We start from the raw sequence: 461,373 nt of genomic DNA, 5'->3' as shown, positions 1-461,373 counted from the left end.
TGGCGGCGATGGGTTTGTCGTTGCGCGCCTTTTGCACGGGTTAGGTTGGACCGTGCAGGTATATCTGCTTGGGGATCCCGACAGTTTGCCTGCGCACGCGCGGGCCAATTACGAGGCGTGGATCGCGATTGGGTCGGTGTGTCATGCGTCAGAGGATGTACCTGGACTGATTGAGGCTGCGTGCTCAGGCGCTCTGTTGGTGGACGGAGGCTTTGGCGGTGGTCTTTCCCGTCCGGTGACCGGTGCATTTGAAGCGCTGGCAGAGCCTTCTGTGCAAGGAAAGTTGCAGGCGAATGGCGTGCGGCGGGTGGCTGTGGATGTGCCAACGGGGCTCTGCGCTGATAGTGGTCGTGTGGTGGGGAGCGCGGTCTTGCCAGCCGATCTGACGGTCACGTTTCAGACGCTCCGATTGGGGCATCTGCTGGGCGACGGCCCGGATCACTGCGGGGCGGTCCATGTCGTTGATATCGGTGCGCCGGTCCCTGTGGGCGTTGGGGTGTCGCAGGCGGCTCCTGATAAGGAACTTCTCGCAAAGCGTTCAGGCCACAAGTTTGACCATGGTCATGCGTTGGTTGTGACGGGTGGCATGGCCAAAACCGGGGCGGCGCGTCTTTCTGCGCAGGCCGCATTGCGCAGCGGTGCGGGGCTTGTGACGGTCGCTCCGCCGGGCGCGGCAGTGATGGAATGCGCCGCGCATCTGACTGCTGTCATGGTCCAGCGATGTGATGATGCGACAGCTATGGCCGATATTCTCGGCGACAAGCGCATCAACGCCGTGTGCATGGGACCGGGCATGGGTGTGGCGCGTGCTTCGGAAATCATTCCGGTCGCGGCAGGCGCAGTGCATGGTCCTGCACTGGTGCTGGACGCTGACGTCCTGACGGCCATTGCCCAGACGTCAGAGCTCTTGCCACTATTGCCGGAGCGCTGTGTTCTTACTCCGCATGGCGGCGAATTCGCTCGGTTGTTCCCGGACTTGGCCGGTCGTCTCGCAGGCGAAGCCGATAGCGGCCCGGCCTATTCCAAGGTGGATGCGACCCGCGCCGCCGCGGCGCGCGCCGGTTGCGTGGTGCTTTTCAAAGGCGCGGACACGGTCATAGCGACACCTGACGGGCGTTGTGTTGTGCATGCGACTGTGCGTGAGGCCTCGGTACCATGGCTGGCGACAGCGGGGGCCGGAGATGTGCTGTCAGGGATGATCACAGGACTGCTCGCCCGTGGTCTCGATCCGTTTGAAGCGGCGGCGCAGGGCGCTTGGCTTCACACCGCTTGCGCGCGCAAATTTGGTCCCGGCCTGATCGCCGAAGATCTGGCCGAAACGCTGCCAAGCGTGCTGCGTGATTTAGGCCTTTAAGCTAAAATGTGCTGGAATGCGCGGCATGTCGGATGGCACATGGCTGAGCATTTCAAACCCGCCCGCATAGACCGTGCAGCTACGCTCGAAGCCCAAGTAGAAAAGCCGGAGGTTGCGCGCACCGACGTCGCGGACATACGTGCCATCGACCAGGCGTTGCGCCCGGACGCCAGCCGTGCGGGTGTTATAGAGGGTCTTGGCGCGCCAATCACGCACCAGCACCCTTTGGCCTGATGGAAGAAACATCCGTTGAGCCGGACGTCCGTTTCCAAGAGCATTTTCTGAAAGCCGGACGGCGTCACAGGTCACGTAGCGGTGTCCAACCCATGTCAGCGACTGCATTCCGTATTCACGGGTGATGACGCGATCACCCAATGTGAGATGTTCGATCGGCAATATGCCGTCTGCTGTTGCGATTTCTGTTCCCAGGGGAATGCCTGAAACGGGTTGTTCCATGACAAGGATAGACCCTTGCCGCGCGGCGGCTGTCCGATGTTCCATACTGCACCCAATGTTTGGTTTTTTGCTCTTTTGGAAACAATAACGTGGCGATTCGCGCCTGTCGCCTGTTTTTTCGGTACAAATCTAGTGTTCCGGATCGGGCGCATTTTCTGCTCGCATCCCGTTTGCGGCTTTGCTACACCCGCCGCGCTGCTGCACGGGACACCCTGCACAGCAGATGCGGATGTGGCGAAATTGGTAGACGCACCAGATTTAGGTTCTGGCGCCGCGAGGCGTGGGGGTTCAAGTCCCTCCATCCGCACCACAAATCTAGGAAACCTCTGAGACAGCGTGGCTTCAGGTCGCCAGCATTTCCTCAACCGTAAGGTTGAAACGATTGAGCGCGCCCTCGAAACGTCCAAACAGGTGGCTTGGGTTTCCGCGAGACGCAAAGCCAGATTGGATGTCCTCGCCCAAGACGAAATCCTCCATCAGAGCCGTGACCGTGATCTTTTGATTTTTGGCCCAATGCTGTCGCATCTCGGCAGTGTCGGGCGAGGAGCGAGGCACCATTGTGGCCATGCGAATGCGCGTCAGGTCGACCGCAAGCGGTTCGAAATGAAACAGCATGACGTGATCCTGTTGGGCGAGCATCTGCACATTGGGTGTCACAAGATAGAGGAGGTTTGCGTCCCGTCGGATATCCCAATTTTCTGGTTTGGATTGGCGTAGATCGGGCATGGATCTGCGGGGCAGTACGGCGCGGATATGTGGGCCGAATTGGCGGTATGTCAAAAGGTTGTCGGGAAAGTAGGGCGCGATGGTATCTTTGTGCGCGATGCGGAAGTGATACGCCTCTAGCCCACCTTCGATCAGCACTTTCCAATTTGCCTTGATCTCTACCGTTTCGATTTCGGCAATGCGGTGGCCGCTTAAGTCCATCCACCGAAAGTCCTGTTCAAGCCCACAGAGCCATGTGTCGATGTCAGGCATGTCGGCTGCATCGGGGTTCGCGATGATCCAGATAAACCCTTGGGCCTCTGCGCATGGCAGGCGGCGCAGACCGCGTTCGGGGCGCGGCAGGTCTGGGAACCCCGTTGCCTCATGAGGGACGCTGCGAAGGTCGCCCGAATTGGAAAAACTCCACGCATGGTAGGGGCAGGTAAACACCCGTTTGCAGCCGCTTTCGCTATGTTCCAGCTTGGCGCCCCTGTGTCGGCACACATTGAGGAATGCGTGGACTGCGCCCTCAGCGTCGCGTGTCAAAAGCAGCGGTAACCCCAGAAAAGACCGCGCAAGGAATGAGTTGGGGCCTTCCAATTCAGAGCTTTGGGCTGCAACGACAGGCTTGCGCCGAAAGATGAGCGCTTGTTCGCGTTCGAAGCGCTCCGGGCTTGCGTAACGGCTGATTGGGGAATGCGCGATCTGGTCATCCAGATAAGGTGAATTTTGCTCTGAAAGGCCGATGATCTCGCGGATCAGAGAAAGCTCTGTTGTGCGGTCCATATGCGGCTCCTTGAGTTCGTCGCTTACCGTTCGGTAAGTAGCTTACCGGTTGGTAAGCGGTCAAGCCGATGATAGGACTGCGGCATAGAAAACAGGACAAACCATGGGACAACCAAAAGATCCGCGTGCCGGCTATATCGCCATCGCGACCGACATGTTCGCGGCGCATGGCTATCATGGGACCAGCCTTGCAGCCGTGGCGCGCGCTGGCGGCGTGACGAAACAGGCTTTGCTGCATTTCTTCGGGACCAAGGAAGCGCTTTACGCAGCGGTTTTGACCAGCCTTTCGCACCGGCTGATGTCCCAGATAGAAACGTCCTATGACGACGACCCGGTCTTGCATCTTACGCAATACTTTGACGCATTCCTGACGTCGACGCGCGCGGATCCGGGAGACGTGCGCCTGGTTGTGCGCGCATTGCTCGATAGCAACCCAGACGCAAGGAAATGGCCGCTAAAGCCTTATCTGGACCGTTTGTCTGCAATCGTAAAACAGGCCCAAGGCGGGGGCGAAGCTGAAGATGCGGATGTGATGGCATGGCTGTCGCAGATGATCGGTATGGTGCAATACATCGCGATCTCAGGGCCGGCTGTTTCCGGGATGTATGGCGCACAAACGGCCGAACACATGGCGGATCGGCTGCATGGGACACTTGCCAAAGCCATTCGGGAGTTCGCAGGCGCCTAATGCCGCCTCGCCCTTTAACCAGGGATGCGTGCGACGGTTTTGTAACTTGCCTCAGAGATAGGTTCGGTATACGGCGGTATACAAATAGCGGAAAGCCATGCGACAGCGGATGCTGAGTAGGGGCCAAAGCTTGATTCCGGACACATCTATCGAGGCTGCCATGAGCTTGTACACCGACTATCTCGCTGAAATCGAAACGCGCAAAGGCGAAGGTCTGAACCCAAAGCCGATTGATGATGGCGCGCTCACGGCGGAAGTGATCGAAAACATCAAGGACACGGGCAGCGAACACCGCACCGACTCTTTGAAGTTCTTCATCTATAACACGCTGCCCGGCACCACGAGCGCAGCGGGCGTCAAGGCGGCGTTCCTGAAGGATATCATCCTGGGCAAGGCTGAGGTCGAGGAAATCCCATACACTTATGCGTTCGAACTGCTGTCGCACATGAAAGGTGGGCCGTCGGTCGAAGTCCTGCTGGACCTTGCGCTGGGCGATGATGCCGCGATTGCCAAGGACGCAGCCGAAGTCCTGAAGACTCAAGTGTTCCTCTATGATGCGGATACGGACCGTCTGAAGGCCGCGCATGAGGCGGGCAATGCCGTCGCGACGGAAATCCTGCAAAGCTACGCCGATGCTGAGTTCTTTACCAAGCTGCCAGAGATCGACGAAGAGATCGAAGTCGTGACCTACATCGCCGCAGAGGGCGATATCTCGACTGACCTTCTGTCACCGGGCAATCAGGCGCACAGTCGTGCGGACCGTGAGCTGCACGGCAAATGCATGATCTCGGAAACGGCGCAGCAGGAAATCGAAGCGTTGAAGATCAAGCATCCGAACGCGCGCGTCATGCTCATTGCGGAAAAAGGCACCATGGGTGTGGGGTCGTCGCGGATGTCGGGCGTGAACAACGTCGCGCTTTGGACAGGCAAGCAAGCCTCGCCTTACGTTCCGTTCGTGAACATCGCGCCTGTTGTGGCCGGTACCAACGGCATTTCGCCGATCTTCCTGACAACCGTTGGCGTGACCGGCGGGATCGGGGTCGACCTGAAGAACTGGGTCAAGAAAGTTGACGAAGACGGCAACGCGATCCTGAACAACGACGGCAACCCGATCCTCGAACAGAAATACTCGGTCGAGACTGGCACCGTTCTGAAGATCAACACCAAAGAGAAAAAGCTCTATTCTGCGGATGGATCCGAAGAACTGGTCGATATGTCCGGTTCGTTCACTCCGCAAAAGGTCGAGTTCATGAAGGCGGGCGGGTCTTACGCCATCGTCTTTGGCAAGAAGCTGCAGACATTCGCCTGTGAAACGCTGGGTGTGCCGCTGAAATCCGCCTTTGCTCCATCGAAAGAAATCAGCCACGAGGGCCAGGGCCTGACCGCGGTTGAGAAGATCTTTAACGCCAATGCCCGCGGCACGACGCCGGGCAAGGTGCTGCATGCCGGATCAGACGTCCGTGTGGGTGTGAACATCGTGGGGTCGCAAGACACCACCGGCCTGATGACCATGCAAGAGCTTGAAGCCATGGCGGCGACGGTTGTGTCCCCACTGGTCGATGGTGCGTATCAGTCGGGATGCCACACCGCGTCGGTCTGGGACCTGAAGGCACAGGCCAACACGCCGCGCCTGATGAAGTTCATGAACGACTTTGGGCTGGTGACAGGCCGTGACCCCAAAGGCGTCTATCACTCGATGACCGACGTGATCCACAAGGTGCTGAACGACATCACCGTCAGCGACTGGGACGTGATCATCGGCGGCGACAGCCACACCCGGATGTCCAAAGGCGTGGCCTTTGGTGCGGACTCGGGCACCGTGGCGCTGGCGCTGGCCACGGGTGAGGCGTCGATGCCGATCCCTGAAAGCGTGAAGGTCACGTTCAAAGGCCAGATGGCCGATCACATGGACTTCCGCGACGTGGTGCACGCCACGCAGGCGCAGATGCTGGAACAGCACGGCGACAACGTGTTCCAAGGCCGCGTGATCGAGGTCCATATCGGTACGCTGCTGGCGGACCAAGCGTTTACCTTCACCGATTGGACAGCCGAGATGAAGGCGAAAGCCTCGGTCTGTATTTCGGATGACGAGACGCTGATCGGGTCGCTGGAACTGGCCAAGGCCCGCATCCAGATCATGATCGACAAGGGCATGGAGCATGAAAATGGCATGCTGCAAAGCCTGATCGACAAGGCGGATAAACGCATCGCCGAGGTCAAGTCGGGTGAAAAGCCTGCGCTGCGCCCAGATGATAACGCGAAATACGCTGCCGAGGTTGTGGTCGACCTGGACGCCATCATCGAGCCGATGATCGCAGACCCGGACGTCAACAACATCGACGTGTCCAAGCGCTATACCCACGACACGATCCGCCCCATCTCGTTCTACAACGCTGAAAAGCATGTCGATCTGGGCTTTGTCGGCTCCTGCATGGTGCACAAAGGCGATATCAAGATCGTGGCCCAAATGCTGCGCAACCTTGAAAAGGCCAATGGCAGCATCGAGTTCAAGGCCCCACTGGTCGTGACTGCGCCAACCTACAACATCATCGAAGAGTTGAAGGAAGAAGGCGACTGGGCCGTCCTGCAGAAATACTCTGGGTTCGAATTCGACGACAACGCGCCGAAAACAACCGCACGGACCGAGTATGAGAACATCCTCTACCTCGAACGTCCGGGCTGTAACCTGTGCATGGGCAACCAGGAAAAGGCCGCCAAAGGCGACACCGTTCTGGCCACCTCCACGCGCCTCTTCCAAGGCCGCGTTGTGGCCGATAGCGAAACCAAAAAGGGCGAGAGCCTGCTGGGGTCGACGCCGGTTGTGGTTCTGTCGGCTATCTTGGGGCGGACGCCCACGCTGGAGGAATACAAAACGGCGGTTGAGGGCATCGACCTGACCAAGTTTGCACCGCCGAAGAAAGCACCAATCGACGCGCTGTCAGTGCATTACTGATAGGTGGTTGGTTGAGTGGAAATGGCCCCTCGCGGAAACGCGGGGGGGCTTTTGCATTGTGAGCTGAACTCACTGCAAGAGTCCACTCTTCGGGCAAATATCTGCTTTCCGCAGAAGAAATGGATTTCAGAAGTCAGCGCGGCATTTGGCCACTTAATCGTTCTGGAAGTCGTCTCGGTTTCGTAGTGTTGTTTGTAGCAGTGTGAAATTACTCTACCTGCTTCGTAGCTCATCAGCATTTCGGCATGCTGCTGGTTCTCCGAGTTCACACGCTTCGCCATAGGCTTTGAGCGCACTTTGATAACTTGCCACGTCAAAGGCTCGGGACGCGTGCAGAACGCCTAGTGAATAGCACATCTCTGCATGTCCAAGATCACAAATTGGCTCAAGAAATGCAATAGTTTGGTCTAAATCCGGGTTAGCACCAAAACCCATAGACTCTAGAAATTCGCAGCCGCTGACATCTCCCCCCTCGCACGAAGCTAGAAGCAACTGATAGGTTTTCTGCTCTCCAGCTAGATCAAAAGGCGCAAGACCTGTCTCAAATGAGGTGCCAACCATTTCCCAAGCGTCGCTGACACATTTCTCGGTTACACCTCCTCTACAAGCCGTCAGAACTAGTCTAAGCTGTGCTTGTTCGTCTACCGTCAATTCCGCTATTCTGTTGCAGACTTGACCGGGGAAGACTGAACAAAGAGCCTTGTCCATGTGAGAAAGGCCGCCCTCGCTTTCTTGAAATGGCGTCGCTACAGCAAATGCGACCACGCCCACACAAAAGCTACCGGTTACGGCAAACCAATTCATTGCATTCTTTAACTCAATTTGTGAACTTAACTTCGTTTTGACAAATACTCGCATTAACCAGGATGAAGTAATGTAACCCCACGTCCAGACACTAGTTAGGAATGTGGAGTAAAAGAACACAGAGAATATGGAAAATAGGCCCAAAATCTCGGAAAACTCTTGAGTCTCGCCTTCGTAAAGTGGTGAGTGAAAGTATATCCAAATTGTGGCAAAAATAATTGAAGACGTAAATGCAAGGTCAATTAATAGAATGCTACATTGGAACAAAAACGAACAGTTCTTCTTTAACTTTTCTAGCAGGAGGCGCGTTTCTAAAAGCGATAGATAATCAGCCAAGAGATTTATTGTTATCCCTAAAATTAGTAGCTCACCAAGCGAAAGTTCCGCCTTGACGCGGGTTTCCAGTAACTTCGCTTCGCTCAGGAGCATCCAGATACCAACCATGGCAACCAGTGAGGCGACACAGGAAGTTAATACGCATCTCATGCTCAAATGGTTGGGACCAAACACGCTATCGAATAAGGCGCAGAATGACCGCGCCCAATTTTCTTCGCTATCAGCACCCATTAACCAAAGTGCTATTGTCTCTTTTTGGTCAGCTTTTAATAACTTGTCGGCTAGTTTGGTCAAGACGCCAAAGGTGCCGGCGGCGGTGGCGGCCCAAATCCAATTTGTAGCAAGGAATGTTTGAAGATCATCATATGTCAATGTGCCAAGCTCCAATCGAGCAACCTCTAATTCTATTAACCATAGAATCTGTTAGTTAGGCCAGTCTTCTGCCTATTAGTACAGGAGTAGGTAGAGGTCGCCTATGGCCTCTGGAGCTTAGTTTCAGAATCGAATTGGACGTCACTTTCCAATCGTTGCACAACAGCTCTGTCAGCGTGGAAATATTTTGAGGCTGCTTTCTTCACCCCAATACCTGCAACCAAATCCAAACCGTCCCAATCGCTAGCGCAGTTGCGATCAGCACACCCGTAGCCGCTACCCGCTTTGCCGCCCCATACATGCTCGCAAAGATGAACGTGTTGATGCCAGGCGGCATGGCACCGGTGAGCACAGCGGCGCGGAGGGCGTTGGGGTTCAGGTTCAGCAGGCTTCCCACGGCGTAGGTCACTGTGGGGTGGGCGGCGAGTGACACTGCGCAGACGAACAGCACCGTTTTCAGGTCGCCTTCGGGGCGGTAGCGGACAAGGACGCCGCCGAGGCCAAAGAGCGCCGCGGGCAGGGCGGCGCGGGTCATCATTTCCAGCGCGTCGTTCAGCGTTGCGGGTAGGGGCAGGCCAGAGAGGTTGACGGCGAAGCCGAGCGCGATGCCGAGGATCAGCGCGTTGCGGAACATCGCGCGGGTTACGGTGCGGATCAGGGGCAGGGGGCGACGGGTTTCTGACCTCACGACCTCCATCACCGTGATGCCCAACCCGTAGCAATAGACGGAATGCACGGCGACGATGGCAAAGGCGGCCTCAAGCGCGGCGGCGCCATAGGCGCGGTCGATGATGGAGAGACCGAGAAGGACAGAATTTGAGAAGAGGCAGCAGAAACCAATGGAGACGCTATCCTGCCAACTGCGGCCAAACAGGTAGCGACCGCCGAGAAGTCCCGCGACAAATCCCACGGTTGCCCCGGAATAGAAACTGACCAGCAGCTCCCATTCGAACACCCCGCTCAGGTCCAGCCGCGCGATGGCGGAAAACAGCAGGCAGGGGATCGCGAAGGTCTGGGTGAACTTCATCAGCGCGTCGGTGCCCGCGTCGCTGAACCATTTCGCGGCGACGGCGAGGTAGCCGAAGCCGATGACCAGAAAGACGGGCAGGATGACGGTGAGCAGGGCCTGCATGGGCCTAGCCGTGCGCCGTTAAGGTCATGCCGTCAAAAGCAGGCATCACGGTGTCCGGCGTCTCTGCCGCGACGGTGCGATAGTCCAGATCATTGTGCATGTTGGTCAGAACCGCCCGCTTGGGGGCCAGTTGCGCGATCCAGTCCAGCGTCTGGGCGAGGTGCGAATGGCTGGGATGCGGGGTCCGGCGCAGTGCGTCGATGATCCAGAGGTCGAGGTCTTGGAGAACCTGCCAGGCGGCGTCGGGGATGGCGGACACGTCCGGCAGGTAGGCCACGTCGCCCATCCTAAAGCCCAGCGACAGGATCGAGCCGTGCTCGACGTCAAAAGGCGTGAAATCAATTGGCCCGCCGGGGCCATCCACCTGAAACGCGCCGTCGATGGTGTGCATGTTCAGGATTGGCGGGTAGGGTGAACCCTCAGGCTGCACGAAGGCATAGCCGAAACGGGCCATCAGGTCCTCTTGTGTCCGTTTGTTGGCCCAGACGTCCAGCCGGTTGCGCATGTTGAAGACGATCATGCGCAGGTCATCGAGGCCATGGACGTGATCAGCATGCTGGTGGGTGTAGACCACGCCGTGCAGTTCACCCACGTCCGCATCAAGAAGCTGCTGCCGCATGTCAGGCGAGGTGTCAATCAAAACGCGGGTGGTGCCATGCGGTCCGTCCTGTTCGACCAGCAGGGAACAGCGCTTGCGCCGGTTTTTGGGCTCTGTCGGGTCACAGTCGCCCCATTGGCCACCGAGGCGTGGCACGCCGCCAGACGACCCGCAGCCAAGGATCGTAAAACGTCTCATGCAGCCTGCGCTTTGGCGGCTGCGGCCTTGGTGAACAGGCGGTCGAAATTCGCGGACGTTTGCGCGGCGAAGTCGGCGTAGTCCATGCCATACACCTCTGCGCCGACCTTGGCGGTGTGAGCGGTATAGGCGGGTTCGTTGCGCTTGCCCCGGAAGGGCGGCGGCGCAAGGTAAGGTGCATCGGTTTCGACCAACACCCGGTCCACAGGGGCTGTCGCGAAGATATCGCGGAGCTCTTGGCTTTTGGGGAATGCCGCGATGCCGGACATCGACAAGTAAAAGCCAAGGTCCAGCGCGGACTTGGCCAGTTCCGGCGACGACGAAAAACAGTGCATCACGCAGCTAAATGCGCCGGATTTGTGCTCTTCGCTCAGGATCTGTGCCATGTCCTCGTCAGCGGCGCGCGAATGGATGATTAGAGGCAGGCCGCTTTCGCGCGCGGCCTCAATATGGATGCGCAGGCTTTCCTGCTGCACGCGGGCGCTTTCGGCGGTGTAGTGGTAATCTAGCCCCGTTTCACCGATCCCGACCATTTTGGGGTGGCGGGTCAGATCCAGCAATTGATCAACCGTGACCATCGGCTCTGACGCAGCACTCATTGGATGGGTGCCAGCGGCGTAGAACACGCCGTCATAGGCGTCCGCAATGGCACGGACCTCGGGTTCGCAGCGCAGCTTGGTGCAAATGGTGACCATCCGCGTAACGCCTGCCGCACGGGCACGCTCGATGATCGCATCGTGTTCGCCCCCAAAATCGGGGAAGTCCAGATGGCAGTGGCTATCAACGATGGAGGGGGGCGTGGTCATGGTGGTCCTGAGGGCCTCACTTGCGGATGCATCCTGCCTTTCGGTCAAGACGCGGGTGTCTTTCGGACAGGGAACGAACGACCGGTTTCTGAACGTCAGATAGCCCGTCGCGCCTCGGCTTCGATCTGGAAAAGCATATCAAGGATGAGCGACGGAGGGTCAAGGTTCACCGAGGCTCCGCGCCGCGCGCGATCAACAAGGCTTTGTGAGACTGACGCCCAATGCCGCGCGGTCGCTGCATTCGGACACAGACGCGCAAAGACTTCGGCCTCTTGTTCGGTTGCCGATGGCGTCGGGACGCCCATGACGCCCGTGCGAGCCAAACGCGCCAGAACGAGATCAAAGAGATCAAGGATCAGGGTCATGCGTTCGGGGGTGCGCGCCGTGACGGTATCAGCCAGTTTCAGCGCCAACTGCCGGTCGATGTTCGGCACCTGACCGAGGATGGAGACCAAAGCCGAATACAGTGCGACCCCGTCCTGAGTTTCAAGCCGGATGGCCGTCCCGACGGACCCGCCCGACAGCGCGGAGAGCGCCTGAGGCTGTTCAGTCGCAATTCCCGCCTGTCTGAGGGCCGCGGTCATATCGTCCGGTCCCAGCGGGTCGCAGCGCAGCACGCGGCATCGTGACCTGATCGTCGGCAAAAGCGCCGATGGCTGATGCGCGATCAACAGCAAGGTCGTGTTAGCAGGGGGTTCTTCGAGCACTTTCAACAGCGCATTGGCCGCGTTAGTGTTCATCTCGTCGGCGGCGTCTACGATCACCACACGCCGCCCGCCATCTGCGACCGAAAGCGAGAAAAAGGCCTTGAGCTTGCGGACATCCGAGACACGGATCTCGCCACTGAGGCGGTCCCCCTTTTCGTTTGGGCTGCGCCGCAAGACATAAAGACCCGCCTCTGAGCCTGCCGCCATTCGGCGCGCCGTTGGGTGGTCTGGATCGACAACTAAGTTCGTCGGGGCAGGGGGCGCGCCGAACAGCCCATCATTTTCGGCCTCTGGATTGGCACGCAGAAAACGCGCGATCCGCCAAGCCAGAGTGGCTTTGCCGATCCCTTTGGGGCCTGTGATCATCCACGCGTGGTGGAGGCGCCCCGTGATGAACGCATCCAAAAAGTTGGCTTGCGCGGCGTCGTGACCAAAGAGATCAAGCGTGTCGCGGGGATGGGGGGCATCAGGCAGTTTGTCTGGTTCGGGCAGATCGCTCATAGGCGCGGGCTTACCGCGCGCCAGACAGCTTCTTCAACCGTCTCGACCGGATGATTGCCATCAATGATAACACAACGCTCAGGAAATTCTTGCGCCAGCTTGAGAAACCCGTCGCGCAGTGCCTTTTGAAAAGGCAGACCAAAATCCTCGAACCTGTCTTCGCCTGATCCACGTGCCAAGCCGCGTGTCAAAGCTGCCTGAGGGTCCATGTCGATGATTATGGTCAGATCCGGCTCGCGCCCGATCATGAGGCGATGCAGCTCATCAACCATAGGGCGGAGATCACCCCGCGTTGCGCCCTGATAGATGCGGGTCGAGTCCGCAAACCTATCCGAGATCACGACCTCGCCTTTCGTCAAAGCCGGTTCAATCGTCTTTTCGAGGTGATCGCGGCGCGCAGCAGTGAACAGGAGCAACTCTGTTTCCGGGCTCCATTTTTCGGGGTCTCCTTCCACCAGAAGCCTGCGGATGTCTTCGGCACCCGGTGAGCCGCCCGGCTCGCGGGTGCGCAGTACGGTGCGTCCACTTGCACTCAGGCGAGCCTCCAGGCTGCGGACCTGAGTTGATTTTCCAGACCCGTCTATCCCTTCAAAGGTGATGAATTGCCCGCGTTGCGTATTTGAAGGACTGCTCAAGATGGGTTCGCGCCCGCGTCGACGCTTCCGACAAAGCGGTTGCGCAAAACCTCGACAGCGGTGCGGATGCGCGGGCCGAACCCACCACGTTCCACGTCAGACATCGCCACCAACGGCACGCGCGTTTCTGGCAGGCCTTTGCGTTCGATGACCAACTCCGCCAGTTGCTGACCTGCTGTCACAGGGGCTTCGACAGGGCCCTGATAGACGACGTCGGCGCTCAGGACGTCTTCACCCAGAACAGGCATCAAAACCGTCAGGTCTTCAGAGACCGTCAAGCCGACACTCGGGGCCGCGCCCATCCAGATATCTGCGCTGGCCAATCGGGTTCCTGCGCGCGTTACTTCTTGCTCCGCAAATTGGCGAAAGGCCCATGTGACGATCCGCTCAGCCTCTTCGGCGCGGCCCTGCGTGGATTGCAGCCCAGAAATGACGAAGATCACGCGCCGATCCCCTTGGCGCGCCGATCCGACAAGACCATATCCCGCCTCTTGCGTGTGGCCGGTTTTCAGACCGTCCGCCCCGATCCCCAATCCCAACAGGGGATTGCGGTTGCGGGTATTCGACGGCGCGCGCCCGTCAAATGCGAACTCTCGCTCTTGGAAGAGCGGGTAGTAGGTCGGGAAATCCTTAATCAAGCGATCGGCAAGGATGGCGAGATCCTTCATCGACATGCGATGCCCTGCAGCGGGCCACCCGCTGGAATTCGCGAAGGTCGAATTCGTCATGCCCAATTGCCGTGCGCGTTCCGTCATCATCCGCGCGAAGCCTGCCTCGGTGCCGTCAGGGCTTAGCGCTTCTGCAAGCACAACACAGGCGTCGTTGCCGGACAGCACGATGACGCCGCGGATCAGGTCTTCGACGCGCACGCGGTCGGTTGTGTCGAGGAACATGGTCGAGCCACCAAAAGACATGGCGTGTTCGGACACCGGCAAGCGGTCATCAATCGACAAGCGTCCGTCCCGAATTGCCTCGAAGGTCATGAACAGCGTCATGAGCTTGGACATGGAGGCTGGCGGCAGCGGCTCATCTGCGCGCTTGGCCAGCAGCACGGTGCCAGTACCTTGATCGACGACGTAGGCCGAGGTCGCGCGGGTATCGAAGGTTTGTGCCTGCGCGACAGATGCCGCGCAGATCAAAAGCGTCGCAAGGATGCGAAGGACCATTCTGCTCTCCCCTTTGGTGCCGTTTCGGCGGGGTGAGGGGCCCGCCTTAGTTGGTCACGAAATATGCGTCACTAAAGCCCTTAGACTTGACGGTTTTCAAGACCTCTGCGCGTTCGGCAGATGTGTTGGATGGACCCACAATGACCCGCCAGAAGGCTTTTCCGTTGCTTTCACCGGGTACAACCGACGGAACCACGCCGGAACTGCGCAAATTGTCGGCGGTTCGCCGCGCATTGGCCTCGACCGAAAAGAAGCCGATCTGAACGTAAGGCTTCGACAGGGGTGACTTGGCGGTCGTGGCAGGAGCGGCGGTCTGGGCCGGAGTCTGCGCCGCGGCCTTGGTGATTACAGCTGTGTCTGCCGTATCCGTGCCGGGGATCGGTTGTGGATTTGGCGCCGCTGCTTCAATGGCTGCAGCAGCCTGATTGGCTATAGGATCATCGAGATTTGAAGAGGACACCTCAGCCGCAACAGGCAAGGCTCCGATGCTATCGTTTTGCTCGGGAACGGATTCCTTGCGCAACGCCGTGACGTTCAGGCCTGTTGGACTGCCTGCCAAAATGCCCAAGGCGGCAGCCGCATCCGACGACACTTGAAGCGCAGGACCCGGCGTGTCGCGTTCCTTGCGGAAGAGCGCGCCGATGACGAATTTTCCATTCTCTTCGTTCCGGATGATGACGCGTTCGGGGTCTTTGGCATCTGGATGCGCGACCCACACCCCGCCAAGCGATGGCCGTCCATCCCAAAGACCGGAGCTTGTCACCTGAAATACATCTGGTGCCTCGACATCCCGCTCGATCAGCCGTGTCGAGTTTGAACGTGTCACCTCGGCCCCACCTTCGTCTTCTGCTGCGGGTGTGTTCATCGAAAAACCGCTCATGTCCTGACAGGCGGCTGTCAGGGCAAATGCGCTGATCGCGCACAGACGGATGAAACCTGTTGTGGTCATCTCAAAGCCTCAATTTTGCGAACGCTTTTTCGCGTCCATGGCCCCCTCTTTTCGGGGGGTCACTGCTGATATCGGGTGATCCCGTTGCGCACAGACTAGCGACAAGCAGGTGATTTGCAAAGTCTCCAAGACGTCCGCGGTCAAAAACCTGTTGTTTGTGGCCTTTTCAGAATCAAACCAGATCGCTACACCCCGCCCACCACATCAGGCCGGAGGTTTGGCAGAGTGGTCGAATGCACCGGTCTTGAAAACCGGCGAGGGTGAAAGTCCTCCCAGGGTTCGAATCCCTGAGCCTCCGCCATGAAATTCGTGCAAATATCTGAAATGTAAGAATTTAGTTCCATATTTTGTGGCCGTTCCCAGACTTGTTCCCACGCTTGGTTGTGCTTTGACATCGCGTTCTTCAGTCTTCCAGCACGCCTGCCTCTGACTCGCCCGTGATCAGTTGGCGCATTCGGTCGCGGTCGAGTTGACCGTAGTTGCGCAATGTCGTCAGGACGTCTGTGTGTCCAAGGTTTTGTGAGGTAGCGACGATCTCAGCAATAGACTTGCAATTCTTCGCCGCGTCGCGGGCCAGCATGTGGCGGACGGCGTGGGGGCCAAAGGTTGGCAGGCTAACGGCAGTGAACGCCGCATTGACGATCTTTCGGGCGGGTTCAGTACTTTTCCAAGCTCGACGTTCGAAGCCGTCGGCTTCGAATTCATGCGCAGCGCTGGCTGTCAACGCGGTTGTCGGGAACAAAGGATCGGCCGGTCCAAAAAACAACGTCTTCGAGGTGGGTGCTCCATGCACGTAGCGCCGCTTCGGCCTTTGGGAACTTTTTTGCAAAGAAGGTGTGCATGGATTTCCCGAACTTCGTCGCCACCTCGCGGGGGGGGGCTGCGTCACGGACTTATCCGCCAGATCGACATGCTTAATTCGCAAGCTGATCAGCGCCGAGACGCGGATGCCCGTCAGGCACAACAATGCAAATAGCGCCTTGTCGCGCATCTCGCGCGGTGTGTTGGCGGGCATCGATTCCAAGGCGCGCTTGGCCTGTTTCACGCTGGGCGCTGGGCGGGCTGGTGCGGCGCGGGCTTCGGCTTCATCACGGCGAGACAGGTTGAAATACTCTGCATCCGCCGCCTTAACTTTGCTTCGGAAGCCATCTTGCTGCGAAAGCCATAACGTGAACTCGCGCAGCGTTGCCATGATGGCGCGCGCCGAGGACTTGCCCAATGGTTGGCCCTTGGTAGTTTTCGCGCGCTCAAGGTGGTCGCGGAAGCCCATAGCCCAATCGCGCTGGAACTTGATAAAATCCTTGCGCCCATTCCAAACGTCGAACCATTCGAGTGCCGCGAGTTCTCTGTCGAGCGTCTTGTCGGAAAGCTGTCGTGCATACTTGCGATATTCCATGAACTGGCGTTTCAGACGTTCGTTCTTCTCGTTTGCTCGCTTGGTCATTTCGGCGTCCTTTCAGGATATGCTCTTGGCGAGGTTTGTTCTAAGATCGGCACCCCTCCTTTCAGGCGGGGATATTTCACACGCATGGATGCGACCGGTTTCCGATCCAAAAGCCCCCAAGATTGGACCACCCCCTTACGGTCGCTTGAGGCCGCGCATCGGCGGGCATTTCGTGGCGCAGTCCGATAAGGCAGTAAGTGGAAAAACACGGGGGCCTGTGTCCACGACCTTAGGCCCCTCTGGTGTCGGCAAGGACAGCGTAATGGGAAGCCTTTGCAAGGCTTTGCCATCAATGAACCTTGTCCAGCGCGTGATGACCCGTGCACCGAACTTGGCTGGGGAGGACTGTGAGGCCGTCCCTGTCGAAGGCTTTCGACGCTTGGTCAGCTTCAACCGGTCAGGGGGTAGCGATGGATAACTTCAAATCTCCCGTCACAGCGTTCTCCACACAGAGCAACCTGATCAATGACGAATGGCCGAGGCAGGTCAGGCAGTGCATCGCGCGCCGTCTTGGTCCAAGCAGGCATATCCGCTTTCGCAATCTTGCCCGACAAGGTCAGGTGAAATCGGAATTGGTCCATCACGTAGGGATAGCCCCAATCGCGCAACAACGCCTCTTGTCGGTCACTAAGGTTCGCTTTGCGGCGGCGCGCAAGTTCGGCGTCGGTCAACGGCGCCCGAAACCTGTCCAAAGCGATGACGCAGGTCTCGGCAACCTGCTGAAGAGGGCGTAGGTCTCCGCGCGGCGTCAGCGCGAGGAAGCCGCCCAGAACGCGCAACTCCAGCCCATCGCAGCGCGCAGGAGGCAGCATCCGCGCCATGTCGCTCAGAGCGGTGTGCAAGCCGTCTTCGGACGCACCGTCGGCCAGTCGAAACGGCGGCTTCAAAGTGCCATGGAACCCGTATTTCCGTGGTGCTTCAGTAATCGCAGCTAGTCCGGGATGATCCATCAGTGGGACGACGCAGCCACGCGCGATGTCCCACCCCAGCCAAGACGCTCCAAACTCGGCCAGCGTCCCCTCCGGGGCCACATAATAGATCGCAAATCGAGAGTATGACATGGATCCCCTTTTCCCGGCCGCCGCTCTGATCCAGCCAGATGACAGGACTGTGTCAGCAGATCTTTGCCTCGCAAATGCACAACTTGTTTTGCCTGACCGAGTGGTAATCGGAGCGATCACAATTGAACAAGGTATGATTTCGGAGATCTGCGAGGGGGATCAGATTCCTGCGAGCGCCGTGGATTGCCAAAATAATCCGGTCCTGCCTGCACTGGTCTAGCTTTATACAGACAATGTCGAATGGCACATCGAACCGTAGCCCAAGGTCGATTGGCCCCACCTTCCAGCCTTGATGGCGCATGATGCTGAATTGGCCTCAACCGGGATTACAACGGTTTTCGACGCCATGCCCGTTTCCGCTTCTCGCCATTTGTCCAGGCTACCAATGTCCGCTTTGGGTGGAGATCGGAAGTTCGCCGCGACTGAGAATTCCAATGCTTGAATTGCTCTAAGCAGACATCGAAGCTGTAGTGATTTCAGCGATCATTCGCGCCCAAGCGGGCACAAATTGACCAACGATCGGAATTTGCAAAGCCTAAAGCATAAACTGGATGTCCATCGGGCGGGTCGCTGCGCCGATGGCGCGGGCCTTGCGGCCAATAGACCCTGCTTCGATCTGCGGAGCGATCAGACCTCGGGTGTCTTGGGTCGTGACATAGCGTCGAACACGGTCCACTAGATCGTGCCTGATGGGCTCTGGAAAGGCTCCATCGATCAGGATTGCCTCAAAGTCGATCACGGAACATACGGACAACGCAGCCTTTGAAAGCTCTTGCGCGGTTTGGCGGAGCCATGGATCAACATACCGAGAATAGCGCGTCCAGCTTTCTGGGTCCGACCACAGGTGTCGCGGGTCTAAGTCAACTTCGTGAAAGCGTTGTTCCAATTGGCGGATCGAGGCCATCTCGACCAGTTGCATGCTTTCACCGTTGGGTCCGATGCTTCGCAGTGACCCCAAAGCGCCTGCATTGCCTTGGCGGCCTTCGTAGACCGTGTTGTCCAAGACTATTCCACCGCCGATATACGCGCCAATGAAGAAGTAGGCGTAGTCGCGGAACTCTTTGCCGCGGCCAAAAGTGTGTTCTGCCTGGCAGGCCGCCGTAGCGTCGTTGACAAGCGAGACAGGTAGCCCTGTCAGTTCCTGCAATTGGACCCTGAGATCGACGCTTTGCCATTCCGCGAATTCGGCGCGGCGGGTTGCCGCCTCGTCTGGCCAGTTCCACAATTCAAATGCGGCGCCCACACCGATCCCACATATACGTCTGAGGTGATCTTTGCTCAGCTTGGCGCGGATGTCGGTGATACTGTCTTGGACGAAGCTGAAGATATCGTCGGGCAGTGGGCGGTTATAGCTAAACAGCCTTTCGTCACGGGTTTCGCCAACAAAATCCATAAGGACAAGTTCGGCAGACCGACGGCCAATCTTGAGGCCGAATGAGAAGGCACCGTCCTTTGCGAGGCGCATGGGTGTTGACGGTTTTCCAACTTTGCCCCGAACAGGTTCGCCCTTCAGAACAAGGCCTTCGCCTTCCAGCCTGCGGAGAATGCTGGACACGGTCGGAGGCGACAAACCGGCGCGTTTGGATAGGTCACTCGCCGGCAGCCCGCCGTGACGCTGGATCAGCGACAGCAGTAGCCGTTCGTTGTGATCGCGCACGCCGCGTTGGCTCAGCCCAGTGCTGATCTCTCTCACAAATCCGTCGTCCATGGGCACGGGATACAGGTCTCCTCCAACCTTGTTAATAGCCGATTCCGTTTAATAAGGAAAGTTAACTAACTAATTGACACGCTCATTCGAATCTGAACTCTTATGGCGCATGGCGGACCCAAATCCGTTGAATGCAGAGTGGAGGCTCTGCGCAAACACGTCTGGGAGGACACTATGAACAAGCTTTTGATTGGCACCGCTCTTGCCGCAATTACGTCGGCTGGCACAGCGATGGCTGCTGGCCACGGGACGTCTGCCTGTCTGATCACCAAGACGGATACCAACCCGTTCTTCGTGAAGATGCGCGAAGGCGCGACAGCCAAAGCTGAAGAGCTGGGCATCACGCTGAATTCCTATGCCGGTACGATTGACGGCGACCATGAAAGCCAGGTCGCGGCCATCGAAGCCTGCATCGCCAACGGCGCGTCGGGCATTCTGATCACTGCTTCTGACACCGCCGCAATCGTCGAGCCGGTTCAGGACGCACGCGACGCTGGTATCCTTGTCATCGCGCTCGACACCCCGCTCGACCCGATCAACGCGGCCGACGCAACCTTTGCCACTGACAACTTTCTTGCTGGCGAGCTGATCGGTCAGTGGGCCGCAGGGGCAATGGGCGACGATGCTGCCAACGCCAAGATCGCAATGCTAGATCTCGCCATCAGCCAGCCCACCGTTGGCGTTCTGCGCGACCAAGGCTTCCTGACCGGCTTTGGTGTGGACGTCGTTGACCCGAACATGTGGGGCGATGAAACCGATGAGCGCATCATCTGTAACGAGGTGACTGCGGGCAACGAAGAGGGCGGCCGCACCGCCATGGAAACCTGCCTGGCCGCTGATCCGGACATCAACGTGGTCTACACGATCAACGAACCAGCTGCCGCTGGCGCATATGAAGCGCTTGTCGCGGTGGGTCGTCAGGATGATGTTCTGATCGTTTCGGTTGACGGTGGCTGTCCTGGTGTCGCCGATGTGGCCGATGGTGTGATCGGGGCGACCTCGCAGCAGTACCCGCTGCTTATGGCGTCGCTCGGCATCGAAGCAATTGCGGCATACGCCAAAGATGGCACCCTGCCTGAAAACACCCCGGGCAAAGACTTCTTTGATACCGGCGTTGCTCTGGTGACAGGAAGCCCAGTCGAAGGTGTGGAAAGCATCTCGGTCGAAGAAGGCACCAACCTCTGTTGGGGTTGATCTGAGCGGGCCGAAGCGCCCAATCTGAACATACGTCAGGGCGGGCCACGGTCCGCCCTTTCAAAAAGAAGCACGCGAAGCGTGTATTGGGGGGAAGAACATGTCGGACAAGGCAGACAATTACGAAGCCGCATTGCAAGGCGCGTCTCAGGACGTGGCACATTTCGAAGTGCAGGACAAATCCCTGCTGATGCGATTTCAGAGCGCGTTGCACAAGACGCCGTCTTTGGTCCCCCTGATCGTTCTGGTCTGTGCGATCATGATTTTCGCCGGTTGGCTCGGGCCGCGTTTCCTGCCGCAGATGACCTTGGTGTTCCAGCAAATTCAGGTGGTTGGCATCCTTGCGCTCGCGCAGACGCTTGTCATTCTGACGGCTGGCATTGACCTGTCTGTCGGCGCGATTGCGGTGTTTTGTTCAGTCATCATGGGCAAATTCACCTTTGACTACGGCCTTCCGCCTGCCGTTGCCGTGTGTTGTGGCATCGTGGCTGGAGCGGCGATTGGCGGTGTCTCTGGCTGGTTGGTCACGCGGATCAAGATACCGCCCTTCATTGCCACGCTTGGCGTCTGGCAAATCGTGCTGGCGGCCAACTATATCTATTCCCGCAACGAAACGATCCGCGCCCGCACGATCCGCGAAGAAGCGCCTTTGTTGCAGTGGCTCGGCCTGAAGCCAAACGAACAGTTCGTCACGTGGATCGAAAACCTGCGCGGCATCACCTACGAACGCATTCGCCCGAACGATACGGGTCAATTCATGCTGGACATCATCTGGCAGACGAAGATCACCTATGGCGTTCTGACACTCATCGCACTGACGGTGCTGCTGGCCTATATGCTGCGCTCCACGGCTTGGGGACGCCATGTCTATGCGGTGGGCGATGACCCAGACGCGGCGGAACTCGCCGGTGTGAACGTGAAGCGGACGCTGATGTCTGTCTATATGCTCGCCGGTGCGATTGCCGCAGTTGCAGGCTGGTCGCTGATCGGGCGCTTTGCCTCGGTTTCGCCCAGTGCATCCACGGGGCTGGAAGGCAACATTGAATCCATCACGGCCGTGGTGATTGGGGGTATTTCTCTCTTCGGTGGCAGGGGCTCGATTTGGGGCGCGTTCTTCGGGGCGCTTATCGTCGGGGTCTTCATGCTGGGCCTCGGGATGGCAGGCGTGAACCCTCAATGGACCTTCATGTTGATCGGGACACTCATCATCCTCGCCGTCGGCATCGACCAGTGGATCAGAAAGGTAGCAGCGTAATGGAACCCATTCTCAAAGGCCGGAACCTCACCAAACGGTATGGCAAAGTGGTGGCTCTCGATAACTGCGACTTTGATCTTTACCCCGGTGAAATCCTGGCGGTCATTGGCGACAACGGCGCAGGCAAATCGACACTGATCAAGGCGCTATCCGGGGCGGTTGTGCCAGATAGCGGCACGGTCGAGCTCGAAGGGCGTGCCGTGCGCTTTTCCTCCCCTAACGATGCACGGCACGCCGGGATTGAAACGGTGTATCAGACCCTTGCCGTCAGCCCCGCGTTGTCGATCGCCGACAACATGTTCATGGGTCGCGAAATCCGCAAACCAGGCTTGCGCGGGTCGCTGCTACGTCAGTTGGACAAACCCGCGATGGAAAAGGCAGCGCGCGAGAAGCTGACGGATCTGGGTCTTATGACCATCCAGAACATCAACCAAGCGGTTGAAACCCTTTCGGGCGGTCAGCGGCAGGGTGTCGCCGTGGCCCGTGCCGCGGCCTTTGGCTCCAAAGTCATCATTCTGGACGAACCGACAGCTGCACTTGGCGTAAAGGAAAGCCGAAAAGTGCTGGAACTCATTCTGGATGTGCGCTCCCGCGGTATCCCGATCATACTGATCAGCCACAACATGCCGCACGTTTTTGAAGTTGCGGACCGTATCCATATTCACCGCTTGGGCCAGCGGCTCTGCGTGGTCGATCCAAAGGACTATACAATGTCCGATGCCGTTGCGTTTATGACCGGCGCAAAGGAACCCCCGAACGAAGCAATGGTCGCTTAAGGAGATTTCGTAAGTCTGACGTGTCGGTACTCAAAGGTCCGGTTCCGCCAAATGAATTGCCGTGCCGTTAAACAGGTCAAACATCCGCAATAGGCCGACAAATAAATCAACGCCCATGGCGCGCTTGTCACGTATTGTCGTCGAAGCGGTCCCCCAAACTTTCACCGGTCAGCTCGCAGAAGGTATTGAGAGCCCCTTGTAACGTGAAATACTGATGTTCGCTGCGATGAACGACTAGCCCGCCTCGGATCGTGACTTTGGCGACAGACCAGTATTTCATCGCGCTGGCTTCCGCAGCACGGGTAAGAACGACAAGCTCGTGTTCGACGAGTGCGCACTGAACGAATAAGCTCTGGTAAATGTCGTTCCGGGCAAAAACCTGTCCGAACCGCAGGTTCTGAGCGTATCGCTCTAAGCCATCTTCTGACACCGTCTTCCTTGGTCACGGTACGCATCCATGAGACGTCGGGAAGGATGTATCGTTTATGGGCTTGGACGGATTTTCAAAAGACGCCTTAATCGACCAACGAGCCAGCTCAATTCGGCGGGCGGTGGACCGTTGAAGGCGCTGCAAACGATGCGATGGACCGGCATACCAGCCAGAAGATAGTAGCCGGGCGCTTGAGCAATGTCAGGGGTCCGCGCCCGGCATGTTGGCCCCAACCAACGACGACGAATATCGAAACAAGATCCCTATACTCGTTATAAATGACTGAGCCTCGGGGGGCAGATCAGAGATTGGCGCCTTCACGGGAAGAGATAGCACGCATTTTCGATCCGATGCCCCATGGTCGCATGCATCGACGCCACTTTGAACCTCGTCAATGACGGGGCAATTTTGGCTTGGCTCAGGTGTTTTGCTGATGTGGCGCCGACTACGGCATCAATGCGATGATTAGTTTTCGGGCAGCCTGCTGAAAAAACACTCATCAACACGGCAACCGTTCTGAAGGGCAGGGAATTCGAAACATCTGTGGCTTGTGTGAAGCGGCAGACAGGGTGTGTGTTCACCCCAGCTTCGAAATGGAGCGCTACGGACGGGACAGTCTTGCAGGATCCGACCCGCCCGCAGCTACAGCAAACGCTGTGTGGATCAGACTTGGTGATTTGGCGCGAGATCGTCAAGGTATCGGGCTTTCCGCACGCCAAACGGGGATGCCCAAATGAAACTTGTTACCAAATACACCCTTGGTGCGGCCGCTGCCGCCCTGATCGCGGGATCAGTCTCAGCACAGGACTGCGCCGACCCGATCAAAGTCGGGGTGCTCCACTCGCTCTCTGGCACGATGGCGATCTCTGAGACCACGCTCAAAGACACGATGGAGCTGCTGATCGCGCAGCAAAATGCCGCCGGTGGTTTGCTTGGGTGCGAGATTGAGGCAGTTGTTGTTGACCCGGCCTCCGATTGGCCGCTGTTTGCCGAAAAGGCGCGTGAGTTGCTGACGGTGTCCGAAGTCGACGTCATCTTCGGGTCCTGGACATCCGTGTCGCGCAAATCTGCTTTGCCGGTTCTCGAAGAGCTTAATGGGCTGATGTTCTACCCGGTTCAGTATGAGGGCGAGGAAAGCTCCAAGAACGTGTTCTACACGGGTGCCGCGCCCAACCAGCAAGCCATTCCAGCAACTGATTATTTCCTGGAAGAGCTGGGGGTCGAGAAATTTGCTCTGCTTGGCACGGACTATGTCTACCCCAGAACGACCAACAACATCCTCGAACAGTACCTGATTGACGCCGGCATTCCTGAGGAAAACATCTTCGTCAATTACACTCCATTTGGTCATTCTGACTGGTCAACGATCGTGGCGGATGTGGTTGAACTCGGGGCCGACGGCTCTCAGGTGGGCGTGATCTCTACCATCAACGGTGACGCCAATATCGGCTTCTACAAGGAACTGGCCGCCGCGGGCATTTCGGCAGACGATATCCCGGTTGTCGCGTTCTCGGTGGGTGAAGAAGAGCTGTCTGGTCTTGATACGTCCAATCTCGTCGGTCATCTGGCGGCGTGGAACTACTTTCAATCCGCTGACACCGAAGCCAACGCTGAATGGGTCGCCGCTTGGAAAGAGGCCATGGGCGAAGAGCGCGTGACCAACGACCCAATGGAAGCGCACTACATCGGCTTCAACATGTGGGTTAACGCTGTGACCGACGCGGGTACCACCGATGTCGATGCGGTCCGCGAGGCGATGTACGGGCAGGAATTCCCGAACCTGACCGGCGGCACGGCGGTAATGTTGCCGAACCACCATCTCGCCAAACCGGTTTTGATTGGTGAGATTACAGCGGATGGCCAGTTCGATATCATCTCCCAAACCGAAGAGGTTCCTGGTGACGCGTGGACCGACTTCCTGCCGGAATCCGCCGTGCTGGTCTCTGATTGGAAGGACCTCGGCTGCGGGATGTACAACACCGAGACCAAGACCTGCGTTCAGTTGACGTCGAACTACTAAGACTATTGGCCCGGGCGGGTTATCCGCTCGGGCCTTTCGTCCCCGGGCTCACCTGACTGAAAGCACTCATTCATGATCCGAGTTTTGATCAGCCTGACGTGGTTGTTGGCTTCAGTCAGTGTCGCCGCGTCGCAGGATGTACAATCCATCCTGCAAACCCACGCCGAGGAGGTGGCCAAGCCATCCCGCAAGTCTGTCAGCGTGGTACTTGATGACTTGGTGGCATCTGGCCTTCCTCAGGCGCCTGAATTTCTAGAACAATGGGCCGAACGAAACGTTTGGCGCAACAATGCAACCGGGCTCTTTGTCATCGTCACCGAGGAAGGCGATGATCTGACGTTTCGCGATATTGATAGCGGTGAGACTGGCACAGCATCCGAAGACGGTTTCACCCAATTGCGCCCCAATGGCGGCGTCCGTCGTGTCATCGGGACTGCACTCGTGCAATTTCAGCTGTCCGATCCAGACCCGGCACGCCGTCAATCCGCCCTCGACAGTATCGCCCGGCGCGGTGAAGCCAGCCAGCTCGAGCCGTTGGTTGCCTCGCTTGCCGGCGAAGACGATCCCGCCCTGCGCGCCCGCAAAGAGCAGCTAATCACGTTTCTGACGGCCCGATTTGGCGAAGACACGGATGCCCGTGTCGCCGCGATCGAGAGCCTGTCCGCCGATACCTCAGTCGAAGCGCGGGCGGTGTTAAGTCAGATCCTGTCTGCAAATGCGGGTGTCGCAACTGACACGCCAGAGGGCAACATCGCCCGTATCCTTGACCCGATGGAGGACCCCACTGCCAGTTATGGCCAGTTGGTCGACGCCGGACTTGCCCCACCGATTGTGCCTGTAGGCGCGGTGCGCTCGGCTTTGGAGGCCAATATCGTCGATGGTCGCGTAGGAGGGGTTCCACTTGCCCAACTCGGCGACCAAGACATGAGAAACATGGCCTATGGCGCGCTTGCGGCGGATGGCACCGTGCCACCTCTGGTGACGCAAGACGACATCACGGTGGCCCTTGAGAACGCGGTCTTCTTTGAGCGTTACAGCGAAGAAGATACCACGGTCACCGATGCCGCGCGGGCCACATTGGACGCAATCGAGACTAGGGTGGGGCTGGAACAGACCTTTGATCTGGCGCTGGATGGGCTGTCGCTCGCATCAATCTACTTTCTGGCGGCCATTGGACTGGCCATCACCTTTGGCCAGATGGGGGTCATCAACATGGCCCATGGCGAATTCATCATGATGGGCGCCTATACAGGGTATGTGGTGCAGCTTTTTGTGCCGGACTACACGGTGTCGCTGCTTGTCGCCTTGCCGCTCGCCTTTGCAGTCACGTTTGGCGCAGGTGTTGCCATGGAGCGGTTGGTGATCCGGCATCTCTATCACCGCCCGCTGGAGACGCTGTTGGCGACCTTTGGTATTTCCATCGCGCTTCAGCAAATCGCCAAAAACATCTTTGGGACGCAGGCCCGTCCGCTGACCTCGCCTGATTGGTTGGGCGGCGCATTGGTGATTTCGGACAACATCCAGATCAGCTATATCCGAATTGCGATTTTCGTGTTTGCGCTGCTCTTCCTGTGTTTGCTGTTGTTCATTCTCAACCGCACGCGGCTCGGTCTGGAAGTGCGCGCTGTGAACCAAAATCCCGGCATGGCGGCCTCGATGGGGATCAACCCGGACAGGATCAATATGATGACCTTTGGCCTCGGTTCGGGGATTGCGGGTGTCGCAGGCGTGGGCATCGGGCTCTATGCGCAGGTCACATCGGAAATGGGCGCAAACTATATTGTGCAAAGCTTCATGACCGTTGTGGTGGGTGGGGTCGGCTCGGTCTTTGGCACACTGGCCGGGGCCGGTCTGATCGGCTTTCTGCAAAAGGGCATCGAATGGTTGAATCCGTCGAATACCTTGGCGGCGCAAACCTACATGATCTTGTTCATCATCCTGTTCATTCAGTTCCGGCCCAAGGGTATCGTTGCCCCGAAGGGTCGCGCCGCGGCGGATTGATCCATGACCAAGGAACACACACCCCGCACATCCTTTGTCGCCCGCAATCCATCGGTGCTGTATCTCCTTATGGCGCTCGGCCTGTTCACAGCCGTGGTCGCTGTGCTGTCCGAGGCAACGGGCGTAGGACTGATCTCGACCTCCTTTGTTAAGACGCTGGGCAAGACGCTGTGCCTGTGCCTTATCGCCATCGCCATGGATGTGGTCTGGGGCTATTGCGGCATCCTGAGCCTTGGCCACTTCGCGTTTTTCGGCATCGGCGGATACGCCATTGGCATGTGGCTGATGTATGCCCGCACCGAGATCATCGTCGCCGAAAGCCTTGCCGGACAGGTCATTCCGCCAACGCCGCAGGAAATATCTGACGCAATCGGCAATCAGATTTTCGGCGTGGTCGGATCGTCGGAATTCCCGTTGATCTGGGCCTTCGCGGATAGCTTGTTCATCCAACTGGCCTTCGTCGTGCTGGTGCCGGGGCTTCTGGCGCTGATCTTTGGCTGGCTTGCGTTTCGCAGCCGGGTCACCGGCGTCTATTTGTCGATCCTGACCCAAGCGATGACGCTCGCGCTGTCGCTCTACCTCTTCCAGAACGATAGCGGGCTGCGGGGCAACAATGGCCTCTCGGGCCTGCAGAACGTCCCCGGGCTCGCGGACAGCGGGCAGGATGTTGTCTCACTGGCCTTCTTTCTTGCCTCGGCTCTGGCGCTCGCTCTGGGATATCTTCTCTTTGCGTGGATCACCGACAGCAAACTGGGCAACATCATCCAAGCGATCCGCGATGATGAGAGCCGCGTGCGGTTCCTCGGCTATCATGTCGAGAGCTATAAGCTTTTCGTCTTTACCATTACGGCCATCGTGGCGGGCATTGCGGGCGCGCTGTATTACCCGCAGGCCGGCATTATCAACCCTGCGGAGATCGCCCCCATCGCGTCGATCTATCTGGCGGTCTGGGTCGCCATCGGCGGGCGCGGGCGGCTCTATGGTGCCGTGATTGGCGCAGCGCTTGTCTCGCTTCTGTCCAGTTGGTTCACGGGCGGTGGCGCGCCCAGCATCAACCTTGGCTTTTACACGATCCAATGGGTCGATTGGTGGTTGGTGCTGCTGGGCGGGACCTTTGTTCTGGTCACACTCTTTGCACCCAAGGGCATCGGTGGCCTCTTTGACAAGTTGGTGCGCAAATCATGACTTCGCTTCTTGAAATGTCAGGCATCTCCAAGAACTTTGATGGGTTTCAGGCGATCAGCAACCTGTCCCTTCAAATCGGAGAGCCCGAATTGCGTGCCGTCATCGGCCCAAACGGTGCGGGCAAAACCACCTTTATGGACATCATCACGGGCAAGACCAAACCCGATGAAGGAAGCATTCGATTTGGTGAAGACAGCCGGTCGCTGATTGGGATGTCCGAGAGCGAAATTGCGAGGCTTGGGATCGGTCGCAAGTTTCAGAAACCCACAGTGTTCGAGGCCCAGACCGTGCGCGAAAATCTGGCCATGGCGTTGAAGAACCCCCGTGGGCCGTTTTCGGTCCTGTTCTACAAGAAAACCCGCGAAGGCGCTGCGCGGCTGGAAGAAATCGCCGAAGAGATCAATCTGACCGACCATTTGGCACGCCCCGCAGGAGAGTTGAGCCATGGCCAAAAGCAATGGCTTGAGATCGGGATGCTGTTGGCACAATCACCGCGCCTGTTATTGGTCGATGAACCGGCGGCGGGCATGACGGCCCATGAACGCGAACACACGACTGACATTCTAAAAAAGGCAGCCGAGACTCGGGCGGTGATCGTTGTCGAACATGACATGGAATTCGTGCGGCGGCTGAATTGCAAAGTTACCGTTTTGCACGAAGGATCGGTCCTGGCCGAAGGCTCGCTGGATCATGTGACCAAAAACAAAACGGTCGTGGATGTTTATTTGGGGCGTAGCGATGCTGGCGATTGAAAACCTGTCCCTGAAATACGGGCAATCCCAGATACTGAATGGCATCACGCTACAAGCACCGTTGGGGCAGGTGACCTGTGTCACGGGCACCAACGGGGTGGGAAAGACCAGCCTGATGAAGGCCATTGCAGGGCGTCACCCGTTCTCAGCCGGATCTGTCACATTGGACGGCAAGGCTCTGCCGTCGGGGCGTGCGGCGGTGGCCGCAAAGGCCGGTGTTGGGTATGTCCCACAAGGCCGTGAGATATTCCCGCTGATGACCGTTGAGGAAAACCTCGAAACAGGTTTTGCCTGTCTTCCGAAAGCGGATCGAACCATCCCGGACGACATCTTTGATCTCTTCCCAGTTCTCGCTGAAATGAGAACGCGGCGCGGGGGCGATCTATCGGGGGGGCAACAACAGCAGCTTTCCATAGCCCGCGCATTGATCGCGCGACCCAAGGTTTTGCTGCTGGATGAGCCGACCGAAGGAATTCAGCCGAATATCATTCAGATGATCGGTCGCACGATCCAAGTTCTGCGGGATCGCGGGAATTTGGCGATTATCCTCGTCGAACAGAATTTTGAATTTGCTTACCTCAACTCTGACCATTTCCACATCATGCAGCGTGGAGAGGTGGTGCAATCGCTGCCAAAGGCCGAGGCAAAACGTGAAGCTCTGCTGGACGCACTCGCCCTTTAGACGGACCTTGTGGTGGCAGATAGATTCGGATTGATCGCATGCCGACCTTTTGCGATTTCAGCTTGAGCCGCTCATGACACAAGCTGACCTGATTGTATGAGGTGCCGTGAAATTAGGCGCGCGGCTGAAAAATCGGGCAGGGGTTCTGGATGGGTCTTGATCGCGGCGCGTTGCGACTTGTCTGTCGGACCTGATCGCTTCACGCCCATGGCATGGAAAACAGCCTGAAAGTTGTTGTCGTCGAGCAGGACCGGGATCGTGCGATTGCGATTGTTGATGCGCTGAACGATGCCTGTGCCTGCGACGTGTTGGTCATCGGGGATGCCAGCGCATTGGCGCGTCAGATCGCGGCGCATCAACCGGATATCGTTCTGATTGATATTGATAATCCGACCAGAGACATGATGGAGGAGATGACGCTGGCATCAGGGCCTTTGGAGCGTCCTGTGGCCATGTTCGTGTCCGGGAATGCCGATGGTCTGGCCGAAGCGGCCGTCGAGGCAGGGGTGTCCGCCTATGTTGTCGATGGGCTAGAGCCCGGTCGATTAAAGCCAGTCATGGATACCGCGATCGCGCGTTTTTCGATGGTGCGTCAGATGCGAGAAGAGCTCGCAGAAACCCGGCGTGCCTTGGAAGAACGCAAGGTGATTGATCGTGCCAAAGGGCTTTTGATGAAGGCCAAGGGCATAGACGAAGAAGCGGCCTATGCCCTGTTGCGCAAGACGGCGATGAACCAGGGGCGTCGCGTTGCGGATGTGGCAGAGGCACTGGTGACTGCAGCGGGGCTCTTGGGATGAAAGAAGTCAAGGTTTCCGTCGCCTACATGCCCCTCGTCGATGCAGCGCCGCTGATCATCGCAGAAGAAATGGGATTTGCGCAGACCGAAGGCATTGCGCTTGATTTGGTCGCTGCGCCGTCGTGGTCATCTGTGCGCGATATGCTTGCATTTGGCCGTGTAGATGCGGCGCATATGCTGTCTCCGGTACCGATTGCCTTGGCCATGGGCTTGGGCGGCGCGGCGACCTCGTTGTCCACCGTGTCGGTCCTATCGGTGAATGGGAACGTGATTGGCGTCGGCAAGCCGCTAGAGGAAAAACTGCGCGCGAATGGCTTTGCCTTTGACTTCGCGAACGCAAAGGCGGCAGCATCCGCGTTGGCCGAGGTCTGTGACCGACCTTTGACCTTTGGCGTGCCGTTCCCGTTTTCCATGCATGTCGAATTGCTGCGCTACTGGGCCGCTGGGACCGCGCTGAACAACACGGGCATTGCAATCCGCACCGTGCCGCCGCCCTTGATGGCTTCGGCGCTTGCCGCTGGCGAGGTCGATGCATTTTGTGTCGGCGAACCTTGGGGGTCGGTTTCGGTCGATGCCGGGGTTGCGGCCTTATTGCTGCCCGCCAAGGCGATCTGGAACTTTTCACCTGAAAAGGTGCTCGCGGTCCGGACTGACTGGGCCGAGACAGAACCGGATCTTTTGGGCCGCTTGATGCGCGCCGTCTGGAAGGCGGGGCGGTGGCTGGCCAAACCCGAGGTCAGAGCGTCTGCGAGCGATCTGCTGTCGCGCAAGGCCTATCTGGACGTTTCTGCCGAATTGATTGATCGGGCCCTGTCCGGACAATTGATGATTTCGAGCCGAGGCGATCACCGCCGTGTGGATGGGTTTTTAGAGTTTCACCGCGGTGCCGCGACATTTCCGTGGATCAGCCAAGCCCGTTGGATTTCTGAGCGGTTGCAAAAGACCCATGGCGGAACAGTTCTTGATGAATCCACGTTGCGGCGCGTTGTGCGCCCCGATCTGCATCGTCAGCATCTGAGCATTCCGGGCCACGATATGCCAGGCGCATCAGCCAAGGTTGAAGGATCGATTCTCGCTCCGACAGCCGTTGCGTCAGCGGCAGGTAAGCTGGTGTTACAGCCGGACGGGTTTTTCGACGGTCAAGTTTTCGACCCTTACCCATGAATCTTGCACAAAAAACAGACGATCCGAGAAATGAGGGTGTCTGTTGCGCGGCAATGACTGGCACCGCTTTCTGCAGCGCGGCATAGTCAACCTGCGTTTGGCGATGATGGCAGGCGCACTGAATTCCAACCCACTGACAGGGTTATTCTGAGCAAGGTCGCTCACTTCCTTCCGGTTTCGTCGGAGGCAAGTGAACGGCCTTTTTTTCGTTGTCACTCAGGGCTTTCAGGGCGCTGGGCAAATTACGGGGACACCCATGAAGAAACTCCTCCTTTCCTTGGCTGCGACCACCGCGATGGCGTCGCCCGCCTTCGCTGAATTGCTTGAACTGGAAAAAGACGAACTGACTTTCGGGTTCATCAAACTGACCGACATGGCACCGCTCGCTGTTGCTTATGAGCAGGGTTACTTCTTGGACGAAGGTCTGTTCGTCACCCTGGAGGCGCAGGCGAACTGGAAAGTACTTCTTGATGGCGTCATCGACGGGCAGTTGGACGGCGCGCACATGCTGGCAGGGCAACCTCTGGCCGCGACCATCGGCTATGGCACCGAAGCCCATATCGTGACGCCTTTCTCGATGGACCTGAACGGGAACGGGATCACCGTGTCGAACGAAGTGTGGGACATGATGCGCCCCAACATTCCGTCGATGGATGATGGCCGCCCGCAGCACCCCATCTCGGCAGAAGCCCTCGTCCCTGTCATCGAAGAGTTCAACGCCAAGGGCGAGCCCTTTAACATGGGCATGGTGTTCCCGGTTTCGACCCACAATTACGAGCTGCGTTATTGGCTGGCCGCTGGTGGGATCAATCCGGGTTACTACAGCCCAGAGAACATCACGGGACAAATCGGGGCGGATGTCTTTTTGTCCGTGACCCCGCCGCCGCAAATGCCAGCGACACTCGAAGCCGGCACCATCCACGGGTATTGCGTGGGTGAGCCATGGAACCAGCAGGCGGTGTTCAAAGGCATCGGCGTTCCGGTCATCACCGATTATCAGCTTTGGAAAAACAATCCTGAAAAGGTGTTTGGTCTGACGGCTGAGTTCGTCGAGGAGAACCCGAACACGACCAAGGCGCTGACACGGGCATTGATCCGGGCTGCGATCTGGTTGGATGAAAACGACAACGCCAACCGCGAGGCGGCGGTCGAGATCCTGAGCCGTCCAGAATATGTGGGCGCGGATTACGAAGTCATCGCTAATTCGATGACCGGCACCTTCGAGTTCGAGAAAGGCGACGTCCGCGAAATCCCCGATTTCAACGTCTTCTTCCGCTACAACGCAACCTATCCATACTACTCTGACGCCATCTGGTATTTGACGCAGATGCGCCGCTGGGGTCAGATTGCCGAGCCTCAGACCGATGCATGGTACAAGGAAGTCGCAGAGAGCGTTTACCGCCCGGACATCTATCTGGAAGCCGCGCAATCGCTGGTCGATGACGGTCTGGCGAATGCTCAGGACTTCCCATGGGACAGCGACGGCTACAAAGAGCCAACGCCAGCCGCCGATATCATCGACGGCATCGCATATGATGGCCGCTTCCCAAATGCCTATCTCGAGAGCCTGCCGATCGGTCTGAAAGGCGACCAGGTCGTCGTGGGCGAGAACATCCAGGGATAACCCTCGGGCCAACCCATGCAGCGGGCGGTCACAGGATCGCCCGCGCCACCTCATCCCGGAGACAGGTCAATGAGCACAGCAGAGCCAGATTTCCAAGCCGACGCCGCACGAGAAGCACGTCGCGAACGCCGTTTCACCCGCATCAACGCCGCCGACAAATGGTTTCAGGTCATCGGGGTGTCTTGGCTGACGCCGATCCTGAAAGCGATTGCGGGCGACAACCCCAAGGCACAAGTGTCCGAAATCTGGAGGCTTTTGGGCGTTCCCCTATTGGCCATTGCCGGGTTTCTGACACTCTGGGCGGCCTTGGCGCCTACGGTTCAAACCTCTCTCGGGGCCATTCCCGGTCCGGCACAGGTTTGGGAAGAGGCCGTTAATCTGCACGAGGATGCGCAAAACAAAGCGGCCAGCCGCGAGCGTTTTGAAGAGCAGGTCGCCAAGCTGAATGAACGTCGTGCCCAGCAGGGGCAGGAACCCATTGTGCGCGCCTATACCGGAGCGCCGAGTTATTATCAGCAAATCTGGACGTCGATCAAAACGGTGTTCTTCGGCTTTTTGATCGCATCTGTTGTCGCGATCCCGCTTGGCATCATGGCCGGTCTGTCACCCACTGCTAACGCCGCGCTCAATCCGATTATCCAAATCTTTAAACCCGTCTCACCGCTGGCGTGGTTGCCGATTGTCACCATGGTCGTCTCTGCCGTGTACGTGACCCAAGACGGCTGGTTCGCCAAATCCTTCCTGACCTCTGCGATCACTGTCACCCTCTGTTCGCTTTGGCCCACTCTGATCAACACCGCGCTGGGCGTGTCGAGCATCGACAAGGATCTCGTGAACGTCTCGAAGGTGTTGAAAATGAACACCTATACCAAAATCACCAAGCTGGTCTTGCCATCGGCGCTGCCGCTTATCTTTACCGGGCTTCGTCTGTCGCTCGGTGTGGGCTGGATGGTGCTGATCGCCGCTGAAATGCTGGCGCAGAACCCTGGCCTTGGCAAATTCGTTTGGGATGAATTCCAGAATGGATCGTCGTCCTCGCTGGCCAAGATCATGGTGGCTGTTCTGACCATCGGGATCATCGGCTTCATGCTGGATCGGGTCATGTACGCGCTTCAGTCGCTCTTCACCTTCACAAATAACCGGTGAGCCAGATGAGCATTCTCAAACTCGAAAACGTCTCAAAGTCTTTCGGTGAAGGCGCGGCGCGGACCGATGTGTTGAAGAACATCGACCTCGATGTGGCAGAGGGGGAGTTTCTGGTCCTCCTCGGCTTCTCCGGCACCGGAAAGACGACGCTGATCAACATGATGGCCGGGCTGGAACGTCCAACCAAGGGCACTGCAACCTTCAAAGGTGCCGAGATCACGGAACCAAGCCCAGATCGCGGCGTCATTTTCCAAAGCTATTCGCTGATGCCGTGGCTTACGGTGACGGGAAATGTGCGGTTGGCGGTCGACACGGTGTTTCCAAAGCTGTCCTCATCAGAAAAGGACGAGAAGGTCGCCCATTACATTCAGATGGTGGGGCTGAGCCACGCCGCATCCCGGCGTCCTGCTGAATTATCGGGCGGTATGCGCCAGCGGGTGAATGTTGCCAGAGCGCTGGCAATGAACCCTGAGATGCTGCTGTTGGACGAGCCTTTGTCCGCGCTTGACGCGCTGACCCGCGCCAACCTTGCTGATGAAATTGAACACATCTGGGAAGCCGATAAGAAGACCTGCGTCCTGATCACCAATGACGTTGACGAAGCAATCATTCTGGCAGACCGGATCATTGCCCTAAACCCCGACGGGACCCTCGGCGAAGAGTTCAAAGTGACCATCCCGCGCCCGCGCGACCGGATGGCGATGAACACGAATGAAACGTTCAAGAAACTGCGCGCCGACGTCACAAAATACCTGATGGATGTGGGGATCGAGGCCAAGGTTGAAGGCTCTCGTTTGCTGCCCGATGTGACGCCAATCCACGGCGTGCCGAGTGCGGTAGCCGAGGCGCAGAAGGGGCTGATTGATAATCGCTTCCTCGACTTCTCGATGCTGCACAAAATCTATCCGACGCCCAAGGGACCGTTGACCGTGGTCGAGGATTTCGACCTCAAGATCGACCGGGGTGAGTTTATTTCGCTGATTGGCCATTCAGGCTGTGGCAAGTCGACGGTGCTGACCATGGCGGCGGGACTGAACCCAATCTCAAAAGGGGCGATCAAGCTGGACGGCACGCATGTCGAAGGGGCAGATCCGGAACGTGCCGTGGTCTTCCAATCGCCCAACCTGTTCCCCTGGCTGACCGCGCGAGAGAACTGCGCGATTGGTGTGGACAAGGTCTATCCGCGCGCGTCCCGCGAAGAAAAGCAGGATGTCGTCGATTATTACCTCGAACGGGTGGGGCTGGCGGATGCGATGGACAAGCCCGCAAGCGAGATGTCGAACGGCATGCAGCAGCGTGTCGGTATTGCACGCGCCTTTGCGCTTTCGCCCAAGCTGCTGCTTCTCGATGAACCTTTTGGGATGCTTGACAGCCTGACGCGCTGGGAACTTCAGGAAGTGTTGATGGAGGTGTGGTCGCGCACGAAGGTGACGGCAATCTGTGTGACCCACGACGTGGACGAGGCGATCTTGCTGGCGGACCGCGTCGTGATGATGACCAACGGACCGCAGGCGACCATCGGCAAGATCGTCAATGTTGACCTGCCACGCCCGCGAACACGCAAGGCGCTTCTCGAGCACCCGGATTACTACAAATACCGGCAAGACGTGCTTGATTTTCTTGAAGAATACGAACACGGGGCCAAGCCAAAGCCAAAGGCTGCGGCCACCCCCAAAGCCATCGCTGCGGAGTGACTGCCATGAAACAGAGACTGGTTGTAGTGGGTGCCGGAATGGCTTCGGGTCGGGTGCTGGAGCACTTGACCGAGGCGGCACCGGACGCCTTTGACATCACGCTTTTCAACGCCGAGCCACGCGGCAACTATAACCGTATCATGCTGTCGCCGGTGCTTGCCGGGGATCAGACATACGAAGAGATCGTGACCCATGATGACGCATGGTACGCAGAGCGCGGTATCACCTGCCGCTTTGGCGAAAAGGTTGTCAGCATCGACCGCGAGGCCAAGGTCGTTTTGGGTGAACACGGCGCTGTGCCATATGACAAACTGATCCTTGGCACAGGGTCCAATCCGTTCATCATTCCCTTGCCCGGGCACGACCTTGATGGCGTCATTGCCTATCGTGACCTCGAAGATACCGAAGCCATGATGAAGATGGGTGCGGGCAATAAGGTCGTGGTCATCGGTGGTGGCCTTTTGGGCCTCGAGGCCGCAGCAGGCATGGCCGCGCGCGGTGTCGATGTGACCGTCGTTCATATCATGGGCCACCTCATGGAGCGGCAGCTTGACGAAGCGGCGGGGTACCTTTTGAAAAAGTCCCTTGAATCCAAGGGGATTACGATCAAGCTTCAAGCGAATTCAAAGGAAATTCGCGGCGAAGACGGGCAGGTCAAAGCGCTCGTTCTGGATGATGGCACAGAGCTGCCTTGTGACCTGTTGGTGATGGCGGTCGGCATTCGTCCGAATACGGCGCTGGCGTCAGAGATGGGTCTTGCTGTTGGCAAGGGCATTCACGTCGATGATCAGTTGGGTACGTCTGACAAGGACGTATTTGCCGTTGGTGAATGCGTTGAGCATGACGGCGCGCTTTTTGGCCTTGTCGCGCCGCTTTATGATCAGGCCAAGGTTCTGGCGCAGACGCTCTTGGGTCAAGAGGCGGCGTTTGTTCAGAAATCACTTTCGACCAAGCTCAAGGTCACCGGCTGCGATCTATTTTCTGCAGGTGATTTTGCTGATGGCGCAGGCCGCGAGGATATCGTGTTCCGCGACCCATCGCGCGGTGTTTACAAGCGTTTGGTCATCGAAGGTGAAACGCTCGTTGGTGCGGTGCTTTATGGCGATACGGCCGATGGCAACTGGTTCTTCCAATTGATCAAGGACGGCACCTCGATCGAAGAGATGCGCGATACGCTGATCTTTGGACCTGCCTATCAGGGGGGCGATACCTCGGACCCGCTCTCAGCCGTTGCAGCATTGCCGCCTGATGCGGAGATTTGCGGCTGCAACGGCATTTGCAAAAGCACAATCACCGACGCCATCGCAAATGGCGCAACCGATCTTGGAGCCATTCGGGCCACGACCAAGGCCAGCGCGTCCTGTGGGACATGCACGGGTTTGGTCGAGCAGGTGCTTCAGGTCACGTTGGGCGACGATTTTCAATTGCCAACGGCGCAGCCCATTTGTGGGTGCTGTGACCTAACGCATGAGGACGTGCGACGTCTGATCAAGTCCCAAGAGCTGAAATCCCAAGATGCGGTGTGGCAAGAACTCGGATGGAAGACGCGCAATGGATGCCATGTCTGCCGCCCGGCGATTAATTTCTATCTGCTGGCAGACTGGCCGATTGAGTATCAAGACGATCCGCAATCACGTTTCGTGAATGAACGTCGCCACGCAAACATCCAGAAAGACGGCACATTCAGTGTTGTGCCGCGGATGTGGGGTGGCGTCACGACGCCCTCCGAACTGCGCGCCATCGCCGATGCAGCGGAAAAATACGATGTGCCTACTGTCAAGGTGACAGGCGGTCAACGCATCGACTTGCTCGGTGTCAAAGGAGAGGATTTGCCTGCGATCTGGTCCGACCTGAACAAGGCCGGAATGGTTTCAGGCTACGCCTATTCCAAGGGTTTGCGCACAGTGAAAACCTGTGTCGGCACGGATCATTGTCGGTTTGGGACCCAGGACAGCACTGGGCTTGGCATCAAGCTTGAGAAGGTTCTGCACGGCGCTTGGACACCGCATAAACTCAAGCTGGCGGTCTCGGGCTGTCCACGCAATTGCGCCGAAGCGACATGCAAGGACATTGGCATCGTCTGTGTCGACAGTGGCTATCAGATCAGCATCGGCGGTGCCGCAGGCATGGACGTCAAGGAAACCGAGTTGTTGGTTTCGGTCCCGACCGAAGAAGAGGCCATCGAAACGGTCATCGCTGTCACTCAGCTGTATCGCGAGAACGGCAAATACCTCGATCGGATCTACAAATGGCTGGCGAAGGTCGGCATGGACTGGGTCAAAGAGCGGATTGTCGATGATGCAGACAACCGCCGCGCATTGGTCGAGCGGTTTGAACTGTCCCAATCCATCTATCGCCATGACCCGTGGGCCGAGCACGCGGAAACCAAGGCAGCGGACTATGCCCCGTTGGCCGACCTGACATTGGAGGCAGCGGAATGAGCTGGATCGACATCGGGCACATCGACGACATTCCCCTGCGCGGCGCGCGCAAGATCAAGACAGAGCTTGGATGCGTGGCTCTGTTTCGGACCGCGCAGGATGAAGTGTTTGCCGCCTCGGATACCTGTCCGCACAAAGGCGGGCCGCTCTCAGAAGGGATCGTGCATGGGCAGTCTGTCACCTGTCCTCTTCACAACTGGGTGTTTGATCTGAACACCGGGCAGGCAAATGGCGAGGATGCGTCGATTCCAACCTATGCGGTGCGGATCGACGGGGACCGAGTCTGGATTGACGGGTCCAAACTGATTGCGCGGAGTGCAGCCTGATGGACGGCGCGGGCATGCCTGAAACACGGTCAACATGCCCTTACTGCGGCGTGGGCTGCGGAGTGTTGCTGCGTCCCGACGGGCAGGGCGGTTTGGCGGTTCGGGGCGATCCGGACCACCCGGCTAACCGGGGGCGCTTATGCTCAAAAGGATCGGCTTTGGGTCAGACAGTGGGACTGGAACAGCGGCTCTTGTCACCGCAAATCGGCGGCCAAGACGCCGATTGGGACACGGCTCTGGCGCTGCTTGCCGATACGTTCCGCGACGCCATTAATCAGCACGGTCCCGATAGCGTGGCGTTCTACGTCTCTGGTCAGCTTTTGACAGAGGATTATTACGTCGCAAACAAGCTGATGAAGGGATTTATCGGCTCGGCCAATATCGACACCAATTCGCGTCTTTGCATGGCGTCCTCGGTTGCGGGGCACAAACGTGCCTTTGGGACCGATACCGTTCCTGGCACCTATGAGGATCTGGAAGAGGCCGATCTTGTCGTGTTGACCGGATCGAACCTTGCATGGTGCCATCCGGTTCTGCACCAGCGCCTGCTGGCGGCTCGCAAAGAACGCGGCACCAAGATCGTGGTCATCGACCCACGTCGGACCGCGACCTGTGAGGATGCAGACCTGCACCTTGCTTTGGCCCCGGGCAGCGACGCAGCGCTATTCAATGGCCTTCTGGCCAAGATTGCCGAGCGCGGACAGATATCATCAGACTTTGCCCACCACCTTAATGGTCTGGATGACGCTATCGCCTCGGCCCGTTCCGACGATTTGGCAATGACCGGGCTATCCGAAGACGACCTGAACCGCTTTTACGACCTTTGGATCGACACTCAGCGCGTTGTGACTGTCTATTCGCAGGGCATCAATCAATCGACTTCCGGCAGCGACAAGGTGAACGCGATCCTGAACTGTCACCTCGCGACCGGACGGATTGGTCGTCCCGGCATGGGGCCGTTTTCAGTCACAGGACAACCCAACGCCATGGGCGGGCGTGAGGTCGGTGGCTTGGCGAACATGTTGGCCTGCCATCTTGATCTTGAGAATGCCGATCACCGCACCGCCGTGCGGGATTTCTGGCAGGCACCGTCTGTTCCGAGCGCACCGGGCCTGAAAGCCGTCGATATGTTCAAGGCGGTCGAAGAGGGGCAGATCAAGGCGCTCTGGGTCATTCACACCAATCCCGCGGTCTCGATGCCGGATGCGGCCCGTGTTCGCGCTGCCATCGCCGCCTGTCCCTTTACCGTTGTAAGCGAGATCACAGCTCAGTCCGACACTGCCCGTTTGGCTGACGTCTTGCTGCCTGCAGCGGCTTGGGCAGAAAAGAACGGCACCGTCACCAATTCAGACCGCACCATAAGCCGTCAAAGGGCTGTTCTGCCGGCACCGGGGGCGGCACGTGCCGACTGGGATATCCTTGCCGAAGTGGGCAGGCGCATGGGCTTTGACACTGCCTTTGACTACGCCACTCCTGCAGAGATCTTTCGGGAATACGCCATTTTGTCCGGCATCGCTGCGGGCTTTGGGCGCGACTTCGACATCTCTGGACTTGGGGACCTGTCAGACGCCGAATACGAAGACCTTGTTCCAACGCGTTGGCCAGTGACCGCCGAGCGAACAGGTGGTCGGTTCTTTGCCGATGGTCAGTTCTTTCATACAGATGGCAAAGCGCGGATGGTTCCAGTCAGCGCCCGTGCACCCGCCTCGCTTCCATCCGAGGACTTCCCGCTCCGCCTGAATACGGGACGCTTGCGGGACCAGTGGCACACCATGACACGCACGGCGTTATCGCCGCGTCTTTCATCGCATCTTCCAGAGCCGTTCCTTGATCTGAACCCAGAGGATGCGGCGCGGCTTGGTCTGCGGTCCGCCGACCTCGTGCGCGTGAAAAATGCCAACGGTCAGGCTATTCTTCGTGCTCGGATCACGAATGACGTCCAAGAGGGTCAGGTTTTTGCACCGATCCATTGGACGGGTGAGACAGCGCCGTCGGCGCGCATTGATGATCTTGTTGCGCCGAACACAGACCCCGTTTCCGGCCAGCCAGAGAGCAAGGCAAGCACAGTCGCTGTCGAGCGGTTTCAAGCGGATTGGTACGGATTTGCCATCTCGTCCAGCGCTATGACCCCGATTGGCGACTACTGGGCGCTGGCGCGCACCGATGCTGGTTTCCGTGCCGAAATCGCTGGGACAGGACCGGTCGAGAATTGGGAAGCAACCGCGCGTGCGGTCCTCGGCACGTCGCACGCCGAAGCCATCCTATTCGAGGATGCAAAGCGCGGCACAGCCCGCATCGTTCTGCATGAGGGCGGACGCTTGGTCGGGGCCCTGTACATTGCGTCCGAGCCTGTCGCCGTGATGCGCGACTATCTTGCTACTTTGCCCGGTGAACCGGCCGAGGCGGCCGTGATTGGGCGGGTGCCAGCCAATGTACCCAATCCCGGGCCTGTGGTCTGCGCTTGCTTTAGCACCGGGATGAACATCATTCTTGAGGCGATCGAAACCCAGGGCTTGCTGAGCGTCGACGCCATCGGAGAGGCATTGGGCGCGGGCACGAATTGTGGTTCTTGCCGTCCAGAACTGTCTCAACTTTTGTCCCGCGTCACCTTTCGGGAAGCGGCAGAATGATGTTGGCCGATTATGTCCGGATACTGGGGCGCGGGCCGGGTCGCTCTCGGTCTTTGACGCAAGACGAAGCGCGGCATGCGATGACGTTGATGCTTGAAGAGGAGGCAGCACCCGAAGCGGTCGGTGCCATCCTGATGCTTTTGCGGATGAAGGGAGAAACCGCCGAAGAGATTGCCGGGTTCGCCAGTGCCGCTCAAATCGCCATGCCGCAATTGCCATCCGTTGATCTGGACTGGCCTACATACGCCGCCGGTCGCACGCGCGGCGCGCCTTGGTTCCTGCGTTCGGCAAAGCAGGTCGCCGAGGCAGGACATACCGTGTTGCTGCATGGATGGAACGGGTCTGACCCCAAAGTGCGGGCAGGGCTTGCCACGCTGGGCATCCGCCAAACTACGACGCCGGACGCCACGGCGCGGTGCCTTGAGACCGACGGCATCGCTTACCTGCCTCTGGAAGAAGCACATCCTGCTTTGTTTCGGCTGCTGAATCTGCGCAGCGTTCTTGGCTTGCGGTCCTGCGTGAATACCGTGTGCCGGCTGCTGAATCCGGCGCAGGCGCGTGCAAGTGTGCAAGGCGTTTTTCACCCGTCTTATCGGTTGTTGCAGGCAGATGCGGCGGCCTTGTTGGGGTGGGACGCGCTGACTGTCGTTAAAGGCGGCGGTGGGGAGTTTGAACTAAATCCGGCGAAATCCATTGCAGCATTCGGCCTTCGCGCTGGAGCGTCTTGGGAGGCCTCTTATCCAGCAGCGATGCAGGTTGTCCGCCGTCTGTCAGAGCCGACAGGACACGCGCTTTCGCCCCGATGGCACGCACAAAAACCGGACACGTTCGAGCGCATGATAATCGAGGCCACGACGCATGCCGCGCTGGACACAATTGCCAACCACACCGCATCAAAGCAGACTGCGGCCTAGGAAGAGGGCAGAGCCATGAAAGCCTTTCCGATGTTCATCCGTACCACAGGCCGCAAGGTCGTCATTGTGGGGGGCGGCGAACAAGCTGCGCAGAAGGCGCGCCTTTTGCTCAAGACCGACGCCAAGCTGATCCTCGTGGCCAAAACGCTCGAAGACGAATTGCAGGGCCTCGTGGACTCAGGGCGCGCGGAGCAGACGACCGAGCTTTCGGCCGAGCTGTTTCAGGATTCGGCGATGATCTTTGTCGGAACTGGGTGTCCCGGATTTGATGCGGCTGCTCACGGCATTGCGAAACTGACCGGGTGTCCGGTCAATGTGGTCGATCAGCCAGACCTCTGTGACATGACCACACCTGCGATTGTGGATCGTGACCCCATTGTCGTCGCCATCGGAAGCGAAGGCACCGCGCCGGTGCTGACGCGCGACATCAAGACCAAGCTTGAACGGATGCTGCCAACCAATCTTGGGGGGCTCGCTTCTCTGGCAGGACGGCTGAGAGGAAGCGTTGCGCGGCAGGTGCCACGCGATCAGCGTCGTGCATTCTGGGCCTGGGTATTCAAAGGCAAAGCCGGTGAACAGTGGGCGCGGGGCGCCGAGCGGGAAGCCGCGCGAGACATCAAAGCGGCCATCGCCGCAGGTGGCGCGCCAAAGGAAACAGGGCAGGGTCATATCTCTCTCGTTGGGGCGGGACCTGGCGCGCGCGATCTGATGACGTTGCGGGCCGTGGAACGCCTGCAAGAAGCGGATGTGATCTTTTACGATCGGCTCGTCGATCCTGATGTGCTTGAACTTGCGCGCCGGGATGCGGAGCGCGTCTTTGTCGGCAAACAGGTTGGCGCGAATGCGTGGCCCCAGGACAAGATCTGCGCGCTGATCGTCGCCGAAGCGCGCAAAGGGCGCAACGTGGTCCGCTTGAAATCCGGTGATCCGGGCATCTTTGGCCGCGCGACCGAAGAGCTTGATGCCGCGAAGCGGGCGGGCATCGCGATTGACCTCGTCCCAGGTGTCACAGCTGCTGCGGCGGCGGGTGCGGCCTTGGGGCAAAGCCTTACTGAGCGTGGCGCAACCGATACATTTGTGCTGTCGACCGGTACAGGCTGCGCCGACAATGCGCTGCCGGACTGCACGCGTTTGGCGGCGCCCGGTACGACCACGGCGTTTTACATGGCGACCCGTCAGGCAGATCGGATCGCGGCCCGGCTGGCTGATCAAGGGTTTCCGGCAATGGGCCAAATCGACGTCTGCGTGGATGTGTCCAAACCGACGGAGCGGCTGATCAAATCCACGCTGGATACGCTGGTTTCGGACCTAAGCGAGCATGGAGTCGACAGCGGCGCGGTGATCCTCGTGAAATGGTCGAAATCCAAGGTCACGTCAGCGGGCGTTGTGCCGATGTCCAGCTACCACAATTCGGGGTCGGCCCAAGCGGCGACGGCCTGAGCAGGACCTGCGAGCGGGGTTAGATCGTCCCCGCGCAAGCTTTGCGCCTGCCACCCGTGCGGCAAGGCCAACGCATACGGTGCAGGGACCTGATCAATGGTGACCTGCTGAAACCCGATCCGAGCATAGAAGGCCGGGTCTCCATAGGTCACGGCGATGTCGATGCCCTCTGACTGCAAGGTTTGCAAACCAGCGGTGATCAGGGTCTGCCCGACACCTTTGCGCTGATAATCCGGTAGAACCGCCACGGGCGACAAAAGAAAGACGCAACGCGGGTCGGGGTATCGCAGCCGGGTAAAGAGGATGGCTGCGACGACCTTCGATGGCCCCAGATCATCCCAAGCGGTGACAACGCGTAAGTCTTCCACCGGTGTCTCTGCCATTAGGCGGGCGGCAAGGCTCGCGATCCTATCGCCTTCTTCCGGTCCTTCGGACGCAGCAAAGCTTTCTCGAAACACCTGCGCAATGGCGTCGGTGTTGTCACCGACCTGCATTTCATGACGCATCACACGTTAGTTTCCCGGCTGTGCCTGCAGTGCATCTGATAACGCCGTAACGTAGGCATCAAAGGATGCAATGAAATCGGCGTCACCGTTTGCGGTCGCGAGCGGTGAGAATACCACGTTACGCAGACCCAAATCGGTGACCGCGTCAAATCCGGCATCTGGCGGCGTGTCTTCCCAGATCAGGACTGTTGCACCGGTTTGCGCCGCTTCGTCGGCCAGTTCTGCAAGCTCTGCATCGCTCGGCATCGCCCCAGCCTCCCATTCCAGAGAGGTGATGTTCAGATCATAGCGCCGCGCGAGGTATTGATAGCGAGGGTGCGTCGCGATGATGGCCACATCGCCTACATCAGCAAGTGCTTCTGCCGTGCGCGCGTCGAGCGCGGCCAGATCAGCTTGCAATGCAATCAACCGTTCGGCGACATCCTCGACCGGGACCAGCCCTTTGCCAGCAATCGCCGTTGCGACCGCTTCGGCCTGAGCCGAGGCCAGCGTAGGATCGAGCCAGGTATAGGCCGCCAGCCCTTCGTGCGAATGCTCGCCGCCGTCGCCATGGCTGTGGGTGATGCTTTTGGTGACAATGAATTGATCTTCGATTGCCACTGACGTGTTCACGACACGCGACCGGGGCAGGGACACACGATCTATCCAGGTGGCAAACCCTGCGCCATTCAAAAGGATCAAGTCAGCGCCTTGGATCGTACTGATATCGCTGATCGTCGGCCGCCAGAACGACGGGTCCACGTCCTCTGGGACCGGGAACAGAACATCGGCGGCATCCCCGGCAAGCTGCTCTGCAAAGTATTGCAAAGGATAGTTCACCGTCGCGATTTGCGGACGGTCCTGTGCCAATCCTGTTGTCGCCGCCAGAACTGCGACAGCCATTCCCAGTGCAAAGCGTTTCAAATTTAACTCCCGCAATTGCGTGTGATGTCGTCAGGCGTCACGATCCAATAGTTGTCGTGTCCGCCGGTATCGACTTCGATCACCAGACCGCCGCTATGGTCGACGCTGTCGAGTGGCACGACAGCGGTGCCATCCTCACCCAGTTCAAGCGTCATTAGGAGCGTGTTTTCGCCGTCAAGCACACGAACGTCACCCGCCTGCGCGACGCGTCCATTCGAAAACTTGGCTTCGACGGTCACGACCTGACAATCAACAGATGCAAAAACGACCAGTTGATGCGCCATCGTCCCGGTTGGGGCGATGGCCAGTGTTGCGGCAACGGCTGCTGCGCGGATCAATTGCCCGTCCATTCTTCGAAATGGACCCAGATCACAGCACCAAGCTCGACAGCTTTCTCTTCACCAGAGCCTTCTTCCAAAATGGTGTAATCCGCTGTGTTCAGAGCAGCAAAGCCCCACCAGCCCGACGATGGCGGCGCATAGGTGAAGACACCGTCGGCGTCCGCCTTGACCGTTTGGGTGATCATCAATTCATCAGGCACGGTCGCGGACAGGTCTTCGTTGTAATACTCAACTTCGACCTCGGCATAAGGCACTGGTTCGCCGTCCATTTTGATGATGCCTTGGAACACGTTGTGTTCCCACAGACCGAAGGGTTTGGTCAAAGGCACAACCTCTGTCTTCAGACCCAGTTCGGTATCCCAGCCTTCGTCATCGCCATAGGCGGTCACGTAGGTCTTGGTGTAGTGAATGATAAAGGCATCCTCGGCAGGTTCCCAATAGGGCTTTGGCTCCATGGCAAAAACATAGGTGCCGGGGCGGTCCAGCCGGTATTCGAGCGTGTAGCCCTGATCCTCCATTACGGTGGCGTCCTGCAACCCGCCCAAGAGATCGGTGGTGTTGCCTTCGTGCGTGACAGAGAAGGCCGCAGGTTTGTCGAGCATCATCCCATCAAGTTCGAACGGATGCGAGAAAGACATTGTCAGGTCGACACTGCGACCGTCTTCTTGGCTGATCATCGGATCATTTGGGATGATCATGCCATAATGCGCCAGAGCAGGTGTCGCAGCCATGAGAGCAGCAAACGATGCTGTCACAAGATATTGTTTCATAAAACCTCCTGTTGATTACGATCCGAGCGAGAGAAGCCATCCCACCCAAGCCTCGGCATTCTGGGACACGATGATCGCGCCGAGGGCAGCGATACCTGCTGAAATTGACAATAGCGTCACGGTTTCCGCTGCCAAGAGGCGCAGAACCATGCCCTTCCGAGCGCCCAATTTTACAGCAGTTGCCACCTCGCGGGCGCGCAGGCGGTAGCTGAGAAAGACCGCCAACCCAATCGCTGCGAAGGCGGCGATTGCGATGATGGCGGTCACGGCGTCCAAGAGCGATTTGATCCGAAAAATCCGATCCACCAGCCCCTGAATGACCCCAGCCGGTTCTATCAGCTGTGTCGGGCCTTCGCTATCAAGATAGCGACCTTTCAGGATCGTGGCAGAGCGGGTGTCATTCGGGACGACAATCACGGCCGTCGCTGGAAAACCATCCTGCGAACCGTGGAAGTGGAAACTGTCGATATTGTCGGGGGTGATGCGTTGGTACTGAACGACAGCCGCGTTGGCGATGGCCGCCGTTCCCGATGCGACCTCGGCAGCGGTCACGACGTCTTCGTGCCCGTGGCCGATCCCCTGGATCACCCAAGCGGTCTTGATGTCGACAAAAATGGCGCTGTCGTCTGGCGTATTTGTCTGCGGCAGAACACCGACAATCGGCATCTCCAGCGGATATACACCGTCCAGATCAAAGAGGTTCTCTGGTGCGGAAACCAAGGTGTCGCCGACGCCTTTGCCGAGGCTTTCGGCCACTTCAGAGCCGATCACCGCGTCGCCAAGGATGGACAAACCGCGACCATCGACCGGCGAAAGGCCCCGGAAATCGAAATAATCCAATGTCGTTCCCACGATGCGGAACCCGCTGGACGAAAACGCAGTGTGGACCGGTATTGGAACACCAAGATTGCTGTCCCAAACGGTTTCGACCTCGGCCATGGGCACCGGGTCCGGACGCTCGTCCGAGAAATACAGTGCTGACATGGTGAGATCGAGCTGCGATCCACGGCTACCCAGCAAGAGCGGCGTCGCATCGCCGCGTGCAACCAAGGCGCGTTCGCTTGTGGACAACAGGATTTGGGTCGCCGCAGGCACAAACAGGATCAGAGCCGCAACCGCGACAAGAACGGAACTGCGTGCCCAGTGGTAGCGAAGGTAAGCAAAGGCGAGAAACAGCGCGTTCATGCGGCGGCCCCCTCGCGAAACTGGGCGAAATCCAGCACACGTTCAAACCGTGGAAGCAATTCGTGGTCGTGCGTCACGGCAAGCACGGCTGCCCCAGCCTCAGCCGCCTGTTCAAACAAAAGATCGAGAATGCGCGCCTTGCTGTCGGGATCAAGGTTCCCGGTGGCCTCGTCCGACAGGATGAGTTTAGGCTGCGTGACCAGCGCGCGACAGATAGCAACGCGTTGTTGTTCGCCTTGGCTGAGTGCTGATGGGTGGCGGTCCATTTTGTCCCCGATCCCGCAGGCATCGGCCAGTGCTTGCGCCCGGTCGCGTGCCGCGCTGTCGAGTTTCAGGGCAGGGGTGATCCGATAGGGATAAAGAATGTTCTGCCGCGCAGGCAGATAATCCAGCAGAGCGAAGTCCTGAAAGACAAACCCCATATGCGTTGCGCGAAACCGGCGACGCTCGGCGTCAGAAAGATCGGACACCTTGGTCCCATCGACGTCAATATCTCCGCTTTTCGGCGTGAGGATGCCCGCAACCAAATTGAGGAGTGTGGTTTTCCCGCTGCCGCTTGGTCCGACAATCGCCAAGCGCTCGCGGCTGTCCAGTTTGAACTCTGGCACACTCAGGCGAAACCCGCCGCCCGCATAGCCAAACTTGAGGTCCTTAACCGTGATCATCAGTTTGTCGCTGGTGCCTCAAAGGTTTCGCCCGCACTGTCGCGATCAACGTCGAGCAGGTTGAAATCCGTGATGCGCCAAGCGCCGTCAATTGGTGAGACGGTCAACGCCGCACTATATGTGTTGCCGCGCACGTGCAGGTGTTCGGCATGACCGACCGTACCAATGACCTGCCAAGAAGCGTCGATGTTCAGCGCGGTGTCTTCGCGCATGACGCTTGTATAAAGCAAGTTGATCTCGTGGATTTCTTGATCGGCTTCTTCCTCAAGCCCGCCACCAGCCATGGCACCGACACGTTCCAGATAAAGGTATTCCAGCGCATCACCATGGGTGACGCTGGCCAGCGTGTCATAGATGGAATCTTCCTGAACCTCGCTGAAAGCCTGATAAACAACCAAGAGCAGCGCGGGAGTCAGCCGGAAAAAGTCGTTTTGCGCCTGATCAAGCGTCATCGGTTCCAACCCCGGCGCGCTGAAGGCGTCGGTTTCTGATATCTGATCCCCGGTCGGGGTCATTAGAACCCAAGCGACGATGCCGATTCCGACAAGTAAGACAGCCGCAAAAAGGCCAGCACGCGCCATAGTCAAACCAATCCCAACCCAGACCTTCCTGTTGAACCTGCAGCCTGTTTCACTTGGCCCGGAACTTCAAGGCCGTTTGGGGCGTGATCGGCATTGTTCTGTCACGTTTTCTTGACAGCCGCTTTCCTTGCCCTCTGACGCTGCACAGAAGGTTGGGCGTCTATACCTCAGGATAGAAAAATCATCCGTCGGCGTCGCCCGCAGACAGCGGTCATTCACCTAAACCTCTCCGAAATCGCAGGAGTTGGTGATGATGCAACGTTTCTTGATCGTAGTCTGGTGTGCAGTGGCAAGCTGCCTTCCGCAGGCGGCTTTGGCCGAGCGGGAAGATGGTCTGTATGGCGCTGTCGTGCCCAAGGGGGCGGCCTTTGTTCGTGTCCTTGGGGCAAGCTCTGAGAGCCTCACGATCCTCGGGCGCAAAGTACCCACAACTGAGTTGCCAGAGGATGTCTACGTTGCCTTTGCGCCGGGCGTGCTGCCAGAGGCCAAAGATGGCGCACATTACACGGTCTTTGAGGCCGCAGGACAGGTCCTGAGCGTCGTCGAAGAGCCAGCCCGTGACAAGCCGGGCAAAGTCTACCTGTCGATGGTAAACTTGGGTTCCGAACTGCCTGCTGCTCTGTCGGTCGCGGACGGCGGTCCAGAAGTCCTGGGTGATGTCGCTGTGGGTGCCGCAGCAACGCGCGCGGTGAATCCGTTGTCGGTCACGCTTGGGGTCTCGTATGGCTCGGATGCAACGACCTTTTATGTCGTGCTGCGCCGTGGGCAAAACCTGTCCTTTGTGGTGCTGCCGGACGGCAGTGTCGAAATGATCAAAGACACATACGGCCCCGTCTTTGCGGAGGCAGGTCAATGATTTTCGCCTCGCAAATCTTCCTTTTCGGCTTTCTGCCGCTGTTTCTGGCGACCTACTACCTTGCCCCGGTTCGGGCACGTTCGGTCCTGATCCTGCTCGCGAGCTATGCTTTCTATGGGTGGTGGCGCGTGGATTACCTCGCGCTGGTCTTTGCGATCTCGGTCGTGAGCTATGGCGCTGGGCACGTTGCCGCAACTACGGCGAACGAAGCCACCCGCAAATGGGCTGTGCGCATCGGTGTTGCTCTGATCCTCGCGGCGCTGGGTTACTTCAAATATGCGGTTTTCGTCATGGGCATCGCCAGTGACCTGCGCGAGACGCTTGGCGGGGCAGGCTACGCCTTTGATGCGATCATTCTGCCGATTGGCATCTCGTTCCTCAGCTTTCAGGCGATCAGCTATATCGTTGACGTGTCCCGCCGCGATGCGCCGCCTGCACGCACCCTGATCGACTATCTTGCCTTCGTATCGCTCTTTCCGCAGCTGATTGCCGGTCCGGTGCTTCGTTACAAGGACCTCGCGGATCAATTCGTTGAACGCACACACAGCCTGCAAAAATTCGCGATGGGCGTGCGCCGCTTTGTCGAAGGTCTCGCGATGAAGCTTTTGATCGCGGACACCGTGGCGCCCTTGGCTGATCGCGCCTTTGCCCTCTCGGATCCTTCCATGGCCGAGGCGTGGTTGGGTGTCGCAGCCTATTCGATCCAGCTGCTGTTTGATTTCGCAGGCTACTCGTCCATGGCAATCGGGCTTGGGTTGATGATCGGCTTTACCTTCATGGAAAACTTCGACGCGCCCTATACCAGCACTTCGATCACCGAGTTTTGGCGGCGCTGGCATATTAGCCTGTCGGCATGGCTGCGCGATTACCTCTATGTTCCGCTGGGCGGGAACCGTCACGGCGCGCTGGCGACCTATCGTAACCTGATGCTGACGATGGTTCTGGGCGGGCTTTGGCACGGGGCGAACGTGACCTTTGTTCTCTGGGGCGCATGGCATGGTTTGCTCTTGGCTGCCGAGCGTTTGGCCGGCGTGCGTGTGGGTCAGACCCTGCTGCCACGCCCGTTTGCCTGGTTGACGACGATGATCGCTGTGATGATCGGCTGGGTTTTGTTCCGGGCCGAGACGTTGCAAGTGGCGCTGACGATGTATCGCGGCATGTTCGGCTTGGGCGAACTTGGGCTGTCGTCCCAATACCTCTACGCCACGCAGTCGATTGAGCTTTGGGCGCTCTTCATTGGCGGTGTGATCGCCACGATGGGCCGCGCCATGCGCACCGACATCTCATGGCCCGCTTTGCGCTTTGGCACCACCGTTGTGCTCATGACGGCATCGACGATGGTGCTCAGCGCCCGCCTGCATTCACCGTTTCTCTACTTTCAATTCTGAGGTCTGATCCATGCAACGTGATATCTATTCCACCGCACTGCCTTGGGTTTTTGCATCGGCTTTGGCGATACCGGCTCTTTACGGGCTTTCGACAACCGAAGGTCCCGCCCCAGACCTCAGTGTTCTCAGCGGCGCTTATCAGCGGGCGTATGAGGACCGGTTTGCCGACACTTTGCCACTGAATGATGTGGCCCGCGGCGCGATGAACGCTCTGACGCTTGCGGCTTTCGGTCAGACCGGGCCGGACGTTGTGATTGGCGATGATCAATGGCTATTCACGGCCGAAGAATTTCGTCCTGCGACCAATGCCGTTCCTCTGACCGAAACGCTGCAAACGGTGCAAGAGACGCTGGCAAATCAAGGTATCACCCTGATCCCTGTGATCGTGCCCGACAAGGCGCGCGTCTACGCAGACAAGCTGCCGCGCGAACGTGGGGCGCAGTTAGAGACCCGCTTCGATACGGCGCGCGATACGCTTAGCGAACTTGGTTTCCCGGCGATTGATCTGAATTCCGCGTTGACCGAGGCGCGCGGCGCTGAAGACACGTTCCTCCGGACAGACACGCATTGGAGCCCCTTTGGTGCGGATCAAGCCGCGCAAGTCATTGCACAGGATGCTGGACTGGCCGGACTTGGCAATCTTGAGTTCGAAGTAGCGATCACACCTGACCAACCGTTCCGCGCAGATTTGATGCCTTTCGTCGAAACCGGGCCTTTTGCGCGCTGGGCCGGGATTGCCGAGGAAACCATCAACCTTTCGACCACCACGACCGTCGCACAGCCAAGCGCAGGTCTGTTTGGTGATGTCGAGGTCGGCATCGTCTTGGTCGGCACCAGTTTTTCGGCGCGCACCGAGTTCGATTTCGCAGGCGCGCTCAGCCGCGCGACCGGGCTTGATGTCGTCAACCTGTCTGTCGAGGGGCAGGGACCCTTCGCTCCTATGACGGATGCCCTGACAACCGGCGCGATCCAAGATCTCGCCCCTCAATTCGTCGTTTGGGAAATCCCTGAACGTTACCTCTGACACAAACTATTCCACCAAGGAGTCCCTCCCATGAAAACTTCCCTTTCACCGATCCGCGCCTTTGCCGTAGCCACCGGCATCTCCCTTCTTGCGACTTCAGCGGGTTCCGCACCAATCTGCGCGCAAATGCTGCAAGAAGCGGAACTCGACAAGAAATACAAACGGCTCGCGCCGATCCACAACGACGCCGATACAGGCTGGATTTTCGGATCGGATCAATTCAAAGGCGGCTATGAACTGTCCTCTGTCGAGCAATCGCTGATGGCTCGGATCGTGCAGGAATTCGACGCACGCGGCACCACGTTTGCTATGCTTATCGCACCGCCACGACCTGTTGTTGCAGGTCAGGATATTGTTGATCAAACGCGCGCAGATGCCTTTGACGTTTCCGCACAGTCTGCTTCATTTGCGGAAATGGTTAAACAATTGCGCGCGGCCGGCGTCGTGATGCCAGACCTTCAGGCGCGCGCGATTTCAGATGCCGATATCCGGTCTTCGTACTATTTTTCGCGTGACACGCACTGGACGAACACAGGTGCTGCTCATTCCGCCTTGGCCTTGGCCGAAGCGTTGGACGCCAACGCTTCACCTGCATTTGATGTCAATGAACTGCCCGTGGTCGAGACGTTTCAAGAGCGTGGATCGCTTGCCGACATTGTCCGCGCAACCTGTGATGTAGACCCACAAAAAGAACAGGCTCCGGTTTATGACTACACGGCATTCCTACCGTCGGTCGGTGGATTGTTGGACGACGTGGACACCGAGAATGCGGTCGTCCTGGCCGGCACCAGTTTCTCGGATCGCTACAAGCGCGACCAATATCAGTCTGCCGATGCGATTTCGGCGGCACTGGGGCGTCCGGTCAAAAACGTATCGGTCTCTGGTGGTGGGATGCTTGGCCCGTTGGAGCAGTATATGCTGAGCGGTGACTATGCAGCCGAGCAGCCCAGCATGATCGTTTGGGAATTTCCGTACACCTATCAACTGAACGAGGCCACGCTGCGCCAACTGCTTGGCGCGTTGATCTCTGACTCGAGCACGAGCGACATCGCGACCATCGCGCTTGATGGCGGCAAGGCCAAACAAAAGATGGACAACTTGCCATCGCTTCTTGGTCTCCGCGCGATCGATGGCATGCCAGAGAAAGTAAGCCTCAAGCTCCGCTTTCCTGATGGTGAGACAACGAAGCTCTCTCTGAAACGCAATCGTCGCGTCCTTGAGAAAACGGCCCTTGATACGTGGTGGGTGGATCTTGGCGAATTGCCGAAAGGCCCGTTCACGCTTGAGGTGTCGGTCAAAGGCGGCTCCAAAGTCACACGCATGCAGGTTTTGGGGTCTCAGTCGGGGGCCTAACTCCACCCTCGCAGAGACATGCCTGCCCGGTTCTTGGGCAAGGTTCCCATACGCCGCGCGGAAATCTCCGCGCGGCATTCTCTTTTATTGCGAATAATTCGCAAGTTCCTTGACTTCTTGCAAGTGATTTGCATTTACAGATCAGACTAGGACACCTGTTGCCGGAGATTGACATGACCCGAGGCTCGACACTTGCCCTGACGACCCTTCTGACGCTGACCACTGCCATCCCGGCGATGGCCGATGACAAGATGAAGGTTGTAACGACCTTTACCGTTCTGGCTGACATGGCCCAGAACGTGGCCGGGGACGCGGCCGAGGTGGTTTCGATCACAAAACCCGGCGCAGAAATTCACGGCTATGAACCGACACCGCGCGATATCGTAAATGCGGTCGATGCGGACCTCATTCTGTGGAATGGCCTGAACCTTGAACTGTGGTTCGAACAGTTCCTGAACAATTTGGGCGACATTCCCTCAGTGACGGTCTCGGAAGGCATTGAGCCGATTGCCATTGGTTCAGGTTCTTACGAAGGGAAGACCAATCCCCACGCTTGGATGGGTCTGGATAACGCGCTGATCTACATTGACAACATGGCCGCCGCCATGGCCGAGCAGGACCCTGAAAACGCCGAGGTCTACGCCGCCAATGCCGCTGCCTATGGTGACGAATTGCGAGCCACGATCGAACCCCTGCGAGAGGCCGTGGCCGCTATCCCGGCGGACCAACGCTGGTTGGTGACATGCGAAGGTGCGTTCAGCTACCTCGCTCGGGATTTTGGCATGCAGGAACTCTATCTCTGGCCGATGAACGCCGATCAGGTCGGCACGCCTCAGCAAGTGCGTTCCGTGATCGACGGTGTCACTGACAACAACATACCCGTCGTATTCTGCGAAAGCACCGTCAACACCGCCCCGGCCGAGCAGGTCGCCCGCGAAACAGGCGCAGCCTATGGCGGGGTACTTTATGTGGACTCGCTCAGCGAAGCTGACGGTCCGGTGCCAACCTACCTTGACCTACTGCGTGTGACCGCGACGACTGTGGCCGACGGATTAACCAGCGCTATGAATTAGGGCCTATGACACCACCAGCCGCAACCTTGGAGGCACTCCCACATGAACAGGTCGACCAGCCGGGTTTGGCGGTCGACGGGGTCAGTGTCACCTATCGCAACGGCCACACCGCTTTGCGCGACGCCAGTTTTGCGATCCCGCGAGGCACTGTGACGGCTCTGGTCGGGGTGAATGGTGCGGGGAAATCAACGCTTTTCAAGGCGTTGATGGGGTTTGTTCCAGTCGCATCAGGTCAGATCAGCATCATGGACTTGACGGTTCGCGAAGCGCTGAAACGCAATATTGTCGCCTACGTCCCCCAGAACGAAGAGGTCGACTGGGACTTCCCGGTTTTGGTCGAAGATGTTGTGATGATGGGGCGCTACGGGCATATGGGGCTGCTTCGGCGGCCATCGCAGGCCGATCGTGACGCCGTAGATCACGCGCTTGAACGTGTGAACATGCAGGACTTTCGGCACCGTCAAATTGGTGAGTTGTCCGGTGGTCAGCGCAAGCGCGTCTTTCTCGCCCGCGCGCTGGCGCAAAACGGTCAGGTCATCCTGCTGGATGAGCCATTCACGGGCGTTGATGTGAAAACCGAAGAACAGATCGTCCGCCTGCTGCGTGAGTTACGCGATGAAGGCCGGGTCATGTTGGTGTCGACCCACAACCTTGGGTCGGTGCCAGAGTTTTGCGACAGGACGATCCTGGTCAAAGGCACGATCCTTGCCCACGGCCCGACCGAGACGGTGTTCACCCATGAAAACCTTAAGGTCGCATTTGGTGGCGTGCTCCGGCGTTTCACCCTCGGTGGCGCGGACCTGCATGACGACGAAGACGGGCGCGAAATCACCATCCTGTCAGATGATGAACGTCCCTTTGTGCAATACGGCGAAAAAACCCAGACGCGGGAGAAGACCCCGTGATGGAATTGCTGATCGAGCCATTCACATACAATTACATGTTCAACGCGATGTGGGTGTCTGCGTTGGTGGGCGCGGTCTGCGCGTTTCTGTCTGCGTACCTGATGCTCAAGGGCTGGTCCCTGATCGGTGACGCGCTGGCGCATTCCGTCGTTCCTGGCGTTGCAGGGGCCTATATGCTCGGGCTTCCTTTTGCGCTGGGCGCCTTTATTTCGGGTGGTTTGGCGGCAGGAGCGATGCTTTTTCTGTCGGAACGCTCCGGCCTCAAGGTTGATGTGATCATCGGTCTGATCTTTACATCTTTCTTCGGGCTTGGCCTGTTCATCGTCTCGCTCAGCCCGGTGTCGGTTAGCGTTCAGACGATCACGATGGGCAATATTCTGGCGATCACGCCGTCTGATACTGTCCAGCTGGCTCTGATCGGTGCGGTGACGCTGTTGGTGCTAGGGCTCAAGTGGAAGGACCTGATGGTCACCTTCTTTGACGAAAACCACGCCCGGGCCATTGGCTTGCATCCTCAAGCACTGAAGGTTGTGTTTTTCGTACTGCTGTCTGCATCCGTTGTGGCCGCCATGCAGACCGTGGGGGCGTTTCTTGTCATCGCGCTGGTCGTTACACCGGGCGCAACAGCCTATTTGCTGTGTGACCGGTTTCCGCGCCTTGTTTTGACATCTATCGCCATTGGTGCGGTGACCAGCTTCCTTGGGGCTTACTTTAGCTACTTCCTTGATGGCGCGACCGGCGGGATCATCGTGCTGCTGCAAACGCTGGTTTTTCTGGCGGCCTTTGTCTGGGCACCAAAGCACGGAATGCTGGCCGCCAAACGCCGCGCGCGCGAGGCACTGAATAGCTCTGCGAAACCACGTGTCGGGGAGGCGGCATGGACCTCTCATCCCTGATGCTGCCGTTTCTTTTTCCGTTCATGCAGAACGCCTTTCTGGTGTCCATCATCGTATCGGTGCCGACGGCGATCCTGTCATGTTTTCTGGTGACGAAAGGCTGGGCGCTAATGGGTGATGCCGTCAGCCATGCGGTGCTGCCGGGGATCGTGCTGGCCTATATCATCGGCGCACCACTGTTGCTTGGGGCCTTTGTGGCCGGAATGACCTGCGCAGTTGCGACCGGATATCTGTCGACCAACAGCCGGATCAAATCAGATACCGTTATGGGGGTCGTTTTCTCAGGCATGTTTGCCTTGGGGATCGTCCTTTATGTTGGCATAGACACCAGTGCCCATCTTGATCACATCCTCTTTGGCAACATGCTGGGTGTGGGCGCGCAGGACCTCTGGACCGCAGGCGCGATTTCGGTTGTCGTCGCGCTCGGCCTGATCGTTTTCTGGAAGGATATTTTGCTGCACAGTTTTGATCCGGCACATGCAAGGGCGGTCGGGCTGCGCGTGAATTGGCTGCATTACGGGCTTTTGGCTGCGCTGTCGTTGACGATTGTCGCGACACTGTCGGCTGTGGGGCTGATCCTTGCTATCGGCCTGATGATCGCGCCGGGAGCGATTGCGTTTTTGCTGGTTCGTCGATTTGTCGCGATGCTCTGGGTGGCGGTTGCCGTTTGCGTGGTTTCGATGTGCGGAGGTGTTTACCTGAGTTTTTGGATCGACAGCGCGCCTGCACCGACGATCATCTTGATCCTGACAGCGATGTTCATCGCGGCGTTTGTGCGCCGTCAGGTGCTGACGCGTCGTGCCTCTGCCTCAGTGGGGAGCCGGGAAGCCGCCCCGACCGAGGGCCTGTCGTAACACTGTGATCGCCGCGCGTGTCCGTGCGGGCAAATGCCGTCTGGATGGATAGAGCAGCCACGCAGCCGTATCGAATGTGGTTGCTGTAACCTGCCAGTCCGGGAACAGGTTCATCAGCCGTCCACGACGCAAATCATTCGCCACCAGCCAATCAGGTAACAGCGCAGGCCCCAAGCCCTGTCGCGCCGCGTGCCGCAAGGCCAATGGGCTAGACAGCAAGACTGGGCCAGTCACAGGAACGGTCAGCTCGTCACCGGCTTGGCGAAACCGCCATGCGTCTCGAAACTCCGGCAGGTTCTGGCGCAAACACGGCATCGATCGAAGATCTTCTGGCGTTGTTACACTCTCTTGGCCGGGCGCTGAACAGACCATGTACCGCGTCCCGTGAAGGCGCGCGCAGATCAGATCTCCGCTGACAGACGGGGCAAGACGGATCGCGACATCAATGCCTTCTGCAATCAGGTCGACGGGATCATCCGTGAGGATCAGATCAAGCACCAGTTTCGGATGGGTGTCCTGAAACACTTTAATCAGCGGGACAAGGCGTTCGTAGCCGTAGGCATTCGACGCGGTGATGCGCAGAACGCCCTCTGGTTCCACCGACTGTGCCTTGGCTTGTTCGGCGGCTTCATCCAGCCCTTCCACAAGGGGGGCGAGGCGCAGGACATAGATGCGCCCTTCTTCGGTCAAAGACAGCCGACGTGTTGAGCGGTGAAAAAGCCGTATGCCCAAATCATCCTCAACCCCGGCAACGGCACGCGAGACCGATGATGGGTCCATGTCCAATTGGCGGGCGGCCGCAGCAAAGCTGCCGCGTTGCGAAACCGTTAGGACGGTTTTGAGTGCATCTAGGTCCATTCGTGCGGTTCTTGCATGAGTCTGAGGAAAGGTGGCATCTTTTCTTGCATATACCGTCGTAATAGATCTGCGTCATCGGGCAATAGCTGAAAACTGCACTCCGCCGATTGCCTTGACCCGCTGCGCCCCGGCGCGCACCTAAGTAAAAATGCCTAAGGAACTCCTCATGAAAGATCTGACCGGAAAGACGATTATCATCACGGGCGCGAGCCGGGGTATCGGTGCAGCCACCGTGCGCCATCTTGCGGCGCTGGGTGCCAATGTCGTGGCGGCCGCGCGTAGCAAAGCCGCATTGAATTACGTCGTGAGCGAGGTCACCGAGACCGGCGGTAAAGCCATTGCGCAGGCCTGCGACGTTGCCGATGAGGCTGCGGTTCGCGCGCTCATCGAACGCGCCACTGATGAGTTTGGCGGTTTGGATGTTCTCGTGAACAACGCGGGCCTGATCGATCCCATCGCGCGGATCGAAGACAGCGATCCAGAGGCCTGGTCACAGATTGTCGATGTGAACCTGAAAGGCGTCTATTACGGGATGCGCCACGCCATCCCGGCCATGGCGGGTGACGGGACGATCATCAACATTTCATCTGGTGCCGCGACCGGCGCGCTTGAGGGCTGGAGCCATTACTGCGCAACAAAAGCCGCCGTTTTGTCTTTGACCAAATGCGGCCACAAGGAACACGGAGATCGCGGGATCACGGTCGTGGGCCTGTCGCCCGGTACGGTGGCGACGGATATGCAGGTCCAGATCAAAGACAGCGGCATCAACCCAGTTAGCCAACTCGATCCAGGCGTCCATATCCCCGCCGAATATGTGGCCAAGGCCATTGCTTACCTGTGTACGCCGGCAGCCGCGCAATATGCAGGCACGGATTTCTCGATCAAAACCGATGAAGGCCGGGCTGCCGTCGGTCTGCCGCCTGTGGTGTGATCCCTGCGCCGGGCGGCGTGTGCCTTAGACCTCTAGGTCATAGACAAGAATACCGTCTGCGCCGCCTACGCATTGTGCAACAAGTCGCGCGCCCAACGCCTTATGCGCGGTGTTGTCGGAATAGGCCTGAAGCGCGGCCCGGTCGCGAAAGGTACAGATGAACCCGTCGCGGTGGTCCTTGGTCTTGCGCTCGAAATCAAGGTTCGGTCCAAAGTGGTAAGCTTCGAACCCGTCAATATTCGGTTGAAGGTCCCCAAGGCCCCGCAGGACCGCCTGCTGTTCATCGGGGTCGCCATCTGGGCGAAAATTCACAAAGACACAGTGCAGGATCATGCAGAACTCCTTTGAGACGAGGCGCGCACCTCAAGATGCACAGGCTGCCGGGGCAGGTCGCGGGGTTTCTCACCGCCTTGGTGCCACGCCAGTAGGATATCCGCCGCGCGCCTGCCAAAGCGTTTGACGTCACAATGAACCGAGGTCAGTTGAGGATACACCTGCACGCATTCCTCGATGTCATCGAACCCTGTTACGGCCATCCGATGCCCACGCTGCGCAAGAGCCGCAGATAGGCCAAGCGCGACGAGATCGTTAAAGCACATCGCCGCATCAACGCCCGCATCGATCAGTTCATCGGCCAGCTGCCACCCGAGATCGCGCGTTGCGCGACCGAACAGCACGGTGGGCTCGCGTCCGGCCGTGTCCATCGTGCTGAGGTATCCTGACAGACGTTCCTCGGTGATTTGGCGCCGCGCGATCCCGCCGACGAAGGCGATCTTTTGGTAACCCTCGTCAACAAGATGCTGCGCCACCAATGTGCTGCCATGTGCGTAGTCCATAGAGAAAAACGGGAAATGCTTGGCCCGTGGATCGACTTGCCTCAGGACCTGCAACACTGGCAAACCTGCCCGTGCCATCGCGTCGAAGGTGTCTTTGGTTATCCCATAGGCGGGCGATACCAACAGCGCTGAAACCTCGTGTTCCAGCATTGAGGCGATGACCCGGTGCTGGGTCTGCGCGTTCTCATCCGTGTTCGCGATGACGGTGGCAAAGCCCGCCTCGGCCAAGGCTTCTTGAGCCGAAGTTGCAAATTCGGTGAAGAACGGGTTGCGCAGATCATTAATGACAAGGCCCACCAAACCCGTCGATCCCCCGCGCAGGGACGCGGCCGCACGATTGCGCACATAGTTCAAGGCCAGCATGGAAGCTTGCACTGCTTCTCGCGTCTGCGTTTTTACCAGTGGCGAGTTCTGCAACACCAGCGAAACGGTCGATTTCGACACGCCTGCATGTGCCGCAACATCCTTGATGGTGGGTTTCTTGCTCAACCGTCTATCCCATGCATCGCCAAGAGCGCGCCCATCCGCCACTCCGCAAGGTCTGGGTCCGTCAACAGCCGCGCCTGATCGGCGAGCCGGAAGACCTCTGCATAATGCGTGATATCGCGGGACGAATGCAGGCCTGCTGGCATGATGAAATGCGATTGCGCGCCATTCAGCCAAGCCAGAAACGCGATGCCCGCCTTGTAAAACCGGGTCGGTGCGCGAAAGATTTCCCGCGACAGCGGTACGGTCGGATGAAGGTGCGCGTGATAGGTCGCGTGATCGCCCTGCGCCAAGGCCTCCAACGCCTGCGATGCCGCAGGCGCGATGGCAGCAAAAATCCCAAGCAAGGCGTCTGAGTGGTGCGTGCCATCGCCTTCGATCAAAGCTGCATAGTTGAAATCATCGCCGGTATAGAGCCGAACACCCTCTGGCAGGCGCGCGCGAAATGCTTCTTCGCGGTCTTGCTCCAGCAACGACACCTTGATCCCGTCGATCTTGTCGGCATGTGTGGTGATGATCGAAAGGACGGCATCGGCTGCGGCATCCAGATCATCAGCCCCCCAATAGCCGGTGAGGGCAGGGTCAAACATATCGCCGAGCCAATGCAGGATCACCGGCTCTGCCGCCTGAGTGATCAGCGCGTCATAGACCCTGGCATAACTGTCCGGTCCACCCTTCAACGCGGCCATGGCGCGGCTGGCCATGATGATGATCCGCCCACCAGCTGCTTCAATAGCCTCCATCTGTTCCGAATAGGCGGCGATTATAGCGGCTTCGGTTGTCAGGTCTTCGGTCGCCACCTGATCCGTACCCGCGCCGCACGCGACGCGAGGGGCAAGCGGATGCGCCTTGGCCTCTGTCATGGTGCGTTGGATCAACTCTTTGGCTGTTTCCCAATCGACGCCCATTCCGCGCTGTGCGGTGTCCATCGCTTCTGCAAGACCCAGTCCCTGATCCCAGAGCGTATGACGAAACCTGAGCGTATTGTCCCAATCCACGGCAGGACGCCCGATCCAAGGATCGCGTTCGGCCATGGGGTCCGAAACCACATGCGCCGCTGCAAAGGCGATACGGTTGAACGCCGCCTTTGGTGCGCGCGGCGTGAGCGGATCAGCGACCGGTTCGTAATTGGCCAATCCGGCATCATAGGTGGGCAGTCTCATGTCGCCATCCCGTGATCTGCCTTGATCATATCCGCCGCTTTTTCGGCAATCATGATCGTCGGTGCGTTGGTGTTCGAAGAAATCAGACGCGGCATGACCGAGGCGTCGACCACGCGTAGACCCTCAATGCCATTGAACCGTAACCGCGTGTCCAGAACAGCGGCCTCGTCGCTGCCCATTCGGCAGGTGCCGGCGGGGTGATGGTCGGTTTTGGCGTTGGCGCATGCATAATCGAAGTAATCCTGATCCGTCTGCACGTCTGGTCCGGGGATGACCTCTTGTTTGACATATGGTTTCAGTGCGTCTTGGCGCAGTATGTCCTGTGTCAGTTTGAGCCCTTTGATCGCCATGTCCCTATCATGGCTGTCCTCCCAATAGTTCGGATCAATCAGCGGCGCGGCTTTTGGATCATGGCTCGCCAACCGCACCGTCCCTCGGGAACGTGGACGCAAATAGGCAGAATTCAGGGTAACGCCGGGGTTCGACATCTTGGCAACGCCTGCCTCGATGCCCGATCCCAAACCAAGGTGGAACTGTATATCAGGACTGCGGGCGTCAGGTTCGGCGTACCAAAAGCCGCCCGTTTCAAAGAGGCTTGAGGCGACCGGCCCGCCGCGGGTCAGCAGGTAGCGGGCACCGGCAATCGCGGACCATGGCATTTTGGCGTATTTGTCATAGGTGTGATCGCCCGTGCATTCGCAGATGGTGAACAGGTCCAGATGCTCTTGCAGGTTCGACCCAACGCCGGGTTGGTCGATCACAACATCTACGCCGACATCGCGCAGATGATCGGCTGGGCCGATACCAGACAGCATCAGCATCCTTGGCGACCCGATAGCTCCGGATGACAACAGAACCTCTTGATCAGCTTGCAGGATTTCTGTGCCCGTGCCGGTGGCAACCTCAACACCGGTCGCGCGACCAGCCTGAGTGACAATCCGAAGCACTTGCGCGCCATAGCGAACGTCCAGATTGGGCCGCGCTTCGGCGGGGTTCAGGAACGCTGTGGCGGCTGACGACCGGCGCGCGTTTTTCTGCGTCAATTGGTAATACCCGACACCGTCTTGCGCAGCGCCTGTCAGGTCGCCGTTAAACGGGATGCCCAGCTGTTCGGCGGCTTTGAAATACGCTTCGCAAATCGGCAAAGGCGCAGAGGGTTGAGAGACCCCGAGCGGTCCGCCCTTGCCGTGATATTCGTTGTCGAATGTGTCGTTATCCTCGGATTTCCGGAAGTAGGGCAGGACGTCTGAATAGCTCCAGCCATCGCATCCCAATTGTCGCCACTCGTCATAATCCAACGCGTTCCCACGGGTGTAAATCTGGGCGTTGACCGTCGATCCGCCACCTATGACACGCGCTTGGGTGAAACGCAGCACCCGGTTTTTCATGTGTTTCTGCGGAACGGTTTCCCAGCCCCAAGACCCCATGCCAAACGTCATCTTCGCAAAGCCTGCTGGCAGCGCGTAAAGCGGATGTCGGGCACGCCCACCTGCCTCAAGCAAGAGCACACGCGCGTTTGGGTCTTCGGACAGGCGCGCTGCCAAAACGCAGCCCGCCGATCCGCCACCAACGATGATAAAGTCGTATCCCATGCCAGTCCTCACAAACGTGGAATGCTCAATCCGCCATCCACAGGGATGACCGCGCCCGTGGCAAAGGCCATCTGGCCTGTCACCAGCGGAAGGATGGTTTCCGCAATGTCTTTGGGTTGCCCCCAACGGTGCGCAGGCACCAATCCGTCGGCAATGCGCATGTCGTATTTCTCTTTCACGCCTGCGGTCATGTCGGTCGCGATGATGCCGGGTTGAAGTTCAAAGACCCCGATCCGTTCCGGGGCAAGCCGCGCCGCAAAGGCGCTGGCCGCCATGGAGGCTCCGGCTTTCGACATGCAGTATTCAGCGCGCTCCACGCTGACCATGTGCGCCGAAACCGAAGTGATGAAGCAAATGGAGCGATAGGGGTTCGCGGGCAGGCTCAACATCTGCCGTGCAACCGCCTGTGCGAGAAAAAACGCCCCGCGCAGGTTGATCCTATGGGTGTGGTCAAAGCTCTCTACCGTCATGTCCAGCAAATCGCCGCGATGCAGGGCAGGGACCCCGGCGTTCGAAATCAGCGTCGTAACCGGTCCAACGTGTTCAAGCGCCGCTGGCAGGCCTGCGACATCAGCCATATCGTGCTGCACATAGTGGGCTGAGGCGACATTCCGCAGTGCGTCTTTCACCTCTGGGTGATCTTCGGGCCGCTCGGCCATCAGGATAATCTCGAAACCGGCCGCCTCAAGCGCCTTGGCAATGCCAAGCCCGATCCCGCGCTGGCCACCTGTGATCAGTGCGCGTTTCATGCGGCCTCCTTCACATGCTCGGCCACGCGCAATGCCATGGCGGCAATCGTCAAAGCTGGATTGACGGCTGCCGAGGTAGGCAAGAACCCTGCATCGACCACGAATAGGTTGGGATGATCATGCGCCCGACAGTGCAAGTTCAGCACCGATGAAGCTCGATCGGCGCCAAAAACCGTTGTCCCACACTGGTGAGACGGCGTGCGCCGGTCAAACGCCTTCGACAAAAGGATCGGAAACCCAGCCTTGCGCAAGACTTCCTTGGTTTTAACCACCAGCGCTTCATGCGCCTGCCAGTTTGATCGCTTCCAATCTAGAACGATCCGCCCGTTGCGGAGCGTTACGCGGCTGTCGCGCGAAGGCAGGTCTTCGGACATCACATACCAATCCACCGATCGCGCTGCGAGCCAAGCAGCGACTGGTCGGGGCAGCTTTGCTTGTGATGTCAGGATCGGCGTCGTGATCTTGCCGAGAAGTTGTACGTTGCCCAGCGGCGCGCCATCCGGCCCGCCACCGAGGTAGAAGTCATTGAATTGCAGCGTTTTTTGATAAACAGAGTGGTTGCGGCGGAACGGATGTAGTGCAAGCAGAGCGCTGCAGTTGTGGTTCATGAAGCGTCGCCCGACCATGTCGGATCGGTTCGCCAACCCGTTCGGGAAATTATCATTGGCAGATGCGAGGAGAAGCGCTGCCGAATTCACCGCCCCAGCACTCAGGATCGTCACCTTGGGTTTGATCGCATGGCTGTCGCCGTCCTGAGTAAAGTGGACCCGCGCAATGCGCGCATCACTGGCAGTCTCCAGGCGGTTCACTCGAGTATTGCGCAAGAGCGTGACGTTCGGATGGCGCAGAGCCTCGGCAAGCCCGACGCTTTCAGCATCCATCTTGCCGCCGTTTGTGTCTGGGTGCCCGTCCCACGGCGTATGGCCGCCCTCGAGCCATCGGTCGATATCCACACCGAGCGGCAGGCTTGAGGGCGTGACTCCGGCCTTGCGTAACCTGCGCCGGGTCTCGGCGATGGCGGGTTCATCTAGCAGTGACGGATAGGGGTACGTGCCGCTGTGGTGCGGCTCGCTGGGGTCCTGTGTGGCGTCGCCACGGACACGGTACATCTCTTCGGCCATTTGGTACCAAGGTTCCAAAGCGGCATAAGAAATTGGCCAAGCCGGTGAAGATCCGCCCAGATGCTGACGCTCTTCGAAATCCTCCGCACGGTAGCGGATCAATACCGCGCCATACATCTTTGAATTTCCGCCGACAAAATAGAAATTGCCGGGATTGAAGGGGGTGCCGTCGGGCGTTTCCCAAACCTCGTCCGGGCGAAAGCGGCCATCGGCAAAGATCGCCTTGGCATCGCGTGTCTCCGGTACGTCCGGCATATGATCGCCGCGTTCAAGGATCACGATCTGCCGACCCGTCGGAGCCAAGGCAGCGGCCATCGTGGCCCCGCCCATGCCGGAGCCGATGATCACGATATCGGCCTCGGTCTCAGCCATTATTGAACCGGGCAGGGCGCTTTTCCCGAAAGCTAGCCACGCCTTCGGCCTTGTCCGGCGATGCCGCCATCACGGCGCTGCCCAAGGCCTCGATCACCGATGCACTGTCTTCGCCCATGGCTGCAGACAGCATGTATTTGGCAATCTCGGTCGCCTCCGGAGATTTCGATACAATCTCGGCAGCCATGGTGTCCGCTTCGCCGCGCGCATCCTCTGCAACGGCATTCACAAATCCAAGCGACGCTGCCCGCTCTGCCGTCAGGCGGCGACCCGTCAACGCCATTTCTTTGACGATCGCGGGGGGCAAGAGCTTGATCATTCTTTGCGACCCGGACCAACCGGGGACGATCCCCACACCTGTTTCCGGCAGGGCAAGCGTCGCCTTTGGGGATGCAACGCGCAGGTCACAGGCCGCCGCCAATTCCAACCCACCGCCAAAGGCGTGGCCTTGCAAGACCGCAATCGTTGGGATGGGCAGGGCTGCGAGCCGATCAAAGATGCGGTGCCCGCGTCTGACCCAGATCCGTGCGAACTCCATCGGCGGCAGGTCGGCCCATTCATTGATGTCGGCCCCCACACAGAAGGCGCGTTCACCTTCAGATGTGAGCAGGATCACCCGAATGCCTGATGTCGCCTCAAGCGCTGTCAGATGTGCTTCAAGGGCGTCGAGCATTCCAACGGTCAGCGCGTTCAACTTGGCCGGATTGTTCAACCGCAACTCGGCAACCGGACCATGACGGATCAGGTCAACGCTACTCATAGCGCGAGCCCCATGGGGCCATCAGCCAACAAACTCAGCGGCATGGTCGTAGCATCTTCTGAAACGCGCACACGTCCATTAGATGCGGCAATGATGTCGGTTTTCGGGTCCATGCCCGGCATGATCTCGACCGCGATGAGCCCATCGGCATCAAGGCGCATCACGCAGCGCTCGGTGATATAAATCACATCCTGACCGGTCGCGCGCGCGCGGTTCCCCGAGAAGGTCACGTGTTCGACCGTCTCGACCATCTTTGTGAACTTGCCGGGTTGCGTGACGCGAACGCCATCGTTGCTGACATCCAGCTTTGCGCCCGCTTCGAAATAGCCTGAAAAGACGATCTTTTTCGCATGGGCCGTGATGTCGACGAAGCCGCCGCATCCTGCCGTCAGATAAGGTTTCTTTCCGAGTTTCGAGACATTGACGTTGCCGTCGCGGTCAACCTCAAGGAAGGACAGGAAAGACACGTCAAATCCGCCTCCTTGGAAATAGGTGAACTGGTTCGGTGATGGCACAATCGCATCCGCATTCGACGCGCAGCCAAAGGCAAATCCTGTCAACGGTACACCCCCGACCGCACCCTGTTCGATGGCCCAGGTGACGGCCTGCGGATGCCCTTCTTCCAACAGGATGCGCGGCACGTTAGCCGAAATTCCAAAGCCCAGATTGGCAGACATGCCCGCGCGCAACTCCATCGCTGCGCGGCGCGCGATTACCTTTTCAATGCCCGCCTCGGCAAGGCTAAAGCTGTCCCAGGGGCGCATGATCTCGCCTGAAATCGCGGGATCATAGAGCGTTTCGGTCGTCTGTTTCTGGTCGGGGTCCATCACGACCAGATCAACCAGATGACCGGGCACGTGCACGTCATGTGGGCGCAGGCTGCCGGCGGCCGTTACACGTTTGACCTGTGCAATGACCAGTCCGCCGTGATTGCGCACGGCAATGGCCTGATCCAGAGCGCCCAAAAGCGCGCCTTCGTGTTCATAGGTCAGGTTTCCACGTTCATCTGCCGTGGTCGCGCGGATGATGGCAACGTTTGGCACAATGTTGGGGAAGTGAAGCCATGTTTGACCTAACATTTCGTGGCGATGCACGATCGGGGCCGCCTCGGCTTTGGCGTTCATCGCGCAGCCTTCGCGGATCGGATCGACAAAGGTGTCTAGTCCGACCTGCGTGAGCACCCCCGCTTTGCGCGCGGCCACGTCGCGGTGCATGTCGAACATGATACCGGATGGGACGTTATACGCGGCAACACGGTCTTCGGTGATCATCTTCCAGATTTCGGGCATTTCGAGCGACGAGGGGCCGGATGGGTAGGAGCCCGCCAAAACACGGGACAAAAGCCCATCCTGAGCGATGTGATCCATCCCCTTGATGCCGTACATGTCGCCTGCCGCGATGGGGTGCAGAGTGGTCAGGTTACGCGGATGCCCTTCGGCCCGGAATCTGTCTCCAAGCGCCGCAAGCACCTTGTCCGGACATCCAAGGCCCGACGAAGATGACACGGTGACGACATCCTCGTCTTTGATGCGAGAAACCGCCTCAGCTGCACTGACAATCTTGGACATCGCTTACACGCCTCCGTAGTCGACTGCGGTGCGGTGGCCCGATTGCGCCGCAGTGACGACGGCCATGGCGACGGCAAGCGATTTGATACCGTCCACACCGTCTGCCGCTGGCGCGCCCTCGCCACGGCAGGCCGCCGTAAATCGGTCAGCAGCGTAGTCATAGGGGCTGCCGCCTTCTGCGCCGACCATGCGCGTTCCGTCCTTGTCGGTCAGCTCGAACGTTCCGCCGCCTTGCAACCACATCACGCTCATTGCGCTTTGCGCCCGGATCGATCCTTTGGTGCCGTGAATCTCTATGCCGTTGCCCGCGAAAGGGTGGGTGAAGCTGACATGGTCCTGAACCATGGCGCCTGACGGCATTGTCCAAACGGACATGCAGCCATCCTCAACCCCGTTACCGAGGCCCTGTGCGGCGGTCATTGCCACCACTTCGGCGGGGTCTTCGCCGAGGTGAAAGCGTAGGGTGTCTGCGTCATGGACCGTAATGTCGGCAACTACGCCACCGCCCGCTGATGCATCATTGATCCGCCAGCCCCGCAGGGCCTCTGGCAGCATCACGGCATGGAAAATCCGCGCGCTGAGCACGTCGCCGATGTCACCGCCTTGCACCATGTCGCGAATACGACGGTGAATGCCCATACAGCGCAGGTGATGATTGGTGCCGAAAACAACGCCCGCACTCTTGGCTGCATTGACCATCTCGACCGCGTCGGCGACCGTCATGGCGAGCGGCTTCTCACATAACACATGCTTGCCTGCCGCAATCGCGGCCAGCGCTTGGTCTTTGTGCTTTTCATTGGTGGTCGAGATGTAGACAGCGTCGCATCGGCCAAGCAGGTCATCAAGGTCAGCTGTTCCATGGTCGATGTCATGCGCCTTGGCATAGTCCGCACCGCGCGCGGCGCTGCTGCTTAAGACGCTGGTGATGGTGTTGCCCGTGACCGAGCGGATGGCACCGATCATTTGTTCCGACGCAATCGTGCTGGCGCCGATCAATCCCCATTTCATGCCGATGACCTTCCCGTCGCAATGAATCGATTTGGAATGTTCCAAAATAGATCGATCCCGTCAATATGGATCGTTCCAAAAATGTGCGGGCGGTGCTTAGCTTTGGGGCAATCCCTCCCAATGTGCGGCAGCGCATAAGCTTTCTGCCTAAGGCCGCTTAATCTGGTACCGTCCCCAAAGAACTAAGGACGAACACATGAGCGCACGAAAATGGATCGTGATCGGTGCCGGCTTGGCGATTGTCGCCTATGGAATCGTCACACAGACGGGTAAAATCCCACAAGACGCGGCCGACACCGCCGCGCAGGACACGGCCCAGAACGCCCCGTCATCGCAGCCACCGCTGCAGATCACGAGCCCCGCAGACGCCGAAGTGCGGGGCGTAGACCTGTCGCATTACCAAGGGGATGTTGATTTCTCGAAGTTCGCGGGTGACGGCCTCGCGTTTGTCTATGCCAAGGCAAGCGAAGGCGAACGCACCAAGGACGCGGAATACGCGAAGAACAAAACAGGTGCCATGGCGGCGGGCCTGTCATTCGGATCCTACCATTTCTACGAGACGTCAGAAGGCCCTGACGCACAGGCCGCGCATTTCCTCGGTCAGATTGGCGATGTCTCCGGTCAGCTTCCGCCCGTCGTCGATGTTGAAACGCCGCCCAAGGGCTCGGTGACGAACCTTGCCGCTGATGTTCAATCCTTTGTCGCGCAGGTCCAGAAGGCGACTGGATGTCAGCCGATTGTGTATTCAAACAAAAGCATCTGGGATACTTACCTGAAATTCGATACCTCAACCTATCCGCTTTGGCTGGCTGAGTATTCGAACACGATCAACCTTCCAAAGACCGCAACCTCTTGGGTATTTTGGCAGCATAGCCAATCAGGCTCGGACGCGGGTGTCTCAGGGGCTGTGGACACGGATGTCTTCAACGGCAGGGCTGCAGATCTTGCAGCGTTGAAGTGCCCCTGAGGGGCAGGGGCCGCTAACAAGGGTTTATCCCGCTGCCGCCTCGATCAATTCGTTCGGTTGAACAAGCGTGATGCGTTGGCGGCCCGCCTTGATCACGCCAGAGCGTTTCATGTCCGAGATTGCGCGTGAGACGGCTTCGCGATTGGCCCCAATCAATCCGGCAATTTCGGATTGAGTGGGGAGCCCACGCAATTCGCCGCCCGGTTTGAAAACGCCCGCATCCATGGCGCGGCGCGCGATGAAGGCCTTGACCCTTTGGTCCACACTTTGCGTCGACAGCTGCGACGTGCGCTGAGTCAACTCGCGCACGCGGCCCACAAGGCGCGTCATCACGCGACGACAAACCATGCTTTCAGTATCAAGCACCTGTAGGAATGCGTCACGGCGCAAAATCAGAACTTCAGCGCAACCACTGGCATAAACCGAAAGCGACCGTTCCTGCCCGTCGATGGCTGCGATCTCTCCAAAATAATCGACGGCCGCCATGCGATTAAAGATCAACTCTTTGCCGTCAGGCGCCCAAAACACAGCCAGAACGGCACCGCGCATGAGAAAGTAAACGTCCCGCGAACGTTCCATCTGATCAAACAGCATTTGACCATCATCCAGACGCATGCGCGTGACGCTATTCGTTGGCAAATCAAGCGTTTTGACGCCCGCGAATAGTGGATGGTCCAGCAACGCCTGCAAGTCTGACACGATATTTGCCCTTTCACCGCCGCGTGCAGGACGAGGCCCCCGGCAGCACTCATGTGCAAAACTTACCTCTACGTCAATGGCTGGGGGACGTACTCTGCGCTCAAAGGATCAAGTCTGCGCAACCGTGACGTGTCAAGATAGAGCGTCGCAAGAGCCCAGAGAGGATTACTCTGCATGAGAGAACGACGTGCCAAAACTCATGGGTTGCCCTGTAGTCGCGATCCTCAAAAACGTGACGGCGATCAGCCGCGCGCCCGCTCAAGTGAACGGGATTGCCCCTTCGATTGGCGCTTGCGCAGGAGCGCGCGGAAGGGTCTAGATTTGTTTGGTTAAATACTGGCAGGCAATGCGAGCACGATGTCAAAACCCCAAGGTAATAACCCCGAGCGATGCGTGTTCGGACGTGCGCGCCGCTGTTGGCCATCATGACACCAGTTTGGTTGCACGGAACGGGGATGGACGCGGGCACTTGGGGTGACGTTCCCGGGATGGCTCTAGACTTGCCCGGTCATGCCGGGGTGCCAAGGACCTCACCAAATGTTCCCGCATATGCCACTGCGCTCTTGCCGAAACTCCCGGAGGGGCGTGTGACTCTGATCGGGCATTCCTTAGGCGGCATGATCGCCCTAGAAATGGCGCGCCAATTGGCGCCGCGCTGCGCAGGGGTGGTGATGATCGACGCACCGCTCTGGCTGCCGTGTGGCCCATTTCTGCGGTTTGCGCCGCTGCTCGCAGAAATCACGTCGCGGGTTCCCGGGCCGAAAGGCATCGCGCGTGTCATCGCCCGCCGCACCGCGCCGGGCCCGGGACGTGCTGTTGCCCGCGCTGCAATGGCACGGATGACGCGGGGCGGTCTGCGCGACGCAATGAAAGCGGCCATCGCCTATGACGCGCGGCCTGCATTGGCGGCGCTGCATTGTCCAATCCTTGCGCTTTGGGCCGAGCGCACGACAATTACCAACGCCACAATGCGCCAGATATTCGAGGACATGCAGACCCACGCGACCTCCGTCAGGATTCAGACCGGACACATGGCACATCTGGACGACCGTGACTTAATCCTGTCGCACATCAACACGTTTCTTGAGAAAACGGCAGCATGAACCAAGAGCGCGTCAGGCCCCGAATACAGGATGCCCGAGACTGCAAGCGGCAAGGAAGGCCCGCAAATGACTGAAACGATCTTTGCCAATGCAAAACTGATCCTGCCGACCGAGGTTGTTCACGGTGCTTTGGTCATCCGGGACGATCGCATCACCTCGATCGACACTGGGGGACATGTGCCAACAGCGGCCATTGATTGCGAAGGTGACTACATTGCGCCGGGTTTGATCGAGCTGCATACCGACAATCTGGAACGGCACATCCGTCCGCGACCCAAGGTAGACTGGCCACATGCTGCCGCAATCATTGCACATGACCGCGAATTGGCCAGCGTCGGGATCACGACGGTCTTTGATGCCATTCGCGTCGGCTCCATCCTGAGCACGGGCCATGGCCGTTATCCGAAATACGCGCGCGGACTTGCCGATGAAATACTGGCGGCGCGGGATGCAGGCCTTCTCAAGGTCAGCCACCACATCCACCTGCGCGCCGAGATTTGTTCAGAGACCCTTCTTGAGGAATTAGACACCTTCGATGCCGAAGACCGGATTGGTTTGGTGTCTTTGATGGATCACACGCCAGGGCAGCGTCAGTTCAGTGATCTGGACAAGTTCGAGTTTTACGTTCGCGGAAAATACGGGTTCGAGAAGGAGGAGTTTCAGGACTACATCGCCTTCTTGATGGACCTGCAGGCCCGTATCCAGAAGCCGCATGAGGCAGGTGCTGTCGCAGCGGCGCGTCGTTACGGGGCCGTGTTGGCGAGCCACGATGACACAACGCCAGAGCAGGTTTCCGTGAGTGCGGGCTATGGCATCGGAATAGCCGAATTCCCAACCACCGTGGAAGCCGCGCATGCCTGCCACGATGCAGGCATCGGAGTGATCATGGGAGCGCCCAATGTCGTGCGGGGCGGGTCGCATTCCGGGAATGTGGCTGCCACGGATCTGGCCGCGCTTGACCGGCTCGACATCCTGTCGTCGGATTACGTGCCTGCAGCCCTGCTGATGGGTGCGGTGCAACTGGGCGATGGCTGGAACGATCTGGCGCGCGGCATCGGAACGGTGACAGAAGCCCCTGCGCGGTATCTGGGGCTGAACGACCGGGGCAGGTTGGAGGTTGGGCTGCGGGCCGATCTGATCAGGTTCAGGCGGGTAGGCGGCGCGCCTGCCGTGATCGAAACGTGGTCGAACGGCACACGCGTTGCCTAAGCCTAACCCAACACTGAAAAGCTGCTTTCGTCATTGATGGCGCGTTTCCGTGAATAAAAACCCGCGGTGATGGTACGCCCGATGTAGGGCAGCTCAAACGACATCGGATCGGTGTCGTGATCAACGCCGCCTTCACAGTAGTCCACCAGCGCGGCCATGAGTTTTCCGGCAATGGGCGCATTCTTGTATTGGTTCCCGGAGGTGCCGCAGGCCATGTAGAAACCTGGCAGGCTGGATTTGTCATAAATCGGAATCCAATCGGTTGAGGCATCATAGAGGTCCACAACCCCACGCATGTTGGACGGAATGCCAAGGCTTGGCACGCGCTGCGCATAGCGTTGCGCCTGTGTCGTCCACTGATCGGTAAAGTTGCGGTCGTAATTCTGGTCGTCATCGGTCCAGTGATGTGGATCGCATTCGGGATCCTCGGACCCGATCAGGATATGGTTGCCGTGTTCCGGACGGCAGTAGAGCGCGATGTCACTGTCACTGACGATTGTCCCTTGATCCTCAAAGTTAAAGCCGGGTGGGGAGGGAACATGCACCACCTCCTGCCGCAGCGGACGGGTGCTGATGGTCATCTCATCTGTGACACCTGCCATGGCATTGATGATCGACGATCCGGGACCGGCCACGTTGACCACCACCGGAGCATGAACCTCTGTGCCATCAGCCAGCGCCACTCCTTTGGTTTTGCCACCTTCGGTCAGGATCTCGGTCACTGTGGCGTTCATTTTAGTCCGCGCACCATGTTTTGCAGCTGCTGCAGCAAGGTTTTGCGACGAAAGCGCTGGGTCATTCACATAGCCCGCATGCGGCCAGAACACGGCACCGTTCATCTTGCGCCCGTTTGTCGTGCCGAATGCTGGATCATCCAAGCGTTTCGCGGGGGCGTAGCCATCGAGGTTATAGATAGGCAGGCGGTCCATGATCCGTGCATTGTCCCACTCTTCGAATGGGCAGTTCAGGGCGGCTGAGTTCTCCATATGCTTGACCAACTGCCCGTTGGCATCGGTTTTCATGACAAGGCATCCAACCTCGCGAAATTCGGCAAGCGGTTCGCCAGACACACCGAGATAATCGGCCCAATCGCGCCAGTAGTGATAGCCTTCCCAAGCGAACGCGGTCCCGTCAAAGGTCGAATAATGCATCCGGATGATCGCGCAGGACCCGGCGGTGGACCCATGTCCCACTTGTGCGTTGCGGTCGATCATCAGGACGGATTTGCCGGTCTTGGCAATCTCAAATGCCGTTGCGGTGCCAATCACGCCTGTTCCGATGATGATCACGTCTGCGGTTTCGGTCATGGAAGCTCTCCTTTTTCAGCGGCAAGGGCGTAGGCGGTGAAATCAGCAACAACCTGAGCGTCCGGGTCGGTGCCTGAAAAGGCCTGAAGGTAGGGGCCCAGTTGCGCGATACGGTCAACCATCGGCTCTGAAACTTCGGCAGAGTGATAGCCCAATTGCATGTAAAACAGCACGCGCGCGCGGGTTATGGCCTCGGGGTCGGCATAGCCGTGGCGGGCAAACATATCGCGGAGCGCCGAGATCACGGAATGGTCTGCCTGATCTAGCCGTGCGCGCACATGCGGCGCGCGGCGGGCCCAGTCGCGGACGGCAAAATCCAAAGCGGTGTCGAACAAGGCCGGGTTCACCACGCAATGAAAGAAATTGCAGATCGCTGCATGGATGGATCGAGCGGGCAGGGACGCCTGTCGGACCATTGCGCCCGGGTTGGTATCGGCCCAGTCTGACAGCAAGGCATCCAACAGGTCCTCGCGGCTTTTGAAGTACCAGTAGAATGATGACCGCGACACGCCGAGCCGGTTGGCAAGCGTTAGAATCTTCACCTGTTTTTCGCCATCGGTGATCAGGATATTCCGCGCGTGGTTCAGCCAGTCGGCACGCGTGGCTTTGACATTGCCGACAAGCGGTTCAGCATTGGGATCGTCCCGATGCAGGGTTGGGGTGGGGCGGTTCATGACTCCGGCGGCGCGCCGCCTTCGGCACTGCGCTTTGCGATATAGGCATCAAGGTCAGCGACGCGGTTGTGATCGATGTTCGGGCCAGCCTGTTTCAGCAATTCCTGCCATTTGCCGGTGGCTCGGGTCGAGGCATCCTGTGCGCCGTTGGCCTCCCACTGGCCGATATTGGACCAGTCCGCGATTACGGGCTCATAAAACTCGGTCGAATAGCGCGCCATGGTTTGCGTGGTGGCAAAGAAATGACCTTGGGGCGCGACCTCACGCAAGGCGTCGAGACCGATCTCATCCGGGCCAGCCTTCATGCCCGCACAGAGGTCGGCGACCATGTTGACGACCTCCATGTCGGTGATCAGCTTTTCATAGCTGATCGTCAGCCCGCCTTCGAGCCATCCTGCTGAGTGGATGACGACGGACGCGCCCGCAAGTAGACATCCCCAAAGGCCAAACTGCGTTTCATTGGCCGCCTGCGCGTCATTGATATTGGCGGCAGAGCCTGCCGCGCTGCGCCATGGCAACCCGATCATGCGCGCCATCTGACCGGCGAGTAGGGAGGCGTGGAAGTGTTCTGGTGTGCCAAAAGCCGGTGCACCGGATTTCATATCGACGTTGCTGGTAAAGGTCCCATAGGACACAGGCGCGCCGGGATTGGTCAGCTGAACGAGGGTGATGGCAGCCAGTGCCTCTGCGTGGGACAATGTGATGGCCCCGGCCACAGTGATGGGAGCCATGGCCCCCATAAGCGTGAAAGGCGTGACGATGGACATCTGCCCCGCACGCGCAAAGTCCATCAGGCCCTGCGCCATTGGAATGTCCAGCGTGCGGGGACTGTTCGTATTGACGATGGTGTAGCAGTGAGCGTTCGCCTTGAACTCTGCATCGCTCAGCCCGCGGAACTCGCGGATCATCTCAAAACAGTCCATCACCTGCGGCGTGCCGCGCGCAAAGACGAACGGGAACTTGTCTGAACCCGTCAGCATGGCGCGTGTCATGTCGTAGTGGCGCAGGTGAGTGGGCACATCCTGCGGCTCGACCAGCGGCGGCAGCATATGCAGCGCGTCGAATGCTTGTGTAAGTTGGATCAGCTCGCGAAAGTCTTGCGACGTGCCGGGCCTGCGTCCACGTAGCAGGTCGGTCGCATGGGGGCAGCCTGCACCGGGCTGGAAGACCAGCGCGCCGAGTTCAAGCGTCAGATCGCGGTGCCGCGCGCCAGCGATCAAAGGGATGGATTTCGGTGCACTCGCCAGCGCTGCATCGATGATGTCCTGATCCAGGAAGACCATGTCGCCATCAATGCGCGCGCCCGCCGTGCGGAAGACCTCGACCGCATCCGCATTCAAGACGCGCATCCCAAGGTCTTTCAGAACCGTCATCGCGCTGGCGTGAATATTCGCGGCCTCATCCTCGGACACAGCATTCATGGTGGGCAGCGGGCTACGAAGCTGCCGGTAATTGGTTGTCCGGGCAGACGGGCGCGGACCGGGATCAGCGCTGCGACGTCGGCGGGATTTGCTGCGCGGCTGATCGGTCATGAGGCGTTCCTTTGGCCTTGGGTGCGCAAATTTCTCTCAAGAAATTTGTTCCGCATATGGACAGTTTGGTGTTCTGCATCCGCCGGAGCGCGGGTCGCTCAGGACCAATGCCTCCGGCGGAAGTTTTTTGAGCAAGAAGATTGGATCAGCCGCGCATCGCTTTGCCTTCCGGATCGTAGGGCGATGGGGCAAGGACTTTGGCCTGCCGTTCGATACCGACGACATGGACCGACAGTTCCGTACCCGGCTCTGCATAGGCAGGGTCAACCATGGCCATGGCAACCGAATGCCCGACCGTGTGTCCGTAGGCCCCTGACGTGGTGAACCCGATCCTCTTGCCGTTCGACCACACTGGTTCGTACCCTGCACAATCTGCCGCTGGGCTATCTAGGCCAATCGTGACAAGGACCTGCGATGGTCCTGCATCGCGCTCTTTCATCGCGGCTTCGCGCCCGAGGAAGTCTGGTTTTTGCCAATCGATCCAGCGATCCATACCGGTCATGCCCGGTGTGCGGTCCTGCGTGAATTCTGCCGACCAGATGCCAAAGCTTTTCTCGATCCTGGTCGACAAGAGCGCGTTGAAGCCAACCTCGCGAATGCCTTGGTCGGCGCCTGCTTCCAGAAGCATACGGCGCAGCGCGATGTGCTCGTTGGCGGCGCAATGGATTTCGTAGCCCATTTCACCAGTGACCGAGAGGCGTCCGACCTTGCAGCGCAGCAGGCCCAGATCAAGCGTCTGACATTGCATGAACTTCATGTCGATGTCAGGCTGAAGGGCCTGCATGACTTTGGTCGAATTCGGTCCAGAGATCGAAAACCCGCAAATGGCGTCGCTCATGTCCGTGACCGTGACACCGTCGGCCATATGATCGTTGAACCACCGCATATGCCAGCTGCGCAGGTAGTAGGACCCCATGATCCACCACGTCCCGTCACCCCAGTTAAAGAGCGTGAGGTCGCCTTTCAGCTTGCCCTCAGGTGACAGAGCCACGGCCAGTCGCGCACGGCCCGGCTTTGGCAGTTTCGTCGCGAACATCTTGTCCAGCCACGCTTCGGCATTCGGACCCGAGACCTCATATCGCGAGAACCCGGTGATATCGAGCAGGCCCACGGCCTCGCGGATGGCTTTGTGCTCTGCTGCCACATGCGGTGTCGCGTCGGAGCGGTTGAGAGATGGTGTTTCCTCAAAATCATCCGGCGCAAAATACAACGGTGTTTCAAGCCCCCAAGAGCACCCCCAGCGCGCACCTGCGGCGGTCATGTCGCTGTGAGCAGGAGCCATCCGTAGTGGCCGACCAGCGGGCAATTGCTCGTTCGGATAGCTCATGACAAAGCGACGCGAGTAGAACTGACCCGTGGTTTGTTTGATGTATTCCTTGTTCGAATGCTGTGGCCCGTAACGTGCGATATCCATCGACCATGCGTCGGCCTCGGTATCGCCGTAGATCATCCATTCGGCGAGTGTCTTGCCAACGCCGCCACCTTGCAGGAAGCCCGCCATGACCCCGCAGGCCAGCCAGTAGTTCGGCACGCTTTCAACCGGGCCCACCAGCGGGTTGCCATCGGGGCTAAAGGTGAAGGCACCGTTGACCCAGTTTTCGATTCCCACATCGTTCAGGCAGGGATAACGGTCAAAGGCCATCATCAGTTCGCGCTCAATGCGGTCGGGTTCTTCTTGGAGTAGTTCGATCCCGTAATTCCAGGGCGCTCCGTCCATCATCCAGTGCTTGTGGTCGGTCTCGTAGATGCCGACGAGGATGCCCTTTTTGTCCTGCCGGACGTAGGTGAAGCCCTCGAGGTCCACCATCATTGGGATCTCGAAGTCCAGCTTTTCAATCTCTGGGATGGTTTCAGTCAGGAAATAGTGGTGCGCCAAAGGTGACACAGGCAGGTCGAGCCCCACCATGCGCCCGCATTGCTTGGCCCAGAGGCCGCCTGCATTGACAACATGCTCGGCCTTGATCGTGCCCTTCGCTGTCACGACCTCCCAATGATCGCCTTTCCAATGCAGTTCTTCGACCTTGTTGTGTTCGATGATGTCTGCACCGCGCTTCTTGGCGGCGCGGGCGTAGGCATGCACGGTGCCTGTTGTGTCGATATAGCCTTCGCGGTCGGCCCACAGCCCGCCGATTATGCCGTCGGTGGACATGATCGGGCATTTCGCCTTGATCTCTTCGGGCGTCATCAGGTGGCAGTCTTCGATGCCGATGGTCTGGAACGTGCGATAGGCTGATTGCAGCCATTCCCAGCGCTCTGGTGCAGAGGCCACGCTGATGCCGCCCGTCATATGAAGACCGATGTCGATTCCGCTTTCTTCTTCGACTTCGGACAAAAGATCGATCGTGTAGGCCTGCAGCGAGGCCATGTTCGGGTCCGCGTTCAGGGCATGGATGCCACCCGCCGCGTGCCAACTTGATCCAGCTGTCAGAACATTGCGTTCAAGGATCGCCACATCGGTCCACCCGAACTTGGTCAGGTGGTAGGCTACCGAAGCCCCGACGACGCCCCCTCCGATCACCACAACGCGATATTGGTCTTTCATGTGTCCGTTCCCTGATCTGTCGACTTGCGTTTTAGGCTAAGTGGAGCTGCGCGCCGATTTCTGTACAAAACTGTCCAGTACTTGTCTGTTTGCGACATGCTTCTCACGAGGGCGCTTTCGATCCGGGCCTTCTGGCCGTTCGCATTAGCGCGAATTTGAGCCAAATGCCGCGCTTTCGCGCGGGCTGGATCCACTATGGTTTACGGCCTGTTCACCGCTTTCTTCCTAGGTTTGCCAGCACATGATGATGGGTCGGCAATGGCCAGTTGGGGGTAAGCGATGAAGGTGGAAAGTCTGGGTTTGACGGGGGTGTATCTGATCACACCTGATCGGTTTGACGACGCGCGCGGCCATTTCAGCGAAAGCTGGAATGCTGCCACGCTGGACCAACACGGGATCACGCTGAACTTTGTTCAGGACAATCAATCCTATAGCCGCAAGGTCGGAACGGTGCGCGGTTTGCACTATCAAGCACCGCCTTACGCGCAGGACAAATTGGTCCGCGTGGTTCAAGGGGCGATCTTTGATGTGGCCGTCGATGTCCGACAAGGGTCTGTCGCCTATGGCCAATGGGCTGGGGCAGAGCTTTCGGCTGAAAACGGGCGTCAAATCCTTGTTCCCAAGGGATTTTTGCACGGCTTTGTGACGCGCGCCCCGGATACCATCGTCCTTTACAAGACATCTGCGCCCTACATGGCCGAGGCTGACGGTGCCGTGGCGTTTGATTGTCCAGATTTGGCCATACCTTGGGGCATTGCCGCAGGCGACGCTGTGTTATCGGCGCGCGATGCCGCTGCACCGCGAACGGCCGATTGGCACAGCCCGTTTTCCTGTACCGACATAGAAAGAGATGCAGCATGAGGATCTTGGTGACCGGCGGAGCCGGATTCATTGGTGCGCGACTTGTCCGTGCAGCGGTTGCACAAGGCCATCACGTGATCAATGTCGACGCCTTGACCTATGCGGCATCCTTGTCGGCCGTGTGGGACCTGGATGAAATGCCCAACTACACGCTTGTTCCTGCGGACGTGACTGATGGTGCCGCAATGCGGCGTGTGCTGTCAGATCACCACCCTGATGCAATCATGCATCTGGCCGCTGAAAGCCATGTGGACCGGTCGATCAAGGACGCGGGTCCCTTTGTGCAGACAAATGTGGTCGGGACCTTCACCCTATTGGAAGCGGTCTGCGCTTACTGGATGGATCAAGGCCAGCCAGCGGATTTCAGATTTCACCAGATTTCCACGGACGAGGTCTTTGGCGCGCTGGGCGAGGATGGCGTGTTTACCGACCAGAGCAAATATGCGCCCAACAGCCCCTATGCCGCGACCAAGGCAAGTGCCGATCATCTGGTGCGGGCGTGGCATGCAACCTATGGCCTGCCGACACTGATCTCATACGGCTCCAACACCTATGGCCCTGGCCAATATCCAGAGAAGCTGATCCCGCTGGCGCTTACCCGTGCCGTCGCGGGCGAACAGATCCCGGTCTACGGAAACGGTCAGCAGGTGCGCGACTGGCTTTTTGTCGATGACCATGCGCGCGGCTTGTTGAGTGTTTTGGAACGGGGGCGGGTCGGAGAGGCTTACGCCATCGGCGGGGGGACTGAATTGCGCAACATTGATCTTGTGCGCGCCTTGTGCCGACAGCTGCAGGTCAAGCGTCCTATCGCGGGCAGGTATACAGACCTGATCACACATGTTCCGGACCGTCCGGGACATGATTTCCGCTACGCCATGGATACCACGCGCGCGGCGCGAGAATTGGAATGGTGCGCGGAAACGCGGTTTGAGGATGGCTTGGCTGAGACCATTGATTGGCATCTGCGGGGTGTCCCGCGCCCAGAGATGACCGAACACAACCACGCTGTACCCCTGGGAGACGTGGCATGAGAGTTCTCGTTTTCGGAGCCACGGGACAGGTCGGAAATGCGCTGTCGAAACACGACAACGTTGTCGCGCTTAACCGCGCAGAGGCTGATTTGACCAACCCCCAAGGCTGTGCGCGACTTATTGAACGCGCCGAGGTGGATGCAGTGATCAATGCCGCGGCCATGACAGCCGTCGATCGGGCAGAGACTCACACTGGCGAGGCGTTTGTTGTAAATGCCCGCGCGCCTGCGGCCATGGCGATGGCTTGCACCAAGAAACGGATCCCACTTGTTCATCTGTCGACCGACTATGTCTTTGACGGATCCGGGCGGGGGCATTGGCGACCTGAGGACACGCCTTCGCCCATTCAGGTTTATGGCCGTTCAAAACTCGCTGGCGAAGATACGGTGCGGGCGTCAGGCGGGGTCCATGCGATTCTTCGCACATCTTGGGTGTTTTCTGGCAGGATAGGGAATTTTGTTTCGACCATCCTGCGCGCCGCTCGGGCGCGCCCGCAGCTTTCGGTGGTCGATGATCAGATCGGTGCACCGACTCCAGCCGATGCGCTTGCCCGGGCGGCCATGACCGTTGCGACTTCGCTTTGCGCGCGTCCCGAGCTGTCGGGGACCTACCACTTTTGCGGCGACAAAGCGCTGAGTTGGGCGGATTTTGCGCATGAAATCCTGACCGAAGCCAAGCTCGGCGTTGATGTGGTCCCGATCAGCACATCGGCCTATGCCGCCATCGCGAGACGACCCCAAAACAGCCGGTTGTGCTGTCATTCCTTGGCAGTGGCCTTTGGGATCAAGCCAGCCGATTGGCGCACTGCATTGCCTTCTGTTGTGCGCGACCTGCAAGCCGCCGCAAAGGTGGCCTGAGATGCGCGGATACAAAGGGATCATTCTGGCCGGTGGAACCGGCTCGCGGCTTTGGCCAACCACGCGCGTCACGTCGAAACAGCTGATGCCGGTCTATGACAAACCCATGATTTATTATCCGCTGACCACGTTAATGGAGGCGGGGCTGCGCGACATTGCCATTATAACCACGCCTCAAGATCACAGCGACTATCGCGACCTGCTGGGAGATGGTGCCCAGTGGGGTATCGACCTGACCTATATCGCACAGCCACGCCCCGATGGCCTGGCGCAAGCCTATCTTCTGGCAGATGCTTACCTGGATGGCGCGCCTTCAGTGCTGATCCTGGGCGATAACCTGTTTGATGTACCGCAATTGCCGAGCGTCCTGCGCAACGCGATGGCGCGTGGGGCCGGGGCGACCATTTTGGGGGCTTCGGTGCCTGATCCCGAACGGTTTGGCCTGGCACATGTCGACACCTCGGGTCACGTCGTTTTGTTGGAAGAAAAACCTCAGAACCCAACAACAAACACGGCTGTGACCGGCGTCTACGTTTGTGATGCGCGCGCGACGATTTGGGCCAAGACCCTGACGCCATCGGCAAGAGGTGAGCTTGAAATCATTGACCTTTTGAACCTGTATCTGTCGGCAGGCGCACTGCGGCTGCTGAAATTGCCGACCGATAACGCGGCCTGCTGGATGGATACGGGCACACATGATGGCCTGTTTTCAGCCGCGCAGCATGTCCGTTCGCGACAGCAGGCGACGGGGGACCTGATCGGATCCCCAGATCTGACGGCCTATCGGCAGGGCTGGATCGAGGCACAGATGCTCTTTGACCTTGCGGATCAGATGAAGACGTCTGGCTATGGTCAGGCGTTGCATCAGAACCTCAAGCGTGGCCAGGGCGGCAAGGCAGTTGAGCGTCCGCTGCAAGATAGCCCCGCGCGGGCAGCATGACGCCGCGGGCACATGGTTTTGGCAGATCGTGGGGGAGGCAGGCTCGCGTTCCCTTTGGACAAGTTTCTCGATTGATAGACCTCGTGGCCGTTGTCGTCGCGGCACCTCTATGTCTGTTGCTCGCCTGCGTGCTGTGTGCCCTAAATCCGGTATGGAACCCGGGGCCGCTTTTCTTTTCGCAGGTCCGCGTCGGTTTGCATGGTCGCACATTTACGCTTTGGAAATTTCGCACGATGACCGGTCAGCGGCGGCAGGCCGCATTCGAAGGCGGTGAAACGGCCCGCCTGACGCCGTTTGGACGGTGGCTCAGAAAAACGCATCTCGATGAATTGCCTCAAATCGTAAACCTCGCCCTTGGCAACATGGCTTTGGTAGGACCGCGCCCTGAACAGATCGAGTTCGCATCTGACTATGCCCGCGCCCTGCCGTTTTATTGGCAAAGACACCGTGTGAAACCGGGGATCACGGGGCTCGCGCAATGGCGGTTGGGATATACCGAGACACTCGGCGGCGCGCGTCACAAACTGCGCTGGGACATGAACTATATTTCTAGGCGTTCGTTGGCCTTCGACCTTTACTTGATTTGGAAAACTGTGGTCTTGCTGACCGTGGAACGCGCAAATCCACGTTAGGCTTTCATGACTAGAACAGTTCTTTTGACCGGTGGTGCAGGGTACATTGGGTCACATACGTTCGTTGCCTTGGTTGAGGCAGGCTACTCTGTTGTCATCGTTGATGATTTTTCAAATTCCAAACCATCGGTTCTGACCCGGCTGGGGCGTTTGACAGGTCTGAACAAGGTCGAGGCCTACGAAGGCTCGGTTCTGGACGATGCGTTTATGGAACGCGTTTTTAACGCTCATGAATTCGATGCGGTCGTGCATTTTGCTGCAAAGAAGGCGGTGGGCGAAAGCGTATCTTACCCCGTCGACTATGTCGAAACCAATGTCGGTGGTCTCACGACCCTACTCAGGCTGATGGATGCCCATGACGTGCGCAGGCTCGTGTTTTCGTCGTCGGCGACCGTGTATGGCGATCCGGACATTATCCCGATCCCTGAATCCGCGCCCCGCAGTTACACCAGCCCCTATGCCTTTACCAAGCTGATGAGTGAGCAGATCCTCGAACAGGCCGCCGCCGCCGATCCGGCTTGGGCATTTGGCATTCTTAGATATTTCAATCCTGTAGGTGCGCATCCAAGCGGCACAATCGGCGAAGATCCGTCCGACATTCCGAACAATTTGATGCCCTATATCGCCAAAGTGGCCGCCGGAGAATTGTCGCATCTCAACGTGTTTGGTGACGACTACGACACGCCTGACGGCACGGGGGTGCGGGACTATGTGCATGTGTGCGATCTGGCCATGGGGCATGTGAAATCTCTTGATGCGCTGATGGCAAGCAATCTGGGCCATACCGTCAACCTCGGCACAGGGATCGGAAGTTCGGTCTTTGACATGCTGCAGGCCTATTCCCGCGCCTGCGGAAAAACGCTGCCCCATGTCGTCACAGATCGGCGTGACGGCGACGTCCCGGTACTGTGCGCTGAGGTCGACCGCGCACGTGAATTGCTGGGCTTCGAGGCAAAGCGGACGCTTGACGAGATGTGTGCATCCAGCTGGCATTGGATTCAAACCGGCGCGAAAGAGTAAGGGGTCACAAGGGCTCTTAACCGGACGGCATCGGCGCGCGTCGGGAATTGATCTGTTGCAGACAGCTGTGACCGGTGCATTATCCGCAGCAAATCCGATTTCTGCGGCGCGCGTGCATTGCCCGCAAAAATCCCAATGAACCGAGGGACATCACATGACAAAACCTATCGCGGTCATCACGGGCGGTGCCCAGGGAATTGGCCTCGCCTGCGCCGAAGCTTTGGCGGAAGACGGTCATCGCTGCATTTTGGTCGACATCAACGCCGAAGGTGTGCAAGCCGCCGCCAAGGGCCTTGGGGACGATGCCGTGGCGATGACCTGCGACATGGGCGACCCTGACGCGGTTCTGGCGTTGTTTGACACCATAGCGCGCGATCATGGAGTGCCGCATGTTCTGGTCAACAATGCCGGCGTGGCGATGCCAGCAGATTTTTTGGATTACACGCTTCAGGATTTTCAGACTGTCATCGGTATCAATCTGACCGGCGTTTTCCTTGGAACCCAGACTGTGGCCAAGCAGATGATTGATGCGGGCATCGAAGGCGCGATCGTCAATATGTCGTCCATCAATGCGCAGGTCGCGATCCCTGCGATCCCGGCCTATTGCGCGTCCAAGGGCGGTGTCATGCAGTTGACCAAAGTGGCGGCCTTGGCGCTTGCGCCGCACAACATTCGCGTCAATGCGGTTGGGCCGGGCTCGATCGACACAGCCATGATGGCGGGCGTCAATGCCAACCCGGATGCATTCGCAAAAGCAATGTCGCGCACGCCTTTGGGGCGGGCGGGAACTGCGCGCGAAATCGGGGATGTAGTGGCATTTCTGGCCAGCAAGAAAGCCAGCTACATCACCGGTGAGACCATCTATGTCGATGGCGGACGTCTTGGGTTGAACTACACGATGTAGGGATCAGGCAACCGGAGCGGGCTCGGGTTGCCAATCATACCGGTCCACGAATTGCAGCGGAGCCGCCGTCGGGTTTTCGATCAATCTGATGGCCGCTTTCGCAAGAAAACCACCGGCTTTCTCCACGTCCTCGAAATAGGTCATGACCTTGCTGTCGATATCCGACAGCAAAGGGGCGCTTTCCTTCGAAAAAACATCAATATCGACGCCGGTCTTTAGGCCAAGACGACGCATCGCGCGCAAGGCAACGATCGCCTCACGGCTTGCACAACAGATGATGCCATCGGGCAGTGGGCCTAGCTGTAACCGGTCATGGACCGTCGCGTATGCGTCTTCTCGACCTTTGAGATTGTGCACCCCGCGCAAAAACTCCGGTTCAACACCCAGCGGGGCTGTGACGCTCAGGATGCCTTCGATGATGTGACGCGAATAGGTTTGATCTGGTGGCGGCGGGATCACCAAAAGACGCTTGCGTCCGCGATCCAGCATTGACTGGGCGGCCGCACGCCCGAAGGCGTGATTGTCAAAGTCATAATAGTGGAATGTCCCGGGCACATCGGTGCGGCCATACATCACAAACGGAAACTCTGTTTCAGCCATATACCGGATACGTGGATCGTCGATCATGATCCGCTCAACAATAATGGCGTCGGCTTGTTTGGCTTCGACAACCTGCCGTACGGCGGCCAACGGATCGTCTTCGGGCGAATACGGTGTGATCGACAATGTATATCCTGTTCCGCGCAACGCGCGGGCGACTGACCCGATCAACAGACCGTATTTATCTGTCACCTGATCAAGCGTGGCCAGGATCAGGGCAATGTTCATCGTCTTGCCCGTGCGAAGTCTGAGACCTTCATGATTCGGGACGTACCCGATCTCTTCAGCGACCTGCAAAACCTTGGCTTTTGTGGCGGCGCCAATGTCAGGGGCATCGCTGAGCGCACGCGACACGGTTGGCACGGCGAAACCGGTCATTTGTGCGATCGTCTTAAGTGTCGGTCTCTTTTTCGCCATTTCTTTCAGTCACTTACGGTTTCATCAATCCGGGTTGGTAGGGATGATGCGGACTGCAAGCCGTGTTGCGCAGCCACCCGTAACAACTTCCTAAATCGTTTTAGATTTTTGTTGATTTGTAAAATGAAATGCCTTTACGTCAAAGCATAAATTCTAGGGAGGAATAAATGAAACACCTAACTAAGGTGCTGGCCACCACTGCGCTTGTTAGCGCTAGCGCGGCGACGGCAGCAGAGCTTGAGGTTGTCCACTGGTGGACATCCGGCGGTGAAGCTGCGGCTGTAGCCGAGTTCGCCAAAGCTCTTGACGCAACGGGCCACACGTGGGTCGACGGCGCGATTGCTGGCGGCGGCGGTACGAACGCCATTCCGGCTGTTGTGTCGCGCCTGCTGGGCGGTGACCCAATGGGCGCCACTCAGTTTAACCACGGCCGTCAGACCGAAGACCTGATCCAGGAAGGTTTGTTCCTGGACCTGACCGATCTGGCGGAACAAGAAGGTTGGCGCGACTTTGTGTTCCCGTCATCTCTGCTGGATTCCTGCACATATGATGGCCGCCTGTACTGTGTGCCTGTGAACATTCACTCATGGCAGTGGATCTGGCTGAACAACGATGCGTTTGCGAAAGCGGGCACAGACGTTCCATCGAACTGGGATGAATTCGTTGCAGCCGCTCCGGCTCTGCGTGAAGCGGGTGTTGCGCCTCTCGCGGTTGGTTCACAAGCGTGGCAGCAAGCCGGTGCAATCACTGAGGTGCTGGCTGTTGCAATCGCTGGCCCAGAAGCTTGGGAGCAAGTGAACGTTGCCAAAGACGCCGATGTCGCCGCAGGCCCAGCCTACGCCGCTGTCTTCGAAGCTGCTGCTGCAGCGCGTGACTTGGCCGCTGACATCACCGTCACCGACTGGAACCTGGCAACTGCAGCTGTGATCGAAGGCCAAGCGGCCGCACAGATCATGGGTGACTGGGCGCAAGGCGAATTCGCTGTGGCTGAGGCCGTTGCTGGCGAAGACTACACCTGTCTGCCAGGTCTGGGTGTGAACCCGGTTCTGTCGCTGGGTGGTGACGCGTTCTACTTCCCCAAGAACTCGGACGCAGACGTCGAAGCGGCACAGCTTGAGCTGGCATCGCTGATGATTTCGAAAGAGGTGCAGGTTGACTTCAACCTGAAGAAAGGCTCGCTGCCAGTGCGCGGTGACGTCGATCTTTCGGCAGCCAACGACTGCATGAATAAAGGCTTGGGCCTTCTGGCAGACGGTAAAATCCTGGCGGGCGCAAACATCGCGCTGAGCCAAGACACCATCGGCCAAGTCAACGACCTGATCGTTCAGTTCTGGAACAGCGACATGTCCGCTGCTGAAGTCCAAGAGAAGTATGCAGGCATCATCGCACGCGCAGACTAATCGCGCGGGCCTAGCCTGAAAACTGGGGACCGGCGCGCACACCGCGCCGGTCCCTGTCTGAGACTTCTGGGGAGGGTCCACGATGGCGTCCGCAACGCGCCCAAATCAACTACTTCGAAACATGTCGTCAAAAATTGCCTCGATCCCGATGGCGCTGACGGCGATTGTGATTTTCGTGGGCTGTACCCTTTGGACAGTCGCTTATTCCTTTACCGGGTCGCGCCTGCTGCCACGGTGGCGTTGGGTGGGGCTGGATCAGTATGATCGGCTCTGGGACACCGACCGCTGGATTATCTCCATGCAAAACCTTGCCATCTACGGGTTTTGCATGATGGCGTTTTCGCTGTTTTTGGGCTTCCTGATGGCCGCCCTGCTGGACCAAAAGATCCGCGGCGAAAACGTGTTTCGCACCATCTTCCTGTATCCCTACGCGCTGTCATTTGTCGTAACTGGCTTGACTTGGCAGTGGATGTTGAACCCGAGCTTTGGTCTGCAAAAAGTGGTCCGAGATTGGGGTTGGGAAAGCTTTACGTTTGCGCCTCTTACGAACCCGGATTGGGCAATCTATGGGGTTCTGATGGCCGGGCTTTGGCAGGGCACCGGCCTTGTCATGGTGATCATGCTCGCTGGATTGCGTGGCATTGATGAGGACGTGTGGAAAGCCGCTCGCGTGGACGGCATTCCGGCCTGGAAAACCTATGTCTACATCGTGATCCCGATGATGCGTCCAATCTTTGTGACGGCGATCGTTCTGGTCGCAACTGCTATTATCAAAGTATTCGACCTGATCGTTGCTCAGACCCAAGGCGGACCAGGTCTCGCAACTGAGGTCCCGGCCAAATACGTCTATGAAATGATGTTCCGGAACCAGAATCTGGGGCAGGGCTTTGCCGCCTCTACGATGATGTTGTGCTTTGTCCTGATCATCATCGTGCCGTGGTCGATTTACGAATTCGGAGGACGTCGCAATGGCCGCTAGTTCCACTAACACGCCCTCGGGCGCGAAGCCAAAGAACACGTGGACGCTCGGCTCTGTCTTTGTTTACGGCACGCTGATCATTCTCGCACTCTACTATCTCGCACCGCTTTATGTGATGATTGTCACGTCGTTGAAAACGCTGCCGGAAATCCGGCAAGGCAATGTGTTCGCGCTTCCAGATGCCGTTAACTTGGACGCTTGGTTCAAGGCATGGGCGACCGCGTGTACCGGGTTGAACTGTGACGGCCTGAGCCGCGGGTTCTGGAATTCGGTCATCATCACTGTGCCGTCGGTCATCGTGTCGATCGCGGTGGCATCGGTGAATGGCTACGCGTTGGCCAACTGGCCCTACCGCGGGGCAAACGTGTTCTTTACCATCCTGATCTTCGGTGCGTTCATCCCGTATCAGCTAATGCTGTATCCCATCGTTATCATCCTGCGAAATCTGGGTGTTTATGGCGATTTGGTCGGATTGATCATTGTGCATACGATCTTCGGGATGCCGATCCTGACGCTTCTTTTCCGCAACTACTTTAGTTCGCTGCCGGAAGAGTTGTTCAAGGCCGCACGCGTCGATGGCGCAGGGTTCTGGGGTATCTTTTTCAAGGTGATGTTACCGATGTCGGTGCCGATCCTTGTGGTGGCTGTCATTCTTCAGATCACGGGCATCTGGAACGACTTCCTCTTTGGCATCGTCTACGCACGTCCCGAGACGTACCCGATGACGGTTCAGCTCAATAACATCGTGAATTCGACCTTTGGCGAGAAAGAGTACAACGTGAACATGGCCGCAACGATCCTGACGGGTCTCGTGCCGCTCACCGTGTACTTCGTCTCAGGCAAACTCTTCGTGCGCGGCATCGCTGCCGGCGCCGTGAAAGGATAAAAGAAGATGCACTCAGTCAGCATCCAGAACCTTGATCTGTCATTCGGGGCCGTTGATGTCCTGAAGGGCCTGAACCTTGATATCTACGATGGTGAATTCCTTGTTTTGCTCGGCTCGTCCGGTTGCGGGAAGTCGACACTGCTGAATTGCATCGCCGGTCTTCTCGACATCACCGGTGGGCAAATCCACATCAAGGGCAATAACGTCACCTGGGCGGAACCCAGCGAACGCGGCATCGGAATGGTTTTCCAGTCCTACGCGCTTTACCCGCAGATGAGCGTTGAGGGGAACCTCAGCTTTGGCCTGAAAAACGCCAAGGTGCCCAAAGATGAGATCCGCAGGCGCGTGGATCGGGCAGCCGAGATTTTGCAGATTGGGCCGCTTCTGAACCGGAAACCTGCCGCGCTGTCTGGTGGTCAACGCCAGCGTGTTGCGATCGGCCGCGCGCTCGTGCGGGACGTGGACGTGTTCCTGTTCGATGAACCGCTGTCCAACCTTGATGCGAAACTGCGCGCGGACTTGCGGGTGGAGTTGAAGGAACTGCACCGCGATCTGAAAAACACCATGATCTACGTGACGCACGATCAGGTGGAAGCCATGACTTTGGCCGACCGGATCGCCATCATGAAGGGTGGGGTGATCCAGCAGCTGGCCAGCCCGGATGAGATTTATAACCGCCCCGTCAATAAATACGTGGCCGATTTTATTGGGTCGCCTTCCATGACCTTCTTTGATGGCGAATTGAAAGGTGGGCGGTTTGTGATGGGTGACGTCAACCTTCCGACCGAAGGTTATGACTTCACAGGAGGCCAGATCGACGGCAAGGCGATCATGGGCATCCGTCCCGAACACGTGGCCTCGGGCCGCGACGTCGAAGACGCGGCCTACCGGACAACTGTCACCGCAGAACTGGTCGAGCCGATGGGGTCCGACACGCTGATCTGGGCCGATTTTGCGGGCAAGCGCCTGCGCGTGCGGCTGGACGGTCAGATGAAGATTGCCGACGGTGACCAGATCGAAATCGGGATCAATCCGGCCAAGGCGAACTTCTTTGATGCGGCGAGCGAGCTGAGGCTCTGACCTTTAGCCCACGCCTTTTCAAATAGCGCCAGCCTGAGGGCTGGCGCAGTCGCGCCAGTTCGTGGGGGCGGACTGGCGCGACGCCTCGTTTCCAGTGCCCGGCACTTAAACTCAGGCCTCCGCGCGAAAGGTGATGCGATCATGATTAATCTCGCTGGTGAATGGTCGCTTCAGGACGAAACGAAGTCTTATGCCTGTCAAATGTCGCTACCCGGTGACATCGTCAGCACACTCGCGAAGGCAAACCTGATCCCCGACCCGTACTGGGGTCAAAACGAATACGATGTTCGCTGGATTGCTGACCGTGACTGGACGGTGACCCGCGAGTTCCAAGTAACTGAAAAGGCGCAGGTCCTGTGCCTGTCGCAATTGGATACCGTCGCAACCGTCCGTGTGAATGATCAGGCGGTGCTAGAGGCGGAAAACGCCTTTCGCCGGTATCGCGTGGATGTCTCCGACGTGCTGAGTGTTGGAGTGAACCAGATCAGCATCACCTTTCACTCGCCGACGCGGATTGCCAATGCGCGCCAAGAGGCACAGCCGTATTTTGTGCCTTACACCAAGAACTACCCTGTCCCGAACGGGAATATGCTGCGCAAGCCCGCCTGCGATTTTGGGTGGGACTGGAACGCGGCGCTCATGCCATCCGGTATCTATGGCGACTTGCACCTAGAGCCGGTGGTTCCGGTCCGCATTGCGGACGTGTTGGTGCATCAGGATCATGAACCCGGATTGGCAAAAGTCCGTGTCACGGCTTTGCTCGAAGGTATGCCAGAGGTCGCCAAAGCCACCCTGTGCGGTCAGACCGCAAGCGGCGCGATTTCTGGGGATCGGACAACCTTTGATTTCGAAATCCATGATCCCGAGCTTTGGTGGCCCGCGGGTCAACGGGGCGACGCACCTGCATCGGTCGTGCATCAGTTGAGCATCGAATGTGACGCGGCACAAACCACCAGAAACGTAGGCTTGCGCACCATCGAGTTGGTGTCTGAACCCGACGAGATTGGACGGTCATTCCTATTCCGGGTCAACGGTCGCGAGGTCTTTGCCAAAGGCGCAAACTGGATTCCGCAGGATGCCCTTCCGGGCAATTCCGACCCAGACGCCTTGCGCGATTTGCTGCAGTCTGCGGTCGACGCAAATATGAACATGATCCGCGTCTGGGGCGGCGGCTGGTATGAAAACGATGCCTTCTACGACCTGTGTGACGAGTTGGGGATCATGGTCTGGCAGGATGCTATGTTCGCCTGTTCGCTGTACCCTGCCGACGATGCTTTCCTCGACGAGGTCACACGCGAAGTCGTCGATAACGCACGCCGTTTGCAACACCGCGCATCGCTGGCGCTTTGGTGTGGCGACAATGAACTGATCGGCGCGCTGACGTGGTACAAAGAAAGCGTCGAGGACCGTGACCGCTACCTCGTGGCCTATGATCGGCTGAACCGATCCATTGAGATGGCTTTGAAATCTGTTGATCCAGAGGTGAATTGGTGGCCGTCATCACCATCCCCTGGACCATTGTCATTCGGCGATGCGTGGCATGATGACAGTGCGGGCGACATGCACTTTTGGTCGGTTTGGCACGAAGGCCGTGACTTCGAACACTACCGCGATGTGAAGCCCCGGTTTTGTTCAGAGTTCGGATTTCAGTCTTACCCCTCGATGGATGTCGTGCGCGGCTTTGCCGACCCATCCGACTTCAACATCGCGGCCCCGGTCATGGAAAGCCATCAGAAGAACGCGGGCGGCAACGCGCGGATTGCCGAGACGATGTTCCGCTACTTCCGGTTCCCGACCAGCTTTGAGAATTTTGTCTATGTTTCGCAGGTCCAACAGGCGCTGGCGATCCAAATCGCTGTCACCTACTGGCGGAGTCTGCGACCGCACTGCATGGGTACATTGATCTGGCAACTCAATGATACGTGGCCAGTCTGTTCTTGGGCTTCTTTGGACTATGGCGGGGGATGGAAGCTGTTGCATCACATGGCGCGACGCTTCTATGCGCCCGTTCTTGCGACGATTGTCCCAAGTGATCAGGGTCCAGTTTTGCACATGGTCAACGATCATCCCGATGACGTGGAGACCCAAGTCACCGTGACCGCCATGACAACCCACGGGGCAACGCGTGTTCTGTTCGATGGCTCTATGCAGCTGGCTGAAAACGCGGCCAGTGATCCGATCCTCTTGGACCCGATTTCGGATGAAGAACTGTTGCACCTTCGGTGGACAGACGCCGACGGAACGGAGTGGACAGAATGCTATGCGCCGCGTCCGTTCAAGGCCTACAACCTGTCCGCTCCGAAGATTGAAATGCGCGTCTCGCACAATGAAGAGACCACCCTGACACTGCGGGCCGAGGGCCTTGCCCTGTTTGTGGCCGTCGAGGCCGACATTGCAGGGCGGTTCTCAGACAACGCCTTTCCGCTTCTGCCAGGAGAAGAACGGGTCATCACATTCACGCCGCAAGACGTTGATCGGCAGGCGCGTTTCTTGGTGCGGGATTTGCACTCCGCAACCTTTTGACCTGTTCAGCGCCTCTTAACCGTAAAACCAATTTTTCGCGAACCACCTGCTTGGCATAACGGCGCGTTAAGGCATCGCCTCTAGGCCTTGGCCCTGATTTCGTTCTCAGGACCAAGGGATGTGTGATGTCTGATACCGACCGTAACGCGGACGCGAACTTTGTTGGCTCAACAGGCGATGACCAGATCGTCGATGGCTATCAGGGCGATGATGGCAGCACGCTGAGCGAGCAGTTGGACAATGCGGATCGCGTGAATGGCAACGCGGGCAGCGATGACATCAGCACTGGCGCAGGAAACGATCTCGCTGCCGGTGATATGGTTGGTGCCGAATGGACCTATGTGAATGGTGAATGGGTCTACGACGCAGCGGCGGTTGTCGTCACCGATCTCAGTAGCACTCCAGCCTACGATGACGTCATATGCACGGGCGCAGGCAATGATGTTTTGCTTGGGAACCGGGGCAACGACACGTTGTTTGGTGGCGCGGGCAATGACCGTTTGAACGCAGGGTCGGATGACGACCGCGCTTTTGGCGAAGACGGCAACGACACCTTGAACCTTGGCAGCGGTGATGACTATGGCGAAGGCGGCATGGGCGCCGATCTGATCAATGGCGGCGCGGGTGACGACGTCATCTATGGCGATCTGAATGACAGCAATCTGCTATCCAACACCGACCGTTCAGCGACGTCATTTGCCGACTATGGGGACGCATCTGGCTGGCAATTCACCGACATCGATGGTCAGTCACAGATTTCACAATCAGCGGGGACCGTGGCCGGGGAAAGCTACACGATCGCCTTCGAATTGGCTGCAAACCTGTCGGCGGGGTATTCGACTGGTGCGGTAGAGGTGCTCTGGAACGGCGAGGTTGTGGACACCATTGAGACGACATCAGGCGCGTACCAAAGATACGAGGTCGATGTCGTCAGCGCGGGCAGCCAAGGCGAGCTATCCTTCCGCGCCGTCGAGCCGGAGGTGAACGACCTCTATGATTTCAGCGGCCCGATTGCATCCTACGAAAAAACTGTTGAGGTCGGTGGGCAAGAGGTGCCTGTCGACGCCTTTGCGCCAGGTCAGTCGACGCTCTATCAAGTAATAGGTGGGCAACTGAAAGCCTTTGATGTCGACAGCCAGCAATATGTCGATGTGGGCTCGGGGGCTGGATTCAAGGTCAATGCTGTTGGCTTTAACGTCGAAGATGACCTGATCTATGGCGTCGCAAAATCGGCTGGCTTTGACAGTCTTGGCAACCCTGTGTCGAATTCGGACATCGTGATGATCGACGCAAGCGGCGCATCCTTCCGCGTGGGCGACGGGGTTTACGCCGACTACGTTGGCGACTTTGACGCCAGCGGCAACCTTTGGACATTTCATTCGTCACTGGATCGCATCAGCGTGGTTGATATCGATAATTTGGACGCTGACGGCAATCCGGTCATTGATCACTACAACCTGCCCAACGGTCTGTTCACGGATCGGACCTACGACCTCGCCTTTAATGCGCAGGATGGGCATTTCTATGCTGTGGTGTCGCCGGGTCGTAACGGTGAGGCGGGCAAGGTTGTGCAGATTGATGTTGCAACCGTGCAAAACGGCGGGCAGCCAACATTCAAGGAAGTCCCAATCACCGGAACGCTCTATGGCGACACAATGGAATCCGGGATGGCCAAGGGGGCTTATGGAGCCGTCTTTATGGATGGGGATGGCACGCTTTATTACGGTCTCAACCGTGGCGATCATGATCTGGATGCCAGCACCGGCGCGCAGGGTGGAATTTTTCGCGTCAACGTGAACTGGGACACAGACCAAGCCTATTCCGAATTCATGGCCGAGGCAGAAAGCACGTCGTCCAACGACGGCACGATGGACCCCCGCGCCGTGGACACCTTCGCCGACATCGATGCGGATGCAGCGGTGCTTTTACGCAGTCCAGAGCTGACCCCCTCGGAGGGCGGAGATGACAGATTGCGTGGCGGCTCGGGCGATGACGAGATGCATGGCGGTTTTGGCGATGACCGAATGCATGGCGGGCAGGGCGAAGACACGCTCTTTGGTGACGAAGGGTCCGACCGCATGTTTGGAAACCACGGCAATGACGTCATGTCCGGCGGCGATGGTGATGACAAAATGCTGGGGCAGGCGGGCGACGACACGATGTCTGGCGACGCGGGCAGGGATTACATGCACGGCGGCGGCGGCAATGATGTCATTTCCGGCGGCGATGGCGTCGACAAACTGGTCGGTGGGGCAGGCCGCGACGTGATCGAAGGCGGAGCAGGCAATGACCACATGTGGGGCGGCCATTGGCGCGGCGACAACAGCGCGGACACGTTTGTCGTGTCCGGCGGCAGCGGTCAGGATATTATCCACGACTTTGAAACCGATCATGACCAGATTGATCTGTCTGCCTATGGCATCGATTATGACGACCTCAAAACCGTGATGTCCGACAAAGGCTGGGCCACCGAAATCAACCTTGCTGCGCTGGGTGGTGGCGATGCAGGCGACCGCCTATTCCTTAAGTCGGTAGAGGCAGAGGACCTGGACGAGAGCAACTTCATCCTGTGACGGGTGGCGGGGGCACGTCCGGATCATGAATGCTTATTCTCAGCTTTACCGGTTGGCTTTGCCACTGCTGGTGTTCAGCCTTGTGACGAACTTGGGTGTACTGGTCAGCCCGCTCTTTATGATGCAGGTGCTCGACCGGGTCATTCCGAGCGGAAACACAGCCACGCTTCTGTTGCTTGGATTGCTCGCGCTTGGCGCACTCGCGCTGCAAGCTATGGTCGAAAGCGCACGCGATCTGTGTCTTGGCAGACTGTCGAGATGGACAGAACGTGTGGGCGCGACAGCGGCTCTATTGCCGCAGCAAAGCCAGCCCCAGAGCGTGATCGAAGACGTCGCTCAGTTTTCGCGTTTTCTGAGCGGAAGCGCTGCCATCGCTGCTTTGAGCCTGCCGTGGATGCCAGTGTTTCTGATTGCGCTTTGGTTTGTGCATCCAAGCTTTGTGGCTTTGCTCTTGTTGATGGTTTTGATGGCGGGCGCGGGACGGCTGCTGGCAAAGTTGTTGGTTGAGCCCAAGGAGCGCGCTGCAGGGCAATTGGCCGCGCAAGAACAAGAGGTTCTGACGGATGCGTCCCAGTTTGGCGTGCGCGCTGGCGTGGCGATGATCGCCCACAACTTGCGTCAGCGGTTCGTTAACCTTCAAAGTCAGCGGCATCAACATCTTGATGCGCGGCAAGCGGCGCTGAGTATGAATACCGGTTTGGCTTCATTCGTGCGCAGCGCAGGACAGGTTCTGGCCTTGGGTCTCGGTGCCTATCTTGTGACCGCTGATCTGTTGTCAGCGGGCGGCATGATTGCTGCATCCATTATTCTGGCTAAGGGATACGGCACAATCGAGGGCATTCTGACCCAAATGCCGCAGATCAAAGCATCCTTGAACAGCTTCCGTGCCTTGGTGGCGATGCCAGCGACGAAAGAAGGCACGGTCACCGAAGTTTCGGAGTTCAGCGGCGAGTTGACTGCAGATACGCTTGTCGTGCCACGCGGCGGTGGTGCGCCTCCGCGGCTTGATCGCATCTCGCTCAGGCTCAAGGCAGGGGAATGCCTTGCCATTGTGGGGGCTTCGGGATCGGGAAAATCCACCTTGCTGGCTGCAATGGCAGGCACAGAGCCTGCACCGATCGGGGCGGTCTTTCTTGATCAAAGCGAGGTCAAGGCACTGTCTGCAGCAACACTTTATCAGGCCACCGGTTATGTGCCGCAACACGCGGCGCTCTTGCCCGGCACAATTGCGGAAAACATCGCGTGTTTCTCCATGCCGCGCGATGACAGCAAGGTTTTGACTGCTGCCAAGCTTGCGGGTGTGCATGGTCTGATCTCGGCTTTGCCCGCCTCCTATGACACGGATTTGCGGACCGATGCGCATATGTTGTCGGCAGGGCAGGCACATCGCATTGCCTTGGCCCGCGCGGTCTATAACACGCCAAAGTATCTTTTTCTTGATGAGCCGAACGCGCTTTTGGATGCGGACGGGGAACGTGCTCTCGCGCAGACACTGGCGCGGCTCAAAGACGCCGGAACAACGATTGTGATGGTGCTACATCGCTCGGGCATCATGGGGCTTGCCGACAAGGTCATGCGGATTGAGCATGGGCGTTGCGTCGACTTGGGACCGCGGGCCGAGGTTCTCGGTCGTTTGGGCGCCAACAACCGAAACATCGAACTGCCGCTGCTTGAAGCCGCGTTGCAGGATTTGTCGGACTGGGTCGATGCGCAATTCACACGGGCCAGCGACGCCGAGTTTTCGCAAAAGGCGCAACTGATTGCGACCGAGCTTTTCAATCTGGCGCGCGCCGCAGCCCCAAAGGATGAACTCCGCCATGCGCGGTTTTCCTTTACCTTTGTCGATGACACGCATTGCGAGCTGCAGATGACCGGACCGGACGGGTCCGAAACGGCAACAACGCTGGAAACCGTGCGCGCACGGATGCAGACGTCAGATACTTTCTTGGGCGATCTTACTCCCGAAGAGGCGGCGTTGGCGACGGTCAGCAAGCTCAGCCAACGATTTGAGGTGTCGTCAGCCGAGGACGCAACTGTGTTTCGGGTGGCCATGCAAGGCGGCGTACCGCGCGAGGCCAATTCCACGCGCCAGAGCGGGAGTGCAATCAATTGAGCGATTTGTCGGATACTTTGCCACGCTCGGTGACGCGGCCGCTATTCGGTGCGAGCGCAGTTGTTGCGGCCTTTATTATCATGGTTGTCGTCTGGTCCGTGATGGCCCCCTTGGCAACAACGATCCATGTAAGCGGCACCATTGTGTCCGCGCAGCCGACATTGGAACTGCAACATCCTTATGGCGGAGAGGTCACTGCGGTTTACATCCAAAAACATGCGCGGGTGCGCGCGGGTGACATACTGCTCAGATTGGATGACAGGCTGGATCGCGCGGCTTTGCAGGGCCTGCGCACGCGGCGTCAACGTATCCAAGCCGAAAACGCCGCGATTGATGCGTTCTTTGCAGATGAAGACGCATTTCTATCAATGCCGCAATCTGGTGCCGGCGCTGCTCTGCAGCTGAAGCATCAGCTGACTGCTGGGCAGCACAAAACCAAATCAGAAAGCGCACGTAGCCTGCGCGAACAGGCAACAGTTTTGGATCAAAAGGTGACAGTGGCGCGCCAGCAGGCAGACCTGATGCGCGCGCGCCTTGGACGGCAGGACCGGTTGGCGCAGCAAGGCCTTGTTCCCAAGACTGAACAAGAGGCCGAGGCAGAACGGCTCTTAATCATCCAAGGTGAAGTGCAGTCTGACCTTGCCTCTTTGCTGGCTCTTCGGGATCAGGCGCGACAGACCAAGGCGCAAGCGGATGCTGCTGCGCTGGCCCTCAAGGTCGAGCTTGCAGCAAAGCGTGAGGCGAACCTGTCTGTTTTGGACGAGCTTGAACCAAGGATCGTCGAATTGGAGGATCGCATTTCCAAGGCTGTCATACTCGCACCCAGCGACGGAACCGTGACGCAGATGCATTTCCTGGGCGAGAACATGTATGTCCAACGCGGGGCTTCGCTCGTTAGCCTTGCCCAACCTCTGGAACGCCCACATGTCGCGTTTCACATTCCCCCGCATCAAATTGATCAGGTCACGCCCGGCATGACAGGCAAGCTGGTGATCCCAAGCCTGCCTCAGAGGGCGATGCCCAATATCACCGTGCGTGTGACCGCCATATCGCCACGTGCAAACTTGGATGAGGCGGGGCAGCCGATCAGCTATGAAGGGCGCGCGACTTTCGAAGGGGATGCTTTGGCTTTGGTGCAAGACGCTCTGGCGGATGTCAGTTTGAGTGAGGACATGCCGGTGTCGATCTCATTGGCGGCGCGTGAAACGACACTTGCCAGCTACCTAGTTTCGCCATTCCTTGCGGCGTTTCAGAACGCATTGCAGGATTGAGCGTGCGCCAGCCGACTCGGATCGCCAAGTGATTTGCTTTTGATTCCTTGCGCATTGGACGCTGAGGTCCGGAATAACCGCTGGTTGTGCGTGGTCGCTCACCTTCGCGGTAAGATCAACGCATTTCCCCCGCCGATTGTAGGCGCTGCCCTAATTGGGAAAAGCGGCCCAAGTTCTCGCCCGATTTTGCCACAATTGACGGGTAATTTCATCGTCAGGGCTGGCGTGCAACATCGGCTACGATGATTGGTGGCAAGGTTTTGATTTTCTGATTTTTCGCACGTCAGCCACTTTTTTGCCTTTGCGCCCCTAGCATGATTTGTCTTGTTCAGCCGGACGTTTCACGATCACACTGAAACCACCCAAAGCTGTACAGCGTGGAAAGGCAAATATGGCGCGCGTCCCCTATCTTGTTCCGGCTTCAATCCTGTTTCTTGCCATCATCCTGCCTTTCATGGCCTTCGGCGATGCAATCGAATTGCGTTTGACGACGTTCTTTGCGCAGCCACAGGCCCACGCCCTCGTTGCAATGGTGGTCGTTTTGCTCTTGGCGCTGGATATTCTTCTCCCGTTGCCATCCAGTTTGATCGCCGCTGCGGCGGGCGCGTATCTTGGCTTTTGGGCTGGGGCGGGTGCCGTCTTTGCGGGCCTCTTGATGGGAAGCGCACTGGGCTATTGGATCGGTCGTGTCGCCGGGCTGCCGATCCTGAGACGCACGCAGGGCGCCCATGATTTGCCGCGCGCCGGACGTGGGCAGGTGGTGGCCCTGGTGGCGACGCGCGCTGTTCCTGTGCTGTCAGAGGCCATGACCATCACTGCAGGAGCAACCGAGATGCGTCCTCAGGTGTTCTGGGCTGCTTCGACCCTCGCCAACTTTGGGGTGGCGGTCACCTATGCGGCGCTCGGAGCGTTTGCGGCCACGACAAATACCTTTCTTTGGGTGTTTGCCGCATCTGTTGGTGTGCCCGGTGTTGCATGGGCTCTTTACCGTCTTATCCGCCGCTGAAGAGTTTGCATTTCGGCAGAGGTTCGGCAGTACACATGTCTCCGACTTGGTTCCATGTGTCCTCGGGCGTTGGCGGGGTTGACATAAACCCGGTGTAGATCTGCGTCACGATGGGCGCGTTTGGCGGGATCGTTGGCGAACCTGAGAAATAAAACTGGTTTGGGTGCCGGTACGGCGTTTTGAGCGTGGCGTCTGCAGCATCATCTACCGTATAGGCCGAATTGAAGGCATAGCCGAACAGGATGGGCGCACCGCCGGGGCCCGGCGTGGTCAGTGAATAGGCCTGAACGCCCGGCAGGTAGGTCCGCGTGCTGTCGGCAACGCTGTAGGGCAAATGCTTTACAAAATCGCGGCGTGGGGGATGGTTCAATGAAGAAAAGAGGCAGCAGTCCGGCATCCCCTCTGGTCGGTCATCGTAAGTCAGGAAGTAGGCGGTATCGCCCAGTGAAATGAAGGCGCAGCTAAAGCTGTTGTCGATGGGAAAAATGGGTAGGCACTTTTCGTCGTAATACTCCATCATCGCGCCTTCACCGGGAAAGTCCGGATGCTCGAAAGTGCTGTCATAAAAGGTCGCACCGTAAGAGGTTGTGTATTCCAATCCATCGACCGAGCCGATGTCCAACGGATAAGGCGGTGGATTGTCCTGATAGCCAGCGGTGACGGTGTACATGGTCCATTCAGATTGCCACTGCGGCGGGAACAATGGATTTGACGGCTCACCTTCAGCACGGTGATAGACGCAACCCGGCACCTGACACGGGCTGTAGGCCGGAGGGTTGTGGACACCAAAGGTGGCATAGACCGCGTCAGCCTGTTTCGTTGGGCCGTAGGTTTCAGCTTCCGTTTCTGTCGCGACCTGAAGCCCACCGGCAATGACGGCTGCGGGCGCTGTAAGCGCAGTGAAAAAGGCAAAGAATTTCATGTGTTTGTCGTCCTGTATTCAAATGAAAGCCCGGTCTGCGCCTGCTGCTTGTTGGAAGCGTCAGCCCATTCTGCCGGGGTGGAAAGCACCTGCTGCGCGAGAAGCCGCAATTCGTACATGATGCCCATCGCATCATCGAGCGCTTCGGGCCGTCCGTTGAACGTGTCGTGCAGCGCATTCAGGGCGCGCGTGTAAGAGTAGCTGAACTGGATTGCCATCCGCTCGGACATCGAGCCGGGCTTGTATTTCGAAATGGATGCGTTGGTGTCCATGTTCCAGACATCCAAATCATCCAGCACGACGGGCTCGCCCGCATAGGCATAGGGCGGGTCTGCATCCGGCACGCGAATGAGTTTGCGCCCTTTGATGATTTCCTGAAACCGGTAGTAGTGCGACGGCTCGCCAAATTCGTCGAACGGGTCGTCTTTGGACCCTTCACCCTGATCAACAATGACGCGGATGGCCTCGCATGCGGTTTCGACATCGGTGATTTCAAACATCTCCTTGGGATTCGGAAACCATTTGCGGGCGATGATTTGCGGATGACCATCTTTGAAAATCGACGGTCCCAACCGCTCGATCGCGGCGATCAGGAACAGGTAGAAATCCCCGATCGTGTCGAAATGCCTTTGTTCTTCGCCCAACATGTCGACATCGGGTATGTCGAGTATCTGGTCCGGCTCTTCGATCTTCATGAACACGTCTTCGACCTGCATCCGCGAACACTTGCGCAGGTGAACCTTGAAGGTCTTTTCATCTCCGTCAGGCTCTTCCTCATCGCCAATACCGAAGGGCAGACCGTCCGGATAGCTGGGCACAAAGTCAGGCGTATTGATGCGAGGGCGTCCGCCAATCGCCAAAAGAAGATTGCACGCGATGGTCATGTGCAACATCTCTTCGATGGCAACAGATCGTATGATGTCGCCCACGGCCTCGTTGGTACCAAGCTTGAGCGTGAAGTAGCCGCACAGATACGGCGGGATCGTTGCATGTTCGAGTTCGATGGCCTTTTGCACCAAGGCACGCAGCTCTTCGACGGTTTCGACGTCGCGCGCCTGCTGCACGTAGGTTGGGTCAATTTTCATGTGTCACGACCTTTCAGCGCTGCGATTTGCGTAAGCGCATAGTTTCGCGCGGCCATGGATTTGCCGTCGTCATGCGCAGGCAAAGCATCATGCAAAGCCTGCCAATCAGCCGCGGTGACCTTGGCCAATGGCACCGGGGCTGGTCCCCTGTTTTCGATTGTTGGCGGCGGATCAGATTTGGGCATGACCTGCGGAGGGGCGGTCTGCATTCGTTTGGCGAGCCAATTCAGAATGATTTGTCGTTTGCCCGCTGACATATCGCGCGTGACCGGCATGTGGTTGGGGTCTTCAAAGGGTCGTTCAAAGGCGAACGCGAGGATCTTGGCATGATCTTTGACGACGTCCGGATCGGCGAGACTGAACAGCCATTTCGACATCACCGGATAAAGATTGTCGTATTGCTGCATGAAAGGGGCCACGTCCGTTTCCCAATCGGGATCATCCGGCACGTGCACAGCATCGCGCACATGGGCCACGATCATCTCGAACATCGGGGCAGGAAACGGGCCATTAATCGCGGGGCCGTAGTTGATCTGAAAGATCTGACCGTCGACATATTCCCTCGGATTATCGGGGTTTCGGGCGACGAACGGAACGCTGACCCAGCCAGCGTCGCTGGTGGTGACATGATCGGCAATCGAAATCTTGTTTTCTGGGAAATTCACGTCGGGGATGGGAATAGAGGGCTGATCCGGTCCGTCAAAGTTGCTGCCGCCGGACGTGCGCGGCTGCGGTTCGATGCTGATCGGCAGGTTGGCGCATGGTGCGCCATATTGCAGGCCCAAGATGTGAACGTGGTCGCTCGCTGGCGTCGCAAAATCGGGGTCTAGGCGAAATTCAAAGTTGTCGGCCCGCACGAAAAATCCGCCGGGCGTTTCGCGGGACATGATCCGGAAACTTCCGTCTTCACGGCATTCAACCAAGGCGAGGGGGCGCTCTGCGGCAAGCTTGGTCTGCTCTTCCGTCATGGTGAGCTGACACAACCCGCTGGTTGTGAACAACCAGTTGTCGGCTGTGTAGGGAATTGTCCCGATCAGATCGACATCATCCGCACCCACATATGCGCCTGTCTTGATCACAGGCTCTGCGGTGCCGGTTCGCTTGCCGATGTCACGCACTTCGTCGGCCACCGTGATGATCGCAAAACCCAGGTCACCGATGTTGCGTGCTTGGTTGGCCGCGTCTTGAGGCAGGGCGTTGGATAAATCCGCGCTTAGGGTCGTGCCGTTGATCTGGGCGTCGAAAAACCCGATGCCGTTTGAATTGCACATGCCGTTATAGGCCGATCCGGCCTTATCAATCGAAAACCTGCGACCCGCGACAAAGGCCAGCGGGTCGCCTTGTTCCCAAGGGCCGATTGAACCGCACATGATGCCGTAGGTCGATTGCTTACTGAAGCCGCCGGTCATCAGGTTGATCGACAGCCGGTCGTCGTTGGACTCGGCGCTGGCTTTGAGGGCCATCAGGATCGGGCTCTTCTCGGCGGCTTCCGTGAATTCGACGTTTTCGAGGATGCTGGTGAACTTGGCTGATGCGGTTTCAGACCCTTGGACGCCGTGACCTGCGGGCTTGCGTCCGAAATAGATGTCCCGGAATGGCGCCGGTCGATAGTCACCGCGCATGTATTCGGTTGTGCCATCGGTCAGAATGATGCGCAGGCCAAAGATCATGGATCCGTATTGCCACTGCGGGTCGAGATCGACGAGTTTGGCAGATGTTCGCGCCTCTTGCGCGTTGATGAAGAGCCCAACAGCGACATCATCGGTGCCCGGATCATCAACGGATGTTTGGGCCTTGGTTACTTTGGCGTCGATCAGGCGAAATGCACCGGTGCCTTCCGGGTTCCAGTAGCCATAGACCGCGGGGTATTCATCGTTCACCAGCAAAGCCTTCGCCTGATAGCTGGGGTCGAATTTTTCGGTGTTGTAGTAGAAGACGTTGTTGTTGACGGTTGAGGTATCCGCCTGAAACCGCCCCGAAAAGGCGAGGTTAGGCAATGAGAGATAGCTCATGTCGATGGCTCCCCGGTCTGCTGACGTGCCTTAGCGTAACCTTGCTCAGCGGGAAGTTGTGCGACCTAGCGCACATAAGTTGGAATTCAGGTCGGCGCTCGGGTGCGGAACGGCCACCTCAACCGTGGGATGGCCCGCTATCCTGTCGGCTTTAGGAAGCCATCGCCACACTAGATGGCACGACTGCTCTGAAATGATGCTCTAAATTTCAGGTTCGCGCCTTGGCCCTTGGTCGAGCCGATAGATGTTGGGGGCAACAGCGTCGAACAGGTCGCGCACCAAAGGGTCATGCCCCGGAATGATAAGTCCGGGTCGTGAGGCCAACGCATGCAATTTGGCAAAGCCGCTCAGCATATCCTCGACGTCAACAACGATGGGGAAAGGTTTGTTTGCAAGCGCATTTTCGTAATAGTGCGCGGCGTCAGACGCCAAACATAGCCAACCGGCTTGGGTCAGAACGCGCACGGCCTGCAATCCGCGCGAATGGCCCCCGATCCTGTGCACGCTCACGCCTTCGGCAATCTCGCTTTCACCGTCATGAAAGACAACCTTGCCCGTATAAAGACGTTTGATCGCCTCGCAGACATGGTCTGCCGTGAACGGATTGCGGAGGGTTTCGTGGCACATGCACGGACCGGTGGCAAAGATCATTTCGGCAGTTTGAAGATGCAGTGTCGCGTTCGGGAACAGATGCAGACCACCTGCATGGTCATAGTGCAGATGTGTGACAATGACTTCGGTCACATCTTCTGGCTTGATGCCAAGCGGCCTAAGCGCCTCACGCGGGTCGATGGTGATGGGCCGGTTTCGGGCAGCGGCCTCTTTGGCGTCATAGCCCGTATCGACCAGAATTGTGCGTGGGCCTTGCCGCAAAACCCAGATGAAGTAGTCCATCGCATGCGGCGCATCATGGTTGTCATCGAATATGAAACTGTCAGCGCGCGTGCGACTGTTCCGCTCGGCATATTTGACGGCGTAGACCTCCCAAGTCATTGGGTGACCGTGTCATAGGTGCGAATGTCTTTGTCGGCGATCATGTCAGACGTGGCAGCGTTGAACTGCTTGAAATGATCGGTCTCAAGATGAAGCTGAAACGCCGCTTCGTCGGAATAAAGCTCGTAGAGAAACACCTCGGCCGGGGTGGCCGCGTCTCTCAGCACATCGAATTGGTGGCAGCCGGGTTCGGTTTGCCGCGATTGCTGTGCGTTCCGGATCATGAGAGGCAGGAAATCCGGCATCGTCCCCGGTTTCAAATGAAACCTAACAACCACTGCAAACATATCGTCCCCCATTGCTCCTGCATAATGCATGGATTAACGTATACGTTAATGATGTGCAATTTGTCTGTCGGCGTGGACATTGACTATGAACCCAACATTTTCGGTTGCCTGCGTCGGGGCTGGGTATTTCGCCGCATTCCATCACGAGGCATGGCAGCGCCACCCAAGCACAAAGTTGATTGGCGTGGCCGATCGCGATCTGGACAAAGCGCGTGCCACCGGCGTTCCTGCCTTTGACAGTCTTGAGACGTTGCTGGACGAAACCGCGCCGGATGTCCCCGATGTGATCGATCTGGTTGTACCGCCTGAGGCACATGATCCGCTTGTCCGGATTGCTGTGGCGGCGCGGCCCAAGGTGGTCATCTGCCAAAAGCCGTTCAGTACATCGGTCGCCAAAGCAAAGGCACTTGCGGATTTGGCAAGCGACGCAGGGGTCGCCTTGGTGATCCATGAGAATTTCAGGTTCCAGCCTTGGTACAGGGCCGCGCACCTGGCCATGTCAGAGGGTTTGATTGGTGAGGTTCATCAAATCACCTTCCGGCTGCGCACCGGCGACGGTCAGGGGCCAAATGCCTATCTTGATCGTCAACCCTATTTCCAGACCATGCCCCGGCTTTTGGTCCACGAAACCGCCGTTCATTGGATCGATACGTTTCGCTATCTGCTGGGGCCTGTGCGTGGCGTTTATGCAGACACGCGCAGAATGAACCCCGTGATCAAGGGCGAAGACGCCGCGCATATCTTGTTTGATTTCGCCGACAACAAGCGCGCCCTGTTTGACGGGAACCGATTGCTCGATCATGCAGCCGAGAATTGCCGCACCACACTGGGCGAGGCGCTGTTTGAAGGCACTGAAGGCACGATGGACCTGCGGGGCGACGGCAGTCTTTGGTACCGAAAATTCGGCGATCTCTCCGCTCAAAACCTGCTCGAGGCCCGCGATTGGCCCGGCTTTGCCGGTGATTGCGTCTATGCGCTGAATGATCATGTGGTGCGTGCCTTGCAAGGCGCATGTCAGCTTGAAAACGAAGCAGCAGATTACCTGACGGTCAGACAGATCGAAGAGGCTGTTTACACGTCGGCGGCGACACAGCGCAGAGTGGAGGTGTCCTGATGAGCGAAACCGCAACCACGCGCGCCACCGATGCCTTGCGAGCCCTTATCTTCAAAGGCGCGTTGCCGCCCGGCTCCGATCACCTTGAGGCCGAACTGGCGGATCGTCTGGGTATGTCCCGCACGCCAGTGCGTGAGGCGCTGATGCGCCTTGAGGATCAGGGGCTTGTCACCCTGCGCCCGCGTCGCGGTGCCCGCATCGTGGGGCTGTCTGCGGACGACATGAATGACATCTATGAGGTGCTGACGGCGATTGAGTCTGCGGCAGCGGCGCGGGCTGCAAGCCGGGCACTTGATGCCGCCGATCTTGCGCCGATGCGGCGCGCGATTGCGGATATGGAAAATGCGTTGGCCGCAGGTGATCTGGAGGCATGGGCCGAAGCAGATGACACCTTTCACGAGGGTCTCTTGGCGGCGTCCGGCAACGCGCGTTTTGCCGAAACGGCCGCGCGCTATACCGATCAGGTGCGCAGAGCCCGTATGGTGACCCTGCGATTGCGGCCGCTGCCCCGGCGATCAAACGAAGATCATCTGGCGGTTCTGGATGCGATTGAACGGGGCGACTCTGACAGCGCCGGATTGCTTCACCGTGCCCACCGCGAACAGGCGCGGGTTCTGTTGACCGCGCTTTTGCGCGAACATCAGCTGACATGGGTCTGACGACAAGGTGAATATGACAAAATCCAATGAAATGAGAGCCTTCGCCCAGGAAATCTTTGGCGCGGGTGTCGCGGCAGCAGATCCGTTCAACGCGGTGACACAGGCCCTGCAGGCGCGACCACCCGAGCCCGGTGCGCCAATTATCGCGGTCGGCAAAGCCGCAATGCGTATGGTCGAGGCTGCGTTGGCTTTCGGCTCCGAACCGTCTGCGACCGTGGTCGTGACCAATCCTGAAAACGCGCGCCAAATGGCAGGCGTTGAGGTCTTTGCCGCCAGTCACCCGGTCCCGGATGCCGTCGGCGTCGAAGCCGCCGAAGCCGTCGAAGACATCCTTCAAGCGGCTGACGCGGGTACAGAGGTTCTGTGTTTGATCAGCGGTGGCGGTTCGGCGCTATTGCCTGCGCCAGCGGACGGGTTGGATCTGCAGGACAAGATCTCCGTCAACGAGCTGTTGCTTGGATCAGGTGCAGAGATTGACCTCATGAATGCAGTCCGCCAGCAGCTCTCCCGTCTGAAAGGCGGCGGCATGTTAAGGGCTGCTGCCCCGGCGCGGGTGCGCGCGCTGATCTTGTCCGACGTTGTGGGCGATGACCTTCGTGCCATTGCCAGCGGCCCCACGGTTGCGCCGCTGACAGATGCTTCGGGCGCCTGTGCAATCCTCAGTGATCTTGGTTTGTGGGATCGCGTCCCAGAGCGCGTCCGCGCGCATTTGCAAAGCCAGAGGGAAACAGATCGGCCGCTTCCAGAGGCTGAGAACATCCTTGTCGGTTCCAATGCCCTGTCGGTGGCCGCCATGGCCAAACAGGCCGGGGGGCAAGCCATTGTGCATGAAGAGCCATTGGTCGGCGATGTTGGGGATGCGGCGGCGCGCATTGCAGCTGTGACGACGCCGGGGGTTCACCTGTTCGGTGGCGAGACAACGGTGGTGCTGACAGGCTCCGGCAAGGGCGGGCGCAATCAGGAACTGGCGCTGCGTGTGGCCATGGCCTTGCAGGGTCAGACCGGCTGGGTCTTTCTGCAAGGCGGTAGCGACGGTCGTGACGGCCCGACGGACGCGGCAGGCGGGATTGTCGACGGAGGCACAGTGGACCGTATTCGCGCCGCTGGCGGCGATCCCGAGGCCTTGCTTGCAAACAATGACGCCTATGCCGCGCTGACGCTTGCCGGGGATTTGCTGATGACCGGCGGGACCGGGACGAATGTCGCCGACCTTGGCGTACTGATCAGAACCTAATCTACCGGCAACCCGCTTGGCACCCGGTCAGGACGGCCCAAGGGACGGGTATCGGCGGTTTTGCCTGTCAATGCGTGCAAGAACGCCTCTAGGTCATCCAGATCGGCGTCGGTGAGGGGAAGGCCGGGCAAATCCAAAGCACGGCGCTGACGCTCCATCTCGCGGCTATCGGATTGGATCACGAAATCTATGGCAGCGAGCCAAGGGGCCTCCGGCAGTTTGGCCGTGTCCTTTGTCCACGTTGCTTTGACTACCAGCGGATCACGGTGATGCTCCAAAATGCCCCGCAAGGTTGGATAGGCCCCGTTATGTCCGTAGGGCGCTGTCAGGGCCACGTTGCGCAATGATGGGGTGCGAAAGCGATAGGCATCCTCCAAGCGATTGCTTTCGGCCATGCGCCCCACATCGCGGGGCATCGGGTCCCATTGTCGGGTGCGGCCGGGGCCAAAGGCAGGAAGCGACAGGGCGTGGAATTCCTGATCGGTGAACAGCGGCCCGGAATGGCAACTGCTGCATTCTCCCTTGCCGAAGAACACTTCGCGACCGCGTTCGGCGGCTTCGGGCAAGGGTGTGCCGTCAGTCAGGTAGGCGTCCCACGGGCTGTCATGGCTTTGCCATTCGCTGCCCATGAAGGCACCCAGCGCATTGCCAATATGGACGATGGTCACGTCCTCTGACGTTTCAACATCATCGAACGCCTCAACGAACATTTCGCCGTATTCCGGGATGATGCGCACGCGTTTGGCGATGATGGGCCATGCATTGTCGATCCGGTCATGGACCGCGCCGGACACTTCGTTTTCCTTGGGGTTTCCGGCCATTTCGAACTGCGCCGTCATCGGAAACAGGGCCTGCGCGGCAAGGATGTTATCGAGCCCCTGAGGCAGCCATTCCTGCGCCGGGGAGTTGAAGCCGTTCCCATAGATATCGTCGACCGACAGCCGCCCGTCATGGAACAGAAGGTGGATGTCTTTGTGCCCCAGATTCCAAAGCGTTGGCGCATTGCGCGGCACCCGCTTTGCGATGCGGTCCGAGCCTGTCCCGGGGGTGCGATCAGGTCCTACTCCGCTGCCGCCTTCGCCGATGCCGAGGCTGACGCCATCGCCGCCTGCATGGTCGTGATGGTGGCAGGTGCCGCAACTGATGTTTCTGTTGCCGGACAGTATCTTGTCATAAAACAGCAACTGGCCAATGCGGGCTTGCTTTGGGTCGAACTCCAGATAATCCTCTGGTCCCAACCGATAGTCATCCATGGCCGCGACAGGTGTCGCCAACAGGAGGAAAGCCGCAACATGCGTAGCCTTTTTGCCGCCCTCGTTCTTCTCGCCACGCCGGCCTTGGCCGATCTCGAAGAGGCGCGCGACATGATGGAGGCCGGGCAGTTCGAAGAGGCGCGCGAGGCGCTTTGGCCCGCTGCCCGCAGCGGCAATGCCGAGGCCGAGGAACTGATCGGCGTGATGTACGCGCTTGGCCTTGGTGTCGAACAGGATTTCACCCGCGCGTTCGAATGGTACCTGCGCAGCGCCATGAAGGGGCATGCGGGCGCGCAAAGTGGTGTCGGCTGGTACTACGAGGTCGGTCTTGGCATGCCCGAACCGGACCTGACCCGCGCCTATATGTGGTACAAGCTGAGTGCGATCGGCGGCGATCCTGACGCCGCGATCAGCCAGGAAGAAGTCGTTAAGAAGATGACGTCTGAGCAAATTGAAAAGGCGCATGTTCTCGTCGATGATTACAAGGTGTGGATGTATCCGTTCCGGTAATCATTAGCGCTGAATTTGCATCGCACAACCCATGCAAATTCGACGCACAATCTAAACATATCAATTTGTTGTCGGTTGCGCCTCGTGGGGGCGAGGTCCCGGATCAAGTCCGGGACGCGGAGTGCATGACGTCCCGGGCCTGACCCGGGACCTCGACGTCAAAAAGCGTTACGCCGCCTTTGCCATCTTGGCGGTTTCCGCCGCCGCGATCACAGCCTCTGCAATCGCCTCAACCTCAGTCAGCGACAGCCGCACGGGCAGCCGCACGTCGCAGGCCCGCACCAGCATCGCTTCTGTCTGTGGCAACGGACCTTGTGGCCCGATGAATCTCCAGTTCCAGAAGGCACGGGCGTTGTCGGTCGACAGTCCAAAGACCTGAGCGCCGAGATGGCGATCCTTCAATTCCTGCACAAAGCCACGGGCTTGATCATCGGTAAAACCAACGAGGTTGAACTGGATTGAGTCCGGTGCGCGGGTTTCCTGCGGAAGGGCAGGTGGGACGTTGAAATATGGCGTGGCGTTCAGCAGGTCTGCCATATGGTCATGGTTGCGTAGACCATCGACACAGCGACGCTCAAGTTCGTCTAATTGCGGAAGGATGACAGCCGCCGACAGGTTCGACATCCGCGTGTTGTAGAGCGGCAGTTCGTTTTGCCACTTGGCAAAGGCATCATGCAGAACGGGGTGTTTCTTCCAGTTGTGTTCGTAAGCCCCGGACATGATCACGGCGCGCGCAATCAGGTCGGCGTCTTCAGAAATCAGGATACCGCCTTCGCCTGCGTTCAGCATCTTGTAGGATTGAAAGCTGAAGCAGCCGATTTTGCCAATCGTTCCGATCTTGCGGCCATTCCAAAGCGTCCCCAGCGAATGGGCCGCGTCTTCTATCACAGGGATGCCTGCGGCATCTGCGGCTTGCATGATGGCGTCCATGTCAGATGTGTGACCGCGCATGTGGCTGATCATGACCGCATCAGCATCTGGCAGCTTGCGCAGGTAGTCCTCGATGTCGATGCGGTAGTTATCCTTCACGTCAATCAGCACAGGCTCGCAATCGGCGTGGACGACTGATGATGGAACGGCAGCAAACGTAAACGCCGGGATCAGGACTTTTGCGCCGCGTGGAAGGCCCAACGCCTTGAGCGACAAGAACAAGGCGGCGGAACAGGACGCGACTGCCACGGCGTATTTCGCGCCCAGTTTTTCTGCGAAAGCAGTTTCAAGGCGGGCAACAGGGGAATTCTCTGGTGCGGTATACCGAAACAGATCTGCAGAGGTCAGAAGCGCCTGAACCTCTTCCCATGCCGCTTGGGGAATGGGTTCGGCCTGATGTACGTCGGGAAGGGTCGTCGTCATGTCTGCGCCTCGCAATAGGGTTTGCGCGGGCGCATATCATGCGCTGAGGGTCATATAAAATGAAATTTATGCAACACAGCCGCCTCTGCGACCGGAATTCGCAAGATAGCGCGTATGCGTCTGCGCCCGGTTGGTCCGGGCGCAGACAGGTATCTTACTTGATGCCCGACATGCGGACAGCGTTCAGTTCTTCTTCGACCGTTGCCACGGTTGCGTTCAGAGCATCAAATGCGCCTTCGCCACCGTCGACATTGTCCTTGAACCAGTCAAAGACCGGTGCGGCAGCTTCTTTGAAAGCAGCCTTTTCTGCAGGGGTTGGAACATAGAGGTCCCCACCGCCGGCAACGAAGTCAGCATATGCCTGAATGGATTTCCGCTTTGGCGAGGCAAAGGTTGCCTGCTGGAGCTGATAGAACCCGTCAACGACCACGGTGCGCAGGTCCTCTGGCATGGACATGAACTTTTCGTTGTTCATGAACCACAGCGCACCCATGTAGGCGTGGCCGTCCAGCGTGACATATTGCAGACCCGCATCCGGGAACTTCATGCCCATGATGTCGGTGATGCCGTTCTTCGAGCCTTCAACAACGCCCGTCTGGAACGATGTGAACAGTTCTGGCCATGGGATCGGAGTAGGGGACGCGCCCAGTGCACGAACCAGTTCCTGTGGCAGGTCTGCGACCACGGTGCGGATTTTCAGACCTTCCATGTCGGATGGCTGGGCAATGCGACGCTGCGTGTTCGCAAAGTTGCGCCAGCCGCCGGTGTTGCCGATGGTCATCAGACGCATCAGGCCGTCCGAGGTCTCCATCACTGCGCCTTGCATGTGGTTCATGAACTCAGACCCGTTGGCCAGAGCGGCTTCTGCCACACGGTCGTCAGCCATCAGGTAAGGCAGGTCGAGAACCTGAACAAATGGGAAGAGGCCAGCTGCGCCACCCGAGGTCGACACGTAAACGTCGATCGAGCCGTCTGCGATACCGCCCAGACACTCTGTGCCGTTGCCGCAAAGCTGTGTGCCCATGAAGATTTCAACGCCGATTTTGCCGTTCGAGGCGCTTTCGACGTAGTTTTTGAAGACGACCAGACCGTCATAGTCTTCGTCGTTTTCGTTCGAATTCGCCGTCGCACGGATCGTGAATTCGGCATGGCCCGCTGCCCAGCCGGCGACAGCCGACGAAGCAAGGAGCGTGGCAGCAAGTGCTGCCTTGGTTAGACCTTTGAGCATGATAGCCTCCCATGTTGTTGAGGTCTTTCCCGGGTTTTCCCCGGAATTGGTGTGTTGCGGATCATTGCACAAATCCCGTCAGACGCGGGATCGTCATTGAGATGAACGGGAAGTAAGTGATCAGGAAGATCACCGCGACTTCAACGGCGAGAAACGGTAGGATCGCCTTGGCAATGGTTTCGACCTTTTCCCGGCTGACGGTAGACGCGACAAAGAGGACCAGTCCCATCGGTGGTGTCGCAAGACCCACGGTCAGGTTGACCGACATGATGATCGCAAAGTGGACAGGATGAACGCCAAGTTCGAGGAAGATCGGTCCAAGGATGGGCCCGAGGATGATGATCGCAGGTCCCGCATCAAGGAACATGCCGACGATGAACAGAAGGATGTTGATCAGGAAAAGCAGGATCAACGGGTTCTCGGAAAGAGCTAGAATGAATTCCGCCAAAATTTGAGGTGCGCCGGAGAGGGCGACGACTGTCTTGAAGCTGACGGCTGCGCCCACCAGCAACAGAACTGCCGAGGTCGCAAGGGCCGAGCGCGACAAGATCGGTCCGAGATCCTTGAGCTTCATAGACTTCAGAACAAAGAAGCTGACGATAACCGCGTAGGCGACTGCGATGGCCGAGGCCTCGGTCGGCGTCATCACACCGGCTAGGATGCCGCCGAGGATGATGATTGGTGTTTGAAGCGGGGCCACAGCCTTTTTGCAGACAGTGCGGAAGTCGTTGTCGACCGCCTTGCGGTATTGAAGCAGCAAGACATGCGCGATGAGCAGCGCCACAATGAAGAGCGCCCAACTCGCGACAGGGTTTTCTGGAAGAAGAAACGACCCGATCCACCAGATCAGCCCACCAAGGTTCAGGCGGATCAACGCAAAGCTGACCCAGTATTCCGTGGTACTGATCGACGCGCCTCTTTGCACGATGCGTTCGGCTTTGGGCAGGTCATAGCGGTCCGCCATCAGGCGCACGGTGACCATAAGGCCGACGCCGACAAGGATGCCGGGTACAATCCCGGCAAGGAACAAAGCGGCGACGCTTTCGCCCATCACGTAGGCATAGATGATCATAATGCCCGAGGGCGGAATGATCGGGCCGATGACGGAGGATGCAGCCGTAACGGCGGCGGCAAATTTGCGGGAATAGCCGTTTTTCTCCATCGCCGGGATCAGGGTGGAACCCAGCGCCGAAGTATCCGCGACCGCAGAGCCGGAAAGGCCCGCAAACAGGATCGACGACAGAATGTTCACATGTGCCAGACCGCCGCGCAGGTGGCCCATGAATGCTTGGGAGAACTCGACCAGTCGGGTGGTGATACCGCCCCGGTTCATGATCTCGCCAGCGAGCATGAAGAACGGCAGCGCCATCAGAGGAAAGCTGTCCATCCCATTGTAAAGGTTGCGATAAAGCACAGCGAGATCGCGCGTTTGACCGTCCAGCACCAAGAGCGCGCCGGGTGCAAGAAGCAGACCAAAGATGACGGGCATGCCGATCATCAAGAGCAGCAGGAAGACGGGGAGGAACCAGATCAGCATGGGTAGGTCCTCCCGCAGCCCCGGACTTGATCCGGGGCCTCAGTGATCTCGAGTTGGAGGTCCCGGATCAAGTCCGGGACTGCGTGGCGCGCTTCGTGGTGCCGACGAAGCAGGGGGGCGGAGATTGTCAACATCAATCAATCGGCCCCGCTTCTGCGAGGGGTTTGAGACGATCAGCGCCCCCGATGATGGTGATCAGTTGGCGCAGGATCAGTTCGATGTTGACCAGTGCCAGCAGGCAGAACCCGACGAAAAGCGAGGCAAATGCCCATGAGTTCTTGAACTTCATTGCTGTCCCGCCAAACCAATCCAGCGGCAGACGCAGGGTCGCAGAGCTGCCTCGCCCGATAAAGCTGTTGACGTTGTCCCAGCCCAGCAAGACGCATTGCGCGATCACGCCCATGATCAAGATCAGCAGGACCAGAACCAGCAGCCTCGACAAGAACATGGGGATCGCGCGTTCAAGCATGTCGATTGCCACAAACCCGCCCTGACGGTAGGCCAGCGGCCCGATCAGGCCGGTCATCCAAAGCATCAGGAACCGAGCACCTTCCTCGGTCCAGTTCGGGGCCGCGTTGAAGACGTAGCGCATGACGATCTGATACAGGATAAATAGAACCATGACGGCCAGCGCCGACATGGCCACAACACGACCAATGGCCAGCAACACATCATTGATGCGTTGCAGGGGCCAGAGTACCCCCATCAATAGCGCCATGGCGCCCTCCCAAGTCGTACTGTCCGAGCCCTTATGCGCGGGCTTCTTAACAGCACTATGTCGGGGCCTTAGCCCCGGGTAAAGCGTCCGTATTGGCCGGACGCGAAAATCAACGGGTTACCTGATCCGATCTCGGCTGCGGTGACGCGGCCAATGATGATCGTGTGGTCGCCTGCATCGTGGCAGACCTCTTGTGTGCATTCAAAACGGGCCAGACAGCCGTTGATCAGCGGCGTGCCATCTACGTTGGTGGACCAGTCCAGACCGTCAAAGGCGCTCCAGTTTTTGACAAAGCCTGTGCAGATGTCTGCCTGATCGTCTGACATCACGTGGATCGCAAAGCTTTTGGCGCCGACGAAGATATCGTGGCGGCTGCTGGATTTGGCCGGTGACCAAAGAACCAGCGGCGGATCGAGCGATACGCTGGCAAAGCTGTTGGCGGTGATGCCGATCGGTCCATCGGGGCCGTGGCAAGTCACGACAGTTACGCCTGTCGCAAACCGCCCGAGCGCGTTGCGGAACCCTTTTGGGTCCGCTGTCGGTGTGATCCGTGTCATGAAATGGCCCCCGCTTCCGTCCATATTAGGGGACCTCGTCACCCAGGGCCTGAGTGTAGAGCTCAAACCAGGTCTGGCGATCCATTTCGACCTTCATTGCATCGGAAAACGTCTTGATCCGGCTGAGATTATTCGTGCCCATCACCGGCATGATTTGTGCAGGGTGTGCCAAGAGCCACGCGACGGCAACGGCTGTTTCATCGACGCCATGCGCATCGCCGACCTTTTTCAGCGCCGCCATCATGCCTGCGTCATTGAATAGGCTTCCTCCGCCCAGCGGGCTCCATGCCATCGGCTTGATCCCGCGTTCCTGCAGGTATGCAACATCGCCATTGGTGAAGGCTTCGTGCGCCATGAGGCTGATTTCGATTTGGTTTGTGACCAGAGCGGTATCCATCGCCGATTGCAGAAGGTTCCAGTCGTGCAGTTTGAAGTTCGATACGCCGACATTCTTGACCTTGCCCGACGCGACAACTTCGTCCAACGCAGCGCCCGTCTCAGCCGCGTCCATCATCGGGTCAGGGCGGTGGATGAGCAGCAGGTCAATGGTGTCGACATCCATCAGGCGCAGGCTGTGATCGACCGAAGCAATAATATGCGCGCGGCTCGTGTCGTAGTATTTCACGCGGGCATCACTGTAGCGGCCCGCAGGGGCCACGATGTCGCATTTGGTGACGATCTCGATCTGGTCCTTCAGGGCAGGGGCCGCTTTCAGCGCTGCCCCGAGAATCTCTTCGGCTTCATACCCGCCATAGATGTCGGCCTGATCCATCGTGGTGATGCCTTGCTCGAGGCAGGCTTCGATTTTCGCCTGAACGTGCGCAGGCGAGGTGTCGGTGTCATCACCCAGACGCCACATGCCATAGACGATACGGCTCATTTCAAAGCCGGGGGACAGAGTGATCCGTTCCATTAGACGCGTTCTCCTACGCCAAGTGGCGTTGCGGGTGTTGATGTTGGCACACGCCCGTAAGCATGCGGTAGGCTGACGGTTTCAAGCTCTGGCATAATCAGCCGCCCGAAATGCTTGCATTCGTCGATATGAGGGTAGCCTGAGAAGATGAAGGCGCGAATGCCCATCTTCTTGTACTCTTCAATCTGCGTGAGGATTTGATCCGCTGATCCGACCAGTGCCGCGCCACAGCCAGACCGCGCCCGGCCGACGCCGGTCCACAGATGCGGTTCGACATAGCCGAATTTGTCGGCCAGTTCGCGCGCCTTGGCCTGATGCGCGACACCGAGTGAAATCGAGTCATGCGCGCGGTCGCGGATCAGTTTGCCGTATTCATCATCGAGTTTGCTCACGATGTAGTCGGCATATTCGCGGGCTTCGGCCTCGGTGTCGCGGACGATCATGTGAACGCGCAGACCGTAATCGAGCGTCCGGTTGTAACGCTCTGCAACCTCGTTCACGTCTTTCATGCGCTGGGCGAGGTTTTCCTTGGGCTCCGGCCACATGAGATAGACGTCGCAGTGCTGACCGCAGAGTTCCAGCGCGGCTGGCGAGTAGCCGCCAAAGTAAAGGAGCGGTCCGCCGGTCTGATAGGGTTTCGCCGGGTTGGTCGTCAGGCCCTCGAAATTATAGACCTCACCCTGATAGTTGATCTCGTCCTGCGTCCATGCCTGCTTCAGGATTTCGACGACTTCGCGGGAGCGTTGGTAGCGAAAGCTGCTTTCGGCCACTTCACCGGGAAAATCCGATGAAATCACGTTCAGTGTCAGCCGCCCTTGCAGCATGTGGTCCAGCGTAGCAACGGTGCGGGCCAACATGATCGGCTGCATCTCACCACAGCGGATCGCGGCGAGGAAGTTCATCTTGGACGTGAGCGGCGCCATGCCTGCAACAAAGCTCAGCGTGTCCTGACCCACCTGATAAGAGGAAGGCGCAAGAATGTTGCGAAAGCCCTGCTTCTCGGCCTCAAGTGCGATGTCGCGGCAGTGCTCCCAGCTAGACCGCAGGTTGCCGTCCGGGACGCCCAGAAATTGATAGTCATCCGAACACAAAGCCGAAAACCACGACACCTCTGCGCCGGTCAGATCAGGGGATGTCACGGGTACAACGGTCATAGGCGGCCACGTTTGTTAGCGGAAACTTTCCGACTCGGTAACACCGAAAAGGGATTGCATCAATACTGTATCAATCTAAAGATCACGCCCGGATCAACTCTGGATCAGCAAACGGACCAAAGCGGCGTGGAGCATCACGGAAGCCTGCCAAAACATCTGCAGATCAGCGAATTGCTGATCCGAGAGGTCGTGGCTGGGCGGCTGGCGGATGGCGCGCGGCTGCCGCCTGAACGCGATATGGCCGCCGATTTGAATGTCTCGGTGGGGACGCTGCGCCGTGCGCTGGACCGGATGACCGAACTGGGAATGCTGAACCGCGTGCAGGGGTCCGGCAATTATGTGTGCCGCAAGGATGATGCGGCCTCGGTCTATGCATTTTTCAGGCTGGAACGGCCCGAAGGCGGGGGGCTACCCACGGCGCGAATACTCTCGGCGCAATCCTTACTGCGGCCGGACGACCTGAAGACCGAAACAGGTTGTTCCCACGTGTTGCGCATTCGGCGGGTTCGTTTGTTGGATGCAGAGCCGGTTGCGCTTGAGGAAATCTGGCTGGACGCCGAAGGCGCGCATGAGCTTACAGCGCATGACCTCTCGGAATCGCTCTATTTGACATTTCAACGCGACTTGGGTGTGGCAATTGCCAGAACCGAAGACCGCGTCGGGCTGGGCCACGTTCCTGATTGGGATGGGGCGTTGCTGAATATCGCGCCGGGTACACCCTGCGCCCATGTGGCGCGTAAAGGGTGGTCAGATGATCTTGGCCTCGTAGAGGTGTCGCAGACATGGTTCGACGCTTCACGTGCGCATTACGTTTCCCGAAACCGATAACACCAAGAAAGAAAACGGTATGGATACAGTCAATTACGGCATCGTCGGATGTGGCATGATGGGTATGGAGCACATCGAGAACATCGGCCTTTTGCCGCACGGCCAGGTGTCGGCGGTTCTCGATCCGGTGCCTGAACTGGCCCAAGAGGCGTCGCGCCGTGCGGGTGGGGCGCGGGTGGCGCAATCCATGCCTGACCTGTTGGATGGCGACGACGTGGACGCGCTGGTGATCGTCAGCCCCAATCATCTGCATGTCGATCAATTGTTCGAAATCTCGACCCTGCGGCATCTTCCGATCCTTTGTGAAAAGCCGCTTTTCACGAACCCCGAGCAGGGTGAACGGATCAAGGTCTTTCGCGACCGGTATCAAGCTCCGATCTGGGTTGCGATGGAATACCGGTACATGCCTCCCATTGCTGCCTTCTTGGATGAGGTTGAGGCCGCGACAGGTGGGATCGAGATGCTGACGATCCGGGAACATCGGTTTCCGTTCCTGCCAAAAATTGGCAACTGGAACCGTTTCAATCGCAATACTGGTGGCACCTTGGTCGAAAAATGCTGTCACCACTTCGATATCATGTGTCTGGCGATGCAGTCCGAACCTGTGCGCGTCATGGCCTCGGGCGGGCAGGCCGTGAACCATACCGGCGAAAGCTATGCGGGCGAGGTGCCTGATATTTGGGACAATGCGTTCGTTATTGTCGACTTTGCTAATGGTAAACGCGCCATGCTGGACCTGTGCATGTTCGCAGAAGGCAGCCACTACCAAGAGGAAATCACAGCCGTCGGGCGCGATGGCAAAATCGAGTGCCTCGTGCCCGGGCCAGGGCGGTTTTGGCCCGATGCGCTAGGCCCGGCGCCTGTGCCCAAGCTGCTGTTTTCGCCCCGATCGCCTAAAAATCCATCAGAGCGTGATATCCCCGTTGATGAAACGCTTTTGGAGGCCGGGGACCATAACGGGTCCACCTTTTATCAACACGAGCGGTTCAATGCCGTCGTGCGCGGACAAGGGCAGGTCGAGGTGACGTTGACCGACGGTGCGCGCGCGGTCGAGATCGCCTTGGCTGCGCAACAGTCCGCCATTGAAGGGCGCACAATCGAATTACCGGTGGCCGGATAGGTCGCGTTGGAGCATTCGCCTCGGCCGCGTTCAATTGCGGACGTTGCAGGGACGTGCCCAAATGGCGACACGGCGTTGCAAAGCATCATCGTCCGCAAAGCCAGCCATCGGTTCAATCTCTCCCATTGAGACAGTTTCAAGTGTCACCGCAGGACCAAGTCCCTGTTCGCGCAAGTAGGCTTTGACGGCATTTGCGCGTTCGAGAGCGATTGTTTCATTGACTGCCGCATCACCGATCGCGTCGGCGTGGCCAACGAGCCGAATGCAGGATCCAAGGAACGCATCTGTGGCGAGCGCTGCCGCCAGGAGGATCAATTGCTGCTGAGCGTCAGTATCAAGCGTGCTGCCGCCGGAAGAAAAGAACACGTTGTTCTGGCGCACCTGCGCCGGGAGGGCGGCGACCTTGTCATTGCGCGGGCATCCAGCCGGGCGTTCCCACGCGGCGGCATGACATGGGTCTGACGCCGATGCTGCGCCTGTGGCAAACGCCATTCCGAGCCCACCTGCGCATAGTAATCGTGTAAGTCTTGCCATCCGCGCCTCCATGCGTACTTGCTAGCAACGAACCCCTTAACAGCAGGTAAAGATTGGAAAATTGCCAATCGAGCCGATTTTCTCAACGCCGTTTAGACTTTGTTTGGACGTCATGGCGCACCAAAGGGCCAAGTTGTGACGGGGATGTTCAGGTGTCGAATAACAGATTGGTCTGGCTAGATGCGCTTCGGTTGACAGCGGGCGTTTCCATGGTTGCGCTTCACGCTACAGCCGATCCCAATGGTCAGCCTTTTCCTGCATGGGACGTGTCTGACCGTGTGGGGCCGTTGATCATACGCACGATCATTTACACCGCTCGGACCGAGCTTTTCCTGATGATCTCGATCTTTCTGCTATTGTTGGCGCTTGGGCGACGACCGCGCGGTTACGGTGCGACGATGATGGAACAGGCGCGAAGGTTACTTCTGCCGTTTGCGTTCTGGACCGTTTTTTACGCCTTCTACAGCCTGATCAAGGCACAGGAATTCGGCTATTTCGAAGACCTTATCGCCGGGCTGCAAGAGCCGTCGACGTGGCTTTCGTTCCTTTTGCTTGGCACCTCGAAATACCACATGCATTTCATTCCCACGCTCTTTGGACTGCTGCTGCTTTACCCGGTGTTCAAGCTTGCCAAAGCGCACCCCTGGTTGGGCCTCGGGATCCTCGTTTGCCTCGTGGTGAAACGTGAAATCGACGGTTTCCTATGGGCGAACTACATGGGCGCGCCTTGGTTCGACTATGCCCTGCGAAGCGTCAAGATCGTGACCTATGCCGGCTATGGGCTTGCAGCAGGGGCCTTGGTCGGTCTCTGGACCCGATGGGGCGCGCGTCCTGAGAATGGCCAATGGTTTGGTCTGATCTGTCTGAGCGGCATGTTTTTATTCGCGATCAAGATCATTGCCATGATCAAGACGCTGGATACAGGGACGTGGCCGCACGGATACGCGGCTGGGTATTGGGCGGATTTCCTGTTTCCTGCATTGCTGTTTTCCGGATGCATGGTCTTGGCCCACAGGACGTGGCCCGCCGCCATCAGCCGTATCGCGAAATACTCTTTCGGGATCTATCTGTGCCATCCGATTTTTCTGGACCTCATTGAGATCGCTCTGCGTGATCAGGGCTTTGCGCCGCTTGAGCAGGTTCTCATCAAGATCGTCGTCGGCATTTCAGCGACCTTGGCGCTGGTGCTCGTTCTTGAACGTGCGAGACCTTTGGCGTGGACCATCGGACTTGGCCCGTTGCCCTTTTCAAGACGGGACAGTCACCGCGATACAGCCCACCCTCCTGTCCACCAAAAGCGGAGCACGGTATGATTGCGGTCAAGCCACCGATTGGCAGCATCGCCAATCTTGAGGTCAGCAAAGCCGGGTTCCCCGGTTCGGCATTCACCGGCATGGTAGATATTGTACGATCACTGGTGGCTTCAGGTCATCCGGCGATCCTCATCGATATTTCTGCCTTGGGTCGGATCCGTGCGTCCGAAATTGCAGCGCTGCTGGAGCTGGCGGCGCGGGCGTTGCCGGACGCGTTTCTTGGAGTTTATGGTGGTCAACCTGCGGTCCGGCAAAGGTTGGCCGATGTCGGGGCCGATCGCGTCGTGCGCAGTTTTGTGAGCCTTGAGCGCGCGCTTTCTCATCCGGCCTTTCGACGTCACCGTCTGTCCGGTGTGTCCGCGGTGGTTTTGTGCCCTGAGGCATCGGCGATGAACGCGATAAGCCCTTCCGGAACGGCGGCCATGTCTGATGTCATGGGACGACCGGTCCTTGAGCACGGATTGAATTTTTCTGCGGGTTTTGGGGTCCGGCATGTCTCGATCCTGGCGGCAGAAGCCGATGTGCATTCGATCGCTGCAAGATTTGGAAACGGCGGCCGCAAGCATCAGAACCTGTTTTATGCAAGCGTGGAAGGGCACCTGAACCCGCTGGTTCAACATGCAAAACAGTTCGGCGGGTTTCGCGAAACGACCGTTGTTTTGCTTGGCGATGCTTTGCTGGACTGCGATTTGCCCGCAATTGTTGATGCCCACCAGCAGTCAGGTTGTGACGTAACAACCCTGACTCTTAAGTCCATCGGTAAGTCCCTTGCTCAGTCAACGAGCGATCCGACCATTGCCGTTGTCTCTCCAAACGCCGGTCAGGCGCTGCGCGACATGGCTGGTCAAGACATTGGCTTCAACTGTTGGCGCGAGCTTGAGCGAATGGGATGTAGTGTTAGGGGTGTCACGCAGTATGGCCACCAGCTTAGTGTGATGCATCCCCAAAGCTATTTTGCCGCGTGGTCTGCCGCCATGGCCGGGCGTTTTCCGACGTTGGATCCCGCTGCAACAGAAATTGAGGCTGGGCTTTGGGTGCAAGCCAACACCCGCCTGCCGCGCCGGCTTGACCGATCCGGACCGCTTTATCTTGGGGCCGGAGCACGCGTGACACGCAATAGCCGTTTGAAAGGCGTGAACGTGTTGTTGCCGAATGCCGCCTGTAGCGGCGCGCATATGACAAACAGCTTGCTCTTGCCGGGGGTCACGGCCTCCAAGACTGCGTGGGTGGACAGTATGATCGCATCCGACGACTGGGCCATTCACCATCCGATCGCCACGCAAGCCGCCCGGCCCGGGCCACCGCTTGAGGGTGTCGACGGCGGTGCTCAGCATGGTGTGCCAAGCGAGATTGCAAAGGCAGGATGACCCGAGTGCACGATTCATTAAGCGCGGCCTCTGAGGGTGACACGCCGGAGATACGCGACGATTACTTTCGCGAGTTCGAACTTGTTCAGCCGCCGGAGCAGACCCACTTTGGTGCTGCCCGGACCATGATCTGGCAGACGCTGGCGGGGCTGACGATCGGCTTGGGTTTTTGGTACCTGTCATGGCGGTGGGGGGCGTCTTTGAACGCGAGTGCCCCGGTTTTCTCGGTGCTTGTTGCGGGCGCGGAAACGGCCATGTTCTTGGGAACGCTCCTTTTCTTTCACGACATTTGGGCTGAGCAGGACACCCCCCACCAACCGCCAAGTGCGGCTTTGGGTTCAGGACCAGACAGAGCCTCGGTCGACATCTTTGTAACAACCTACAATGAGAGCCCGCAGATTGTGGAACCGTCCATTTTGGCGGCCAAGGCCGTGCAGGTGCCGGAAAACTGGCAGGTCACCGTCTACATTCTCGATGACGGTGATCGCGATATCATGAAGACTATCGCGCAGCGTCATGGCGTCGGATACATCACGCGGTCCGACAATGTGGGTTTCAAAGCCGGCAACCTGAAAAACGCGCTACTGCGCACGGATGGGGAGTTCGTGGTTGTGTGTGATGCCGACACGCGGCTTTTTCCATCGTTTCTTAAGAATACTCTTGGCTATTTCAGTGAACCAGACGTCGCGTGGGTGCAGACCCCGCATTGGTTTTACGACATCCCGACACCCAAACCTTGGGCCGATGCGCTTCCGTCATGGATGCGTTGGATAGCACCGGTGTTGCGCTGGCTGACCGGGCGTGTGGGGCCGGGGGACGACCCGTTCATGAGCGGCAGTTCAATGTTCTTTGATGTGATCCAACGGCGGCGCAATCGCAACGGCGCCTCGTTTTGCTGCGGCGCTGCGTCGATCCATCGGCGTGACGCAATCTTTGCGCATGCGCTCGAGGATCAGGTGTCAGATCGTCAAACTGTCTCTTTGACCGCGCCGTCCGAACAGCGATGGCTGTCGCCTGCAACCTCAACGATGCAGCCGTTCCGGTTTCACGTATCCGAGGACATCTTTACCTCAATCCGGATGCACAGCATGGGCTGGAAATCGGTGTTTCATCCGCAGATCGAGGCGCGCATGCTTTCGCCCTGGAGCATGGATGCCTGGGCTTCGCAAAAGCTGAAATACGCCGGTGGAACGCTGGATATCTTTTGGAATGCGAACCCGCTGTTCCAGCCGGGCATGCCGTGGCGAACCAAGCTTCACTATGCAGCCACGTTCTGGAGCTATCTTTCGGCGCCTGTCTTGCTCATCCTGTTGCTGGCACCGGTCTGGGCGCTGTTCACCGGCACGGCGCCGGTCGATGCATATTCCCTTGTTTTCTTTGCTCACCTTGTGCCGTTCCTCATTGCGAATGAGCTTGCTTTGGTCGCGGCTTCGAACGGGGCGGATGGGACCCAAGGGCGGATTTTATCGGTGGCCACGTTGCCCATCACCTTGCGCGCCATGGTGCAGACGGCGCTGGGGCAAAAGGTTCGCTTTCGACCAACGCCAAAGAGACCGGGTTTCTCGGGCGCTTTGCGCTTTGTCTTGCCGCAACTCTTGCTGCTCGGCGTGATGGCGTTGGCTGCTGCCTACGGGCTTTGGGCGCACAGGGGCGGGTCCGTTGCGCACACGCCATCCCTTTTGGTGGTCAATTGCGCTTGGATGGCATGGAACGCGACGGCCTTGGCCGCGCCTGTCGCGGCGGCCATGTGGCGACCGGCATCGAACGGCTTTGAGAGCCGCCAATCCAATGCCGTTCCTGATCAGACGGTTCCTGTCGCGACCGGGCCGAGACCACTAGGAGCCTGAGAATAAATGCAAACTGTTCATACAAAACCGGCGACCGTTCCGCGTGGGCCGATTGTCTTTGTGGCCGGGCTTCTTTTGTCGGCAAGCCTTGCCTTGTTTTTCGATGATGCTCTGGCGCGGCTTTCGTTCCAAAATTCGACACTGATCCCGTTGGACGGTGAAGAGCCTCTTGCAGGGCCAAGCCAGGAATTCAGCCATGCGGACATGATCGCCGCCCAAACCGCTTGGACATATCTCGCGGCGAACACGCACCCCGAGACGGGATTTGTGAATTCGGTCGATGGGTATCCGTCAACGACAATGTGGGACCAAGGGTCGTATCTGCTTGGGCTGGTATCAGCCGTTCGATTGGGGCTGGTGTCAGAAGAGGCCTTTGAAGCACGCATCACTAAACTGCTGAAAGCTCTGGAATCCTTGCCCCTTTTTGACGGGCGCCTGCCCAACAAGGCCTACAACACGCAGACGCTGGCCATGGTGAACTATGGCAATCAGGACGTTGATGGCGGCATCGGGTGGTCCGCTTTGGACATGGGGCGGTTCCTGATGGCGCTCCGCGTGGTCGAGAAACACTATCCACATCACGGACAACAAATCCGTGCGATCCTGACCAGTTGGGATCTGACAGCGATGGCCGCGCAGGGCGAGTTGTGGGGGTCCGAATTGGATGGAAATGGCGGATATGTGCGTGTTCAGGAAGGGCGCATTGGCTATGAGCAATATGCGGCGCGTGCCGCCGCGCTTTGGGGGCTGGATGTCCTGCGTGCGGCGTCGGCAGAGCGGGTCGTTTCTTGGACCGAAGTTCAGGGACAGCAAGTGCCGACCGATCTGCGCAGGGCGCGGTCATTTGGAGCGATCACGCCAGTGCTCAGCGAACCCTACGTCTTGATTGGGCTGGAATTCGGGTTTGATGCCGAAAGCGCGACGCTCGCTCGGTCGATCCTGTCCGCGCAGGAGAGGCGGCATCAGGAAACCGGCCTCGTCACTATGGTCTCCGAAGATCACATCGATCAGGCCCCGCATTTCCTCTACGCCTCGGTGTTTGCCAACGGGCGGCCATGGGGCGTGGTGACAGAGGACGGCACGTTTCACGATGATCTGCGCACACAAAGCACCAAGGCCAGCTTTGCTTGGCACGCTCTAATGCCATCAGACTACACGGCGATGGCGCGCGAACGCGTGATGGCGACTGCCGACCCAGACAAAGGGTTTCCTGCCGGACTCTACGAGACCGACGGCACGATCAATGAGATCTATACACTGAACACCAACGCAATCGTTTTGCAGGCGCTGCATTACCAAAAGTTTGGGCCGCTATGGTAGCCGTCGACTTACGCGTGGAATGCGCCTCTAGAGGCGTCGCAGATCAAGGGTGTGGGGGAACTCTCCTTGGCGCGGAATTTGGCGGATCGTGATTTCGCCCGGCGTGTGAAACTGGGTAAAGCGCGCCAAACGTCGACCTTCCGCCTCTAGTTCGTTGATGGGCCGCGTTTCATGTGCGCGCCCACCTTCATGGGCTACGTGATAGGTACACCCGCCCAGCGAGTGGCGTGTCTTTTGATCCACAAGGTCAAAGGTCAGGGGGGCGTGGGGGGGAATGGTCGGATGCAAACAGTGCGCTGGCCACCAGGCGCGGAACTTGATCCCCGCAATCAGGCCTTGGTCGGTGCCGTGCATCGGGATCTCGACGCCATTTACCGTTGGCACCACGCCCTGCGGCAGGCCGGTAATCCGAAGTTGCAGACGTTCCATAGAACTGTCGACAAAGCGCGTGGTCCCGCCGATTGCGCCTTCTTCACCCAAGGTGGGCCAAGGTTCGATGGCGTTGCGCAATTCCAGATGCGCCCCTGCCACATCGACGGTCCCGGCCAGCGGGAAACGGAAAGACAATTGAGCATCAAACCATTCAGGATCGAACTTCAGCCTGAAATGTCCCGACAGGTCGCCCAACACGGCGGCAAAATCCTGCGCCAGGTAATGCGGCAACAAATATCGGTCATGCAGCTCGGTGCCCCAACGGATGAGCGGTCCATCATAGGGTTTTTCCCAGAATCGCGCGATGAGGGCGCGCAACACGAGGTTCTGGGCGACGGCCATACGGGGATGCGGAGGCATCTCGAACCCGCGAAACTCGATCAGGCCCAAGCGACCCGCAGGCCCATCCGGCGAATAGAGCTTGTCGATGCAAATCTCTGCGCGGTGCGTGTTGCCAGTGACGTCGATCAGCAGGTTGCGAAACAGTCGGTCGACCAGCCACGGGGGGCAATCGGCCTGTCGGGTCATCTGCTCCAGCGCGATTTCCATCTCATAAAGACTGTCATGGCGCGCCTCGTCCAACCGAGGCGCCTGAGACGTTGGCCCCACGAACATGCCCGAGAACAGATAGCTCAGCGACGGATGATTTTGCCAAAACCGGATAATCGACCCCAAAAGATCAGGCCGCCGCAGAAACGGGCTGTCTGCCGGGGTTTCGCCTCCCATCACGATATGGTTGCCGCCACCAGAGCCCACGACGCGGCCATCTATCTGAAAGGTCGAGGTATCCAAGCCGATTGCGCGCGCTTCCTCATATAGCGCCTCGGTGACGGCGGCTTGCTCGGCAAAACTGTGGGCTGGGTGGATGTTGATTTCGATGACGCCGGGATCAGGGGTGACCTTGATCACATTCAACCGCGCATCTGATGGTGGCGTATACCCTTCGACGTGAACCGGTTGGCCCAAGGCGCGTGCCGTGTCTTCCACGGCATTCAGGAGCGACAGGTAACCTTCTGCATTGTGCATCGGTGGCAGGAAAACGCAGAGAACGCCGTTGCGTGGTTCCACCGAAAGCGCGGTTCGAACGGCACCGCCTGTGGTTACTGCAATCGGGGCGTCGTTTTCTGCGGGATCGTGCCGCGTGGTTTGGAACCGGGGCGGGGCACCAAAACGCGGTGGAAGCGGAGGGCGGTTCGGCATGGTGTCTTGCGTAAACGGTACCGCCGCAACCCCGTCCGGCAAAACCGGCAACGCCTCAAGCGGGAGCCGCAGACCGGCCGGGCTATCGCCGGGGATCAGGAACAGTGCACCGCGCCGGGTTTTCCAAATCTCGCTGAGCCAGGTTGGGGGGACGGCCTCGCTTTGTGCCTGTTGCAGCGGAAGGACAAAGGCAGATGGGTCCTGCAAACCCTTCTCAAAAACGCGTACCAGACGACGCCGCAGTTCCGGGTCCGCCATCTCATTTGTTTCTGGTGTCGCGTTTTCAGGCAGGTTCTGTTCGCGCAGAGCAAATTCGACCGGGTCTTCATAAGCTGGAATGGCGTGATCAATAGGGATATCGAGCCGGTCACAGAGTGTTTCGATAAACCTGCGCGCGGCGGCGGGCGCGACGCGGTCGGACCCTTCCGTGGCGATCAGGCCGGGGTCATCCCAAAGCGGCAGGCCATCGCCGCGCCAGTGAAGCTCAAATGACCAGCGCGGCAATTGCTCGCCGGGATACCATTTGCCCTGTCCGTAATGCAGCACGCCGCCGGGGGCAAAGCGGTCACGCAGACGCCGGATCAAACGATCAGCATAGCTGCGTTTGGTTGGGCCAACGGCGTCAACGGTCCATTCGTCGGCATCTCGGTCGTTGGCTGCCACAAATGTCGGTTCGCCACCCACCGTAAGGCGCACAGCGCCTTTGTCCAAACGTTCATCTATGGCGGCTCCGACCGATTGAATGGCGCTCCATTGCGCGTCGCTCAGCGGTTTCGTCTGGCGCACCGGTTCCTTGAACCGGGTAATGGACATGTCGAAGTCAAATTGCACCTCGCAGGGATCGACCGCACCCGAGATCGGCGCTGCCGAACGTGGGGCCGGGGTCGCCGCCAACGGAATATGACCTTCACCCGCGAACAGGCCCGATGTCGGATCCAGTCCAATCCAACCCGCACCGGGCAGGTACACTTCTGCCCATGCATGCAAATCGGTAAAGTCGGCGTCTGGTCCGCTGGGTCCGTCGATGGCTTTGATGTCGGGGGTCAGTTGGATCAGATAGCCGGAAACGAACCGAGCTGCGTAGCCGAAATGCCGAAACATTTGCACCAGCATCCATCCGCTGTCGCGGCACGAACCTTTGCCGATGGTCAGCGTTTCTTCGGGCGTTTGCACGCCCGGTTCCATGCGCACAACGTAACCCACGGCCTGTTCGACATACTGGTTCAGGGCGACGACCCAGTCGATGGTCGATCCTTTGGGTCCGGGGGCACCAGCCAGGAAATCCTTGAAGGCCGGTGTCATTTTTGGGGCCGTCAGGTAGGGTGCAAGATCGGCTCTTAGGGCCGCATCATAGGTGAAATCCGCCTCTTGCGCGCTGTCTTCAAGAAAGAAGTCGAAGGGATTGATCGCCTCCAGTTCCGCAATGAGATCAATTTCGACCTCAAGGTGATCCGATTTCTCGGGGAACACCACACGCGCCTGATAGTTCGCGAAAGGGTCCTGTTGCCAATTCAGAAAATGCTCGTCCGGCGCAATGCGCTGGCTGTAGCTGAGGACTTTGGTGCGCGTATGCGGCGCCGGACGCAGACGGATGATATGCGGCGCGTGGCTGACAAAGCGGTCATAGCGATAGGTCGTGCGGTGGTTGAGGGCGACTTGGATGCTCATTTATTGATCACTTTGCGCGGAAATTGGGTTTCGCCGGTGGCAGCACGCTTCTTCCTTGCGCTCGCCCGAGTGTTAACCGACGGTAGGCGCATGTTTAACGAAATGCTAGGCGACGACGGTACACGTCCGGAATATGAACAAATTGCGCGGTGGATTGATGAAGAAGGCATCGAAACACTGTTGCAACGCCGAGCCGAGGCCGAGGCTTTGTTCCGGAAGGTCGGTATCACCTTTGCCGTCTATGGCGAGGGCGGTGACCCCGAACGGCTGATCCCCTTTGACATGGTGCCGCGTATCTTTACCGCCAAGGAATGGGAGGTGGTCGAGACAGGCTGCATCCAGCGGTGCCGCGCATTGAACGCGTTTCTTGCCGACATCTACGGCGAACAGAAGATCATCAAGGAAGGCTTGATCGACGAGACGCTGGTGACGGGTAATCCGGCCTTTGAAAAGGAAATGATCGGTGTAAGGCCGCCTGGCGATATCTGGTCACATATCTGCGGTGTGGATGTGGTGCGGACGGGTCCAGAAGAGTTCTACGTGCTCGAAGACAATTGCCGCACGCCCTCTGGCGTCAGCTACATGCTAGAGAGCCGCGAAGTCATGATGCAGATGTTCCCGCAGCTATTTGCAGATGCCTCGATCCGCCCAAATGAAGAGTATCCAGAGGTGCTCGCGCAGGCGATGGCGGCTTTGGCCCCGCCAAATTGCGACGGGCCACCGACCCTTGCCATTCTCACGCCGGGATATTTCAACTCTGCTTACTACGAGCATTCGTTCCTCGCGGACCGGATGGGGGTCGAGTTGGTCGAAGGGCAGGACCTTTATTGCGAGGACGGCAAGGTCTGGATGCGCACCATTCGAGGGCCTGAACGCGTCGATGTGATTTACCGCCGTATTGATGACGCGTTTCTCGACCCGGACGTCTTTAACCCAGACAGCGTACTTGGCGTGCGGGGGCTGATGGATGTGTACCGCAATGGCGGCGTCACCATTGTGAATGCGCCGGGCACTGGGGTCGCCGATGACAAAGCGATCTATATCCACGTGCCTGACATGATCCGGTTCTATCTGAAGGAAGAGCCGATCCTGAACAACGTGCCGACCTACAACTGCGCCAAATCCGATGAGCTCGACTATGTGCTGGAAAACATTGACACGCTTGTCGTGAAAGAAGTGCAAGGGTCAGGTGGCTACGGTATGCTCATCGGCCCCAAAGCCACGCCGGAAGAGCGCAGTGAATTCGCCGAGAAGCTGCGTAAGACGCCAGCCAACTACATCGCCCAACCGACCCTAGAACTGTCGACTGCGCCGGTTCTGACCGATGACGGTTTGTCACCGCGCCATGTTGATTTGCGGCCCTTCGTCATCACCGGAGACGAGCCCAAGCTGGTACCCGGCGGGCTGACGCGGGTGGCTTTGCGCGAAGGCTCTTTGGTCGTGAATTCGTCACAGGGCGGCGGCGTTAAGGACACGTGGGTGTTGCAGGAGACGCCAGATGCTTAGCCGGACTGCAGAAGGGCTGTTCTGGCTGGGACGTTATATGGAACGTGCCGACAATGTGGCCCGTTTGCTCGAAGCCGGACGACGGCTTGATACCCTCGCTGGGAAGGCCGGCATCGGGACAAATGAATGGACCGCGATCCTGATCGCCGCGGGATGCCGGGCGACTTATCCCGGAGATATCGAACAGGTGACAGCCGCACAGGCGATGCACCATCTGGTGATGGACCCGGCCAATCCATCGTCACTTCAGGCTTGTTTCGCTCAGGCCCGCGCCAACGCGCGCGCGCAGCGTGGGTCGATCACGGCCGGTATCTGGACCGCCGCGAACGAGGCCTGGCGTGAAACGCGCGACCTGCCGGAAAAAGCCTGCAAGCTCCGCCATGTTGCCGACACCATCGGTCAGGTTCAGCAATTCACCGCCCTGTTTCGCGGCGCAGTTTCGGCAACAATGCTGCGCGATGAACGTTTTTGTTTCCTGAGCCTTGGCCAATCTGTTGAGCGAGCCGATGCGACCGCACGGCTTGCGGATGTCAAATACCACGTCCTGATGCCTGCGGATCATCCAATCGGCTCCTCCGTCGATCAAATCCAGTGGAACAATTTGCTACGCGCCGCAGGGGCTCGGTCATCCTATCGATGGGTGTACAAGGCACCGGTCGAGTCCCGGCGGGTCATCGACTTTCTCCTGTTGAATGCCAGTTCGCCTCGGTCGCTCCGGTTTTGTATGGACGAGGCCGCGCGTGAGCTTGAGCATTTGCACGAAGGCGGGGCGTTTTCCGATCAGAGCCTGACTCAGGTTCGGGGTCTGCGGGATGATCTGCGCAAGACTGACGTGGATGCGATTATCGCTTTTGGCCTTCATGAATACTTGACCGACATGATTGTACGCTCCAACAACCTAGCTATCTCGATAGGTTCGGATTTCGGTTTTGGTCCGATTATCGCGCCGGACGTATCTGATACATAAAAACGAAAAGCACGCGGGTCACACGCTGGGGGCGTGGATCAAACGTGCATACAAGGAGCAGCTGCCAGTGACTTATTGTGTTGCCATCAAGGTGAACGAGGGCCTGATTTGCCTATCCGATACGCGCACGAATGCCGGATTGGACAATATCTCACGCTTTAAGAAGATGTTCACGTGGACGGTCCCGGGTGAGCGGGCCATCACGCTGATGACAGCAGGCAATCTGGCGATCACGCAAGCGGTCATGTCGCTTTTGCAAGAGAACATCGACAAACCTGAAAACGGATTGGAAACGCTGTATTCAGCGCCCTCGATGTTCCGGGTGGCCGAAATTGTCGGTGATGCGATGCGGATCGTTCAGGACAGATATGGTCCCGGCCTCGCCGCGCGCGGGGAGGCCTCGGATAGTACCATCATCTGCGCCGGTCAGCGGGCAGGTGGGCCTTTGCGCCTGTTCCTTGTCTACTCTGCCGGAAACTTCATCGAGGCTACAGATGACAGCCCGTTTTTCCAGATCGGTGAGCACAAATACGGCAAACCGATCCTTGATCGCGTGATCACCCCTGAGGTGCCGCTGGCCGACGCCACGACGGCAGCGCTCTTGTCGATGGACTCGACCCTACGCTCCAATCTCTCCGTTGGGATGCCGTTGGATATTTCAGTTCTGCGCAAGGATACCTACGCCTTTGAAACCGAGGAACGGATCGGCACCGACAATGGACGGTTTCAGGCGTTGTCACAGCGTTGGTCTGACGCGCTGCGCGAAGCGTTTGTGACGATTCCGCAGGTGATTGGCTAAACATTTGCATTGGTCGCAAATAGACGCGCATTGATGTGTGTGACCAAGCCTCCTGTGGGACAGGAGGTCTGGCATGACAGCTCAAACCAAACGCCGCCGTTCTGGTGGTCGCCGCGAAAAGGTCGAACAACGCGCCGCGCCGCCACCAAACCCGTGCCCACCGGGCCAAATTGGCGGTCAATACCGCCCGCTTTCTGATGCCGACCTGCAGGCGATCTACGACACGGCCCTCAGGCTTTTGGCTGATCTGGGTATGGGCGAGGTGCCAGAACGGTTGCGCGATGACCTCTGCGCCGCAGGAGCGCATGAGAAAGCTGACCGTGTCTGCATGCCACGCGCGTTGGTCGAAGAGGCGATTGACAAGGCAGCAAAGCGGTTCCCTCTGCACGGTCGCGATCCAAACCGCACGATCGAGGTTGGCGGCAACGCTGTGCATTTCGGCACTGGGGGGGCCGCAGTTCAGACGCTGGATCGCTTTACCGGTGAGTACCGGCCATCGACGTTGGCCGATTTGCACGATTTCACGCGCCTTCAGGACACGTTGGAAAACGTCAGTTGGTTCACCCGGTGTTGCGTTGCGACCGATGTGGCCGATCCCTTCGAACTTGATGTGAACACGGCCTATGCCCTGTTGAAGAACACCACCAAACCGGTGGCGACTTCATTTACGCTGGCTGAACACATCGCTCCGATTGTGGGCATGCTGGACATTGCGGCGGGTGGTGACGGGAAATTCAGCGCGCGGCCCTTTCTGAAAACCCACATTAGTCCAGTGATTTCTCCGATGCGGTTTGGCGAGGACGCAGTGGATGTGACCTATGGATGTATCGCTCATAACATCCCAATTTCCTGCATCACTGCCGCGCAGTCTGGTGCAACCGCACCCGCGACGCTGGCTGGTTTTCTGGCGCAATCGCTTGCCGAGACGCTCGCGAGCTTGGTGATGGTCCATGCGATCCACCCTGGATACCCCATGGTGTTTTCGAATTGGCCTTTGGTGATTGATCTGCGCACTGGTGCTTTTTCGGGCGGAGGCGGGGAAACCGCCGTTTTGAATGCTGCGTCAGCGCAACTGTCCAATTGGCTTGGCCTTCCATCCGGTGTGGCGGCGTCGATGTCAGATGCCAAAGCCTTGGACGCGCAGTATGGGGCCGAAAAGGCGCTTACGGCGTTGGCGGCGGGGCTAGCTGGCGGCAATTTGGTTTACGAAAGCTCTGGGATGACAGCGGCGCTTTTGGGCGCAAGCTGCGAGGCGTTTGTTTTGGATAACGATATGCTCGGCGCTGTTTATCGCACCTTGCGCGGGATCGAAGTTACGGAAGAGACCTTGGGCTATCGGGCCATTCGCGACGCGGTTTTGGGAGAGGGGCATTTTCTCGGATCAGCTCAGACCTATGCAGCGATGGAGAGGGACTACCACTATCCAGTTTTGTGGGACCGTGACGATCCCAGAACATGGCAGGTGGCCGGTGGACAGGACGCATGGGCGCGCGCAAGCGCGCGGGTGGACAGCATCCTTGCCTCGCATAACCCTGACTATTTGGATGCGGACGCCGACCGCCGCATTCGCGACAGTTTCCCGATATTGCGATAGGGGCCGATGAAATTGAAATCTGTTTGGCTCCGGTCGTGGATAAGACATTAGCAGGTTGGAAACCTGTCGCTGATACCACGAACTCTGGATATGGAGGGTGGTCATGACGCCAGAACAGGTCAAACAGATCTCACTGAGCTTTGGTCGGGTGTTCCCGTTTCGACGGCATCTGGTGAAGACGTTCTACGCCGAGCTTTTTCGTCAGGCCCCTAAGACGCGTGCCTTATTTCCAGAGGATATGTCCGGGCAGTTCGACAAACTGGCCGACATGTTGCACCTGATTGTGACGCAGTTGGGGACCTCTGAGACGTTTCTTTCCGAGGTGCAGGCGCTGGGCACACGCCATGCGCACTATGGTGCGAAGCCAGAGCATTTCGAGGCGGTTGGTCACGCCTTGTTGCATTCGCTGAAGGAAGTGGTTCCTGGTGGCCTGACAGCCGCAGAGGAAGAGGCGTGGGGCGCGGCCTATGCGACATTGTCAGACGTCATGATCAAGGCCGGTCGACATAGCAGCAGCGCGGCTTGATCGCGGGGTCTTCCGACCTGTCCAAGGGTGGCGCTTCACAGGACTTAATCGCCTGTCGCAAACCCCATTTCCGAAAGACTCGCTTTCAACCGTTCGCTGCCGTAGCGTTACCCCATTGGTTGAAAAATCTGGCCGGAAAAGGCCGATGGGGGATTTATGGCGCGGCACGCGGTTATTTTGGTGCATGGCATGGGCGAACAGACCCCGATGCAGACGCTACGGGGCTTTGTTGATGCCGTATGGACTTCGGACCCCGACCTTGTCGATCCAGGGAGACCAGATCCGTTCACCGGTCAAACCCCCCGTGTGAATGTGCCAAATCGCTCGTGGAGCAAGCCCGACGAGATGTCGAATTCTTTTGAGTTGCGACGGATCACAACGGAAAGCGCACAAACCGGTACGCGCGTTGATTTCTTTGAATTCTACTGGGCTCATCACATGGCCCATAACAAGTGGAGTGATGTGATCCCTTGGGTCGCCAACCTGTTGTTGCGTCGCCCCGATCAGGTGCCGACCCCGGTCAAAACCATCTGGGTAATCCTATGGACGGCAACGCTGGCGGCGCTGGGCGCGATGATCGTGGGGCTTTACAATCAGGCATTCGGGATTGAGCGGTTGGGGTGGTCTGTTTTTGTTTGGGGACTTATCGCTGCCGTTGTTTCGGTTGTTGCGAACGCACTCGTCCTGACGCGGTTCGGGGACGTTGCGCGCTATGTCATGGCCAAGCCAAACAACGTCGCAACTCGACAGAAGATACGCCAACAAGGCGTTGATTTTCTGGAGCGAATCCTGCGGGCGAAGGATGATAAAGACAAGCCGATGTTTGAACGGGTCAGTGTGGTTGCACATTCGCTCGGGACAATCGTTGCCTATGACATCCTTAGCCATACTTTCGCACGCATTAACCGGCACATCGACGAGGCTGGCCTGTCTGCAAACCCGGCGCAGCCTGCACGGGATGATTTGGAAAGGTTGCTGCAAGCCGAGCATGCCAAGGCCGGTCCAGAAACAGTGTTGGATACCAATGACTTCCACGGCAAGATTGATGCCGCTCGCCATGAGCATCTTGACCAAGGCGGACTATGGCGTGTCAGCGATTTTATCACCTTGGGATCGCCCTTGACGCATGCGGAATTCATGCTGGCTCGTGATGCGAAGGCGCTGGATTATGACATGGAGCGGCGGGTGTTTCCCACATGCCCGCCAATTCTAGAATATGACCGAACATCAAAGGATTGGCGTGCGTTCTACAGGCCAGGGATCAAGGTCAATAAAGGCGTGGATCAACCCACCGGCGCACCCCGCATTCCGCATCATGGCGCCATGTTTGCGCTGACCAAGTGGACCAACATTTATTCTCCGGTAAAGGCGATAGTGAAAGGTGATCTGGTATCCGGTCCCGTCCGCCACATTTTTGGCTCAAAGACACCGACGACACGCATGATCGGTGCGGTCGACAAACCTGTTCTGCCGCCTGTCTCCCCGAATGGCCGCCCCATGGCGGGGCACAAACGTAGATGGGTCACGCACAACAACTATTGGAGCCTCAATCCGAAACACGCCTCGGAACGACGGCTTGGACGCGGTGCTGTTGCGCACCACATTCAAACACTGCGCGACGCTCTCAAGGTCGGTCAGGTCTAGCGGGCAGCGCCCCGTACCGCCTGTGCAATGTTGCCCAAAGCAAAAAGCCCAGCCGCAACGCAGACGATGGTTGGACCCGTCGGCGTGTCGAGTTGAAAGGACACCCATAGGCCGCCCAAAACCGAAACGGCACCCAAAGCCGCTGCGATGATTGCCATGGCCTCCGGCGTGCGCGCTGCCACGCGTGCTGTCGCGGCGGGGATAATGAGCAATGCAGAGATCAACAGCGCCCCGACTACCTTCAGCGCCACTGCGATCGTGATGGCGAGCGCCAGCGTGATCACGAGGTCCGCGCGTTTGGGGTTAATGCCACTGGCGTGGGCAAGGTCCGGGTTCAATGTGGCAGTCAAGAGCGCGTTCCATCGCGACAGGATCAGCCCAAGAACCACAGCGCCTCCGGCCCAGATCACACCCAATTCGCCGCGATCCACGGCAAGGATGTCGCCGAATAGAAAGGCCATAAGATCGATCCGCACGGTCCCAAGCAGGGACACCGCGACCAGGCCCGCAGCGAGGGCGGAATGCGCCAACACCCCCAGAGCTGCATCATAGCTGTGGCCCCGGCTGGAGAGCAGGTTGAGCAAAAGCGCCATGCCGACCGCCATAACCAGGACACCGGCAAAGATGGAAATCTGGAACCCAAAGGACAGCGCGACGCCAAGGATGGCCGCGTGGGACACAGCATCACCGAAATAGGCCATGCGCCGCCAAACCACGAAACAGCCCAAAGGGGCTGCAGCGATCATGACGCCTAGACCGGCAAGGGCGGCGCGCACCAGAAAGTCGTCCAGCATTTATTCGGCGGCCTCGTGATGGTGGTCGTGGTGATGACCATGATCGTGGCTGTGGTTGTGGTCATGCCGATACAGCGCCAGAGCGCCTTGGGTCCCCGTGCCAAAGAGCGCGCGATATTCCGGAGCGGTGGCCACGACCTCTGGCGTGCCTTCGCAACAGATATGACCATTGATGCAGACCACGCGGTCCGACGCGGCCATCACGACGTGCAACTCATGCGACACCATAAGAACCGCGCAGCCGATGGCCCCGCGGACCTCGGCGATCTGTTGGTAGAATGCTGCCGAGCCGCGCTGATCAAGGCCTTGGGTGGCTTCGTCGAGGACCAAGATGTCAGGGTTGCACAGCAGCGCACGGGCCAAAAGAACCCGTTGAAACTGACCACCTGAGAGGTTGGTCATTTGTCTGTCAGCAATCTCGGGGACGCCCGCCTGTTCCAGAGCGGCACGAACTTGTTTCTTGCTGACACGATCAGGCAGATTCAAAAACCTTTGCACGGTCATGGGCAGCGACGGATCGATATGCAGCTTTTGCGGGACATACCCGATCCGTAAACCTGGCTTGCGAACCACGGTTCCCGATGAGGGCGCCACGGCACCCAACAGGGCACGCAACAAGGTCGATTTGCCGGACCCGTTCGGGCCGACAATGGTCACGATTTCTCCGGGTGCAATCGAGAAGTCGACATTGGACAATATCGTGCGGCCACCAAGACGAATGCCGGTGCCCTTCGCCGTAATGAGGCTCACTTCGTGGCCTCCTGACAGTCACTACAGACGCCTTGCACTTCAACGCTGGAGGGGTCGACCGAAAATCCGGACTCCGCCGCGACGCGGCCCAAGGCATCGGTCATAAGGCTGGCGGGAGCTTCGGACACCGATTTGCAGTCGCGGCAGACCAAGAGTGTTGGCGCGTGATCCTCTCCGGGATGAACACAGGCGACAAATCCGTTCAGGTTTTCGACGCGATGCGCAAAGCCGTTGGACACCAGAAAATCCAGCGCGCGATAGGCGATGGGGGGCTGCGACCCAAGCCCTTCGGCCTGCAGCTGCGAAAGCACCTCATAGGCACCGAAGGCCCGATGCTCTTGCAGGAGGATTTCAAGCACACGGCGGCGCACGGGAGTGAGCTTGAGTTTTTGCTCAGCGCAATAGGCTTCGACCTCAGTCAGGGCCTTTGCAATGCTGCTTGCGTCATGCGTGTGGTGAGAAGTTGCCATGGGCCCGCTTACCATAGTCATTTGAGGCTTGCCAAGATCATGTATGTTATAACATAACGCGCGACATGAAACATACACTTACATTTGCCTTGTTAATCGGGTCTACGGCTGCGTTCGCCGAAGCGCCCAAAGTTGTCACCGACATTCTTCCCGTCCACGGGCTTGTGGCGCGGGTGATGGATGGTGTGGCGGAGCCGACATTCATCGTCCAGCCCGGCGCGTCGCCACATGACGATGCGATGCGGCCATCCTCGGCACGGGCGCTGTCCGAGGCTGATCTGGTCGTATGGATCGGCGAGGGACTTACACCTTGGCTTGGGGATGCAGTCCCGACCTTGGCACCGGATGCCGAAGCGATTGAGTTGTTGGAAGTGCCAGGTGTGACTGTTCTGCCGTTCCGTGAAATCGCGGTCATGGACGGTCATGATGACCACGATGATCACGACGACCACGATGATCATGATCACGACGATCACGATCATGACCATGAAGAAACCGCGGCCAAAGACGACGATCACGACCATGACCACGAAGAAATGGCCGCGAAAGACGATGATCATGATCACGAAGAAACGGCAGCCAAAGATGATCATGACCACGACCACGGGCATGAGGAAATGGCCGCGAAGGACGATGATCACGACCATGATCACGAAGACCACGAAGATCACGCGGGCCACGGTCACCACCATCACGGCGAATTCGACCCGCATGCATGGCTGGACCCCGGGAACGCGGCTGTCTGGACACAGGCTATCGCGCTGAAGCTCGCCATCATGGACCCTGAGAACGCCGCGACCTATGCCGCCAACGCTCAGGAAGCTGTGGCCGAAATCGCAGCGGCCCAAGAGGCTCTCGACGAGACGCTCGAAGGCCTCGGTGAGCAGAACTACATGGTTTTCCACGACGCCTATCAGTACCTTGAGGTGTCGCTCGACTTTGATGTTGTCGCCTCGATTGCTGATGGCGAAGCCGCGGATCCGGGTCCGGCAAGGGTTGCGGAAATGCGCGACCTGATTGCCGATGGCAACGTGTCCTGTGTCTTCTCGGAACCGCAGTTTAATGCCGATTTGGTGGCATCTCTGACTGATGGCACCGAGGTTGGATCAGCTATCCTTGATCCGCTGGGGTCCAAAATCGAGCCGGGTCCCGGTTTCTATCCCGCACTCATGGCAAGCGTGGGTGAATCAATCTCTGGCTGCGTTTCGGGGTCCTGATCCTGCTTGCGCGAAATTGATGCATGGGCCACGGTTGGCCCATGCATGACCATTCACACGACAATGACCTTGACCCGATGGAGGCGCGCGTGCGCGCGTTGGAAACCATCTTGGTGGGCAAGGGTTTGGTCGACCCTGCGGCGGTCGATCTGATCATCGATACTTACGAAAACAAAGTCGGACCGAGGAACGGCGCACAGGTTGTGGCGCGGGCTTGGACCGAAGCTGACTTTGCACAGGCGCTGCGAGATGATGCGACCACAGCCATCGAAAGCATGGGATTTGCCGGGCGTCAGGCCGAGCACATGGAGGTGCTCTGGAACACGCCCGATACACACAACATGGTCGTTTGCACGTTGTGTTCCTGTTACCCTTGGGCGGTGCTGGGTTTGCCGCCAGTTTGGTATAAATCCGCGCCGTATCGGTCGCGGGCGGTGAGTGAGCCGCGAAAGGTTCTCAGCGAATTTGGCGTGACTTTGCCAGAAAGCACCAAGGTCAAGGTCTGGGACAGCACAGCTGAGGTTCGGTATCTTGTGATCCCGGTGCGGCCCGAAGGAACGGAAGGTTGGAGCGCGGAGGCGCTAGCAGACCTCGTGACGCGGGACAGCATGATTGGCACCGGGCTGGCCAAGGAGCCTGTGACATGAACGGGCCGCAGGATATGGGCGGGCGTGCAGGGTTTGGCGCGGTTGAGTCGGAAGCCGATGAGCCGGTGTTCCATGCCGAGTGGGAGAAGACCGCGCTGGGCCTGACGCTATGCGCCGGGGCATTGGGGCATTGGAATCTGGACAGCAGCCGCCATGCGCGGGAATGTCTGCCGCCTGCGAAGTATCTGACTTCAAGTTACTACGACATCTGGCTGACCGCGCTGGAAAATTTGCTTGTGGACCATGGCGAAGTCACGCGCGAGGAACTAGCGCAGGGCGAAGTGCTGCAGCCGGGTCTACGGCCCGAACGAATGATGGCCGCGGAAAAGATGATGGGCGTGTTGAAAACCGGCGGACCTGTGGATCGGAGCGCGAAAGGCGAGCCTGCATTTTCTGTCGGAGACAGGGTAAAGCTGTCCGGCGATCAGGTGACAACCCATACTCGGCGTCCCACCTATGCGATGGGCAAGGTCGGGACCGTGACCGGCATTCGCGGCTACCACGTCTATCCGGACAGTTCCGCGCATGGTCAGGGTGAGCAGCCTTGCTGGCTCTATGGGGTGACGTTTGACGGTCAGACGCTCTGGGGTGCCGGTGCAGAGCCGGACACCGAGGTCACGATTGATGCCTTTGAACGGTATCTGAGCCATGCGTGAGCCCGACCGCCCGTTTGATGCACCGTGGCAGGCGCAGGTCTTTGCCATGACGGTGGCGCTGAACGAAGCCGGTCAGTTGGACTGGTCCCGCTGGGCCGAGGCATTGGGGACGCAGCTGGCGGATCAGTCCGAAGTGTCGAACGATGCCTACTATTCGGCGTGGCTGGCGGCGTTTGAGACCGTGTTGCTGGAAGACGGTATTGCCGATGCGGGGCAGGTTTCCGACCTGACCGCACAATGGCACGCAGCTGCCCGCGCAACACCGCACGGGCAACCGATTGAGTTGGGCAACGCCTAGTCTGCAGCGACCTGCGCCAGTTGTGGCACCAGACCAAAGTGTTCGATCATCTCCGCGCTTATCTGGGCGTGGACGGCGGCGCGGTCTGACCCCTGTGGGTCATCGCAGACCGGATAATCAAAGGTCACTTTCAGGAACAACCAGCCACCCGGACGGCAGGTCATCAGCGCCGAGATGTGGTGCGCCGGGTCGATTGTGACGCGCTCGTGCGCGACAACGTCGCCAAAACCACTGCGGTCGATGTCGGTCGCATAGTGCCGGTTTTCACCGCTCCCCAGTTGGATCAGAAGGGCGTCGGCCTCCATTCCCGCACCATTAACAGCTTCGGCCCCATAGATCAGGCCCGGGTCGATGGCGGCAACATGGGTCACACGGTCGTCGCGGTAGCTGGCGTTCCAGTCCTCTGCCGGGATGGCCGCCAGATCTCCGCCCGCTCGGATGATGTCCTGACAATGGGTCGAGGCTTCGGCATCCTCTTCGCAGTGGCTGACATAGCCCGCATGATTGCCGGTCTGGCCACCCAAGCTGAGCGCCGTCCAGCCGCCATAGGAAAAGCCGGATGCCATGACGCGGCTGGTGTCCACATAATCACCATAGGTGTCGATCACGTGGTCGAGAGCGGCGGACATATCCTGCGCGCGGGTCCAGTGGTGCAGCGACAGTTGCGGGTCCACGTCAAAGGTCGTGCTGTTTGGGTGGTTGACCGCGATGACGATCGCGCCTGCTTCAGCCAAATCCCGTGCCAACCAGCTCAGCACACGATAGTTGCCGCCCAATCCGTGGGACATCAGAACAATCGGATGGTTGCCATCCGCGATCGGGGCGTCCTGCGAGACCTGAATGCCGGTGAACACAGGGTTGCGCCCAAAGGTGATCGGGTCGCCACCTGCCGCCGCGGGATAGAACATCGCGGCATCCAGCGGGGCGGCATGGTGATCAGTCTGCAGGTCGAACTGCACAAAGCCAGTTTCAGCAGCGGCTTGCGCGGCCAGAGCGATGGCTGCGCAAGTGGTCATGATGGTGAAGATGCGGGTCATCGGAACCTCCTGTCCGTTTTGGAATGTGAGGTCAGATGGCCCGGTCTTGCGGGTGCTGGCGTCCTGAAACCCGTTTTAGGACGTCAAAAACCGGTTTTAGGACATGGATTTCGCGCGTTAGTGCTTTGGGTCTTGGAGCGGAGGCGGTGTGACCGCCCCCTCAGTATTACCAACCGTCTTCGGTGATAATCTTGCTTTCGTCTTTGCCCAATTCCTTCAGCGCGGAGCGCACATCATCGACAAAACCGCCAGGGCCGCAGATGTAGACCGGGCGATCATCGATCTCGACCATGTCGCGCAGCATTTCTTTGTCGATCTTGCCCGAAGTATGATCGGTATTCTCTTGGCCCGTCACGATATACTTGGTCTCTAGCTCTGGCATCGCGTCCCAAGTCTTTTTCAGGATGATGTCGGCTTCGGTGTGGTTTGAAAAGACCAGCATGTCTTCGCCCACGCCTTCTGCCGCGTGCTTCTTGAGGATCGGAATAAAGGGTGTGATGCCCGCGCCTGCGGCGATGAATGTGCCCGCACCTTGATCCGAAATCGCGCCGAATGGACCATCCAAGGTCACGTCGTCGCCTTCGGCCAAGGTCGGGATGTGCTGTGTGATTCCATTGCGCTCGGGGTAGGTCTTGATGACGAATTGCAGCGTCGCATCCTGCGGCAAAGATGTCATCGTGAACGGACGGCCTTCGTCGCGCAGGCCACCCTTATCAAGAAAAAGCTCTGCTGCCTGTCCCGGTTCAAAATCAAAATTCGCCGGTTTGTCGAAGGTCAGCATATAGGTGTCTGGTGTGATCGGATCGTTGCTTTGAAGTTTCAGCTTGTGTGTCATTGCAGTCTCCTTTGACAGAAGAACTGATGACGCTCGGCTTGGTTCCAAGGCGGCTTATGACCGACGCTGCTAGGTGGGCGTCAGCATCCGCGTGAACAGTTGTTTCAGATGTGCTTCTGCACCGGCCCAATCGGCATCGCCCAAAACAGCACGGACCTGAATATCGAAATCCGCGTAATGCTGGGTTTGTGCCCAGATCGACATGATCAGGTGATGTGGGTCATGTGGCGCAAGCCGGCCTTGGTCAATCCAGCCTTGGATGACAGTGGCCTTTTCATCGACCAAACGGCGTAGATCACTACGAAGTGCGTCGCCCATATGCGGCGCACCGCGCAGGATTTCACCGGCAAAGAGACGGCTCTCTCGCGGGTAATCCCGCGCCATTTCCAGCTTGCGCTGCACATAGCTCAGGATCTCTTGAAGCGGGTCGCCGGACGGGTTGAGCGTGATAAGCGGGTCCAACCAATTGGCGAGCAAGCGTGACAACAGCGCCGTATGGATCGCCTCTTTGGATGCAAAGTAGTAAAGCAGGTTGGGTTTTGACATTTCGGCACGTGCGGCGATGGCATCAAGCGTGGCCCCGCGAAATCCATCGGTTGAAAACACATCCAGCGCCGCGTCCAGAATGAGCGCATGCTTTTTGCGCTGTATGCGGGTCTGGGGCTTGTTGTCCTTAGCGGTCATCTTTTGCCTCATGGCTCAACGCGGTCGCCTGCGCATTGGGCGGTTGCACAAAACATATGCTGATTTGCTGAAATTCTTGACGCAAGCCCCCCCCGTGGTAGCGTGGGTTTGACCAGTTGGTCAAATTGCCAAATGGTCGAGACGTAAGTGTCGCGGGGGGTGCGACACGTCGGAAGATCCTGGTCCGGCCCGCGCCCTTGCGTCCGCAAGAATTGGGAGTCGAGATGTCCACGAAACCTTCAGCGCCCGGCGAAAACCTGAGAATCGATGGCGATCGCCTTTGGGACAGTCTGATGGAGATGGCCAAGATCGGTCCCGGCATTGCGGGCGGCAATAACCGACAGACGCTTACAGACGAAGACGCGGAGGGCCGTGCGCTATTTCAGAAATGGTGTGAAGAGGCTGGCATGACCCTAGGCGTTGACACGATGGGCAACATGTTTGCCCGCCGAGAGGGAACCGATGCAGATGCTCTCCCTGTCTATGTCGGTTCCCACTTGGACACCCAGCCTACGGGCGGGAAATATGACGGTGTGCTAGGAGTTTTGGGCGGGCTCGAGATCATTCGGTCGATGAATGATCTGGGCATCCAGACCAAGCACCCGATTGTTGTTACGAACTGGACAAATGAAGAAGGCACGCGGTTTGCGCCAGCCATGCTGGCTTCTGGCGTGTTTGCTGGAAAACACACGCAAGACTGGGCCTATGACCGGGTGGATGCCGACGGCAAACGGTTCGGGGATGAGCTGAAGCGGATCGGTTGGGTGGGCGATGAGCCGGTCGGTGACCGCAAGATGCACGCCTTCTTTGAACTGCATATTGAACAAGGGCCGATCCTAGAGGCCGAGGGCAAGGACATCGGCGTCGTCACCCACGGGCAGGGTCTGCGCTGGATTGAATGCACGGTGACAGGCAAAGAGAGCCACACCGGGTCTACGCCCATGCATATGCGCAAGAATGCTGGTCGGGGTTTGGCTCTGATTACTGAGATGGTGCATGGGATTGCGATGAAGAACCAGCCCAACGCAGTCGGCGCGATTGGGCATATCGATGTCTATCCCAACAGCCGCAACATCATTCCGGGGAAGGTCGTCTTTACCGTCGATATGCGGACCCACCTTCTGGATAAGTTGAACGACATGGTCGATGAGTTCATGGAGAAGGCGCCGAAGCTGTGTGCAGATATCGGCGTTGAGTTTTCCTGCGAAATCGTTGGCCAATTTGATCCGCCCGCATTCGACGAAGGCTGTGTCAGCGCGGTGCGCGATGCTGCCCAGCGGTTGGGGTATTCGCACATGGATATCGTGTCCGGCGCAGGTCATGACGCGTGCTGGATCAATGACCTCTATCCCACTGCGATGATCATGTGCCCGTGTGTGGACGGGTTGAGCCATAACGAGGCTGAAGAGATTAGCAAGGAATGGGCAACTGCAGGCGCGGATGTTTTGTTTCATGCAGTTGTAGAGACGGCGGGGATTCAAGGCTGATGCGTGTCCCAACGGATCGAGGTCCCGGGTCAAGCCCGGGACGTGGAGTGCCTCGCGTCCCGGGCTTGACCCGGGACCTCGATGAGTGGCGCGCAGCGGTTGCGTTGATTGATTTAAGATTTGTTAACCTTGCTAGCGCAGCGTCTGATGATGGCGCATTTTGTTTACATAATGGCTTCGAGGCCGAACGGCGCGATTTACACAGGTCGAACGCGCGACTTGCTCAAGCGAGTGGAGGCACATCGGGCTGGGATGTCCACTCACACTTCCAAGTATCAGATCAACAAGCTCGTTTGGTTCGAAGTTCACGACGAGTTCGAAACATCACTGCGCAGAGAACGCTCGATCAAAGGTTGGCAGCGTGCGTGGAAGATCGACCTTATAATGCAATCCAATCCACATTGGCAGGACCTGACCGCAGACGTTCCGCACTGAACATCGAGGTCCCGGGTCAAGCCCGGGACGGGAAGCGCCTCAACCACCCGCAACAATCTGTTTCCAACCCAACCGTTTACCAAAGCGTCCCCACCGCCCAAGCTACCTGCCGCCCAAACCGTTGGGCGGAAACGGATTTTGTCCCGAAAGGAATGACAAATGGCTTGGAAACTTGGGATTGTTGGCGCTCTGGCGCTGGCGGCGGCGGGCTGCACGATGCAGGAACCCGAAACGACGTCGATGAATTTGGCAGCCGATGCCAACGTCGAACAGCAAATCTGGCGCGGGCCGGACGGGTGTTTTTACGATATCACGCTGGTGAACGGCACACGCGCGGGCATGGAGCGCCGTGGGCCGGGGAACGGCGACTGCTTCAAATAGGGGCGGTTTGCGCCACCCCTGATCCAAGACAAAGGGGAGAGGTGGCATGAGTACTGTCATCAAGAACGGGACCGTCGTGACGGCGGACCTGACCTATAAGGCTGACGTTCTGGTCGAGGGTGGTGTCATCACCGAGATCGGCGAGAATCTCAGCGGGTCAGAGGTGCTGGATGCGACGGGCTGCTACGTGATGCCCGGCGGGATTGACCCGCATGTGCACCTTGAGATGCCCTTTATGGGCACCTATTCCAGCGATGATTTTGAAAGCGGCACGCGCGCGGGGCTGGCGGGCGGCACGACGATGGTCGTCGATTTCTGCCTGCCGAACCAAGGCGAGGGCCTGCATGACGCGCTAAAACGCTGGGACAACAAATCAACCCGCGCGAATTGTGACTACTCGTTCCACATGGCTGTGACCTGGTGGGGCGAACAGGTGTTCAACGACATGGCGACCGTGATCAAGGATCGCGGGATCACCACGTTTAAACACTTCCTCGCCTATAAAGGCGCGCTCATGGTCAATGATGATGAGCTATTCGCATCCTTCAACCGGCTGAGCGAGCTGGGCGGGATCGCGATGGTCCATGCCGAGAACGGCGATGTGGTGGCCGAGATGACGGCGAAGCTGCTAGCTGAGGGGAATGTGGGGCCAGAGGGACACGCCTATTCACGACCATCGCAGGTGGAAGGTGAGGCGACGAACCGCGCGATTATGATTGCCGATATGGCAGGTGTGCCTTTGTACGTTGTTCACACCTCCTGCGAAGAAGCGCATGAAGCCATCCGGCGCGCACGGATGCAAGGCAAACGCGTCTGGGGTGAGCCGCTGATCCAGCACCTGACGCTGGATGAAAGCGAGTATTTCAACGCCGATTGGGACCACGCCGCGCGGCGCGTGATGTCGCCACCGTTCCGGAACAAGAAGCATCAGGACAGCCTATGGTCTGGTTTGATGAGCGGGTCGCTGTCCGTCGTGGCGACGGACCACTGCGCCTTTACGACCGAACAAAAGCGCACGGGCGTCGGTGATTTTTCAAAAATTCCGAACGGGACCGGCGGCCTAGAGGATCGCTTACCCATGCTCTGGACACATGGCGTGCGCACCGGACGTTTAACGCCGAATGAGTTTGTGGCGGTGACCTCGACCAATATCGCGAAGATCCTGAACTGCTACCCCAAGAAGGGCGCAGTGCTGGTTGGCGCGGATGCCGATTTGGTCGTGTGGGACCCGGAGAAGTCCAAGACGATCACCGCCGGCAGCCAGCAATCAGCAATCGATTACAATGTGTTCGAGGGTCACGAGGTCAAAGGCCTGCCACGCTACACGCTGACGCGCGGGCACGTGGCCGTGGCCGATGGTGAGATCAAAACGCGGGAAGGGCACGGCAAGTTCGTAGCGCGCGAGGCGAATACGCCTGTGAACCGGGCGCTGTCGACTTGGAAGGAGTTGACCGCGCCGCGTCCGGTGGAGCGGACGGGTATTCCGGCGACCGGCGTCTAGAAAGGCGCTGATTAAGTGGACCGCCCGGTGGGAACCGCCGGGCAGCCCCCGACCGCCCCACAATGATCCTCGGGGGGCGGGGGCTTCACCCCCACCCGCGGCCGGGGACCGCCCTATGAGCATGAAGACCAAAGTTGGCTGAGGCAAAAGAAACAAAAGTGGCACCTTTGATCGACGAGGTCCCGGGTCAGGCCCGGGACGTTGTGGTGCGTGCGTCGAAGCTTGATCTGACATTTCAGACGAATGACGGGCCGGTGCACGCGCTGAAGGGCGTGGATTTGGATATTCATGCGGGGGATTTCGTGTCCTTCATCGGGCCTTCGGGCTGTGGGAAAACGACATTCCTGCGCTGTGTGGCGGCGCTTGAGACGCCGACGGGTGGGTCGCTGACCGTCAACGGCATGACCCCGGATGAGGCGCGGAGGGCGCGGGCTTATGGGTATGTGTTTCAGGCGGCAGGGCTCTATCCTTGGCGCACGATTGCAAGGAACATCGCACTACCGCTTGAAATCATGGGGTATTCCAAAGCTGACCAGAAGGACCGCATCGAGCGGGTGCTGAGCCTGGTGGACCTTGAAGGGTTCGGCGGCAAGTTTCCGTGGCAGCTCTCTGGCGGGATGCAGCAACGAGCGAGCATTGCGCGGGCTTTGGCCTTTGACGCGGATATTCTGTTGATGGATGAACCGTTCGGGGCGCTGGATGAAATTGTGCGCGACCGGTTGAATGAAGAGCTGCTGAAGCTCTGGGACCGGACGGGCAAGACGATTGGGTTTGTGACCCATTCGATCCCCGAGGCGGTCTATCTGTCGACCAAGATTGTGGTGATGAGCCCGCGTCCGGGACGGATCACGGATGTGATTGACAGCACGCTGCCAAAAGAGCGGCCTTTGGAAATCCGGGACAGCCCGGAGTTTATCGAGATTGCGCATCGCGTCCGCGAAGGGCTGCGTGCGGGACACGTGGAAGACTGACGACATGAGTGATGATCAAAATAGCGGCCTGAGTTTTTTCCAGAAGAACCGGAAATTTGTGTTTCTGGGTCTTGCCATCGTGCTGATGGCGTTGGGGATTTATGATCTGTTGATTGGGGGCAATCTCATCGTCGGGATTGCCCTGATCGCCTTTGGGTTGCTCTGGGCATTGCGGGCATCGCGCGCGTGAGGGCGTTTGTCCCCATACTGGTCGTGGTCGCCGGGCTGATCGGGCTTTGGTACTTCGCCATGTTGCCGATGAACGCGCATCAGGCGGTGCTGGATGCAGAGCGGGCCGGTGCAGTGGTGAGCCCCGAAACCGCCGCTGAACGGCGCGATATGTCGGGGTGGTCGCTGGTAACGCGGAACTTTGGCGTCGTGTCGCAAGGTGTGTGGGCGCAGGATAGGCCAAGGCTGCCAGCACCGCATCAGGTGGCCATCGAACTGTGGGAGACCACGGTCGAAAAGAAGATCACCTCGAAACGTAGCCTTGTGTTTCATGGCTGGATCACCTTGTCGGCGACTTTGGTGGGCTTTGCGATTGGGACTGTGATGGGCGTATTGTTGGCGGTAGGCATTGTCTATAACCGCGCGATGGATCTCAGCGTAATGCCTTGGGCGATTGCGTCGCAAACCATTCCGATCCTAGCGATTGCACCGATGATCATAGTCGTCTTGAATTCGGTCGGGCTGCAGGGGTTGATCCCCAAGGCGATCATCAGCGCCTATCTGAGTTTCTTCCCAGTGGTTGTCGGCATGGTCAAAGGGCTGCGGTCGCCGGACCCCATGCAGTTGGACCTGCTGCGGACCTATGCGGCGAGTGGGAGCCAGGGGTTCTGGAAGCTGAGGTTGCCGGCGTCGATGCCGTACCTGTTTGCGTCTTTGAAGATCGGAATTGCCGCGTCGTTGGTGGGAGCCATTGTGGGTGAGTTGCCAACGGGCGCTGTGCGCGGTCTCGGCGCGCGGATGCTGGCCGGGTCCTATTACGGGCAGACCGTGCAGATTTGGTCAGCGCTTTTTGCGGCGGCGATTTGTGCGGCGGTGCTCGTCGGGATCGTCGGACTGATCCAGAGGGTGACGCTTAAACGGATGGGGCTGACGTGATGGGACGGCCGGATTTGAGTATTTTTGGAAAGATGAAGGGGTGGGCATGGCGCTAGTCCTCTTGGCTTTGCTGATATGGGCGGGTGCATGGGCGCTGAACGTCTGGCTGGCGCGGCAGGGCTTTAGGGCTGTGAAGTGGCTTGTGCCGACGATCTTTGGTCTGACGATCCTGCTGATGTGGGAGTTGATTGTGCGCGGGCTGGACGTTCCGCTTGTGATCCTGCCTGCGCCGAGCGTGATTGCGGTGACCTTTGCCAGTGAGACGGACATTCTCTGGGCTGATTTTCGGCAAACCATCCTTAAAGGCGCGCTTGGTGGGTTTATCATTGGCTGCGTGGCAGCGTTTTCGGTCGCGATCGTTGCAGACCGTTCGGATTTTCTGCGGCGCGGGTTGTTGCCTGTGGGGAATTTCCTCGCCGCTCTGCCGATCATTGGGACCGCGCCAATCCTCGTGATGTGGTTCGGTTTTGACTGGCAGTCGAAAGCGGCGGTTGTTGTGGTGATGATCTTTTTCCCGCTGCTTGTGAACACAGTCGCTGGGCTGCGCGAGGCCACGGCCATGCAGCGCGATCTGATGGCGACCTATGCGGCGGGCTACTGGCAGACACTGTGGAAGCTGCGGTTGCCGGCGGCGATGCCGTTTATTTTTAATGGGCTGAAAGTGGCCACAACTCTTGCGCTTATCGGGGCGATTGTTGCTGAATTCTTTGGCAGTCCAACGGTCGGCATGGGCTTTCGCATATCGACCAGTGTGGGTCAGCTTGCCCTCGACATGGTCTGGGCTGAAATTGTCGTAGCGGCTTTGGCGGGAAGCGCCTTTTACGGATTCGTGGCTGGAATCGAGAGGGTCGTGACCTTCTGGCATCCGGCCCAACGCAGATAACCAACCTGGAGGATGACATGAAAAAGCTATTGATGGGCACGGCAGCGAGCCTGATGGCGACAGCGGCCATGGCGGCGGATGAAGTGAAGCTACAACTGCAATGGGTCACGCAGGCGCAATTCGCGGGCTATTACGCGGCGTTGGAAAACGGTTATTACGGCGAGGAAGATCTGGATGTGACGATCCTGCCTGGTGGTCCGGACATTGCACCGCCGCAGGTTCTTGCTGGCGGCGGCGCGGATGCGATGCTGAACTGGATGCCGTCCGCGCTGGCTGCGCGGGAGAAGGGTCTGCCCGTGGTCAATATCGCGCAGCCGTTTAAGTCATCCGGTCTGATGCTGACCTGCTGGAAGGATACCGGCATCACCAGCCCGGAGGATTTCCGCGGCAAGACTATTGGCGTCTGGTTCTTTGGCAACGAATACCCGTTCCTGAGCTGGATGAGCCAAGAGGGCATCCCGACAGATGGGGGCGAAGATGGCGTGACGGTTCTGAAGCAGGGCTTTAACGTCGATCCGCTGCTGCAGCGGCAGGCCGATTGCATCAGCACGATGACCTATAATGAGTTCAATCAGGTGCTGAGCGCGGGTGTGAGTGAAGACGAACTCGTGACCTTCAAATACGAAGATCAGGGCGTCGCGACGCTTGAGGACGGCATCTACGTGCTTGAAGAAAACCTTGAGGACCCGGCGTTCAAGGACAAGATGGTGCGCTTTGTCCGAGCCTCGATGAAAGGTTGGAAGTGGGCCGAAGCGAATCCGGATGCCGCCGCCGAAATCATCCTTGAATATGATGAAACCGGCGCACAGACCGAAGAGCATCAGAAGTACATGATGGGTGAGATCGCCAAGCTGACTGCTGGGTCGAATGGGGCGCTGGACCCGGCAGACTTTGACCGGACAGTCGCGACGCTTCTGGCAGGCGGATCGGACCCGGTTATTACCAAAGAGCCAGAGGGTGCATGGACGCACGAAATCACGGATGCGGCGTTGAACTGATCGTTCCGAGAAACCAATGAAAGGGGCCCCTCTTTCGGGGCCCTTTTTGTTTTGGATCAAGGTTTCACCCCGCAAGTCTGCGAAGATGGGATGGCCAGTTTCGGAGGCTAAGATGAGCGGGACTTCTTCTATGCGCGAGGGCAAGCTGCACCGGGCGCTGACGCTGCCCTTGTTGATCCTCTACGGGCTTGGCGTGACGGTTGGGGCCGGGATTTACGTGCTGGTTGGAGCGACCGCCGGGGCGGCGGGCGCATACGCGCCGGTGTCGTTCTTGATTGCGGCCATTATCGTGGCGTTTTCGGCGGCATCCTATGCGGAGTTGTCTGGTCGATTTCCCGTCAGTGCAGGTGAAGCAGCCTACGTGGAAGCGGGGTTCAGGACGCGCGGGCTGACACTGATCGTGGGCCTTCTGGTCGCTTTGTCGGGGATTGTGTCGGCCTCTGCGGTGGCCATTGGCGCGGCGGAGTATCTGGGGGCCTTGCTCGGCATTTCTGGGGCCGTGGCAACATTGGGCGTCGTCCTTGCCATGGCGGGACTGGCGGTGTGGGGGATCACACAATCCGTGACCGTCGCGGCCGTTATCACGGTGATCGAGATCGCGGGGCTGTGTCTTGTCATCGCCTGGGCAGAATTTGCCGCAGACGCTGTGGGTATTGGTCTGTCAGACATGCTGCCGCCATTGAGCGGCGCACATTGGGGCGGGATCGCGGCGGCGACCGTTCTGGCGTTCTTTGCCTTCGTCGGGTTCGAAGACATGGCAAATGTGGCCGAAGAGGTGATAGATCCGGTGCACACCATGCCGCGTGCCATCGCGGTCACATTGGTCGTGGCAACGGGGCTTTATGTCTGGGTGTGCGTGTCGGTTTTATCCGTCGTTCCGCTTGAAAGGCTGGCTTCGGCGGAGGCTCCGCTGGTGTTGGTGTTCGCAGATGCGCCTGAGGGCGTTCAGTCCGCCTTTGCCGCGATTGCAGTGGTGGCGACCGTGAATGGCGTCCTGATCCAGATGATCATGTCATCGCGGGTTCTCTATGGATTGGCGGATCGGGGTCATTTGCCTGCGCTGCTGGCCCGCGTCGCCCGACGGACGCAGACGCCGGTGGTAGCGACCGCTCTGGTTGCTGGAATAATCATGGTGCTGACGCAAGTGTTCCCGATCGAAGCGCTCGCTGAGAGGACGTCGCAGATCGTGTTAGCGGTGTTCCTGCTGGTGAACTTGTCCTTGATCCGGCTGAAATTGCGCGGCGACAATTCGCATGTGGGTCTACGCGTGCCTTTTGCGGTACCGGTTATTGGGGCGGTGACCAGCGTTGCGTTGTTTGGGGCCGGTTTCTTGTAGGGCAGCGGTCTGCCTTGCGGCGTAGCCGTCGCGCCGTACTGTGGAAAAAACTATGCACACCAAATAGACTACACACGTTCCGGCCCCAATGTTGATCGCAATCCTCGCGTCACCTGCAGAGTCCGCGATGCCGCCTACAATACGCGGGGCCAGCATAATGATCAGATAATAGACCGCAAAAAAAACACACCCATGCCGAACATCCGGGCCTTGGGCATCAGCGGGGACAGAGCCGCGAGGGGTTGATCCTGAAAGCCCATGGTCAGCCGTGCGGTGAAAAGAACGGCGAGGATGATCCGTCGTTTCACACTGCCCCCTTTATAATTGTTTCCTGATGGCAGCATCGGGATTGATCCGGCGGCTTGTGGACGAGAGACACTCCTAGAGTTTCGGCTCTTTCAACGTCTCAAAAAGCGATTGTCGCAAGGTGCGCCCAACTGGACCCGGCAGAATGCGGCCTGCGAAAGCAAAAGCACGGGTTTTCCAGCCGGGAAAGATCGCCCGGCGCCGGCGATCCATGGCAGTCAGGATCAGCGCTGCTGCCTCCTCTGGTGACTGCCGCCGTGCGACTGTGGCTTCGCTGTTATCTGGCGCATAACGCGCGGCATGGTCGGTCCGCAGCGGGCCAGGATAGACGCAGTGCGACGACATTCCGCGTGGCAATGATTTGCGCAGTGAGTGGGTAAAGCTGCTGAGCCCATCCTTGGAGGCCGCGTAGGACGTCGCACCAGGGTAGCCGGTAAAGGTCGACAGGCTCCCGACAAAGACATGCTTGGCGGTCGGTGCGCACGCGTTTGCAGCGAGCAGCGCGGCTGTGATCTGAACCGGCGCGGTGAAGTTCAGCGCCATGATCCGCGCGTGGTGCTCGGCGGGAATATCCTCAAACCTGCCGGTGCCACTGATGCCTGCGCAATGAATGATGCAGGCTACAGGCGTCTCCAATGCCGCGATGATCGATTGCGCGGCGTCGGGCGCTGTAAGGTCAAATGCAAGCGGTTGCGCGCCGTCAATCTCTGCAAGCGCCGCTGCATCCAGGTCGATGGCAAGAACGCTCTCTCCTCGTTCGATACAGGCCAAAGCCAACGCGCGGCCCAGCCCATTGGCGGCCCCTGTGATCACTGTCGTCATGTGCGTGATCCCGCGATTGCGTGACGCAGCATGAACAGGGGACCGAAACGCACAGAGGGTTTGTCGCCCTCAATTGCGGTTTCAATGGCGCGCGCGACGCGGTCGGGCGCGGTGAAATACTTGCGGGCCGCGATATCGCCGAGGCCTGCCTTGTCGTGCATGCCTGTCGCTGTGGGGCCGGGGTGGATGATTTGAACCGGAACGCGGCCTTCCCATTCAAGACGCAGCGATCGCGCCGCACCGGAGAGTGCTGCCTTGGTCGCCGCATAAACCGCGAAATCGCGATGTGCACCTCGGGCGGCAGTAGAGCCGATAAAGGTCAACTTGCCTTGGGCTGCTTGCAATCTGGGAAACAGGGCTTGTGCCAAAAGGAGCGGGGCGGTGGTATTGACCGCAATCATATCGTTGATCTGGGCCGGCGTTGTCCTTTCCGGCGGTGCTACGACGCCCATGCCTGCGTTTAAGATCGCAAGATCAAGACTATCCGGCGTGGCCTGCGCTACCCGAGCAATCGTATCCTCGGTTGGCATGTTCAGGTCCGCCTCAACATATTTGACCTGCGCGGGAAGTTGCGGCGCAACGCGGCTTGCTTGGCGGCGTCCATGGGCGATCACCGTCCAGCCTTTGCTGCGGTAGCATTCGACAAGGGCGCGACCGATGCCATCGGAGGCACCCGTGATCAGAACAGACGGCATAGGTCCGTCCCCATGGAGCGCAGGGGATCAGTCATCCCGTCCCAACTTTGGTGCAGTCTTGGTGTGAGTGAGTGTTGAGCGCGAGAATTTCAGCGGCGTGCGAAGCGCGGCGATCCCCTCCGGCGAAATGCGCAGTCCGCGTGCCTTTATGTGAGGGTCTTCAAGCGCTTGGCCCAGAGTGTTGATGGGGGCGGCAGGGACGCCTTGGGCCTCGCAGGCGGCCAGCAACTCATCGCGATGCCAGTTCGAAAAGACCTCGGTAAGCGCAGTGACCAACTCATCGCGATGATCGAGCCGCAGCGGGTTGGTTGCAAAGCGAGTATCCTCGGCAAGGTCCACACGATCAATGGCCGTGCACAGGCGCTGAAACTGTCCGCTATTTCCGCAGGCGATGATGATATGGCCGTCTTGTACCGGGAAAACCTGATATGGCACGATCGAAGGATGCGCATTGCCCATGCGTGTGGGGCTGATCCCGGTCGCAAGATAGCTTGACGCCTGATTGGCCATCATGGCGGTCATCGTGTCCAGCAGGGACAGATCAATGTGCTGGCCCAGCCCAGTCTGCTCGCGATCCCGCAGGGCCGCTTGGATGCCGATGACACCGTAAAGCCCGGTGAAAATATCGGCAAAGGCCACGCCCGGTTTCTGGGGTGGGCCATCTGCCTCACCCGTCAGGTCCATGATCCCCGACATTCCCTGAATAAGAAAATCGTAACCGGCACGGTGCGCGTAGGGACCGGTCTGACCAAAGCCTGTGACCGAGGTATAAATCAGGCGCGGATGTGTTTGCGAAAGGGTCGCATAGTCGAGCCCGTATTTGGCAAGGCCGCCGACTTTGAAGTTCTCGATAAAGACATCAGCGTCGCCCAGTAAGTCTTTGACTTTCTTGAGCCCCGCGTCTGTTTTTAAATCCGCAGTCAGCCCGGTCTTTCCCCGGTTGGTGGCGTAGTAGTAAGTCGCTGTCCGGTCGCCATCGCGTTCGATGAAATGCGGTCCCCATGTGCGCGTTTCATCGCCCTCGGGGCTTTCGATCTTGATCACTTCGGCGCCCAGATCGGCCAAGGTTTGACCGATCCATGGCCCAGCCAAAACGCGGGCGAGTTCGACGACTTTGAGACCGGCTAAGGGGGCTGTCATGTCAGGGCCTTCGTTTTCGTTGGCCTGTTTGTGGTATGAAACCGTCCCGGGTTCAATGCCATGCAACAGGGGATCAGGCCGCCTTCAATCCTTTGATCTCTCCGACAAGACGCGGGATCTTTTCCTTGAACTTAAAGAAGCCGGCGGTGGCATAGGGCCATGCGGATTCATCGTAGCTGCGGCGGATGCGGCGCAGGGGGATGTCACCGGTCGCTCGTGACAGGGCGTCGTTGGTCCATCCCACCGGCGTATAGGCGGTGACCATGTGATCCGCACCATGGCTGGCAGCCCAGCTTTGCAGGTCTTCTGGCGCGATCGTGTCCACCGTACCAAGACGTGCGCAGTAACGATCGGTGACGTCATCCGTCGCGGATTTGAAGAACGCAGGGATGTGATCGGCGATTTCAAGCGGCGAGCGACCTTTATAAGTTGGAACGACCGCGGTCGCGACTGGCGAGAGGCCACGATCAAGCATGAAGCCGGGGCTCAGGTCGTCATCAGTCAGGACAAGGACAGTTGGCACTGAGGTGTCCAAACTATCGGCCAAGGGCAGGGGCGCGCGCTCTGGATTTGGGAAGCCTTCGACTGGTTGGGCCTCGCCAGCCAATTGGTATTGCGGGCGAAAACGCTCCTTGGTGAATTTTGCAATGTTTGAAGTGCGGGCAAGATAGGTTTTGCCAGCAGTTTGAAGCCCTGCGACCCAGCGCCATCCCAATGTGTTGGATGCTGGGTCACCATCGAGCAGGTGCCGGATGAAAAAATCGGCCCCAAGCTCCCAAGGCAGGCGCAGTGTGAAAATCCAGATCGAGGCGAACCACATGCGCGCATGATTGTGGAGGTAACCGGTACTGGTCAGCTCGTTGGCCCAATGATCGAAGCATTCGATGCCGGTTTCGCCTTTGCAGGCGGCCTCCCATTCTTGCCGAAGGCCGCTTTCTGTTTGGACGCGGTTCAATTGGGCCTGAACTCCGGATTGATACATCGTCCAGACGGATGGGCGCATTTCCAGCCAGCCTTTCCAATAGGTGCGCCAGTAGACTTCTTGGATGAACTTTTCAGCTGTGCTGAGTGAAAAGCGGCCTAGGGTGGCCTGCAGAACCTCTTCTTCGGTGATCAACCGGTGCTTGATAAAAGGCGAGAGCCCGGAAACATGCGGATGCCCTGGCAGATCATAATTCCGCAGACTGGCGTAATCGCGCCCTGTGTGGGGCAGGAAATTTGACAGTCGGTTCAATGCAGCGGTGCGGGTCGGCTCGAAGGTCAGCGTCATTTTGGGCGCTCCTGTGTCTGTTGACGCATCAGCTAGGCGTTCCGTGCAACCTGACAAGCAAAGCGCATCTATGAGCGCGTGAGGTTTACAAATGGGAATACGATCTTACGTGGCTAAGTCTGGCGGTTGCGCGCGGTTGTGTTTTTTGACCCTGTGTTTGCGCACTTGCCCGGATATAGGCCACTTGTACCCCATTGGTCGCGGAACTAAGACTCCCTTAGCTATTTTGCCCCATCCACTTCCCCAACATCACAGGCAGGAAGAACATGAGAGACCCCATCGAAACCTATAACAACCTTGTTCCCATGGTGATCGAGCAGACCAGCCGTGGCGAACGCGCGATGGACATCTTCTCGCGCCTTTTGAACGAACGCATCGTGTTCGTGAATGGCCCGATCCATGACGGGATGAGCCACCTGATCGTCGCGCAGTTGCTGCATCTTGAGGCTGAAAACCCCAAGAAAGAGATCAGCATGTACATCAACAGCCCCGGCGGCGTGGTGACAGCCGGTTTGTCGATTTATGACACGATGCAATATATCCGTCCCGCCGTGACCACACTGGTTGTGGGGCAGGCGGCGTCGATGGGGTCGGTTTTGGCCGTTGGCGGTGAAAAGGGTCAACGCTTTGCGCTGCCAAACAGCCGGATCATGGTTCACCAGCCGTCCGGAGGGTTCCAGGGCCAGTCGACGGACATCTTCATCCACGCCGAAGAAACGCGGCGTACACGGAACCAGCTGTACGACATCTACGTCAAGCACACGGGCCACGACTTTGACACCATCGAAAAGGCGCTTGAGCGGGACAATTTCATGACCGCAGAAGAAGCCAAGGAATGGAACCACGTTGACGAGATCGTGGAAAAAGCCTCGGGCGGTGACGCCGAGGAGTAAGCCAATTTGGCATTGTGGTCGGGGGATACAGGCCCTACTGTTCCGGGAAACCGGTTTCCCCCGGCAACGCCCAGCGAATAGGGCGCGGAAGACAGCATCAGATGGGGCGAACGGCGCCCCGAAAGGTACACGCCATGGCGAGCAATTCCGGAAGCGAAAGCAAAAACACCCTCTACTGCAGCTTTTGTGGCAAGTCGCAGCATGAGGTCCGCAAACTGATCGCGGGGCCAACGGTTTTCATCTGCGATGAATGCGTTGAGTTGTGCATGGACATCATCCGCGAAGAGACGAAGACCAGCGGTCTGAAGTCCAGCGACGGTGTGCCGACGCCCAAGGAAATCTGCGAGGTTCTGGACGATTACGTGATCGGCCAGGGGCACGCGAAACGTGTGCTGTCGGTTGCTGTCCACAACCACTACAAGCGTTTGAACCACGCTTCGAAGTCGAACGACATCGAACTGGCCAAATCGAACATCATGCTGGTCGGACCGACCGGTTGCGGTAAGACGCTGCTGGCGCAGACCCTTGCGCGTATTCTGGACGTGCCATTCACCATGGCCGATGCGACGACGCTAACCGAAGCGGGCTATGTGGGTGAGGATGTCGAGAACATCATTCTGAAACTGCTGCAGGCGTCCGAATACAACGTCGAACGCGCGCAGCGCGGCATCGTCTATATCGACGAGGTCGACAAGATCACACGCAAGTCTGACAACCCTTCGATCACGCGCGACGTGTCGGGCGAGGGCGTGCAGCAGGCGCTTTTGAAGATCATGGAAGGGACGGTTGCATCGGTCCCGCCACAGGGCGGACGCAAGCATCCCCAGCAGGAGTTCCTGCAAGTCGACACAACGAACATCCTGTTCATCGTCGGCGGTGCCTTTGCTGGTCTGGACAAAATCATCGCGCAGCGCGGTAAAGGCAAAGCCATCGGCTTTGGTGCGGATGTACGTGACAATGATGATCGGGGCACAGGCGAGCTCTTTACAGAGCTTGAGCCAGAAGACCTGCTGAAATTCGGTCTGATCCCAGAATTCGTGGGCCGTTTGCCGGTGATTGCGACGTTGGAAGACCTGGATGAAGACGCGCTGATCACGATCTTGACCCAACCTAAGAACGCGTTGGTCAAACAGTACCAGCGCCTGTTCGAGCTTGAAGACACCAAGCTGACCTTCACCGACGATGCGTTGCAGGCCATCGCCAAAAAAGCGATCGAGCGGAAAACAGGTGCGCGCGGTCTGCGGTCCATTCTGGAAGGCATCCTGCTGGATACGATGTTCGATCTGCCCGGCATGGAAAGCGTGTCAGAGGTCGTTGTGAATGACGATGCGGTGACCGCCGACGCGGCTCCGCTGATGATTCACGCAGAAGCGACTAAAGAGCCAGCCACCGCTGGTTAAGGCCGACGACATATGAGACAAACGAACGGCGCGGGACATTCCTGCGCCGTTTTCGTTGGATGAGGCAGCTATGATCAAACGCATCAAATCAGGCGGCGTGTACGAGGAAAAGATCGGCTATTGTCGGGCGGTTGTAGCGGGTGACTGGATTCATGTGGCCGGGACAGTTGCCGCTGGTCCGGATGTCCCCGAGGCGGTTCAGGATCAATGCGCTTCCGCTTTAAGCATCATTGAAGACGCGCTTGAAAAAGCTGGAGCTAGCATGGCCGAGGTCGTGCGTGTGACGTATTATCTTCCACGTGCGGCAGACTTCGAAGCCTGTTGGCCACTGCTGTCATCGACCTTCGGTGCCAATCCGCCCGCCGCGACGATGATCGAATGCAACCTGATTGATCCCAAGTACAAGATCGAGATTGAGGTCACTGCCTACACCGGCAGCTAGCCATTTGTGCGACCACGCTGGCACTGGACGTCGTCCCCATGTTGCGGCATACCCGCAGCAACCCTAGCAGGAGGCCATGATGGGCATTCTCAACACCATTCTTCGCGCTGTGACCTGGTGGAACGACCAAACCATCGGAACACAGATTTTCACCGCTCGCCACGGCAAGAAGGTCGGCGAAGATGAGCAGGGCAACACTTTTTACGAGAACGCCGATGGCTCGCGCCGTTGGGTGATTTTCAACGGCGAAGTTGAAGCAAGCCGCGTCAGCCCTGAATGGCACGGGTGGCTGCACCGGACATGGGAAGAGCCACCAACCAAGGCGCCAGTGCCGCGCAAGTCATGGGAAAAACCGCATCAGGAAAACTTGACAGGCACCGCCATGGCCTATGCACCCGCCGGGTCCCTGCGCCGTAGCGAACCGGTTGAGCGGACCGATTACGAGGCTTGGACGCCTGAATAATGCGGGAAAACCTGGTTGAAGTTGTTACCGGTGCCGTCGTTCTGATTGTCGCAGCGGCGTTTCTGTTTTTCGCAACCGGAAATTCCGGACCGTCGGTGTCGGGTGGGCAATATCCGTTGAGCGCGTCTTTCAGCTCTGTCGAAGGGATCGCCATCGGCAGCGATGTTCGCATGGGTGGCGTGAAGGTCGGAACTGTGACGGACATCACACTGAATCCCCAAACGTTTCGCGCCGACATGACTGTGGCCGTGTCAGATCAATACCAATTGCCCGATGACAGCAGCATCCTGATCTCATCCGAGGGTCTGCTGGGCGGCAGCTTTGTGGAAATTCAGCCGGGCGGATCGCCGTTCAACCTTGAGCCGGGCGACACGTTCAGCGACACGCAAGGCGCCGTTGGTCTGATCACTCTCCTGCTGCGCGTGTTCGGAGGCGAGAATTGAGCCGACTGTTTGCGACATTGATGGCGGCATCTCTCGGCGGGGCAGCTTACGCGCAAGAGGCGACAATTGGGCCCGGCGCGATCATTCGCCTGTTGGACAAGACATCCGGCCAGCTTGAGGATGTCGAGATGTTTTCAGGCCAGATCGCGCGGCTTGGGTCGCTGGATATTCGTTTGACCGAGTGTCGGTACCCCACGGGAAATCCATCAGGCGATGCGTTTGCTTTGTTGCAGATCGAAGACCGCGGTGACGACCAAACCGTTTTTGAAGGATGGATGATCGCGTCCAGCCCTGCACTGAACGCGCTGGATCATCCCCGCTATGACGTGTGGGTGCTGCGCTGCAAGACGTCCTGAGCGTCGACGGCAAGGCCGGGAGCGACAAAGCTGGCTTCCCGTGCAAGCGCTTGCTTTAGCTTCGCCTGATACTGCGACCGAGGGATTTCGGTGCCGCCAAGGCTGCGCAGGTGATCAGTGGTGAACTGCGTGTCGAACAGGCTGAAATTGCCGCGTTTCAGCAGGTCCACCAGATACACCATCGCAATCTTTGACGCATCGCGCCTTGCTGAGAACATGCTTTCACCAAAGAAAGCCCCGGCAATGGCAATGCCAAAGATGCCGCCGGCCAATTCACCATCCATCCACACCTCGATTGCGTGGGCAAATCCCGCCTCGAACAGCTGCGAATAGAGCTGGTGAAGCTCATTGTTGATCCAGGTTTCGTCCCGTGCCGCACAGCCGCGCACGACGCCGTCAAAGTCGGTATTCAGACGGATATCGTAATTCTGACGCCGGATTGTCCGGCGCAGCGATCTGCTCAGGATCAACCCGTCCAAAGGAATGATGCCGCGCCGTTCAGGATCGACCCAGAACACATCCGTCGCATGACGCGTTTCCGCCATCGGGAAAATCCCGGCCATATAGGCCCGCAGCAAAAGCTCAGGCGTCAGCGGAAGGCTGTCATCACGCATGGTCAAATGATAGGCGAGAAACCGGTTTCACCAAAGCACAGGCTTCAGGCGTCGTAATTTGCCGCCAGCCACTTCTCCAGCCAGTGAATCGTGTAGTCGCCCGTGTGAACATCCTCTTCCTGCAAAAGCGCGTGAAAGAGCGGCACGGTGGTTTCCACACCATCCACGATCAATTCACCCAGAGCGCGGTTCAAACGCGCCAACGCTTCTGGTCGGTCGCGACCGTGAACGATCAGTTTCCCGATAAGCGAGTCGTAGTGGGGCGGGATCGAATAGCCATCATAAAGCGCGCTATCCATCCGTACGCCCAGACCGCCCGGGGCGTGATACGCATTTATGGTGCCGGGGCGGGGCGCGAAACCGGGGAAGGTTTCGGCGTTGATGCGCACCTCAATGGCGTGTCCGTTGATTTCAAGCTCGTCCTGCGAGAACGAAAGCGGCAGACCTTCCGCCACGCGGATTTGCTCACGCACCAGATCGACACCAAAAATGGCTTCGGTTACCGGGTGTTCGACCTGCAAGCGGGTGTTCATCTCAATGAAATAGAATTCCCCTTTTTCATAAAGGAATTCGATGGTGCCAGCACCGATATAGTTGATCTTCGCCACGGCGTCGGCGCAGGTTTTGCCGATCTGGGCGCGTTCTTCCGGAGTGATGCAGGGGCCAGGTGCCTCTTCAAACACCTTTTGGTGCCGGCGTTGGAGGGAACAGTCACGTTCGCCCAAGTGAACGGCGTTGCCTTTGCCATCGCCAAACACCTGAATTTCGATGTGGCGGGGCGTGGTCAGATATTTCTCGATATAGACTTCGTCATTGCCAAAGGCGGCCTTGCCTTCAGCGCGCGCGGTCGAGAACGCGGTTGGCATCTCTTCGGCAGAGTTGGCAACCTTCATCCCGCGCCCGCCGCCACCGGCTGTCGCCTTGATGATGACCGGGTATCCCATCTCTTCGCCCAGTTTCAGAGCGGTTTCGACATCTGGCACGCCACCGTCCGAGCCGGGCACGCAGGGCACGCCCAATGCCTTCATCGTGTCTTTGGCGGTGATCTTGTCACCCATGACGCGGATATGTTCAGCCGTTGGGCCGATGAACGTGATGCCGTGATCCTCAAGCGCCTGTGCGAAACCTTCGTTCTCGCTGAGGAAACCATAGCCGGGGTGGATGGCGTCCGCCCCGGTGATTTCAGCCGCGCTGATAATGGCCGGGATGTTCAGGTAGGACCGTGGCGACGGAGCAGGGCCGATACAAATGGCCTCGTCCGCCATCCGAACATGCATGGCATCCGCATCAGCGGTGGAATGCACAGCAACTGAACCAATGCCCATTTCCCGGCAGGCCCGTATGACACGAAGCGCGATCTCGCCCCGGTTGGCGATCAGAACCTTGCGAAACATTATTCGATGATCATCAATGGTGCGCCGAATTCCACGGGGCTGCCGTCTTCGACGAGGATACGTTTGATCGTGCCGGATTTCGGCGCGGGGATCTGATTCATCGTTTTCATGGCTTCGATGATCAGGATCGTGTCGCCTTCTTTGACCTGTTGGCCAACGGAGGCAAAGCTGGGTGCGCCTGGTTCAGGCTGAAGATAGCAGGTGCCGACCATGGGGGATGTGACCGCGCCGGGATGCGACGCCGGGTCGTCTGACACCTCTGCGGCAGGTGCTGACGCGGCAGGCGCCGGTGCGGCGGCGGCTGGAGCTGGCGCTGCGACAGCGACTGGTGCCGGTGCAGCAGCAGCCACAGGTGCGGCGCGGCTGACACGTACATTCAGGCTATCGTCCTCGGCGTAGTCACGTTTGACCTCAAGCTCGGTCAGGTCGTTTTCCCTTAGCAACTCTGCCAGAGCCTTGATGAATGCGACGTCCCCGTCGTGAGATGCCTTGGCCATAACTCCCCGCTTCTTCTGTCCTTGGCGCGTGAACTGCGCTGTTACGAAATGTGGTAACGACGTGCCTATAGGTCAACCAACCACAGAGGGGAAGGGGCAACGGACGTTCCCCCATGCGAAGGGGACGCAAACGAAAACGGCCCGACAGGCATGTCGGGCCGTCAAGATCAGCATCGAACCGTCCTTATTTGTTCTGACGGTTCTCGATCAGATCATCGACCACTGAAGGATCAGCAAGCGTCGAGGTGTCGCCCAGGCTGCCATAATCGTTCTCGGCAATTTTGCGCAGGATGCGGCGCATGATCTTGCCAGAGCGGGTTTTGGGCAAGCCGGGGGCCCATTGGATAAGGTCCGGTTTGGCGATGGGGCCGATTTCTTTGCGGACCCAGGTTTGCAACTCGGCGCGCAGCTCGTCTGACGGCTCTTCGCCCGCCATCAGGGTGACGTAGCAGTAGATGCCTTGGCCTTTGATGTCGTGCGGGTACCCGACGGTTGCCGCTTCGGACACTTTGGGGTGCGCTACAAGCGCGCTTTCGACCTCTGCCGTGCCCATCCGGTGGCCAGAAACGTTGATGACGTCATCGACGCGACCGGTGATCCAGTAGTCGCCGTCTGCATCGCGTTTGCAGCCGTCGCCGGCAAAATAGTAGCCTTTGTAGTCGCTGAAGTATGTCTTCACGAAACGCTCGTGATCGCCATAGACGGTGCGCATTTGACCCGGCCAGCTGTCGGCGATGCAAAGCACGCCTTCGACATCGTTGCCTTCGATTACTTCGCCGGAGGTCGGTTCAAGAACGACGGGTTTGACGCCAAAGAACGGCTTCATGGCCGAGCCAGGTTTGGTGGCATGCGCCCCTGGCATTGGGGTCATCATGTGGCCGCCGGTCTCGGTCTGCCACCATGTGTCGACGATGGGGCAGCGGCCTTTTCCGACAACATCGTTGTACCAGTTCCAGGCTTCCGGATTGATCGGTTCGCCCACGGTGCCCAGCAGGTTCAGGGTGCTGAGGTCGTATTTCTCAACGAACTCGTTGCCCTGGCCCATCAGCGCGCGGATGGCGGTGGGGGCCGTGTAGAACTGATTGACTTTGTGCTTTTCGCAAACGGCCCAGAAACGGCCTGCGTCGGGGTAGGTGGGCACGCCTTCGAACATCAGCGTGGTCGCGCCGTTCGCGAGGGGGCCATAGACAATATAGCTGTGGCCAGTCACCCAGCCAACGTCAGCGGTACACCAGAAGATGTCACCATCGTGGTAGTCGAACGTGTATTGGTGCGTCATCGACGCGTAGACCAGATAGCCGCCGGTGCAGTGCTGCACGCCTTTGGGCATCCCAGTCGAGCCCGAGGTGTAGAGGATGAACAGCGGATCCTCTGCGTTCATCTCTTCTGCGGGGCAATCGGCCGAAGCATCAGCCATCAATGCGGAGTAGGAGTGATCGCGGCCTTCTTTCATGCCGACGTCTTCACCAGTGCGTTCGACGACCAGCATTGGCACGTCGCCGCAGATTTCCATCGCCTTGTCAGCGTTGGCCTTCAGAGGTGTGTTGCGACCACCGCGTGGGGCCTGATCGGCCGTCACGACAAGCGAAGCTTCACAGCCTTGGATGCGGGCGGCCAGCGCGTCGGGGGAGAAGCCACCAAACACGATCGAATGGATGGCACCGATCCGGGCGCAGGCCAGCATCGCGTAGGCAGCTTCCGGGATCATCGGCATATAGAGGATGACGCGATCCCCTTTGCCGACGCCCATGCCCTTGTACACGTTGGCCAGTTTGCAGACCTGCTCGTGCAGCTCTTTGTACGTGATGCTCTTGGAAACGTTCGGATCGTCCGCTTCCCAGATGATCGCGACCTGATCCCCACGCGTGGCAAGGTGACGATCGATGCAGTTCGCTGCGACGTTCAGCGTGCCGTCTTCGAACCATTTGATCGATACGTCGGGATGGGCGTAGGTGGAGTTCTTGACCTTGGTAAAGGGCTTGATCCAGTCGATGCGCTTGCCATGTTCGCCCCAGAACGCGTCCGGGTCGTTGATCGACGCGGCATACATCTCGTCATAAGTGGCGGCGTCGAGGTGTGTCTTGGCTTTGAATTCAGCGTTCGGCGGAAATGTTTTGGCAGCTTCGTCCTGCATGGAAGTCCCCCTAGGTCGTGTTTTTCTGGTGGGCGGTTTCGCCCAGTTAAAAACGCCCGGGCCTTGCGACCCGGGCGTCTGATTTAGATGGCCAGGTATTCGGCTCGCAGTTTTTCGTCGTCCAGAACCTCTTGCGCAGAGCCATCATAGACAACTGTGCCGGTGTCGAGGATCACCGCGCGGTCGGCGAGTTTGAGAGCGGCGACGGCGTTTTGTTCAACGATCACTGTTGTAATGCCCTGATCCCGGATGTGTCCGAGTGTCTTGGCGATTTCCTGTACGATGACGGGAGCCAGACCTTCATAGGGTTCATCCAGCAGCAGCACCTTGATGTCACGGCAGAGTGCGCGCCCGATGGACAGCATCTGCTGCTCACCACCCGACAGTGTGACACCCTCTTGCTTGCGGCGTTCGCCAAGGCGCGGGAACAGGTCGTAGATACGATCGAGGTTCCAGCCTTTTGGCGGAGCGATCTGCGCCAGTTGCAGGTTTTCTTCCACGGTCAGACCGGGGATGATCCGGCGATCTTCTGGAACCAGCGCCAGACCCGCTTGCGATGCCTCATAAGAGGTCATGTCATGGAGCGGTTTGTGGTCGAGCCAGATTTCGCCTTGCGTCACTTGAGGATCCCCGATGCGAGCAATCGCCCGCAACGTGGAGGTTTTGCCGGCGCCGTTCCGACCCAGAAGGGCGAGGATTTCGCCCTCGTGGATGTTAAAGCTGATGCCTTGGACGATGTAGCTTTCGCCATAGTAGGCGTGCATGTCGTAGACGCTAAAGAACGCAGGCGCCGTGGCGGCGTGGTTGGCGTTGGGATTGAACGGTTGGTTCATGTCGCCACTCCTTAGACTTGAGCTTCACCAAGGTACGCTTCGCGCACCTTTGGATGGCCTTTGATGTTATCAGGCGTCTCTTCGACCAGCGGTGTGCCCTGAGCGAGAACGGTGATGCGCTGAGCGAGCGAGAAGACGACGTGCATGTCGTGTTCAATGATCGCCATGGTGATGTCACGCGTCTCGTTGATCTCTTTCAACAGGTCGATCGTGTTGTTCGTATCGGCCCGCGCCATACCCGCTGTGGGTTCGTCCAGCAGCAGAAGGCGGGGTTTCTGAACAAGACACATCGCCATTTCCAGACGGCGCTTGTCACCACGCGACATGGAGGACGCCTGCATGTTGCGTTTGTCCTGCATGTTCACGTCGATCAGCATCTGTTCGGCCATGTCGCGGATGTCACCATGTTTGCGCGTTGGTGAAATTGCGTTCAGTTCGAACGACCCATCACGTTTCGCAAAACAAGGGATCATCACGTTTTCCATGACGGTCAGATCACCAAAGATTTCTGGCGTCTGGAACACGCGGCTGATGCCCATCTGGTTGATCTCGTGTGGGCTGCGGCCCAGCACGGACTGACCGTCGAACATGACCGATCCGGTGTCCGGGATCAGCTTGCCCACGAGGCAGTTCAGAAGGGTGGATTTACCGGCCCCGTTGGGGCCGATGATGGCGTGAACGGTGTTCTCTTTGACACTGAGGTTCACTTCACTGAGGGCCTGCAGGCCGCCGAAGCGTTTGCCGACACCTTTGACTTCAAGGATACCCATTGATCTGTCTCCTTACTCTGCCGGTTTCGCTTCGCCGCCAGGCGTCTCGGGCTCTTTCTTGCGCGAGAACAGCTTGGCGATTTTCTGACCACCTTCCACAAGCCCACCGGGCAGGAAGATCACGACGGCCATGAACATCAGACCCAGGGTCAGGTGCCAGCCTTTGCCGATGAACGGATAGACAATGGTCACCATCAGGTCGGTCATCCAGTCAGGGAAGACACCGAACCAGACTTCAAGCGTGGCTTTGTTGATCTTCGAGAAGATGTTTTCAAAGTACTTAATGAGACCTGCGCCAAGGACGGGGCCGATCAGCGTGCCGACACCACCAAGGATCGTCATCAGAACAACTTCACCCGATGCGGTCCACTGCATCCGCTCTGCACCCACCTGTGGGTCCATTGCGGCCATCAGACCACCGGCCAGACCGGCATACATGCCCGATATGACAAAGCATGCCAGCATGTAGGGACGGGTGTTCAGACCGGTATAGCTCATCCGTTGTTGGTTCGATTTGACCGCTTTCAGCATCAAACCGAATGGCGACCGGAAGATGCGGATGGCAATGTAGAAGGCCACCAGCATCATGAAGCCGGACAGGTAGTAGCCCCAGTTCAGTGTCCACAGCCAGTTGCCAACAGCAACTTCGGACGATGCGGTCATTTCAATCCCAAAGAGGGATGGCTTGGGGATGTTGCCATCGGCTGTAACCGATCCGCCGCCAAGGAACTCGGGCAGGATTCGCGGGTCGCTCAGGGCAGGCTGCAGGCCCGTTTCACCACCGGTGATCGGTGTCAGGACGGAGGCTGCCAGAACAAACGCCATCTGTGCGAAGGCCAGCGTGAGGATCGAGAAGTAGATGCCCGAGCGGCGCAAGGAGATCCAGCCGATCAGGAACGAGATGGCACCTGCGATCAGCGTCGAGAAGATGATCGCAGGGATCACGTTCATGCTGAGCAGCTTGAGCATCCACATCCCGGCATAGGAGCCGGCACCGAGGAAGGCTGCGTGGCCGAAGGACAGGTAGCCGGTCAGACCAAACAGGATGTTGAAGCCGATGGCAAAGATGCCAAAGATCACAAACCGCTGCATCAGGTCGGGATAGCCTGCGTTGAACTGTGCCATCGCGCTGCCTTCTGGGAAGGGGTTCAGCAGGAGCGGAGCAAGAAGCACCAGCGCCGACACGATCAGCAAAAGGGTGAAGTCTTTTTTATCGAGACCTAGCATGGATCAGTCCTCCATGACGCCCTTGCGACCAAGCAGGCCACGGGGACGTGTAAGCAGAATGAGAATTGCGGCGAGGTAAATGACCACCTGGTTGATACCGGGCAGCAGCTCGATGATTTCGCGCATCGACGCAAAGCTTTCGAGAATACCCAGAACGAACCCGGCCAGAACAGCGCCCGGAAGCGAGCCCATGCCGCCGACCACAACGACCACAAAGCTGATGACAAGGAAGTCCATGCCCATGTGGTAGTTTGGCGAAACGATGGGCGTGTACATCACACCCGCGAGGCCAGCGACTGCAGCGGCGATGCCGAACATGATCGTAAAGCGACGGTCGATGTTGATGCCCAAAAGCTGCACGGTTTCGCGGTCGGCCATGCCTGCGCGGACGACCATCCCGAAGGTGGTGAACTGCAGGAAGGCGAACACACCGGCAATGAGTGTCATCGCAAAGAAGAAGTACACGATACGCCAGTAGGGATAGATAATCGCATTCGGATCAAAGCCGATGGCTGCGCCAAAATCGAACGAGCCGACAAATGCCTCTGGGGCAGGGGTCGGGATCTGGTTGGCACCGAAGTAGTACTTGATGATTTCCTGCAAAACGATGGCCAGACCAAAGGTCACAAGAATCTGGTCGGCGTGGGGGCGTTTGTAGAAATGCTTGATCAGGCCGCGTTCCATCGCGATGCCGATCAGGATCATGATCGGGATCGAAAAGAGGATCGAGAGAGGGACCGCCCAGTCGATGATCGCGGCGCCCGTTGTCTCGCCGAAGATGTCGTACAAGTAAGGCACGTCCACCTTGAGCGGGTTGCCGAGGAAGTCGGTGCGTGTTTCGTCCACAACCTCGTGGCTGAGCGAGAGCATGCGCGACAGGGTCACGGTACAGAATGCGCCGAGCATGAACAACGCGCCGTGCGCAAAGTTCACGACACCCAGCGTGCCGAAGATGAGCGTCAGGCCAAGAGCGATCAGCGCATAGGCGCTGCCCTTGTCCAGCCCGTTCAGGATTTGAAGGATTATCTGATCCATTTGGCCCCCCTGGGTCCAGCGGTTTTGGGCGCGCGCGGGGCTAACGGAACTTAGCGCGGCGCGGGGTTCTTATTGGGAGAGTACACATGGGGTGCGCCCCGCCCGACATGCGGGCAGGGCGCGGGTAGGCTTATGCGCCTGGGTTACAGGAACCCAAGTCACCACCGAAGATCGACGCATCATACGTGACCTGTGCGGCAGGGGTGACTTCAACGATTTCGAGAAGGTCGAATTCGTTGTCTGGGTTTTCTTTACCCTTCACGACCAGCACGTCTTTGAAGCACTGGTGGTCTTCGGCACGGTAAAGCGTTGGGCCGTTGCCCAGACCGTCGAATTCGAAGCCTTCCAGAGCTTCTGCAACGGCGCATGGGTTGAACGAACCGGCGCGGCTGACCGCATCCGCATACAGCAGCGTCTGCACGTAGCAGGTGTGTGCCGCCTGCGACGGTGGGAAGCCGTACTTGGTGCCGAACGAACGGGTGAAGGTTTGCGAACCTTCGTCTGGCAGCGACCAGTGCCAGTTCGTCGAACCAAAGATGCCGGCCACGTTTTCACCAGCACCCTTCGCCATCAGACGCGAGTACAGAGGAACAACGATTTCGAAGTTCTTGCCGTTGGCTTCTGCTGCGCGCAGGCCGAACTGAACTGCGTTGGTCAGCGAGTTGACCATGTTGCCGCCGTAGTGGTTCAGAACCAGAACGTCCGCACCCGAGTTCAGAACCGGAGCGATGTAGGACGAGAAGTCGGTCTGTGCCAGTGGCGTCTTAACCGCTGCAACAGTTTCCCAACCCATGGCTTCGGTCGAGGTACGGACCGCTTCTTCGGTCGTGTAGCCCCAGTTGTAGTCCGCGGTCAGGTGATAGGCCTTACGGTCGGTGCCGTAGTTGTTGGCCAGGATCGGCGCGAGTGCTGCACCGGACATGTACGAGTTGAAGAAGTGACGGAAACCGTTCGCCTTCTTGTCTTTACCCGTAGTGTCGTTCGAGTGCGTCAGGCCAGCCATGAAGATAACGCCAGCTTCTTGGCAGAGCGCTTGCACAGCAACAGCCACACCCGAGGATGAGCCGCCGGAGATCATGATGGCGCCGTCTTTTTCGATCATCGAACGGGCCGATGCGCGTGCTGCGTCAGGCTTGGTTTGCGTGTCGCCGGTCACATACTCGACCTTGCGGCCCAGGATGCCGGTGCCGTCCAGAGCTTTGGACGAGAAGGTGTTCAGCATGCCGCCGTCGCCGCCACCGTTCAGGTGCTCGACCGCCAGTTCAAAGGCGCGCAGTTCGTCTGCACCTTCGTCTGCGTAAGGGCCAGTCTGTGGAACGTTGAAACCCAGCGTAACGCTGCTGTCGCCAGGAGCGTTGGTAAAGCCAGCGTGGCCAGCTGCCGACAGATAGGTTGGCAGAGCAAGGCCCGCACCAGCGGCTGCGCCTGCTTTGAGCGCACCACGACGGGTCAGGTTGAGTTTGGACATATAATCCTCCCATTTGGATTGAAGGGCTGCTGGTTCGGGCTCCTCTTCCCGGCGCGGCAGACCGCACACTTTTTTACAGTGTGCCCAAAAGATGACTTGAATCCGGAAAACAAGGCAACAAGTGCCTATGAACACAGCATTTTTCTGTGAAAAAATCTTCACAAGTCTCGTCTGGTGTGTAAACTAATTTTCGACGCACTGCAGAAACGCGCTGAAAATGAACAGTTTTTCAACTTCCGTACCCGGTGGTACACGCTCTTTGGCCGGGACACGCATTCGGGAACGCCGCATTGCCATGGGCAAAAAGCAGTCTGCGCTGGCACGTGAGGTGGGCATTTCGTCGTCCTACCTCAACCTGATCGAACATAATCGGCGCAGAATCGCGGGTAAATTGTTGCTGGATATTGCTGGCGCGTTGGAGACCGATGCCGCGCTTCTGGCGGATGGCGCAGAGGTCAGTCTGTTGAATGACCTGCGCGCTGCCGCCATGGCCGCGCAGGCTGCGCCAGAGCTGGAAACGACCGAGGAATTTGCCGGACGCTATCCAGCTTGGGCAGGCGTCATCGCAGAGCAGGGCCGCAAGATAGAAGCCCTCGAAAACACCGTTTCGGCGCTGTCGGACCGCTTGGCCCATGATCCGTTTCTTTCGGCGTCTCTGCATGAGATGCTGTCGATGGTCACCTCGATCCGGTCATCTGCCTCAATCCTGACGGGGCCGGACCCGGTTGAGGCGATTTGGCAGGACCGATTTCATAAGAACATCATGGAAGACGCAGTCCGTCTGGGCGATGCTTCGCAGGCTTTGGTGACCTATCTCGACGCTCCGCAGTCCGGGCCAAGTTCCAACAGCACACCGCTTGAGGAATTAGAGAGCTATCTTGGAGCGCGTGAATTCTACCTTCCGAATGTCGAGGCGGGCGGCGAGCCAACCGGGTTTGAGGGAACGGCCCAAGGCAAAGCCTTGTTGGATCGCTATGCTGCGCGTCTACGGGACGAGGCCGCACGGGTGCCAACGGACACGCTCCTGGCGATGGTGCGGCAAGAAGGGCTCGATCCTCTGAGGCTGACGCATGCGCTTGGCGTGCCGATGCAAACCGTGTTGCGGCGCTTGGCCCAGATCCCGCTCCATGGACGCAAAGTCGGGCTTGTTGAGTGCGATGCTTCGGGGACACTGACGTTGCGCCGGTCTCTCGAAGGGTTTCCTTTGCCTCGTTACGGCGATGCCTGTGCGCTGTGGCCATTGTTCGGAGCTTTGTCGCGCCCGCATATGCCTATCGCGGCAGCATTGCGCAGTCTTGGGGCAAAGGGAGAGACGCTTCGCGGATACGCCGTGGCGGCCCCGGACGCTGCAACAGCCTATGGGCAAGATCCAATTTTGAGATCAACGATGCTGCTCGTACCAGTCGAGGACCCGGGCTCTGACGCATTAGACGTTGGTATGTCGTGCAGGGTGTGTCCAAAAGAGGCATGTCCGGCCCGTAGGGAGCCGTCGATCCTTGCAGATGGGTTTTGACTCTGCTGTGAAAACAGCCGCATAGTCTGATTAATAAAAAGGCTAAACAGCTAGGGAGGGGATCGACGGATGGGCAAACGCGTCCTTCTGATCGAGGATGAACCCAATATCATCGAAGCGGTGCGGTTTATCCTGTCCCGTGACGGATGGCATGTGGACACGCATTCTGATGGCGCGACCGCGATGGCGGCCGTGGCGCATCGTATGCCTGACGTCATTATCCTTGATGCCATGCTGCCGAACCGCTCTGGCTTTGAGATCCTGCGTGATCTTCGGGGGCAGGATGACACGCGCAATCTTCCCGTTCTTATGCTGACGGCCCGAGGTCAGACCAAGGACCGCGAACGTGCAGAAGAGGCAGGCGTGAGCGACTACATGACCAAGCCGTTTTCCAATTCGGACGTGCTTGAGCGCGTGCGCGCGTTGGCGGGCGACTAGGCCAAGGGCGCCATGGCAGAGCGACCCAAGATATCCTTTTTTCTTCCGCAGGATGGTTTTCGGCGCAGGCGGCTTGCCGACGCGGCACGCATATTGCCCGTCCTGGGCGGCATATTGATGATGATACCAATGCTATGGGGGGTGGATCAGGGGGGCGAGGCCGACCCTGCTAAAACCTCAAATGCTGCCGTTTATGTGTTTTGTGTTTGGGCTGGCGTCATCATTGCGGCGGCCATGCTCGCGCCGTTTTTGGCCCGGATCGAAGACGAGGACTAGGCAGTGGTCCCCTTCAATTTCCTCGTTGCTGTCTGCTTGGGATATGTGGCCATCCTGTTTCTGGTGGCGTTCTGGGCAGAGCGACGGGCAGCCGCGGGCAAAGACGGTTGGCTACGTTCGCCTTACATCTACACGCTCTCGCTGTCAGTCTATTGCACCGCTTGGACGTTTTACGGGGCGGTCGGCTATGCGGCACGGTCCGGGCTTGAGTTTCTGACGATCTATCTTGGTCCGACGGCGATCATGATCGGGTGGTGGCTGCTTTTGCGGAAACTGGTGCGGATCGGGCAATCGCAGCGGATCACCTCTGTCGCTGACCTGATTTCTTCGCGGTTTGGTAAATCTACAGTCTTGGGCGTGATCGTGACACTTTTGGCTGTCGTCGGCACCACACCTTACATCGCGTTGCAATTGCAGTCGGTCACGTTGTCATTCTCAGTATTTGCAGCCCAGTCGAGCGAAGCGTGGACGCCGCCATCTTTGAACGCGACCGCGCTTTGGGTGGCTGGCGGTTTGGCTGCGTTCACGATCATTTTCGGCACGCGCAAGATCGACTCCAACGAACGTCACCACGGCGTGGTCATGGCCATCGCTGTGGAAGCAGTTGTGAAACTCTTTGCCCTGATTGCCGTGGGCGTCTTTGTTGTTTGGGGGATTGCGGGCGGCGTTGGCGGCGTCATGGAACGCATCGATGCGTCGCCGATTGCCCAGTGGCAGGTCACGAATGGGCGTTGGATCGGCCTGACCTTCCTGTCTGCCGCCGCGTTCCTGTGTTTGCCTCGTATGTTTCAGGTTTTGGTCGTCGAGAACGCAGATGAGCGTCACCTGTCGACCGCCAGTTGGGCCTTCCCCGCATATTTGCTGGCGATGAGCCTTTTTGTCCTGCCGATCGCCGTGATCGGGCTCGAGGTTTTGCCTGCAGGCGCGAACCCAGACCTGTTTGTGCTGACATTGCCTTTGTCGATGGGGCAAGAGGGCTTGGCGATGCTGTCATTCCTTGGGGGGTTCTCGTCGGCGACCTCAATGGTGATCGTGGCGTCCATTGCCTTGGCGACAATGGTATCGAACCACATTGTCATGCCCATCTGGCTCCGGTTGCAGCCCAAGGATGTCAGCGTGTCCGGCGATGTGCGGTCTGTCTTGATCGTCTCGCGACGGGCGTCGATCGCGGCTGTCTTGGCGCTTGGCTACATGTATTACGTCATGTCCGGCGGCGGCGCGGCGTTGGCCGCCATCGGTTTGATTTCGTTTGTGGGCGTTGCACAGTTTTTGCCGGCGATGCTGGGGGGTATCTTTTGGCGCGGTGCGAATGGCAGGGGTGCAGCCGTCGGTCTGCTCTTGGGCGCTGCGATCTGGGCTTATTCATTGTTTTTGCCGTCATTTGGCGCTGGGGCCATTCTGTCAGAGCAACTCTTGGCAGAAGGTCCGTGGGGGGTCGGGTGGCTCAGGCCGCAAGCGCTTTTTGGGATCGAAGGCTTGGATCCGGTTGTGCATGCTGTCTTGTGGTCCATGCTCTTGAACACAGTGACCTTTGTGGGTGTGTCACTCTTCACTTTCCCCAATGCCTTGGAGCGGCTGCAGGGCGCACAATTCATAAATGTCTTCCACCTGTCACGCGAAACCAAAGGCTGGCAGGCAAGCCGTGTTGAATCCGAGGATTTGCTGATCATGGCGCAGCGGATCATTGGTGGACGAGACGCACAGCGCCTTTTTGCAGATGCGGCCAATAAGCAAGGCAAGGTCGGCTATCTTCCCGATCCAACGCCGGAGTTCCTAGAAAAGCTGGAACGTGAACTTGCGGGGTCCGTGGGGGCGGCGACCGCCCATGCGATGGTGGGGCAAATCGTGGGACGTGCGTCAGTCTCGGTCGAAGACTTGATGGCCGTGGCCGATGAGACCCAGCAGATGATGGAATACTCCAATCAGTTGGAGGCGAAGTCAGATGAGCTTGCCCGCACGGCGCGCAAGCTGCGGGAGGCGAATGAAAAGCTCACGGCTTTGTCTGAACAAAAAGACACCTTCCTGAGCCAAATCAGCCATGAACTGCGCACGCCGATGACCTCGATCCGCGCATTTGCTGAAATCTTGCAGGACCCGTCTTTGGAGCATGACGATACCAAACGGTACGCCGACATCATATTCCGCGAGACCATTCGCCTGACACGACTGCTGGATGATCTGCTTGATCTGTCGGTGCTGGAAAACGGCACGGTCGCCTTGGACATTTCAGCGGGTGACTTGGGTGCGCTGATTGATCGGTCGATTTCTGCTGCCGCGCTGACAGGCCGTCTGACGATCAAGCGCAATCCCGCGCGCGAGGTGCGCGTGATTGAAACCGATCAGGATCGGTTGGCGCAGGTGTTTATCAATCTGATCAAAAATGCAGAGAAATACTGCGACGCGGACAAACCCGAATTAAAGATATCGGTGCGTTCCGTGGGTGACGTGCTTCAAGTCGACTTCGTCGACAACGGCAAAGGGATTTCACCCGCAGATAGCGAGGTCATCTTTGAAAAATTCTCACGTTTGTCGGATGGCGCGCGCGCCGGGGGGGCTGGCCTAGGGCTCGCCATTTGCCGGGAAATCGTGCTGAACCTCGGTGGCGAAATTGCCTATTTGCCGGGCCAGGGCGGTGGCGCGTTCCGTGTGTCGCTCCCATCGCGCGTGGCGTTGGCGGCTGAGTGATCTGGCGGGTTAACCCGCCATGGCGTCCAGTTGTCCACGCAAACCGTGCAGATTGTAACCTGCGTCAGATGCGCGGCTGATGATTTCGTCCGTTGGCAAGGTCCCGGCCTGACCCAAACCCCATACGATGGTCGAGCGATTGCCTGACGCGCAATATGCAAGCACCGGTCCGCTGGCATTGGCCAGCGTGTCGCGCTGAAGTTCCACAATCTCCATCGTCAACCCTGTGTGCACAACAGGGTTCAGGACGAATGTGAGCCCAGCGGCCTCTGTCGCGGTCTTCATGACCTCAGCCGACAATTCGACCGGAATTTCGTGATCGGGTCTGTTGCAAATGATGGTTGTGAAACCCGCTGCAGCGATTGCAGGCAGATCGGCGGGTTCAATTTGCGGGGCGACGGCGTATTCGGGTGTGATCTGACGGATATCCATGGCCGCTGTCTAAGGCGCACGGCATCGCCGGTCCAGCCGTTAGGCGGTCGAAAGGCTTGAGTTGCGCGCGAAAGCTGGCACTATTGGCCAAACAAAACGAGCAGGACCCAAAAAATGGGCGACATTATCCGATATGAGGTCACCGAGGGGGTGGCCGTTCTAAGCATTGATAACCCACCGGTAAATGCTTTGAGCGCTGAGGTGAGGTTGGGTTTGAACAGCGCTTTGGATCGGGCGCAGGCCGATGACAGCGTTTCAGCGATTGTGTTGACGGCTGCCGGGCGCACCTTTCCGGCAGGGGCCGATATCCGTGAATTTGGGAAGCCTCCGGTCGAGCCACATCTTCCGGATGTCTGCAACGCGATTGAGGCGTCGTCCAAACCGGTGGTTGCCGCGCTGCATGGCATGGCACTGGGCGGCGGGTTTGAACTGGGTCTTGCGTCGCACGCGCGTATCGCGACCGCGCAGTCCAAGGTTGGGCTGCCTGAAATCGGTCTTGGCCTTTTGCCGGGCGCCGGGGGAACCCAGCGCCTGCCAAGGCTGACGGATGTCTCCACGGCCTTGAGCGTGGTGTTGACGGGCAAACCCGTCCCGGCTTCGGTGGCACGAGAGCGGGGCTTGATCGATGCCATAAGCGAAGGTGACCTCATAGCAGATGCTTGCGCCCTCGCGCGTGATCTTGCCGGAAAGCCGCCGCGACCAACGCGGAACCGACGTGAACAGTTCTCTGACGGGGTAGGCTATCAAAAGGCGATTGAAGAGGCACGGCGCGTGCACGCCGATGCGCCAACAATGGCAGCGGGCAGGGCGATTGATTGTCTTGAGGCTGCGCCGCTTCTTCCCTTTGACGCGGGTCTTGCGCTGGAACGCGACGCATTTCTGGAGTTGCGGGATACACCAGAGGCGGCGGCCTTGCGTCATCTGTTTCTCGCTGAACGGCTGGCCGCCAAGCCGCGTTCTGGATTGCCTGCCCCAACAGACTTGAAGCGTGTTGCGGTGCTCGGCGGCGGTTTGATGGGGGTAGGGATTGCCGTGGCCTGCCTAGCCAGAGGCAAGGCCGTCACGATCATCGAACAAAACGCAGACACCGCCGCCAAGACCGAAGCGCGCCTACGCTCGGTTGTTGAGCGGTCAGTTTCGCGGAAAAAACTACCGCAATCGATGCTGGATGGGCTGAGCAAGCATAGTATCGTCACGACGCAATTTGGTATGGTCGCAACCGCACAATTGGTCATTGAGGCCATCGCGGAAGATGAGGCTCTCAAAAAAGATGTCTTTGCCAAGCTTGGCGCGGCCACATCGCCCAAGACAATCCTTGCCACGAATACCTCTTACCTCAATGTCGACATGCTTGCGCAGGCGTCTGGTCGTCCGGGGCAGGTTGTGGGCCTGCATTTCTTTTCGCCAGCCGAGGTCATGAAACTGTGTGAAGTCGTTGTCGGCAAAGAAACGGCGCCGGAAGTCGAGGCAACGGCCTTTGCCTTTGCAAAATCAATCGGGAAAGTGCCTGTCAGGGCTGGGGTTTGCGACGGCTTTATCGGCAACCGAGTGCTGACAGCCTATCGCACGGCTGCTGACTACCTTTTGGAGGATGGCGCAAGTCCCTATGACATTGATGCTGCAATGCGGGCCTATGGCTTTCGGCTTGGGCCCTATCAGGTGCTTGACCTTGCCGGTTTGGATATCTCCTGGGCGCGGCGCAAACGGCTGGCCACTCAGCGTGATCCGGAAGCCCGCTATGTGCGCATCGGTGATCTTCTGTGTGAGGCAGGGCGTTTTGGGCGAAAGGCCGGTGCCGGGTACTACCGCTACAACGCTGACAGCGGCAAAGCAGAGCGTGATCGAGAAGTTTTGGCATTGATTGAAAAAGAACGCGTGGCCAAGGGGATTACGACACAATCCTACTCGGCTGAAATCATCCAACGACGTTGTCTGATTGCCATGGCCAATGAAGGGTCAAAGCTATTGGGCGAGGGGATCGCCCGGTCGGCTGGCGACATTGATGTGGTCATGGCCTTGGGCTTTGGATTCCCGCGGCATAAGGGTGGGCCCTTGAAAGCGGCCGAGTTGTCAGGATTGTTGTCGGTTCAGCGTGATCTAGAGGCGTTGGCGAAGGAGGACGCGTTCTGGACGCCGTCACAAACGCTGAAGCACGCAGCCATCAATGGAAACCGCTTCGACGGCTAATCCGATCAGGCGAGGAACAGGCCCAAGACAACGCACATCAACCCGATTGCTGACACGGCCAGAGCGCCAAGGTTCCATGCCACGATTTTCTGCAGTCGCGCCTTCATTTCGGCATCGTCCAGTTTTGCCCGGCGCGCGCGGACAACAGACACGATGCAGAATACCAGACCTGCCAGTCCAAGCAGGGTGATGGCGGTGCCAACGGGGACAAGAGCAGACATGGCGATCTCCGATTGCGGTTTCGGCGCTGCCTGCCAGAGCAGCGCGATTTCGGCAAGAGGCATCCCGTCGCAAACAGAGTGGGTTTGTGGGGTTGCTGAGGGCAAGCCGCGCAGGTAATCCCGTGGTCCGTTGATCTACCTCTTGATGAAATGAAAGGTCGCCCATGTCTGACGCCGTCACCGATCCTACCCCGGACTCCTATCGTGTCACCGCAGGCGAGCTTCGCCAGTTCATCGAGCGTTTTGAGCGTCTGGAAGCCGAGAAGAAGGACATTGCAGACCAACAAAAAGAGGTGATGGCCGAGGCCAAGGCGCGTGGCTATGACACCAAGGTCATGCGCAAGGTCATCGCGCTGCGCAAACGCGACAAGGATGACATCGCGGAAGAGGAAGCCGTCCTTGAGATGTACAAAGAAGCCTTGGGAATGAGCTAAGGCTGGCTTAGCCGGTTGTGTCGTCCTTTTCTTCGTCATCCGGCGTGGTTTCTTCCGCCACAGGTTTCGCGCCGCTCGCAAAGTCCTGTGGTTCCAATTCAAGGACCGACTGGGCAAAGAGATACAGGAAACCGAGTGACAGGGTCAGAATGACAACCCCTGTCACGGCTGAAGTGACCTGAAGTTTCTGGAAACTAAGAACCAGTTCGGTCTTTTGCGCGGCAACGGCCTGTTGCTCGGCGGTGCCTCCGGCTCCTTCAGCGAGTTCTTCTTCAAGCTTGGTAAGCATTTGGTTGGGCGCTTCGACAGCGCTCATGACCTCTTTGTAAGACAGGTATATGCCCAGGCCCGTCACAGCGACCACAACGGCCAAGAGGAAATAGCCGGACAAAAGCTGCCACATGAGTGCGTAGCGCGCATGTGCTCGCAGCAGGGTTTCGTGTTCGTAATAGTCTATCCAGCTTTGGTTGTAGCGTTGCACAACCTGATTGAAGCCTTCGGTTGTTTCCGCATTTGCCTGCTTGTTGGCTTGGGCAAGTTGCGCGCGCAGTGTGTTGTTTTGGGTTTCGAGGGTGGAGTTTCTGGCGTCTGCTTGTTCAAGCGCCTGCGTCAATATCGTCAGCCGTTGTTCCGCGCTGAGGCCGGCCTCTTGTGCCAGCAACGGAGCGGAGAATGCGAAGATCAGGATTAGGGCGGCGGTAATTAGCTGTCGCATCTGCACAACTCCGTATAGCCATCAGTTTCGGGATCAAGGTACTTGCAAGCTAGAATGAGTTCTGGCGGCGGGTCGCAGATGGGCTCGTCCGAACCGACGATTATGATCGGCCCACCAACCGGAGTGCGCGGAGGCCACCGCACAGGTTGCGTAGGTGTGCCGGGATCCGGGTTGCCAATCCCGCGTTCCAAGAGCTGCTGGTATTCAAGCGACTCTTCAAGGCTGAGCGTACCTGTCCGCGCAGCAAGCTCTGACAGGCGTGCTGCATCTTGAGGCGACAGGTTGAGGATGATGCCGTCATCAACGCCAAAGCCGTCGGCTGAGAATGTGCCCAGGTTGCCGATTGATCGCCCGGCGAACACCTCGGGATTGGTGGTGAGCATATCCTCAGTGATCAACCCGGGCGCAGTTGCCGCGCCTTCGAGGGCGTTGCTGAGTTCTTGCGCCCTCAAGGCACGCCCGAAATCCGAGTTGGCCAATGGATCGACGTCGATGATCCGGACGTTGCCTCCCTGCGGGACGCCAATCGAGGCGCCCAGACCTTCGAGCGGTTGTAAAGTCCTGCCGATATCCGCGCCGTAAGGCAGCTTTGGGATGCTGTCTTGGGAAAACCGATCGTCAAACTGCGGCTGTAGAAAGAGATCCGCTGTGCCCTGCGCCCCCAAGCCTATTGGAGAAAACGCCAAAGCAACGGCAGCGAAAAATGCCCGCCAGAAAGCCATGCCTAAAATCCTTTGTTCAATACCCAAAGGATTGATCAAAGAGTGAGTCGGATCAAGCCCGCTCTCCTCAGGCGGGAAAAGCGTCTGTTGCCAGAAGGTTAGGGTGCGATGAAGTTAACGCTGTGCATCCGTTCGATGGTGTAGACATCTTCTTCATAGGCATCTGTGAGGGCCGTCACCGTGTCCTCTGTCCAGCCGGGAACATCCAGTTCCTCTTCCAGCACGTCCTCCTTGGCGAACTTGTCGAGGAAGGCCGCGATCACACGGCGCTTTTGCACCTCGGTCTGCGGTGGGTGAGATTTGATGTAGGCCTGAAAGCGCTGCACGCCTTCCGCTGTCATCAACTCGCCCAGCAGGTCAAAGCCGCCGGCGATGCGTGTTGTCGGGTCGACGCCGCACATTTCGCGAATGATCTGGGACCACAGCAGGGGCGTGTCCTCATTGCACCAAACAGTGATATGGGCATGCGGCAACGTCTGTTGCATTCGGCTGAGCATGTTCGACCACTTGATCGAAAAGGGATCGAGTTGCTTGAGAATGCGCGCATGGGTGGCTTCGTCCAGCATCCCAAGGATTTCGGGAATGAAGGTCGCCGGATTGCAAATGGCAAAGTGAAACTCGAGTTCGTCATCCGGGAACAGCCGGTCCAACGCCATCAACCGGCGTTCCAGAACCGGATAGAGCACCCCGTCCTCAAAGATTCGCGCCGGGATCGAGATGAAGCGCGTGTTGCTCATGACGATCCGGTCAGCGGTTTGTCCATCCAGCAGAGTTTCGATCAGGTGATCGCGTGACGGCGGCGGCGGATCCTCGCGAAAGGCGATCGCCACGGCGTTGCGCAGGTCCGTTTGATAGAGTTCCGGACGCGGAATCGCGATGCCTTGGGCGGCCACCAGATCCCGGTTTTTCTGTAAGCACGATGCCAGCCGACCGTGGTCGGTTGCGTGTGCTCCAATGTGATAAACCAGTTCCATGTGCCCTCGGCAGCCAGTGCTTTGATGACTGCTTTATCAGACCCCGCTAGAAAGGTTGCAAGAGGGTGCAAGGAACTGCGCGTTGGTTCTTGCACAGTTGCGCAGCCTGAACTAAGAGACCGCGCAGTGCCCCTATAGCTCAGCTGGTAGAGCAACTGATTTGTAATCAGTAGGTCCGCGGTTCGAGTCCGTGTGGGGGCACCACTTTCCTAAGTCTGGGGTGAACGTCGAACACGTGAACCGTTGCTTTACGGGGCGCGCGCGGGGGCTAGTTTGCGAAGCGTGATGCTTCGCCCAAAAAAGGGATCGTCGTAGATGCCCTTGTTGCAGTTTCTGCGGAACCGAAACTTTCTTGCCTTGATTGTTGCGAATACCGTTTTTGCTACGGCGTTCCCGATACAATTGATACTTGGCGGTTTGGCTGGGCTGCAACTTGCGCCGAGCGCGGCCTTGGCGACGCTTCCATCATCCGTTCAGACCCTTGCGGCATTGGTAGCGGCAGGGCCATTTTCGATGCTGATGGGGCGGCTTGGACGCGGTGTTGGCTTTGCTTTTGGTGGCATATTGACCTCGGTCGGGGCCTGCCTCGCGATTTTTGCACTGATGCGGCAAGACTTTGTGATGCTCTGTCTTGGGCATTTCCTGATGGGGGCAGGTTGGGCGTCATTTCAGTACTTTCGCTTTGCTGCCAGCGAAGTGGTAGCCCCTACGTGGCGGCCGGTTGCGATTTCTTTCATGCTGAGTTCTGGGCTGTTTGCAGCGTTGCTTGGACCGCAGGCGTTCATAGCCTTTCGCGATGCGCTTGTTCCGCCGCCTTTTGCTGGGGCCTATCTGGCCGTGGCCGCAATCGGTGTTCTCGGTCTGCTGCCGCTTGGGTTTTTGCGCATCAAGGCGCGGCGGACGGCATCGGAGGCCGGGTCATGGCGAGTGGGTCTTGGCGCTTTGAATCGGTTTGAGGTGCGGCGGGCGATTGCAATCGCCGCTCTGTCTCAAGGGATCATGGTGTTTTTGATGGTGCCCACGCCTCTTGCGATGGTTGGCTGTGGTTTGACCGAGGCTGCGGCGAGTGATGTTGTGCGGTGGCATATTGTGGCGATGTTCGCACCGAGTTTCTTGACCGGATTTGTGATCCAGCGATTTGGAGCAAAGCGTGTGGCCACTGCGGGATTGCTGGTGATCTTAGTGTCCGCCGTCGTAGCTGCGACGGGCTTGGCGGTCGGTCATTTTTATCTGTCTTTGATCGTGTTGGGCGTTGGGTGGAACTTGGGGTTCATCGGGGCCACGACAATGTTGGACGCCGCGCTTACTGAGCGCGAAAAGCCGTCAGCACAGGGGCTCAATGACACGGCGATTGGGTTGGTGTCGGCGATTGCAGCATTCGGTGCTGGCGCGATGCTTGCCCAATTCGGATGGATTATTCTTGCGGCGGTATCAGGGACGATTGTGCTTATCGCGCTTGTGGTGTTGCTGGCTCAAAGGACGCCAGAACGACCGCTGCCCAAGCCATAAGTTCCTCGAAAATGGCTGCTCATTAAGGCAAGCAACAGAGTCTGCTTGCGGTGTGCAGATGGCTTCGTTAGATGGCGCTATCTTTCGACCGCCGCCGACGCCTCGGCGGCCTTTATGCAATGGATAAGGACGACATGCAGGTCACCGAAACACTGAATGATGGGCTGAAACGCGCGTACTCGATCACACTGAGTGCTGCGGAACTTGACGCCAAAGTTGACGAAAAACTGAAAGAGGCTCAGCCCGAAATCGAGATGAAAGGATTTCGGAAAGGCAAGGTTCCTCTGCCGCTGCTAAAAAAGCAGTATGGCGACCGCGTGCTGGGCGAAGCCTTGCAGGAATCGATCGACGGCGCGATGTCGACCCATTTCGAAGACTCCGGCGATCGCCCTGCGATGCAGCCAAAGGTCGAAATGCAAGGCGATGACTGGAAGCCGGGCGACGACGTCGAGGTGGCGATGTCCTATGAGGCGCTGCCAGAAGTGCCAGATGTCGATATGAAGGCGATCAAGCTTGAGAAGCTGGTGGCCAAGGCAGCCGAAGAAGACGTGACTGAAGCGCTGGATAAACTGGCAGAGTCCGCTCAGAACTTTGAAGACCGTAAATCCGGCGCGAAAGCCAAAGACGGCGATCAAGTTGTGATCGATTTCCTTGGCAAGGTTGACGGCGAAGCCTTCGATGGTGGCGCCGCTGAAGACTATCCACTTGTTCTGGGTTCGAACTCGTTCATTCCGGGTTTTGAAGACCAACTGGTCGGCGCGAAAGCGGACGACGAGGTAGAGGTCAACGTGCAATTCCCAGAGGAATACGGCGCGGCCAATCTGGCGGGCAAAGACGCTGTCTTTGAGTGCAAAGTCAAAGCGGTGAAGAAACCTGTCGCGGCCAAAGTTGACGACGAACTGGCGAAGAAGTTCGGTGCTGAAGACCTTGAAGGTCTGAAATCGCGGATTTCCGAGCAGCTGGAAGGTGAATTTGCAGGTGCGTCGCGCGCTGTGCAAAAGCGCGCGCTTCTGGACGAGTTGGACAAGCTGGTGACCTTCGAGTTGCCACCTTCGCTGGTGGAGGCCGAAGCAGGCCAGATCGCGCACCAGCTGTGGCACGAAGAGAACCCAGAGGTTCAGGGTCACGATCACCCGGAAATCGAGCCTACCGATGAGCACAACGAACTGGCTCAGCGTCGCGTGAAGCTGGGGCTTTTGCTGGCAGAACTCGGGCGTAAAGCCGAAGTCGAAGTGACCGACAGCGAGATGACCCAAGCGATCCTGAATCAAGCGCGTCAGTATCCGGGCCAAGAGCGTCAGTTCTTTGAAGCCGTTCAACAGAACCCACAGCTGCAACAACAGGTTCGGGCGCCGCTGTTCGAAGACAAAGTTGTCGACTACATCTTTGAGCTGGCTAACGTGACAGAAAAAGAAGTGTCGAAAGACGACCTGCAAAAGGCTGTTGAATCGCTGGAAGACGAAGCCGCATAAGGCGTCGTTAAGACTGTCTGAGTTAAACCCCTAGGGCCGATGGGTTCCGGGGGTTTTTTCATGGCACTAGATCTGCATGACGACGCGCGTCCGCTGATGTTTTCGCCGCAGCCGGGCCAAAGTCCGCTGTTTTTCCTGCATATTCCCAAGACCGCTGGCAGCAGCACAAATGCCTTCTTGCGGCAGGTGTTTGGGGTGCAAGCGGTACAAGACCACGTGGAAAATCTGCTGCCTGATTTGTCAGCGCGCCGTTTGCCGCCACTCACTGTGCCTTGCGTGTCGGGGCACGTACCTCTTTGGGCATGGACGCTTTACCGCGGAACAGATGTGTTTGACCGTGCCACCATGCTGCGGCGACCGTGGGATAGGTTGGTCAGCCATGTGAATTGGGTCGCGCGCTATGCAAACGGGCGCGAGCGCCTGCCGCCCGGAGCAGGGGGACAAGCGCTGGCTCGCGTGGCCGAGTTAGTTGTGGAAACGGATTTTGAGGATGTCCGATCCCTGCGGACCTTTATGAACGCCGTGAAACGCGAGCGGCACTTTTCGAGTTTCGACAATTATCAGGTACGCATGCTGCGCTCGGGGCGCATGGATGCCATGGAAAAGCGGTTGGAGCAGGCGGATTTGTCAGTTGCCGAGAGGGAACTGTCAGGCTTTGCCTGTGTCGGACTGTGTGAAGATCAGGCCGCTTTTCAACGTGCCGTCATGGCGCGTTGTGGAATGGCGGATGCGCCAAAGCCTGTGCATCGCAATCCGGGGCAGGTGCGGGTTCTGTCACGGGGCAATACGCTCGCGCGGGAGGTTTTCGCGCCATGGTTGGAATATGACATGGCTCTCTATGGATTTGTGCGCGGGTTGAAGGCTGCGCATCCATTAAAAAACGCCGCCTCGAATGAGGCGGCGTTTTCGATGTCTGAAGCAATCGAGACTTAGTCTTCGATCGGGTCCGAGCCTTCGGCGTTATCGGCAGGGGCCGCGCCACGTGGGTCGTCGTCTTCGTCCATGCCGGCTGCGCCGATATCGTCAAAGAGTTCCGCGATTTCGAATTCTGCGGCTGCTTCTTCCTCGGCGGCAAGTTCCTGAATGGATTTGCCGGAGGCTTGCAGTTCGGCTTCTTCCTGCGAGCGGGCAACGTTGAGTTTGATCTCAACTTCGACCTCTGGATGCAGTTTCACAGCGACCGAGTGCAGGCCGAGCTCTTTGATCGGGTTGATCAGAGCGACCTGTTTCTTGTCGATCGAGAAACCATCAGCGGTGGCTGCGTCAGCCGCGTCACGTGTGGTGACAGAGCCGTAGAGCGCGCCGGAATCCGACGCAGAGCGAATCACGATGAACTGCTGACCGTCGAGACGGCCTGCCAGATCTTCGGCTTCTTTCTTGGTTTCCAGATTGCGGGCTTCCAGCTGTGCCTTCTGCTCTTCGAAGCGAGCTTTGTTGGCGTCGGATGCGCGCAGGGCTTTGCCGGTCGGGATCAGGAAGTTACGGGCGTAACCTTCTTTGACCGATACGACGTCGCCCATTTGGCCCAGCTTGGACACACGTTCGAGAAGGATGATATCCATGGATCTCTCTCCTTACTTCACAGCGTAGGGCAGCAGGGCGAGGAAGCGGGCGCGTTTGATGGCACGGGCCAGTTCACGCTGTTTCTTCGCGGATACTGCGGTGATGCGGGACGGCACGATCTTGCCACGCTCAGAGATGTAGCGTTGCAGCAGACGTGTGTCTTTGTAGTCGATCTTTGGCGCGTTCTCACCGGAGAACGGGCAGACCTTGCGGCGGCGGAAAAATGGTTTTGCGGCCATGGTTTATCCCCTTCTCTTAACGACGATCGTCGCGGCGCTCGCGGCGGCCGTCACGTTCGTCACGTTTTTGCATTTGAACCGATGGGCCTTCGGCGTGCTCGTCGACCTTGATGGTCAGCACGCGCATGACGTCTTCGTGCAGGCGCATCAGGCGTTCCATTTCCTGCACAGCAGGCGCAGGTGCGTCTGTTTTCAGGAAGGCATAGTGGCCTTTGCGGTTCTTGTTGATCTTGTAGGCCATCGTTTTGACGCCCCAGTACTCGGAATCGAGCACTTTGCCGTCGTTGTCAGCCAGTACAGTCGAGAAGTGTTCAACCAGGCTTTCTGCCTGCGCGCTGGACAGGTCCTGGCGCGAGATAAAAACATGCTCGTAGAGCGGCATGTCGTCTCCTAATTGTCTGAGCGACTTCATAGCGGGGCCAAGGTTCCGCGGGCCCTGCACGAGAGGATCGCCGGTTCATGTCTTTCGCGGATGGCGCGTATTGGCACAGAGGGTGCCTATGCGCAAGGGCGATGGTGTCTTGTAGGGGCTGCCCAAGTTTGGACGCATCTTTGCCTGTGACCTGCCGTTTCTTGGACCCGGAAGTTTCGCAGTCCGGCCTTTTGACCGCCACCTTGTGACTGTTTGTTAATCAAATCGAAACGGTATCGGGTGAGGCAAATGTCGTTTGCAGATTTTGAACAAAGTGCACGTGGAACTGTCCGGATGGACAACACGAAGTGGGGCTACCGGCTTCCTTCGCGGTTTGGGCATAACGGCTTGGCAGCGCTGGGCCGGCTTCTGCAGGGTGTGTTTGCGAAGGCTCTGGTCTTCGCGGCTCTGGCGCTTTGGCTGATGCCTGGATCCAGTTTTGACATGGATCTTATCGCGATGAAGGGCGGTGTCACCGTCGGGCTCCTGATGCTGGCCATCGCCTGTTATCGCAACAGCAAAGCACGACCACCGGAGGTTCATGTCGACCTGATCCGCAAGGAAGTACGGGTGGTGGAACGCAGTGGTCGCAAGAGCCTCTTGAAAAAGTTCTACCGCTTCAGCGATCTGGGCGCGATGTATGTCCGTGACCATGCGTTGCATCTGCACGCGCCAGAGGGCGAAATCCTAGCCGTGCTGAAGCTGGACCCGGACGTCGAAACACAATTGGGCTAGGTTCAATTTCCTTTGGTGCGCTTGCGCACGCGAAATGTTGACCGCTCGTCAATTGCACTGAGCAAGAGCCGCCCCATACTCCAGGGTATCTTTCGGAACAAAGGATATCCTCCATGAAAAACCTCGCCCTTGCCGCCGCCATTGCAACGCTGGCCACCGGTGCAGTTGCTGCACCTGAAAAATACATGCTTGATTCAAGCCATAGCCAGATCGTCTTCAACTATGACCACCTCGGGTTTTCGACGACCTTTGGCATGTTCTCAGGCTTTGAAGGCGAGATCATGTTTGACCAGGAAGACCCTGCCAACAGCAGTGTGAACGTGTCGATGCCTGTGACGTCCATGTTCACCGGTTGGGAGCAGCGCGACGCGCATTTTATGTCAGGGGATTTCTTTGATGCCAATGACGAAGAACTGGTGACATTCTCGTCTACCTCGATCGAAGTCACGGGCGAAGACACGGCGATGATCACGGGCGATCTGACGCTGAACGGGATCACCAAAGAGGTGGTTCTGGACGCGAAGTTGAACAAGGCTGGTCCAAATCCGTTGAACCAGACCGAATGGGCAGGGTTTGACGCGACAACGACATTGAAGCGCACGGATTTTGGCGTCGGCATGTTCGCTGGCCCGGTTTCAGATGAGGTCAATGTGATGATCTCGATCGAAGCGCAGAAGGCTGGCTAAGCTACCGCCACACCCAAAAGAAAAGGGCCGCAATTTGCGGCCCTTTTTTCGTTGGATTTTGTGCGTTCAGATCAATCGGCGCGTGTCGCCGTCAACGTGATGTTGATATCGACACCAAACGCCAGCGAGCTTTCGTCATTCATGTTTTGCCCGATGTCGAAATCGAGACGGTTGAGCGAGAGTGCCGCGTCGACGGTGGCGGTGTCATCCTCGATGACAAGGTCGAACGGAAAGGTCAGTGGCTCGGTCACGTCGCGAATTTGCAGGGTGCCTTGCGCTTCATAGGTTCCGTCGGTTTCCACAAGATCACCGGTAAAGGTTGCTGTGGGGAATTCTGAAGCCGCGAAATAGTCAGGGCCGAGCGCCTGATCGGTGACTGATCCAAGCGTGAGGGACGCAATGTTGATCGTGGTCGTCACGTTGCCCTTCACCGGTCCGGGCGCGTCAGGATCAAACTCAATCGCAGAGGTCCAGTCAGAGAAGTTGCCTCCGACTTCGGCCCCGAATTGAGTGATCGTGATGGTGATGTCGCCGTCTTGCACCTGCCAATCACTTACGACTGCTTGCAAGCTAGGCACGGCGGGTCCGTCTTCGACAGGTTGGAGGGCTGCGGCGGTGCCGACGGCGGCGAATATGATCAAGGCCGCAAGTGGTGGCAGAACGGCGTTGCCGTGGCCGGTTGCGCCAGCCGCCGCGGTATTTCCGAACCACATCCGCCGCAAAGTGGCGTCCTTGTCTATGACATGGTGTTTGAGCGCGCCGGCGATGTGAAGCAGGAGCGATGCCACCAGAACACGTTCAAAGAACATATGCAGTGTTGCAAAGCGTTCGGCGACGATGTTGTCCTTGGGTACAAACGGCAAATTCTGGCCAAATGGCCACCAGATCGGCGCAAAGCCGGTGGTGGCCGCATGGTGAATCCAACCCGTCAGCGGCACAAGAATGAGCGACGCATAGAGCGTCCAATGCGCGAGGCTTGCCAAAAACTCCAAGGGAGCAGGCTGGGCCGCGACGGGATCCGGCTTTGGTTGAGAAACAGCCCAGAGGATGCGGGCGATGGCAACGAAGAAGATCGTCACGCCGACGGTTTTATGCATGGAAAACAGCCACGCCTTGCGGGCCAGTTGCTCTGCGGTGTCGTAGGGCAGATTGTGCGCGATCACGCCAAGCGGAATAACGGTAAAAATCAAAAGGGCGGTAAGCCAGTGAAAGGTCTTTGTGACGCCGCCATAGCGGTCAGAGCTGTTGGTCAGGGCCATGTGGTGTCCTTCGATGCAATCTTGCCTGAGTCGTAACCTAGTGCATTGCGGTTCAATTCATCACCGCCCCCTACGCACAAAGATGGTGAATATGCGCGCGGTTGCCGTAGCGGCCCTTTTCATAGAGCAGGCAAGCCGCTAATCGGATCAGACAACAAGGGACGAGGGCAATATGCGCGCAATGGTGTTTCCGGGGCAGGGTGCTCAGGCGATTGGCATGGGCAAGGATCTGGCGGATGCCTATCCTGCGGCAAAAGCAGTCTTTGACGAGGTTGACGACGCGCTGGGAGAAAAGCTGAGCGCGCTCATCTGGGAAGGTGATCAGGACACTCTGACGCTGACTGCGAATGCGCAACCGGCTTTGATGGCAACCTCCCTTGCCACGGTGCGTGCCCTCGAAGCGGAAGGGTTTAGCGTTGATCAGTCTGCTTTTGTGGCCGGTCATTCGCTTGGTGAATACTCCGCGCTTGCCGCAGCGGGCGCGTTGACCGTGGCGGATACCGCACGGCTTTTGCGGGTGCGCGGTCAGGCGATGCAAGATGCGGTGCCTGTCGGTGTGGGGGCCATGGCCGCATTGCTTGGGTTGGATTACGAGACGGTGACCGCTGTTGCGGCAGAGGCCGCAGGCGATGAGGTTTGCGAGGCGGCCAACGACAATGACCCCGGACAGGTTGTCGTGTCGGGTCACAAGGCCGCCGTAGAACGCGCGGTAGAGCTTGCCAAGGAGAAGGGGGCCAAGCGTGCCGTATTGTTGCCAGTCAGCGCTCCATTCCATTGCAGCCTGATGGCCCCTGCGGCAGAGCGCATGAAAGAAGCCTTGGCAGATGTACAGATTTCAGCCCCGGTCGTGCCGGTGGTGTCGAATGTGCGCGCAGAAGGTGTGAGCGCGCCGGACGACATCCGCGATTTGTTGGTGCAGCAGATCACCGGGTCTGTCCGCTGGCGTGAAAGCGTGGCGTGGATGCACAGCCAAGGTGTGAATGAAATCTGGGAAGTGGGTGCAGGCAAAGCTTTGTCTGGAATGATCCGGCGCATTGAGCGTTCAATCAGCTGTGCGGCAATCGGCACACCTGAGAATATCGCTGCCCTGAACGCGTGAAGGAGAAAGACATGTTTGATTTGACGGGTAAATGCGCGCTTGTGACGGGTGCCTCTGGCGGTATCGGCGGCGCGATTGCAAAGCAATTGCACGCTGCTGGCGCAACCGTGGGATTGTCGGGGACGCGGGTCGAACCGCTTGAGGCTTTGGCCGCTGAGTTGGGCGAACGCGCGCATGTGCTGCCCTGTAATCTGAGCGATGCAGAAGCCGTCACGGCGCTTCCTAAACAGGCCATCGAGGCGATGGGCGCGTTGGACATCCTCGTGAACAATGCGGGTGTGACACGCGACAACTTGTTCATGCGGATGTCGGATGACGAATGGCAGAGCGTTATTGATATCAACCTGACCTCGACCATGCGGCTGTGCAAAGGCGTGTTGCGCGGGATGATGAAGTCTCGTTGGGGCCGGATCATCAACATCAGTTCGGTTGTCGGTGCGACGGGTAATCCGGGGCAGGGCAACTATGCGGCCTCCAAAGCCGGTATGGTCGGCATGTCGAAGTCGTTGGCCTATGAAGTCGCCAGTCGGGGTGTGACGGTAAACTGCGTCGCGCCGGGCTTTATCACCACGGCGATGACCGACAAACTGAACGATGATCAGAAAGACGCAATTCTGAAACAGGTGCCGTCAGGACGCATGGGTGATCCAGAAGAGATCGCGGCTGCTGTTGTCTATCTGGCAAGCGCAGAGGCGGGATATGTCACTGGGACAACGCTGCATGTGAATGGCGGCATGGCGATGATTTAAGCATTGCAAGGTGTGGTATTCCCGCCCTCTGATGGATTGAAACTGGGTGGAAACACACCGATTTTCAGCGGGCGCCGATTAGACCAGCAACCGGTGACAAAGGATTTGCCACTGGGGATTGCTGTGTTATAGGCGGCGCAGATTCCGATGCTTGGCCCGCTCGCACAGGCTATGGAGCAACTGGCTGCTGACTGTCTTGTCAGCATGACAAGAGAATGACAGGCCTTTGGGCCACGAACGATGAGGACGTAATCATGAGCGACATCGCAGACCGCGTTAAAAAGATTGTTGTTGAGCACCTGGGCGTTGAAGAGAGCAAGGTTGTTGATGCCGCTTCCTTCATCGACGATCTGGGCGCAGACAGCCTCGACACCGTTGAGCTGGTGATGGCGTTCGAAGAAGAGTTCGGCATCGAGATCCCTGACGACGCGGCTGAAACAATCCAGACGTTCCAGGACGCCACAAAATTCATCACCGAAGCGACTGAATCGTAAGCATCGGTTGAGTGTTCTAGCGAGGCGGCGTCCAAACGGGCGCCGTTTTGCTTTTGGCGGTGCAGCGCTGATTTTCCGCGCGCCTTGGACGATTGCGCCGCTTTGACTTGCAGGTAGGTTCCCTGCGGTCCTATATCGCGCAAAGCACAAAGAACGGAGGCTGTCATGCGTCGAGTTGTCGTGACGGGGTTGGGAATGGTCACGCCTTTGGCCGATGGGGTCGAAGAGACGTGGTCGCGCATTCTGGATGGCGTGTCCGGCGCAGGTCCGATCACCCGTTTTGATACAAGCCGCGTGACGACGACCTATGCCTGTGAAGTGCCGTTTGGCGATGGCAGCGATGGCACATTCAATCCTGACACATACATGGACCCAAAGGATCGCCGGAAAGTCGACGACTTTATCCTGTATGGCATGGCAGCGGCTCAGCAAGCCGTGAAAGATGCGGGATGGACGCCGGAAGACGATGACGCGCTGGAGCGTACCGGCGTTCTGATGGGGTCGGGCATTGGTGGTTTGACATCAATCGCGGAGACCTCGGTTCTGTTGCATGAGCGCGGGCCACGGCGCGTGTCGCCCTTCTTTATTCCCGGCGCGCTGGTGAACCTTTTGGCTGGGCAGGTCAGCATTCGCTACGGATTTAAGGGGCCGAACCACTCGGTCGTCACAGCCTGTTCTACAGGGGCGCACGCCATTGGCGATGCGGCGCGTTTGATTGCGCTGGATGATGCCGATGTGATGATCGCGGGTGGTGGTGAGAACCCAATTTCTGAAATTGGGATTGCGGGTTTCAACGCCTGTAAGGCGCTGTCGACAAAACGTGCCGAAGACCCAACAAAGGCAAGCCGGCCATACGATGAAGATCGTGACGGGTTTGTCATGGGCGAAGGCGCTGGGGCTGTCGTGCTTGAAGAATACGAACACGCAAAAGCGCGCGGCGCGACGATCTATGCCGAGGTTCTTGGCTATGGTCTGTCAGGGGACGCCTATCATATCACGGCCCCGTCAGAGGACGGCGATGGCGCAGAGCGGTCTATGCGCGCTGCGTTGAAGCGTGCGGGCATCGAAGCCGGACAGCTAGATTACATCAATGCACATGGCACGTCGACGATGGCGGACGTCATCGAACTGGGTGCTGTTGAGCGCATGATGGGTGACGCGGCTGGAACGGTCACCATGTCGTCGACCAAGTCGATGACGGGCCATTTGCTGGGTGCAGCGGGCGCGATTGAAGCGATTTTCAGCATCCTGGCCATTCGTGATCAGGTTGCCCCGCCGACGATCAATCTGGACACTCCTGCCGTTGAAACGGCGATTGACCTGGCGCCCAACGCCAAGGTCGAGCGCGAGATCAACTACGCCCTGTCGAATTCGTTCGGCTTTGGCGGCACGAACGCGAGCGTGATCTTCGGGAAGGTCTGATCCATGTGGCGCCATATCGCCTCGAATGCCTTGTCTTTCTTTGTCGTGGGATTGTTCCTGATCGGCGGTCTGATCCTGTGGGGGATGGGCCAATATGAAGCCGAAGGGCCGCTGTCCCGTGCCATTTGCCTCAAGGTGGACCCCGGCTCGAACATGACGCGTGTGGCGTCGAAACTAGAGTCGGAAGGGGCAATCTCGAACAAGGCGATTTTCCGGTTGGCGGCGGATTACACCGAGCAAGCAGACGATCTGAAAGCCGGGAGTTTCCTCATCGAGCCCGGTGCCACGATGCAGGATATCCTGACCACCGTAACCGTCGGTGGCCAGAGCACCTGTGGGACCGAGGTGGTTTATCGCATTGGCGTCAATCGCACGAGCGTGCAGGTCCGCGATCTGGACCCGGAAACCAGCCGGTATGTCGAACAGGCCGTCTTTGATCCGGCAGCGGACGAAGCCCCTGCAGAATATGAGGCGGCGAAGGAGTCGACAGGGACACGCTTTCGCGTGGCTGTCGCCGAGGGGGTGACGTCCTGGCAGATCATTACGTCGCTGCGATCACTGGATATCCTGCAAGGCGCGGTTGATGAGATTCCGCCAGAGGGTTCGCTGGCACCTGATAGCTACGAAGTGACGCCGGGGACGGAACGGTCCGCTATCGTGGCTCGGATGCTTGCGGCACAAGAGACCCGACTTGCCGATGCTTGGGCTGCGCGGGAAGATGGGCTCCCCTACGACAACCCTGCCGAAGCATTGATCATGGCGTCGATCATCGAAAAAGAGACGGGCGTTGCCGATGAACGCCGGCAGGTGGCAAGCGTATTTGTGAACCGTCTGAACCGCGGCATGCGTCTGCAGACAGACCCGACGGTCATCTATGGGATCACGCGCGGGCAAGGCGTTTTGGGGCGCGGTTTGCGTCAGTCCGAGCTTCGGGGCGAAACCCCTTGGAATACTTACGTCATCGATGGTCTGCCGCCAACGCCAATCGCAAATCCTGGTGCGGCGAGCATTGAGGCTGCGCTGAACCCCGATGAGACGCCGTATATCTTCTTTGTGGCTGATGGCACCGGGGGGCACGCGTTTGCAGAGACGCTCGAAGAGCATAATCGGAACGTCGCACGTTGGCGCCAAATCGAGGCAGAGCGGGCAAACCAGTAAGGCCCCGCACGAATGCCCGGTGGGGAAAAAGTAAAAATTTCACTGATTTAGCGGGCGCATTTCGTGCCCTGCGTTCGCGAGAAATCTTGATATTTCGCTCGCCCTAGGGTAGAGTATGCCTGCTAGGCAGAGTGACCGAGCGGCCTTGCGGACACCCGTAGACTGCTTTTCTAATTTTGGCTCGTGCGGTTATGCATGAGAGGCTTTGGGGCAAATGGAAGTTACGGGTTCGCCCCCACGGGGCGAAACTGCGCTGAGGCGACAAGCGCATCTTGTCATGTCGCTGAACCGATACATCGAAGAAGTTGAAAAGGTTCTGGCCGATCTGCGGTCGGGTGAATTTGGTGAGCTTGCACAGCTGCCAAAGCTTAAGCGTGAGATGATGTCGGTGTCCAAGCAACTTCGAGAAGCGGAGATTGAGCTTGATCAACAAATCAGAGCAGAAGAAGGCCGATTGGCCGAAGGAGAAATTGACTTTGACGCGGTGCGGCGTTCGATCGGGGGCCGCTTGGATCGCCTCCGAGCCGCAGGAAGCACAACAGACGTTTCTGGAGAGTCTGACTGAAGACGAACTGCGTGCGCTGCCATTTCTATGGGATTTCTGGGCTTTCGAGCATCAGATGCCACCTGATGGAGATTGGCGCAGTTGGGTGATCATGGGAGGGCGTGGCGCGGGGAAAACCCGCGCCGGTGCCGAATGGGTAAGGTCGGAGGTTGAGGGCGCAACCCCGCTCGGCAAAGGGCGCTCCAAGGCTGTTGCGTTGATCGGGGAGACCTTTGATCAGGTTCGCGAAGTTATGGTGTTCGGTGATAGCGGGATTTTGGCATGTTCCCCGCCCGATCGCAGGCCGGAGTGGCAGGCCACGCGGCGCAGGTTGGTTTGGCCGAACGGTGCGGTTGCGTGGGCGTTTTCAGCACAGGAACCCGAGGCGCTGCGCGGTCCGCAATTTGACGCGGCGTGGGTGGATGAAATCGCGAAGTGGCGCAAGGCGGGTGATGTTTGGGACATGCTGCAATTTGCACTTCGGCTAGGCAATTCGCCACGGCAGGTCGTTACCACAACGCCGAGGAATGAACCGACATTGAAACGCATTCTCGGGATGCCAACGACGGTTGTCACGACTGCGCCTACCGAGGCCAACCGGGCCAATTTGGCTGGATCGTTCCTTGAAGAGGTGCGTGCACGGTATGCCGGGACACGATTGGGACGGCAGGAGTTGGACGGCGTTCTTCTGGAGGACACGCAGGGTGCGTTGTGGAGCCATGCGTCGCTGGAGGCGATTGGGGTCGATATCCTGCCTGAACTGGACAGGGTTGTTGTGGCCGTTGATCCGCCAGCGAGCAGCGATGGCGATGACTGCGGGATTGTGGTTGCGGGGGCAATTACGAAAGGGCCGCCTTCGACGTGGCAGGCCTATGTGTTGCAGGATGCGACCGTTATAGGCCAGACCCCGCTTGGTTGGGCTAAGGCGGCCGTTGATGCGCTGGAGGCCAACGGCGCAGATCGGCTGGTTGCCGAGATCAACCAAGGTGGGGCAATGGTAGAGACCATTGTGCGGCAAGTTGATCCGTTGGTGTCCTATCGTGGGGTCCATGCGTCGCGTGGCAAGGTCGCGCGAGCAGAGCCGGTTGCAGCGCTTTATGAGCAAGGGCGTGTGTATCACGCGCGAGGACTCGGATCGCTGGAAGATCAAATGACCCAAATGACGACGCAGGGTTTCGCCGGGCAGGGATCACCTGACCGCGTCGATGCGTTGGTCTGGGCTTTGACAGACCTGATGATCGAGCCTGCCCGCAAGTTCCAAGAACCCCGCATGCGGACGCTTTGAACAGCAGACGGGCTCGGGCGCGATCTTGGGACCACCGCACGGTGGTCCAAGCGCGGATTAACCTGTTGGTGGCATGTTCTTTCCTGAGCCGCAGGGGCGCAGCTGAACGCAGCCAAGCCCGTCAAGCAGGAGCAGGTTATGCTGAATTTCTTTCGATCCTCTAGCGCTGAGGCCGTGCCGGAGCAAAAGGCATCGGCCACTGGGCCAGTGATCGCCTATCAGACCTCCGGGCGGGTGGCATGGTCGCCGCGCGATATGGTGTCGCTGACCAAGAGTGGCTTTACTGGCAATCCGGTGGGGTTTCGTGCGGTCAAGTTGATTGCTGAAGCAGCTGCAGCGCTGCCTTTGGTTTTGCAGGATCACAAAGAGCGTTTTGACGCGCACCCGGTTTTGTCATTGATGTCGAAACCCAACGGCTTTCAGACACGTGCCGACCTGTTGGAAGCGCTCTATGGGCAGCTTTTGCTGACGGGTAATGGCTATGTCGAGGCCGTGTGCGGGGAGACAGGCGCGCCTGTGGAACTGCATGTCCTTCGGTCGGATCGCATGGCCTTGGTGCCCGGTGGCGATGGGTGGCCGGTGGCTTATGAGTATACGGTCGGTGCCAAGAAGCATCGGTTTGATGCGACGGGCCTCGTCTCGCCTATCTGCCATGTGAAGGCGTTTCATCCACAAGATGATCACTATGGATTAAGCCCGTTGCGGGCGGCGGCGACGGCGATGGATGTCCACAATTCGGCGACGCGGTGGTCGAAAGGGTTGCTGGACAATGCAGCGCGGCCGTCAGGTGCCATCGTGTATAAGGGTGCCGATGGCATGGGGCAGATGGGCCCTGACCAATACGACCGCCTTGTGAGCGAAATGGAGATGCATCACCAAGGCGCGCGCAATGCGGGGCGGCCCATGCTTCTTGAAGGTGGCCTGGACTGGAAGCCCATGGGCTTTTCCCCATCTGACATGGAATTTCAAAAGACCAAGGAAGCAGCGGCGCGGGAGATCGCGACGGCCTTTGGTGTGCCGCCGATGTTGCTTGGCATCCCTGGCGAGGCGACCTACGCCAACTATCAAGAGGCGCATCGGGCGTTTTATCGGATCACTGTATTGCCGTTGGCTCAGAAGGTGACGGCGCGATTGTCGGATTGGCTGAGTGCCTTCACCGGAGAAGCCGTGGAGTTGAAACCTGATCTGGATCAGGTGCCAGCGCTGGCGTCCGAGCGGGATGCCCAATGGGCGCGGGTCGGCAATGCGGCCTTTCTGACGGACGCGGAAAAGCGTCAGTTGCTGGGACTGCCGCCGTTGGAGGCGGTGGATGAGTGAAGAACCCAAACAGTTCCGGCTTGCTTATGACCCGAAACATTACGACCCGGCTGCCCGCATTGAGGCGAATGAGCGCGTGACGGCATTTCAGTTCGAAGCACTGAACAAACGGCTGGATCGGATCGACGATTTGATGGTGCGGCTGGAACGGCGGTTGTGGCTGACCGTCTATGGCGTGGTCGCAGCCGTTCTTGCCCAGGCCTTTCAATCGCTGATGGCGGTGACACCATGAAGGAAGACATGATGACAAAAGACCAGACCATGGGCCTTGAGCACAAGTTCTGCCGGATCGAGACGCCGATCACCGTGGATGATGGGTTGAAGATCGAAGGTTATGCATCGCTTTTTGGCAAGGCTGACAATGGCGGCGATGTTGTGGAGCGGGGGGCCTATGCTGCTTCTCTGGACAAGCTGAAGGCGGCAGGTCGTGGAGTAAAGATGCTGTGGCAACACGATCCGACGCAGCCCATCGGTGTTTGGGATGAGGTTCGCGAGGACGAGACGGGGCTGTTTGTCAAAGGACGCCTTCTGGGCGACGTCGAGAAGGCGCGCGAGGCGGCGGCGCTTTTGTCAGCGGGCGCGATTGACGGACTATCCATTGGCTATCGCACCGTGAAGGCCACGAAGACAAACAAGGGCCAGAGGCTCTTGTCCGAACTGGAGCTTTGGGAAGTGTCGCTTGTGACATTTCCGATGCTGCCGGAGGCGCGGGTCGGGTCCAAGGGGAATGAGACCGACGCCCCGCTGGATACGGTTTTGCGCGAAATTGCGGGCGCTTTCGAAGCGGCTCGTGAGACGCTGGCGCGGGACAACACCCCAAACCGGCACCCTTAGACCCAAGAGCAAACAGGACCCGTGACATGAGCACACCTGAGACGAAGGCTCGGGCCGGGGAAGTTGTGTCTCCGGCGGAGGCAGTGAAGAGCGCCTTGAGCGGTTTCATGAATGACTTCAACGCGTTCCAGGCCGACATGAATTCAAAGCTTACAAAGCAGGAAGAGCGACTGACCATGCTTGATCGAAAAACTCTGACCCGTCCGGCGCTGTCGTCGACACCGGCAGAAGCCCCGCACCAAAAAGCGTTCAACGCTTATCTGCGGACGGGCGATGATGACGGCCTGCGTGGTCTGGAGATTGAAGGCAAGTCGATGTCGACGCTGGTAAACGGCGATGGTGGGTACCTTGTCGATCCGCAAACATCGGAAACGATTCAGTCGGTTCTGTCGTCGACGGCCTCGATCCGCGCCGTCGCAAACGTCGTGAATGTCGAAGCGACATCCTATGACGTTCTGGTGGATCACGGTGAACTGGGTGCAGGCTGGGCGACCGAAGCATCGACAGTGACCGAGACGGCAACGCCGACGATCGACCGTATTTCGATTGCCTTGCATGAATTGTCAGCCCTGCCGAAAGCATCGCAGCGTCTTTTGGATGACAGTGCCTTTGACATTGAAGGCTGGCTGGCGGGGCGGATTGCCGATAAGTTTGCGCGCGCCGAAGCAGATGCATTCATCAACGGCGACGGGGTCGATAAGCCGACCGGTTTCCTGACCCACACTATTGTCGATGATACTGCGTGGGCGTGGAACAGTCTTGGCTATGTCAATTCCGGTGCGAATGGGGATGTGACACCGGACGCAATCGTCGATCTCGTCTACGCGCTGGGTGCGCAGTACCGGGCCAATGCGACATTCGTCATGAACTCCAAAGTTGCAGGCATCGTTCGCAAGCTGAAGGACAATGATGGTCGTTTCCTTTGGTCCGATGGGCTTGCTGCCGGTGAGCCGGCGCGACTGATGGGCTACCCCGTCTTGATCGCCGAAGACATGCCGGATGCGGCGACGGATTCCTATTCCATCGCGTTTGGTGACTTTGCGTCCGGCTACACGATTGCGGAACGTCCTGACCTGCGCGTTTTGCGTGATCCGTTCAGCGCCAAGCCACATGTCCTGTTTTACGCAACGAAGCGCGTGGGTGGCGATGTGAGCGACTTTGCAGCGATCAAAGTTCTGAAATTCGCCTCTTCCTGAAGAGGCGATAGGGGAAGCGCTCAGTGGAAGTAGCTTCCCCGGTTTGACGCGCGCCATTGCAGCCTTTGTTGTCTAGCAGTTCCCCTCCGTCCGAGCGGCGAAGGCGGCGCGCGTCTTCTCTGGACGACACCGGATTTTGGAGACATTCCATGATGTTAGTGGAAGAGACAAGCACGCCGGATGCGGCCCTGCCTGTCGAAGAATTCAAGGCACATCTGCGGCTGGGGACAGGGTTTTCGGATGATGCCGTGCAAGATCCGGTCTTGGTCAGTTTTCTGCGGGCTGCGATGGCGGCAATTGAGGCGCGGACTGGCAAAATTCTTTTGACGCGCGAGTTCTCGTGGACGTTGTCGCATTGGCGGGATTCTACTGCCCAGGCGCTACCCATTGCGCCGGTTGGGCAGATCCTTGAACTGGTGCTGATTGATGCCGATGAAAATGAAACCGTTGTTGATCCGGGCGACTATCGTCTGGAGCGTGATCACCAACGTCCGAGAATTGTTCCAGTGCGTGGGGCGCTGCCGACCATTCCGCGCAATGGCGCTGCCGAGGTGGTTTTTGAGGGCGGCTTTGCGGCGAGCTTTGGTGATCTTCCAGCCGATCTTGCGCAGGCGGTGTTCCTGCTCGCTGCGCACTATTACGAAAACCGCAGTGACACTGCGCTGAGTGGATCGGTCATGCCATATGGCGTGGCGGTTTTGATCGAACGCTACAAGACTGTGCGCCTTTTGGCGGGGTCACGAGCATGAGCCAGCCCAAGCTGAACCGGATTTTATCGCTCGAAGAGCGTGTGCGGACGCCGGACGGAGCCGGAGGTTTTTCGGAAACGTGGCAACCGCTTGGCATGATGTGGGCGCAGCTGCGCGCAGGGAGTGGGCGCGAGTTCGGTGTCGATTTCGCAACGCTCTCACGGGTGCCATTCAAGATCACAGTGCGGGCTGCGCCCTATGGCGCCGCGTCGCGTCCGAAAGCGGATCAACGGTTTCGCGATGGGACGCGGATATTCAGCATCCTAGCGGTGACCGAAGCCGATGCTAGTGGTCACTACCTGATCTGTAACGCAGTTGAGGAGGAGGCGGCATGAGTTATGCGGGCTCTTCGGCATTACAGCAGGCCGTCTTTGAGGAACTAATGGCTCACGCGGCATTAAATGCGCTTGTTGGGTCACATGTCTACGACGCGGTGCCGTCAGGCACGATCCCGGATCTATACGTCAGCCTTGGTCCGGAAGATGTGCTGGATCGATCAGACCAGAACGGCCACGGCGCACGGCATGATTTTGTCATCTCGGTGGTCAGTCAGGCATCCGGTTTTCAGGAGGCCAAAGATGTGGCCGCCGCCGTCTGCGACGCATTGATCGGTGCGGAGCTGTCGCTGTCGCGCGGCACGCTTGTCGGCCTTTGGTTTCTGAAGGCCAAAGCCGGACGGTCGGGCACAAATGACAACATCCGCCGGATCGACCTGAGATTTCGCGCCCGCATTGATGGCGTTTGATCCCCTAAACAAGATGGAGCGTGAGCCATGGTAGCTCAGAACGGTAAGGACCTTTTGGTAAAGGTCGATATGAACGGCACACAGCAGTTCGAAACAGTGGCAGGATTGCGCGCGACGCGTGTGAGTTTCGGCACCGATACGGTTGATGTGACCAGCCTCGACAGTCCGGAAGGCTGGCGTGAACTGTTGGCTGGAGCGGGGACAAAGACCGCGAATATCAGCGGGTCCGGTGTGTTCAAGGACGCGAATACAGATGCCCGTGTGCGCGAGCTTTTCTTTAGTGGGACGGCGCCGGAGTTTCAGATCGTGATCCCTGATTTTGGCACAGTTGAAGGACCTTTTCAGGTCTCGGGGATTGAGTACGCAGGCACCTATGACGGCGAAGCGACGTTTGAACTGAGCCTCGCTTCAGCCGGGCTGCTGACCTTTGTGGAGCCGGTTATCTAATGGCCAACCCATTTGCCGGAGAAGTGGCGCTGGTGCTGGATGGGCGACGGCATGTCTGCAAGCTGACGCTTGGGGCTTTGGCCGAGCTGGAGCATTCGATGGGCGAGGATAGCATCCTGTGTCTTGTCGAACGGTTTGAGCAAGGGCGGTTTTCGGCACGAGACATTTTGGCATTGGTGGCAGCCGGCCTGAGAGGGGGCGGGTGGAAAGGCGATCAGGCTGACCTGCTGACCGCTGAGGTCGGTGGTGGAATGGCGGAGGCGGCCCGGGTCGCCGCACGTCTTTTGGTCGTGGCATTCGAGACCTTCGCCGAACCGTGACGCAGTTTGACTGGAGAGCGCTGTTTTGCGTGGGAACACGGCAGCTTGGACTACAGCCGAGCGATTTCTGGGCGCTTACGCCTGCGGAGCTGCGTCTCATGCTTGGCGAAGTAGATGGGCAAGCACCGATGCGCATGGCCGGATTGGAAGCGTTGATGGAGCGCTTTCCTGACCAAGGAAACGGGAAGGAAGAAGAGGGATCAACATGACGGATTTCACCAATTTCGATGCTGAGGTCGACCAGTTGAACGTTTCGCTCGAGGCGGCTCGGTCGATGACACAGGCGTTTTCCGGGGAGCTTGAGAGCATGCGCGCGACGCTTGCCGTGACCGGGACGGACCTGAAGACGCTTGAAACCGGACTGAACCGGGGATTGCGCTCTGCCTTTGATGGGTTGGTGTTCCAGGGCGACAGTTTGGCAGATGCGCTCAAGAACCTGTCAAAGTCGATTATCAACACAACCTATAACGCGGCAATTTCCCCCGTCACGAAAGGGATCAGCAATTCGATTGTGAATGGTCTGGGTGGGCTGTTTGGTGGAGCGGGATTTGCCCAAGGTGGCGCGTTTTCGGCGGGTCAGGTGATGCCGTTTGCCAAAGGCGGTGTGGTTTCGCGGGCGACGACCTTTCCGATGAAGCATGGGATGGGCCTGATGGGAGAGGCGGGGCCCGAGGCCATCATGCCGTTGAGCCGCGGGCCTGATGGCGCATTGGGGGTAAAGGCGCAGGGCGCCAAGACTGCAAACATGATCACCATCAACATCAGTACCCCTGACGTTGCCGGTTTTCAACGAAGCCAGAGCCAAATCGCAGCCTCTGTGAGCCGTGCGCTTGGCCGTGGCCAGCGGAACACCTGAGGGCAGCGCCATGTTTCATGATGTCAGATTTCCAACGGCTCTGAGCTTTGGCGCGTTGGGTGGGCCGGAACGGCGCACAGAGATTGTCACGCTCGCCAACGGGTTCGAAGAACGCAACACGCCATGGAGCCACTCACGCAGGCGATATGATGCAGGTGTCGGAATTAGGTCCTTGGACGATGTCGAAACCGTGTTGGCATTCTTTGAGGCGCGGCAAGGGCAGATGTTTGGGTTCCGATGGAAGGACTGGGCGGATTTTCGGTCGGCTGCAAAATCCAAAGACCTTGGCTTCGATGATCAGTTGATCGGGATGGGTGATGGCATGACGACCGTGCATCAATTGACCAAAACATATCGGTCGGGCGAGCAAAGCTATGTGCGACCTGTCCGGAAACCGGTCCTGGGCAGCGTTCGGGTTGGCGTTGCTGAGCAGGAACTGCAAGAAGGCATTGATTACACGGTCGATTATTCCACTGGAGAGATCACTTTCGACCGCGCGCCTGACATTGAGGCAGAGGTTACGGCTGGGTTTGAGTTCGACGTTCCGGTTCGCTTTGATACCGGGCTTCTTCAGGCTTCTGTCGAGAATTTCGAGGCTGGCGGTGTTCCGTCGATCCCGGTCGTGGAGATCAGGATATGAGTGGCACAGACGCGCTTCATGCGCATTTGAAGACCGGCCTCACGACGGTGTGCCGGGCGTGGTTGCTGGAGCGCCAGGATGGCACCCGGTTTGGGTTCACGGATCATGATTTACCCCTGAGTTTTGAAGGCATGTCGTTTGACGCCAATGGCGGGTTGACCGCAGGTGCGGTTGTTCAGACCACAGGCCTGTCTGTCGACAATACCGAGGCGCTGGGTGCGCTTACGGATGACCGGATCACCGACGCCGATATCACCGCTGGCCTCTATGATGGTGCTCTGGTGACGGCATGGCTGGTCAACTGGACGGATGTTGCTGAACGAAAGGTTCTTTTTGCCGGGACTATCGGAGAGATCACGCGGCGAGATGGACGTTTCGAGGCGGAGTTGCGCGGCCTGACCGAGGCGCTGAATCAGCCTCAGGGGCGTTCATACCTAAAGACCTGCTCCGCGGTCTTCGGGGATCAGACTTGCAAGGTTGACGCGTTGGGGGCGGCGTTCTCGGTACAAGTTCCGATCGCCGAGATGAGGGATCGCAAGACCTTTGGGTTTGAAAACCTGGCCTTTGATCCGGAGTGGTTTGAGCGGGGACGTTTAGATGTCGTGACCGGGGCTGGCGCGGGTTTGACGGGTGTCATTCGAAGCGACGCGATTTCCGAAAATCAGCGGGTCATCGGACTGGTCGAGCCGATCAGGGCGAGCGTTGCCGCAGGTGATACGGTGCGGCTGATTGCGGGGTGTGACAAACGCTCATCTACTTGTGCAGAAAAGTTCTCTAACATTCTAAATTTTCGAGGATTTCCGTTTATTCCTGGCGATGATTGGATCACGACCGTTCCGAGAAAGAGCGGCAAGAACAACGGTGGTCGGCTGGTATGAGCGGGCTGAAAGTTGCTGAGGCCGCACGCGAATGGATCGGGACGCCGTACCACCACCAAGCATCTTCGCGGGGTGCTGGAACAGATTGTCTTGGCCTCGTGCTTGGCGTTTGGCGCGATTTGGCCGGTGAAATCCCAGCGGATGTTCCAGCCTATACGATGGATTGGGCTGAGCCGCAGCAGGACGAGGCGTTGTGGCGCGCTGCGCGTGAACATCTGCGAGAGTTGGATGGACCAGAGCCGGGTGCGATTGTCCTGTTTCGGATGCGCGATGGCATGGTCGCGAAGCATCTTGGTGTGATTTCCAGCCTCGATCCAAATCTGCACTTTATCCACGCCTACATGCGGCACGGCGTGATCGAAAGCCCGTTGAGCACTCCGTGGCAACGCCGCGTGGTGTCGTATTTCGCGTTTCCTGAATAGAGGTCTGATATGGCAACCGTCGTACTATCCGCTGCTGGCGCGGCCCTTGGAGGCGTTGTCGGCGGCTCTGCCTTTGGTTTGTCCTCGGTTATTTTGGGGCGAGCCATCGGGGCCACGGTTGGGCGTGCCATCGACCAGCGGTTGATGGGTAACGGCAGTCGCGCCGTGGAAACCGCGCGAATTGACCGTTTTAGACTAAGCGGGGCCAGCGAAGGAAGCCCGATTGCTCAGGTCTATGGGCGCATGCGCGTTTCCGGGCAGACCATCTGGGCGACGAAGTTTCTTGAGCGCAAAGTCACCGAGAGTTCCGGAGGCGGGAAGGGTGGCGCGTCTGGACCCAAGACCAAGACGACGACCTACACATATTCGGTGTCGTTGGCCGTCGCTGTGTGTCAGGGCGCAGTCTCGCATATCGGTCGCGTATGGGCCGATGGCGAAGAGGTTGATCCCGAGACGCTGAACATGCGCGTTTACAAAGGCGATTGCATGCAATTGCCTGACCCCAAGATCGCCGCTGTCCAAGGCGTAGAAAACACACCGGCGTTTCGTGGAACGGCGTATGTCGTGATGGAAGACCTCGAATTGGAGCCCTTCGGCAACAGGGTCCCGCAGTTTAGTTTTGAGGTCACCCGTCCTTCGCAGGCATCGGAGAAGGCTGTTCCTGACGACATGGCAGATGCTGTGCGGGCCGTGGCGTTGATGCCGGGAAGCGGTGAGTACAGTCTGGCAACCTCCGCTGTGGCGTATGACCGTGGCTTTGGGAAAGTCACCACCGCCAACCGACGGGGGGTGGGAAAGAGCACTGACTTTGAGGCGTCCATGGAGATGCTGAACCATCAGTTGCCAAAGTGTCAGTCGGTTTCGATGATTGTCTCATGGTTTGGGGATGATCTGCGGTGCGGAACATGCAGCCTGACGCCACGTGTGGAACAGAAACAGACTGAAGCCCCCAAGATGCCTTGGACGGTGTCGGGAGTGTCTCGGTCTGGTGCCGAGTTCGTGCCGTTTGAAGAGGAAGAGCCGCTTTATGGCGGAACGCCGACCGATCAGTCCGTGATCCAGGCCATTCGTGACATCCAAGACCGCGGGATGAACGTGGTTTTTTATCCCTTCGTCCTGATGACCCAGACCGAGGGAAACAGCCTGCCAGATCCCTATGGAGGGCAGTTGGGACAACCCCGTTTGCCGTGGCGCGGGCGCATTACGACCTCGCTTGCGCCAGGAGTCGCGGGTTCACCGGATGGTTCTGCCGCGGCTGAGGCTGAGGTTGAGGCCTTTTTTGGTATCGCCACGCCGGAGGATTTCACGCGTCATTCAAATAAGGTGACCTATCACGGTCCGTCTGAATGGAGTTACCGCCGTTTTATCCTGCATTACGCGCATATGTGTAAGCTTGCGGGCGGGGTCGACGCGTTTTGCCTAGGGTCGGAGATGCGCGGACTGACGCAAATCCGGGGCGCGGGAAACAGCTTTCCAGCGGTTCAGAAGTTGAAAGCACTAGCAGCGGATTGCCGCGAAATCCTCGGGCCCGACGTGAAGATTGGCTATGCTGCGGATTGGTCGGAATATTTCGGGTATCATCCTCAGGATGGATCAGGTGATGTTTTCTTTCACCTTGATCCCCTGTGGTCGGACCCGAACATCGATTTCATCGGCATCGATAACTATATGCCGCTGTCCGATTGGCGCGAAGGGACGGACCACGCGGACGCCGCGTTCGGGTCTGAGCATGATCTTAGCTACCTGATGGGCAACGTCGCTGGGGGCGAGGGCTATGATTGGTATTATCCCACCGAGGCTGACCGCGACGCACAAAATCGTGTTGCCATCGAAGACGGGGCCGAACAGGAACCTTGGGTTTTTCGCTACAAGGACATTCGAAATTGGTGGGGTACGTATCACCACGATCGCGTCAACGGCACGCGTAAACAATTCCCGACCGACTGGGAACCGCAATCCAAACCAATCTGGTTCACCGAGATCGGGTGCGCCGCCGTTGACAAGGGAACGAACCAACCAAACAAGTTTCTCGATCCAAAGTCTTCAGAGTCTGCGTTGCCGTACTATTCCACGGGACGACGCGATCCGCTTATCCAGCTTCAATACCTTCGGGCGCTGCATGGCTATTGGAACGACGGGGATCACAACCCCCTTTCCGAGGTCTATGACGGCCCCATGGTTGATATGTCGCGTGCCCATGTCTGGGCATGGGACGCGCGGCCCTATCCACTTTTTCCGCAACTGGGCGAAACTTGGTCTGACACGGCAAATCACGCGCGCGGCCATTGGATTACCGGGCGCGCCACGGGGCGGGGGCTCGCTGAAGTAGTCGCTGAGATTTGTGAGGCCTCTGGTGTGACCGATTACGACGTGTCACGCCTGTTTGGATTCGTCCGTGGGTATCACACAGCCGAGGCCTCCGACGCCCGGACGGCGCTTCAGCCGCTTATGCTGGCCTTTGGCTTTGACGCGATTGAAAGAAACGGAACGCTGATTTTCGAGAATCGGACTGGGCAGAGCGCAGCGGCCTTGGACCCCGCTGAGCTGGTGTTCAGCGACGAGGACACGCCTGTTCTTGTTCAGGAGCGTGCTGCATTCCCCGAAGTGAGCGGGCGGGTTCAAGTCAATTATGTCGATGCCGACGGTGACTTTGAACTGGCGGCATCAGAAGCCGTTTTCCCGGATGAGCGAAGCTTCACGCTCACGAAGAATGAGCTTGATCTGGCTTTGACGCGCAGTGAAGGACAGGCGATTGCGGACAGATGGTTGTCGGAGGCCCGCATCGCGCGCGATACCGTTCAATTCAGTTTGCCTCCATCGCAAAGCCATCTCGGGGCTGGGGATGTCGTGACGCTGCCTGAGGCCGGCGGAATGGGTGCGTTTCGTATTGATCGTGTCGAGGATACTCAAAGCCTGAAAGTCGAAGCGGTGCGGGTTGATGCCCAAGTCTACGAGCCCGCTTATGAGATCGAAGATAGCATTGGTCAGCCGCCAAGCGCGACGTCAGCCCCTGTGTTCTCTGTCTTCTTGGATTTGCCTTTGTTGACCGGGGATGAAAGCCCGCATGCGCCGTATGTGGCTGCGACATCAAGTGAATGGCCGGGTGGAGCCGCCGTTTACCGCTCGGCGACGGGAAATGATTACGTTCTCGACCGTGTATTGCCGACGGCTGCGACCTTGGGGGGTACCCAATCGGAACTGCGGCGTGGTCCAATTGGTGTGACGGATCGTGGTAACACGTTGGTGGTGGAACTTACCCACGGAGCGCTGTCGTCGATCACGCGCGAAGCCTTATTGAACGGTGGCAACGCTGCTGCCGTCGGGGACGGCACAGCGAACGGGTGGGAGGTCATTCAGTTCGAGACCGCCGAACTGATTGCGCCTGACACATACGTCCTGTCAGGATTGCTGCGCGGGCAGGCCGGGACGGATAGCGAAATCCCCCATGTATGGCCTGTTGGCTCTGTCTTTGTCCTGCTGGATGGATCAATCGAACAATTGTCGCTGCCTCAAAGCGCGCGTGGTGTAACGCAGTTTTTGCGCGTCGGCCCCTCGGACCGGACGTTGGATGATCCCGCGTTTGAGGAAATGACAACGGCCTTCGAGGGGAACGGCCTGAGGCCCTACGCACCAGTGTTCCCGAAGGTGCAGGACCATGTGGATGGGAAGCAAGTGTCATGGATCAGACGCACACGCATCGATGGCGATCTTTGGAGCGAGCTTGACGTTCCCCTTGGCGAAGACAGCGAAACATATGTGATCCAGGTGATGTCAGCAGGTGAAACCTTGCGTGTGGAGACCGTGGGGCAGGACATCTGGTTCTACTCTAACCAGATGATGGATGAGGATGGCGTCACTGGGGATTTCTCACTGCAAATTGCCCAGGTATCCGCGCGGTTTGGGCCGGGGGCGAGGGTCGTTATAAACGCAACGAGGTGATGTTGAACCCCAACGCAGGGGGGTGCGAATTTGAGCGGCGGACTTTCGCAATCTGCAAAAGTCACTTATCTTTTCACCAAACACCCATGCAGCGGCGTAGAACCATGACCCAGACAAAGCATCAAGTTGCACCAGTTGATCCCGTTTGGGACCGAATTCAGGACGAGGCCCGACAGGCCGTCATTCTTGAACCTTTGCTGGGAGGGCTTATTCACTCCAGCGTTCTGCATCACGCGTCTCTGGAAAAGGCCTTGGCCTATCGCTTTGCGCTCAAGCTCGCGTCAGGTGAAATGTCAGTCCAAATTTTGCGTGAGATTGCGGACGAAGCCTACCAGTCTGACAGCGACATTGGACACGCGGCGCGATCGGACCTTGTGGCAGTCTTGGAACGCGACCCGGCCTGCCATCGGCTGATCCAACCGATGCTCTATTTCAAAGGTTTCCAAGCGGTGCAGGCGTATCGGTTGGGGCATTGGCTTTGGCAGCATGATCGCCATGACCTTGCCTATTTCATTCAGGCGCGTGTTTCAGAAGTGTTTGGGGTGGATATCCATCCCGGAGCGCGGGTTGGAAAAGGGATCATGATCGACCACGCACATTCCATCGTGGTCGGCGAAACGGCGGTGGTCGGGGATAATGTCTCGATGTTGCATTCGGTGACGCTGGGCGGCACCGGCAAAGAGGATGATGATCGTCACCCCAAGATTGGTGACGGTGTGCTGATCGGAGCGGGGGCAAAGGTTCTTGGCAACATTCACGTTGGCAATTGCAGCCGCGTGGCAGCAGGGTCCGTCGTGTTAGATCCAGTTCCAGCGTGCAAGACTGTGGCCGGCGTGCCAGCCCGCATCGTTGGAGAGGCGGGATGTTCCCAGCCATCGGTTTCCATGAACCAACTTCTGGGGGGCTGATAGCTCGGTCGGCAGACTTCAAAGCCTGCCGACAGGATTTCTGGTTTAGGCCAGCATTGTCATCGGATTTTCAAGGTTATCGGCAATCGCCTGCAACAGGTTCGCGCCAAGCGCACCGTCGATGACACGGTGGTCAACTGACAGCGTGACCGACATCACCGTAGCAACTTCTACCTGACCTTCGTCATTGACGACCGGTTTTTTCACGCCAGCGCCCACAGCAAGGATTGCGCCGTGTGGCGGGTTGATGACGGCGTCGAAGTTGTCGATGCCGAACATGCCTAGGTTCGAGATTGCAAAGCTGCCACCTTGGTATTCATGCGGAGCCAATTTGCGGTCTCGGGCACGCGAAGCGAGGTCTTTCATCTGCGCAGACAGGGCGGAAAGAGACTTCATATCGGCGTCTTGCAAGACCGGAGTGAACAGACCGCCGTCGATGGCGACGGCCACGGCCACATCGGATGACTTCATTTTCAGAACGCGATCACCCGCCCAGACGGCATTGGCGTCAGGTACCGCCTGCAACGCAAGCGCCGAGGCTTTGATGATAAAGTCATTCACCGACAGCTTCACACCGCGTGCTTCCAACTGCTTGTTCAACTGGCTGCGGAACGCCAAGAGCGCGTCGAGGCGGATATCGCGGCGCAGGTAGAAATGCGGGATCGTCTGCTTGGCTTCAGTAAGCCGCGCGGCAATCGTTTTGCGCATCCCGTCGAGGCTGACTTCTTCGTAGTCTCGACCTTCGTACATCTTGAGGACGGCCTCGGTCGAGGGGCCGGTTGCGACGGCAGCAGGTGCAGCTGAAGAGGCTGGCGCTGCAGATGCGGCTGGAGCGGAGGCTTCTGCTGTTGGCTTTGCCTCGGCGTTTTCGACGTCTGCTTTCACGATGCGACCGTGCGGGCCGGATCCTTTCAGCGATTTCAGATCAATGCCCTTATCGGCAGCGATCCGGCGCGCGAGAGGCGACGCAAACACACGGCTGCCGTCATTTGCGACGGGAGCAGGGGCAGGGGCTGCTGCGCTGGGTGTTTCCGCTGTGGTCTCTGCGGCAGCGGGCGGGTCAGTAGCGACCGGCGCAGCCGCCGGGGCCGCCCCGATGTCATCGGCGCTCTCCCCGTCTGCAAGCAGAACGGCAATTGGAGAATTCACCTTCACGCCCTCAGTGCCTTCGCTGATCAGGATCTTGCCGATCACACCTTCGTCGACGGCTTCAAATTCCATCGTCGCCTTGTCTGTCTCGATCTCGGCCAGAAGGTCGCCAGACGAAACCTCGTCTCCTTCTTTGACCAGCCATTTGGCAAGTGTCCCTTCTTCCATCGTAGGCGACAGGGCAGGCATCAAAATTTCGGTTGGCATCTCAGCTCTCCTCCGCGAGGCGAAGTTGGTCGTAAGGGGGGCGGGGCGATTGCCCCGCAGCGAGTTTATTCAATGCAGCCTCAATCGGGACTGCGTGGCGCGCTATCCATTCATAGGCATCTTGATGCCTTGGCAGCGCGCCTATCAATGTCTCGGGGACGAGCCCAATCATCTGCCGGTCATCGCAGCTCACACGCACACGATAGGACCGGCTGATTGGCTCGATACCCAGAACATCCATCAGCGGTACGTGACCTGTTTGACGGCTTCCATGACTTCATCCGTCGTCACCAAGGCCAGCTTTTCCAAGTTCGCTGCGTAGGGCATCGGAACGTCCTTGCCTGCGCAGTTGAGAACCGGCGCGTCCAGATAATCGAATGCGTGGGTCATGATGTAGGCCGACAGGTGGTTGCCAATCGAACAGACTGGGAAGCCTTCTTCGATGGTCACACAGCGGTTGGTCTTCTTAACCGACTCGATCACCGTCCCGTAATCCAGCGGGCGCAGTGTCCGCAGATCGATGACCTCGGCGCTGACGCCTTCTTCGGCCAAACGATCCGCCGCTTCGAGCGCGTATTTCATGCCGATGCCAAAGCTGACGAGCGTCACATCAGTGCCTTCGCGCCAGATACGGGCCTTGCCGAATGGAATGGTGAAATCGTCAAGAACAGGTACGTCGAACGACTGACCATAGAGGATTTCGTTTTCCAGAAAGATCACCGGGTTGGGGTCCCGGATCGCTGTTTTCAGCAGACCCTTGGCATCCATCGCAGAGTAGGGCTGCACCACTTTCAGGCCCGGAATGGACGAATACCATGCCGCATAATCCTGCGAGTGTTGTGCGCCAACCCGTGCAGCCGCGCCGTTAGGACCACGGAACACCATGGGCGCACCCATCTGACCGCCAGACATATAAAGGGTCTTGGCAGCCGAGTTGATGATCTGGTCAATCGCCTGCATGGCAAAGTTGAACGTCATGAATTCAACGATCGGGCGAAGTCCGCCGAATGCAGCCCCCACGCCGATGCCGGCAAAGCCGTGTTCGGTAATTGGGGTATCGATCACGCGTTTCGCGCCGAATTCATCGAGGAGACCTTGAGATACCTTGTAGGCGCCTTGGTATTCAGCGACCTCTTCACCCATCAGATAGACGGTTTCATCGGCGCGCATCTCTTCGGCCATCGCGTCGCGCAGCGCTTCACGCACCGTTTGCGATTTGAACTCGGTGCCTTCTGGCACGTCTGGCTCGACAGCTTTGCTTTCCACAGGCATGGCCGGTGCGCTTGCAGCGATCTTGCCTTCTTCGCCGCTCAGCGCAGCGGGGGCAGGGGCGCTTTTTTCGCTGGCCGCTTCTGGCACGGCGCTCGCGTCTTCGCCTTCATCAAGAAGTACGGCGATTGCGGTGTTCACCTTCACACCTTCGGTGCCTTCGGCGATCAGGATCTTGCCCATGACGCCTTCGTCAACCGCCTCGAATTCCATCGTGGCTTTATCGGTTTCGATTTCGGCAAGGATCATTCCGCTTTCAACGGTGTCTCCCTCTTTCACCAACCACTTGGCCAGCGTGCCTTCTTCCATCGTCGGCGACAGGGCGGGCATGAGAATTTCAGTTGCCATGATTTACGCCTCCGCCTCTGCATAAATGTCTGTCCAAAGCTCGCTCAGCGCAGGCTCGGGGCTTTCTTTTGCGAATTCAGCGCTTTCGTTCACGATGGCTTTGATCTCTTTGTCGATGGCTTTGAGCTCATCTTCGGTTGCATGCTCGCCGGTCAAAAGCATCGAACGAACAGCTTCGATCGGGTCGCGTTCATCGCGCATTTTCTGCACTTCGTCGCGGGTCCGGTATTTTGCGGGGTCCGACATGGAGTGACCGCGATAGCGATACGTTTTGACCTCAAGGATGTAGGGGCCTTTGCCAGCACGGCAGTGCGCGACCGCCTTTTCCCCGGCGGCTTTCACGGCCAGCACATCCATCCCGTCAACTTCTTCGCCCGGAATGCCGTATGCGGCGCCGCGTTCCCACAACGAGGGTGACTTGGTCGAGCGCTTGACGCTTGTCCCCATGGCGTATTGGTTGTTTTCGATCACAAAGACCACAGGCAGATCCCAAAGCTCGGCCATGTTGTAGGTCTCGTAGACCTGACCTTGGTTCGCAGCACCGTCGCCGAAATAGGCGAATGTGACGCGTCCGTTGCCAAGGTATTTGTCCGCAAAGGCGAGGCCCGCACCAATCGGCACCTGCGCCGCCACGATGCCGTGACCGCCGTAGAAGTGTTTCTCTTTCGAGAACATGTGCATGGAGCCGCCTTTACCCTTGGAATAGCCGCCCTCGCGACCGGTCAGCTCAGCCATGACGCCCTTGGGGTCCATGCCACAGGCCAGCATGTGCCCGTGATCACGATAGGAGGTTACGCGTTTGTCACCTTCCTCGGCGGCCGCTTCGAGGCCGACCACAACAGCTTCTTGTCCGATATACAGGTGGCAAAAGCCCCCGATCAGGCCCATGCCGTAAAGCTGGCCAGCTTTTTCCTCAAAACGGCGGATCAGGAGCATTTCCCTGTAATAGTGCATCAGGTCGTCTTTCGAGACGTTTACCTTTGCACCTTTGCGCGCAGCGGCCATGCCGTTCTCCCAAAGTAGTTTAATGTTAAACTATCTATACAGGAGCTTGCAGAGGGGCGCGACCGTTACTTTTGCCGCAGGGGAAGTTTATTGAACAACAACCTCATCGACCCGCACCATGCCCAGCACGTCGCGTGCCTGTTCGTCGAGCAGATCCAGATCGAGGTAGTCATATGACAGGCGGCGGGTCTTATTCTCAAGTACAGCGATTTGCGCCGTCAGACCTTCCAATTCCTTTGCCAATTCAACGGCTTCTGCATCGATTTCGGCGCGTTTGAACACGCCGTAATCGCCCTGAACAGCCGCAAACATGAAATAGAGCGACAGGGTGATTGCAATGCCCAGAAAAACAAAGAGTCCAAGGTTTGGACGTGTGGAATGTGTCATGGCGGCCTCGTTACCTCCGCCCTCTGTCGGGGCGGTGGCCGCAGTATGACACACCCGAATCAATGTGTGAATCCCCCTCTCACACAGAGGGGGCAAGATCAGCCGTGGATCGACGCCTGGTAAATGCTGTCGATGGTGTCAGCCAACATGGCGTCAAAATCGTCGTCTGACTGTTGTGCCGACAAACCTTCGGTCAGCGCCCGCGAAAAGCTGGCGATCATGCCGTGGTTGGTCGATAGGCGATTATTGGCTTCTTCGCGCGAATACCCGCCAGAGAGCGCGACCATGCTCATAACCGCCGGGTGACCGATCATGGGCATGTAGTGGTTCGATGTCTCGGGCAGCGTCAGCTTCAGCATGACTTCCTGTCCTTCTTCCAACTGACCTAGCGCATAGAGGATCTCGCTTCGCAAAATCTCTTCTGCGGCTTCCTTGTCTTCGATCGAAATCGTGACTTCGGGTTCAACGATCGGGATGAGGCCATGTGCAAGGATCTGTTTGCCGATCTCGAATTGCTGCTGAACAAGGGCGTGAATGCCCTCCGGGTTCGCGGCGTTGATCACCGAGCGCATCTTGGTGCCGAAAACGCCCAGTCCCTTTGCACGGGGCAGCAGATCATCCAGATCAGGGATCGGTTTCATCATCTGAACGCCGTTTTCCTCGGCCTCTAGCCCCTTGTCGACTTTCAGGAACGGAACAACTTTGCGCTCGTTCCATAGGAACTTGGGCGATGGGGTGCCGTCGATATCGCGATCCATCGTCTTTTCGAACAGGATCGCGCCGACAACCTTGTCGCCTGTGAAGGCGGGGGATTTCACAATGCGGGACCGCATCTCGTGGATCAGATCATACATCTGATCATCACCTTCGTAGGCATCTTCTTCGATGCCATAGAGCCTCAGCGCCTTGGGGGTTGAGCCACCGCTTTGATCCAGTGCCGCGATGAAACCCTGACCACCGCGAATTTGTTCGGCCTGCTTTGCATCAACCATCTGAATGCCCTTTCAAAGTCACTTTCCAGCGGCCTAAGCAGAGAAAGTGAACAATTCAATGACGTTAGCGCGAACAGCCAGCGCACTTTCGGCAATCCGCGCAGAAACGGGCAGTCAGATCGATTTAGCTGGCACTCAGAGCAGCGACACCTGGCAATTCCTTGCCTTCCATCCACTCAAGGAACGCTCCGCCCGCTGTCGAGATATAGGTGAAGCGCTCGGCGGCACCGGCCTGATTCAAGGCGCTGACGGTGTCGCCACCACCGGCAACTGAAGTGAGCTTGCCCATCTGCGTCAGTGTCGCTGCGGCTTCGGCTGCGGCATTGGTCGCCTTGTCAAAAGGCTCGATCTCGAACGCTCCAAGCGGACCATTCCAAATCAGTGTTTTGGCGTTGGCGAAAACCTCGCCGATCCGCGCAACACTTTCTGGACCGGCATCCAGGATCATCGCATCGGTGGGGCATGCATCCGCCGCCACCGTCTCATTGTTGGCTCCGGCGGCAAATTCCCACGCAACAACCACATCTGACGGAAGAACGATCTCGCATCCCGCTGTTTTGGCTTTCACCATGATCTCGCGCGCGGTGTCGGTCATGTCATGTTCGGCAAGGCTCTTGCCGACATCAATGCCCTGTGCGGCCAGGAACGTATTGGCCATGCCACCACCGATCACCAGATGATCGACCTTGCCAACAAGGTTGCCCAACAGGTCCAGTTTGGTCGACACCTTGGCACCGCCGACCACAGCAACGACGGGGCGCACAGGGTCGCCCAAAGCGGCTTCCAAGGCCTGCAATTCGGCCTGCATCAAACGTCCGGCACAAGAGGGAAGCAAACGCGCGACACCTTCTGTCGAAGCATGGGCCCGGTGTGCGGCACTGAAAGCATCATTGCAGTAGACATCCCCGAGCGAGGCAAGGAACTGCGCCATGCGCGGATCATTGGCTTCTTCCATGCTGGAAAACCGCGTGTTTTCAACGAGCACGACAGAACCTGCGTCCTGCGCGTCGATGAATTCGCGGCTGGGGCGTTCGACAAATGTGACCTCTGTGCCCAAATGCGTGTTCAGCGCCGGAACAAGCTGCTGCAAGGACATGTCGGGGTTTGGCTGGCCCTTCGGGCGCCCGAAATGCGCCAACAAAACCGGCATGCCGCCTTTCGACAGGATGTCTTTCACCGTCGGTACAATCCGCTCAATCCGTGTCGCATCGGTGACTTCCCCGTCCTTCATCGGCACATTGATGTCCACACGGGTCAGCACGACCTTGCCTTGCAAATCCATGTCATCCAGCGTTTTCCAGGCCATGCGATCCTCCTTGGGCGTTTGCGCGGTGTTTGACCGCCTTGGCGTGGTCAGGTCAACCGATGAATGGCCTGGTCACGTTTGACGCGATGCCTCTTTCACTTTCCGTCCGCGCGCCATAGGGTCCCGCCAAATCATCGAACAGGAGCGCCAAATGGCTGAGATCAAAGACCCCGAGAACACGATCCTGATGGAACTGAAGGGCGGCACCGTCACTATCGAGCTGCTGCCGGACGTCGCGCCCATGCACTGCGACCGCATCAAGGAACTGGCGCGCGAAGGGGCCTATGACAATGTGGCCTTCCACCGTGTCATCGACGGCTTCATGGCGCAGACCGGCGACGTGGCGAATGGCAACATGGAAAAGGATTTCAACATCCGCATGGCCGGGACCGGCGGTTCGGACAAGAAAGACCTGCCAGCAGAGTTTTCGGGCGTTCCACATGACCGTGGCACACTTGGCGCGGCGCGCAGCCAAAACCCGAACTCGGCCAACAGCCAGTTCTTCATCAACTTCTCGGATAACCACTTCCTCAATCGTCAATACACGGTCTATGGCCGCGTGATTGAGGGCATGGAGCACGTTGATGCAATCACCCGTGGTGAGCCGCCAGCGAACCCTGACCGCATGATCAGCGTCAAGGTGGCCGCAGATGCGTAAGCTTGCTGCGCTCTTTGCTCTGATGGGGTCCACGGCTGCTGCGACGGGGATCGAGATGACCGTTGCTGGCGAAGCCAACGGTACGATCAAGATTGACCTGTTCGAAGATGTGGCACCGAACCACGTCGAACGGATCACCACCTTGGCCACGCAGGGTGCCTATGACACCGTCGCCTTTCACCGGGTGATCGACGGATTCATGGCGCAGACCGGCGATGTGCAATTTGGCAAGGCTGATGACTACAATGCCCGCCGTGCTGGTACGGGCGGCTCGGATCAAGGGGATCTGGAGCAGGAATTCTCAAACGTTGCCTTTGATCGGGGCGTCGTCGGAATGGCGCGTAGCCAGAATCCGAACTCTGCCAATTCGCAGTTCTTCATCATGTTTGACGAAGGATACTTCCTGAATGGGCAATATACCGTTGTCGGCGAAGTCACCGAAGGATTGGACGTTCTGGACAACATCAAACGCGGCCATCCGCGCAGCGGTGCGATCCGGGGCGAACCCGACCGGATGATGCAGGTTGTTGTGACCGAATAAAGCAAAAGCCCCGCCTTATGCGGGGCTTTTCGTTTCTTAGGACTCGTTCGCCCGTCGCGCCCAGACGCGCAAAAGGTTCGCGTCATAGAGCGGCATCGGCATGACCTCGTCCCCGATCTCGGTCGTAGCGGGCGACAGGTAGCGCAAGCCGGGGACCGACGCTTTGCAGCCGGACCCAACAACAATGCCGCCGCTTTCGGTGCTGCGGCTGATCCATCCCTTCGTCAGCAGGTCTTCCGTGAACGGGTCGAATGCCATTGCCGACCCAGAGCAGTTCACCACGAACCCGGCAGCGTGCCGCTCTTCCTGACCTTTTGAATTCGTGGTCACGACGACAGCATGATCGCCCTCGGTTTCGATCCGCTGAACGGCACCGCGGTGAATGCGGGTGTGGCCAGACAGGCTTAAACGGGCAAAATCCTCTAGCGTGTCGCGTGTTCCCGACCGGAACCAGTGGCGCAGGGTCTTGGGGACCTTACGCGCCTCATCCATGTCGGGCAAAAACCACTTGAGACCATGTTCGATGAAGTAAGACCGAAAGCCTGCGCGGAGTTCGATCATCTTGTCACCGGTGGCCTGCGCGCGTTCGATGTTTTGACGGACGTCTTCCAGAAAAGCTTCTGCCGTTTCATAGGGACCAGCCAGTTGTGGCAGGGTGATCCGACGCGGCATTTGCGGCACAAGCGGCTCGGGCAGGGCACCACGGGGCGAACAGCCGACGAACCGGATTTGATCCTCTGGGATGAGCGACTGGCACAGCCTCAATGTATCAAGCATCGTGGCGTTCGTCCCAATGCACCAGATTTCGGCGCCGCGTCGGATATGCTCGGCGATCCGAGGCTCTTGTCCGAAAAGGGTCGGCGCGCTGTAAGGACCGTCATCGCCGGGAATGCGTTGGGTGGCGGGGCCTCCCGTGGCCACATCAACCGATGTTGCATGAACGATCTGCTCACCCGCATGAACGGAAAACCCGTCTGAGGTCTGCTCAAGCCGATCTGCCGCCGCATTGATGAATTGAACCGTCACGCCATTGGCTCGGTGAACCTCAAGCGCGCTGGTTGCACGTTCTTCGAGAAAGTCACCATAGACGGCTCGTGGCACGTTGAGACCGCGAATGTCGCCCCGATCCACCAATGGTTGCGCCGCAGCCACCCAATTGGGCGAACGCCCTTGCATCATGTCGCGCAGCGCGTCCCAGCGGTCCTCAAGCCAGCCGCCAAAGTCAGGGTCGATGTCATCAGCGGGCGAATTGAGCAAATAGGCATAGCGCCAAGGCGTTTCCTCGGTCTCGGCGGCATAGGCGATCCCGCGCCCCAGTCCGTCTGCGTTAGGACCGATGACGGTGAGGTGATCGCCGGCTTTCAACTGGGCCGTTTCGACAAAGGCTGCGGCTGTCACGCCATCACCAATGATCACCCTATGCTCCTGCGCCATAGCTTGTTCAGAGGCTGCGTCGCGCATCCGTGTCCTCCATATCTTTCAATGTGGGAATAGGCGCATCCCCTGCGCCGTTCTTTGACGAGGAGGTGGCACGCGCTCACATCCGCGTCAACCAAGCGCCGGGTGCTTTGCCTTAGCGTCACAAGCTGCGACATATGGTGCAAGGAAACAGGAGGACCGGACATGAAACGGATGCTTGCAACGCTGGCGATCATCGTTGGAACGGCGGCAACGGCGCAGGCCCCGGTAGAAGAGGCACCTCGGTTTTGGAACGTAGAATGGCCTGACACCGATTTCGCCAACAATGCTATCCAAAGCTGGACTGAAGTCATGTCTGGCGGCCCGCCAAAAGATGGTATCCCAGCGATTGATGACCCGCAGTTTATCCGCGTCGGAGACGAGGACCGCATCGGCGGCCGCGAGCCGGTGATCGCGGTTGAGATTGAGGGCGAGATCCCGCGCGCCTATCCGATCCGTTACCTGACGTGGCATGAGATCGTGAACGATACGGTCGGCAATGTGCCGGTCGCTGTCACGTTCTGCCCCCTGTGTAATTCAGGCATCACCTTTGATCGTCGTGTGGACGGGCAGGTCCTGAGCTTTGGCGTGTCGGGCAAGCTGCGCAATTCGGACATGATCATGTATGACCGCGAAACCCAAAGCTGGTGGCAGCAGGCCATTGGCGAAGGGATCGTGGGAGAGATGACCGGCGTCGAACTGACGTCGCTGCCCACATGGATGGAAAGCTGGGATGAGTTCCGCACGCGAAACCCCGACGGGATTGTGATGGCGCAGCCGACCGGGTTCAACCGCGCCTACGGCGCCAACCCCTATGTCCGCTATGACAGCTCTGCGCGGCCATTCCTGTTCAGCGGAGAGATGCCGCCGCATGACATTCCGCCTCTTGTGCGGGTCGTGCGTGTGGGCGACCGGGCGTGGCCTATGACACGGCTCGCTGCTGAAGGCGAGGTCGTGGAGGCCGGTATTCGCCTGACCTGGAATGCGGGGCAGGCCTCTGCACTGGATCAACGCAGTATCGCCGATAGCAAGGATGTCGGTACGGTTCGCGTCTTTGACGCAGAGACGGGCGAAAACCTTCCGCATGACGTGATGTTTGCCTTTGCCTATCACGCGTTCTGGCCTGATGGTGACTGGATGTTGGGTAGCTGAAGAGAAAAGTGCAAACCTATGGAAAACCAAGCGATTTATCCAAGCCTGAAAGGCCGAACCGTTCTGTTGACGGGGGGAGCTTCTGGCATCGGGGCTGAAATCGTGCGTGGGTTTGCGCGTCAGGGCGCACGCGTCGGGTTTGTCGATTTCGATATCAAAGGCGGGGCCGCCATGGCGGATGAGACAGGTGCCACCCATGTGGCCGCTGACTTGCGGGATATCTCCGCGTTGAAAGACGCCTTTGCCAGACTGATAGCGGACCTCGGCGCGCCCAAGGTTCTGGTGAACAACGCCGCGCGGGATGATCGTCACGATTGGCAGGACGTGGACGAGGCGTATTACGACGAACGCATCGCGACAAACCTGCGCCACATGTTCTTTGCCACTCAGGCTTGCGCGCCTGCGATGATCGAGGCCGGACAGCCCGCGTCGATCATTAACATGGGCTCAAATAGCTGGTGGGAGGCGGTGGGCGGAATGCCTGTCTACACCTCTGCCAAGGCCGGGGTGCATGGCATGACGCGGAGTTTCGCGAGGGATCTCGGCGCACATCGCATCCGCGTGAACACGGTCGTTCCCGGTTGGATCATGACAGAACGGCAAAAGACGCTCTGGGCCACGCCAGAGGCTCTGGAGGCCCAACGCCAGAACCAGTGTCAGCCGGTGCTCATCGAGCCGTACGAGGTTGCCAACATGGTTCTCTTCCTTGCCTCAGATGATGCAAGCGCCTGCACGGGGCAGAATTTCTTTGTCGAGAATGGCAGCGTTTAGTCAGCGCGTAGCGCCCCCACGGGGCCAAGTTATTGACAGGCCGTGACGCCGCGACATTCTGGCCAGCCGCGTATGCTTGGGGTTAGGTGACGGAAACGTCAATTACCTTGGGAGGGGCCGCCATGACCGGCACGGCATCGTTTGATTTCACTGGCAAGAACGTCTTTGTCGTTGGCGGCACGTCCGGCATCAACCTGGGTATCGCCGAGGCGTTTTCGCGTGCGGGCGCGCGCATGGGCGTTGCCAGCCGCAAACAAGACAAGGTGGACGCCGCCGTCGAAAAACTGAGCAACGATGCAGGCAAGGCTTTGGGTTATGCCTTTGACGTGCGCAGTTTTGAGGATGTGAGCGCGGCGCTGAATGATTTCGCAGAAAAGGCCGGCAAGATCGACGTGCTGATTTCGGGCGCGGCGGGCAATTTCCCAGCGCCAGCCGTGGCAATTTCGCCCAATGGGTTCAAGTCTGTCATCGACATTGATCTCATGGGGACCTTCCATGTGATGCGTGCTGCGCACCCGAACATGGCGCGGCCAGGTAGCCTGATCAACATCAGCGCGCCACAGGCGGTTCAGGCCATGCCGTTTCAGGTTCATGTTTGCGCGGCGAAAGCCGGTGTGGACATGATTACCAAGTGTCTGGCGATCGAATGGGGTCCGGACAACCTGCGTGTGAACAGCGTCATACCGGGACCGATCGACGGGACCGAAGGGATGGATCGCCTCGCGCCGACCGAGAAGATGCGTGAGAAAGTCATTCAGTCCGTGCCGATGAAGCGGATGGGCGACCCAGAAGACGTGGCATTGGCCTGCCTCTATCTGGCCTCGGATGCGGGTCGCTATGTGAATGGTCAAATCCTTGCTGCTGATGGCGGTTGGGTTGCCGGTGGTGTGCAGCTTCCGATGTAGACCTTTGGCGCTCTAGGGTTTGGCCGGCTTGGCTAAACCTGCGCAGACACTCGCGATGCACCTGGCATGCACATCCGAGACAAACGCGGATGGGCATGGCATGGTCAGATTTTTACGGGTCAGAGCGGGCGGGGCGGGCCGTCTTCGTCCGGGATCAGGGATGCAATCTTTTGCATCACGCGATCCGGCAGCGGCCCGAACTGCATCGCTTCGGCATTTGCCACGGCTTGCTTGACCGAAGACGCGCCGGGGACGGGAACGATGTGGTCCCCGTGGGCAAGAAGCCAGCACAGCGCCCCTTGCGCCAGCGTGCGCCCCTCGCTTTGCAGCAGCTCTCGCACGGCTGCCAGCCGCTCGGCAAAGCGGGGATGCGCGCGGTCCCCTTCAAACCAGTCCATGCCGCCGTGGCTTTCGACCCGGACATCACCCGGCGCAATCCGCGCGTCATTGTCAAAGCGTCCCGCCAGCAATCCCATGGCAAGGGGCGAACGGATCAGTGATATGATCCCGGCGGGCTCTGTCACGGCGCGCAGATTTCTGGCGCGCAGAAAGACGTTCATCACATGCTCGACATGACGCGCCGCTGGGTAGGCGGTCTGCGCGGCTGCGCGGTTCGGGAAATCAGTGCTCCATCCAAAGCTGCCGATGCGCCCGGATGAGACCTCACGGTCCAGTTCAGCGAACATCGCCTCGGCATCCGGGATCGGAATGTCATTGGGATGAATAAGCACGCAGTCGATGTGGTCGCGGTCCAGCCGTGACAGACTTTCGTCAATCGCTGCGCTCACCTCGGCAGGGGCGGTGCGCAGACCTGTGATGGTCTTTGTGCCCTCATCAATGCCAAGGCCGATTTTCGTCACGATGGTGACATCGCGTCCCTTGAGGGCTGCGCCGATCTGGCGTTCGCCGTGGCCAGCACCATAGGCATGGGCGGTATCAAACAAAGTGACGCCGGCATCATGCGCGGCATGTAAAATGCGCGTCGCCTCATCAGGGTCGCAGCTCGCATAGCCCACGCTTTTGCCATCAAGGTACATTTCGCCGGACAGGGGCCAGCATCCCAAACCTATCATCTCAATACTCCTCTTTGAGACCCAAGGTGGCAGACCGGGCAAAGTGGGGCGACACCCAAGATCGCAAGCCGACTTGCAAACATGAAAAGGGCCCGCCGAAGCGAGCCCTTTCCACCTTGCGCGGACCCCCTGCCTACTCGGCGGGTGTTGCTTCGAGGTCTTCGTTCGTTGTGCGGATGCCTTCGCGTTCGCGACGGGCATCATTGTATATCGCCTTGACCAGCGAGATGGCTTGCAGAACCATCACGACAGAGAACGGCAGCGCGCCGATGACCATCGCGGTCTGGATTGCCCGCAGGCCACCGCCACCCGCACCCCCGGCAATCAGAAGCGCGGCGACAACAGCGCCCAAAGCGATGCCCCAGAAGTAGATATGGGGTTTCGCCTTTGGTCCTTCATCGCCCGCGGCGTTGATCGTGTTCACGATCAGAACAGCAGAGTCAGCCGTGGTAACCAGATAGGTTAGAAGCAGCACAACGATCACAAGCGACATCAGGTAGCCCAGAAGATCAGGCAACATGTAGATCACAGCTGCAAAGATCTTGTCCCCGTCAGGTGCGCCGATGATCTGGCCGTCGGCCCCACCGGTCAGTTCAAGGTCAATCGCGGTGCCGCCAGCCCATGTGAACCAGACAAAGCACATCAGCGATGGAACGATGATTGCGCCCAGAACAAATTCGCGGATCGTCCGGCCCTTGGAGATACGGGCAAGGAAGAGACCCACAAAGGGAGCGAACGCGATCCACCATGCCCAGTAGAACACCGACCAGCCGCCTTGCCAGCCTTCGAGCTGGGTCGCGACCGAGCCCTCTGTGCCGTCACCGCGCCAGACGGTGAACAACATGGATGGCAGTGCAACGAGGTAATCGAAGATGCCAAGAACCAGCGCCTGCAGGCCAAAGAAGGTCGAGCCAAAGAGCAGGAAGAAGGCCAGTAGGAAGATCGACAGCCCCATGTTCAGGTTCGACAGCCACTTGATCCCTTTGCCGACGCCAGAAAGCGCGGACAGGGTGGACAGGCCCATGATCACGACGATCGCCACAAGTACACCGGTGGTGTTCGCATTGCCGCCTTCGGTCATCAGGCCATTGATCCCGATGCGCTGCATCCCGGCGACGAACTGTTCCACGCCAAAGCCCAGCGTTTGCGCCACGCCAAGTATGGTGGCCACAACGGCGACGATGTCGATGATGTTGCCCAGTGGACCCGCAAGGCTGCGACCAAAGAGAGGGGTCAAAGACGACCGCATGGTCAGCGGCAGACCGCGACGGTAGCAGAAGAAGCCAAGCGCCAGACCCGCCACTGCATAACAGGCCCAAGCACCAAAGCCCCAATGCAGGAAGGACCACTTATAGGCGCTGCGAATGGTTTCCTCGGTGCCGCCTTCGACCAATCCTTTGATCACGTCGGGGTTGTTCTGGAAGTGATAGACAGGTTCGGCGACGGCCCATGTCAGCATGCCGACACCAATGCCCGCACCGAACATCATCGAAAACCACGAAAAGTTCGAGAATTCAGGCGTATCGCCATCGACGCCCAGTTTAAGCCGTCCGGCGGCAGGCCAAATGGCCAAGGCGAGACACAGCAGAACAAAGGCCGCCACGATGTAAACGTACCAATATGCTGTGTTGGATAGGATGAAGCTGTTGATCGCGTTTAGAACTGCGCCAGCCTGTTCCGGAAACACGACTGCCCAGATCACAAGGCAGGCGACGATGATCTTGGAGATCACGGCGACTGATGCGGAAAATCCTGCGTAGAACCCGCTATCTGCGGTCTTGATGTCCAGGTCCATCAAGGGTGGTTTCAAAGCCATGTGTTGGTTCCCTATTATTGTCTTTTGTTTTTTCTCCAATCCCACCACGCATGGGTGAGTCCAATCAAGGGATTTGAATCACAGGTTGCACAAATATTGGGCAAAAACGCGTGCCTGACCATTAGTCAGCAAGTTAAATTGCGATTTTTCACTGTTTCTGGCGCGCAACCCGTCGCCGCCTCGACACTTTGCAGACGATCCAAGACCGATTGACTTGGATGATAGCTGTGCGACGGTTCCGGCCATGGAGACCTATGATTTTGTGGTGCTCGGACGCGGGCTGATGGGATCGGCCTGTGCGCGATGGGTGGCTGAGAGCGGGGCGACGGTTGCATTGATCGGCCCAGACGAGCCTGCCGACCGCGCGAGCCATGCCGGGCCCTTTGCCAGCCATCACGACGCTGCTCGGATCACGCGCCGGGTGTCGCATGATCCGGTGTGGTCAGACCTCTCTGCTGCGTCCATTGAGAGGTATCGCGACATCGAACAGCGGTCAGGGCTGCCGTTCTTTCACCCGGTAGGTGGCATGATGGCCGGGCGGTATTCGCCGGGGATGTCCGGCTTTACCAAGGGCCTTGAAAAGAGCGCAGAGACCTGGGGCGCAGAGCGGATGACAGCAGAGGACGTCAGACACCGGTATGGGTTTGCGCTGCCAGATGATGCGGTAGTGTCCTATGAACCCAATGATGCCGGATGGATTGATCCACGTGCGATGCGCGAGGCGCAGGAGATCCTGGCAGTTAGGGCCGGTGCCACGGTGATCCGTCAGACAGTTACAGCACTGCAGGATGGGACGGTCACTTTGGCCGATGGCACGCAGCTTTCTGCCGGTCAGGTCGTTGTCGCGACCGGGGGATATGCACGCACCGATGGTCTATTGCCTGCGCGTCCGGCCATGCGGGTCTACGCGCGCACGGTCGCATTCGCCGAGGTGGCAGGCCCCATTCCGCAGATGCCAACCCTGATCTGGGTGCCTGAGGACGTGGAGGACGACCTCTATCTGCTGCCGCCTGTGAAGTACCCGGACGGTCGCTGGCTCATTAAGATCGGAGGAGAGATCGACTCGCCCCGGCTTGAGACAAACACCCAGATGACAGAGTGGTTTCAAAGCGCCGGTGGTACCGAGGCCGGAGCGCGACTGGTGCAGCATCTGCGCGATGTCGTGCCCGATGTGGAATGGAGTGCCACGCATGCCGAGGCTTGCGCTGTGTCATTCACAGCCACAGGCTATCCCTACATCGCGCGGATGTCTGATCGCATGACGATCCTGACGGGCGGCAACGGGGCCGGAGCCAAATGCGCGGATGAGTTGGGACGGTTGGGATCGGTCGTGGCCAGGGGAGGTGACGCGCCGGGTTTTGAGGCCGTGTTCGACGACCGCTAACCGCGGCGGTTTGATTTATCCTTCATCGCGCTCTTGACCATTTTGCCAAAAGCACGGTCTTTGCCACGGCGCTGGGCCAGAGTGGCGGAGTTGAACGCATCTTCTGCCTGAAGTTTGCGCCAGCGTTCCAAGCGGTCGGGATCAAGCGTTCCGTCAGCCACGGCGGCTTGCACGGCGCAACCCGGTTCGCCCTCATGTTTGCAATCATTGAACCGACAAGCGGCGGCAAGGTCGTCGATATCTTCGAACACGGCTGCGATGCCAGATGCGGCGTCTGTCAACTGCAACTCGCGCATTCCGGGGGTGTCCAAAACGATTGCGCCGCTGGGGATCTGATGCAATTCGCGGTGTGTTGTGGTGTGACGACCGCGCGCGTCATCTTCGCGGATGCCTTGGGTGGCGATGGCGTCCGCCCCCAAAAGCGCATTGGTCAGGGTGGATTTCCCCACACCCGACGATCCTAGAAACGCAACAGTCCGGCCTTTGCGGCACCAATCGGCTAGTGCCTCAGCGGGTTGATCGCTTTTGGCATTGATCGCCAGAACTGCGACACGGTCAGATATCGCCTTGGCTTGCTCAACGTAGCTTTGGGCGTCGTCCGTCAGGTCGGGTTTGGTCAACAGGATCACAGGTTCAATCCCCGCCTCAAATGCCAAAGCCAAATAGCGTTCCAGACGCGCGACGTTGAAGTCCTGATTGCAAGAGGTGACGACAAAGACCGTATCGATATTGGCTGCGATCAATTGTTCGCTGCGGTCGTGACCCGGTGCGCGGCGTTTGATCAGGCTTTTACGCTCCAGCACCCTGCTGTCGCGTGGGCTATTGGCGTCGTAGAGCACCCAGTCCCCGACGGTGGCTTCCGCCATTGGAGGTAGTTTGGTCTGGATGCCGTCCCCCAAAACCTGAAGGCCGCTGCGATGCACGGCCACGACGCGGACGGGTGGCGTGGCCGTCAGAGCGTCCGCTTCGATCTGTTGCGAGAAGGCCGGCCCCCATCCCAAGCGTTCAAGCGGTGTTGGCTCGTTTTGTGGAACAGCCGCGCCGGGCATGAAGGCAGAGTAATCGCGGACCATCCTATTGGCCAAACGGGCTGTAACGCCCAGCCGCGAGTTGGTCGCGCGAGATCATTCTAGCCCAACTGAACGAGAGCATGGCGTTTTTTGCCAGCGCTTAGCTTGATGGGGCTACTCAGATCCGAGGCGGTCAACATCGTGCCTGCGTCTGTCAGAGGTTGGTCGTCCATGCGTGCGCCGTTTTCAGCAATCAGCCGCTTGGCATCCTTGCCGGATTTCGCCAGCCCCGCCTTCACCAGAGCCTGAACGATCGAAAGGCCATCGCCCAATTCGTCAGCGGTCAACGTAAGCGTTGGCAGATCGTCACCGACGCCGCCTTTTTCGAACACTTCCTTTGCGGTGGCTGCAGCATTCGCGGCGGCCTCTGCTCCGTGCAGAAGTGTCGTGACCTCATTGGCAAGGATGATCTTGGCTTCGTTGATCTCGGACCCTTCAAGCGCGCCAAGGCGGTCGCACTCGTCAACAGGCAGTTCGGTGAAAATCTTGAGGAACTTGCCAGTGTCGGCGTCGGTCGTATTCCGCCAGAACTGCCAGAATTCATAGGGCGACAACATATCGCCGTTCAACCAGATCGCGCCACCTTGGGATTTGCCCATTTTGCGCCCGTCGGACGTCGTAAGCAGCGGCGTAGTGAGGCCGTAGATTTCCTGATCCAGCACGCGGCGGGTCAGGTCGATGCCATTGACGATATTGCCCCACTGATCACTTCCGCCCATTTGCAGCAGGCAGCCGTACCGGCGGTTGAGCTCCAGGAAGTCGTAGGCCTGCAGGATCATGTAGTTGAATTCGAGAAATGACAGCGATTGTTCGCGATCCAGCCGCGACTTCACACTCTCGAACGAGAGCATCCGATTGACCGAGAAATGCCGCCCGATGTCACGCAGGAAATCGAGGTAGTTCAGAGTATCGAGCCATTCGGCATTATTCAGCATCAATGCGCCGGTCGGGCTGTCGTCATAGGACAGGTATTTGGCAAAAACCTGCTTCATACCTTCGATATTCGCATCGATCTGTTCTGGCCCGAGCAGGGGGCGTTCATCAGACCGGAAGGATGGATCGCCGACCTTGGTCGTGCCGCCGCCCATAAGCGTGATGGGCTTGTGGCCTGTCTTTTGCAGCCAGCGCAGGACCATAATGTTCATTAGATGGCCGACATGCAGGGACTGTGCAGTCGCATCGTAGCCAATATAGGCAGGGGTCACGCCTGCCACTAAAGCTTCGTCCAGCGATTGATAATCCGTGCAGTCAGCCAGATAGCCGCGCTCCATCATCACGGACATGAAGTCTGATTTGGGATGGTACGTCATTTGCTTGCTCCGGATGCGTCTGCGCGGCAGTCTATAGGCGAGGGTGACGGGTAGGGAAAGACCATGTTGAAGAGTGGGCCAATCAAGGCGCTGGGCATGATGTCGGGCACGTCGCTTGATGGCGTGGATGCAGCTGTTTTGGTGACCGATGGGGTCGATATTCTCGAGTTCGGTCCGGTGGCCTATCGGCCTTATGCCGAAGAGGAGCAGGCTGTCTTGCGTGCCGCGCTGGGCAGCTGGCGCGCCGATGACGCAGCCGCATTGGTCGAAGCGGCCCATGCCGAAGTGGCCCAGGGCTTTGACGGCATTGAGCTTGTCGGGTTTCACGGGCAGACGCTGGCCCATGATCCCGGCGGACAGGGAACCTATCAGGCAGGCGACGGTGCGCAGCTTGCCGATGTGCTGGAACGGCCCGTGGCATGGGATTTTCGGACGGCAGATGTCGCAATGGGTGGGCAGGGTGCGCCGCTGGCACCATTTTTTCATTGGGCCTGTGCACGGTGGATCGACGCCGAAGAGCCGGTGGTGTTCCTGAACCTTGGCGGGGTGGGCAATCTGACTTGGGTCGATCCGCAAAGCGACAGACCCGATGCGCAGGGTGTCCTCTTGGCCTTTGATACGGGCCCGGCGAATGCGCCGCTCTCTGACGAGATGATGCGCCGACGCGGTGTGGCGATGGACGAAGGGGGCGCGCTCGCGCGTTCTGGCAACGTGGATGCCGCCGTGATCGGACGCTTCATGGAGCATCCTTTTTTTGATCGGATGCCGCCGAAATCACTGGATCGCAATGATTTTTCAGAGGTCTTGGATGTTGCGCATCTGTCTGACGCCGATGCCGCCGCGACGCTGACGGCGGCGATCGCCATGAGTGTGGCCGTGGGAATGGAGCTGTGCCCTACCCAGCCGTCACGGGTGCTTGTGACCGGTGGCGGGCGCAAGAACGCAACGTTGATGGAGATGCTGCAGGCCGCGATGCGCTGTCCGGTGCAACCCGTCGAAGAGGTCGGGCTGGATGGTGACATGCTTGAGGCGCAGGCCTTTGCCTATCTGGCTGTGCGCGTGGCGCGGGGGCTATCCACGTCATGTCCGACGACGACAGGAGTGCCTGCCGTTGTAGGCGGTGGGACCTTGAGCGAGCCGCACTAGACTGTGTGTGGCGCTGTTTGCCTGACGGCAAAGGCGCCCCGCCCACCGTCCCCGATCAGACAAAAAGTGTCAGCGCATAGGCAACCACGGCAATCTGGATCAACTGCAAGATGACCGAGACGCCGTGCAAGAGTTTGAACTTGCCCGTTTCGCCCGCATCCGTGGCCGTATTGATCTGCGGCATCAGGATCTGACGGGCATAGAGAGTGGTGAGAGCCGTCAGCGCAAGAATGATTGCTGTCGTCGCATTGACGAAGGCGCTGGGCACCGCAGCAAGCGCTGCGGTGATCATCACCACAAGGTAATAGGGTGGAAAGGCGTGACGCAGGGCGTAGCGCGCCTGTGTCTGATCGAAGAGTTTGAACACCAAAGCTGCAAAGCCAAAGCTGTAAAGCACCATGCCGCCAAACAGCGCGGCCGTCAGGATCAGGGAAAGAGCGGGCAGGAAGGATGTCATGCGGGCCTCAGGCGGTTTGCGTTTGTCCGGGGAGGTAGGTGGTGGCGGGCCAGTGTCGAGAGCGTGTCGAGAGCTTGCTGAGAGCTTCGGGTCCCACCAAAGGAAACCTTCAGACCCGCCCGCGCATGAGGTCTGGCTGACACTGGCCAAGCGCCTTGCCAAGGATAATCATCCGTATCCCCAACGCCTGTTGGGGCCCCTCGGTGATTTTCCTTGGCAATTCTCTTGTCCCGCGTCCACCTGACCGCAAGCGAGGGCGGCTCCGAAGAAAACCTCTCAGCCGGGAAAATCGATCAGAACCGATGACGGGTAGTCGAAACGGTCGCGGCTTTTGTCGCGAATGGACACACCGAGCCGCACATCAAGACCCTCTGAGGACGACACGCCAATGCGCAGGCCTGTGTCGAGGTCTTCTTCTGTCTGGTTGGTTGGGCTGACCACTCTGCTTGCGCTTTGGACCGTATCGCTGCGCCTTCGGCAGGATACGGTGATCGGGTCCGTGCGGCCGCGATAGGTCGGGACGGCCAAAGTTGCCGGGCTGATGAACGTTGCACGCAGGCCCGTGCCTGTTGCCGTGCAAGGCAGCGCCGTGAGTTCCTGCCGCGCTAGGCCACTGCGCGCGAATGTGCGGACTGTCATCGGATCGAGGCGATCAAGCGTTTGTGCCGCTTGTCGACCTGTCACGGTGAAAGAGACCGTTTCGCCGCTGGGTATCGGATTTGTGCAGGCAGCAATCAGCGAGCAGGCGAACAAGAGGGCAAGGCGTTTCATACCCATGTTTTACGGGTCGGATGGGCGTCACGCGAGCAAAAGGAAGACACCAATTCGTGATTGTCCGCTTGAAGCGCCCGGGCCAAGGGGGCAAGATGACCGAAAGAGCAAGTGCGGTTGAAAAGTGCCCCATGCGGCCATAATTCAACTCAACCGAAATGGAGCCGCCTGACGTTGCCAGAATGGGACGCGGGATGAGCTGCCGAGGATAAGGAAACCAAAATGCAAGAGATGTTGGCATCGAGCTATCCGGTATTGCCTCTGCGCGATATCGTGGTGTTCCCACACATGATTGTGCCGCTTTTTGTGGGTCGCGAAAAATCAGTTCGCGCCCTGGAAGAAGTGATGCGCGAAGACAAACAAATCCTGCTGTCGAGCCAGATTGACCCGAGCCAGGACGATCCGGAATCTGATGGCATCTATCGTGCCGGTGTTTTGGCGAATGTGCTGCAACTGCTGAAGCTGCCCGATGGCACGGTCAAGGTGCTGGTCGAAGGCCGTGCACGGGTGCGGATCACCGAATACCACGAGAACGACGACTACTTTGAAGCGTCGGCTGAGTATCTGACCGAAATGCCCGGCGATGAGACCGCGACCGAAGCGCTTGTGCGGTCTGTGGCGAAAGAGTTTGAACGCTACGCCAAGGTTAAGAAAAACATTCCCGAAGAAGCGCTGGCTGCTGTCGCGGATAGCCGTGAGCCTGCAAAGCTGGCCGACCTTGTGTCGGGTCACTTGGGCATTGAGGTCGAGCAAAAGCAGGATCTGCTTGAGACGTTGAGCGTGAGCGAGCGGCTGGAAAAGGTCTTTGGCCTGATGCAGGGCGAGATGAGCGTTCTGCAGGTCGAGAAGAAGATCAAGACCCGCGTGAAATCCCAGATGGAGCGGACGCAGCGCGAGTACTATCTGAATGAGCAGATGAAGGCCATTCAGAAGGAGCTGGGCGATGGCGAAGAGGGCGAAGGCGAAGTTGCCGAGCTGGAAGCCAAGATCGCCGAGACCAAGCTTTCGAAAGAAGCCCGTGAAAAGGCGGATGCCGAGCTGAAAAAGCTCAAGAACATGTCGCCCATGTCGGCTGAGGCCACGGTTGTGCGCAACTATCTGGATTGGATGCTGTCCATTCCGTGGGGGACACGCAGCCGTGTGAAAAAGGACCTTGGCCGTGCGCAGAAGGTGCTGGATGACGATCACTTTGGCCTTGAGAAGGTCAAGGAGCGGATCGTTGAGTACCTTGCCGTGCAGCAACGCTCGCGCAAGCTGAAAGGGCCGATCCTGTGTTTGGTGGGACCTCCTGGCGTTGGTAAAACCTCGCTTGGTAAATCCGTGGCCAAGGCAACAGGGCGTGAGTTTATCCGGATTTCTCTGGGTGGTGTACGTGACGAGAGCGAAATTCGCGGTCACCGCCGGACCTATATCGGTTCCATGCCCGGCAAGATCATTCAGGCGCTGAAAAAGGCGAAGACGACGAACCCTCTGATCCTGCTCGATGAGATCGACAAGATGGGTCAGGACTTCCGGGGCGATCCGGCGTCGGCGATGCTTGAGGTGCTCGATCCGGAACAGAACTCGACCTTTGTCGATCACTACCTTGAGGTCGAATATGACCTGAGCGATGTGATGTTCCTGACGACCTCGAACAGCTACAACATGCCTGGGCCGCTGCTGGACCGGATGGAGATCATTCCGCTGGCAGGTTACACCGAGGACGAAAAAGCCGAGATTGCCCATCGTCACCTGATCCCGAAACAGGTGAAAAACCATGGGCTTAAGGCTAAGGAGTTCACGTTGGAGCCTGAGGCGCTGCAAGAGATTGTACGCACCTACACCCGCGAGGCAGGCGTGCGGAACCTTGAGCGTGAGATTGGCAAGCTGGCGCGGAAGGCCGTGACCAAGATCGTTAAGAAAGAGGTTGAGGAGGTTGTTGTAACCCCTGAAAATCTCGATGATTTCCTTGGAGTGAAGAAGTTCCGCTATGGGCTTGCCGAGGAAAGCGATCAGGTCGGTGTTGTGACCGGGTTGGCGTGGACCAGCGTCGGTGGCGATCTGCTGCATATCGAGGCGTTGAAGCTGCCCGGAAAGGGCCGCATGAAAACGACCGGTAAGCTGGGCGACGTCATGAAGGAGTCGATTGATGCGGCGTCTTCATATGTCCGCTCCATCGCGCCTGAAATCGGTGTGAAGCCGCCAAAGTTCGACACGCTGGACATCCACGTGCACGTGCCGGACGGCGCAACGCCAAAGGATGGCCCATCAGCGGGTTTGGCCATGGTGACGTCGATTGTGTCGGTGCTGACAGGCATTCCGGTGCGGCGTGACATCGCCATGACAGGTGAAGTCAGCCTGCGCGGCAACGCGATGCCGATCGGTGGTTTGAAAGAGAAACTATTGGCGGCGCTGCGCGGTGGGATCAAGACGGTGTTCATCCCGCAGGAGAATGCCAAGGATCTGGCCGAGATCCCGGACAATGTGAAAGAGGGGCTGGATATCATTCCTGTGACCCACGTGTCCGAAGTGCTGGCCAAGGCATTGGTCGAAGCGCCTGAGCCCATCGAATGGGACGAGGCGGCAGAAGAAGCGGCTGCTGCGGCGGCAGCTGCGTCGGCCGCGGATCAAGCGGCAGCTGATGCAGTGAAGCACTGACGCCATCCTGAGAGCTAGAAAGGGCGCCCTTTGCGGCGCCCTTTTTCATGCCTGCAGCATGTGGGCCTTGCGGAAAAAGCGCCGTGTGACCAGCGTTGCGGCAATGGCCAGCCCAAGGCTGTAGCCGATCCAGACGCCCACTGGCCCCCAATCCAGCCAAAATCCCAGAACATAGCCGGTCGGCAGTGCGAGGACCCAATAGCTGATCATCGTGATCAGGACGGGGATGGCATTGTCGGTCATGCCGCGACAGGCACCAAGCATTGTGCTTTGGATGCCGTCTGCGATTTGCATCAGGGCCGAAATCAAGAAGAGCGTGATCGCGAGCCCAATAACCGCCGGATCATCCGAAAGGGCGGTCGTGATGGGGCCACGTGCGATCAGGATGAAAACCATCACAAGCGTCATCCAGCCGACGATAAAGATCATCGCGGCGCGGCCAATCATTTGAAGGCGCGCTGTCGCTCCGGCGCCGACGGTTTGGCCGATGATGATCGACACGGCAATCGCAACGCCAAGCGGCACCATATAGAGCACCCCGCCAACGGCGTTCACGATCTGATGTGCCGCCAAGGCAGCGGCGCTGAACCATCCCATCATGAAGCCCACGACTGCATATGCGCCGCCTTCGCCGACATATCCCAATGCGATGGTCGTGCCCTCGCGCAGCTGTTTGCGGATCTCGGACCATGTGCTGAGTGCTTTGGTTCGGGCGGCCGCGAAGGCCGCAGACTTGCGCCAGATGATCACGGCGGCAATCAGGCTGACTGTTTCGGACAAGAGGCTGGCAAGGCCCGCGCCAAGCAGGCCGAACCCCTCCCAGCCGCCAATCCCGTGGATCAGCACATAGTTTGCCGGCATGTTCAGAAGGACCGCGCCGAATGCGAGGATCACGCCGACCCAAGGACGGTCGACGGCGTCAAAAAGACCTTTGAGCATGTAAAACAGGGTGAAGGGGATGAAATACACCGCCATCGCGGTCCAGTAACCCGGGACAATGGCCACAACGTCCGCAGGTTGACCTGCGTAGGGCAGGAGCGGCAAGAGCGTCAGCATCAGCCCCATCCCGATCAGACCAGTCCCAAGCCCGACAACCAGTCCGCTGTGGGTGGCATCAGTCAGCGCGTCGGGGTCGGATTTTCCGTGGGCCTCGGCCATGCGCACGCCCGTGGCCGAAACAAAGCCGAAGAGACCCGAATACATGACGATGAGAAAGGTGCCGGTAATCGATGCCGCGGCCAAAGGCACGGTGCCAAGAGGGGCAATCATGATCGTGTCGACCACGGTGATCAGGGTTGCCGCAGCCAGAGAGATGGCGATGGGAAAGCTGAGGGCGGCAATTGATCTGATCTCTTGCCAAAGCGTTGGATGAGGCATGGGGCTGCGTCCGTGTAGGGGTCACAGCGGTGTGTTATCCACGTTGGGTCAAGTCAACCTGCGTCTCGGCAGACGCGGGTGTGCAGGCCGTGGGTTTTCCACAGGGTTACCCCCATCGAAATTGGGGCGTGTTTGGGTTCGGGCTAGATCGGGACCAATCTGCATGGCAGGTTGCTGTGAAATCCGGGGGGATTTCATGAGTTTACCAACGAGACGCGGTCTGATCATGGGCGCAGTGGCGGCCGCTGTTGCAGGACCGGCAATTGCCAAAGTGCCGCCAGTCATCAAGTTGCCGGGCGATGTTCAGACGGGTGAGGCCGCCACTGTTATGGCGGTGCGTACAGTTTCGGCCGCTGTTGCACTCACATTTGATGACGGGCCACATCCGCGCCTGACGCCTGTTCTGCTCGACATGCTAAAGGCACGCGGAATGCGGGCGACGTTTTATGTGATCGGGGATCGCGTCCGTCGGCATCCGGGGCTGGTCCAGCGCATGTTGGCGGAAGGGCATGAGGTTGGCAATCACTCCTGGACCCATCCCGTTCTTGCCAATCTGGGGGACCAGTCGGTGATCCGCGAAATGGATGACACAACGCGCGCGATCTATTCCGTCACCGGCAAGGTGCCTGTCACTATGCGCCCGCCCTATGGCGCACTGACGTTTCGGCAACGCCACATGCTGTATCATCGGCGCAAATTGCCGACGATCCTGTGGTCTGTCGATCCGCAGGATTGGCGCCGACCGGGCGCGCAGATTGTTGCGCAGCGCATGCTTGCGGGTGTCAAACCGGGGGCAATTCTATTGGCACATGACATTCATTCTCCGACGATCCAGGCGATGCCAGCGGTGCTGGAAGGCATCGTCGCACGTGGTTACCGGGCGGTTACGGTTTCCGAGTTATTGGGGTGGCCGAAGTGGCAAACACGAAACTTTGTGTTAAAAGCGAGTTGAGCAGAAATCAAAACACGCAGGAATTGAGGTTCACGACATGGCCAAAGCCACATCCGCACGCAAGACATCGACATCTACGGCGAGCACAGCAACCAAGCCTGCATCCAAGACTTCTGCTGCCTCGGCGACACCGGCAAAGCGGACTGCCGCGCCAGCGCGTTCGGCGGCCAAGGCTGTTCCTGCGGCCACGGCATCACGTGCGGCCAAGTCGGCTGCTGCCCCGGCGGGTGTGACCGCCGCAAAGAAGGTCGAGGCATCTGTCGCTACAGCCGATCTCAAGAAAAAGGACCTGATCGATCAAGCCGTGCAGCGCAGTGGCGTGAAAAAGGCGATGGCCAAGGCCGCGATTGAGGCGGCTCTTGCCGTGATGGGTGAAGCGTTGGAACGCGGTGAGGGGCTGAACATCGAGCCGTTGGGCAAGGTGAAAATTCAGCGTCAAAAGGATGTGCAAGGTGCCAAGATCATCACCACCCGCGTGCGCCGAAAAACTGCTGCGCCAGAGTAATCTCGCCTCTTGCCCCTGACACGGCACCGGGCTAAACCACACGCCACGGCGGGTGATTAGCTCAGTGGTAGAGCGCTTCGTTCACATCGAAGATGTCAGGAGTTCAAATCTCTTATCACCCACCACTTCCTCCTTTTTCGGTGCGGCCTGACGAGGGGATTCAATGACTTGGCCCTTTCCTGAGATCTACGTGCTACGACACGGTGAGACGGCGTGGAATGCCGAGCGCCGCATGCAAGGGGCGTTGAATTCGCCGTTAACGGTCAAAGGCGTTGCACAGGCCGAGGCCCAAGGCCGCATTATGGCGAGCATCGATCTCGACGGGTTCGACATCATCGTCAGCCCGCAGGGCCGCGCCTTTCAGACAGCGGCTATCGCCTTGGCCCCGTTTGTAGCCAACCTGCGGACCGATCCCGAGCTTTCCGAGATTAAAGTTGGAGACTGGTCTGGGATGTTGCGGGATGATCTTCCGACCTTTCCAGATGCCAAAGACACCCCTGATGGTGTGCTTGAGATGTATGACCACGCCCCCGGCGGTGAAGGGTTCGAAGGGCTGCGCGCGCGCTGTTTGGGATTCCTCCAGCAGCTGAAGCGGCCATCGGTATTGGTGACCCATGGCATCACAAGCCGGATGATCCGTACGCTGCACCTTGGGCGAGACATCGACAGTTTGGGCGACCTGCCTGGCGGGCAGGGCGTAGTGTTTCACCTGCGGGATGGGGCACACCACCGATTGCAGGAATAACGGTTTCTCAAACCATTGTCGCACGACACCAGGTGGCATGGTGTTTGACTGAATTTTCGGGCGAACCCAGGCGAAAATCCAATTGTTTGCGATCTGGTTAAAATTCGCCCTTGCGCGCGGACCGGTCACAGGTTTATCACGCAGCCCGTCGGGTGGTTAGCTCAGTTGGTAGAGCGTTTCGTTTACACCGAAAATGTCGGGGGTTCGAGCCCCTCACCACCCACCATTCTCTCCCTGCCTCGGCAATGATGTCCGCCCTGTCATCGCAAGCGCGATGTCGAGTTCTGCGGTCAAGACCTCCCACAATCGGTTCAGCCCCGCTTCGCCGCCAGCCGCGATGGCAAATTGCAGGATGCGGCCTAGGAATGTGAAGTCTGCGCCTTGGGTCAGGCACTTCAGCACGTCCTCGCCAGAGCGCAGCCCGCTGTCGAAAAACAGGGGCATGTCTGGGCCAACTGCCTCGCGAATCTTCGGCAGCATCTCGAACGGTGCAGGCGCGCTGTCCAATTGACGCGCGCCGTGGGATGAGACTTGGATCGCGTCGACACCATGGGATTTCAGGGTGATGGCATCTTCGACATCCAAAACGCCTTTGACGACCAGTTTCCCGGGCCATGCGTCGCGCATTTTGTCGAGCGTCTCCCAATTGGCGCGCGCGCGGCTTTCAGTTCGGTCAAAGCTGTAGCCGGGCATCTGAAAATTCGCCATGTCGGGCTTGCCCGCCATGAGTGTGCTGATGGACCAGCGGGGATGCAGGGCAAAATCAAGGAACTGGCGTGGGCCAATTTTGAACGGCATTTTGAAGCCGTGGCGCAGTTCGCGCGGGCGGCGTCCGACCTCTGGGACATCCACGGTCACAACGAGTGTTTCGTAGCCAGCGGCGCGGGCGCGGTCGATGAGTTTGAATGTGCCGGTGCCGTCGCCGCTGAAGTAAATCTGGAACCACGCGTGGCCGTCGGCAACCTGAATGATCTTTTCCAGCGGGGTCGAGGCGACGGTTGAGACGCCGTGTGGCACCCGGTGTTTCGCGGCCAGCCGGGCGAGCATCAGGTCCGCGCCGGGACCGGACAGGTTGCACATGCCCATGGGCGCGATGCCGAACGGGCGGTCTGCGGGCGCGCCAAAGAGGGTCGTCGCAACGGATCGGTCGGACACATCGCGCAGGATGCGCGGGCGCAAAGTACAGGCGTCGAGCGCGGCGCGATTGCGGTTTGGACCGTTTTCCGTGCCTGCCGCTCCGTCGATATAGTCAAAAATCATCCATGGCAGTTTACGCTTCGCAATGCGGCGCGCGTCCTCGGCGCAATGGATGTGATCTGCCGCCGCCATCAGGCCCAGGGATCAAGCAGGATTTTTGGCGCCGGGATGCGGCCTGCTCGAATGTCCGCAAAGGCAGCCGCCCCATTAGACAGCGGTCGGGTTTCCGTCCAGTCGAGCGCACCCAGACGACCATCAAAGATGGCCTGCGCCGTGTCGCGGAAATCCTGCGCGGTGTAGGTATAGGTGCCGATGAAGGTGATTTCCTGAAGTGTGATCCGGCGGATATCGAGGCCGCCTGTATCTTCGCCCAGCCCGATATGGGCGATGACACCACCGGGAGCGGTCAGCCGGGATGCGGTCGCGCGTGTGGCTGCGTAGCCAACGGCATCAATCGCGACGCTGTATTCACCATCCGGGGTGGCGACAGCGTTTTCGCGGCAGGTCTGAGTCAGGTAGGTCCGCCGCGTGTCGTTGGGCTCGGATATGATGATGTCGGTAACGCCCATGGCGCGTAAGGCGAGGGCGGCGGCGAGGCCGATTGCACCGCCGCCGATTATTAATGCCGTGCGCGGCATATCGGGATGCAGGGCCTCAAGCGCGAGGCGGGCGGCGTGCCAGCTGACGGCGAGTGGCTCGGCAAGGGCGGCCTTGGCGAGCGGAACGTCATCCGGAACAGTCACGAGGTTGCGGTCGGGCATCGCCACGTATTGCGCAAACGCCCCTTCGCGCGGCTGCATCGAGATGATCTGACGGTCAGGGCACAGGTTTTCGCGACCCGCGCGGCTCATGGAGCTGTCAGGGTTGGTGACCAGCGGATTGATGGTGACCCTTCGGCCATCCTGCGGCCCGCCCACAATCACGCCCGCTGCCTCATGCCCAAGGATCAGTGGAGCAGGGCGACGCGCGTCGTGGCCGAGATAGGCGTGCATGTCCGATCCGCAGATCCCGACCGAGGCGATGCGGATCAGGTGTTCGCCGTCACTTGGTTCAACATCCGGCACATCGCGATGTGTCAGCGTTTCGACCCCGTCATAGACCAGCGCCTTCATTTCGCGGTGAACCCCCCATCGACCATCAGCGTCTGTCCTGTGACATAGCCAGAGGCATTTGAGCACAGGAACAATAGAGGCCCATCCATATCAGACAATTCACCGTTGCGCCCAACACAGGTTTGGGCAGCGTTCCGCGCCGCGCGGTCAGGATCGCTGAAAACCGCGTTGGTCAGCTCGGTTGGAAAGAAGCCGGGGCCGATGGCGTTGGCGGTGATGCCGTCCTTGGACCATGCTTCGGCCATCGCACGGGTCATCTGGGCGATGCCTGCCTTGGTCGTGCCGTAAGCGATGCCGCCCGGAAAGGCGCGGGTCGTTTGCAGGGACGCAAAGTTGACAATACGGCCCCAGTGTTTGGCCTTCATCGCAGGCACAAGGTGCTGAGACAGGAAAAACGGCGCTGAGAGGTTGAGAGCGAGCGTCGTGTCCCAGCCGTCATCGGTCACGTCATCTGCAGCCTCGCGGGTATTGATGCCCGCAGCGTGGACAAGGATGTCTGGGCTGCCAAACGCGCGCGTGATGTCTTCACAGAGAGACTTTTGCCCTGCTCGGTCGGCCACGTCGGCGGCGACATATGTGGCGCTTGGGCCGATGTCGGAGACCACTGCTTCGAGTGCCTCTTGCCTGCGGGCGACGCAGACGACCTGAGCGCCCGCTGCAGCAAGGACCTGTGCTGCGCGACGACCAAGTCCCGAGCTTGCACCTGTGATGCAAGCGACGCGACCGGTTAGATCAAACAGCGCGAGCGGATCACCCATCGGCGGAGAGATCAAAATTCTCACCGGGGAAGTACTTGGCCAGACGCACGTCAGCCGACCGGGCATGGCCTTCCATGCCTTCAAGACGGGAAATACGGGCGGTGGCCTGCGCGACCTGACGCGACCCTTCGCGGGTCGCGCGCTGCCAGGTGACGATCTTCATGTATTTGTGGACGCTCAGGCCGCCGGTGTAGTTCGCCGCGCGGGAAGTCGGCAGCACATGGTTCGTGCCGGTGGCCTTGTCGCCGTAGGACACTGTCGTTTCTTCGCCCAAGAAGAGCGAGCCGTAGCAGGTCAGGCGGCCCAGCCACCAGTCCAGGTCATCGGCCTGCACTGTCAGGTGTTCGGGCGCGTATTCGTCGGAACAGGCGGCCATGTCTTCGCGGTCGTCGCAGATGATGACCTCTGCGTAGTCGCGCCACGCAGCGAAGGCATTTTCGCGGTTCAGTTCCGGCAGATCATCGATCAGGCCGGGCACCATGGACATGACCTTTTCCGCCAGTTCACGGTCATCTGTGACCAACCAGACGGGCGAGTTGTAACCGTGTTCGGCCTGCGACACCAAATCGGTCGCGACGATGTGCGGATCAGCGGTTTTGTCAGCAAGGATCAGGCTGTCTGTCGGACCAGCGATCATGTCGATGCCGACACGGCCAAAGAGGATGCGCTTGGCTTCCGCGACAAACTGGTTGCCTGGGCCGACAAGGATGTTCGCCTTTGGCAGGCCAAAAAGGCCGAATGTCATTGCCGCAACGCCCTGAACGCCGCCCATGGCCATGATCTTGTCCGCGCCGCAGATATGGGCCGCATAGACGATGGCTGGTGCGATACCGATGCCGGGGCGGGGCGGGGAACAGGCTGTGATGTGGCCGCATCCTGCAACCTTGGCGGTTGTGACCGTCATGATGGCCGATGCGATGTGGCTGTAGCGCCCGCCAGGGACGTAGCAACCGGCGGCGTCGACCGGGATCGCCTTTTGCCCCGCGACAAAGCCGGGTACAATTTCAGTCTCAACGTCATGCACCGTGCTTTTCTGCAGTTCGGCAAAGCGGCGCACGTTGTCGTGGGCGAATTGGATATCCTGTTTCAGCTTCTCAGGGACGAGTTCGATAGCGGCGGCAATCTCATCCTGTGTCAGAAGGACATTGCCTTCATACTGATCGAACTTCGCGGCATATTCCATCGCCTTGGCATCGCCACCCTGTTCGATGTCATCCAGAATACCGGTGACGATCTCGTGTGTTTTGCTCGCGTCGGATTTAGCCGTCAGAGTTGCCTTTTTCAGATAGTCGCGTGCCATGTCCCACCCTTTTATGCGTATCCGGTTGCAGGCCAGTTCGCGGATGGCGCGGTCGCGCGTCGTCACAAAATGTCTGCCGTGTCAGATGACTTTGGACCTGAGTAGAGGGCTGATTTCGATTCTGGCAAGCGCTTGGGTCCAAGGGGGGTGCACCTGCATGCGTTTTTTCCCCTCTGGAGGCAGGTATGCGCATCATATCATGCAATACTGTCAAATTAGAGGTCGTGTCTGCGAGTAAATCCCGGCAGGACATGCGAAGCGGGACTAATGTGGGCCCGTCGCGGGCGGTGCGATCGCACTGCCAATCATACGTACATCGGGTCGGATTTCAGGCGGTGCAATGTGCGTTCGGACATATGTCTGCGCCCGGAACGCATGTTTCATGAGGGCGGTGGTAAGTTGATGATTGCTGGCCCGAACCAGCCAAGGCAATCGCGTTGCGTGGAGAGACATATGTTTCTGATTTATGCGCTGGTTGCGCTTCAGATAAAGCATTGTTTTGCGGATTTCGTCTGGCAATCCGACTGGATGATTGCCGGCAAAGGCCGCTACGGGCATCCGGGCGGACTGGCACATGCTGGTCTCCATGCCGGTTTGACGGCAGCCATTTTGCTGGCATTGGGCGTGCCCCTGGGCGTCTTGGTTTGGCTCAGCATCGCGGAATTCGCGGTGCATTATCACATCGATTTCATTAAGGCGCAGACCGGCCAACGGTTGGGGCTGGACCCTGCCGATGGCCGGTTCTGGAGCCATCTTGGCTATGATCAACTCGCCCATCAAATGACCTATTTGGCCATCGCGGCGGTGCTTGTGGGGCTATAGGCCCGGAAAAACTGCTTAAAATCGGGTCAAAAAGCCACAGAAGACTCGCCTCAGGAATGTGTCCGTGCGTACATTGCGCGTAGGGGTGCGAAAATGACCGACACAGATATTCAAAGCTGGTTGGCTGGGCGAGGGTTGAACAGGTTTCAACGTCTGTTTGAACAGCACGCCATTGATTTGGATGTTTTGACATCCCTCACTGATGCCGATCTGTCAGAAATGGGAATTGCCCTTGGGGACCGCCGGCGCATTCTGGGTGCGATCAAAGGCATCGCCCCGGTCCCAACGAAACGCGATGGCGACACGACCGAGCGGTGTCAGGTCACCGTGTTGTTTTGCGATCTGGTCGGCTTCACGCATTTTGCAGATCAGCTTGATCCAGAAGACCTTGCGCCGCTGACCAAGCGCTACATGACGACGTGCCAAACCGTGGTCGAGCGCTGGGGTGGGCATATCGCCAATTACATGGGCGACGGGTTGATGGCCTATTTCGGTTGGCCGCAAGCTCATGAGGACGCCGCAGCGCGGGCTGTGTTCGCTGGGCTCGACATTGTCCGCGACGTAGCACAGTTGATCGGTCCCGATGACGCGCCTCTGGCGGCGCGCGTGGGTCTTTCAACCGGGATTGTCCTGGTGGGACAAAAGATGGGCGAGGGCGAGTTGAAGCTCGACTCGATTTTCGGCACGCCTCCCAATCTTGCGGCGCGTCTTGAGGCGCTGGCCGAACCGGGTGAGGTGCTGGCGGACGCGGCCACAAGGGCCTTGGTTGGCGATCTTCAGGTCATGGCGTTACAGCGGGGGCCGCAGGCAATCCGTGGGTTCCGTGATCCGGTTGAGGTTTTTGCGTTACGTTCACCACCAGCGGTCATGAAACCGCGCCGCCCCTTGGATTGGGTCGCTCCTGTGGGGCGTCCTGCCGTCGTCGGGCGCGATGACGTGCTGGATCAGATGACGCAGCTTTTGACCCGAATGGAGCCGAAGCAACCTGCAACCTTCATGCATGTCGAAGGCGAGGCAGGGATCGGCAAGAGCCATCTCGTGACTCATTTCCTTCGGCAATGTGACGATGAGGGGCTGCGCGTGGTGCCGTTGCAATGCTGGGAGTACCATAGCCAAAGCCCAATGACGCCCGTCATAGACTACCTAAACACCAAGGCCGGCGCGTCGCCCGAGGCGTCCGTCGCCGACCGCAAGCAGGCGTTCGAGCGTTTGGCGCTTGAATCACGCGCAAATCCGTCTCTTTTTGTCGAAGACCTTGGTGACCTTCTGGGATTGGCTGAAAAACCAGAAGGTGTCGGCCCGGGCACCCGGCGCAAATGCTGGTATCAGGCGCTGGGGCAAGGTTTGCAGGCGCTGTCGTTCAAGAAACCGCTCGTCATGCTGATCGAGGACATGCACTGGGCCGACACGGCAACGATTGATTTCCTGCATTACCTCGCTGGATTAGATAAGCTGAACGTTTTTGTGCTGACCACCGGACGGCCGGGTTTTTGCCCCGACTGGGCGGATGCCGAGCGCTTGGATATTCGATTGAAGCGGCTGAGCGCATCAGCCTCTGATGACCTCGTGCGTGGCGTGGCGGCAACCGCTGAGCTTGATGAAACGCTTTTGGCGCAAATCGTGGCGGCCTCAGACGGCGTACCGCTCTTTGCGGCGGAACTGACACGGGCGGTGCTGTCCCAAGGCTCCAGCGCGCTTGAAAATGACCGGCTTGATATTCCGCCAACGCTGCAAGGTGTCTTGATGGCGCGGCTCGCTTCAACGGGGTCTGCAAAACCCGTCGCGCAATTTGCGTCCTGTCTGGGACGGGTGTTCCACCGCGAGGTGTTACATGCCGCGTCCGGGCAAAGCGCCCGCAATATCGACGAGGCGCTGAACACGCTTGTGAATTGCCACATTTTGGAACCGGCAGAAGGCGATCAGCCCGGGATGTTTGGCTTTGCACATGCTCTGTTGCAGGAGCAGGCCTACGAGTCTCAGCCAAAGTCCCGACGAAAAACAGCACACGCCGCGATCGCGCGTGTGCTTCAGTCGCGACCCAACGCAAACCCGCTGGTCCTCGCCAGCCATCTGACGGCGGCCGGTTCAGAGTGGGAGGCTGCGCAAGCGTGGCGAAAGGCGGCCGAAGCGGCAGTTCGAAAGTCGGCGCATCGAGAGGCCGTGAGCCTTTATTCCACCGCGCTGGAACTGGTCCGCAAGGTCCCAGATCAAGACGGTGCTATCCTGTTTGAAACCCAAGTGCTGTTGGCCCTTGGGCCATTACAGTTGTCACTCGAAGGATACGGTGCCGAGACGGTCCAAGACATATACGACCGCGCCCGCGAACTGTCAGAACAGCTGAATGATCCAAAAGAGCGCTTTACTGCATTGGGTGGACAATGGTTGTTCCATCACATGCGGGCCGAGTACGGGCGCGCAGCGGGGCTGGCTAAGGAGCTTGTCGCGTTGGCGACCGGCATGGGCGCATGGGCTACGCTTGAGGCGCAGCGCGCCACCGGCGCAACCGCTTTTCTCCGGGGAGATCTTGCGACCGCGCGTCGGTCCTTTAGGGCCGCCATTGCCGACCCCGAACAGGCGCAAGGCAGCGAGGTGTCCATTTTTGGCGATACGCCAAGACTGGCCTGTTTGTGCTATTTGGCGTCCACCGAGTGGATGATGGGAAACCAAGTCGGGTCTTCCATCATGGCCGACAGCGCGCTCGAAGACGCGGTCGCCCATGATCAGCCGTTCTCTCTCGCTCGTGCGCTTTCGTTCAATAGTTTCACGCTTCATCTGCAGCGAGAGTTCGAGGCGTTGATGGAATTGACGGATCGCTGCATCCAGCATTCCGACAAACATGAATTCCCGTTCCATGGCGGTGTCGCACGCATCCTCAAAGGTTGGGCGCTGGTCGAAACCGGTGAGCCTGACGGCGGACGGGTGCTCTTGGATGAAGGTTTGGATCAATATCATCAATCCAAATCGCGGATGTTGAAAGGCTGGTTTACAACTTTGTCGGCTGAGGCCGCATTAGGGGCTGGCGATATCAACCAGGCGCAACATCTGCTGGATCAGGCGGATGCATTGATCATTCAATCAGGTGAAACGATTTCGCGGCCAGAGGTCTTGCGCGTTCAGGGGCGCCTCGCAAGGCAAACAGGCGACGACCGTGCAGCGGCGGCAGCGTTCGAAGACGCCTATCACACCGCCCGTAGGATAAACGCCACGGCGCTGGCATTGCGGGCCGCCGAGCTATGGCGTGAAGTTGACCCGGAGGCCGAGGCGCATGTTATCGCCGCTCGCAAGCGATTGGATGTCGGCCAAGCCTATCTGCCACAACCGTCTTTGGCCTGATGTGCAAAATAGTGCGCTAGGAAGCGGTGCCTTTCAGATTTGTGCATGAGTGAACAATAGATATATCTTTGCGGCCCTTCCGTGCGGTGAGTAACGCTTTATCTATTGGGCAACCCGATAGGAGACTTCCCATGAGTTGGAACCCAGCACTTGATCCCGACATTCCCACCGGCGACGCCGTCGATGCTGTCGAAACCGTCATCGTCCCGCGCGCCCGCGATCTAGGCGGCTTTGAGGTGCGCCGGGCACTGCCGGCCCCGAAACGTCAGATGGTGGGCCCATTCATTTTCTTCGACCAGATGGGACCGGCAGAGTTCCTCCCGACCCGTGGGATGGATGTGCGTCCGCATCCGCATATTGGTTTGGCGACCATCAGCTACCTCTATCGCGGACGGATGCACCACCGAGACAGCCTTGGCACCGATAGCTGGATCGAACCCGGCGCAGTGAATTGGATGGTCGCGGGCAAAGGGATCACGCACTCCGAACGCACGGATGATGAAACACAGACGGATCCGATGCCATTCTTTGGCATCCAGACATGGGTCGCATTGCCCGAAGATCAGGAGGATGCCGAGGCGTCCTTTGAACACGCGCCCAAGGATGCGCTGCCGTTTTTGGAAGGTGAGGGCAAAGAGGTGCGCTTGATCCTTGGCAGGGCCTATGGCGAGAGCGCTCCGGTCAAGACGGCATCCGAGATGTTCTATGCCGATGCCGTCTTGAAGGCCGGTGCCAAGCTGCCTTTGCCGGATAATCATGAGGATCGCGGGATATATGTCGTCGACGGATCGATTGACGTGGCGGGTGAAACCTACGCGGCAGGTCAGATGATGGTGTTTCGTCCCGGAGACCGGATGAGCGTCACGGCAGGCCAGACCGGTGCGCGTCTGATGCTCTTGGGCGGTGAGACGATGGGGCCGCGCCACATCTGGTGGAATTTCGTCGCCTCATCCAAGGAAAAGATCGAGGAAGCCAAGGAAGCCTGGCGCAACGAGGACTGGCAAAATGGCCGTTTTCAGCTGCCGCCGAATGACAATGCAGAGTTCATCCCGCTGCCCAATCGGTGATGGCCGGACATTAAGTCAGAAAAACTGTGCGCCCCCATCATTCTGCCGCTTGACGGGGCAGTTGGGGGCGCATATCACCCGCGAACACGTCTGAGGGATCAGACATGGGCGAGCGGTTGTAGCTCAGTTGGTTAGAGTACCGGCCTGTCACGCCGGGGGTCGCGGGTTCGAGCCCCGTCAACCGCGCCACCGCCCCGAATGATCCCACCTGACGCAAGTGCGCGGTTGTAGCTCAGTTGGTTAGAGTACCGGCCTGTCACGCCGGGGGTCGCGGGTTCGAGCCCCGTCAACCGCGCCACTTATCTCCAGAATTATAAAGCTCCGGCAGCCTCCAAGGCTGCACGTTTGTCCGCATCCATCCACCAGAAATCCACGCCGCGGTTAAAGTCGTAGGGTACAGGGTTTTCGGGCATGCCGAACATATCCCAGACGGCCACACGATGTGCGCCAAGGTTCCAGCCGCCAACCCAGATTTGTTTGTCACGCAGCACGCGGTCGAGGGCGCGGACGGTGATGGTCAGGTCCTCGCGGGTCTCCGCTGCGACCGCCCGTTCGATCAGGGCGTCGACCACCGGGTCGGCAAGCCCTGTCAGGTTGTTGCTGCCTTCGGCATTGGCGGTGGCCGAGCTGTAGAAGGCGCGGAGTTCCGCGCCCGGATTCGTGGCAACGCCCCAAGCGACCGGAACCATGTCAAAGTCGAATTGGCGGCGGCGTTCGGCCATTGTGGCCGGATCAATGATGTCGAAGACGACGTCGATCCCAAGCGATTGCAGCGTTTCCGTGTAGGGTGTGTAGATACGGTCCAGCGCCCGGCTGCTGCTGGGGAAGTCGAATTGCAACGTTTCACCGGCTGCGTTGCGGCGCATGCCGTCATCGCCAACGGTCCAGCCTGCTTCGTCCAACAGGCGCGATGCCTCACGCAATGCGCGGCGGTCGCGCAGGGTCGCGGCACCGGGGCCGGGGACGTAGGCGGGTTGGTTGAATACGGTGTCCGGCAGTTGGTCGCGGAACTCTTGGAGTAGCGCCAGTTCTGCGCCCTCCGGCAGGCCGGTCGCCTTCATGGGGGTGTTTTCAAAGAAGCTCTCATTGCGGGCGTAGGTGTTGTAGAACACCGCCTCGTTCGTCCATTCAAAGTTGAAGGCGAGGTCCAGCGCCTGCCGGACGCGTTTGTCCTGCAGCACCGGGTTGCGCATGTTCAGCCAGACGCCTTGCGCATTGGACGGACGGGCATCCGGCAGGAGCATCTGTTTGACATGCCCCTTTTGCGCGGCGGGGAAGTCATAGGCCGTGGCCCATGAGGCCGAGCGGAATTCAACCCGCATGTGATATTCGCCCGCCGAGAATGCCTCTAATCCCACGATGTCATCGACGAAGTATTCATAGGCATAACAGTCAAAGTTGTTGCGGCCAGCGTTCACGGGCAGGTTCGCGCCCCAATAATCTTCGTCCCGGCAAAAGAGCAGGGATTGGCCTGGCTCAACATCCACCAGTTCATAGGGGCCTGAACCGAGCGGCGGGGTCATCCATGTTTCATCGAACGGGTTGGCGTCATAGAACGCTTCGGGTAGGATCATGAGCTCGCCGATTGAGGCGGGCAGCGACGTGCCAGCGCCGTCTGCCAGATCAAACCGCACGCGGGTCGAAGTCTGAGCCTGCACGCTTTCCACATCGCTCAGCAGGTTGCGGTAATAGGGGTGGCCTTCGGTCTGGAGCTTTTCAATCGTGAAGACCACGTCATTCGCCGTCACCCGCGTGCCATCATGAAACCGCGCCTCGGGCCGCAGGTTGAAGATGAGGTAGGACAGGTCGTCCGGGTATTCGATGGTTTCCGCCAGCAGGCCATACATCGCGTCCGGTTCGTCATAGGCCCGCACCATCAAGCTGTCATAAACGTGGTGCCGCACCTCTGGCGCACTGTCACCCTTGATGATCCAGACGTTGAGGCTGTCAAAGGTCGGCGTGCCGTATAGCTGCCGCTGGCTCATCGTACCACCCTTGGGCGCGTCGGGATTGGCATAGTCGAAATGTGTGAAATCAGCGGGGTACTTCAGGTCCCCAAAGGCCGAGTAGCCGTGGGAGATGGTGACGTCTGCATGGGCAGAGGTGGCGAGCAAGGCGGCGAGGCTGGTGGCGCGAAGGATCATGTCGTGGCTCCTGTGAGGGGGCGGTTTCAAAGGAGCTTAGGGCATTTGCGGGGGGAGTCCTGTGCAAATGTTTGTGGGGGGAGGTGTTGGGCAGTGCGTGGGCAACAGCGTGTAGTTCCGTTGTGCGCATTGCGCTTCGCTTCGAACTTAGGTCTCGCGCAACGGGAACCGTTGCGCCGCGCCGAACCGCCCCCACGGGGCGGCGCGATTGCGCCACCCCTCGGTTCGGCGCTATTTGAATGACCGTCTTGCTAATTGTTAGCCTTTGATTGAAATCGTAATCTCACTTGCTTCGGCGTCGGTCACATGCTGCTTAGAGGGGTGAACACCCATGGTTGGTTTGCGAGCAGCAAAACGAAGCAATTTCTGATTTCTGCGAGTGGCTCCAATTGTTTTTGGGAAGTAGAGGCAATCGAAGCCTGCGGGTTCTTCACGAGCAACCTGGCAATTTTTAGTTCAATGGTTCACTATATTCCTCCGACATAAGAAAACAGGGTTCGTTTTGTCTTTTGATAGTCCGTTTGTAAGCTTTGTTCTGCCTCCTTCAGTCCCGGTTTTTGAAGAAGGCGACATCATCAGCATTGAAGTTCAATTGTCCGCAGCTGCGGCCAATGTGGTCGACGTCAGTTTTGAAGATGCATTTCGAAATATACGGGTCGGCGACCTTAGCATTCTAGATACTTCATTGAGCTTTGCGCCGGGAGAGACATCACAATTTCTGCGTATTCGCGTAGAAGACGACGATGTCTTCGAAGCCGATGAGATTATGCACATCCAAATATCGGAAGCTGTTGGTGCGACTGTCGACATGAGCCCACGGGAAGGCGTTGGGGATAACAACGAGTTTGTTTTCTATGTGGCAGGGAATGATACGCCAGACGGGCCAATTGTTTCATTTGACCGAGACGGAAGCGTGCCCGATGTCGTTGAAGGAGATGTTCTCACGCTCACGTTGCTCTTGAGTGAGGCCAGTGATGTTCCTGTGACAGTTCGGTTGGCTGAAAGCTGGTCACAATATGCAGAAGACGCGACACTTCTCATGCCAACGGTCGTCTTCCAGCCTGGTCAGACAAGCACAACAGTCGAGGTCCGTATTGAGGACGATCAACTCTTCGAGCCATCACACTTGCTTCGGTTTGAGATTGTCGAAGTTGAAAACGCTTCCATTGACGTTCGCGAAACGGGGCGTGTGGGAACATTCGCGGAATTCATAGTTGATGTCGCAGAAAGTGACGCACCAACCGAACCGCTTGTCTCAATGGACGCGCCTTTTCCGTTTGCTGAGTATAACGAAGGCGATGTGGTATCTTTTACAGTGCGACTTAGCGAAATCATCGAACTCGATGTCGTTGTAACCGTGGGTCTTGGCGACGCTAGCATTCGTTCTGAAGACCTTGAACTGACAGAAACACAATTAGTCATCCCAGCGGGCAGCTTATCCGCTACAGGTAACGTTGATGTTTTGAACGACTCTTTGTTTGAGACAGAGGAGTTGATGAGCGTTGTCATCCTGAGTGCTGAAAACGCGACCGTTGATGTGTCGGACGCAACCGTTGGCGAAGCTAACGAGTTCTTTTTTTACGTGACAGCTAACGATGAACGCATCATGGGCAATGAAGACAGCAATGACCTTATCGGCGATACGGACGAAAACGCCATATTCGGCAACGAGGGCGATGACACCCTAAATGGTGCGGAAGGAGATGATTTCCTTACTGGCGGTGATGGTCGCGACGTGTTCGTTTTCGAGCCGCAGACAGGGCATGATACAGTAACGGATTTCAGGATTGGTGAAGATACCATCGACCTTAGCGCCTTTTCTGCACAGGGCCATGTCCCCGTTGTGATCTCGGGACTCCATGTGATTTCGGCGCATGGCGGTCGTTTGGGTTTTGGAGATACACCAATCGTCGTTTCGATGGCGCAAGACGAAGATGACGTTCGGATAGAAATCCTAGAGCCGCCGTTCCAACACGGTAAGGACTCCAAAGGGGTGAGCATAACGCTTATGGATGTTCAGCTCTCGCAGATAGGCCTTGAAGAGTTTCTGTTTTAGAAGGTGAGCGGAGTCACAACCCACGCACCTCATTCAACACCCTTGCCCAACTGCGCATCCCCTTATGAAAACTCGACAAATCGTATTTCTCGTTCGGGCTGTGCAAACCGTCGTCATCCTTCCCAAAACCGATCAATAGCGCATCCATGCCGAGGACGGTTTTGAAGTGTCCCGCAATCGGGATCGACCCGCCGCCGCCTGTGAACGCTGCTGGGTTGGGCCATTCCTGAGATAGCGCTGTGCGGGCAGCCTCGAAGGCCGGGTGGTCGATGGACATGATTGAGGCGGGGTTGGCGCCGTGGTCGGTCCATTCGGCGGTGCAGTCTGGGGGGAGCATGTCGTTCACCATCTTGGTGAAGCTTGCGCTGATTGCGTGGGGGTCCTGCGTGCCGACAAGGCGGAAGGAGATTTTGGCCGAGGCAATCGACGGCAAGACGGTCTTGAACCCTTCGCCGGTGTAGCCCGCATTCAGGCCGTTCACCTCGCAGGTCGGGCGCGACCAGATTTGTTCAAGCGGGCTGAAGGCTTTTTCGCCTGCAGGCTCCGACAGACTGACGGCACCAAGGAAACCGTCTGCGTCAAACCCCAGCGCCTCCCACTGTTGTTTGATTTGAGTGGGGACCTCCGGGACGCCGTCGTAGAACCCCGGCACCGTGACGCGGCCCTCATCATCATGGAGCGCGGCGATGATGCGGGCCAGCACGCGGGCGGGGTTCATGGCCGGGCCGCCATACATTCCGGAATGCAGATCCCGGTCTGGGCCGGTGATCGTCAATTCGCCCGATAGCATCCCCCGCAACTGTGTCATGATGGCCGGCGTGTTTTCGTCGAACAGCCCGGTGTCGCAGATCATTGCGATGTCGGCGGTCAGTTCCTCTGCGTTGTCCTTCATGAACGGAATCAGAGATGGCGAGCCTGATTCCTCTTCACCCTCAAGGAACACCGAGATTTTGCAGGGCAGGGTGCCGTGTTCCGCCTTCCACGCACGGCAGGCCTCGATAAAGGTCATCAATTGCCCTTTGTCATCGGCCGTCCCGCGGCCGCGGATCACCTTGCCGTTTGGCGTATCTTCGATAGCCGGGTCGAACGGGTCGCGGTGCCACAGGTTCAGCGGATCGACGGGCTGGACGTCATAGTGGCCGTAGAACAGAATATGGGGTCCGTCGCCATCGTGATGCGCAACGACCATCGGGTGGCCGGGTGTTGGCCTTTTGGACGCGTCAAAACCGATGCTTTTGAGATCCTCGACCAGCCAATCTGCGGCAGCATCGCAATGCTCTGCATAGGCCGGATCGGTAGAGATCGACGGGATACGCAGAAGCTCCATCAGTCGCTCCAGCGAGGGGTCGAGGTCGGCATCAATGCGGGCAAGTACGGCGTCGATCATCAAGGGCTCCTAACGTCCTGTTTCGGAAACCCTATCCACTGAGAGAACGGCGTCCAGCGGGTTTTGATACATATCAAGGCAGGACGCATAAAGGCGCGGCAATTTGAGACTTGGAACAGTTCTAGACCGCAACATATAAGCATCGAACACACACCGGGGAGTCACCCTTTTGGACCAGAACGCCTATCTCGACGCCGCCCTGCAAAAGCTTCATGACGAAGGGCGTTACCGCACGTTCATTGATATCGAACGTGAAAAGGGGGCGTTTCCACATGCCATGTGGACGCGGCCGGACAGCACTCAGGTTCCGATCACCGTATGGTGTGGCAACGATTACCTAGGCATGGGGCAGCATCCTGTCGTGCTTGAGGCGATGCACGAGGCGCTGGATGCGACCGGTGCGGGCTCCGGCGGCACGCGCAACATCAGCGGCACAACAGTGTATCACAAACGGCTTGAGGCTGAACTGGCTGACCTCCATCAGAAAGAGGCGGCACTGCTCTTTACCAGTGCCTACATCGCCAATGATGCCACGCTGTCGACCCTGCCCAAGCTGTTTCCAGGTCTGATCATCTATTCGGACGCGCTGAACCACGCGTCCATGATCGAAGGCGTGCGCCGCAATGGCGGAGCCAAGCGGATCTTCCGTCACAATGACGTTGAGCATCTGCGCGAATTGCTGGCGGCGGATGATCCGGCGACGCCAAAGCTGATTGCGTTTGAGTCTATCTATTCGATGGATGGTGATTTCGGCCCGATTGAGGCGATTTGCGATTTGGCCGATGAATTCGGCGCGATGACCTATATCGACGAGGTTCACGCCGTTGGCATGTATGGCCCCCGTGGGGCAGGTGTCGCCGAACGGGACGGTCTGATGGACCGCATCGACATTATCAACGGCACTATGGCCAAGGCCTACGGCGTGATGGGTGGATATATCGCTGCGTCAGAGAAAATGTGTGATGCCATCCGTTCATACGCGCCGGGCTTTATCTTTACGACGTCGCTGCCGCCCGCTGTGGCGGCGGGGTGTGCCGCCAGTGTTGCGCATCTCAAGACAGACCAGACCCGCCGGGATCAGCATCAGATGCAGGCGAAGATCCTGAAAATGCGGCTCAAGGGTCTGGGCCTGCCGATCATTGATCACGGGTCGCACATTGTTCCGGTGCATGTCGGTGATCCGGTGAAGTGCAAAATGATCTCTGACCGTTTGCTGGATGATTTCGGCATCTACTGTCAGCCGATCAACTTCCCAACGGTGCCGCGTGGGACGGAACGGTTGCGCTTTACACCAAGCCCCGTGCATGGCCCACAAGAGGTTGACCATCTGGTCAAGTCGATGGATCAGCTCTGGTCCATGTGTGAGCTGAATCGCGCGCAACTAACCGCCTAACCCCATATACAGACGTGCATTCTTTGTGATCTCGTGCTATTTGCGCGGGTAATCGGGTAACCGCGAGGGGAATCGCGGCAAATTCTTTGTGGGACGCGAGCAGAGCATGATCGGCCGCTGGGGACAGTCAGAACCAGAGGAGGAGGTTGTTGAACCTAAAGGGTTTGATGACTTTGACCTCAAGCTTGGCGATGTCATGCGCGGCGAACGCGCGACCATGGGCAAAAGCCTTCTCGACGTTCAACGCGAACTTAAGATCAAAGCATCTTACATCGCGGCAATTGAAAATGCTGACCCATCCGCCTTTGATACGCCTGGCTTTATTGCTGGTTTTGTCAGGTCTTACGCGCGTTACCTCAACCTAAACCCGGATTGGGCGTTTGATACGTTTTGCCAAGAAAGCGGGTTCGAACCTGTCCACGGGATGTCCGCCGAAGCGCTGCCTGCACGCAAGGCCCGCGACGCCAAGGTAGCGGGTCCGGTTGATCCGCTGAGCAAGCCTGCTGTTCCGTTCACTCCGGAACAATCTCGCTTCCTTGAGACGGTGGAGCCTCGCGCGATTGGGTCGTCTCTGGTGCTCTTGGCCATGATCGGCGGGCTTGGCTATGGCGCGTGGGCGGTGGTGCAAGAGGTGCAGCGCGTCGATGTCGCGCCCATTGAACAACCACCAACCGCCATCGTTCAGCTTGATCCATTGGCTGGGCCGGTTGCGACTGCGGGTTCTGTCGTTGCCGAGACTACGCAACCGACATCCGACACTTTGGATCGGCTTTATCGCCCGCCGGCACTGGATGTGCCGGTGCTCGTCGCTCGGGATGCACCCATTGCGACGTTGAACCCGGATGCTCAAGGCGTATTTGCAGCGACACAAGACCGGTTGCCCAGCGTCGGCGCGGCTGATGGGGTTCAGGTTGTTGATGGTCCGACACCAGAGGTGGTGTTGTTTGCGGTCGCCCCGACATGGGTCAGGGTCCAGACCGCAGATCAGAGCGTCTTGTTCGAGAAAATCCTGAACGAGGGCGAGGAATACGCGATCCCCGTGACGGAAGAAACGCCGATCCTACGGGCCGGAAACTCGGGGTCTTTGTACTTTAAGGTTAATGGCACCATCGTTGGGCCGGCGGGTGAAGGTACAGGGCCGGTCAGCGACGTGTTGCTTGCTTCGACCGATTTGAACGCGCTCTACACGCCAGCCACCCCCGAGGAGGATCAGGCGCTGTTTGATCTGCTTCAGGACCTGAACGCGCCTGATGTTCTGCCGAAACCGGTCGCGCTTCAAACGGCGCCGGTTGATGCGGTGTCCCTGATTTCGGCCAATGACAGTTGGGTCAGGGTCCGGAACGCCGACGGCGACGTTGTTTATGAAGGAATCATTGCGCCGGGTCAGGTGCAGACCTTGCCAGAGGGGCTAGACGGGTCGCTGCGCGCTGGTAACTCTGGTTCGCTCTATTTTCAGGTCGGCGATATGGTCTTTGGCCCAGTGGGTCCGGGTGCGTCGACTGCGCGGAACGTCGATGTGTCGCTTGAGGGGATTCAAGCGAACTACTCCCTTGTGGATGCTGCGCGTATCCCCGGGTTGGTGCAATAGCCATCCGGCCTGCGCCGTTGTGTTGCATCTGGCATCTACTCCGTTGCGAGCCTCAGCAAATCCATTACATCTGAATTGACGGCGCAAGACACTGCCGTGTAGCTTGCGTGTAAATCCAGATTGACAGTGCCGGCCCATTGGCCCGCATGACGGAGCCGCATCTATGTCGCTGAACCATGTCCGCCCGTGGCGCAACATCTACCGCCGCAAATCCCGCCAGATCATGGTGGGGAATGTGCCGGTTGGGGGGGATGCGCCGATCACCGTTCAGACAATGACCAACACGGTGACAACGGACATCAAGGGCACGATCGCGCAGGTGCAGGCGGCGGCTGAGGTCGGGGCTGATATCGTCCGCATCTCGGTTCCGGATCAGGACAGCTCCAAGGCGCTGAAAGAGATCGTCAAGGAAAGTCCTGTGCCGATCGTAGCCGACATCCATTTCCACTATAGACGCGGGATCGAAGCCGCAGAGGCGGGGGCGTCTTGCCTTCGGATCAATCCCGGCAATATCGGAAGCCCGGAACGCGTGCGCGAGGTCATTCAGGCGGCGCGAGACAATAACTGTTCCATGCGGATTGGCGTGAATGCCGGATCGCTTGAGAAACACCTGCTTGAGAAATACGGCGAACCGTGTCCCGACGCGATGGTCGAAAGCGGGCTGGATCATATCAAGATCCTGGAAGACAACGATTTCCTGAATTTCAAGATTTCGATGAAGGCGTCTGACGTCTTCATGACCGCTGCCGCCTATCAGCAATTGGCGGAACAGACCGAGGCACCACTGCATCTGGGTATTACCGAAGCGGGCGGCTTGATGTCTGGCACGATCAAATCGGCCATCGGTCTGGGCAACCTGCTGTGGATGGGCTTGGGCGACACGATCCGCGTGAGCCTGAGCGCCGATCCGGTCGAAGAGGTCAAGGTCGGCTACGACATTCTGAAATCCCTTGGCCTGCGCCATCGGGGCGTGAACATTATTTCCTGCCCGTCCTGTGCGCGTCAGGGTTTTGATGTGATCAAGACGGTCGAGGCGCTTGAGAAGCGACTGGAGCACATCAAGACACCTATGAGCCTGTCGATCATTGGGTGCGTGGTGAACGGACCGGGCGAGGCCTTGATGACCGATGTCGGGTTCACGGGCGGCGGCAATGGGCGCGGCATGGTCTATCTCGCCGGGGCCAAAAGCCACGCGATGGACAACGACAAGATGATCGACCACATCGTCGAGCAGGTTGAAAAGAAGGCCGCTGAATTGGATGCGGCGGCTGAGCTGGAAGCCGCAGAATAGCGGCTTCTAACCTGCATAACCCACTTTGGATAAGCGCAATTAAGGTCCCGGCTCTGCGGCCGGGACTGCGGGTGACGTAAGCCTTAACCGCGTTCTTCGGCGACGATCTCGCGCATGCCATCAATCGGCACATAGCCGCGGATCATTTGATTGCCGAACACAAATGTCGGTGTGCCATTGATCGCCAGACGCTGACCCAATGCGCGGTTGGCCGCGATGATTTCGTCAACGCGCGGCAGTTGCATGGTTGCGATGATGGCATCCGCATCCAGACCGGCATCCCGTGCAAAGGCTTCAAGAGAAGCCGGATTGATCGAGCCGCGGAATTCCATCAGCCCATCATGAACCGTCTTATAGGCGTCGTCGCCACCCGCGATCTTGGCCGCAATGGCAAAGCGCGAGGCCAAGGTGCTTTCGTCACCGAGGATAGGGTATTCTTTGACGATCAAACGGATGTTGCCGTCAGTATCGATCAACTCAGAGACCTCTGGAAAAGCACGGCGGCAGAAGCCGCAGCGATAGTCGATAAATTCCACGATGGTAATGTCGCCGTCCGGGTTGCCGCCTTCCCATGAGAAGCCATCGTTGAACAAGCCTTCGGCGTTTTGCTGAACCAGTTCGACATCGTCCGTGGCCTGCACGGCTGCCTGTTTTTCCTCAAGCGCGGTGATGATTTCCAGCATGACCTCTGGGTTTTCAAGGAAATAGCCGCGCACGGCCTGACCAAAGGCGACGCGCTCGGTGTCGGTCATGTTTTCGATATCGAAAGCGTGGGCCGGGGCGGACCAAAGGCTGGCTGATACCAAAAGGCCAGCCACCAGCGATGAAAGCTTGGTCATCTTAATCTCTCTGCGGTTTGAAGGATGTCCTGTGCGCGCTGCCAACCTGCACTGCCACGGGGCAAAAGACCAGAGGCGCGGCGGGCCAAAGTGACGGCATTGTCACGCCGACCGACCAAGGCGGCCCGTTCGGCCCCCGCCAGCGCAGCAAGGCCGTTGTTTCCGGCGCGCGCATGCGCAAGCCCAAGATCCCGCAAGATACGGCTGTCGCGCCCGTCAAAGCCACGCGCCTTGATCAGCACGCGAAGGGCCTCTGCGTTGTTGCGAGGCGTATTTGGCGCCAGTAGCGCGCGGCCATACGCGCCAAGGATCAAGGCGTCATTCGGGGCGAGGTTGACGGCGTTGCGATAGGCTTGGATCGCTGCCGAGAACTCGCGGCTTTCCAACAGAATTTGACCTTGCAGGTCGCGATAATAGGGGTCGTTGGGGCGGGCGGAGACAAGCGCGTTCACTTCGCGGATCGCCTTCGTCTTATTCGGTTGCCGGTGGTAGGCGATGGCGCGGCGCATGGTGTCGACATCACCTTTGCCTTTCGCCCGGTTCAGCGTCCAACTGGGCGCGCGTTTGAAACCGGTCAGGATGCCTTGTGCCCGCGCAAACCAGTAAACAGCCGCATCGCGGTTAGCTGGAGTTCGCGGATTTGCATTTACCAGTGCCTGCACCGCCCGATAGCGGTCAGAAGTCAGCGGGTGAGAGCGGCTGTAAGGGTCTTGGCGGCTCACGCTCAGCGCCTCTTGGCCGCGAAAGATGTCCAACACCTCAAGCGCGCCTTTTGGGTCGATGCCTGCGGCCAGCAAGAGACGGATCGAGCTTTGATCTGCGCTGGCTTCTTCTGCGCGGGTATGGCCCAAAAGCACGCGTTGGGCCGAGCCTGCGCTACCCACGGCGGCCCCACCGGCCAAGGCGGGGTTTCCACCTGCCACGCCAGCGGCTGCGCCAAGGATCAAGCCAATTGCCGCGCTCCGGCTGGCGTTGCGCACATTTGCGGCACGGCGGGCAATGTGCCCATTGGCGATATGTGCCGCTTCATGCGCAATCACGGCCTGCAACTGCTCTGGAGTTTTGAGCCGCATGATCAGACCGGCATGCAAGAATATCGCCCGTTGGTCGACGACAAAGGCGTTCAAAGTGTCTGAATTGACGACCAGAATGCGGACCTGAGAGGGGCTGAGACCCGCAGCGTTCAGGATCGGGCGTGCAAGCTCCTGCAATGCGCGCTCCATCCCGGCATCGCGCAGCAGACCGACCGCATGCGCCATCGGGGCCATTGCCACAAGCGCCAGAACCATGATCCCACGGGTCAGGTGACGTCCCAAAGAGTGCAACATTGACGAGACCGCTCCTGACGATCAGAACACTGGCCGGACTGTAGGAGGATATTCATGCGCGTATCAAGGCGCAGCGCCGTCGATCCCTTCATTGTGATGGATGTGATGGAGGCTGCTCGGCAAGAAGAAGCCAAGGGGCGTCGAATTATCCATATGGAAGTGGGGCAACCCGCAACGGCAGCACCGCAGGCCGCACGCACCGCACTCGCTGATGCGATGGCGGCTGGCCCTCTTGGATACACGGTTGCGCTGGGTTTGCCCGAACTGCGTGCCGGGATCGCGCAGCTTTACGGGCAATGGTACGATATCGATCTTGACCCAGAGCGCGTGGTTGTCACCGCCGGCTCATCAGCCGGATTTCTCTTGGCCTTCACGGCGCTGTTTGATGCTGGTGACAAGGTCGGCTTGGCAGCGCCAGGCTATCCGTCGTATCGGCAAATTCTCAGTGCTCTGTCGCTAAAGCCTGTCGCAATCGAAGGGCAGGCGGCGCACGGCTTTCAGCCGCAACCTAGCGATATGGCAGGGTTGCAGGGCCTGATTGCCGCGTCGCCCGCAAACCCCACTGGAACGATGCTGTCGAAAGCCGAGCTCACAGCGCTGGCACAGGCATCGTCAGACACAAACTGCGCGCTGATATCAGACGAGATTTACCACGGGATCAGCTATGGCGATCGTGCCATCAGCGCGCTTGAGGTCACCGATGATGTTTACGTCATCAATTCCTTCTCGAAATATTTCAGCATGACGGGCTGGCGGATTGGCTGGATGGTCGTTCCGCCCGATCATGTGCGCACGGTCGAACGCCTCGCGCAGAACATGTTTATCTGTGCGCCTCACAGCAGTCAGGTTGCGGCGCTCGGCGCGCTGAATGCCCACGAAGAATTGCAAGCGCACCTCAAGGTTTATGCCGCCAACCGCGCTTTGTTGCTTGGCGGGCTCGAGAAGGCCGGATTGAAAGTGATCTCGCCCGCTGATGGCGCGTTTTACATCTATTTGGATGTCTCGGAATGGACGACTGACAGCCGCGACCTGGCTCAGAATATCCTGAGCGAAGCCGGAGTGGCGGTGACGCCGGGTCTCGATTTCGACGCCGCACGCGGGCATCAGACCTTGCGCTTGTCCTATGCGCGGTCCACCGCCGATATGGAGGAAGGGCTGGCCCGCCTCACGCAATATTTTGCGTCGAAAGGATAGGTGCCGGGCGCAGCCTGTGGTAACCGGAACAGAACGAAAAAATATTGAGCAGGGTGGCGCGATGCGCGCGGTTTTGGCAGGTCTTCTGGTCTGGTTATTGGCATTGGGTGGTGCGGGTCTGGCTACTGCCCAGGATCTTAGCGCGCTAGCACGTGTCGATGCCGAACGCAGCTTTGCCAAGGACCGCAGAGGGACAACCACGCTTCAACTTGGCCTGAGCATCCCGGTACCGTTTCGGGTTTATACGCTGGATGATCCTCGGCAATTGGTCATCGAACTTTCCGAGGTATCATGGGGCGGTTTGCCGGTTGAAGACATGCTGACCGACCGTCTGTCTGGAATTCGTGCGGGGACGTTGGCCCCCGGCTGGTCCGGGATGATCGTCACGCTGAGTGAGCCGATGGCCATTGAAGAGGCGCAGATGCGGACCACGGATGGGGATGCCGGGCTTGCCTTGCGGTTGCGCACGACATCTGCCGAGGCCTTTGCCGCCGCAGCTGGCATTCCAGCAAGCGCAGCTGCACAGCCGGTTGCCGCAGCCGCACCGTCGGATGGCAACGTGACCCCGGTTATCGTCCTTGACCCCGGCCACGGTGGCGTTGATCCCGGAGCAGAGCGGGACGGTGTCAACGAAGCCGACCTGATGCTCTTGATGGCGCGCGAGTTGCGAGAGGCCTTGCGGCGCGAAGGCGTGGAAGTTCATCTGACACGGGACAGTGATGTGTTTGTCGGCCTGCCTGCACGGGCCTCTTTGGCACGTCAGGTGGGGGCGGATGCCTTTGTGTCGCTCCACGCAGATGCCTTGGAAGTGGGCTATGCCGAAGGCGCGACCGCGCACACATTGCCAGAGGACGCGTCGGACAGCGCGTCGGCCTTGCTGGCCGAACGTGGCGGTCGTGACGATATCTTGTCCGGCGTGGACCTAAGCGGACAGGACGACCAGATCGCGACCGTGTTGCTGGACCTTGCAAGACAGGACACTGGTCCACGGTCTGAGCGGCTGAAACTTTCGATCATTGACGGGCTTGCCGATGCTGGCGCACGCATCAACACGCGCCCTAGCCGCGAAGCGCATTTTGCAGTTTTGCGGTCGGCGGACGTTCCATCTGTTTTGGTCGAAGTCGGGTTTCTGAGTTCGAAACGCGACCGGATCGAGCTTCAAAGCCCCGAAAAGCGGGGGCGGATCATTGCCGGCTTGGCGCAGGGGATTTTGGGCTGGCTGGTGACTGACGAAACGGAACGCGCGTTGAACCGCCAATAAGGCGTCTGTGATTTGCGGAAGGCTTGAAAAACTGCGAAAAGACTGTGACTTGGTCGCAGGCTTGCATCATGAGGGGTCCCATGGGTCACCGCCGTCTGACATCCGTTATCAATTGGATCTTCAGCGCCATCACTGGCGTCTGGATGTTCGTGCTAAGCATCTTTGGCTCGGTTTTCTCGGCTGCCACGCTGGGCGCGATGATGGTCGCGCTGTCGATTGGTGCCGTGTTCTATATTTATGGCCGTGACCTTCCGTCTTATGACGAACTCGCAAGCTATACCCCCAAGACGATCAGTCGGATTTATTCGGGTGAAGGGCGCATCATCGACGAGTTCGCGACTGAGCGTCGCTTGTTCGCCGAAGCCGAAGACATCCCACCTTTGGTAAAGGCAGCCTTTATCAGCGCCGAGGATAAGAACTTCTATGAACACGGGGGCTACGACCCGCGCGGTATGGCGGCGGCCTTTGTCGAAGCTGTTCGGTCTCGGGGCGAAGACCTGCGCGGGGCCTCGACGATCACCCAACAGGTGATGAAGAACTTCCTGCTCGACGGCTCCCGATCGGCAGAACGCAAAATCAAAGAGATCATTCTTGCGACACGGATCGAGGACTCCATGTCCAAGGACAAGATCCTTGAGCTTTATCTCAACGAGATCTTCCTGGGTCAGAACTCTTACGGCGTGGCGGCTGCGGCGCAGACATATTTCAACAAACCGTTGAGCCAACTGGCACCCGAGGAAGCGGCCTATTTGGCCGCCGTGCCCAAGGCACCGTCGCAGTACCATCCCGTCCGCCAGCGCGAGCGTGCCACAGCGCGTCGGGACTTTGTTCTCAAAGAGATGATGGAGAACGGGTACATCACGACTGCTGCATATGAGCAGGCCGTAAATACACCACTGCGCACCGTGCAATCCGGCGACTTTGAAAGCTTCAAGAGCGCCTTGCCGCCGCGCGATTACTTCACAGATGAAATCCGACGCCAGTTGACGCGCGACTTTGGCGAGGCGGAGTTTTTCTCCGGCGGGTATTCTGTGCGAGCAACCATTGACCCGCAAATGCAGGTCGAAGCGGCTGAGAGCCTGCGGCGTGGTTTGGAGTCTTATGATCGGGGGCAGGGCATCTGGCGCGGCACCGGCATCCGCCTTCCAGAAGACGTTTTGGCCACGGAAGAAAGCTGGCGCGACGCGCTGCGCAAGGTTAACATTTCCCGCGATATTCATCTTGAAAACAAATGGCATCCTGCTGTCGTGCTAGGCATCCAAGGCGGATCGGCACGTATCGGTATCGAAGACGTCGACGAAGACGCGGACGGTCATTTTATCCCGGCTAACGACGTAACTTGGGCGCGCAAGCTGCTTGATGACGGGTCGCTTGGACGCCGGGCCCAAGGCGCTGGCGACCTTTTCGAAGTAGGCGACGTGATCCATGTCCGCAAAATGACCAGCGACAGCGATGGATCATTTATCCGCTGGACCGCGCGTCAAATTCCGCAGGTTCAAGGCGGCTTTGTCGCAATGGATGTGAACAGTGGCCGTGTTCTGGCGATGCAAGGTGGCTTCAGCTACCAGCATTCGGTGTTCAACCGCGCGACACAGGCGCGCCGTCAGCCGGGTTCGTCGTTCAAACCTTTTGTTTACGCGGCTGCGTTGGACAGTGGCTATACTCCCGCGACGATCGTCATCGATGCCCCGATTGAGATCAACACACCGCAGGGCCTGTGGCGACCCAAGAACGCGTCGAACCGTTTCTATGGCCCGACGCCTGTGCGGACCGGGATTGAACAGTCTCGGAACCTGATGACCATCCGTTTGGCTGAAGAGGTCGGGATGGGGACCGTGGCAAACTATGCCGAGCGCTTTGGCGTCTATGACGACATGGGTGAATACCTTGCCGCGTCACTCGGTTCGGAAGAGACAACGCTTTATCGTATGGTGGCGGCTTATGCGATGTTTGCCAACGGCGGCGAACGGGTGGAGCCGACGCTGGTCGACCGAGTGCAGGACCGCTATGGCCGGACAGTCTTCCGCCATGACAAGCGCGTGTGCACCGATTGCGATGTGCCTGTGCTAGAGGCCGGTTATGCCCCGCGCATCGGGTCGAACCGCGAACGGGTCATGGACGCGATCACCGCCTATCAGCTGACGTCGATGATGAAGGGCGTCGTCGACCGTGGTACAGCGCGCAAGACCGTGGGTCTCACCGTGCCTGTAGCTGGCAAGACCGGGACAACCAACGATGCCAAGGATGTCTGGTTCGTTGGCTTTACCTCGAACATCGTCGCCGGCTGCTACATCGGCTTTGACGATCCTGCACCACTCGGGCAGGGCGCGGGCGGTGGGTCGATGTGTGGCCCGGTGTTCAATGAATTCATGAAACAGGCCACCGCCAAATATGGTGGCGGTGAGTTCGAAGTGCCGCCGGGCGGCGTGTTCATCAATATTGACCGCAACACAGGTGCGCGGCTGAGCGATGGTGCCACCGGCGAAAATGTCGTGGCAGAGTATTTCCGCGAAGGCGAAGAGCCGCTCTTTGGCGTGGCGTTTGACGGCGGTTTTGCGATGTCCTCGGACCTTCAGCTTTATGGGGCTGAAGAAGAGACCAAGGAAATCACCACATCGGATGGTCAGACCGTCACAGTGGCTCCGAAAGCGTCCTTTGGATCTCTTTCGTCTGGCGGACTTTACTGACGCCCGGTGCGTGAGATCACGCACCCTACACTGGCCCGCCACACATCGCGACCGGGCCATCTTGTGAAGGTTGCCTGACCCCGCTATCTCTGCGGTCCAAGCCGGAGGCAAAGATGCGCGCAGAAATTCAAAGTGTTGTAGAGGCAGTCGAAAAATCGCTGGAGCTGCTGGCCCAGCGGATGGACCTTGAGACCGCGCCGCACCGGATGGAAGAATTCAACGCGATGATCGAAGATCCCAATCTGTGGGACGATCAGGCGCGCGCGCAAAAGCTGATGCGCGACCGTCAGGCGCTGCAAGATAAGCTGGATACCTACACTTCGATCAAAACCGATCTGTCGGACAATCTGGAGCTGATCGAACTGGGCGAGATGGAAGATGACGCCGAGGTCGTCAAGGATGCCGAAGAGGCCCTGTTCGCGCTGAAGGAAAAGGCGGCAGAGAAAGAGCTCGAGGCGTTGCTGGATGGTGAAGCCGACGGCAATGACACATTCCTTGAAATCAACTCAGGTGCGGGCGGGACAGAGTCCTGTGACTGGGCGTCCATGCTGGCGCGGATGTATGTCCGCTGGGCGGAAAAGAAGGGATACAAGGTCGAACTACAGTCCGAAAGCGCCGGCGAAGAAGCCGGGATCAAATCTGCGGCTTATAAGATCAGCGGACCAAATGCCTATGGCTGGCTGAAATCGGAAAGCGGCGTGCACAGGCTTGTACGTATCTCGCCCTATGACTCCGCGGCAAAGCGGCATACGTCCTTCAGCTCGGTCTGGGTCTATCCCGTTGTCGACGACAATATCGAGATTGAGGTGAACCCGGCGGATATCCGGATTGATACGTACAGGTCTTCGGGCGCGGGCGGTCAGCACGTGAACACGACAGACTCGGCCGTGCGGATCACCCACGCGCCCACCGGGATCGTTGTGACAAGCTCGGAAAAGTCACAGCACCAGAACCGCGATATCGCTATGAAGGCGCTGAAATCGCGGCTCTATCAGTTGGAGTTGGACAAGCGGAACGCAGCCATCAACGAAGCTCACGAGAACAAGGGTGATGCCGGTTGGGGCAACCAGATCAGGTCCTACGTTCTGCAGCCTTATCAGATGGTCAAAGACCTGCGCACATCGCATGAGACGTCAGACACCAAGGGCGTGTTGGACGGCGATCTGGACGGATTTATGGCCGCCACACTGGCCATGGACGTCGCTGGCAAGAGCCGGGCAGAAGCCACTGCCGAAGACTGATCCGGCGCTACGCCTTTGGCACGCGCCGGATGTGAGTATTTTTAAAACATAGAAGGGGTCAGGTCGCGCGCTTGATCAAGAGTCCGGTGGCTGAGGCGCAGGCTGCAATTCCTGCCGCGACATAGCAAATCTGCTGAAACGCGCGCGTCATGGCAGAGATGTGAAGTGGATCCGCGTAATCCGCGCCAAAGCTGAGCGTGCCGCCAGCGCCGAGGTAAAAGCCTGTGATGATGGCACCCGCAGCTGCAACCCCGACCAAACCCGCCATACGGCTGACAGCGTTGTTGACGCCAGAGGCCACGCCGCTTTGCGCATCATCGATGCTGGTCATCACTGCGGTTGATAGGGGCGCCACGACAAAAGCCATTCCCAGACCTGCGAAACACATGGCCGGAAAGACACCGCCCCAATAGTTTTGTGCCGGTGTAACAAACGCGACAGCTGCGTAAGAGCCCGCAACGATGGCAGCGCCCGTTGCAATCAGAGGCCCGGGACCGATGCGGTCGGCCAGACGTCCGACGCGACCTGAAAGCAGCGACATGAAGACAGACAGTGGCGCAAAGGCCGCCGAGGCTTCAATCGGTGTCACGTCCCATGCGGTGATCAACGTCATTGGCAAGAAGAAGAACAGGATCGACAAAGCGGCATAGAGCAGAAAGGTCGCTGCATTGGCCGCCGAGAAGGCCGGAATGGCAAAGAGTGAAAGTGGCATCATCGGCTGATTGCTACGCGCTTCGACCCAGAGGAAAGCCAGGAATGTCGCCGCACCAGTGAAAAGCGGCAAGGTTCCGTCATGCCCTTCTTGCAACCGTGTTAGCCCATAGGCCAAAAGGCCAAGCGACGCTGTGGCCAAGACAATCCCCGGCAGATCGACGCGCGTCTGCGCCTTGGTCGGGTCGGCCTCGACCGCGCGCCACAGGAGCCAGACAGCAAATGCGCCCAAGGGTAGGTTGATGGCGAAGATGGCGCGCCATGCCTCTTCTCCGCCAAAGGTCAGGGCAAGTCCGCCGATGATCGGGCCAAGCGCCGTCGTCAACGCCGAGGCCCCGGCCCAGATGCCGATGGCCCGCCCGCGGTCTTCCTTTGGGTACGCACGGCTGATGATGGCAAGCGACCCGGGCACCATGAGCGCGGCTCCGATGCCTTGGAGGGCGCGGGCCACGATCATCATTGGGGGCGTCACCGACGCCGCGCAGACAATCGAGGCCAGGACAAAGACCGAAATCCCAAGCGTGAAGATACGGGCCAACCCGAACCGGTCGCCAAGTGCCCCACCAGCCAGGATCAGGGCGGCGAGAAACAGCATGTAGGCATTGTGAAACCACTGCGCCTGCGGCAGCGAGGCCGAGAGGCTGTCGCGCATGGAAGGCAAGGCGATGGTCACGACCGTGCTGTCTATGAAGCCAAGCGCAGAGGCGAGGATCGCTGCGATAAGGATCAGGCGACGCCGCTCAGGCGCGCATAGGGCCGGTCGGGACGAAAAAGGCGCCGCAGGATGATCCTGCGACGCCTTTGAAGAAAGTGCCATGTCGACAGCTTAACTTTCAGCCGCCGCAGCCGGTTTGGTGGCTGCCTTGGGCGCGGGTTTGCCCGAGGTTGCCAGTGGATCGTCCTGACGCTGAACCGAGCCTTCGAAATGGGCGCCGGACTCAATGGCGATGGTTTTGTGGATGATGTCGCCTTCGACGCGGGCAGTCGATGTCAGACGCACTTTCAGGCCACGCACGCGACCGATGATGCGGCCGTTCACGACAACATCGTCGGCCATGCATTCGCCTTTGATGGTGGCGCCTTCGCCAACAGTCAGCAGGTGCGCACGGATGTCACCTTCGACGGTGCCTTCGACCTGAATGTCGCCCGTGGTGCGCAGGTTGCCCTGAACGTGCAAGTCCGATGAAAGGATGGATGCCGGCGGCTTTGCCTTTGGCGTCGCCGCGGGCGCCGAAGAGGCGGAGCTTTTGAATTCTGGTGCCGCAGCGGCGGGGCGCTCGGCTTTGCTCGTGTCGGTGGATGCCGAGCCGGGTTCGTTGATTTTGCTTTTAGAGAACATCTTGTGCAGCCTTGATGTAGATCATGGGGTCAACAGGTTTGCCGCCGACCCGGATTTCATAGTGTAGATGAGGTCCAGTGGAACGGCCACTGTTACCGAGGTCTCCGATATGTTGTCCACGCGAAACGCGCTGTCCGACGCGGACCCGAATCTTGGATAGGTGTGCATACCGCGTTTCGATCCCGAATTCGTGCTGAATCTTGATCAAACGTCCGTAACCGGATGACCAGCCAGCATGCACAACAACACCGTCAGCCGTCGCCTTAATGTCGGTGCCGATCGGACCCGCCCAGTCTGTGCCGTAATGCATACGGCCCCAACGCGGGCCAAAGCCCGATGTCTTGCGCACTGACGCTGGATTCACCGGAAGCACAAAGGGCGTGAGCTGTGCCGCGATGCGGTAAAGGTTCATCTCATCGAGATCGCCGAGAATGCCGTTCACGCGCGCGGCATCCGGGTTGGCACGACCGCCTTTGGTCGAGATGGTCAACGGTGTCAGAGGTCCACCTTGACCGGAATATCCCCGACGCACCTGTTCAATGAGGCTGTCGGTGTTCAGACCCGCGCGGCGGAACATCTTGTCCAGAGGTTCGACCGAAATATTCATGGCCTCTTCCAGACGGCGGAAGATTTCGTCGTTGCGGGCCTCAAGCAGGCGCAATTCGGTTTCCATTTCGGCGGCGTAATCCAGTGCAACGCTCGCGTTTTGCGCGGTCGTGTCACGCTCGACGGCTGTGTCAGCCAGTGCGTCCGAAAGGAACGCCAATGTCGATTCAACTTCTGCGGCGCGGTTAGCTTCTGGCGCAGCGCCACCGTTTTCCTCAAGCGTTGCCAGAAGGGCAGAGTGTTCATTCAGCGCCGTCTCACGCTCGCGCAACGCGGTGGCCAGTTTCACCTGCATCGCGTCAATCCCGCGCTCCAGTTCGCGGCGGCGTTCCTCCGAAGCGAGAAGCTCGGACTGCATTTGCGAAATCTGTTCAAGCGCCGTGTTGAATCGGCCTTGGGCGGCAACGGCTTCGGCGGCGCGGGCGTCACGCTGAACGGCAAGGCTGTTCAAACGCTCTTCGTAGACGGCCTGTTCGCGTTTGGCTTGTTCGCGGAAGTTGCCGGCCCCGATGCTATCCATCAAGAGGATGGCAGTGGCCACGATGGCCCATGCGACGATGCCCGCAGATCCGACCCAACCGATCAGTTGTGTTTCAGGGGCCAGACGGACAAATCGCGTTTCGGTATCGGTGCGTAGAAACAGCCGCTTTTCCGGTAATTTCCGTTCAAGTGCGACATGCAGCTTATGCACAATACGCTTCATTCACTTTGCCCCGCTTCAGCCACGCAGTTCGTTGGTTCGCGGCTCTTCCCCAAAAGCCTCCGCGCTTGTACCGGGCGGGTTACAGGCTCGCAACAAATTTGAAGACAGTTTGCGGCAGGATTGTGGCAATTTCCTTGGATTCTGGCGGGTTACCGCCGATTTCCGGCGTCTTTGCAGATGCCGTTTCGGACGGGCGGGGTCTTGCGTTGAAGGTGAGGCAGCGTTTGCCAAGGAGCGCATCAGATCATGCCCGATAGAAAAGACCGGCTGGGCCACAGCCAAACGCAGCCATTTCCGTTCGACCGCGCAATCTCTCACGAAGGGATCACGCATAGCATTTTTGCCAAGGGACCCGTCGACAAAACAGGCCATGTCAGCAGCGCGCGGGGCGTTGTTTTGTTGCATGAACTGCCTGGCATGACGCCTGAATTCTGGCGGCTGGCGCATTGGTTGGCTGAGCGATTTATCGTCTGGTGTCCCGATCTTTATGGCACGGGTCAGCGGCCGCTTGCGCCCGTCGGTGGTGTAAAGGGGGCAGCACGGTTGTGCATCAGCCGCGAGATGGGGGCGCTCAGGGCCAACCGGTCCGGTCCGATCACGACTTGGCTGCGGCATCTGGGTCAGGTGCTGCATTCCGAGGTCGGCGGGCCGGGCATCGGAGTTGTGGGCATGTGCATGAGCGGCGGTTTTGCCATTTCGATGGCGCTTGACCCTTGGGTGACGGCACCGGTGGCAAGCCAGCCAAGTCTGCCATTGTCGCTCCATCGCAATCAGCACGGTGATCTTCAACTGACGGATCAGGAACGTACAGCGCTCTCAGCGTCCGAGACGGATGTCATGACATTGCGGTTTGCGGGGGACCGGGTCTGCCGGAATGCACGGATCGAGGCCATTCAGGCGGTGTTTGGCCCCGCGCGGGTCGATGATCATGAATTGAGGGATAAGGATCGTAACCCCAACGGCCCGATGCGGTTTCCACATTCATGTTTGACGGCTGATTTGGTCGACAAACAGGGCAGCCCGACGAGGGGAAAGGTCAATGACGTGATCCGGTTTTTGTCAGATCGGCTTGCCTAAACGACACCCCAGAGGATCAGGTCAAGCCAGGGCGCGGCGGGATTTGATCTGCCAACGGCCAGTAGAAATCCGGCGCAATGCCAGCCTCTGCGCGCTTTTCCTCGTTGAATGGAGCCTTGAGATTGCCGTGAAAGTATTTCCGGACCAGAGCGTGGAAAAGCGGTTTTGGGTCTTCGCCTTGCGCTCCACACAGGTAGTGGAACCATTTGGACCCGTAGGCCACATGGCTGACCTCTTCGGCGTAGATCACCTCAAGCGCGGCAACGGCGTCATCGGCTTTCGCGCGTTTGAAGATGTCGATCATGCCCGGTGTGACGTCCAGCCCGCGGGCTTCAAGGACCATTGGGACTACGGCCAGACGGCCCATGATGTCGTCTGCTGTGTCCTCTGCAGCGCGCCACATGCCGGCATGGGCAGGCAGGTCTCCGTAAAAGCTTTCCATCGCTTCAAGGCAATCTGATACCAGATTGAAATGCTTGCTTTCTTCGTCTGCGGCACGGACCCAGTCGTCATAAAACCCTACAGGCATTTGAATATGACCAAAGCGGGCGATGATGTCCCAGTGCAGGTCCACGGCATTAAGCTCTATATGCGCAACCGCGTGCAACAAGGCTTTGCGGCCCTCGGGACTGCCCGGCCTGCGTCGCGGCACGTCGCGCGGATCAAGGAGTTCCGGTTTTGCGGGGCGGGAAGGGCGCAACGGCGGGGTCGCGGTTCCAACCGGAATGTCGTTGCCGTCCTTTCGGGCTGCAAACCAAGTTGCCGCGTGTTTGCGCGAGAGCTCTGTCTTGGCGCGACCATCGGCTGTGGTCAGAACCTCGGTAGCCATTTGTGTCAAAGTCTGGGTCATGGCCCCGCTATCCAAGGCGCGAGGTCCCGGGTCAAGCCCGGGACGCATTGGCTAGATGGCTTGCGTGGCCTCAAGCACCTTTTCGGCGTGGCCCGGCACTTTCACCTTGCGCCAGATCTGCGCGATTTTGCCGTCACCGTCGATCAGATACGTGGCGCGTTCGATGCCCATGTATTTCTTGCCATACATGTTCTTTTCGACCCAGACGCCGTATTGCTCGCACACGTCGCTGTCCTCGTCAGAGACAAGCGCGACCTTCAGCTCATGTTTGGCGATGAACTTATCGTGCTTGGACACCGGGTCCTTGCTGACGCCTATGATGGTGGTGTTGGCATCCGCGAAGGCCTGAAGATGATCTGTGAATGCGATGGCTTCCTTGGTGCAGCCGGGTGTGTCATCCTTGGGATAAAAGTACAGCACAACCTTTCCCGGCCGTTGCGCTGACAATGTCATTGTTTCGCCGCCATCACGTGGCAGTGTAAAGTCCGGAGCGGTATCGCCAATCTCAAGCAAGGAGACCTCCTAAATTCTGGTGGTGAACAAGGTTTTAGGACAGGCGAGAGGAAGTTAAAGTGCGTTTCGGGAAGTTGCACAATTCTATCCGGCAGGAGACCCAGCCAGCGTGACAGAGCAGGCCGACAGTCATGTGACCAAAGAGTTGCGCCCGCCGCACCGCCCAAAGCGGATGCGTTGGGTGTTGGTCGCTTTGTTTGCGGTGTTGGCCGCTGGCGTCTTTGGCGGGGCCAAATACCTGCAGGCCAAGCCGATGAACGCGGGTCTGTGGATCACGGACAAAGTCATTGAACGTGTGAACCTGCTTTTGCCACAAGGACGGATCACGTTTCGCAAGATCGAAGTCGGGCTGAGCGACCGGTTTCGACCGCAAATCTATTTGTCGGATGTGGCGCTTTTTGACGCCAACAATGTACCTCTCGCAGACCTGAAGCGGCTTCAGGGTGATATTGCCTTGAACCCGCTTTTGCGCGGCGATGTCGATCTGCGTCGGCTCCAGATGGTTGGTGCGGTCTTGCGGCTGGATCGGCGCGCAGATGGCAGCTTTGATTTGGGCTTTGGTGAAGGCAGCGTGGATCAATCAGTGTCGCTGGCCACGCTGATGTCCGATATCGACCGCTTTCTGGATCGCGACGCCGTCTCACGGATCGAGGATATCAGCGTTCAGTCGGTGACGGTGAATTACACCGATGCCATGAGCGGACAGATTTGGACCGGCGATGGCGGATCCATGCGCTTGGTTCAGGATGAAGAGAGCCTGCTGATTACGTCCGAAGTCGCGCTTTTGACCGGGCGGCAGGATTTGGCGGCGCTGTCCTTGACGCTTGAACGCGACCGGGCAACCGGGGCTGTCGACATGGCGGCCATCATCGAAGACGCGGCTGCGGCCGATATCGCAAGCCAAGCTGCCGCCCTTTCATTTCTGGGTGTGGTGGACGCGTCGCTGTCTGGCTCGCTTCAGGTGACGGTATCTGCCGAAGGCCTCGGCCCCTTGTTTGCCAGCCTTGAGTTGAGCGAGGGGGTGTTGCAACCGACCTTGCGCACCAGACCTGTGCCGTTCTCGGATGCGCGTTTGAACCTAAGCTTTGATCCCAACCAGCAAAGGCTTTCTTTCGAAGAGGTTCTGATCGACAGCGGTTGGGGCAGGGTACGTGCGGCGGGCAGCGCGCTTTTCACAGCCTACAATGGCGCGGTGCCCGAAGAGATCATCGGACAGTTTCAGGTCACCGAACTGACCGCCAACCCAGCCGATGTCTTTGAGGAGGCCCGATCAATAGACGCGGGCGATTTTGACTTTCGGCTCCGTCTTGATCCGTTCACGGTTGAGATCGGGCAGGCCCTGATCCGTGACGGAGATAGTCTTGGCGTGCTCACAGGTCTGATCGCCGGGCGCAGCGATGGTTGGGATGTCTCGCTTGATGCGCGTGTCGATACGCTTTCGCCAGAGCGCCTGTTTGCCTTTTGGCCCGAAGCCGCGACACCGGGGGTGCGCCGTTGGCTGTCGAACAATATCCTCGACGCCACATTCACAGACATCACAGCGGTGCTGCGTGCCCGCGCGGGCGGCAGTTTTGAACTGGGCCTGACGCATTTCTACGAGGATGCGACCGTGCGTGTGATGCCGAACCTGCCACCGGTGGAACAGGCGCGCGGGGCGGTGCAACTGGCCAAGAACACAGCCGTGGTGCTGATTGATCAGGGGCAGATGACGGCCCCCCAAGGAGGCACCGTCACGGCGCGCAACAGCCGGTTCGTCATTCCGGACCTCCGCGTGAGACCTGGGCAGGCCCAACTGACGCTGAATACCAGCGGCCCAATCCCGGCCACCCTGTCCATCCTTGATCAGCGCCCGTTTCAGTTTTTGACCAAGGCCAATCAGCCCGTGACCTTGGCTGACGGCACGGCTGAGGTTTCTGCCGTGGTGTCATTCCCGGTCAAAGGGAACATTCAGGGCAACGAAGTCGGGTTTGATGTGAAGGGCACCTTGCAGGATGTTCAATCGACCACCCTTATCGAGAACCGGGTCTTTGCGGCAGATAGCCTGAACCTGAGCGTTGATCGCAGTGGGATCGAGATCGGCGGGCTTGGAATCTTGGATGGCGTGGCATTTGAAGGCGCTTGGCGGCAGCCTTTTGGGACCCCGGGTGTCGGATCACAGGTGGTGGGTGAGGTCGAATTGACGCCTGCTGCGCTGGACGCTTTTGCCATCAATCTGCCACCCGGCAGCGTTGAAGGGGTTGGGACAGGTGATCTGACCGTATCGCTTCCGCCCGGGCAACCGCCTGAATTCGATCTGATCTCAGATCTTGCTGGAATTGCCGTGTCCGTGCCGCAGGTGGGCTGGCGAAAATCGCCCGACACACGGGGCGCATTGCGTGTTTCTGGGACGTTGGGCAGATCGCCCGGTGTCGACCGTATCGAGCTTTCCGGGCCAGGCCTATCGGCCACGGGTGCCCTGAGATTGGGCGACGGCGGCGCGTTTCAGGGCGTTGACCTTGCGCGTTTGACCGTTGGTGATTGGTTTGATGGGCCTGTTACCTTGGAGAACCGGGGCGCTGGCGCAAGTCCGGCTGTCTTGCTGGGCGGCGGGAGCCTTGATCTTCGCAATGCAGAGTTCGGAGGCGGCGCGGCAGCAGACGGCGATGGCGGGCCTATTGACGTCCGCCTTGATCAAGTGCGCATCACAAGCGGTATTGTCCTGCGAAATGTGCGCGCCAATCTGAGAACTGCAGGGGGGCTGACAGGCAATTTCGAGGGTTTGATCAATGGCGGCGCGCGCATCACCGGGCGGTTGGAACCGGGCACGCACGGGCCAACGGTCCGTCTGCAAGGGGACGACGCTGGCGCCATCATCCGCGACGCCGGATTTGTGCAAAACGTGCGCGGCGGAGCCTTGCAAATGACGCTCACTCCGCGCGCGGGTGAAGGGCAATATGACGGTCGCATCGAAATGCAGTCGATCCGCGTCAAGAACCTGCCGATCATGGCGGAAATGATCGACGCAATCAGCGTTGTGGGACTTCTGCGCCAACTGGACGGAAATGGGCTTGCTTTCTCGACCACCGAGGCCACCTTCCGGCTAACTCCCGAGCAGATCATCGTCAGTCAAAGCAGCGCGGTAGGTCCATCCTTGGGAGTCTCTTTGGACGGCATTTATGCATTGGGATCAAATAGGTTGGACTTCCAGGGTGTTATCTCTCCCCTTTACCTGTTGAACGGGATCGGCTCGATATTCACGCGTCGGGGCGAAGGCTTGATTGGGTTCAACTTCAACCTGCGCGGCACCCCTGATCAGCCTGACGTCGCGGTCAACCCATTCTCGGTCTTGACGCCTGCCATGTTCAGAGAGATTTTCCGCCGTCCTCCGCCCAAGCTGGGCCAATAACTGACGCAGGTCTCATGAAACTGTCAGACTTCGATTTTGATTTGCCTGAACGGCTGATTGCGACGCGCCCTGCGCGCCCGCGATCGTCTGCGCGCCTGTTGGTGTCCCACCAAAACGCCATACGCGACGCAGTTGTCCGCGACCTTGCTGATCATCTCTATCCGGGCGACAGGCTGATCTTTAACGATACCAAGGTGATCCCTGCGCGCCTGTTTGGCACGCGCACACGCAACAGCGCTCAAGGCGTCGTCGAAGCCAAGATCGAGGTCACGTTGCTGTCGCCAGAGGCCGATGGCTGTTGGATGGCCTTGGTCAAACCTTTGCGCAAATGGGCCGAAGGGGAGATCGTGGTTTTCTCCGATACCCTGCGTGCGACCCTCATCGAAAAGGCGGACGGGCAGGCGCGCTTGCGCTTTGATGCAGAAGGCGACTTTGACGCGGCTTTGGAACAGGCGGGGCAAATGCCTCTGCCTCCCTATATCGCCGCCAAGCGCCCGGCGGATGAACAAGACAAAGACGACTATCAACCGATCTTTGCCCGCGAGCAGGGGGCCGTGGCGGCGCCGACAGCGTCGCTTCACTTTGACGACGGCGTTATGGCAAGCCTTGAACGGCGCGGCGTGGATCATTCCTTTGTCACGCTGCATGTCGGGGCAGGGACGTTTCTTCCGGTCAAGGTCGATGACATCCGCGATCACAAGATGCACGCCGAATGGGGCAGCGTGAGCGAAGAGACCGCTGATCTGATTGCAGAGACCAAAGCGCGCGGAGATCGGGTTGTCCCGGTTGGCACGACGGCGCTGCGTTTGCTGGAAACGGCGGCGCGTGGTGGCCAGACACGCGCCTGGGAAGGTGACACAGATATCTTCATCACGCCCGGGTTTGAGTTTCACGCAGCCGATGGTCTGATGACCAATTTCCACTTACCAAAATCGACGCTGATGATGCTGGTCGCCGCATTTGTGGGCAAAGACCGAACTGATGCGATATACGAACATGCAATCGCACAGAACTATCGGTTCTTTAGCTATGGTGATGCCTCGCTTCTGTGGCCGAATTTGGCATCGTGATCCGAAAACGACTGTGCGGCGTCGTGGCGCGCTAGATTGCGCGCGGCGGCAGGCGTAAGCGGCGGCCAAACAGGCAGCAAAGGATCGTGCCATGTTACAGGTTCTCAACTCCGCATGGGCGCTGTTGCTTGGAATGATGCTGCTCATGGTTGGCAACGGCCTTCAGGGGACCCTTTTGGGTGTTCGTGGCGAAATCGAAGGGTTCTCGACGCTTCAGATGTCGGTCGTGATGTCGGCCTATTTCGCTGGCTTTCTCGTGTCGTCCCGCATGACACCAGAATTGATCCGACGCGTCGGGCACATCCGGGTCTTTGCCGCGCTGGGGTCGCTGGTCTCTGCCACGCTGATTACCTTTCCCGTGCTGACCGACCCTATTTCTTGGACGTTGGGCCGTGTCGTCATCGGGTTTTGTTTCTGCGGTCTCTATGTGACTGCCGAAAGCTGGCTCAACAACGCGACCACGACCGAAAACCGGGGCAAGGCCCTGTCGATGTACATGATCGTCCAGATGTCGGGTGTTGTGGCAGCACAGGGGCTTTTGGTTCTGGGCGATCCGTCTGGTTATATCCTGTTCGTGATCCCGTCGATCCTCGTCAGCCTCGCCTTTACGCCGATCCTGCTGAGTGTGTCGCCCACGCCGCCGTTCGACAGCACCAAGCCGATGTCTTTGAAAGAGCTTTATCGCACCTCGCCTCTGGGCTGTGTGGGCATGTTTTTGCTGGGCGGTGTCTTTTCGGCCCAATTCGGGATGGCAGCCGTTTTTGCGACGCAGATCGGGCTGAGTGTCGGTGAAATCTCGACGTTTATTGCGACGATCTACGTGGGCGCCCTGGTCCTGCAGTTTCCTATCGGCTTTGTTTCAGACCGGATTGATCGCCGTATCCTGATCCTTGCCTGTGCGGCGATCGGGGGCGCTGCGGCGCTGTATTATTTCCTGTTCGGGGGCTCGTTCTACACGCTCTTGGTCGTCGGCTTTATTGTGGGTGGAACTTCGAACCCGCTTTATGCCCTGCTCTTGGCCTACACCAATGATTACATCGAATACGAAGACATGCCTGCCGCTTCTGGCGGTCTGCTGTTCATCAATGGTGTGGGCGCCATCGCTGGCCCGCTGATCACAGGCTACGTGATGGGGGCATTGGGGCCGAACGGCTTCTTTCTCTTCATCGCATCCCTGATGCTTGGACTTGCAGCCTATGCCATGTTCCGGATGACTCAGCGGGCGCCAGCATTTGCCGATGACGACTATGAGGCGACCACCTATGCGCCCATCCTGCCAACCGCATCGCCGGTTGCGCTGGAGGTCGCGCAAGAGGTCTATATCGAAACCGATCAGGAAATCGCCGAAGAGGTGGGTGCGTCAGGATAACATACTTGCGTTTCGGGCGCTTAACGCGCAATGATTCTCGTGGGGGCTATTGGCGTTAAGAGGGAACTACCATGATCACGCCTGACGACGTTTTGACATTCTGGCTTGATGAGATCGGCCAAAAGGGTTGGTACGCTGGCGGCGAGGCGCTGGATGCGTTGTGCCGCGAACGGTTTGAAGATGCTTGGACGGCAGCGATGGAGGGGTCTTACGCTCTTTGGCTGACATATCCGTCTGGGACACTGGCTTACCTGATCCTGATGGACCAGCTTCCCCGCAACATGTTTCGCGGAAGCGGCAAGGCGTTTTCGTCAGATCGCTACGCCCGTGCCGCAGCCAAGGTCGCGATTGACCGGGGGTGGGACATGAAGATTGACGAACCTGCGCGGCAGTTCTTTTACCTGCCTCTTATGCATTCCGAAAACCTGTGCGACCAAGAGCGGGCTGTGCGCCTGATTTTGACGCGCATGCCAGAGAGCGGGGAAAGCAATCTGTTGCACGCCAAGGCGCATCGCGAAGTCATTCGTCAGTTTGGCCGCTTTCCAACACGCAACGACGCGCTTGAGCGTCGCTCGACGCCGCCGGAACAGACATTTGTCAAATCCAATGGCTATCGCGAGATGCTGGAAGCCGTCGCTGGCTAGGCTAGCTCCACCATTCCAACCAGCGCTATCAGGCGCACACACGCCCGGTGCAACGCCATGCATCGGGCACAACGCTGTTATGTGACGTAATGGCAGTTTGTCACGTTGTTCGCCCTGAAAGAATAGTTTAACGTTAAACAAATTCTTTCATCGACCTTAAATTGGGGGCGGAAATGGCGGCACAAACCTTTGACATGATCGTAATCGGCGCAGGTCCGGGCGGCTATGTGAGCGCAATTCGCGGCGCACAGCTTGGTCTCAAGGTGGCCATTGTCGAGCGCGAGCACATGGGTGGCATCTGCCTGAACTGGGGCTGTATCCCGACCAAGGCGATGCTGCGCTCGTCCGAAGTTTTCCACCTGATGCACCGCGCCAAGGAATTCGGCCTGAGCGCAAAGGGCATTGACTACGACCTCGACGCAGTTGTCTCGCGCTCGCGAGCGGTGGCCAAGCAGTTGAATGGCGGGGTCGGGCATCTTCTGAAAAAGAACAAGGTCACCGCCATCATGGGCGAGGCCACGATCACCGGAAAAGGCAAGGTCAGCGTCAAGACCGAAAAGGGCACCGAGGAGCTGACCGCCAAGAACATCGTTCTGGCCACCGGCGCGCGCGCCCGCGAGTTGCCCGGACTTGAGGCCGACGGCGAACGCGTCTGGACCTATAAGGCGGCGCTCACTCCGAAATACATGCCAAAAAAGCTTCTTGTCATTGGCTCGGGCGCGATCGGCATTGAATTTGCCAGCTTCTACAACACCTTGGGCGCGGAAACGACCGTGGTCGAGGTTATGGACCGCATCCTGCCCGTCGAGGACGAAGAAATCAGCGCCTTCGCGAAGAAGTCGTTTGAAAAGCAGGGCATGAAGATCCTGCAAAAGGCTATGGTCAAGAAACTTGATCGCGCCAAGGATAAGGTCACCGCGCACATTGAGGTGAACGGTAAAGTCGAAAAAATGGACGTTGATACCGTCATCTCGGCCGTTGGGATCGTGGGCAATGTCGAAAACCTAGGCCTTGAGGCGCTCGGTGTGAAAATCGACCGCACGCATGTTGTGACCGACGAATACTGCCGCACGGGTGTGGAGGGGCTTTACGCCATCGGCGACATCGCTGGCGCACCTTGGCTGGCACACAAAGCCAGCCATGAAGGCGTGATGGTCGCCGAATTGATCGCTGGCAAGAACAACGTCCACCCGATCAAACCCGAAAGCATCGCAGGTTGCACCTATTGTCATCCACAGGTCGCAAGCGTCGGTCTGACCGAAGCCAAGGCGAAAGAGAGCGGGCGCGAGATCAAGGTTGGTCGCTTCCCGTTCATCGGCAACGGCAAAGCGATCGCATTGGGTGAACCCGAGGGCATGGTGAAAACCGTGTTCGATGCGAAAACCGGCGAATTGCTGGGCGCGCATATGGTCGGCGCCGAGGTGACCGAGATGATCCAAGGTTATGTCGTGGGGCAAAAGCTGGAAACCACGGAGGAAGACCTGATGGAAACCGTGTTCCCGCACCCGACTCTGTCTGAGATGATGCACGAAAGTGTTTTGGACGCGTGGGATCGCGCTATTCACTTCTAGGTCAAGCTCAGCCATCGTGCCCCAAAAGATGAGGCTTCGATGGCAGACATACCCACACGCAACATGCTCGCCCAGTTGACACACCAGTTGCTGGGCGATGCATCAAGCCCGGGCGAACAGCTTGCCGCTGCGCAGGATTTGCACCGGGAACTCACCGACATCGTGTCACTGACGCCAATTTCGGCGACCGAGCGTCACGGCGACGATTTTCAGGAAACCAGAACCGAGGTTGGTGTGGCCATCGCCCCATATGAGGCAGCGATGTGCCTGCGAGAACACCTGCGCACACGCCAATTCGCCTTGGGAGTGAAACAGGCGCTGCAAGAGGCCAAAAGAAGGTTTCCGCAAGATCGCTTGCGCGTGCTCTATGCTGGGACCGGGCCTTTCGCGACCCTCGCCACGCTGCAATTACCGTATTTTGCAGCGGATGAGGTCGGGTTCACCTTTTTGGATATTCACGACACCTCAACACTGGCGAGCCAGACGCTTTATAACTCGCTGCATGCGCTGGATTATGTCGATGAATGGGTCACGGGCGATGCGGCCCGGTACGAACCGAGCACCGGCTTTCACGTCATCGTCACCGAGGTCCTGCAGCGGGCGCTGTTGCGGGAACCTCAGGTTCAGGTCACCCGGCACTTGTCTCGCCACCTGATAGAGGGCGGACTATTCGTACCTGAGGACATCCACCTTGATCTCACTGTGTGTGATCCGCGCGCGATCTTCTTAGCGGATGATGCCAAAGGAAACACAGATCCAACATCGCCGGAGCGTATCCAACTGGGAAGCGTGTTTCACCTATGCGGTGCCCAAGCATGGTCGTTGCCCGAAGAAGGCGGGCGCATACCGTTAGGTTTTATCACGATCCCAGAAGTTCCCGACGACGAGATGACGCTGAATATCTTCACGCGTATCCGGACCTTTGGCGATCTATGGCTGAACGAAAACGATTGCAGTCTGAACCTTGTGGCCACCGCTGATTTGCAGCCCCATATCAGATCAGGCGAAAGACTAAATGTGGCCTACCGAATTGCGGATGAGCCGGGTCTGGAGTTTGAACGTCCTCAGCCCACCAATGCGGCAGCACTCACCGCGACGGAAAGCCAGACAACTGAAATGAAAGCAAGAATATGAAGTTGGGTCATAATGGGCAGCCTTTTGCAGAGGCTGTCAGAATGGCAGGGGGCTTGGCATTCGCACAGTCAGGAATTCCCGCCCTTATGCGGCCGACACGTTGAAAGAGGCTGACCGCACCCAATGGGGCCTTGTCGCCATCTTGTTCATCTGCGGGCTCTTCGCAGCGCTTCAATTCATCAAAGTGTCTCTGGTCCTCGATGATCTGGTCGCGTTTTACGACCGGCGGATTGAGGTTATCGCGATCCTTGTATCGCTGGTTAGCTTTGTTGGAATTCTCCTTGGTGTTGTGGCGGGCGCGGTCGTTGCACGGTTGGGTGGGCGACGCGTGATCCTAGGCGCGTTGGGGCTTGGCGCATTGCTGAGCCTATCCGAAGCCCTATTGCCGCCATTTTGGCTTTTGTTCGTTCTCCGGCTGCTCGAAGGGGTATCGCATCTTGCCCTTGTGGTCGCGATCCCGCCCATCATGGCCGCGATTGCGACACCACGGGATCAGCCCATGGTGATGTCGATCTGGGCCATGTTCTTTGGCGTGGCATTTGCGGTTGGGTCTGTTGTCATTCCACCGATCATGACCACGGGTGGTCTATCGCTGCTGTTCGCCATGCATGGCACGGGGTTGGCGATCTTGGCGACAATCCTGTGGCCCCTGTTGCCTAACCGCGCGCCAGAGCCGCGCGAGATCACGTTTGTTCGGGCCCATGTCGAGATTTACAGCCAGCCGAACATCCGTGCGCCGGGGCTGATCTTTGTTTTCTATACGGTGCTTTTTGTCGCCGTGGTCACGTTTCTTCCTCCGGCGCTCGATTGTCCCGCCTTGGCAGGGATATTGCCTTTGGTTTCTTTGCTGGGAAACCTTACCGCAGGTGCCTTGGGGCGGCGATGGACGCCGGATTATGTAATGGTTTTGGGCTATCTTTGCCTGATCGGCGGGACAGTCGGCCTTGCCATCGGCCTGATCTGGCCGGCCTATGTGCTTTTTATCGGGATGGGCCTGGTGCCCGGGGCCTGTTTTGCGGCGATTCCGCGTTGGAATGCCTCCGACGGGGATCGCGCCTTGGCCACCGGAGCGATTGCTCAGCTTGGGAATGTCGGCACGGGATTGGGAACGCCGATCTTTGCCGTCGCGGTCAGTTTGGGCGCGCTGAACGGCCTTCTGACCCTGTTGGGCGCGATCTCGATAGCGGGGTTGTTGGTTGTGTTGACGTTGCGGCGCGGGATCAAGACGCCCGCATAGCGCCTGCGTGTTCATTAAATGTTCACCTTTTCGGGTTGGCGCGCCAGCGCCTGCGCCCTATGTTCTGCAAGTCAATTGGGGGTGCTCATGCCAGAACTGAAAAAGATCGAAGTCCGCGGCGCGCGCGAGCATAACCTCAAAGGGATCGACGTCGATATTCCGCGCGACGAATTGGTCGTGATCACGGGGCTGTCGGGATCGGGGAAATCCTCTTTGGCCTTCGACACGATCTACGCCGAAGGGCAGCGCCGCTATGTTGAATCGCTGTCGGCCTACGCGCGCCAGTTCCTTGATATGATGGAAAAACCTGATGTGGATCACATCAGCGGCCTCAGCCCGGCCATTTCGATCGAACAAAAAACAACGTCCAAAAACCCGCGTTCCACCGTGGGCACAGTGACCGAGATCTACGACTACATGCGCCTTTTGTTTGCGCGTGCAGGCACCCCGTATTCCCCTGCAACCGGTGAGCCGATTGAGGCCCAGCAGGTTCAGGACATGGTCGATATCGTCATGAAGATGGAAGAGGGCACGCGCGGTTATCTGCTTGCCCCGATCATCCGCGACCGCAAAGGCGAATATAGAAAAGAATTCCTCGACCTGCGGAAGCAAGGCTTTCAGCGCGTAAAGGTCGATGGTGAGTTTTACGAATTGGATGAGCCACCGACGCTGGACAAAAAGTATCGCCATGACATCGACGTAGTGGTCGATCGGATTGTCGTGCGCGAGGGGCTGGAAACACGTCTGGCGGATTCGCTTCGCACCGCGCTGGATCTGGCCGATGGCATCGCGATTTTGGAAACCGCCCCGAAAGAGGGCGATCCAGAGCGGACAACATTCTCGGAAAACTTTGCTTGCCCGGTTAGCGGATTCACCATTCCGGAAATCGAACCGCGCCTGTTTTCGTTCAACGCACCTTTTGGAGCCTGTCCATCCTGTGACGGTCTTGGGGTTGAGCTGTTCTTTGACGAACGCCTTGTCGTGCCGGACCAGAACATGAAGCTGGCAGATGGCGCGTTGGCGCCTTGGCGCAAAGGTAAAAGCCCGTATTTCCTTCAAACGATTGACGCCATCGCCGCGCATTATGAATTTGATAAAACCCTGCCTTGGAAAGACCTGCCAAAGCATGTGCAGCAGGTGTTTCTCTACGGATCGGGCGACGAAGAAATCCAGTTCCGCTATGACGAGGGCGGGCGCGTCTATCAGGTCAAGCGCACCTTCGAGGGTGTCGTGCCGAATATGGAGCGCCGCTATCGCGAGACCGACAGTTCGTGGATCCGTGAAGAATTTGAACGGTATCAGAACAACCGCCCGTGCGGCACCTGCGAAGGCTACCGTCTGCGGCCTGAGGCTTTGGCCGTCAAGATTGCCGGTAAGCATGTTGGTCAGATCGTCGAAATGTCGATCCGCGAAGCCGCGGATTGGTGTGCGAGCGTTCCTGATAGCCTGTCGGCCCAAAAGAACGAAATCGCGCGCGCGATTCTCAAGGAAATTCGCGAACGCCTTGGGTTTCTGAATAATGTGGGGTTGGAATACCTTACGCTGTCACGTTCAAGTGGTACGCTGTCTGGCGGTGAAAGCCAGAGGATCAGGCTGGCATCTCAGATCGGCTCTGGCCTCACAGGCGTTCTCTACGTGTTGGATGAGCCATCCATCGGCCTTCACCAAAGAGATAATGACCGCCTGCTAACCACCTTGAAAAACCTGAGAGATCAGGGAAACACCGTCATCGTCGTTGAACATGATGAGGAAGCAATTCGCGAAGCCGATTATGTCTATGACATTGGTCCGGGCGCGGGTGTTCATGGGGGACAAGTGGTGGCCCACGGTACCCCGCAGCAGATCATCGACAACCCCAACTCTGTGACCGGTGACTACCTCGCCGGCCGTCGCGAGATTGCGGTGCCTGCGACCCGCCGCAAGGGTAAGGGAAAAGGCAAATCCATCAAGGTTGTCAAAGCCTCAGGCAATAATCTTCAGAACGTGACCGCTGAATTTCCGCTTGGCAAATTTGTTTGTGTCACGGGTGTTTCCGGCGGTGGTAAGTCAACGCTGACGATCGAAACGCTGTTCAAAACCGCGTCTATGCGCCTGAACGGTGCCCGGCAGACGCCAGCGCCTTGCGAGACGATCAAGGGGTTGGAGCATCTGGACAAGGTCATCGACATTGACCAACGCCCTATCGGGCGAACTCCGCGTTCAAATCCAGCGACTTACACCGGGGCCTTCACTCCAATTCGCGATTGGTTCGCAGGGCTGCCAGAGGCAAAAACGCGTGGTTACAAACCAGGTCGTTTCAGTTTCAACGTCAAAGGCGGGCGGTGCGAGGCCTGCCAGGGCGATGGCGTCATCAAAATTGAGATGCACTTCCTTCCGGATGTCTACGTGACCTGCGAAACCTGCAATGGCGCGCGTTACAATCGCGAAACGTTGGAGGTTCTCTTCAAGGGTAAGAGCATCGCCGATGTCCTTGATATGACTGTGGAAGATGCTCAGGAGTTTTTCCAAGCCGTGCCATCCATCCGCGAAAAAATGGATGCTCTGATGCGTGTGGGTCTTGGGTATATCAAGGTGGGTCAACAGGCGACGACGCTGTCAGGCGGCGAAGCCCAACGAGTGAAGCTGGCCAAGGAGCTGTCCAAACGCTCGACCGGGCGGACACTGTACATTTTGGATGAGCCGACCACGGGTCTGCATTTTGAAGATGTGCGCAAACTTCTCGAAGTGCTGCATGAGCTGGTCGATCAGGGCAACACCGTGGTGGTGATCGAACACAACCTCGACGTCGTGAAGACCGCCGATTGGATCATTGATGTTGGTCCCGAGGGCGGGGATGGTGGCGGTACAATCGTGGGGACCGGAACGCCCGAGCAAGTGGCAGAGATCGAAGGTAGCCATACCGGCCATTACCTCAAACCCATGCTGAACCCGAAACGCAGCAACGCCAAGAAGGTAGCCGCCGAATAGGGATCACAGAAAGCAAAAGGCCCGCTGCGAAGCGGGCCTTTTCTATTGCGGACCTTTAGGTGGTTCAGTTGCCTGAACGGATCAGCCAGAGCAGCCCCAACCCGGCAAATGCCACGATGAAGATGCCGACAACAGTGGTTGTGGCCATGATAGGTCTCCTTGTTCAAACGTGCTGCGGCGACACGAGACCGAGCCTAACGGGAATCCCCAACAGGTCAATCGCGCAAGGGATCGGCGGATTTGTGCAAGGTATGGAAACCTGACCTCTGGGCGGTTGCAATGTAAAAGAGATTTACATAGCCTTTAAGCATCATACTTATTCGGACCATCGCCATGAAAGCCGCCGTTTTGTCCTTTGCCATAGTTGCCGCCCTCGCGCTCAAGGCGCATGCGGGGCAGCCTATCGAAGTCTTTGGCTGTTCCAAATCCAAGTCGGAAGTGACGCAGTCGGTCATTCAATAGGCCACAGTACCGTTACCCGCGTCCGCGTTTTTCAAAACGTGGCAACATTGCGCTGAAATCCATGTGGCCCTGATCTTCGGCTTCCACGAATTGCGCATATAATTCTGTGGCCGCTTGACCCAGCGGCGTATCGGCATCCGCTCCCTCTGCGGCCTGCTGTGACAGGCGCAAATCCTTGAGCATAAGTGCCGCCGCAAAGCCCGGTTTGTAGTCATTGTCGGCCGGGCTTGTGGGGCCGACTCCCGGAGCTGGGCAATAGGCATTCATCGTCCAGCTATAGCCAGAAGAGGTGCTGACCACGTCGAACATCGCCTGCCGATCCAGCCCCAATTTATCAGCCAAAGCAAAGGCTTCGCAGGTACCGATCATGGTGATGCCAAGGATCATGTTGTTGCAGATTTTGGCCGCCTGTCCGTTTCCAGCAGGGCCGCAATGCACGGCCTTTTGTCCCATGATATCAAAAAGCGGTTTGGCGGTGGCAAATGCGTCCTCTTGGCCGCCCACCATAAAGGTCAGCGTTCCGGCTTGCGCGCCACCAATGCCGCCTGAGACCGGGGCATCTAGCATCTGATTCCCATGATCCGCCGCTTGCGCCGCCACATCGCGGGCCGAAGCCACGTCAACTGTCGAACAATCCAAGAGCACCGCACCAGGGGTCATGGCCGGGATCACCTGATCCGCCACTGCGCGCAGGATATCACCGTTAGGCAGCATCGTAATGACCACATCAGCGCCACTTGCCGCCTCCGCTGCGCTTGTGGCCAATGTCAAACCTTCGGGCTTTGCCGCGGTGTCAAACCCGGTCACCGCGTGACCGGCATCAGCAAGGTTGGCGGCCATCGGCGCGCCCATGTTGCCCAGTCCAATGAATCCGATTTTCATGCGGGGTCCTCCAAGTTCAGAATATCCGCCCCCAAGGGGTGCAGCATGGCCGACACGTCAACCGCCGGCACCTTATCCAATGTGTGCCGCCAATTTGGGCTCCGATCCTTGTCGATGATCGCAGCGCGAATGCCCTCGATGAAATCGCCATGCTCCATCGCGCGCGATGTGAAGCGGTATTCCAATTCCAGGGCGCGCGTGATGTCATCGGTCGATCGCAGTCGGCGAATGATCGACAATCCACAGGCCATGGCCAGCGGGGAATGCCGCTTGATCGCCTTGAGGGCCGAGGCGGCGAAATCATCATCTGACACCGCCAGCGCCCGCGCGATATCCGCAGGGGTCGCGCCGCTGAAATAGTGTTTTAATTCAGCATCATGTGCCGCAAAGCTCGCGTTTGGGGCAGGGTGCTCAAAGCCCGGCAGTTGCCCGGTCTCAGCCATCGTGATCTTGAGCGCGTTCCATTGGTCTTCGGGAACGTAATGATCGGCAAACCCCGCATAAATCGCATTGCCTGCATCCATGCGGGCAGCGGTCAGAGCGAGATAGTCACCCAGTTGCCCCGGCGCGTGGGCAAGGATCAGGGACCCACCAACGTCAGGAACCAAACCGATTCCAACCTCTGGCATGGCGATCTGGCTGGTGTCGCCAACGACCCGATGGCTGCAATGACAGCCAAGGCCCACACCGCCGCCCATGGTGAACCCTTGCAGGAAGCTGACGACTGGTTTGGGATAGCGGGCAAGTTTGGCGTTCAGGCGGTATTCATCGGTCCAGAACCGCCGCCCATAGTCAAAGTCGCCTTCGGTGCCCGTGCGGTACATCTCTGCGATGTCACCGCCCGCGCAGAAGGCCTTCTCGCCCTCGGCGTCAATGATGATAAGCGCAACGCCATCGTCGGACGCCCAATCGGTGATCGCCGCCTCAATCTGAAGGCACATGTCCCAAGTGAGCGCGTTCAGCGCCTTGGGGCGGTTCAGCGTGATGTGGCCCGCACGGCCATCCTTGCGGATCAGGACGTCTGTCATAGTGTCTTTCGCAGTCCCGGATTTGTCCTATGCACGCAGCATATCCCGCGACACGATCATGCGCATGATCTCATTGGTGCCTTCGAGAATCTGATGCACACGCAGATCGCGCACACGCTTTTCGATGCCATAGTCAGAAAGATATCCGTAACCGCCATGCAATTGCAGGCATTGGTCCACGACGCGGCTGCCCACCTCGGTGACCTGTTTCTTGGCCATGGCGCAAAATTTGGTCGCGTCAGGCGTGGCGTTATCCAGCTTCCACGCTGCCTGTCGCAGGAAAGTACGTGCGCATTGCAGATCAATCTCCATATCCGCCAACCGGAATTGCAACGCCTGGAAATCTGCAATCGGACGGCCAAACGCCTTGCGCTCGTTCATGTAGTCGATGGTCTGAGACAACGCCGCCTGCGCGGCACCCAAAGAACAGGCCGCAATGTTCAGACGCCCGCCATCAAGCCCCATCATCGCATAAGTGAAACCTTTGCCTTCCTCACCCAGCAAATTGCCCGAAGGAATGTTGCAATTGTCCAACTGAACTTGGCGGGTCGGTTGGCTGCGCCAGCCCATTTTATCCTCTAATCCGCCAAAACTCAGACCGTCCGAGCCATCATCAACGATCACCGACGAGATGCCCTTTGGTCCGTCGTCTCCTGTGCGGCACATGACGATATAGGCGTCCGAATATCCTCCGCCCGAGATAAAGGCCTTGGTCCCGTTCAGAACATATCCTTCATTGGTACGATCCGCGCGCGACTTGAGCGCGGCGGCATCAGACCCACTGCCGGGTTCGGTCAGGCAATAGGAAAAGAAGGTCTCCATCGAGATCGCACGCGCAAGATAGCGATCACGCAGGTCGTCGGACCCGAACTTGTCAATCATCGCGGCGCACATGTTGTGGATCGACAGGAATGCCGCAACAGATGCGCAGGCCTCGCTGAGTGCTTCAAAGACAAGCGTGGCGTCCAGACGGCTTAGCCCCGATCCGCCGCTTTCTTCACGAACGTAGAGCCCGCCAAAGCCAAGCTCGGCCAGTTTGGGCCACAAATCCTTTGGGATCGAGCCGTCACGATCCCACTGTGCTGCGTGCGGTGCGATCTCATCCATCGCAAAGCTGCGCGCCATGTCATAGATCGCCGTTTGTTCTTCGGTCAGAGCAAAATCCAACGTGGCCCCTCCAGTAATTGAACAAGTGTTAAATTAACGGAGGGCTGCGTCAAAGCAACCCTAGAAACGCGGCGAGGATGACGCCTAAACCGTGGGCAGTGTCCACATATCGCCAAAGAGTCGGTCGAAAGACACGGGGTTAAACGCCTTCATCCCGCTTCCCCGATAGAGCGTCAGCTCATTCAGAACAAAGCCATCTTTGGTGAACATGAAATCGACACGGACATGGTCGAACGCTTTCCCGATTGCTTTCGCGATCGAAAGCATTTCGGCATATCCGTCGGGCGGGGGCGGCAAGTCGCGTTGTGCGTATTCGTTCGTCGTGAAATCTAGGGGGGTCCAGTGTTCGTCGACCAAATGCTGGGAATGGTCTCCAAAGCGGTCGTCTTCCCACATCACATAGCCAACACTGTCGCCGAACATCACAAATTTCAGATCGTCTGGCGCGCGTCCATCGCTGCCTTCCATGAAGCTTTCGAACATGATCTTGCGCGGGATGCTCTGATAGGCCCACTCCCGCTTTTTCTTGCCATAGGACAGGCGCAGCCAGCGGGTCATTTCGTGGCGCAACGCCGCTTCGTCCATTGGGTCGTCTGGCGTGGCAAAGATATTCCAGCCGCTAGCATGGTTGGCCTTGGCGACCCACGCATCGGGTAAACCCGTCAGATCAACGGTCTGGGGCGTATCTGTAACCAGCAACAGCTCTGGCAAAATGTCAGTGGCAGTGGCATTTCCCAACTGCTCGGCAAGATAATCCCGCAGTCTAAGCTTATCCGAAATGATCGGGAACAGCGGGTTTTGATCGTAGACTTTTCGCCACTGGACCTTTTCGTTGAAGGTCTTTGGATTGTGAATATCAGGACGATAGCCTAAACGCTTTTCGGCAATCCGCAGCAGCAATGGATAGCCTTTTTTGGCATCGCGTCTGTACCGGCGTTCAAGGCGCCACTCATGGACAAGGTCACCGGCCCATGATCGCTGCGGCAGCTTAGTTTGAATGCGCATAAGGCGGGTCCCAGAGGTTCATGGACAAAGTCATTACAAAAAACGCGACCGACGCTGACCTCAAAGCATGCGTCGCTGTGGGCGTGTATTATTTCGAGGGGCAAACCTTTGTAAACCGCCACATCCGCAAGCTGTTCGGCGGCAATACGATTGTTGTCACCGGCAAATGGTCAAGTGCCGATCCAATCGGCAAAACCGTCTTTGCCCGCGCCGATGCCCGCAGGTCATTTGGCGACAAAATCGCGGAACCGTTTGTGCATGGCTATAACCGCAAAAAGATCGGTGCATCGCGCATGCCCTTTGGTCGGGCCAAACGCAAACTCAAGGAATTCTTGGTCAGCGAAGCTCCTGACGTGATCCTCGCAGAATTCGGGCCAGAGGGCGTGTTCATGTGCGACGTCGCCAATGAGGTCGGTATCCCCATCTTCTGCTATTTCAGGGGCAGTGACGCGTCATCCCGCATCCGCAAGAAGCACATCGTCAAATCCTACAAATACATGCTTCCAAAACTGACCGGCGTGATTTCGGTGTCGCAATTCCTGCTGGATAACCTTGCAAGTGTTGGATTTGCGCACCCCAATTCTGTTGTGATCCCCTCTGGCGTTGACGTGCGCCGTTTTCAACCGCAGCCCAAAGTGCCGGGGTCCTGCCTTGCGCTTGGACGTTTTGTCGAGAAAAAGGCTCCTTTGCTGACCATCAAGGCTTTTGCAGAAGTGCTTGAAAAAGCGCCGCATGCCACGCTGACGATGGTGGGCGGAGACGTGCTTTGGCAAGATGCGGTTGATCTGGTGAATGCCATGGGATTGCAGGACAAGGTCCACCTTCCCGGAGCGCTGCCGCATGAAGAGGTCCGGCAATTGCTGGCGACTTCCGAGGTTTTTGTTCAGCATTCAATCACAGCCGAAAATGGCAACACAGAAGGCCTGCCAACGGCCATCCAAGAGGCGATGGCAACCGGATGTCTTGTGGTGACGACCAATCATGCCGGCATTCCAGAGGCGATTGACCACGGCGAAAGTGGCTGGATGGTCAAGGAACATGACTTTGAAGCGTATCGCGATGCCTTGGAGCATGCGCTGACGATGCCTGACGAAGAAAAGGCGCGCGTGGCAATGAACGCGCGGCTGACCGCAGTAGAGCGGTTCGATAATGACCTGCTTTTGACGAAACTTGAGCAGCATCTCGCCGCCCACATCTAGCGGCTATCGCATGGCCCGGACGTCACCCGGGCCACGCGCGTGATTTTGTTATTCCATCACTGGGATGCTGAACTCTCCGCCTTCCTTGATGCCGGATGGCCAGCGCGAGGTGATTGTTTTGGTCCGGGTGTAGAACTTGATCGAATCCGCGCCGTGTTGGTTCAGGTCCCCGAACATGGATTTCTTCCACCCGCCAAAGGTGTGGTAGGCTAGGGGCACAGGGATGGGCACATTCACGCCGACCATCCCGATGTTGATCCGGTTCGCGAAATCGCGCGCGGTGTCACCGTCGCGGGTAAAGATCGCGGTGCCGTTGCCGTATTCATGATCCATCGCGAGGCCGATGGCCTCTTCGTAGCTTTGCGCGCGGACGGTTGTCAGGACAGGGCCGAAGATCTCGGTCTTGTAGATGTCCATGTCTTTGGTCGCGTGGTCGAAAAGGTGCGCACCGACAAAGAACCCGTCTTCGTAGCCCTGCAGTTTGAAGTCACGACCGTCGACAACCAGCTTGGCCCCTTGGTCGATACCCGATTGCACGAGGCGTTCGATGTTGGCCTTGGCAGCGGCTGTGACGACTGGACCGTAATCCACGTCATTCCCCGCGGTGTAGGGCCCGACCTTAAGTGCCTCAACGCGCGGAACCAGTTTCTCGATCAGACGATCAGCGGTTTCATCACCGACCGGGACCGCGACCGAAATCGCCATGCAGCGTTCGCCCGCCGCGCCGTAGCCAGCGCCGACGAGCGCGTCTGCGGCCTGATCCATGTCAGCATCCGGCATGATGATCATGTGGTTCTTGGCACCACCAAAACACTGCACGCGTTTGCCGTTCGCGCAGCCACGGCCATAGATATACTCGGCAATCGGTGTTGATCCGACAAAGCCCACCGACTGAATGATTGGGTTATCAAGGATTGCGTCCACTGCTTCCTTATCGCCGTTTACGACCTGAAGGATGCCTTTTGGCAGGCCTGCTTCTTCCATCAACTCAGCCAGCATCAGCGGGACCGATGGGTCGCGTTCCGAGGGTTTCAGGATGAACGCGTTCCCGCACACGATGGCAGGCGCGAACATCCACATTGGGATCATCGCTGGGAAGTTAAACGGCGTTATGCCCGCCGTGACACCCAAAGGCTGTTTCATCGAATACATGTCGATGCCGGGACCTGCGCTGTCGGTATAGTCGCCTTTCAGAAGATGCGGCGCGCCGATGCAGAATTCGACAACCTCCAATCCGCGTTGCACGTCGCCTGCCGCGTCTGGCAGCGTCTTTCCGTGTTCGCGGCTCAGCGCTTCGGCCAGCTTGTCCATATCACGATGCAAGAGGCTGACAAATTTCATCATCACGCGCGCACGGCGCTGTGGGTTTACCGCTGCCCATGCTGGTTGCGCGGCAGCGGCGATTTCAACGGCGCGGTCAACCTCGGCGGTTGTCGCGAGCGGGACTTGCGCCTGCACTTCGCCCGTAGCTGGGTTCATCACATCGGCAAATCGGCCCGATGTGCCGTTCACATGGCTGCCGTTGATATAGTGGCTCAGTTCTTGCATGTCGGTCCTCCATCCCGTTCGACGCGAGTTTAGCCTTGCATACGCTGCAAAAACACAGGCATTGGCTCAAAAGGCTTTGCAAAATCACAGGTGCAACATGGATAGCCGTTGGGATGATTTGCGTATTTTCCTGTGCGTCGCACGAGAAGGTGGGCTGACCGCCGCAGCGCGCGTACTGCGGATCGATCCAGCAACGGTTGGACGTCATATCGCCCGGCTAGAGGGGGCGATGGATCGTGCTCTCTTTGTTAAATCACCGCAGGGCTATGGGCTGACATCGGCGGGGGCAGAGCTTTTGCCGCGTGTCGAGGCGATGGAGGCGGAGTTGCGGGCCGGTTTGGCCGGGATCACCGATCCGGGGCAGGGGCTATCCGGAGCGATCCGTCTGGGCGCACCTGACGGGTGTGCAAATTTCCTGTTACCTGAAATTTGTGAACGGCTGGCCGCGCGGTTTCCCGACCTCGATATACAGATCCTGGCCTTGCCCCGCTCAGTGAACCTGTCGCGCCGCGAAGCCGATCTTGCCATTACGGTTTCCCCGCCGACGGCAGGCCGTTTGCTGGTGCAAAAGATCGCGGATTATCGCCTGCATCTGGCGGCCTCGAATGCCTATCTCGACAAACACCCGGGGATCACTACGCCGAACGATCTGCATGGCCATCGATTTGTCGGCTACATCCCCGACATGATCTTTGACCGCGAATTGGACTATCTGTCTGACCTTGGAGTGACACGGGTGCCGTTGGCTTCGTCTTCGGCGGCAGTACAGCTGCAGATGCTTGCGGCGGGCGGTGGGGTTGGCGTCGTGCATGATTTTGCGATGTCCGCCGCGCCTGATCTGCGTTTTGTTCTGCCTGACCAGATCGCCTTCACGCGGGCGTTTCACCTTGTGCGCCACGCCGATGACCGTGCCTCTGATCGGCTAGGTCGCTTTGCAAATGCGCTCGTCTCAGAGATGCGGCAGGCCCTCGGTAAGCTTGACGCAGCGGAAAACACCCGCCTAAGCTGAAAATCCAACGATTGCCGGCATGAAGGAGGAGTAAATGCGCGTTTCAGATATCCTGCGGAGCAAACCCGCAGCAGGTGTTGAGACGGTCAGCCCCAAGGAAAAGGTTGCCCGCGTTGCCACCATCCTGTCCGGCAAAAAGATCGGGACAGTCGTCGTGTCCACGGACGGCACGAGCCCGGAAGGCATCCTGTCCGAACGCGACATCGTGCGCGAAGTCGGGCGGCGCGGTCAGGGCTGTCTTGATGAAACAGCTGCTGACCTGATGACCGCCAAGGTGCAGACCTGCGGCCCCAATGACAGCGCCGAAGATGTGCTGACCTCAATGACAGAAGGGCGCTTTCGGCACATGCCCGTGATGGATGGCAGTGCCATGATTGGCCTGATCTCGCTGGGTGACGTGGTCAAAGCCCAACTGAAATCTCTTGAGCGCGAGAAAGAAGCGCTGACCGACATGATCATGGGCAATGCCTGATCCTGTGGCCCTTTGGTCGCACGAAGCGCGCAGGGCGGTTGACGCCCGCGCAATAATGTTGCTTGGGTCTCGCCAATGACACGATGACGGCAATAGGAGGCGCCGCCATGCGTATTGGGCTATATCCCGGCACGTTTGACCCGATCACTTTGGGGCATCTGGACATTATCAGACGCGCCGCTGTCCTTGTGGATCGTCTTGTTGTTGGCGTTGCGATCAATCGCGACAAGGGACCGATGTTTTCCCTCGAAGAGCGGGTGGCCATGGTCGAGGCTGAATTCGACGACCTGTCCAAACAAACCGGCTGCGAGTTTGTCGCCCACCCGTTTGAAAACCTGTTGATTGACTGTGCGCGTGACGTGAACGCACAGGTCATCGTCCGCGGTCTCCGCGCGGTCGCGGACTTTGAATATGAATTTCAGATGGTCGGCATGAACCGGCGGCTGGATGACAGTATCGAGACCGTGTTCCTCATGGCCGAGGCCGAGCATCAGGCCATTGCATCGAAACTGGTTAAGGAAATCGCCCGCCTTGGCGGCGATGTCTCAAGCTTTGTGACACCAGCCGTACAAGCTGCGTTGCAAGAGCGCCTCGGCGCAAAATAACCCCGCCAAAACGAAAAAGACCGCCCCTCCAAAATTTCGGCGGGGACGGCCATGTGCGTCGCTATTTCCGGTGCCTTAGCGACCGTAAACGGCCTTGGATGCAATTGTGCGGGCGTCTTCACGGAAGAGACCCAGATCAAGCGCCACGTCCAGCGGCATCGACTCGATTTCCGAGACGGTGCGAAGGTACTGGCGGCGTTTTGCGACGGCGTCAAAAAGCGATTTCATGTTGCTGCTCCATTCTCAAGTGAACGATGTCATTTTCTACAAGCGGTCCATCCACTTGCGTTATCGCTAACTTAAGAATGCTGCGGCGCAGCAGTAGGCCTGATTTGGGAAAAGCCGCTCTGCAATTTTTGCAATGCTTTGCTGTGCCTTAGGTGCAGGGCGCGTCACGTCATCGTGTGCCGCGCCTGCAATGCATCAGAGCAATTTGCCCATGGCGACAGCGGTGTCGCCCATCCGGCAGGAGAAGCCCCATTCATTGTCATACCAGCTCAGGATGCGGCACATCTTGCCTTCCATGACCTTAGTCTGGTCGGTCGCAAAGATGGACGAATGTGGATCATGGTTGAAATCCTGGCTGACCAGTTTTTCGTCCGTCACGCCAAGGATGCCTTTCAAAGGCCCTCCAGCGGCGGCACGGATGGCTTCGTTGATCTCTTCGACAGTCGTGTCGCGTTCGGCTTCAAACGTCATGTCGACGACCGATACGTTCGGTGTCGGCACACGGATTGCAACGCCGTCCAGCTTGCCATTCAGCTCTGGCAGGACCAGACCCACGGCTTTGGCTGCGCCGGTCGATGTCGGGATCATGCTCATCGCAGCGGCGCGCGCGCGGTAGAGATCCTTGTGCATGGTGTCGAGCGTTGGCTGGTCGCCCGTATAGCTGTGGATGGTTGTCATGAAACCCTTGGCAATGCCAACCGTGTCGTTCAGCACTTTCGCCACAGGCGACAGGCAGTTGGTGGTGCAGGACGCATTAGACACGACGATGTCGTCGGATGTCAGTGTGTCGTGGTTCACGCCATAAACGATGGTTTTATCCGCATCTTTGCCAGGAGCCGAGATCAGAACCCGCTTTGATCCGTTTTCAAGGTGGGCTTGGCAGGCTTCTTTGCTGGTGAAGATGCCAGTGCATTCCAGCACGATATCAATGTGACCCCATGGCAGGTCTGCGGGGTTGCGGATTGCGGTCACCTCAATTGGGCCGCGGCCCACATCAATGGTGCTTTCCGTGGTGGTTACGGTCGCCGGGAACCGGCCATGCACACTGTCGTAGCGCAGCAGGTGGGCATTTGTCTCAACCGGGCCCAGATCGTTGATCGCGACGACTTCGATATCGGTGCGGCCCGACTCGATAATTGCGCGCAGGACGTTTCGTCCGATGCGTCCAAACCCGTTGATTGCGACAGTCACAGCCATGAAATGCCCTCCTAATTCGATCTGCCGTGTCCCCCAAAGACGCAGCAGCATATAATTCGACTCGGTTGCATTGTTAGTTTAGCGCTAACAATTCTTGGTGTGCTTAGGCCATGAACTGCAGCCAACGTCAATGGGCAGTGATACCCAACCGAGACAGAGCCGCGTTCAGGCTACCGCCAGAACGCCACCCATTCGATCAATTCCAAAAGTTTTTGAAGTAGGAAGACGATGCTCGCGCCGCCGTTGATCACGACATCAAACAAGAGCGCGCCGGCGATCATGATCCCGAGGATGGTGGCCAGCTGATTTGTCATGCGCCCCGTTTGGATATGCGGGGCGCAAAGGCCACCGCGTTAGTGCAGTAGGCGACCCATGGCTGCGGCCACATCGGCCATCCGGCATGAGAAGCCCCATTCATTGTCGTACCAAGCCAATACACGCACGGTACGGCCGCCGACAACCTTGGTCTGGTCAGGTGCAAAGATCGAAGAATGCGGTGTGTGATTGAAGTCAATCGACACCTTTGGTTCATCGTCATAGGACAGCACGGCACCCATGTGGCCTGCGGCTGCTTCGGCCACGATTGCGTTCACGTCCTCGACGGTGACGTCTTTCTTGGCCTCGAATGTCAGGTCAACGGCTGACACATTCGGCGTTGGAACCCGCAGGGCGGTGCCGTCCAGCTTGCCTTCGAGTTCCGGCAAGACTTCTTTCAGCGCTTTGGCCGCACCGGTTGAGGTCGGGATCATCGCCATGGCAGCTGCGCGGGCGCGGTACAGGTCCTTGTGACGGCGGTCGAGCGTCGGCTGGTCGCCGGTGTAGCTGTGGATCGTCGTCATGATCCCGCGCTCGATGCCGATCGCGTCATTTAGAACCTTGGCCAGCGGTGCAAGGCAGTTTGTGGTGCAAGAGCCGTTCGACACCAGTTTGTGTGCGTCTGTCAGTTCGCGGTGGTTCACGCCATAGACGATTGTTTTGTCGACATTGGTTGCAGGAGCCGAGAACAGAACCTTTTTCGCGCCGCGTTCGAGGTGGACGCTGCCTTTCGGACCGTCATTGAATTTGCCGGTGCATTCCAGGACGACGTCGCAGCCCTCCCAATCAAGCTCTTGCGGATCGTAAGTCGAGAACACCTGCATCGGACCGCGGCCGAGGTCCATGGTGTTGCCGTCGACACGGACATCGCCAGCAAAGCGGCCATGCACGCTGTCATAGCGCAGAAGGTGGGCGTTTGTCTCAATCGGACCGGTCGCGTTGATCTTTACGACCTGAACATCGTTGCGCGCGGCTTCGGCGATGTGGGCCAGCGTGCAGCGACCGATACGCCCGAAACCATTAATTCCAACTGTGACTGTCATGATCCGCTCCTGCAAATACTGCGCTCGCTCTAACAGCCATGTGTGAATATCAAAAGAAATAAAGCCGTGAAGTATCAGTATGTTAGCGAAAACATAGGTGATGGCGCTAACAATTGCATGCAATTGTATACCTGAAAGGGGGTGGCTTTACCCCTTTGGTATATGCCCCGGCGGGGGCTTTGAACCTTTACCGCTAACGCGCACGAATGGGCGATTCTCGGCGTGTTGGAAAAGGAAAGGGGGCCGTTGCCGACCCCCTTTTATTGGACTTGTGCCGATTGGCAGTGTTCTTACAGCATAGCCTTTGCAGCGGCGACCGTGGCTTCCGGCGTGATGCCGAATTCATTGTACAAGACATCTGCCGGAGCCGAGGCACCGAAACCGTGCATGCCGACAAAGGATCCTTTTTCACGTTTGCCGCGCTCTCCATAGAGCCACCGATCCCACCCAAAGCGGATAGCTGCTTCGACTGCCACGCGGACTGGGCCTGCTGGCAGGACCTTGCGGCGGTAAGCGTCGTCTTGCTCTTCGAAGAGTTCCCAGCACGGCATCGACACAACGCGTGTCCCGATGCCTTCGGCGTGCAGCATGTCGCGCGCAGCCATGGCAATTGCGACCTCTGATCCGGTCGCCATCAGGATGACCTGACGTTTGCCTTCGGCATCAGCCAGAACGTAAGCGCCCTTTTCCGTCAGGTTGGCGTTCTTGTGCTCGGTGCGAACGGTCGGAAGACCCTGACGCGACAGCGCCAGAACCGACGGCGTTGATTTCGCCGAAAGAGCGATTTCCCAGGATTCAGCCGTTTCAATCGCATCAGCCGGACGGAACAGATACGTGTTCGGCGTCGCGCGATGGATCGCCAGATGCTCGATCGGCTGGTGAGTTGGGCCATCTTCGCCCAGACCGATAGAGTCGTGCGTCATGACAAAGACCGAAGGCACTTGCATCAGCGCAGCCAGACGGATCGACGGGCGCGCGTAATCGGTGAAGCACATGAACGTGCCGCCGTAGGGGCGAATGCCACCATGCAGAACCATGCCGTTCATGGCCGCAGCCATTCCGTGTTCGCGGATGCCGTAATGCAAGTAACGTCCTTTGCGGTTCTCTGGCAGGTGGACACCGAGATCAGCAGTCTTGGTGTTGTTCGATCCTGTCAGGTCCGCCGAACCGCCCACGGTTTCAGGAGCAATCGGATTGATCACGCCCAACACTTTCTCGGACGCGGCGCGTGTCGCGAGTTTAGGTGCGGTTTCGCTGAGTTCTTTCTTCAGCTTGCGCACAACGGATTTCAGTTTCTTCGCAGGTTCAAGCGCGAAGGTTCGCGTGAATTCGGCCTGTTTGTTCGCAGACAGTTTTTCAAAACGCGCTTCCCACGCTTCACGTTCGGCTTTGCCGCGGCTGCCGATGGCTTCCCATGCTTCTTTAACGTCGGCTGGAATTTCGAACGGGCCGTGGTCCCAACCATAGGCGTCTTTGGCGGCCTTCAACTGGTCGGCGTCCGTCAGGGCACCGTGGCCTTTCGAGGTGTCTTGTGCAGCGTGACCCAGAGCGATGTGGGTCTTGCAGGCGATCAGCGATGGTTTAGCCGATTGCTTTGCTGCCGCCAGCGCGGTGTCAACGGCGACCGGGTCGTGGCCATCGACGGCCATCACATCCCAGCCCGACGCGGCAAAGCGCTGAAGCTGGTCAGTGCGATCCGCGATGTCGACGGTGCCGTCGATGGTGATGTTGTTGTCGTCCCAAAGAACGATCAGCTTGGACAGTTCCTGACGACCAGCAAGCGAAATCGCTTCTTGGCTCACACCTTCCATCAGGCAGCCGTCGCCAGCGATGACGTATGTGTGGTGGTCCTGAACCTTGGCGCCCCAATGTGCGCGCAGGATTTCTTCTGCAATAGCAAATCCGACCGCGTTTGAGATACCTTGACCCAAAGGACCTGTGGTCGTCTCGACCCCGGTTGCGTGGCCATATTCAGGATGCCCTGCGGTGATCGCGCCCCATTGGCGGAAGTTCTTGATCTGATCGAGCGTCATGTCCGCATAACCGGTCAGGTGCAGCAACGAATAGATCAGCATCGAGCCGTGACCCGCCGACAGGATGAACCGGTCACGGTCTGGCCAGTTCGGAGCGGAGGCGTCGAATTTCAGATGTTTTTCAAACAGCACGGTCGCGACATCGGCCATTCCCATCGCCATGCCGGAGTGACCGGAATTGGCAGCGGCAACGGCGTCCAGCGTCAGCGCGCGAATGGCAGCGGCCTTGCGCCAGTGGTCTGGGTTCTTGGCGGCCAGTGCAGTGAGGTCCATGGGGCAATCCTTAGATGTGAGCGCTCGCGCGCGGTGTACCAAGTCAAAGCAGAAGTTCAAGCAGATGCCAAAAGGCATTGCGTGAAAATCAGCTTTGCGAATGACGCGCGCGCAAGTCAATTTGCGGAAGCGGGGCGATGTCGCCTAGGCTGCTACCAGAGGAGTTCGATTCGGCCCAAAAGGCGCGACGAGCCAAAGCAGAATAATGGGGATGGATGAATGATCAGACACATCACCCGGAACGGTACAGGCGCATGAGCGAAATATTGGAATTAGAGGCGCGGCTGACGCAGGCGCTTGAGCGTATTCGGCAAGGGGTCGCGCAGTTACCAGCGCAGCCCGAGCCCGAAACGACGGCGACACCCGACGCGGATGCGGACGCGGCCGCCGACGATAGCGACACTGTCGCGCAGCTTCGCGCTCAGTTGGAGGACGAGCAAACTGCGAACGCCCAGCTGGAAGAGCGGGTCAAGACGATCCGCAGGCGTCAGGAGCAACGCGTCAAAAAGCTTGAGACCGAACTGTCTGAGGCGACTGAAACGGTCGCGCGGCTGGAGCAATCACTGGCGGACATCAAAGCCAAGGCCGAAGCCTTGCGCCAGTCAAACAGCGCCTTGCGCGCAGCCAATGAGGAAAACGTCGGAGAACCGCGTTTGATCAATCAGGCGATGATGGCAGAACTGGAAGCGCTGCGCGCCGCACGTCGCGCTGATGCAGAAGAGGCGGGTGCGATCCTCAATGTCCTCAAGCCGATCGTGGAGGGGTCTGACCATGCCTGATATTTCTGTCACCATTGGAGGGCGCGAGTTTGTTGTCGCCTGTCAGGCGGGCGAAGAGCATTTTCTACAGGCCGCTGCTGGTATGTTGGACCGCGAAGCCGCAGCCATTGTCGGATCGGCCGGACGTATTCCTGCAGACCGCATGTTGTTGATGGCGGGCCTTCTGCTTGCTGACCGCACGGCAGCGATGGAAGACCGGGTTCGCGAGGCCGAGGATAAGTTGGCGCGACGCGATGCGCTGATCAGCGAGCTTCAGGATCGCCCCGCGCCGCCGCCAGAGCGTGTCGAAGTGCCGGTTGTCCCTGAACGGGTGACCGATGCCCTCGCTGAATTGGCCGCACAGGCCGAAGCCGTGGCTGCAGAGGTCGAAGAGCGTGCCAGCGCTTGACGTTTGGCTTGCCGAGCAAGTTATTGGAAAGTAAAGAAAAAGCCCCGGATCGTCCGGGGCTTTTGTCATTTTATGATCTGGTCGCGCGGGGTTAACCGTTTGCTTCCCGGATCTTGTCAGCGGCCTCTTTGTCAAAGCCGACACCGCTATCCTCCAGCAATTTGTCGAGCTCGCCGGAGAGCGTCATCTCGGTCACGATATCGCAGCCGCCGATGAATTCGCCTTTGACATATAGCTGTGGGATCGTCGGCCATTCGGAGAAGTCCTTGATGCCTTGGCGCAGGGCGTCGTCAGCAAGGACGTTCACATCGGCGAAATCCACGCCCATGTAATTCAAAACGCCTGCCACACGCGAAGAGAACCCGCATTGCGGCATGGTTTTGGTGCCTTTCATGAACAGGACAACGTCGTTGTCTGTGATCGTGGATTGGATTTGATCGTGAGCGGTCATTTATCGGTGTCCTTGTCGGAGGGCGTTGATTGCGCGGGAACAAACAGGCGGGCATAGGCCTGTGGGTCGCGCGGGATTTCGTAGCTGGTGGAGTGGCCGCTGAATCCGGAATAGTACTCAGCGTAGATCGTGTGGTGGCCGGTGCCGGGTTCGGAGCCGCGAATTTTCTGCCCCTTTTCCTGACGCAACACATAAAGCGTGCGTGCAAGAAGAAGCGCGATGATCGCGCCGCAGATGGCCGTTATGAAGAGCGCGGACGACATCAATCCGGAGCGCGGGTGGTCAGCGCCAGCGCGTGCAACTCGCCATTGGCGCCGTCCATCTTGCCTTTCATGGCGGCGTAAACGGCGCGCTGTTGTTGAACCCGGTTCTTTCCACGGAAGCTTTCATCGACGACCATGGCTGACATATGAACGCCATCGTCGCCACTGACCTGAATGTCGGCATTGGGGAAGCTTTCACGAAGCAGGTCTTCGATTTCCTGCGCGGACATGGGCATATTGGGTGCTCCTTACCTGATCATTTCATATGTAGAAGCTGGCCAAGGCCCCGACAAGCCGATAGGTGCCGCGCCTTTGTCCGGCGCGGCGTTTGAGTATTTTTGAAACATAGAAAGTGTGGGCGTGCCTAAACGACCGCCGCTGCGAACGATGAGCGATAGAGGTCTGAGAGCTCTGCAAGCGGTGCAGAGGTCGTTCCCATTTTCACCATATCTCCTGTGAAGCGGCCCACGCTGGTAATTGGAACACCGGCTTGTGCGGCTGCAATCATCAGTTCTTCAGCCTTGTCGAGTGAACAGGCAACCAGGTAGCGTGCCTGGTCTTCGCCGAAGAGAGTCGGCGTGTCGTCAGCGTCAAGTATGATGCCAACACCAGCGGCTTCGGCCATTTCAAAGGCTGCCAATGCCAAGCCGCCGTCGGAAAGATCGGTACAGGCCGTGATCCATTGCGCATTGGCGCGGATGAAGTCGCCATTGCGTTTTTCGGCGTCGAGGTCGACGGCAGGTGCATCGCCTTCGTCGCGATTGAACACAACCGACAAAAGGGCGGAGCGACCGAGGTGGCCGATCGTGTCGCCGACAACAAGGGCGGCATGACCGTCGCGCACGACGCCGCCGATCATATCATCCGCCGAAGAGATCAACCCAACCGCGCCGATGGTTGGGGTCGGCAGGATCGCAGCACCGTCTGTTTCATTATAGAGAGACACGTTGCCTGAGACGATTGGCATGTCGAGCGCTGCGACGGCTTCACCGATGCCTTGGATCGCGCCGACGAACTGGCCCATGATCGACGGCTTTTCAGGGTTGCCGAAGTTCAGGTTGTCCGTGGTAGCGAGAGGCGTCGCGCCGGTGGCCGTCAGATTCCGGTACGCCTCTGCCACCGCCTGTTTACCGCCTTCGACAGGGTTGGCGACGACATAGCGGGGCGTCACATCCGAGGTAAAGGCCAGCGATTTGTCAGTGCCGTGCACCCGGATGATGCCTGCACCGAGACCCGGTGTCCGCACGGTATCGGCCATGACCTGCGTATCATACTGCTCGTAAACCCATTCCTTGGACGCATAGGACGGATCGCTGATCAGGGCGCGCAGACCGTCGATTGGGTCGATCTGTGGGACGTCGGTCAGATCGTCTGCCTGCGGGGTCGGTTCCCAAGGGCGGTCGTATTCGGGCGCAGTTGACGAGAGTTTGGACAGCGGCAGGTCCGCCATGACGCGGCCTTGATGCTCGATCAAAAAGCGGTCTTCGGCGATGGTTTTGCCGACGATGGCAAAGTCGAGGTCCCATTTTTCGAACACGGCGCGCGCGGCGTCTTCCAGCTCTGGCTTCAGAACCATCAGCATGCGTTCCTGGGATTCCGACAGCATCATTTCATAGGCTGTCATGTTCTCTTCGCGCTGAGGCACATCGTCGAGTTTGAGTTTGATGCCCAAGCCACCTTTGTCACCCATTTCGACCGCGGAGCAGGTCAGTCCAGCGGCGCCCATGTCCTGAATCGAGATCACCGCGCCGGTCTCCATCAACTCTAACGTGGCTTCCATCAGACGCTTTTCTGTAAAGGGGTCACCAACCTGAACGGTGGGGCGCTTTTCCTCGATCGTGTCATCGAATTCAGCCGAGGCCATGGTTGCCCCACCGACGCCGTCACGGCCGGTTTTGGCACCGAGGTAGACGACAGGCATGCCGACGCCTGAGGCGGCCGAGTAGAAGATCTTGTCAGCATCGACGAGGCCTGCCGCAAATGCGTTGACGAGGCAGTTGCCGTTATAGGCAGGGTCGAAGCGGACCTCTCCACCGACCGTCGGAACACCAAAGCAGTTGCCATAGCCACCGACGCCCGCGACGACGCCAGAGACGAGCGATTTGGTTTTAGGATGAGACGGTTCGCCGAAGGAAAGCGCATTCATCGCCGCGACAGGACGCGCGCCCATGGTGAAGACGTCGCGCAGGATACCGCCCACACCCGTGGCCGCGCCTTGGTAGGGTTCGATGTAGGAGGGGTGGTTGTGGCTTTCCATTTTGAAAACCACGGCCTGACCGTCGCCGATGTCGACAATGCCGGCATTTTCACCGGGACCGCAGATCACCTGTGGCCCATCGGTCGGCAGGGTGCGCAGCCATTTCTTGGACGACTTGTAGGAACAGTGCTCGTTCCACATGGCCGAGAAGATGCCAAGTTCTGTGAAAGTTGGTTCGCGACCGATGATGTCCAGAATGCTGGCATATTCATCGGGGCTGAGCCCATGTGCCGTGATCAGGTCATCTGTGAGTGCCGGTTCCTGCATGATCATCTTTCCCGCCCGAAGTTGGCGGTGTCATAGAAGGTTCATCCGGAATGGGGAAGGGTTAAGGGGCGCGGCATTGCATGCCATTGCGGCAAAAAAAATGCCGGGCGCTCATTAGATGAGGCGACCCGGCGCAAGTCCAACAGGGAGGTTGAAGGGCGGCGTAAGCCAGCGCCTTCGAGGTTTGATTTAGGGAATGCCGGGTTTTTCATCAAGTCTGCTGAAGCGATAATCGGTGCAATCCCGCTATGCGCGAAATGCATAGCTATTTGGCGCATGGGCGCGTGTCAGGCAGGAACCTTGAGTGATTTGCGCCGCATCTGGATTTCTGCCTGAACGAAATCACGAAACGCCGAGATGCGCTTGGAGTGACGCAATTCTTCTGGATAGGCAAGGAAGACCGGCACGTCCGAGCTGTCGACTTCGGGCAGAACATGCACGAGGCCTTCGTGTTCGAGATCAAGGTAGTCTGGAAGAACCCCGATCCCGAGGTTATGGATCACCCCCTGCAGCACTCCGAAGTAGTTGTTCACCGTCAATAGGGACTGAATGTTGAAGGTCATGAGGTGCTGGACCATCGTGGCACCTGCGTTGACCTGAACAGACGCGGGGTTCTGGCAAATCAGTCGGTGCTTGGCGATGTCTTCGATCTTTTCGGGTGTGCCGGCGCTGTCGAGGTATTTGCGCGTCGCATAAAGACGCATTTTGATCGACATGAGTTTTTTGCGGATAAGGTCAGCCTGGCTGGGTTCTTTCATCCGGATCGCCACGTCGGCTTCGCGCATCGGAAGATCAAGCACGCGTTCCTCAAGCATGAGATCGATCCGCAAATCCGGGTAGGCTTTGTACAACTGCGGCAGGCGAGGCGCGAGCCACAGGGACCCAAATCCGATCGTGGTCGTCACGCGCAGGTCGCCAAAGACCTCTTCTTCGCTGTCGCGAATGCGTGCGGCGGCGGCATCCAAGCGTTTGTTCATCGCGGTGGTTGCGTCAAACAAGAGCTCGCCTTGTTCGGTCAGGATCAACCCACGCGCGTGGCGGTGAAACAGCGTCGCGTTCAGCATTTCCTCAAGCGCGCGAATCTGACGTGAAACGGCGGATTGCGACAGGTGAAGTGTGTCACCCGCATGGGTGAGAGACCCGGCATCCGCGACGGCGTGAAAGATTCTGAGTTTGTCCCAATCCATGGTGAGCGTTTACTCCGCGTGATCGCTAACAGTGTTCGTCATCATTCGTTAACCCCTGTAACACACAGGAAAAAATTCTCACACACTGAATTGACTTTGTAGGTCAGCATTTTTGACCTATCTTGGGTGTAGTCATCATCTGGGAGGATACCGATGGCCCGTCAAGACGTGACACTGGCAGATCGCTATGACCTGACGAAACGTCAGGTGCTTTTGAACGGTACGCAGGCGTTGGTGCGGCTGATGCTCATGCAAGCGGCACGGGACAAGGCGGATGGGCTGAACACGGCTGGATATGTGACCGGCTATCGAGGCTCGCCCTTGGGGGCGGTCGATATGCAAATGTCGCGCGCGCAGAAGCAGTTAGACGCCGCGCAGGTGACCTTTCAGCCCGGATTGAATGAGGATCTGGCAGCGACGGCACTGTGGGGGACACAACAATCAGAGTTGCGTGGCGAAGGGCGCTATGACGGTGTTTTCGGCCTTTGGTATGGCAAAGGGCCGGGTGTCGACCGCACCGGTGATGTTTTTCGCCATGTGAATATGGCAGGGACGTCGAAACATGGTGGCGTGCTGGTGGCGATGGGCGACGACCATACTGGGGAAAGCTCGACCACTGTGCATCAATCGGAATGGACAATGGTCGACAGCATGATGCCCGTGCTCAGCCCTGCTGGGGTGCAAGAGATCATGGATCTGGGGCTCTTCGGGTATGCGATGGGTCGGTTCGCCGGTGTTTGGGCAGGGCTGAAATGCATGAAGGATACGGTCGAATCGACGGCCGTTGTGAATGGTGACCCGCATCGTTTGAAGTTTGTGACGCCCGAATTCGAGATGCCGGAAGGTGGGCTGAACATCCGCTTGATCGACCATTGGGTCGCGCAGGAAGAGCGGATCATGCGGTATAAGCGGCAGGCGGCCGAAGCCTTTGCCCGTGCGAACCGGATGGACAAGCGGGTTTGGGGGAAACCCGGAGCCAAGATCGGGTTTGTCGCCGCCGGTAAGAATTGGCTGGATTTGCAGCATGCGCTCGGGTTGCTGGGCATTGATGGTGATCGTGCCGAGGCATTGGGGATCACCACCTATAAGGTCGCCATGACATGGCCGCTGGACGTGGAAAGCTACCGCGAGTGGGCCGAGGGTCTGGACCTGATTGTCGTGGTAGAAGAGAAGCGTAAGCTGTTGGAAGTGCAGATGAAAGAGTTCATCTTTAACGACCGGCAGGGGCGTCGTGTTTATGGCGAATTTGGCGGAAACGGCGACTACCTTTTCCCTTCTTGGGGCTCGATTGATCCAGTCGATGCAGCGCGCAAGATCGGGCGTATTCTTGAAATTGAAGGGCGCGGGTCAGAAGAGCTTAGTGCGCGTTTGGGCAAACTTGATGCCGCTGTCCGCGCGGACAATGCGCCGGAACTGGCCGCGCGGCTGCCGTATTTCTGTTCAGGCTGTCCGCATAACATCTCGACCAAGGTGCCAGAGGGCAGTCGTGCCTATGCGGGCATTGGCTGTCACTTCATGGTGCAGTGGATGGATCGCGACACGCAGGGCTTTACCCAGATGGGCGGTGAAGGGGCGAACTGGGTCGGAGAAGCGCCGTTTTCGACGCGCGATCATGTGTTCCAGAATATCGGTGACGGGACGTATAATCACTCGGGCGTTCAGGCGATCCGCGCGGCGCTGATGGCGGGGACGAATGTCACCTACAAAATCCTGTTCAATGACGCGGTGGCCATGACCGGTGGACAGAAGAATGACGGCGACCTGACGGCGCAGCAGATTTGCCGAGAATTGGTGGCGATGGGGGTGCCGGAAGTCCATCTGGTCTACGATCCGAAGGAAGACCCTGATCTGAGCGAATTTCCCGCAAATGTGCAAAAATCGACCCGTGATCAGCTGATTTCGGTCGAAGAAAAGTTGCAAAAGGTCAAGGGCGTGAGCGCGATTGTCTACGCTCAGACCTGTGCGGCAGAGAAGCGTCGGCGGCGGAAACGCGGACAGTTCCCGGACCCTGACAAGCGCGTCTTTATCAACACGGATATCTGTGAGGGCTGTGGTGATTGTGGGGTTCAGTCGAACTGTGTGTCAATCGTTCCTGTGGAGACGCCGTTGGGGCGTAAGCGGGCGATTGATCAATCGTCGTGCAACAAGGACTTCAGCTGTGTTGACGGATTCTGTCCGTCTTTTGTGACTATCGAAGGCGCGAAGATGAGGAAAGCGCCAACGGCCTCGGTTGATATCCCTGACATGCCGGAGCCAGTGCTGCCTGAGATCAACGGCACGCATAACGTGGTGATCACCGGTGTTGGTGGAACGGGGGTGGTCACCATCGGTGCTGTGATGGCGATGGCCGCGCATATCGACGGCAAAGGCGCAGGCATGATGGAGATGGCGGGATTGGCCCAGAAGGGTGGTGCCGTGCATATTCATTGCCGTCTCGCGGAAACACCCTCCGACATCAGCGCGATCCGCGTTGCCACAGGTGAATGTGACGTGCTGATCGGCGGCGATTTGGTGGTATCGGCAGGGGCCAAAACGCTGGGTTTGACGTCAACGGGCCGGACCGGCGCTGTTGTAAACAGCCACGAAATCATCACTGGGGATTTTACCCGCAATACCGAATTCACCATCCCGACCGAGGATCTGAAATTGTCGCTTGCGGCGCGGCTTCAGGACCGGTTTTCAACGTTCGACGCATCAGCTTTGGCGCGTAAGTTGCTGGGGGATAGCATTTTTTCGAATATGATGATCTTTGGCGCCGCATGGCAGCAGGGATTTTTGCCACTGTCGAAAGAGGGGATCATTCGGGCTATCGAACTTAATGGCGCGGCGGCTGAAAAGAACATCCAAGCCTTCGAACTGGGCCGTTGGGCGGCGTATGATGCTCAGTCTGTTGAAACCTTGCTTGCCGCCGAGGTCGTGGCGCTGCCATCTGCGGATGACCCCTTCAGCGCGCGCGAAGCCAACCTTCGGGCTTGGGGCGGCAAGGCAGCCGTGCGCAAATGGCGCAAGCTTGTGGATAGTATTGAAGATGCAGACCTAAAGGCCGCGGTGGCGAAAGGCTATCACAAGCTGATTGCCTACAAGGATGAGTACGAAGTGGCGCGGCTGTTGCAGTCAACGGCGGACAAGGCCGCGGAGGAATTTGATGGGGATCTGAAACTGACCTATCATCTTGCCCCGCCATTCCTACCCGGCAAAGCCGCGAACGGACGTCCCAAAAAGCGTGAGTTTGGAAGTTGGATGGCGCGTGTGTCGGACGGCTTGACCAAACTGCGAGTACTGCGTGGGACGCCTTTTGATCCATTTGGCTATAGCGCCGAGCGGAAAATGGAGCGGGCTTTGGTGCGTGAGTACCGCGCTGACATCTTGGCTGTTAAGGACAAGCTGACGCCCGAGACGCGGGATGCGATTTTGGCTTTGGCTGAATTGCCGCTGCAAATCCGTGGGTTTGGGCCTGTGAAAGAGGCCAATGCCAAGGCGGCGGCCAAGCGTCGGGAGGAGCTTAAAGCCGTGATTGATGCTGGTGGTCCAGAACTGAGTGCTGCTGCCGAATAGGCGCGGCGTTCTGGGGCTAGCGCGCGGGCTATACGACGACTAAATACGGGCGCAACACAGGGATGAGGATCATGCGCGCGCATCGCTCTGAAGAACGGCAAGTTGCCAGAGAGATTTCTTATTCGCACTCTGCCGAGACCAAAGGTGGTCGTGCGCTGATCCGGGCGATGGAAAACGCGACCGGTCGCCTGCGGTTAATCAAACGCGCCAAAGGCTATGAGGACGAAGTCGCCGCTGGACGTGATTTCTGGCAGGTCATGGTCGAGCGCTATGGGCTGAGCATCAAGGTGGTCGGCGGCGCGTTGGATAATATCCCCAAAGACGGTCCTCTGATCGTGGTCGCGAACCACCCCTATGGCATTCTCGATGGCCTGATCATGGGAAACATCCTGTCCAGCATTCGGGGCGATTTCCGGATTTTGGCAAACTCGGTGTTTCGCAAGGCCAAGGATTTGGATCGTGTGATCCTGCCGATTTCGTTTGAAGAGACGAAGGAAGGTATGCGGACCAACCTTGAGACCCGGAAAGCATCGCTTGAGTATCTGCGGGAAGGCGGGGCGATTGGGATTTTCCCCGGTGGCACAGTGTCTACAGCCGTGAAGCCTTTTGGACGTCCCATGGATCCGGGGTGGCGCGCATTTACGGCGCGGATGGTGTCAAAATCTGGCGCGACGGTGGTTCCGATCTTCTTTGATGGCCATAACAGCCGTTTGTTCCAGATTGCGTCGCATCTGCATTATACCCTGCGGATGGCGTTCCTGATCCGCGAGTTTAAGGCCCGCGTAGATGAGCCAGTTGAGATTGTCGTGGGGCAGCCGCTCCCGAAAGCCGAGCTTGAGGCGCGCGCCAAGGACAGCAAAGCGATGATGGAATATTTGCGCTCAGAGACTTACAAGCTGAGCCCGCGCCCGGTAGAGACGAATTCAAAGGGTTATGAATTCGAGGACAAGTACCGTTAATGGCTGTTGGCATTTTTGATTCAGGTCTGGGCGGTTTGACCGTGCTGGACGCGGCGCAGTCGCGGTTGCCGGATGTGCCGTTCAAATACTTCGCTGACAGCGCCCATGCGCCGTATGGGGTGCGGGATGCGGATGACATCTATGAACTGACGACGGCGGCGGTTGGTCGTTTGTTCGAAGAAGGCTGTGATCTGGTGATCCTTGCTTGCAATACCGCGAGCGCGGCGGCCTTGCGGCGGATGCAAGAGGGCTGGGTGCCACGCAACAAGCGCGTTCTTGGGGTTTTCGTGCCTTTGATCGAGGCGCTGACCGAGCGGCAATGGGGCGATAACTCGCCCCCGCGTGAGGTGGCTGTGAAGCACGTGGCGCTTTTTGCAACCCCGGCAACGGTCAGCAGCCGTGCGTTTCAGCGAGAGCTGGCGTTTCGAGCGATTGGCGTCGATGTCGAGGCACAGGCCTGCGGTGGCGTCGTCGATGCGATCGAAGATGGCGACCTGATCCTTGCGGAGGCGCTGGTCAAAAGCCATGTCGATGCGTTGAAGCGAAAAATGCCGCATCCGGATGCAGCGATCCTTGGATGCACGCATTATCCTTTAATGGAACAACAGTTCCAAGCGGCGCTTGGCCCCGAGGTAAAGGTGTTTTCTCAAGGCAAACTGGTGGCGGAAAGCCTAGCCGATTATTTGACCCGTCATCCGGACATGCTGGGGCAGGGACAGGCAACGGGATATCTGACCACGGGTGATCCGGGGCGTGTCAGCGACCGTGCGACCCAGTTCCTGCGACGAAAGATCGAATTTCAGGCCGCCTGAGCAGGGGCCATTTGGCGCAATTGCGCCGTCGATCTTTCTCACTTAACTCGTCTGTCAAGAAAGGCGTGAACCATGTCGCATAATGTCATTATCCTTGGTGCATCGGGCTATACCGGAGCAGAGCTTGTCCGTTTGATTGCCACGCATCCGACGATGAATATCGTGGCCCTCAGCGCAGAGCGTAAGGCTGGGCAAGAAATGGGGCAGGTATTCCCGCATCTACGCCACCTCAATCTGCCCAAGCTGCAAAAGATCGACGAGATCGACTTTAATCGTGCGAACCTTGTGTTTTGCGCTTTGCCTCACGCGACGTCGCAGGCGGTCATTCGCGAATTGCCTGCGGATGTGAAAGTCGTTGATCTGTCCGCAGATTTCCGGCTGCGCGATCCTGCCGACTATGAGGCATGGTACGGCAAGCCGCACTCGGCCACCGACCTGCAGGAAGAAGCGGTTTATGGCCTGACCGAGTTTTACCGTGACCAGATCGAGGGCGCGCGACTGGTGGCCGGAACGGGCTGCAACGCTGCGACGGGTCAATATGCGCTGCGTCCGCTGATTGCGGCCGGAGTGATTGATCTTGATGAGATCATTATGGACCTCAAGGCAGGCGTGTCAGGTGCAGGTCGTGCGCTCAAGGAAAACCTGCTTCACGCTGAGCTGTCTGAGGGGTTGGGCGCGTATTCGGCTGGCGGCAAACATCGGCATCTGGGCGAATTCGACCAGGAGTTCAGCGCGATTGCCGGACGCGAGGTCAAAGTTCAGTTCACACCGCATCTGGTGCCTGTGAACCGGGGCATCTTGATCACGTCATATGTGCGCGGCGATGCAAACGTGATCCATCAGACCCTTGCAAACGCCTATGACGATGAAACTTTTTTGGAAGTGCTTCCGTTTGGAGAGTTGCCAGAGATGAAACATGTCCGTGGCTCGAATTTCTGCCATATCGGCGTTGTGGGTGATCGGCTGCCGGGGCGTGCGATCGTGGTGTCGGTGCTGGATAACCTATGCAAAGGCTCAAGCGGTCAGGCGTTGCAAAACGCCAATCTGATGCTGGGCGAAGAGGAGACGGCAGGCCTGATGGCTGCGCCGTTGTATCCGTAATGCGCAGTCTCAAGAAACAGCGCCGCATTCAGGTGATCGTTATTGCGATGATCGCGCTTGTCGGCGCGACCGCGTTGGTGGGGTACGCGATGCGGGACGGGATTAACTTCTTTCGTTCACCGTCGCAGGTCGTTGAGGCCCCGCCGCAACCCAATGAGGTGTTTCGGATCGGTGGTCTTGTCGAGGAGGGCACTCTGATCCGGGGTGAGGGCGAGACGATCACGTTTTCCGTGACCGATGGCGGCGCGTCGGTTGCCGTGGCCTATACTGGCATCTTGCCGGACCTTTTCCGCGAGGGCGAAGGCATGGTGGGTACCGGGCGGTTCGTCGATGGGCGGTTTGAAGCGACAGAGATTCTGGCCCGCCATGACGAGACGTATATGCCCAAAGAGGTTGTCGATGCTCTGAAAGAGCAGGGCGTATACAAGGGCCCCGATGGCGAAGCGTACGGTGAGACAGTCACCAATTAACCATTTCGCCTGACCTTTGCGCCCCATTGGGCCATGGGAGCAGGTGAATGCAGACCGTCAAAGACATCGCGACAGAGATTGTCGCCCGCGAAGGCGGGTATGTGAACGACCCGGATGATCCGGGTGGGGCCACGAAATACGGCGTCACAATCCATACGATGCGCAGATTGGGTTTGGACCTGACGGGCGACGGCACGGTCAGCAGCGATGACGTCAAGCGCCTGACCAAGGCGCAGGCAGTCGGCATTTTTATCGACCATTACTTTGTCAAACCGCGTATCGCGGATCTTCCGCAGCCATTGCAAGCCACGGTCTTTGACATGCAGGTCAATGCCGGGGCGAATGCGATCAAGATCCTTCAGCGCCTGCTCGCCAAGGTTGGCTACAAAGTGGCCGTTGACGGGGCGCTGGGGTCAAAAACTCTGAGCGCCGCGGCGCTGGCGATGGCGGTGGCACCGGCGCATTTGGTCGATGCCTATGGGATCGAGCGGCGCAATTACTATTACGCACTGGCGGATCGACGCAAAGCCTCGCGCAAATATGCGCGCAGGCGTGACGGCGGCAAAGGCGGTTGGATCACCCGCGCCGAAGAGTTCATTTCATCGCGCTATCACCTGACACCTGCGCAACACCGCAAAAGGACGGCGACATGGGCATGATCGAACGGGTTTTCTCGCTTCTGTTTGGCGGCGGTGAGGGGGCTTTGAAGGAGACAATCGAAGTGTTCCGCGAAAACGCCGAAGACACGGCCGGGCGTGATCACGCGGCACGCAGGGCGGCCTTGCACCAATTTGCCGCCGAATTTACGCACCCCCGCAAGTCGATTTTTGACCAGTTCATTGATGGGCTGAACCGTGTTCCACGGCCAGCCATGGCGCTTGGGACGCTTGGGTTGTTCGTAGCGGCGATGTGGGACCCGGAGTGGTTTGCCTCACGGATGCAAGGCATTGCGCTGGTGCCAGAGCCACTTTGGTGGCTGTTGGGCGCAGTTGTGTCGTTCTATTTTGGGGCACGGCATCAGTTGAAAGGGCAGGAATTTCAGAAGTCCCTGGCCCAAAGTGCCGCCGCCGCGGGGGCCTTGAGCATCGACCTCGACGGGCAGACTGACGATGTCGAGGACGGTGTGCCGGACGTGAAGCTGGCCACGCGCTTTGCCGAAAACGCCGCGTTGGAGGATTGGCGGCTCTCGCGTCGCGGATAAGGTGGAAGAAATCGCATGAGTTCCCCTGCGACAGATTAGGCATCCCCATTTCCGCGAGGATACTGAGGCGATATAACAGGGGCATGATCGTAGAACTCGGACATTTCGCGCTTATCCTGGCCTTTGCGCTGGCGATTTTTCAGACTGTTGTGCCTTTGGTTGGGGCCCATCGTAAGCATGTGGGTTGGATGGCGGCGGCAGAGCCCGCAGCGACGGCGCAGTTCCTGCTGGTCGCGTTTTCATTCGTAGCGCTGACCTATGCCTTCGTGGTCTCGGACTTTTCCTTGCGGGTGGTTACGTCCAACTCGCACACGCTGAAACCGATGATCTACAAGGTGACCGGCGTTTGGGGCAATCATGAGGGATCACTGCTGCTTTGGGTATTGATCCTTGCTCTGTTCGGCGCGCTTGCGGCGTGGTTTGGCAAGGGGTTGCCTGATACATTGCGCGCTCGCGTTCTGGCGGTGCAGGGATCGGTTGGCGTCGCTTTTTACGCCTTCATTCTTTTCACATCGAACCCGTTTGACAGGTTGGCCGAGCCGCCGTTTGACGGAACGGGCCTGAACCCGCTGTTGCAGGATCCCGGCTTGGCATTTCACCCGCCGTTTCTCTACCTCGGTTACGTTGGGCTTTCTCTCACGTTCTCTTTTGCCGTCGCCGCCTTGCTGGAAGGCCGCGTGGACGCGGCCTGGGGCCGGTGGGTACGTCCCTGGACGCTGGCGGCGTGGCTGTTTCTGACCATCGGCATCGCGCTGGGGTCGTGGTGGGCCTATTACGAGCTGGGTTGGGGCGGCTTCTGGTTCTGGGATCCTGTCGAAAACGCGTCCTTTATGCCTTGGCTTCTGAGCGTGGCGTTGCTGCATTCGGCGATCGTGGTTGAGAAACGCGAGGCGCTGAAGGCTTGGACAATCTTGTTGGCCATCTTGGCCTTTGGCTTCTGTCTGATCGGAGCGTTTATCGTGCGCTCGGGCGTTTTGACCTCGGTCCATGCGTTCGCGAATGACCCGGAGCGGGGGACATATCTGTTGCTGATCACCGCGCTCTTTACCGGTGGGGCGCTTACGCTCTTTGCGGCGCGGGCGCAGGTCATGGAATCGCGCGGGGTGTTTGCCGTGGCCAGCCGCGAAAGCGCGCTGGTGGCCAATAACGTGCTTTTGGCGGTGTCGTGTCTGGTGGTCTTTGTAGGCACGATCTGGCCGCTGATTGCCGAGATCTTCTTTGATCGCAAGCTGTCGGTCGGGCCGCCGTTTTTCAACATGGCCTTCACGCCGTTCATGGTGGCGCTGTCGCTGATCTTGCCGTTGGGGTCGATCCTGCCGTGGAAGCGGGCGAAGCTGGGCAAGATGGCGTTCAAGCTGCGTTATGTCGTGGTGCTGACCTTTGCTGTGCTGGCCTTGATCTGGGCGATGCAGACCGGCCGATCGGCGGGCGGGCCGCTGGGGATCGCGCTGGGTGTCTGGGTCGTTGCGGGGGCTGTGGTTGACCTGTGGCAGCGCGCCAATGGTAAGGCGGATCGCCTGTTGCGGCTGCCGCGCTCTGACTGGGGCAAGGCCGTGGCGCATGCCGGTATGGGGATTACCACCATCGGGATCGCGGGTCTCTTGGCCTATCAGGTCGAAGACATCCGCGTTGCGCAGGTGGGCGAGACCTTTGAAGTGGATCGCTACGAGATCACTCTGGCCGATGTACAAAACATCGAAGGGCCGAACTATTTCTCGACCATGGCGTGGCTTGAGGTACGGCAGGATGGGCGTCTGATCGAGACGCTGACCCCCGAACGTCGCCGCTATCCAGTGGCCGGTATGGGCACGACAGAGGCCGCCATTCGCAATGGTCTGATGCGCGACATTTATCTTGTGATCGGTGAGCCGCAGGTGAACGGCGGCTGGGCTGTGCGCAGCTTTATCAAACCGCTGGCGAACTGGATTTGGCTGGGTTGTATCATCATGGCGTTGGGCGGCGCGCTGAGCCTGACAGACCGCCGGTTACGGGTGGCCGCTGGTGCGCGCAAGCAAGGTTCAGCAACGGCGGTGCCTGCGGAATGATGAAACGCTTGATCCTTGTCCTGTGCTTGGCAGCTGCGCCCACTCTGGCCGTTGAACCGGATGAGGTTCTTTCCGATCCGATGCTGGAAGACCGCGCGCGAGAAATCAGCGCCGGATTGCGCTGTCCTGTCTGTCAGAATGAGAGCATCGACGAAAGCAATGCAGATGTGGCCAAGGACCTTCGTTTGTTGGTTCGCGAGCGGTTGGTGGCAGGCGACAGCAATGAAGAGACGGTGGATTTCATCGTGGCGCGCTACGGTGAGTATGTTCTTCTGCGTCCTGACACGGGCGGCGCGAACCTGATCCTTTGGGGCGTTGGGCCAGCGGTTCTTTTACTTGTGTTGGGCGGGTTGTTTCTGGCGCGTCGTCGTGGGCGCAGCGACGCAACGGCCCCTCTAAGCGCCGAAGAAGAGGCGCGTTTGGCCGAATTGCTGAAAGACGACCCAGCCTAAACAGGGCCACAGTCCGAAAAATCTGAACTCTGACGTGCCGTCTGCCTTTTCGGTTGGGGCTGGCCTTCTTATCTTGACGCCAACGGAAAGAAGGGACCGCCCAATGGATTATGAAACGATCAAGCTGCGCATTCGCAACGATGTGGCGGTGATCAAGTTCGACCGTGCCGATGTCATGAACGCGTTGAACACACAGATGCGGGCCGAAATCACGCATGCGATGAAAGCCGCCCCCAAAGAGGCACGTGTTGTCGTGATGACAGGCTCTGGCAAAGCGTTTTGCTCGGGGCAGGATCTGGGTGATCGCTCGAACGCCGCGAACCTTGATCTAGAGCGGACATTGCGGGACGAATATGTCCCCATGTTGAACGCGATCTATAATTGCCCGGTGCCAACCATCAGCGCTGTGAACGGTGCGGCGGCAGGTGCAGGCGCAAACCTGGCGCTTGCGGCTGACGTGGTGATTGCGACCGAGAGCGCGTTTTTTCTGCAGGCCTTTACGCGGATCGGCCTGATCCCGGACGCAGGCGGAACCTATTTCCTGCCCCGTCAAATGGGCATGGCCAAGGCGATGGGCGCAGCGCTTTTTGCCGATAAGATCACCGCCCAGCAAGCCAGCGACTGGGGCATGATCTGGGAAGCGGTGGCCGATGATGCGTTTGAGGCGCATTGGCAGGCGCGGGCGGCACATCTGGCTCAGGGGCCAACGCAGGCCTATGCGCATGTGAAAACGGCCATCCGAGGCGCGTTTGACAACACGCTGGACGAGCAACTCGCGCTTGAGGCGCGTCTGCAGGGCGATTGCGGCAAGACCCGTGATTTCCGCGAGGGCGTGATGGCCTTCCTTGAGAAGCGCCCTGCGCAATACGAGGGACGGTAAGCAGTGTCGCCCCGGGCTTAACCCTGGGGCTTGCGCCGTAGGCGTTCCATCGAGTTCTCTGAAGTCCCGGGCCAAGCACGAAACACAAGAAAAAAAGGCGCATCAAATGATGCGCCTTTTTTGCTTTGAAATGTCCGCGCTTTAGCGGTTTTCGATGTTGACGTAGTCGCGCATCGTTTCGCCCATATAGAGCTGACGCGGACGACCGATTTTCAACGCTGGATCGCTGATCTGTTCTTTCCACTGGGAAATCCATCCAACAGTCCGTGCCAAGGCAAAGATCGGCGTGAACATCGATGTCGGGAAGCCCATCGCGTCAAGGATGATACCTGAGTAGAAATCGACGTTCGGGAACAGTTTCTTGTCCGCGAAATACGGATCGGCGAGGGCCTGTTTCTCAAGCTCTTTCGCGACCTGGAGACGTGGGTTGTTCTCAACACCCAAGAGGTCCAGAACCTCGTCCGCCGATTGCTTCATCACCTTCGCGCGTGGGTCAAAGTTCTTGTAGACGCGGTGGCCAAAGCCCATCAGACGGAATGGATCATCCTTGTCCTTCGCGCGTGCGATGAATTCGGGGATGCGGTCGACGCTGCCGATTTCACCCAGCATTTCAAGACAGGCTTGGTTCGCGCCACCGTGGGCAGGTCCCCAAAGACATGCGATGCCGGCCGCGATACACGCAAACGGATTGGCGCCCGAGGACGATGCCAGACGCACGGTCGACGTCGATGCGTTCTGTTCGTGGTCTGCGTGCAGCGTAAAGATACGGTCCATGGCGCGTGCGAGGATCGGATCGACCTCGTAATCCTCGGCAGGGACGGCAAAGCACATGCGCAAGAAGTTCGATGCGTAATCCAGATCGTTGCGCGGATAGATGAACGGCTGACCGATCGTGTATTTGTACGCCATCGCCGCGATTGTTGGCATTTTGGCGATCAGGCGGAAGGTTGCGACCTCGCGCTGATGTGGATCACTGATATCGGTCGAGTCGTGGTAGAAGGCCGACATCGCGCCAACCACACCCACCATGATGGCCATAGGGTGAGCGTCGCGGCGGAACCCACGGAAGAAATTGATCATTTGCTCGTGCAGCATCGTATGACGCGTCACGAGCGTTTCGAACTCTTCCAGTTCTGCAGCCGATGGCAGTTCGCCGTAGAGAAGCAGATAGCAAACTTCGAGGTAATGGGATTTCTCGGCCAGTTGGTCGATCGGGTAACCGCGATGCAGCAGTTCGCCTTTGCCACCGTCGATAAAGGTGATGGTCGAGTCACAGGCAGCGGTCGAGGTGAAGCCCGGATCGTAGGTAAAAACGCCGCCCTCGGCATACAGGCGACGGATATCAATAACGTCTGGTCCAGCGGTCGGCGAATGCATCGGCAATTCGATCGACTTGTCGTCAAACGTCAGCGTCGCTGTTTTTTGCGTGTCTTTCATGGACGTTGTCCCTTCCTTGGCCGATGGGGTTGCGGTCCCCAACTTAGCTTGTCCTGTCCGGATCCGGCACGACACAGCCACGCGAGTATGACACATTCATGTCAGCAGCCCTATAGAAAGGCTCTGCGTTAAGCTGCCACGTCGTTTAGCCGTGCAATGGTTTCGTCACGGCCCAGAACCAGCATCATATCGAACACACTCGGAGAGACGTTGCGCCCGGCAAGTGCCGCCCGAAGAGGGCCGGCGAGTTTGCCAAGTTTGGTGTCGTGGGCCGCTGCAACATTGGCAACGACCGCCTCCAAGTCTTCTCGCGACCAGCTAGCATTTCGCAACTGCGGCGTCAATTCATTCAGTATACCAATGGATACCGGATCAAGCGATTTTGCAGCTTTTTCGTCTGGAGTGATTGGGCGCTTAGACAGTACAAAACGCGCTTTTTCAATGAGTTCCGGAAAAGACTTCGCGCGTTCTTTCAGGGTGTACATACCTTTGGCCATACCCTGTTTTTGGGCCTCAGTCAGGGCAGTTTGGCCGGTCGCAGCCAAGAAACCCTCAAGTTCGTGCAGCAGCGCAGCATCATCAGAGGCCGCGATGTGCTGACCCGACAGGTTGTCGAGCTTTTTGAAATCGAACCGCGCGGGAGATTTCCCAATGCCTTCAAGGTCAAACCATTCACGCGCTTGCGCATCGCTAAAGAATTCGTCGTCGCCGTGGCTCCAGCCCAGACGCGCGAGATAGTTGCGCATGGCGGCCGCTGGATAGCCCATGTCGCGGTATTCCTCGACACCAAGCGCGCCGTGCCGTTTCGACAGTTTCTTGCCATCGGGGCCGTGGATCAAAGGGATATGGGCATAGACCGGCTCGGCCCAGCCCATGGCGCGGTATATCTGAATCTGACGCGCCGCGTTGTTGAGATGGTCGTCGCCCCTGATCACATGGGTGACGCCCATGTCGTGATCATCCACAACAACGGCCAGCATATAGACAGGTGTGCCGTCCGAGCGAAGCAGAACCATGTCATCGAGGTTCTCGTTCTTGAACGTCACATCGCCCTGAACAGCGTCGGCAATGACTGTCTCTCCGTCGCGCGGCATCTTTAGACGGACCACATAAGGCGCGTCGGGGTGGGAGGATGGATCGGCGTCGCGCCAAGGGCTGCGATAAAGCGTTGAGGTTCCGGCGGCTTTGGCCTCTTCACGGAAGGCGGCGATTTCTTCCTGCGTGGCAAAGCATTTGTAGGCATGTCCTTGGGCTAGCAGATCATGCGCGACCTCGGCATGGCGGTCGGCGCGGGCAAATTGGCTGACGGCTTCGCCATCGTAGTCAAAACCAAGCCAGTCCATCCCGCGCAGGATTGCATCCGTGGCCTCTGGGGTGGAGCGTTCGCGGTCTGTGTCTTCGACCCGGAGCAGGAACTGGCCGCCATGTTTGCGAGCAAAGAGCCAGTTGAACAGCGCGGTCCGCGCGGTGCCGATATGCATGTAGCCTGTGGGCGACGGGGCGATCCGGGTCACGACGGTCATGGGTGAGCTCCTGAAAGGGGTGAGGGCGGTCTGATTAACAGATTGCTAACCAAGAGTTGCCACGTTGGCGGTGATCTATTGGTCCCAACGCGGAGTGACAAGTGGAAGCGGTTCTGACGAGGCCTCGAATACGCCCGTGGCAGGCGGTCACAGTGCCGCTCGTCGCAGCGCTTCAAAGGCAGCGTGGGCAATTGCTTCACTTTGTGCCGGTCTGTATGGCGGTGGGCATCGGCGTGTTCTTTGCGCTGCCCACGGAGCCGGGCTTTTGGGTCTTAAGCGGCGCGACACTAGGTGGGCTGATCCTGATCGTATTTGCGGTCTTGGCGCGGCACGGATGGGGTCCTGTCTGGGGCGCTTTGGCCTGTGTGGCCTTGGGGTTCGTACTGGCAGGTGCGCGTGCCCATTGGGTTGCAACGCCTGTGCTTGAATATCGCTATTACGGTTCAGTCGAGGGGCGCGTGGTGGGCATTGATCGTTCGTCATCTGACAAGGTGCGCCTGACCCTGGACCGGGTCAGGCTTGAGAGGATGATCCCCGCGCGCACACCGGATCGCGTGCGCGTGACCTTGCATGGGCAAGATGAGATACCTTTGCCGATACCGGGCGCGACGGTTGTGATGGCCGCGCATATTGGTCCCGCGCCGGGACCGGCAGAGCCGGGAGGCTTCGAGTTTGCACGCCACATCTGGTTCAAAAACATCGGCGCGGTGGGATACACGCGAACGCCTGCCTTGGTTTTTGCAGCGCCGGAGCCGGGGATCGGCGTGGTAGTTTTCCGCCTGCGGATGGCGATCAGTCAGCGCCTTCAAGCAGCGATGCCGGGTGACACCGGTGCTGTCGCAGCGGCAATCGTGGTGGGCGATCGGAGTGCCATGCGCCTGGACGTCGTCGAGGCGTTGCGGCAATCGAACCTTGCCCACCTCCTTGCCATATCAGGTCTGCACATGGGGCTGTTGACTGGTTTTGTGTTTGGCGCCGTGCGCAGTGGTCTGGCGTTGATCCCGTTCTTGGCGCTGCGCATGTCGAGCAAGAAGCTCGCGGCTGGGGCTGCGTTGGGTGCAGGAGCGGTGTATCTTGCGTTGTCTGGCGGGAGCGTTGCGACCGAGCGTGCCTTTGTGATGGTGGCAGTAGCGCTTGGGGCGGTCTTGTTTGATCGGCGGGCATTGACGCTGCGCGCCGTTGCCGTTGCGGCGATCATCGTGCTGGCCTTGCAGCCCGAGGCGCTGATGTCGCCGGGCTTTCAGATGTCCTTTGCCGCCACGACAGCCTTGGTTGTGGCGTTTCGCCGATTGGCGGGCAGGGCGCGCATCGGGCCGACATGGACGCGGCCTGCGGTTTCGGTCTTTCTGTCGTCCCTGATCGCTGGTTGCGCGACAGCGCCGCTGGCGGCAGCCCATTTCAACATTGTCTCCCATTTTGGATTGATCGCCAATCTGGTGACGGTTCCGTTGATGGGCGCGTTGATCATGCCAGCCGCTGTCGTGGCAGCCTTGCTGTGGCCGTTGGGTCTGTCTTGGGTGCCGTTTCTTGTCATGGACAAAGGGTTGGCGTGGATCATTGCCGTGGCACAAACCGTCTCAGATTGGCCGGGCGCGGTGGGGCGTGTCCAAGCACCGCCGCCTGAAGTGCTGCCGATCCTCGCGATGGGGGCGGTGTTTGTGGTGATTTGGCAAGGGCGCGAGCGATGGTTGGGGGCGGTTCTATGTCTGATCGCCGGTGTCCTCTGGGTGAACCATGAACGTCCGCCATTGCTGATTGCGTCAAGCGGCGGGTTGGCCGGGATGCTCACGGATAGTGGGCGCGTTCTGAATACCGCGCGTGGTGATGGATTTGCTGCGCGGGTCTGGCTTGAAAATGACGGGGATGCCTCAGTTCAAGAAGAGGCTGCGCGACATGGGGGGCAGGCATTCGAAATTGGAGACACCCGTTTCATTGTGGTGCGCGGTGTCGCCGCGCGCGATGTGACCTGTGGCAAAGATGATGTGCTTGTTACAAATATCGCGCTTGATCACTGGCCGGGGTGCCCGTTGTGGGACCCAGAGCATCTTCGTCAGACTGGAGCCATCGCGGTGCAGGAAAGAGCCGGCGCATTGCATATCACGACCGCGCGGTCCCATACGGGGCGCCGTATCTGGAACGACCCGCAGGCACGCAAAGAAAAAGCCGCGCAAGCTGCACGGCTTTGGGCCTTGATCGCCGGGTCGAATTGAACCGATCGAAGCAAGGTTTAGTAGGTGCGGATCAAACCGACCAAGCGGCCCTGCACCTTAACCTGATCTTCGGAATACATCTGGGTTTGATAGGCCGGGTTCGCGGCCTCAAGCGCGATGGTCGATCCCTTGCGGCGATAGCGTTTCAGCGTTGCCTCATGACCATCGACAAGCGCCACCACAATATCGCCATTGTCTGCATTTGATGTCTCGCGGATGACGACAACATCGCCATTGTTGATCCCGGCGTCGATCATCGAGTCGCCTTTGACCTCAAGCGCATAATGTTCGCCCTGACCCGAGAGCATGTGGCCGGGAACGGCAACGGTATCTTGCTGATTGCTGATGGCCTCAATCGGGACACCGGCTGCAATCTTACCCATCTTGGGCAGCTCGACTGCTGCGGCGCTGCCAACTGACATGGCTGCCGGTGGCGTACTGTCGGGGCGATCCCCTTCGATCACGCGTGGCTTAAAGCTACGCGGTGGTTCGCCCATGGCCTCAGGCAGTTTCACGATCTCGATGGCGCGGGCGCGATGGGCCATGCGGCGGATGAAACCGCGCTCTTCAAGCGCCGTAATCAGGCGGTGGATTCCGGATTTCGAGCGCAAATCCAGCGCCTCTTTCATCTCGTCAAAGCTGGGCGGCACGCCGTCCCGCTGCAAACGATCATTGATAAAGTTCAAAAGGTCTTTTTGCTTTTGCGTCAGCATCATGGGCCTCCACTGCTCGGCCCGCAAAAAACCATCTTCAGAACGGGCGTTTTGCGTTCGTTCTAAGGATGTTCTTGTTTTGTGTCAACCGCTCAGGACAATGGAAGGTAGTCCAGAACATCACCGGCCTTTCGCGCCTCATCCTTGGGCGGGCGTATCGCGAGTGCGTTGGCGTTCGAGAGAACGCTCAGCAGGGAACTATCCTGACGTTCGAAAACCGTCAAAGCACCGTCTTTGATCACGGCGCGCATATAGTGTTCGCGCGGTCCGTTCGCCGGGATATCATGGGCAAGAGGCGCGGCAAGTCGGGTGGCAGCCTGCGCAGGCAGTCCCAGCATTACATCAATCACGGGGCGCACAAAGACTTGTCCACAGACCATGGCGCTGACCGGATTGCCGGGCAAACCGATCATCATCTGGCGTCCCAGTCGGCCAGCCATCAAAGGTTTACCGGGGCGCATGGCAATTTTGTAGAAACTGCGATCCATCCCAAGCTTTTCAGCCACGGGCCCCACAAGATCATGGTCGCCCACAGATGCGCCGCCGATGGTAATGACCAGATCGGCCCCGCGTGCAAATCGGAAGGCCGATTCAAGACTGTCTGCAGTGTCGCGTGCGATTGGGAGCATACGCGTCTCGGCCCCGGCGTTCCGCAACATCGCCTCAAGCCCGAAGCTGTTGGATGCGATGATCTGATCGGGGCCGGGGCTTTCACCGGGCATGACCAATTCGTCGCCAGTGGCCATGATGGCAACCTTTGGGCGGCGCGTGACAGGGACCTCTGCGATGTTCATCGCGGCAAGCAGCGCGATGTCATTTGGTCTCAACCGCCGTGGCGCGTCCAGTGCTGTGCCTTCTGCGAAATCCCCACCAGCAGGGCGCACGTGGTCGCCTTTGGTCCCTTGGAAGGTCACTGTGATCGTATCGCCGGTGCGCGTGGTGTCCTCTTGGATCACGATCTGGTCTGCGCCGGCGGGCAGGGGCGCACCGGTAAAGATACGCACGGCCTCTCCGGCACCAAGACTGCCGGCATAGGCATGGCCGGCGGCGGCTTCGCCAATTACGGTCAGAACAGCACCCTCGTCGGCATCCACGCTGCGCACTGCGTAGCCATCCATGGCCGAGGCGGAAAACGGCGGTTGCGTGCGGCGGGCATGGACGGTTTGGGCCAGAACCCGGCCATTCGCTGCGCGCAGACCAACTGTTTCGATGTTTAGTGGCTCGGCCAACGCAAAAAGCGCGTCGAGCGCCTCGGTCACCGAGATCATACGGCCTCGTACCGGCCGGATTTGCCGCCGTCCTTCAGGATGACGCGCGTGCCGCTAATGACCATGTTTTTGTCGACGGCTTTGAGCATGTCATAAAGCGTCAGTGCCGCGACCGAGGCGGCTGTCAAAGCCTCCATCTCAACGCCTGTCTGACCTGTGGTTTTCACCGTTGCTTCGATACGCACCGTCGATGTCGTTTCGTCCGGGGTCAGTTCGATGCCGACCTTTGTAATCGGCAAAGGATGGCAGAGCGGAATGAGGTCGGCTGTCTTCTTGGCCGCCATGATCCCGGCCAGACGTGCGGTACCGAGCACATCGCCCTTTTTGGCGGTCCCGGCCAGAACATGATCCATAGTTGCCGAGGCCATGGTTACGGTCGTCTCAGCCACCGCGATGCGCGATGTGATTTCTTTTTCCGAGACATCGACCATATGGGCCTGCCCGGAGGCGTCGAAGTGAGAAAGCTCGGCCATCAGAAAGGGGTCGCTGTCAGAGGATTGGCAAGGATCGTGCGGGTTGCTGCGGTCACATCGTCCTGCCGCATGAGGCTTTCACCAATCAGGAAACTGCGGGCGCCGAACTGGGCAAGGTCAGCGAGGTCTTCTGGCGTAAACAGCCCGCTTTCGGCCACAAGGTGACGTTCCGGCTCTGCCAAACGTGCAAGGCGTTTCGTCGTGTCGAGCGATACCTCGAACGTGTTCAAGTCGCGGTTATTCACGCCAAGAAGGGGCGATTTCAACGCGGCGGCACGATCGAGTTCCTCTTCGTTGTGAACCTCGACGAGTACATCCATCCCCCAGCGGATCGCGGCCTCTTCCAGCTCTTGCGCCTGCATGTCGCTGACGGAGGCCATGATGATCAGAATACAGTCAGCCCCCCATGCACGGGCTTCGGCCACTTGATAGGTGTCATAAAGGAAATCCTTGCGCAGCACGGGCAGTTCGCAGGCCTCGCGCGCTTGTCCCAGAAACTCTGGCGCGCCTTGGAAGCTGGGCGTGTCGGTGAGGACCGACAGGCAGGTTGCGCCACCTGCGGCATATGCCGCGGCAAGTGTTGCGGGATCAAAATCCTCCCGGATCAACCCTTTGGACGGCGACGCCTTCTTGATCTCTGCGATAAGGCCATATCCCTCGCGCGAGGCGTCTTGCAGGGCCTCGGCAAATGGGCGCACGGCTGGCGCTGCGCCGGCTGCGGCTTCTACATCGGCCATGGGGCGCGCCTCTTTCGCGGCAGCGACCTCTTCGAGCTTGTAGGTCTTGATCTTATCCAGAATGGTCGGCGTGCTCATGTCTGGTCGTCTCCCTTTCCGACCCAATCAATGGGCGGCTCGTCGCGATGGATAAGCCATTCGTTGATGGTTGAAAATGGCCGCGACCCGAAAAACCCGCGATAGGCAGAAAGCGGGGAGGGGTGGGTGTGTTTCAGGATCAGATGCTGGTCGCCCTGCGGTGCGCGTGATTGGGCATCGCGGCCCCAGAGAAGGTAGGCGGTTGGGCGTTTTGCGGTCTCGGTGATGACTTGCTCGATTAATGGACCCCAGCCGATTTTGGCGTGGCCTTTGGCGGTTCCGGACGGGACGGAGAGCGCAGTATTTAGCAATAGAACGCCTTGTTTGGCCCAATCGGTCAGGTCGGTCCGGGTGCGTATGAAACCGAGGTCTGTCTGTATCTCTTTGAAGATGTTGCCAAGAGCATCGAGGCGTCCACCGAAGGTATCGGGGATAGAAAAGGCGAGCCCGTCGGCTTTGCCTGGGGTGTGATAGGGGTCCTGACCCAAAATGACGACGCGGGTCTTTTCCGGCGGACACAGATCAAGAGCGCGGAAACGGGCCGCTTCCGGCGGAAAGATGTCGCGAGGGTCGGCGGCGATGCTGGTTTGGAGGGCGGGCCATTCTTGGTGAAAAAAGCCGAGATCGCTCCAAGAATTGCTCGGCAAACTCATGCCGCCAAACCTTGGCCTGCTGCGCCAACCCCGGCGCGCACGCGCCAAGCCCGACCTCCCCCCCGGGAGGGCTTTTGTTGATCAGACAGCAGTATGAGCGGCGTCGATGCTCCAAAGAACGAAGGATACGACATGCTGAATGGCCGACCCGAGGTCGGGCTTGGCGCGCACGCGCCTCGTGGGCTCATCATTCGCCCCGCGTCACCCGCGCCAGCCCTTCGACCTTGGCTTTGGCTGCTCCGCTGTCGATGGCTTCGGCGGCCATGGCCACGCCGTCTTTGAGGTCGCTGACCTTATCCGCCACCAGCAAGGCCGCTGCCGCATTCAGCAGGACCGCATCGCGATAGGCGCTGGTTTCACCCTCTAGCAACGCGCGGAACGCCACGCCGTTTTCCTCTGGCTTGCCGCCAAGGATCGCGCTGAGCGGGTGGACGGGCAGGCCGGCGTCCTCTGGATGGACTTGCATAGAGGTGATCTCATCGCCATCCAGCGCCGCCACAGACGTTGGACCGGTGATCGTGATTTCGTCGGTGCCGTCCGAGCCATGCACCAACCATGCCTTTTCTGCGCCGAGTTGTTGCAGGGTTTCGGCCATCGGGAAAATCAGGTCGATGGCAAAGGCCCCGGTCAACTGCCGCTTGGCTCCGGCAGGGTTTGTGAGCGGGCCGAGGATATTGAAGATCGTTTTGCAGCCCAGTTCCTGACGCACAGGCATAACATGTCGGATTGCCGGGTGATGCATCGGAGCCATCATGAAGCCGATGCCGACTTCTTCCAGCGCCCTTTCCACCACTTCCGGGCCAACCATGACGTTGACGCCCATCTGACCCAGAGCATCTGCGGCGCCCGATTTAGACGACAGGTTCTTGTTGCCGTGTTTGGCCACTGGCACGCCAGCGCCCGCCACGACAAAGGCTGTCGCGGTCGAGATATTCAGCGTGCCCATACCGTCACCGCCAGTTCCGACGATATCCATCGCACCATCAGGCGCTTTCACCGCATTGCACTTCGAACGCATCACCGCTGCTGCTGCGGCGTATTCCGACACGCTTTCGCCCCGTGCGCGCATCGCCATCAACAGGCCGCCCATCTGCGCCGGAGTAGCCTGACCTTCGAACAGGATTTCAAACGCTTGCTGAGCCTGTGCGCGGCTGAGCGGCCCTTCGGAGGCCGCGTAGATCAGGGGTTTCATCGCGTCGCTCATGCTGCCACGTCCTTTGGTGTGTTCATGGTGTTCAGGAAATTCTGCAGCATGGCGTGACCATGTTCGCTGGCGATGCTTTCGGGGTGGAATTGTACCCCGTGGATCGGAAGCTCGTGGTGCTGCAAGCCCATGATGGTGCCATCATCCAGCTCGGCTGTGACAGTCAAGCTATTTGGCAGGCTCGCGCGGTCGACGATGAGCGAATGATAGCGGGTGGCCTGCATCGGTGTTGGCAAACCTTCAAAAAGGCCCTGACCGGTGTGATGCATGGTGCCAACCTTGCCGTGGACGATCTCGTGGCAGCGCTCGACCTTGCCGCCGAATGCCTGTCCGATGGATTGATGCCCGAGGCAAACGCCCATCAACGGAGTGCGGCTCTTGGCTGCGGCTTCGACCATGCCAAGACAGATGCCGGATTGTTCTGGCGTGCCGGGACCAGGGGACAAGAGAATGCCTGCCGGGTTCTTGGCCATCGCGTCTTCGACCGTCAGCGCATCGTTGCGCCAGACTTCGACATCGGCCCCCAACTCGCCCAGATAATGGACAAGGTTGTAGGTGAAACTGTCGTAGTTATCGATGAGAAGAAGCATGATCCCGTCCAGGTTGGGGCAATTCTTAATCAGGGCTATCCACAGGACGCCCCAACGCGGTATAGATGCGTTGGGAATAAAAGGGGCGTCAAGGCCCCCAGGCGCAGGTCATGGTCCGATTGAGTCAGACCGCGCGCAAAGAGGGTGAGAGCAAACCATGGGACGCGGGTTAATCTTCGGCGCATTCTGGGGATTTGTCGTTGGCGGCGCCGTGCTGTCAGTGGCGTCTTTGCTGGGCGAAACGCCCGGAGCCACGCCGCCGCGGGCGGATGTGATTGAGGTTCCGGCAGGCTCTGCTTTCGACACCGCGAAAGAGGATGAGCCCGCTCAAGTCGCCGCCGAGCCAGAAGAGGCTCCTGACACCGGGACGGCCCCGATGGTCGATGCACCGGCGGCCCCACCGGCCCCGACATTGGGATCAGATGTCACGGCGTCAGCGGATGTGCCTGTGACGGGGGACGTGCAAGAACTGGCTCCTCCACCAGCGACGCCGCAGGATTCGGGCGTCACGGTTCAGCTTGAGGCCCCGGCGACACCAGAGGTGTCGACCGAGGAAGCAACATCCCTGCCGACAGCGGAACCGCAGGCAGCGCCAGAGGTTTCGCCTGAAACCACACCTTCCAGTGACGTGTCACAAGAGCAGGCTTCTCAAACGCCGGTGCCATCTGACACGCCTTCCGGCGATAAGGATCAGGCGCAGGAAAGCGACGCCACCGACACTTCTGTGCAAGAGGATGATGCGGAACCCGTCGTGACTGCGGAGCCTGAACCAGAGGCAACCACCGAGGACACGGCAGAGACTGATGCGGATCCACTGGATGACGCCCCGCGGCCTCAAGCCAGTGCCGGTGGGTTTGGTGATCGTGCCACGAACGTCACTACCAATCGTTTGCCGTCCATCGGAGATACCGCCGAAACCAATCCGGTTGCGCGAGCAATTGACACCAATGCTGTGACCGACCGTTGGGGTGGGCTTGATGACCGCCCTTTGGTGTCGATCATCTTGATTGATGAAAATGCCGACGCCGCAGCATTGCCAGCCCTGCAAGGCTTTGAGGGGCCGTTGACATTTGCTTTGCCCGCCGGACGGGCGGATGCACTGCAGGCCATGCAGGCCTATCGTGCCGCAGGTCATGAAGTAGCGCTAATTGCCGATCTTCCGGCGGGGGCGGCCCCGGCGGATGTGGAAACAGCCTTTCAGACCTACCTGCAATCGGTGCCTGCGGCGGCGACCGTTCTGGACGGATCGTTGAATGGGTTTGGCGGCGACCGCCGGGTTGTGGCTCAGGTTGCTGACATCCTTGCAGAGACGGGCCACGGGCTTGTCACGTTTGAACAAGGTCTGAATTCAACCGCTCAGACGGCGCGCCGCGCAGGCGTGCCGACCGGCACCGTCTTTCGTGACTTGGACAGCAGCGGTCAGGACGCGCGCGTGATCACCCGGTTCCTGGATCAGGCCGCGTTTCGGGCCGGGCAGGAGGGGCAGGTGATCCTGCTCGCGCGACTGCGCGCTGACACGATCTCTGCCTTGTTGATCTGGTCTCAGCAGGACCGCGCGCAGCGCGTGAACCTTGCGCCTGCTTCGGCTGTCCTTCTGGAGACAGAGGCTCAATAAGCGCTGAAACGGCGCAAACCGGCCAAGATTGTGCCGCATTCCGGTGATTGACTGTTCCCAAATTGGAAACAGGCAAACGGGTGGGACCTTGAGCGCAGCTCAGCCAACATATCCAGATCGCAGCCTTTGGGGGCAGCTTTGGCGCTATGGCGTGACCGGTGTGGTGAATACCGGGCTTGGTTATGGGCTGATCCTGATTTGCGTTTACGGGTTGGATGCGAGCATCGTTTTGGCCAACTGCGTGGGCTACGGCATAGGATGGGCAGTTTCCTTTGCCCTGAACAAACGCTGGACCTTTCGCCACCAAGGCGCGGTTCGCCGCGCGGCCTTGGGATTTGTCTGTCTCGTGGCTTTGGCATTCCTTGCAAATCTGGCCGTCGCCGTCGGCGGCGCGCAGTTTGGGCTGGCCTATCCGGTGGCGCAGGCCATCGGTGCGGTGACCTATTCTGCGATGCTCTTTGTCGGGATGAAATGGATGGTGTTCACATGAAATCGGCTCCGACCCTGAGTTTTGTCATCCCGTGCTACAATGAGGAAGAGGCCCTGCCGGCGTTGTTGGATACGCTGCGGTCGATGTCGGACAGCTTGCTGGACTCTGGACGCATCGCAGCGCCCGCCGAAATCTTGCTGGTCGATGACGGATCACGCGATCGGACATGGGAGATAATCGAAGCGGCTCGCAAAACACATGGGGCCACAGGCCTGCGGCTGAGCAAGAACCAAGGCCATCAGGCGGCGTTGCTTGCGGGGCTGCTGAATGCAGATGCCGATGTCACCATATCCATGGATGCCGATTTGCAGGATGACCCAACGGTCGTCGAACAGATGCTGGATGCCTATCGTGATGGGGCCGAGATCGTCTTTGGTGTGCGCGCGGCGCGTGATACCGACACGGCGTTCAAACGCCTGACAGCGCGCGGATATTACCGGGTCCTGCAATTGATGGGCGTCGATATCATTCCGGATCATGCTGATTTCCGTCTAATGAGTGCCAAGGCCATCGCCGCGCTTGATAGCTTTCAGGAACGGAACTTGTTCCTGCGCGGGCTTGTCCGCCAGATCGGGTTTCAGACAGCAACCGTCACCTATGACCGGGCGGAGCGTGTCGCGGGCGAAAGCAAATACCCGCTTGGCAAGATGCTGGCGCTGGCCGCAGAAGGGATCACGTCCTTTTCGATCAAGCCGTTGCGCATGATCGCAATCCTTGGCTTCCTCGTTGCGGCACTTTCGATGTGCTACGCGCTCTATTCGCTGGCTGCGTGGAGCATGGGGGCCACTGTGCCCGGTTGGACATCAATCGTGCTGCCGATCTACATCTTGGGCGGCGTCCACATGATCGCGCTGGGTGTTATCGGAGAGTATATCGGCAAGATTTACATGGAGACCAAGGCGCGGCCACGGTTCATCGTCGATGAAATCGCGCGCCCGTCCAAGGCCCAGGCTGACCGCGCGCCGCTGCGCGTGGCAGCGGAGTAGGGCATGTCGACGGCGTCAGACATCGCTTCCCCGGCCGCCGATCTGCGCGCGCGCTTGTCAGATGCTTCGTGGGTCGCTCTTGGCGTGGCGGTGATCCTGTGTTTGCTGCTTTATCCATTGCTGGGGGCGCAGTACCTGCCGCTGACCGACCTTCCGAACCACATGGCGCGGCACACAATTATGGCCGATGTGGCAGCCGGTGGGCCGTTGACCGAGTATTACACCACGCAATTTGTTCTCGTCCCGAATTCCGCAGCTGATCTGCTCTGGCGCTTGCTGGGGTATCCCGGAGATGCGGTTGCTTTTTCCTACTGGGTGATGAGCTTTTCGGCGGCCAATCTGTTACTGAGCACACTTGTTCTGGCGCGGGTCGTGCATGGACGGTGGACGGCATGGTCTCTGGCTGCCGGACTGATGGTTTATAACTGCACGTTCCTGTTCGGATTTCAGAACTATAGTTTCACGCTGCCCTTCGCGATCTATGCATTCGCGCTCTATCTGCGCTTAGAAACGCGCGCGCTTTGGCTGAGGGCATTGGTGTTTGCCACCATCGCGCCGGTTCTTTTCCTGATGCATTTCTTCGCCTTTGGCGTCCTTGGGGCGTTGGCCTTTGGGCGCGAGCTTCAGAAGCTGGCAGAGGACCGCACATGGGCAGCTCTGGCGCGCGGTGCCATCATGGGAATGCCTTTTGTTTTGCCGGTGCTGTGGTTGGCCTATGGAATATTAACCGGGCCCGCCAGCCCGGCAGGCAGCTATACCGACTTTGGCACGCTGCAGGATCGTTTGAACCGGTTTTTGACGCCGATCTTCGCGCTGGCAGATGATGATGTCGGACCGATGAATGCCCATGCCGTGTTGATAACGCTGGCGCTCTATGCGGCTCTGGCGACCGCTGTGCTTCCACGTATTGGGCTGACCATGGCGCGGGTCATGTGGGGGCCTGTTGCGGTGATGGTGGTCGTCGCGCTGGCAGCACCGGTTTGGCTGAGCGGCGTTGCGATGGTCGACGTCCGCTTTGTTTTTGTCATGATTCTGATTGCGATTGCCGCGACCCGATGGCCCGAGATGGCATTTGGGCGCGCTGTTTTGCTGGCTGCGGCTGTGCTGGGCGCAACAGGTTTGCGCAGTGCCCAGATCAACGATTGGTTCCAGATGCACGACCAAGAAATGCGCGATCTTATGGCGGTGATGTCTGAAACGGTCGAGCCGGGGGATCGTGTGCTGCCGGTGCGCGCGCCGGGGCGTTTCAACGACGAACGGCTGTGGCACGTCCAAGGCTATGCAACGGCCACGCAAAAGGCATTTATGCCGACCTTGTTCCAGGGGGTTCATGCCGTGCAGCTGCGCCTGGAATGGGCCGACCACGCAACGCCAACCATGCACGCAAACCCCGCCTGCGCGATCTTTCAGTCCGCGCCACCAGAGCCGGGATCGCGTACCTGCCGCAAGGAACCCTACACGCAGGGTTGGGACACCAAGTTCAACAAGGTTTTGGCGATGGAGCCGTTGCCCGCCGCGCTCGTTGCCACCGCGCCGCTGAGGCTGTCGGCACAGGTCGGGCGGTTCCAGATCTACGACGTGATCAGCCGCTAGGCGTTGCCGCTGGTAAAGCGCGCCGCATCCTTGGCTGCCGTCCACACAGATTTGGCCTTGTTCACGGTTTCCTGGAATTCGGCCTCTGGGTCGCTGTCGTATACCACACCGCCGCCGGCCTGCGAATACAGGGTTCCGTCTTTGACGATTGCCGTGCGGAGCGCGATGCAGATGTCCATTTCACCATTGGCGCTGAAATACCCGCACCCGCCGCCATAGATGCCGCGTTTTTCCGGTTCCAACTCGTCGATGATTTCCATCGCCCGAACCTTGGGTGCACCTGAAAGAGTTCCGGCCGGCAAGCCAGCAAGCAATGCTGACAAAGCGTCTTGATCTTCTGCCAGTTCACCCACCACGTTCGACGTGATGTGCATAACGTGGCTGTAGCGTTCGATCACGAATTTCTCGGTCGGGCGCACCGTGCCGATCTTGGCCACACGCCCTACATCGTTGCGGCCAAGGTCAAGCAGCATCAGGTGTTCTGCCAGTTCCTTTGGGTCTGCCAACAGATCCTCTTCGAGCGCCTTGTCCTCGGCGGGTGTCGCGCCGCGATGGCGTGTGCCTGCGATGGGGCGGATCGTGACCTCATTATCCATCAATCGCACGAGGATTTCAGGGCTGGCCCCAACAATCTGAAACCCGCCCATGTTGAAAAAGAACATGAAAGGCGAGGGGTTCGTCCGCCGCATGGAGCGATACAGCGAAAATGGCGGTTCGCGGAAATCCTGCGCCCAGCGTTGGGCGGGTACGACCTGAAAGATATCGCCAGCCTTGATGTAGTCCTTGGCTTTTTCCACGGCGGCCAGATAGCCCGTTTTGGTAAAGTTCGACTTGGGCTCGCCAACGGTTTCGCCGCCGCTCATCTCGCGCGATGTCAGTGGGACGGGGCGTTCAAGTGTGCGGGCGGCGTCCATGACACGCTCTGCCGCCTGCGCATAAGCGGCTTTGGCGGAGAGCCCGGAATTGGCATAGGCAGGCGAAACGATGATGACGTCACCTTTGACCCCATCAAGTACCGCAATGATCGTAGGGCGTGTCATCACAGCGTCAGGCAGGCCCAGCGGATCGGGATTCACATTTGGCAGGTGCTCGACCAGTCGGATCATGTCGTAGCCCAGATAACCAAAGAGGCCCGCGGCCGCAGACGGTAGGTCAGCTGGCAGGTCGATCCGGCTTTCGGCGATCAACGCGCGCAAGGAGGTGAGGGGGTCGGTACCCTCGGCCACGAATGCGTCGTCGTCATAGCGCGCCTGCCGGTTCAGTTCACAGGACGTCCCGCGACAGCGCCAGATCAGGTCCGGCTTCATCCCGATGATGGAATAGCGCCCGCGCACCTCGCCACCGGTGACGGATTCGAGGACAAAGCTGTCCTTTTCCGCGCCCGTGAGCTTCATCATCACGGAAACCGGTGTGTCCAGATCGGCAGCCAAACGGGTATATACGACCTGGTTTTGCCCTGCGTCATAGGCGGCGGCAAAGGCGTCAAAGGCGGGAACAAGGGCCATAAACTGAGGTCTTTACTGAATTTGGGCGTGCAAGCCGTTGATCAATTGCTGGTTCAGCGACACGTCCGTCTGCCCCACCACGCCTGCGCTAAAGGCGGAATACAGATCTTGGGCGTAGCTTTGTGACAGTTGCTGTTCCAACAGACCGGCCAAGGCTGCTGTGTCGGGATCGTCAGACGAGGTTTCGTTGACCGCATCAAGCCGCACCAAGATAACGCGCCCGTCATAAGCCACCGTTTCCACCTGACCGACATCCATCGAGAAGACGGTTTCGAGGAAATTGGGCGGTGTATCAGGCACAAATCCGCTGCGGAGCATTTCGGTTTCGACCGATGCCGTCAGGCCAAGCGTCGCCATATCCATACCGGCTGCAATCTGCGGAGAGAGTGTGTCTGCGAGTGAGGACAGAGCCGCCACAGTGGCGGCAGCGCGCCAATCCTCAGTTACCGCTTCGCGTACGTCTTCAAGTGGTTGAAGGCGCGGAGCTATGACCTCTTGCAGTTCCATGGCAAAGATACCGCCGTCATCCAGTGCGGCGATCTCTGCAAAGTCACCCTCTCGCACGGCTGCTGCAGCTTGTTGAAACGCGTCATAGGCGGCAATGTCGGTGTCCACACCCGGGAACCAGTCTATCGTGCCTGCGCGCAGGTCTGTCGTGTCCGCAAGTTCTGCGATCTCGGCGCCAGCGGCGAGTTCGTTTTCATATTCGTCTACCTGCGCGTCGATCATGCGGCGGGCGCGGTCCAGCGCCAATTCGTCCTGAAGCGCATCGCGCGCTTCTTCGAATGGAACCTCTTGAGCCGCCAAGACGGCATTCACGCGAAAGAGCGCGGGGCCAAGCGACGTATTTACAGGACCAACCACAGAGGGGGCATCAGCAGCAAAAACGGCCTCTCCTGCGGGGCCCAGATCGGATTGCAGGACGTCGCCCATATCCACGTCAGAGAGAGACAGGCCGCGCGTTTCGACTTCGTCTTCAAAGCTGCCGCCGGCGTCGATTCGCGCGCGTGCCTCCTCGGCGCGTTCGGCATTGCCGAAGATCAGACGTTCGACGAGGCGGCGTTCAGGTTGATTAAACTCGGCGCGGCGTTCTTCGTAGAGCGCCTGCAGATCGGTTTCGTCTACCTGTACATCGTCGAGGATCATGTCAGGCGTCAGCCAGACGTAGTTGATGCGTTTGGTCTCGGGCAAAGTGTAAGCCGCCGGGTCGCTTTCATACTGCGCTTGCAGGTCGTCTTCTGTCGGCTCTGGCAGGGGCGTGATCAGATCAGCCTGTGTCATCAGTGCCCACGTGAAATCGCGTTCTTCGGTGGCAAATTCCAGAACCGCAGACACGAAAGTGTCTGGCGCGGTGATGCCCGCCAGAACAGCGGTTTGAAGCAATTCACGCGCACCAGATTCACGCAATTGCGTTTCAAAGGTTTCCTCAGTCTGGCTATTGCGGGCCAGAATGTCGGCATAGCGTTGACGGTCAAAGCCGCCGGTCAGCCCCTGAAACGCGGGAAATGACAGGACCTGTTCGCGGATTTGTTCGTCCCCGATGGATAGCCCCAGTTCTGCCGCCTCGTTTTCAAGCGCGCGTTCTGTGACGACGCGCTGCAAGGTCGCCTGCTGCAGGCCCAGCGATTGTGCTTCGACAAGGCTGATATTCTGACCCGTCGCATTCTCGAACTGCTGGATGTCAGAGCGTAAAGCGTCGAAATAGGCCTGTGCATAGATCGGTTTGTCGCCCGCCGAGCCAATCGCCTGACGCGCGCTGCCGAAATTGCCGACAGAAAAGCCCATGAGGCCGACGATCAGCAGGCCCAGAATGACCCAAACTGCGACGTCACCGGCTTTTTTTCTCAGGCTTTTGGCCATGCCTTACGCTCCCTCAAGATGTTTAGATGCGTGCATATCGCGGCGCGGATTGCGCCACAAGCGGGCTTAGGGATGCCACTGCGCGAGGCGATCAAAAAGCGTTGAAATGCCTGAGCGATCCACGTTTGCAAAGGCGATCCGAAGCTCAGACGCTGCGCGCGGTGTCTCTGGCGGGTGAAACATGGTTCCCGGAAGCAATAGAACGCCTGCCTCGGACACCAGACGTTCCGCCATTTTATCACTGGCCAAATCGAACGGGTGGCGGACATAGGCGAAATATGCCCCGACGCCCAATAGCTCCCAGCCGTTATCTGCAAGCTTGGGAAACTCTTCTGCGATGGCAGCGCGGCGGTCGAGAATTTCGTCACGCTCGCCAGCCAGCCATTGTGAGAGATTCTGCATCCCCCAAAGTGCTGCTTTCTGGCCCAATTGATTGGGGCAGATGCTGACCGTGTCCAGAAACTTTTCAATCTCGGCCTGTCGCGCCGCGCTGGTTACGACGGCGCCCACGCGATGCCCCGTCAGGCGGTAGGCCTTGGAGAAAGAGTAAAGCTGAATCAGCGTGCGATCCCACCCGTCGCGCGTAAAAAGATCATGCGGCGCGCCAGGTTCAGCATGGAAATCGCGGTAGGTCTCATCGACGATGAGTGAAATGCCATGCTTGCTGCACAGATCAAAGAATGCACGCACGAGCTCCGCGGGATACTCTACACCGCCCGGATTGTTTGGTGTCACAAGGGCGATGGCGCGGGTCTCTGACGTGATCAACGCCTCGGCAACCGCCGGATCAGGCAGAAGACTGTCACCGGCATCCAACGGGACGCAATCGACGCCCGCCATATCGAGCCACATCTTGTGGTTAAAGTAGAAGGGAGTCGGAAGAATGACGTTGTCGCCTTCGCCGCAAAGCGTGGCGATAGCCGCCGAAAACGCCTGATTGCAGCCCGACGTGATACCGACCTGATCGGCGCGGACCGCACCGCCATATGCCGCCGACCACTGCGCCGCGATTTCCGCGCGTAGCGCTGGCAGTCCCAAAACCGGGCCATAAAGATGGGTATCGTCCTCGGTGAGCGCGCGCTGCATCGCTTCGAGAAGCGGGGCAGGCGGCGGGTCCACCGGGGCCGCTTGGCTGACATTGATCAGCGGGCGATCCGAGGAAAACTCGATACCTTGCAACCAACGGCGCGCCTCCATCACCGGTGGCGCAAAGGTCTGGGCCGTGCGCGGTGCGCCCATATCAGTCCTTCCCGCGATAGGGTTCGACATATTGCAGCGCCATGTCCCACGGAAAGAAGATCCAGGTGTCCTGGCTGACGCCGGTGACAAAGGTGTCAACCTGGGGCTCGCCGGTGGGTTTGGCGTAGACTGTCGCGAAATGCGCGTTGGGGTACAATTCGCGCACCAATTCCAAAGTCTTGCCGCTGTCGACCAGATCGTCGATCACAAGGATACCGGTCCCGTCGCCCATCATCTCTTTATCCGGGCTTTTCAGGACCACGGCTTGCGATTGCGCCTGATGATCGTAGCTCTTGACGCTGATCGTATCGACCGTGCGCACGTCAAGCTCGCGTGCGATAATCATCGCGGGTGCCATGCCGCCGCGCGTGATGGCCACGATCGCCTTCCAAGCGCCGTCATCCGGTCCTTTTCCGTCCAGACGCCATGCCAATGCGCGGCTGTCGCGGTGGATTTGATCCCAGCTGACATGAAAGCCCTTTTCGTGGGGCAGACGGTCGTTCATGGCGTTCTCCCTTAGTTGACCATGATCCTTAGGCCCATGGCGGTCAAAACACCACCAAAAGCGCGATCAATCCAGGTTTTGGCGCGTGCATAGGCGCGCCGGGCAGGCGGCGCGGCAAAGGCCACGCCGAGGCACGCATACCACGTGCTTTCGACCGCGATGATCAGTGCAAGAATGATAGCAAAATCCATCCATGTTGCAGTCGCAGGCACCAATCCAACGAAAACGGCCCCAAAAAACACGACGACCTTGGGATTGGCGAGCGATGTCAGAATGCCAAGCCGCAAAGCTCTCCAAGGCGTCAGTCTTCGCGTTCTCGCAGCGCCTGGATCCATGGGCGCGGGCTCAGGTGCATGACGCCACATCACGATGCCAATAAATGCGAGAAATAGCCCACCTGCCACCTTCAGAACGGTCAACGCAGCGGGCGCCACCTGAAACAAGGCGGCCAATCCCAAAAGCGCTGCCGCCGCCCAGATCGCGGCACCAATGCCAAAGCCAAACGCGGTGACCGCGCCGATGGTCGCGCCTTCGGTTATTGATGTGCGTAATTGCACAACAAATGTGGGGCCGGGGCTCATGACCGCGACGGCGTGGATCGTGGCAAGGGTGAAAAACGCCCAGAAACCCACGTCAGGCGTCGTCCTGTTCCAAGGGTGGCATTCCGACGACATGGTATCCGGCATCGACATGCAGGACCTCTCCCGTGACCGCGCTTCCGAGATCAGATAGAAGGTAAAGCGCTGATTTTCCTACTTCTTCCTGAGTGACGGAGCGGCGCAGTGGAGAGCTGCCTTCGGTGTGGTTCATGATTTTTCTGAAATCGCCAATCCCCGACGCGGCCAATGTCTTGATTGTGCCGGCACTGATGGCGTTCACGCGAACCTGCGATTTCCCCAAGTCAGCCGCGAGATACATGACAGATGCTTCTAGCGCGGCTTTCGCGACGCCCATCACGTTGTAATTCGGCATGACTTTTTCCGCGCCAAAATAGCTGAGCGTCAGGCAGGATGCCCCCGGCGCAAGCAGCGGTTCGAACACCTGGACAACCGACGTGAACGAGTAAACAGAAACGTCCATTGTGGTCAGAAAGTTGTCGCGGCTGGTGTCGACATAGCGACCGCGAAGCTCAGATTTGTCTGAAAAACCAATGGCATGAACGATGAAGTCGATGCTATCCCACAGCTTGGCGACTTCATCCCTAGCCTGAGCCACCGAGGCCGCGTCCGAGACGTCACAATCCAATACGATGGGCGCATTCAACTGCTCAGCCAGCGGGGTCACGCGTTTGAGCATTGGTGCTCCGTGATAGGTCACGGCGATCTCTGCACCCGCCGAATGCAAGGCTTGTGCAATACCCCATGCGATAGATTTGTCGTTGGCAAGCCCCATAATCAGCCCGCGTTTCCCTGTCATTAGCTGATCCATTGACTTTGTCCTTGTCCCGTCCAGTGTTTGACGCGGTTTAGGCCATAGGCCATACGCCATCAAGAAGCGGTGGAACGGGAAACACCGCGACGAAGGGAATTCGCCATGAGTGGGAAAGTCGTGGACCGCAGCACGGACCGCTCCGGTATCTTTGCCGGTGATGATCCATTTCAAATGGTTCGGGATTGGATGGAGGTGGCCGCAGCCACTGAACCCAATGACCCGCATGCGGCATCGTTGGCGACAGTTGACGCCGCGGGTAGGCCAAATGTGCGCATCATCCTTCTGAAGGAAATCGAAGACGCGGCATTCGTTTTTTATTCAAACTACGACAGCGCAAAGGGCCAGGAGATCCTGGGTTCGGGCCACGCAGCCTTGTGCTTGCATTGGAAAACAACGCTAAGACAGGTGCGTATCCGTGGCACAGTGACGAAAGAGGATGGTCCGCAGGCAGACGCCTATTACGCCTCGCGTCCTCTGGGCAGCCGCTATGGCGCGATTGCGTCGCGTCAATCACGGCCGTTGACGTCGCGTGACGAGTTGATCGAACGCCTGGAGTCGACCAAATTGCAACTTACGGATGAACCCTCGCGTCCAGAGTATTGGGGTGGATTCCGTATCGTGCCGTTTGAGATCGAGTTCTGGGCTAATGGTGAGTTTCGGTTGCACGACCGTTTCCGATGGTATCGGGAGACCCCCGATGCACCGTGGGATGTCACACGTCTGAACCCGTAAAAGCGGGCGGAAAGCCGGCTAGACTGTCCAAAAGACAGGCTACAACCGGTTGTGTGTTGAAGGTTTTTTGTGATTACAACTTAACGTAACCGGGCGCGCCAGCAGTGCGTTGTCATGAACAAAGCGAACAATAACGGACACATGACACGAAAAGACTTAGATGATGGACGGCATGTCCACGGAACCATCAAATGGTTTGATCCCTCGAAGGGCTACGGCTTTGTCGTCGCCGACGAAGGCGGTCAGGACATCCTTTTGCATGCCAATGTTCTGCGCAACTTTGGTCAATCTTCGGTTGCCGACGGTGTCGAAATCGAGGTTTTGGTTCAGGACACGCAGCGTGGCTCTCAGGCGGTAGAAGTCCTGTCTCTGGCGCCGCCAGCAGTCGCTGAACCGGTCGCGCTGGCAGATATCGAAGGCTACGAAGAGAAAGACCTTCTGCAGCTTGAGCTCGAACCTGCGCGGGTAAAGTGGTTCGACAAGGCCAAGGGCTTTGGATTTGCAAATATCTTCGGCAATGACGAAGATGTATTTGTCCATATCGAGGTGTTGCGTCGGTCTGGGCTCGCGGATTTGCAACCGGGTGAAGCGATATGTTTACGAGTACTGGATGGAAAACGCGGTCGGATGGCGGCGATGGTTCACAGCTGGGAAACCGCTGTTCCAGTTTGATCGCGGCGTTCTTCCTGATGGCAGGCACCGCCGCGGCCTGTGTCGAAGACGAAGTGTTGATTCAGGTTGATGAAACCTCGGTTGTGCGATTCCGTGTGGCGGTCGCCGATACCATCGCAGAACGTGGCCAAGGTCTTATGAATGTTGAAAGCATGCCGACGAGTGTAGGCATGCTTTTTGTTTATCAGGCTGAGCAATCCGTGTCGTTCTGGATGCGCAATACGCTGATTCCACTCGACATGATCTTTATGGACGGATCGGGCACGATCGTAAGCGTGCATGAAAATGCGATCCCGCTGGATGAAACCCCGATCTTTGGGGGCGACTCGGTGCAATATGTGCTGGAAATCAATGGTGGATTGTCTGCGCAGCTGGGTATTGATGCTGGTGACGTCCTTCAACACCCCTCAATTGATCAAAAAGGTGCAGCTTTTCCCTGCGGAAGCTGAGGTTACCTCTTTTCAAATCAGAAAAGCTTGCGTATTCACCCGCCCACGGTCGGGGCGTGGCGCAGTCTGGTAGCGCACCTGTTTTGGGTACAGGGGGTCGTAGGTTCGAATCCTGCCGCCCCGACCAGTTCCTCAAAAAACTGAATGGCCACGCTTTTCGCCCGATGTCGCGCTATACCGGGGGCAGGGTGATCTGACCGCCAGCCATCCGAAAGATGCGTTGAATGGCGCGATCTGCGTCTCGCTGTGGGATGCGCACGACCACTGAGTCAGCGCCCAGTTGTGGCACGCGAAAGAAATACTCTGCTTCGACCAAAAACCCGTCATTTTGCGCCGTGGCTTCCAAAGTGTTCACAAGCGTCGGCAATCGTTGAATGTCGCCATCGAACCGAAGAATCAGCGCCGCCGCTGCTTCTGGAGTTGGGAGCGATTCACATTCGATGCTGGTTTCCGATCGTTTTGTCAGTGTCTCTGTCGGCGCATCACAGACCTCTTCCGCAATCTCAAAGAGCCTTTCAGGAAATTCCGCGAAAAACGCGGCCTGACGGCCTTCTTGTCCCTTTGGCACAACATATGGTGGCTGGGCGCAGCCAGTCAGCACTATTGCAAAAATGCCAAACGCGATCGGGCGGGGGGATAATCGAAGCTTCATATCACCTGAAATGGAGTGGTGCCGGTCCGAGTTCAAGAAAACTGTCGATACTTCAAGGCTTTGTTGTGGGTGGCTGATTTGGAGTATCAATATCTGGTGTTGTGGATGAATCGCACCCACCAGATGCACGACTCAGATGACCGTCTTACGTCAACGACAAAAACTGCGAATTTCCGAAAAATTGTCGTTGACCCTTTAGTAGGACATACGCCAGATTGTGCGAGCCGGACAGAACAGCACAACATATAGTGGGTTTGGCAGGGACATAACTACACCAGCGCAAGCGACGTAATGGCGGTGGCGACACCGGACAGGTGAGGTGTGTCTTTGTGACCGGCGCAGGTTTGGATTGGCCCGCAACAGGGCTTGGACATGAGGCAGATCATGAAGATTGAACGGACGTATACGACCGCCGGAGAAGATGCCTACGCAGGTATCGCGTTCACGACCACCACGTCGGAAATCCGGAACCCGGACGGGACCATCGTGTTCCAAGCCAAAGACATCTCTGTACCTGCCGAATGGAGCCAGGTCGCCAGCGACGTCATCGCCCAGAAATATTTCCGCAAGGCGGGCGTCCCAAGTGCCCTGAAGCCGGTGAAAGAAAAAGGCGTGCCAGAGTTCCTGTGGCGCCACGTGCCAACCGACGACGCCGAGATGGGTGGCGAGACCAGCGCCAAGCAGGTTTTTGATCGTCTGGCTGGCGCATGGGCGTACTGGGGCTGGAAGGGTGGCTACTTTACCACCGAGGAAGATGCGCGCGCCTACTACGACGAGATGCGCCACATGCTGGCCACCCAGCGTGCGGCGCCGAACAGCCCGCAATGGTTCAACACGGGTCTGCACTGGGCCTACGGCATCGACGGTCCGGCCCAAGGTCACCACTATGTCGATTACAAGACCGGCAAGCTGACGAAATCCAAATCTTCCTACGAACACCCACAGCCACACGCCTGCTTTATCCAGTCCGTCTCAGACGATCTGGTGAATGATGGCGGCATCATGGACCTGTGGGTCCGCGAAGCACGCCTCTTCAAATACGGCTCGGGCACCGGCACCAACTTCTCATCGCTGCGCGGTGAGGGCGAGGGGCTGTCCGGCGGCGGTAAATCGTCGGGCCTCATGGGCTTCCTGAAGATCGGTGACCGGGCAGCCGGTGCGATCAAATCGGGTGGCACCACGCGCCGCGCCGCCAAGATGGTGATCTGTGACGCAGACCACCCGGACATCGAAGACTTCATCAACTGGAAGGTCATCGAAGAGCAGAAAGTGGCGAGCATCGTCGCAGGCTCAAAGATGCACGAAGAAAAGCTGAACGACATCTTCGCTGCGATCGGCCAATGGGACGGCAAAGCAGAAGATGCCTATGACCCAAAGGTCAACAAATCGCTCGGCACCGCCGTGCGCGCCGCGAAAAAGGTCCAGATCCCAGAGACCTACGTGAAGCGCGTGCTGGATTATGCCAAGCAGGGCCACACCAGCATCGAATTCCCGACCTACAACACGGATTGGGATAGTGAAGCCTACAACTCGGTGTCCGGCCAAAACTCCAACAACTCGATCCGCGTGACCGATGCGTTCCTCTATGCCGTCGAAAAAGACGCGGACTGGAACCTTATCAACCGCGTGGACGGCAAGGTCGCCAAGACCGTGAAGGCGCGTGATTTGTGGGAGCAGGTTGGCCACGCCGCCTGGGCCTGTGCCGATCCGGGCATCCAGTACCACGACACCGTCAACGCCTGGCACACATGCCCCGAAGATGGCGAAATCCGCGGCTCAAACCCTTGCTCGGAATACATGTTCCTCGACGATACGGCCTGTAACCTGGCGTCGATGAACCTGCTGACCTTCTACAAGGACGGTGAGTTCCAAGTCGAAGACTACATGCACGCGACCCGTCTGTGGACGTTGACGCTCGAAATCTCGGTGATGATGGCACAGTTCCCATCGAAAGAGATCGCGCAGCAGTCCTACGACTTCCGCACGCTGGGTCTGGGCTATGCCAACATCGGCGGTCTGCTGATGAACATGGGCTACGGCTATGACAGCGACGAAGGCCGCGCGCTGTGTGGTGCGCTAACCGCCATCATGACCGGCGTGTCCTACGCCACATCTGCAGAAATCGCAGGGGAACTGGGCGCTTTCGCGGGCTACGCCAAGAACAAGGACCACATGCTGCGCGTGATTGCGAACCACCGCAACGCGGCACACGGCAAGACCGACGGCTATGACAAAGTCAATGTGACGCCTGTTGCGCTCGACCACGCAAATTGCCCCGACACTCGATTGCCCCGCATCGCGATGGAAGCATGGGATCAGGCGCTGCAACTGGGTATCCAGCATGGCTACCGCAACGCGCAGGTGTCTGTGATCGCACCAACCGGGACCATCGGTCTGGTCATGGACTGCGATACCACAGGGATCGAGCCTGACTTTGCGTTGGTGAAGTTCAAGAAGCTCGCCGGTGGCGGTTACTTCAAGATCATCAACCGCTCGGTGCCATCGGCGCTGGAAACGCTCGGCTACCGCCAGTCGGAAATCGGCGAGATCATCAGCTATGCTGTGGGTCACGGGTCGCTGGGCAACGCGCCGGGCATCAACCACACCGCGCTGGTGGGGCATGGCTTTGGCCAAGCCGAGATCGACAAGATCGAGGCAGCGCTGCCTTCGGCCTTCGACATCCGGTTTGTATTCAACCAGTGGACGCTGGGTGCAGAGTTCTGCACCGACGTTCTGGGTATTCCAGCCGAAAAGCTGAACGATCCCACGTTCGACCTGCTGGTGTCGCTGGGCTTCTCAAAGGCCGATATTGAGGCCGCCAACGACCACGTCTGCGGAACCATGACGCTGGAAGGCGCGCCGCATCTGAAAGAAGAGCACCTGAACGTGTTCGATTGCGCCAATCCATGCGGCAAGAAGGGTAAACGCTTCCTGTCCGTGAACAGCCACATCGACATGATGGCAGCGGCGCAGTCCTTCATCTCGGGCGCTATCTCGAAGACCATCAACATGCCAAACGACGCGACCATTGAAGACGTCCAAAAGGCGTATGAGCGGTCATGGCAGATGGGCGTAAAGGCAAACGCGATTTATCGTGACGGATCAAAGCTTTCGCAGCCACTTGCTGCAGCACTGGTTGAGGACGATGACGAGGCGGCAGAGATCCTCGAGACCGGCTCGCTCAACGAAAAGGCCGCCGTGCTGGCCGAAAAGATCGTCGAGAAAGTCGTCGTCAAAGAGGTCATCCGCCAAGAGCGCGAAAAGATGCCAGAGCGGCGTCGCGGCTACACTCAAAAGGCCATCGTTGGCGGGCACAAAGTGTACTTGCGGACCGGCGAATACGAAGACGGCAAGCTGGGTGAAATCTTCATCGACATGCACAAGGAAGGCGCTGGCTTCCGGGCTATGATGAACAACTTCGCCATCGCCGTGTCGGTTGGCTTGCAATACGGTGTTCCTCTGGAAGAGTTCGTGGATGCCTTCACCTTCACCAAGTTCGAACCTGCGGGCATGGTGCAAGGCAACGACAGCATCAAGAACGCGACCTCCATCCTCGACTACATCTTCCGCGAGCTGGCGGTGTCCTATCTGGACCGCACCGAACTGGCCCATGTGAAGCCCGAAGGCACGACTTTCGACGATCTGGGCCGTGGCGAAGCAGAAGGCGTGTCGAACGTCAAAACGCCGTCGGACGCTGCTGCCGTGAAATCGGTCGAAGTGCTCAAGCAGATGGTGTCGACCGGCTACCACCGCAACCGTGTGCCACAGCAGTTGACCGTGTACCAAGGCGGGCAGGCCGGTGCAGTGGCACTCGATGCGTCCGTTGATCCCGTCGCGGCATTGGCGACGCTGGTCCCAGAGGTATCCAGCCCATCTGCGACGGCCCTGACTTCGGGCACGATCACGATGGACGCTTCGGCCAAGGCCAAGATGCAAGGCTATGAAGGTGATCCTTGCGGCGAATGCGGAAACTACACGCTGGTGCGCAACGGCACCTGCATGAAGTGCAACACCTGCGGCGGGACATCCGGCTGTAGCTGATACAGAATACCGGGGCAGATACGTCTGCCCCGGACGAGACAGGAACGGATGCGTTCGTTCCGAACGACGCTCAGGCCGCAGGCAGAAAACCGAGCGGTATCAATATTTGAGCTTGAGTGGCGAGACTGGCCGGGGACCTTGGTTCCCGGCCATTTTTTATGCCGTCATGCGCAATTGCGTTCGAAGGCCTTTGGAACTCAAGGATCAGCGCGGGGTCAGCAAGCAAACGTATTCCTGTCCGGAGACTTCGTTTTTCAGGTTCCCGGTGATGGCACCACGGGTCAATTCGCGGATGGTGTAGGTGTCCTGATAGGCCATCGTGACCCAATCCAACGGCACCGAATGCGGCGGCGGCGTGATCGCGCCCTCGGGATATTCAAAACAGATAAGCAATTGCGGCGCGGCGTTCGTCAATGTCACCAGATGCTTGGCATAACGCCTGCGCATGTCCTCAGGCAGCGCAACAAGAGCGGCGCGGTCGTAAGTGGCGTCAACCGGACCAAGCTGATCCGCGCTCAGCTCGAACACGTCACCGGCATAGATCAAGATGCCCTCGGCCTCAAAAGCTGTCAGAGGTCCGTGTTGTGTGATCGTCGGGTGCAGGTTGGCCAGTTCAAAGAACTCGCGCACGGCCGTCTCGCTCAATTCAGAGCCGATGATCCTTGCGCCGCGTTCGCGCAACCAAAGCATATCGACCGCGCGACCGCAGAGCGGGACAAAGATCGTTGAGTCAGGCCGCGTCGGCAGGTGCTCTGCGTGCTGCTCCAGCAGCGTGTTGACCCGGCCTTCATGAAAGCCGATGCGGTTAGCCGCCCACCGCGCGTGCCAAAACTCAGGCTGCATGTTCAGTGTCCCACGCTGTTGGAAAACAGGTGGATGACAAGCACCCCGCCCAGGATCATTGAAAGGCCAATGATGGCCGCCGTATCCAGCGATTGGCGAAATACGATCCAACCGATGGCCGCGATCATCACCATGCCTAGGCCGGACCACACCGCATAGGCGATGCCAACGGGTATGGTCTTGAGCGCCAGCGCCAAAAGGTAAAACGACACCGCGTAGGCAACGACAACGATGACCGACGGACCGAGCCTCGAAAACTGTTGCGACGCCTGCAACGCGGTCGTGCCGATTGTCTCGGCCACGATGGCAAGAATCAGATAGATATACGTGACGGGCATCGCAGCGCTCCTATCGGCCGACATACCTGTCTTTGCGGTGATTAACGGCGATAATCAAGTTTACGACGACAGCGCCCAACAGCGAAAAGACGACAAGCCACGGATCCAGTACCGCGAAGGCGGCAGCAAAAAGAAGGGCGTCAAAGCCAAGCTGCGTCCAACCGGCCTGAATTCCGGCCCGTTCCTGTAAAAAAAGTGCCAGCACACCGATCCCGCCAAGGGATGCGCCGTGTCGGAACAGCACGATAAGACCCATACCGATGACCGCGCCCGCAAGAAAGGCTCCGGCGATGGGATGGACGGTATCAAACGTGACCAAAGGGCCAAGAATTTCGGTCATGGCCGAGACCATGGCCACCGCCACAAAGGTTTTAATCGTGAACCGTGGCCCCATCCGCATCCAAGCCAAAACGTAGAAGGGCAGGTTGACGGCAAAGAACACGGCTCCGAAGGGCCAATCAGAGACATAGCTGATCAAGACCCCCAACCCGGCGGTTTGTCCGGTAATGAGCCCCAGATGCGTGAGCAGTTGAACGCCCAGAGCGCAGAGTGCCGTGCCAAGGACAAAGGCCTGCGCGTCCTCAAGCCACGAGTGTTCCAGCCGTTTATGTGGTTCTGTTTCTGCCATGGCGCATAGGTGGATCGGACCGGGCAGGCGGGCAAGTCATTTCATTGCCCAAGCGGCCCAAAGCGCGCCAACGCCGACGATGCCTGTCGACAGTGTCGCGTAAATCATCAGGATGACGACCGTATCGACATCCTTGCAGTCAGCGGTATCGATGCAGGTGGCGAAGAAGGCAAAGTAAATGCCTGCTGCCGCACATAGCAGCGCGAGCAGAGTCACCAGTGTGCCGAACAAGGCGAGGATTACACGGAATGCGCGTCGCATGCGGTCATGCGGACCGGAACAGGCGGCGGTTGTCCAGCCCTGAAACGAAAGAACCGCCCGGCTGTTTAGCGGGCGGTTCTTGATCTTGCATCGGTGTGTCGGCCTTAGCCGATGATGGCGTTCAGCGTGCCGCTTGGACGCATAACAGCGGCAAGCTTGTCAGCATCCGCTTTGTAGTAACCACCAATATCGGCAGGCTTGCCGCGCACGGCGGCCAGTTCACCGACGATCGCCTCTTCGCCTTCGGCCAATGCCTTGGCAACTGGTGCAAATTCGGCTGCGATGTCGGCGTCATCCGATTGCGCGGCCAGGGCTTCTGCCCAATAACGAGCAAACCAGTAGTGGCTGTCACGGTTGTCTGGCTGACCAACTTTACGGCCGGGCGAGCGGTTGAAGTCCAGCACGCCTTGTGTGGCCGCTTCGACACCCTTTGCCAGAACGGCCGCCTTGGCGTTGCTCTTGGCTGTCGCAAGGAAGTCAAAGCTTTCGCCCAGCGCGCAGAACTCGCCCAGCGAATCCCAGCGGAGGTGGTTTTCTTCGACCAACTGGTCCACGTGTTTGGGCGCGGAACCCCCAGCACCGGTTTCAAAAAGACCGCCGCCTTGCATCAGTTTCACGATCGACAGCATTTTGGCCGATGTGCCCAGTTCAAGAATTGGGAAAAGGTCGGTCAGGTAATCCCGCAGCACGTTGCCGGTGATTGCGATGCTGTCTTCACCTTTGGTGATCGTTTCCAGCGTCAGGCGGGTCGCCTCGCGTGGCGCCATGATCTGGAATTTGTCTGCAACACCAGCGGCTTCAAGGATTGGCTTCACCTTTTCGATCAACTGCGCGTCGTGCGCGCGGTTGGCATCCAGCCAAAAGATCGCCTGCGCGCCGGTTGCGGCCTGACGATCCATAGCGAGCTTCACCCAGTCTTCGATCGGCAGCTTTTTCGCGGTGGAAGAGCGCCAGATATCGCCAGCCTCAACCGCATGCTCGTGCAGGACATCGCCATTGGCTGCGATCATTTTGATCGTGCCCGCCTCGGCAATCTCAAAGGTGGTTGGGTGCGACCCGTATTCCTCGGCTTTTTGCGCCATCAGGCCAACGTTCTGCACGGTACCCGACGTGGTCACATCCAGCGCGCCGTTGGCTTTGAAGAAGTTGATCGTCTCGTCATAGACCGAGCTGTAGCAGCGATCCGGGATCACACATTTGGTGTCGGCTTCGTTGCCGTCAGGACCCCAACCTTTGCCACCTGCGCGGATCACGGCTGGCATGGAGGCGTCGATGATGACGTCCGATGGCACGTGAAGGTTGGTGATGCCCTTGTCCGAGTTCACCATGTACATGTCAGGGCCAGCGGACAGGGCGGCTTTCAGATCAGCCTCCAATTCCGCGTTGCCGGCAATTGCGGTCTCAATCGACCCAATGCCACCGTTTGGATTGGCCCCCAGTTCTTTCAGCTTGTCGCCATGCTTGGCGAAGAAGGGCTCAAGATATACCGATACAGCGTGGCCAAAGATGATCGGGTCGGAGACCTTCATCATCGTGGCTTTCATGTGCAACGAGAACAGAACGCCGGGTTCCATGCTGTCGATTTCGGACCGCAGGAAGGCACGCAGCGCGCCTGCTGACATGAACGACGCGTCGCAAACGGTCCCTTCGGCAAGCTCGATGCCGTCTTTTAGAACTTTGCCGTTCAGTTCGATCTTTGCGGGACCAGCCTGCGCCTCCGTCACGGTTGTCGATGTCTCATTGGCGTAGAAATCATTCCCGGCCATCGACGCGACATGGGTCTTGCTGTCGGAAACCCATTTGCCCATCCGGTGCGGGTTGGCCTTGGCAAAATTCTTTACGGCTTTGGCCGCGCGACGGTCAGAGTTGCCCTCGCGCAGAACCGGGTTCACAGCAGACCCTTTGATCGTGTCATAGCGTGCGCGCACGGCTTTTTCTTCGTCGGTTTGTGGATCAGCCGGATAGTCGGGCAGGGCGTAGCCTTTGTCCTGCAGCTCTTTGATCGCTTCGAGCAGCTGCGGCACAGAAGCCGAGATGTTTGGAAGCTTGATCACGTTGGCGTCGGCGGTTTTGACCCATTCGCCAAGCGCGGCGAGGTGGTCATCTTGTTTCTGCGCATCGGTCAGAACCTCTGGGAAGGTTGCGATGATACGGCCAGCAAGGCTGATGTCGCGGGTTTCGACATTGATCCCCGCAGCCTTGGCAAAGCGACGCACGATTGGCAGCAAGGATGCGCTGGCAAGTTCCGGGGCTTCGTCCACGGTGGTATAGACAATGTCGGTTCCGGTGAAATCTGACATGAAGGTCCCTTCTCTTCGGGTACGTTTGCGTTGGCTGCGCCATAACGGATCAGACCGTCGCAAGCAATATGGTATGCGATTGTATACTGTTTTGCCGCAGGAGAAATATTCAGAGCCGCGCCCCGGGCTTGACCCGAGGGCTCGATGAACGTGCAGCCCTTTTGGGGGCGAGGCCTCAGGTCAAGTCCGGGACGCGCGTTCTCTGAAAAAACCTTCTACCTGCGGCTCGATCCACGCCCACAACCAAGGCGCACCGCTGGCGATCTTTGCGCCTACCCGTTCAGCGACCATGTCAAAGGTGACGTTATATTCTACCCAACTGCCACCGCCGGTGTTCAGGTTCATTAGCGGTGGTTGGAACCGGTCGAGCGATTTGGCAAAGCGGGCCTCCGCCGTCGCATTTGCCTCAAACCGGTCCCAAACAGCGCGCAAATCCGCATTCAACGGTGCGGGCAAAAGACCAAAGAGGCGGTCTGCCGCAGCCAGTTCCTGCATCGCCATGTCGGCCGGGTCGTAGGATGCAAAAATTGGATTGTCGCCTGCGTCCACCTCTACAATGTCATGCACGAGCATCATGCGCACGACCTCAGCCGCTGATACCTTTGCGTCGGTGGCCAGCACCAAAGCCATCAAAGCAAGGTGCCACGAATGCTCGGCGGAGTTTTCGCGGCGCGCACCCCCTGAAATCAGGGTGGCGCGGTCAACGGATTTCAGCCGGTCAATGTCACTGAGGAAATCCAGCGTTCGAGCCAGGCGATTGTCAGGTGTCGGTTGTCCTGCAAGCAAGGCTTTCGCCGTCTCGGCGGCTTCTGGCCAGCGGCGCGCGAGGTTCCTTGCGCGCCCGGTGCTGAGGTTTTCACGCACAATCGCGACGTGACTTGGGTCCCAAGGTTCTGCGCGCAGAACCTGAAAGATGGGCTGTGTGGTGTCGATGATCTTGGCCAACCGCGCATCGGGTGTCTCAGCCGCCTCAAACTCGCGCCAAAGGCCAAGGAAGACGCCGGCTTGATCCTCTGGCAACAGCCTGAAAATGCGTTCTGCTGCTGCGTCTTCGGCCTTCGCGACCGCATCCCAGTCAGTGACAAGGTGGATCGGATGGTCTCCAACCTCGATCTCAACCAGGTCATGGATCAGTAGCATCGCGATGACGCGACCAATATCAGCCGCAGGATCGATGTCGTGCCCATGAAGCACGGCCCAGATCGCAACGTGCCACGAATGCTCTGCCGTGTTTTCCTGTCGGCTTTGATCCAGAAGCGTGTTTGCTCTGGTCACCTGTTTCAGCTTGTCCGCCTCCATCAGGAAGGCGATTTGTTGATCAAGCCGTGTCACTGTGCCCCGCGATGGGCGGCAAGCGTTCGCTCAAGCGCTGCGCGGGCCTTTTGCTCGGCCATGCGCACCCGGCATTCGGTCAGGAACGCTTCTTCGAGCGTTTGAGAAGCTGCCGCCAAGACCTGACCGATTTCGACAAAGAGACGGTCATTGCCCGTCTCTTCCTGTGCGGCCAGCACATCATCGGCCAGCTTGGAGGCCAAAGAGTCGATGGTGCTCATGAGCTTCTCGCCGCCTTATCGTGTGTTTTCTGTCAGGCGGCGCTGCACATAGGAGGTCGTGGTGTCGATCAGCGTATCCATATGCGGATCTTCAAAGAAGTGACCTGCCCCTTCGATTTGCTCATGGGTGATCGTGATGCCTTTTTGCTCATGCAGCTTGTTCACAAGCACCTCGGTATCGGCTGGCGGCGCAAAGCGGTCTGCGGTGCCGTTGATGATCAGGCCTGAGGACGGGCAGGGCGCAAGGAACGAGAAGTCGTAAAGATTGGCAGGCGGAGCAACGGACACAAATCCCGTGATCTCGGGGCGGCGCATCAAGAGCTGCATCCCAATCCACGCACCAAAACTGAAGCCAGCGACCCAGCAATGCTTGGAGTTGTTGTTCATCGATTGCAGGTAATCCAGCGCCGAGGCGGCATCGCTGAGTTCGCCAACGCCCTGATCATATTCCCCCTGCGAGCGCCCAACACCGCGGAAGTTGAACCGCAGGACCGTAAAGCCCATGTTGTAGAACGCGTAGTGCATATTATAGACGACGCGGTTGTTCATCGTTCCGCCGAACTGCGGATGCAGGTGCAGGATGATGGCAATTGGGGCGTCTTTTTGTTTCTGCGGGTGATAGCGGCCTTCAAGCCGGCCTTCGGGTCCCGGGAAGATGACTTCGGGCATCTGGGTCCTTTGTTTGCAGTGCCGGACAGAGACGGTCGTGGGTTGACCCTGCTGGGCGCTATACTTTAGAATTGTTCTAAATCCGGACGGGTCCGGGAACGTGCTGAAAGCAGTTAAGCAAGGGTGATGCCAAGGTCAATCCGATAGCGTTTTTCAACGCAGGGTGACGTGGACCGGTCAAGTGGCGTGAGGGGGCATTATGAAGCTGTCGACGAAAGGGCGCTACGCGATGGTTGCCTTGGCCGATCTGGCGCTGCAGTCGCAGGATGCGCTTGTCTCCCTCGGTGAAATCTCCAAGCGGCAGGACATCTCGCTGGCCTACCTTGAGCAGCTTTTCGTAAAGCTGCGCCGTGCGGGACTGGTGGCATCCGTGCGCGGGCCTGGCGGCGGGTACCGTCTGGCGCGGCCAGCCAGTGATATTCGCGTATCTGAAATCCTGGGCGCAGTGGATGAGACCGTCAGCGCGATGCACAAAGGCGCAGGCGCCTCAGGCGGTGCGTCGGGTAGCCGGGCCCAATCTATGACGAACAGGTTGTGGGAGGGGTTGAGCGCGCATGTCTACGTGTTCTTGCACCAGACCCGGCTGAGCGATGTGGTGAAGAACGAGTTGACGCCATGCCCGGCGGTGCCCTCGCTTTTTGAAGTGGTGGACGAATAGGGGGCGCTGCCCCCGCCGCGCGTATCGCGCGTCTCCCCCGGAGTTTTTGTAGAAAGATGAAGAGCAGCTAAGTGCAGCGTGTTTATCTAGACTATAACGCCACCGCGCCTTTGCGGTCCGAGGCCCGCGACGCCATGATCGCGGCCATGGAGGTGATGGGGAACCCGTCCTCTGTCCATGCCGAAGGCCGCGCCGCGAAAGCCATCGTGGAAAAAGCACGCGCTCAGGTGGCGGATGCCATGGGCGCATCTGGGGCGGACGTGATTTTTACCTCTTCGGCGACCGAGGCCGCAGCGCTGGCGCTGGCGGGCCGCAGCCTACATGGGGCCGCGGTGGAACATGATGCTGTCGGTTCATGGGTGGATGACAGCCTGCCTGTCGATGCGGATGGCCGTGTGAGGGTAGAAGACCCGTCGCGGTCAGTCCTGCAATTGGCGAATTCCGAAACCGGCGTGATGCAGTCGCTGCCAGAGGGCTTGGCGCTGTCAGATATGACGCAGGCGTTTGGCAAGGTGCCTGTGGCGTTTTCATGGTCCGGGGCGCAGATGGCGTTGATTTCGGCGCATAAGCTGGGCGGGCCAAAAGGGATCGGGGCGTTGGTTGTCCGGCAGGGTGTTGATGTGCCTGCCCAGATCAAAGGCGGCGGACAAGAGATGGGCCGCCGGTCTGGGACCGAAAATGTCATCGGGATCGCAGGATTTGGAGCGGCGGCGGCCGCTGCGCAACGCGATCTTGAGACGGGCGTGTGGTCCAGGGTTGAAGAATTTAGAAATATTCTAGAAATAACTCTGGAAGATCGCTTTAAGGAGATTATTTTTGTCGGAAAAGGCGCGTCGCGGCTTCCCAACACTGCGTGTTTCATTGCACCAGGATGGAAAGGCGAGACTCAGGTGATGCAGATGGACCTTGCGGGGTTTGCAGTCTCCGCCGGGTCAGCCTGCAGCAGCGGCAAGGTTCGCGCCAGCCGTGTCTTGACGGCGATGGGATACGACGAAGCACTGGCCTCTCAGGCCATCCGGGTCTCGATCGGGCCCGCCACGACAGAAGAAGACATCGCGCGGTTCGCCGATACATGGGCCGCGAAATACGAGAAAATCCGGGCGAAAGCCGCATAGGGGAATGACCGCAATGAACGCACATGACACAGCCGTCGCGCCAGAGATGACCGCCAAGGAAGGCGTCGAAGCGGAAACCGTTGAAAAGGTCGCCGCGCTTGCCGGGAAATACAAGCATGGTTGGGAAACCGAGATCGAGATGGAGTACGCGCCCAAGGGCGTGAACCCAGATATCGTGCGCCTGATCTCGGAAAAGAACGAAGAGCCCGAGTGGATGACCGAATGGCGTCTGGGTGCGTTCGACCGTTGGGAAAAGATGGACGAGCCCGACTGGGCGATGGTGACCTATCCTGAGATCGATTTTCAGGATCAGTATTACTATGCGCGGCCCAAGAGCATGGTTGAAAAGCCGAAGTCGCTGGACGAGGTCGACCCCAAGCTGCTGGAAACCTACAACAAGCTTGGAATCCCATTGAAAGAGCAAGCGCTGCTGGCCGGTGTTGAGGCACCGGAGGAAGAGCGCAAGGTCGCTGTGGACGCGGTCTTTGACTCGGTGTCCGTAGGGACGACGTTCCAAGAGGAACTGAAAAAGGCTGGTGTCATTTTCTGCTCGATCTCCGAAGCGATCCGCGAGCATCCGGAACTGGTGAAAAAGTATCTGGGGTCGGTCGTGCCGGTCACGGATAACTACTATGCGACGCTGAACTCGGCGGTCTTTTCGGACGGCTCGTTTGTCTACGTGCCGCCGGGCGTGCGCTGCCCGATGGAATTGTCGACGTACTTCCGCATCAACGCGGAAAACACCGGTCAGTTTGAACGCACGCTGATCATTGCTGACAAAGGGTCCTACGTCTCCTACCTCGAAGGCTGCACCGCGCCGCAGCGTGACACCGCGCAGCTTCACGCAGCCGTGGTCGAGATCATCATCGAGGAGGATGCAGAGGTGAAGTATTCCACCGTGCAGAATTGGTTCCCGGGTGATGAAGAGGGCAAGGGCGGCATCTATAACTTTGTCACCAAGCGCGCCGATTGCCGGGGCGACCGGGCCAAGGTGATGTGGACGCAGGTAGAAACCGGCTCTGCCGTGACGTGGAAATACCCAAGCTGCATCCTGCGCGGCGACGACACGCAGGGTGAGTTCTACTCCATCGCCATCGCCAACAACATGCAGCAGGCGGACACCGGCACGAAGATGGTGCATCTGGGCAAGAACACCAAGTCGCGGATCGTTTCCAAAGGCATCAGCGCGGGCAAGGCGCAGAACACCTATCGCGGTCTGGTGTCGATGCACCCAAAGGCCAAGGACAGCCGCAACTACACGCAATGCGACAGCCTTCTGATCGGCGACAAATGCGGGGCGCACACGGTGCCCTACATCGAGGTCAAGAATAACTCGTCACGGGTCGAACATGAGGCCACGACGTCCAAGGTGGATGACGACCAACTGTTCTACTGCCGCTCGCGCGGGATGGATGAGGAAGAGGCTGTGGCACTGGTCGTGAACGGGTTCTGCAAGGAAGTGCTTCAAGCGCTCCCGATGGAGTTCGCCATGGAAGCGCAGCAGCTAGTGGCGATTTCGTTGGAAGGGTCTGTGGGGTAAAACCCACGCCAAGCTGGCTAGCCAGATGGAAGAAATCAGCTACACCGAAACCCACAAGGTCCAGTCGACGCATTGGTGGTATCAGGGCCGTCTTGCGATCCTGACGGCTGTGTTCGACCGCTACCTGACGCGGGGCAGCGATGCCCGGATCCTTGAGATCGGGGCAGGGTCGGGTGTGAACATTCCATTGCTGCAAGAATTCGGTCAGGTCGAGGCGGTCGAGATGCACCCGGGCGGGCGCGCAATGATTGCTGAACGCTTTGAAGGTGTTGATGTGCGTGACGGGGCGCTGCCGGATGCAGCGGTGTTTGCGGGGCAGACTTATGATGTGGTTGGGATGTTTGATGTCCTTGAACATGTCGAGCCGCATGTTGAGGCGCTGGTGGCGATCCGGGAAAACCTGTCGCCCGACGGGCGGCTTTTCCTGACCGTCCCGGCCTATCAATGGCTGTGGAGCCAGCATGACGAGGCTATGCACCATTTCCGCCGGTACAACGCGGATGGTCTGCGCAGCGCGTTTGAAGAAGCTGGCTGGCAGGTTGAGCAGGTCGGGTATTTCAACACGATCCTGTTCCCGCTGGCGCTGATCGCCCGGCTCAAGGACCGCATTCTGCGGCCCGCGATTTCCAGCGGGATGTCTGTTCCGTCGGGTTTTGTGAACCGTCTGTTCCATCGCCTGTTCGCCAGCGAAGCGCGGCGTGTGGCGAAGGGGGGCTATCCTTTCGGGCTGTCGCTGATGGTCGTTGCCAAACCGCAAACGGCCGCGCAGGCCATTGCCGCATGAGCGCTTGGGAGAAAACGGATATGATCGTCACAACTACCCCCTCGATTGAAGGCCAAACCATTCGGGCTTACCACGGCGTTGTGGTGGGCGAAGCGATCTTGGGCGCGAACATCTTCCGCGATGTGTTCGCTGGGATCACCGATATCATTGGTGGCCGCTCGGGCGCGTATGAGGCATCGCTTGGTGAGGCCCGCGAAACCGCCCTGCGCGAGTTGGAAGAGCGCGCGGCGGCCAAAGGGGCCAACGCCGTCGTCGGCGTCGATCTGGATTACGAAGTGATCAACAACATGCTGATGGTGTCGGCCTCCGGCACAGCGGTGACGGTGGGCTGATCCATGTCGCGCGCTCAACATACAAGCCATACACGCCAAGGCACGAATGCAGGCGGTCATCTGCCCGTTTTTGTGTGGCTGGTGATCGGTCTGGTCGTGTTGGGCGGTGCGTTCCTGACGGCGATGGCCTTGGGCGCGTCCAGCTCGGTTGCGATGTGGGCAGCGATCTTTGGCCTTGCGCTCCTGCGGTTTGCGCTTTGGGTGTGGAGCAAGCGGGGGCAGGCGCAATGATCAGACTGTTTGCCGCCATCCTGACCGGAGTTTTCTGTGCGTCGCTGGCCTTTGTGGTCGACATGATCACGGATGCGCTTGCCGCTTGGCAGGTCGTTTCCATTGCAGCCGTCAGCGGCTTTCTCGGGTCGCTCTTCGGGAACACAGTTCTAGGGCTTTGGAAATGATCGCGAATTCCCAAAACCTGCCGCATTCCGGCCCCTTTGCGGATTTAGCCCGTCTGTCATCGACAGAGGGAGGGATCGTGCATGGCTGTGTCACAGAACGCGCAAAATCAGGAATTCCAGCAGCGGCTGAAGCGCATTCACTCCGGCAAGACGATCCAGCAGGCCGAGGATGCCGAGGGGACGAAACCCATGGCTCCGCCGCCGCGCAAGCGCAAGCTGAGCGGGAGCTCGGGAATGGCCGGTTCACTGATGGCCGTGGCGCTGGTGTCGATCCTTTGTACGATCATTCTCAAGACTGCGCCGGTATCTGCTGCACTGACGAATGCAGAAGTGTCGCTTCCCATTCCGGGCGACACACGCGTCGCCGATCTATTGCTTGTCGTGGCACTGGGCATCGTCGGGATGCGCATTTTGGCTGTGGTTGGCTGGATGCCGAAATTTGCAGCGGCAGCGACCGCGTGCTTTCTCTTTGCGCCCGCCATGGGCGCCGAGCAGGTGCCTGCGCCGACAGAACTCTGGTCCGGGCTTGCCGTGCCCGCGTTGGAAACGGGGCTCGACCTGACCAAAACCCATATCGTTCCGCTGATCGCGGACGCATAAACACGCGCCTTCGGGCGCAATCCACCTATCTGTTGAACACTTCGCCCCGGGTGCAGCGCACCACCGGGGCCTTAGCCTGTATGAGGACCCCATGCTGAGCATTAAGAACCTGCACGTGAGCCTGGAAGAAGAGGACAAGCAAATCCTCAAAGGTGTGAACCTTGAACTGGAGGCCGGTAAGGTCCACGCGATCATGGGGCCGAACGGCTCGGGTAAATCGACCTTGTCCTATGTCCTGTCAGGCCGCGACGGCTATGAAGTGACCGAAGGCGAAGCGTCGCTGGACGGCGAAGACATTCTTGAGATGGAGCCAGAAGAGCGCGCGGCGGCGGGCCTTTTCCTTGCGTTCCAATATCCGGTCGAGATCCCGGGTGTCGGCAACATGACCTTCCTCCGCACAGCGGTAAACGCCCAGCGCAAGGCGCGCGGCGAAGAGGAACTGAGCGCAGGCGATTTTCTGAAGGTCGTGCGCGCCAAGGCCAAAGACCTCAAGATCGACGCCGACATGCTGAAGCGTCCGGTCAACGTGGGCTTTTCGGGCGGTGAGAAAAAGCGCAACGAAATCCTGCAGATGGCGATGCTGGAACCCAAGATGTGTATTCTTGACGAAACGGACTCGGGTCTGGACGTCGACGCGATGAAACTGGTGTCTCAGGGCGTGAATGCCCTGCGTGACGAAAACCGCACCTTCCTTGTCATCACGCACTATCAGCGCCTGCTCGATCACATCAAACCGGATGTCGTTCACATCATGGCTGACGGCAAGATCATCAAATCCGGCGGCCCAGAGCTGGCTCTGGAAGTTGAAAACAACGGCTACGCCGACCTTTTGGCGGAGATGGCGTAATGGCATTGCCCAAAGCGAAACAGGACCTGACCGAGGCAACGCTGTCCGCGCTGCCTGCGCCGTTTGACGGTGCCTGGGCCAAGGCGGCACAGGACGAGGCGCGCGTGCGCCTTGCTGCGCTGGGGATGCCCGTGCGCCGCGACGAATATTGGAAGTTCACCAATCCGGCGGCCTACACAACAGAGGCGGCAGAATTTGCGACGTCGACTGACACACTTGACGTATTCGACGCGGCCAAACCGCTGACGATCACCTTTGTGGATGGCGTGCTGGACGCGGATGCGTCGGACGACATGATGCTCGAGGGTGTAACCATCGAGACGCTGGTCGATGCGGCGGACGTTGATCTGCACTGGGCCAAGGGCCTTTATGGCGTTCTTGAAAACGCGGCGAATACCGCGCCCGCCAAAGACGGTGCCGCGCTTTACCGCAGCGTGCCCCGTCCGCTGGCTGCTCTGAATACTGCAGCCGCACGCGACGGGCTGGTTATTCGGGTCAGTGGTGCGGCGTCACGCCCGATCCGCATCAGCTATCGCTCGAACGGTGGCGACGCTATGATTCACCACGTCATTAAAGTCGACGAAGGCGCAAGCCTCACTTTGCTGGAAGAGGGCACCGCAGGCGCCCGGTCCAATGTGATGCTTGAGGTCGATATCGCCGACAAAGCCGCTTTCCACCACCTGCGGATGCAAGAGCCGGTTGCCGACCGTCATACGCTGACCAACACCTTTGCGCGGCTTGGCAATGAAAGCACGTTCAAGAGCTTTGGCCTGACTGCGCAAGGCGTGTTGACGCGCAACGAAACGATAATGGAACTGACAGGCGACGACGCTGTGGCCCATGTGGCTGGCGCATGTCTGGGCGATGGCAACGTCCACCACGACGACACGGTTTATATCACTCATGATGCTGTGAACTGCGAAAGCCGTCAGGTGTTCAAGAAGGTCCTGCGCAACGGGGCCGTGGGCGTGTTTCAGGGCAAGATCCTCGTTCAACCGCACGCGCAGAAAACCGACGGTTACCAGATCAGCCAATCGCTCTTGCTGGATGATGACAGCCAGTTCTTGGCCAAGCCGGAGCTCGAAATCTACGCCGATGACGTGGCTTGTTCGCACGGCTCGACATCCGGCGCGATTGATGAGGCGGCGCTGTTTTACCTGCGGTCGCGCGGGGTGCCGCATGCCGAGGCGATCAACCTTCTGACCTTATCGTTCCTGGCTGAAGCGCTGGAAGAGATTGACGACGAGGCATTGGCCGAAATGGTGCAGACACGCCTTGAACAGTGGTTGAGGGCATAGGTGCCGGTCACACGCGATATCGTTCAAAGCTACACGAGGCCGCGCAAAGTCATGCGCCGCCTTTTGGATGCTGGTCAAAGAGAGGATCGTGCGATTGCGATCCTGTTCGCAGGCTGTTTGATCCTGTTCATCAGCCGGTGGCCCGCCCGTGCGCGTGAAGCGCATCTGACGGAAACGCCATTGGTGGAGCTGATTTCAAATGACCTGTTTGCGCTGCTCTTTTTGCTGCCGCTCGTCATGTACGGGCTGGGGGCTCTGACACATATTCTGGCCTTGCCGTTCAAACCCAAAGGCGGCTGGTATAACGCACGGCTTGCGCTGTTCTGGAGCCTTTTGGCTTCATCACCGTTCATCGTGCTGTCGGGGCTTGTGGCCGGGTTCATTGGCGACGGCATCCAAAATACCGTGGTTGGGGCGATTTGGTTTGGCGTTTTCATCGTAATGTGGTCGCTCAATTTCCGAGAGGCCGAACGCGCTCCCGCAGGGCAGGCTGCATGACGGCGTTTCTCAACTTGATAGGCGAAAGCTTTACCAACCCGCGTCAGGCGGCGCGTGTGCTGCTGAGCCTTAACCCCACGCGTGACATCGCGTTTTCGGCGCTTGGCCTGACCGTTGTTCTAAGCGTGATCCTGAGTTTTCTGATGTCTGGTGGCGAGGCATTGCGCCTGACACCAGAGAGCATGCCTCTTCAACCCGGGATCGTGGCAGGGATGATGATGTGTCTCACCACCATTCTGGCCTTCATGATCTACTTCACCGGTCAGGCCATGAAGGGCACAGGGGATTTGCCAAGCTCAATCCTTGTCATGGCGTGGATGCAGGCCTTGTTTCTGGCCGGGCAGGTGGTTCAGGGGTTTCTGATCCTTATGTCGCCCGGTTTGGGGACATTGTTCGGGGTCGCACTAACGCTGGTGATCATTTGGGTGTTGCTCGTCTTTATTGACGAATTGCATCAGCTTGGGTCGGTTGGCCGTGCTGCGTTCCTGCTGTTTATGGCGTTTGTTGGTGTGACTTTGGGTATGTCGTTTCTTCTCACACTTGTCGGGGTATCGTCCGTATGACCTATGACGTTCAAAAGATCCGAGCAGACTTCCCAATCCTAAGCCGTGAGGTGAATGGGAAACCATTGGTGTATCTCGACAACGGCGCATCGGCACAAAAGCCGCAGGTGGTAATCGACGCCATTTCTACGGCGTATTCACACGAATACTCGAACGTTCACAGGGGTTTGCACTATCTGTCTAATCTTGCGACCGACAAATACGAAAGTGTCCGTGGCACAATCGCCAAGTTCCTGAATGCGCCGTCAGAGGACGAAATCGTCTTTAATTCTGGCACGACCGAGGGGATCAACCTTGTGGCCTACGGCTGGGCGATGCCGCGCATGCAGGCTGGCGATGAGATTGTTCTGAGCGTGATGGAGCACCACGCCAACATTGTACCGTGGCATTTTCTGCGCGAACGGCAGGGCGTCGTTCTGAAGTGGGTCGATGTCGATAGCCGCGGTGCCCTGGACACCCAAGCTGTGATTGATGCGATCGGGCCAAAGACGAAACTGGTGGCTTTGACACACCTGTCCAATGTCCTTGGCACTAAGGTGGACATCAAGGCCATCACGGCAGCAGCGCATGAAAAAGGTGTGCCGGTCTTGGCCGACGGATCACAGGCCGCAGCGCACATGCCGGTCGACGTCACGGATCTTGATTGTGATTTCTATGCTGTCACTGGGCATAAGCTTTACGGCCCGTCAGGGTCTGGTGCGATCTATATCAAGAAAGAGCGCATGGACGAGATGCGCCCCTTCATTGGCGGCGGCGACATGATCCGCGAGGTCCACAAAGACACGGTGACGTGGAACGATGCACCGATGAAGTTCGAAGCCGGCACGCCGGGGATCGTGCAGCAGATCGGTTTGGGTGCGGCGCTCGACTACATGATGGGTGTCGGCATGGACGCGATTGCCGCGCATGAAGACACATTGCGCGACTACGCTGCCACGAAACTGGGCGGTTTGAACTGGCTCAACGTGCAAGGCACGATGCCTGACAAGGGCGCGATCTTTTCCTTTACGTTGGATGGTGCGGCGCATGCTCATGACATTTCGACAGTGCTGGACAAAAAGGGCATCGCGGTCAGGGCAGGGCATCACTGCGCACAGCCGTTGATGGAGCACATGGGCGTGCCCGCCACGGCCCGTGCGTCTTTTGCTATGTACAACACGACTGAAGAGGTCGACACTTTGGTTGAGGCTCTTGAACTCTGCCACGAGCTTTTCGCTTAGGACGTGAAACATCTTGCTGCACATCCGTTCGCGGACGGTTGTGCTGTCCCGTTGTGATCGCTATAGCCGGTGAGACAAGGACCCATAGCTCAGCTGGATAGAGCGCTGCCCTCCGAAGGCAGAGGCCAGAGGTTCGAATCCTCTTGGGTCCGCCAAATTTTCCAAATGCTTCAGATGATTATGTCGTTATGCCGCTGTTTTCGTTGAGAAAATTGGGAGGACGGGGAAGCAGGTCAGGATACCGAACCTATTTGGTACACAAATTCCTTTCGTTGCCGGAATTTTGCTGTCCCGCTATCGGGGTCATAAAGTGGCAAATATGAGCATCGAACTTCGGCGAGGCGTTTATTTTTCGCGACGACGACGGCCGCGACGATTCGAACACGTCGAACCGAGCAAGGTCGTACCGATCTCTTGACATACTGATAGCCTTGGGATTGCCGAGAAAAGGCCAGCGTTACCTAGAAGAATTGTGAAATGGTTCGGATCCCGCCGTAGTATCGGGCGACGCAAACCCGACAAGGTTATACGACGCTACCTGGAAAAAAGCTCAGGGCGTGTATTTCCGATTTGTCTTGGCAGCGGATCTTTCCAACCTTCTTGTGGATGAAGTCATCGCGGGGGTGCCGGCGGCGCTTGAAAAGAACGGCAAAGTGCAAAAGCACGTGGCCTAGGCAACGCGCGAGTTCGCCAAGTGCCCGCCTCACTGTCTGTCGAAGCCTCCAAAAAAATACATGCCGCTCGCCGGAAACACCCCTTACCCAGTCATATCCCTTAGCAGGCGGACGCTGAAAACGCGCGATGCGGCGCGGGTGATCCCCTAGGCGGGCGTAAGCCCTGAGCCGCGAAAGAATCCGCTGACGGCTTTACCACGCTTGCCGAATACTTTGAGCCCATAAGCGTTGCCTTTGATTGCTCAGTTTGAATTTTGACCGTGTAACCCTTCGGAGATGCGGCAACACGCCTGTTTGAAGAATCTGCGTTTTGCTGCACGGTCTTGACCGCTAGGCAGTAAACCCATGATAAGATGAGAGAAATGGCGTTCTTGTCCTACAGTCCTATTTGAAAGGGCAGGGAGCAAAGAAAGGAAGTGCAGGTTTGGCACATATTCTGCTTCTCGAAGACGACCTACCACTTGCGACCAGCTACAAGAAGATGCTGACCGGTGCTGGCCACAGCGTCGACGTAGTAACATCTGTGATGCGTGCCTTTGAGCACTTCCAACAGGCCAAATACGACATCGTTATCGCCGATCTGTTTATCTACGGAGAGGACGGTGATCGCGACGAAGGTGGGATAACCTTCATCTCTCACATCAAGCAACTGCAAGACAGCAGGGTTCCGGTCCTTGCGATTTCCGGGAGCTTTGCAGAAACCAAGCCCAGTGATTTGGCACTCCTAAGCAAAACCACTGCAAGAACCGTTGGGGCCGCTGAGACGCTTGCAAAGCCCGTGACAGAGGACGTTCTTCTATCTTCTGTAGAACGGCTATTGCAGTCCTAGGGGCATAGGGTCTGGGTCCAAAACCAACACTTGGACTATTGGTCTGTGACTTGACCTTTGCGCGGGTATCTTAATTTCGAGGTAAATAACTTGCGGAAGGAAGCACTGCTGAGTGCTTCCTAGATAGGACGCCCATGTCGCTGCACCTCACTGACGAGCAAATGCAGGAAGCGCTTGAGACATGCGCTGCCGAACCCGCGCACATACCCGGCACAATCCAGCCCATAGGTTTCTTGCTTGCTTGCGACGTGGAAGACTGGGCCATCTGCCAAGCGAGCGAAAATAGCGGCGAGCTGTTTGGTAGACCTGTCGCCGACCTATTTGAAGAAACGGTTGCGTCCCTGCTAGGGTCTCCGATCTGGCATGGGTTGAGAAACGCAATCGGCACCGAGGATTTTGCCGACGGTCGCCGTTTCCTTGGACAGTACGAAAAAGACGACGCACCATATTCGGTGCATGCTTGCAAGGCGGGCGCGCGGTGCGTGCTAGAGATTGAACCGCTCGGCCCGTCTGACCTCGAACCCAGCCGAGAACGCGATCGCGCTCTCTTGATTCAACAAATTGAGTTCTGCAGCACTCTCACCGAGCTGTTTGAAACAACCGTCGAACTGCTGCGGCACCTCACTGGTTTTGACCGGGTGTCTATCATCAAGTTCGATGATCAGTGGAACGGAGAAGTTCTCGCAGAGGCTCGTAGTAGTCTTGTCGAGCCCTTGGTTGGTCTTTGCTTCCCAAGCCATGACATTCCGGCTCAAGCCCGCGAGCTTATGCGCATCACGCCGCTAAGGGTCATCGCGGACGTTTCGCAGAAGCCCATTTCGTTGCTTGCGAAAAGCCCTGATGAGTCGCCGCTTGATATGACCCATGCCCTGCTGCGTGGGGTATCGCCCGTACACATGCAGTACCTCCAGAATTTCGGGGTGGGGGCCACGATGACGCTGTCCATCATCTTGAAGGACCAGCTTTGGGGATATGTCTCGTTTCACAGTGTGAAGCCCGACGTCGTGCCGGCAAATCTGCGCCATTTGCTTCTGACCTTTATGCCGATCCTGAGGTTGAAACTGGAGCTCATCCAACGAGAGGAAGAAATTCGTCTTTCACGCGCGATCGACGATCTTCAGTCGGACGTGAAAGACGAACTCAGCAGCGGTGAAGACCTTCAAGGGATGCTAAACCGTGTTGGCCCGTCAATTGCCGAGACCCTTGATGTTGTTGGCGTCGCGATGACCAACGGGTCGGAATACTTCTCATTTGGTGACGTGCCTGAAACTGCCGTGATCGATGCATTGTCCCAAAAGGCCCGCCAAAACCCCAGTCAGGTCTTGGCGGAAACGGCTTTGACCGAAGCCTTGCCCGAGCTTTCGCCACACTTGAGCGGGTTTGCCGGGGCGCTGGTTACCGTTTTCGAAGATAAACGCTGCTTGCAGGTTTTCCGACGCGAAATCTCGGACAAAATCCATTGGGCAGGCAATCCATCCAAGACCGTGGAGGTTGTGGAGAGCAAACTTCGAATTCAACCCAGAAATTCGTTTTCAACATACCTTGAGGAGGTCAGGGGCAAATCAAAGCCTTGGTCCGAAGATGACCTGCATTTGATGCGCCAGCTATGGCCGTTGCTCAGTGCTGCGGAACGACAAAGTTTTCTTGCTGATTTGACGCGGCAGCAGAACCTGATGATCAACGAGCTGAACCACCGCGTCCGAAATATTCTGTCGTTGATTAAATCCGTCTCCACCCAAGCACGACGCGCAGGCGGGTCACTCGAGAGTTATTCACACGCACTGGAGGCTCGCATTTTCGCCCTTGCTGCTGCGCATAACATTGGCGCTGGCTCAGCACAGACGGCGGTTTCTGTCCGCCGCATAATCGAGCTGGAAGCGGCCCCTCACGTTGAAGAGAATTCTTCGCAAATGCAGGTGCTGGGAACCGACGCCGAAATTCGTGCTGACAGCGCGCCGATCTTTGGCCTTGTGATACATGAGTTGATCACCAACGCCGTAAAATACGGGGCGCTCTCAACACCTTATGGTCGGCTGGAAATTCAGTTGGGCAAGACCGACGACGGACTAAAGCTTAGCTGGAAAGAGTCAGGTGGCCCGTCCGTGGTGAAACCCGAAGCCTTTGGGTTCGGAACCACCCTAATTCAACAGGCTGTGCCTTATGAAATGGGTGGTACGGCAGACGTCGTTTTTGCGCCAACTGGTCTCGAAGCTAGGATCGTTCTGCCCGGGACTGCATTGAGCAGTATCGGCGGCGATGAAAAGCCCAACGGGTCGACTGAGGACACCGCACCGGCAAGCAACTCAAACTCTCTGAAAGAGCGCCGTGTAATGGTCTTGGAGGACAACTTCATGATCGCCAGGGAGTTGAAGCAGACCCTTTTGGATGTGGGATTTGCCGATGTCGAAATGGTTCCAAACGTCAGACGCGCCGTAGCCTACCTAGAACAGGTTTCTCCCGGCCTTGCTCTACTTGATGTCAACCTGAGCAACGGTGAGACCAGCTTTAAAGTCGCTGATGAACTCCTCGCGCGGCGGATCCCGTTTCTGTTCGTCACGGGCTACGGCGAACAACACAATTTTCCCGGCTATCTCAAAGAGAAAACAGTCCTGACCAAGCCTGTCACTGATCACGATTTGATTGACGCACTCAATAGTCTTGCGGGGGAAATGAGTGACCTTTGATCACCCAGGCATCACGATGCGGGCAGGTTGATCTGTTGGTCTCGTGAAGGAATCGACAGTAGTCGCACAAGGAATGAGCACAAAATCGTTTTTATGGACGTTGCCTCAAACCGGCCCGTGACCAGCTAGATCCACTGCATGAACAATTTCTGGCCTTGCCGATAAAGCTGTGCAACAACAATGGCATGTGCGGTTTGGTGGGCCGGCACGATCGTAGTGTGTGTTGATTGGGTGCTGTTCTTACCCAAGCTACGAGACATGATGTGAGGGAAAGGTTAACTCTTGCAAACACTTGAATTTCCCGTGGTCGCCGTGGGCGCATCCGCAGGAGGTCTAGAAGCCGCCACCACGATGCTGAGTGAAGCCAAGATGGGCGATGGGATTGCGTATCTTCTTGTGATGCATCTTCAGCCAGACAGAGAAAGCCTGTTGGTTGACCTGCTATCGCGGAAAACCCCACTTCCCGTTGCCCATATGGAAGATGGCGGCGAAGTCCGTCCGGATCATATCTACGTCATTCCGCCCGCATTCACGGCATCAATTGCGCACTCGAAATTCAAACTGGATCCGTTTCCAGAGCCCCGCGGAGTCAGACGTCCGATTGACGACATGTTCAAATCGCTGGCGGAAGAAAACGGCGAAAAGTCCGCTTTCGTCATTCTGTCCGGCACGGGCACCGACGGGTCCTATGGAATTGGTCAGGCAAAATCCGCAGGAGGCCTGACGATTGTTCAGGAACCTTCGGCAGCGCAATACGACGGCATGCCCGTCGCCGCGATGATCGAAGGCAATGTTGACCAAGTCCTTCCAGCACAAGACATTGTTGCAGCCATAACCGAGTATTTCAAAGGTCATGAAGCCCTAGATTGGTCTGGCGGCAAGATTGCTGAGCCAAACCACGCACCGCTCAAAACCATCATCCAGAGGCTATACCAACGCTTCAACGTGGACTTCCGGTCCTACAAGAGCGGGACCCTTATGCGGCGCCTGATAAAGCGCTTACAAATCAGGAAGCTCGCGCCGAACGAATATCTCGAGTTCTTCGAAGCACATCCCGAAGAGCAAGTTGCGCTGCTGAACGATTTTTACGTCAATGTGACCTCCTGCTTCCGTGATCCGGAGAGTTTTGACGCGCTGGTGGAACAGGCTTTGGAACCCATCATTGCCAAAAAGAGCGCCAACGACGATCTTAGGATTTGGGTGCCGGGGTGTTCGTCGGGTCAGGAAGCGTATTCGATTGCGTGTTGCGTCGCGTATTTGATCGAACAACACGCGAAGCCGCTTTACGTTCAGATTTTCGCCACCGATATTTTCGCTAAGGTGGTTGAAACCGGGCGGCAACTGACGTTTTCCGAAGCGGAATACCTGAAAATCCCGCAGAAATACCGTGATCGCTACACGCGACAGGTCGGCTATGACCGGTATGAGTTCACGAACGCTCTTCGGCAAAATATTCGGTTCTCGCAACACGACTTCCTGATGATGCCGGCGTTCTCGAACATGGACCTCGTGTCTTGTCGAAACGTGCTGATTTACCTGAACGAAAAGGCACAGATGGAAGCATTCAAAACGTTTCATTTCTCGCTCAATCAAAATGGTTACTTGTTTCTGGGGAACTCCGAGACTGCGAACCGTGCCGATGATCTGTTCTCGGTCGTCGACAGTGAACACCGCATCTACCAATCCTACGGCCCAAGAGGACGGATGCCGATCATAGGCCAACCATGGGCAGAGATGCGAAGAAAGACCGAGGACATCGAAAGCCCCGATGTCGCGACCGGCCCTCAAACTCGAGTTTCAGGCATTGATAGCGTCATAAGCAAATACGCTCCGCCGTTTATTATTGTAACTCAGTCGGGAAGAATTCGGGACACACACGGTGAACTCGGCTTGGTTCTGGAGACCAATACCACCGCGAACCGGACGATCTACAACTCCGTTCGGAGTTCCCTGAGAGACACCGTCGTGGCATTACTTGAGGACACGGCACAGTCGCAAAAGAGCGGAGCCCTAGTCGATCAGGAAGCGATCACACCGTTCGGCAAAGCGAAATTCGACATCATTTGCGAACCGCTGGCTGACGGTGAGTACGGGATTTTGTTCATCCAAACGGACCGTTTGCAAAGCTTCACCGAGAAATATGCAATCGCGCAGCCAACCGTGGATGAGCGGCTTGCAAGGTTGAATGCGGAACTTGAACGCGAACGGGATCGCAGGCGGGCCGTAGCCGAAGAAGCCGATACAGCTAATGAAGAGTTGAAGAGCTCAAACGAAGAGATGCTCTCGATGAACGAAGAGCTTCAGTCTGCGAACGAAGAACTTACGACTGCGAACCAAGAGCTAAAGGAAAAGATCGATCAGCTAACTTCTGCTCACGCCGAGATTGCAAACTTTGTCAGCTCATCCCCGGTTGGGATCGTGATGGTCGACAAAGAGTTGCGCATTCGCCGAACAACCGACTACGCGCGTGATTTCATCGGCGTCAGAAGCTCCGACTATGGCCGCTTGATCAGCGAATTGCGGATGGACTTTGCCCCTGAGGGCTTTCTCGACATGGTCAAATCTGTCGTCGATACGGGCAAGCCGGAAACGGTGACAGGCCAAAGCGCCGTCCTTGGCATATATTATGACATCGCGATCACGCCGTATGTTGAGACGACCGGTGAAGGGAGTGGCGCAACCATTACAATCCGTGACGTTACCGAGGGGACGGTCCTGCGCAAAAAGCTTGAAAGCGAAATTCTTCGCCGACGGCTTGCGATGGAGACAGCCAAGATGGGCTTTGCAGAGCTGAACCCAGAAACACAGCAGGTTTCGGTTGATAGCACCTTGGCCGCGCAGTTCGGTCTGGCAGGAAAAGGTGAGTATCCTGTTGGTCACGCATTTCAGTTCATGCCGGACGTTGATAAAGCCATCGCCTTTAACAAGCTTGAAGCCGCAATTACCGATGGCACCGAGTACGAATTCGACTTTCGGATCGAGCATCCTGAACAGGGAACCAAGTGGTTCCGGACACGCGGCTCGCGGGTTGAAACGCCGAATAATGGCATCCGCGTCATCGGGCCGACGATTGATATCACCGATATCGTCCGTACCTCCCGGGAGGGGATGTTCGTCGGTGAGATGAGCCATCGTATCAAAAACCTGTTTGGTGTGATCACCTCTTTGATCGGGATGTCGGCAAATTCGACCTCAGACGTTGAAGAACTGGTGGACGGTCTCGATTCACAGGTGACTGCGCTGGCAAACGCCTATGATATGGCACGCAAGAATGTCTCTTTTGATCAGATCGAGGTTGAAGCACTGCTCAGAGAGCTTCTTCTTCCATTCGATCCAGATCGCCGCGCAGTCCTGAGCGGGCCCGAGCAGACCATCTCTGCGGATACACTGAATGCCTTCACTCTGGTTGTGCATGAATTGGCGACCAATGCGTTCAAATACGGCGGGCTTTCGACGCCAGATGGCTCACTGACAATAGAATGGCAGAAGACCCGGCAAGATATGTTGCAGGTCAAGTGGCAAGAAGCGCGCGAAGGATTGGACTATAACGATGATGCCCCGGGCTTTGGCACATCTCTTTTGGACGGGGCCGCTCAGATGGGCGGAGGCTCGATCGTAAGAGAGGCCGCTCCGGGAACGCTCGACATTACGTTCGAGCTTCGCGTCAAGTAGGCAAAGTTTCAGGAGATAATTGATGCACGCGCTCGTAGTCGAAGACGAACTCGTCATTGCGCTTGGCCTCAAGGCGATCCTGCAAGGCATGGAATTCGCTGAGGTGACAGTTGTCGGGACACTGAATGACTTGAGGAACCTTGGCGACATACGCGTTGACCTCGCCATTTTCGATGCAAATCTGCCGGACGGTTGCGGCAGAGAAGTCGCTGAAGAATATGCCCAACGTGGTGTTCCGACGCTCATCCATTCCGGTCACATCACGAGAGACCAAGTCAGCAACAACGAGCACATACGCTTCCTCCCAAAGCCTTCAACGCGAGCTGAAATAAAGGCGACGATCAAGTCAGTTCTTGGGACGGATTGACCCGCTTAGGTCCTGTGCAAATTACGGATCATGAGGGCTCGCGAAGGTGTGTTTTCCGAGCGAAACGTAACAAGGCCTGCGTGGCCTGAGGCGCAGCCCACCAAATGAGTGGAGCGGCAGCAGTCAAGCCACTGGTGCGCCGTGGGCAGGGCGTTGAGGTGATGACCGCGCGAAGGGACATAGCGAACGCGCTACGTCTGCAACACACCCATGTCCCGCCGGTGGCGCCCTTGCGGCTTAATTTGTTTAATTTGGGCTCATCCTCCGCGCGTTGCGGGGATCGCAACAAGATTCGACACGGAAAACGCGGAAACATCTGCGCCTGCTCGCGGCGTCGAGGCGAGGTCGAGACGCGCCGCGATAAGGCGGTCAAAGAGCAGAAAGGACTGCGAGTCCTGTTGCATCCGCCAATCCCCTGAAAATTTACCGCCTTTTTGATGCCAATTCTTGGATGTGCTGGTCATAGGCACGCTTTGTGCGCGCGTCTGGCTCACAGCGTGAATTTGCCATGTTTTCAGCATGTTCTGACGGTAGCCTTCAAAGCTGATTTTTTTTGTCGGAAATAGTGTTGCCTTTGCTGTCGAATCTAGTAGTTGAGTAAATGAATAAGGTTTTACGGAGGGTTCAAAAATGACCACAACCAAGACGTCCATTCTCGCGCTTGCGGTTGCCGCAACTTTCGGTTCGGCGATTGCGGCCTATGCCGAGGGAGAGCTGAACCTTTACAGCTCGCGCCACTATGACACCGATGAACGGTTGTATTCGGATTTTGAGGACATGACCGGGATCACCATCAACCGGATCGAAGGCAAAGCCGATGAATTGATTGCCCGGATGGAAGCTGAAGGCGCCAACAGCCCCGCCGACATTCTGTTGACGGTCGACACATCACGTCTTGAGCGCGCCAAGAATGCCGGCGTTTTGCAGTCGATTGAAAGCGACGTGCTTGAGGCCCGCATCCCGGCAAGCCTTCAGGATGCCGACAATCAGTGGTTCGGCTTTTCCCAGCGCGCGCGGATCATTTTCTATGACAAGAATGACGTCGCAAACCCGCCGCAAACCTATGTCGATCTGGCCGATCCAGCCTACCAAGGGATGGTCTGCCACCGGTCGTCGACCAACGTCTATTCGCAAACCCTGCTGAGCGCGGTCATTGAAAACTACGGCGAAGAGGCGGCCAAGGATTGGGCGGCAGGCGTTGTTGCAAACTTTGCCCGTGACCCACAGGGCGGTGATACCGACCAGCTGCGCGGTCTTGTGTCGGGGGAATGTGATATCTCGATCTCGAACACCTACTACTTTGCCCGTGCGATCCGCAAAGAGGTCTCTGGCCTGCCAGAGGACGCCCGTGCCAATATTGGTTGGGTTTTCCCTGCGCAAAACGATGAAGGCGCACACATGAACCTGTCGGGTGGCGGTGTTGCGGCGAACGCACCGAACAAAGACAACGCGATCAAGTTCATGGAATACCTCGCCTCTGATCAGGCACAGCAATATTTCAGCGCGGGCAACGATGAGTACCCAGCCGTTGCTGGCGTCGCGATCAGCCCATCAGTTGCAGCGCTTGGTCTGTTCCGCCCGGATGATGTGGACCTGTCGGCAGTGGCGCAAAACGTGCCGATGGCCCAGATGATCTTTAACGAAGTTGGTTGGAAATAAGCAGCTTCACACAAACCTTGAGGGGCGCCAGAGAGGCGCCCTTTTTTTTGGGGGTACCGGGACCGGTGGCGCGGCCCGAGTGGTGCGCTCAATTGGCTTAGAAGAGGCTAATGTCGTCCTCATCCAGATCGGTATTCTCTACGAGGATCTGCCAATCTGCATTCATGTCCGAGGTGATCAGCGTATCGTCACCATCGCCCTGACCGGACAGGACGGTGATGATTTCGTCCTCGGTCGCACGGGTGATCCAAAGACTATCGCCTTCGCCGAAGTCAGTGATCAGGTTGCTGCCGTCCATATCGGAATACAGCTTGAAGAGATCGCTTCCTGCGCCACCTGTCATGCTGTCATCGCCGGATCCGGCCATCAATGTGTCGTCACCCGAGCCGCCGTCTAGGACATCGTCACCTGACCCGCCGCGTAGCATGTCGTCGCCTGCGCCGCCGCCAAGAACATCGTGGCCAGAATTGCCGGCTATGCGGTCGTCTCCTGACCCGCCGGACACGGTATCATCGCCTGATCCTCCGTTCAGTCGATCATGTCCTGTGCCGCCGTCGATGTCATCATCTCCGCTCTGACCCATGATCGTATCCCGACTATCGAGGCCCAGAACGCGGTCATCGCCGCTTCCTGCGTGAATGGTATCGCGGCCTAGAGTGCCGACGAGGACATCGGAGTCCTGCGTGGCGATGGCATCAGCGAGGTCCTCGATGCCGCTAAAGTCCAGGATGCGACCTGTATCCGCGCCTTCGGCATCCGTGAAAAACACGGTGCCACTGCTGTCGTCGTCTTGGTCAAACTCAACCCGATAGGTCGACGACCCAAGGGACAGCACATCCTCGCCAGAGCCACCATGGACGCTGTCGGTGTGGGCATCATCGCTCAGGATCATGACATCGTCGCCGCTGCCCAGCGCAACGCGACCGGCGCTGGCCTGTTCGGACATGACCACGATGTCGTCATCGTCCTTGGTGCGGATGGAACCGCCGACCTTTGACTTGCCGTCCATGAGAACCCGATCATTCCCACCCTCGGTCGCCAGATCATCGGTGATGCGGGCCATGTTGGTCAATTCGATCCGGTCGTTTCCATCCTGAGACCGCACATCATCACCCACGATGGCATTGCCGGACAACAGGACCTGTTCGTTGTCATCGCCGGGGCCCATGTCGATATCATAGCGGACCGAGCCAGAGGACATCGCGACCACGTCATCCCCAAGACCTGTGTCGATTTTCCCGGCGACGGTCGAGCCGCCGATCAGATTGACGGTGTCATCACCATCTTCTGTGCGGATGCTGCCATCGACGGCCAATGCGGTGACGTCGATGTCATCATCCATCCAGGTGCCTTCAATGGCATCGGTGGGCATCAACCCGCGCGGTGCAACAACAAACGGATCATCCTGAATGAGGTCGATATCGGTCGTGCGCAAGATGACCGATGACATATTTGCCGATGCCAACACCTCGTCCAGCAGATCTCCGGTCAGGCGCGGATCAAGCTGGTTGAAGGTTTCGTCACCTTGCGCCGTGCGCATGAATTGATCGGTCAGGATATGAGAGAAGAGGGGGCCCATCAGGGTGCCATCAATATTGTCTTCGGCCAGACCGCCCACCCACAGATCGATATCATGGACCGTGTCATAGACGCTGGCCAATTCGGCCTGCAGTTCTTCATCCGCCGTCAGGATCGAAAAATCAGTCGGGTCGAGCGCTTCTGGATCAATGTCACCGATCAGTTGCGCGCGGACGTCTACGTAGGAGCCCATGCCGTGATCGGCACCCCTGATCAGGTTCAAAGCCGGAAGACTGAAACCCGACACTCCGTCTGGTGTCGCAAGGAAAAAGTTCAGGTCATCGACAACCTTGGTGTCCAGCTCCTGGGCATGTTCGGCAGCCTGACCGCGGATCAGGGCGTCAATTCCGCCGTCTTTGACTGCGTCAGGATTAAAGAACGCGTCCATCAAGGCGAGATGACCGTCTTCAAAGACAGTACCGTCATCATTCAGGCGCGGCATATGCCCCGATACGAGCGTGTGGCCAAAGCGGAACGCAGCTGTTGAGAATTCAAGACTGATCTGACCATCGACATCCGGGTCATGTTCCAGATCGTCAGGTATGACGTTGCCGATCAGATGCGGCAGCCATTCGTCATAGGTGATCTTTTGGATGTTGTGCTCAACGATGCTGCGCGCAACTTCGAAAATCTGTTGATCGTCCCAGTCTGGGTTCTCTTCACCCAAGCGCTCGGCCCAGTAATTGTGCTCGCGCACAAAAAGGGTGTGGAGGGTCAGCAGGTTTGGGTTTTCGTTGGCGCGGACGTCGCCAGCAAGGAAAACGGGGTCATCAGACGTGATATCACCCGCCATGACCGTATCCTGCGTCGCTTTTGGCAAGAGGCCATGCGTTGATGTCGGGTCATCGGTGACGGCGAGCTTGCCGTCTTCAAAGCTGCGCACATCGGCTTCTCGACCCGCGTTGGAACCATAAACCATCGACGCGTCGATCTGCCATGTGATGGCATTGCCAAATTCACGCGGGCCGGTTTCGCCGGTTCCGTCCATAAACTCGGACCGACCCACACCATGCGCAAAGGCATCAACCTCGATCTGTTCGACGTGGCCTTCAGGGGTCAGGCTCAGGTCATGGTCCAGAAACTGGCCCCATGTCGTGAAAAGGGTCGAGATGTTTTGCGATGACGGCATATCGCCGTCCTGATCAAAAATCGCGCGAGACACCTCAATCGGGTCAGTTGTTTCATACAACTCGCCGAGGCCGTCTTCGTAACGTGCTTCTGTCAAACGCGGCATTTGCTCAAGCTGAGCAAGAAACGGACACCGTCCCGCCATTTTAAAAACCTCACAAACGCAGAGCGTCCCACCCAAGGCAAAATGTTGCAGCGCGGCGTGATTCAGTCAAATTTTTGAGAGATTTAAGGCGTATTGCCAACGGCTTAGGGACAATCCTGACCCTTTAGCGCGGAGTGTTTCGATTTGTGAAACGTTGGGCCTTAGCGACCCCAGGTGCGGACCTGACCGCAATCGACATGCACAAAGTTCGACCCCGAGTAGCGGCCAACGCCACCAGCAGAGCACGATGCGGCCGCGCGCGCCACTTGGCTGACAGAGCGCCCGTTCATCCGCAAGTCGGCAGCTTTGCCTTCCATGTGGAGAGACCGCTTGGCCACTCCGGACGAGCGCGAGCGCAGCATCGCGTTGGTTTGAGGCGTGCGATAGCCAGACAAAAGCATGAAGGGTTCAGGCGTATCCAGAAGGTTGCGGGACGCCGCGATGATATCGACGGTGCGCGTATCCATCCCCGTGGCTTGGTCCTGACGCCAGTCGCGCATGAAGTAGTTCACTTCTTTCAGAGCGTCGGCGATGTACTTGCCTTCGATCCAGTAGATCATGTCGATATGTTCGCCGGTTCGACCGGAATACATCTTGATGCGACGGATATCACCTGCACCACGCAGGAAGCCTGCGGCGTTGGAATAGGTGGGTGCTGCAACCAAAGATGTGGCTGCAAATGCCTGCAAAAATCCGCGCCGCGAAACGCGATCTGATCGAATGGATGCCATGTGCCTCGTATCCCGTCGTCTTTTATTGCACCTGCCGTCTCAGTTGAACTGATACGACATCCCCAGTTGGCGCATCGGCTATATGCCACAACTCGAATCGTATCCCAAGCCTTTGTTCCGCTCCTGAGAAAAGTTCCCTAAGGATTGGCAAGTTTTTGCGCATGAATTCATGACGCCGTTGTGTTTTGGCATTCATGCAACACCGCGTGGGGTTTTAGCCACAGCCTGAGCCTGAGTGACGATTGTGGCAGAATTGTGAATAGACGCTGGCTCCAAGGCTTTGCGAAACACAGGCGCAAGACCTCATTCAATCACCGTCAGGACCGCATCATGTCGATTGTTCTCCGCGCCTGGGCCGCTGTCTTATTTTCAGCGCTGCTCGCGATTTTCCTAGTTTTTGCGTCCCACGGTCCAGCATCGGCGCAAGTCACAGCCTACAAGCAAGCAATTGCAGAGGCGGCGTCCGATGATGCGGCTGTTGCCGCGTTCTATCAAGAGCGCGCGTACAAGCCGATCTGGACAGGGAAGGGCAACCGTGATCGTCAACGTCGCACGGCGCTTCTTGCGGCTTATCGCGGTGCCACCAATCATGGATTGCCCGCAGCCCGTTATGATGAAGCGGCGCTGAAACAGGCAATCCGCGCGGCGAAGACTCAATCTCAGCGCGCCGCGCTTGAGGTCACGCTGACCAAGGCATTTTTGCAATACGCGCGGGATGTGCAGACGGGCATGGTGACGCCTTCAAAGGTCGACTCAGGACTGGTGCGCGCAGTTCCATATCGTGACCGTAAGGCGACGCTTGTTGCCTTTAGTAAATCATCGCCATCCGGGTTCATGAAGGCGCTTCCGCCGAAGTCACCTGAATACGTGCGCTTGATGAAGGAAAAACTGCGTCTTGAGAAACTGCTCGCCACGGGTGGGTGGGGCGATAAGGTGCCTGCCAAATCATTGAAGCCAGGGGCAAGCGGCAATGCGGTCGTCGCCCTGCGCAATCGCCTGATTGCAATGGGCTTCATGGGGCGTTCCACAACGCAAACCTATGACGAAAGCATTCAGGCAGCGGTCCAACAATTCCAACTCGCGCACGGACTTTCCACTGACGGCGTGGCAGGTGCCGGGACGATGTCGGAAATCAACAAGGGCGTAGATGTGCGTCTGACTCAGGTCATGGTTGCGATGGAGCGGGAACGCTGGATCAACAAGCCGCTCGGTGATCGTCACGTCTGGGTCAACCTGACCGACTTCAAGGCGCAGATCCGCAACAAGGGCAAAGTCGAGTTCGAAACGCGCAGCGTGATCGGCCATGTCGACAGCGACCGCCGCAGCCCAGAGTTTTCGGATGTCATGGAGTTCATGGTCATCAACCCGTCGTGGTACGTGCCACGGTCGATCGCAACGAAAGAGTATCTGCCGCTGTTAAAGCGCAATCCGGGTGCCGTGAGCCATCTGGAGATCACCGACAGCCGTGGTCGCAAGGTCAGCCGTTCGGCGGTGAACTTTGCACAGTATAACGAGCGCACATTCCCGTTTAACATGCGCCAGCCTCCGTCGCGCGGGAATGCGCTGGGTCTGGTGAAGTTCATGTTCCCGAATAAATACAACATTTACCTGCACGATACCCCGGCCAAAAATCTGTTCAGCCGCGAAGTGCGTGCGTTCAGCCATGGATGCATCCGTTTGAATGACCCGTTCGACTTTGCCTATGCCGTGCTGAGCGCGCAGACATCTGACCCGCAAGGCTTTTTCCAGGCGCGTCTGAACACCGGACAGGAAACGCGCGTTGACCTGAAAAAGCCGTTGCCTGTGCACATCGTGTATCGCACGGCGTTCACGTCGCCTGCCGGGAACCTGCATTTCCGTCGCGACGTCTATGGTCGTGACGCCAAGATATGGAAGGCAATGGCCGCCCAAGGGGTGGCACTGCGCGCTGTTCGCGGCTAGGTCTACGGCCCTCAGACATTGGGGGCCGTGCCATGACTTACACACTTGCTCAGATTGCCAAAGCCATCGGCCAAAGTGCGGTTGGGGACACGTCGCTGACGATTGAGTCAGTGGCTGAACCTGCTGCGGCCTCGCCTCAGCAATTGGCCTTGGCGTCGAACCCAAAATATGCCGAGGCACTTGCCCAAGGGCAGGCGCGTGCGGCACTTTTATGGGCCGACGCCGATTGGCAGGCGCTGGGTCTGGACGGTGCCATCCTTGTGGAACGGCCACGCTATGCCATGGCCACGGTCACCCGCCTGTATGACGGTAATTGGCGCCAAGGCGCGGGCGTTCATCCCAGCGCTTGGGTTGATCCGGGCGCAACGGTCGCAGATGACGCTGTCATCGGCCCGTTTTGCAGCATCGGCGCAGGTGCTGTCATCGGTACAGGCGCGGTTCTGGGCAGCCATGTCAGCATCGGGGCAGGCGTGCACATTGGCGATGATGCTACCGTTCGTGACGGTGTCCGCATTCTCTCGGGCACACAGATCGGTCACCGCTTTGTCGCGCAGCCGGGGGCTGTGATCGGTGGCGATGGCTTTTCGTTTGTGACGCCAGAGGTCTCTGCAGCTGAAACCGTCCGTGATACGCTTGGTGAACAGGGCGATAGCGCGGCGCAACCGTGGGAACGTATTCATTCGCTTGGGGGCGTTACCATTGGTGATGACGTGGAAATCGGCGCGAATTCCTGCATCGACGCAGGTACAATCCGGCCAACCGCCATCGGAAACGGGACCAAGATCGATAACCTCGTGCAGGTCGGACACAATGTCGACGTCGGTACAGATTGCCTTTTGTGCGGCATGGTGGGCATCGCCGGATCGGTTCAGATCGGCAATAACGTCATCTTGGGCGGACGCACCTGCGTGACTGACAACATCTTTCTTGGCGACCGCGTCGTTGCGGGCTTCGGCTCTGTCATCTTGTCGAATGTGCCGGCCGGACGCGTGATGATGGGCTATCCCGCCGTACAAATGAAACAGCATGTCGAAAGCTATAAGGTTCAGCGCAGGCTGCCTAATCTGGCCCGCGACGTTGCCGCGCTCAAGAAAGCGGTTTCAAACACCGCCAGCAGTGACTAAATCCACGCCATCCCAATGACGTGAGGATTTACCATGGCGCAACCGCAGACAGTCGAAGAACAGGTTCGCGGCATCTTGGCTGAACAAGCGATGCTCGATCTCGACGACGTGACCACGGAAAGCACGCTTGAGGACCTAGGATTGGATTCGCTTGGGCTGGTCGAGGTGATCTTTGCCATCGAAGAGACCTTTGACGTGCAAGTCCCCTTCAACGCCAATGAGCCCGACAAGAGCGAATTCGACATCTCGTCGGTGCAGAAAATCGTGGACGGCGTGCAATCCCTGATCGACGCCAAGACCTAACGATGCGGCGCGTTGTCATAACGGGGGCAGGGTCCATCAATGCTCTGGGCGCCAGCGCTTCCGAGACCATGAAAGCCATGCGCGAGGGGCGCTGTGGCATCGGAGAACTGGAATTCCCGAATGTCGACCGCCTGTCGATCCGCATCGGCGGTCAGGTGCGCGACTATGACGAGGCGGCCTTTTTCAATCGCCAACAGGTCGCTCTGTATGACCGATTTACACAGTTTGCGATGTTGTCTGCGCGCGAAGCGGTGCAGCAATCCGGGCTGACGTTTTCTGGCGACTTGGCCGCGCATTCCGGCGTGGTTCTTGGGACCGCTGCGGGCGGAATGAACACGTGGGAAGACAACTATCGCGCCGTCTACGAAGAGGGAAAGAATCGCGTTCACCCCTTTGTCGTGCCCAAACTGATGAACAACGCTGCCGCCAGCCATATCAGCATGGAATACAATCTGAAGGGTCCGTCCTTTACGGTGTCGACGGCGTGTTCCTCTTCGAACCATGCCATGGGGCAGGCTTTTCACATGATCCGCTCTGGGGCCTGCACGGCGATGATCACGGGTGGGTCGGAAAGCATGCTGACCTTCGGCGGGATCAAGGCGTGGGAAGGTCTGCGGGTGATGTCCAAAGACGCCTGTCGTCCGTTCAGCGGCAACCGAAACGGGATGGTGCAGGGCGAAGGCGCAGGGGTTTTTGTCTTCGAAGATTATGACCATGCCCGCGCACGCGGCGCTGATATCCTGGCTGAGGTGTCTGGCTTTGCTATGACATCTGATGCCGCAGATATCGTGATGCCGTCTCAGCAGGGCGCAGGCCGCGCTATTGCTGGTGCCTTGAAAGACGCGCGCATGTCTCCCGAGGAGGTCGGCTATATCAATGCGCATGGAACCGGCACGGCCGCGAACGACAAAACCGAATGCGCGGCGGTTGCCAATGTCTTTGGCGCGCATGCCGACAGCCTCATGATGTCATCGACCAAGTCGATGCACGGTCATTGCATCGGTGGAACCGGGGCCGTCGAGCTTTTGGCCTGTATCATGGCGCTGCGTGACGGCGTGATTGCCCCCACAATCGGCTATGAGGAACCGGATCCTGAATGTGCGTTGGATGTGGTGCCAAATGAGGCACGTGAGGTCGCCGTCACCGGCGCACTCAGCAACGCCTTTGCCTTTGGTGGCTTGAACGCAGTCTTGGCGCTGCGGAAGGTCTAGGCACAAAAAAGGGCGCCACGTGGGCGCCCATTTCCGTAATTTGATCCGGTATCACTGACGCGCGTCGATTGAATCGTATCCTGCCGTGAAACCAGTCAGCGACACGGTCAGGTTGACCCGTGTTTCTGGCGATCCGGCTGGCACGATGGTCAAGGTTCCGGCAGCACCGCGCTTCATGCTCTGGATGTCGTCAGCGGTGAAGCCAACGCGCGAAAAACACCCTTCGTTCGTGCAGAAGGTGAACGGGTAGCGCCGCGTTGCGCCGCTGTCGATACGCAGCGATACTTGCGCCGTCAGCAGTGTCGAAAGAGGGGTGATGATCGTTCCGCCCGCAACAGCTTCGCCACCATTGTCCAGTGGGAACATACTGATTTCCGCGACCGAGTTGCCTGCTTCGTCAAGCAGCAGCTGATAAAGCTGGCATGGATCCTGCTCTTCAGCGGTTGTGATGCAGCGCAATGCCCAATCGCCATGCTCTTCGAGCACGTATTCTTCGCCGATGGCGCGTCCTTCAACAATGGTTTCACCCAGGCTGATGCCGCTGGTTGCGGGGGCTGGAGCCTCTTCCGCGGTTGCGGTTTCTTGTGCCTGAACGGACGTTGCCATTGCCACAGCCGCAATGAACGCGACGGGTCGCAGTAATGCGAACATAATTTTCCCCACTCTACCTTGTTTTGCCCGCAATAGCATGCAGGCCGCAGGGTGTCAGGTGTGTATTTGAGGACCTTTCGGCAAGAACCCGCGTAGCAAGCGGTGCCCAAGAAAACATGCTGGTTTTCCAAAAGAAAAGGGCCCGTAAGAACGAGCCCTTTTCAAAATTGTTTTCTCTCCCCGTCGGACTAGCCGACTTATGGCGGTACGCTATGACGCACCGTTACAAAGATCAACAGCCATCTTCAGAAAAAAAACCGCCCCTTCAAAAAAAGGGCGGCCAGTCCAATAGGGAGGAAAAAACCAAGGTTTGCAACAACCAGACAACGCTCCGATTTGTGTGAACCCTGGCAGCAGCAGACTGGCACAGGGGTGTTAACAATGTATTGTGCGGCGTGAACGGAGCCGCGCAATGGCCCGAGGGACAGGAAGGGCAATGGGTATGGCCGGAATTTTTGTGGGCGGCGGTGGCGAAGGATATTCAGATCGTCAGGAATTGACGCTTGGATATGCCAATAGGCACGGGTTGATTGCCGGTGCGACCGGAACCGGGAAAACCGTGACGCTGCAAATCCTTGCCGAAGGCTTCTCAGCTGCGGGCGTGCCGGTCTTTCTTTCAGACGTCAAAGGCGACCTCTCCGGCATCGCGAAATCAGGCAGCGCGGAGTTCAAGCTTCATGACGCCTTCACAACCCGCGCGCAGAAGATCGGCTTTGACGACTATAGATACGACGCCTTTCCAGTAACCTTCTGGGATCTCTTCGGGGATCAGGGACATCCGGTGCGGACCACCGTGGCCGAGATGGGACCGCTTCTGATCTCGCGCCTGTTGGAGCTGACCGAGGCGCAAGAAGGCATCCTGAACATCGCCTTCCGTGTGGCGGACGAGCAGGGGCTTCCGGTTCTTGATCTCAAGGACCTGCAAGCGCTCTTGGTCTGGGTCGGAGAAAACCGCGAGGATCTTTCCCTGCGCTACGGCAATGTCTCGGTGGCCTCGATCGGTGCGATCCAGCGACGCTTGCTCGTGCTTGAAAACGAAGGCGGGGCCAAGCTTTTTGGTGAGCCTGCGTTGGAACTGGCAGACATCATGCGCACTGATGTGGATGGGCGCGGCCGGATCAACATTCTTGCCGCGGACAAGCTCATGGCCTCGCCGCGCCTTTATGCGACGTTCCTGCTATGGCTGTTGTCGGAACTCTTCGAAGAGCTGCCAGAAGTGGGTGATCCGGATAAACCCAAGCTGGTATTCTTCTTTGATGAGGCGCATCTGCTCTTCGAAGACGCACCCAAGGCGTTGGTCGACAAGGTCGAACAGGTGGCACGTCTGATCCGGTCCAAGGGCGTCGGTGTCTACTTCATCACCCAGAATCCCGCCGATGTCCCAGAAGACATCCTTGGCCAGCTAGGCAACCGCATCCAACACGCGCTGCGCGCCTTTACGGCGCGGGACAAAAAGAACCTGCGCGCCGCCGCCGACACTTACCGTCCCAATCCGCGTTTCGACACCGAGGAAGCCATTCGGGAGGTTGGCGTGGGTGAGGCCGTGACCTCGATGCTGATGAAAAAGGGGGTGCCGGGCATTGTCGAACGCACATTAATCCGCCCGCCGTCCTCACAACTTGGCCCGATCACAAAGGGCGAACGCGCCGACGTCATCGCGACAAGCCCCATCGCCGGAAAATACGAGGCATTGAAGGACCGCGAGAGCGCCTATGAAGTGCTCAAGGCGCGCGCCGACAAAGCCGCAGCCGAGGCCGAGGCCGCCGAGCAAAAGGAAGAAGAACAGGAGGCGGCCATGCGTGAATACAACGCTGGCCGCCGCTACTCTGGCAGCCGCGTAGGGCGCTCGACGTCGCGGCGCACGCGGCAGACCACCATTGGCGGAGCCATCGGTCAGGCCGTGATCAAAGAGCTTAAAGGAACCACAGGACGGCGCATTGTCCGCGGTATCCTTGGCGGCATGTTCAAAGGCCGCTGACCTGCAGCACTCACGTAAACGGTAAAGGAGATTACCATGGGACTTGGAAACATGCTGGGCGGATTGCTAGGCAACGCGGCAATGGATCAGGTGACCGCCAAACTGGGCGACCTGGGCATCGATGCGTCGGCGCTCGAAGGGCTCGACATTCCTGCAGTCATCGAACTGGTGCAGGAAAAAGGATTTGACCTGTCCATGCTCGAAGAGCTTGGCATTTCCGTCGAAGACGTCGTTGCCAAACTGACTGGTGGTGACGCCTAGAGCGGGCGCACCTTCAATTTGGTCAGGCGATTAGCGTCTTTCTCGACGACCTCGAACCGGAATCCGTGAAAGCTGAACGCCTGACCCACAGTTGGAATGATCTGCGCTTCGTGAATCACAAGGCCCGCAACGGTATTGGCCTCGTCATCGGGTAGGTTCCAATCATGTGCGCGGTTCAAGTCACGGATCGTCATGCCGCCATCGACAAGGTAATGACCGTCGGCGGTGCGCGCGACCTCGTCATCTTCATGGTCGAACTCATCCGCGATTTCGCCGACGATCTCTTCGAGAATATCTTCAAGGGTCAAAAGCCCCTGAAGCGATCCGTATTCATCCACCACCAGCGCAAAATGCGTCCGCCGGCGCAGGAACTCACGCATCTGGTCATCCAGCGTCGTGGTTTCCGGGACGAAATATGGCTCCATCGCGACGTCCATGACGTCAAAGTCTGATCCGTCCGGCCCGCGCACGAGCCGATCCATCGCCCGGGCGAGGTCTTTGGCGTGGATGACGCCAACGATGTTCTCTTGTTCATCGCGGAACAGCGGCAATCGCGTGTGACGCGACGCCAGGCACAGGCTCAGGATTTCATCCGGCGGAAGGCTGGCATCAATCATCTCGATCCCGGAGCGGTGCAGCATGATCTCTTCGACCGTACGTTCAGCCAGATCAAGCGCGCCCAGAATACGGTCGCGGTCTTCCTTTTCGACGACACCTTCCTGATGGCCGAGCGTCAGCGCTCCCGCAATCTCTTCGCGAACGGCAAGGATGTTACTGTTCGGGTCGATTTGCACACCGAAAATCCGCAACACGCCGCGCACTAGCACCCGCACCGCTGACACAATCGGCGCAAAAAGGCGCACGACAATCGAAATCGGCAGAGCGACGGCGCTTGCGGCGGTCTCGGAATTCGTGATGGCGTAGGTTTTTGGGAGAACCTCGGCAAAGATCAGAACAAGCAAGGTCATCACAAGCGTGGCCAGCGCAACGCCGCTTTCGCCAAAGACGCTCGTCAAAAGGGCGGTGGCCAACGACGTCGCCAAAATGTTGACGAGGTTGTTGCCCAACAGGACCGAGCCGATCAGCCGCTCGTTATCTTCGGTGATCTTCAAGGCGCGCGCGGCCCCCATGGACCCCTTATCGGCCTGTGCCCGCAGCTTGCCGCGCGAGGCAGCCGTCAGGGCCGTTTCGGAACCAGAAAAGAAACCTGACATCACCAAGAGCATGAGAATTGCGCCAGCGGTGATCCAGAAGGACGAGTCAAGAACAGGGGTAGGATCAGTCATGACGGTGATATGCTGCGGCAAACCGCCTGCGGCAAGGGGCGCTAGTCGTCTTTCGCCAGCGGGTGATGCGTCAGCACCAGGTCCTTGAGCCGTTCTTCCAGCACGTGGGTGTAAATTTCTGTCGTCGCCACATCGGCATGGCCCAGCAATGTCTGGATCGCGCGTAGGTCCGCGCCATTCTCAAGAAGGTGGGTCGCAAAGGCATGGCGCAAAGTATGGGGAGTGACCTTTTCAGGACTGACGCCACCGGTGACCGCAAGCTCTTTGATCAGCATGTAAAAGGCGTGACGCGTCAGGTGGCCCAGCTTTCCGCGCGAGGCAAAGAGAAATTTCGGCGATGGCCCGTCTTGGGCATCAAGATGTTGCAACCAAGCGGCCATTGCGTCGCGTGCCGGGTCCGACAGCGGCACCATGCGTTCCTTTCCGCCTTTGCCCCGGATGAGCAACATGCGCGGGTCCCCCCGTGCCGAAGACAGCGGCAGCGAAACAAGCTCTGTCACCCGCATCCCTGTCGCGTAGAGCAGTTCCATCAGGCAGGTCGTGCGCAATCGGATCGACTCCGACTTGCTATGGGTCCGGGCCGCTTGCAGGAGACGTTCGACTTCATCGAGGCTCAGCGTCTTAGGCAGGCGTTTTTCCCGCCCGGGGCCACGGATTTGGATCGCCGGATTGTCTGCGCGCAGGCCTTCCTCAAAGGCATATCGGTACAGCTGTTTGATCGACGACAGCCGCCGCGCACGCGTCGACTTGGCCAGCCCCTGTGCCTCGCAATGGATAAGATAAGCTTCGATATCTGCTTGCGTGGCAGTCGCGAAATCGAGGTTTCGGTTTGAAAACCAATCGACCACGTCCTTGAGGTCGCGGGCGTAGGCGGATTGCGTGTTTGCAGCGGCATCAAGCTCTGCCGCCTGTGCTTCGATAAAGCCCTGTATCCAGTGCAGGTCGTTCATGTCAGCAGCAGCATCTGAAGCGCGGTGCGTCTGGCGAGGTCTTCTAAGCCCATACCGCGCAGGGTCATCAGCGCGTCGCTCAATCGCGTGATGTCTCCCTGACGCGCCGCTTCGATGTCGGCCATCGCCGTCAGGATGTCCAACCCGAGCGCTGTGCCAGCATAGGGTTGAGGCGGCGTGATAAAACCTGCGTGCAAAGCGTTGCGCTTGGGGTCCGCTGGCGCCGCGAGTGCAGACGTGTCGCCAAGCGCGAGCGCGCGCGACAGGTCTGACGCCGATGCACTGCCGGAAATCGCTTCGTACTGACCAGACAAGGCAATAAGCCGTTGCGCCGCAGCGCCATCGGCGTGATCCAAAAGGTCCTCGGCAAACATCTCGGCCAAAGCGACGTCAAGCCCCATCGGGGCCAAGAGTGCGGTGGCATTTGCAGCCGCGTCTTCAATGGCCGCAGTGTCGTTCTGACCAAGCGCTCCGTCTAACGCCTGCACCGCAGCTGCACGATCCCAGACACCGCCTGACGCAGCCGGGACGCGCAAAGTGTAAAGGCCAAGCAATTGGTTGGGTGGGATCGCCCCCGCACTGGCAAGGCGTTCTGCGGCGTCAAGCTGTGCCTTCCACGCGACCTGCGGGCGCAAGTCGGCGACGGCGTAGGGCAATGGCAAATCGACCGTTGTCACCGGAGTGCCAATGGCCTCGCGCATGCGGAACGCCAGTGGGCTTGGGTTCGTCAAAGGCCCGGTGGGAAGCGCTGCGTCTGCGATTTCGGGGTCTAGAAACTGCGCCAGCAACAGGGCGTCTTCCGCGGGAATGTCGCCCAGCACTGCAGCCGTCTGGACCAAGACAGCAGCCGCAGACCAATCTCCGCCACGGGCGAGGCAAAAGACCCGCAAATCAAACGACACATCATCCGGAACCAATTGATCGGCGCGTGCGCAGACCTCATCGTCGGCTTCGGTCAAAAGGCCAAAGGCTGCAAAATCCGCGAATGCATCGGCTCTGAGGGCTTCAAGTTGTGCCAGCAGGGCCTGCGCCTCGGCCACGCGTCCGGTGCGGGCCAGCGCAACGGCGCGTTCTTGAAGAAAGGTTTCCGTATCAACGCCAGTCGGCGAAGTGGTCTGGGCCAGGAGCACACGCAACCGCAATTCCTGCTGCGCCGGCAAAAGCCGGTCAGGCAGCATGCGTATCGCTTCAATCACCGCGGTGCCATTTGCGCCGGACCACAATGTTTCGGGCAAGCCACTGACACCGGGGGCCAGCAAGCCAATGGCGCGCCCTTCAGTGGCGGAAAGCTCTGTGGATGTGATCGCAGGGGGCAGCCCGGTTGTGGTCACCGGCGCTTCAATCGGCGCGGTTATCCCGCCTTCTAGGGCTTCTTCAACGGGCAAATCATCCAACCAGTCGATTGCCGACAAGGGTGCATCACCAATGCCAGCCTCCAAGGCTTCGACAGCGGTGCCCACTGTGCTCTGACCCATGGCCGGGACCGCCATGCCCGCCGACATGGCAATGCCTGACAGCAAGTTACTCCAACGGAAACTCAAGAGGGATCACCACCGTGTTCTGCGGGGCCGCAAAGTCATTGCCAAAAAACGGACCAATATAGGCATAGCCGATCAAACCGATGGCCGCGAGCACACTCAGAACGACCACGAACTTGATCAGTCTCCAAATCATTTGCACCCTGCCTTTTGTTTGCCTCGGCCGGCCATCCTGCGATGCGCCACATTTTGCGAGCCTTATATATGGCCTTTTTCGGATATTCACGTCATTCAAAGAAGAAGAGCAAGTAATAAGCAGGACATGGCGCACGTGAACGCACAGCCGAACCCAGAACGCTTCGCCCTCAAGCGGACGATTGTCCTTGTTGGGATGATGGGCGCGGGCAAAACAGCGATTGGGCGCGCCTTGGCGGCGCGATTAGGTGCGCCCTTCAAAGACTCTGATCACGAGGTGGAATTGGCCGCCAATATGACCATTGCAGAGATTTTCGAACGCGATGGCGAGCCGTTCTTTCGCGATAAAGAAGCACAGGTCATCGCACGCCTGTTGGACGAAACGCCGTCGATCCTGTCGACAGGAGGTGGCGCATTCCTGCGTGATGACACCAAAGCCGCAATTGCCGAGCGCGGGTTGTCGGTCTGGCTTGAGGCCGATCTGGAACTGCTGTGGGAACGCGTGCGGCACAAAGATACGCGCCCCTTGCTGCGGACGCCCGATCCAAAGGCCACTCTTGCGCGGATTATGGCCGAACGGGTGCCGCATTATGCGCAAGCCGGGCTCGCCGTTGCCGCAGATCCCAAGTATTCGATCGAAGACATGACAGATGCCGTCATCGCGGCTTTGTCCGCGCGCCCCGACGTCCTGGAGGTTCAAAATGCGTGAAACCGTGCATGTGCCCTTGGGGGACCGCGCCTATGATGTGCTGATCGGTACTGGCCTTTTGACTTCGGCCGGGGATTTGATCGCACCGCTTCTGAGACGTCCACGTGTGGCGATCATTACCGATGAAACCGTCGCGCCGTTGCATCTGGCGACACTGGAAAAAGCGCTCGACGGCGCCGGTATCACGCATTCCGCACTGACGCTGCCTGCTGGGGAAGCCACCAAATCATGGGGGCCACTGTCGCAGAGCGTCGAATGGCTTCTGGCTGAAAAGATCGAGAGAAATGATGCTGTCATCGCCTTTGGCGGTGGAGTCATTGGCGATCTGGTGGGATTTGCGGCTGCGATCCTGCGGCGGGGCGTGCGCTATATCCAGATTCCAACAACCTTGCTCGCACAGGTCGACAGTTCGGTTGGTGGGAAAACCGCAATCAATGCGCCCCAGGGCAAGAATCTGATCGGGGCCTTTCACCAACCGTCACTGGTCTTGGCGGATGTCGAGGCGCTTGGCACGCTCACGCGGCGCGATTTTCTGGCTGGCTATGGCGAAGTCATGAAATACGGCCTTTTGGGCGACGCGGGCTTTTTCGAATGGTTGGAGGCGAACGCGCCAGCCATGGCCGACGGTGACGTGGAAAAACGCATCCATGCCGTAAAGCGGTCGGTTCAGATGAAGGCCGATATCGTTGCCCGAGACGAAACCGAACAGGGTGACCGTGCGCTTTTGAACCTTGGCCACACGTTCTGCCACGCGCTTGAGAACGCAACCGGCTATTCAGATCGTCTGCTCCATGGCGAAGGCGTGGCCATTGGCTGCGCGATGGCAGCTGATCTTTCATCGCGTTTGGGCCTGTCGCCACAAGAGGACCCAAGCCGCGTTCAGGCGCATCTTCACGAGATGGGCATGCGCGCGCGGCTGTCTGATATTCCGGGTGATCTACCTGACGCAGCCGCGTTGCTGGAACTGATGGGGCAGGACAAAAAGGTTATCGACGGCAAGCTGCGTTTCATCTTGATGCGTGGCATCGGCAACGCATTTGTTACCTCGGACGTCGCATCAGAAGCCGTGCTCGATGTCATCCGGGACGCCGCGTGACACCGCGTTTGGGTGTTGCGCTGGCCTTGGGGCTGGCTCTTGGGCTGCTCAGTGCCTGCAGCCCGCCGCGCATCCCTGTAGCTGCGCCGCCCAACCCGGATGCAACGCTGCAAGATGTGCATGTCATCACGACCCAACCCGAGGGGCAACTTGACGGGTTCTTTGGATCAGAACGTGAAGGTGATCGGCGGTTTGGTCGGGTCACGGTGTCGATCCCGCCAAAGCACGTGGCAGGAGAAATCGAGTGGCCCCGAGGCGTGCCGGACAGCAACAAGCATTTCACTGTTGCTGACATCAAAGAGTTCTCGTCCGAACGCGCGATGCACGCTGACATTCGCGCCCGGCGCGAAACGGTCATGTTCGTGCACGGTTTCAACAACAACGTGGCCGAAGCCGTGTTTCAGACGGCTCAGATCCGAGAGGATTTTGGCATCACGTCCCCGACGGTTGCCTTCGCGTGGCCATCCGCCGCCGACCTGCGGGGTTACTTGTATGATCGGGACTCGGTGCTTTTTGCACGTCGTGATTTCCGCATGTCGCTGCGCAACCTGTCACGGTCGGAGGGCGAGGTTCTGATCATTGCACATTCCATGGGTGCGCTCTTGGTGATGGAGGCGCTGCGCGATCTGGCGCAACGCGGGGACCGCGCCACGCTGGCGCGGGTGTCAGGGCTGATCCTGATTTCGCCGGACATTGATCCCGACGTATTCCGTCGGCAGGTGGATGAAATCCAAGAGGCGGTTCCGCTGCCCAATCCCTTTGTGGTGTTCGTGGCTCAGCAGGATCAAGCCCTTCGGATATCTTCGCTCTTTACCGGCGGACGCAATCGGTTGGGAACGCTGACCTCTGCCGAGGATGTGGCTGGTTTGCCCGTCACCCTGATCGACCTGACAGCCTTCGGTGAAACCAGAAGCCTGAACCACCAGATCATCTTGGAGTCGCCCTCTGCCATCGCTCTGCTGCGGCGTCTGCGGGACGGGGATGAAACGGCTCTGCCGCTTCTGACGCCGTTTATCGTGTCCGATAACGGACGCGCCCGCGACCTTGCCGGACGCGGGCGCTAGGATCGCAACTGCGACCCATGTCTGACGACCTGCGGACGCGCAGGTGTGGCAACTGACTTAGAACGGGATCTCGTCGTCGATATCCGCAGCCGGGGCAGGGGACGAATAGCCACCGCCGCCACCTTGGCCGCCTCCGTAACCGCCACCGCCGCCTTGACTGTAGCCGCCACCAGAGGACCCGCCGCCAACCTGATCATAGCCACCCCCCTGACGATCATTCCGACCGTCCAACATGGTGAGTTCAGACTGATAGGGGCGCAGCACAACCTCGGTCGAGTAGCGGTCCTGACCGTTCTGATCCTGCCACTTGCGGGTTTCCAGCTTGCCTTCGATATAGACCTTGGAGCCTTTGCGCAGGTACTGCTCTGCAACGCGGGCCAAAGGTTCGCTAAAGATCGCAACCGTGTGCCATTCGGTCCGCTCACGGCGTTCCCCGGTGTTGCGATCCTTCCAGTTTTCAGACGTTGCGATCCGCAAATTGCAGACCTTGCCACCGTTCTGGAACGTGCGCACCTCTGGGTCAGCACCCAGATTGCCGATCAGGATGACTTTGTTAACCGACCCGGCCATGGCGGACCTCCTTGATTCTCATGTCGTCGTTTTGATGCAAATCTTGCGTATTTGTGGGTTAAAGGCGGGTAAATGTCCATCTACGGTGGTGCAATCCCGCCCAAATCCTATATGTTGTCCACAGAAAATGGGGCGAGCAGATGCGTTACCTAGTGGCAGCTTTTGTGGTGTCGTGTGTGGCGACAGGCGTTTTGGCGCAACAGACGACGTCGACCAAATCCAGAACCTCAATCTTTAAATCCCAGTTGGACGTTCTCGATAACCGCGCATCGGCGCAGTATTCGAACTCGGTCCGCCTAAAGCCCAAGCCCATCGTTGTTCCGTCCAAATTCGCAACGCCTGGATACAACGGCAAATACCGTGGCCCGTATTTGCAAATGGCGCGCGACGCCGCCCGCCGTCATGGCATTCCAGAGGATTTGTTCCTGCGGCTTGTCAATCAAGAGAGTCGTTGGAACCCTAAGGCCAAAAGCCACGCCGGTGCCTACGGTCTAGCCCAGTTGATGCCCGGCACCGCCAAGTATCTTGGTGTCGATCCCAAAGACCCCAAGCAAAATCTCGAAGGCGGCGCCCGCTACCTCAAAGAGCAATACGTAAAGTTCCGCGACTGGCGCCTCGCGCTCGCCGCCTACAACGCCGGACCTCACAGGGTCGAGCAGTACGGCGGCATTCCCCCGTTCAGGGAAACGCAGAACTACGTGAAGATCATCATGGGGTCATGATCGTCCTATGCGCTCGCTGAGAAGGTCACTTATCGTTTGGGCCATCCTGATCGCCTTTGTATGGATCGTCCTTCATCTGCTTGCCGACGCAGAGACAATTGACAACGCTGGTCCCATCCGCTGGGTGATCATTATCTGCATGTCGGCTTGGGCTGTTTACGATCTTTTCCAAATCTGGTGGAGCAAGCGTTAAGTCGCTCGGCTCTGTATCCCACCTAGAGGCCGCCGGGCTCCCCAAAATTGACTCACTCTTTTGTGCTCGCCAGACTGGTGCGCAATGTTGGGGGGACAAATATGCTAAGAAACGTCATGCTGGCCGGAGCCGCAATTCTACTATCCGGATGCGAAGTACCGGTGATGATTGCCGCCGCCCAGAACGATGGCCAGATGACTGGCGCCTTCGAGATCACCTTTCCCGCCATGATGCTGGTGCAGTTTGATGATGGCAGCGAGGAACTTTTGCCCGGTGAACTACGCGGTCACGCCAACGGATCAGCAGAGTACACGGTTACGGGGCCGACATGGGGGACGTGCGAAGGCAAGGTGACCCGTGCGGGCGACATAGACATGACCTGTGACGGCGGCGTCGCGATCAAGATGAATGTCGGCGCGCAACGACCAAAAATGTCTGGCGTCAATGTTGCCAGCGGTGTGGCGCTTGGCACACCTTACAAATCTGCGTTTGGTTGGGGCAAGAGCGGTACAGAAGCCGCCGTTCGCGCTGCTTTAGAGTAGCAAGCGTGAAGGTTACGCACCGCAAATGGCAGGCGCGTAACCAAGATTTGCTTTACTCTGCTGCAACCTTAATCACAGGGTTCATCCGCGCGAGAATATCGTCGGCCAGATGGCACTTTACCTGATGCCCTTCGGCCAGGTGACGCACCGGCGGCACTTCCTTCTCACATAGGCCACCCGGCACTTCCGATTTCCAACGGCACCGTGTTTGGAATGGGCAACCCGAAGGCGGGTTCATGGCCGACGGAATGTCGCCTTCCAGAACGATGTGCTCTTTTTCAACGCTGGTATCCGCGATGGGCACCGCGCTCAGCAGCGCCTCGGTATAGGGGTGATAGGGAGGGGCAAAGACCTGATCCGTGCTGCCCATCTCAACCACATGGCCCAGATACATCACCATCACCCGGTCGCTGAGATAGCGCACAATTGACAGGTCGTGGCTGATAAACAGCAGTGTGGTTTTGTGTTCCCGCTGAATTTCCATCAACAGGTCCGTCACCGCCGCCTGAACCGACACATCAAGCGCCGACACAGGTTCGTCGGCGACCACGATTTTCGCGTCTCCTGCAAAGGCGCGCGCAATGCCAACGCGTTGCTTCTGACCGCCTGACAATTGCCGTGGCATCCGGTCTGCAAAGGCACGCGGAAGCTTCACGAGATCAAGCAGCTCCAGCATCCGCTGCCGCCGGGCATCGACCGTGTCACCCACGCCAAAGATTTCCAAGGCGCGCATGATCTGGCTGCCCACCGTCATCGACGGGTTCAGCGTATCGAACGGATTCTGAAACACCATCTGCACGTTTTTGACGGTGTCAGTGCTGCGTTCCTGAATTGGAATGCTCTCAATGCCCTGATTGAGCATCGTGATCGACCCGTCTGTCGCCGTCTCGAGCCCCATCAGCACCTTGGCAAAGGTCGATTTCCCGCAACCGGACTCGCCCACAATGGCCAGAGTCTCGGATTCACGCGCCTCGAATGACAGCGTCTCGTTGGCCTTGACGACCTTCTTGCCGCCCCCGCCAAACATCGCATTGGCTGCGACCTCGTAGTATTTCTTCAGATTGTCCATCTTCAGAACAACATCGCCGGGCTTTGCCTTTTCCTTGGCGTCCGTGACGACCATCGGTGCGTCCCAGTCGATCTCGGTCCACTTGAGACACCGCGACCCGTGGCGGTCATCACCCGGCACCTCTGACATCTTGATGTCGCCTGCATCACAGCGCCCACCTTCAAAATAATCGCAGCGCGGGCCGAAGTTACAGCCGGGCGGACGTTCGTGGGGTAGGGGGAAGTTCCCGGGAATGGCTTTGAGCGGCCGCGCGTTCTTGTCGGCGCCCGGCAGCGGGATCGAGCGGAACAGCGCCTGAGTATAGGGGTGCCGCATGTTGTCGAATACATCCGCAATTGAGCCGGTCTCAACCGCTTCGCCCGAATACATCACGCAAATCCGGTCACAGGTTTCCAGCACCAGACCAAGGTTGTGCGAGATAAACAGCATCGACGTGCCGTATTTCTTGCCCAGATCTTTCACCAGCTCGACCACAGCGGCTTCGACCGTCACGTCGAGAGCCGTTGTCGGCTCATCAAGGATCAAGAGCGACGGCTTCGACATCAAGGCCATAGCGATCACGATCCGCTGTTGCTGACCACCCGAAAGCTGATGCGGGAAACTGTCCAGCATCCGTTTGGGGTCCGGCAGCTTCACATCCGTCACCACCTCAAGCGCGCGGTCATAGGCTTCTTTCTCGCTGACCCCTTCGTGGATCATCGGCACTTCCATCAGCTGCTTGCCGATTTTCATCGCCGGGTTGAGCGAGGCCATCGGTTCCTGATAGATCATCGCGATCTCAGAGCCGCGAATGTCGCGCAGCTCTTCCTGGCTCATCTCGTTCAGGTCACGGCCCTTGAACTTGATCGACCCGCCGACGATCCGACCATTGACGCCCAGATCCTGCATGACGCCGAGCGCGACGGTCGATTTCCCACAGCCGGATTCGCCCACAAGGCCCATCGCTTCGCCTGGTTGCACGACGCAACTGAAATCCATGACCGCAGGAATTTCGCGCAGCCGGGTAAAGAACGAAATCGACAGTTGATCGATTTCCAGGATTGGCCCGTCATAATCCCACTTTGCCATCCCTCGTCTCCTTGTTCTTCATCTTTCCAGAATAACTCCGGGGGGTGTGGGGGGCTGGCCCCCCACCTCCCGAGGTTGGCAATTAATCCCGCAGGCTCTCTTCCCGCAGGCCGTCGGCCAGCAGGTTCAGACCCAGCACCAACGTCACAAGCGCGACAGCCGGTACAATGGCGGGGTGGGGGAAGGCGCTCAGAAGGCGGCGACCGGCGTTAATGGTCGTGCCCCAGTCCGGGCTTTCCGGCGGCAGACCCAGACCAAAGAAGCCAAGTGTTCCCAGGAGGATCGTGGTGTAGCCAATCCGCAGGCAGAAATCGACGATCAGTGGCCCACGTGCATTGGGAAGGATTTCCCAAAGCATGATGTACCACGGACCTTCACCGCGCGTTTGCGCTGCCGCCACATAATCCCGTGTCTGGATATCAAGCGCGAGGCCGCGCACGATCCGGAACACGGTAGGCGAGTTCACGAAAACCACCGACACGAACACGATGAGGATACCGCCCGCGACGTCAAACCCGTCCAGCGCACCCATAAAGTTCACCGGCGTGTTCGACTGCGAAATCAGCGACAGATAGAGCCAACCACCAACACCGACGATCGCCGCCACCATGATGTTGCGCTTCTGTGGTTGGGTGAAGAACCGGCTGTTGAACAGGATCACCAAGAAGATGATCGGGAACAGGAACAGCACCATCGCCATATAGGTCGGCAGACCTGTCGCCACGATCTCTGGTGTGACCAGCAGATAGAACAGCAGGATCACCGGGAAGGCGAGGATCAGGTTCGCAAGGAACGACAGGACCGTGTCGAACTTGCCGCCAAAATAACCGGCTGGCAGACCCAGTGTGATGCCGACCATGAACGCAAAGAGCGTCGCAAAAGGTGCGATTGTTACAACGATCTGGCTGCCCTTGACCATGCGGCTGAACACATCCCGCGCCAACGCGTCACCGCCCAGCAGATAATGTTCAAAGATGCCCTCATCTGCCCCGCTGACGGGTGTGCCCGGCACCTTGTTCTTCATGGACGAAATCTGTGCCAGCGGATCATGGGTCATGATCAGATCGGCGAAAATCGCCGTGAACACCCAGAACATGACCAATGCATAGCCAACCATACCGATGGGGCTGTCGAACAGCTTGCCATACAGGCCCAGCTTGCGCTTGAACATGATCGACACCGTGAAGGTGAGGAACAGGGCAATCCAGACCGGGATGAACTGGATCAGAATTTGCGTGATAATGGCGCCCCAGCTTAACAATTCCATGATGGGACCTCCTTAGCTCACACGAATACGGGGGTTGAGGAAGACATAGCCGATGTCACTGATCAGCTGGGTCAACAGAACCACGACGACAGCTACAACCGAACAGGCCAGCAGCAGGTCAATGTCATTGTTCCCGGCGGCCTGAACCAGAAGCCAGCCGAAGCCCTTGTAGTTAAACAGCGTCTCAACGATCACCACGCCGTTCAACAGCCATGGGATTTGAAGCATGATCACTGTGAACGGTGCAATCAGCGCGTTACGCAGGGCATGTTTCAAGACGATGTTGCGGAAGCTCACACCTTTCAGGCGGGCTGTCCGGATGTATTGCGCTGTCATGACTTCGGCCATCGAAGCCCGTGTCATCCGCGCGATGTAGCCAAGGCCATATAGCGAGATGGTGATGACAGGCAGGAAAAAGTTTTCGAAGTTCGCGCTTTCCATGGCACTGGTGGCCGACCCTTTGAAGATCCGGCCGAAGCCGGCAGAGGATGCAAAGAGCGCAATAAAGATAACACCCGACACGTATTCAGGTGTCGCGGTAAAGGTGATCGCCGTGGTCGACAGGGTGCGGTCTGTGCGCGACCCTTCACGCATGCCCGACAAGACGCCGAAGATCAGCGCGCCTGGAACCATCACAAGCATCACCCAGAACATCAGGTATCCGGTCAGGCCCAAACGTTTCCAGACGATCTCGGAGACATCGTCTTTGAAAACGGTCGAAAAGCCCCAGTTGCCCTGCAGAAGTCCGCAGTATTCGGGGGTTTCTTCAACAGGAACGCCGGGACGCACACACCGGCCAACGACCGAGCCATCCTCTTTCACCGTTTTGAACCCGGGCTTCACTCCCAACCATTCGGCGTATTTGTACATCGTCGGCTGAAGATACCCGCGATCTCCAAGGTAGCTGGCGACCTCGGCTTCCGTCATACGGAAGTTACCCTGAGTTTTGGCAAGTTTTTCCAGGTTTGGACCCAGATTGGTCAGGAAAAAAACGATGAACGTCAGGCATAGTGCCGTCAGCAGCATCACCCCCGACCTGCGAAGGATAAACAGTCCCATTTGGACCCCTGTTGGATGGATTGGTGCCGTTTATCGGCACTCGCAGTCTATAAGGGTGGAAAGGGCCGCAGAATGTCCTGCGGCCCGAACCAGTTGATCAAGTTAGGCTGCGAAGCCCCACTTGTAGATTTGCGGCAGGTACGCGATGTGCATGTCGACACCGACCAGGCCTTCAACGTGGTGACGTGTGATCGTGCGCCAGTATGGCTGGATCGTCACGCCTTCGTTGATCATGATGGCTTGCAGTTTGCCCATCACTTCGCGGCGTGCATCTGCATCGGCGATCGAGTTGGCTTCTGCCAGCAGGCTGTCGAACTCGGCGTTGTTGAACGCGCTTTCGTTCCATGCTTCGCCCGAGCGGTAGGCCAGACCCAGAACCTGCGTACCCAGTGGGCGGTGGTTCCAGTTGGTCGAGCTGAACGGATATTTCGCCCAGTCGTTCCAGAAGGTCGAACCCGGCAGAACAGTCCGGCGCACGTTGATGCCTGCGTCGCGCAGCTGAGCTGCCACGGCGTCAGTCGTGTTCTTGCGCCAGTCATCGTCGATCGAGATCAGCTCGTGCTCGAAATCACCCATGCCTGCTTCTTCCATCAGGGCTTTTGCACCTGCTGGATCATAGGCGATACGCGTGACCGATGGGTCATGCTCTGGGTGAACTGGACCAACGTGGCAGTTATCCGCTGGGATACCGTTGCCGGAGACACCCAGTTCCAGACACACAGCGTTGTCGACCGCCATGGCCAGCGCTTTGCGGACGCGCACGTCTGCGTAAGGCTTCATGCCATCGACTTCTGCGTCTTGGTTTGGCCGGATCACGACGGTCGCACCCGACACAACGTCCGAACGGACAAGGCCAAGGCTCGAGAAGATGTCGACGAAGTCGCCAACCGATTCCCAGTTCATGTCGATTTCTTCGGCCTCGTAAGCCGCGACAAATGCCGATGGGTCCGTGCCGTAATCGATGAATTCGATACGGTCGAGGAAACCACCTTTGCCGGCTTCATAGCCCCACCAGTCATGGCCTTCGTTGCGGACCAGGACGCCTTTGACGCCGACTTCATGGCTTTCAGGCATCATGTAACCGGTGCCGACTGCAGTGCCCAGCATGTCGTCTGGGTTGTGGCTGCTGTGGACGATCGCCGCTGGATAGTCAGCCATGCCCGGAATGATGGTGATATCTGGGTTTGGCAGGTTCAGTTGTACCGTGTGGCTGTCGACGACAACGATTGCGCCGTCGCGTGCCTTGTTGGTGTCTGGGTCGATCAGCGACGCCATACGACCGGCCATCGAGTTACCCTCGACGTCCTTTTCGCACCACATTGCAACGTTGCGTGCCACGTCGTCTGCGGTGAAGTCGTCACCGTTGTTCCACTTGACGCCTTTGCGGACGTTCAGAGTGTACTGTGTCGCGTTGTCGTTTGCGGTCCAGCTTTCCAGCAGCATTGGCTCGAACGACCCGTCGCTGTTGTATTCAACCAGATATTCCAGCCAGCCAGCGGTGAAGGTCGCAATTTGCGTCCAGTCAAACGTACGTGGGTCTTTCAGTGCGCGGATTTCCATTTCCATGCGCAGAGTGCCGCCTTGCTGAGCGTGGCCCGCAGCAGCTGCTGGAGTTGCCCCAATCAGGCTGTAGGCTGTGGCCGATGCCACACCCAAGGCTGTCGCGCGCGCCATGAATTCACGACGGTCAAGCTTGCCCGCCTTGTATTCGTCCGCGTACATTTTCGCCGCTGGATGCACCGAAGTGGTGGTTTGCGTCATCTTTTTCTCCCTGTGACACATCATTATTTCTGGAGGAGGCGGCAGCCGTATTCGTCATGACAAACCGGGCGGCTGCCCAGGTCAAAAGCGGATTTTCTGCACACTCTCCCCGTTGTGCCGGACCATAGCGCACCATATCGCTCCGAAGGTCAACGGTTGCTTTCGCCGTTTCATATCAATTTTGCGACATGACGGATGTCGGAAAGGGGCCAGTAAGGTTGATTGGCTCAGCCAGCACGCCGAAAATCAGACGGGGTCTGGCCGACCTGATGCTGAAAAGAGCGCGTGAAATAGGCCGCGGAGCGATAGCCCAGGTCGAGCGCAATTCTCTTGATCGGCAGGTCCGTGCGCCGCAACAGATCGCGCGCCTCATACATCAGACGCTCAGACAGCATATCATGTGCTGATCGTCCGCAGGCCTGTCGGCAGCAGCGGGTCAAATGCGTCGGCGTCACCCCTAATTCGGCGGCCATTTCGGCGACGCCGACACCCGAAGCGTAGCGGGTTTCCAGCAATTGCGTGTATTTCCGCGTCAGCCGTTCAGCGGCATTGAGCGTCGCCTCTTTTTCCGACTGCGCTTCGTTGCGCCGCTCAAGCCAGACGCCAAGTAATCCCGCATACAGATGACAGGCGCGTGTTTGTTGTGACAAATCCCGTGCCGCCTCGCGTTGCAAATTCTCGAAAAGACCCACGAATTCGCTGTGCTCCATAAGATCGCGCATGCGCAGATGGATCGGTGCCTCTGGCATCGCGATCTCGGGTCGTTCTGGGATCATGGCCACCTGTCCAAACAATCCCGTTTTGGTCTCAAGCGAAAATGCGGTGCCAGCGGGCAGAAACACAATGGCATTCGGACCATAGATCCGAGTCAGGCCATTGATAATGATCTTGCCTTGTCCCTTGGTAAACCAAAGCAGCAGATGATCGTCTTCGGAATGAAGTGACGAAAGCCGCCAGTTTCCGTCCCGCATCATCTGCGAAAAGGTCATAACTTGTACCGACATGGTGCTAAGCCCCTGTAATTACCCGCTCTGACCGCCGTGTTGTTTTTTGATAGGATACGCGACTTCGCGCACATTCCAAAGCCGCTAAATGTGGGGTTTGTGCAAGCGTAGACTGCTATAAATCAGCCGGGGACCGATATGGCGGTCCACTTTTTCATACGCGCCCGGAACCATGTGCGTTGTCGTTTGGCGTATTGCCGGGTGGCGATCACGCTCGCCTCACGCGCCGATGCGAGGTCGCGATCGCCGCGGACATATTCAATCAGCTCCACAGCGCCGATTGCCTTGGCAGAAGGCCAAGTTGCATCAAAATCCTCCGCCATGGCGCTTGCTTCCTCAAGCGCGCCACCGTCCAGCATCAGATCAAACCGCTGTTCGATGCGCGCATTCAGCCACTCTTTGTCGGCGTCCATGACAATGGGCACACAGGACGTCAGCGGCAGAAGCGGCGGCGGTGTTTTCTCTTGCCAGTCCGCCAATCCGCGCCCTGTGGCATGAAGCACCTCCCACGCGCGTTGAACGCGGGCGGGGTTGTTCAGATCAATCCGCGCTGCGGTCTTGTGATCAAGACACGCAACCATTGCGGCCAGACCGTCATCCGCCAAGCGCGCGTCACCTTCCGCGCGCACCTCTGGCGGGGTTTCTGGAATTTCGGCCAGACCTTCTGTCAAAGCCCGGAAATACAAACCTGTGCCACCAACTATGATCGGGGCTGGTCCTGTCAGATACGGCGTCACATCGCGCAGCCATGCTCCTACCGAGTAGGATTCGTTCACTGGCACATGCCCATACAGCGCGTGAGGATGCAGCGCTTCATCTTCGGGACTAGGGCGCGCCGTCAGGACCCGCCAACCAGCAAAAACCTGAAGCGCATCGGCATTGATGATTGGACCGGACCGATGCTCGGCCAGTTTCAACGCCAGCGCGGATTTGCCCGACGCTGTCGGACCGGCAATCAAAATCGGCTGATCGTTGGATATGCGCGACAAATCAGTCATTTGTGGTCGGATGTTGATCTTAGATGGGTTGGTTTTGCGCGAGAATTCAATGGCATGCGCCACGCCTCAAGCGTATCGACGATATTGCGTCGGCTTGTCCAGCATGTCAAAGGGCGTCGGAACATAGTCCGACGACCCAAGGAGGGCAGCATGACCGCAGACGCCGTCAACAGTGACACCAGCGAATCCGAGACCAAGTTCAATCGGGTGCTTCTGAAAATCTCTGGCGAGGCACTGATGGGCGACCAAGGATTTGGTCTGCATCCTCCAACGGTCGAACGCATCGCCAATGAGGTCAAATCGGTTCACGATCTGGGCGTCGAAATCTGTATGGTCATCGGCGGCGGCAACATCTTTCGCGGGCTGCAAGGCAGCGCGCAGGGCATGGAACGCACAACAGCCGACTACATGGGCATGCTCGCAACAGTGATGAACGCGCTGGCCATGCAATCGGCCTTGGAAGGTCTGGGCGTCTTTACCCGCGTCATTAGTGCGATCCCGATGGATCAGGTCTGCGAGCCCTACATCCGCCGTCGCGCCGTGCGCCACCTTGAGAAAAAACGTGTCTGCATCTTTGCGGCCGGCACCGGCAACCCGTATTTCACGACAGATACCGCCGCGACCCTTCGTGCGAATGAGATGCGCTGCGAGGCGATCTTTAAAGGCACCAAGGTGGATGGTGTGTATGACAAGGACCCGGCGAAACACGATGATGCGGTCCGTTATGAAAACGTCAGCTATGACGAATGCCTGCAAAAACGTCTTGGCGTGATGGATGCCTCGGCAATCGCGCTGGCGCGTGACAACAATCTGCCGATCATCGTCTTCAGCCTTGACGAACCAGGCGGCTTCCGCGGAATTCTGGCCGGGAAGGGCACCTATACTCGCGTCGGGGGATAGGGTGTCACGGCTGCACGTGATCTGCACAGGCAGGCCCATAACCTTGCACACGCGACATTGTACCAATCCCTAGGCTATACAAAGACGCATAGGCCGCGATATACCCGGCCCATACAAACAAACGAGCGAATGAGATGTCCGAAGAAGACCTCGATATTGATGTTGATGATCTGGAACGCCGCATGGAAGGCGCGATTGCCTCGCTGCGGACCGAATTTGCGTCTTTGCGCACCGGTCGCGCCTCGGCGTCGATGCTGGAACCCGTGATGGTCGATGCCTACGGCAGCATGACACCGATCAACCAGGTCGGGACCGTCAACGTTCCCGAGCCACGGATGGTCACGGTAAACGTCTGGGACAAGTCACTGGTTGGCAAAGTGGAGAAGGCCATCCGCGAAAGCGGTTTGGGCATCAATCCGCAGCTCAATGGTACGATCATTATGCTGCCGATCCCGGAACTGAACGAAGAACGTCGCCGTGAACTGACCAAGGTCGCGGCGCAATATGCCGAAAACGCCCGGGTCAGTATCCGCAATGTCCGTCGCGACGGAATGGATCAGATCAAAAAAGCCAAGGCGGCTGGGATGTCAGAGGATGATCAAAAGCTTTGGGAAGGCGAGGTTCAGGAACTAACCGATCGCCTTATCAAATCTGTCGATCAGTCGCTGGAAACGAAACAAGCTGAGATCATGCAGGTCTAAGGACGGCAGTGCCGGTCTGCTATGCAGGACCGGGCTGAATGCATGATGAAGCCAAAGTAAAGCGATCCACGATGCCCAAAGACACCGGATATAATGATCCTTTCCATGTGGCATGTATCATGGACGGTAACGGTCGGTGGGCGCAGCAGCGCGGACGCAGGCGGCTGGTCGGGCATTATGTGGGCGCCCAACGCGTGCGAGATATCGTCAAAGCCTGCCCGGACGCCGGCGTGACGCATCTAACAATCTTTGCTTTCTCGACCGAAAACTGGAAACGCACTCAATCTGAGGTTGGCGGTCTGATGCGCCTGTTTCGGCGCTATATTATCCATGAGGCCAAGGCGCTTCTGGAAGCTGGTGTTCGCGTTCGATTCATCGGCGACCGAATCCGGCTTGAGGATACACTTGTATCGCTGATGGATGAGCTTGAGCTTCTGACGGCGGGCAATTCCAAGCTGCACCTGACCATTGCGATCAATTATGGTGGTCGTGATGAGGTCACGCGCGCGGCGCAACGGCTGGCCGTGGAAATCGAACAGGGGCGGCTCACGCACAAGGATGTAGATGCCGAGTGTCTTGCGCGGTTTCTCGACACCCGGTTCCTGCCGGATCCGGACCTTGTGATCCGCACCAGCGGGGAGGCACGGATTTCCAATTTCCTGCTCTGGCAATCAGCCTACGCAGAATACGAATTTATCGACACGCTCTGGCCTGACTTCACCCCTGAGGAATTCAATCGTGTCGTGTCTCGGTTTGGCAAACGCGAACGACGCTTTGGCGGTGTCACCGCATGAGCAGCCCCAAATGGGATGACCTCCGACAACGTTTGGTCTCGGGAGTTGCTCTGGCTGTGACGGGGCTTGTGGCGGTGACGCTTGGCGGTGTCTGGTTTCAGATGCTGACGGTTTTTGTGACAGCGGTCATGGTTTGGGAACTGTGGATGATGATCCGCCCCGAAGCCCCGACCGAAGGCATGCTGCTCGCGGCGCTGGTGGCCTCGATCCTGTCGGGTTTGTTGACGGTGCCGGGTGTTGCGCTTTTGCCGTTGATCCTGCTGCCAGCCATCGGCGGGGCCGCGTTGCTGCGGCGCGAACGGCTGACATTCCTTGGCTTTGCGATTGGCATCATGATTGCAGGTTGGGGCCTTGTGACATTTCGGGAAACCTATGGTGTCGTCTGGATCTTTTGGCTGGTTTTGGTTGTGGCCGTGACTGACATCGCCGGCTACTTTGCCGGTCGCATGATTGGTGGTCCAAAGTTCTGGCCGCGTCTGTCGCCCAAGAAAACATGGTCCGGCACGGTCGCAGGCTGGGTTGGCGCAGCTGCACTAGGCGCGGTCTTTCTGAGCTTTACAACCGCAGGACGGGATCTGATCTGGATTTCGGTTCTGGTGAGCTTTGCTTCCCAGATGGGGGACATCACCGAAAGCGCGCTGAAGCGGCGTATGGGGGTCAAGGACAGCTCGGCTCTTATTCCCGGCCACGGCGGCTTGTTTGACCGCTTTGACGGTCTGCTGGGGGCATCGCTTGTCATGCTAGCCGCCGCCCTTGTTGTCGATGTTCCACAGGTCGATTTCTAATGCGTCGTGTCACGATCTTTGGGGCGACGGGCTCCATCGGGCAAAACACCATCGACCTGATCAAGCGGGATCGCGACGCCTATGACGTCGTTGGCCTCACAGGCGCAGGCAACATCGCTCAACTGGCCGCTGACGCCCGCGATCTGAATGTCGAGGTTGCAGTCACAGCAGATGAAAGCCGGTATTCCGAACTCAAGGACGCCTTGGCCGGCACCGGGATCGAAGCTGCTGCCGGGGCAGGGGCTTTGGTCGATTTGGCTGCGCGGCCTGCTGATTGGACGATGTCCTCTATCGTGGGGGCCGCAGGTCTGCTGCCGGGGCTAGAGGCGCTCAAGCACGGCAATACCCTCGCCTTGGCCAATAAAGAAAGCCTCGTCACCGCTGGCCCACTCTTGATGGCAACGGCCAAGCAGCACGGCGCACAGGTGCTGCCGGTGGACAGTGAGCATTCGGCAGTCTTTCAGGCGCTGATAGGAGAGGATTTAGCCTGTGTCGAACGTGTGATCATCACCGCCTCGGGTGGTGCATTCCGGGATCGCCCGATTGAGGACCTTCAGACTGTCACCGTGTCCGAAGCAGCCTCTCATCCAAACTGGGACATGGGAACTCGCATCACCATCGACAGCGCGTCGATGTTCAATAAGGCGCTGGAGCTGATTGAAACCAAAGAGTATTTTGGCGTTTCTGCGTCGCAGATTGAGGCTGTGATCCATCCCGAAAGCCTGATCCATGCTCTGGTCGGGTTTTGCGATGGTGCCTTGATGGCTCATGTCGGGCCACCGGATATGCGCCACGCCATCGGATTTGCACTGCACTATCCTGATCGTAAATGCCTGCCGGTCGAACGTCTGGACTTGACCCAAATCGGGCAGTTCACCTTCCGCAAGGCTTGCGAAGACCGGTATCCGGCTCTGCGTCTGGCGCGAGAGGTGATGGATCAGGGTGGCTTGTGGGGCGCGGCCTTTAATGCCGCCAAGGAACAGGCGCTGGATGCGTTCATCGCAGAAGACATCGGTTTCCTCACAATGGCCGCAATTGTGGACGAAACCCTGTCAACATTGGCTGCGGGACAGGATCTTCTCGCCGATGTAACGCTTGAAAATATCCTGAAGACAGACCAATTGGCACGCACAACAGCTCAAGAGCATATCAAAAGCCGCCCTTAAGACGCGGCACCGGTAAACAGGACGTAGGTAACAATGGATATCCCCAGCCTTATTTTGGCTTTCGGCGGTGTGACGTGGGTCTTGGTGGCCTTTGTCGTGGCGCTGTCGATCATCGTCGCAGTGCATGAATATGGCCACTACATCGTGGGCCGTTGGTGTGGCATCGGGGCAGAGGTGTTTTCGCTGGGGTTTGGTCCGGTTCTGTTTTCGCGCACGGACAAACGCGGGACGAAATGGCAAATCGCGGCGCTTCCGTTTGGCGGCTATGTCAAGTTTCTGGGCGACGCCAATGCAGCATCTGCGGGCGCCGATGGCGAAGCCATGAAAGGCCTAGATGAGGCCGCGCGCCGTCGCACCATGCCAGGCGCACCGCTCTGGGCGCGCGCTGCCACTGTGGCGGCTGGCCCAGTCTTTAACTTTATCCTGTCTTTTCTGGTGTTTGCGGTCTTTTACCTGTCCAACGGTCAACCCGCTGATCCTTTGCGCATCGGGTCTATCGATCCGTTGCCTGCGTCCTATGACCTGATGGTCGATGACGAAATTCTGTCGGTCGGCGGTATCGCTGTCAGTACGTTCGAGGAATTTGCATCTGCGGACGAACAGATCGAGGTGTCTGACACTGTTGAATACCGCGTGCGCCGCGATGGTCGTGAACTTGACGTCATCGGTCCGTTCCCGTCGCCTCCGATTGTCACAGGGATCGCCTTGGAAAGCGCGGCTCAGGATGCAGGGATGCAACCGGGCGACTTTGTTCAGGCGATTGACGGTCAGCCCATTTCTGCGTTCCGAGAGATGGTTGATATCGTTCAGGCAGCCAATGGTGCGACGCTGGCGCTGACGGTATGGCGTGACGGCGAAATCCTAAATTTTGACCTAACGCCAAAGCCAACAGACGAACGGCAGCCGGGGGGTGGGTTTGAGACGACCTACCGCATCGGTCTGCAAGGCGGGTCTTTCATCGACCCGGCGACCGAACCGGTTGGATTGGGCAAAGCGCTGTCACGGTCTTTGGGGCAGGTATGGTTGATCATCGTGACATCGCTAGATGGGCTGTGGAACATCATCACCGGAGCCATTTCGACCTGTAACCTGTCCGGCCCCATCGGAATCGCGGAAACGGCGGGTACAATGGCCAGCCTTGGACCGGAGACGTTTGTCTGGTTCATCGCGCTCCTGTCGACCGCGGTGGGTCTGATGAACCTGTTCCCGATTCCGGTGCTGGATGGCGGACATCTGGTGTTCCACGCCTACGAGGCCGTCACGGGCAAGCCTCCGGGTGAGCGCGCGATGCAGTACCTGATGATCTTTGGTCTGGCCATCATCGGCACCCTGATGGTCTTTGCGATCGGCAGTGATCTGTTCTGCTAATACGCGGAACAGGTCATCACAAAGGCCCCGATAGCGTCCCACTGCTGCCTAGATTGCGCCTCAATTCCCGATTAGCTGACATTCAGACAAGGGAATTATGCTATGCAAACCATCAACGCAGGGGCCCGGGGCGTGGGTCTTTTGATCCTTCTGAACGCTGATCGCCTGCTCTTTGCAGGTGCCTTGGTCACAGCCTTGATCATGTCCAGCTATCTTGGCTGGCTCGCGGTTCCGGCAACCTTCTAAAAAGCAACAGCTATCCGCCGATATCCACAGGGGTGTGCGGATGGTTTTGACTCGTCCCGGCGAACGGGCTACACGCGCTTAAAACACTAATTAGCGCGGTAGAGGGGTTGTCGAATGGGCCTTGCGGGGGACATGCGACGCGGTCGGGCGGCACAAGTGCTGAACATTGCGGCTTTCGCTTTCATTTTTGTGGTGATGGCCACTGCGCTCTTTGCGCAGTCCATTCGTGTTTCCAACATCACGGTCGATGGCAATCGTCGGATCGAAACGGCGACCATTCAGTCCTATACAGGTCTGGTTCCTGGCCAGACCGTCACGCAGTCTGAATTGAACGCCGCCGTCCAGGCAATCCGCGCAACGGGCCTTTTCGAAAGCGTCAGCGCCACGCCGCGCGGCAACACGTTGGCGATCACCGTGGTGGAATTCCCGACCGTCAACCGCATCGCGTTTGAGGGAAACAATCGCCTTGGTGACGAAGACCTTCAGCGCATCGTGCGCTCGCAGCCGCGCCGGGTCTATAACCCCGCAATCGCCGAACAAGACGCAGACACCATCGCGCAGGTCTATGCTGATCAAGGGCGTCTGGCAGCCACCGTTGTCCCCAAGATCATTCGACGGTCGGACAATCGTGTCGACCTGATTTACGAGATCACCGAAGGCGGGCTGGTCGAAATCGAACGGATTTCTTTTGTCGGCAACAAAGCCTTCTCTGACCGTCGCCTGCGCGGTGTTCTGCAAACCAAACAGGCAGGTATCCTGCGCGTGCTGGTGGCACGCGATACTTTTGTCGAGGACCGGATCGAATTTGATCAGCAGGTTCTGCGCGATTTCTACAATAGCCGTGGCTACATCGATTTCCGCACTGTCTCGGTGAACTCTGAGCTTAGCCGCGAACGCGACGGATTTTTCCTGACCTTCAACGTACAAGAAGGGCAGCAATTCCGCGTCGGTGCGGTCACGACTTCGACAACACAGTCCGATATCGACCCGGATACCTTTCAAAACGCTCTGAAGCTGCGCGAAGGCGCGGTCTATTCGCCCGTTGCGATTGAAAACAACATCGCGCGGCTTGAGCGTTTGGCGCTGAACATGGGTCTGAACTTCATTCAGGTGAACCCACGCATCTCGCGCAATGACCGTGACCTGACGCTGGATGTCGATTTTGAGATCAACCGTGGACCGCGTATCTTCGTTGAGCGCATCGACATCGAAGGCAACACAACCACGCTCGACCGGGTTGTGCGCCGCCAATTCGACATTGTCGAAGGCGATCCCTTCAACCCACGTGAAATCCGCCGCAGCGCCAGCCGTATCCGCGCTCTGGGCTACTTCTCGAACGCTGACGTCAACGCCCGTGAGGGATCGTCACCAGATCAGGTGGTTGTCGATGTGGATGTCACCGAACAGCCCACAGGCTCGTTCAGCTTCGGCGGCAACTATTCGTCACAGAATGGTTTTGGCCTTTTGGCAAGCTTCTCTGAGCGCAACTTTCTTGGTCGCGGTCAACGGCTGAGCTTTGATCTGGCCACCGGCCGCGATACGAACCAGTTCTCCTTCGATTTCCTTGAGCCCGGGTTGTTCGACCGCGATCTGGCTGCAGGATTGTCGGTATCTTACCGCACCACAAACAACGCTTCGGCGCTGTTCGACACCACCAGCCTGAGCATTACGCCATCGCTGGCCTTCCCGGTAAGCCCGAATGGACGTCTGACACTGAACGCATTTGCTCGCAGTGATGACCTGTTCGACGTGAACACCTCGACGGCCATCATTCAGGCAGAAGGCGAGCGGGGGCGAACATCGACCGGAGGTCTTGGCTATGCCTATAGCTTTGACAATCGCCGCTCGGGCCTGAACCCGAATGCCGGTGTCGTCTTCCGCTTTAGTCAGGATTATGCCTTTGCTGGCGACGACATGCGCTATATCGAAACCCGCGCATTGGCTGCCGCTGAAACCCGCGTGCTTGGCGAAGACGTCACGCTGCGCGCCACGCTTGAGGCGGGTAACCTGCATTTCCTTGAAGGCTCCAGCCGTGTGACCGACCGCTATTTCCCGTCGTCACGCCAGTTCCGCGGTTTCGATCGTCGCGGCTTTGGCCCACGTGAAATCAACGGCACGGACAACGACTCACTGGGTGGCGAAATGTTTGCCATTGCGCGGCTCGAAGCCGAATTCCCCCTTGGCCTGCCTGAAGAATACGGCATCACCGGCGGTGTCTTCCTTGACCACGGCTCGGTTTGGGATGCAGGCGACGTCAGCGCCGCTGATCCGGGCGACCTGTTCTACAATGACTACACGCCGCGGACAGTGGTCGGCTTTTCGATCTTCTGGACATCGCCTTTGGGACCGCTGCGGTTCAACTTCACAGATGCGATCGAAAAAGAAGAGTTTGACGAAGAGCAGACCTTCGATCTGACCATCTCGACCCGGTTTTGATGATCCGTTGGCTGGCGACAGCTTGGGTGGCGGCTTGGGTCGCCACCGCCGCGCCTGCCACGGCGCAAGACACGTCAAGCGCTCCACAACTGCGTGTGCCGCGCGCGCCGATCCTGACGATTGACGCATCGCGCCTGCTGCCCGAGACCGTCGTTGGTCAGCGACTTGTCCGCGCGCTTGAAGCAGAGGCCGCAAGCCTCGAACGCGAAAACCGGGCCATTGCACAATCGCTCCGCGATGAGGAACTGGAACTGACTGCACAGCGGGATACGCTGCCGCGAGACGAATTCCTGAAACTCGCCGAGGATTTCGATGCGCGCGTCCAAGAGGCGCGCCGCGAACAAGATGCCAAGCAAGCGGCCTTGCAAGCCCGTCTTGATGATCAACAACAGGCACTCATGTCAGAAATCCGGCCCATCCTTGGGCAGATCATGATTGAAGCCAACGCCGCCATGATCGTCGAAATCGGCACAGTTATGCTATCGGTGCGCAGCATCGACATCACCGACATTGCCATCGACCGGATCAACAGCGCGCTTGCTGAACCCGAAGAACAAGACACCCTCGTAACCCCGGACGAGTGATCCATCATACCTGCCGCCTGGCTATGCATCGCCTTGCGTGCGCACCGGGGGCTTGGTACCCGAATGAAAACAAAACCAAAGGTGGTCTATGGCCTCTGACGCCCTGGCAACAGCCGACATTCAGCTTATCCAACGTATCCTGCCGCACCGGTATCCATTCTTGCTGGTGGACAAGGTCATTGATATCGACGGCACCGCGTCTGCGGTCGGGATCAAGAATGTCACGATGAACGAACCGCATTTTCAGGGCCACTTTCCGGGCACACCGATCATGCCGGGTGTCACCATCGTCGAAGCGATGGCTCAGACCTCGGCGGTGATGGTCGGAACCACCATGGGCCTCGCAGACAAGGATCTGCTGATTTACTTCATGGGCATCGACAAATGTAAGTTTCGGCGCAAGGTCATCCCCGGCGATGTGCTACGTATGGAACTCACCACGCTGCGTGGCAAACCGGGCGGCAAGGTCTGGCGCTTTGCCGGGACGGCGACGGTTGAAGGTGAAATGGCCGCCGAAGCAGAGTTCACCGCGATGATGGATCTTGGTGCCGAATAACCCCGACAGGACAGGAACAGCCATGAGCGGTATCCACCCCAGTGCCATTATCGAAGAGGGCGCGCAGATTGACCCCGACGCCACCGTCGGCCCGTTCTGCGTGATCGGACCCGAAGTGGTGCTCAAGTCCGGGGTTGAGCTCAAAAGCCATGTCGTCGTCACCGGTGCGACGACCATCGGCGAAGATACGGTCGTGTTTCCGTTCACGGTTTTGGGCGAAATCCCGCAGGACCTGAAGTTCAAAGGCGAAAAAACCGAGCTAATCATTGGCAAACGCAATCGCATTCGTGAACACGTCACCATGAACACTGGCACCGAAGGTGGCGGTGGCGTGACGCGCATTGGCGATGACGGTCTTTTCATGGCGGGCTGCCACATCGCGCATGATGCGCAAATCGGCAATGACGTCATCATCGTGAATTCAGCCGCCATCGCGGGCCATTGCGTGATTGAGGATCGCGTAATCGTGGGCGGTCTGAGCGGCATCCACCAATGGGTGCGCATTGGCCACGGGGCCATTATCGGCGCGCTCAGCATGGTGACCGCCGATGTTATCCCGCATGGTTTGGTGCAGGGGCCGCGCGGGCAACTGGACGGTTTGAACCTTGTCGGTCTGAAACGCCGCGGTGTCAGCCGCTCTGACATCACCGCTTTGCGCGCTGCGTTTCAAATGCTGGCGCAGGGTGAAGGCGCTTTCGCCGAACGTGCCAAACGCTTGGGCGACGAAGACAATAGCCCCTATGTGCAGGACATGGTCCGCTTTATCATGGGTGCCAGCGACCGTTCGTTCCTGACCCCCAAATGACGCTGGCATTGATCGCGGGAACGGGCGACTTGCCGCGCCATGTGGCTGCCGCCTGCGCCGAGCCGCCTTTGGTCGCAGCACTTGAGGGATTTTTACCCGCAGGCGTGAAACCTGATCTGACGTTCCGATTTGAAACGCTTGGCTCATTGATCACCGACCTTCAGGCGCGCGGCGTCACGCAGCTTTGCCTCGTTGGCGGCGTGCGTCGCCCGGTTCTGGACCCCGCAAGGATTGATGCCGCCACGCAGCCCCTGATTGCTCAGGTACAATCGGCCCTTAGACATGGCGATGACGCGGCCTTGCGTGCGTTTTTGGACCTGTTCGAACACGCAGGCTTCACGATCCTTGGGGCATCAGACATTGCACCTGATCTCGTATCTGCCGCCGGATGCCTGACCAAGGCGCAACCGACACAGCAGGATCACAAGGACGCAGAACGCGGACGCGCAATAATCGCGGCCATGGGCGCGGCCGATGTGGGGCAGGCCTGTGTTGTCGCCGATGGTCAAGCCTTGGCCATTGAGGCTTTGCCGGGGACAGATTGGATGCTGAAATCTCTGACGGTACCTGCGCCCGAACCGGTGGGCGAAACCGGTACGTTTGTGGATGACCTGCTCGGTGGCGCTGCTGATTGGTTGTCAGCCTCGACTGGTGCGCAGGCTGATCGCATCCGCGATCCTGATCTTCCACTTGGAGGAGTGCTGGTCAAAGGGCCAAAGCCTGATCAGAACTTGCAGGTCGATATGCCCACCATTGGGCCGGTGACGGTGGAAGGTGCCGCGCGCGCTGGTTTGCGCGGTATCGCGATTGCCGCCAATGCCGTGCTTTTCCTTGATCGCGAGACCACCGTTCAGCGCGCAAATGATCTTGGCCTCTTTCTATGGGCGATGGAGGAGTGGCCATGAAGATATTTGTCACAGCGGGCGAACCGTCTGGAGACCGCCTTGGGGCGGCTCTCTTGGCCGGTTTGAAATCCCTTGTCCCCGACGCAGAGTTTCGCGGCGTCGCAGGTCCATTGATGCAGTCTGAAGGCATGGAAAGCCTTTTTCCCATGGATGAACTCAGCGTCATGGGCATCGCTGAGGTCCTGCCCAAATACCGTCAGTTGATGCGACGAATCAATCAAACCGCGCAAGCCGCGATCGAGTGGCAGCCGGATGTCGTGATCACCATCGACAGCCCCGACTTTTCGCTGCGCGTTGCTAAGCGCGTGCGCGCGGCATCCAATGTCCGGACGGTGCATTATGTGGCGCCGACTGTTTGGGCGTGGCGTCCAGAGCGCGCGGAAAAGATGGCGGCGCATATCGACCATGTGCTGGCCCTGTTTCCCTTTGAGCCGCCCTTCATGGAAGCTGCTGGGATGGATTGCGATTTTGTTGGCCATCCGATTGTCACTGAACCTGCCGCCACGGCCGATGAAATCGCGGCCTTTCGGGCCGCGCATCAAGGGCCGGCCAGCGGATTGCTAACGGTTTTGCCCGGCTCTCGCAAAGGCGAGGTCGAACGGCTGATTCCGGTCTTTTCGCAAGCGTTGCAGGACAACCGGCTGCAGGACATGCAGATTGTCTTGCCGACCTTGCCCAATCTGGCAGAGACTGTCCAAAAGATGGCGCGCGATCTGCCGGGGCAGCCGACGGTTCTGACCGGAGAAGGTCAGGAACCGGATCAAGCCGCCCATGCGCGCCGCATTGCGCTAGCTGCCTCCGATCTGGCGCTTGCCGCCTCTGGCACCGTGTCGCTGGAACTTGCGGCTGCGCGGACACCGATGGTCATCGCATACGACATGAACTGGATCAGCCGCGCGATTATCAAACGCAAGCTGCTGATCGACACGGTCACACTCGTGAATCTCGTAAGCGAAACCCGCGCGGTGCCAGAGTTCATTTTTGAAGAATGCCAGCCCAAATCGATTGCCGATGCCCTGATGGCGCTCCGGGCGGACCCATCGTTTCAAACCGACGCCATGGATGTGACGATGCAGCGATTGGGCGAGGGCGGTGATCCCCCCGGCCTGAGAGCCGCTCGGGCGGTCCTTGATCGCTTGAACTGACTTGCTCGGCGCGTGACCCGAGGCCGCTCACCAAGACCCGTTAGCGGTCCCGGATCAAGTCCGGGACCGCGGCCCAATCTCATTTATCGGAACGGCTTTAGCTGCGCGTGATCCAGCCACCACCGAAAACGCGCGTCCCAGTCGGGTCGTAAAATACGCATGCTTGGCCTGGGCTCACGCCTTCCTCGGCCACGATCAACTCGACTTCTGCTGTTGTTGGCCCGGTTGGGCGAATGATCGCATCCTTTGGCGGGCGCGTGGACCGCACCTTAACACCCATTGACCACTCAGACTGGCTGTCGAACGGGGCATCTCCGAGCCAATTGACCTCTTTGATCGGAACAATGCGCGTGGCCAGCATTTCTTTTGGGCCGACAACGACATGGCGTTTGTCGACGTCGAGTTTGACTACGTAAAGCGGCTCATCCAAGCCGCCGATCCCCAGCCCGCGACGTTGACCGATGGTGTAGTGGATGACGCCTTTATGATTGCCCAGGACGCGCCCGTCGGCATGCACGATCTCACCCGGATCGGCCGCGCCGGGGCGCAGTTTCTCGATCACGGCGGCGTAGTTGCCATTTGGCACAAAGCAGATGTCTTGCGAATCTGGTTTGTCCGCGACGGGTAGACCGTATTTGGCCGCAAGCGCCCGCGTTTCAGCCTTGGATTTCAGGTGTCCGAGCGGAAAACGCAGAAAATCCAACTGTTCTGAAGTTGTTGAAAAAAGGAAGTAACTCTGGTCTCGCGTGTGATCGGCAGCCATGTGCAATTCGGCGCCGGCAGGTCCCATTTCCCGCTGAATATAATGGCCTGTGGCCATGCAGTCGGCGTCCAGATCTTTGGCCGTTTCCAGAAGATCCTTGAACTTTACCCGCTCATTGCAGCGGATGCACGGCACAGGTGTTGCGCCTGCCAGATAGCTGTCGGCAAACTCGTCGATCACCGCGTCTTTGAATATATTTTCATAATCAAGGACATAGTGAGGGAAGTTCATCTCCTCGGCCACGCGGCGCGCATCGTGGATATCGCGACCTGCACAGCAGGCACCTTTCTTGGCCAAGGCAGCGCCATGGTCATAAAGCTGCAGCGTGACACCAACAACATCATAGCCTTCGGATTTCAGCTGCGCGGCCACAACGGACGAATCCACGCCGCCCGACATCGCCACAACCACCCGCGTTTCCGCGGGAGTTTTGGCAAATCCTAATGAATTCAGGGTCTTTTGGTCGTCCAGCGCCATGCCTGCGGCCCTCCAAGGCTGCGTGAGAGGTTGAAATATAGGAAAATGCGAAACACTCACAAGGGGCCGTTTCAGATGGCGTTAAGCAGCAATCCCTTTGATGCCGATCAGTTTTGGCAATCAGGGGTGATTGGAATGTTTTTGAAGAAGGTCGACGGTCCCCGAACCGTCACGCTGCCGGATGGCAGCAGCATGTCCCGCGCGGACCTGCCACCGGTCAATACAACCCGGTGGGTGGCAAGCCGCAAGGCCGCTGTGATCAAGGGTGTCGCTGCGGGTCTAATCACGCGCGCGGAGGCCTGCCAGATGTATGCGATCAGCGAAGAGGAACTCGAAAGCTGGTTCGCTGCCGTCCGCCGCCACGGAGAGAAGGCTTTGAAAACAACAGCCTTGAAACAATTCAGACAACCATAAGTTGTGGTGATAAACACGCGTTTATGGTAACCAGCGGTTAACCAATGCACGTCAGGGTGGTGACAGACGGCAATGATGAGGATCTGACCATGCGCGTTCTGTTGGTAGAAGACGACCCAACCACGTCAAAGAGCATCGAGTTGATGCTGACACACGCAAATCTGAACGTGTATGCGACAGACCTTGGTGAGGAAGGCATCGACCTTGCCAAGCTGTATGACTACGACCTGATCCTTCTGGATCTGAACCTGCCGGACATGAACGGGCACGAGGTGCTGCGCCAACTGCGGTTGAGCAAGATCGAAACACCGATCCTCATCTTGTCCGGTGACGGCGACACGGAAAGCAAGATCAAGGGCTTTGGCTTTGGTGCGGATGACTACATGACCAAGCCGTTCCATCGCGAAGAACTTGTCGCCCGCATCCATGCCATCATCCGCCGGTCCAAAGGGCACGCACAATCCATCATCCGCACGGGGCAGGTTGCAGTGAACCTGGATGCCAAGACCGTTGAGGTGGACGGCAAGGCCGTGCATCTGACCGGCAAAGAATACCAGATGCTTGAACTTCTGAGCCTGCGCAAAGGGACGACGCTGACCAAGGAAATGTTCCTAAATCACTTGTATGGCGGTATGGATGAGCCAGAGCTCAAGATCATCGATGTATTCATTTGCAAGCTGCGCAAGAAACTCTCGGCGGCCACGAACGGGGAAAACCATATCGAGACTGTCTGGGGGCGCGGGTATGTTCTGCGCGATCCGGACCCGCGGCATGACACGAGCCCGGTGCTGGCTGCGACGGCCTAAGACGACCAAACACTTGCGGATGTCAAACCACGCGCGGTTATCTGAGCCGCGCGTTTCCGTATCCCGGTCGAAGCGATTTAAACGCTAGACACTGCATGAAACGTCGCCCGAGGGTCGGCTTCGACTGGACGGCACCCCAAGGCTTTTCTATCTCTCATGGACAGATGAACTGGTTGGTCGCCGCATTTATTGGGTGAGGCGCGATCTGCGCCTTCGCAGGCCTTGGGGGAAACATGAGCAAAGACGTCGCTGAATTATCCCTTGAAGACGCGCGCGCGGAACTCGCACAGTTGGCCGCCAAACTGAACCGCGCAAATGATGCCTATCACACAGAAGACGCGCCCGAGATTTCAGATGCTGAGTACGACAGCCTGAAACGCCGGAACGCGGCCATCGAGGCGGCGTTTCCAGAGCTGAAGCGCGACGATAGCCCCAGTGATCAGATCGGCGCACCGGTCAATGAGGCTTTCGGCAAGATCACCCATGCCGTGCGGATGATGTCATTGTCGAACGCGTTCAACGATCAGGATGTGCTTGATTTCGACGCGTCAATCCGGCGCTATCTGGGTTTGGATGATCAATCCGCCTTGGCCTATACAGCAGAGCCCAAGATTGACGGCCTCTCGCTGTCAATCCGCTATGAGGGTGGGAAACTGATCTATGCGGCCACCCGTGGTGATGGATCGGTGGGCGAGGATGTGACCGCAAATGCCCGCACGATTGACGACATACCGACCGAACTGACCGACGCGCCAGATGTGCTCGAGGTGCGCGGCGAGGTCTACATGGCGCATGAAGACTTTGAAGCCCTGAACGCGCGACAGGTTGAAAAGGGCGCCAAAACCTTTGCCAACCCGCGCAATGCAGCCGCCGGATCGCTGCGCCAGCTTGATCCCAAAATCACAGCCGAACGACCGCTTCGCTATTTTGCCTACGCATGGGGCGAGGTGTCAGAGCCGTTGGCAGACACTCAGACCGGGGCGTTAGAGCGACTGAAGTCGCTCGGGTTCTCAACCAATCCTGTGACGCGGACCTGCGCGACGCCTCAAGACGCATTGGATCATTACAGCGAAATCGAGCAACGCCGCGCGACCTTGGGCTATGATATCGATGGCGTCGTTTACAAGGTCGACGACCTCGCGCTTCAAGCGCGGCTTGGGTTCCGGTCCACCACGCCCCGTTGGGCCATTGCGCATAAATTCCCAGCCGAATTGGCCTGGACGCGGCTCGAAGCCATCGACATTCAGGTGGGCCGCACAGGCGCGCTGAGCCCCGTCGCCCGGTTGCAGCCGGTGACCGTGGGTGGCGTCGTTGTGTCGAACGCGACGCTTCACAATCAGGATTATATCGAAGGTCGCGACAACACCGGTGCCGCGATCCGCGAGGGCAAGGATATTCGCGTTGGCGACTGGGTTCAGGTCTATCGCGCGGGCGATGTGATCCCAAAGGTTGCCGATGTGGATTTGTCCAAACGACCGGCGGACGCTGAACCCTACCAATTCCCAACCCATTGCCCGGAGTGCGGATCAGAGGCGATCCGCGAACCGGGCGATGCCATCCACCGATGCACGGGTGGTTTGATTTGTCCGGCGCAAGCAGTTGAGAAACTGAAGCACTTCGTGGCGCGTGGCGCGTTCGATATCGAAGGTCTCGGCGCAAAACAGGTCGAGATGTTTTACAACGATGACCAGTTGCCGGTGCGCGAGCCGTCGGAAATCTTCACGCTTGCTGCCCGTGATGCGCAAAACCTGTCGAAGCTCGCCAATCGAGACGGGTGGGGCACGACGAGTGCCAGCAACCTGTTTCAGGCAATTGAGGACCGACGCACAATTGGATTGGCACAGTTGATCTTTTCGCTGGGTATTCGGCATGTGGGCGATACTTCGGCCAAATTGCTGGCCCGACATTTCGGGACGTGGGAGGCGTTTGCCGACGCCATGGATGCTGCCGCTGCCGAACCTGCGATGCAAAGCGAAGGGGCCAACAAAGCAGACCTAGCGGCAAGCCCGGCCTGGCAGGACCTGCTGGGTGTGGATGGCGTGGGTGCGGTCATGGCGAATTCTGTCGTGACGACAATGGCGCAGGATCGCGAGCGCGCCTCGATTGACCGCCTGATTTCAGAATTGACGGTAGAGGCCGAGGCGGCACCAACGACAGACGGAAGTCCCGTGGCAGGCAAGACGGTTGTCTTCACCGGCACGTTAGAGCGTATGACCCGCGCGGAAGCCAAGGCGCGGGCCGAGGCGCTCGGGGCCAAGGTCTCAGGTTCGGTCAGTGCCAAGACAGATATTGTCGTGGCGGGGCCGGGTGCCGGGTCAAAGGCCAAGAAGGCACAGGAATTGGGGATCGAGATGATGGACGAGGATTCCTGGCTCGATCTGATTGGCGGATGATCGGTGGCTGGACGTCCTGAAATCCTGTTTCCACTGTTCGGGACACTGGACAGCCTTCCGGGGATCGGTCCGAAAACGGCCGAGAACCTTGCCCATATCGGTATCGAAAAGCCGCGTGATCTGGTGTTTCACCTGCCACATACCGTGATCGACCGCCGTCCTGTGCCCACGGTGCAGGGGCAAATCCTTCCTGCGACATTGACCGTTGAGGTGACTGTAGGCCGCCATGTCCCCGCACGGCGCAAAGGCGCGCCGACGCGGATTTTTGTCGAAGATGCGCAAACCACCTTTCAACTGGTCTATTTTCATGCCCGTGGGGATTACCTGACCAAGCTGCTGCCAGAGGGATCGCGGCGTCTGATCTCGGGCCGGGTCGAGCTTTTCGATGGAGAAGCGCAGATGACCCATCCCGATCATGTGATCCCGGTGGATGAGGCGCATGATCTGCCGCGGTTCGAACCCGTCTATCCGGCGACCGCAGGCGTCACGCAAAAGGCGCTGTCCAAGGGCGTCAGCGGGGCTTTGGACCGATTGCCCGCGTTGGAGGAATGGATTGATCCGGCGCTGAAGGCTCAGCATGGATGGTCGGATTTCAACGACGCCATCCGCGCGGCACATGCGCCAGAAGGCGATGATCAAGCGCAAGCCATCCATCCGACGCGACAGCGGCTGGCCTATGATGAGCTATTTGCGCATCAGTTGACGTTGGCCATTGCACGACAGGCCGCGCGCAAAGGCGCGGGGCGGCCGACTGTGGGTGATGGAACACTCCGTCAGGCCTGTTTGGCAGCGCTGCCCTATGCGCCGACCGGGGCGCAATCACGGGCGGTTGACGAGATCGCAGAAGATATGGCCGCCCCCACGCGCATGAACCGCCTCTTGCAGGGGGACGTGGGCGCAGGCAAGACCTTGGTCGCTTTCCTTGCCTTGCTGACAGTTGTCGAAGCGGGCGGGCAGGGGGTGCTGATGGCCCCAACAGAAATCCTTGCGCGGCAGCATCTGGAAAGCCTTGGCCCAATGGCAGCAGATGTCGGTGTGCGGCTGGAAATCCTGACAGGGCGCGACAAGGGCGCAGAGCGTGAGGCGAAACTGGCTGCTCTGGCCAATGGTGACATTCAGATTCTTGTCGGCACCCACGCCCTTTTTCAGCGCGGCGTGGAGTTTCGGGACCTGAGGCTGGCCATCATCGACGAACAACATCGTTTTGGCGTGAACCAACGGCTTGAGCTTGGTGCCAAAGGCGGTGCCACCGACGTGCTGGTCATGACCGCAACTCCGATCCCGCGCAGTCTGAGCCTTGCGCAATATGGCGATATGGACGTGTCGATCCTCGACGAAAAACCGCCGGGGCGCAGCGCGATCAAGACATCGGCTATCCCGATGGCGCGGATGGATGACGTGGTGGCGCGCATGCAGGCAGCCGTGGCCGAAGGGCGTCAGGCCTATTGGGTCTGTCCGCTGGTTGAAGAGTCCGAAGTCATGGACATGACCGCCGCCGAAGAGCGATTTAAGCGGTTGCGCGCGGTTCTGGGTGAAGGTGTCGTGGGCTTGGTCCACGGGCAGATGCCGCCATCTGACAAAGACGCGGCCATGGCAAAATTCGCCGCCGGAGAAACCAGTGTGCTGGTTGCCACCACGGTGATCGAGGTGGGCGTAAACGTCCCTAACGCCACGATCATGGTCATCGAGCGGGCTGAAAGCTTTGGACTCGCGCAGCTGCACCAGTTGCGTGGACGTGTCGGACGTGGATCGCAGGCCTCGACCTGTTTGCTGATCTATCAGCCGCCGCTGTCCGAGGGTGGCGAGCGGCGTTTGCGCATTATGCGCGAAACCGAGGATGGCTTTCGCATCGCCGAAGAGGATTTGGCCATTCGTGGCGCCGGTGATCTGATTGGTACCGCGCAATCCGGTCTACCAAGGTTTCAGATTGCTGATCTGGAGCGACAATCCGGACTGATGGAAACCGCACAGCGCGATGCGCGCAAACTCTTGGCGGATGATCCGACCTTGGGGTCGGATCGGGGGCAGGCGGCGCGTGTTCTGCTGTGGTTGATGGAACAGGACAAAGCGATCCGTTTGATTTCAGTGGGTTAGCCTGCTTCTCGCCGGGCGAAGAACAAAAAGTTCACATTTGTTCTCAAAAAGTTCTTTACCCAGCGTTCTCGATGTGAGAACAAAGTGTCAACAGATGGTTAATGGCTGCACCAAGGACCATCACCCCAAGAACACAAGTAGAACACCATGAAACGCACTTCGCCGACAAACGCCGTGACCCGTATGTTTAGCCTGCTCGGCGATTTCGCTGGGGCGATGGCATTGGTGGCCATGCTCTATGTTGGTCTTCTTCTTCCCGGTATGGTCTGAACCTTCAGTTTCTGCCTGCGGTCCAAATTCCGAACATCGTCTGCTTCTGTCCCCTCGTAAGTCAGACTTTCTGTCCAACGCAGTGACTTGCCTCTCACTGCCTGCTGTTCGGGCCCGATTGGATACGCACACTATGCGCCGCCATCCCTGCCAGGATGCGCGGCGCTTTTTTTCATTGTGACCCCAGAGGGGCGCAATCAAACCCGGACTTGATCCGGGGTCTCGCTTTGTAGGTAGTAGGACTGCCCGTTCCGGGCCTGACCCGGGAGCTCGACCGACTTGGTGTCGCTCCTGCTGTTCGAGGTCCCGGATCAAGTCCGGGGCGTGAACGATCTTAAGCGCAATCCGCTTGCTGGGCTTGGGTCATTGCTTCAACGCTCGCCTCCAGTGTCAACAAGATCGACGCATGGCGGTTCTTGTAATCGGCGGCCGGTTTCAACACTTCTAACCCGTCAAAAGGGGCAGCGGGCACCTCACCACCGGCAAGCATCGCCTTCATCTCATCCCGCGCTTGTGTGACTTCTGGCAGGGACCGCCCTGTGATCGCACCACCGACAACCGACGCCGCGGCTTGGCCCAATGCGCAGGCCTTCACGTCCTGCCCAAAGCGCGTCACGACACCGTTCTCGACGTCCAGATCAACGGTCACCGTGGATCCGCATAGCGGTGAGCGTTTTTTGACCGAGGCCATCGGCGCGTCCAACCGGCCCAGATGCGGAATATCAGACGCAAGCTGCAGAATGCGGCCAGAGTAGAGTTTGATGAGATCTGTTTCGGCTGTCACGGTTGCGGCTCCCTTGTCAGGCGTAGATATAGGCGTCTGACGCTGATGCAAAGGATACGCGTGATGTTTGATGTCGCAACCCTGCGGTTCAACGACCAAGGTCTCATTCCCGCGATTGCGCAGGCCGAGGATGGCGAGGTCCTGATGATGGCCTGGATGAACGCCGAAAGCCTGAAAGAAACGCTGGAAACCCGGCAGGTGACCTATTGGTCGCGCTCGCGTCAGGCGTTTTGGCGCAAGGGCGAGACATCTGGCCATCGCCAGACGTTGATTGACCTGCGGATTGATTGCGACCGCGACTGCATTTTGATGATCGTGGATCAGGTAGGCGCTGCGTGCCATACCAACCGGCGCAACTGTTTCTATACGGCCATTCGCGACGGCGAAGAGGTCGAGTTGATGAAGCCGATGAGCTAAAGACCAACCATTCCGCGGATATCCTGCGGCGTTGCGCCATCCTCGCGATACTTTGAAATTGCCCGCGCATCGTCGCGTTTGGCGAGCCGTTTGCCTAAGTCATCCCGGATCAGGTTATGATGGTGATAGGTCACAGACTGCAGACCCATCTCCCATTGAAGGAAACGCTGTAGAAACGAGGCCTCGAACAGATCCGCACCACGGATCACATGCGTGATGTCTGTCATGGCGTCGTCAAGGACCACCGCGAAATGGTAGCTGGCCGCCATGTTCGGGCGCGCCAGGATTGGATCACCCACGCGCGTCAGAAGGTGGTCGGCGGTCACCTCGTATTCCCCGGCATAGAGAGGGCCTGTCTCTGTGAAGGCGGGCATTTTATCGGGGCCGCGCACTCTTTTTGACAGGTCGTAGCGCAGGGCGTCAGACGGCGTTCGGTCTGCGTAGGCGCGCCCGCGGCAGGTGCCGGGGTAGATGCGCCCGTCGGGGCCGAACTCTGGCACGCCCTCCTGCGGGGCCGAGGCGGCGGCGGCGATATCGGCGCGGCTGCATTTGCAAGGATAAACCGCGCCATAACTTGCGAGGCTGTCCAACGTCGTGCGGTATAGATCGAAGTTTTCAGACTGACGCACCACAGGTCCGTCCCATTTTATGCCCAGCCACTCCAGATCTTGGTAGATCAGGTCCTCCCATTCGCGGCGCGCCCGGCTCTGGTCCAGATCGTCGATGCGCAGCAAAAACTCACCACCTGCCGCGCGCGCCATGTCATGGGCGAGGATTGCCGAGTAGGCATGACCCAGATGCAGCGGCCCTGTCGGCGAGGGCGCGAACCGTGTGCGCATCACAACCGTCGCAGGATAGTCACGTCTGATCCCATGCCTTTTTCTGGCAGGTGCGGACCGTGGTCTCGGGAGATGACTTCTAGCAAACCGTTTGCCACCAGTCGCTCCAGCTCGGCGTCATAGGTTCCCATTTTCAGGCTGGGATCATTGAATGAGACGGCGAGGTATCCTCCTGTCGTCAGGTGATGCGCCAAAAGGGCGAGGGTGGCCGGTGGCGCAGCACCGGCTGACACCACGCCTGCGGCCACGACGGCCTGATGTGTGCCTGACTCGAATGCGATGGCACCGGCGTCACCCAAAACCACGTCTCGATAGACGCCGCGTGTGTGGGCGTGATCCAGCATTTCGGGTGAGATGTCGGTCCCATCCACGGTTTGGAAGCCAGCTTCGGCTAGCGCCAGACCCGATAGACCCGTGCCGCAGCCGAAGTCCAGAATGGCCGCATCCTTTGGAATTTGTGTTGCGGCAAGCGCAGCTGCGATCCGCTGTGGCGTCACATAACCGGACTTTAGAACGTCCTCGTCATAGGTATTTGCCCAGTCGCGATAGATCGACTGGGTTTCTTCCACGGTGTGTTCGACCCAGAGGTCTTGGGTCCAGCTGTCGTTGTCTGCCATATCCCAACGCTAGTCGAACAGCCCTGTGGGTCAAGCCGCCGCGCGCTGACCCAACCAGGATGAAAAATCCACCTTGGCGCGGTCGGTATAGGCTTTGTAGCGGTCCTTGCGCCCGCGGCGCCCACCTTTGAGCCCTGACACAGGCGGGAACAGGCCAAAGTTCACGTTCATCGGCTGAAATGTCTTGGCCTCTGCGCCGCCAGTGATGTGCGTGATCAGTGCTCCCATGGCGGTCGTATTGGGTGGAGTATCCAATTCGCCGCCTAGGATCTCCGCCGCTGCCAAGCGACCTGCCAAAAGGCCCATGGCGGCGCTCTCCACATACCCTTCAACGCCCGTGATCTGTCCTGCAAACCTGAGATTTGGCTTTGATTTCAGGCGCATCTGGCCGTCAAGCAATGTGGGGGAGTTAATAAAGGTGTTGCGGTGGATGCCGCCAAGGCGCGCAAAACTTGCATTCTCAAGCCCGGGGATCATGCGCAACACTTCTTTCTGCGCGCCATACTTCATCTTGGTTTGAAAACCTACGATGTTATACAGCGTTCCCAGTGCGTTATCGCGGCGCAGCTGAACCACTGCGTGAGCCTTGATGTCGGGTTGGTGTGGATTGGTCAGACCCACGGGCTTCATCGGTCCGTGGCGCAGGGTCTCGCGTCCGCGCTCGGCCATGACCTCAATTGGCAAGCAACCGTCAAAGTAGCCTGCGGTTTCGCCTTCTTTGAATTCGGTTTTGTCGGCTGCCAAAAGCGCGTCGATGAAGGCCTCGTACTGATCGCGGTCCATAGGGCAGTTGAGGTAGGCTGTGCGCTCTTCCTCTGTGTCACCTTTGTCATAGCGCGACTGCATCCATGCCTTCGACATATCAATCGAGTCGAAATAGATGATCGGCGCGATGGCATCGAAGAAAGCCAGCGCCTCGGCTCCGGTTTCTGCTGCAATCGCTTCGGCAAGCGCGCCGGAGGTCAATGGGCCGGTGGCAATGATCCATTGCCCATCGTCAGGAAGGCCAGTGATTTCAGAGCCTTGAATGGTGATGTTCGGGTGTTCAGATAGCTGTGCTGTCACGGCCTCAGCAAAAGGATCGCGATCTACGGCCAACGCGCCACCAGCAGGAAGACGGTGTTTGTCGGCCATCTCCATGATTAGACCCCCGGCTGCGCGCATTTCCCAGTGCAGCAGGCCAACAGCATTCTGCTCATCATCATCCGAGCGGAACGAGTTGGAGCAAACCATTTCTGCCAAATGGCCCGTGCGGTGCGCGAAGGTCCCGACCTTGGGGCGCATCTCGTGGATCACGACCTGAACGCCCATGTTCGCGGCCTGCCATGCGGCCTCTGATCCGGCCATTCCGCCGCCGATGATGTTCAATACCTTTGCCATGATGGCGGATTTAGGGCCAATCGGGGCTGATGCCTAGTCCTGATCCCAATTCGGCGCGCGTTTCTCGATGAACGCTGCGACACCTTCGGCTGTGTCGCGGTCTGCCATGTTTTCGACCATGACGGCGCCTGTGTAGTCGTAGGCCTGCGCCAACGGCATTTCGATCTGTTTGTAGAACGCTTGCTTGCCGATTTTCACGGCTGTGCCCAGCTTGCCTGCAATCTGTTCTGCCAAGGCCAGAGTGTCATCAGCAAGGCTATCAGGGTCGCTCACGCGATTGATCAGGCCCAGTTCGCGCGCGCGTTCGGCATCAATAAAATCGCCGGTTGTCAGCAATTCAAACGCTTGTTTGCGGGAGATATTGCGGGAAAGGGCGACCATTGGGGTCGAGCAGAACAGGCCGATATTGACGCCGTTGACGCCAAATCGTGTGCTTTCGGCGGCAACGGCGAGATCGCATGACGCAACCAACTGACAACCTGCCGCTGTCGCGATGCCGTGGACCTGAGCGATCACGGGTTGAGGCTGGGCCGGGATCATCTGCATGAACGTTGCGCAGCGATCAAACAGGTCCTCCCATGCGGCGCGGCCACCGTCGGATTCGGCGCGTTTGGCCTCCATCTGTTTCAGGTCATGCCCGGCGCAGAAGGCTTTGCCAGCGCCTTCGATGATGATCGCTCGGCAGGTTGTCGTCTCCCGCAATTCGGTAAGCGTGTTTGTCAGAGCCGCCAACATCTCGTCTGAGAGCGCGTTCAGCCGCTCTGGCGCGTTCATAGTAAGCCGCGTGACCGCGCCAATGTCGTTACGTTCTAGAATTGCCATCTTGCACCCTGATTTGCTTGGTCGCAGCCTATGCGGACTAGAGAGGGCAGGCAATCATGACACCGGTAATGGATATTCCCGCGCTGACGCAGTTTTTGGCGGATGTGTTTCCGCAGGTTTGCGATGATTTCGCGGTGGAAGAGATCACGGATGATGGAATCGTCATCAGGCTCAACGTGGCCGAACGCCATTTGCGGCCCGGCGGCACGGTCAGTGGCCCGTCGATGTTCGGTCTGGCGGATGTGGCTGTGTACCTTGCAGTGCTCAGTCGCATTGGACCAAAGGCATTGGCTGTGACGACCAACTGTTCGATTGATTTCATGCGTAAACCAGCTGCCGGCGTCGACCTGATTGCCGATTGCAAGCTTCTTAAGTTGGGGCGCGTGCTTGCTGTGGGGGACGCGTTGATCTTTTCCGAAGGTATGGATCAGCCTGTCTGCCGCGCGACACTGACCTACTCGATTCCGCCAAAGTGATCTGAACAAAAAAGGCGGGGCATAACACCCCGCCAGTCAGGAAGCGGCAAAGCCACGGTTCCATGAGCTTGGGACAGCTCGGGGAAGAGAGAACCTTAGCCTTGCCAGAAAGGCCGCCGCGCTTCGCGCTCGGCGTCCTCGGGGGAGATTCCGATATCGCGCAACAAGTGTGAGTCTAGATCGCGCAGATCTTGACGTGATCGGTACAATTGCGCCCATTGTGTCAATACGACTGCCGCGTAAAGAAAGATCGTTGCCGCGAAAGGCAGTTTTGCCTGCTTGTTCAGGGTAATCAGCAAGTTTGTGTTGAGGGTTTGCGTGGTCATTTTAGGACCCTCCTTTGCAAAATGTATTGACACAAGTCGCCATGTGGTGACACGATTTGTGATACATTGAGTCTTTGTAGGCATCCACGAAAGAATTGTAATGGATACAAAATGGGCTGACGGGCTGACCTTTCGCGACGGACCGAAGTATCTGGCGTTGAAAAACGCGATCCTGCGCGCGGTCGAGGGTGGTTATCTTGTCCCGGGCAATAAGCTGCCGCCTGTGCGGCAATTGGCTTGGACGCTGGGGATTACACCCGGAACAGTGGCGCGGGCTTACTCACTGTTGACAGAAGACGGCACTCTGACGGCTGGCGTTGGACGCGGCACTTTTGTGGCCGATACGAAAAAGGCCGCGCCAGAGGATATCTGGACACGTCAGACCGAGCCGCCAACAGAGGGTGAGGTGAGTCTGTTTAGTCCGCTATTGCCAGATGTTGGACAGGTTGCAGCAATCAAATCCTGCCTTGCAAGGGTGGGTGACCAAGATGCAAATGCGTTGCTACGATACCCAACGCGGGCCGCGTACCAGCCGATCCGCGAAGCGGCAGTGCGTTGGCTGGCCCACACCCCGATTGGCGCGGTTCATCACGAGGACCTTGTTTTGACGCATGGTGGGCAAAACGGGATCATGTTGTGCCTTCAGGCGATCGTATCCGGCCCGCGCCCGACAATCATGGTCGAAGAACTATCCTATGCTGGCTTCCGCCGCGCCGCTGAAATGCTGCGTATCAATGTTGTCCCTGTGCCGACGGACGAGAACGGCATTGTACCAGAGGCCTTGGATCGTGTGGCCCGGGAAAGCGGTGCTCAAGTGCTGTGTACATCGCCAGAGGTGCAAAACCCGATGGCGATGTTTACTCCGCTGGAGCGCCGCCAAGAGATCGCAAAAATCGCTGAACGGCGGGATTTCGCGATCCTGGAAGATGATTGTTACCGTATGGGCACCGCACATGCCCAAGGTTATCGCGCGCTTGCTTCGGATCGGTCCTGGTATGTGACGTCTATCTCAAAGCTCTTGACCCCCTCCATGCGTGTTGGGTTCGCGGTGGCACCGAAAGGGCAGGGACCTGCGCTACGCAGAGCGGCGGAATACGGATTCTTTGGATTGGCGTGGCCCTTGGCTGAAGCGACCAAGCTTCTCCTTGAGGATCCGCGTACCGACACATTGATCAAGGACGTGCGCAAGGTGTTTCAATCTTATCTTGAGATCACCGTAAACGCTTTGGGCCAGTTTGATCTGCGCTGGCAGCCGGATGTGCCCTTCGTTTGGCTAGAGCTGCCGCGCGGTTGGCGGTCGGCGGCGTTTTGCAGGGCAGCGGAACAACAGGGCATTCAAATAAGATCGGCAGATGAATTCGCACTTCGTGACACGCGCGTGCCGCAGGCCGTGCGCATCGCCATCAATGCGCAGGTGCCAAAGGAGCGGTTTGAGCAGGCCATGCGCCGTTTGCACGACCTTCTTGTCAGCCCGCCCGAGGTGATCGCGGTCTAAGGCAATCCAGCAGCGCCATAGGCAATGCCGAGCGCAAGCGCCGCTGCCGAGATGGCCAAAGAGTACAAAAACAGTTTCACCCGCGAAAACGGGCGTTCCCCGTAGGTCGTGCCGCGCAATCCGCAGGACACGATTTTATACGCTTTGCCCTTGTATGCGTAGTGCAGGATGTAAACCGGGAGAAGGATCCGGCGGTACCGGATATGGCTTGAGTCGGTCGTGAACCGGATATTGCTCAGGTGTCGATGGCTGTGCTGTTGAATGCGGTTCCTGATCAGTACGGCCTTGTCGTCGCGGTTGGCCTCCATGCCTTCTGCGACAGTCATGTGATGTCGTTCAGCCCCGAATCCGGCAAGGTAGGCGGGATCGTAAGGTTTCAGATTGCCTGGATTGAAATCGTGAATGACACCGTCCCGGATCAATGGCGTGATATGCGGAGAGGCTGGCACGAGTAGATCGTCAAAGAAGACCGTGAAATTGCCGCTGGTCTGTTTCACGACGGTGCGTTTGCCGCGTTTGACGCGGTATGATCCCCAGTAAGAAATTGCTTCTGAGCTGTCCAAGGTGAAAAACGGCGCATAGAGCGCGGCTGTCTTTCCCTTGGCTACGGCGTCGGCCAGATCGCTTGGTGCAGCCAAGCGGCCAGAAACCCAGCGCGCCACATTGGGGACAGTGTCGTCTTGGTCAATTTGAAACGGGATCAGGGCCATCGTCGCGAATTCTGTGTCTTGCGGTTCAAGCACGACGGGTCCGTTGCAATAGGCGCAGCGCTCGGACAAGGCCGCGCCGACAAATGTCACGCCGCCGCCGCAGGTTTCGCATCGGTGCACCGCAACGGCGACGGTGGATTGCGGATCGTCAGATGGCTGTCCGGGGTTATAGGGTGTCTCCTGAGCGGGATTGATGGACGCGCAGTGCTCAATGGTTTCGCCATTCCCGCAACTGTCGCAGCTCAGCCTTTGGGTGGGAGGATCAAATCGTCGTTGCCCGGCGCAAGTGGGACATTGCAGGTTTGATTGTTCCGAGGGCGCAGTCATCAGCGGTCCCCCAGCGCGGCCAGAATTTCGAGAATGATGTGCAGACGCAAAGCAGACCGTTCAAGCGCACGGTCAAGGTCGCCAGTCATGGCCCAATCGCCAATGATCGTTCCGCAGAACCAGATCGACAGGACCCACGCCACGATGATCGCCCAACCGCCGATCTCGCGCAGCCAGCCTGCGGAACCTTGGCGCAAATCATGCCGTGCCTCTTTGACGCGAATAAGCTTTTGCGCAGGCCATATGCCAACTACGGCCGCAACTGCGAGCACCGCGAGGGCGGATAAGACGGGAAAAACAAGCTCCAGCACTGGGGTAAAATAATACCTTATTTTTAAGTGGCTGATTTACATGAATTAAAACAGTTCTTCCGCTCTTGTATCAACGAGCGGGTGCAGTATAAGCGCGCAATCTGAATTCTCCACTTCGATGGGTCGACAAATGAAAACCTACACCGCAACTCCAGCGGATATCGACAAGAAATGGATCATCATCGACGCCGAAGGCGTGGTGTTGGGCCGTCTTGCTTCGATTATCGCGATGCGGCTGCGTGGCAAGCACAAAGCCACGTTCACGCCACACATGGACATGGGCGACAATGTGATCGTCATCAACGCCGAGAAGGTCCAATTGACCGGTAAGAAGCGCGAAGAGCGTCATTACTGGCACACCGGCCACCCCGGTGGGATCAAATCGCGCACCAAAGACCAGATGCTGACGGGTGACCACCCAGAGCGCGTTGTCACGCTGGCCGTCAAACGCATGCTGCCGGGCAACCGCCTGAGCCGTAAGCAGATGACCAACCTGCGCGTCTATGCTGGCACTGATCACCCGCATGAAGCTCAGAACCCAGAGGTTCTGGACGTCAAAGCGATGAACAAGAAAAACACACGGGTCTAAGGTAAGATGGCTGAAGAAATCAAATCGCTCGACGATCTCGCCGCTGTCGCCGCTGAAGGCGCGTCCGAGATGATGGAAGTCGAAACCGCCGCGCCACGTGAACCCGTGCGCGACGAACTGGGCCGCAGCTATGCGACCGGTAAACGGAAAGATGCGGTCGCACGTGTCTGGATCAAGCCGGGCTCCGGCAAGGTCACCGTAAACGGTAAGGACCAGGACAAATACTTTGCACGCCCCGTGCTGCAGCTGATCCTGCGTCAGCCCATGCAGGTTGCAGGCGTTGAAGGTGAATTCGACGTGATGGCCACCGTCAAGGGCGGCGGTCTGACCGGTCAAGCTGGTGCGGTCAAGCACGGCATCTCCAAAGCTCTGCAGCTTTATGATCCGTCGCTGCGCGGCGCTCTGAAAGCCGCTGGCTTCCTGACCCGTGACAGCCGCGTTGTGGAACGTAAGAAATACGGTAAGCGCAAGGCGCGCCGTAGCTTCCAGTTCTCCAAGCGTTAAGGCGTCTGAATATCAAAAGCGAAAAGGCCGCCCCCAGCAGGGCGGCCTTTTCTGTTGGTACCAATGTCCTTTGGCCTGGCGGTGGTAAACAGGACTTTAGAACGGAAGGTCGGCCCAACCACGGCGATAGAGCGCATCCCGCCCTCCGCCGATGATCACGAGAAGCGTCAATGGGAGGGTAAGGCCCATGAGATTTTGCTGGAACGCTGTCGTGAACGACGTTTGGTCAACACATCCGAGGCAATGTGCGAGGACCAAAACAAAGGTGAAAGCGGCGACCAGTCGTGTGCGCACGCCCAAGAAGATAAACAGTCCCAAACTCAGCACGAGCGCAAAATGTGCCGCATGCAATGCCGGGATTTGGCCGGTGCACAAACAAAAGATGTTTGTGCCATTCGAGTAGTCGATGAGGGAGTTGGAGGCATTGCCAACTTTTTGCAAATCAAGAAACGCCAGGTGCACGAGCGCGTAACCGGTGACGATCCGTAAACCTGTATGTGCGTAAGATGCGATGCCAGACATTTCGCATATCCTTTGGTTGACGCAAGGCGCCAGTGATCTGAATTACTTGAGTATTTTTGAATTTAATCGTTACAACTGACGCTACGTTGCCGCGAAGACGCAGCGTCTGTCGAGACGGAATGCTGCAAGCTTATGTTTGCAAAAACCCACCCTTGGGGTCTTTCGCCAGCGATTCCTCAATGAATTGCAATCCAACCCGCACAATCGGGTCCAACTTACGGCTGCTGTGGTAGCTGACCCAGACCGGAACAACATCATCGAACGCGGCTTCTTCGAGCGGCACAAGATCAGGCTGTTCGCGGGTAAATGCGACCGGCATCATCGCAGCTACTGGAATTTCCGACATCAAACTGGAGGAGAGGTTCAATCCTTCAACTGACAGCTTTGACTGACGGTTGAAATGCGTTTCCATCAGGGAATTGATCCGGCTGGCATGACCGCCATACGGAATGGATAGCCAGTCCGTGACCGCATCTTGATGTGCCTTGTGCACATACGGACGTAGCAGCAGCTTACCGAGTTTCCGCCGCATGATCCGGCCTTCTGTTGGTTCGTCAAACCCGACCGAGACATCGGTTTCAGCATAGGCGAGGCTTGCTGGGCGGAACAGCAAGTCGACATGCATGTCGTTATAGGACGTGAGAAATCCTGGCAGAGATTTGAGAAAGCCAAGCTGAAGGATCGCAAGTTCACAGGTCAGGCGCAAAGTCGCGCCCGGTGCGGGACCTTGTGAGCGTTCACCTTCGAGCAGGGTCAGGCTTGTTTCGGTGTCTCTGGCGATCGTGATCAGGTCGTGGCAGCGCTGGGTCGGCACCCATGACCGGTCTTGTTTCACAAAGAGCGTTTCGCCCATCGTCTCGGTCAGTCGATCAATGCGCCGCGACACCGTCGCAATATTTGTCCCCATCGCCAAAGCGGCGGCACTCATTGTGCCGTGGCGGTACAAAGCCAAACAGAACCGCAGATCATCCCAATGTTGCATCATATGCCTAATCACCCTTGATAGCACAGTGCCTTGGCTACGATGTAACGCATTACCTAGGCACAAGCTGTTGTCATCGGTGTAAAACCAAGTTTGCATTTTTGAAAAAAGAGCACTGAGGGGTACTTCGCCCCTCCGCTCGGATATTAGCCACACACTTTCGTATAGGTGGGTTTTCCGGTTGCATTTGTCGAGCGTCGTTGATGTGCTGTTTACATGTGGCAGGGGCGACTGAGAAATAGCGAGGCTGGCAAGGGGCTGTTGATGGTCAGCCCTCCATTCATCTACGCCCTACTGCTCCTTGCTGCGCCGATGGGTGCGATATTGTTGTTCAGCTTCTGGACCCAGGACTTCCTGACGCTGGACACGACACTGACGCTGAACAACTATCGCGAGTTCGTGGAAGAGCCGCTATATGGCGTGCTGCTGCAAAGGTCCTTGATCATTGCGGCGATGGTGACGCTTGTGACCGTCGTGCTGGCTTTTCCCATTGCCTATTTCGTCAGCTTCCACGTCGCGCCCGAACGCAAATCCCTTTGGCTGTTTCTGATCACCATTCCGTTCTGGACCAGCTATCTGGTGCGGGTCTTTCTCTGGAAAGTGATCCTTGGTTTCAACGGGGTTCTGAATTCTGGGCTCTTGGGGCTTGGGCTGATTGATGAACCGCTGACCTTCATCCTGTACAACGCCAACGCGGTGGTCATCACGCTGGCGCATGCCTTTGCACCATTTGCAATTCTGCCGATCTTTGTCGCGCTTGAGCGCATCGATCGCAGCCTTTTAGAGGCCGGGCAGGATCTGGGAGAAAGTCGATTGATGACGTTCTGGCGGGTGACATTGCCCTTGGCCACGCCCGGCATTGTGGCGGCTGTCTTGATCGTCTTCATTCCGACGATTGGCGATTACGTGACGCCGCGCCTTGTCGGCGGGCCGAACGGCCTGATGATTGCCAATATGATCCAGACACAGTTTCTAAAGCTGAACAACGCGCCCATGGGCGCTGCATTGGCGGTGATTGCGATGGTATCGGTATCGGTCATCGCCTTGGTCTTTGTGTGGCTGAACCGCAAATGGCTGAGGGTCAAACAATGAGCTTGCGCGCCTATGCCGTCGCCTACCTGATTTTCCTCTACGCGCCGATCTTTCTGCTGCCGCTGTTTGCCTTCAACGACAGCACGATCATCGCGTTTCCGCTGAGCGGGTTCACGACCGGATGGTTCACAGAACTGACCGAAACGCCAGCGCTGCACGCCGCGGTCAAGAATTCCCTGTTCATCGCGATCCTGACCGCGATCTTTTCGACCTTGCTGGGGATATGCGCCGCCAGAGCGGGTGCGAAATACGAGTTCCCAGCAAAACGCGGTATCCTTGGCCTGATCATGGTGCCGCTTGTTCTGCCTGAAATCATTGTGGGTGTATCGCTTCTTGTCGTTGTCGTGAACCTTTTGGACTGGTCGCTGTCTTCTTGGACGGTGATTGCCGCGCATGTGCTGATCTGCACACCGTTTTCGATCGCGATCCTGAACGGAGCATTTCAGAATATGGATGCGAGCCTAGAAGAGGCGGCGCTTGACCTTGGAGAGACACCGTGGAGCACGTTCCGTCTTGTAACACTGCCTCTTGTGATGCCGGGGATCATCTCGTCCTTGTTGATCAGTTTCACGATCAGCCTTGATGAATTTATCATCGCGTTCTTCCTGACCGGTGCTGAGCCGACTATGCCGGTCTATATCTGGGGGTTGCTGCGATTCCCGCAAAAACTGCCTGCTGTCATGGCGCTTGGGACCATTCTGGTCGTGGCGTCCATCATCATCCTGACCATCGCCGAACTGATGCGCCGTCGCGGCCTGAAGCGTGCTGGCCTGAAAGACACCGGAGGTTTCCTGTGACCCCGATCATTACGCTCACTGGCGTTCAAAAATACTATGGCGACTATCACGCGCTGCGCGATGTGGATTTGACGATAAACGAGGGCGAGTTTTTCTCTTTGCTGGGGCCATCGGGTTGCGGCAAGACCACGCTGTTACGGACCATCGCTGGCTTTGAGAACGCCTCTGACGGGGTGGTGATGCTCGGCGGCGCTGACATGGCTGGCGTGCCACCCAACAAGCGGCCGACCAATATGGTGTTCCAGAGTTACGCGATTTTCCCGCACCTGAACGTGGCCGAGAATGTTGCTTTTGGCCTGCGGAGACGTTCGGACCTTAGTAAGCAGGCAAAGGCCGATCTGGTGGATGAAGCGCTTGATATGGTCGGCCTGCAAGGGTTCGGGGGCAGGGCGGCCCATGCCCTGTCCGGTGGGCAAAGACAGCGCGTCGCGCTGGCACGTGCCTTGATCCTGAAACCCAAGGTGCTGTTGCTTGATGAACCTTTGTCCGCGCTGGACAAGAAGATGCGCGAGCAGATGCAGGCCGAGCTACGCCGTCTACAACGACAGGTGGGAATCACCTTTATTCTGGTCACCCATGATCAGGAAGAAGCACTGATCATGTCCGACCGCATCGCCGTCATGTTCGACGGGCGCATTGCGCAGGTGGCCGATCCGCAGACACTCTACCGTCGACCCGTGAACCGACAGGTCGCCGATTTCATTGGTGTCATGAACTTCCTTCCCGCAACATCGACCGCCTCGGAGGATGGGGTTGATGTGCAAATTGCAGGTTTCGGCGCTGCGTCTGTGGCGTCCGAACAATGCCCGGGCGGGATGCCAACGGGCGATGCGTCAGTGGGCATCAGACCCGAGATGATGACTTTGCTGTTCGACGGCCAACCATCCGAAGGCGCCGTGGCCATCGGCACCGTCGCAGAGCGATATTACTATGGCGACATGACTTATTATGAGGTGGAGTTTGAAGGCGTGTCCGAGCCGGTGACGCTATCGATGAAGAACCTCGTCGGGCGGCCAGTTCTGGAACGCGGCGATGCGGCGCGTGTGGCTTGGGACCCGCGTGCATTGGTGGTGTTTGAAGCGTAGCAAGCTTGCCAACAACGCCCCGGGACAAATCCTGGGCGTGTCGCGCTGGACGTCCCGGACTTTATCCGAGACCTCATTCGCAACGTCAGTCCTGCGGGATAAGCCCCAGACCTCGCAGGTAAATCCCGATACCCGTCTCAAGCAAATCTTCCGGAGGAAACGGGCTTCTTGTGCCGGGCGAGCCCCGCGCAAACAGCTCGACAACCCCATGGCTCATGGCCCAAACATGCGAGGAAAACATCTGAGGTGGTGGGCGCTTCTCGGGCGGGATGTTCTCTGACAGCTTCACAGCAGCGTCTTCCAGAACCTTCATGCCTTTGCTGGCGGCATCGTTCAGTTCAGGTGTCCGCTGAATTGAGATCCCGGATTCAAACATCGCCACGTAGTGACCGGGAAACTTGCGCGCAAAGGCCAGATAGGCGCGGCCGGTTGCCTCGAACGCGGCCAAGGCTGTGGGCTGACCATCGTTGTAGGCGTGTTCCATCAGATCTGAGAAGATCAGATATCCCTGCCGCGCGGCTTCGGCGATCAGGTCGTCTCGGCCTTCGAAATGCCGATAGACGGCAGCTGGGGTCACGCCTGCACGCTTTGCGGCTTCGGACAGGGTAAATCCGGTCGGGCCCTTTTCTTCGATCAGCACGATCGCGGCATCCACCAGCGCCTGACGCAGGTTGCCGTGGTGATAGCCACGTTTAGCCATCCCAGAGGTCGATACCTCCGGCGACCTTGTCATCAATCTTGCCAAGCCCCTTGTCGTCACGACCCGCGTAGTCGAATTGCGACAAGACCGATCTGATGGCATTCAGCCGCGCGCGTCGTTTGTCGTCGCTGCGGATGATGATCCAAGGGCAGGGTGCATTGGTGCGCGTCAGGGTTTCCTGAATGGCGTCCGTGTATGCGTCCCAGCGGTTCAGTCCTTCGACATCGATCCAAGACAGTTTCCACTGTTTCAACGGATCTTCTTCGCGGTCCATAAAGCGTTTGAGCTGCGTTGCGCGTCCGACGTTCAACCAGATCTTGCTGAGGTGGATGCCGTCATGGCGCAGCATGGACTCAAAGGGGCCCACCTGTTCGAACCATTGGGCACGCTCTTCGTCGGTACAGAAATCGAATACCTTTTCCACCACACCCCGGTTGTACCAAGAGCGGTCGAAAAAGGTGATCTCACCTTCGGCTGGCATGTGCGCGATATAGCGCTGCATGTACCATGACGCGGCCTCACGATCAGATGGCTTGCTGAGCGCGACAGTCTTGGCATGGCGCGGGTTCAGGTTTTCGCGAAAGCGACTGATTGTGCCGCCCTTGCCCGCGGCGTCCCGTCCCTCGAAGACGATGACGATCCGCTGGCCGGTATCCTTGGCCCATGTCTGAAACTTGACCAACTCGATCTGGATCGCGTCATAGGCGTCTTCGTAGTCGCCTTTGTCCATGCGTTTGTCATAGGGGTAGGACGGGTTCAGGATGTCGCCCTTCTTGGCGTCTTTGATGGCGTCCCGGACGTCTCCCGGCGCGCCGTTTTCATAAAAGGCCGAGATTGCACCGTCGAATGGTTTGCTCATGCCTGCCTCCCGTCTGGTTTTGTGCGACTATGGCGGTGCGTTGGGCCTAACGCAATCCGGCGCGGGACGCGGCGCGATCGATGGCGGCAATGCTTTCGGCTTCTGCCACGTGTTGTGGCATGTGTCCGATGCCCGGCAAGACGGTCAGATTTGCGCTCTCGACGCGTTCAGAAAAGGGGGCGGAGTGAACGTTGAGCGGCACAGTGGTGTCGGCATCACCGTGGACAATCTCAATCGGGAGCATCAGTTCGTCGTAGCGTTCAGATTGCTCTTCGATGTGGGGATAAAGCGTATTCACCTGCAGTGCATTCGCCCGAAACGACTTGGTCCGGATCGACAGCGGGGCACCGATATGTTCGGCATAGCCTTCAGGTGCGTCCTGTGGCGCAAAGATACCGTTGATCGTCGATTCCACATACGAGTCCGGAACAAACGCCGCGATCATCGGTGGAAACAGGGCGCCGCCGAGCGAAGATCCATTCACCCGGTAGAACAACCCAAGCTCACCCGGCCAAGGAAGTGCAACACCTGCGAGCGATACGACCGCCGCAGCCGGTTGGTCGAGCGCCCAAGCGTAAGCAACGGCACCGCCGAAGGATTGACCGACCACGATCGGGTTTTCGATCCCAAGCTGCTGCGCCGCCGCAGATAGGAACGCGGCCTGCTCTTGCGGGCTTTCTGCGTCGCCGTCGAACGGTCCGCCATAGCCCGCGATCCGCGCCGTGTATCCCATGCCGGGGCGGTCAAAGGCCGTCACCCGATAGTTCGCGCTGAGTTCCTCAACAAAGGAAAAGGTCCAGTCACGGGTGTTTCCGGATGCTCCGTGCAGGAGGATGACATCAGGGCCGCTGCCAGCCTGAACATAGTGAACCTGACGCCCGTCCACCTCGACAAACGCGCCTTCAGGCGGGAATTCGGCTTCTGCCCGGACTTCCTGTCGGGACGACATCACAGCAACGGTGGCATACCCGGCAAGCAACACACCCGCCACGATCAACAATTTCATAGACACTCACCTAGCTGCGCAGGTCCGTTGACGTCTGACCAATCAAAGACTGATCGAAAGGCGTCGTCAGATAAATCTCGGACACCCAGTTGCCATATAAGAGGTGCGCATGTGACCGCCACCGGTTTTGCGGTGGTTTCGTTGGGTCATTGTCTGGATAGTAGTTGCCCGGCACGTTGATCGGGGTGCCGTTGGCGACGTCGCGGTCATACTCTTCCTTCAACGTGCCACTGTCATATTCGAAGTGGTTGAAAATATAGAGCGCGCGGTGGTCGGCATCCTCCACAAGGCAGGGACCAACAACATCACTCCCAAGAAGTACCTTGAGGCCCGCAGCCTCGATCTCTTCTCGCGTGTTCTCTGTCCAGCGACTGACCGGAATCACGCAATCGTCCGAAAAACCGCGCAGATATGGCGAGGCCGGTTCGAGGTTTTGCTGGCGAAAGCATCCAAAGGCTTTCTCGTCCAACATGCGTTTGTCGACACCGTGGAAATGCTTGAGCAACGCCATACCGCCCCAGCAGACGCCAAAGGTCGAATGCACATTTGTCTGCGTCCAATCCATGACCTCTTGAAGCTCGTTCCAATAGGTCACTTCTTCGAACGGCAGGTGTTCGATCGGCGCGCCGGTGATGATAAAGCCATCGAATTTCTCATCGCGCACCTCCTGAAATGGGCGATAGAATTCGGCCATGTGGTCAGCAGCCGTATTCTTGGTCTGATGCTCGGTCATGCGGATCAGACGGAAGTCGATCTGCAATGGAGTCGCCCCAATCAGCCGGGCAAACTGGTTCTCGGTCTGAATCTTCTTGGGCATCAGGTTCAGCAAGCCGATCTTGAGTGGCCTGATATCCTGTTGCGCGGACTTTTCCTTGCCCATGACCATAACGCCTTCGCGGCTAAGCACGTCATAAGCAGGCAGGGTCCGGGGCAGGGTGATCGGCATGAGTTGATGTCCAGAATGTTGGGGGACTGCACCTAGGCGGATTTGGTGCGGCGTTCAATGGCCTGTGCGATGACATCGACAAAGTCGGCCTCGGTGCGCACCTCGGCAATTTCAGAGGCGGCAACAGTCACGCCCCAGTTCGCCATCGCGGCATAGATGGGTTGGCGATGTGCCAAGGCGCGTGTGTAGGTCCAGCGCACAAATGCATCCGGGTCGACGCGATCCGGCGCATTGCTGGTTTCGGTTAGATAATCGTTCCAAGCACGCTCTAGGAACGCCGGTTGGTAGCACATCGGTTTTGGCGCGCGGTCAAACCGACGGATCAACTCGTCCCGGTGTGCGTCCGTGCCTTCGATCCAGATCATCAGAGTGTTCTCGGACAAGGCCTTTAGGATCGGGTCGTTGGGATCCTTGGGATCTACGACCTCACAGATCGAGCCGCCGGTGTCACAAACGAAGTTTGGATAGTCATACAGGCGCTTGGCCCGTTCGATGAAATGCACCGTGTCCAGGAGCGTCGCGCGTTCGGCGGCGTCATGCTGGGCTTGTCTGCGCCGATATTCTTGAATCGGAAGGCCGCCTTTCGACGGATCGCCCGGTTTGCCCAAATAGGTGGACAGCGGCGCGAGGTTGTCGAAGGTGATGTTCGACGCGACATAGATCGAATCTGTGCGCAGCAACTCGGCCAGAAACGGGTTTTTCATCGCTTCGGCTTTGAAATTATCGGCGATGTGTTCGCCCATGTACCGGGTGCCGATCCGGTAATCGACGCTATAGTGAAACCACGTGCCCGTCTCGCGCAGCATGTTTGAGACATGCGTTTTGCCAAGCCCGGACATGGCAAAAAGGCAGGCATGCTTTGAGGGGGCATCGCGCCACGCCTGAGCGGAAGGATAAAGCATTGTGGTCCCCATTCGTGAACTTGGCCGCTGTCTAAGCAAGCTGCCTGTCAAAAGCTAGCGGCGGCGTGACAAGATGATCAAGCCGACAGCCAATATCCCGAAGCCAAGGAAGGCTTGTGGTGGAAGCGCTTCGTTCAGGAAGACCGTTCCAAGGACAATCGCGATGGGCGCGATCAAGAGCGTACAGATCGTGATATTGCCCGCCCCAGCCATGGCGAGGACGCGGTAGTACAGAAGGTAAGCCAGCGCCGTTGCAAAGACGGTGTAGTAGCCAATTGCGAGCCACGTGTCCAAGCTCAGCGAAAGGGTCATCTGCCCTTCGATGACTGCAGCTGTCGGAATGATGAGCAGCGTCGACGCGGTCAGCATGCCGGCAGCGCAGACGATGGGATGCACATCCGCCAACAGCTTGCGCGCGACGACCGCGGCGAAAGCATATGAGATGGTCGAGGCGATAACGGCCAATTGCGCAAGAGAGCGCAAATCCAATTGTGCGAGCGTTTGAATTCCGATGGCTGTGGCCACACCTAAAAAGCCAATCACGACACCAATCGATTTTTGCAAAGTCAGTTTTTCATCTTTGAAAAACAATGCAGCGACCAAAACACCCCAAATTGCAGTGCCCGCATTCAGAATCGATGTGAGTCCCGACTCGATATAAAGCTGGCTCCAGGCCTGAAGTGAAAAGGGAACGATATTATTCAAGAGCCCCATAATCGCAAAGGCGCCGATGACGCGGCGTGTTGTCGGGACGGGCAGACGGCGCAAGAAAACAACGCCCCAAAGCAACAAGGCGGCCCAACCCACGCGATGTGCGACCACGGTCAGTGGGCCAATTTCGTTCAATGCGATCCGGACCGATAAGAAAGTCCCGCCCCACAAAATGGACAAAACGATCAACTCGGCCCAAGCGCGACCCGACATGGATTTTTGAACGATCATTCGTTCGACATATCAGATCATTACATTCCGAAAACCCGGAAACGCACAAAAAAAGCCCCGCGAATTGCGGGGCTTTTCTGACGATATTTCTAAAGAGATTAGAATTCGTAGGTTAGGCGGAAGCCAACTGTGGTGACGGAGTTGTCTTCGAACGAGGCAACATCCTGTCCACCAACACCGGCGTCGGCATCGCCGATCCATGTGTAGCCCACACCGCCAGAGAAGGTCAGGCCGTCGGCTTCGTAACGAACACCGAGGTTCAGGCCAGTTTCACCGTCGGTTGGCGAAAGTGGAGACACGTTGTCGTCGTTGCTCGCTGCTTCGTAGGTGATGCCTGCCGACAGTGCCAGTGCATCGTTGATACGGCGCGCGATGCCAATCGAATAGCGCTGGCTGTCATCGAGATCGGCCAGGTCTGTCCCAAGAAGGGATGGGATCACATCAAACGATCCCCACTCTGCCCAGCGATAGTTGAAGGTCAGCAATGTATCAGCAGCGATACCTGTCTGGAAATCAACGTTGAACGACTGAGGTGTTGTGAAGTCGATCTTGTCTTCGCGTGTGGTCCCGGCAAGTTGCTCGGATGCGTTTGCGGTGTGGTCAACCTCCGAATGGTAGGTCACAGCGAGCCGCAACGCGATGTCTGGGATCTCATATGCTGCACCAAGTGTGTAGCCAAAGCCCCAGTCGTCTTCGATCTCTAGGTCGTAGAAACCAGCCGCAGCAGTTGTGTTCACAGCCGCGTTGAAGGCTGGCTGCAGTGCTCCGACGATACCTGCCGCGGTGGCTCCGGCGAATGCCACGGGAACCCCGAGTCCGGTAAGCTCAGCCGCGAGGTCGTCTGTTGCGCCTGCTGTACCTAGCGAAGCGGCTTGGATCACTTCATCGGACAGGCCCGTCGAAACAACGCCCGCCAAAGCATCCAGCGGGCCGCCGGTAAGCGCAGCGCTTACGCCAGCACGTGCACCTGCGAGGTACGCATCCGAACCCGAAACGCCAGCACGTGTGTATGCCAGACCGCCCAGAGCGATTTCACCCCCAGATTTCTGCGCACGAATACCACCAAAGACCGAAACACGCTCGTTCATTTGGTACTTGGCCATGAAGTTCAGCGATTCACCGGCAAAATCCGCTTTGGTCCCGGCAAGTGCCGCGGTGGTTGGATCACCTCCGTACAGAACGTCACCACCAAAGGCTTGATCGTATTGGAAGCCGAACGTGATATCCGACGGGCCATCAACCAAGGCGTATGCGCCCATCTGGGTAAAGCTTTGGCCGATGTCATAGTCGCCGGAACCGGTGTCATCTGTACCGGTGATCTTTGGGTTCACGCGTGCGATCGTCACGGCACCCGTACCGGGATCGCCGAACAGGAATGTCGTGCTCTGCTGCGAACGGTCCAAGCCACCAGCGGTTGCGGCTGTTGTCGTCAGCGCGATGGCCGCGCTGCTCATAAGTAGTTTCTTCATCTGTCTCTCCCTGACGCCCTGTGTGTCACTCGACCTCCCTCGGGCGCTTGTGCATAAATTGCGCGGGAAAGCGCTTGTGCGTCAATTTATGACGCGGCGTTAGGATGCTCTGTGTGTTCCAGCGTCACATTTTTGCAATCCGCGCCTCGCGCAGGATATTTGCGTAATTGCTGCCGAAAATCATCAACGCGCCGACAAGGACCCAGATGTCCAGCGGTTCATCGTAGAAGGCCATCCCAATCAAGGCGATCACGGGTAAACGCACGAAGTCCACCGGCATGATAGTGCTGGCCGGAGCGAGGCTGAGTGCCCTTGTCATGCAGAAATGCGCCACGAGCCCGGCAATGCCAATCACGACGAGCCAGGGGACCGAGGCTGGTGAGGGCAGTGCGATGTCACCGTCAAACCCGGCAAAGACAACGCCAAACACCGCCTGCATCGTTGTCAGGAAAAACAGAATGCAGGTGATGGTCTCGGTTCGGGTCAAAAGCTTTGTGGCGATAGCTGTCCCGGCAAACCCAATCGCCGCTGCCGCCGCAAATAGGATGCCCGGCTCAAGGTTGTTGAAATCGGGTCTCGCGACCACAAGAATTCCAACAAATCCGACGGCTGCGAATATCAGTTTTTGCCAACCGAGGCGTTCGCCCAGAAAGAGCGGCGCCAACAGCAAAACCCAAAGCGGCGCAGTGAACTCCAGCGCAAAGACCTGCGCAAGCGGAATGACGGTGATCGCGTAGAACCAGCAATTCTGGCCAAAGAAGTGCGCCATGTTCCGCGCCAGATGCAACCGCCAACGGTTGAGCCGCACCTCTCGCAGGGTGCCTGCGAAACCCGCGACACAGACAACAACGACAACGCCAAGGAGCGAGCGATACATCATGATTTCGAACGTATCGAGTTCGAAAGAAACCGCGCGCCCAGCGATCGCCATCGACGTAAACGACACGATTGCCCCGATCATCCACAACGCGGCTGTGATTGTTGTGCTCATCTACCGGCTTTCTTTGTCTGCGCCGTTTCCGTTCCGGATATTCATGAAGCGACAAGACCGCCCGCTACGCACTATTGTGCGGATACTTTTTGTCGATCAACCGGGCCTACATTACTCCCACTCAATCGTTCCCGGAGGTTTGGAGGTGATGTCATAGGTCACGCGATTGATCCCACGCACTTCGTTGATGATCCGCGTGGCGGTTTCGCCCAAGAATTCGTGGGTGAACGGATAGTAATCGGCGGTCATCCCATCAACAGACGTCACCGCCCGCAGCGCGCAGGCGTAGTCATAGGTGCGTCCATCACCCATCACACCGACGGTGCGCACAGGCAGAATCGCAACGAAAGCCTGCCAAATGTCATCGTAGAGACCGTGTTTCCGGATCTGGTCGATATAAACGGCATCCGCCTCGCGCAGGATATGCAGTTTTTCACGCGTGATTTCACCGGGGCAGCGGATCGCAAGGCCCGGTCCGGGGAAAGGGTGTCGCCCAATAAAGCTGGCTGGCAGGCCGAGTTCACGGCCCAGCGCGCGGACTTCGTCCTTGAACAACTCGCGCAGGGGTTCAACCAGCTTGAGGCCCATCTTCTCAGGCAGGCCGCCGACATTGTGGTGCGATTTGATCGTGACCGATGGTCCGCCGCTAAAGCTGACCGACTCGATTACGTCGGGGTACAACGTGCCTTGGGCAAGGAACTCTGCACCTTCAATCGTGTCAGCATGTTTCTGGAACACGTCGATAAACAGCCCACCAATGATTTTTCGCTTGGTTTCCGGGTCGCTGACGCCGTCCAGTTTGCCGAGGAAGAGATCGCTTTCATCGGCATGGATCAGTTTGAGGTTATAGTTCTCGCGGAACATGCCAACGACTTCCTCGGCTTCATTCTTGCGCAAGAGGCCGTGGTCTACAAAGACACAGGTGAGTTGCTCTCCGACTGCCTCGTGGATCAGGATCGCTGCAACCGAGCTGTCTACCCCACCCGACAGCGCGCAAATGACCTGTTTGTCGCCGACCTGCGCGCGGATCTTCTCGATCATCTGTTCGCGATAGGCGCCCATCGTCCAGTCGCCAGAGAAACCTGCCATTTTGACAAAGTTTTCATAGAGCGTTTTGCCGTTCGGGGTGTGGTGCACCTCGGGGTGAAATTGCACTGCGAAGAAACGACGCTCTAGATCAGCGGTGATGGCGAACGGCGCATTGGGTGACGTGCCATAGACCTCAAAACCCGGCGCAATCTTGGCAACATGGTCGCCGTGGCTCATCCACACCTGTTCCTGACCTTCGATGAACCATCCATTCAAAAGGTCAATCCGTTTGTCCGCAGGCGTCACATAGGCGCGGCCAAATTCGGCGGTGCCTTCGCCGCGTTTAACCTGGCCGCCGAGCATCTGCATCATGACCTGCTGACCATAGCAGATCCCGAGAATTGGAACGCCCAGATCAAAGACCTCTGCAGGTGGTCTCGGGGAGCCTTCGTCGATGACCGAAGCCGGTCCGCCTGAAAAAATCACCGCTTTTGGTGAGAATTCCGCGAGGAACTCTGCGGTTACGTTCTGAAACGGGTGAATCTCGCAATAGACATTCAATTCGCGCAGGCGGCGCGCGATCAGCTGCGTCACCTGGCTGCCAAAGTCGATGATGAGGAGGCGGTCGTGATCTGGAGTGCTCATGGTCGTGCTTTAGGCAAGCGATGGCATGGGCGCAAGCGCGACTGCGCAGGAAGAAAGCGACGACGCTCTGTCCGCAAATGTCGCTTTTTATCTCAAAACGGCGCAATCCCCCGCATCCCACCGAAGCGACATGCCTAAAAGCACTCAACCACAAAGCTCAGATGAGGAACGTGTTATGGAAAAGGTGGCAACACGGCGGACGCGTGGTGGCGGCGGTGCAGCGCGTCGGGCCGCACGGACAGGCGTCAAGATCGAGGCCGCTAAGTACATTGAACGCGCGATCCCGAACTTTGAGATCCTGAACGACGAAGCACTCGAAATCATCGAAGCCAACGCGGAGACGGTTTTGGAAGAAGTTGGTGTTGCGTTTGTCGACAACCCCGCAGCGCTCGAACGCTGGAAAGAGGCTGGCGCAGACGTAACAGGTGAGCGTGTCCGCATCCCGCGTGGCCTTGCGCGCAAGCTGTGCTCAACAGCGCCCTCGCAATTCACGCAGGTCGCCCGAAATCGCGACCGCGATGTGGTGATCGGTGGCAACACCCTCGTGACCGCACCCGTATACGGCCCACCCTTTGTGCGCGATGCCAATGGCGGGCGCCGATACGCCACGATGGCTGACTTCGAAAAATTCGTGAAGCTTGGCTACATGTCGAAATGGCTGCACCACTCCGGCGGGACAGTATGCGAGCCAACCGATGTCGCCGTGAACAAACGTCACCTCGATATGTTGCTGGCGCATATGACACTGTCAGACAAGCCGTTCATGGGATCCGTGACGGAACCCAGTCGTGCTCAAGACAGCGTAGAGATGTGCGAAATCCTGTTTGGCAAAGATTTCGTGCAGGAAAACACGGTGATGACATCGCTCATCAACATCAACTCGCCGTTGACCTTTGACAGCATCATGATGGGCGCGCTTGAGGTTTATGCGGCCAACAATCAGGCCTGTATCGTATCGCCATTCATCGTTGGCGGGGCCATGGCGCCGGTTTCGGTGGCAGGCACCCTGACGCAGGTCTTGGCCGAGGTGTTGGCAGGGATCGCTTACAGCCAATTGATCCGTCCGGGCGCACCGGTGATCTTTGGCACCTTCGTGACATCAATCGACATGAATTCCGGCGCGCCGACATTCGGGACGCCAGAAGCCAGCCAGATCTTGTCCGGGGCCGGTCAGTTGGCGCGTCGCATGGGGCTGCCATTCCGCTCGGGTGGCGGTCTGTGCGGGTCCAAGCTGCCTGATGCGCAGGCGGGATATGAGACGGCGAACACGCTGAATGCCGCGTTGCTCGGCGGCGTGAACTTCATGCTGCACTCGTGTGGGTGGCTCGAAGGCGGGCTAGTGTCATCTTTCGAGAAATTCGTGATGGATGCCGATCAGCTTGGCGTGCTGCACAAGCTGGCAGCCGGTGTTGCCGCGGACGAGAACGCGCAGGCCATGGATGCCATCCGCGAAGTCGGACCAGGTGGTCACTATCTCGATTGCGCGCATACCCATGCCAACTATCAGGATGCGTTCTGGCGCAGCGGGGTCTTTGATTACAAGCCCTTTGAAACATGGGCTGATGAAGGCGCACGTGACACGCAGGCGCTTGCGACAACGCGGGTCGAGCAGATGCTGGCCGGGTATCAGCAACCCGCGCTTGACCCCGGCATTTACGCCGCGCTTCAGGACTATGTCGCCCGCAAAAAGGCGTCTATGCCAGACGCCTTTGTTTGATTGATGCAATCGCGGTTGCTTAGGACGTCTCTTGACGCCGGAGCAACCGCGCTTCGCCCATGATGGCGATCAGGATGTCTACATGTTTGGCGACATCGTAGGTGGCGTCGCCATCGTTTCTTGCCGCGTTCAATCCGCGTTCGATCTCTAGCAATCGCATGACTGCCGCTCCGGGCGTTGGCGGATTGAACCCGCCGAGCACACGCTTAAGATGGCGTGTGCGTTCATAATCGGCCACGCCGTGTCGCGCTGCCGAGATCAGCAGGCGAGGACGACGAAGTGCGGATATCATCGAGAATAAGTCTTTCATAGGTTTGGCCCCTTTCCCTGTGGCGCTTGTTGCACAACCTATGAGTGTGTTGCGTCCTCCCCAAAAATAGCGAGCGCAGGTTTCAGATAAGTTTATCAAATCGAAACAATTCTGTCGGTTGTAGCGGATTTTAACGTTTAAGTAACCAACACACGCAACGGTTGTGATCAATTTTGGGGATAAGCCTGTGGATAAATGCCAAGGGTAGGGTGGTATGGACTATAAACGTCACGATCACATGCAGATCAATTTACCGAATTGGGTGCCGTCAGCCGCCCAGAATTATCTGATCCACACAGAGGCCGGTCAGTCCATTCGCGCGCTTGCGCGGGAAACCGGAGTGCATGCCTCAACGATCCTGCGTCAGGTGCGTCGGTTGGAACAAAAACGGGACGATCCGCTCGTTGATGAAGGGCTGCGCCGCTTGGGGCGCGCTCATTTTGCGCCCGTCACACGACAGGCCAACGAGGACCGCGCCGATATGAAACACTCTCCCATCAAGCTGCCTGAGCCGCCATCAGAGGAAGCCATCGCAAAAGAGGGACGTCGCATTCTGCGCCGTTTGTGTGAGACGGGGGCGGTACTTGCCGTGGCCAAAGAGATGGATAAGGCCGTGGTCGTGCGCGACACCAAGGATGGTGGCAATACACGCACGGCGGTTGTCGACCGCGAAATTGCCGCTGCCATGGCATTGAAAGAGTGGATTTCTTGCCCAGAACCCAGCGCCAGGATCGCATGCTACCGGATCACGTCTGTCGGGCGTGCAGCTTTGAAGCGCCTTTTGGCAGAGGCCGAAAACCGCGCTGCTAAAGAGGCTCAGGGCTTTGCAGAAGCTCAGGCGGGTTTTGCTGGAGCGCGCCAAGACTGGTCTGTCAGCGAAGACGAGGCCCCGCGTCAGATCCGATATAATCTGGCAGAAACCCCGCTGGCATCATTGTCCCGCCGCAAGGACAGAGACGGTAAACCGTTCCTGTCAGAGGATCTCGTCGCGGCCGGGGAACAGTTGCGCGAGGATTTCGAATTGGCGCAAATGGCGCCGCAATCCACCCAGAATTGGGAGCGATACGTAACAAGTGGCAGGAGCGACCCTCTGGCCGTTGACGGATTGCGTGGCCCGGATGCAGCGCGTGAGCGTGTCCAGCAGGCGCTTGCAGATTTGGGGCCGGGCCTAGGGGATGTCGTGCTCCGGTGTTGCTGTTTCCTCGAAGGGATGGAAGCCGCCGAGAAACGGATGGGCTGGTCAGCGCGCTCCGGCAAGATCGTACTCAGGATCGCATTGATCCGCCTAAAGCGGCACTACGAAGAACGGCACGGACGTCACGGTCCCATGATCGGTTGAAGCTACCGCATAGTTAGCATGCAGGGGCGCAGCCATGCGCCCTGTGCAATCCCGCTGCTCTTGTCGCAATAGCGACATCGCGCCGTTGGACATTGAGACCCGCTACCCTTAGGTAAGCACCAGTGACCCAACCACGCGACCGTGAGGGCAGCAATGCGCGACTTGACCATTCCAGCCGAACGCCACCCAGAGAAGGCGCACAAGGCAGATAACCCGCAGCCTAAGAAACCGGACTGGATCCGCGTCAAGGCACCCGTGGGCGAGGGATACAAAGCTACGCGCGAGATCATGCGCGAAAACAAGCTTGTGACGGTGTGCGAAGAGGCAGGATGCCCCAATGTGGGCGAATGCTGGAACCAAGGTCACGCCACGATGATGATCATGGGCGAGGTCTGCACGCGCGCTTGCACGTTCTGCAACATCGCAACCGGCAAGCCGCCAGAAGATCTGGACCCGTTCGAACCCGGGCGCGTGGCCCATGCCGTGAAAAAGCTGGACCTGAACCATGTGGTGGTCACATCCGTTGACCGCGATGACGTTAAAGATGGCGGTGCAGAGCATTTCGCCCAGACCATCCGAGCGATCCGCAAGCAGTCGCCATCGACGACCATCGAAATCCTGACACCTGACTTTATCCGCTGTGATGACAGCGTTCTTGAGACAGTTGTCGAGGCGCGGCCAGACGTCTTTAACCACAACCTAGAAACCGTCCCGGGGCTTTACCCAGAGGTGCGGCCAGGTGCGCGGTATTTCCACTCGCTCCGCCTCTTGCAACGGGTCAAGGAACTGGACCCCACGATGTTCACCAAATCCGGTATCATGGTGGGCCTTGGGGAAACCCGGCAGCAGGTTGTTCAGGTCATGGACGACATGCGAGCCGCCGATATCGATTTTCTGACGATCGGCCAGTATCTTCAGCCAACGCCAAAGCACCACGCCGTGGATCGCTTTGTGACGCCCGAAGAGTTTGCAAGCTATGAAAAAACGGCTTGGAACAAGGGCTTCGTGATGGTCTCTGCCACGCCGCTCACGCGGTCATCTTACCACGCTGGTGATGATTTTGCCCGTCTGCGGGCAGCGCGGGATGCAAAGCTGGCACAGCGCTAATCAGTTAAGAACGGCAAAGCGCTAATCCGGCTGAACGATCTCGACATCGACGCTGATGCCGCGTCGTGGGTTTACGCCGGGATCATCCAGTTCGATGCCGAGAAGCCATGTGCCGCCGACGATGGCGGCACATAAGGCCACAACGACCAGGACGATCCGAACGTATTCCTTTGACGGCGGTCTGCGGGCCCAGCGGGCCAGACGAACCCACCAGATCGGCCCCATCATGTGAAGCGCACCTTGCCAATATAGGGCAGGTTACGGTTTCTCTGCGCATAGTCGATGCCGTAGCCAACGACAAATTCATCCGGGATTTCAAAGCCTGTATAGGTGGCTTTGAACTCAACTTCGCGACGCGATGGTTTGTCCAAAAGCGCAATAGATTGAAGCTTCTTCGGGTTGCGGGACATCAGATGCTGAGACACGTGATGCATGGTGAACCCGGTGTCGACGATGTCTTCGACGACAAGCACATCTCGTCCTTCTATTGCGCCGCGCAAGTCTTTGAGAATGCGAACTTCTCCGGATGATTTCATTTCGTTGCCGTAAGACGTGACTTCGATGAAATCGACTTCGATATCGAGGTCCAACTCCCGGACAAGATCCGCGATAAACACAAACGATCCGCGCAGGATACCAACGACAACCAGCTTATCCGTATCCGAAAACGCCTGACTGATCTGTTGGGCGAGGTCCTCAATCCGTGCGGCAATCGCCTTGGCCGAGATCATTTGATCGATGACATATGGACGCTGGGTCATCATTCTTCCCTTGATTTTCCGCGCTTCGTTACCGAAATCACGGCGCAGTTGCACGTAAAATGCGTGGCTTTTGCGAAGGTTCTATGCCGACCCATTCAGAAACGAAACGCCTGCCATACACGGCTGACCAGATGTACAATCTGGTTGCAGATGTGGCGTCCTATCCGAAATTCCTGCCTTGGTGCGCGGCGGCCCGCATTCGCAGCCGCAAACCAAACGCGTCAGGCGAGGTGATGGAGGCCGATCTTGTCGTGTCATTCAAAGTCTTTCGCGAAAGGTTTGGCAGCCGCGTCGAGTTGAACCCGTGCGACAAGAAGATTGATACGCGCTACATCGACGGGCCTTTCCGGTTCATGGAATCCACGTGGGCATTCGCGGACGCCGAAGGCGGTTGCGATGTGTCCTTTCATGTGGACTTCGAATTCAAGAATGCCGTTCTGCAAGGGCTCATTGGCATCGTCTTCAACGATGCCATGCAACGGATCGTGCGCGCTTTTGAGCGCCGTGCCGCCGAGCTTTACGGATGAGCGAACCCACAATCGCTCAGCGTCTTGCAGCCTTTGCGGCAGACGCCACAACGCCCCAAACCGACGCCCTGCGTTTGATCGAACTGTCCTGCATGGATTGGGCGTCCTGCGCCGTCGCTGGTAAAACAGAGCCGGTGGCGAAAGCACTGCGCGAAATGGCGACCAATGATGCCGGCACACCAGAGGCCGCCATGTTCGGCAGACGTCAAAGGGTGCCGGCCCGCGCAGCGGCGCTGGTGAACGGCACGACCGCGCATGCGCTTGATTATGATGACACCCACTTTGCGCATATCGGCCATCCCAGTGTGGTTGTGTGGTCCGCGGCGTTGGCGGTTGCACAGCGCGTGGGTGCAGATCGCGATGCGACGCGCCTTGCGGCGCTGATCGGGGCAGAGGCCTCGGTTCGGGTGGGCCAATGGCTGGGGCGTCGCCATTACGAAGCCGGGTTCCATCAGACGGCCACCGCCGGGGCCTTCGGCGCAGCGATCGCGGCATGCCGCCTGATGTCGGTTGGTCCGCAGGCGACAGAGCACGCCATAAACCTGTTGGCGACGCGCGCCTCTGGCCTGAAATCGCAATTTGGTACGATGGGCAAACCGTATAATGCGGGGCAGGCCGCTTCTGCCGGGGTCGAGGTTGCGACACTTGCCGCGCTTGGCATGACTGGCCCGGCGGATGGCTTGTCGGTGACACAGGGCTTTGGCCCCACACATGCAGGCGAAGACGATCAATCCGCTTTCGAAACACTGGGCCGCGAGTGGCGATTTGCGGATATTCGCTACAAATTTCATGCCTGTTGCCATGGCATTCATGCGGCGCTGGAGGCCGTTGGCGACTATGTCGGTCCGGCAACCATCCATGTGCACCCGCGATGGTCGAAAGTCTGCGCCATCCCGGAGCCAAAGTCGGGGCTGGAGGCGAAGTTTTCGCTCACTCACGCCATCGCCTTACGGATGGCCGGATATGATACGGCAGCACTCGAAACCTATAGCGACGACGCCTGCACGGATAAGGCCGCGCTAGAGCTCCGAGGTAAGCTGGCATTGAGCTTTGACGACTCGATTTCTGACACGGCTGCGCGGATCAAAACGCCAAAAGGGATGTTGCACCATGATCTGGCCGATCCAATTCCCCTGGATGTCATCAGCCAGCGGTTGGAAGAGAAATCGATCAGTTTGCTAGGACGGGATCACGCTGCGGCTTTAAAGGCCGCTTTGGCCTCGGACGATATGCCTGCGCAGATGGCCAACTGGATGGCTCAGACTGCCTGAGCGGCCTCAATCAACCGTTGCAAGGCGTGGTCACGTGACCGCTCGCGAACATTTGCCCGTCCAAGCGCGCCGAATTCCACGGTTTCGACCAGCACGCTATCAGAAGACAACGTGCAAAAGCAGACGCGCCCTTCCGGTTTGAATTCGCTACCGCCGGGGCCCGCTATTCCTGTGATCGCAACGGCGAGGTCTGATTGTGCGGCCCCCACCGCGCCACGCGCCATCTCTTGTGCGACCTCTTCAGACACGGCGCCATGCGCGTCGAGCGTTGCGGGGCTGACGCCCAGCATCTCGGTTTTGGCGATGTTCGAGTAGGTGACAAAGCCACGTTCAAAAATGGCCGACGATCCGGCAACGTCCGTGATTGCGGCGGCGACCATTCCCCCGGTACAGCTTTCAGCAGCTGTCACCGTCAGGCCTTTTTCTTGGCAGATGCGCAGGAGGTCTTCGGCCAGTGACATGGTCATCCCCACGGATTGCTGGCGACGGCAGCATAGATCATTGCCACATAGAGCAGCATCAGGACAATCGCAGCAAAGATACCGGCAAACACATCGTCCAACATGATGCCGGTTGCGCCATGTTTTCGGTCGGCCCAACCAATGATTGACGGTTTCCAGATGTCGAAGAGGCGAAACAGGAAGAAGCCAGCAACCAACAGCCCGAATTCGATGGGGAGCGGTCCTCGCGCCGTTTCCAGCAATAGCCCGACAGGCAGGATGGCAATCCACTGCCCAACCAACTCATCAATCACCACTTCGCTTGGGTCGGCATCGCCGCTTGTGTATTGGCTCACAGCCCAATGACCGAGCACATAGGCAACCAGTGCGCCGAGCGCCAAAACCAACGGGCCAAACTGAAACAGAATGCCAGCTCCGAGGAAAAGAGCCGCGAGCGATCCCCATGTACCGGATGCAGGCCGCAAAAGCCCGACGAACCCAACGGTGACAATCGCTTTGATCATATTGCCACCAGCGTGGCCGTCGCCAGCGCGGCAATGCCTTCGCCTCGACCGGTGAATCCCAGTTGCTCGGACGTCGTGGCTTTGACGCTGATGCGGTTCACGTCCATGCCCATGATGCGCGCCATCTCTTGGCGCATCGCCTCGGCATGCGGGCCGATCTTTGGGAATTCGCAGATCAGGGTGCAGTCCGCATTGGCGATGCGAAAACCGCGCGACTGGGCAAGGTTCACCGCGTGTTCGAGAAAGATGTGGCTTGCTGCACCTTTCCACTGCAGATCGCTTGGCGGAAAGTGCGTTCCGATATCGCCTGCTGCCAAAGCCCCATAAATTGCATCGGTCACCGCGTGCATTCCGACATCCGCATCCGAATGGCCCACCAGTCCCTTGTCGAATGGAACGGTCACACCACACAGGGTCACGGCATCGCCGGGTCCAAATTTGTGGACGTCAAATCCATTTCCCAGCCGTATGTCCATTCCCGTGGTCTCCAGAATGCGGGCCGCACGATCAAAGTCTTGCGGGTGAGTGATCTTTAGGTTGGCCTCGTCGCCCTCTACGATGACGACGTCAACCCCGGCAGCGCGCGCAACCTCGACATCGTCTGCTGCACCGCCTTGGATGTCCCGATGTGCTGCAAGGATGGTTTCAAGGTGAAACCCCTGTGGTGTCTGGGCGCGGAACAGGTCTGTTCTATCCACCGTGCTTGCAACTGTGCCTGTGCTTGGGTCCCCGCGCCAGAGAGCGTCGGTTACCGCGAGCGCGGGGGCGGCACCTGTTGCTTGGTCCAATGCAGCAATCACCCGGTCGATCAGGTCGTCTGATACTCCGGGTCGCGCGACATCGTGGATGAGAACCTTGGCGACAGCGGTGCCGTCCAACGCCTCTAACCCCGCGCGTACGGAGGCCGAACGGTCAGCGCCGCCGGGAACCGGCGTGAATGCGTAGTCGTTCCGCAACTCGTTAACCTGCTCCAGATCGTCAGGGTGGTGAACAAAGACGATTGGGCCGATTTGAGGGTGGCGCGCGAAGGCTCGCAGAGTATGCCAAGCGACAGTTTGCGTGCCGAGCGTTTGCCACTGTTTCGGAGCGGGGCCTCCAGCCCGTTGCCCGCGTCCGGCGGCTACAATGACGGCTCCGACCTTTGGCGTGGCGGATGCGTCTGATTTGGTCGGCTGGGACTTGGTATTCATGCGCCTTGGTTACGCGACTGCTGACACATGGGGCAATATGGAACTCTGCATGTTGTTTTCTGCCTAATTTTTGTGCAATGGTGGATTATTGTGCCAAAGTCACTCAAGTGGCGTTTGTCGCTGGAAAATGTGCCGGTTAGCGTCACCAAAAGCCCAAGGATTGAGCAAGTGTTCAACACAACGGCAGATCTGCCTGAAACAACGCCTTCGGGCGTTCCCGTGGTACTGGCACCCATGGCTGGTATCACCGATCTGCCGTTCAGAAGTGTTGTCGCCAGTTTCGGGGCTGATCTTGTGGTGTCTGAGATGGTGGCAAGCCAGGAAATGATTCAGTCCAAACCCGGAACGCGCGAACGCGCTGAAATCGGGGCCAATGTCGAAGGAACGGCGGTACAGATCGCAGGGCGTGACGCCACATGGATGGCGCGTGCCGCGCGCGAGGTCGAAGGGCAGGGCGCCAAGATCATCGACATCAACATGGGCTGTCCCGCCAAGAAGGTGACCAACGGGTATTCCGGCTCTGCCTTGATGAAGGATCTGGATCACGCATTGACCTTGATTGAGGCGGTTGTTTCGGCCGTGGATGTCCCAGTGACGTTGAAAACCCGGCTTGGCTGGGATGACGATTTGATGAACGCGCCAGAGCTTGCCAAACGGGCCGAGGATGCCGGCATTCACTGGATCACCATTCATGGGCGCACGCGGTGTCAGTTTTACAAAGGCACTGCGAATTGGGCGGCCATCCGTGCGGTGAAGGATGAAGTCCAAATTCCGGTCATTGCGAATGGCGACATTGTGGATGCTGGATCGGCTCAGTCCGCGCTAGATGCCTCGGGGGCGGATGCCGTGATGGTCGGACGCGGTGCTCAGGGCAAACCGTGGCGGTTGGCAGAAATTCGGGCGGCGCTGTCGGGGGCAGTCGCACCTGAGGTTCCGTCTGGGGCTGACCTCATCCGTTTGGTCAGTGATCACTACGAAGCGATGCTGTCGTTTTATGGCACTGACCTTGGCCTCCGCGTCGCACGAAAACATTTGGGCTGGTACATGGATCAGGTGGGGACTCTGCCAGACCTGCGCAAGCAAGTCCTGACGGCGCGAGAACCGGCTCAAGTGCTGCGCTTGCTGCAAGATGCGTTGATGCAGCCCGCCGAGGTGGCGGCATGACGAGCTATGATGATTTATGGTCATCCTTGCCAGTGCCCGCATTGATCGTGGCTCAGGACGACAGGATTGCGGATGTGAACGCCGCCGCCGAAGAGTTCTTGAACGTCTCGCGAAAATCTCTGTTGGAGTCTCCCGTATGGGATCGTCTCATGGTCGATGCGCCGATGGATGCAGCGCTAGAGCGCGCCCGCGCCGACGGCGTTCCTTTGTTCGTCAATGATGTTGATGTTGGCAGTGGCAGTCGCCCACCATTGCAGTGCAATATCCAGATTGCGCCGATGGGCCGACGCGGGCCAGAAATGTTGGTCCTTGTTCAGCCGCGCGAAATGGCAGGCCGCGTCACGCGCAATTCAAGCGCCAAGACAGCAGCCAAATCGGCGATAGGCATGGCTGAAATGCTGGCCCATGAAATCAAGAACCCTTTGGCGGGCATCACCGGCGCGGCCCAGTTGCTGTCGATGAACCTGTCGGCGGACGATCTTGAATTGACAGACTTGATCGTCGCCGAAACCCGCCGCGTCGTGAAGTTGCTTGAACAGGTTGAACAATTTGGCGACGTGTCGATGCCAAATCTTCAACCCGTCAACATTCATGATGTTCTAGACCGCGCCCGCAAATCTGCGGCTGTGGGCTTTGGCGCGCATATGACATTTATCGAGGATTATGACCCGTCTTTGCCGCCCACACTGGGGGATAGTGATCAACTGACACAAGTCTTGCTGAACCTTCTCAAGAACGCGTCCGAAGCATCAAAAGGCGCGCCGGGAACGATCCGCATCCGGACCTATTATGAACAATCGCTGCGTCTGCGACGTCAGGATGGAACGGGTCGGTCATTGCCGCTTCAGATTGAGATCATCGATGATGGTCCGGGGCTTCCCGATGATATCGCCAGCAACATCTTTGAGCCTTTCGTTTCGGGCCGGGAAAACGGCACCGGTTTGGGGCTCGCGCTTGTTTCCAAAATCATAACCGACCACGACGGCTGGATATCGGTGGAAAGCGTCCCGGGGCGGACCTCTTTCCGCCTGTCGCTGCCCGTTGCCACAGCATAAATGAGGTAATCTGCCATGGATGGCACCGTTCTTATTGCAGATGACGACCGAACTATTCGCACCGTGCTGACGCAGGCTTTGACCCGTGCAGGGTGCAAGGTTCATGCCACGTCGTCTCTCATGACACTGCTGAGATGGGTAGAAGAGGGCAAAGGCGATCTCGTGATTTCGGACGTGATCATGCCCGATGGAAATGGTCTGGACGCGCTGCCGCGGATTGGGACCTTGCGACCCGGTCTGCCAGTCATCGTCATTTCGGCGCAGAATACCATCGTGACGGCCATTCAGGCGACCGAGAAGGACGCCTATGATTACCTTCCGAAACCTTTTGACCTGCCTGACCTGATGAAACGGGCGTCGCGCGCGCTTGAGCAAAAGCGCAGGTCGACCGCGACACCCGGAGGGCAGGAAGAAGCATCCGATGACCTTCCATTGGTCGGGCGTACGCCGGCCATGCAAGCTCTGTATCGTCTGGTTGCGCGGGTGATGAATGCCGAATTGCCTGTCCTGATTACCGGTGAAAGCGGCACAGGCAAAAGCCTGATTGCCCGCGCCATCCACGACTTTTCTGACCGGCGCACGCTGCCATTTGTCGTGGTATCTGGTCAGGATCTTGTGGGGATGGACGGCCCCTCGACGCTTTTGGCCAAAGCGCGGGGCGGCTCTCTTTTGTTCGATGAAGTGGGCGATTTGCCGGACGAGGCACAAGGGCGGATCGTGCGGATGCTGGATGCCATGGCAGACGGCGCGCCGCGTATCATGGCCACCAGCCAGATCGACCTGATGCAAAAGATGGAAGCGGGCGAGTTTCGTCAGGACCTGTATTACCGCCTTGGCGGCGTGACGTTGAATGTGCCGTCGCTGCGCGAGCGGGTGGACGACATTCCGATCCTTGCGGAGCATTTCCTGCAACGCGCCGTGCGTGATGGCGCGCCTCAGCGTCGTTTGTCCTCAGAGGCGGTGGAGCTTGTCCGGAATTATTCATGGCCTGGCAATGTGCGGCAGTTGGAAAACGCAATTCGTCGGCTTGTGGTGACGGCAGCCGAAGAAGAGGTCACAAAAACCGAGGTCCAGGCAATCCTTGGCAATCAGCCGGCTCTGGACCCAGTCGTTGGCGTGCCAGAAGGCGAGAAGTTGTCAACGTCGGTTGCCAAGCATTTGCGCAGATATTTTGATCTGCACGGGTCAGTCCTGCCGCCGCCGGGCCTTTACCAGCGGATCTTGCGGGAAATTGAGTTGCCTCTGATTGAAATCGCGCTGGATGCCACCGGCGGGAACCAGGCGAAATGCGCGGATTTGCTTGGCATCAACCGCAATACCTTGCGTAAGAAGATCACTGATCTGGATATTCGCGTGACTCGCCGCCGCAAATTGATGTAAAGTTGCAACATAACGTGGCAGGTGGGTCGCAGATTCGATCCAAACCATCAAAAAGACCACGTCGGTAGCAGCACGGGCGCAAAAATCTGCGTCCGATTTACATCAGGTGATCGGTTTGCCCGCGACGCGGTTCAGCTTGGCATTATCACGGTTCTCGCGCTGGCGACGTCGGCGCAACGTGCAGATGTGGTCGACGGGTGTTCTTGTCGCGCTTGGACCCATTCTGGCAGTCCTGACCTTTGCGGCCTTGGGCCCGTTGGACCCCAGCTCTAGCGCGAGTTTCCTGCGCGTTATCATCCTCGCCGACTTGATCTATGTGCTCGTGATTGCCGCCTTGGTGATGCAGCGCATCGCACAGATGATCGCCGCGCGCCGTGCAAAATCAGCCGGATCGCGCCTGCATTTGCGGCTCACAGGTGTTTTCGCGCTTTTGGCGCTGATCCCCACGGTGATCGTCGCAGTGTTTGCGACCGTGACGCTGAATATGGGCTTGGAAGGGTGGTTTTCCGAGCGGGTTCGGAATGTCGTGGGCGCGTCTCTGTCGGCGGCAGAGGTCTATGAGGCCGATGAACGGCGTGACATGGTCAACGACACGCTGTTGATGGCCCGCTTCCTGAATTCGGAACGGGGATCAGGGCCATTTGCTTCGGATAGCATGTTTGATGGCGATCTGCGGCGCGTTTTGGCACAGGTCCAACCTCAGATTCAGCGCGGTATCAAAGAAGCATTCGTCCTAGACAGCGCAGGTGAAATTCGTGCGCGCGGCGCATCGAGCTATGAATTTGACTATATCCGTCCTTCACAGCTTCAGTTTGATGCTGCTGACGATACCGATGTGTTGGTCATCGAAGATTGGGACATTGATGAATTACGCGCGCTTGCACGGCTCTCAGCCTTCACGGACCGCTACCTTTATATCAGCCGGGAAGTCGACGGTGACCTTCTGAACCTTTTGGATGAGACGCAGGAAACCGCAAAGCTCTATGCTCAGCTTGAAAACGAGCGAGGGCGGCAGCTTTTTGAATTTGGTCTGCTCTATCTGGGGTTCGCTGTCATTCTGATCCTTGCAGCGACCTGGGCAGGGTTGTGGTTTGCCGAACGCTTGTCGCGTCCAATCGGGCGTTTGGCAGGTGCTGCCCAGCGGGTTGGTGCGGGTGACTTGACGGTGCGGGTGGCGGTCGAAAAAGGCGACGACGAAATTGCGATGCTAGGCCGGTACTTCAACCAGATGACCAAGCAATTGGGCGGGCAACGCGAGCGGTTGCTTGAGAACACGCAACAGATCGAACGGCGTCGCAGGCTTTTTGACTCGGTGTTGTCCTCGGTGACCTCAGGCGTTGTCGGAGTCGATGTTGATGGGAACCTGACCTTTATCAACCGGTCGGCAGAACGCCTGCTCGGCATTGATGCAGATGCCACGGGTATGCCGATCAGGCTGGCCATCCCGGAATTCGCCGATCTCTTTGACGCCTTGCTTGTTTCACGGCAGGGCGTCGAGCAGCAGGAAATCAAACTGTCTCGCTCTGGCGCGCATAAAATCCTCTTTGTGCGCATGGCCGTACGGGCCGGGTCAGAAGGGATCGACGAAGGTTATGTGGTTGCATTCGAAGATGTGACGGACCTTGTCAGCGCGCAACGCATGGCGGCTTGGGGTGACGTGGCGCGGCGCATTGCGCATGAGATCAAGAACCCACTGACGCCGATCCAGCTGTCGGCCGAGCGCATCAAACGCAAATTCGGGCCAAAACTGGGTGAAGACAGCGACAACCTTGATCAGATGACCGACGTGATTGTGCGTCAAACCAATGACTTGCGGCGCATTGTTGACGAGTTTTCGAAGTTTGCGCGCATGCCCGAACCGGTCCGCAAGGCCGAAGACATTTGTACGCTCCTGCGTGGCGCAATCCTGCTGCAGGAAAACGCAAACCCGCACATCACATACCGTGCGACATTGCCCGCTGCGCCTATCCATGCCGATGTCGATGCCACAATGATCACTCAGGCATTCACAAACTTGTTAAAAAACGGCGCTGAAGCCATTGAAACTCGTACGGAAAAGCTGGGCGAATTCGCGGCTGAAATTCGCGTGAGCCTCACGATGCAGGACGAGCTGTGTCACCTGACCATCGACGACAACGGCATTGGACTGCCCGAAGACCGCATGCGCCTCTTTGAGCCTTATGTGACCAGCCGCGACAAAGGCACCGGCCTTGGCCTTTCGATCGTCCTCAAGATCATCGAAGAGCATGACGGGACGCTCACCTTAGTCGACGCGCCGAACTTTGGTGACGACGATCACACCGGCGCGCGCGCCGATATCCATCTTCCGCTGACACAGTCAGCCTCCGCAATTCAACCAAACAACCAACAAGAAGCAGTGTGACCCATGACCGACATCCTGATTGTTGATGACGAAAAAGACATCCGTGAACTGATCTCAGATATTCTTCAGGACGAAGGGTTCGCGACACGGCTGGCCGCCAATTCAGACGAGGCGATGGGGCACATCAATACCGAGCAACCGGCGCTGATGATCCTCGATATCTGGCTCAAGGACAGTCAGATGGACGGGATTGATATCCTGAAATCGGTAAAGCGGGATTATCCCGATGTTCCAGTCGTCATCATCTCGGGTCACGGCAACATTGAAATTGCCGTCGCCGCGATCAAACAAGGCGCTTACGATTTCATCGAAAAGCCGTTCAACATAGATCAGTTGATGGTCGTGATCCGCCGAGCGATGGAGACCAGCCGCTTGCGCCGTGAAAACGTCGCGCTCAAGCGCAAAGATGGGCCGAGCGCAACGATGGTGGGAGAAGGGGCCGCGTTCCGGACACTGAAGTCCCAGTTGGAAAAGGTCACGAAGTCCAACGGGCGCGTCATGCTGACCGGGGCCCCCGGCGCCGGCAAGGAAATCGCGGCACGGCACATCCATGCCAATTCAAATCGCGTAGACGGCCCGTTTGTTTGCGTAAACTCGGCAGCCATCGAACCCGACCGTATGGAAGAGGTTCTGTTTGGCCGCGAAAGCGCCGAGCGGGGTGTTGAGCCGGGTCTGCTTGAGCAGGCAGATGGTGGCGTCGTCTTTTTTGACGAGGTCGCGGATATGCCGCTTGGGACCCAGTCGAAAATCCTGCGCGTATTGGTGGATCAGCAATTCCAGCGGGTGGGCGGTGCCGACAAGGTGCGCGTCGACATCAGGGTCATATCTTCAACGACCCGCGATCTGCGCGCGGAAATCGACGCAGGGACCTTCCGCCAGGAACTGTACCATCGCCTGAATGTGGTGCCGATCCATGTCCCATCGCTCGAAGATCGCCGCGAGGACATTCCGCTTTTGGCCCGCCACTTCATTGAGGAATTCAACAAGAACCAAGGCCTGCCATTGCGCGAGATCGGGACCGAGGCGGATGCATTGCTGCAAACGATGGTCTGGCCGGGCAATGTGCGCCAATTGAAGAACGTGATCGAGCGGGTTTTGATCCTTGGACCATCCTCCGGCGCGATCACGGCCAGAGATCTGCCCAACGCAGAGGAGTCTGTAGACGAAGGGCGGGTGGTTCTCTCTGGGTCGCTGGCGACATTGCCCTTGCGCGAAGCAAGGGAATTGTTCGAGCGCGAATACCTGCTGACGCAGATCAACCGGTTCTCGGGCAATATTTCCCGGACTGCTGCCTTTGTCGGGATGGAACGTTCGGCTTTGCACCGTAAATTGAAATCCTTGGGCGTTGTGACCTCGAACAAATCCGGCACGCGCGTCGCCCAACTCGAAAGCCAATCCGGCACCGAGAGCTGACGGTTAAGATTGACGGCGCACGGTCTTAGTGACACCACAGGGGACTGGAACCGCATAAGGTACGCGCGATGAAGGTGATCATTTGCGGCGCAGGACAAGTTGGCTGGCAAATCGCACGCCACCTGTCCGGGGAACGCAACGACGTGACGGTGGTGGATTACAATCCTGACCTTGTCCGCCGGGCGACGGACACGCTGGATGTGCAGGGCATCACAGGCCACGCAAGCTATCCCGACATTCTGAGCCGGGCTGGCGCCGAAGACGCCGACATGATCATTGCGGCCACTCATTCCGACGAGGTGAACATGGTCACCTGTCAGGTGGCGCATTCGGTGTTCGAAATCCCGCGCAAGATCGCGCGGTTGCGATCCAAAAGTTACCTCGATGCGATTTACGCTGATATTTATCGCCGGGACCACCTTCCGATTGATGTCGTGATCAGCCCCGAGCGCGAAGTTGCAGATGCCGCCTTGCGCCGTTTGAAGACACCGTCGGCCTTCGACTCTGAACAGTTCCTCGAAGGCGACGCACAGTTGATGGGCATCGCCATCGAAGATGGCTGTCCCGTGGTCAACACGCCTTTGCGTCAGCTGACAGATCTGTTTTCGACGCTGCGCGCCATCGTGGTCGGTGTTCGCCGCGATGGGCGTCTGTTTGCACCAGAACCCAATGATCAGCTGTTCGTTGGCGATCAGTGCTATTTCGTTGCCCATACCGAAGACGTGAACCGCACTCTCGAAATCTTTGGCAAGAGCACCAAGAAACAGGAGCGGTTGGTAATCATCGGGGCAGGGAATGTAGGTCTGTCCGTCGCGCGCGTTCTTGAGAAAAAGACGGATCGCATCCGCGCGAAAGTTATCGAAAAAGACCGGAACGCTGCCGAACTGGCGGCTGATACGCTGGAAAGGACGATCGTTTTGCATGGCGATGGCCTTGAAAACAGCCTGATGTCCGAAGCAGGGATAGAACGCGCGGATGCGCTTCTGGCCGTGACCGATGATGACAAGACCAACCTTTTGGCTGCAGTTCGCGCGAAACAGGCAGGCGCGGCCATGGCGATTTGTCTGATCAATGACCCCACAATGGTGCCATTGCTCGAACCCCTGAATATCGACGCCTACATCAACCCACGCGCCACGACAGTGTCCTCAATCCTGCGCCACATCCGTCATGGACGTGTGCGTGGGGTGTATTCGGTGGGCGATGCCGAAGCGGAGGTGATCGAGGCACAGGTCCTGTCAACCTCGCCGATTTCAGGACAGCGTATTCAGGATATCGATTTCCCGGAAGGCGTGCTTGTTGGGGCAATACGCCAAGGCAAAACCGTCATCAGCCCCAAAGGCACGACGCGCATCAACGAAGGCGATATCGTTGTGATTTTTGCCTTGGCCGCCGATGTACCCGAAGTGGAACGTTTGCTTCAGGTCTCGGTCGACTTCTTCTGATCGGTCACGGCAATGACGTCCAAGGCATCACCTCTTTTGCCCCGTTTGCCGTTCATGGCCTTGCTGTCTGGCACTGCGGGTCTTGTGATGCTGATCCCAACGGGCGTGGCCTTGAATGACCGCGACTATGGCAGCGCGCAGGCGTTCTTTTACTCGGCCTTGTTGACACTGATTGTTACGGCGATGGTGGCTATCGTCACCCGGGACAATCGGGCCGACGGTCGGCTACACAAAAAGCTTTTTTCGCTGTTGGGTGGGTTCCTTTTCCTTCCGCTTTTGTTGGCGGTGCCGTTCTATGAAAGCATCGGCAACACGACCTTTGTGAATGCGTATTTCGAGATGATGTCGGCGCTCACCACAACAGGGTCGACCGTCTATGATGCGGCGCGTCTGTCCCCAGCGGAGCATTTGTGGCGTGGGCTTGTGGCGTGGTTTGGCGGACTATTGATGTGGTCCGCGGCTTTGGCGGTGTTTTCACCACTGAGCCTTGGTGGCTACGAACTTGCCGCGCGCTCGACCGGCATGTCTGGGCCGGTCGGTACCGAGCCAGAAGCGCTGCAAACATCCGAGCGTTTGGTGCGCGCCATCGCGGATATGGCCCCGATCTATCTGTCGCTGACGGCTGTTTTGACCGTTTTTTTGCTGGTGGCAGGTGAAGTCCCTTTGACAGCCGTCATCCACAGCATGTCGACCATGGCCACCGCCGGGATTTCACCCGTGGGCGGGGTTGAAAACGGTGCGTCTGGCCGATTGGGTGAGCTTGCCATCCTGCTCTTTCTTATTTTCGCTGTGTCTCGGGTGACCTTTGCCAAAGGTGTGCTTCAGGGGGCATCCGATACGCTGCGCGGGGATCCAGAAATCAGGCTGGCCGCATCGATCAGTTTGGTGGTCGTCCTGGCCCTGTATTTGCGACAACTGTTCGGAGCTGTTCAATCCGGTGCAGAGGTTGCGTGGTTTGACGCCCTTGTCAGCATTTGGGGAACGCTCTTTACTGTGGTGTCATTTCTGACGACCACGGGATTTGTGTCGGCCGACTGGATTGGCGCACAAGCTTGGTCCCAGCTAGAGGCTCCGGGGCTGCTCTTGATGGCGTTGGCCATGATCGGGGGCGGGGTGGCGACCACGGCCGGGGGCATCAAGCTTTTGCGGGTCTATGCGCTGATCAAACACGGACAGCGCGAAATCGGTCGATTAATCCATCCGTCTTCGGTGGGCGGTGCCGGGCGCTATTCGCGGCAATTGCGCAAGGAAGGTGCATTCATCGCGTGGGTCGTTCTGATGCTGTTTCTGATTTCACTGAGCGCCATTATGCTTGTGTTGTCAGCCATGGGGGTCGGTTTTGAACCTGCCATGATTCTGACCGTCGCGACGCTGACCAATACCGGCCCGTTGGTCGAATATGCTGCATCCGCAACCGTGACCTATGCGGCCTTGCCGTCTTTCGCGAAACTCGTTCTTTGCCTTGCCATGGCGGTCGGACGTATTGAAACCCTTGCCCTTATTGCGCTTTTCAATCCGCAATTCTGGCGCTCTTGATGCCGCATGTGCAAATTAAGGGCGGTACGGCGTTGAATTTCGGGTGGAATCCGTCAGAAATCCTAGCCATAGTGACTCGAAATAAGCGGGCGTCCCCATCCGGTGGGCGCAACGGATAAATTTGCAGGTACGAAGGACCGGGACCAATGGCCTCTGATAAACAGAATTTGCAGGACGCATTTCTCAATCATGTCCGCAAGACCAAGGTGCCGGTCACGATCTTTTTGATCAACGGCGTCAAGCTGCAGGGCGTGATCACTTGGTTTGACAATTTCTGCGTATTGCTGCGCCGCGATGGTCAATCGCAGCTTGTTTACAAGCACGCGATCTCGACGATCATGCCCGCGCAACCCATCTCACTGTATGACGGGGAAGAATGAGCCCCGATAAGGGGTCTTCATGACGGAACCGACATCAACC

At 58.4% G+C, this 461,373-nt stretch carries 434 protein-coding genes and 9 tRNA genes (2 of these 443 running past the window's edge); 255 read left to right on the top strand and 188 right to left on the bottom strand.

Translation table 11 applies throughout. The features are described 5' to 3' along the window. Positions 1-1,354: the 3' portion of an NAD(P)H-hydrate dehydratase gene (locus tag FE702_RS06165; RefSeq protein ID WP_147125383.1), read on the top strand. 278 nt of this gene lie to the left of the window's left edge; only the last 1,354 of its 1,632 coding nucleotides appear in the window; its start codon lies beyond the left edge, outside the window; its stop codon occupies positions 1,352-1,354. Here FE702_RS06165 and FE702_RS06160 read toward each other — a convergent pair. Next, a complete protein-coding gene (locus tag FE702_RS06160) occupies positions 1,343-1,855 on the bottom strand; it encodes a Hint domain-containing protein (RefSeq protein ID WP_147125382.1) in 513 nt (170 codons plus the stop codon). The two genes, FE702_RS06165 and FE702_RS06160, sit on opposite strands and share 12 nt — an antisense overlap. Before the next feature lie 180 nt (positions 1,856-2,035). On the opposite strand from FE702_RS06160, the gene FE702_RS06155 reads away from it, so the two are divergent. After that, positions 2,036-2,120, top strand: a tRNA-Leu gene (locus FE702_RS06155). A 32-nt stretch (positions 2,121-2,152) separates the two neighbouring features. Here the strand turns inward: FE702_RS06155 and FE702_RS06150 are convergent. After that, positions 2,153-3,301, bottom strand: coding sequence for an aromatic ring-hydroxylating oxygenase subunit alpha (locus FE702_RS06150; RefSeq protein WP_147125381.1), 1,149 nt, complete (start codon positions 3,299-3,301; stop codon positions 2,153-2,155). A 103-nt stretch (positions 3,302-3,404) separates the two neighbouring features. Between FE702_RS06150 and FE702_RS06145 the strand changes: the two genes are divergently transcribed. Continuing rightward, entirely contained in the window at positions 3,405-3,989 is a 585-nt protein-coding gene (locus FE702_RS06145; RefSeq protein WP_147125380.1) for a TetR/AcrR family transcriptional regulator, read from the top strand. 160 nt (positions 3,990-4,149) lie between these two features. After that, a complete protein-coding gene (locus FE702_RS06140; protein WP_147125379.1) occupies positions 4,150-6,942 on the top strand; it encodes a bifunctional aconitate hydratase 2/2-methylisocitrate dehydratase in 2,793 nt (930 codons plus the stop codon). A gap of 213 nt (positions 6,943-7,155) precedes the next feature. Here FE702_RS06140 and FE702_RS06135 read toward each other — a convergent pair whose 3' ends face one another. From FE702_RS06135 to FE702_RS06100, 8 genes are all read right to left on the bottom strand, one after another. Further along, entirely contained in the window at positions 7,156-8,454 is a 1,299-nt protein-coding gene (locus FE702_RS06135) for an SEL1-like repeat protein (protein WP_147125378.1), read from the bottom strand. 202 nt (positions 8,455-8,656) lie between these two features. Then, entirely contained in the window at positions 8,657-9,586 is a 930-nt protein-coding gene (locus FE702_RS06130) for an AEC family transporter (RefSeq protein ID WP_147125377.1), read from the bottom strand. 4 nt (positions 9,587-9,590) lie between these two features. Then, complete coding sequence (locus FE702_RS06125) at positions 9,591-10,382, bottom strand: MBL fold metallo-hydrolase (RefSeq protein ID WP_147125376.1); 792 nt, start codon at positions 10,380-10,382, stop codon at positions 9,591-9,593. Next, the gene (locus FE702_RS06120; protein ID WP_147125375.1) at positions 10,379-11,188 is read right to left on the bottom strand and encodes a TatD family hydrolase; all 810 of its coding nucleotides are present in this window, start codon (positions 11,186-11,188) and stop codon (positions 10,379-10,381) included. Before FE702_RS06120 ends, FE702_RS06125 begins: the two co-directional genes overlap by 4 nt. 95 nt (positions 11,189-11,283) lie before the next feature. After that, the gene (locus FE702_RS06115; RefSeq protein ID WP_147125374.1) at positions 11,284-12,396 is read right to left on the bottom strand and encodes a DNA polymerase III subunit delta'; all 1,113 of its coding nucleotides are present in this window, start codon (positions 12,394-12,396) and stop codon (positions 11,284-11,286) included. Beyond that, a complete protein-coding gene (gene tmk, locus FE702_RS06110) occupies positions 12,393-13,031 on the bottom strand; it encodes a dTMP kinase (protein WP_147125373.1) in 639 nt (212 codons plus the stop codon). Before tmk ends, FE702_RS06115 begins: the two co-directional genes overlap by 4 nt. Continuing rightward, a complete protein-coding gene (locus FE702_RS06105) occupies positions 13,028-14,197 on the bottom strand; it encodes a D-alanyl-D-alanine carboxypeptidase family protein (RefSeq protein WP_147125372.1) in 1,170 nt (389 codons plus the stop codon). The genes tmk and FE702_RS06105 overlap by 4 nt, the downstream gene beginning before the upstream one ends. Positions 14,198-14,243: 46 nt before the next feature. Beyond that, complete coding sequence (locus FE702_RS06100; protein ID WP_147125371.1) at positions 14,244-15,146, bottom strand: SPOR domain-containing protein; 903 nt, start codon at positions 15,144-15,146, stop codon at positions 14,244-14,246. Positions 15,147-15,357: 211 nt separating this feature from the next. Between FE702_RS06100 and FE702_RS06095 the strand changes: the two genes are divergently transcribed. After that, positions 15,358-15,447 (top strand) — tRNA-Ser (locus FE702_RS06095). A 102-nt stretch (positions 15,448-15,549) separates the two neighbouring features. Here the strand turns inward: FE702_RS06095 and FE702_RS06090 are convergent. From FE702_RS06090 to FE702_RS06080, 3 genes are all read right to left on the bottom strand, one after another. After that, the gene (locus FE702_RS06090) at positions 15,550-16,590 is read right to left on the bottom strand and encodes a tyrosine-type recombinase/integrase (RefSeq protein ID WP_147125370.1); all 1,041 of its coding nucleotides are present in this window, start codon (positions 16,588-16,590) and stop codon (positions 15,550-15,552) included. A gap of 389 nt (positions 16,591-16,979) precedes the next feature. After that, a complete protein-coding gene (locus FE702_RS06085; protein ID WP_147125369.1) occupies positions 16,980-17,651 on the bottom strand; it encodes a DUF1045 domain-containing protein in 672 nt (223 codons plus the stop codon). A 535-nt stretch (positions 17,652-18,186) separates the two neighbouring features. Next, a complete protein-coding gene (locus FE702_RS06080; protein WP_147125368.1) occupies positions 18,187-19,359 on the bottom strand; it encodes an ROK family transcriptional regulator in 1,173 nt (390 codons plus the stop codon). A gap of 174 nt (positions 19,360-19,533) precedes the next feature. On the opposite strand from FE702_RS06080, the gene FE702_RS06075 reads away from it, so the two are divergent. From FE702_RS06075 to FE702_RS06065, 3 genes are all read left to right on the top strand, one after another. Continuing rightward, a complete protein-coding gene (locus FE702_RS06075; protein ID WP_147125367.1) occupies positions 19,534-20,553 on the top strand; it encodes a sugar ABC transporter substrate-binding protein in 1,020 nt (339 codons plus the stop codon). Between the two features lie 100 nt (positions 20,554-20,653). Continuing rightward, entirely contained in the window at positions 20,654-21,808 is a 1,155-nt protein-coding gene (locus FE702_RS06070) for an ABC transporter permease (protein WP_186826996.1), read from the top strand. After that, positions 21,808-22,584, top strand: coding sequence for an ATP-binding cassette domain-containing protein (locus FE702_RS06065; RefSeq protein WP_147125366.1), 777 nt, complete (start codon positions 21,808-21,810; stop codon positions 22,582-22,584). Before FE702_RS06070 ends, FE702_RS06065 begins: the two co-directional genes overlap by 1 nt. A gap of 127 nt (positions 22,585-22,711) precedes the next feature. On the opposite strand, the gene FE702_RS06060 is transcribed toward FE702_RS06065, so the two are convergent. Further along, positions 22,712-23,014 carry a hypothetical protein gene (locus tag FE702_RS06060; RefSeq protein ID WP_147125365.1) on the bottom strand — a complete coding sequence of 101 codons (303 nt, stop codon included), beginning with the start codon at positions 23,012-23,014 and terminating at the stop codon, positions 22,712-22,714. A gap of 733 nt (positions 23,015-23,747) precedes the next feature. On the opposite strand from FE702_RS06060, the gene urtA reads away from it, so the two are divergent. From urtA to cysG, 15 genes are all read left to right on the top strand, one after another. After that, positions 23,748-25,034: an urea ABC transporter substrate-binding protein gene (urtA, locus tag FE702_RS06055; protein WP_147125364.1), complete on the top strand. Its 1,287-nt coding sequence runs from the start codon at positions 23,748-23,750 to the stop codon at positions 25,032-25,034. A 72-nt stretch (positions 25,035-25,106) separates the two neighbouring features. Then, positions 25,107-27,035: an urea ABC transporter permease subunit UrtB gene (gene urtB, locus FE702_RS06050; RefSeq protein WP_147125363.1), complete on the top strand. Its 1,929-nt coding sequence runs from the start codon at positions 25,107-25,109 to the stop codon at positions 27,033-27,035. A gap of 3 nt (positions 27,036-27,038) precedes the next feature. Then, a complete protein-coding gene (gene urtC, locus FE702_RS06045) occupies positions 27,039-28,220 on the top strand; it encodes an urea ABC transporter permease subunit UrtC (protein WP_147125362.1) in 1,182 nt (393 codons plus the stop codon). Next, a complete protein-coding gene (gene urtD, locus FE702_RS06040) occupies positions 28,217-28,972 on the top strand; it encodes an urea ABC transporter ATP-binding protein UrtD (protein ID WP_147125361.1) in 756 nt (251 codons plus the stop codon). Before urtC ends, urtD begins: the two co-directional genes overlap by 4 nt. Next, positions 28,959-29,654, top strand: a complete 696-nt coding sequence (gene urtE, locus FE702_RS06035) for an urea ABC transporter ATP-binding subunit UrtE (protein ID WP_147125360.1) — start codon at positions 28,959-28,961, stop codon at positions 29,652-29,654. The genes urtD and urtE overlap by 14 nt, the downstream gene beginning before the upstream one ends. Before the next feature lie 212 nt (positions 29,655-29,866). Then, positions 29,867-30,451, top strand: a complete 585-nt coding sequence (locus tag FE702_RS06030; protein WP_147125359.1) for an ANTAR domain-containing response regulator — start codon at positions 29,867-29,869, stop codon at positions 30,449-30,451. Next, positions 30,448-31,614, top strand: a complete 1,167-nt coding sequence (locus FE702_RS06025) for an ABC transporter substrate-binding protein (protein ID WP_147125358.1) — start codon at positions 30,448-30,450, stop codon at positions 31,612-31,614. Before FE702_RS06030 ends, FE702_RS06025 begins: the two co-directional genes overlap by 4 nt. 256 nt (positions 31,615-31,870) lie before the next feature. Then, positions 31,871-33,238 (top strand): CmpA/NrtA family ABC transporter substrate-binding protein, encoded by a 1,368-nt coding sequence (locus FE702_RS06020; RefSeq protein ID WP_147125357.1) that lies wholly within the window; start codon positions 31,871-31,873, stop codon positions 33,236-33,238. A 69-nt stretch (positions 33,239-33,307) separates the two neighbouring features. After that, positions 33,308-34,384: an ABC transporter permease gene (locus tag FE702_RS06015; protein ID WP_147125356.1), complete on the top strand. Its 1,077-nt coding sequence runs from the start codon at positions 33,308-33,310 to the stop codon at positions 34,382-34,384. 5 nt (positions 34,385-34,389) lie between these two features. Continuing rightward, positions 34,390-36,078, top strand: coding sequence for an ABC transporter ATP-binding protein (locus FE702_RS06010; RefSeq protein WP_147125355.1), 1,689 nt, complete (start codon positions 34,390-34,392; stop codon positions 36,076-36,078). 5 nt (positions 36,079-36,083) lie between these two features. Next, positions 36,084-38,519: a nitrite reductase large subunit NirB gene (nirB, locus tag FE702_RS06005; RefSeq protein WP_147125354.1), complete on the top strand. Its 2,436-nt coding sequence runs from the start codon at positions 36,084-36,086 to the stop codon at positions 38,517-38,519. Further along, positions 38,516-38,845, top strand: coding sequence for a nitrite reductase small subunit NirD (nirD, locus tag FE702_RS06000; RefSeq protein WP_147125353.1), 330 nt, complete (start codon positions 38,516-38,518; stop codon positions 38,843-38,845). Before nirB ends, nirD begins: the two co-directional genes overlap by 4 nt. Continuing rightward, positions 38,845-41,475, top strand: coding sequence for a molybdopterin-dependent oxidoreductase (locus FE702_RS05995; protein ID WP_147125352.1), 2,631 nt, complete (start codon positions 38,845-38,847; stop codon positions 41,473-41,475). The genes nirD and FE702_RS05995 overlap by 1 nt, the downstream gene beginning before the upstream one ends. Further along, positions 41,472-42,389 carry a glycosyl transferase family protein gene (locus FE702_RS05990; RefSeq protein WP_147125351.1) on the top strand — a complete coding sequence of 306 codons (918 nt, stop codon included), beginning with the start codon at positions 41,472-41,474 and terminating at the stop codon, positions 42,387-42,389. Before FE702_RS05995 ends, FE702_RS05990 begins: the two co-directional genes overlap by 4 nt. Positions 42,390-42,404: 15 nt before the next feature. Then, the gene (gene cysG, locus FE702_RS05985; protein WP_222611789.1) at positions 42,405-43,829 is read left to right on the top strand and encodes a siroheme synthase CysG; all 1,425 of its coding nucleotides are present in this window, start codon (positions 42,405-42,407) and stop codon (positions 43,827-43,829) included. Here cysG and FE702_RS05980 read toward each other — a convergent pair. Genes FE702_RS05980 through FE702_RS05950 form a run of 7 tightly spaced genes read right to left on the bottom strand, consistent with a single transcriptional unit; the run spans position 43,790 to position 48,714 of the window. Then, the gene (locus FE702_RS05980; RefSeq protein ID WP_147125350.1) at positions 43,790-44,335 is read right to left on the bottom strand and encodes a GNAT family N-acetyltransferase; all 546 of its coding nucleotides are present in this window, start codon (positions 44,333-44,335) and stop codon (positions 43,790-43,792) included. The genes cysG and FE702_RS05980 overlap by 40 nt on opposite strands. Positions 44,336-44,341: 6 nt before the next feature. Next, on the bottom strand, positions 44,342-45,217 hold the full coding sequence (locus FE702_RS05975; protein WP_147125349.1) for a metal ABC transporter substrate-binding protein: 876 nt from the start codon (positions 45,215-45,217) through the stop codon (positions 44,342-44,344). Positions 45,218-45,240: 23 nt separating this feature from the next. After that, positions 45,241-45,588 carry a hypothetical protein gene (locus FE702_RS05970; protein ID WP_147125348.1) on the bottom strand — a complete coding sequence of 116 codons (348 nt, stop codon included), beginning with the start codon at positions 45,586-45,588 and terminating at the stop codon, positions 45,241-45,243. Then, positions 45,573-46,349 carry a DUF4198 domain-containing protein gene (locus FE702_RS05965; protein ID WP_147125347.1) on the bottom strand — a complete coding sequence of 259 codons (777 nt, stop codon included), beginning with the start codon at positions 46,347-46,349 and terminating at the stop codon, positions 45,573-45,575. The genes FE702_RS05970 and FE702_RS05965 overlap by 16 nt, the downstream gene beginning before the upstream one ends. Positions 46,350-46,364: 15 nt before the next feature. Continuing rightward, complete coding sequence (locus FE702_RS05960; protein ID WP_147125346.1) at positions 46,365-47,534, bottom strand: ABC transporter permease; 1,170 nt, start codon at positions 47,532-47,534, stop codon at positions 46,365-46,367. Then, positions 47,531-48,199, bottom strand: coding sequence for an ABC transporter ATP-binding protein (locus FE702_RS05955; protein ID WP_147125345.1), 669 nt, complete (start codon positions 48,197-48,199; stop codon positions 47,531-47,533). The genes FE702_RS05960 and FE702_RS05955 overlap by 4 nt, the downstream gene beginning before the upstream one ends. After that, positions 48,199-48,714: a hypothetical protein gene (locus FE702_RS05950; protein WP_147125344.1), complete on the bottom strand. Its 516-nt coding sequence runs from the start codon at positions 48,712-48,714 to the stop codon at positions 48,199-48,201. Before FE702_RS05950 ends, FE702_RS05955 begins: the two co-directional genes overlap by 1 nt. Positions 48,715-49,030: 316 nt before the next feature. Between FE702_RS05950 and FE702_RS05945 the strand changes: the two genes are divergently transcribed. The 8 genes from FE702_RS05945 (at position 49,031) to FE702_RS05910 (ending at position 57,129) form a co-directional block, all read left to right on the top strand. Next, positions 49,031-49,636, top strand: coding sequence for an alginate O-acetyltransferase AlgF (locus tag FE702_RS05945; protein WP_147125343.1), 606 nt, complete (start codon positions 49,031-49,033; stop codon positions 49,634-49,636). Then, positions 49,633-51,024: an MBOAT family O-acyltransferase gene (locus tag FE702_RS05940; protein WP_147125342.1), complete on the top strand. Its 1,392-nt coding sequence runs from the start codon at positions 49,633-49,635 to the stop codon at positions 51,022-51,024. The genes FE702_RS05945 and FE702_RS05940 overlap by 4 nt, the downstream gene beginning before the upstream one ends. A 10-nt stretch (positions 51,025-51,034) precedes the next feature. Beyond that, positions 51,035-52,048: an alginate O-acetyltransferase AlgX-related protein gene (locus FE702_RS05935; RefSeq protein WP_147125341.1), complete on the top strand. Its 1,014-nt coding sequence runs from the start codon at positions 51,035-51,037 to the stop codon at positions 52,046-52,048. A gap of 30 nt (positions 52,049-52,078) precedes the next feature. Beyond that, positions 52,079-53,401, top strand: a complete 1,323-nt coding sequence (locus FE702_RS05930) for an alginate O-acetyltransferase AlgX-related protein (protein WP_147125340.1) — start codon at positions 52,079-52,081, stop codon at positions 53,399-53,401. A 173-nt stretch (positions 53,402-53,574) separates the two neighbouring features. Then, positions 53,575-54,474 (top strand): metal ABC transporter substrate-binding protein, encoded by a 900-nt coding sequence (locus FE702_RS05925; protein WP_147125339.1) that lies wholly within the window; start codon positions 53,575-53,577, stop codon positions 54,472-54,474. A gap of 5 nt (positions 54,475-54,479) precedes the next feature. Continuing rightward, positions 54,480-55,379 (top strand): manganese/iron ABC transporter ATP-binding protein, encoded by a 900-nt coding sequence (locus FE702_RS05920; protein WP_147125338.1) that lies wholly within the window; start codon positions 54,480-54,482, stop codon positions 55,377-55,379. Next, entirely contained in the window at positions 55,379-56,275 is an 897-nt protein-coding gene (locus FE702_RS05915) for a metal ABC transporter permease (RefSeq protein ID WP_147125337.1), read from the top strand. Before FE702_RS05920 ends, FE702_RS05915 begins: the two co-directional genes overlap by 1 nt. Beyond that, positions 56,257-57,129, top strand: coding sequence for a metal ABC transporter permease (locus tag FE702_RS05910; protein WP_147125336.1), 873 nt, complete (start codon positions 56,257-56,259; stop codon positions 57,127-57,129). The genes FE702_RS05915 and FE702_RS05910 overlap by 19 nt, the downstream gene beginning before the upstream one ends. On the opposite strand, the gene FE702_RS05905 is transcribed toward FE702_RS05910, so the two are convergent. Beyond that, a complete protein-coding gene (locus FE702_RS05905) occupies positions 57,085-57,987 on the bottom strand; it encodes a LysR family transcriptional regulator (protein ID WP_147125335.1) in 903 nt (300 codons plus the stop codon). The genes FE702_RS05910 and FE702_RS05905 overlap by 45 nt on opposite strands. A gap of 166 nt (positions 57,988-58,153) precedes the next feature. On the opposite strand from FE702_RS05905, the gene FE702_RS05900 reads away from it, so the two are divergent. Then, positions 58,154-58,918, top strand: a complete 765-nt coding sequence (locus tag FE702_RS05900; RefSeq protein ID WP_147126138.1) for an SDR family NAD(P)-dependent oxidoreductase — start codon at positions 58,154-58,156, stop codon at positions 58,916-58,918. 24 nt (positions 58,919-58,942) lie between these two features. Here the strand turns inward: FE702_RS05900 and FE702_RS05895 are convergent, their stop codons facing one another. The 9 genes from FE702_RS05895 to FE702_RS05855 are packed head-to-tail and all read right to left on the bottom strand — an operon-like array spanning position 58,943 to position 68,573. Further along, positions 58,943-59,251, bottom strand: a complete 309-nt coding sequence (locus FE702_RS05895; protein WP_147125334.1) for a Dabb family protein — start codon at positions 59,249-59,251, stop codon at positions 58,943-58,945. Continuing rightward, positions 59,248-60,243 (bottom strand): LacI family DNA-binding transcriptional regulator, encoded by a 996-nt coding sequence (locus FE702_RS05890; protein ID WP_147125333.1) that lies wholly within the window; start codon positions 60,241-60,243, stop codon positions 59,248-59,250. Before FE702_RS05890 ends, FE702_RS05895 begins: the two co-directional genes overlap by 4 nt. Then, positions 60,240-61,403 carry a dihydrodipicolinate synthase family protein gene (locus FE702_RS05885; RefSeq protein ID WP_147125332.1) on the bottom strand — a complete coding sequence of 388 codons (1,164 nt, stop codon included), beginning with the start codon at positions 61,401-61,403 and terminating at the stop codon, positions 60,240-60,242. Before FE702_RS05885 ends, FE702_RS05890 begins: the two co-directional genes overlap by 4 nt. After that, a complete protein-coding gene (locus FE702_RS05880) occupies positions 61,400-62,995 on the bottom strand; it encodes a GMC family oxidoreductase (protein ID WP_147125331.1) in 1,596 nt (531 codons plus the stop codon). Before FE702_RS05880 ends, FE702_RS05885 begins: the two co-directional genes overlap by 4 nt. Before the next feature lie 8 nt (positions 62,996-63,003). Then, positions 63,004-63,744, bottom strand: coding sequence for a 3-ketoacyl-ACP reductase (locus FE702_RS05875; protein WP_147125330.1), 741 nt, complete (start codon positions 63,742-63,744; stop codon positions 63,004-63,006). After that, positions 63,741-65,237 (bottom strand): FAD-dependent oxidoreductase, encoded by a 1,497-nt coding sequence (locus FE702_RS05870; protein ID WP_147125329.1) that lies wholly within the window; start codon positions 65,235-65,237, stop codon positions 63,741-63,743. The genes FE702_RS05875 and FE702_RS05870 overlap by 4 nt, the downstream gene beginning before the upstream one ends. Beyond that, a complete protein-coding gene (locus tag FE702_RS05865) occupies positions 65,230-65,997 on the bottom strand; it encodes an enoyl-CoA hydratase/isomerase family protein (protein WP_147125328.1) in 768 nt (255 codons plus the stop codon). The genes FE702_RS05870 and FE702_RS05865 overlap by 8 nt, the downstream gene beginning before the upstream one ends. Continuing rightward, the gene (locus FE702_RS05860) at positions 65,994-67,565 is read right to left on the bottom strand and encodes an acyl CoA:acetate/3-ketoacid CoA transferase (protein WP_147125327.1); all 1,572 of its coding nucleotides are present in this window, start codon (positions 67,563-67,565) and stop codon (positions 65,994-65,996) included. The genes FE702_RS05865 and FE702_RS05860 overlap by 4 nt, the downstream gene beginning before the upstream one ends. A gap of 3 nt (positions 67,566-67,568) precedes the next feature. After that, a complete protein-coding gene (locus tag FE702_RS05855) occupies positions 67,569-68,573 on the bottom strand; it encodes a Gfo/Idh/MocA family protein (protein WP_147125326.1) in 1,005 nt (334 codons plus the stop codon). 196 nt (positions 68,574-68,769) lie between these two features. On the opposite strand from FE702_RS05855, the gene FE702_RS05850 reads away from it, so the two are divergent. Further along, positions 68,770-69,540, top strand: a complete 771-nt coding sequence (locus FE702_RS05850) for a glycoside hydrolase family 25 protein (RefSeq protein WP_147125325.1) — start codon at positions 68,770-68,772, stop codon at positions 69,538-69,540. A gap of 24 nt (positions 69,541-69,564) precedes the next feature. Here FE702_RS05850 and FE702_RS05845 read toward each other — a convergent pair whose 3' ends face one another. After that, entirely contained in the window at positions 69,565-70,239 is a 675-nt protein-coding gene (locus FE702_RS05845; protein ID WP_147125324.1) for a Crp/Fnr family transcriptional regulator, read from the bottom strand. Between the two features lie 389 nt (positions 70,240-70,628). Here FE702_RS05845 and FE702_RS05840 point away from each other — a divergent pair, with 389 nt between their 5' ends. Together FE702_RS05840 and FE702_RS05835 are read left to right on the top strand one after the other, a co-directional pair. After that, entirely contained in the window at positions 70,629-71,342 is a 714-nt protein-coding gene (locus FE702_RS05840) for an alpha/beta fold hydrolase (RefSeq protein ID WP_147125323.1), read from the top strand. A gap of 66 nt (positions 71,343-71,408) precedes the next feature. Next, positions 71,409-72,551 carry an alpha-D-ribose 1-methylphosphonate 5-triphosphate diphosphatase gene (locus tag FE702_RS05835; RefSeq protein WP_147126137.1) on the top strand — a complete coding sequence of 381 codons (1,143 nt, stop codon included), beginning with the start codon at positions 71,409-71,411 and terminating at the stop codon, positions 72,549-72,551. Between the two features lie 2 nt (positions 72,552-72,553). Here the strand turns inward: FE702_RS05835 and FE702_RS05830 are convergent, their stop codons facing one another. The 4 genes from FE702_RS05830 to FE702_RS05815 form a co-directional block, all read right to left on the bottom strand. Further along, positions 72,554-73,858 (bottom strand): NAD(P)/FAD-dependent oxidoreductase, encoded by a 1,305-nt coding sequence (locus FE702_RS05830; protein WP_147125322.1) that lies wholly within the window; start codon positions 73,856-73,858, stop codon positions 72,554-72,556. Further along, positions 73,855-74,532 (bottom strand): TetR/AcrR family transcriptional regulator, encoded by a 678-nt coding sequence (locus FE702_RS05825; RefSeq protein ID WP_147125321.1) that lies wholly within the window; start codon positions 74,530-74,532, stop codon positions 73,855-73,857. Before FE702_RS05825 ends, FE702_RS05830 begins: the two co-directional genes overlap by 4 nt. Beyond that, a complete protein-coding gene (locus FE702_RS05820) occupies positions 74,529-76,064 on the bottom strand; it encodes a trimethylamine methyltransferase family protein (RefSeq protein WP_147125320.1) in 1,536 nt (511 codons plus the stop codon). Before FE702_RS05820 ends, FE702_RS05825 begins: the two co-directional genes overlap by 4 nt. Positions 76,065-76,209: 145 nt before the next feature. After that, complete coding sequence (locus tag FE702_RS05815; RefSeq protein ID WP_147125319.1) at positions 76,210-78,606, bottom strand: GcvT family protein; 2,397 nt, start codon at positions 78,604-78,606, stop codon at positions 76,210-76,212. A 279-nt stretch (positions 78,607-78,885) separates the two neighbouring features. On the opposite strand from FE702_RS05815, the gene rfbC reads away from it, so the two are divergent. From rfbC to FE702_RS05780, 7 genes are all read left to right on the top strand, one after another. Further along, positions 78,886-79,467, top strand: a complete 582-nt coding sequence (gene rfbC, locus FE702_RS05810; RefSeq protein WP_147125318.1) for a dTDP-4-dehydrorhamnose 3,5-epimerase — start codon at positions 78,886-78,888, stop codon at positions 79,465-79,467. Further along, the gene (rfbB, locus tag FE702_RS05805; RefSeq protein WP_147125317.1) at positions 79,464-80,498 is read left to right on the top strand and encodes a dTDP-glucose 4,6-dehydratase; all 1,035 of its coding nucleotides are present in this window, start codon (positions 79,464-79,466) and stop codon (positions 80,496-80,498) included. The genes rfbC and rfbB overlap by 4 nt, the downstream gene beginning before the upstream one ends. Beyond that, the gene (rfbD, locus tag FE702_RS05800) at positions 80,495-81,355 is read left to right on the top strand and encodes a dTDP-4-dehydrorhamnose reductase (protein ID WP_147125316.1); all 861 of its coding nucleotides are present in this window, start codon (positions 80,495-80,497) and stop codon (positions 81,353-81,355) included. Before rfbB ends, rfbD begins: the two co-directional genes overlap by 4 nt. Position 81,356: 1 nt before the next feature. Next, the gene (locus FE702_RS05795; RefSeq protein WP_147125315.1) at positions 81,357-82,295 is read left to right on the top strand and encodes a sugar nucleotidyltransferase; all 939 of its coding nucleotides are present in this window, start codon (positions 81,357-81,359) and stop codon (positions 82,293-82,295) included. Continuing rightward, positions 82,292-82,927: a sugar transferase gene (locus tag FE702_RS05790; protein WP_147125314.1), complete on the top strand. Its 636-nt coding sequence runs from the start codon at positions 82,292-82,294 to the stop codon at positions 82,925-82,927. Before FE702_RS05795 ends, FE702_RS05790 begins: the two co-directional genes overlap by 4 nt. 6 nt (positions 82,928-82,933) lie before the next feature. Beyond that, positions 82,934-83,947 (top strand): UDP-glucose 4-epimerase GalE, encoded by a 1,014-nt coding sequence (gene galE, locus FE702_RS05785; protein ID WP_147125313.1) that lies wholly within the window; start codon positions 82,934-82,936, stop codon positions 83,945-83,947. 154 nt (positions 83,948-84,101) lie between these two features. Then, positions 84,102-84,851, top strand: coding sequence for an SDR family NAD(P)-dependent oxidoreductase (locus tag FE702_RS05780; protein WP_147125312.1), 750 nt, complete (start codon positions 84,102-84,104; stop codon positions 84,849-84,851). Positions 84,852-84,854: 3 nt separating this feature from the next. On the opposite strand, the gene FE702_RS05775 is transcribed toward FE702_RS05780, so the two are convergent. After that, entirely contained in the window at positions 84,855-85,868 is a 1,014-nt protein-coding gene (locus FE702_RS05775; protein WP_147125311.1) for a LacI family DNA-binding transcriptional regulator, read from the bottom strand. A 167-nt stretch (positions 85,869-86,035) separates the two neighbouring features. Between FE702_RS05775 and FE702_RS05770 the strand changes: the two genes are divergently transcribed. From FE702_RS05770 to FE702_RS05730, 9 genes are all read left to right on the top strand, one after another. Continuing rightward, positions 86,036-87,268, top strand: a complete 1,233-nt coding sequence (locus FE702_RS05770) for an ABC transporter substrate-binding protein (protein WP_147125310.1) — start codon at positions 86,036-86,038, stop codon at positions 87,266-87,268. A gap of 121 nt (positions 87,269-87,389) precedes the next feature. Beyond that, a complete protein-coding gene (locus FE702_RS05765) occupies positions 87,390-88,247 on the top strand; it encodes a carbohydrate ABC transporter permease (RefSeq protein ID WP_255449596.1) in 858 nt (285 codons plus the stop codon). Beyond that, a complete protein-coding gene (locus tag FE702_RS05760) occupies positions 88,237-89,133 on the top strand; it encodes a carbohydrate ABC transporter permease (RefSeq protein WP_147125308.1) in 897 nt (298 codons plus the stop codon). Before FE702_RS05765 ends, FE702_RS05760 begins: the two co-directional genes overlap by 11 nt. 6 nt (positions 89,134-89,139) lie before the next feature. After that, on the top strand, positions 89,140-90,213 hold the full coding sequence (locus tag FE702_RS05755; RefSeq protein WP_147125307.1) for an ABC transporter ATP-binding protein: 1,074 nt from the start codon (positions 89,140-89,142) through the stop codon (positions 90,211-90,213). A 141-nt stretch (positions 90,214-90,354) separates the two neighbouring features. Continuing rightward, on the top strand, positions 90,355-92,736 hold the full coding sequence (locus FE702_RS05750; protein ID WP_147125306.1) for a beta-mannosidase: 2,382 nt from the start codon (positions 90,355-90,357) through the stop codon (positions 92,734-92,736). Between the two features lie 125 nt (positions 92,737-92,861). Next, positions 92,862-95,309: a calcium-binding protein gene (locus FE702_RS05745; RefSeq protein ID WP_147125305.1), complete on the top strand. Its 2,448-nt coding sequence runs from the start codon at positions 92,862-92,864 to the stop codon at positions 95,307-95,309. A gap of 25 nt (positions 95,310-95,334) precedes the next feature. Beyond that, on the top strand, positions 95,335-97,422 hold the full coding sequence (locus FE702_RS05740) for an ATP-binding cassette domain-containing protein (RefSeq protein WP_147125304.1): 2,088 nt from the start codon (positions 95,335-95,337) through the stop codon (positions 97,420-97,422). Beyond that, positions 97,419-98,693, top strand: a complete 1,275-nt coding sequence (locus tag FE702_RS05735) for a beta-barrel domain-containing protein (RefSeq protein WP_222611788.1) — start codon at positions 97,419-97,421, stop codon at positions 98,691-98,693. Before FE702_RS05740 ends, FE702_RS05735 begins: the two co-directional genes overlap by 4 nt. Positions 98,694-99,084: 391 nt before the next feature. Beyond that, entirely contained in the window at positions 99,085-99,699 is a 615-nt protein-coding gene (locus FE702_RS05730; RefSeq protein ID WP_147125302.1) for a VTT domain-containing protein, read from the top strand. Here the strand turns inward: FE702_RS05730 and FE702_RS05725 are convergent. The 5 genes from FE702_RS05725 to FE702_RS05705 all read right to left on the bottom strand — a co-directional run bounded on the left by FE702_RS05725 (position 99,686) and on the right by FE702_RS05705 (position 104,998). Then, on the bottom strand, positions 99,686-100,621 hold the full coding sequence (locus FE702_RS05725; protein ID WP_147125301.1) for a hypothetical protein: 936 nt from the start codon (positions 100,619-100,621) through the stop codon (positions 99,686-99,688). The genes FE702_RS05730 and FE702_RS05725 overlap by 14 nt on opposite strands. Beyond that, entirely contained in the window at positions 100,618-101,706 is a 1,089-nt protein-coding gene (locus FE702_RS05720) for a ferritin-like domain-containing protein (protein ID WP_147125300.1), read from the bottom strand. The genes FE702_RS05725 and FE702_RS05720 overlap by 4 nt, the downstream gene beginning before the upstream one ends. Then, positions 101,703-103,718 carry a hypothetical protein gene (locus FE702_RS05715; protein ID WP_147125299.1) on the bottom strand — a complete coding sequence of 672 codons (2,016 nt, stop codon included), beginning with the start codon at positions 103,716-103,718 and terminating at the stop codon, positions 101,703-101,705. The genes FE702_RS05720 and FE702_RS05715 overlap by 4 nt, the downstream gene beginning before the upstream one ends. A 201-nt stretch (positions 103,719-103,919) precedes the next feature. After that, positions 103,920-104,711, bottom strand: a complete 792-nt coding sequence (locus FE702_RS05710; protein WP_147125298.1) for an N-acyl homoserine lactonase family protein — start codon at positions 104,709-104,711, stop codon at positions 103,920-103,922. Continuing rightward, on the bottom strand, positions 104,708-104,998 hold the full coding sequence (locus tag FE702_RS05705) for a putative quinol monooxygenase (protein WP_147125297.1): 291 nt from the start codon (positions 104,996-104,998) through the stop codon (positions 104,708-104,710). Before FE702_RS05705 ends, FE702_RS05710 begins: the two co-directional genes overlap by 4 nt. Before the next feature lie 85 nt (positions 104,999-105,083). On the opposite strand from FE702_RS05705, the gene FE702_RS05700 reads away from it, so the two are divergent. Genes FE702_RS05700 through FE702_RS05690 form a run of 3 tightly spaced genes read left to right on the top strand, consistent with a single transcriptional unit; the run spans position 105,084 to position 108,005 of the window. Continuing rightward, entirely contained in the window at positions 105,084-106,112 is a 1,029-nt protein-coding gene (locus FE702_RS05700) for a Gfo/Idh/MocA family protein (protein ID WP_147125296.1), read from the top strand. Then, complete coding sequence (locus FE702_RS05695) at positions 106,112-106,771, top strand: GntR family transcriptional regulator (RefSeq protein ID WP_147125295.1); 660 nt, start codon at positions 106,112-106,114, stop codon at positions 106,769-106,771. Before FE702_RS05700 ends, FE702_RS05695 begins: the two co-directional genes overlap by 1 nt. 31 nt (positions 106,772-106,802) lie before the next feature. After that, positions 106,803-108,005, top strand: coding sequence for a glycerate kinase type-2 family protein (locus tag FE702_RS05690; protein ID WP_255449595.1), 1,203 nt, complete (start codon positions 106,803-106,805; stop codon positions 108,003-108,005). On the opposite strand, the gene FE702_RS05685 is transcribed toward FE702_RS05690, so the two are convergent. Further along, positions 108,002-109,258 carry a cytochrome-c peroxidase gene (locus FE702_RS05685; RefSeq protein ID WP_147126136.1) on the bottom strand — a complete coding sequence of 419 codons (1,257 nt, stop codon included), beginning with the start codon at positions 109,256-109,258 and terminating at the stop codon, positions 108,002-108,004. The genes FE702_RS05690 and FE702_RS05685 overlap by 4 nt on opposite strands. Before the next feature lie 39 nt (positions 109,259-109,297). On the opposite strand from FE702_RS05685, the gene FE702_RS05680 reads away from it, so the two are divergent. Further along, positions 109,298-109,768 carry a tetratricopeptide repeat protein gene (locus FE702_RS05680; RefSeq protein ID WP_147125293.1) on the top strand — a complete coding sequence of 157 codons (471 nt, stop codon included), beginning with the start codon at positions 109,298-109,300 and terminating at the stop codon, positions 109,766-109,768. A gap of 168 nt (positions 109,769-109,936) precedes the next feature. On the opposite strand, the gene FE702_RS05675 is transcribed toward FE702_RS05680, so the two are convergent. The 7 genes from FE702_RS05675 to FE702_RS05645 form a co-directional block, all read right to left on the bottom strand. Continuing rightward, on the bottom strand, positions 109,937-111,121 hold the full coding sequence (locus FE702_RS05675) for a DegT/DnrJ/EryC1/StrS family aminotransferase (RefSeq protein ID WP_147125292.1): 1,185 nt from the start codon (positions 111,119-111,121) through the stop codon (positions 109,937-109,939). A 154-nt stretch (positions 111,122-111,275) separates the two neighbouring features. Then, entirely contained in the window at positions 111,276-112,349 is a 1,074-nt protein-coding gene (gene dctP, locus FE702_RS05670) for a TRAP transporter substrate-binding protein DctP (protein ID WP_147125291.1), read from the bottom strand. A 61-nt stretch (positions 112,350-112,410) separates the two neighbouring features. Continuing rightward, positions 112,411-113,886 (bottom strand): TRAP transporter large permease, encoded by a 1,476-nt coding sequence (locus tag FE702_RS05665; protein ID WP_147125290.1) that lies wholly within the window; start codon positions 113,884-113,886, stop codon positions 112,411-112,413. Positions 113,887-114,019: 133 nt separating this feature from the next. Further along, positions 114,020-114,604, bottom strand: coding sequence for a TRAP transporter small permease (locus FE702_RS05660; RefSeq protein ID WP_147125289.1), 585 nt, complete (start codon positions 114,602-114,604; stop codon positions 114,020-114,022). A 68-nt stretch (positions 114,605-114,672) separates the two neighbouring features. Next, a complete protein-coding gene (locus tag FE702_RS05655; protein WP_147125288.1) occupies positions 114,673-115,161 on the bottom strand; it encodes a flavin reductase family protein in 489 nt (162 codons plus the stop codon). 25 nt (positions 115,162-115,186) lie between these two features. Continuing rightward, positions 115,187-116,074: an aldo/keto reductase gene (locus FE702_RS05650; protein ID WP_147125287.1), complete on the bottom strand. Its 888-nt coding sequence runs from the start codon at positions 116,072-116,074 to the stop codon at positions 115,187-115,189. Then, on the bottom strand, positions 116,074-117,228 hold the full coding sequence (locus FE702_RS05645) for an LLM class flavin-dependent oxidoreductase (protein ID WP_147125286.1): 1,155 nt from the start codon (positions 117,226-117,228) through the stop codon (positions 116,074-116,076). Before FE702_RS05645 ends, FE702_RS05650 begins: the two co-directional genes overlap by 1 nt. Before the next feature lie 126 nt (positions 117,229-117,354). Here FE702_RS05645 and FE702_RS05640 point away from each other — a divergent pair, with 126 nt between their 5' ends. Together FE702_RS05640 and FE702_RS05635 are read left to right on the top strand one after the other, a co-directional pair. Then, entirely contained in the window at positions 117,355-118,056 is a 702-nt protein-coding gene (locus tag FE702_RS05640; RefSeq protein WP_147126135.1) for a GntR family transcriptional regulator, read from the top strand. 19 nt (positions 118,057-118,075) lie between these two features. Beyond that, the gene (locus tag FE702_RS05635) at positions 118,076-119,176 is read left to right on the top strand and encodes a Gfo/Idh/MocA family protein (protein WP_147125285.1); all 1,101 of its coding nucleotides are present in this window, start codon (positions 118,076-118,078) and stop codon (positions 119,174-119,176) included. Positions 119,177-119,206: 30 nt separating this feature from the next. Here FE702_RS05635 and FE702_RS05630 read toward each other — a convergent pair whose 3' ends face one another. Beyond that, on the bottom strand, positions 119,207-119,668 hold the full coding sequence (locus tag FE702_RS05630) for an OmpA family protein (protein WP_186826994.1): 462 nt from the start codon (positions 119,666-119,668) through the stop codon (positions 119,207-119,209). A gap of 194 nt (positions 119,669-119,862) precedes the next feature. Here FE702_RS05630 and FE702_RS05625 point away from each other — a divergent pair, with 194 nt between their 5' ends. From FE702_RS05625 to FE702_RS05610, 4 genes are read left to right on the top strand one after another with little or no spacing between them, the layout of a single operon-like run. Beyond that, positions 119,863-121,023, top strand: coding sequence for an acyltransferase (locus FE702_RS05625; protein ID WP_255449594.1), 1,161 nt, complete (start codon positions 119,863-119,865; stop codon positions 121,021-121,023). Next, entirely contained in the window at positions 121,020-122,390 is a 1,371-nt protein-coding gene (locus tag FE702_RS05620; protein WP_147125282.1) for a glycosyltransferase family protein, read from the top strand. The genes FE702_RS05625 and FE702_RS05620 overlap by 4 nt, the downstream gene beginning before the upstream one ends. A 5-nt stretch (positions 122,391-122,395) precedes the next feature. Then, complete coding sequence (locus tag FE702_RS05615; RefSeq protein WP_186826993.1) at positions 122,396-124,237, top strand: glycosyltransferase family 2 protein; 1,842 nt, start codon at positions 122,396-122,398, stop codon at positions 124,235-124,237. 6 nt (positions 124,238-124,243) lie between these two features. Then, a complete protein-coding gene (locus tag FE702_RS05610) occupies positions 124,244-125,557 on the top strand; it encodes a DUF3131 domain-containing protein (protein ID WP_147125280.1) in 1,314 nt (437 codons plus the stop codon). 27 nt (positions 125,558-125,584) lie between these two features. Here FE702_RS05610 and FE702_RS05605 read toward each other — a convergent pair whose 3' ends face one another. Then, entirely contained in the window at positions 125,585-128,857 is a 3,273-nt protein-coding gene (locus FE702_RS05605) for a transglutaminase family protein (protein WP_147125279.1), read from the bottom strand. 90 nt (positions 128,858-128,947) lie between these two features. Between FE702_RS05605 and FE702_RS05600 the strand changes: the two genes are divergently transcribed. The 6 genes from FE702_RS05600 (at position 128,948) to FE702_RS05575 (ending at position 135,893) form a co-directional block, all read left to right on the top strand. Continuing rightward, positions 128,948-130,363, top strand: a complete 1,416-nt coding sequence (locus FE702_RS05600; RefSeq protein WP_147125278.1) for a circularly permuted type 2 ATP-grasp protein — start codon at positions 128,948-128,950, stop codon at positions 130,361-130,363. Further along, entirely contained in the window at positions 130,356-131,330 is a 975-nt protein-coding gene (locus FE702_RS05595) for an alpha-E domain-containing protein (protein WP_147125277.1), read from the top strand. The genes FE702_RS05600 and FE702_RS05595 overlap by 8 nt, the downstream gene beginning before the upstream one ends. 67 nt (positions 131,331-131,397) lie before the next feature. Continuing rightward, the gene (locus FE702_RS05590; RefSeq protein WP_147125276.1) at positions 131,398-132,129 is read left to right on the top strand and encodes a proteasome-type protease; all 732 of its coding nucleotides are present in this window, start codon (positions 131,398-131,400) and stop codon (positions 132,127-132,129) included. Between the two features lie 73 nt (positions 132,130-132,202). Further along, complete coding sequence (locus FE702_RS05585; protein WP_147125275.1) at positions 132,203-133,723, top strand: trimethylamine methyltransferase family protein; 1,521 nt, start codon at positions 132,203-132,205, stop codon at positions 133,721-133,723. 103 nt (positions 133,724-133,826) lie between these two features. Continuing rightward, a complete protein-coding gene (locus tag FE702_RS05580; RefSeq protein ID WP_147125274.1) occupies positions 133,827-134,249 on the top strand; it encodes a globin domain-containing protein in 423 nt (140 codons plus the stop codon). A 156-nt stretch (positions 134,250-134,405) separates the two neighbouring features. After that, positions 134,406-135,893 carry an alpha/beta hydrolase gene (locus FE702_RS05575; RefSeq protein WP_147125273.1) on the top strand — a complete coding sequence of 496 codons (1,488 nt, stop codon included), beginning with the start codon at positions 134,406-134,408 and terminating at the stop codon, positions 135,891-135,893. Here FE702_RS05575 and FE702_RS05570 read toward each other — a convergent pair. From FE702_RS05570 to FE702_RS05560, 3 genes are read right to left on the bottom strand one after another with little or no spacing between them, the layout of a single operon-like run. Then, a complete protein-coding gene (locus FE702_RS05570) occupies positions 135,890-136,687 on the bottom strand; it encodes a metal ABC transporter permease (RefSeq protein ID WP_147125272.1) in 798 nt (265 codons plus the stop codon). The two genes, FE702_RS05575 and FE702_RS05570, sit on opposite strands and share 4 nt — an antisense overlap. Further along, a complete protein-coding gene (locus FE702_RS05565; protein WP_147125271.1) occupies positions 136,688-137,437 on the bottom strand; it encodes an ATP-binding cassette domain-containing protein in 750 nt (249 codons plus the stop codon). Continuing rightward, the gene (locus FE702_RS05560) at positions 137,434-137,907 is read right to left on the bottom strand and encodes a Fur family transcriptional regulator (protein ID WP_147125270.1); all 474 of its coding nucleotides are present in this window, start codon (positions 137,905-137,907) and stop codon (positions 137,434-137,436) included. Before FE702_RS05560 ends, FE702_RS05565 begins: the two co-directional genes overlap by 4 nt. Before the next feature lie 65 nt (positions 137,908-137,972). On the opposite strand from FE702_RS05560, the gene FE702_RS05555 reads away from it, so the two are divergent. Genes FE702_RS05555 through FE702_RS05540 form a run of 4 tightly spaced genes read left to right on the top strand, consistent with a single transcriptional unit; the run spans position 137,973 to position 140,725 of the window. Beyond that, entirely contained in the window at positions 137,973-139,124 is a 1,152-nt protein-coding gene (locus tag FE702_RS05555) for a zinc ABC transporter substrate-binding protein (protein ID WP_147125269.1), read from the top strand. Positions 139,125-139,165: 41 nt separating this feature from the next. Further along, a complete protein-coding gene (nthA, locus tag FE702_RS05550; protein ID WP_147125268.1) occupies positions 139,166-139,771 on the top strand; it encodes a nitrile hydratase subunit alpha in 606 nt (201 codons plus the stop codon). After that, on the top strand, positions 139,768-140,427 hold the full coding sequence (gene nthB / locus FE702_RS05545) for a nitrile hydratase subunit beta (protein WP_147125267.1): 660 nt from the start codon (positions 139,768-139,770) through the stop codon (positions 140,425-140,427). Before nthA ends, nthB begins: the two co-directional genes overlap by 4 nt. Further along, positions 140,420-140,725, top strand: a complete 306-nt coding sequence (locus FE702_RS05540; protein ID WP_147125266.1) for a nitrile hydratase accessory protein — start codon at positions 140,420-140,422, stop codon at positions 140,723-140,725. Before nthB ends, FE702_RS05540 begins: the two co-directional genes overlap by 8 nt. On the opposite strand, the gene FE702_RS05535 is transcribed toward FE702_RS05540, so the two are convergent. From FE702_RS05535 to FE702_RS05525, 3 genes are all read right to left on the bottom strand, one after another. Next, positions 140,722-141,762, bottom strand: coding sequence for an alpha/beta hydrolase family protein (locus FE702_RS05535; protein ID WP_147125265.1), 1,041 nt, complete (start codon positions 141,760-141,762; stop codon positions 140,722-140,724). The genes FE702_RS05540 and FE702_RS05535 overlap by 4 nt on opposite strands. Positions 141,763-141,928: 166 nt before the next feature. Beyond that, entirely contained in the window at positions 141,929-142,597 is a 669-nt protein-coding gene (locus FE702_RS05530; RefSeq protein WP_147125264.1) for an FAD-binding oxidoreductase, read from the bottom strand. A gap of 69 nt (positions 142,598-142,666) precedes the next feature. Beyond that, positions 142,667-143,281 carry a TetR family transcriptional regulator C-terminal domain-containing protein gene (locus tag FE702_RS05525; protein WP_255449593.1) on the bottom strand — a complete coding sequence of 205 codons (615 nt, stop codon included), beginning with the start codon at positions 143,279-143,281 and terminating at the stop codon, positions 142,667-142,669. Positions 143,282-143,505: 224 nt separating this feature from the next. Between FE702_RS05525 and FE702_RS05520 the strand changes: the two genes are divergently transcribed. The 10 genes from FE702_RS05520 to FE702_RS05475 all read left to right on the top strand — a co-directional run bounded on the left by FE702_RS05520 (position 143,506) and on the right by FE702_RS05475 (position 152,377). Continuing rightward, positions 143,506-144,768: a Zn-dependent hydrolase gene (locus tag FE702_RS05520; RefSeq protein ID WP_147125262.1), complete on the top strand. Its 1,263-nt coding sequence runs from the start codon at positions 143,506-143,508 to the stop codon at positions 144,766-144,768. A gap of 147 nt (positions 144,769-144,915) precedes the next feature. Continuing rightward, positions 144,916-145,203 carry a GIY-YIG nuclease family protein gene (locus FE702_RS05515; protein WP_346722157.1) on the top strand — a complete coding sequence of 96 codons (288 nt, stop codon included), beginning with the start codon at positions 144,916-144,918 and terminating at the stop codon, positions 145,201-145,203. Between the two features lie 159 nt (positions 145,204-145,362). Then, the gene (locus FE702_RS05510; RefSeq protein ID WP_147125260.1) at positions 145,363-145,584 is read left to right on the top strand and encodes a hypothetical protein; all 222 of its coding nucleotides are present in this window, start codon (positions 145,363-145,365) and stop codon (positions 145,582-145,584) included. A gap of 46 nt (positions 145,585-145,630) precedes the next feature. Further along, a complete protein-coding gene (hydA, locus tag FE702_RS05505) occupies positions 145,631-147,085 on the top strand; it encodes a dihydropyrimidinase (protein WP_147125259.1) in 1,455 nt (484 codons plus the stop codon). A 158-nt stretch (positions 147,086-147,243) separates the two neighbouring features. Then, positions 147,244-148,056 (top strand): ABC transporter ATP-binding protein, encoded by an 813-nt coding sequence (locus FE702_RS05500; protein WP_430303145.1) that lies wholly within the window; start codon positions 147,244-147,246, stop codon positions 148,054-148,056. A gap of 4 nt (positions 148,057-148,060) precedes the next feature. Next, complete coding sequence (locus FE702_RS05495; protein WP_147125257.1) at positions 148,061-148,246, top strand: hypothetical protein; 186 nt, start codon at positions 148,061-148,063, stop codon at positions 148,244-148,246. Then, entirely contained in the window at positions 148,243-149,160 is a 918-nt protein-coding gene (locus FE702_RS05490) for an ABC transporter permease (RefSeq protein ID WP_147125256.1), read from the top strand. Before FE702_RS05495 ends, FE702_RS05490 begins: the two co-directional genes overlap by 4 nt. Before the next feature lie 46 nt (positions 149,161-149,206). Continuing rightward, positions 149,207-150,043: an ABC transporter permease gene (locus FE702_RS05485; protein ID WP_147125255.1), complete on the top strand. Its 837-nt coding sequence runs from the start codon at positions 149,207-149,209 to the stop codon at positions 150,041-150,043. A gap of 17 nt (positions 150,044-150,060) precedes the next feature. Next, positions 150,061-151,041, top strand: a complete 981-nt coding sequence (locus tag FE702_RS05480; RefSeq protein WP_147125254.1) for an ABC transporter substrate-binding protein — start codon at positions 150,061-150,063, stop codon at positions 151,039-151,041. 112 nt (positions 151,042-151,153) lie between these two features. Next, positions 151,154-152,377, top strand: coding sequence for an APC family permease (locus FE702_RS05475; RefSeq protein ID WP_186826992.1), 1,224 nt, complete (start codon positions 151,154-151,156; stop codon positions 152,375-152,377). A gap of 161 nt (positions 152,378-152,538) precedes the next feature. Here FE702_RS05475 and FE702_RS18565 read toward each other — a convergent pair whose 3' ends face one another. The 5 genes from FE702_RS18565 to FE702_RS05455 form a co-directional block, all read right to left on the bottom strand. Continuing rightward, entirely contained in the window at positions 152,539-152,685 is a 147-nt protein-coding gene (locus FE702_RS18565) for a hypothetical protein (protein WP_186826991.1), read from the bottom strand. Positions 152,686-152,758: 73 nt separating this feature from the next. After that, the gene (locus tag FE702_RS05470; RefSeq protein ID WP_147125252.1) at positions 152,759-153,505 is read right to left on the bottom strand and encodes an SDR family NAD(P)-dependent oxidoreductase; all 747 of its coding nucleotides are present in this window, start codon (positions 153,503-153,505) and stop codon (positions 152,759-152,761) included. Next, a complete protein-coding gene (locus tag FE702_RS05465) occupies positions 153,502-154,200 on the bottom strand; it encodes an SDR family NAD(P)-dependent oxidoreductase (protein WP_147125251.1) in 699 nt (232 codons plus the stop codon). The genes FE702_RS05470 and FE702_RS05465 overlap by 4 nt, the downstream gene beginning before the upstream one ends. Positions 154,201-154,227: 27 nt before the next feature. Further along, positions 154,228-155,340, bottom strand: a complete 1,113-nt coding sequence (locus FE702_RS05460) for a CaiB/BaiF CoA transferase family protein (RefSeq protein ID WP_147125250.1) — start codon at positions 155,338-155,340, stop codon at positions 154,228-154,230. Positions 155,341-155,413: 73 nt separating this feature from the next. Then, positions 155,414-156,610 carry an FAD-binding domain-containing protein gene (locus FE702_RS05455; protein WP_147125249.1) on the bottom strand — a complete coding sequence of 399 codons (1,197 nt, stop codon included), beginning with the start codon at positions 156,608-156,610 and terminating at the stop codon, positions 155,414-155,416. Positions 156,611-156,876: 266 nt separating this feature from the next. On the opposite strand from FE702_RS05455, the gene FE702_RS05450 reads away from it, so the two are divergent. The 6 genes from FE702_RS05450 to FE702_RS05425 all read left to right on the top strand — a co-directional run bounded on the left by FE702_RS05450 (position 156,877) and on the right by FE702_RS05425 (position 160,607). Continuing rightward, a complete protein-coding gene (locus FE702_RS05450) occupies positions 156,877-157,503 on the top strand; it encodes an ATP-dependent Clp protease proteolytic subunit (protein ID WP_147125248.1) in 627 nt (208 codons plus the stop codon). Positions 157,504-157,637: 134 nt separating this feature from the next. Further along, a complete protein-coding gene (clpX, locus tag FE702_RS05445; RefSeq protein WP_147125247.1) occupies positions 157,638-158,903 on the top strand; it encodes an ATP-dependent Clp protease ATP-binding subunit ClpX in 1,266 nt (421 codons plus the stop codon). A 70-nt stretch (positions 158,904-158,973) separates the two neighbouring features. Continuing rightward, positions 158,974-159,345 carry a RidA family protein gene (locus tag FE702_RS05440; RefSeq protein ID WP_147125246.1) on the top strand — a complete coding sequence of 124 codons (372 nt, stop codon included), beginning with the start codon at positions 158,974-158,976 and terminating at the stop codon, positions 159,343-159,345. A 79-nt stretch (positions 159,346-159,424) separates the two neighbouring features. After that, positions 159,425-159,808: an NADH:ubiquinone oxidoreductase subunit NDUFA12 gene (locus tag FE702_RS05435; RefSeq protein ID WP_147125245.1), complete on the top strand. Its 384-nt coding sequence runs from the start codon at positions 159,425-159,427 to the stop codon at positions 159,806-159,808. Beyond that, complete coding sequence (gene mlaD / locus FE702_RS05430) at positions 159,808-160,251, top strand: outer membrane lipid asymmetry maintenance protein MlaD (RefSeq protein WP_147125244.1); 444 nt, start codon at positions 159,808-159,810, stop codon at positions 160,249-160,251. The genes FE702_RS05435 and mlaD overlap by 1 nt, the downstream gene beginning before the upstream one ends. Further along, positions 160,248-160,607 carry a DUF2155 domain-containing protein gene (locus tag FE702_RS05425; RefSeq protein ID WP_346722151.1) on the top strand — a complete coding sequence of 120 codons (360 nt, stop codon included), beginning with the start codon at positions 160,248-160,250 and terminating at the stop codon, positions 160,605-160,607. Before mlaD ends, FE702_RS05425 begins: the two co-directional genes overlap by 4 nt. Here FE702_RS05425 and aat read toward each other — a convergent pair. The 9 genes from aat to FE702_RS05380 form a co-directional block, all read right to left on the bottom strand. Then, positions 160,571-161,221, bottom strand: a complete 651-nt coding sequence (gene aat / locus FE702_RS05420; RefSeq protein ID WP_147125243.1) for a leucyl/phenylalanyl-tRNA--protein transferase — start codon at positions 161,219-161,221, stop codon at positions 160,571-160,573. The two genes, FE702_RS05425 and aat, sit on opposite strands and share 37 nt — an antisense overlap. A 44-nt stretch (positions 161,222-161,265) precedes the next feature. Next, a complete protein-coding gene (accC, locus tag FE702_RS05415; protein WP_147125242.1) occupies positions 161,266-162,615 on the bottom strand; it encodes an acetyl-CoA carboxylase biotin carboxylase subunit in 1,350 nt (449 codons plus the stop codon). Next, complete coding sequence (gene accB / locus FE702_RS05410; RefSeq protein ID WP_147125241.1) at positions 162,615-163,112, bottom strand: acetyl-CoA carboxylase biotin carboxyl carrier protein; 498 nt, start codon at positions 163,110-163,112, stop codon at positions 162,615-162,617. Before accB ends, accC begins: the two co-directional genes overlap by 1 nt. Before the next feature lie 184 nt (positions 163,113-163,296). Beyond that, the gene (acs, locus tag FE702_RS05405) at positions 163,297-165,246 is read right to left on the bottom strand and encodes an acetate--CoA ligase (protein ID WP_147125240.1); all 1,950 of its coding nucleotides are present in this window, start codon (positions 165,244-165,246) and stop codon (positions 163,297-163,299) included. An 83-nt stretch (positions 165,247-165,329) separates the two neighbouring features. Then, positions 165,330-166,079 carry an ABC transporter ATP-binding protein gene (locus FE702_RS05400; RefSeq protein WP_147125239.1) on the bottom strand — a complete coding sequence of 250 codons (750 nt, stop codon included), beginning with the start codon at positions 166,077-166,079 and terminating at the stop codon, positions 165,330-165,332. 11 nt (positions 166,080-166,090) lie between these two features. Beyond that, positions 166,091-166,849 carry an ABC transporter ATP-binding protein gene (locus FE702_RS05395; RefSeq protein WP_147125238.1) on the bottom strand — a complete coding sequence of 253 codons (759 nt, stop codon included), beginning with the start codon at positions 166,847-166,849 and terminating at the stop codon, positions 166,091-166,093. 12 nt (positions 166,850-166,861) lie between these two features. Further along, complete coding sequence (locus FE702_RS05390) at positions 166,862-168,076, bottom strand: branched-chain amino acid ABC transporter permease (protein WP_147125237.1); 1,215 nt, start codon at positions 168,074-168,076, stop codon at positions 166,862-166,864. 3 nt (positions 168,077-168,079) lie between these two features. Next, the gene (locus FE702_RS05385; protein ID WP_147125236.1) at positions 168,080-169,111 is read right to left on the bottom strand and encodes a branched-chain amino acid ABC transporter permease; all 1,032 of its coding nucleotides are present in this window, start codon (positions 169,109-169,111) and stop codon (positions 168,080-168,082) included. Positions 169,112-169,241: 130 nt separating this feature from the next. Continuing rightward, positions 169,242-170,579: a substrate-binding protein gene (locus FE702_RS05380; protein WP_147125235.1), complete on the bottom strand. Its 1,338-nt coding sequence runs from the start codon at positions 170,577-170,579 to the stop codon at positions 169,242-169,244. Between the two features lie 217 nt (positions 170,580-170,796). Here FE702_RS05380 and FE702_RS05375 point away from each other — a divergent pair, with 217 nt between their 5' ends. The 4 genes from FE702_RS05375 to FE702_RS05365 all read left to right on the top strand — a co-directional run bounded on the left by FE702_RS05375 (position 170,797) and on the right by FE702_RS05365 (position 175,491). Continuing rightward, entirely contained in the window at positions 170,797-172,092 is a 1,296-nt protein-coding gene (locus FE702_RS05375; protein WP_147125234.1) for a helix-turn-helix domain-containing protein, read from the top strand. A gap of 69 nt (positions 172,093-172,161) precedes the next feature. Beyond that, complete coding sequence (locus tag FE702_RS05370) at positions 172,162-172,530, top strand: response regulator transcription factor (protein WP_147125233.1); 369 nt, start codon at positions 172,162-172,164, stop codon at positions 172,528-172,530. Between the two features lie 129 nt (positions 172,531-172,659). Then, positions 172,660-172,806, top strand: coding sequence for a hypothetical protein (locus FE702_RS18560; RefSeq protein ID WP_186826990.1), 147 nt, complete (start codon positions 172,660-172,662; stop codon positions 172,804-172,806). A gap of 3 nt (positions 172,807-172,809) precedes the next feature. After that, positions 172,810-175,491, top strand: a complete 2,682-nt coding sequence (locus FE702_RS05365; protein ID WP_147125232.1) for a sensor histidine kinase — start codon at positions 172,810-172,812, stop codon at positions 175,489-175,491. Positions 175,492-175,500: 9 nt separating this feature from the next. Here FE702_RS05365 and FE702_RS05360 read toward each other — a convergent pair whose 3' ends face one another. Beyond that, complete coding sequence (locus tag FE702_RS05360; RefSeq protein WP_147125231.1) at positions 175,501-175,923, bottom strand: protein tyrosine phosphatase family protein; 423 nt, start codon at positions 175,921-175,923, stop codon at positions 175,501-175,503. A 114-nt stretch (positions 175,924-176,037) separates the two neighbouring features. On the opposite strand from FE702_RS05360, the gene FE702_RS05355 reads away from it, so the two are divergent. Further along, a complete protein-coding gene (locus tag FE702_RS05355; RefSeq protein WP_147125230.1) occupies positions 176,038-178,110 on the top strand; it encodes a 3-hydroxyacyl-CoA dehydrogenase NAD-binding domain-containing protein in 2,073 nt (690 codons plus the stop codon). A 5-nt stretch (positions 178,111-178,115) separates the two neighbouring features. On the opposite strand, the gene FE702_RS05350 is transcribed toward FE702_RS05355, so the two are convergent. Beyond that, positions 178,116-178,331 (bottom strand): hypothetical protein, encoded by a 216-nt coding sequence (locus FE702_RS05350; RefSeq protein ID WP_147125229.1) that lies wholly within the window; start codon positions 178,329-178,331, stop codon positions 178,116-178,118. Between the two features lie 164 nt (positions 178,332-178,495). On the opposite strand from FE702_RS05350, the gene FE702_RS05345 reads away from it, so the two are divergent. Then, complete coding sequence (locus FE702_RS05345; RefSeq protein ID WP_147125228.1) at positions 178,496-178,765, top strand: DUF2312 domain-containing protein; 270 nt, start codon at positions 178,496-178,498, stop codon at positions 178,763-178,765. A gap of 7 nt (positions 178,766-178,772) precedes the next feature. Here FE702_RS05345 and FE702_RS05340 read toward each other — a convergent pair whose 3' ends face one another. The 3 genes from FE702_RS05340 to FE702_RS05330 all read right to left on the bottom strand — a co-directional run bounded on the left by FE702_RS05340 (position 178,773) and on the right by FE702_RS05330 (position 181,176). Beyond that, positions 178,773-179,480, bottom strand: coding sequence for a hypothetical protein (locus FE702_RS05340; RefSeq protein WP_147125227.1), 708 nt, complete (start codon positions 179,478-179,480; stop codon positions 178,773-178,775). Next, a complete protein-coding gene (locus FE702_RS05335; RefSeq protein WP_147125226.1) occupies positions 179,468-180,202 on the bottom strand; it encodes a hypothetical protein in 735 nt (244 codons plus the stop codon). The genes FE702_RS05340 and FE702_RS05335 overlap by 13 nt, the downstream gene beginning before the upstream one ends. 98 nt (positions 180,203-180,300) lie before the next feature. Beyond that, positions 180,301-181,176 (bottom strand): hypothetical protein, encoded by an 876-nt coding sequence (locus FE702_RS05330; protein WP_147125225.1) that lies wholly within the window; start codon positions 181,174-181,176, stop codon positions 180,301-180,303. 128 nt (positions 181,177-181,304) lie between these two features. Between FE702_RS05330 and FE702_RS05325 the strand changes: the two genes are divergently transcribed. The 4 genes from FE702_RS05325 (at position 181,305) to FE702_RS05310 (ending at position 185,090) form a co-directional block, all read left to right on the top strand. Further along, positions 181,305-181,380 (top strand) — tRNA-Thr (locus tag FE702_RS05325). A gap of 111 nt (positions 181,381-181,491) precedes the next feature. After that, positions 181,492-182,685 (top strand): MFS transporter, encoded by a 1,194-nt coding sequence (locus FE702_RS05320; protein WP_147125224.1) that lies wholly within the window; start codon positions 181,492-181,494, stop codon positions 182,683-182,685. A 134-nt stretch (positions 182,686-182,819) separates the two neighbouring features. Further along, complete coding sequence (tig, locus tag FE702_RS05315; RefSeq protein WP_147126133.1) at positions 182,820-184,157, top strand: trigger factor; 1,338 nt, start codon at positions 182,820-182,822, stop codon at positions 184,155-184,157. A gap of 60 nt (positions 184,158-184,217) precedes the next feature. After that, positions 184,218-185,090: a hypothetical protein gene (locus tag FE702_RS05310; protein ID WP_147125223.1), complete on the top strand. Its 873-nt coding sequence runs from the start codon at positions 184,218-184,220 to the stop codon at positions 185,088-185,090. Here FE702_RS05310 and rplI read toward each other — a convergent pair. From rplI to rpsF, 3 genes are read right to left on the bottom strand one after another with little or no spacing between them, the layout of a single operon-like run. Next, a complete protein-coding gene (gene rplI / locus FE702_RS05305) occupies positions 185,087-185,719 on the bottom strand; it encodes a 50S ribosomal protein L9 (RefSeq protein WP_147125222.1) in 633 nt (210 codons plus the stop codon). The genes FE702_RS05310 and rplI overlap by 4 nt on opposite strands. 12 nt (positions 185,720-185,731) lie before the next feature. Beyond that, positions 185,732-185,959, bottom strand: coding sequence for a 30S ribosomal protein S18 (rpsR, locus tag FE702_RS05300; protein ID WP_005608650.1), 228 nt, complete (start codon positions 185,957-185,959; stop codon positions 185,732-185,734). A 16-nt stretch (positions 185,960-185,975) separates the two neighbouring features. After that, complete coding sequence (gene rpsF / locus FE702_RS05295; protein WP_147125221.1) at positions 185,976-186,341, bottom strand: 30S ribosomal protein S6; 366 nt, start codon at positions 186,339-186,341, stop codon at positions 185,976-185,978. A 324-nt stretch (positions 186,342-186,665) separates the two neighbouring features. Here rpsF and FE702_RS05290 point away from each other — a divergent pair, with 324 nt between their 5' ends. Together FE702_RS05290 and FE702_RS05285 are read left to right on the top strand one after the other, a co-directional pair. Then, positions 186,666-187,106: a hypothetical protein gene (locus tag FE702_RS05290; protein WP_147125220.1), complete on the top strand. Its 441-nt coding sequence runs from the start codon at positions 186,666-186,668 to the stop codon at positions 187,104-187,106. A gap of 113 nt (positions 187,107-187,219) precedes the next feature. Continuing rightward, positions 187,220-187,792, top strand: coding sequence for a YceI family protein (locus tag FE702_RS05285; protein ID WP_147125219.1), 573 nt, complete (start codon positions 187,220-187,222; stop codon positions 187,790-187,792). A 71-nt stretch (positions 187,793-187,863) separates the two neighbouring features. Here FE702_RS05285 and FE702_RS05280 read toward each other — a convergent pair whose 3' ends face one another. Next, positions 187,864-189,051: a cytochrome b/b6 domain-containing protein gene (locus FE702_RS05280; RefSeq protein ID WP_147125218.1), complete on the bottom strand. Its 1,188-nt coding sequence runs from the start codon at positions 189,049-189,051 to the stop codon at positions 187,864-187,866. 172 nt (positions 189,052-189,223) lie between these two features. Here FE702_RS05280 and fabD point away from each other — a divergent pair, with 172 nt between their 5' ends. The 23 genes from fabD to cysE all read left to right on the top strand — a co-directional run bounded on the left by fabD (position 189,224) and on the right by cysE (position 209,053). Beyond that, positions 189,224-190,150: an ACP S-malonyltransferase gene (gene fabD, locus FE702_RS05275; RefSeq protein ID WP_147125217.1), complete on the top strand. Its 927-nt coding sequence runs from the start codon at positions 189,224-189,226 to the stop codon at positions 190,148-190,150. Between the two features lie 11 nt (positions 190,151-190,161). Then, positions 190,162-190,899: a 3-oxoacyl-ACP reductase FabG gene (gene fabG / locus FE702_RS05270; protein WP_147125216.1), complete on the top strand. Its 738-nt coding sequence runs from the start codon at positions 190,162-190,164 to the stop codon at positions 190,897-190,899. 254 nt (positions 190,900-191,153) lie between these two features. Then, positions 191,154-191,393 carry an acyl carrier protein gene (locus FE702_RS05265; RefSeq protein WP_147125215.1) on the top strand — a complete coding sequence of 80 codons (240 nt, stop codon included), beginning with the start codon at positions 191,154-191,156 and terminating at the stop codon, positions 191,391-191,393. 165 nt (positions 191,394-191,558) lie between these two features. Next, positions 191,559-192,815, top strand: a complete 1,257-nt coding sequence (gene fabF, locus FE702_RS05260) for a beta-ketoacyl-ACP synthase II (RefSeq protein WP_147125214.1) — start codon at positions 191,559-191,561, stop codon at positions 192,813-192,815. Positions 192,816-192,818: 3 nt separating this feature from the next. Then, the gene (gene mltG, locus FE702_RS05255; protein WP_147125213.1) at positions 192,819-193,973 is read left to right on the top strand and encodes an endolytic transglycosylase MltG; all 1,155 of its coding nucleotides are present in this window, start codon (positions 192,819-192,821) and stop codon (positions 193,971-193,973) included. 277 nt (positions 193,974-194,250) lie between these two features. Next, positions 194,251-194,538 carry a hypothetical protein gene (locus FE702_RS18555; protein ID WP_186826989.1) on the top strand — a complete coding sequence of 96 codons (288 nt, stop codon included), beginning with the start codon at positions 194,251-194,253 and terminating at the stop codon, positions 194,536-194,538. A 55-nt stretch (positions 194,539-194,593) separates the two neighbouring features. Next, entirely contained in the window at positions 194,594-195,802 is a 1,209-nt protein-coding gene (locus tag FE702_RS05250; protein WP_255449592.1) for a DNA-packaging protein, read from the top strand. A gap of 138 nt (positions 195,803-195,940) precedes the next feature. Further along, on the top strand, positions 195,941-197,119 hold the full coding sequence (locus FE702_RS05245; RefSeq protein ID WP_147125212.1) for a phage portal protein: 1,179 nt from the start codon (positions 195,941-195,943) through the stop codon (positions 197,117-197,119). Next, the gene (locus FE702_RS05240; protein WP_147125211.1) at positions 197,112-197,351 is read left to right on the top strand and encodes a GTA head formation protein, RCAP_rcc01685 family; all 240 of its coding nucleotides are present in this window, start codon (positions 197,112-197,114) and stop codon (positions 197,349-197,351) included. The genes FE702_RS05245 and FE702_RS05240 overlap by 8 nt, the downstream gene beginning before the upstream one ends. A gap of 29 nt (positions 197,352-197,380) precedes the next feature. After that, positions 197,381-197,953, top strand: coding sequence for an HK97 family phage prohead protease (locus FE702_RS05235; RefSeq protein ID WP_147126131.1), 573 nt, complete (start codon positions 197,381-197,383; stop codon positions 197,951-197,953). A 26-nt stretch (positions 197,954-197,979) separates the two neighbouring features. Continuing rightward, positions 197,980-199,149, top strand: coding sequence for a phage major capsid protein (locus FE702_RS05230; RefSeq protein WP_147125210.1), 1,170 nt, complete (start codon positions 197,980-197,982; stop codon positions 199,147-199,149). Positions 199,150-199,298: 149 nt separating this feature from the next. Then, a complete protein-coding gene (locus tag FE702_RS05225) occupies positions 199,299-199,898 on the top strand; it encodes a head-tail connector protein (protein ID WP_147125209.1) in 600 nt (199 codons plus the stop codon). Beyond that, positions 199,895-200,233, top strand: coding sequence for a head-tail adaptor protein (locus tag FE702_RS05220; protein WP_147125208.1), 339 nt, complete (start codon positions 199,895-199,897; stop codon positions 200,231-200,233). The genes FE702_RS05225 and FE702_RS05220 overlap by 4 nt, the downstream gene beginning before the upstream one ends. Then, on the top strand, positions 200,230-200,643 hold the full coding sequence (locus FE702_RS05215; protein ID WP_147125207.1) for a DUF3168 domain-containing protein: 414 nt from the start codon (positions 200,230-200,232) through the stop codon (positions 200,641-200,643). The genes FE702_RS05220 and FE702_RS05215 overlap by 4 nt, the downstream gene beginning before the upstream one ends. A 27-nt stretch (positions 200,644-200,670) precedes the next feature. After that, positions 200,671-201,090, top strand: coding sequence for a phage major tail protein, TP901-1 family (locus FE702_RS05210; protein WP_147125206.1), 420 nt, complete (start codon positions 200,671-200,673; stop codon positions 201,088-201,090). Continuing rightward, positions 201,090-201,410 carry a gene transfer agent family protein gene (locus FE702_RS05205; RefSeq protein WP_147125205.1) on the top strand — a complete coding sequence of 107 codons (321 nt, stop codon included), beginning with the start codon at positions 201,090-201,092 and terminating at the stop codon, positions 201,408-201,410. The genes FE702_RS05210 and FE702_RS05205 overlap by 1 nt, the downstream gene beginning before the upstream one ends. Further along, the gene (locus FE702_RS05200; RefSeq protein ID WP_147125204.1) at positions 201,407-201,619 is read left to right on the top strand and encodes a rcc01693 family protein; all 213 of its coding nucleotides are present in this window, start codon (positions 201,407-201,409) and stop codon (positions 201,617-201,619) included. Before FE702_RS05205 ends, FE702_RS05200 begins: the two co-directional genes overlap by 4 nt. Continuing rightward, a complete protein-coding gene (locus tag FE702_RS05195) occupies positions 201,616-202,266 on the top strand; it encodes a phage tail tape measure protein (RefSeq protein WP_147125203.1) in 651 nt (216 codons plus the stop codon). Before FE702_RS05200 ends, FE702_RS05195 begins: the two co-directional genes overlap by 4 nt. A gap of 10 nt (positions 202,267-202,276) precedes the next feature. Further along, the gene (locus FE702_RS05190) at positions 202,277-202,906 is read left to right on the top strand and encodes a DUF2460 domain-containing protein (RefSeq protein ID WP_147125202.1); all 630 of its coding nucleotides are present in this window, start codon (positions 202,277-202,279) and stop codon (positions 202,904-202,906) included. After that, positions 202,903-203,784: a DUF2163 domain-containing protein gene (locus FE702_RS05185; RefSeq protein ID WP_147125201.1), complete on the top strand. Its 882-nt coding sequence runs from the start codon at positions 202,903-202,905 to the stop codon at positions 203,782-203,784. The genes FE702_RS05190 and FE702_RS05185 overlap by 4 nt, the downstream gene beginning before the upstream one ends. After that, complete coding sequence (locus FE702_RS05180) at positions 203,781-204,206, top strand: NlpC/P60 family protein (RefSeq protein ID WP_147125200.1); 426 nt, start codon at positions 203,781-203,783, stop codon at positions 204,204-204,206. Before FE702_RS05185 ends, FE702_RS05180 begins: the two co-directional genes overlap by 4 nt. Positions 204,207-204,215: 9 nt before the next feature. Then, positions 204,216-208,145 (top strand): baseplate multidomain protein megatron, encoded by a 3,930-nt coding sequence (locus tag FE702_RS05175; RefSeq protein WP_147125199.1) that lies wholly within the window; start codon positions 204,216-204,218, stop codon positions 208,143-208,145. A gap of 104 nt (positions 208,146-208,249) precedes the next feature. After that, positions 208,250-209,053, top strand: a complete 804-nt coding sequence (cysE, locus tag FE702_RS05170) for a serine O-acetyltransferase (RefSeq protein WP_147125198.1) — start codon at positions 208,250-208,252, stop codon at positions 209,051-209,053. A 45-nt stretch (positions 209,054-209,098) separates the two neighbouring features. Here cysE and FE702_RS05165 read toward each other — a convergent pair whose 3' ends face one another. From FE702_RS05165 to FE702_RS05140, 6 genes are all read right to left on the bottom strand, one after another. Beyond that, positions 209,099-210,409, bottom strand: a complete 1,311-nt coding sequence (locus FE702_RS05165; RefSeq protein WP_147125197.1) for a pyruvate dehydrogenase complex dihydrolipoamide acetyltransferase — start codon at positions 210,407-210,409, stop codon at positions 209,099-209,101. 240 nt (positions 210,410-210,649) lie between these two features. Then, a complete protein-coding gene (locus tag FE702_RS05160; protein WP_147125196.1) occupies positions 210,650-212,026 on the bottom strand; it encodes a pyruvate dehydrogenase complex E1 component subunit beta in 1,377 nt (458 codons plus the stop codon). Between the two features lie 3 nt (positions 212,027-212,029). Further along, positions 212,030-213,031, bottom strand: coding sequence for a pyruvate dehydrogenase (acetyl-transferring) E1 component subunit alpha (pdhA, locus tag FE702_RS05155; protein WP_147125195.1), 1,002 nt, complete (start codon positions 213,029-213,031; stop codon positions 212,030-212,032). A gap of 87 nt (positions 213,032-213,118) precedes the next feature. Continuing rightward, positions 213,119-213,418 (bottom strand): FtsB family cell division protein, encoded by a 300-nt coding sequence (locus FE702_RS05150; RefSeq protein ID WP_147125194.1) that lies wholly within the window; start codon positions 213,416-213,418, stop codon positions 213,119-213,121. Between the two features lie 98 nt (positions 213,419-213,516). Next, positions 213,517-214,410: a fructose bisphosphate aldolase gene (locus FE702_RS05145; protein ID WP_147125193.1), complete on the bottom strand. Its 894-nt coding sequence runs from the start codon at positions 214,408-214,410 to the stop codon at positions 213,517-213,519. 124 nt (positions 214,411-214,534) lie between these two features. Then, entirely contained in the window at positions 214,535-215,716 is a 1,182-nt protein-coding gene (locus tag FE702_RS05140; protein ID WP_147125192.1) for a phosphoglycerate kinase, read from the bottom strand. A 151-nt stretch (positions 215,717-215,867) separates the two neighbouring features. Between FE702_RS05140 and FE702_RS05135 the strand changes: the two genes are divergently transcribed. Together FE702_RS05135 and FE702_RS05130 are read left to right on the top strand one after the other, a co-directional pair. Next, positions 215,868-216,374, top strand: a complete 507-nt coding sequence (locus FE702_RS05135) for a peptidylprolyl isomerase (RefSeq protein WP_147125191.1) — start codon at positions 215,868-215,870, stop codon at positions 216,372-216,374. Further along, positions 216,367-216,915 (top strand): peptidylprolyl isomerase, encoded by a 549-nt coding sequence (locus tag FE702_RS05130; protein WP_147125190.1) that lies wholly within the window; start codon positions 216,367-216,369, stop codon positions 216,913-216,915. Before FE702_RS05135 ends, FE702_RS05130 begins: the two co-directional genes overlap by 8 nt. Positions 216,916-216,951: 36 nt before the next feature. Here FE702_RS05130 and FE702_RS05125 read toward each other — a convergent pair whose 3' ends face one another. Then, positions 216,952-218,376, bottom strand: a complete 1,425-nt coding sequence (locus FE702_RS05125) for an FAD/NAD(P)-binding protein (RefSeq protein WP_147125189.1) — start codon at positions 218,374-218,376, stop codon at positions 216,952-216,954. Positions 218,377-218,538: 162 nt separating this feature from the next. Between FE702_RS05125 and FE702_RS05120 the strand changes: the two genes are divergently transcribed. The 3 genes from FE702_RS05120 to FE702_RS05110 all read left to right on the top strand — a co-directional run bounded on the left by FE702_RS05120 (position 218,539) and on the right by FE702_RS05110 (position 221,201). Next, positions 218,539-219,525, top strand: coding sequence for a DUF3179 domain-containing protein (locus FE702_RS05120; protein ID WP_147125188.1), 987 nt, complete (start codon positions 218,539-218,541; stop codon positions 219,523-219,525). Between the two features lie 18 nt (positions 219,526-219,543). Further along, positions 219,544-220,296 carry an SDR family NAD(P)-dependent oxidoreductase gene (locus FE702_RS05115; protein WP_147125187.1) on the top strand — a complete coding sequence of 251 codons (753 nt, stop codon included), beginning with the start codon at positions 219,544-219,546 and terminating at the stop codon, positions 220,294-220,296. Between the two features lie 122 nt (positions 220,297-220,418). Then, positions 220,419-221,201, top strand: a complete 783-nt coding sequence (locus FE702_RS05110) for an SDR family oxidoreductase (protein WP_147125186.1) — start codon at positions 220,419-220,421, stop codon at positions 221,199-221,201. Positions 221,202-221,320: 119 nt separating this feature from the next. On the opposite strand, the gene FE702_RS05105 is transcribed toward FE702_RS05110, so the two are convergent. Continuing rightward, positions 221,321-222,274, bottom strand: coding sequence for an aldo/keto reductase (locus FE702_RS05105; RefSeq protein WP_186826988.1), 954 nt, complete (start codon positions 222,272-222,274; stop codon positions 221,321-221,323). A gap of 133 nt (positions 222,275-222,407) precedes the next feature. After that, positions 222,408-224,090, bottom strand: coding sequence for a BCCT family transporter (locus FE702_RS05100; protein ID WP_147125184.1), 1,683 nt, complete (start codon positions 224,088-224,090; stop codon positions 222,408-222,410). 244 nt (positions 224,091-224,334) lie between these two features. Here FE702_RS05100 and FE702_RS05095 point away from each other — a divergent pair, with 244 nt between their 5' ends. Continuing rightward, entirely contained in the window at positions 224,335-225,474 is a 1,140-nt protein-coding gene (locus tag FE702_RS05095; RefSeq protein WP_147125183.1) for an NAD(P)/FAD-dependent oxidoreductase, read from the top strand. Here the strand turns inward: FE702_RS05095 and rsgA are convergent. After that, on the bottom strand, positions 225,471-226,547 hold the full coding sequence (gene rsgA, locus FE702_RS05090) for a ribosome small subunit-dependent GTPase A (RefSeq protein ID WP_147125182.1): 1,077 nt from the start codon (positions 226,545-226,547) through the stop codon (positions 225,471-225,473). The two genes, FE702_RS05095 and rsgA, sit on opposite strands and share 4 nt — an antisense overlap. Positions 226,548-226,603: 56 nt before the next feature. After that, complete coding sequence (gene tyrS / locus FE702_RS05085) at positions 226,604-227,854, bottom strand: tyrosine--tRNA ligase (RefSeq protein WP_147125181.1); 1,251 nt, start codon at positions 227,852-227,854, stop codon at positions 226,604-226,606. Positions 227,855-227,917: 63 nt separating this feature from the next. On the opposite strand from tyrS, the gene FE702_RS05080 reads away from it, so the two are divergent. Then, positions 227,918-229,000: an anhydro-N-acetylmuramic acid kinase gene (locus FE702_RS05080; protein ID WP_147125180.1), complete on the top strand. Its 1,083-nt coding sequence runs from the start codon at positions 227,918-227,920 to the stop codon at positions 228,998-229,000. A gap of 55 nt (positions 229,001-229,055) precedes the next feature. Here FE702_RS05080 and FE702_RS05075 read toward each other — a convergent pair whose 3' ends face one another. Further along, the gene (locus FE702_RS05075; RefSeq protein WP_147125179.1) at positions 229,056-229,457 is read right to left on the bottom strand and encodes a DUF4149 domain-containing protein; all 402 of its coding nucleotides are present in this window, start codon (positions 229,455-229,457) and stop codon (positions 229,056-229,058) included. A 276-nt stretch (positions 229,458-229,733) separates the two neighbouring features. Then, entirely contained in the window at positions 229,734-230,228 is a 495-nt protein-coding gene (locus tag FE702_RS05070; RefSeq protein ID WP_147125178.1) for a hypothetical protein, read from the bottom strand. 222 nt (positions 230,229-230,450) lie between these two features. Between FE702_RS05070 and lon the strand changes: the two genes are divergently transcribed. Further along, positions 230,451-232,865, top strand: a complete 2,415-nt coding sequence (lon, locus tag FE702_RS05065; RefSeq protein ID WP_147125177.1) for an endopeptidase La — start codon at positions 230,451-230,453, stop codon at positions 232,863-232,865. A 45-nt stretch (positions 232,866-232,910) separates the two neighbouring features. Here lon and FE702_RS05060 read toward each other — a convergent pair whose 3' ends face one another. After that, positions 232,911-234,242, bottom strand: a complete 1,332-nt coding sequence (locus tag FE702_RS05060) for an MATE family efflux transporter (protein ID WP_147125176.1) — start codon at positions 234,240-234,242, stop codon at positions 232,911-232,913. A gap of 196 nt (positions 234,243-234,438) precedes the next feature. Between FE702_RS05060 and FE702_RS05055 the strand changes: the two genes are divergently transcribed. Continuing rightward, on the top strand, positions 234,439-235,194 hold the full coding sequence (locus FE702_RS05055; protein WP_147125175.1) for a polysaccharide deacetylase family protein: 756 nt from the start codon (positions 234,439-234,441) through the stop codon (positions 235,192-235,194). Between the two features lie 30 nt (positions 235,195-235,224). Here FE702_RS05055 and FE702_RS18860 read toward each other — a convergent pair whose 3' ends face one another. After that, a complete protein-coding gene (locus FE702_RS18860) occupies positions 235,225-235,401 on the bottom strand; it encodes a hypothetical protein (RefSeq protein ID WP_186826987.1) in 177 nt (58 codons plus the stop codon). A gap of 22 nt (positions 235,402-235,423) precedes the next feature. Here FE702_RS18860 and FE702_RS18855 point away from each other — a divergent pair, with 22 nt between their 5' ends. From FE702_RS18855 to FE702_RS05035, 4 genes are all read left to right on the top strand, one after another. Beyond that, positions 235,424-235,699, top strand: coding sequence for an HU family DNA-binding protein (locus FE702_RS18855; protein ID WP_147125174.1), 276 nt, complete (start codon positions 235,424-235,426; stop codon positions 235,697-235,699). 50 nt (positions 235,700-235,749) lie between these two features. Beyond that, positions 235,750-235,824, top strand: a tRNA-Val gene (locus FE702_RS05045). A 38-nt stretch (positions 235,825-235,862) separates the two neighbouring features. After that, positions 235,863-236,444, top strand: a complete 582-nt coding sequence (locus tag FE702_RS05040) for a histidine phosphatase family protein (protein WP_147125173.1) — start codon at positions 235,863-235,865, stop codon at positions 236,442-236,444. 150 nt (positions 236,445-236,594) lie between these two features. Next, a tRNA-Val gene (locus FE702_RS05035) sits at positions 236,595-236,670 on the top strand. On the opposite strand, the gene FE702_RS05030 is transcribed toward FE702_RS05035, so the two are convergent. The 4 genes from FE702_RS05030 to hisD are packed head-to-tail and all read right to left on the bottom strand — an operon-like array spanning position 236,658 to position 240,811. Beyond that, positions 236,658-237,773, bottom strand: a complete 1,116-nt coding sequence (locus tag FE702_RS05030) for an alpha-hydroxy acid oxidase (RefSeq protein WP_147125172.1) — start codon at positions 237,771-237,773, stop codon at positions 236,658-236,660. The genes FE702_RS05035 and FE702_RS05030 overlap by 13 nt on opposite strands. Next, positions 237,773-238,753: an alcohol dehydrogenase catalytic domain-containing protein gene (locus FE702_RS05025; protein WP_147125171.1), complete on the bottom strand. Its 981-nt coding sequence runs from the start codon at positions 238,751-238,753 to the stop codon at positions 237,773-237,775. The genes FE702_RS05030 and FE702_RS05025 overlap by 1 nt, the downstream gene beginning before the upstream one ends. Next, positions 238,750-239,511 carry an SDR family NAD(P)-dependent oxidoreductase gene (locus FE702_RS05020; protein WP_147125170.1) on the bottom strand — a complete coding sequence of 254 codons (762 nt, stop codon included), beginning with the start codon at positions 239,509-239,511 and terminating at the stop codon, positions 238,750-238,752. Before FE702_RS05020 ends, FE702_RS05025 begins: the two co-directional genes overlap by 4 nt. Continuing rightward, complete coding sequence (gene hisD, locus FE702_RS05015) at positions 239,504-240,811, bottom strand: histidinol dehydrogenase (protein ID WP_147125169.1); 1,308 nt, start codon at positions 240,809-240,811, stop codon at positions 239,504-239,506. Before hisD ends, FE702_RS05020 begins: the two co-directional genes overlap by 8 nt. 453 nt (positions 240,812-241,264) lie before the next feature. Here hisD and FE702_RS05010 point away from each other — a divergent pair, with 453 nt between their 5' ends. From FE702_RS05010 to FE702_RS04990, 5 genes are all read left to right on the top strand, one after another. Then, positions 241,265-241,633: a DUF3307 domain-containing protein gene (locus FE702_RS05010; protein WP_147125168.1), complete on the top strand. Its 369-nt coding sequence runs from the start codon at positions 241,265-241,267 to the stop codon at positions 241,631-241,633. 93 nt (positions 241,634-241,726) lie between these two features. Beyond that, positions 241,727-244,966: an AAA family ATPase gene (locus tag FE702_RS05005; RefSeq protein WP_147125167.1), complete on the top strand. Its 3,240-nt coding sequence runs from the start codon at positions 241,727-241,729 to the stop codon at positions 244,964-244,966. A 131-nt stretch (positions 244,967-245,097) separates the two neighbouring features. Beyond that, a complete protein-coding gene (locus tag FE702_RS05000; RefSeq protein ID WP_147125166.1) occupies positions 245,098-246,033 on the top strand; it encodes a pirin family protein in 936 nt (311 codons plus the stop codon). Between the two features lie 112 nt (positions 246,034-246,145). Beyond that, positions 246,146-246,222 (top strand) — tRNA-Asp (locus tag FE702_RS04995). Between the two features lie 32 nt (positions 246,223-246,254). Then, positions 246,255-246,331: transfer RNA gene (locus tag FE702_RS04990), tRNA-Asp, on the top strand. 13 nt (positions 246,332-246,344) lie between these two features. Here FE702_RS04990 and FE702_RS04985 read toward each other — a convergent pair. Then, the gene (locus FE702_RS04985; protein WP_147125165.1) at positions 246,345-248,177 is read right to left on the bottom strand and encodes an extracellular solute-binding protein; all 1,833 of its coding nucleotides are present in this window, start codon (positions 248,175-248,177) and stop codon (positions 246,345-246,347) included. A 502-nt stretch (positions 248,178-248,679) separates the two neighbouring features. Between FE702_RS04985 and FE702_RS04980 the strand changes: the two genes are divergently transcribed. Continuing rightward, positions 248,680-250,233 (top strand): calcium-binding protein, encoded by a 1,554-nt coding sequence (locus tag FE702_RS04980; protein WP_147125164.1) that lies wholly within the window; start codon positions 248,680-248,682, stop codon positions 250,231-250,233. Between the two features lie 13 nt (positions 250,234-250,246). On the opposite strand, the gene FE702_RS04975 is transcribed toward FE702_RS04980, so the two are convergent. Beyond that, complete coding sequence (locus tag FE702_RS04975) at positions 250,247-251,623, bottom strand: M20/M25/M40 family metallo-hydrolase (protein ID WP_147125163.1); 1,377 nt, start codon at positions 251,621-251,623, stop codon at positions 250,247-250,249. A gap of 166 nt (positions 251,624-251,789) precedes the next feature. On the opposite strand from FE702_RS04975, the gene hemA reads away from it, so the two are divergent. The 3 genes from hemA (at position 251,790) to ispG (ending at position 255,892) form a co-directional block, all read left to right on the top strand. Next, entirely contained in the window at positions 251,790-253,013 is a 1,224-nt protein-coding gene (gene hemA, locus FE702_RS04970) for a 5-aminolevulinate synthase (RefSeq protein WP_147125162.1), read from the top strand. A gap of 106 nt (positions 253,014-253,119) precedes the next feature. Further along, the gene (locus tag FE702_RS04965; RefSeq protein ID WP_147125161.1) at positions 253,120-254,601 is read left to right on the top strand and encodes a helix-turn-helix domain-containing protein; all 1,482 of its coding nucleotides are present in this window, start codon (positions 253,120-253,122) and stop codon (positions 254,599-254,601) included. Between the two features lie 163 nt (positions 254,602-254,764). After that, positions 254,765-255,892 (top strand): flavodoxin-dependent (E)-4-hydroxy-3-methylbut-2-enyl-diphosphate synthase, encoded by a 1,128-nt coding sequence (gene ispG, locus FE702_RS04960; protein ID WP_147125160.1) that lies wholly within the window; start codon positions 254,765-254,767, stop codon positions 255,890-255,892. A gap of 83 nt (positions 255,893-255,975) precedes the next feature. On the opposite strand, the gene FE702_RS04955 is transcribed toward ispG, so the two are convergent. Both FE702_RS04955 and FE702_RS04950 read right to left on the bottom strand, forming a co-directional pair. Next, on the bottom strand, positions 255,976-256,731 hold the full coding sequence (locus tag FE702_RS04955) for a DsbA family protein (protein WP_147125159.1): 756 nt from the start codon (positions 256,729-256,731) through the stop codon (positions 255,976-255,978). Next, positions 256,728-258,059, bottom strand: a complete 1,332-nt coding sequence (locus FE702_RS04950) for a M48 family metalloprotease (protein WP_255449591.1) — start codon at positions 258,057-258,059, stop codon at positions 256,728-256,730. The genes FE702_RS04955 and FE702_RS04950 overlap by 4 nt, the downstream gene beginning before the upstream one ends. A gap of 54 nt (positions 258,060-258,113) precedes the next feature. Here FE702_RS04950 and FE702_RS04945 point away from each other — a divergent pair, with 54 nt between their 5' ends. From FE702_RS04945 to prfB, 4 genes are all read left to right on the top strand, one after another. Further along, positions 258,114-259,253 carry a pyridoxal phosphate-dependent aminotransferase gene (locus FE702_RS04945; protein ID WP_147125158.1) on the top strand — a complete coding sequence of 380 codons (1,140 nt, stop codon included), beginning with the start codon at positions 258,114-258,116 and terminating at the stop codon, positions 259,251-259,253. Between the two features lie 61 nt (positions 259,254-259,314). Beyond that, positions 259,315-260,514, top strand: a complete 1,200-nt coding sequence (locus FE702_RS04940) for an N-acetylmuramoyl-L-alanine amidase family protein (RefSeq protein ID WP_147125157.1) — start codon at positions 259,315-259,317, stop codon at positions 260,512-260,514. Between the two features lie 143 nt (positions 260,515-260,657). Beyond that, the gene (locus tag FE702_RS04935; RefSeq protein WP_147126129.1) at positions 260,658-263,201 is read left to right on the top strand and encodes a penicillin-binding protein 1A; all 2,544 of its coding nucleotides are present in this window, start codon (positions 260,658-260,660) and stop codon (positions 263,199-263,201) included. A 113-nt stretch (positions 263,202-263,314) separates the two neighbouring features. Then, complete coding sequence (gene prfB / locus FE702_RS04930) at positions 263,315-264,442, top strand: peptide chain release factor 2 (protein WP_147125156.1); 1,128 nt, start codon at positions 263,315-263,317, stop codon at positions 264,440-264,442. 58 nt (positions 264,443-264,500) lie between these two features. Here the strand turns inward: prfB and FE702_RS04925 are convergent, their stop codons facing one another. Genes FE702_RS04925 through FE702_RS04915 form a run of 3 tightly spaced genes read right to left on the bottom strand, consistent with a single transcriptional unit; the run spans position 264,501 to position 267,801 of the window. Further along, positions 264,501-265,970: an MFS transporter gene (locus FE702_RS04925; RefSeq protein ID WP_147125155.1), complete on the bottom strand. Its 1,470-nt coding sequence runs from the start codon at positions 265,968-265,970 to the stop codon at positions 264,501-264,503. A gap of 9 nt (positions 265,971-265,979) precedes the next feature. After that, entirely contained in the window at positions 265,980-266,492 is a 513-nt protein-coding gene (locus FE702_RS04920) for a bactofilin family protein (protein WP_147125154.1), read from the bottom strand. Continuing rightward, positions 266,482-267,801: a M23 family metallopeptidase gene (locus FE702_RS04915; RefSeq protein WP_147125153.1), complete on the bottom strand. Its 1,320-nt coding sequence runs from the start codon at positions 267,799-267,801 to the stop codon at positions 266,482-266,484. Before FE702_RS04915 ends, FE702_RS04920 begins: the two co-directional genes overlap by 11 nt. Before the next feature lie 246 nt (positions 267,802-268,047). Here FE702_RS04915 and FE702_RS04910 point away from each other — a divergent pair, with 246 nt between their 5' ends. Then, positions 268,048-268,878, top strand: coding sequence for a dienelactone hydrolase family protein (locus tag FE702_RS04910; RefSeq protein ID WP_147125152.1), 831 nt, complete (start codon positions 268,048-268,050; stop codon positions 268,876-268,878). Between the two features lie 16 nt (positions 268,879-268,894). Here FE702_RS04910 and FE702_RS04905 read toward each other — a convergent pair whose 3' ends face one another. Together FE702_RS04905 and bcp are read right to left on the bottom strand one after the other, a co-directional pair. Beyond that, a complete protein-coding gene (locus FE702_RS04905; protein ID WP_147125151.1) occupies positions 268,895-269,728 on the bottom strand; it encodes a ferritin-like domain-containing protein in 834 nt (277 codons plus the stop codon). A 51-nt stretch (positions 269,729-269,779) separates the two neighbouring features. Beyond that, a complete protein-coding gene (gene bcp, locus FE702_RS04900) occupies positions 269,780-270,241 on the bottom strand; it encodes a thioredoxin-dependent thiol peroxidase (protein WP_147125150.1) in 462 nt (153 codons plus the stop codon). A gap of 109 nt (positions 270,242-270,350) precedes the next feature. Between bcp and FE702_RS04895 the strand changes: the two genes are divergently transcribed. The 9 genes from FE702_RS04895 to FE702_RS18850 all read left to right on the top strand — a co-directional run bounded on the left by FE702_RS04895 (position 270,351) and on the right by FE702_RS18850 (position 284,080). Further along, positions 270,351-273,626, top strand: a complete 3,276-nt coding sequence (locus FE702_RS04895; RefSeq protein WP_147125149.1) for a DUF3971 domain-containing protein — start codon at positions 270,351-270,353, stop codon at positions 273,624-273,626. Positions 273,627-273,640: 14 nt separating this feature from the next. Continuing rightward, positions 273,641-274,696, top strand: coding sequence for a tRNA preQ1(34) S-adenosylmethionine ribosyltransferase-isomerase QueA (queA, locus tag FE702_RS04890; protein WP_147125148.1), 1,056 nt, complete (start codon positions 273,641-273,643; stop codon positions 274,694-274,696). 91 nt (positions 274,697-274,787) lie between these two features. Further along, positions 274,788-276,065: an MFS transporter gene (locus FE702_RS04885; protein ID WP_147125147.1), complete on the top strand. Its 1,278-nt coding sequence runs from the start codon at positions 274,788-274,790 to the stop codon at positions 276,063-276,065. Between the two features lie 71 nt (positions 276,066-276,136). Beyond that, positions 276,137-276,709 carry a DUF924 family protein gene (locus FE702_RS04880; RefSeq protein WP_147125146.1) on the top strand — a complete coding sequence of 191 codons (573 nt, stop codon included), beginning with the start codon at positions 276,137-276,139 and terminating at the stop codon, positions 276,707-276,709. A gap of 173 nt (positions 276,710-276,882) precedes the next feature. After that, a complete protein-coding gene (gene lpdA, locus FE702_RS04875) occupies positions 276,883-278,280 on the top strand; it encodes a dihydrolipoyl dehydrogenase (RefSeq protein ID WP_147125145.1) in 1,398 nt (465 codons plus the stop codon). Positions 278,281-278,319: 39 nt separating this feature from the next. Beyond that, positions 278,320-279,414, top strand: coding sequence for an SAM-dependent methyltransferase (locus FE702_RS04870; protein ID WP_147125144.1), 1,095 nt, complete (start codon positions 278,320-278,322; stop codon positions 279,412-279,414). A 100-nt stretch (positions 279,415-279,514) separates the two neighbouring features. Then, complete coding sequence (locus FE702_RS04865; RefSeq protein ID WP_186826986.1) at positions 279,515-280,651, top strand: MFS transporter; 1,137 nt, start codon at positions 279,515-279,517, stop codon at positions 280,649-280,651. An 87-nt stretch (positions 280,652-280,738) separates the two neighbouring features. After that, on the top strand, positions 280,739-283,618 hold the full coding sequence (uvrA, locus tag FE702_RS04860) for an excinuclease ABC subunit UvrA (protein WP_147125142.1): 2,880 nt from the start codon (positions 280,739-280,741) through the stop codon (positions 283,616-283,618). Positions 283,619-283,951: 333 nt separating this feature from the next. Then, positions 283,952-284,080, top strand: coding sequence for a hypothetical protein (locus FE702_RS18850; RefSeq protein WP_255449590.1), 129 nt, complete (start codon positions 283,952-283,954; stop codon positions 284,078-284,080). A 12-nt stretch (positions 284,081-284,092) separates the two neighbouring features. Here FE702_RS18850 and mmsB read toward each other — a convergent pair whose 3' ends face one another. The 4 genes from mmsB to FE702_RS04840 form a co-directional block, all read right to left on the bottom strand. After that, positions 284,093-284,962, bottom strand: coding sequence for a 3-hydroxyisobutyrate dehydrogenase (gene mmsB / locus FE702_RS04855; protein ID WP_147125141.1), 870 nt, complete (start codon positions 284,960-284,962; stop codon positions 284,093-284,095). Beyond that, positions 284,959-285,990, bottom strand: coding sequence for an enoyl-CoA hydratase/isomerase family protein (locus FE702_RS04850; RefSeq protein ID WP_147125140.1), 1,032 nt, complete (start codon positions 285,988-285,990; stop codon positions 284,959-284,961). The genes mmsB and FE702_RS04850 overlap by 4 nt, the downstream gene beginning before the upstream one ends. 27 nt (positions 285,991-286,017) lie before the next feature. After that, the gene (locus tag FE702_RS04845) at positions 286,018-287,157 is read right to left on the bottom strand and encodes an acyl-CoA dehydrogenase family protein (RefSeq protein WP_147125139.1); all 1,140 of its coding nucleotides are present in this window, start codon (positions 287,155-287,157) and stop codon (positions 286,018-286,020) included. A gap of 84 nt (positions 287,158-287,241) precedes the next feature. Next, positions 287,242-288,162 carry an ATP-grasp fold amidoligase family protein gene (locus FE702_RS04840; protein WP_147125138.1) on the bottom strand — a complete coding sequence of 307 codons (921 nt, stop codon included), beginning with the start codon at positions 288,160-288,162 and terminating at the stop codon, positions 287,242-287,244. A 20-nt stretch (positions 288,163-288,182) separates the two neighbouring features. On the opposite strand from FE702_RS04840, the gene FE702_RS04835 reads away from it, so the two are divergent. Next, positions 288,183-289,361, top strand: a complete 1,179-nt coding sequence (locus FE702_RS04835) for a glycosyltransferase family 4 protein (protein ID WP_147125137.1) — start codon at positions 288,183-288,185, stop codon at positions 289,359-289,361. A 48-nt stretch (positions 289,362-289,409) separates the two neighbouring features. Here the strand turns inward: FE702_RS04835 and FE702_RS04830 are convergent, their stop codons facing one another. Then, on the bottom strand, positions 289,410-290,909 hold the full coding sequence (locus tag FE702_RS04830; protein WP_147125136.1) for a CoA-acylating methylmalonate-semialdehyde dehydrogenase: 1,500 nt from the start codon (positions 290,907-290,909) through the stop codon (positions 289,410-289,412). Between the two features lie 97 nt (positions 290,910-291,006). Between FE702_RS04830 and FE702_RS04825 the strand changes: the two genes are divergently transcribed. The 3 genes from FE702_RS04825 (at position 291,007) to coaD (ending at position 292,995) form a co-directional block, all read left to right on the top strand. Further along, positions 291,007-291,918 carry a LysR family transcriptional regulator gene (locus FE702_RS04825; RefSeq protein ID WP_147125135.1) on the top strand — a complete coding sequence of 304 codons (912 nt, stop codon included), beginning with the start codon at positions 291,007-291,009 and terminating at the stop codon, positions 291,916-291,918. 34 nt (positions 291,919-291,952) lie between these two features. Beyond that, the gene (locus FE702_RS04820; RefSeq protein WP_147125134.1) at positions 291,953-292,390 is read left to right on the top strand and encodes a CBS domain-containing protein; all 438 of its coding nucleotides are present in this window, start codon (positions 291,953-291,955) and stop codon (positions 292,388-292,390) included. Positions 292,391-292,497: 107 nt separating this feature from the next. Continuing rightward, on the top strand, positions 292,498-292,995 hold the full coding sequence (coaD, locus tag FE702_RS04815) for a pantetheine-phosphate adenylyltransferase (RefSeq protein WP_147125133.1): 498 nt from the start codon (positions 292,498-292,500) through the stop codon (positions 292,993-292,995). Between the two features lie 75 nt (positions 292,996-293,070). On the opposite strand, the gene FE702_RS18545 is transcribed toward coaD, so the two are convergent. The 5 genes from FE702_RS18545 to tkt all read right to left on the bottom strand — a co-directional run bounded on the left by FE702_RS18545 (position 293,071) and on the right by tkt (position 298,084). Next, positions 293,071-293,223, bottom strand: a complete 153-nt coding sequence (locus tag FE702_RS18545) for a hypothetical protein (protein WP_186826985.1) — start codon at positions 293,221-293,223, stop codon at positions 293,071-293,073. Positions 293,224-293,418: 195 nt separating this feature from the next. Further along, positions 293,419-294,420 carry a type I glyceraldehyde-3-phosphate dehydrogenase gene (gap, locus tag FE702_RS04810; protein WP_147125132.1) on the bottom strand — a complete coding sequence of 334 codons (1,002 nt, stop codon included), beginning with the start codon at positions 294,418-294,420 and terminating at the stop codon, positions 293,419-293,421. Between the two features lie 170 nt (positions 294,421-294,590). Beyond that, positions 294,591-294,734 (bottom strand): hypothetical protein, encoded by a 144-nt coding sequence (locus FE702_RS18540; RefSeq protein ID WP_186826984.1) that lies wholly within the window; start codon positions 294,732-294,734, stop codon positions 294,591-294,593. A gap of 39 nt (positions 294,735-294,773) precedes the next feature. Then, positions 294,774-295,778 (bottom strand): type I glyceraldehyde-3-phosphate dehydrogenase, encoded by a 1,005-nt coding sequence (gene gap / locus FE702_RS04805; RefSeq protein ID WP_147125131.1) that lies wholly within the window; start codon positions 295,776-295,778, stop codon positions 294,774-294,776. Positions 295,779-296,068: 290 nt separating this feature from the next. Continuing rightward, positions 296,069-298,084, bottom strand: coding sequence for a transketolase (gene tkt / locus FE702_RS04800; RefSeq protein ID WP_147125130.1), 2,016 nt, complete (start codon positions 298,082-298,084; stop codon positions 296,069-296,071). A gap of 254 nt (positions 298,085-298,338) precedes the next feature. Between tkt and FE702_RS04795 the strand changes: the two genes are divergently transcribed. Then, positions 298,339-298,863, top strand: a complete 525-nt coding sequence (locus tag FE702_RS04795) for a hypothetical protein (protein WP_147125129.1) — start codon at positions 298,339-298,341, stop codon at positions 298,861-298,863. Then, entirely contained in the window at positions 298,856-299,251 is a 396-nt protein-coding gene (locus FE702_RS04790; RefSeq protein ID WP_147125128.1) for a cell division protein ZapA, read from the top strand. The genes FE702_RS04795 and FE702_RS04790 overlap by 8 nt, the downstream gene beginning before the upstream one ends. 91 nt (positions 299,252-299,342) lie before the next feature. Here the strand turns inward: FE702_RS04790 and grxD are convergent, their stop codons facing one another. The 5 genes from grxD to FE702_RS04765 form a co-directional block, all read right to left on the bottom strand. Further along, positions 299,343-299,702 carry a Grx4 family monothiol glutaredoxin gene (grxD, locus tag FE702_RS04785; protein ID WP_147125127.1) on the bottom strand — a complete coding sequence of 120 codons (360 nt, stop codon included), beginning with the start codon at positions 299,700-299,702 and terminating at the stop codon, positions 299,343-299,345. Beyond that, positions 299,699-299,965, bottom strand: coding sequence for a hypothetical protein (locus FE702_RS04780; protein ID WP_147125126.1), 267 nt, complete (start codon positions 299,963-299,965; stop codon positions 299,699-299,701). The genes grxD and FE702_RS04780 overlap by 4 nt, the downstream gene beginning before the upstream one ends. Continuing rightward, positions 299,965-300,201 (bottom strand): BolA/IbaG family iron-sulfur metabolism protein, encoded by a 237-nt coding sequence (locus FE702_RS04775; RefSeq protein WP_147125125.1) that lies wholly within the window; start codon positions 300,199-300,201, stop codon positions 299,965-299,967. Before FE702_RS04775 ends, FE702_RS04780 begins: the two co-directional genes overlap by 1 nt. A gap of 128 nt (positions 300,202-300,329) precedes the next feature. After that, positions 300,330-302,489 carry a phosphoribosylformylglycinamidine synthase subunit PurL gene (purL, locus tag FE702_RS04770; protein ID WP_147125124.1) on the bottom strand — a complete coding sequence of 720 codons (2,160 nt, stop codon included), beginning with the start codon at positions 302,487-302,489 and terminating at the stop codon, positions 300,330-300,332. Positions 302,490-302,776: 287 nt separating this feature from the next. Beyond that, on the bottom strand, positions 302,777-303,676 hold the full coding sequence (locus tag FE702_RS04765) for a LysR family transcriptional regulator (protein ID WP_147125123.1): 900 nt from the start codon (positions 303,674-303,676) through the stop codon (positions 302,777-302,779). Between the two features lie 153 nt (positions 303,677-303,829). On the opposite strand from FE702_RS04765, the gene FE702_RS04760 reads away from it, so the two are divergent. From FE702_RS04760 to FE702_RS04715, 10 genes are all read left to right on the top strand, one after another. Further along, positions 303,830-307,231 (top strand): indolepyruvate ferredoxin oxidoreductase family protein, encoded by a 3,402-nt coding sequence (locus FE702_RS04760; RefSeq protein ID WP_147125122.1) that lies wholly within the window; start codon positions 303,830-303,832, stop codon positions 307,229-307,231. Positions 307,232-307,302: 71 nt separating this feature from the next. After that, the gene (locus FE702_RS04755) at positions 307,303-308,190 is read left to right on the top strand and encodes a lysophospholipid acyltransferase family protein (RefSeq protein ID WP_147125121.1); all 888 of its coding nucleotides are present in this window, start codon (positions 307,303-307,305) and stop codon (positions 308,188-308,190) included. Next, positions 308,190-309,002: a glutamate racemase gene (locus tag FE702_RS04750; RefSeq protein WP_147125120.1), complete on the top strand. Its 813-nt coding sequence runs from the start codon at positions 308,190-308,192 to the stop codon at positions 309,000-309,002. The genes FE702_RS04755 and FE702_RS04750 overlap by 1 nt, the downstream gene beginning before the upstream one ends. A 72-nt stretch (positions 309,003-309,074) precedes the next feature. Next, positions 309,075-310,103, top strand: coding sequence for an N-acetyl-gamma-glutamyl-phosphate reductase (gene argC / locus FE702_RS04745; RefSeq protein WP_147125119.1), 1,029 nt, complete (start codon positions 309,075-309,077; stop codon positions 310,101-310,103). Continuing rightward, positions 310,103-310,573 (top strand): cytochrome c maturation protein CcmE, encoded by a 471-nt coding sequence (gene ccmE, locus FE702_RS04740; protein WP_147125118.1) that lies wholly within the window; start codon positions 310,103-310,105, stop codon positions 310,571-310,573. The genes argC and ccmE overlap by 1 nt, the downstream gene beginning before the upstream one ends. A 47-nt stretch (positions 310,574-310,620) precedes the next feature. Further along, positions 310,621-311,232 (top strand): holin-associated N-acetylmuramidase, encoded by a 612-nt coding sequence (locus tag FE702_RS04735; RefSeq protein ID WP_147125117.1) that lies wholly within the window; start codon positions 310,621-310,623, stop codon positions 311,230-311,232. Then, positions 311,223-311,774 (top strand): holin family protein, encoded by a 552-nt coding sequence (locus tag FE702_RS04730; protein ID WP_147125116.1) that lies wholly within the window; start codon positions 311,223-311,225, stop codon positions 311,772-311,774. Before FE702_RS04735 ends, FE702_RS04730 begins: the two co-directional genes overlap by 10 nt. 83 nt (positions 311,775-311,857) lie before the next feature. After that, on the top strand, positions 311,858-313,819 hold the full coding sequence (locus FE702_RS04725; protein ID WP_147125115.1) for a heme lyase CcmF/NrfE family subunit: 1,962 nt from the start codon (positions 311,858-311,860) through the stop codon (positions 313,817-313,819). Continuing rightward, positions 313,819-314,271, top strand: a complete 453-nt coding sequence (locus tag FE702_RS04720) for a cytochrome c-type biogenesis protein (protein ID WP_186827049.1) — start codon at positions 313,819-313,821, stop codon at positions 314,269-314,271. Before FE702_RS04725 ends, FE702_RS04720 begins: the two co-directional genes overlap by 1 nt. A gap of 103 nt (positions 314,272-314,374) precedes the next feature. Continuing rightward, complete coding sequence (locus FE702_RS04715) at positions 314,375-315,151, top strand: enoyl-CoA hydratase-related protein (protein WP_147125113.1); 777 nt, start codon at positions 314,375-314,377, stop codon at positions 315,149-315,151. Between the two features lie 141 nt (positions 315,152-315,292). On the opposite strand, the gene gltA is transcribed toward FE702_RS04715, so the two are convergent. Continuing rightward, entirely contained in the window at positions 315,293-316,588 is a 1,296-nt protein-coding gene (gene gltA, locus FE702_RS04710) for a citrate synthase (protein WP_147125112.1), read from the bottom strand. Positions 316,589-316,716: 128 nt separating this feature from the next. Beyond that, positions 316,717-318,111, bottom strand: a complete 1,395-nt coding sequence (gene gltX / locus FE702_RS04705; RefSeq protein ID WP_147125111.1) for a glutamate--tRNA ligase — start codon at positions 318,109-318,111, stop codon at positions 316,717-316,719. Positions 318,112-318,263: 152 nt separating this feature from the next. On the opposite strand from gltX, the gene FE702_RS04700 reads away from it, so the two are divergent. Next, entirely contained in the window at positions 318,264-320,321 is a 2,058-nt protein-coding gene (locus FE702_RS04700) for a ComEC/Rec2 family competence protein (protein ID WP_346722148.1), read from the top strand. Positions 320,322-320,338: 17 nt separating this feature from the next. Here FE702_RS04700 and lexA read toward each other — a convergent pair whose 3' ends face one another. From lexA to FE702_RS04665, 7 genes are all read right to left on the bottom strand, one after another. Beyond that, positions 320,339-321,034 carry a transcriptional repressor LexA gene (gene lexA, locus FE702_RS04695; protein ID WP_147125110.1) on the bottom strand — a complete coding sequence of 232 codons (696 nt, stop codon included), beginning with the start codon at positions 321,032-321,034 and terminating at the stop codon, positions 320,339-320,341. A gap of 92 nt (positions 321,035-321,126) precedes the next feature. Beyond that, a complete protein-coding gene (locus FE702_RS04690) occupies positions 321,127-322,302 on the bottom strand; it encodes a molybdopterin molybdotransferase MoeA (RefSeq protein ID WP_147125109.1) in 1,176 nt (391 codons plus the stop codon). Then, positions 322,299-322,775: a cyclic pyranopterin monophosphate synthase MoaC gene (gene moaC / locus FE702_RS04685; protein ID WP_147125108.1), complete on the bottom strand. Its 477-nt coding sequence runs from the start codon at positions 322,773-322,775 to the stop codon at positions 322,299-322,301. The genes FE702_RS04690 and moaC overlap by 4 nt, the downstream gene beginning before the upstream one ends. Further along, positions 322,775-323,590, bottom strand: a complete 816-nt coding sequence (gene trpC, locus FE702_RS04680; RefSeq protein ID WP_147125107.1) for an indole-3-glycerol phosphate synthase TrpC — start codon at positions 323,588-323,590, stop codon at positions 322,775-322,777. Before trpC ends, moaC begins: the two co-directional genes overlap by 1 nt. Next, a complete protein-coding gene (locus FE702_RS04675; RefSeq protein WP_147125106.1) occupies positions 323,587-324,243 on the bottom strand; it encodes a uracil-DNA glycosylase in 657 nt (218 codons plus the stop codon). Before FE702_RS04675 ends, trpC begins: the two co-directional genes overlap by 4 nt. A 187-nt stretch (positions 324,244-324,430) precedes the next feature. Then, positions 324,431-325,447: an anthranilate phosphoribosyltransferase gene (gene trpD / locus FE702_RS04670; RefSeq protein WP_147125105.1), complete on the bottom strand. Its 1,017-nt coding sequence runs from the start codon at positions 325,445-325,447 to the stop codon at positions 324,431-324,433. Next, the gene (locus FE702_RS04665; protein ID WP_147125104.1) at positions 325,444-326,037 is read right to left on the bottom strand and encodes an anthranilate synthase component II; all 594 of its coding nucleotides are present in this window, start codon (positions 326,035-326,037) and stop codon (positions 325,444-325,446) included. The genes trpD and FE702_RS04665 overlap by 4 nt, the downstream gene beginning before the upstream one ends. Before the next feature lie 157 nt (positions 326,038-326,194). Here FE702_RS04665 and FE702_RS04660 point away from each other — a divergent pair, with 157 nt between their 5' ends. The 4 genes from FE702_RS04660 to FE702_RS04645 all read left to right on the top strand — a co-directional run bounded on the left by FE702_RS04660 (position 326,195) and on the right by FE702_RS04645 (position 330,721). After that, entirely contained in the window at positions 326,195-327,652 is a 1,458-nt protein-coding gene (locus FE702_RS04660; RefSeq protein ID WP_147125103.1) for a polysaccharide deacteylase family 2 protein, read from the top strand. An 88-nt stretch (positions 327,653-327,740) separates the two neighbouring features. Continuing rightward, entirely contained in the window at positions 327,741-328,142 is a 402-nt protein-coding gene (locus FE702_RS04655) for a GtrA family protein (protein WP_186826983.1), read from the top strand. Continuing rightward, the gene (locus tag FE702_RS04650; protein WP_222611786.1) at positions 328,139-329,128 is read left to right on the top strand and encodes a glycosyltransferase family 2 protein; all 990 of its coding nucleotides are present in this window, start codon (positions 328,139-328,141) and stop codon (positions 329,126-329,128) included. Before FE702_RS04655 ends, FE702_RS04650 begins: the two co-directional genes overlap by 4 nt. 3 nt (positions 329,129-329,131) lie before the next feature. Further along, on the top strand, positions 329,132-330,721 hold the full coding sequence (locus tag FE702_RS04645; protein WP_147125100.1) for a hypothetical protein: 1,590 nt from the start codon (positions 329,132-329,134) through the stop codon (positions 330,719-330,721). Here the strand turns inward: FE702_RS04645 and trpE are convergent. The 6 genes from trpE to FE702_RS04615 form a co-directional block, all read right to left on the bottom strand. Beyond that, entirely contained in the window at positions 330,718-332,226 is a 1,509-nt protein-coding gene (gene trpE / locus FE702_RS04640; protein ID WP_147125099.1) for an anthranilate synthase component I, read from the bottom strand. The two genes, FE702_RS04645 and trpE, sit on opposite strands and share 4 nt — an antisense overlap. Before the next feature lie 12 nt (positions 332,227-332,238). Next, the gene (locus tag FE702_RS04635) at positions 332,239-334,086 is read right to left on the bottom strand and encodes a peptidylprolyl isomerase (protein WP_147125098.1); all 1,848 of its coding nucleotides are present in this window, start codon (positions 334,084-334,086) and stop codon (positions 332,239-332,241) included. A gap of 66 nt (positions 334,087-334,152) precedes the next feature. Then, positions 334,153-335,325, bottom strand: coding sequence for an aminotransferase (locus FE702_RS04630; RefSeq protein ID WP_147125097.1), 1,173 nt, complete (start codon positions 335,323-335,325; stop codon positions 334,153-334,155). Between the two features lies 1 nt (position 335,326). Then, positions 335,327-335,830: a xanthine phosphoribosyltransferase gene (gene gpt, locus FE702_RS04625; protein WP_147125096.1), complete on the bottom strand. Its 504-nt coding sequence runs from the start codon at positions 335,828-335,830 to the stop codon at positions 335,327-335,329. An 11-nt stretch (positions 335,831-335,841) separates the two neighbouring features. Then, positions 335,842-336,522 (bottom strand): LysE family translocator, encoded by a 681-nt coding sequence (locus FE702_RS04620; protein WP_255449586.1) that lies wholly within the window; start codon positions 336,520-336,522, stop codon positions 335,842-335,844. Then, the gene (locus FE702_RS04615) at positions 336,464-337,246 is read right to left on the bottom strand and encodes an enoyl-ACP reductase FabI (RefSeq protein WP_255449585.1); all 783 of its coding nucleotides are present in this window, start codon (positions 337,244-337,246) and stop codon (positions 336,464-336,466) included. Before FE702_RS04615 ends, FE702_RS04620 begins: the two co-directional genes overlap by 59 nt. Positions 337,247-337,363: 117 nt before the next feature. On the opposite strand from FE702_RS04615, the gene pdxH reads away from it, so the two are divergent. The 4 genes from pdxH (at position 337,364) to FE702_RS04595 (ending at position 339,241) form a co-directional block, all read left to right on the top strand. Continuing rightward, a complete protein-coding gene (gene pdxH, locus FE702_RS04610) occupies positions 337,364-337,993 on the top strand; it encodes a pyridoxamine 5'-phosphate oxidase (protein ID WP_147125094.1) in 630 nt (209 codons plus the stop codon). Between the two features lie 141 nt (positions 337,994-338,134). After that, entirely contained in the window at positions 338,135-338,665 is a 531-nt protein-coding gene (locus FE702_RS04605; protein WP_147125093.1) for a cold-shock protein, read from the top strand. Between the two features lie 17 nt (positions 338,666-338,682). Next, positions 338,683-339,114, top strand: a complete 432-nt coding sequence (locus FE702_RS04600) for a DUF192 domain-containing protein (protein ID WP_147125092.1) — start codon at positions 338,683-338,685, stop codon at positions 339,112-339,114. A gap of 50 nt (positions 339,115-339,164) precedes the next feature. Next, positions 339,165-339,241, top strand: a tRNA-Pro gene (locus tag FE702_RS04595). A gap of 45 nt (positions 339,242-339,286) precedes the next feature. On the opposite strand, the gene FE702_RS04590 is transcribed toward FE702_RS04595, so the two are convergent. Beyond that, positions 339,287-339,766: a hypothetical protein gene (locus FE702_RS04590; RefSeq protein WP_147125091.1), complete on the bottom strand. Its 480-nt coding sequence runs from the start codon at positions 339,764-339,766 to the stop codon at positions 339,287-339,289. Between the two features lie 384 nt (positions 339,767-340,150). Here FE702_RS04590 and FE702_RS04585 point away from each other — a divergent pair, with 384 nt between their 5' ends. After that, positions 340,151-343,807, top strand: coding sequence for a vitamin B12-dependent ribonucleotide reductase (locus tag FE702_RS04585; protein ID WP_147125090.1), 3,657 nt, complete (start codon positions 340,151-340,153; stop codon positions 343,805-343,807). 204 nt (positions 343,808-344,011) lie between these two features. Here the strand turns inward: FE702_RS04585 and tmpT are convergent, their stop codons facing one another. The 8 genes from tmpT to FE702_RS04545 form a co-directional block, all read right to left on the bottom strand. Further along, positions 344,012-344,650, bottom strand: coding sequence for a thiopurine S-methyltransferase (gene tmpT, locus FE702_RS04580; RefSeq protein WP_147125089.1), 639 nt, complete (start codon positions 344,648-344,650; stop codon positions 344,012-344,014). Between the two features lie 2 nt (positions 344,651-344,652). Beyond that, entirely contained in the window at positions 344,653-344,988 is a 336-nt protein-coding gene (locus FE702_RS04575; protein ID WP_147125088.1) for a DMT family transporter, read from the bottom strand. Between the two features lie 10 nt (positions 344,989-344,998). After that, positions 344,999-345,616, bottom strand: coding sequence for a YitT family protein (locus FE702_RS04570; RefSeq protein WP_147125087.1), 618 nt, complete (start codon positions 345,614-345,616; stop codon positions 344,999-345,001). A gap of 36 nt (positions 345,617-345,652) precedes the next feature. Then, entirely contained in the window at positions 345,653-345,877 is a 225-nt protein-coding gene (locus FE702_RS04565; RefSeq protein WP_147125086.1) for a hypothetical protein, read from the bottom strand. A gap of 104 nt (positions 345,878-345,981) precedes the next feature. After that, complete coding sequence (locus FE702_RS04560; RefSeq protein ID WP_147125085.1) at positions 345,982-348,177, bottom strand: NADP-dependent isocitrate dehydrogenase; 2,196 nt, start codon at positions 348,175-348,177, stop codon at positions 345,982-345,984. 180 nt (positions 348,178-348,357) lie between these two features. Beyond that, entirely contained in the window at positions 348,358-349,509 is a 1,152-nt protein-coding gene (locus FE702_RS04555) for an HD domain-containing protein (protein WP_255449584.1), read from the bottom strand. Then, the gene (locus tag FE702_RS04550) at positions 349,506-349,730 is read right to left on the bottom strand and encodes a hypothetical protein (protein WP_147125084.1); all 225 of its coding nucleotides are present in this window, start codon (positions 349,728-349,730) and stop codon (positions 349,506-349,508) included. Before FE702_RS04550 ends, FE702_RS04555 begins: the two co-directional genes overlap by 4 nt. A gap of 15 nt (positions 349,731-349,745) precedes the next feature. Then, a complete protein-coding gene (locus tag FE702_RS04545; protein ID WP_147125083.1) occupies positions 349,746-350,399 on the bottom strand; it encodes an alpha/beta hydrolase in 654 nt (217 codons plus the stop codon). Between the two features lie 199 nt (positions 350,400-350,598). On the opposite strand from FE702_RS04545, the gene iscR reads away from it, so the two are divergent. The 18 genes from iscR (at position 350,599) to FE702_RS04460 (ending at position 368,478) form a co-directional block, all read left to right on the top strand. Then, positions 350,599-351,057 (top strand): Fe-S cluster assembly transcriptional regulator IscR, encoded by a 459-nt coding sequence (iscR, locus tag FE702_RS04540; RefSeq protein ID WP_147125082.1) that lies wholly within the window; start codon positions 350,599-350,601, stop codon positions 351,055-351,057. A 71-nt stretch (positions 351,058-351,128) separates the two neighbouring features. Further along, positions 351,129-352,172, top strand: coding sequence for a cysteine desulfurase family protein (locus tag FE702_RS04535; protein ID WP_147125081.1), 1,044 nt, complete (start codon positions 351,129-351,131; stop codon positions 352,170-352,172). 13 nt (positions 352,173-352,185) lie between these two features. After that, positions 352,186-353,712, top strand: a complete 1,527-nt coding sequence (gene sufB / locus FE702_RS04530; RefSeq protein ID WP_255449583.1) for a Fe-S cluster assembly protein SufB — start codon at positions 352,186-352,188, stop codon at positions 353,710-353,712. A 25-nt stretch (positions 353,713-353,737) separates the two neighbouring features. Further along, entirely contained in the window at positions 353,738-354,496 is a 759-nt protein-coding gene (locus FE702_RS04525; RefSeq protein ID WP_147125080.1) for a class I SAM-dependent methyltransferase, read from the top strand. Positions 354,497-354,516: 20 nt separating this feature from the next. Next, a complete protein-coding gene (locus tag FE702_RS04520) occupies positions 354,517-354,828 on the top strand; it encodes a heavy metal-binding domain-containing protein (RefSeq protein ID WP_147125079.1) in 312 nt (103 codons plus the stop codon). A 3-nt stretch (positions 354,829-354,831) separates the two neighbouring features. Beyond that, complete coding sequence (locus FE702_RS04515) at positions 354,832-355,059, top strand: hypothetical protein (protein ID WP_147125078.1); 228 nt, start codon at positions 354,832-354,834, stop codon at positions 355,057-355,059. After that, positions 355,056-355,226, top strand: a complete 171-nt coding sequence (locus tag FE702_RS18535; protein ID WP_186826982.1) for a hypothetical protein — start codon at positions 355,056-355,058, stop codon at positions 355,224-355,226. The genes FE702_RS04515 and FE702_RS18535 overlap by 4 nt, the downstream gene beginning before the upstream one ends. Before the next feature lie 81 nt (positions 355,227-355,307). Then, the gene (locus FE702_RS04510) at positions 355,308-355,826 is read left to right on the top strand and encodes a hypothetical protein (protein WP_147125077.1); all 519 of its coding nucleotides are present in this window, start codon (positions 355,308-355,310) and stop codon (positions 355,824-355,826) included. A 91-nt stretch (positions 355,827-355,917) separates the two neighbouring features. Further along, positions 355,918-356,673: a Fe-S cluster assembly ATPase SufC gene (gene sufC, locus FE702_RS04505; RefSeq protein WP_147125076.1), complete on the top strand. Its 756-nt coding sequence runs from the start codon at positions 355,918-355,920 to the stop codon at positions 356,671-356,673. Continuing rightward, a complete protein-coding gene (locus FE702_RS04500; RefSeq protein WP_147125075.1) occupies positions 356,673-357,971 on the top strand; it encodes a SufB/SufD family protein in 1,299 nt (432 codons plus the stop codon). Before sufC ends, FE702_RS04500 begins: the two co-directional genes overlap by 1 nt. Continuing rightward, a complete protein-coding gene (locus FE702_RS04495) occupies positions 357,972-358,469 on the top strand; it encodes a hypothetical protein (RefSeq protein WP_147125074.1) in 498 nt (165 codons plus the stop codon). It begins immediately after the preceding gene. After that, positions 358,466-359,032 carry a YIP1 family protein gene (locus tag FE702_RS04490; RefSeq protein ID WP_147125073.1) on the top strand — a complete coding sequence of 189 codons (567 nt, stop codon included), beginning with the start codon at positions 358,466-358,468 and terminating at the stop codon, positions 359,030-359,032. The genes FE702_RS04495 and FE702_RS04490 overlap by 4 nt, the downstream gene beginning before the upstream one ends. After that, positions 359,029-360,252 (top strand): cysteine desulfurase, encoded by a 1,224-nt coding sequence (locus FE702_RS04485; protein WP_147125072.1) that lies wholly within the window; start codon positions 359,029-359,031, stop codon positions 360,250-360,252. The genes FE702_RS04490 and FE702_RS04485 overlap by 4 nt, the downstream gene beginning before the upstream one ends. Positions 360,253-360,330: 78 nt before the next feature. Then, positions 360,331-360,407, top strand: a tRNA-Arg gene (locus FE702_RS04480). A gap of 943 nt (positions 360,408-361,350) precedes the next feature. After that, positions 361,351-361,755 carry a response regulator gene (locus tag FE702_RS04475; protein WP_186826981.1) on the top strand — a complete coding sequence of 135 codons (405 nt, stop codon included), beginning with the start codon at positions 361,351-361,353 and terminating at the stop codon, positions 361,753-361,755. A 134-nt stretch (positions 361,756-361,889) separates the two neighbouring features. Then, positions 361,890-364,439 (top strand): HWE histidine kinase domain-containing protein, encoded by a 2,550-nt coding sequence (locus FE702_RS04470; protein ID WP_147125070.1) that lies wholly within the window; start codon positions 361,890-361,892, stop codon positions 364,437-364,439. A gap of 282 nt (positions 364,440-364,721) precedes the next feature. Continuing rightward, positions 364,722-368,111 (top strand): CheR family methyltransferase, encoded by a 3,390-nt coding sequence (locus tag FE702_RS04465; RefSeq protein WP_147125069.1) that lies wholly within the window; start codon positions 364,722-364,724, stop codon positions 368,109-368,111. A gap of 22 nt (positions 368,112-368,133) precedes the next feature. After that, complete coding sequence (locus FE702_RS04460; protein ID WP_147125068.1) at positions 368,134-368,478, top strand: response regulator; 345 nt, start codon at positions 368,134-368,136, stop codon at positions 368,476-368,478. A gap of 257 nt (positions 368,479-368,735) precedes the next feature. Here the strand turns inward: FE702_RS04460 and FE702_RS04455 are convergent, their stop codons facing one another. After that, on the bottom strand, positions 368,736-369,131 hold the full coding sequence (locus tag FE702_RS04455) for a hypothetical protein (protein ID WP_147125067.1): 396 nt from the start codon (positions 369,129-369,131) through the stop codon (positions 368,736-368,738). Between FE702_RS04455 and FE702_RS04450 the strand changes: the two genes are divergently transcribed. Then, positions 369,109-370,137, top strand: a complete 1,029-nt coding sequence (locus FE702_RS04450; protein WP_147125066.1) for an extracellular solute-binding protein — start codon at positions 369,109-369,111, stop codon at positions 370,135-370,137. The two genes, FE702_RS04455 and FE702_RS04450, sit on opposite strands and share 23 nt — an antisense overlap. 97 nt (positions 370,138-370,234) lie before the next feature. Here the strand turns inward: FE702_RS04450 and FE702_RS04445 are convergent, their stop codons facing one another. Then, positions 370,235-372,949 (bottom strand): peroxidase family protein, encoded by a 2,715-nt coding sequence (locus FE702_RS04445; protein WP_186826980.1) that lies wholly within the window; start codon positions 372,947-372,949, stop codon positions 370,235-370,237. A 200-nt stretch (positions 372,950-373,149) separates the two neighbouring features. Further along, positions 373,150-373,719, bottom strand: a complete 570-nt coding sequence (mepK, locus tag FE702_RS04440; RefSeq protein WP_147125064.1) for a peptidoglycan L,D-endopeptidase MepK — start codon at positions 373,717-373,719, stop codon at positions 373,150-373,152. Positions 373,720-374,049: 330 nt separating this feature from the next. Here mepK and FE702_RS04435 point away from each other — a divergent pair, with 330 nt between their 5' ends. From FE702_RS04435 to FE702_RS04420, 4 genes are read left to right on the top strand one after another with little or no spacing between them, the layout of a single operon-like run. Beyond that, a complete protein-coding gene (locus tag FE702_RS04435) occupies positions 374,050-375,660 on the top strand; it encodes a L,D-transpeptidase family protein (RefSeq protein ID WP_147125063.1) in 1,611 nt (536 codons plus the stop codon). Positions 375,661-375,692: 32 nt separating this feature from the next. After that, a complete protein-coding gene (lpxD, locus tag FE702_RS04430) occupies positions 375,693-376,784 on the top strand; it encodes a UDP-3-O-(3-hydroxymyristoyl)glucosamine N-acyltransferase (protein ID WP_147125062.1) in 1,092 nt (363 codons plus the stop codon). Between the two features lie 33 nt (positions 376,785-376,817). Next, on the top strand, positions 376,818-377,087 hold the full coding sequence (locus tag FE702_RS04425) for an acyl carrier protein (protein ID WP_147125061.1): 270 nt from the start codon (positions 376,818-376,820) through the stop codon (positions 377,085-377,087). A gap of 2 nt (positions 377,088-377,089) precedes the next feature. After that, positions 377,090-378,298: a beta-ketoacyl-[acyl-carrier-protein] synthase family protein gene (locus FE702_RS04420; protein ID WP_147125060.1), complete on the top strand. Its 1,209-nt coding sequence runs from the start codon at positions 377,090-377,092 to the stop codon at positions 378,296-378,298. Between the two features lie 51 nt (positions 378,299-378,349). Here the strand turns inward: FE702_RS04420 and FE702_RS04415 are convergent, their stop codons facing one another. Continuing rightward, entirely contained in the window at positions 378,350-378,949 is a 600-nt protein-coding gene (locus FE702_RS04415; protein WP_147125059.1) for an invasion associated locus B family protein, read from the bottom strand. 442 nt (positions 378,950-379,391) lie between these two features. Here FE702_RS04415 and FE702_RS04410 point away from each other — a divergent pair, with 442 nt between their 5' ends. Together FE702_RS04410 and FE702_RS04405 are read left to right on the top strand one after the other, a co-directional pair. Beyond that, positions 379,392-380,927, top strand: a complete 1,536-nt coding sequence (locus tag FE702_RS04410; protein ID WP_147125058.1) for a helicase HerA-like domain-containing protein — start codon at positions 379,392-379,394, stop codon at positions 380,925-380,927. 36 nt (positions 380,928-380,963) lie between these two features. Then, on the top strand, positions 380,964-381,188 hold the full coding sequence (locus FE702_RS04405) for a hypothetical protein (protein ID WP_147125057.1): 225 nt from the start codon (positions 380,964-380,966) through the stop codon (positions 381,186-381,188). On the opposite strand, the gene FE702_RS04400 is transcribed toward FE702_RS04405, so the two are convergent. The 4 genes from FE702_RS04400 to FE702_RS18530 are packed head-to-tail and all read right to left on the bottom strand — an operon-like array spanning position 381,185 to position 385,098. Then, on the bottom strand, positions 381,185-382,474 hold the full coding sequence (locus FE702_RS04400; protein WP_147125056.1) for an HlyC/CorC family transporter: 1,290 nt from the start codon (positions 382,472-382,474) through the stop codon (positions 381,185-381,187). The two genes, FE702_RS04405 and FE702_RS04400, sit on opposite strands and share 4 nt — an antisense overlap. Before the next feature lie 41 nt (positions 382,475-382,515). Continuing rightward, a complete protein-coding gene (locus tag FE702_RS04395; RefSeq protein WP_147125055.1) occupies positions 382,516-383,424 on the bottom strand; it encodes a site-specific tyrosine recombinase XerD in 909 nt (302 codons plus the stop codon). After that, a complete protein-coding gene (locus tag FE702_RS04390; RefSeq protein ID WP_147125054.1) occupies positions 383,421-384,899 on the bottom strand; it encodes a hypothetical protein in 1,479 nt (492 codons plus the stop codon). The genes FE702_RS04395 and FE702_RS04390 overlap by 4 nt, the downstream gene beginning before the upstream one ends. A gap of 46 nt (positions 384,900-384,945) precedes the next feature. Next, positions 384,946-385,098, bottom strand: a complete 153-nt coding sequence (locus FE702_RS18530) for a hypothetical protein (RefSeq protein ID WP_186827054.1) — start codon at positions 385,096-385,098, stop codon at positions 384,946-384,948. A gap of 126 nt (positions 385,099-385,224) precedes the next feature. Here FE702_RS18530 and FE702_RS04385 point away from each other — a divergent pair, with 126 nt between their 5' ends. Genes FE702_RS04385 through FE702_RS04375 form a run of 3 tightly spaced genes read left to right on the top strand, consistent with a single transcriptional unit; the run spans position 385,225 to position 387,966 of the window. After that, positions 385,225-385,806 carry a shikimate kinase gene (locus FE702_RS04385; protein ID WP_147125053.1) on the top strand — a complete coding sequence of 194 codons (582 nt, stop codon included), beginning with the start codon at positions 385,225-385,227 and terminating at the stop codon, positions 385,804-385,806. Continuing rightward, entirely contained in the window at positions 385,799-386,902 is a 1,104-nt protein-coding gene (aroB, locus tag FE702_RS04380; protein ID WP_147125052.1) for a 3-dehydroquinate synthase, read from the top strand. Before FE702_RS04385 ends, aroB begins: the two co-directional genes overlap by 8 nt. Further along, positions 386,899-387,966: an alpha/beta hydrolase gene (locus FE702_RS04375; protein ID WP_147125051.1), complete on the top strand. Its 1,068-nt coding sequence runs from the start codon at positions 386,899-386,901 to the stop codon at positions 387,964-387,966. Before aroB ends, FE702_RS04375 begins: the two co-directional genes overlap by 4 nt. A 57-nt stretch (positions 387,967-388,023) precedes the next feature. On the opposite strand, the gene ssb is transcribed toward FE702_RS04375, so the two are convergent. Further along, a complete protein-coding gene (gene ssb, locus FE702_RS04370; RefSeq protein WP_147125050.1) occupies positions 388,024-388,536 on the bottom strand; it encodes a single-stranded DNA-binding protein in 513 nt (170 codons plus the stop codon). A gap of 140 nt (positions 388,537-388,676) precedes the next feature. Here ssb and FE702_RS04365 point away from each other — a divergent pair, with 140 nt between their 5' ends. After that, complete coding sequence (locus tag FE702_RS04365) at positions 388,677-389,258, top strand: lytic transglycosylase domain-containing protein (RefSeq protein WP_147125049.1); 582 nt, start codon at positions 388,677-388,679, stop codon at positions 389,256-389,258. A gap of 294 nt (positions 389,259-389,552) precedes the next feature. Further along, positions 389,553-389,993: a hypothetical protein gene (locus FE702_RS04360; RefSeq protein ID WP_147125048.1), complete on the top strand. Its 441-nt coding sequence runs from the start codon at positions 389,553-389,555 to the stop codon at positions 389,991-389,993. 52 nt (positions 389,994-390,045) lie between these two features. On the opposite strand, the gene FE702_RS04355 is transcribed toward FE702_RS04360, so the two are convergent. The 6 genes from FE702_RS04355 to miaA form a co-directional block, all read right to left on the bottom strand. Next, positions 390,046-392,130 carry a dipeptide ABC transporter ATP-binding protein gene (locus FE702_RS04355; protein WP_147125047.1) on the bottom strand — a complete coding sequence of 695 codons (2,085 nt, stop codon included), beginning with the start codon at positions 392,128-392,130 and terminating at the stop codon, positions 390,046-390,048. A gap of 82 nt (positions 392,131-392,212) precedes the next feature. Beyond that, positions 392,213-393,397, bottom strand: coding sequence for an ABC transporter permease (locus FE702_RS04350; protein WP_147125046.1), 1,185 nt, complete (start codon positions 393,395-393,397; stop codon positions 392,213-392,215). Between the two features lie 12 nt (positions 393,398-393,409). Further along, positions 393,410-394,456, bottom strand: coding sequence for an ABC transporter permease (locus FE702_RS04345; RefSeq protein WP_147125045.1), 1,047 nt, complete (start codon positions 394,454-394,456; stop codon positions 393,410-393,412). A gap of 102 nt (positions 394,457-394,558) precedes the next feature. Continuing rightward, on the bottom strand, positions 394,559-396,217 hold the full coding sequence (locus FE702_RS04340) for an ABC transporter substrate-binding protein (RefSeq protein WP_147125044.1): 1,659 nt from the start codon (positions 396,215-396,217) through the stop codon (positions 394,559-394,561). 227 nt (positions 396,218-396,444) lie between these two features. Beyond that, positions 396,445-397,221 (bottom strand): helix-turn-helix domain-containing protein, encoded by a 777-nt coding sequence (locus FE702_RS04335; protein ID WP_147125043.1) that lies wholly within the window; start codon positions 397,219-397,221, stop codon positions 396,445-396,447. A 122-nt stretch (positions 397,222-397,343) separates the two neighbouring features. Further along, on the bottom strand, positions 397,344-398,219 hold the full coding sequence (gene miaA, locus FE702_RS04330) for a tRNA (adenosine(37)-N6)-dimethylallyltransferase MiaA (RefSeq protein ID WP_147126124.1): 876 nt from the start codon (positions 398,217-398,219) through the stop codon (positions 397,344-397,346). Between the two features lie 150 nt (positions 398,220-398,369). Here miaA and pyrH point away from each other — a divergent pair, with 150 nt between their 5' ends. From pyrH to lpxB, 13 genes are all read left to right on the top strand, one after another. Next, a complete protein-coding gene (pyrH, locus tag FE702_RS04325; protein ID WP_147125042.1) occupies positions 398,370-399,119 on the top strand; it encodes a UMP kinase in 750 nt (249 codons plus the stop codon). Between the two features lie 134 nt (positions 399,120-399,253). Beyond that, on the top strand, positions 399,254-399,820 hold the full coding sequence (frr, locus tag FE702_RS04320) for a ribosome recycling factor (RefSeq protein WP_147125041.1): 567 nt from the start codon (positions 399,254-399,256) through the stop codon (positions 399,818-399,820). A 38-nt stretch (positions 399,821-399,858) separates the two neighbouring features. Next, positions 399,859-400,614: a polyprenyl diphosphate synthase gene (gene uppS / locus FE702_RS04315; protein ID WP_430303143.1), complete on the top strand. Its 756-nt coding sequence runs from the start codon at positions 399,859-399,861 to the stop codon at positions 400,612-400,614. Further along, positions 400,611-401,399 carry a phosphatidate cytidylyltransferase gene (locus tag FE702_RS04310; RefSeq protein ID WP_147125040.1) on the top strand — a complete coding sequence of 263 codons (789 nt, stop codon included), beginning with the start codon at positions 400,611-400,613 and terminating at the stop codon, positions 401,397-401,399. The genes uppS and FE702_RS04310 overlap by 4 nt, the downstream gene beginning before the upstream one ends. Next, complete coding sequence (dxr, locus tag FE702_RS04305; RefSeq protein ID WP_147125039.1) at positions 401,399-402,565, top strand: 1-deoxy-D-xylulose-5-phosphate reductoisomerase; 1,167 nt, start codon at positions 401,399-401,401, stop codon at positions 402,563-402,565. Before FE702_RS04310 ends, dxr begins: the two co-directional genes overlap by 1 nt. A 33-nt stretch (positions 402,566-402,598) precedes the next feature. Further along, positions 402,599-403,933 (top strand): RIP metalloprotease RseP, encoded by a 1,335-nt coding sequence (rseP, locus tag FE702_RS04300; protein ID WP_147125038.1) that lies wholly within the window; start codon positions 402,599-402,601, stop codon positions 403,931-403,933. A 102-nt stretch (positions 403,934-404,035) separates the two neighbouring features. Further along, the gene (locus tag FE702_RS18525) at positions 404,036-404,179 is read left to right on the top strand and encodes a hypothetical protein (protein ID WP_186826979.1); all 144 of its coding nucleotides are present in this window, start codon (positions 404,036-404,038) and stop codon (positions 404,177-404,179) included. Positions 404,180-404,311: 132 nt separating this feature from the next. Beyond that, the gene (bamA, locus tag FE702_RS04295) at positions 404,312-406,615 is read left to right on the top strand and encodes an outer membrane protein assembly factor BamA (protein ID WP_147125037.1); all 2,304 of its coding nucleotides are present in this window, start codon (positions 404,312-404,314) and stop codon (positions 406,613-406,615) included. Further along, complete coding sequence (locus FE702_RS04290; RefSeq protein WP_147125036.1) at positions 406,615-407,199, top strand: OmpH/Skp family outer membrane protein; 585 nt, start codon at positions 406,615-406,617, stop codon at positions 407,197-407,199. The genes bamA and FE702_RS04290 overlap by 1 nt, the downstream gene beginning before the upstream one ends. A gap of 88 nt (positions 407,200-407,287) precedes the next feature. Next, positions 407,288-407,755, top strand: a complete 468-nt coding sequence (gene fabZ, locus FE702_RS04285; protein ID WP_147125035.1) for a 3-hydroxyacyl-ACP dehydratase FabZ — start codon at positions 407,288-407,290, stop codon at positions 407,753-407,755. A 22-nt stretch (positions 407,756-407,777) separates the two neighbouring features. Continuing rightward, positions 407,778-408,560: an acyl-ACP--UDP-N-acetylglucosamine O-acyltransferase gene (gene lpxA, locus FE702_RS04280; RefSeq protein ID WP_147125034.1), complete on the top strand. Its 783-nt coding sequence runs from the start codon at positions 407,778-407,780 to the stop codon at positions 408,558-408,560. Beyond that, complete coding sequence (locus FE702_RS04275; protein WP_147125033.1) at positions 408,557-409,465, top strand: LpxI family protein; 909 nt, start codon at positions 408,557-408,559, stop codon at positions 409,463-409,465. The genes lpxA and FE702_RS04275 overlap by 4 nt, the downstream gene beginning before the upstream one ends. After that, positions 409,462-410,610, top strand: coding sequence for a lipid-A-disaccharide synthase (lpxB, locus tag FE702_RS04270; RefSeq protein ID WP_147125032.1), 1,149 nt, complete (start codon positions 409,462-409,464; stop codon positions 410,608-410,610). Before FE702_RS04275 ends, lpxB begins: the two co-directional genes overlap by 4 nt. Positions 410,611-410,707: 97 nt before the next feature. Here the strand turns inward: lpxB and mnmA are convergent, their stop codons facing one another. Next, positions 410,708-411,850 (bottom strand): tRNA 2-thiouridine(34) synthase MnmA, encoded by a 1,143-nt coding sequence (gene mnmA / locus FE702_RS04265; RefSeq protein WP_147125031.1) that lies wholly within the window; start codon positions 411,848-411,850, stop codon positions 410,708-410,710. A 135-nt stretch (positions 411,851-411,985) separates the two neighbouring features. On the opposite strand from mnmA, the gene sciP reads away from it, so the two are divergent. The 5 genes from sciP (at position 411,986) to FE702_RS18845 (ending at position 417,827) form a co-directional block, all read left to right on the top strand. Beyond that, positions 411,986-412,264 (top strand): CtrA inhibitor SciP, encoded by a 279-nt coding sequence (sciP, locus tag FE702_RS04260; protein ID WP_147125030.1) that lies wholly within the window; start codon positions 411,986-411,988, stop codon positions 412,262-412,264. Positions 412,265-412,353: 89 nt separating this feature from the next. Beyond that, entirely contained in the window at positions 412,354-413,070 is a 717-nt protein-coding gene (gene ctrA, locus FE702_RS04255) for a response regulator transcription factor CtrA (RefSeq protein WP_147126122.1), read from the top strand. 233 nt (positions 413,071-413,303) lie between these two features. After that, complete coding sequence (gene ligA, locus FE702_RS04250) at positions 413,304-415,463, top strand: NAD-dependent DNA ligase LigA (protein WP_147125029.1); 2,160 nt, start codon at positions 413,304-413,306, stop codon at positions 415,461-415,463. Between the two features lie 3 nt (positions 415,464-415,466). Next, positions 415,467-417,557 (top strand): ATP-dependent DNA helicase RecG, encoded by a 2,091-nt coding sequence (gene recG, locus FE702_RS04245; protein WP_147125028.1) that lies wholly within the window; start codon positions 415,467-415,469, stop codon positions 417,555-417,557. 147 nt (positions 417,558-417,704) lie between these two features. Next, entirely contained in the window at positions 417,705-417,827 is a 123-nt protein-coding gene (locus FE702_RS18845) for a hypothetical protein (protein ID WP_255449582.1), read from the top strand. Positions 417,828-418,161: 334 nt separating this feature from the next. On the opposite strand, the gene FE702_RS04240 is transcribed toward FE702_RS18845, so the two are convergent. After that, a complete protein-coding gene (locus tag FE702_RS04240) occupies positions 418,162-418,611 on the bottom strand; it encodes an iron-sulfur cluster assembly scaffold protein (RefSeq protein WP_147125027.1) in 450 nt (149 codons plus the stop codon). Positions 418,612-418,656: 45 nt separating this feature from the next. On the opposite strand from FE702_RS04240, the gene hisI reads away from it, so the two are divergent. Next, positions 418,657-419,028, top strand: a complete 372-nt coding sequence (gene hisI / locus FE702_RS04235; RefSeq protein ID WP_147125026.1) for a phosphoribosyl-AMP cyclohydrolase — start codon at positions 418,657-418,659, stop codon at positions 419,026-419,028. Here hisI and gluQRS read toward each other — a convergent pair. From gluQRS to FE702_RS04215, 4 genes are read right to left on the bottom strand one after another with little or no spacing between them, the layout of a single operon-like run. Next, a complete protein-coding gene (gene gluQRS / locus FE702_RS04230) occupies positions 419,025-419,867 on the bottom strand; it encodes a tRNA glutamyl-Q(34) synthetase GluQRS (RefSeq protein ID WP_147125025.1) in 843 nt (280 codons plus the stop codon). The two genes, hisI and gluQRS, sit on opposite strands and share 4 nt — an antisense overlap. After that, entirely contained in the window at positions 419,867-420,484 is a 618-nt protein-coding gene (locus tag FE702_RS04225) for a class I SAM-dependent DNA methyltransferase (RefSeq protein WP_147125024.1), read from the bottom strand. Before FE702_RS04225 ends, gluQRS begins: the two co-directional genes overlap by 1 nt. 30 nt (positions 420,485-420,514) lie before the next feature. Continuing rightward, the gene (trmFO, locus tag FE702_RS04220; RefSeq protein ID WP_147125023.1) at positions 420,515-421,864 is read right to left on the bottom strand and encodes a methylenetetrahydrofolate--tRNA-(uracil(54)-C(5))-methyltransferase (FADH(2)-oxidizing) TrmFO; all 1,350 of its coding nucleotides are present in this window, start codon (positions 421,862-421,864) and stop codon (positions 420,515-420,517) included. A gap of 33 nt (positions 421,865-421,897) precedes the next feature. Beyond that, positions 421,898-422,686: an enoyl-CoA hydratase gene (locus tag FE702_RS04215; protein WP_147125022.1), complete on the bottom strand. Its 789-nt coding sequence runs from the start codon at positions 422,684-422,686 to the stop codon at positions 421,898-421,900. Positions 422,687-422,742: 56 nt separating this feature from the next. On the opposite strand from FE702_RS04215, the gene FE702_RS04210 reads away from it, so the two are divergent. Beyond that, complete coding sequence (locus FE702_RS04210) at positions 422,743-423,162, top strand: PaaI family thioesterase (protein WP_147125021.1); 420 nt, start codon at positions 422,743-422,745, stop codon at positions 423,160-423,162. 95 nt (positions 423,163-423,257) lie between these two features. On the opposite strand, the gene FE702_RS04205 is transcribed toward FE702_RS04210, so the two are convergent. Continuing rightward, positions 423,258-423,488, bottom strand: a complete 231-nt coding sequence (locus FE702_RS04205) for a DUF1127 domain-containing protein (protein ID WP_255449581.1) — start codon at positions 423,486-423,488, stop codon at positions 423,258-423,260. Positions 423,489-423,588: 100 nt separating this feature from the next. Here FE702_RS04205 and FE702_RS04200 point away from each other — a divergent pair, with 100 nt between their 5' ends. Beyond that, entirely contained in the window at positions 423,589-424,983 is a 1,395-nt protein-coding gene (locus FE702_RS04200; RefSeq protein ID WP_147125020.1) for an aminotransferase-like domain-containing protein, read from the top strand. Here FE702_RS04200 and FE702_RS04195 read toward each other — a convergent pair. Continuing rightward, positions 424,980-426,020 (bottom strand): hypothetical protein, encoded by a 1,041-nt coding sequence (locus tag FE702_RS04195; RefSeq protein WP_147125019.1) that lies wholly within the window; start codon positions 426,018-426,020, stop codon positions 424,980-424,982. The two genes, FE702_RS04200 and FE702_RS04195, sit on opposite strands and share 4 nt — an antisense overlap. Then, a complete protein-coding gene (locus FE702_RS04190) occupies positions 426,020-426,292 on the bottom strand; it encodes a hypothetical protein (RefSeq protein WP_147125018.1) in 273 nt (90 codons plus the stop codon). Before FE702_RS04190 ends, FE702_RS04195 begins: the two co-directional genes overlap by 1 nt. Before the next feature lie 169 nt (positions 426,293-426,461). On the opposite strand from FE702_RS04190, the gene rplM reads away from it, so the two are divergent. The 3 genes from rplM (at position 426,462) to FE702_RS04175 (ending at position 427,913) form a co-directional block, all read left to right on the top strand. Further along, positions 426,462-426,920 (top strand): 50S ribosomal protein L13, encoded by a 459-nt coding sequence (gene rplM, locus FE702_RS04185; protein WP_147125017.1) that lies wholly within the window; start codon positions 426,462-426,464, stop codon positions 426,918-426,920. Positions 426,921-426,926: 6 nt separating this feature from the next. Beyond that, the gene (gene rpsI / locus FE702_RS04180; RefSeq protein WP_147125016.1) at positions 426,927-427,424 is read left to right on the top strand and encodes a 30S ribosomal protein S9; all 498 of its coding nucleotides are present in this window, start codon (positions 426,927-426,929) and stop codon (positions 427,422-427,424) included. Positions 427,425-427,487: 63 nt separating this feature from the next. Further along, on the top strand, positions 427,488-427,913 hold the full coding sequence (locus tag FE702_RS04175; RefSeq protein WP_147125015.1) for a hypothetical protein: 426 nt from the start codon (positions 427,488-427,490) through the stop codon (positions 427,911-427,913). Between the two features lie 163 nt (positions 427,914-428,076). On the opposite strand, the gene FE702_RS04170 is transcribed toward FE702_RS04175, so the two are convergent. After that, entirely contained in the window at positions 428,077-428,931 is an 855-nt protein-coding gene (locus tag FE702_RS04170; protein WP_186826978.1) for a LysR family transcriptional regulator, read from the bottom strand. A 261-nt stretch (positions 428,932-429,192) separates the two neighbouring features. Here FE702_RS04170 and FE702_RS04165 point away from each other — a divergent pair, with 261 nt between their 5' ends. Genes FE702_RS04165 through FE702_RS04155 form a run of 3 tightly spaced genes read left to right on the top strand, consistent with a single transcriptional unit; the run spans position 429,193 to position 431,902 of the window. Continuing rightward, a complete protein-coding gene (locus tag FE702_RS04165) occupies positions 429,193-430,020 on the top strand; it encodes an ABC transporter permease (protein WP_430303142.1) in 828 nt (275 codons plus the stop codon). Then, positions 430,017-430,817 (top strand): ABC transporter permease, encoded by an 801-nt coding sequence (locus tag FE702_RS04160; protein WP_147125012.1) that lies wholly within the window; start codon positions 430,017-430,019, stop codon positions 430,815-430,817. Before FE702_RS04165 ends, FE702_RS04160 begins: the two co-directional genes overlap by 4 nt. Further along, entirely contained in the window at positions 430,814-431,902 is a 1,089-nt protein-coding gene (locus FE702_RS04155; RefSeq protein ID WP_147125011.1) for an ABC transporter ATP-binding protein, read from the top strand. The genes FE702_RS04160 and FE702_RS04155 overlap by 4 nt, the downstream gene beginning before the upstream one ends. Positions 431,903-431,987: 85 nt before the next feature. Here the strand turns inward: FE702_RS04155 and FE702_RS04150 are convergent, their stop codons facing one another. The 9 genes from FE702_RS04150 to guaA form a co-directional block, all read right to left on the bottom strand. Then, positions 431,988-432,602: a TetR/AcrR family transcriptional regulator gene (locus FE702_RS04150; RefSeq protein WP_147125010.1), complete on the bottom strand. Its 615-nt coding sequence runs from the start codon at positions 432,600-432,602 to the stop codon at positions 431,988-431,990. Further along, the gene (gene ppk2, locus FE702_RS04145) at positions 432,595-433,461 is read right to left on the bottom strand and encodes a polyphosphate kinase 2 (RefSeq protein WP_147125009.1); all 867 of its coding nucleotides are present in this window, start codon (positions 433,459-433,461) and stop codon (positions 432,595-432,597) included. Before ppk2 ends, FE702_RS04150 begins: the two co-directional genes overlap by 8 nt. A gap of 46 nt (positions 433,462-433,507) precedes the next feature. Next, positions 433,508-434,467 carry an alpha/beta fold hydrolase gene (locus FE702_RS04140; RefSeq protein WP_186826977.1) on the bottom strand — a complete coding sequence of 320 codons (960 nt, stop codon included), beginning with the start codon at positions 434,465-434,467 and terminating at the stop codon, positions 433,508-433,510. Between the two features lie 10 nt (positions 434,468-434,477). Further along, a complete protein-coding gene (locus FE702_RS04135) occupies positions 434,478-435,413 on the bottom strand; it encodes a homoserine O-succinyltransferase (protein WP_147125008.1) in 936 nt (311 codons plus the stop codon). A 32-nt stretch (positions 435,414-435,445) separates the two neighbouring features. Then, positions 435,446-436,315: an ATPase gene (locus FE702_RS04130; RefSeq protein ID WP_147125007.1), complete on the bottom strand. Its 870-nt coding sequence runs from the start codon at positions 436,313-436,315 to the stop codon at positions 435,446-435,448. A gap of 54 nt (positions 436,316-436,369) precedes the next feature. Further along, on the bottom strand, positions 436,370-437,257 hold the full coding sequence (locus FE702_RS04125; protein ID WP_147125006.1) for a DMT family transporter: 888 nt from the start codon (positions 437,255-437,257) through the stop codon (positions 436,370-436,372). Positions 437,258-437,355: 98 nt separating this feature from the next. Further along, positions 437,356-438,726 (bottom strand): OmpP1/FadL family transporter, encoded by a 1,371-nt coding sequence (locus tag FE702_RS04120; RefSeq protein ID WP_147125005.1) that lies wholly within the window; start codon positions 438,724-438,726, stop codon positions 437,356-437,358. Positions 438,727-438,850: 124 nt separating this feature from the next. Continuing rightward, positions 438,851-439,717: a DMT family transporter gene (locus FE702_RS04115; protein WP_147125004.1), complete on the bottom strand. Its 867-nt coding sequence runs from the start codon at positions 439,715-439,717 to the stop codon at positions 438,851-438,853. A 111-nt stretch (positions 439,718-439,828) separates the two neighbouring features. Next, positions 439,829-441,391 carry a glutamine-hydrolyzing GMP synthase gene (guaA, locus tag FE702_RS04110; RefSeq protein WP_147125003.1) on the bottom strand — a complete coding sequence of 521 codons (1,563 nt, stop codon included), beginning with the start codon at positions 441,389-441,391 and terminating at the stop codon, positions 439,829-439,831. A gap of 175 nt (positions 441,392-441,566) precedes the next feature. Here guaA and FE702_RS04105 point away from each other — a divergent pair, with 175 nt between their 5' ends. Further along, on the top strand, positions 441,567-443,108 hold the full coding sequence (locus FE702_RS04105) for a trimethylamine methyltransferase family protein (RefSeq protein WP_147125002.1): 1,542 nt from the start codon (positions 441,567-441,569) through the stop codon (positions 443,106-443,108). Between the two features lie 19 nt (positions 443,109-443,127). Here FE702_RS04105 and FE702_RS04100 read toward each other — a convergent pair whose 3' ends face one another. Then, a complete protein-coding gene (locus tag FE702_RS04100; RefSeq protein WP_147125001.1) occupies positions 443,128-443,418 on the bottom strand; it encodes a DUF6477 family protein in 291 nt (96 codons plus the stop codon). Positions 443,419-443,632: 214 nt separating this feature from the next. On the opposite strand from FE702_RS04100, the gene FE702_RS04095 reads away from it, so the two are divergent. Continuing rightward, positions 443,633-444,757, top strand: a complete 1,125-nt coding sequence (locus tag FE702_RS04095; protein WP_255449580.1) for a DUF6456 domain-containing protein — start codon at positions 443,633-443,635, stop codon at positions 444,755-444,757. A 153-nt stretch (positions 444,758-444,910) separates the two neighbouring features. Continuing rightward, positions 444,911-445,864, top strand: coding sequence for a lipoyl synthase (gene lipA / locus FE702_RS04090; RefSeq protein WP_147125000.1), 954 nt, complete (start codon positions 444,911-444,913; stop codon positions 445,862-445,864). Between the two features lie 21 nt (positions 445,865-445,885). On the opposite strand, the gene FE702_RS04085 is transcribed toward lipA, so the two are convergent. Both FE702_RS04085 and hpt read right to left on the bottom strand, forming a co-directional pair. Continuing rightward, the gene (locus FE702_RS04085; RefSeq protein ID WP_147124999.1) at positions 445,886-446,092 is read right to left on the bottom strand and encodes a DUF945 domain-containing protein; all 207 of its coding nucleotides are present in this window, start codon (positions 446,090-446,092) and stop codon (positions 445,886-445,888) included. Then, on the bottom strand, positions 446,089-446,625 hold the full coding sequence (gene hpt, locus FE702_RS04080; protein ID WP_147124998.1) for a hypoxanthine phosphoribosyltransferase: 537 nt from the start codon (positions 446,623-446,625) through the stop codon (positions 446,089-446,091). The genes FE702_RS04085 and hpt overlap by 4 nt, the downstream gene beginning before the upstream one ends. An 83-nt stretch (positions 446,626-446,708) precedes the next feature. Between hpt and FE702_RS04075 the strand changes: the two genes are divergently transcribed. Together FE702_RS04075 and FE702_RS04070 are read left to right on the top strand one after the other, a co-directional pair. Continuing rightward, positions 446,709-447,152 (top strand): type II toxin-antitoxin system RatA family toxin, encoded by a 444-nt coding sequence (locus FE702_RS04075; protein ID WP_147124997.1) that lies wholly within the window; start codon positions 446,709-446,711, stop codon positions 447,150-447,152. Continuing rightward, entirely contained in the window at positions 447,149-448,423 is a 1,275-nt protein-coding gene (locus FE702_RS04070) for an MmgE/PrpD family protein (RefSeq protein WP_147124996.1), read from the top strand. The genes FE702_RS04075 and FE702_RS04070 overlap by 4 nt, the downstream gene beginning before the upstream one ends. Here the strand turns inward: FE702_RS04070 and FE702_RS04065 are convergent. The 3 genes from FE702_RS04065 to FE702_RS04055 are packed head-to-tail and all read right to left on the bottom strand — an operon-like array spanning position 448,411 to position 450,577. Then, positions 448,411-448,890 carry a CinA family protein gene (locus tag FE702_RS04065; protein ID WP_430303141.1) on the bottom strand — a complete coding sequence of 160 codons (480 nt, stop codon included), beginning with the start codon at positions 448,888-448,890 and terminating at the stop codon, positions 448,411-448,413. The two genes, FE702_RS04070 and FE702_RS04065, sit on opposite strands and share 13 nt — an antisense overlap. Beyond that, the gene (locus FE702_RS04060) at positions 448,887-449,387 is read right to left on the bottom strand and encodes a phosphatidylglycerophosphatase A family protein (protein WP_147124995.1); all 501 of its coding nucleotides are present in this window, start codon (positions 449,385-449,387) and stop codon (positions 448,887-448,889) included. The genes FE702_RS04065 and FE702_RS04060 overlap by 4 nt, the downstream gene beginning before the upstream one ends. After that, positions 449,384-450,577: a bifunctional 2-C-methyl-D-erythritol 4-phosphate cytidylyltransferase/2-C-methyl-D-erythritol 2,4-cyclodiphosphate synthase gene (locus FE702_RS04055; protein WP_147124994.1), complete on the bottom strand. Its 1,194-nt coding sequence runs from the start codon at positions 450,575-450,577 to the stop codon at positions 449,384-449,386. Before FE702_RS04055 ends, FE702_RS04060 begins: the two co-directional genes overlap by 4 nt. A gap of 189 nt (positions 450,578-450,766) precedes the next feature. Here FE702_RS04055 and dusB point away from each other — a divergent pair, with 189 nt between their 5' ends. From dusB to hflX, 9 genes are all read left to right on the top strand, one after another. Then, positions 450,767-451,741 carry a tRNA dihydrouridine synthase DusB gene (gene dusB, locus FE702_RS04050; RefSeq protein WP_255449651.1) on the top strand — a complete coding sequence of 325 codons (975 nt, stop codon included), beginning with the start codon at positions 450,767-450,769 and terminating at the stop codon, positions 451,739-451,741. Beyond that, positions 451,738-452,796, top strand: coding sequence for a two-component system sensor histidine kinase NtrB (locus FE702_RS04045; protein WP_147124992.1), 1,059 nt, complete (start codon positions 451,738-451,740; stop codon positions 452,794-452,796). The genes dusB and FE702_RS04045 overlap by 4 nt, the downstream gene beginning before the upstream one ends. Positions 452,797-452,811: 15 nt before the next feature. Beyond that, the gene (locus FE702_RS04040) at positions 452,812-454,176 is read left to right on the top strand and encodes a response regulator (RefSeq protein WP_147124991.1); all 1,365 of its coding nucleotides are present in this window, start codon (positions 452,812-452,814) and stop codon (positions 454,174-454,176) included. 184 nt (positions 454,177-454,360) lie between these two features. Beyond that, complete coding sequence (locus tag FE702_RS04035; protein ID WP_147126117.1) at positions 454,361-456,559, top strand: sensor histidine kinase NtrY-like; 2,199 nt, start codon at positions 454,361-454,363, stop codon at positions 456,557-456,559. Between the two features lie 3 nt (positions 456,560-456,562). Continuing rightward, the gene (gene ntrX / locus FE702_RS04030; protein WP_147124990.1) at positions 456,563-457,972 is read left to right on the top strand and encodes a nitrogen assimilation response regulator NtrX; all 1,410 of its coding nucleotides are present in this window, start codon (positions 456,563-456,565) and stop codon (positions 457,970-457,972) included. Between the two features lie 44 nt (positions 457,973-458,016). Further along, the gene (trkA, locus tag FE702_RS04025; protein WP_255449650.1) at positions 458,017-459,417 is read left to right on the top strand and encodes a Trk system potassium transporter TrkA; all 1,401 of its coding nucleotides are present in this window, start codon (positions 458,017-458,019) and stop codon (positions 459,415-459,417) included. A 54-nt stretch (positions 459,418-459,471) separates the two neighbouring features. Beyond that, a complete protein-coding gene (locus FE702_RS04020; protein ID WP_186826976.1) occupies positions 459,472-460,953 on the top strand; it encodes a TrkH family potassium uptake protein in 1,482 nt (493 codons plus the stop codon). 146 nt (positions 460,954-461,099) lie between these two features. Beyond that, positions 461,100-461,333, top strand: coding sequence for an RNA chaperone Hfq (gene hfq / locus FE702_RS04015; RefSeq protein ID WP_147124987.1), 234 nt, complete (start codon positions 461,100-461,102; stop codon positions 461,331-461,333). A gap of 19 nt (positions 461,334-461,352) precedes the next feature. After that, positions 461,353-461,373, top strand: partial view of a GTPase HflX gene (gene hflX / locus FE702_RS04010; RefSeq protein WP_147124986.1) — the 5' portion only. 1,266 nt of this gene lie beyond the right edge of the window; 21 of the gene's 1,287 nt are visible here — the first part of the coding sequence; its start codon is at positions 461,353-461,355; the stop codon falls past the right edge of the window.

This window comes from Shimia ponticola, from assembly GCF_007995215.1.
GTDB lineage: Bacteria > Pseudomonadota > Alphaproteobacteria > Rhodobacterales > Rhodobacteraceae > Shimia_B > Shimia_B ponticola.
The sequence above is the reverse complement of the archived record's forward strand: the minus strand, read 5'-3'. Positions and strand labels throughout refer to the sequence as shown.

Bases quoted from the DNA above. Each gene is read 5' to 3' on its own strand.
- FE702_RS05125 (WP_147125189.1), bottom strand. From the start codon at position 218,376: ATGCGCGACGCAGCCTCTGAACAAGCTATGGCGCAGGAGCATAGGGTG.
- FE702_RS05390 (WP_147125237.1), bottom strand. From the start codon at position 168,076: ATGCTAGGTCTCGATAAAAAAGACTTCACCCTTTTGCTGATCGTGTCG.
- FE702_RS04100 (WP_147125001.1), bottom strand. From the start codon at position 443,418: ATGAAAGACTTATTCTCGATGATATCCGCACTTCGTCGTCCTCGCCTG.
- FE702_RS05455 (WP_147125249.1), bottom strand. From the start codon at position 156,610: ATGACGCTGACCTTCGAGCCGACCCGCACCGCTGCATTGAACCGACTG.
- FE702_RS05620 (WP_147125282.1), top strand. From the start codon at position 121,020: ATGATTGCGGTCAAGCCACCGATTGGCAGCATCGCCAATCTTGAGGTC.
- FE702_RS05715 (WP_147125299.1), bottom strand. From the start codon at position 103,718: ATGAGCTATCTCTCATTGCCTAACCTCGCCTTTTCGGGGCGGTTTCAG.
- urtB (WP_147125363.1), top strand. From the start codon at position 25,107: ATGATCCGAGTTTTGATCAGCCTGACGTGGTTGTTGGCTTCAGTCAGT.
- lpdA (WP_147125145.1), top strand. From the start codon at position 276,883: ATGGCGGCACAAACCTTTGACATGATCGTAATCGGCGCAGGTCCGGGC.
- FE702_RS05380 (WP_147125235.1), bottom strand. From the start codon at position 170,579: ATGTCCAAACTCAACCTGACCCGTCGTGGTGCGCTCAAAGCAGGCGCA.
- FE702_RS05610 (WP_147125280.1), top strand. From the start codon at position 124,244: ATGCAAACTGTTCATACAAAACCGGCGACCGTTCCGCGTGGGCCGATT.
- FE702_RS04175 (WP_147125015.1), top strand. From the start codon at position 427,488: ATGTCCTTTGGCCTGGCGGTGGTAAACAGGACTTTAGAACGGAAGGTC.
- FE702_RS04445 (WP_186826980.1), bottom strand. From the start codon at position 372,949: ATGCCGCGTTTGACAGAAGCACGTTACGAAGACGGCCTCGGCGAGTTG.
- FE702_RS06075 (WP_147125367.1), top strand. From the start codon at position 19,534: ATGAACAAGCTTTTGATTGGCACCGCTCTTGCCGCAATTACGTCGGCT.
- pdxH (WP_147125094.1), top strand. From the start codon at position 337,364: ATGAGTGGGAAAGTCGTGGACCGCAGCACGGACCGCTCCGGTATCTTT.
- FE702_RS06010 (WP_147125355.1), top strand. From the start codon at position 34,390: ATGAGCATTCTCAAACTCGAAAACGTCTCAAAGTCTTTCGGTGAAGGC.
- FE702_RS04620 (WP_255449586.1), bottom strand. From the start codon at position 336,522: ATGTCGATGCCGGATACCATGTCGTCGGAATGCCACCCTTGGAACAGG.
- FE702_RS05720 (WP_147125300.1), bottom strand. From the start codon at position 101,706: ATGAAAATTGACCCAACCTACGTGCAGCAGGCGCGCGACGTCGAAACC.
- FE702_RS04525 (WP_147125080.1), top strand. From the start codon at position 353,738: ATGGAAGAAATCAGCTACACCGAAACCCACAAGGTCCAGTCGACGCAT.
- FE702_RS05185 (WP_147125201.1), top strand. From the start codon at position 202,903: ATGAGTGGCACAGACGCGCTTCATGCGCATTTGAAGACCGGCCTCACG.
- FE702_RS04140 (WP_186826977.1), bottom strand. From the start codon at position 434,467: ATGAAATTGTTGATCGTGGCGGGTGTGTTGCTTGCCGGGTATGCCACC.
- FE702_RS05240 (WP_147125211.1), top strand. From the start codon at position 197,112: ATGAGTGAAGAACCCAAACAGTTCCGGCTTGCTTATGACCCGAAACAT.
- FE702_RS05655 (WP_147125288.1), bottom strand. From the start codon at position 115,161: ATGACACGGATCACACCGACAGCGGACCCAAAAGGGTTCCGCAACGCG.
- FE702_RS05975 (WP_147125349.1), bottom strand. From the start codon at position 45,217: ATGGCTGTCGCAGTTCTGGCGGCGACAACAGGATTGGCACAGGACCGT.
- urtD (WP_147125361.1), top strand. From the start codon at position 28,217: ATGACTTCGCTTCTTGAAATGTCAGGCATCTCCAAGAACTTTGATGGG.
- FE702_RS05030 (WP_147125172.1), bottom strand. From the start codon at position 237,773: ATGGCGGCGGCAGATCACATCCATTGCGCCGAGGACGCGCGCCGCATT.
- dxr (WP_147125039.1), top strand. From the start codon at position 401,399: ATGCGTCGTGTCACGATCTTTGGGGCGACGGGCTCCATCGGGCAAAAC.
- FE702_RS05535 (WP_147125265.1), bottom strand. From the start codon at position 141,762: ATGACCCGCATCTTCACCATCATGACCACTTGCGCAGCCATCGCTCTG.
- FE702_RS05250 (WP_255449592.1), top strand. From the start codon at position 194,594: ATGCCACCTGATGGAGATTGGCGCAGTTGGGTGATCATGGGAGGGCGT.
- FE702_RS05555 (WP_147125269.1), top strand. From the start codon at position 137,973: ATGAAACATACACTTACATTTGCCTTGTTAATCGGGTCTACGGCTGCG.
- FE702_RS06120 (WP_147125375.1), bottom strand. From the start codon at position 11,188: ATGACCACGCCCCCCTCCATCGTTGATAGCCACTGCCATCTGGACTTC.
- FE702_RS04510 (WP_147125077.1), top strand. From the start codon at position 355,308: ATGGCTGTGTCACAGAACGCGCAAAATCAGGAATTCCAGCAGCGGCTG.
- FE702_RS05440 (WP_147125246.1), top strand. From the start codon at position 158,974: ATGATCAAACGCATCAAATCAGGCGGCGTGTACGAGGAAAAGATCGGC.
- FE702_RS05000 (WP_147125166.1), top strand. From the start codon at position 245,098: ATGAGTTGGAACCCAGCACTTGATCCCGACATTCCCACCGGCGACGCC.
- FE702_RS05710 (WP_147125298.1), bottom strand. From the start codon at position 104,711: ATGACTTGGGAGGTCTACGCCGTCAAATATGCCGAGCGGAACAGTCGC.
- FE702_RS04450 (WP_147125066.1), top strand. From the start codon at position 369,109: ATGACCACAACCAAGACGTCCATTCTCGCGCTTGCGGTTGCCGCAACT.
- FE702_RS05485 (WP_147125255.1), top strand. From the start codon at position 149,207: ATGGCGCTAGTCCTCTTGGCTTTGCTGATATGGGCGGGTGCATGGGCG.
- FE702_RS05100 (WP_147125184.1), bottom strand. From the start codon at position 224,090: ATGGCTTTGAAACCACCCTTGATGGACCTGGACATCAAGACCGCAGAT.
- FE702_RS05885 (WP_147125332.1), bottom strand. From the start codon at position 61,403: ATGAGACTGCCCACCTATGATGCCGGATTGGCCAATTACGAACCGGTC.
- FE702_RS05870 (WP_147125329.1), bottom strand. From the start codon at position 65,237: ATGGCTGAGACCGAGGCCGATATCGTGATCATCGGCTCCGGCATGGGC.
- FE702_RS04795 (WP_147125129.1), top strand. From the start codon at position 298,339: ATGAGCGAAATATTGGAATTAGAGGCGCGGCTGACGCAGGCGCTTGAG.
- accC (WP_147125242.1), bottom strand. From the start codon at position 162,615: ATGTTTCGCAAGGTTCTGATCGCCAACCGGGGCGAGATCGCGCTTCGT.
- FE702_RS05760 (WP_147125308.1), top strand. From the start codon at position 88,237: ATGGCCGCTAGTTCCACTAACACGCCCTCGGGCGCGAAGCCAAAGAAC.
- FE702_RS05280 (WP_147125218.1), bottom strand. From the start codon at position 189,051: ATGGCCCTGACCAACAGCTCTGACCGCTATGGCGGCGTCACAAAGACC.
- FE702_RS04170 (WP_186826978.1), bottom strand. From the start codon at position 428,931: ATGATGCAACATTGGGATGATCTGCGGTTCTGTTTGGCTTTGTACCGC.
- FE702_RS05560 (WP_147125270.1), bottom strand. From the start codon at position 137,907: ATGGCAACTTCTCACCACACGCATGACGCAAGCAGCATTGCAAAGGCC.
- FE702_RS05880 (WP_147125331.1), bottom strand. From the start codon at position 62,995: ATGGGATACGACTTTATCATCGTTGGTGGCGGATCGGCGGGCTGCGTT.
- FE702_RS18525 (WP_186826979.1), top strand. From the start codon at position 404,036: ATGCAAACCATCAACGCAGGGGCCCGGGGCGTGGGTCTTTTGATCCTT.
- FE702_RS04165 (WP_430303142.1), top strand. From the start codon at position 429,193: ATGGTCAGCCCTCCATTCATCTACGCCCTACTGCTCCTTGCTGCGCCG.
- fabD (WP_147125217.1), top strand. From the start codon at position 189,224: ATGCGCGCAATGGTGTTTCCGGGGCAGGGTGCTCAGGCGATTGGCATG.
- gltA (WP_147125112.1), bottom strand. From the start codon at position 316,588: ATGAAAGACACGCAAAAAACAGCGACGCTGACGTTTGACGACAAGTCG.
- FE702_RS04485 (WP_147125072.1), top strand. From the start codon at position 359,029: ATGACCTATGACGTTCAAAAGATCCGAGCAGACTTCCCAATCCTAAGC.
- FE702_RS05375 (WP_147125234.1), top strand. From the start codon at position 170,797: ATGAACAGTTTTTCAACTTCCGTACCCGGTGGTACACGCTCTTTGGCC.
- FE702_RS04760 (WP_147125122.1), top strand. From the start codon at position 303,830: ATGGCCCGTCAAGACGTGACACTGGCAGATCGCTATGACCTGACGAAA.
- FE702_RS04605 (WP_147125093.1), top strand. From the start codon at position 338,135: ATGACACGAAAAGACTTAGATGATGGACGGCATGTCCACGGAACCATC.
- FE702_RS05770 (WP_147125310.1), top strand. From the start codon at position 86,036: ATGAAACACCTAACTAAGGTGCTGGCCACCACTGCGCTTGTTAGCGCT.
- FE702_RS05585 (WP_147125275.1), top strand. From the start codon at position 132,203: ATGACAGCTCAAACCAAACGCCGCCGTTCTGGTGGTCGCCGCGAAAAG.
- coaD (WP_147125133.1), top strand. From the start codon at position 292,498: ATGCGTATTGGGCTATATCCCGGCACGTTTGACCCGATCACTTTGGGG.
- FE702_RS06070 (WP_186826996.1), top strand. From the start codon at position 20,654: ATGTCGGACAAGGCAGACAATTACGAAGCCGCATTGCAAGGCGCGTCT.
- FE702_RS04600 (WP_147125092.1), top strand. From the start codon at position 338,683: ATGGCAGGCACCGCCGCGGCCTGTGTCGAAGACGAAGTGTTGATTCAG.
- FE702_RS04955 (WP_147125159.1), bottom strand. From the start codon at position 256,731: ATGACCAAGCTTTCATCGCTGGTGGCTGGCCTTTTGGTATCAGCCAGC.
- FE702_RS04850 (WP_147125140.1), bottom strand. From the start codon at position 285,990: ATGACAGACGTCCTGATCCGCAAGGATGGCCGTGCGGGCCACATCACG.
- FE702_RS05920 (WP_147125338.1), top strand. From the start codon at position 54,480: ATGACACCACCAGCCGCAACCTTGGAGGCACTCCCACATGAACAGGTC.
- FE702_RS05680 (WP_147125293.1), top strand. From the start codon at position 109,298: ATGCGTAGCCTTTTTGCCGCCCTCGTTCTTCTCGCCACGCCGGCCTTG.
- FE702_RS04075 (WP_147124997.1), top strand. From the start codon at position 446,709: ATGCCGACCCATTCAGAAACGAAACGCCTGCCATACACGGCTGACCAG.
- rfbB (WP_147125317.1), top strand. From the start codon at position 79,464: ATGAGGATCTTGGTGACCGGCGGAGCCGGATTCATTGGTGCGCGACTT.
- FE702_RS04350 (WP_147125046.1), bottom strand. From the start codon at position 393,397: ATGGAATTGTTAAGCTGGGGCGCCATTATCACGCAAATTCTGATCCAG.
- FE702_RS04035 (WP_147126117.1), top strand. From the start codon at position 454,361: ATGTGGTCGACGGGTGTTCTTGTCGCGCTTGGACCCATTCTGGCAGTC.
- FE702_RS04690 (WP_147125109.1), bottom strand. From the start codon at position 322,302: ATGATCTCGGTGACCGAGGCGCTCGACGCGCTTTTTGCGTTGGCCGAG.
- FE702_RS04575 (WP_147125088.1), bottom strand. From the start codon at position 344,988: ATGCCCGTCACGTATATCTATCTGATTCTTGCCATCGTGGCCGAGACA.
- FE702_RS05635 (WP_147125285.1), top strand. From the start codon at position 118,076: ATGGATACAGTCAATTACGGCATCGTCGGATGTGGCATGATGGGTATG.
- FE702_RS04750 (WP_147125120.1), top strand. From the start codon at position 308,190: ATGGCTGTTGGCATTTTTGATTCAGGTCTGGGCGGTTTGACCGTGCTG.
- FE702_RS05130 (WP_147125190.1), top strand. From the start codon at position 216,367: ATGCGTAAGCTTGCTGCGCTCTTTGCTCTGATGGGGTCCACGGCTGCT.
- FE702_RS06025 (WP_147125358.1), top strand. From the start codon at position 30,448: ATGAAAGAAGTCAAGGTTTCCGTCGCCTACATGCCCCTCGTCGATGCA.
- FE702_RS05780 (WP_147125312.1), top strand. From the start codon at position 84,102: ATGACAAAACCTATCGCGGTCATCACGGGCGGTGCCCAGGGAATTGGC.
- FE702_RS05335 (WP_147125226.1), bottom strand. From the start codon at position 180,202: ATGGCTTTCTGGCGGGCATTTTTCGCTGCCGTTGCTTTGGCGTTTTCT.
- FE702_RS06015 (WP_147125356.1), top strand. From the start codon at position 33,308: ATGAGCACAGCAGAGCCAGATTTCCAAGCCGACGCCGCACGAGAAGCA.
- FE702_RS04500 (WP_147125075.1), top strand. From the start codon at position 356,673: ATGGCATTGCCCAAAGCGAAACAGGACCTGACCGAGGCAACGCTGTCC.
- FE702_RS05115 (WP_147125187.1), top strand. From the start codon at position 219,544: ATGGAAAACCAAGCGATTTATCCAAGCCTGAAAGGCCGAACCGTTCTG.
- FE702_RS18560 (WP_186826990.1), top strand. From the start codon at position 172,660: ATGCTATGGGGGGTGGATCAGGGGGGCGAGGCCGACCCTGCTAAAACC.
- ctrA (WP_147126122.1), top strand. From the start codon at position 412,354: ATGCGCGTTCTGTTGGTAGAAGACGACCCAACCACGTCAAAGAGCATC.
- iscR (WP_147125082.1), top strand. From the start codon at position 350,599: ATGAAGCTGTCGACGAAAGGGCGCTACGCGATGGTTGCCTTGGCCGAT.
- FE702_RS04275 (WP_147125033.1), top strand. From the start codon at position 408,557: ATGACGCTGGCATTGATCGCGGGAACGGGCGACTTGCCGCGCCATGTG.
- FE702_RS04470 (WP_147125070.1), top strand. From the start codon at position 361,890: ATGTCGCTGCACCTCACTGACGAGCAAATGCAGGAAGCGCTTGAGACA.
- lpxA (WP_147125034.1), top strand. From the start codon at position 407,778: ATGAGCGGTATCCACCCCAGTGCCATTATCGAAGAGGGCGCGCAGATT.
- FE702_RS05320 (WP_147125224.1), top strand. From the start codon at position 181,492: ATGCCCTTGTTGCAGTTTCTGCGGAACCGAAACTTTCTTGCCTTGATT.
- urtA (WP_147125364.1), top strand. From the start codon at position 23,748: ATGAAACTTGTTACCAAATACACCCTTGGTGCGGCCGCTGCCGCCCTG.
- FE702_RS06150 (WP_147125381.1), bottom strand. From the start codon at position 3,301: ATGGACCGCACAACAGAGCTTTCTCTGATCCGCGAGATCATCGGCCTT.
- moaC (WP_147125108.1), bottom strand. From the start codon at position 322,775: ATGGCCGAGCTTTCTCACTTCGACGCCTCCGGGCAGGCCCATATGGTC.
- rsgA (WP_147125182.1), bottom strand. From the start codon at position 226,547: ATGGTCCGCGATTACTCTGCCTTCATGCCCGGCGCGGCTGTTCCACAA.
- FE702_RS05730 (WP_147125302.1), top strand. From the start codon at position 99,085: ATGGCGCGCGTCCCCTATCTTGTTCCGGCTTCAATCCTGTTTCTTGCC.
- FE702_RS04545 (WP_147125083.1), bottom strand. From the start codon at position 350,399: ATGCCCGAAGTCATCTTCCCGGGACCCGAAGGCCGGCTTGAAGGCCGC.
- FE702_RS04135 (WP_147125008.1), bottom strand. From the start codon at position 435,413: ATGCCGATCACCCTGCCCCGGACCCTGCCTGCTTATGACGTGCTTAGC.
- FE702_RS05790 (WP_147125314.1), top strand. From the start codon at position 82,292: ATGACGCCGCGGGCACATGGTTTTGGCAGATCGTGGGGGAGGCAGGCT.
- prfB (WP_147125156.1), top strand. From the start codon at position 263,315: ATGCGCGCAGAAATTCAAAGTGTTGTAGAGGCAGTCGAAAAATCGCTG.
- FE702_RS05215 (WP_147125207.1), top strand. From the start codon at position 200,230: ATGAGTTATGCGGGCTCTTCGGCATTACAGCAGGCCGTCTTTGAGGAA.
- FE702_RS05310 (WP_147125223.1), top strand. From the start codon at position 184,218: ATGGCACTAGATCTGCATGACGACGCGCGTCCGCTGATGTTTTCGCCG.
- FE702_RS04630 (WP_147125097.1), bottom strand. From the start codon at position 335,325: ATGGGCGCACCGCGCACGGCCCAGACCTTTGCGCCACCGGTGATGGAG.
- FE702_RS04565 (WP_147125086.1), bottom strand. From the start codon at position 345,877: ATGCGACGCGCATTCCGTGTAATCCTCGCCTTGTTCGGCACACTGGTG.
- FE702_RS04385 (WP_147125053.1), top strand. From the start codon at position 385,225: ATGGCGCACGTGAACGCACAGCCGAACCCAGAACGCTTCGCCCTCAAG.
- FE702_RS05450 (WP_147125248.1), top strand. From the start codon at position 156,877: ATGAGAGACCCCATCGAAACCTATAACAACCTTGTTCCCATGGTGATC.
- mepK (WP_147125064.1), bottom strand. From the start codon at position 373,719: ATGGCATCCATTCGATCAGATCGCGTTTCGCGGCGCGGATTTTTGCAG.
- FE702_RS05165 (WP_147125197.1), bottom strand. From the start codon at position 210,409: ATGCCAACCGAAATTTTGATGCCTGCCCTGTCGCCTACGATGGAAGAA.
- trmFO (WP_147125023.1), bottom strand. From the start codon at position 421,864: ATGGCAAAGGTATTGAACATCATCGGCGGCGGAATGGCCGGATCAGAG.
- FE702_RS04915 (WP_147125153.1), bottom strand. From the start codon at position 267,801: ATGAAGCGTATTGTGCATAAGCTGCATGTCGCACTTGAACGGAAATTA.
- FE702_RS04395 (WP_147125055.1), bottom strand. From the start codon at position 383,424: ATGAACGACCTGCACTGGATACAGGGCTTTATCGAAGCACAGGCGGCA.
- FE702_RS05940 (WP_147125342.1), top strand. From the start codon at position 49,633: ATGATTTTCGCCTCGCAAATCTTCCTTTTCGGCTTTCTGCCGCTGTTT.
- FE702_RS04780 (WP_147125126.1), bottom strand. From the start codon at position 299,965: ATGTCGTCCGCGCTCTTCATAACGGCCATCTGCGGCGCGATCATCGCG.
- FE702_RS04130 (WP_147125007.1), bottom strand. From the start codon at position 436,315: ATGCTTTATCCTTCCGCTCAGGCGTGGCGCGATGCCCCCTCAAAGCAT.
- FE702_RS05660 (WP_147125289.1), bottom strand. From the start codon at position 114,604: ATGGCGCTATTGATGGGGGTACTCTGGCCCCTGCAACGCATCAATGAT.
- FE702_RS05025 (WP_147125171.1), bottom strand. From the start codon at position 238,753: ATGAAGGCGCTGGTCTATGACGGGGTCGAAACGCTGACACATCGCGAT.
- FE702_RS05180 (WP_147125200.1), top strand. From the start codon at position 203,781: ATGAGCGGGCTGAAAGTTGCTGAGGCCGCACGCGAATGGATCGGGACG.
- FE702_RS05745 (WP_147125305.1), top strand. From the start codon at position 92,862: ATGTCTGATACCGACCGTAACGCGGACGCGAACTTTGTTGGCTCAACA.
- FE702_RS05675 (WP_147125292.1), bottom strand. From the start codon at position 111,121: ATGACGACGACCCTTCCCGACGTACATCAGGCCGAACCCATTCCCCAA.
- sufC (WP_147125076.1), top strand. From the start codon at position 355,918: ATGCTGAGCATTAAGAACCTGCACGTGAGCCTGGAAGAAGAGGACAAG.
- FE702_RS05435 (WP_147125245.1), top strand. From the start codon at position 159,425: ATGGGCATTCTCAACACCATTCTTCGCGCTGTGACCTGGTGGAACGAC.
- FE702_RS04885 (WP_147125147.1), top strand. From the start codon at position 274,788: ATGTTACAGGTTCTCAACTCCGCATGGGCGCTGTTGCTTGGAATGATG.
- frr (WP_147125041.1), top strand. From the start codon at position 399,254: ATGTCCGAAGAAGACCTCGATATTGATGTTGATGATCTGGAACGCCGC.
- FE702_RS04460 (WP_147125068.1), top strand. From the start codon at position 368,134: ATGCACGCGCTCGTAGTCGAAGACGAACTCGTCATTGCGCTTGGCCTC.
- FE702_RS05775 (WP_147125311.1), bottom strand. From the start codon at position 85,868: ATGGCGAAAAAGAGACCGACACTTAAGACGATCGCACAAATGACCGGT.
- rplI (WP_147125222.1), bottom strand. From the start codon at position 185,719: ATGGATATCATCCTTCTCGAACGTGTGTCCAAGCTGGGCCAAATGGGC.
- FE702_RS04065 (WP_430303141.1), bottom strand. From the start codon at position 448,890: ATGACCATGTCACTGGCCGAAGACCTCCTGCGCATCTGCCAAGAAAAA.
- pyrH (WP_147125042.1), top strand. From the start codon at position 398,370: ATGACCGCAGACGCCGTCAACAGTGACACCAGCGAATCCGAGACCAAG.
- FE702_RS05595 (WP_147125277.1), top strand. From the start codon at position 130,356: ATGCTTAGCCGGACTGCAGAAGGGCTGTTCTGGCTGGGACGTTATATG.
- FE702_RS05850 (WP_147125325.1), top strand. From the start codon at position 68,770: ATGAGCGCACGAAAATGGATCGTGATCGGTGCCGGCTTGGCGATTGTC.
- acs (WP_147125240.1), bottom strand. From the start codon at position 165,246: ATGCAGGACGAAGCTGCCAAAACATTTCCGCCGAACGCTGAATTCAAA.
- FE702_RS05840 (WP_147125323.1), top strand. From the start codon at position 70,629: ATGCGTGTTCGGACGTGCGCGCCGCTGTTGGCCATCATGACACCAGTT.
- FE702_RS04055 (WP_147124994.1), bottom strand. From the start codon at position 450,577: ATGAATACCAAGTCCCAGCCGACCAAATCAGACGCATCCGCCACGCCA.
- FE702_RS04935 (WP_147126129.1), top strand. From the start codon at position 260,658: ATGTTCGTGCTAAGCATCTTTGGCTCGGTTTTCTCGGCTGCCACGCTG.
- FE702_RS04420 (WP_147125060.1), top strand. From the start codon at position 377,090: ATGCGGCGCGTTGTCATAACGGGGGCAGGGTCCATCAATGCTCTGGGC.
- FE702_RS06145 (WP_147125380.1), top strand. From the start codon at position 3,405: ATGGGACAACCAAAAGATCCGCGTGCCGGCTATATCGCCATCGCGACC.
- FE702_RS04725 (WP_147125115.1), top strand. From the start codon at position 311,858: ATGATCGTAGAACTCGGACATTTCGCGCTTATCCTGGCCTTTGCGCTG.
- FE702_RS05685 (WP_147126136.1), bottom strand. From the start codon at position 109,258: ATGGATGACTATCGGTTGGGACCAGAGGATTATCTGGAGTTCGACCCA.
- FE702_RS04120 (WP_147125005.1), bottom strand. From the start codon at position 438,726: ATGAAGAAACTACTTATGAGCAGCGCGGCCATCGCGCTGACGACAACA.
- ntrX (WP_147124990.1), top strand. From the start codon at position 456,563: ATGACCGACATCCTGATTGTTGATGACGAAAAAGACATCCGTGAACTG.
- FE702_RS05580 (WP_147125274.1), top strand. From the start codon at position 133,827: ATGACGCCAGAACAGGTCAAACAGATCTCACTGAGCTTTGGTCGGGTG.
- FE702_RS05650 (WP_147125287.1), bottom strand. From the start codon at position 116,074: ATGGAACGGATCACTCTGTCCCCCGGCTTTGAAATGAGCCGTATCGTC.
- FE702_RS04160 (WP_147125012.1), top strand. From the start codon at position 430,017: ATGAGCTTGCGCGCCTATGCCGTCGCCTACCTGATTTTCCTCTACGCG.
- FE702_RS04830 (WP_147125136.1), bottom strand. From the start codon at position 290,909: ATGCAAGAACTGAGCCACTATATCAACGGCAGCCATGTGAACGGCACA.
- FE702_RS04650 (WP_222611786.1), top strand. From the start codon at position 328,139: ATGAAATCGGCTCCGACCCTGAGTTTTGTCATCCCGTGCTACAATGAG.
- rpsR (WP_005608650.1), bottom strand. From the start codon at position 185,959: ATGGCCGCAAAACCATTTTTCCGCCGCCGCAAGGTCTGCCCGTTCTCC.
- FE702_RS05020 (WP_147125170.1), bottom strand. From the start codon at position 239,511: ATGGGTGATCCGCTCGCGCTGTTTGATCTAACCGGTCGCGTCGCTTGC.
- bamA (WP_147125037.1), top strand. From the start codon at position 404,312: ATGCGACGCGGTCGGGCGGCACAAGTGCTGAACATTGCGGCTTTCGCT.
- FE702_RS04060 (WP_147124995.1), bottom strand. From the start codon at position 449,387: ATGATCAAAGCGATTGTCACCGTTGGGTTCGTCGGGCTTTTGCGGCCT.
- FE702_RS05040 (WP_147125173.1), top strand. From the start codon at position 235,863: ATGACTTGGCCCTTTCCTGAGATCTACGTGCTACGACACGGTGAGACG.
- galE (WP_147125313.1), top strand. From the start codon at position 82,934: ATGACTAGAACAGTTCTTTTGACCGGTGGTGCAGGGTACATTGGGTCA.
- argC (WP_147125119.1), top strand. From the start codon at position 309,075: ATGTCGCATAATGTCATTATCCTTGGTGCATCGGGCTATACCGGAGCA.
- FE702_RS05970 (WP_147125348.1), bottom strand. From the start codon at position 45,588: ATGGACGGGCAATTGATCCGCGCAGCAGCCGTTGCCGCAACACTGGCC.
- FE702_RS05510 (WP_147125260.1), top strand. From the start codon at position 145,363: ATGGCTTGGAAACTTGGGATTGTTGGCGCTCTGGCGCTGGCGGCGGCG.
- FE702_RS04045 (WP_147124992.1), top strand. From the start codon at position 451,738: ATGACGAGCTATGATGATTTATGGTCATCCTTGCCAGTGCCCGCATTG.
- FE702_RS04945 (WP_147125158.1), top strand. From the start codon at position 258,114: ATGCGCGTATCAAGGCGCAGCGCCGTCGATCCCTTCATTGTGATGGAT.
- sciP (WP_147125030.1), top strand. From the start codon at position 411,986: ATGTTTTTGAAGAAGGTCGACGGTCCCCGAACCGTCACGCTGCCGGAT.
- trpC (WP_147125107.1), bottom strand. From the start codon at position 323,590: ATGAGCACGCCGACCATTCTGGATAAGATCAAGACCTACAAGCTCGAA.
- purL (WP_147125124.1), bottom strand. From the start codon at position 302,489: ATGCAGGAACCGGCACTCACAGATGACCTGATCACGGCACATGGGCTC.
- fabZ (WP_147125035.1), top strand. From the start codon at position 407,288: ATGGCCTCTGACGCCCTGGCAACAGCCGACATTCAGCTTATCCAACGT.
- hpt (WP_147124998.1), bottom strand. From the start codon at position 446,625: ATGACCCAGCGTCCATATGTCATCGATCAAATGATCTCGGCCAAGGCG.
- mnmA (WP_147125031.1), bottom strand. From the start codon at position 411,850: ATGGCGCTGGACGACCAAAAGACCCTGAATTCATTAGGATTTGCCAAA.
- lpxB (WP_147125032.1), top strand. From the start codon at position 409,462: ATGAAGATATTTGTCACAGCGGGCGAACCGTCTGGAGACCGCCTTGGG.
- FE702_RS05515 (WP_346722157.1), top strand. From the start codon at position 144,916: ATGATGGCGCATTTTGTTTACATAATGGCTTCGAGGCCGAACGGCGCG.
- accB (WP_147125241.1), bottom strand. From the start codon at position 163,112: ATGGCCAAGGCATCTCACGACGGGGACGTCGCATTCATCAAGGCTCTG.
- FE702_RS05950 (WP_147125344.1), bottom strand. From the start codon at position 48,714: ATGACCCCGACCGGGGATCAGATATCAGAAACCGACGCCTTCAGCGCG.
- FE702_RS06080 (WP_147125368.1), bottom strand. From the start codon at position 19,359: ATGGACGACGGATTTGTGAGAGAGATCAGCACTGGGCTGAGCCAACGC.
- FE702_RS04615 (WP_255449585.1), bottom strand. From the start codon at position 337,246: ATGACAGGGAAACGCGGGCTGATTATGGGGCTTGCCAACGACAAATCT.
- ispG (WP_147125160.1), top strand. From the start codon at position 254,765: ATGTCGCTGAACCATGTCCGCCCGTGGCGCAACATCTACCGCCGCAAA.
- dctP (WP_147125291.1), bottom strand. From the start codon at position 112,349: ATGCTCAAAGGTCTAACCAAGGCAGCACTTGCTGCCACGCTCCTTGCT.
- FE702_RS05385 (WP_147125236.1), bottom strand. From the start codon at position 169,111: ATGGATCAGATAATCCTTCAAATCCTGAACGGGCTGGACAAGGGCAGC.
- FE702_RS04905 (WP_147125151.1), bottom strand. From the start codon at position 269,728: ATGACCCAGACTTTGACACAAATGGCTACCGAGGTTCTGACCACAGCC.
- FE702_RS05470 (WP_147125252.1), bottom strand. From the start codon at position 153,505: ATGACGACAGTGATCACAGGGGCCGCCAATGGGCTGGGCCGCGCGTTG.
- FE702_RS05205 (WP_147125205.1), top strand. From the start codon at position 201,090: ATGGCCAACCCATTTGCCGGAGAAGTGGCGCTGGTGCTGGATGGGCGA.
- FE702_RS04125 (WP_147125006.1), bottom strand. From the start codon at position 437,257: ATGATCGTTCAAAAATCCATGTCGGGTCGCGCTTGGGCCGAGTTGATC.
- FE702_RS05915 (WP_147125337.1), top strand. From the start codon at position 55,379: ATGGAATTGCTGATCGAGCCATTCACATACAATTACATGTTCAACGCG.
- FE702_RS04660 (WP_147125103.1), top strand. From the start codon at position 326,195: ATGGGACGCGGGTTAATCTTCGGCGCATTCTGGGGATTTGTCGTTGGC.
- FE702_RS18545 (WP_186826985.1), bottom strand. From the start codon at position 293,223: ATGAAATCGCTTTTTGACGCCGTCGCAAAACGCCGCCAGTACCTTCGC.
- FE702_RS05965 (WP_147125347.1), bottom strand. From the start codon at position 46,349: ATGAAACAATATCTTGTGACAGCATCGTTTGCTGCTCTCATGGCTGCG.
- nthA (WP_147125268.1), top strand. From the start codon at position 139,166: ATGCATGACCATTCACACGACAATGACCTTGACCCGATGGAGGCGCGC.
- uvrA (WP_147125142.1), top strand. From the start codon at position 280,739: ATGCCAGAACTGAAAAAGATCGAAGTCCGCGGCGCGCGCGAGCATAAC.
- queA (WP_147125148.1), top strand. From the start codon at position 273,641: ATGAAACTGTCAGACTTCGATTTTGATTTGCCTGAACGGCTGATTGCG.
- FE702_RS06020 (WP_147125357.1), top strand. From the start codon at position 31,871: ATGAAGAAACTCCTCCTTTCCTTGGCTGCGACCACCGCGATGGCGTCG.
- FE702_RS04390 (WP_147125054.1), bottom strand. From the start codon at position 384,899: ATGGGTCAGAGCACAGTGGGCACCGCTGTCGAAGCCTTGGAGGCTGGC.
- FE702_RS05740 (WP_147125304.1), top strand. From the start codon at position 95,335: ATGAATGCTTATTCTCAGCTTTACCGGTTGGCTTTGCCACTGCTGGTG.
- aat (WP_147125243.1), bottom strand. From the start codon at position 161,221: ATGCGTGATGACAGCCTTCCGCTGACGCCTGAGCTTTTGCTGCGGGCC.
- pdhA (WP_147125195.1), bottom strand. From the start codon at position 213,031: ATGGCCGCTGCGCGCAAAGGTGCAAAGGTAAACGTCTCGAAAGACGAC.
- FE702_RS05570 (WP_147125272.1), bottom strand. From the start codon at position 136,687: ATGCTGGACGACTTTCTGGTGCGCGCCGCCCTTGCCGGTCTAGGCGTC.
- tmpT (WP_147125089.1), bottom strand. From the start codon at position 344,650: ATGCAGCCTGAGTTTTGGCACGCGCGGTGGGCGGCTAACCGCATCGGC.
- FE702_RS04550 (WP_147125084.1), bottom strand. From the start codon at position 349,730: ATGAGCACCATCGACTCTTTGGCCTCCAAGCTGGCCGATGATGTGCTG.
- FE702_RS04870 (WP_147125144.1), top strand. From the start codon at position 278,320: ATGGCAGACATACCCACACGCAACATGCTCGCCCAGTTGACACACCAG.
- lexA (WP_147125110.1), bottom strand. From the start codon at position 321,034: ATGCTGACGCAAAAGCAAAAAGACCTTTTGAACTTTATCAATGATCGT.
- tyrS (WP_147125181.1), bottom strand. From the start codon at position 227,854: ATGACGTACCATCCCAAATCAGACTTCATGTCCGTGATGATGGAGCGC.
- FE702_RS04095 (WP_255449580.1), top strand. From the start codon at position 443,633: ATGGACTATAAACGTCACGATCACATGCAGATCAATTTACCGAATTGG.
- lpxD (WP_147125062.1), top strand. From the start codon at position 375,693: ATGACTTACACACTTGCTCAGATTGCCAAAGCCATCGGCCAAAGTGCG.
- mmsB (WP_147125141.1), bottom strand. From the start codon at position 284,962: ATGAAAATCGGATTCATTGGACTGGGCAACATGGGCGCGCCGATGGCC.
- FE702_RS05235 (WP_147126131.1), top strand. From the start codon at position 197,381: ATGGGCCTTGAGCACAAGTTCTGCCGGATCGAGACGCCGATCACCGTG.
- gluQRS (WP_147125025.1), bottom strand. From the start codon at position 419,867: ATGCGCACACGGTTCGCGCCCTCGCCGACAGGGCCGCTGCATCTGGGT.
- FE702_RS05695 (WP_147125295.1), top strand. From the start codon at position 106,112: ATGAGCGAAACCGCAACCACGCGCGCCACCGATGCCTTGCGAGCCCTT.
- FE702_RS04755 (WP_147125121.1), top strand. From the start codon at position 307,303: ATGCGCGCGCATCGCTCTGAAGAACGGCAAGTTGCCAGAGAGATTTCT.
- ligA (WP_147125029.1), top strand. From the start codon at position 413,304: ATGAGCAAAGACGTCGCTGAATTATCCCTTGAAGACGCGCGCGCGGAA.
- FE702_RS04210 (WP_147125021.1), top strand. From the start codon at position 422,743: ATGACACCGGTAATGGATATTCCCGCGCTGACGCAGTTTTTGGCGGAT.
- FE702_RS06065 (WP_147125366.1), top strand. From the start codon at position 21,808: ATGGAACCCATTCTCAAAGGCCGGAACCTCACCAAACGGTATGGCAAA.
- FE702_RS04820 (WP_147125134.1), top strand. From the start codon at position 291,953: ATGCGCGTTTCAGATATCCTGCGGAGCAAACCCGCAGCAGGTGTTGAG.
- FE702_RS05370 (WP_147125233.1), top strand. From the start codon at position 172,162: ATGGGCAAACGCGTCCTTCTGATCGAGGATGAACCCAATATCATCGAA.
- FE702_RS05600 (WP_147125278.1), top strand. From the start codon at position 128,948: ATGTTTAACGAAATGCTAGGCGACGACGGTACACGTCCGGAATATGAA.
- gap (WP_147125131.1), bottom strand. From the start codon at position 295,778: ATGACAGTCACAGTTGGAATTAATGGTTTCGGGCGTATCGGTCGCTGC.
- rfbD (WP_147125316.1), top strand. From the start codon at position 80,495: ATGAGAGTTCTCGTTTTCGGAGCCACGGGACAGGTCGGAAATGCGCTG.
- FE702_RS04215 (WP_147125022.1), bottom strand. From the start codon at position 422,686: ATGGCAATTCTAGAACGTAACGACATTGGCGCGGTCACGCGGCTTACT.
- FE702_RS05530 (WP_147125264.1), bottom strand. From the start codon at position 142,597: ATGACACACAAGCTGAAACTTCAAAGCAACGATCCGATCACACCAGAC.
- hisD (WP_147125169.1), bottom strand. From the start codon at position 240,811: ATGGCACGCGACTATCTGAAAAAGGCAACTCTGACGGCTAAATCCGAC.
- FE702_RS05145 (WP_147125193.1), bottom strand. From the start codon at position 214,410: ATGGTTGATGCAAAGCAGGCCGAACAAATTCGCGGTGGTCAGGGTTTC.
- trpD (WP_147125105.1), bottom strand. From the start codon at position 325,447: ATGAGCGACGCGATGAAACCCCTGATCTACGCGGCCTCCGAAGGGCCG.
- FE702_RS05690 (WP_255449595.1), top strand. From the start codon at position 106,803: ATGAGAGCCTTCGCCCAGGAAATCTTTGGCGCGGGTGTCGCGGCAGCA.
- FE702_RS04225 (WP_147125024.1), bottom strand. From the start codon at position 420,484: ATGGCAGACAACGACAGCTGGACCCAAGACCTCTGGGTCGAACACACC.
- FE702_RS05525 (WP_255449593.1), bottom strand. From the start codon at position 143,281: ATGACCGCTAAGGACAACAAGCCCCAGACCCGCATACAGCGCAAAAAG.
- FE702_RS05355 (WP_147125230.1), top strand. From the start codon at position 176,038: ATGGGCGACATTATCCGATATGAGGTCACCGAGGGGGTGGCCGTTCTA.
- FE702_RS04520 (WP_147125079.1), top strand. From the start codon at position 354,517: ATGATCGTCACAACTACCCCCTCGATTGAAGGCCAAACCATTCGGGCT.
- FE702_RS05135 (WP_147125191.1), top strand. From the start codon at position 215,868: ATGGCTGAGATCAAAGACCCCGAGAACACGATCCTGATGGAACTGAAG.
- FE702_RS04560 (WP_147125085.1), bottom strand. From the start codon at position 348,177: ATGTCAGATTTCACCGGAACCGACATTGTCTATACCACCGTGGACGAA.
- FE702_RS05495 (WP_147125257.1), top strand. From the start codon at position 148,061: ATGAGTGATGATCAAAATAGCGGCCTGAGTTTTTTCCAGAAGAACCGG.
- guaA (WP_147125003.1), bottom strand. From the start codon at position 441,391: ATGAGCACTCCAGATCACGACCGCCTCCTCATCATCGACTTTGGCAGC.
- FE702_RS05010 (WP_147125168.1), top strand. From the start codon at position 241,265: ATGTTTCTGATTTATGCGCTGGTTGCGCTTCAGATAAAGCATTGTTTT.
- FE702_RS05575 (WP_147125273.1), top strand. From the start codon at position 134,406: ATGGCGCGGCACGCGGTTATTTTGGTGCATGGCATGGGCGAACAGACC.
- mlaD (WP_147125244.1), top strand. From the start codon at position 159,808: ATGCGGGAAAACCTGGTTGAAGTTGTTACCGGTGCCGTCGTTCTGATT.
- FE702_RS05645 (WP_147125286.1), bottom strand. From the start codon at position 117,228: ATGACCGTTGTACCCGTGACATCCCCTGATCTGACCGGCGCAGAGGTG.
- FE702_RS05705 (WP_147125297.1), bottom strand. From the start codon at position 104,998: ATGTTTGCAGTGGTTGTTAGGTTTCATTTGAAACCGGGGACGATGCCG.
- FE702_RS04365 (WP_147125049.1), top strand. From the start codon at position 388,677: ATGCGTTACCTAGTGGCAGCTTTTGTGGTGTCGTGTGTGGCGACAGGC.
- FE702_RS05465 (WP_147125251.1), bottom strand. From the start codon at position 154,200: ATGCCGTCTGTTCTGATCACGGGTGCCTCCGATGGCATCGGTCGCGCC.
- aroB (WP_147125052.1), top strand. From the start codon at position 385,799: ATGCGTGAAACCGTGCATGTGCCCTTGGGGGACCGCGCCTATGATGTG.
- FE702_RS05210 (WP_147125206.1), top strand. From the start codon at position 200,671: ATGGTAGCTCAGAACGGTAAGGACCTTTTGGTAAAGGTCGATATGAAC.
- FE702_RS04645 (WP_147125100.1), top strand. From the start codon at position 329,132: ATGTCGACGGCGTCAGACATCGCTTCCCCGGCCGCCGATCTGCGCGCG.
- FE702_RS04195 (WP_147125019.1), bottom strand. From the start codon at position 426,020: ATGACTGCGCCCTCGGAACAATCAAACCTGCAATGTCCCACTTGCGCC.
- tkt (WP_147125130.1), bottom strand. From the start codon at position 298,084: ATGGACCTCACTGCACTGGCCGCCAAGAACCCAGACCACTGGCGCAAG.
- FE702_RS04340 (WP_147125044.1), bottom strand. From the start codon at position 396,217: ATGACGCAAACCACCACTTCGGTGCATCCAGCGGCGAAAATGTACGCG.
- FE702_RS04405 (WP_147125057.1), top strand. From the start codon at position 380,964: ATGGGACTTGGAAACATGCTGGGCGGATTGCTAGGCAACGCGGCAATG.
- FE702_RS05725 (WP_147125301.1), bottom strand. From the start codon at position 100,621: ATGAAATTCTTTGCCTTTTTCACTGCGCTTACAGCGCCCGCAGCCGTC.
- FE702_RS05855 (WP_147125326.1), bottom strand. From the start codon at position 68,573: ATGAAATGGGGATTGATCGGCGCCAGCACGATTGCGTCGGAACAAATG.
- FE702_RS06090 (WP_147125370.1), bottom strand. From the start codon at position 16,590: ATGACCAAGCGAGCAAACGAGAAGAACGAACGTCTGAAACGCCAGTTC.
- FE702_RS18535 (WP_186826982.1), top strand. From the start codon at position 355,056: ATGATCAGACTGTTTGCCGCCATCCTGACCGGAGTTTTCTGTGCGTCG.
- FE702_RS04985 (WP_147125165.1), bottom strand. From the start codon at position 248,177: ATGATCCTTCGCGCCACCAGCCTCGCCGCCTTGCTCGCCACCTCTGCC.
- FE702_RS04310 (WP_147125040.1), top strand. From the start codon at position 400,611: ATGAGCAGCCCCAAATGGGATGACCTCCGACAACGTTTGGTCTCGGGA.
- FE702_RS04205 (WP_255449581.1), bottom strand. From the start codon at position 423,488: ATGACCACGCAAACCCTCAACACAAACTTGCTGATTACCCTGAACAAG.
- FE702_RS05075 (WP_147125179.1), bottom strand. From the start codon at position 229,457: ATGACATCCTTCCTGCCCGCTCTTTCCCTGATCCTGACGGCCGCGCTG.
- FE702_RS05195 (WP_147125203.1), top strand. From the start codon at position 201,616: ATGACGGATTTCACCAATTTCGATGCTGAGGTCGACCAGTTGAACGTT.
- FE702_RS06140 (WP_147125379.1), top strand. From the start codon at position 4,150: ATGAGCTTGTACACCGACTATCTCGCTGAAATCGAAACGCGCAAAGGC.
- sufB (WP_255449583.1), top strand. From the start codon at position 352,186: ATGAACGCACATGACACAGCCGTCGCGCCAGAGATGACCGCCAAGGAA.
- FE702_RS05290 (WP_147125220.1), top strand. From the start codon at position 186,666: ATGGACAACACGAAGTGGGGCTACCGGCTTCCTTCGCGGTTTGGGCAT.
- FE702_RS04720 (WP_186827049.1), top strand. From the start codon at position 313,819: ATGAAACGCTTGATCCTTGTCCTGTGCTTGGCAGCTGCGCCCACTCTG.
- rseP (WP_147125038.1), top strand. From the start codon at position 402,599: ATGGATATCCCCAGCCTTATTTTGGCTTTCGGCGGTGTGACGTGGGTC.
- FE702_RS05005 (WP_147125167.1), top strand. From the start codon at position 241,727: ATGACCGACACAGATATTCAAAGCTGGTTGGCTGGGCGAGGGTTGAAC.
- FE702_RS05820 (WP_147125320.1), bottom strand. From the start codon at position 76,064: ATGACCGATCAGCCGCGCAGCAAATCCCGCCGACGTCGCAGCGCTGAT.
- FE702_RS05265 (WP_147125215.1), top strand. From the start codon at position 191,154: ATGAGCGACATCGCAGACCGCGTTAAAAAGATTGTTGTTGAGCACCTG.
- FE702_RS05865 (WP_147125328.1), bottom strand. From the start codon at position 65,997: ATGAGTAGCGTTGACCTGATCCGTCATGGTCCGGTTGCCGAGTTGCGG.
- FE702_RS05360 (WP_147125231.1), bottom strand. From the start codon at position 175,923: ATGGATATCCGTCAGATCACACCCGAATACGCCGTCGCCCCGCAAATT.
- nirD (WP_147125353.1), top strand. From the start codon at position 38,516: ATGAGCTGGATCGACATCGGGCACATCGACGACATTCCCCTGCGCGGC.
- FE702_RS04105 (WP_147125002.1), top strand. From the start codon at position 441,567: ATGGAAAAGGTGGCAACACGGCGGACGCGTGGTGGCGGCGGTGCAGCG.
- FE702_RS05700 (WP_147125296.1), top strand. From the start codon at position 105,084: ATGAACCCAACATTTTCGGTTGCCTGCGTCGGGGCTGGGTATTTCGCC.
- FE702_RS04515 (WP_147125078.1), top strand. From the start codon at position 354,832: ATGTCGCGCGCTCAACATACAAGCCATACACGCCAAGGCACGAATGCA.
- FE702_RS05140 (WP_147125192.1), bottom strand. From the start codon at position 215,716: ATGGCCTGGAAAACGCTGGATGACATGGATTTGCAAGGCAAGGTCGTG.
- lipA (WP_147125000.1), top strand. From the start codon at position 444,911: ATGCGCGACTTGACCATTCCAGCCGAACGCCACCCAGAGAAGGCGCAC.
- FE702_RS05060 (WP_147125176.1), bottom strand. From the start codon at position 234,242: ATGCCTCATCCAACGCTTTGGCAAGAGATCAGATCAATTGCCGCCCTC.
- mltG (WP_147125213.1), top strand. From the start codon at position 192,819: ATGTGGCGCCATATCGCCTCGAATGCCTTGTCTTTCTTTGTCGTGGGA.
- urtC (WP_147125362.1), top strand. From the start codon at position 27,039: ATGACCAAGGAACACACACCCCGCACATCCTTTGTCGCCCGCAATCCA.
- FE702_RS04950 (WP_255449591.1), bottom strand. From the start codon at position 258,059: ATGTTGCACTCTTTGGGACGTCACCTGACCCGTGGGATCATGGTTCTG.
- FE702_RS05875 (WP_147125330.1), bottom strand. From the start codon at position 63,744: ATGAAACGCGCACTGATCACAGGTGGCCAGCGCGGGATCGGGCTTGGC.
- FE702_RS04730 (WP_147125116.1), top strand. From the start codon at position 311,223: ATGGGCATGATCGAACGGGTTTTCTCGCTTCTGTTTGGCGGCGGTGAG.
- FE702_RS04150 (WP_147125010.1), bottom strand. From the start codon at position 432,602: ATGGCTAAACGTGGCTATCACCACGGCAACCTGCGTCAGGCGCTGGTG.
- FE702_RS05795 (WP_147125315.1), top strand. From the start codon at position 81,357: ATGCGCGGATACAAAGGGATCATTCTGGCCGGTGGAACCGGCTCGCGG.
- gap (WP_147125132.1), bottom strand. From the start codon at position 294,420: ATGGCTGTGACTGTCGCAATCAACGGGTTTGGACGCATCGGACGAAAC.
- FE702_RS05330 (WP_147125225.1), bottom strand. From the start codon at position 181,176: ATGGAACTGGTTTATCACATTGGAGCACACGCAACCGACCACGGTCGG.
- FE702_RS04775 (WP_147125125.1), bottom strand. From the start codon at position 300,201: ATGCCCATGTCCGCGCAGGAAATCGAAGACCTGCTTCGTGAAAGCTTC.
- FE702_RS04840 (WP_147125138.1), bottom strand. From the start codon at position 288,162: ATGCGCATTCAAACTAAGCTGCCGCAGCGATCATGGGCCGGTGACCTT.
- FE702_RS05605 (WP_147125279.1), bottom strand. From the start codon at position 128,857: ATGAGCATCCAAGTCGCCCTCAACCACCGCACGACCTATCGCTATGAC.
- FE702_RS05105 (WP_186826988.1), bottom strand. From the start codon at position 222,274: ATGATAGGTTTGGGATGCTGGCCCCTGTCCGGCGAAATGTACCTTGAT.
- FE702_RS05175 (WP_147125199.1), top strand. From the start codon at position 204,216: ATGGCAACCGTCGTACTATCCGCTGCTGGCGCGGCCCTTGGAGGCGTT.
- FE702_RS05110 (WP_147125186.1), top strand. From the start codon at position 220,419: ATGACCGGCACGGCATCGTTTGATTTCACTGGCAAGAACGTCTTTGTC.
- FE702_RS04790 (WP_147125128.1), top strand. From the start codon at position 298,856: ATGCCTGATATTTCTGTCACCATTGGAGGGCGCGAGTTTGTTGTCGCC.
- FE702_RS06125 (WP_147125376.1), bottom strand. From the start codon at position 10,382: ATGAGACGTTTTACGATCCTTGGCTGCGGGTCGTCTGGCGGCGTGCCA.
- fabF (WP_147125214.1), top strand. From the start codon at position 191,559: ATGCGTCGAGTTGTCGTGACGGGGTTGGGAATGGTCACGCCTTTGGCC.
- FE702_RS04825 (WP_147125135.1), top strand. From the start codon at position 291,007: ATGGATAGCCGTTGGGATGATTTGCGTATTTTCCTGTGCGTCGCACGA.
- FE702_RS05930 (WP_147125340.1), top strand. From the start codon at position 52,079: ATGAAAACTTCCCTTTCACCGATCCGCGCCTTTGCCGTAGCCACCGGC.
- FE702_RS05395 (WP_147125238.1), bottom strand. From the start codon at position 166,849: ATGGGTATCCTTGAAGTCAAAGGTGTCGGCAAACGCTTCGGCGGCCTG.
- FE702_RS06105 (WP_147125372.1), bottom strand. From the start codon at position 14,197: ATGGTCCTTCGCATCCTTGCGACGCTTTTGATCTGCGCGGCATCTGTC.
- FE702_RS05980 (WP_147125350.1), bottom strand. From the start codon at position 44,335: ATGCGTCATGAAATGCAGGTCGGTGACAACACCGACGCCATTGCGCAG.
- FE702_RS05765 (WP_255449596.1), top strand. From the start codon at position 87,390: ATGTCGTCAAAAATTGCCTCGATCCCGATGGCGCTGACGGCGATTGTG.
- rpsF (WP_147125221.1), bottom strand. From the start codon at position 186,341: ATGCCGCTCTACGAGCATGTTTTTATCTCGCGCCAGGACCTGTCCAGC.
- FE702_RS04415 (WP_147125059.1), bottom strand. From the start codon at position 378,949: ATGTTCGCATTACTGCGACCCGTCGCGTTCATTGCGGCTGTGGCAATG.
- FE702_RS05945 (WP_147125343.1), top strand. From the start codon at position 49,031: ATGATGCAACGTTTCTTGATCGTAGTCTGGTGTGCAGTGGCAAGCTGC.
- FE702_RS05225 (WP_147125209.1), top strand. From the start codon at position 199,299: ATGATGTTAGTGGAAGAGACAAGCACGCCGGATGCGGCCCTGCCTGTC.
- FE702_RS05630 (WP_186826994.1), bottom strand. From the start codon at position 119,668: ATGGCGTTTGCCACAGGCGCAGCATCGGCGTCAGACCCATGTCATGCC.
- FE702_RS05520 (WP_147125262.1), top strand. From the start codon at position 143,506: ATGTCCACGAAACCTTCAGCGCCCGGCGAAAACCTGAGAATCGATGGC.
- FE702_RS04665 (WP_147125104.1), bottom strand. From the start codon at position 326,037: ATGCTTCTTCTCATCGATAACTACGACAGTTTCACCTACAACCTTGTC.
- FE702_RS04735 (WP_147125117.1), top strand. From the start codon at position 310,621: ATGCAGACCGTCAAAGACATCGCGACAGAGATTGTCGCCCGCGAAGGC.
- FE702_RS05350 (WP_147125229.1), bottom strand. From the start codon at position 178,331: ATGTCTGCTCTTGTCCCCGTTGGCACCGCCATCACCCTGCTTGGACTG.
- FE702_RS04425 (WP_147125061.1), top strand. From the start codon at position 376,818: ATGGCGCAACCGCAGACAGTCGAAGAACAGGTTCGCGGCATCTTGGCT.
- cysE (WP_147125198.1), top strand. From the start codon at position 208,250: ATGACCCAGACAAAGCATCAAGTTGCACCAGTTGATCCCGTTTGGGAC.
- FE702_RS05345 (WP_147125228.1), top strand. From the start codon at position 178,496: ATGTCTGACGCCGTCACCGATCCTACCCCGGACTCCTATCGTGTCACC.
- FE702_RS04635 (WP_147125098.1), bottom strand. From the start codon at position 334,086: ATGGCCAAAAGCCTGAGAAAAAAAGCCGGTGACGTCGCAGTTTGGGTC.
- FE702_RS04290 (WP_147125036.1), top strand. From the start codon at position 406,615: ATGATCCGTTGGCTGGCGACAGCTTGGGTGGCGGCTTGGGTCGCCACC.
- FE702_RS04570 (WP_147125087.1), bottom strand. From the start codon at position 345,616: ATGGCAGAAACAGAACCACATAAACGGCTGGAACACTCGTGGCTTGAG.
- gltX (WP_147125111.1), bottom strand. From the start codon at position 318,111: ATGACCGTCGTGACCCGGATCGCCCCGTCGCCCACAGGCTACATGCAT.
- FE702_RS06030 (WP_147125359.1), top strand. From the start codon at position 29,867: ATGGAAAACAGCCTGAAAGTTGTTGTCGTCGAGCAGGACCGGGATCGT.
- FE702_RS05285 (WP_147125219.1), top strand. From the start codon at position 187,220: ATGAAAAACCTCGCCCTTGCCGCCGCCATTGCAACGCTGGCCACCGGT.
- grxD (WP_147125127.1), bottom strand. From the start codon at position 299,702: ATGACCGCTCACGATCAAATCCAATCCACGATCACAGACAACGACGTT.
- FE702_RS05480 (WP_147125254.1), top strand. From the start codon at position 150,061: ATGAAAAAGCTATTGATGGGCACGGCAGCGAGCCTGATGGCGACAGCG.
- FE702_RS05540 (WP_147125266.1), top strand. From the start codon at position 140,420: ATGCGTGAGCCCGACCGCCCGTTTGATGCACCGTGGCAGGCGCAGGTC.
- FE702_RS04940 (WP_147125157.1), top strand. From the start codon at position 259,315: ATGCGCGCGGTTTTGGCAGGTCTTCTGGTCTGGTTATTGGCATTGGGT.
- FE702_RS04925 (WP_147125155.1), bottom strand. From the start codon at position 265,970: ATGGCACTTTCTTCAAAGGCGTCGCAGGATCATCCTGCGGCGCCTTTT.
- FE702_RS06085 (WP_147125369.1), bottom strand. From the start codon at position 17,651: ATGTCATACTCTCGATTTGCGATCTATTATGTGGCCCCGGAGGGGACG.
- FE702_RS04765 (WP_147125123.1), bottom strand. From the start codon at position 303,676: ATGGATTGGGACAAACTCAGAATCTTTCACGCCGTCGCGGATGCCGGG.
- FE702_RS05120 (WP_147125188.1), top strand. From the start codon at position 218,539: ATGAAACGGATGCTTGCAACGCTGGCGATCATCGTTGGAACGGCGGCA.
- FE702_RS05070 (WP_147125178.1), bottom strand. From the start codon at position 230,228: ATGAAACGCCTTGCCCTCTTGTTCGCCTGCTCGCTGATTGCTGCCTGC.
- FE702_RS05925 (WP_147125339.1), top strand. From the start codon at position 53,575: ATGACCCGAGGCTCGACACTTGCCCTGACGACCCTTCTGACGCTGACC.
- hisI (WP_147125026.1), top strand. From the start codon at position 418,657: ATGCAAAGGATACGCGTGATGTTTGATGTCGCAACCCTGCGGTTCAAC.
- ssb (WP_147125050.1), bottom strand. From the start codon at position 388,536: ATGGCCGGGTCGGTTAACAAAGTCATCCTGATCGGCAATCTGGGTGCT.
- lon (WP_147125177.1), top strand. From the start codon at position 230,451: ATGCAAGAGATGTTGGCATCGAGCTATCCGGTATTGCCTCTGCGCGAT.
- FE702_RS04410 (WP_147125058.1), top strand. From the start codon at position 379,392: ATGGCCGGAATTTTTGTGGGCGGCGGTGGCGAAGGATATTCAGATCGT.
- FE702_RS04355 (WP_147125047.1), bottom strand. From the start codon at position 392,130: ATGGCAAAGTGGGATTATGACGGGCCAATCCTGGAAATCGATCAACTG.
- FE702_RS04835 (WP_147125137.1), top strand. From the start codon at position 288,183: ATGGACAAAGTCATTACAAAAAACGCGACCGACGCTGACCTCAAAGCA.
- FE702_RS05905 (WP_147125335.1), bottom strand. From the start codon at position 57,987: ATGGACCTAGATGCACTCAAAACCGTCCTAACGGTTTCGCAACGCGGC.
- FE702_RS05995 (WP_147125352.1), top strand. From the start codon at position 38,845: ATGGACGGCGCGGGCATGCCTGAAACACGGTCAACATGCCCTTACTGC.
- clpX (WP_147125247.1), top strand. From the start codon at position 157,638: ATGGCGAGCAATTCCGGAAGCGAAAGCAAAAACACCCTCTACTGCAGC.
- FE702_RS04910 (WP_147125152.1), top strand. From the start codon at position 268,048: ATGCCCGATAGAAAAGACCGGCTGGGCCACAGCCAAACGCAGCCATTT.
- FE702_RS04455 (WP_147125067.1), bottom strand. From the start codon at position 369,131: ATGGACGTCTTGGTTGTGGTCATTTTTGAACCCTCCGTAAAACCTTAT.
- FE702_RS05245 (WP_147125212.1), top strand. From the start codon at position 195,941: ATGCTGAATTTCTTTCGATCCTCTAGCGCTGAGGCCGTGCCGGAGCAA.
- FE702_RS04360 (WP_147125048.1), top strand. From the start codon at position 389,553: ATGCTAAGAAACGTCATGCTGGCCGGAGCCGCAATTCTACTATCCGGA.
- nirB (WP_147125354.1), top strand. From the start codon at position 36,084: ATGAAACAGAGACTGGTTGTAGTGGGTGCCGGAATGGCTTCGGGTCGG.
- FE702_RS04040 (WP_147124991.1), top strand. From the start codon at position 452,812: ATGGATGGCACCGTTCTTATTGCAGATGACGACCGAACTATTCGCACC.
- FE702_RS06100 (WP_147125371.1), bottom strand. From the start codon at position 15,146: ATGACCACAACAGGTTTCATCCGTCTGTGCGCGATCAGCGCATTTGCC.
- FE702_RS05900 (WP_147126138.1), top strand. From the start codon at position 58,154: ATGAAAGATCTGACCGGAAAGACGATTATCATCACGGGCGCGAGCCGG.
- FE702_RS04020 (WP_186826976.1), top strand. From the start codon at position 459,472: ATGGCCTTGCTGTCTGGCACTGCGGGTCTTGTGATGCTGATCCCAACG.
- FE702_RS04085 (WP_147124999.1), bottom strand. From the start codon at position 446,092: ATGATGGGGCCGATCTGGTGGGTTCGTCTGGCCCGCTGGGCCCGCAGA.
- urtE (WP_147125360.1), top strand. From the start codon at position 28,959: ATGCTGGCGATTGAAAACCTGTCCCTGAAATACGGGCAATCCCAGATA.
- FE702_RS05400 (WP_147125239.1), bottom strand. From the start codon at position 166,079: ATGAACCAACCGTTCAATCCCAACGCCAACCACGCCGCCACGGCGCCT.
- FE702_RS06130 (WP_147125377.1), bottom strand. From the start codon at position 9,586: ATGCAGGCCCTGCTCACCGTCATCCTGCCCGTCTTTCTGGTCATCGGC.
- FE702_RS18540 (WP_186826984.1), bottom strand. From the start codon at position 294,734: ATGACAAATCAGCTGGCCACCATCCTCGGGATCATGATCGCCGGCGCG.
- cysG (WP_222611789.1), top strand. From the start codon at position 42,405: ATGAAAGCCTTTCCGATGTTCATCCGTACCACAGGCCGCAAGGTCGTC.
- FE702_RS05815 (WP_147125319.1), bottom strand. From the start codon at position 78,606: ATGAAAGACCAATATCGCGTTGTGGTGATCGGAGGGGGCGTCGTCGGG.
- trpE (WP_147125099.1), bottom strand. From the start codon at position 332,226: ATGGCCCTTGTTCCCGCCTTTGACGCCTTTGCCGCCGCCTATGACGCA.
- rfbC (WP_147125318.1), top strand. From the start codon at position 78,886: ATGAAGGTGGAAAGTCTGGGTTTGACGGGGGTGTATCTGATCACACCT.
- FE702_RS05160 (WP_147125196.1), bottom strand. From the start codon at position 212,026: ATGGCAACTGAAATTCTCATGCCCGCCCTGTCGCCGACGATGGAAGAA.
- hydA (WP_147125259.1), top strand. From the start codon at position 145,631: ATGAGTACTGTCATCAAGAACGGGACCGTCGTGACGGCGGACCTGACC.
- FE702_RS06115 (WP_147125374.1), bottom strand. From the start codon at position 12,396: ATGAGCGATCTGCCCGAACCAGACAAACTGCCTGATGCCCCCCATCCC.
- miaA (WP_147126124.1), bottom strand. From the start codon at position 398,219: ATGACTGATTTGTCGCGCATATCCAACGATCAGCCGATTTTGATTGCC.
- FE702_RS05080 (WP_147125180.1), top strand. From the start codon at position 227,918: ATGTTGAAGAGTGGGCCAATCAAGGCGCTGGGCATGATGTCGGGCACG.
- FE702_RS05755 (WP_147125307.1), top strand. From the start codon at position 89,140: ATGCACTCAGTCAGCATCCAGAACCTTGATCTGTCATTCGGGGCCGTT.
- FE702_RS05955 (WP_147125345.1), bottom strand. From the start codon at position 48,199: ATGATCACGGTTAAGGACCTCAAGTTTGGCTATGCGGGCGGCGGGTTT.
- FE702_RS18555 (WP_186826989.1), top strand. From the start codon at position 194,251: ATGTCGCTGAACCGATACATCGAAGAAGTTGAAAAGGTTCTGGCCGAT.
- FE702_RS05935 (WP_147125341.1), top strand. From the start codon at position 51,035: ATGCAACGTGATATCTATTCCACCGCACTGCCTTGGGTTTTTGCATCG.
- FE702_RS05910 (WP_147125336.1), top strand. From the start codon at position 56,257: ATGGACCTCTCATCCCTGATGCTGCCGTTTCTTTTTCCGTTCATGCAG.
- FE702_RS05960 (WP_147125346.1), bottom strand. From the start codon at position 47,534: ATGAACGCGCTGTTTCTCGCCTTTGCTTACCTTCGCTACCACTGGGCA.
- hfq (WP_147124987.1), top strand. From the start codon at position 461,100: ATGGCCTCTGATAAACAGAATTTGCAGGACGCATTTCTCAATCATGTC.
- FE702_RS05055 (WP_147125175.1), top strand. From the start codon at position 234,439: ATGAGTTTACCAACGAGACGCGGTCTGATCATGGGCGCAGTGGCGGCC.
- FE702_RS04585 (WP_147125090.1), top strand. From the start codon at position 340,151: ATGAAGATTGAACGGACGTATACGACCGCCGGAGAAGATGCCTACGCA.
- FE702_RS05095 (WP_147125183.1), top strand. From the start codon at position 224,335: ATGGAGACCTATGATTTTGTGGTGCTCGGACGCGGGCTGATGGGATCG.
- FE702_RS18850 (WP_255449590.1), top strand. From the start codon at position 283,952: ATGAAAGCCGCCGTTTTGTCCTTTGCCATAGTTGCCGCCCTCGCGCTC.
- FE702_RS06160 (WP_147125382.1), bottom strand. From the start codon at position 1,855: ATGGAACATCGGACAGCCGCCGCGCGGCAAGGGTCTATCCTTGTCATG.
- FE702_RS04335 (WP_147125043.1), bottom strand. From the start codon at position 397,221: ATGTCGGTACAAGTTATGACCTTTTCGCAGATGATGCGGGACGGAAAC.
- FE702_RS05665 (WP_147125290.1), bottom strand. From the start codon at position 113,886: ATGCTGATCTGGTTCCTCCCCGTCTTCCTGCTGCTCTTGATGATCGGC.
- ccmE (WP_147125118.1), top strand. From the start codon at position 310,103: ATGCGCAGTCTCAAGAAACAGCGCCGCATTCAGGTGATCGTTATTGCG.
- FE702_RS05835 (WP_147126137.1), top strand. From the start codon at position 71,409: ATGACTGAAACGATCTTTGCCAATGCAAAACTGATCCTGCCGACCGAG.
- FE702_RS04435 (WP_147125063.1), top strand. From the start codon at position 374,050: ATGTCGATTGTTCTCCGCGCCTGGGCCGCTGTCTTATTTTCAGCGCTG.
- rplM (WP_147125017.1), top strand. From the start codon at position 426,462: ATGAAAACCTACACCGCAACTCCAGCGGATATCGACAAGAAATGGATC.
- FE702_RS04115 (WP_147125004.1), bottom strand. From the start codon at position 439,717: ATGAGCACAACAATCACAGCCGCGTTGTGGATGATCGGGGCAATCGTG.
- FE702_RS05860 (WP_147125327.1), bottom strand. From the start codon at position 67,565: ATGTCCAAGATTGTCAGTGCAGCTGAGGCGGTTTCTCGCATCAAAGAC.
- FE702_RS05230 (WP_147125210.1), top strand. From the start codon at position 197,980: ATGAGCACACCTGAGACGAAGGCTCGGGCCGGGGAAGTTGTGTCTCCG.
- FE702_RS04715 (WP_147125113.1), top strand. From the start codon at position 314,375: ATGGATTATGAAACGATCAAGCTGCGCATTCGCAACGATGTGGCGGTG.
- FE702_RS05895 (WP_147125334.1), bottom strand. From the start codon at position 59,251: ATGATCCTGCACTGTGTCTTTGTGAATTTTCGCCCAGATGGCGACCCC.
- FE702_RS04200 (WP_147125020.1), top strand. From the start codon at position 423,589: ATGGATACAAAATGGGCTGACGGGCTGACCTTTCGCGACGGACCGAAG.
- FE702_RS04345 (WP_147125045.1), bottom strand. From the start codon at position 394,456: ATGGGACTGTTTATCCTTCGCAGGTCGGGGGTGATGCTGCTGACGGCA.
- FE702_RS04070 (WP_147124996.1), top strand. From the start codon at position 447,149: ATGAGCGAACCCACAATCGCTCAGCGTCTTGCAGCCTTTGCGGCAGAC.
- gpt (WP_147125096.1), bottom strand. From the start codon at position 335,830: ATGAACGACCGTCTGCCCCACGAAAAGGGCTTTCATGTCAGCTGGGAT.
- rpsI (WP_147125016.1), top strand. From the start codon at position 426,927: ATGGCTGAAGAAATCAAATCGCTCGACGATCTCGCCGCTGTCGCCGCT.
- FE702_RS05830 (WP_147125322.1), bottom strand. From the start codon at position 73,858: ATGACCGAAACCGCAGACGTGATCATCATCGGAACAGGCGTGATTGGC.
- FE702_RS04965 (WP_147125161.1), top strand. From the start codon at position 253,120: ATGATCGGCCGCTGGGGACAGTCAGAACCAGAGGAGGAGGTTGTTGAA.
- FE702_RS05750 (WP_147125306.1), top strand. From the start codon at position 90,355: ATGATTAATCTCGCTGGTGAATGGTCGCTTCAGGACGAAACGAAGTCT.
- ppk2 (WP_147125009.1), bottom strand. From the start codon at position 433,461: ATGAGCAAACCATTCGACGGTGCAATCTCGGCCTTTTATGAAAACGGC.
- FE702_RS05475 (WP_186826992.1), top strand. From the start codon at position 151,154: ATGAGCGGGACTTCTTCTATGCGCGAGGGCAAGCTGCACCGGGCGCTG.
- FE702_RS18845 (WP_255449582.1), top strand. From the start codon at position 417,705: ATGAAACGCACTTCGCCGACAAACGCCGTGACCCGTATGTTTAGCCTG.
- nthB (WP_147125267.1), top strand. From the start codon at position 139,768: ATGAACGGGCCGCAGGATATGGGCGGGCGTGCAGGGTTTGGCGCGGTT.
- FE702_RS05340 (WP_147125227.1), bottom strand. From the start codon at position 179,480: ATGCGACAGCTAATTACCGCCGCCCTAATCCTGATCTTCGCATTCTCC.
- FE702_RS05190 (WP_147125202.1), top strand. From the start codon at position 202,277: ATGTTTCATGATGTCAGATTTCCAACGGCTCTGAGCTTTGGCGCGTTG.
- FE702_RS18530 (WP_186827054.1), bottom strand. From the start codon at position 385,098: ATGATTTGGAGACTGATCAAGTTCGTGGTCGTTCTGAGTGTGCTCGCG.
- FE702_RS04590 (WP_147125091.1), bottom strand. From the start codon at position 339,766: ATGAAGCTTCGATTATCCCCCCGCCCGATCGCGTTTGGCATTTTTGCA.
- tig (WP_147126133.1), top strand. From the start codon at position 182,820: ATGCAGGTCACCGAAACACTGAATGATGGGCTGAAACGCGCGTACTCG.
- FE702_RS04880 (WP_147125146.1), top strand. From the start codon at position 276,137: ATGATCACGCCTGACGACGTTTTGACATTCTGGCTTGATGAGATCGGC.
- uppS (WP_430303143.1), top strand. From the start codon at position 399,859: ATGCATGATGAAGCCAAAGTAAAGCGATCCACGATGCCCAAAGACACC.
- FE702_RS04400 (WP_147125056.1), bottom strand. From the start codon at position 382,474: ATGACTGATCCTACCCCTGTTCTTGACTCGTCCTTCTGGATCACCGCT.
- FE702_RS04920 (WP_147125154.1), bottom strand. From the start codon at position 266,492: ATGTTCTCTAAAAGCAAAATCAACGAACCCGGCTCGGCATCCACCGAC.
- FE702_RS05150 (WP_147125194.1), bottom strand. From the start codon at position 213,418: ATGACACATTCCACACGTCCAAACCTTGGACTCTTTGTTTTTCTGGGC.
- fabG (WP_147125216.1), top strand. From the start codon at position 190,162: ATGTTTGATTTGACGGGTAAATGCGCGCTTGTGACGGGTGCCTCTGGC.
- FE702_RS04490 (WP_147125073.1), top strand. From the start codon at position 358,466: ATGACGGCGTTTCTCAACTTGATAGGCGAAAGCTTTACCAACCCGCGT.
- FE702_RS05990 (WP_147125351.1), top strand. From the start codon at position 41,472: ATGATGTTGGCCGATTATGTCCGGATACTGGGGCGCGGGCCGGGTCGC.
- FE702_RS04675 (WP_147125106.1), bottom strand. From the start codon at position 324,243: ATGAGTTTGCCGAGCAATTCTTGGAGCGATCTCGGCTTTTTTCACCAA.
- FE702_RS05220 (WP_147125208.1), top strand. From the start codon at position 199,895: ATGAGCCAGCCCAAGCTGAACCGGATTTTATCGCTCGAAGAGCGTGTG.
- FE702_RS05825 (WP_147125321.1), bottom strand. From the start codon at position 74,532: ATGAACCGCCCCACCCCAACCCTGCATCGGGACGATCCCAATGCTGAA.
- FE702_RS05460 (WP_147125250.1), bottom strand. From the start codon at position 155,340: ATGACAGCCCCCTTAGCCGGTCTCAAAGTCGTCGAACTCGCCCGCGTT.